Source organism: Streptomyces bathyalis (genome assembly GCF_015910445.1).
Lineage (GTDB): Bacteria > Actinomycetota > Actinomycetes > Streptomycetales > Streptomycetaceae > Streptomyces > Streptomyces bathyalis.
The window spans coordinates 1,718,619-2,179,991 of sequence record NZ_CP048882.1 but is presented as its reverse complement, the minus strand read 5'-3'; the positions used below and the strand labels follow the sequence as shown (position 1 = coordinate 2,179,991).

At 70.2% G+C, this 461,373-nt stretch carries 382 protein-coding genes, 4 tRNA genes, 7 pseudogenes and 2 riboswitches (1 of these 395 cut by a window edge); of the genes and pseudogenes, 251 read left to right on the top strand and 142 right to left on the bottom strand.

The features are described from left to right. Window positions 1-930: 930 nt before the first annotated feature. Entirely contained in the window at window positions 931-1,554 is a 624-nt protein-coding gene (locus G4Z16_RS09310) for a hypothetical protein (protein ID WP_197350389.1), read from the top strand. A gap of 335 nt (window positions 1,555-1,889) precedes the next feature. On the opposite strand, the gene G4Z16_RS09305 is transcribed toward G4Z16_RS09310, so the two are convergent. Continuing rightward, window positions 1,890-2,735: a pentapeptide repeat-containing protein gene (locus tag G4Z16_RS09305; protein WP_197350388.1), complete on the bottom strand. Its 846-nt coding sequence runs from the start codon at window positions 2,733-2,735 to the stop codon at window positions 1,890-1,892. A gap of 118 nt (window positions 2,736-2,853) precedes the next feature. Between G4Z16_RS09305 and G4Z16_RS09300 the strand changes: the two genes are divergently transcribed. Continuing rightward, a complete protein-coding gene (locus G4Z16_RS09300) occupies window positions 2,854-3,237 on the top strand; it encodes a hypothetical protein (protein WP_197350387.1) in 384 nt (127 codons plus the stop codon). Here G4Z16_RS09300 and G4Z16_RS33240 read toward each other — a convergent pair. After that, window positions 3,156-3,518, bottom strand: coding sequence for a DUF6313 family protein (locus tag G4Z16_RS33240; protein WP_425508064.1), 363 nt, complete (start codon window positions 3,516-3,518; stop codon window positions 3,156-3,158). The genes G4Z16_RS09300 and G4Z16_RS33240 overlap by 82 nt on opposite strands. A gap of 956 nt (window positions 3,519-4,474) precedes the next feature. Between G4Z16_RS33240 and G4Z16_RS09295 the strand changes: the two genes are divergently transcribed. Further along, window positions 4,475-5,407 (top strand): 5'-nucleotidase, encoded by a 933-nt coding sequence (locus G4Z16_RS09295; protein ID WP_197350386.1) that lies wholly within the window; start codon window positions 4,475-4,477, stop codon window positions 5,405-5,407. Between the two features lie 44 nt (window positions 5,408-5,451). Here the strand turns inward: G4Z16_RS09295 and G4Z16_RS09290 are convergent, their stop codons facing one another. Further along, window positions 5,452-7,200 carry an AIPR family protein gene (locus G4Z16_RS09290; RefSeq protein WP_197350385.1) on the bottom strand — a complete coding sequence of 583 codons (1,749 nt, stop codon included), beginning with the start codon at window positions 7,198-7,200 and terminating at the stop codon, window positions 5,452-5,454. A gap of 717 nt (window positions 7,201-7,917) precedes the next feature. Next, on the bottom strand, window positions 7,918-8,679 hold the full coding sequence (locus G4Z16_RS09285) for a GntR family transcriptional regulator (protein WP_197350384.1): 762 nt from the start codon (window positions 8,677-8,679) through the stop codon (window positions 7,918-7,920). 170 nt (window positions 8,680-8,849) lie between these two features. Here G4Z16_RS09285 and G4Z16_RS09280 point away from each other — a divergent pair, with 170 nt between their 5' ends. The 7 genes and pseudogenes from G4Z16_RS09280 (at window position 8,850) to G4Z16_RS09250 (ending at window position 14,071) form a co-directional block, all read left to right on the top strand. Beyond that, window positions 8,850-9,194, top strand: coding sequence for an SCO3933 family regulatory protein (locus G4Z16_RS09280; RefSeq protein ID WP_197350383.1), 345 nt, complete (start codon window positions 8,850-8,852; stop codon window positions 9,192-9,194). A gap of 194 nt (window positions 9,195-9,388) precedes the next feature. Beyond that, window positions 9,389-10,570 (top strand): FtsK/SpoIIIE domain-containing protein, encoded by a 1,182-nt coding sequence (locus tag G4Z16_RS09275; RefSeq protein WP_343070937.1) that lies wholly within the window; start codon window positions 9,389-9,391, stop codon window positions 10,568-10,570. Between the two features lie 12 nt (window positions 10,571-10,582). Next, window positions 10,583-10,777 (top strand): hypothetical protein, encoded by a 195-nt coding sequence (locus G4Z16_RS09270; RefSeq protein ID WP_070015472.1) that lies wholly within the window; start codon window positions 10,583-10,585, stop codon window positions 10,775-10,777. A 137-nt stretch (window positions 10,778-10,914) separates the two neighbouring features. After that, the gene (locus tag G4Z16_RS09265) at window positions 10,915-11,160 is read left to right on the top strand and encodes a hypothetical protein (RefSeq protein WP_197350382.1); all 246 of its coding nucleotides are present in this window, start codon (window positions 10,915-10,917) and stop codon (window positions 11,158-11,160) included. Next, window positions 11,157-12,505, top strand: a pseudogene (locus G4Z16_RS09260) (replication initiator). Before G4Z16_RS09265 ends, G4Z16_RS09260 begins: the two are co-directional and overlap by 4 nt. After that, the gene (locus tag G4Z16_RS09255; protein WP_197350381.1) at window positions 12,495-12,692 is read left to right on the top strand and encodes a helix-turn-helix transcriptional regulator; all 198 of its coding nucleotides are present in this window, start codon (window positions 12,495-12,497) and stop codon (window positions 12,690-12,692) included. The pseudogene G4Z16_RS09260 and the gene G4Z16_RS09255 overlap by 11 nt, the downstream one beginning before the upstream one ends. Beyond that, window positions 12,689-14,071, top strand: coding sequence for a tyrosine-type recombinase/integrase (locus tag G4Z16_RS09250; RefSeq protein WP_197350380.1), 1,383 nt, complete (start codon window positions 12,689-12,691; stop codon window positions 14,069-14,071). The genes G4Z16_RS09255 and G4Z16_RS09250 overlap by 4 nt, the downstream gene beginning before the upstream one ends. A 255-nt stretch (window positions 14,072-14,326) precedes the next feature. Here the strand turns inward: G4Z16_RS09250 and G4Z16_RS09245 are convergent. Beyond that, a tRNA-Arg gene (locus tag G4Z16_RS09245) sits at window positions 14,327-14,398 on the bottom strand. Between the two features lie 193 nt (window positions 14,399-14,591). Here G4Z16_RS09245 and G4Z16_RS09240 point away from each other — a divergent pair. The 24 genes from G4Z16_RS09240 (at window position 14,592) to G4Z16_RS09125 (ending at window position 39,888) form a co-directional block, all read left to right on the top strand. Then, window positions 14,592-15,026 carry a response regulator gene (locus G4Z16_RS09240; RefSeq protein WP_246531254.1) on the top strand — a complete coding sequence of 145 codons (435 nt, stop codon included), beginning with the start codon at window positions 14,592-14,594 and terminating at the stop codon, window positions 15,024-15,026. Between the two features lie 298 nt (window positions 15,027-15,324). After that, window positions 15,325-16,245: a DALR anticodon-binding domain-containing protein gene (locus G4Z16_RS09235; RefSeq protein WP_197350379.1), complete on the top strand. Its 921-nt coding sequence runs from the start codon at window positions 15,325-15,327 to the stop codon at window positions 16,243-16,245. 193 nt (window positions 16,246-16,438) lie between these two features. Continuing rightward, window positions 16,439-17,887, top strand: coding sequence for a diaminopimelate decarboxylase (gene lysA / locus G4Z16_RS09230; protein ID WP_197350378.1), 1,449 nt, complete (start codon window positions 16,439-16,441; stop codon window positions 17,885-17,887). A gap of 96 nt (window positions 17,888-17,983) precedes the next feature. Continuing rightward, window positions 17,984-19,273 carry a homoserine dehydrogenase gene (locus G4Z16_RS09225; protein WP_197354271.1) on the top strand — a complete coding sequence of 430 codons (1,290 nt, stop codon included), beginning with the start codon at window positions 17,984-17,986 and terminating at the stop codon, window positions 19,271-19,273. 40 nt (window positions 19,274-19,313) lie between these two features. After that, a complete protein-coding gene (gene thrC, locus G4Z16_RS09220; RefSeq protein WP_197350377.1) occupies window positions 19,314-20,393 on the top strand; it encodes a threonine synthase in 1,080 nt (359 codons plus the stop codon). A 391-nt stretch (window positions 20,394-20,784) separates the two neighbouring features. Further along, window positions 20,785-21,732, top strand: a complete 948-nt coding sequence (thrB, locus tag G4Z16_RS09215; RefSeq protein WP_197350376.1) for a homoserine kinase — start codon at window positions 20,785-20,787, stop codon at window positions 21,730-21,732. Between the two features lie 430 nt (window positions 21,733-22,162). Next, window positions 22,163-24,181 (top strand): transcription termination factor Rho, encoded by a 2,019-nt coding sequence (gene rho / locus G4Z16_RS09210; RefSeq protein ID WP_246530753.1) that lies wholly within the window; start codon window positions 22,163-22,165, stop codon window positions 24,179-24,181. Between the two features lie 339 nt (window positions 24,182-24,520). Next, the gene (locus G4Z16_RS09205) at window positions 24,521-25,648 is read left to right on the top strand and encodes an LCP family protein (RefSeq protein ID WP_197350375.1); all 1,128 of its coding nucleotides are present in this window, start codon (window positions 24,521-24,523) and stop codon (window positions 25,646-25,648) included. A gap of 150 nt (window positions 25,649-25,798) precedes the next feature. Then, window positions 25,799-26,023 (top strand): 50S ribosomal protein L31, encoded by a 225-nt coding sequence (gene rpmE / locus G4Z16_RS09200; RefSeq protein ID WP_070010905.1) that lies wholly within the window; start codon window positions 25,799-25,801, stop codon window positions 26,021-26,023. A gap of 101 nt (window positions 26,024-26,124) precedes the next feature. Continuing rightward, the gene (gene prfA / locus G4Z16_RS09195) at window positions 26,125-27,204 is read left to right on the top strand and encodes a peptide chain release factor 1 (RefSeq protein ID WP_197350374.1); all 1,080 of its coding nucleotides are present in this window, start codon (window positions 26,125-26,127) and stop codon (window positions 27,202-27,204) included. Between the two features lie 33 nt (window positions 27,205-27,237). Beyond that, the gene (prmC, locus tag G4Z16_RS09190) at window positions 27,238-28,119 is read left to right on the top strand and encodes a peptide chain release factor N(5)-glutamine methyltransferase (RefSeq protein WP_197350373.1); all 882 of its coding nucleotides are present in this window, start codon (window positions 27,238-27,240) and stop codon (window positions 28,117-28,119) included. Continuing rightward, entirely contained in the window at window positions 28,119-28,766 is a 648-nt protein-coding gene (locus G4Z16_RS09185; RefSeq protein WP_197350372.1) for an L-threonylcarbamoyladenylate synthase, read from the top strand. Before prmC ends, G4Z16_RS09185 begins: the two co-directional genes overlap by 1 nt. 160 nt (window positions 28,767-28,926) lie before the next feature. Then, entirely contained in the window at window positions 28,927-29,628 is a 702-nt protein-coding gene (locus G4Z16_RS09180) for an arsenate reductase/protein-tyrosine-phosphatase family protein (protein WP_197350371.1), read from the top strand. 91 nt (window positions 29,629-29,719) lie between these two features. Continuing rightward, window positions 29,720-31,156 (top strand): MraY family glycosyltransferase, encoded by a 1,437-nt coding sequence (locus tag G4Z16_RS09175; protein WP_246530752.1) that lies wholly within the window; start codon window positions 29,720-29,722, stop codon window positions 31,154-31,156. Window positions 31,157-31,384: 228 nt separating this feature from the next. Next, window positions 31,385-31,840: a Cg1360 family ATP-synthase-associated protein gene (locus G4Z16_RS09170; RefSeq protein ID WP_197350370.1), complete on the top strand. Its 456-nt coding sequence runs from the start codon at window positions 31,385-31,387 to the stop codon at window positions 31,838-31,840. A 285-nt stretch (window positions 31,841-32,125) separates the two neighbouring features. Next, the gene (gene atpB, locus G4Z16_RS09165) at window positions 32,126-32,932 is read left to right on the top strand and encodes a F0F1 ATP synthase subunit A (protein ID WP_197350369.1); all 807 of its coding nucleotides are present in this window, start codon (window positions 32,126-32,128) and stop codon (window positions 32,930-32,932) included. A gap of 78 nt (window positions 32,933-33,010) precedes the next feature. Next, the gene (gene atpE / locus G4Z16_RS09160) at window positions 33,011-33,253 is read left to right on the top strand and encodes an ATP synthase F0 subunit C (protein ID WP_028435191.1); all 243 of its coding nucleotides are present in this window, start codon (window positions 33,011-33,013) and stop codon (window positions 33,251-33,253) included. A 39-nt stretch (window positions 33,254-33,292) separates the two neighbouring features. Beyond that, window positions 33,293-33,835, top strand: coding sequence for a F0F1 ATP synthase subunit B (locus G4Z16_RS09155; RefSeq protein ID WP_197350368.1), 543 nt, complete (start codon window positions 33,293-33,295; stop codon window positions 33,833-33,835). Then, window positions 33,832-34,647, top strand: a complete 816-nt coding sequence (locus G4Z16_RS09150; RefSeq protein WP_197350367.1) for a F0F1 ATP synthase subunit delta — start codon at window positions 33,832-33,834, stop codon at window positions 34,645-34,647. The genes G4Z16_RS09155 and G4Z16_RS09150 overlap by 4 nt, the downstream gene beginning before the upstream one ends. A 117-nt stretch (window positions 34,648-34,764) precedes the next feature. Next, entirely contained in the window at window positions 34,765-36,336 is a 1,572-nt protein-coding gene (gene atpA / locus G4Z16_RS09145; protein ID WP_197350366.1) for a F0F1 ATP synthase subunit alpha, read from the top strand. A 3-nt stretch (window positions 36,337-36,339) separates the two neighbouring features. Beyond that, the gene (locus G4Z16_RS09140) at window positions 36,340-37,284 is read left to right on the top strand and encodes a F0F1 ATP synthase subunit gamma (protein WP_197350365.1); all 945 of its coding nucleotides are present in this window, start codon (window positions 36,340-36,342) and stop codon (window positions 37,282-37,284) included. Window positions 37,285-37,286: 2 nt separating this feature from the next. After that, the gene (atpD, locus tag G4Z16_RS09135; RefSeq protein ID WP_197350364.1) at window positions 37,287-38,729 is read left to right on the top strand and encodes a F0F1 ATP synthase subunit beta; all 1,443 of its coding nucleotides are present in this window, start codon (window positions 37,287-37,289) and stop codon (window positions 38,727-38,729) included. A 105-nt stretch (window positions 38,730-38,834) separates the two neighbouring features. Next, window positions 38,835-39,215: a F0F1 ATP synthase subunit epsilon gene (locus G4Z16_RS09130; RefSeq protein ID WP_197350363.1), complete on the top strand. Its 381-nt coding sequence runs from the start codon at window positions 38,835-38,837 to the stop codon at window positions 39,213-39,215. Between the two features lie 190 nt (window positions 39,216-39,405). Continuing rightward, window positions 39,406-39,888: a DUF2550 domain-containing protein gene (locus G4Z16_RS09125; protein ID WP_197354269.1), complete on the top strand. Its 483-nt coding sequence runs from the start codon at window positions 39,406-39,408 to the stop codon at window positions 39,886-39,888. A 122-nt stretch (window positions 39,889-40,010) separates the two neighbouring features. On the opposite strand, the pseudogene G4Z16_RS32400 reads toward G4Z16_RS09125, so the two are convergent. From G4Z16_RS32400 to G4Z16_RS09105, 4 genes and pseudogenes are all read right to left on the bottom strand, one after another. Beyond that, window positions 40,011-40,307: pseudogene (locus tag G4Z16_RS32400) on the bottom strand (EamA family transporter); the annotation flags it as partial. 276 nt (window positions 40,308-40,583) lie between these two features. Continuing rightward, window positions 40,584-41,507 (bottom strand): AEC family transporter, encoded by a 924-nt coding sequence (locus tag G4Z16_RS09115; RefSeq protein ID WP_197350362.1) that lies wholly within the window; start codon window positions 41,505-41,507, stop codon window positions 40,584-40,586. A gap of 163 nt (window positions 41,508-41,670) precedes the next feature. After that, a complete protein-coding gene (locus tag G4Z16_RS09110) occupies window positions 41,671-42,366 on the bottom strand; it encodes a response regulator (protein ID WP_197350361.1) in 696 nt (231 codons plus the stop codon). Beyond that, on the bottom strand, window positions 42,363-43,637 hold the full coding sequence (locus G4Z16_RS09105; protein ID WP_197350360.1) for a sensor histidine kinase: 1,275 nt from the start codon (window positions 43,635-43,637) through the stop codon (window positions 42,363-42,365). The genes G4Z16_RS09110 and G4Z16_RS09105 overlap by 4 nt, the downstream gene beginning before the upstream one ends. A gap of 175 nt (window positions 43,638-43,812) precedes the next feature. Between G4Z16_RS09105 and G4Z16_RS09100 the strand changes: the two genes are divergently transcribed. Continuing rightward, window positions 43,813-44,409, top strand: coding sequence for a hypothetical protein (locus tag G4Z16_RS09100; RefSeq protein ID WP_197350359.1), 597 nt, complete (start codon window positions 43,813-43,815; stop codon window positions 44,407-44,409). A 441-nt stretch (window positions 44,410-44,850) separates the two neighbouring features. On the opposite strand, the gene G4Z16_RS32395 is transcribed toward G4Z16_RS09100, so the two are convergent. The 4 genes from G4Z16_RS32395 to G4Z16_RS09080 form a co-directional block, all read right to left on the bottom strand. Continuing rightward, a complete protein-coding gene (locus tag G4Z16_RS32395) occupies window positions 44,851-45,885 on the bottom strand; it encodes a hypothetical protein (protein ID WP_246530751.1) in 1,035 nt (344 codons plus the stop codon). 170 nt (window positions 45,886-46,055) lie between these two features. Then, a complete protein-coding gene (locus G4Z16_RS09090; RefSeq protein WP_197350358.1) occupies window positions 46,056-46,676 on the bottom strand; it encodes a hypothetical protein in 621 nt (206 codons plus the stop codon). A 197-nt stretch (window positions 46,677-46,873) separates the two neighbouring features. Beyond that, window positions 46,874-47,491 carry a hypothetical protein gene (locus G4Z16_RS09085; RefSeq protein ID WP_197350357.1) on the bottom strand — a complete coding sequence of 206 codons (618 nt, stop codon included), beginning with the start codon at window positions 47,489-47,491 and terminating at the stop codon, window positions 46,874-46,876. A 66-nt stretch (window positions 47,492-47,557) separates the two neighbouring features. Then, on the bottom strand, window positions 47,558-48,169 hold the full coding sequence (locus G4Z16_RS09080) for a hypothetical protein (protein WP_197350356.1): 612 nt from the start codon (window positions 48,167-48,169) through the stop codon (window positions 47,558-47,560). Between the two features lie 769 nt (window positions 48,170-48,938). On the opposite strand from G4Z16_RS09080, the gene G4Z16_RS09075 reads away from it, so the two are divergent. Next, a complete protein-coding gene (locus G4Z16_RS09075; RefSeq protein ID WP_246530750.1) occupies window positions 48,939-50,129 on the top strand; it encodes a glycoside hydrolase family 3 N-terminal domain-containing protein in 1,191 nt (396 codons plus the stop codon). A gap of 21 nt (window positions 50,130-50,150) precedes the next feature. On the opposite strand, the gene G4Z16_RS09070 is transcribed toward G4Z16_RS09075, so the two are convergent. Beyond that, window positions 50,151-50,723 carry a cob(I)yrinic acid a,c-diamide adenosyltransferase gene (locus tag G4Z16_RS09070; protein WP_197350355.1) on the bottom strand — a complete coding sequence of 191 codons (573 nt, stop codon included), beginning with the start codon at window positions 50,721-50,723 and terminating at the stop codon, window positions 50,151-50,153. A gap of 163 nt (window positions 50,724-50,886) precedes the next feature. Then, window positions 50,887-52,587 carry an APC family permease gene (locus tag G4Z16_RS09065; protein WP_197350354.1) on the bottom strand — a complete coding sequence of 567 codons (1,701 nt, stop codon included), beginning with the start codon at window positions 52,585-52,587 and terminating at the stop codon, window positions 50,887-50,889. A gap of 759 nt (window positions 52,588-53,346) precedes the next feature. Here G4Z16_RS09065 and G4Z16_RS09060 point away from each other — a divergent pair. From G4Z16_RS09060 to G4Z16_RS09050, 3 genes are all read left to right on the top strand, one after another. Continuing rightward, window positions 53,347-54,195 (top strand): 3-hydroxyacyl-CoA dehydrogenase family protein, encoded by an 849-nt coding sequence (locus G4Z16_RS09060; RefSeq protein WP_197354267.1) that lies wholly within the window; start codon window positions 53,347-53,349, stop codon window positions 54,193-54,195. Between the two features lie 190 nt (window positions 54,196-54,385). Continuing rightward, a complete protein-coding gene (locus G4Z16_RS09055; RefSeq protein ID WP_028435210.1) occupies window positions 54,386-54,718 on the top strand; it encodes an STAS domain-containing protein in 333 nt (110 codons plus the stop codon). Between the two features lie 143 nt (window positions 54,719-54,861). After that, window positions 54,862-57,546 (top strand): ATP-binding protein, encoded by a 2,685-nt coding sequence (locus tag G4Z16_RS09050; protein ID WP_197350353.1) that lies wholly within the window; start codon window positions 54,862-54,864, stop codon window positions 57,544-57,546. A 112-nt stretch (window positions 57,547-57,658) separates the two neighbouring features. On the opposite strand, the gene G4Z16_RS09045 is transcribed toward G4Z16_RS09050, so the two are convergent. Together G4Z16_RS09045 and nucS are read right to left on the bottom strand one after the other, a co-directional pair. Next, window positions 57,659-59,362, bottom strand: a complete 1,704-nt coding sequence (locus G4Z16_RS09045) for a hydrogenase maturation protein (protein ID WP_197350352.1) — start codon at window positions 59,360-59,362, stop codon at window positions 57,659-57,661. A 176-nt stretch (window positions 59,363-59,538) separates the two neighbouring features. Then, complete coding sequence (gene nucS / locus G4Z16_RS09040) at window positions 59,539-60,210, bottom strand: endonuclease NucS (RefSeq protein WP_197350351.1); 672 nt, start codon at window positions 60,208-60,210, stop codon at window positions 59,539-59,541. A 232-nt stretch (window positions 60,211-60,442) separates the two neighbouring features. Between nucS and G4Z16_RS09035 the strand changes: the two genes are divergently transcribed. Continuing rightward, complete coding sequence (locus G4Z16_RS09035) at window positions 60,443-60,835, top strand: SCO5389 family protein (protein ID WP_197350350.1); 393 nt, start codon at window positions 60,443-60,445, stop codon at window positions 60,833-60,835. Window positions 60,836-60,942: 107 nt separating this feature from the next. On the opposite strand, the gene G4Z16_RS09030 is transcribed toward G4Z16_RS09035, so the two are convergent. Then, complete coding sequence (locus G4Z16_RS09030) at window positions 60,943-62,031, bottom strand: LLM class flavin-dependent oxidoreductase (protein ID WP_197350349.1); 1,089 nt, start codon at window positions 62,029-62,031, stop codon at window positions 60,943-60,945. Window positions 62,032-62,242: 211 nt separating this feature from the next. Between G4Z16_RS09030 and G4Z16_RS09025 the strand changes: the two genes are divergently transcribed. Beyond that, on the top strand, window positions 62,243-62,572 hold the full coding sequence (locus tag G4Z16_RS09025; RefSeq protein WP_197350348.1) for an ATP/GTP-binding protein: 330 nt from the start codon (window positions 62,243-62,245) through the stop codon (window positions 62,570-62,572). Window positions 62,573-62,971: 399 nt separating this feature from the next. Further along, window positions 62,972-64,660 (top strand): ABC-F family ATP-binding cassette domain-containing protein, encoded by a 1,689-nt coding sequence (locus G4Z16_RS09020; protein ID WP_197350347.1) that lies wholly within the window; start codon window positions 62,972-62,974, stop codon window positions 64,658-64,660. A gap of 55 nt (window positions 64,661-64,715) precedes the next feature. Here the strand turns inward: G4Z16_RS09020 and nrfD are convergent, their stop codons facing one another. The 11 genes from nrfD to mce form a co-directional block, all read right to left on the bottom strand. Beyond that, window positions 64,716-65,678 (bottom strand): NrfD/PsrC family molybdoenzyme membrane anchor subunit, encoded by a 963-nt coding sequence (gene nrfD, locus G4Z16_RS09015; RefSeq protein WP_246531252.1) that lies wholly within the window; start codon window positions 65,676-65,678, stop codon window positions 64,716-64,718. 338 nt (window positions 65,679-66,016) lie between these two features. After that, a complete protein-coding gene (locus G4Z16_RS09010; RefSeq protein WP_197350345.1) occupies window positions 66,017-67,078 on the bottom strand; it encodes a 4Fe-4S dicluster domain-containing protein in 1,062 nt (353 codons plus the stop codon). Continuing rightward, window positions 67,075-70,344: a formate dehydrogenase gene (gene fdh / locus G4Z16_RS09005; RefSeq protein WP_197350344.1), complete on the bottom strand. Its 3,270-nt coding sequence runs from the start codon at window positions 70,342-70,344 to the stop codon at window positions 67,075-67,077. Before fdh ends, G4Z16_RS09010 begins: the two co-directional genes overlap by 4 nt. A 151-nt stretch (window positions 70,345-70,495) precedes the next feature. Beyond that, window positions 70,496-71,569 (bottom strand): ABC transporter permease, encoded by a 1,074-nt coding sequence (locus tag G4Z16_RS09000; protein ID WP_197350343.1) that lies wholly within the window; start codon window positions 71,567-71,569, stop codon window positions 70,496-70,498. Beyond that, on the bottom strand, window positions 71,566-72,888 hold the full coding sequence (locus tag G4Z16_RS08995) for an ATP-binding cassette domain-containing protein (protein ID WP_197350342.1): 1,323 nt from the start codon (window positions 72,886-72,888) through the stop codon (window positions 71,566-71,568). The genes G4Z16_RS09000 and G4Z16_RS08995 overlap by 4 nt, the downstream gene beginning before the upstream one ends. 255 nt (window positions 72,889-73,143) lie before the next feature. Beyond that, on the bottom strand, window positions 73,144-73,533 hold the full coding sequence (locus G4Z16_RS08990; RefSeq protein ID WP_197350341.1) for a nuclear transport factor 2 family protein: 390 nt from the start codon (window positions 73,531-73,533) through the stop codon (window positions 73,144-73,146). A gap of 194 nt (window positions 73,534-73,727) precedes the next feature. Then, window positions 73,728-74,498, bottom strand: coding sequence for an ABC transporter permease (locus G4Z16_RS08985; RefSeq protein WP_197350340.1), 771 nt, complete (start codon window positions 74,496-74,498; stop codon window positions 73,728-73,730). Continuing rightward, window positions 74,498-75,463, bottom strand: a complete 966-nt coding sequence (locus G4Z16_RS08980; RefSeq protein ID WP_197350339.1) for an ABC transporter ATP-binding protein — start codon at window positions 75,461-75,463, stop codon at window positions 74,498-74,500. The genes G4Z16_RS08985 and G4Z16_RS08980 overlap by 1 nt, the downstream gene beginning before the upstream one ends. Window positions 75,464-75,750: 287 nt before the next feature. Further along, entirely contained in the window at window positions 75,751-76,710 is a 960-nt protein-coding gene (locus G4Z16_RS08975; protein ID WP_197350338.1) for a coiled-coil domain-containing protein, read from the bottom strand. Between the two features lie 123 nt (window positions 76,711-76,833). Next, on the bottom strand, window positions 76,834-80,187 hold the full coding sequence (gene scy, locus G4Z16_RS08970; RefSeq protein WP_197350337.1) for a polarized growth protein Scy: 3,354 nt from the start codon (window positions 80,185-80,187) through the stop codon (window positions 76,834-76,836). A gap of 170 nt (window positions 80,188-80,357) precedes the next feature. After that, window positions 80,358-80,819 carry a methylmalonyl-CoA epimerase gene (mce, locus tag G4Z16_RS08965; RefSeq protein ID WP_197350336.1) on the bottom strand — a complete coding sequence of 154 codons (462 nt, stop codon included), beginning with the start codon at window positions 80,817-80,819 and terminating at the stop codon, window positions 80,358-80,360. A 243-nt stretch (window positions 80,820-81,062) separates the two neighbouring features. Here mce and G4Z16_RS08960 point away from each other — a divergent pair, with 243 nt between their 5' ends. Continuing rightward, window positions 81,063-82,253, top strand: a complete 1,191-nt coding sequence (locus tag G4Z16_RS08960; RefSeq protein WP_197354266.1) for an acetyl-CoA C-acetyltransferase — start codon at window positions 81,063-81,065, stop codon at window positions 82,251-82,253. A gap of 178 nt (window positions 82,254-82,431) precedes the next feature. Continuing rightward, on the top strand, window positions 82,432-83,391 hold the full coding sequence (gene meaB, locus G4Z16_RS08955; protein ID WP_197350335.1) for a methylmalonyl Co-A mutase-associated GTPase MeaB: 960 nt from the start codon (window positions 82,432-82,434) through the stop codon (window positions 83,389-83,391). A 103-nt stretch (window positions 83,392-83,494) separates the two neighbouring features. Here the strand turns inward: meaB and G4Z16_RS08950 are convergent, their stop codons facing one another. Next, complete coding sequence (locus G4Z16_RS08950) at window positions 83,495-84,214, bottom strand: PepSY domain-containing protein (protein WP_197350334.1); 720 nt, start codon at window positions 84,212-84,214, stop codon at window positions 83,495-83,497. 110 nt (window positions 84,215-84,324) lie between these two features. Here G4Z16_RS08950 and G4Z16_RS08945 point away from each other — a divergent pair, with 110 nt between their 5' ends. From G4Z16_RS08945 to G4Z16_RS08935, 3 genes are all read left to right on the top strand, one after another. Continuing rightward, window positions 84,325-84,990: a response regulator transcription factor gene (locus G4Z16_RS08945; protein ID WP_197350333.1), complete on the top strand. Its 666-nt coding sequence runs from the start codon at window positions 84,325-84,327 to the stop codon at window positions 84,988-84,990. Next, window positions 84,983-86,389, top strand: coding sequence for a sensor histidine kinase (locus G4Z16_RS08940; RefSeq protein WP_197350332.1), 1,407 nt, complete (start codon window positions 84,983-84,985; stop codon window positions 86,387-86,389). Before G4Z16_RS08945 ends, G4Z16_RS08940 begins: the two co-directional genes overlap by 8 nt. A 127-nt stretch (window positions 86,390-86,516) precedes the next feature. After that, entirely contained in the window at window positions 86,517-89,195 is a 2,679-nt protein-coding gene (locus tag G4Z16_RS08935) for an NACHT domain-containing protein (RefSeq protein WP_197350331.1), read from the top strand. A gap of 92 nt (window positions 89,196-89,287) precedes the next feature. On the opposite strand, the gene G4Z16_RS08930 is transcribed toward G4Z16_RS08935, so the two are convergent. From G4Z16_RS08930 to G4Z16_RS08910, 5 genes are all read right to left on the bottom strand, one after another. Beyond that, window positions 89,288-89,728 carry a hypothetical protein gene (locus G4Z16_RS08930; RefSeq protein WP_197350330.1) on the bottom strand — a complete coding sequence of 147 codons (441 nt, stop codon included), beginning with the start codon at window positions 89,726-89,728 and terminating at the stop codon, window positions 89,288-89,290. Between the two features lie 84 nt (window positions 89,729-89,812). Continuing rightward, on the bottom strand, window positions 89,813-90,298 hold the full coding sequence (locus G4Z16_RS08925) for a MarR family winged helix-turn-helix transcriptional regulator (RefSeq protein WP_197350329.1): 486 nt from the start codon (window positions 90,296-90,298) through the stop codon (window positions 89,813-89,815). Window positions 90,299-90,346: 48 nt separating this feature from the next. Beyond that, window positions 90,347-91,123: an AIM24 family protein gene (locus G4Z16_RS08920; protein ID WP_197350328.1), complete on the bottom strand. Its 777-nt coding sequence runs from the start codon at window positions 91,121-91,123 to the stop codon at window positions 90,347-90,349. Continuing rightward, on the bottom strand, window positions 91,120-91,770 hold the full coding sequence (locus tag G4Z16_RS08915; protein WP_197350327.1) for an AIM24 family protein: 651 nt from the start codon (window positions 91,768-91,770) through the stop codon (window positions 91,120-91,122). The genes G4Z16_RS08920 and G4Z16_RS08915 overlap by 4 nt, the downstream gene beginning before the upstream one ends. Further along, on the bottom strand, window positions 91,770-92,408 hold the full coding sequence (locus G4Z16_RS08910; RefSeq protein ID WP_037975610.1) for an AIM24 family protein: 639 nt from the start codon (window positions 92,406-92,408) through the stop codon (window positions 91,770-91,772). Before G4Z16_RS08910 ends, G4Z16_RS08915 begins: the two co-directional genes overlap by 1 nt. 94 nt (window positions 92,409-92,502) lie before the next feature. Here G4Z16_RS08910 and G4Z16_RS08905 point away from each other — a divergent pair, with 94 nt between their 5' ends. Continuing rightward, window positions 92,503-92,892, top strand: coding sequence for a DUF3817 domain-containing protein (locus G4Z16_RS08905; protein ID WP_425508063.1), 390 nt, complete (start codon window positions 92,503-92,505; stop codon window positions 92,890-92,892). Continuing rightward, the gene (locus G4Z16_RS08900) at window positions 92,889-93,206 is read left to right on the top strand and encodes an MTH1187 family thiamine-binding protein (RefSeq protein WP_197350326.1); all 318 of its coding nucleotides are present in this window, start codon (window positions 92,889-92,891) and stop codon (window positions 93,204-93,206) included. The genes G4Z16_RS08905 and G4Z16_RS08900 overlap by 4 nt, the downstream gene beginning before the upstream one ends. On the opposite strand, the gene G4Z16_RS08895 is transcribed toward G4Z16_RS08900, so the two are convergent. After that, the gene (locus G4Z16_RS08895) at window positions 93,197-94,210 is read right to left on the bottom strand and encodes an ArsR/SmtB family transcription factor (RefSeq protein ID WP_197350325.1); all 1,014 of its coding nucleotides are present in this window, start codon (window positions 94,208-94,210) and stop codon (window positions 93,197-93,199) included. The genes G4Z16_RS08900 and G4Z16_RS08895 overlap by 10 nt on opposite strands. 216 nt (window positions 94,211-94,426) lie before the next feature. Here G4Z16_RS08895 and G4Z16_RS08890 point away from each other — a divergent pair, with 216 nt between their 5' ends. The 5 genes from G4Z16_RS08890 (at window position 94,427) to G4Z16_RS08870 (ending at window position 99,823) form a co-directional block, all read left to right on the top strand. After that, window positions 94,427-95,695, top strand: a complete 1,269-nt coding sequence (locus G4Z16_RS08890; protein ID WP_197350324.1) for an MFS transporter — start codon at window positions 94,427-94,429, stop codon at window positions 95,693-95,695. Window positions 95,696-95,716: 21 nt separating this feature from the next. After that, window positions 95,717-96,226, top strand: coding sequence for a MarR family winged helix-turn-helix transcriptional regulator (locus tag G4Z16_RS08885; RefSeq protein WP_197350323.1), 510 nt, complete (start codon window positions 95,717-95,719; stop codon window positions 96,224-96,226). Window positions 96,227-96,323: 97 nt separating this feature from the next. After that, a complete protein-coding gene (locus G4Z16_RS08880; RefSeq protein WP_197350322.1) occupies window positions 96,324-96,656 on the top strand; it encodes a DUF3817 domain-containing protein in 333 nt (110 codons plus the stop codon). 95 nt (window positions 96,657-96,751) lie between these two features. Continuing rightward, a complete protein-coding gene (gene icmA, locus G4Z16_RS08875) occupies window positions 96,752-98,452 on the top strand; it encodes a coenzyme B12-dependent isobutyryl-CoA mutase large subunit (RefSeq protein WP_197350321.1) in 1,701 nt (566 codons plus the stop codon). Window positions 98,453-98,554: 102 nt separating this feature from the next. Further along, a complete protein-coding gene (locus G4Z16_RS08870; RefSeq protein ID WP_197350320.1) occupies window positions 98,555-99,823 on the top strand; it encodes an APC family permease in 1,269 nt (422 codons plus the stop codon). 30 nt (window positions 99,824-99,853) lie between these two features. Here the strand turns inward: G4Z16_RS08870 and G4Z16_RS08865 are convergent, their stop codons facing one another. Beyond that, entirely contained in the window at window positions 99,854-100,483 is a 630-nt protein-coding gene (locus G4Z16_RS08865) for a TetR/AcrR family transcriptional regulator (RefSeq protein WP_197350319.1), read from the bottom strand. A gap of 340 nt (window positions 100,484-100,823) precedes the next feature. On the opposite strand from G4Z16_RS08865, the gene G4Z16_RS08860 reads away from it, so the two are divergent. The 4 genes from G4Z16_RS08860 to G4Z16_RS08845 all read left to right on the top strand — a co-directional run bounded on the left by G4Z16_RS08860 (window position 100,824) and on the right by G4Z16_RS08845 (window position 105,038). Next, window positions 100,824-101,786 (top strand): tetratricopeptide repeat protein, encoded by a 963-nt coding sequence (locus G4Z16_RS08860; protein WP_197350318.1) that lies wholly within the window; start codon window positions 100,824-100,826, stop codon window positions 101,784-101,786. Window positions 101,787-102,430: 644 nt separating this feature from the next. Then, on the top strand, window positions 102,431-103,048 hold the full coding sequence (locus tag G4Z16_RS08855) for a DUF6230 family protein (protein WP_197350317.1): 618 nt from the start codon (window positions 102,431-102,433) through the stop codon (window positions 103,046-103,048). A gap of 111 nt (window positions 103,049-103,159) precedes the next feature. Then, window positions 103,160-103,783 (top strand): DUF6114 domain-containing protein, encoded by a 624-nt coding sequence (locus G4Z16_RS08850; RefSeq protein WP_197350316.1) that lies wholly within the window; start codon window positions 103,160-103,162, stop codon window positions 103,781-103,783. Window positions 103,784-103,928: 145 nt separating this feature from the next. Then, window positions 103,929-105,038 carry a hypothetical protein gene (locus tag G4Z16_RS08845; RefSeq protein ID WP_246530749.1) on the top strand — a complete coding sequence of 370 codons (1,110 nt, stop codon included), beginning with the start codon at window positions 103,929-103,931 and terminating at the stop codon, window positions 105,036-105,038. 137 nt (window positions 105,039-105,175) lie between these two features. Here G4Z16_RS08845 and pyk read toward each other — a convergent pair whose 3' ends face one another. From pyk to pta, 3 genes are all read right to left on the bottom strand, one after another. Beyond that, window positions 105,176-106,603, bottom strand: coding sequence for a pyruvate kinase (gene pyk / locus G4Z16_RS08840; RefSeq protein WP_197350312.1), 1,428 nt, complete (start codon window positions 106,601-106,603; stop codon window positions 105,176-105,178). A 62-nt stretch (window positions 106,604-106,665) separates the two neighbouring features. Beyond that, a complete protein-coding gene (locus G4Z16_RS08835; protein WP_197350310.1) occupies window positions 106,666-107,907 on the bottom strand; it encodes an acetate kinase in 1,242 nt (413 codons plus the stop codon). 128 nt (window positions 107,908-108,035) lie between these two features. After that, a complete protein-coding gene (gene pta / locus G4Z16_RS08830; protein WP_197350308.1) occupies window positions 108,036-110,159 on the bottom strand; it encodes a phosphate acetyltransferase in 2,124 nt (707 codons plus the stop codon). 312 nt (window positions 110,160-110,471) lie between these two features. On the opposite strand from pta, the gene G4Z16_RS08825 reads away from it, so the two are divergent. Continuing rightward, window positions 110,472-111,497: a 6-phosphofructokinase gene (locus G4Z16_RS08825; RefSeq protein ID WP_197350306.1), complete on the top strand. Its 1,026-nt coding sequence runs from the start codon at window positions 110,472-110,474 to the stop codon at window positions 111,495-111,497. A gap of 70 nt (window positions 111,498-111,567) precedes the next feature. On the opposite strand, the gene G4Z16_RS08820 is transcribed toward G4Z16_RS08825, so the two are convergent. Beyond that, window positions 111,568-111,891, bottom strand: a complete 324-nt coding sequence (locus G4Z16_RS08820; RefSeq protein WP_197350304.1) for a DUF6191 domain-containing protein — start codon at window positions 111,889-111,891, stop codon at window positions 111,568-111,570. A gap of 116 nt (window positions 111,892-112,007) precedes the next feature. On the opposite strand from G4Z16_RS08820, the gene G4Z16_RS08815 reads away from it, so the two are divergent. Next, entirely contained in the window at window positions 112,008-113,036 is a 1,029-nt protein-coding gene (locus G4Z16_RS08815; RefSeq protein WP_197350302.1) for a phosphotransferase family protein, read from the top strand. Between the two features lie 81 nt (window positions 113,037-113,117). On the opposite strand, the gene G4Z16_RS08810 is transcribed toward G4Z16_RS08815, so the two are convergent. From G4Z16_RS08810 to G4Z16_RS08785, 6 genes are all read right to left on the bottom strand, one after another. After that, the gene (locus G4Z16_RS08810) at window positions 113,118-114,029 is read right to left on the bottom strand and encodes a carbohydrate ABC transporter permease (protein ID WP_197350300.1); all 912 of its coding nucleotides are present in this window, start codon (window positions 114,027-114,029) and stop codon (window positions 113,118-113,120) included. Window positions 114,030-114,035: 6 nt separating this feature from the next. Beyond that, the gene (locus G4Z16_RS08805) at window positions 114,036-114,971 is read right to left on the bottom strand and encodes a carbohydrate ABC transporter permease (protein ID WP_197350299.1); all 936 of its coding nucleotides are present in this window, start codon (window positions 114,969-114,971) and stop codon (window positions 114,036-114,038) included. Further along, window positions 114,968-116,332 (bottom strand): extracellular solute-binding protein, encoded by a 1,365-nt coding sequence (locus G4Z16_RS08800; protein WP_425508153.1) that lies wholly within the window; start codon window positions 116,330-116,332, stop codon window positions 114,968-114,970. Before G4Z16_RS08800 ends, G4Z16_RS08805 begins: the two co-directional genes overlap by 4 nt. 206 nt (window positions 116,333-116,538) lie before the next feature. Next, window positions 116,539-117,561 carry a chitinase gene (locus tag G4Z16_RS08795; protein WP_197350297.1) on the bottom strand — a complete coding sequence of 341 codons (1,023 nt, stop codon included), beginning with the start codon at window positions 117,559-117,561 and terminating at the stop codon, window positions 116,539-116,541. Window positions 117,562-117,755: 194 nt separating this feature from the next. Then, window positions 117,756-118,466 (bottom strand): response regulator, encoded by a 711-nt coding sequence (locus tag G4Z16_RS08790; protein ID WP_197350295.1) that lies wholly within the window; start codon window positions 118,464-118,466, stop codon window positions 117,756-117,758. Continuing rightward, window positions 118,463-120,229 (bottom strand): ATP-binding protein, encoded by a 1,767-nt coding sequence (locus G4Z16_RS08785; RefSeq protein WP_197350293.1) that lies wholly within the window; start codon window positions 120,227-120,229, stop codon window positions 118,463-118,465. Before G4Z16_RS08785 ends, G4Z16_RS08790 begins: the two co-directional genes overlap by 4 nt. Window positions 120,230-120,386: 157 nt before the next feature. Here G4Z16_RS08785 and G4Z16_RS08780 point away from each other — a divergent pair, with 157 nt between their 5' ends. Continuing rightward, entirely contained in the window at window positions 120,387-121,817 is a 1,431-nt protein-coding gene (locus G4Z16_RS08780; protein WP_197350291.1) for a cation:dicarboxylate symporter family transporter, read from the top strand. A 95-nt stretch (window positions 121,818-121,912) separates the two neighbouring features. Here G4Z16_RS08780 and glgB read toward each other — a convergent pair whose 3' ends face one another. From glgB to G4Z16_RS08750, 6 genes are all read right to left on the bottom strand, one after another. Then, entirely contained in the window at window positions 121,913-124,258 is a 2,346-nt protein-coding gene (glgB, locus tag G4Z16_RS08775) for a 1,4-alpha-glucan branching protein GlgB (protein WP_197354263.1), read from the bottom strand. Between the two features lie 359 nt (window positions 124,259-124,617). After that, window positions 124,618-126,156 (bottom strand): maltokinase N-terminal cap-like domain-containing protein, encoded by a 1,539-nt coding sequence (locus G4Z16_RS08770; protein ID WP_197350289.1) that lies wholly within the window; start codon window positions 126,154-126,156, stop codon window positions 124,618-124,620. Between the two features lie 197 nt (window positions 126,157-126,353). Beyond that, window positions 126,354-128,069, bottom strand: coding sequence for a maltose alpha-D-glucosyltransferase (gene treS, locus G4Z16_RS08765; RefSeq protein ID WP_197350287.1), 1,716 nt, complete (start codon window positions 128,067-128,069; stop codon window positions 126,354-126,356). Window positions 128,070-128,194: 125 nt separating this feature from the next. Continuing rightward, window positions 128,195-130,252 carry an alpha-1,4-glucan--maltose-1-phosphate maltosyltransferase gene (locus G4Z16_RS08760; RefSeq protein ID WP_197350286.1) on the bottom strand — a complete coding sequence of 686 codons (2,058 nt, stop codon included), beginning with the start codon at window positions 130,250-130,252 and terminating at the stop codon, window positions 128,195-128,197. A 340-nt stretch (window positions 130,253-130,592) separates the two neighbouring features. Then, window positions 130,593-131,849 (bottom strand): cytochrome P450 family protein, encoded by a 1,257-nt coding sequence (locus tag G4Z16_RS08755; protein ID WP_197350285.1) that lies wholly within the window; start codon window positions 131,847-131,849, stop codon window positions 130,593-130,595. Beyond that, window positions 131,846-133,111, bottom strand: coding sequence for a cytochrome P450 (locus G4Z16_RS08750; RefSeq protein WP_197354262.1), 1,266 nt, complete (start codon window positions 133,109-133,111; stop codon window positions 131,846-131,848). The genes G4Z16_RS08755 and G4Z16_RS08750 overlap by 4 nt, the downstream gene beginning before the upstream one ends. A gap of 622 nt (window positions 133,112-133,733) precedes the next feature. Between G4Z16_RS08750 and glgP the strand changes: the two genes are divergently transcribed. Then, window positions 133,734-136,379 (top strand): alpha-glucan family phosphorylase, encoded by a 2,646-nt coding sequence (gene glgP / locus G4Z16_RS08745; RefSeq protein ID WP_197350284.1) that lies wholly within the window; start codon window positions 133,734-133,736, stop codon window positions 136,377-136,379. A 117-nt stretch (window positions 136,380-136,496) separates the two neighbouring features. On the opposite strand, the gene G4Z16_RS08740 is transcribed toward glgP, so the two are convergent. The 3 genes from G4Z16_RS08740 to G4Z16_RS08730 all read right to left on the bottom strand — a co-directional run bounded on the left by G4Z16_RS08740 (window position 136,497) and on the right by G4Z16_RS08730 (window position 142,153). Further along, window positions 136,497-138,113 carry a M4 family metallopeptidase gene (locus G4Z16_RS08740; RefSeq protein ID WP_197350283.1) on the bottom strand — a complete coding sequence of 539 codons (1,617 nt, stop codon included), beginning with the start codon at window positions 138,111-138,113 and terminating at the stop codon, window positions 136,497-136,499. A 243-nt stretch (window positions 138,114-138,356) separates the two neighbouring features. Next, window positions 138,357-140,267 carry an ABC transporter ATP-binding protein gene (locus tag G4Z16_RS08735; protein WP_197350282.1) on the bottom strand — a complete coding sequence of 637 codons (1,911 nt, stop codon included), beginning with the start codon at window positions 140,265-140,267 and terminating at the stop codon, window positions 138,357-138,359. Then, window positions 140,264-142,153, bottom strand: coding sequence for an ABC transporter ATP-binding protein (locus G4Z16_RS08730; RefSeq protein WP_246531249.1), 1,890 nt, complete (start codon window positions 142,151-142,153; stop codon window positions 140,264-140,266). The genes G4Z16_RS08735 and G4Z16_RS08730 overlap by 4 nt, the downstream gene beginning before the upstream one ends. A gap of 362 nt (window positions 142,154-142,515) precedes the next feature. On the opposite strand from G4Z16_RS08730, the gene G4Z16_RS08725 reads away from it, so the two are divergent. The 5 genes from G4Z16_RS08725 to G4Z16_RS08705 all read left to right on the top strand — a co-directional run bounded on the left by G4Z16_RS08725 (window position 142,516) and on the right by G4Z16_RS08705 (window position 147,588). Next, window positions 142,516-143,748, top strand: coding sequence for a L,D-transpeptidase (locus G4Z16_RS08725; RefSeq protein ID WP_425508062.1), 1,233 nt, complete (start codon window positions 142,516-142,518; stop codon window positions 143,746-143,748). A gap of 244 nt (window positions 143,749-143,992) precedes the next feature. Then, window positions 143,993-145,228, top strand: coding sequence for a L,D-transpeptidase (locus G4Z16_RS08720; RefSeq protein WP_246531247.1), 1,236 nt, complete (start codon window positions 143,993-143,995; stop codon window positions 145,226-145,228). 97 nt (window positions 145,229-145,325) lie between these two features. After that, window positions 145,326-146,093, top strand: a complete 768-nt coding sequence (locus tag G4Z16_RS08715) for an enoyl-CoA hydratase/isomerase family protein (RefSeq protein WP_197350280.1) — start codon at window positions 145,326-145,328, stop codon at window positions 146,091-146,093. A 369-nt stretch (window positions 146,094-146,462) separates the two neighbouring features. Then, window positions 146,463-146,918: an ATP-binding protein gene (locus G4Z16_RS08710; RefSeq protein WP_246531246.1), complete on the top strand. Its 456-nt coding sequence runs from the start codon at window positions 146,463-146,465 to the stop codon at window positions 146,916-146,918. A gap of 103 nt (window positions 146,919-147,021) precedes the next feature. Further along, window positions 147,022-147,588 (top strand): hypothetical protein, encoded by a 567-nt coding sequence (locus G4Z16_RS08705; RefSeq protein ID WP_197350276.1) that lies wholly within the window; start codon window positions 147,022-147,024, stop codon window positions 147,586-147,588. Between the two features lie 57 nt (window positions 147,589-147,645). Here the strand turns inward: G4Z16_RS08705 and G4Z16_RS08700 are convergent, their stop codons facing one another. The 4 genes from G4Z16_RS08700 to G4Z16_RS08685 form a co-directional block, all read right to left on the bottom strand. Further along, complete coding sequence (locus tag G4Z16_RS08700) at window positions 147,646-148,707, bottom strand: LacI family DNA-binding transcriptional regulator (protein ID WP_197350274.1); 1,062 nt, start codon at window positions 148,705-148,707, stop codon at window positions 147,646-147,648. Window positions 148,708-148,737: 30 nt separating this feature from the next. Further along, complete coding sequence (locus tag G4Z16_RS08695) at window positions 148,738-149,508, bottom strand: carbohydrate ABC transporter permease (protein ID WP_246531245.1); 771 nt, start codon at window positions 149,506-149,508, stop codon at window positions 148,738-148,740. 163 nt (window positions 149,509-149,671) lie between these two features. Then, the gene (locus tag G4Z16_RS08690) at window positions 149,672-150,610 is read right to left on the bottom strand and encodes a carbohydrate ABC transporter permease (RefSeq protein WP_197350270.1); all 939 of its coding nucleotides are present in this window, start codon (window positions 150,608-150,610) and stop codon (window positions 149,672-149,674) included. Between the two features lie 16 nt (window positions 150,611-150,626). Further along, the gene (locus G4Z16_RS08685) at window positions 150,627-151,910 is read right to left on the bottom strand and encodes an ABC transporter substrate-binding protein (protein ID WP_197350268.1); all 1,284 of its coding nucleotides are present in this window, start codon (window positions 151,908-151,910) and stop codon (window positions 150,627-150,629) included. Window positions 151,911-152,101: 191 nt separating this feature from the next. On the opposite strand from G4Z16_RS08685, the gene G4Z16_RS08680 reads away from it, so the two are divergent. Together G4Z16_RS08680 and manD are read left to right on the top strand one after the other, a co-directional pair. Beyond that, window positions 152,102-154,051, top strand: coding sequence for a cellulase family glycosylhydrolase (locus tag G4Z16_RS08680; RefSeq protein ID WP_197350266.1), 1,950 nt, complete (start codon window positions 152,102-152,104; stop codon window positions 154,049-154,051). A gap of 38 nt (window positions 154,052-154,089) precedes the next feature. After that, window positions 154,090-155,331, top strand: a complete 1,242-nt coding sequence (gene manD, locus G4Z16_RS08675) for a D-mannonate dehydratase ManD (RefSeq protein WP_197350264.1) — start codon at window positions 154,090-154,092, stop codon at window positions 155,329-155,331. Window positions 155,332-155,380: 49 nt separating this feature from the next. On the opposite strand, the gene G4Z16_RS08670 is transcribed toward manD, so the two are convergent. The 6 genes from G4Z16_RS08670 to gcvT form a co-directional block, all read right to left on the bottom strand. Continuing rightward, window positions 155,381-156,754 carry an ABC transporter substrate-binding protein gene (locus G4Z16_RS08670; protein ID WP_425508061.1) on the bottom strand — a complete coding sequence of 458 codons (1,374 nt, stop codon included), beginning with the start codon at window positions 156,752-156,754 and terminating at the stop codon, window positions 155,381-155,383. A 426-nt stretch (window positions 156,755-157,180) separates the two neighbouring features. Further along, window positions 157,181-157,846: a class I SAM-dependent methyltransferase gene (locus G4Z16_RS08665; RefSeq protein ID WP_246530747.1), complete on the bottom strand. Its 666-nt coding sequence runs from the start codon at window positions 157,844-157,846 to the stop codon at window positions 157,181-157,183. 379 nt (window positions 157,847-158,225) lie between these two features. Then, entirely contained in the window at window positions 158,226-159,608 is a 1,383-nt protein-coding gene (locus G4Z16_RS08660; protein ID WP_197350262.1) for an L-serine ammonia-lyase, read from the bottom strand. Window positions 159,609-159,694: 86 nt separating this feature from the next. After that, window positions 159,695-160,969: a serine hydroxymethyltransferase gene (gene glyA, locus G4Z16_RS08655; RefSeq protein WP_197350260.1), complete on the bottom strand. Its 1,275-nt coding sequence runs from the start codon at window positions 160,967-160,969 to the stop codon at window positions 159,695-159,697. Between the two features lie 129 nt (window positions 160,970-161,098). Further along, entirely contained in the window at window positions 161,099-161,479 is a 381-nt protein-coding gene (gene gcvH, locus G4Z16_RS08650; protein ID WP_197350258.1) for a glycine cleavage system protein GcvH, read from the bottom strand. A 138-nt stretch (window positions 161,480-161,617) separates the two neighbouring features. Beyond that, on the bottom strand, window positions 161,618-162,772 hold the full coding sequence (gene gcvT, locus G4Z16_RS08645; protein ID WP_197350256.1) for a glycine cleavage system aminomethyltransferase GcvT: 1,155 nt from the start codon (window positions 162,770-162,772) through the stop codon (window positions 161,618-161,620). Window positions 162,773-162,916: 144 nt separating this feature from the next. Further along, window positions 162,917-163,026, bottom strand: a riboswitch (glycine riboswitch). 171 nt (window positions 163,027-163,197) lie between these two features. On the opposite strand from gcvT, the gene G4Z16_RS08640 reads away from it, so the two are divergent. The 8 genes from G4Z16_RS08640 to G4Z16_RS08605 all read left to right on the top strand — a co-directional run bounded on the left by G4Z16_RS08640 (window position 163,198) and on the right by G4Z16_RS08605 (window position 172,308). After that, the gene (locus G4Z16_RS08640; RefSeq protein WP_246530746.1) at window positions 163,198-163,968 is read left to right on the top strand and encodes an AAA family ATPase; all 771 of its coding nucleotides are present in this window, start codon (window positions 163,198-163,200) and stop codon (window positions 163,966-163,968) included. Between the two features lie 81 nt (window positions 163,969-164,049). Continuing rightward, a complete protein-coding gene (locus G4Z16_RS08635; RefSeq protein ID WP_197350254.1) occupies window positions 164,050-164,820 on the top strand; it encodes an enhanced serine sensitivity protein SseB in 771 nt (256 codons plus the stop codon). Window positions 164,821-165,069: 249 nt separating this feature from the next. Further along, the gene (locus G4Z16_RS08630) at window positions 165,070-165,828 is read left to right on the top strand and encodes an enhanced serine sensitivity protein SseB C-terminal domain-containing protein (protein ID WP_197350253.1); all 759 of its coding nucleotides are present in this window, start codon (window positions 165,070-165,072) and stop codon (window positions 165,826-165,828) included. A 310-nt stretch (window positions 165,829-166,138) separates the two neighbouring features. Beyond that, window positions 166,139-167,137, top strand: a complete 999-nt coding sequence (locus tag G4Z16_RS08625) for an ABC transporter permease (RefSeq protein WP_197350251.1) — start codon at window positions 166,139-166,141, stop codon at window positions 167,135-167,137. Between the two features lie 85 nt (window positions 167,138-167,222). Further along, the gene (locus tag G4Z16_RS08620) at window positions 167,223-168,992 is read left to right on the top strand and encodes an ABC transporter substrate-binding protein (protein ID WP_197350249.1); all 1,770 of its coding nucleotides are present in this window, start codon (window positions 167,223-167,225) and stop codon (window positions 168,990-168,992) included. Window positions 168,993-169,115: 123 nt separating this feature from the next. Beyond that, window positions 169,116-170,114 carry an ABC transporter permease gene (locus G4Z16_RS08615; protein WP_028435284.1) on the top strand — a complete coding sequence of 333 codons (999 nt, stop codon included), beginning with the start codon at window positions 169,116-169,118 and terminating at the stop codon, window positions 170,112-170,114. Continuing rightward, window positions 170,111-171,211, top strand: a complete 1,101-nt coding sequence (locus G4Z16_RS08610) for an ABC transporter ATP-binding protein (protein ID WP_197350247.1) — start codon at window positions 170,111-170,113, stop codon at window positions 171,209-171,211. The genes G4Z16_RS08615 and G4Z16_RS08610 overlap by 4 nt, the downstream gene beginning before the upstream one ends. Window positions 171,212-171,225: 14 nt before the next feature. Further along, window positions 171,226-172,308: an ABC transporter ATP-binding protein gene (locus G4Z16_RS08605; RefSeq protein ID WP_197350245.1), complete on the top strand. Its 1,083-nt coding sequence runs from the start codon at window positions 171,226-171,228 to the stop codon at window positions 172,306-172,308. Between the two features lie 97 nt (window positions 172,309-172,405). On the opposite strand, the gene G4Z16_RS08600 is transcribed toward G4Z16_RS08605, so the two are convergent. After that, window positions 172,406-173,137 carry a transglycosylase SLT domain-containing protein gene (locus G4Z16_RS08600; RefSeq protein WP_197350244.1) on the bottom strand — a complete coding sequence of 244 codons (732 nt, stop codon included), beginning with the start codon at window positions 173,135-173,137 and terminating at the stop codon, window positions 172,406-172,408. Between the two features lie 492 nt (window positions 173,138-173,629). Between G4Z16_RS08600 and G4Z16_RS08595 the strand changes: the two genes are divergently transcribed. The 5 genes from G4Z16_RS08595 (at window position 173,630) to G4Z16_RS08575 (ending at window position 179,390) form a co-directional block, all read left to right on the top strand. Next, complete coding sequence (locus G4Z16_RS08595; protein WP_246530745.1) at window positions 173,630-174,298, top strand: trimeric intracellular cation channel family protein; 669 nt, start codon at window positions 173,630-173,632, stop codon at window positions 174,296-174,298. 79 nt (window positions 174,299-174,377) lie between these two features. Continuing rightward, a complete protein-coding gene (locus G4Z16_RS08590) occupies window positions 174,378-175,220 on the top strand; it encodes a thioesterase family protein (protein WP_246530744.1) in 843 nt (280 codons plus the stop codon). Between the two features lie 284 nt (window positions 175,221-175,504). Beyond that, entirely contained in the window at window positions 175,505-177,001 is a 1,497-nt protein-coding gene (dctA, locus tag G4Z16_RS08585; protein ID WP_197350240.1) for a C4-dicarboxylate transporter DctA, read from the top strand. A 217-nt stretch (window positions 177,002-177,218) separates the two neighbouring features. After that, window positions 177,219-178,130 (top strand): LysR family transcriptional regulator, encoded by a 912-nt coding sequence (locus G4Z16_RS08580; RefSeq protein ID WP_197350238.1) that lies wholly within the window; start codon window positions 177,219-177,221, stop codon window positions 178,128-178,130. A 168-nt stretch (window positions 178,131-178,298) separates the two neighbouring features. Continuing rightward, a complete protein-coding gene (locus G4Z16_RS08575) occupies window positions 178,299-179,390 on the top strand; it encodes a tartrate dehydrogenase (protein ID WP_197350237.1) in 1,092 nt (363 codons plus the stop codon). Window positions 179,391-179,550: 160 nt separating this feature from the next. On the opposite strand, the gene G4Z16_RS08570 is transcribed toward G4Z16_RS08575, so the two are convergent. Next, window positions 179,551-179,943, bottom strand: coding sequence for a hypothetical protein (locus G4Z16_RS08570; RefSeq protein WP_197350235.1), 393 nt, complete (start codon window positions 179,941-179,943; stop codon window positions 179,551-179,553). A 25-nt stretch (window positions 179,944-179,968) separates the two neighbouring features. On the opposite strand from G4Z16_RS08570, the gene G4Z16_RS08565 reads away from it, so the two are divergent. From G4Z16_RS08565 to G4Z16_RS08555, 3 genes are all read left to right on the top strand, one after another. Beyond that, window positions 179,969-180,148, top strand: a complete 180-nt coding sequence (locus tag G4Z16_RS08565; RefSeq protein ID WP_197350233.1) for a hypothetical protein — start codon at window positions 179,969-179,971, stop codon at window positions 180,146-180,148. Between the two features lie 100 nt (window positions 180,149-180,248). Then, window positions 180,249-181,238 carry an ArsR/SmtB family transcription factor gene (locus G4Z16_RS08560; protein ID WP_197350231.1) on the top strand — a complete coding sequence of 330 codons (990 nt, stop codon included), beginning with the start codon at window positions 180,249-180,251 and terminating at the stop codon, window positions 181,236-181,238. Between the two features lie 134 nt (window positions 181,239-181,372). Next, complete coding sequence (locus G4Z16_RS08555; RefSeq protein ID WP_197350230.1) at window positions 181,373-181,909, top strand: hypothetical protein; 537 nt, start codon at window positions 181,373-181,375, stop codon at window positions 181,907-181,909. Window positions 181,910-182,085: 176 nt separating this feature from the next. On the opposite strand, the gene G4Z16_RS08550 is transcribed toward G4Z16_RS08555, so the two are convergent. Then, complete coding sequence (locus G4Z16_RS08550) at window positions 182,086-182,808, bottom strand: dienelactone hydrolase family protein (RefSeq protein WP_197350228.1); 723 nt, start codon at window positions 182,806-182,808, stop codon at window positions 182,086-182,088. A gap of 348 nt (window positions 182,809-183,156) precedes the next feature. Here G4Z16_RS08550 and G4Z16_RS08545 point away from each other — a divergent pair, with 348 nt between their 5' ends. Continuing rightward, the gene (locus tag G4Z16_RS08545; RefSeq protein WP_197350226.1) at window positions 183,157-183,936 is read left to right on the top strand and encodes an SDR family NAD(P)-dependent oxidoreductase; all 780 of its coding nucleotides are present in this window, start codon (window positions 183,157-183,159) and stop codon (window positions 183,934-183,936) included. Between the two features lie 9 nt (window positions 183,937-183,945). Here the strand turns inward: G4Z16_RS08545 and G4Z16_RS33235 are convergent. The 3 genes and pseudogenes from G4Z16_RS33235 to G4Z16_RS08530 form a co-directional block, all read right to left on the bottom strand. Beyond that, window positions 183,946-184,072 (bottom strand): annotated as a pseudogene (locus G4Z16_RS33235) (IS5/IS1182 family transposase); the annotation flags it as partial. A gap of 151 nt (window positions 184,073-184,223) precedes the next feature. Next, entirely contained in the window at window positions 184,224-185,588 is a 1,365-nt protein-coding gene (locus tag G4Z16_RS08535; protein ID WP_197350224.1) for an acyltransferase family protein, read from the bottom strand. Window positions 185,589-185,743: 155 nt separating this feature from the next. Then, window positions 185,744-186,626 (bottom strand): annotated as a pseudogene (locus tag G4Z16_RS08530) (alpha/beta fold hydrolase). A gap of 192 nt (window positions 186,627-186,818) precedes the next feature. Here G4Z16_RS08530 and G4Z16_RS08525 point away from each other — a divergent pair. Beyond that, window positions 186,819-187,295 (top strand): Dps family protein, encoded by a 477-nt coding sequence (locus tag G4Z16_RS08525; RefSeq protein WP_197350222.1) that lies wholly within the window; start codon window positions 186,819-186,821, stop codon window positions 187,293-187,295. A 158-nt stretch (window positions 187,296-187,453) separates the two neighbouring features. On the opposite strand, the gene G4Z16_RS08520 is transcribed toward G4Z16_RS08525, so the two are convergent. Further along, complete coding sequence (locus G4Z16_RS08520) at window positions 187,454-188,266, bottom strand: prepilin peptidase (RefSeq protein ID WP_197350220.1); 813 nt, start codon at window positions 188,264-188,266, stop codon at window positions 187,454-187,456. Window positions 188,267-188,365: 99 nt separating this feature from the next. Here G4Z16_RS08520 and G4Z16_RS08515 point away from each other — a divergent pair, with 99 nt between their 5' ends. Continuing rightward, window positions 188,366-189,100: a Clp protease N-terminal domain-containing protein gene (locus G4Z16_RS08515; protein WP_197350218.1), complete on the top strand. Its 735-nt coding sequence runs from the start codon at window positions 188,366-188,368 to the stop codon at window positions 189,098-189,100. 21 nt (window positions 189,101-189,121) lie between these two features. Here G4Z16_RS08515 and G4Z16_RS08510 read toward each other — a convergent pair whose 3' ends face one another. Next, the gene (locus tag G4Z16_RS08510) at window positions 189,122-190,543 is read right to left on the bottom strand and encodes a hypothetical protein (RefSeq protein WP_197350216.1); all 1,422 of its coding nucleotides are present in this window, start codon (window positions 190,541-190,543) and stop codon (window positions 189,122-189,124) included. A 219-nt stretch (window positions 190,544-190,762) separates the two neighbouring features. Here G4Z16_RS08510 and G4Z16_RS08505 point away from each other — a divergent pair, with 219 nt between their 5' ends. The 5 genes from G4Z16_RS08505 (at window position 190,763) to G4Z16_RS08485 (ending at window position 199,552) form a co-directional block, all read left to right on the top strand. Next, window positions 190,763-191,941, top strand: coding sequence for a cysteine desulfurase family protein (locus tag G4Z16_RS08505; RefSeq protein ID WP_197350214.1), 1,179 nt, complete (start codon window positions 190,763-190,765; stop codon window positions 191,939-191,941). Window positions 191,942-192,104: 163 nt separating this feature from the next. Continuing rightward, on the top strand, window positions 192,105-193,526 hold the full coding sequence (locus G4Z16_RS08500) for an MFS transporter (protein ID WP_197350212.1): 1,422 nt from the start codon (window positions 192,105-192,107) through the stop codon (window positions 193,524-193,526). Further along, window positions 193,516-195,114, top strand: coding sequence for a pyridoxal phosphate-dependent decarboxylase family protein (locus tag G4Z16_RS08495; RefSeq protein ID WP_197350211.1), 1,599 nt, complete (start codon window positions 193,516-193,518; stop codon window positions 195,112-195,114). Before G4Z16_RS08500 ends, G4Z16_RS08495 begins: the two co-directional genes overlap by 11 nt. A gap of 171 nt (window positions 195,115-195,285) precedes the next feature. Further along, a complete protein-coding gene (locus G4Z16_RS08490) occupies window positions 195,286-196,488 on the top strand; it encodes a beta propeller repeat protein (protein WP_197350209.1) in 1,203 nt (400 codons plus the stop codon). Between the two features lie 325 nt (window positions 196,489-196,813). Then, window positions 196,814-199,552: a penicillin acylase family protein gene (locus G4Z16_RS08485; protein ID WP_197354256.1), complete on the top strand. Its 2,739-nt coding sequence runs from the start codon at window positions 196,814-196,816 to the stop codon at window positions 199,550-199,552. Window positions 199,553-199,570: 18 nt separating this feature from the next. On the opposite strand, the gene G4Z16_RS08480 is transcribed toward G4Z16_RS08485, so the two are convergent. Beyond that, window positions 199,571-200,251: an N-acetylmuramoyl-L-alanine amidase gene (locus G4Z16_RS08480; RefSeq protein ID WP_197350207.1), complete on the bottom strand. Its 681-nt coding sequence runs from the start codon at window positions 200,249-200,251 to the stop codon at window positions 199,571-199,573. A 131-nt stretch (window positions 200,252-200,382) separates the two neighbouring features. Between G4Z16_RS08480 and mnmA the strand changes: the two genes are divergently transcribed. Next, the gene (gene mnmA, locus G4Z16_RS08475) at window positions 200,383-201,609 is read left to right on the top strand and encodes a tRNA 2-thiouridine(34) synthase MnmA (RefSeq protein ID WP_197350205.1); all 1,227 of its coding nucleotides are present in this window, start codon (window positions 200,383-200,385) and stop codon (window positions 201,607-201,609) included. A gap of 138 nt (window positions 201,610-201,747) precedes the next feature. On the opposite strand, the gene G4Z16_RS08470 is transcribed toward mnmA, so the two are convergent. After that, complete coding sequence (locus tag G4Z16_RS08470; RefSeq protein ID WP_028435305.1) at window positions 201,748-202,761, bottom strand: rod shape-determining protein; 1,014 nt, start codon at window positions 202,759-202,761, stop codon at window positions 201,748-201,750. Between the two features lie 221 nt (window positions 202,762-202,982). On the opposite strand from G4Z16_RS08470, the gene G4Z16_RS08465 reads away from it, so the two are divergent. Next, on the top strand, window positions 202,983-204,719 hold the full coding sequence (locus G4Z16_RS08465) for a glycine/sarcosine N-methyltransferase (RefSeq protein WP_484600477.1): 1,737 nt from the start codon (window positions 202,983-202,985) through the stop codon (window positions 204,717-204,719). A 93-nt stretch (window positions 204,720-204,812) separates the two neighbouring features. On the opposite strand, the gene G4Z16_RS08460 is transcribed toward G4Z16_RS08465, so the two are convergent. Continuing rightward, window positions 204,813-206,834, bottom strand: a complete 2,022-nt coding sequence (locus tag G4Z16_RS08460) for an NAD-binding protein (RefSeq protein ID WP_246530741.1) — start codon at window positions 206,832-206,834, stop codon at window positions 204,813-204,815. A 22-nt stretch (window positions 206,835-206,856) separates the two neighbouring features. Here G4Z16_RS08460 and G4Z16_RS08455 point away from each other — a divergent pair, with 22 nt between their 5' ends. Continuing rightward, a complete protein-coding gene (locus G4Z16_RS08455) occupies window positions 206,857-207,381 on the top strand; it encodes an LOG family protein (RefSeq protein WP_197354253.1) in 525 nt (174 codons plus the stop codon). 88 nt (window positions 207,382-207,469) lie between these two features. Here G4Z16_RS08455 and G4Z16_RS08450 read toward each other — a convergent pair whose 3' ends face one another. Together G4Z16_RS08450 and G4Z16_RS08445 are read right to left on the bottom strand one after the other, a co-directional pair. Then, entirely contained in the window at window positions 207,470-208,327 is an 858-nt protein-coding gene (locus G4Z16_RS08450) for an ABC transporter permease (RefSeq protein ID WP_197350203.1), read from the bottom strand. Further along, window positions 208,324-209,352, bottom strand: a complete 1,029-nt coding sequence (locus tag G4Z16_RS08445; protein WP_197350201.1) for an ATP-binding cassette domain-containing protein — start codon at window positions 209,350-209,352, stop codon at window positions 208,324-208,326. Before G4Z16_RS08445 ends, G4Z16_RS08450 begins: the two co-directional genes overlap by 4 nt. Before the next feature lie 144 nt (window positions 209,353-209,496). On the opposite strand from G4Z16_RS08445, the gene G4Z16_RS08440 reads away from it, so the two are divergent. The 12 genes from G4Z16_RS08440 to G4Z16_RS08385 all read left to right on the top strand — a co-directional run bounded on the left by G4Z16_RS08440 (window position 209,497) and on the right by G4Z16_RS08385 (window position 227,250). After that, the gene (locus G4Z16_RS08440; protein WP_197350200.1) at window positions 209,497-210,186 is read left to right on the top strand and encodes an SDR family oxidoreductase; all 690 of its coding nucleotides are present in this window, start codon (window positions 209,497-209,499) and stop codon (window positions 210,184-210,186) included. After that, window positions 210,183-211,217 (top strand): methionine synthase, encoded by a 1,035-nt coding sequence (locus tag G4Z16_RS08435; RefSeq protein ID WP_197350199.1) that lies wholly within the window; start codon window positions 210,183-210,185, stop codon window positions 211,215-211,217. Before G4Z16_RS08440 ends, G4Z16_RS08435 begins: the two co-directional genes overlap by 4 nt. A 15-nt stretch (window positions 211,218-211,232) precedes the next feature. After that, window positions 211,233-213,413, top strand: coding sequence for an NAD-dependent DNA ligase LigA (gene ligA / locus G4Z16_RS08430; protein WP_197350198.1), 2,181 nt, complete (start codon window positions 211,233-211,235; stop codon window positions 213,411-213,413). A 257-nt stretch (window positions 213,414-213,670) separates the two neighbouring features. After that, window positions 213,671-215,956: a putative bifunctional diguanylate cyclase/phosphodiesterase gene (locus tag G4Z16_RS08425; RefSeq protein WP_197350197.1), complete on the top strand. Its 2,286-nt coding sequence runs from the start codon at window positions 213,671-213,673 to the stop codon at window positions 215,954-215,956. 665 nt (window positions 215,957-216,621) lie between these two features. Beyond that, the gene (gene gatC / locus G4Z16_RS08420) at window positions 216,622-216,918 is read left to right on the top strand and encodes an Asp-tRNA(Asn)/Glu-tRNA(Gln) amidotransferase subunit GatC (RefSeq protein WP_028435315.1); all 297 of its coding nucleotides are present in this window, start codon (window positions 216,622-216,624) and stop codon (window positions 216,916-216,918) included. Between the two features lie 3 nt (window positions 216,919-216,921). After that, the gene (gene gatA, locus G4Z16_RS08415) at window positions 216,922-218,415 is read left to right on the top strand and encodes an Asp-tRNA(Asn)/Glu-tRNA(Gln) amidotransferase subunit GatA (protein ID WP_197350196.1); all 1,494 of its coding nucleotides are present in this window, start codon (window positions 216,922-216,924) and stop codon (window positions 218,413-218,415) included. Beyond that, on the top strand, window positions 218,412-218,657 hold the full coding sequence (locus G4Z16_RS08410; RefSeq protein WP_197350195.1) for a hypothetical protein: 246 nt from the start codon (window positions 218,412-218,414) through the stop codon (window positions 218,655-218,657). The genes gatA and G4Z16_RS08410 overlap by 4 nt, the downstream gene beginning before the upstream one ends. A gap of 13 nt (window positions 218,658-218,670) precedes the next feature. Further along, a complete protein-coding gene (gene gatB, locus G4Z16_RS08405; protein ID WP_197350194.1) occupies window positions 218,671-220,179 on the top strand; it encodes an Asp-tRNA(Asn)/Glu-tRNA(Gln) amidotransferase subunit GatB in 1,509 nt (502 codons plus the stop codon). A 409-nt stretch (window positions 220,180-220,588) separates the two neighbouring features. Then, window positions 220,589-222,940: an MMPL family transporter gene (locus G4Z16_RS08400; RefSeq protein WP_197350193.1), complete on the top strand. Its 2,352-nt coding sequence runs from the start codon at window positions 220,589-220,591 to the stop codon at window positions 222,938-222,940. A 6-nt stretch (window positions 222,941-222,946) separates the two neighbouring features. Next, on the top strand, window positions 222,947-223,558 hold the full coding sequence (locus G4Z16_RS08395; RefSeq protein WP_197350192.1) for a GHMP family kinase ATP-binding protein: 612 nt from the start codon (window positions 222,947-222,949) through the stop codon (window positions 223,556-223,558). 342 nt (window positions 223,559-223,900) lie between these two features. Beyond that, a complete protein-coding gene (locus G4Z16_RS08390; RefSeq protein ID WP_197350191.1) occupies window positions 223,901-224,068 on the top strand; it encodes a hypothetical protein in 168 nt (55 codons plus the stop codon). A gap of 86 nt (window positions 224,069-224,154) precedes the next feature. Further along, window positions 224,155-227,250: a helix-turn-helix transcriptional regulator gene (locus G4Z16_RS08385; RefSeq protein ID WP_197354252.1), complete on the top strand. Its 3,096-nt coding sequence runs from the start codon at window positions 224,155-224,157 to the stop codon at window positions 227,248-227,250. Window positions 227,251-227,300: 50 nt separating this feature from the next. Here G4Z16_RS08385 and G4Z16_RS08380 read toward each other — a convergent pair whose 3' ends face one another. The 4 genes from G4Z16_RS08380 to G4Z16_RS08365 form a co-directional block, all read right to left on the bottom strand. After that, window positions 227,301-227,546, bottom strand: a complete 246-nt coding sequence (locus G4Z16_RS08380; RefSeq protein ID WP_197350189.1) for a DUF6191 domain-containing protein — start codon at window positions 227,544-227,546, stop codon at window positions 227,301-227,303. Continuing rightward, window positions 227,546-227,773, bottom strand: a complete 228-nt coding sequence (locus G4Z16_RS08375; RefSeq protein ID WP_197350188.1) for a DUF6191 domain-containing protein — start codon at window positions 227,771-227,773, stop codon at window positions 227,546-227,548. The genes G4Z16_RS08380 and G4Z16_RS08375 overlap by 1 nt, the downstream gene beginning before the upstream one ends. 92 nt (window positions 227,774-227,865) lie before the next feature. Next, window positions 227,866-229,029: a PQQ-dependent sugar dehydrogenase gene (locus G4Z16_RS08370; protein ID WP_425508152.1), complete on the bottom strand. Its 1,164-nt coding sequence runs from the start codon at window positions 229,027-229,029 to the stop codon at window positions 227,866-227,868. A gap of 135 nt (window positions 229,030-229,164) precedes the next feature. Then, window positions 229,165-230,175 (bottom strand): aldo/keto reductase, encoded by a 1,011-nt coding sequence (locus G4Z16_RS08365; RefSeq protein WP_197350184.1) that lies wholly within the window; start codon window positions 230,173-230,175, stop codon window positions 229,165-229,167. A 129-nt stretch (window positions 230,176-230,304) separates the two neighbouring features. On the opposite strand from G4Z16_RS08365, the gene G4Z16_RS08360 reads away from it, so the two are divergent. From G4Z16_RS08360 to G4Z16_RS08335, 6 genes are all read left to right on the top strand, one after another. Next, window positions 230,305-231,294, top strand: a complete 990-nt coding sequence (locus tag G4Z16_RS08360; RefSeq protein WP_197350182.1) for a 2-hydroxyacid dehydrogenase — start codon at window positions 230,305-230,307, stop codon at window positions 231,292-231,294. A gap of 362 nt (window positions 231,295-231,656) precedes the next feature. Then, a complete protein-coding gene (locus G4Z16_RS08355; protein ID WP_197350180.1) occupies window positions 231,657-235,025 on the top strand; it encodes a putative bifunctional diguanylate cyclase/phosphodiesterase in 3,369 nt (1,122 codons plus the stop codon). A gap of 237 nt (window positions 235,026-235,262) precedes the next feature. Continuing rightward, window positions 235,263-237,131, top strand: coding sequence for an acetolactate synthase large subunit (locus tag G4Z16_RS08350; protein ID WP_197350172.1), 1,869 nt, complete (start codon window positions 235,263-235,265; stop codon window positions 237,129-237,131). 48 nt (window positions 237,132-237,179) lie between these two features. Beyond that, window positions 237,180-237,704, top strand: coding sequence for an acetolactate synthase small subunit (gene ilvN / locus G4Z16_RS08345; protein WP_028435325.1), 525 nt, complete (start codon window positions 237,180-237,182; stop codon window positions 237,702-237,704). Window positions 237,705-237,865: 161 nt separating this feature from the next. Further along, on the top strand, window positions 237,866-238,864 hold the full coding sequence (ilvC, locus tag G4Z16_RS08340) for a ketol-acid reductoisomerase (protein WP_197350170.1): 999 nt from the start codon (window positions 237,866-237,868) through the stop codon (window positions 238,862-238,864). 122 nt (window positions 238,865-238,986) lie between these two features. Beyond that, window positions 238,987-239,610: a histidine phosphatase family protein gene (locus tag G4Z16_RS08335; RefSeq protein ID WP_197350168.1), complete on the top strand. Its 624-nt coding sequence runs from the start codon at window positions 238,987-238,989 to the stop codon at window positions 239,608-239,610. Between the two features lie 26 nt (window positions 239,611-239,636). On the opposite strand, the gene G4Z16_RS08330 is transcribed toward G4Z16_RS08335, so the two are convergent. Continuing rightward, window positions 239,637-240,263 carry a DJ-1/PfpI family protein gene (locus G4Z16_RS08330; protein ID WP_197350166.1) on the bottom strand — a complete coding sequence of 209 codons (627 nt, stop codon included), beginning with the start codon at window positions 240,261-240,263 and terminating at the stop codon, window positions 239,637-239,639. A gap of 122 nt (window positions 240,264-240,385) precedes the next feature. Further along, window positions 240,386-241,402 carry a GlxA family transcriptional regulator gene (locus G4Z16_RS08325; protein ID WP_197350164.1) on the bottom strand — a complete coding sequence of 339 codons (1,017 nt, stop codon included), beginning with the start codon at window positions 241,400-241,402 and terminating at the stop codon, window positions 240,386-240,388. Between the two features lie 61 nt (window positions 241,403-241,463). Between G4Z16_RS08325 and G4Z16_RS08320 the strand changes: the two genes are divergently transcribed. From G4Z16_RS08320 to G4Z16_RS08310, 3 genes are all read left to right on the top strand, one after another. Continuing rightward, a complete protein-coding gene (locus G4Z16_RS08320; RefSeq protein ID WP_197350163.1) occupies window positions 241,464-244,175 on the top strand; it encodes a beta-glucosidase family protein in 2,712 nt (903 codons plus the stop codon). Between the two features lie 274 nt (window positions 244,176-244,449). Then, a complete protein-coding gene (gene serA / locus G4Z16_RS08315) occupies window positions 244,450-246,039 on the top strand; it encodes a phosphoglycerate dehydrogenase (protein WP_246530739.1) in 1,590 nt (529 codons plus the stop codon). Window positions 246,040-246,283: 244 nt separating this feature from the next. Then, window positions 246,284-246,763 (top strand): DinB family protein, encoded by a 480-nt coding sequence (locus tag G4Z16_RS08310; RefSeq protein ID WP_197354251.1) that lies wholly within the window; start codon window positions 246,284-246,286, stop codon window positions 246,761-246,763. A gap of 7 nt (window positions 246,764-246,770) precedes the next feature. Here the strand turns inward: G4Z16_RS08310 and G4Z16_RS08305 are convergent, their stop codons facing one another. Together G4Z16_RS08305 and G4Z16_RS08300 are read right to left on the bottom strand one after the other, a co-directional pair. Further along, window positions 246,771-247,529: a GNAT family N-acetyltransferase gene (locus tag G4Z16_RS08305; protein WP_197354250.1), complete on the bottom strand. Its 759-nt coding sequence runs from the start codon at window positions 247,527-247,529 to the stop codon at window positions 246,771-246,773. Window positions 247,530-247,729: 200 nt separating this feature from the next. Continuing rightward, the gene (locus tag G4Z16_RS08300) at window positions 247,730-248,407 is read right to left on the bottom strand and encodes a class I SAM-dependent methyltransferase (RefSeq protein WP_197350159.1); all 678 of its coding nucleotides are present in this window, start codon (window positions 248,405-248,407) and stop codon (window positions 247,730-247,732) included. A 268-nt stretch (window positions 248,408-248,675) separates the two neighbouring features. On the opposite strand from G4Z16_RS08300, the gene G4Z16_RS08295 reads away from it, so the two are divergent. Together G4Z16_RS08295 and G4Z16_RS08290 are read left to right on the top strand one after the other, a co-directional pair. Continuing rightward, entirely contained in the window at window positions 248,676-249,626 is a 951-nt protein-coding gene (locus tag G4Z16_RS08295; RefSeq protein WP_197350158.1) for an aminoglycoside phosphotransferase family protein, read from the top strand. Between the two features lie 189 nt (window positions 249,627-249,815). After that, window positions 249,816-249,939: riboswitch (cobalamin riboswitch) on the top strand. A gap of 104 nt (window positions 249,940-250,043) precedes the next feature. Then, window positions 250,044-250,442 carry a (2Fe-2S) ferredoxin domain-containing protein gene (locus G4Z16_RS08290; protein ID WP_197354249.1) on the top strand — a complete coding sequence of 133 codons (399 nt, stop codon included), beginning with the start codon at window positions 250,044-250,046 and terminating at the stop codon, window positions 250,440-250,442. A 250-nt stretch (window positions 250,443-250,692) separates the two neighbouring features. Here G4Z16_RS08290 and G4Z16_RS08285 read toward each other — a convergent pair whose 3' ends face one another. Then, window positions 250,693-251,922, bottom strand: coding sequence for a PucR family transcriptional regulator (locus tag G4Z16_RS08285; protein ID WP_197354248.1), 1,230 nt, complete (start codon window positions 251,920-251,922; stop codon window positions 250,693-250,695). 263 nt (window positions 251,923-252,185) lie between these two features. Here G4Z16_RS08285 and G4Z16_RS08280 point away from each other — a divergent pair, with 263 nt between their 5' ends. Next, window positions 252,186-253,115, top strand: a complete 930-nt coding sequence (locus G4Z16_RS08280) for a proline dehydrogenase family protein (protein WP_197350156.1) — start codon at window positions 252,186-252,188, stop codon at window positions 253,113-253,115. Window positions 253,116-253,156: 41 nt separating this feature from the next. Further along, the gene (gene pruA / locus G4Z16_RS08275; protein WP_197350155.1) at window positions 253,157-254,788 is read left to right on the top strand and encodes an L-glutamate gamma-semialdehyde dehydrogenase; all 1,632 of its coding nucleotides are present in this window, start codon (window positions 253,157-253,159) and stop codon (window positions 254,786-254,788) included. Window positions 254,789-254,876: 88 nt separating this feature from the next. Here the strand turns inward: pruA and G4Z16_RS08270 are convergent, their stop codons facing one another. Beyond that, a complete protein-coding gene (locus tag G4Z16_RS08270; RefSeq protein WP_246530738.1) occupies window positions 254,877-255,584 on the bottom strand; it encodes a nitroreductase family protein in 708 nt (235 codons plus the stop codon). Between the two features lie 88 nt (window positions 255,585-255,672). Between G4Z16_RS08270 and G4Z16_RS08265 the strand changes: the two genes are divergently transcribed. From G4Z16_RS08265 to cimA, 5 genes are all read left to right on the top strand, one after another. After that, on the top strand, window positions 255,673-256,410 hold the full coding sequence (locus G4Z16_RS08265) for an HAD family hydrolase (RefSeq protein WP_197350154.1): 738 nt from the start codon (window positions 255,673-255,675) through the stop codon (window positions 256,408-256,410). A 293-nt stretch (window positions 256,411-256,703) separates the two neighbouring features. Next, window positions 256,704-256,835 carry a hypothetical protein gene (locus G4Z16_RS32915; protein ID WP_281393672.1) on the top strand — a complete coding sequence of 44 codons (132 nt, stop codon included), beginning with the start codon at window positions 256,704-256,706 and terminating at the stop codon, window positions 256,833-256,835. A gap of 95 nt (window positions 256,836-256,930) precedes the next feature. Next, window positions 256,931-257,968, top strand: a complete 1,038-nt coding sequence (locus G4Z16_RS08260) for a 3-isopropylmalate dehydrogenase (RefSeq protein WP_197350153.1) — start codon at window positions 256,931-256,933, stop codon at window positions 257,966-257,968. A 229-nt stretch (window positions 257,969-258,197) separates the two neighbouring features. After that, window positions 258,198-259,301: a branched-chain amino acid aminotransferase gene (locus G4Z16_RS08255; RefSeq protein WP_197350152.1), complete on the top strand. Its 1,104-nt coding sequence runs from the start codon at window positions 258,198-258,200 to the stop codon at window positions 259,299-259,301. A 1,523-nt stretch (window positions 259,302-260,824) separates the two neighbouring features. Next, window positions 260,825-262,426 (top strand): citramalate synthase, encoded by a 1,602-nt coding sequence (cimA, locus tag G4Z16_RS08250; RefSeq protein ID WP_197350151.1) that lies wholly within the window; start codon window positions 260,825-260,827, stop codon window positions 262,424-262,426. A 47-nt stretch (window positions 262,427-262,473) separates the two neighbouring features. Here cimA and G4Z16_RS08245 read toward each other — a convergent pair whose 3' ends face one another. Beyond that, window positions 262,474-263,703 carry a cytochrome P450 family protein gene (locus G4Z16_RS08245; RefSeq protein WP_246530737.1) on the bottom strand — a complete coding sequence of 410 codons (1,230 nt, stop codon included), beginning with the start codon at window positions 263,701-263,703 and terminating at the stop codon, window positions 262,474-262,476. Window positions 263,704-264,116: 413 nt separating this feature from the next. Here G4Z16_RS08245 and G4Z16_RS08240 point away from each other — a divergent pair, with 413 nt between their 5' ends. Next, window positions 264,117-265,751 (top strand): acyl-CoA carboxylase subunit beta, encoded by a 1,635-nt coding sequence (locus G4Z16_RS08240; protein WP_197350150.1) that lies wholly within the window; start codon window positions 264,117-264,119, stop codon window positions 265,749-265,751. Window positions 265,752-265,766: 15 nt separating this feature from the next. Further along, on the top strand, window positions 265,767-265,994 hold the full coding sequence (locus G4Z16_RS08235; protein ID WP_246530736.1) for an acyl-CoA carboxylase epsilon subunit: 228 nt from the start codon (window positions 265,767-265,769) through the stop codon (window positions 265,992-265,994). 302 nt (window positions 265,995-266,296) lie between these two features. On the opposite strand, the gene G4Z16_RS08230 is transcribed toward G4Z16_RS08235, so the two are convergent. Next, on the bottom strand, window positions 266,297-266,479 hold the full coding sequence (locus G4Z16_RS08230; RefSeq protein ID WP_197350148.1) for a hypothetical protein: 183 nt from the start codon (window positions 266,477-266,479) through the stop codon (window positions 266,297-266,299). A 549-nt stretch (window positions 266,480-267,028) separates the two neighbouring features. On the opposite strand from G4Z16_RS08230, the gene G4Z16_RS08225 reads away from it, so the two are divergent. The 14 genes from G4Z16_RS08225 (at window position 267,029) to G4Z16_RS08160 (ending at window position 281,985) form a co-directional block, all read left to right on the top strand. Further along, window positions 267,029-270,691 carry a nitrate- and nitrite sensing domain-containing protein gene (locus G4Z16_RS08225; RefSeq protein WP_197350146.1) on the top strand — a complete coding sequence of 1,221 codons (3,663 nt, stop codon included), beginning with the start codon at window positions 267,029-267,031 and terminating at the stop codon, window positions 270,689-270,691. A gap of 9 nt (window positions 270,692-270,700) precedes the next feature. Next, on the top strand, window positions 270,701-271,114 hold the full coding sequence (locus tag G4Z16_RS08220) for a roadblock/LC7 domain-containing protein (protein ID WP_028435354.1): 414 nt from the start codon (window positions 270,701-270,703) through the stop codon (window positions 271,112-271,114). A gap of 73 nt (window positions 271,115-271,187) precedes the next feature. Continuing rightward, the gene (locus G4Z16_RS08215; RefSeq protein ID WP_028435355.1) at window positions 271,188-271,598 is read left to right on the top strand and encodes a DUF742 domain-containing protein; all 411 of its coding nucleotides are present in this window, start codon (window positions 271,188-271,190) and stop codon (window positions 271,596-271,598) included. Then, on the top strand, window positions 271,579-272,199 hold the full coding sequence (locus G4Z16_RS08210; protein ID WP_425508060.1) for a GTP-binding protein: 621 nt from the start codon (window positions 271,579-271,581) through the stop codon (window positions 272,197-272,199). The genes G4Z16_RS08215 and G4Z16_RS08210 overlap by 20 nt, the downstream gene beginning before the upstream one ends. Before the next feature lie 371 nt (window positions 272,200-272,570). Beyond that, on the top strand, window positions 272,571-275,756 hold the full coding sequence (locus tag G4Z16_RS08205; RefSeq protein WP_197350144.1) for a sensor histidine kinase: 3,186 nt from the start codon (window positions 272,571-272,573) through the stop codon (window positions 275,754-275,756). Between the two features lie 10 nt (window positions 275,757-275,766). Continuing rightward, the gene (locus G4Z16_RS08200; RefSeq protein ID WP_037975732.1) at window positions 275,767-276,180 is read left to right on the top strand and encodes a roadblock/LC7 domain-containing protein; all 414 of its coding nucleotides are present in this window, start codon (window positions 275,767-275,769) and stop codon (window positions 276,178-276,180) included. Window positions 276,181-276,316: 136 nt separating this feature from the next. After that, window positions 276,317-276,982: a DUF742 domain-containing protein gene (locus G4Z16_RS08195; RefSeq protein ID WP_197350142.1), complete on the top strand. Its 666-nt coding sequence runs from the start codon at window positions 276,317-276,319 to the stop codon at window positions 276,980-276,982. Then, window positions 276,963-277,547 carry a GTP-binding protein gene (locus G4Z16_RS08190; RefSeq protein WP_028435360.1) on the top strand — a complete coding sequence of 195 codons (585 nt, stop codon included), beginning with the start codon at window positions 276,963-276,965 and terminating at the stop codon, window positions 277,545-277,547. The genes G4Z16_RS08195 and G4Z16_RS08190 overlap by 20 nt, the downstream gene beginning before the upstream one ends. Window positions 277,548-277,811: 264 nt before the next feature. Beyond that, entirely contained in the window at window positions 277,812-278,594 is a 783-nt protein-coding gene (locus tag G4Z16_RS08185) for a fumarylacetoacetate hydrolase family protein (protein WP_197350141.1), read from the top strand. Continuing rightward, window positions 278,587-280,134 carry a glutamate--tRNA ligase gene (gene gltX, locus G4Z16_RS08180; RefSeq protein ID WP_197350140.1) on the top strand — a complete coding sequence of 516 codons (1,548 nt, stop codon included), beginning with the start codon at window positions 278,587-278,589 and terminating at the stop codon, window positions 280,132-280,134. The genes G4Z16_RS08185 and gltX overlap by 8 nt, the downstream gene beginning before the upstream one ends. Before the next feature lie 74 nt (window positions 280,135-280,208). Next, window positions 280,209-281,129 (top strand): bifunctional helix-turn-helix transcriptional regulator/GNAT family N-acetyltransferase, encoded by a 921-nt coding sequence (locus tag G4Z16_RS08175; protein ID WP_197350139.1) that lies wholly within the window; start codon window positions 280,209-280,211, stop codon window positions 281,127-281,129. Between the two features lie 560 nt (window positions 281,130-281,689). Next, window positions 281,690-281,761, top strand: a tRNA-Gln gene (locus G4Z16_RS08170). A gap of 48 nt (window positions 281,762-281,809) precedes the next feature. Further along, window positions 281,810-281,882: transfer RNA gene (locus tag G4Z16_RS08165), tRNA-Glu, on the top strand. A 30-nt stretch (window positions 281,883-281,912) separates the two neighbouring features. Beyond that, window positions 281,913-281,985: transfer RNA gene (locus G4Z16_RS08160), tRNA-Glu, on the top strand. A gap of 55 nt (window positions 281,986-282,040) precedes the next feature. Here the strand turns inward: G4Z16_RS08160 and G4Z16_RS08155 are convergent. Further along, entirely contained in the window at window positions 282,041-282,688 is a 648-nt protein-coding gene (locus tag G4Z16_RS08155; RefSeq protein ID WP_197350138.1) for a MerR family transcriptional regulator, read from the bottom strand. Window positions 282,689-282,803: 115 nt separating this feature from the next. On the opposite strand from G4Z16_RS08155, the gene G4Z16_RS08150 reads away from it, so the two are divergent. Beyond that, on the top strand, window positions 282,804-283,301 hold the full coding sequence (locus G4Z16_RS08150) for a DUF4188 domain-containing protein (protein ID WP_197350137.1): 498 nt from the start codon (window positions 282,804-282,806) through the stop codon (window positions 283,299-283,301). Between the two features lie 77 nt (window positions 283,302-283,378). Here G4Z16_RS08150 and ndgR read toward each other — a convergent pair whose 3' ends face one another. Continuing rightward, a complete protein-coding gene (gene ndgR / locus G4Z16_RS08145) occupies window positions 283,379-284,098 on the bottom strand; it encodes an IclR family transcriptional regulator NdgR (protein WP_028435366.1) in 720 nt (239 codons plus the stop codon). 173 nt (window positions 284,099-284,271) lie between these two features. On the opposite strand from ndgR, the gene leuC reads away from it, so the two are divergent. From leuC to G4Z16_RS08125, 4 genes are all read left to right on the top strand, one after another. Next, entirely contained in the window at window positions 284,272-285,696 is a 1,425-nt protein-coding gene (gene leuC, locus G4Z16_RS08140; protein WP_197350136.1) for a 3-isopropylmalate dehydratase large subunit, read from the top strand. Window positions 285,697-285,710: 14 nt separating this feature from the next. Further along, window positions 285,711-286,304, top strand: a complete 594-nt coding sequence (leuD, locus tag G4Z16_RS08135) for a 3-isopropylmalate dehydratase small subunit (protein WP_197350135.1) — start codon at window positions 285,711-285,713, stop codon at window positions 286,302-286,304. A gap of 137 nt (window positions 286,305-286,441) precedes the next feature. Continuing rightward, a complete protein-coding gene (locus G4Z16_RS08130; RefSeq protein ID WP_028435369.1) occupies window positions 286,442-286,696 on the top strand; it encodes an SCO5555 family protein in 255 nt (84 codons plus the stop codon). Window positions 286,697-286,821: 125 nt separating this feature from the next. Next, window positions 286,822-287,478, top strand: coding sequence for an HU family DNA-binding protein (locus G4Z16_RS08125; protein ID WP_197350133.1), 657 nt, complete (start codon window positions 286,822-286,824; stop codon window positions 287,476-287,478). Between the two features lie 217 nt (window positions 287,479-287,695). Here the strand turns inward: G4Z16_RS08125 and G4Z16_RS08120 are convergent, their stop codons facing one another. Continuing rightward, entirely contained in the window at window positions 287,696-287,899 is a 204-nt protein-coding gene (locus G4Z16_RS08120; protein WP_028435371.1) for a hypothetical protein, read from the bottom strand. Between the two features lie 18 nt (window positions 287,900-287,917). Beyond that, a complete protein-coding gene (cofC, locus tag G4Z16_RS08115; protein ID WP_246530734.1) occupies window positions 287,918-288,607 on the bottom strand; it encodes a 2-phospho-L-lactate guanylyltransferase in 690 nt (229 codons plus the stop codon). A 269-nt stretch (window positions 288,608-288,876) separates the two neighbouring features. Here cofC and G4Z16_RS08110 point away from each other — a divergent pair, with 269 nt between their 5' ends. From G4Z16_RS08110 to G4Z16_RS08100, 3 genes are all read left to right on the top strand, one after another. Continuing rightward, window positions 288,877-289,701 (top strand): lysophospholipid acyltransferase family protein, encoded by an 825-nt coding sequence (locus G4Z16_RS08110; protein ID WP_197350131.1) that lies wholly within the window; start codon window positions 288,877-288,879, stop codon window positions 289,699-289,701. Continuing rightward, on the top strand, window positions 289,698-290,699 hold the full coding sequence (locus G4Z16_RS08105) for an NAD(P)H-dependent glycerol-3-phosphate dehydrogenase (RefSeq protein ID WP_197350129.1): 1,002 nt from the start codon (window positions 289,698-289,700) through the stop codon (window positions 290,697-290,699). The genes G4Z16_RS08110 and G4Z16_RS08105 overlap by 4 nt, the downstream gene beginning before the upstream one ends. Before the next feature lie 201 nt (window positions 290,700-290,900). Continuing rightward, window positions 290,901-292,037, top strand: a complete 1,137-nt coding sequence (locus G4Z16_RS08100) for a D-alanine--D-alanine ligase family protein (RefSeq protein ID WP_197350128.1) — start codon at window positions 290,901-290,903, stop codon at window positions 292,035-292,037. A gap of 43 nt (window positions 292,038-292,080) precedes the next feature. Here the strand turns inward: G4Z16_RS08100 and G4Z16_RS08095 are convergent, their stop codons facing one another. Together G4Z16_RS08095 and G4Z16_RS08090 are read right to left on the bottom strand one after the other, a co-directional pair. Further along, a complete protein-coding gene (locus G4Z16_RS08095; RefSeq protein ID WP_197350126.1) occupies window positions 292,081-292,569 on the bottom strand; it encodes a DUF3515 domain-containing protein in 489 nt (162 codons plus the stop codon). A 20-nt stretch (window positions 292,570-292,589) separates the two neighbouring features. Next, window positions 292,590-292,823, bottom strand: a complete 234-nt coding sequence (locus G4Z16_RS08090) for an Lrp/AsnC family transcriptional regulator (protein ID WP_197350124.1) — start codon at window positions 292,821-292,823, stop codon at window positions 292,590-292,592. A 230-nt stretch (window positions 292,824-293,053) separates the two neighbouring features. On the opposite strand from G4Z16_RS08090, the gene G4Z16_RS08085 reads away from it, so the two are divergent. Both G4Z16_RS08085 and thiD read left to right on the top strand, forming a co-directional pair. Next, window positions 293,054-294,070: a thiamine-phosphate kinase gene (locus tag G4Z16_RS08085; protein WP_197350122.1), complete on the top strand. Its 1,017-nt coding sequence runs from the start codon at window positions 293,054-293,056 to the stop codon at window positions 294,068-294,070. Between the two features lie 111 nt (window positions 294,071-294,181). After that, a complete protein-coding gene (gene thiD / locus G4Z16_RS08080; protein WP_197350120.1) occupies window positions 294,182-295,021 on the top strand; it encodes a bifunctional hydroxymethylpyrimidine kinase/phosphomethylpyrimidine kinase in 840 nt (279 codons plus the stop codon). 176 nt (window positions 295,022-295,197) lie between these two features. Here thiD and rpmB read toward each other — a convergent pair whose 3' ends face one another. Next, complete coding sequence (rpmB, locus tag G4Z16_RS08075) at window positions 295,198-295,383, bottom strand: 50S ribosomal protein L28 (protein WP_028435377.1); 186 nt, start codon at window positions 295,381-295,383, stop codon at window positions 295,198-295,200. Window positions 295,384-295,789: 406 nt separating this feature from the next. Here rpmB and G4Z16_RS08070 point away from each other — a divergent pair, with 406 nt between their 5' ends. The 10 genes from G4Z16_RS08070 to G4Z16_RS08025 all read left to right on the top strand — a co-directional run bounded on the left by G4Z16_RS08070 (window position 295,790) and on the right by G4Z16_RS08025 (window position 306,459). Further along, the gene (locus G4Z16_RS08070; RefSeq protein ID WP_197350118.1) at window positions 295,790-297,496 is read left to right on the top strand and encodes a DAK2 domain-containing protein; all 1,707 of its coding nucleotides are present in this window, start codon (window positions 295,790-295,792) and stop codon (window positions 297,494-297,496) included. Window positions 297,497-297,630: 134 nt separating this feature from the next. Continuing rightward, entirely contained in the window at window positions 297,631-300,777 is a 3,147-nt protein-coding gene (locus G4Z16_RS08065) for a helicase-related protein (protein ID WP_246530733.1), read from the top strand. A gap of 110 nt (window positions 300,778-300,887) precedes the next feature. Next, complete coding sequence (gene rsmD / locus G4Z16_RS08060; RefSeq protein WP_197350114.1) at window positions 300,888-301,490, top strand: 16S rRNA (guanine(966)-N(2))-methyltransferase RsmD; 603 nt, start codon at window positions 300,888-300,890, stop codon at window positions 301,488-301,490. A gap of 53 nt (window positions 301,491-301,543) precedes the next feature. Next, window positions 301,544-302,023, top strand: coding sequence for a pantetheine-phosphate adenylyltransferase (gene coaD, locus G4Z16_RS08055; protein ID WP_197350112.1), 480 nt, complete (start codon window positions 301,544-301,546; stop codon window positions 302,021-302,023). 70 nt (window positions 302,024-302,093) lie between these two features. After that, the gene (locus G4Z16_RS08050) at window positions 302,094-303,209 is read left to right on the top strand and encodes a cell division initiation protein (RefSeq protein ID WP_197350110.1); all 1,116 of its coding nucleotides are present in this window, start codon (window positions 302,094-302,096) and stop codon (window positions 303,207-303,209) included. 203 nt (window positions 303,210-303,412) lie between these two features. Next, window positions 303,413-303,967 carry a YceD family protein gene (locus G4Z16_RS08045; RefSeq protein ID WP_246530732.1) on the top strand — a complete coding sequence of 185 codons (555 nt, stop codon included), beginning with the start codon at window positions 303,413-303,415 and terminating at the stop codon, window positions 303,965-303,967. A gap of 2 nt (window positions 303,968-303,969) precedes the next feature. Beyond that, on the top strand, window positions 303,970-304,143 hold the full coding sequence (rpmF, locus tag G4Z16_RS08040) for a 50S ribosomal protein L32 (RefSeq protein ID WP_028433405.1): 174 nt from the start codon (window positions 303,970-303,972) through the stop codon (window positions 304,141-304,143). 19 nt (window positions 304,144-304,162) lie between these two features. Further along, window positions 304,163-304,978, top strand: coding sequence for a ribonuclease III (gene rnc, locus G4Z16_RS08035; protein ID WP_246530731.1), 816 nt, complete (start codon window positions 304,163-304,165; stop codon window positions 304,976-304,978). A gap of 85 nt (window positions 304,979-305,063) precedes the next feature. Then, a complete protein-coding gene (mutM, locus tag G4Z16_RS08030) occupies window positions 305,064-305,972 on the top strand; it encodes a bifunctional DNA-formamidopyrimidine glycosylase/DNA-(apurinic or apyrimidinic site) lyase (protein ID WP_197350108.1) in 909 nt (302 codons plus the stop codon). A 61-nt stretch (window positions 305,973-306,033) separates the two neighbouring features. Further along, window positions 306,034-306,459, top strand: coding sequence for a VOC family protein (locus tag G4Z16_RS08025; protein WP_197350106.1), 426 nt, complete (start codon window positions 306,034-306,036; stop codon window positions 306,457-306,459). A gap of 105 nt (window positions 306,460-306,564) precedes the next feature. On the opposite strand, the gene G4Z16_RS08020 is transcribed toward G4Z16_RS08025, so the two are convergent. Further along, window positions 306,565-307,371: a CAP domain-containing protein gene (locus tag G4Z16_RS08020; protein ID WP_246530730.1), complete on the bottom strand. Its 807-nt coding sequence runs from the start codon at window positions 307,369-307,371 to the stop codon at window positions 306,565-306,567. Window positions 307,372-307,657: 286 nt separating this feature from the next. Between G4Z16_RS08020 and G4Z16_RS08015 the strand changes: the two genes are divergently transcribed. The 5 genes from G4Z16_RS08015 (at window position 307,658) to ftsY (ending at window position 315,322) form a co-directional block, all read left to right on the top strand. Beyond that, complete coding sequence (locus tag G4Z16_RS08015) at window positions 307,658-307,981, top strand: acylphosphatase (protein ID WP_051344899.1); 324 nt, start codon at window positions 307,658-307,660, stop codon at window positions 307,979-307,981. A gap of 303 nt (window positions 307,982-308,284) precedes the next feature. Further along, window positions 308,285-308,497, top strand: coding sequence for a hypothetical protein (locus G4Z16_RS08010; RefSeq protein WP_028435389.1), 213 nt, complete (start codon window positions 308,285-308,287; stop codon window positions 308,495-308,497). A 256-nt stretch (window positions 308,498-308,753) separates the two neighbouring features. Then, complete coding sequence (gene smc, locus G4Z16_RS08005) at window positions 308,754-312,332, top strand: chromosome segregation protein SMC (RefSeq protein WP_197350104.1); 3,579 nt, start codon at window positions 308,754-308,756, stop codon at window positions 312,330-312,332. A 244-nt stretch (window positions 312,333-312,576) separates the two neighbouring features. Then, the gene (locus G4Z16_RS08000; RefSeq protein WP_197350102.1) at window positions 312,577-314,001 is read left to right on the top strand and encodes a sugar porter family MFS transporter; all 1,425 of its coding nucleotides are present in this window, start codon (window positions 312,577-312,579) and stop codon (window positions 313,999-314,001) included. Between the two features lie 115 nt (window positions 314,002-314,116). Continuing rightward, complete coding sequence (ftsY, locus tag G4Z16_RS07995; protein WP_197350100.1) at window positions 314,117-315,322, top strand: signal recognition particle-docking protein FtsY; 1,206 nt, start codon at window positions 314,117-314,119, stop codon at window positions 315,320-315,322. Between the two features lie 103 nt (window positions 315,323-315,425). On the opposite strand, the gene G4Z16_RS07990 is transcribed toward ftsY, so the two are convergent. Next, complete coding sequence (locus G4Z16_RS07990) at window positions 315,426-316,121, bottom strand: bifunctional DNA primase/polymerase (RefSeq protein WP_197350098.1); 696 nt, start codon at window positions 316,119-316,121, stop codon at window positions 315,426-315,428. A 281-nt stretch (window positions 316,122-316,402) separates the two neighbouring features. On the opposite strand from G4Z16_RS07990, the gene G4Z16_RS07985 reads away from it, so the two are divergent. The 7 genes and pseudogenes from G4Z16_RS07985 (at window position 316,403) to G4Z16_RS07955 (ending at window position 326,663) form a co-directional block, all read left to right on the top strand. Next, complete coding sequence (locus tag G4Z16_RS07985) at window positions 316,403-317,992, top strand: NsdA family TPR-like regulatory protein (RefSeq protein ID WP_197350097.1); 1,590 nt, start codon at window positions 316,403-316,405, stop codon at window positions 317,990-317,992. A 444-nt stretch (window positions 317,993-318,436) separates the two neighbouring features. Further along, entirely contained in the window at window positions 318,437-319,756 is a 1,320-nt protein-coding gene (locus G4Z16_RS07980) for an ammonium transporter (protein ID WP_197350095.1), read from the top strand. Next, entirely contained in the window at window positions 319,753-320,091 is a 339-nt protein-coding gene (locus tag G4Z16_RS07975) for a P-II family nitrogen regulator (RefSeq protein ID WP_028435395.1), read from the top strand. The genes G4Z16_RS07980 and G4Z16_RS07975 overlap by 4 nt, the downstream gene beginning before the upstream one ends. Before the next feature lie 11 nt (window positions 320,092-320,102). Beyond that, a complete protein-coding gene (locus G4Z16_RS07970; protein ID WP_197350093.1) occupies window positions 320,103-322,781 on the top strand; it encodes a [protein-PII] uridylyltransferase in 2,679 nt (892 codons plus the stop codon). 134 nt (window positions 322,782-322,915) lie between these two features. Beyond that, window positions 322,916-324,469, top strand: a complete 1,554-nt coding sequence (gene ffh, locus G4Z16_RS07965) for a signal recognition particle protein (RefSeq protein WP_197350091.1) — start codon at window positions 322,916-322,918, stop codon at window positions 324,467-324,469. 20 nt (window positions 324,470-324,489) lie between these two features. Continuing rightward, window positions 324,490-325,008 (top strand): annotated as a pseudogene (locus G4Z16_RS07960) (GNAT family N-acetyltransferase); the annotation flags it as partial. Window positions 325,009-325,343: 335 nt separating this feature from the next. Continuing rightward, a complete protein-coding gene (locus G4Z16_RS07955) occupies window positions 325,344-326,663 on the top strand; it encodes an HAD family hydrolase (RefSeq protein WP_197350089.1) in 1,320 nt (439 codons plus the stop codon). Between the two features lie 98 nt (window positions 326,664-326,761). Here G4Z16_RS07955 and G4Z16_RS07950 read toward each other — a convergent pair whose 3' ends face one another. From G4Z16_RS07950 to yhfZ, 8 genes are all read right to left on the bottom strand, one after another. Beyond that, complete coding sequence (locus G4Z16_RS07950) at window positions 326,762-328,039, bottom strand: phosphopentomutase (RefSeq protein WP_425508059.1); 1,278 nt, start codon at window positions 328,037-328,039, stop codon at window positions 326,762-326,764. Further along, window positions 328,036-329,202, bottom strand: a complete 1,167-nt coding sequence (locus tag G4Z16_RS07945; protein WP_197350087.1) for an alanine racemase — start codon at window positions 329,200-329,202, stop codon at window positions 328,036-328,038. Before G4Z16_RS07945 ends, G4Z16_RS07950 begins: the two co-directional genes overlap by 4 nt. 143 nt (window positions 329,203-329,345) lie before the next feature. Further along, window positions 329,346-330,473 carry an aminotransferase class V-fold PLP-dependent enzyme gene (locus G4Z16_RS07940; protein ID WP_197350085.1) on the bottom strand — a complete coding sequence of 376 codons (1,128 nt, stop codon included), beginning with the start codon at window positions 330,471-330,473 and terminating at the stop codon, window positions 329,346-329,348. 1 nt (window position 330,474) lies between these two features. Next, the gene (locus G4Z16_RS07935; protein WP_197350084.1) at window positions 330,475-331,437 is read right to left on the bottom strand and encodes a phosphotriesterase family protein; all 963 of its coding nucleotides are present in this window, start codon (window positions 331,435-331,437) and stop codon (window positions 330,475-330,477) included. Between the two features lie 44 nt (window positions 331,438-331,481). Beyond that, on the bottom strand, window positions 331,482-332,882 hold the full coding sequence (locus tag G4Z16_RS07930) for a YhfT family protein (RefSeq protein ID WP_425508058.1): 1,401 nt from the start codon (window positions 332,880-332,882) through the stop codon (window positions 331,482-331,484). A gap of 25 nt (window positions 332,883-332,907) precedes the next feature. Next, window positions 332,908-333,267, bottom strand: a complete 360-nt coding sequence (locus G4Z16_RS07925) for a DUF2620 domain-containing protein (RefSeq protein WP_197350082.1) — start codon at window positions 333,265-333,267, stop codon at window positions 332,908-332,910. Beyond that, complete coding sequence (locus tag G4Z16_RS07920) at window positions 333,264-333,701, bottom strand: PRD domain-containing protein (protein WP_197354239.1); 438 nt, start codon at window positions 333,699-333,701, stop codon at window positions 333,264-333,266. The genes G4Z16_RS07925 and G4Z16_RS07920 overlap by 4 nt, the downstream gene beginning before the upstream one ends. Before the next feature lie 182 nt (window positions 333,702-333,883). Beyond that, window positions 333,884-334,825, bottom strand: coding sequence for a GntR family transcriptional regulator YhfZ (yhfZ, locus tag G4Z16_RS07915; RefSeq protein ID WP_425508057.1), 942 nt, complete (start codon window positions 334,823-334,825; stop codon window positions 333,884-333,886). A gap of 247 nt (window positions 334,826-335,072) precedes the next feature. Between yhfZ and G4Z16_RS07910 the strand changes: the two genes are divergently transcribed. The 16 genes from G4Z16_RS07910 (at window position 335,073) to G4Z16_RS07835 (ending at window position 348,244) form a co-directional block, all read left to right on the top strand. Then, window positions 335,073-335,765: a hypothetical protein gene (locus G4Z16_RS07910; RefSeq protein ID WP_246530729.1), complete on the top strand. Its 693-nt coding sequence runs from the start codon at window positions 335,073-335,075 to the stop codon at window positions 335,763-335,765. A gap of 247 nt (window positions 335,766-336,012) precedes the next feature. Further along, window positions 336,013-336,456 carry a 30S ribosomal protein S16 gene (rpsP, locus tag G4Z16_RS07905; protein ID WP_070010717.1) on the top strand — a complete coding sequence of 148 codons (444 nt, stop codon included), beginning with the start codon at window positions 336,013-336,015 and terminating at the stop codon, window positions 336,454-336,456. 2 nt (window positions 336,457-336,458) lie between these two features. Further along, window positions 336,459-336,698, top strand: a complete 240-nt coding sequence (locus tag G4Z16_RS07900; RefSeq protein WP_197350080.1) for an RNA-binding protein — start codon at window positions 336,459-336,461, stop codon at window positions 336,696-336,698. A gap of 142 nt (window positions 336,699-336,840) precedes the next feature. Next, window positions 336,841-337,398, top strand: a complete 558-nt coding sequence (gene rimM / locus G4Z16_RS07895; protein WP_197350078.1) for a ribosome maturation factor RimM — start codon at window positions 336,841-336,843, stop codon at window positions 337,396-337,398. Continuing rightward, window positions 337,395-338,204 carry a tRNA (guanosine(37)-N1)-methyltransferase TrmD gene (gene trmD, locus G4Z16_RS07890; protein ID WP_197350077.1) on the top strand — a complete coding sequence of 270 codons (810 nt, stop codon included), beginning with the start codon at window positions 337,395-337,397 and terminating at the stop codon, window positions 338,202-338,204. Before rimM ends, trmD begins: the two co-directional genes overlap by 4 nt. Window positions 338,205-338,335: 131 nt before the next feature. Then, window positions 338,336-338,686: a 50S ribosomal protein L19 gene (rplS, locus tag G4Z16_RS07885; protein ID WP_055486343.1), complete on the top strand. Its 351-nt coding sequence runs from the start codon at window positions 338,336-338,338 to the stop codon at window positions 338,684-338,686. 43 nt (window positions 338,687-338,729) lie between these two features. Next, window positions 338,730-339,449 (top strand): signal peptidase I, encoded by a 720-nt coding sequence (gene lepB / locus G4Z16_RS07880; RefSeq protein ID WP_197350075.1) that lies wholly within the window; start codon window positions 338,730-338,732, stop codon window positions 339,447-339,449. Window positions 339,450-339,984: 535 nt separating this feature from the next. Continuing rightward, complete coding sequence (gene lepB, locus G4Z16_RS32390; RefSeq protein WP_246531240.1) at window positions 339,985-340,992, top strand: signal peptidase I; 1,008 nt, start codon at window positions 339,985-339,987, stop codon at window positions 340,990-340,992. Continuing rightward, on the top strand, window positions 340,916-341,926 hold the full coding sequence (gene lepB, locus G4Z16_RS07870; protein WP_425508151.1) for a signal peptidase I: 1,011 nt from the start codon (window positions 340,916-340,918) through the stop codon (window positions 341,924-341,926). The genes lepB (G4Z16_RS32390) and lepB (G4Z16_RS07870) overlap by 77 nt, the downstream gene beginning before the upstream one ends. Before the next feature lie 78 nt (window positions 341,927-342,004). Next, window positions 342,005-342,733, top strand: coding sequence for a signal peptidase I (gene lepB, locus G4Z16_RS07865; RefSeq protein WP_197350069.1), 729 nt, complete (start codon window positions 342,005-342,007; stop codon window positions 342,731-342,733). Window positions 342,734-342,772: 39 nt separating this feature from the next. Then, the gene (locus G4Z16_RS07860; protein ID WP_028435414.1) at window positions 342,773-343,096 is read left to right on the top strand and encodes a DUF2469 domain-containing protein; all 324 of its coding nucleotides are present in this window, start codon (window positions 342,773-342,775) and stop codon (window positions 343,094-343,096) included. A gap of 172 nt (window positions 343,097-343,268) precedes the next feature. Next, window positions 343,269-343,652 (top strand): YraN family protein, encoded by a 384-nt coding sequence (locus tag G4Z16_RS07855; RefSeq protein ID WP_197350067.1) that lies wholly within the window; start codon window positions 343,269-343,271, stop codon window positions 343,650-343,652. Then, window positions 343,652-345,301, top strand: a complete 1,650-nt coding sequence (locus G4Z16_RS07850) for a YifB family Mg chelatase-like AAA ATPase (protein ID WP_197350065.1) — start codon at window positions 343,652-343,654, stop codon at window positions 345,299-345,301. The genes G4Z16_RS07855 and G4Z16_RS07850 overlap by 1 nt, the downstream gene beginning before the upstream one ends. Window positions 345,302-345,336: 35 nt before the next feature. Further along, the gene (gene dprA / locus G4Z16_RS07845) at window positions 345,337-346,509 is read left to right on the top strand and encodes a DNA-processing protein DprA (RefSeq protein ID WP_246531239.1); all 1,173 of its coding nucleotides are present in this window, start codon (window positions 345,337-345,339) and stop codon (window positions 346,507-346,509) included. Window positions 346,510-346,785: 276 nt separating this feature from the next. Continuing rightward, window positions 346,786-347,634 (top strand): RNA polymerase sigma factor WhiG, encoded by an 849-nt coding sequence (gene whiG, locus G4Z16_RS07840; RefSeq protein WP_197350060.1) that lies wholly within the window; start codon window positions 346,786-346,788, stop codon window positions 347,632-347,634. Between the two features lie 52 nt (window positions 347,635-347,686). Then, on the top strand, window positions 347,687-348,244 hold the full coding sequence (locus G4Z16_RS07835; protein WP_197354237.1) for a TetR/AcrR family transcriptional regulator: 558 nt from the start codon (window positions 347,687-347,689) through the stop codon (window positions 348,242-348,244). Here G4Z16_RS07835 and G4Z16_RS33065 read toward each other — a convergent pair. Continuing rightward, on the bottom strand, window positions 348,225-349,286 hold the full coding sequence (locus G4Z16_RS33065) for a murein hydrolase activator EnvC family protein (RefSeq protein ID WP_197350058.1): 1,062 nt from the start codon (window positions 349,284-349,286) through the stop codon (window positions 348,225-348,227). The genes G4Z16_RS07835 and G4Z16_RS33065 overlap by 20 nt on opposite strands. A gap of 473 nt (window positions 349,287-349,759) precedes the next feature. Here G4Z16_RS33065 and rpsB point away from each other — a divergent pair, with 473 nt between their 5' ends. The 5 genes from rpsB (at window position 349,760) to G4Z16_RS07805 (ending at window position 354,573) form a co-directional block, all read left to right on the top strand. Further along, window positions 349,760-350,671 carry a 30S ribosomal protein S2 gene (gene rpsB, locus G4Z16_RS07825; protein ID WP_197350057.1) on the top strand — a complete coding sequence of 304 codons (912 nt, stop codon included), beginning with the start codon at window positions 349,760-349,762 and terminating at the stop codon, window positions 350,669-350,671. Window positions 350,672-350,895: 224 nt separating this feature from the next. Further along, complete coding sequence (gene tsf / locus G4Z16_RS07820; protein WP_197350055.1) at window positions 350,896-351,732, top strand: translation elongation factor Ts; 837 nt, start codon at window positions 350,896-350,898, stop codon at window positions 351,730-351,732. Window positions 351,733-351,893: 161 nt separating this feature from the next. After that, window positions 351,894-352,664, top strand: a complete 771-nt coding sequence (pyrH, locus tag G4Z16_RS07815) for a UMP kinase (RefSeq protein WP_028435422.1) — start codon at window positions 351,894-351,896, stop codon at window positions 352,662-352,664. Window positions 352,665-352,825: 161 nt separating this feature from the next. Then, complete coding sequence (gene frr / locus G4Z16_RS07810; RefSeq protein WP_028435423.1) at window positions 352,826-353,383, top strand: ribosome recycling factor; 558 nt, start codon at window positions 352,826-352,828, stop codon at window positions 353,381-353,383. Between the two features lie 62 nt (window positions 353,384-353,445). After that, on the top strand, window positions 353,446-354,573 hold the full coding sequence (locus G4Z16_RS07805) for a phosphatidate cytidylyltransferase (protein ID WP_197350053.1): 1,128 nt from the start codon (window positions 353,446-353,448) through the stop codon (window positions 354,571-354,573). 185 nt (window positions 354,574-354,758) lie between these two features. On the opposite strand, the gene G4Z16_RS07800 is transcribed toward G4Z16_RS07805, so the two are convergent. The 5 genes from G4Z16_RS07800 to G4Z16_RS07780 all read right to left on the bottom strand — a co-directional run bounded on the left by G4Z16_RS07800 (window position 354,759) and on the right by G4Z16_RS07780 (window position 359,183). Further along, window positions 354,759-356,105: a serine/threonine-protein kinase gene (locus G4Z16_RS07800; protein WP_197350051.1), complete on the bottom strand. Its 1,347-nt coding sequence runs from the start codon at window positions 356,103-356,105 to the stop codon at window positions 354,759-354,761. Beyond that, window positions 356,106-356,246 carry a hypothetical protein gene (locus G4Z16_RS07795; RefSeq protein ID WP_197350049.1) on the bottom strand — a complete coding sequence of 47 codons (141 nt, stop codon included), beginning with the start codon at window positions 356,244-356,246 and terminating at the stop codon, window positions 356,106-356,108. A gap of 545 nt (window positions 356,247-356,791) precedes the next feature. Further along, window positions 356,792-357,010, bottom strand: coding sequence for a hypothetical protein (locus G4Z16_RS07790; RefSeq protein WP_197350048.1), 219 nt, complete (start codon window positions 357,008-357,010; stop codon window positions 356,792-356,794). Between the two features lie 233 nt (window positions 357,011-357,243). After that, window positions 357,244-357,594, bottom strand: coding sequence for a VOC family protein (locus tag G4Z16_RS07785; protein ID WP_197350046.1), 351 nt, complete (start codon window positions 357,592-357,594; stop codon window positions 357,244-357,246). A 779-nt stretch (window positions 357,595-358,373) separates the two neighbouring features. Further along, window positions 358,374-359,183: a hypothetical protein gene (locus G4Z16_RS07780; protein WP_197350044.1), complete on the bottom strand. Its 810-nt coding sequence runs from the start codon at window positions 359,181-359,183 to the stop codon at window positions 358,374-358,376. A 110-nt stretch (window positions 359,184-359,293) separates the two neighbouring features. On the opposite strand from G4Z16_RS07780, the pseudogene G4Z16_RS07775 reads away from it, so the two are divergent. The 5 genes and pseudogenes from G4Z16_RS07775 to G4Z16_RS07755 all read left to right on the top strand — a co-directional run. After that, window positions 359,294-359,413: pseudogene (locus tag G4Z16_RS07775) on the top strand (IS5/IS1182 family transposase); the annotation flags it as partial. Window positions 359,414-359,904: 491 nt separating this feature from the next. Next, window positions 359,905-361,041: a dual-specificity RNA methyltransferase RlmN gene (gene rlmN / locus G4Z16_RS07770; RefSeq protein ID WP_197350042.1), complete on the top strand. Its 1,137-nt coding sequence runs from the start codon at window positions 359,905-359,907 to the stop codon at window positions 361,039-361,041. 315 nt (window positions 361,042-361,356) lie between these two features. Continuing rightward, window positions 361,357-362,433 (top strand): thiamine ABC transporter substrate-binding protein, encoded by a 1,077-nt coding sequence (locus tag G4Z16_RS07765; protein ID WP_197350040.1) that lies wholly within the window; start codon window positions 361,357-361,359, stop codon window positions 362,431-362,433. A gap of 125 nt (window positions 362,434-362,558) precedes the next feature. Next, window positions 362,559-364,202, top strand: coding sequence for an ABC transporter permease (locus G4Z16_RS07760; RefSeq protein ID WP_197354236.1), 1,644 nt, complete (start codon window positions 362,559-362,561; stop codon window positions 364,200-364,202). After that, complete coding sequence (locus tag G4Z16_RS07755) at window positions 364,203-365,237, top strand: ABC transporter ATP-binding protein (RefSeq protein ID WP_197350038.1); 1,035 nt, start codon at window positions 364,203-364,205, stop codon at window positions 365,235-365,237. Window positions 365,238-365,297: 60 nt separating this feature from the next. On the opposite strand, the gene G4Z16_RS07750 is transcribed toward G4Z16_RS07755, so the two are convergent. The 5 genes from G4Z16_RS07750 to G4Z16_RS07730 form a co-directional block, all read right to left on the bottom strand. Beyond that, complete coding sequence (locus G4Z16_RS07750) at window positions 365,298-366,389, bottom strand: LOG family protein (protein WP_197350036.1); 1,092 nt, start codon at window positions 366,387-366,389, stop codon at window positions 365,298-365,300. An 89-nt stretch (window positions 366,390-366,478) separates the two neighbouring features. Continuing rightward, window positions 366,479-367,756: a hypothetical protein gene (locus G4Z16_RS07745; protein ID WP_197350034.1), complete on the bottom strand. Its 1,278-nt coding sequence runs from the start codon at window positions 367,754-367,756 to the stop codon at window positions 366,479-366,481. Then, window positions 367,738-368,607, bottom strand: a complete 870-nt coding sequence (locus tag G4Z16_RS07740) for an ABC transporter ATP-binding protein (RefSeq protein ID WP_197350032.1) — start codon at window positions 368,605-368,607, stop codon at window positions 367,738-367,740. Before G4Z16_RS07740 ends, G4Z16_RS07745 begins: the two co-directional genes overlap by 19 nt. A gap of 215 nt (window positions 368,608-368,822) precedes the next feature. Next, window positions 368,823-370,481, bottom strand: a complete 1,659-nt coding sequence (locus G4Z16_RS07735) for a thiamine pyrophosphate-binding protein (protein ID WP_197350024.1) — start codon at window positions 370,479-370,481, stop codon at window positions 368,823-368,825. Window positions 370,482-370,636: 155 nt separating this feature from the next. Then, on the bottom strand, window positions 370,637-372,178 hold the full coding sequence (locus G4Z16_RS07730) for a sodium:solute symporter family protein (protein ID WP_197350023.1): 1,542 nt from the start codon (window positions 372,176-372,178) through the stop codon (window positions 370,637-370,639). 243 nt (window positions 372,179-372,421) lie between these two features. Here G4Z16_RS07730 and G4Z16_RS07725 point away from each other — a divergent pair, with 243 nt between their 5' ends. Next, complete coding sequence (locus G4Z16_RS07725; RefSeq protein WP_197350022.1) at window positions 372,422-373,972, top strand: PucR family transcriptional regulator; 1,551 nt, start codon at window positions 372,422-372,424, stop codon at window positions 373,970-373,972. A gap of 43 nt (window positions 373,973-374,015) precedes the next feature. On the opposite strand, the gene G4Z16_RS07720 is transcribed toward G4Z16_RS07725, so the two are convergent. Next, window positions 374,016-375,395: an aspartate aminotransferase family protein gene (locus G4Z16_RS07720; RefSeq protein ID WP_197350021.1), complete on the bottom strand. Its 1,380-nt coding sequence runs from the start codon at window positions 375,393-375,395 to the stop codon at window positions 374,016-374,018. Next, window positions 375,380-375,868, bottom strand: coding sequence for an Lrp/AsnC family transcriptional regulator (locus tag G4Z16_RS07715; RefSeq protein WP_028435438.1), 489 nt, complete (start codon window positions 375,866-375,868; stop codon window positions 375,380-375,382). Before G4Z16_RS07715 ends, G4Z16_RS07720 begins: the two co-directional genes overlap by 16 nt. 171 nt (window positions 375,869-376,039) lie before the next feature. On the opposite strand from G4Z16_RS07715, the gene G4Z16_RS07710 reads away from it, so the two are divergent. Further along, complete coding sequence (locus G4Z16_RS07710) at window positions 376,040-377,473, top strand: gamma-aminobutyraldehyde dehydrogenase (protein ID WP_197350020.1); 1,434 nt, start codon at window positions 376,040-376,042, stop codon at window positions 377,471-377,473. Between the two features lie 42 nt (window positions 377,474-377,515). On the opposite strand, the gene G4Z16_RS07705 is transcribed toward G4Z16_RS07710, so the two are convergent. Beyond that, window positions 377,516-377,776, bottom strand: a complete 261-nt coding sequence (locus tag G4Z16_RS07705) for a hypothetical protein (RefSeq protein ID WP_197350019.1) — start codon at window positions 377,774-377,776, stop codon at window positions 377,516-377,518. Window positions 377,777-378,140: 364 nt separating this feature from the next. Between G4Z16_RS07705 and G4Z16_RS07700 the strand changes: the two genes are divergently transcribed. After that, window positions 378,141-378,512, top strand: a complete 372-nt coding sequence (locus G4Z16_RS07700) for a zinc-ribbon domain-containing protein (RefSeq protein WP_197350018.1) — start codon at window positions 378,141-378,143, stop codon at window positions 378,510-378,512. Between the two features lie 100 nt (window positions 378,513-378,612). Here the strand turns inward: G4Z16_RS07700 and G4Z16_RS07695 are convergent, their stop codons facing one another. After that, window positions 378,613-379,641: an adenosine deaminase gene (locus tag G4Z16_RS07695; RefSeq protein ID WP_246530728.1), complete on the bottom strand. Its 1,029-nt coding sequence runs from the start codon at window positions 379,639-379,641 to the stop codon at window positions 378,613-378,615. Between the two features lie 196 nt (window positions 379,642-379,837). Between G4Z16_RS07695 and G4Z16_RS07690 the strand changes: the two genes are divergently transcribed. The 8 genes from G4Z16_RS07690 to G4Z16_RS07655 all read left to right on the top strand — a co-directional run bounded on the left by G4Z16_RS07690 (window position 379,838) and on the right by G4Z16_RS07655 (window position 388,890). Then, window positions 379,838-380,542 carry a DUF4190 domain-containing protein gene (locus G4Z16_RS07690; protein ID WP_197350014.1) on the top strand — a complete coding sequence of 235 codons (705 nt, stop codon included), beginning with the start codon at window positions 379,838-379,840 and terminating at the stop codon, window positions 380,540-380,542. Window positions 380,543-380,644: 102 nt separating this feature from the next. Then, complete coding sequence (locus G4Z16_RS07685; protein ID WP_197350012.1) at window positions 380,645-382,159, top strand: gamma-aminobutyraldehyde dehydrogenase; 1,515 nt, start codon at window positions 380,645-380,647, stop codon at window positions 382,157-382,159. 71 nt (window positions 382,160-382,230) lie between these two features. Continuing rightward, window positions 382,231-383,484, top strand: coding sequence for an ABC transporter substrate-binding protein (locus G4Z16_RS07680; protein WP_197350010.1), 1,254 nt, complete (start codon window positions 382,231-382,233; stop codon window positions 383,482-383,484). Between the two features lie 12 nt (window positions 383,485-383,496). After that, window positions 383,497-384,633: an ABC transporter ATP-binding protein gene (locus G4Z16_RS07675; RefSeq protein ID WP_197350008.1), complete on the top strand. Its 1,137-nt coding sequence runs from the start codon at window positions 383,497-383,499 to the stop codon at window positions 384,631-384,633. After that, window positions 384,630-385,598: an ABC transporter permease gene (locus G4Z16_RS07670; protein WP_197350007.1), complete on the top strand. Its 969-nt coding sequence runs from the start codon at window positions 384,630-384,632 to the stop codon at window positions 385,596-385,598. The genes G4Z16_RS07675 and G4Z16_RS07670 overlap by 4 nt, the downstream gene beginning before the upstream one ends. Beyond that, entirely contained in the window at window positions 385,598-386,488 is an 891-nt protein-coding gene (locus tag G4Z16_RS07665) for an ABC transporter permease (protein ID WP_197350005.1), read from the top strand. Before G4Z16_RS07670 ends, G4Z16_RS07665 begins: the two co-directional genes overlap by 1 nt. A gap of 86 nt (window positions 386,489-386,574) precedes the next feature. Continuing rightward, window positions 386,575-387,942 (top strand): NAD(P)/FAD-dependent oxidoreductase, encoded by a 1,368-nt coding sequence (locus G4Z16_RS07660; protein ID WP_246531237.1) that lies wholly within the window; start codon window positions 386,575-386,577, stop codon window positions 387,940-387,942. A gap of 240 nt (window positions 387,943-388,182) precedes the next feature. Then, on the top strand, window positions 388,183-388,890 hold the full coding sequence (locus G4Z16_RS07655) for a C39 family peptidase (RefSeq protein ID WP_197350001.1): 708 nt from the start codon (window positions 388,183-388,185) through the stop codon (window positions 388,888-388,890). A 154-nt stretch (window positions 388,891-389,044) separates the two neighbouring features. On the opposite strand, the gene G4Z16_RS07650 is transcribed toward G4Z16_RS07655, so the two are convergent. Together G4Z16_RS07650 and gabT are read right to left on the bottom strand one after the other, a co-directional pair. Then, on the bottom strand, window positions 389,045-389,641 hold the full coding sequence (locus tag G4Z16_RS07650) for a phosphatase PAP2 family protein (protein ID WP_246530727.1): 597 nt from the start codon (window positions 389,639-389,641) through the stop codon (window positions 389,045-389,047). A 323-nt stretch (window positions 389,642-389,964) separates the two neighbouring features. Further along, window positions 389,965-391,314, bottom strand: coding sequence for a 4-aminobutyrate--2-oxoglutarate transaminase (gabT, locus tag G4Z16_RS07645; RefSeq protein WP_197354234.1), 1,350 nt, complete (start codon window positions 391,312-391,314; stop codon window positions 389,965-389,967). Between the two features lie 294 nt (window positions 391,315-391,608). Here gabT and G4Z16_RS07640 point away from each other — a divergent pair, with 294 nt between their 5' ends. The 3 genes from G4Z16_RS07640 (at window position 391,609) to G4Z16_RS07630 (ending at window position 397,576) form a co-directional block, all read left to right on the top strand. Then, entirely contained in the window at window positions 391,609-393,924 is a 2,316-nt protein-coding gene (locus G4Z16_RS07640) for a type IV secretory system conjugative DNA transfer family protein (protein ID WP_197349999.1), read from the top strand. Between the two features lie 49 nt (window positions 393,925-393,973). Next, the gene (locus G4Z16_RS07635) at window positions 393,974-395,758 is read left to right on the top strand and encodes a PucR family transcriptional regulator (RefSeq protein ID WP_197349998.1); all 1,785 of its coding nucleotides are present in this window, start codon (window positions 393,974-393,976) and stop codon (window positions 395,756-395,758) included. 363 nt (window positions 395,759-396,121) lie between these two features. Further along, complete coding sequence (locus tag G4Z16_RS07630) at window positions 396,122-397,576, top strand: aldehyde dehydrogenase family protein (protein ID WP_197349997.1); 1,455 nt, start codon at window positions 396,122-396,124, stop codon at window positions 397,574-397,576. A gap of 216 nt (window positions 397,577-397,792) precedes the next feature. Here the strand turns inward: G4Z16_RS07630 and G4Z16_RS07625 are convergent, their stop codons facing one another. After that, window positions 397,793-398,164 (bottom strand): nuclear transport factor 2 family protein, encoded by a 372-nt coding sequence (locus G4Z16_RS07625; protein ID WP_197349996.1) that lies wholly within the window; start codon window positions 398,162-398,164, stop codon window positions 397,793-397,795. Between the two features lie 76 nt (window positions 398,165-398,240). Here G4Z16_RS07625 and G4Z16_RS07620 point away from each other — a divergent pair, with 76 nt between their 5' ends. From G4Z16_RS07620 to G4Z16_RS07580, 9 genes are all read left to right on the top strand, one after another. Then, the gene (locus tag G4Z16_RS07620; RefSeq protein WP_197349995.1) at window positions 398,241-399,215 is read left to right on the top strand and encodes a phosphotriesterase family protein; all 975 of its coding nucleotides are present in this window, start codon (window positions 398,241-398,243) and stop codon (window positions 399,213-399,215) included. Window positions 399,216-399,219: 4 nt separating this feature from the next. Beyond that, on the top strand, window positions 399,220-399,987 hold the full coding sequence (locus tag G4Z16_RS07615; protein ID WP_197349994.1) for a phosphodiesterase: 768 nt from the start codon (window positions 399,220-399,222) through the stop codon (window positions 399,985-399,987). A 271-nt stretch (window positions 399,988-400,258) separates the two neighbouring features. Then, window positions 400,259-402,172, top strand: a complete 1,914-nt coding sequence (locus tag G4Z16_RS07610; RefSeq protein WP_197354233.1) for an acyl-CoA dehydrogenase family protein — start codon at window positions 400,259-400,261, stop codon at window positions 402,170-402,172. 177 nt (window positions 402,173-402,349) lie between these two features. Next, the gene (gene dxr, locus G4Z16_RS07605) at window positions 402,350-403,600 is read left to right on the top strand and encodes a 1-deoxy-D-xylulose-5-phosphate reductoisomerase (protein WP_197349993.1); all 1,251 of its coding nucleotides are present in this window, start codon (window positions 402,350-402,352) and stop codon (window positions 403,598-403,600) included. Then, the gene (locus G4Z16_RS07600) at window positions 403,597-404,901 is read left to right on the top strand and encodes a M50 family metallopeptidase (RefSeq protein ID WP_197349992.1); all 1,305 of its coding nucleotides are present in this window, start codon (window positions 403,597-403,599) and stop codon (window positions 404,899-404,901) included. Before dxr ends, G4Z16_RS07600 begins: the two co-directional genes overlap by 4 nt. A 205-nt stretch (window positions 404,902-405,106) precedes the next feature. Then, on the top strand, window positions 405,107-406,270 hold the full coding sequence (gene ispG / locus G4Z16_RS07595; RefSeq protein WP_246530726.1) for a flavodoxin-dependent (E)-4-hydroxy-3-methylbut-2-enyl-diphosphate synthase: 1,164 nt from the start codon (window positions 405,107-405,109) through the stop codon (window positions 406,268-406,270). A gap of 165 nt (window positions 406,271-406,435) precedes the next feature. Next, window positions 406,436-407,281: a GNAT family N-acetyltransferase gene (locus G4Z16_RS07590; RefSeq protein ID WP_197349991.1), complete on the top strand. Its 846-nt coding sequence runs from the start codon at window positions 406,436-406,438 to the stop codon at window positions 407,279-407,281. A 54-nt stretch (window positions 407,282-407,335) separates the two neighbouring features. Further along, window positions 407,336-407,908 carry a GNAT family N-acetyltransferase gene (locus G4Z16_RS07585; RefSeq protein WP_197349989.1) on the top strand — a complete coding sequence of 191 codons (573 nt, stop codon included), beginning with the start codon at window positions 407,336-407,338 and terminating at the stop codon, window positions 407,906-407,908. A 97-nt stretch (window positions 407,909-408,005) separates the two neighbouring features. Continuing rightward, the gene (locus G4Z16_RS07580) at window positions 408,006-409,718 is read left to right on the top strand and encodes a proline--tRNA ligase (RefSeq protein WP_197349987.1); all 1,713 of its coding nucleotides are present in this window, start codon (window positions 408,006-408,008) and stop codon (window positions 409,716-409,718) included. A 106-nt stretch (window positions 409,719-409,824) separates the two neighbouring features. Here the strand turns inward: G4Z16_RS07580 and G4Z16_RS07575 are convergent, their stop codons facing one another. From G4Z16_RS07575 to G4Z16_RS07565, 3 genes are all read right to left on the bottom strand, one after another. After that, window positions 409,825-410,820, bottom strand: coding sequence for an HpcH/HpaI aldolase/citrate lyase family protein (locus G4Z16_RS07575; RefSeq protein ID WP_197349986.1), 996 nt, complete (start codon window positions 410,818-410,820; stop codon window positions 409,825-409,827). Then, window positions 410,810-412,027 (bottom strand): CaiB/BaiF CoA transferase family protein, encoded by a 1,218-nt coding sequence (locus tag G4Z16_RS07570; RefSeq protein WP_197349984.1) that lies wholly within the window; start codon window positions 412,025-412,027, stop codon window positions 410,810-410,812. The genes G4Z16_RS07575 and G4Z16_RS07570 overlap by 11 nt, the downstream gene beginning before the upstream one ends. Before the next feature lie 149 nt (window positions 412,028-412,176). Continuing rightward, window positions 412,177-413,100, bottom strand: coding sequence for a LysR family transcriptional regulator (locus tag G4Z16_RS07565; protein ID WP_197349982.1), 924 nt, complete (start codon window positions 413,098-413,100; stop codon window positions 412,177-412,179). A gap of 174 nt (window positions 413,101-413,274) precedes the next feature. On the opposite strand from G4Z16_RS07565, the gene G4Z16_RS07560 reads away from it, so the two are divergent. Beyond that, window positions 413,275-414,657, top strand: a complete 1,383-nt coding sequence (locus G4Z16_RS07560; protein ID WP_197349980.1) for a CitMHS family transporter — start codon at window positions 413,275-413,277, stop codon at window positions 414,655-414,657. A 155-nt stretch (window positions 414,658-414,812) separates the two neighbouring features. Here G4Z16_RS07560 and G4Z16_RS07555 read toward each other — a convergent pair whose 3' ends face one another. Both G4Z16_RS07555 and G4Z16_RS07550 read right to left on the bottom strand, forming a co-directional pair. Continuing rightward, the gene (locus G4Z16_RS07555; RefSeq protein ID WP_197349979.1) at window positions 414,813-415,223 is read right to left on the bottom strand and encodes an SRPBCC family protein; all 411 of its coding nucleotides are present in this window, start codon (window positions 415,221-415,223) and stop codon (window positions 414,813-414,815) included. Then, window positions 415,220-415,534 carry an ArsR/SmtB family transcription factor gene (locus G4Z16_RS07550; protein ID WP_197349977.1) on the bottom strand — a complete coding sequence of 105 codons (315 nt, stop codon included), beginning with the start codon at window positions 415,532-415,534 and terminating at the stop codon, window positions 415,220-415,222. The genes G4Z16_RS07555 and G4Z16_RS07550 overlap by 4 nt, the downstream gene beginning before the upstream one ends. A gap of 236 nt (window positions 415,535-415,770) precedes the next feature. Between G4Z16_RS07550 and G4Z16_RS07545 the strand changes: the two genes are divergently transcribed. After that, a complete protein-coding gene (locus G4Z16_RS07545; RefSeq protein WP_197349975.1) occupies window positions 415,771-416,601 on the top strand; it encodes an enoyl-CoA hydratase/isomerase family protein in 831 nt (276 codons plus the stop codon). A 217-nt stretch (window positions 416,602-416,818) separates the two neighbouring features. On the opposite strand, the pseudogene G4Z16_RS32380 reads toward G4Z16_RS07545, so the two are convergent. The 5 genes and pseudogenes from G4Z16_RS32380 to G4Z16_RS07525 form a co-directional block, all read right to left on the bottom strand. Next, window positions 416,819-416,944 (bottom strand): annotated as a pseudogene (locus G4Z16_RS32380) (IS630 family transposase); the annotation flags it as partial. Window positions 416,945-416,958: 14 nt separating this feature from the next. Further along, window positions 416,959-417,891, bottom strand: coding sequence for an HpcH/HpaI aldolase/citrate lyase family protein (locus tag G4Z16_RS07540; RefSeq protein WP_246530725.1), 933 nt, complete (start codon window positions 417,889-417,891; stop codon window positions 416,959-416,961). A gap of 118 nt (window positions 417,892-418,009) precedes the next feature. Next, complete coding sequence (locus tag G4Z16_RS07535; protein WP_197349971.1) at window positions 418,010-418,984, bottom strand: aminoglycoside phosphotransferase family protein; 975 nt, start codon at window positions 418,982-418,984, stop codon at window positions 418,010-418,012. A gap of 149 nt (window positions 418,985-419,133) precedes the next feature. Continuing rightward, on the bottom strand, window positions 419,134-419,613 hold the full coding sequence (locus G4Z16_RS07530) for a ferritin-like domain-containing protein (RefSeq protein WP_028435469.1): 480 nt from the start codon (window positions 419,611-419,613) through the stop codon (window positions 419,134-419,136). Next, window positions 419,610-420,158 carry a hypothetical protein gene (locus tag G4Z16_RS07525; protein ID WP_197349969.1) on the bottom strand — a complete coding sequence of 183 codons (549 nt, stop codon included), beginning with the start codon at window positions 420,156-420,158 and terminating at the stop codon, window positions 419,610-419,612. Before G4Z16_RS07525 ends, G4Z16_RS07530 begins: the two co-directional genes overlap by 4 nt. Window positions 420,159-420,515: 357 nt before the next feature. Between G4Z16_RS07525 and rimP the strand changes: the two genes are divergently transcribed. The 13 genes from rimP to G4Z16_RS07460 all read left to right on the top strand — a co-directional run bounded on the left by rimP (window position 420,516) and on the right by G4Z16_RS07460 (window position 437,143). Next, window positions 420,516-421,064, top strand: a complete 549-nt coding sequence (gene rimP, locus G4Z16_RS07520) for a ribosome maturation factor RimP (RefSeq protein WP_197349967.1) — start codon at window positions 420,516-420,518, stop codon at window positions 421,062-421,064. A gap of 2 nt (window positions 421,065-421,066) precedes the next feature. Further along, window positions 421,067-422,104, top strand: coding sequence for a transcription termination factor NusA (gene nusA / locus G4Z16_RS07515; protein WP_197349965.1), 1,038 nt, complete (start codon window positions 421,067-421,069; stop codon window positions 422,102-422,104). A gap of 61 nt (window positions 422,105-422,165) precedes the next feature. Then, window positions 422,166-422,453 carry a YlxR family protein gene (locus tag G4Z16_RS07510; protein ID WP_197349963.1) on the top strand — a complete coding sequence of 96 codons (288 nt, stop codon included), beginning with the start codon at window positions 422,166-422,168 and terminating at the stop codon, window positions 422,451-422,453. A 157-nt stretch (window positions 422,454-422,610) separates the two neighbouring features. After that, window positions 422,611-425,703, top strand: a complete 3,093-nt coding sequence (gene infB / locus G4Z16_RS07505; RefSeq protein ID WP_197349961.1) for a translation initiation factor IF-2 — start codon at window positions 422,611-422,613, stop codon at window positions 425,701-425,703. A gap of 101 nt (window positions 425,704-425,804) precedes the next feature. Beyond that, entirely contained in the window at window positions 425,805-426,101 is a 297-nt protein-coding gene (locus tag G4Z16_RS07500) for a DUF503 domain-containing protein (RefSeq protein ID WP_197349960.1), read from the top strand. Window positions 426,102-426,116: 15 nt separating this feature from the next. Then, entirely contained in the window at window positions 426,117-426,563 is a 447-nt protein-coding gene (gene rbfA / locus G4Z16_RS07495; protein ID WP_197349958.1) for a 30S ribosome-binding factor RbfA, read from the top strand. Between the two features lie 3 nt (window positions 426,564-426,566). After that, a complete protein-coding gene (gene truB, locus G4Z16_RS07490; RefSeq protein WP_197349956.1) occupies window positions 426,567-427,520 on the top strand; it encodes a tRNA pseudouridine(55) synthase TruB in 954 nt (317 codons plus the stop codon). Window positions 427,521-427,664: 144 nt separating this feature from the next. After that, window positions 427,665-429,086 carry a four-carbon acid sugar kinase family protein gene (locus tag G4Z16_RS07485; RefSeq protein WP_246530724.1) on the top strand — a complete coding sequence of 474 codons (1,422 nt, stop codon included), beginning with the start codon at window positions 427,665-427,667 and terminating at the stop codon, window positions 429,084-429,086. Next, complete coding sequence (gene pdxA / locus G4Z16_RS07480) at window positions 429,083-430,114, top strand: 4-hydroxythreonine-4-phosphate dehydrogenase PdxA (RefSeq protein ID WP_197349954.1); 1,032 nt, start codon at window positions 429,083-429,085, stop codon at window positions 430,112-430,114. Before G4Z16_RS07485 ends, pdxA begins: the two co-directional genes overlap by 4 nt. A gap of 46 nt (window positions 430,115-430,160) precedes the next feature. Then, complete coding sequence (locus G4Z16_RS07475; RefSeq protein ID WP_197349952.1) at window positions 430,161-431,540, top strand: MFS transporter; 1,380 nt, start codon at window positions 430,161-430,163, stop codon at window positions 431,538-431,540. A 4-nt stretch (window positions 431,541-431,544) separates the two neighbouring features. Next, window positions 431,545-432,333 (top strand): DeoR/GlpR family DNA-binding transcription regulator, encoded by a 789-nt coding sequence (locus G4Z16_RS07470; RefSeq protein WP_197349950.1) that lies wholly within the window; start codon window positions 431,545-431,547, stop codon window positions 432,331-432,333. A gap of 177 nt (window positions 432,334-432,510) precedes the next feature. Then, window positions 432,511-436,092 carry a trypsin-like peptidase domain-containing protein gene (locus tag G4Z16_RS07465; RefSeq protein WP_343070936.1) on the top strand — a complete coding sequence of 1,194 codons (3,582 nt, stop codon included), beginning with the start codon at window positions 432,511-432,513 and terminating at the stop codon, window positions 436,090-436,092. A gap of 55 nt (window positions 436,093-436,147) precedes the next feature. After that, entirely contained in the window at window positions 436,148-437,143 is a 996-nt protein-coding gene (locus G4Z16_RS07460) for a bifunctional riboflavin kinase/FAD synthetase (protein ID WP_197349946.1), read from the top strand. Between the two features lie 98 nt (window positions 437,144-437,241). On the opposite strand, the gene G4Z16_RS07455 is transcribed toward G4Z16_RS07460, so the two are convergent. From G4Z16_RS07455 to eccE, 3 genes are all read right to left on the bottom strand, one after another. Then, window positions 437,242-440,361, bottom strand: coding sequence for an SCO5717 family growth-regulating ATPase (locus tag G4Z16_RS07455; protein ID WP_197349945.1), 3,120 nt, complete (start codon window positions 440,359-440,361; stop codon window positions 437,242-437,244). Window positions 440,362-440,746: 385 nt separating this feature from the next. After that, a complete protein-coding gene (locus G4Z16_RS07450) occupies window positions 440,747-441,601 on the bottom strand; it encodes a hypothetical protein (RefSeq protein ID WP_246531236.1) in 855 nt (284 codons plus the stop codon). Window positions 441,602-441,633: 32 nt separating this feature from the next. Next, on the bottom strand, window positions 441,634-442,821 hold the full coding sequence (gene eccE / locus G4Z16_RS07445) for a type VII secretion protein EccE (protein WP_246530723.1): 1,188 nt from the start codon (window positions 442,819-442,821) through the stop codon (window positions 441,634-441,636). A 677-nt stretch (window positions 442,822-443,498) separates the two neighbouring features. Between eccE and eccB the strand changes: the two genes are divergently transcribed. From eccB to G4Z16_RS07410, 7 genes are all read left to right on the top strand, one after another. After that, entirely contained in the window at window positions 443,499-445,052 is a 1,554-nt protein-coding gene (gene eccB / locus G4Z16_RS07440) for a type VII secretion protein EccB (RefSeq protein ID WP_197349942.1), read from the top strand. Window positions 445,053-445,391: 339 nt separating this feature from the next. Further along, a complete protein-coding gene (locus G4Z16_RS07435; protein WP_070018068.1) occupies window positions 445,392-445,703 on the top strand; it encodes a WXG100 family type VII secretion target in 312 nt (103 codons plus the stop codon). Between the two features lie 92 nt (window positions 445,704-445,795). Further along, window positions 445,796-446,086: a WXG100 family type VII secretion target gene (locus G4Z16_RS07430; protein ID WP_197349941.1), complete on the top strand. Its 291-nt coding sequence runs from the start codon at window positions 445,796-445,798 to the stop codon at window positions 446,084-446,086. A gap of 134 nt (window positions 446,087-446,220) precedes the next feature. Further along, entirely contained in the window at window positions 446,221-447,594 is a 1,374-nt protein-coding gene (gene mycP / locus G4Z16_RS07425) for a type VII secretion-associated serine protease mycosin (protein WP_197349940.1), read from the top strand. 25 nt (window positions 447,595-447,619) lie between these two features. Continuing rightward, window positions 447,620-447,949, top strand: coding sequence for a hypothetical protein (locus tag G4Z16_RS07420; RefSeq protein ID WP_197349939.1), 330 nt, complete (start codon window positions 447,620-447,622; stop codon window positions 447,947-447,949). Between the two features lie 40 nt (window positions 447,950-447,989). Further along, window positions 447,990-449,519, top strand: a complete 1,530-nt coding sequence (locus G4Z16_RS07415) for a WXG100 family type VII secretion target (RefSeq protein WP_197349938.1) — start codon at window positions 447,990-447,992, stop codon at window positions 449,517-449,519. Window positions 449,520-449,627: 108 nt separating this feature from the next. After that, complete coding sequence (locus G4Z16_RS07410) at window positions 449,628-450,914, top strand: S8 family serine peptidase (RefSeq protein ID WP_197349937.1); 1,287 nt, start codon at window positions 449,628-449,630, stop codon at window positions 450,912-450,914. A 172-nt stretch (window positions 450,915-451,086) separates the two neighbouring features. On the opposite strand, the gene G4Z16_RS07405 is transcribed toward G4Z16_RS07410, so the two are convergent. Continuing rightward, a complete protein-coding gene (locus tag G4Z16_RS07405; protein WP_197349936.1) occupies window positions 451,087-451,470 on the bottom strand; it encodes a hypothetical protein in 384 nt (127 codons plus the stop codon). Between the two features lie 358 nt (window positions 451,471-451,828). Between G4Z16_RS07405 and G4Z16_RS07400 the strand changes: the two genes are divergently transcribed. From G4Z16_RS07400 to G4Z16_RS07380, 5 genes are read left to right on the top strand one after another with little or no spacing between them, the layout of a single operon-like run. Further along, the gene (locus tag G4Z16_RS07400; RefSeq protein ID WP_197349934.1) at window positions 451,829-452,149 is read left to right on the top strand and encodes a WXG100 family type VII secretion target; all 321 of its coding nucleotides are present in this window, start codon (window positions 451,829-451,831) and stop codon (window positions 452,147-452,149) included. After that, complete coding sequence (locus G4Z16_RS07395) at window positions 452,149-453,435, top strand: hypothetical protein (protein ID WP_197349932.1); 1,287 nt, start codon at window positions 452,149-452,151, stop codon at window positions 453,433-453,435. The genes G4Z16_RS07400 and G4Z16_RS07395 overlap by 1 nt, the downstream gene beginning before the upstream one ends. Then, window positions 453,432-454,139 (top strand): hypothetical protein, encoded by a 708-nt coding sequence (locus G4Z16_RS07390; RefSeq protein WP_197349930.1) that lies wholly within the window; start codon window positions 453,432-453,434, stop codon window positions 454,137-454,139. The genes G4Z16_RS07395 and G4Z16_RS07390 overlap by 4 nt, the downstream gene beginning before the upstream one ends. Beyond that, complete coding sequence (locus tag G4Z16_RS07385; RefSeq protein WP_197349929.1) at window positions 454,136-454,924, top strand: hypothetical protein; 789 nt, start codon at window positions 454,136-454,138, stop codon at window positions 454,922-454,924. Before G4Z16_RS07390 ends, G4Z16_RS07385 begins: the two co-directional genes overlap by 4 nt. A gap of 36 nt (window positions 454,925-454,960) precedes the next feature. Further along, complete coding sequence (locus tag G4Z16_RS07380; RefSeq protein WP_197349927.1) at window positions 454,961-455,638, top strand: hypothetical protein; 678 nt, start codon at window positions 454,961-454,963, stop codon at window positions 455,636-455,638. An 85-nt stretch (window positions 455,639-455,723) separates the two neighbouring features. On the opposite strand, the gene G4Z16_RS07375 is transcribed toward G4Z16_RS07380, so the two are convergent. Next, entirely contained in the window at window positions 455,724-455,978 is a 255-nt protein-coding gene (locus tag G4Z16_RS07375; protein WP_197349925.1) for a DUF397 domain-containing protein, read from the bottom strand. A gap of 322 nt (window positions 455,979-456,300) precedes the next feature. Further along, the gene (gene eccCa / locus G4Z16_RS07370) at window positions 456,301-460,242 is read right to left on the bottom strand and encodes a type VII secretion protein EccCa (protein ID WP_197349923.1); all 3,942 of its coding nucleotides are present in this window, start codon (window positions 460,240-460,242) and stop codon (window positions 456,301-456,303) included. A gap of 225 nt (window positions 460,243-460,467) precedes the next feature. Here eccCa and eccD point away from each other — a divergent pair, with 225 nt between their 5' ends. Beyond that, window positions 460,468-461,373 carry the 5' portion of a type VII secretion integral membrane protein EccD gene (gene eccD, locus G4Z16_RS07365; RefSeq protein WP_425508150.1) on the top strand. It continues 612 nt past the right edge of the window, so 906 of the gene's 1,518 nt are visible here — the first part of the coding sequence; its start codon is at window positions 460,468-460,470; its stop codon lies beyond the right edge, outside the window.

Sequence of the window (461,373 nt, the reverse complement as noted above, 5' to 3'; positions counted from 1 at the left end):
ATCGCAGGATGGCATTCGCCCACCTCGGCACGGAGCAGGGCAGGTTGAACTGTCTGAAGGTTCCAAGGGGACAGAAAGGTCACCTGATTGTGTGTTAGATTCAGTGCAATCTCAGAGCAGGTTTGCCTGGACTGTCCGCTCCCTGGGCGGCCCGACATGCGGTCGGGGTGCCAGGAAGGAATCCGAGAGCTCGTTCATCGCCGACACAGGTGGCGGGGGATCGGCTTCAGCCGCCCGGGCTGGCCTATGCCCGTTTTGTGCATCCCTTAGAAGAGACCCGCTGAGGGTCATCTCCTCAGCTTCTGTTTTTTGGTGTCGGCAGGAACTCAGTTCTGTCCACGAACATGGTGGTCGAACTGAACCTGCTGCCCGGGTTCGGCCACCCGTCAGGGAAGGATCCAACCGGTGGGCGACACCCTTACTCTCACTATTCTCGCCGGAGCCGGTGTGCTCTCGATATCGCTGTACGCGGCGAAGGGACTCCTAGATCAGTTACAGGCGCTCTTTCACGCCTGGCACACGGCACGAAAGGCGTGGCGCGATGGAGAGCGGGATCAAGACCCCGACATGCACTGAGTTGCACGACGGGGAGACGAGTGGCAAGCAGAACGCTCACTGATCGGAGGACAATCGTCCGGCCAGCCAGGCGACTGCGCTGGCCAGCCAAACGCCCGGCGCCCTTCGTCGTGGAGCTACCTTGCACGGCCCCGTCGACGCTCCCAACTTTCGTGCGGAACTGCAGCTTTACTGATATGCGTATCACCCCCGCTATCGGTGGTGGGAGCCAGGGTCTTGATTCACTATCGAGACGGCTGAAATCCATCGCATCGAATCACTCTTGGCGAGGGGTGCCATTGTCTTGTCTACCTCATGTGGAGTAACCCAGCCATCGTCGTCTCGAACAAGTCAGGTCGTGTAAGGTAAGGCTCCATGGACGCAATAGTTGCTGCGCTAGCCGGGGCATTCGTGGGTTTTGCTGGTACGCATTCTGTCGAATACCTAAAAAATCATCTTGCCGAGATAAATAAGGCGCGGGACGCAGTGAAATGTAACGAAGTGCAAGCCAAGGAAAGGCTAGTTTATAAACTTCGAGTTGTAAATGAGTGGTCGCGTTTAGTCAAGATGAGTGTTGATGCCACAGTGCGTGATCTTCTTGAGAAAGAGAGCCGTTTAAGAGTCAGCGATCTGTACCTACTGTTGAGGCAGTCGGACGCGTATGATGTAGTTCGCGCACTTGGAGTCGGTAATCGAGATCTTGAACAGCACTTTGACGAGTTTAAGACGCTGGCATCTCAGTATTTTGACTTGGCCTTTCAAGTTAACAAGATGTGTGAATTAACCAGGACTCCTCCGCTGAATCACAACGTGGAGGTGCGGCAGCTGCAAAATCTGTTTGGAGACGTGTGCGCCAAGAGGTCGGAATTGAAAGAATGCCTAATGAGAACAGCTGCTGAGTTCGATGGAGATCTCTTGATAGGTCAGTCTGGCCATTGGGGAGACTTCGTACGAAACAATGGCATCCTATCGCATCACGAGATGGAGAACCCACATTAGGTTGGTACCCCGAAGAGACGGCGCCGGGCTGCTCATGCCCGGCGTCCCGCGCGACGAAGGAGAGGTCGCAGCTAGCCCGAAGAGAGGGCAGGTGGTGCTGTGGTGGTGCGCGGTACCAGAATCGGTTTAGACAACACGAAGCCCTGGGCCTTTCCTGTTGGAGCGGGTGACGGGAATCGAACCCGTGCTCTGAGCTTGGGAATCACCGTGCGTTGCCGCTGAGTTGAGTTATTGACCTGCGTGAACCGGCCTCTGGGCGATAATCCGCGCCACTGCCATGTGACCGCTGTTGACCGGGATGTGCCGCCCGTTCTGGTGCGCATCTGGTGCGCCCCTTACGTACGGAGACTACTGTCAGCACGGTCTGAAGCGCTGCCATCCTGGACGTGAAAGACTCCTGGACTGACTTCATAAGACCGAGAGGCGACTTCCCCGGCAAGGGCTTTCGTAGGCCACTTTGTTTCTTTGTTCCACACCAGGCCAATCCACGGCGTCATGCTTCGGACATTGGACACCTTCGCGCCTGCTAGGTCCGTGCCCCTGAGGTCCGCGCCGCTGAGGTCCGTGCCCCTGAGGTCCGCGCCTGCGAGGATCGCGCTCCTGAGGTCCGTGCCTATGAGGTGCGCGCCCCTGAGGTCCGCATCTTTGAGGTCCGCGTCCGTGAAGACCTCGCCCCTGAGGTCCGTGTCTCTGAGGATCGCCTCTCTGAGGATCGTGCCCGTGAGGTGTGCACCTGTGAGGTCCGTGCTCCTGAGGTCGGCGCCCACGAGTCGTGTGCCCGTGAGGACCGCGCCAATGAGGTGCGAGCCCCTGAGGTCCGCGCTGGTGAGGTCTGCCTCCGTGAGGACTGTGTGCACGAGAACTGCGCCCCTGAGGTCCGCGCCCACAAGTCGTGTGCCCGTGAGGTCCGCGCCGACCAGGCCCGCGTCTTTGATGCGCGCCTCTGTGAGGTCCGCGCCCGTGAGGTCCGCGCCCGTGAGGTCCGTGCCCGTGAGGTCCGTGCCCCTGAGGTCCGCGCCCCTGAGGTCCGCGTTCACGAGGTCCGCGTCGACGAGTTCCGCATCCGAGAGGTCTCGAGGCGAGTCGTGTAGCGACCGCTGAAGAGCGAGTCCTACGGCTTCGGGAACAGCCTGCGTCGGGGAGACTCTGCCTGCAGCGTCGCGCGCAATGGCATCGGCCACTGAGGTAAGGGTTCGTGAAGGCGCTTCACCGCATGCGAGGTAGAGCAGTCCGCGCAGAACAGCGGCCTGCTCTTGAGTCGACTCAGAGTCAGACACCACGACCTCCAGAGTACGGCTCTTGCCCGTCGGCATGGAGTCGGCAGATAGGACAGCGGTGGTCGGCCCTGGGATCGATGACGAGAAGAAGGCCCAGCGCGGCGTTTTCGGCACGCCGCTCCTGGTCTCGGGCTCGATGGCCGGCGGCTTCTGGGTCCTTCATCAGGCGCACCTGAAGATGCCGGAAATGCTCTTCGGCATTCTTCCAATCTGGTTCAGGATTGGTTGTCTGACCTGGGAGTCCCTTTGGACTATGGAGCTCACCGAACCTGGTGACAGCCTTCGCTACATCACCACCGCGCTGATGAAGCTCGTGGAGAGTGATCACGGCTCGTCTCCGGCGTCCCCATCTGTATGGATGAGCGCTCGAAGCTCGCCGATCACGGCCTCAAAATCGCGAGATTGATGGCGTTCGATCTGAACCGTGATGACGTAGCCGGCGGTCCCACCGACTACCGCGGGGATCGCCCCCCATCCCAAGAGGGACAACGCCCAAGCGAGCCAGGAAGGCTGCACCTCGGCCGGAGAAGTGATGCCGGTCATCAGCTCGTATGCGGTGCCCCAGCCGACCAGCGCACCGTTCGCGACGAAGACGCCCGCGCATATCGCCAATACAACAGCAGCGCGTGTCAACAACCAGTGAGGCAGACGCCCCAGAGCATGTCGCCGCGACGCCCATGTGACCACCCGTTGCCACACACCCGGCTGAGGAGGAGCAGACCCTGGGGACCGAGGCGAGGGGAGCGACACAGAGACAAGAGTAGAGATACCGACCACCAGCGTGCACACCTAAAGGACCGAACTCGTAGCACCGCAGGGGCAGTTGACGGAAGCCCACAGGGAAGACAGCCGCCTTCAGCCGCTCCTGGAGGCGGGGGACGCGAAGATCCCCAGACCGCTCCAGGTCAGGACTGCTCCCCGGCGAGAGCGAAATGAAGACGTGCAGGTCGATCGGGTGTCCACACCACGTCCAGCACTTCGACGTGCCGGACGTGGTGTGGGTCCGAACCCCGACCGTCTGTTTACAAGGTGTGGACAGCTCGGACATCTACGGTCGGACGGTCTCACGAGTGACATCCACGGGGGCCTGCGGCCTCCAACGGTCAGCGGGGTTGCTGTACTTCGCTGCTGTACCGCGCTTGTCCCCCCCAGACGGCGCCAGGCCTCAGGGTTATGTCTCGCTAAGCGTCGACCTGCTGTTGATGGCTGCTCAGGCGTATCACCATCCGGGGCCGTTGGCGTCAGAATGGGCGTCAGGAGCTCACAGAGAGCACCGCCGCCGGCCCCCTTGACCCCCAGAACATCGGGGTAGCCGTATCCGCAGCTCAGGGCTGACGTGGTGCACGCGTAGCTGTTCCCATGAACTGCTCATGTTCGGGTGCGTGTATGCCGTTTGGCCCCAGAGTGGTCCCAACGAGCGGGATGACCCTCAAGGCGTCCGCACATCCGAAGGGACAGGTTCCACTACGCACGACACGCTGTTCGACGGAGTTTCGCTCGTACCGGGCGGGCTCTGGATCATCCTGACCTCACCGGGGAACGATCCTACCCAAAGCGTCTGATACGCAATATCCTATAGCCGATTAGGCGATAGTGAAGAGGAAACGTTCAAGGACGCATCTGATCGATAGGAGTAGAAGGCCGTGAGCTATGAGCTCCAACACCGACTCGTCATTGGAATTGCCTCAAGCGCACTATTCGACTTGGCGGAGTCGGACACCGTTTTCAGAGAGGAAGGCGAGGAAAGCTACCGAAAATATCAGCAGGAGCACTTGGACACCGAACTTCGACCAGGTGTAGCTTTCCCTTTTACTCGGCGGTTATTGTCCCTGAATGACCTAAGCGAACCTACAGACCCGCTGGTTGAAGTCATAATTCTTTCCCGCAATGACCCGGATACGGGGCTGCGAGTGATGCGGTCCATTCGGTCGCACGACCTCCCTATTAGTCGTGCCATCTTCATGCAGGGGAGATCTCCCTATAAATTCATGCCAGCATTGAATATGTCGCTTTTCCTTTCGGCGAATGATGCCGACGTGCGGGAGGCAGTCGCTGCTGGATTGCCAGCGGGTCGCGTTCTCGACTCCTCCTACGTCGACGATCCAACTGACCGAGACTTGCGTATTGCCTTCGACTTCGATGGCGTATTGGCTGGGGACTCTTCTGAGCAGATCTACCAGGATTCCGGCATTGAAGAGTTTCGGCGTCATGAGTTGGTAAATGCCGCAACCCCACATGACCCTGGACCTCTCCGTGAGTTCCTCGCGAAGATCAACAAGATTCAGCGCCGCGAAGAGGAGCAGCGTCAAACCGACCCCGGATATAAGATCCGGGTCCACGTCTCCATCATTACGGCGCGCAACTCGCCGGCACATGAACGGGCTGTGGCGAGTCTGAAGGCGTGGGGAGTAACCGTTAATGATGCCTTTTTCTTGGGCGGAATCAATAAGGGAACAATTACAAACGTTTTGAAACCTCACGTATTCTTTGATGATCAAGAGTCTCATCTGGAGAATACATCTGAAGTGCCGAGTGTGCATGTTCCATTTGGCAGAGTCAACGAGGCGGCCCCCTAAGGGCTCCGAGACCCTGTCTCCGCGTCGCACGGGATCCGTTCCCATTAGCGTTTCCGCACGCGCCGTGCTTTTTCCCGACGAATCCGCATCTTGAGAGTCTCGAAATAGGTCTCATACGGCGTATTCACAATTTTCTTGTGCAGGTCTTGGGAGACAAGGGCGTCACCTGATTGTTGAGAAATTGAGGAGAGTCCTGTCTCCGACAAAATCTCGTAAGCATAGACGTATGCCTCGGAGAATTCCCCACTATTGCTCTCCGCAGCTTCTGCGGCCTTGTCCAGGAACGAGATAAGCCTAGTTGCCTCATCTGTTGGCTCCTGCGCACGATCCGCCAAGTTGATGTCTGTAACTACGCCAGCAGCGAGCAGAGCGATATATGCACTGTATTCAGGCTTCCTGAAGCGCTGGAAATAGCGCGTCTCGGTCTCTGCGTGGATTTCGCTGACATCGGCTCTGCCGATGCGTGCGGCGTTGCTAATGGAGAATAGTGAAGCAAACACCCTCTCCGAGGTTCCCTGATCTTCGTAGATATCCTCCAGTACCGGAGCCAATAGCTTGCTGTAGTTATTGTCAAATATATTCGTTGGCCGCTCACTGAATACGCCCTTGTAAAGCGCCTTTGTCTCCTCGTAGGTTACCTGGACATCACTGATTGCAGCGACCATATCCGTGACGCCGTGTGCGGCATCGGGTGCTACTGAAAGGCCTGAGCGGGCGGCTTCACGTTGGACAAGTTGTGGACGGAGATACTTGGCCAAGTCGAGGTCAATCTGGCGAACCCGATTCTGATAATTTGCCGAGTGTGCAACTTCCCAAAGATCGTTCGATTCAACGATTTTTACCGGAATTAGGAGACTGTCGTTGACGAAGTCCCGCCGCGCCACGATGCACATCGTAGTTTGACAACCGTTCACGATCGATGCATTCTCTAGCAGCAACCCTTGGCCGATGCGTTGAACACTATTTGCCCGAATCGTGATGCCGTTATTTCGCTCAAGCATCTTCTCAGGTGTTTCTTCTACTGTCTTGGCGATCTTTCGGTTTACTGATTCGCGGTCATGATTCTTTTCCAAACCCAAGAAAGCGCGGATATTTTCAAAGAATAGACCGTCCCCGTGCTCGTCGTACAGCTCAAGGAGTTCCATGCCAGATAGAATTCCGACATGCACGGATTCGGCTTTTAGCCAGTCCGTGGCGCCCTGTATTTCGAGCAATGACGGAACTTCGAAGGTTTTTCTGTACACCGATTGCAGTGCCAGGAGGATCGCGGGACCGTCAAGGATGAGTAGCCGGTCGTCCTCTACGAGGGTGTCGAAAAAGGCACGGGAGCTACGTCTTGATGTCTTGTAACGCTGAAGAATTCCATCCAGCTTCGACGACGTAATGATGGCGTATACAGGGCGTGGTGCGTCGGTGTATTCTAAGGAACTGAACAAAGTTCCCTGGGCTGAATCTTGGCCGCCTGCTTCCAATTCATAGGCTTCGAATTGGCTCAGAATCTCATCTATCTCACTTACTCGTCGCACTCTAAACTTTGACTGCACGTAGAGGCGCTGGGCAGCTTCATTCGATGCCGTGAAAATGTCGATTCCCTTATCGTGACTGAGCTTGTCATTGAGTTGGAAATCTGAGAACTCGTCGCAGCGCGGGATTCGGGGAAGCAGGGCGAGTGCAAAATTTACGAAACGAAGCCCACGGGCATGGGGGTTTTCGTCGGCGAGTTGTTCATCCAGGTGTCCCGAGAAGCTCTCATAGTCGGTGAGCCAAGCTGGTAACGCGGTTGCCAATCCCACGAGCGTTCCCCCCTCATGTCAGTTGCTGCCCACGCCGGTTAGCGTCGGACAGACACGCTCACGCCATGGTTGCTCAGTTTAGCTGAGTTGACGGTCATGAGAGCACTCAGAACTGTGACGCTGGTGATCACGTCTTGGACCTGTTGGATCACACTCCCGGTAATGATCACAATGATCACTGTGATTGCCCATGGACGTGGCCGAGCAATTGACACGCCAGCATGCGCGTGAGTGAGACTCACGGTTGGACCTCCTTGTAGGTTCAGCCCGCCTTGGTCAAGTGCCTTCCACGCAGTAGTGATCAAGGCGGGCGCTATCGGCTGATTGCCATCGTGCGGCATGGGTTCGTGCCTGTGGGCGAAGTTGCAGCGCAACTGCAGCGCCACTGCACTCCGAAACTGAGGTCGGCGTAGCGGCTTCGGGGTGGAGCTGGTTTGGGGCGAGAGATCATGGCCCTTACGATTCCGCGAATCGGGCTGGCTCCTCGCCTGCCCGCAATAGCCCGATCTGGGCCATGATCGTAGAGGCTCGCTCCAAACTGGCTCCGTAAAGCCGCGGAGCCGGCCGTCCCAGCCGCGATGGCGACCTCTTCTTGTGGCTCGCGTCCGCGCGCGGTACGGCGGCCGGGGCGGAGACATGAGCGTCGGCCCGGCGGCAAGCCGGGCCGCGCGGCGAGCGGAGCGAGCCCTTGAAGACGTGGAGAAGGTTTGAGCCAGGTCAGGGCCGCAAGTCGTAGACCAGGTCCAAGTCGCTGCCTGGCAAGTGGAGTTCTTCAAGGGCGAGAGGTCGGCTGTTGTTGCCGGTCGCGACGCGGAGGAGCTGGAAGACCGGCATTCCTTCGCCAAGGTGGAGCGCCTTCGCCTGATCCGGTAGGGGCATCCGCGTTCGTACGTGCTCAGCGAAGGTGAGTTCGTGCCCCAGCCCGGCCAAGGCGGCGTAGAGCGCAGGGGCTGGGGGCGGTGCCGTCTCCTCGTACTTGGTTCCTGCCAGTACCGAGAACGGCACGTAGGTGCGGTGGAGTTGGCGCAGGCGGCCGGCGTCGGCGGTCTGCAACACGTCATACGTGAACATCGGCTCGCCCGGCGGGATGCGCAGCAGTTCGGCGAGTGCGAGTGGGGCGTCTGTGCGGGTCGCGGTCGGCGGCTCGGCGTCCGTCCAGCTGATGCCGTCGGCGTCGACGTACTGTCCCTCGGCGGTGCGGCGCACTCCGCGTGGACGCGTGAGGCTCGGCCGGCTGTGCAGCGACCTGACGAATGCGCCTCGTCCCGCCATGACTTCGACTAGGCCTGATGCTCGGAGCTCCGCGATGCCTTGCCGCACGGTCGGCCGCGTGACCTTGAACAGCTCCGCGAGCTTGTCCTCCGAGGGGACAGGGCGGCCCTCCGGGAACGTGCCGTTGAGGATGCCCTCGCGCAAGTAGTCCGCAATCGCGCGGTACTTGGGCTGTTGCTCCTGCTCGCTGCGCTTCTTGGTCGGCATCCCGGCTCCGTGAGGTGGCTGGTTCGTCAGCGGGTACAGCGTCTCTCACTTCATGTCGGTTGGCAACCCGTACTACGGGTGGGCACTCTGGTCGCGCTGCACCCGTACTACGGGTTGTAAAGCACTTCGAGGGAACGGCCTTCGGAGGCAACTGACATGGAGGTCAAGTAGTGGCAGTCCTGCCGATCGATACGGCGAAGTACACAGGGATCATCTGCGCCGTCCCGCCCGCTCCGCGCATCGCAGACCGGGAGACGGGGCGCGTGCGGGTGGACCGCGACACAGGTAAGACCGTCTACCAGGTCGGTCTGTGTCTGATGTCGGCCACGTCCGCCGACGTGGTCAACGTGAGCGTCCCCGGTGAGCCCGCCGGGGTGCAGAACGGCGTCCCGGTTCAGGTCCGGGATCTGGTCGCGGTGCCGTGGGAGAACGAGGGGCGGCACGGCATCGCCTATCGCGCCGCCGAGATCAAGGCCCTCGCGGCTACCCCCAGCGGTAAGGGGGCGAGCCAGTGATCCATTCGGCAACCGCTTCGACTCACTCGGCCGGTACCGGTTGGCCGAGTGGGGTGCTGGTGGTCGCCGCCGCGCTTGCGTCGGGCCTGCTCATCGCAGGCCCGGCCCTGCGCCGGCACTACCCCGTGGTTTGGTGGGTGTGCGTCGGCTTCCCTGCCGCATGCATACGCGTCGTACGGACCTGGCGCCCTCTGATGGCCGGATGCGGCCTGGCAGTCAGCCGTAGGGCCGCGCTGACGGTGGTCTCCGGCCTCGTCGGCAATGGTGCTCCGCCGCCTCAACCGCGCGTACCGCGACGGGGGTTGGTGCTTCCCACGCGCGACGGCTTCCGTCTCCTCATACGAATGCTGCCCGGTCAGGTGCCGGAGGACTTCGTCAAGGCGGCTCCGGCGATGGCACATGACTGGGAGGTTCATGCGGTCCGGGTGAGCACTTGGAGGCCTGGCGTTGTGCGGGTCCTCGCCTCGGCCACGGACCCATTGAAGGAGCCGCGCGCACCGCGATACCGGACGCCTGGTCGTCTGCTCCGCGTCACCGTGGGCGTGCTGGAGACCGGTGCTCAGTGGGTCATGGATCTCCGGCAGGTCCCGCACTGGCTGATCGTGGGTGCGACCCGTTCTGGCAAGTCGACGCTTATCAATGCCCTGGTTGCGGGTCTTTCACGACAACGCGTGGCGCTGGTCGGGATCGACTGCAAGGGCGGGATGGAGCTTTCGCTCTACGGCCCGCGGCTGTCGGCACTGGCGACCAACCGCGGGCAGGCAGTGAAGCTGCTGCGTGCACTGGTGGACCTGACCTTGGACCGGATGACGGTCTGCCGCGAAGCACGCGTACGGAACGTGTGGGGGCTGTCGGAGAAGGAGCGTCCGGTCCCGGTCGTCGTCATCGTCGACGAGCTGGCGGAGCTGTTCCTCGTCGCCAGTCGGGGCGAGAAGGACGAAGCGCAGGCAGCGGCAACAGCGCTCATCCGGCTCGCTCAACTTGGCGCCGCACTGGGGGTGTTCCTCGTCGTGGCGGGGCAACGGGTCGGCTCCGATCTCGGACCCGGCGTGACAGCGCTCAGGGCCCAACTCGGCGGCCGGATATGTCACCGCGTGGCCGACCCGGGCACGGCGGAGATGGCCCTCGGCGACCTCAACCCGGACGCCTTGCATGCGGCTCAGTCCATAACGCCGGAGCAGGCCGGAACGGCAGTCCTCGCCTCGGCGGACGGATGGGACCGCGCTCGATCCCACCTGGTGTCGGAGACGGAGGCAGAAGCCATCGCGGCCGAGTGCGCTCACCTGACGCCGTACGTACCCGAGTTGGCGGAAGCCATCGGCGCTGCCCCGGTTGGTCCGTCCCTGCACATCGAACGACTCGACAGCGACGAATGAGAGGGGAAGAGCGTGCTCGTAACGATGTCAGGTGCGCTGCTGCTCGGCCTGCTGATCGCACTTCTGATCCGCATCCGCTACCTGCGGTGGCTCGAAGTCCTGCTCTGCTCTGTCTTCGGCTTCCTGCTCGCGAAGACCGCCGCGGCGCCGGTCGTACAGACCGTGATCGAAGGCGTCGGCGGATTCCTCGGCCAACTCCAGTTCTGACCGGACCTTCGGAGGCGGTCATGACCTACCCGCTCACTTGCAAAACGGGCTCCCGACGGGGCGCGAAGTCGCCAAACCCGACCCCGTCAGGGCCCTACTCCATCCACCTCATGAACAGCGAAAGGAGCAGCCTCACCTTGTCCACTGCGCCTCGATCGCGCAAATCCTCGCGCCCCTGGTGCGAGCTGAGGGACGACGACTGGCCCACCTGCGCCGGACGGGAACAGGTCGTACTCGTCAGCACCGACGACGAAGAGCGCTGGACGTGCCCCGAGCACGCCGCCGCTCTGTGGCTGACCGAGCCGACTCTGCGGTTCTCCGCCAAGTCCCGACAGCAGGCCATCGCGGAAGCGATGCGGCACGCCTTCGGGGGCGGCCGATGACCGCTCACCAGGTCGCCAGTCTCCTCGACCGTGCCACCCGACCCGACTTCGACGCATGGCGCCGACACATCGTCCGGCTCGGCGGGTGCACGAACCCTGTGCACCTCGTCGGCCGGTCGGTACTCGTCGACACGGCAACCGGGGAAGCGCTGCACGAAGTCGGTCTGGACGGCGCCGATGGCCGGTTGATTACGGCTTGCGGCAACCGTCGAGCCACCGTGTGCCCCACCTGCTCACGCGTCTACCGCGCGGACACGTATCAACTGATCCGTGCTGGGCTGACGGGTGGGAAGGACGTGCCGACGGAAGTAGACGCGCACCCCCGGGTGTTCGCCACCCTGACGGCTCCGGGCTTCGGCCCCGTCCACACTCATCGTGAGCGGGACGGGCGGCGTCTTGCCTGCCGTCCTCGCCGTGCGGGGGAGAGGTGCCGACACGGGGCCCTCGTCGGCTGTCACCTCCGGCATGCGGAGCATGATCCGCAGCTCGGCGAACCGCTCTGCGCTCGTTGCTACGACTACGCGGGCGCAGTGCTCTGGCAGGCGCAGGCGGGGGAATTGTGGCACCGCTTCACGCTGGAGCTACGTCGGGAACTCGCCCGCATGGTCGGGCTCTCCCGTACGGACTCGTGAACGCGGCTCGACTCTCGTACGCCAAAGTTGCGGAGTACCAACGGCGCGGGCTTGTCCACTTCCATGCCGTGATCCGGCTCGACGATCCGGAGGGGCCGGAGGTGAGTCCGCCCGCGTGGGCGACAACGGACTTGCTGTCGGCGGCAGTTCATCAAGCTGTCGATCGCGTCAGAGTTCTGGCGGTCGGGCCGGACGTCGTAGGCCCGCGACTACTGCGCTTCGGACCGCAGGTCGACGTACGGCCCGTGACGTCGGCTGACATCGGTGGCCTGTCGTCGGCTGCGGTCGCTGCCTACATCGCCAAGTACGCGACGAAGGGGGCCGAGAGCGCCGGCGCCGTAGACCGACGTATCTACCGGGCTGCCGACCTAGCCGAGCTGCCCGTGCGGGACCACACGCTGCGCATGATCGGTACGTGTTGGTGGCTCGGTGGCCTGGAGCCCTTCGAGCCGCTGCGACTGCGCCGCTGGGCGCACATGCTCGGCTACCGGGGTCACTTCTCGACCAAGTCCCGGCGCTACTCGACGACGTTGACTGCGCTTCGCGATGCCCGCACCGAGCATCGCGCGGAGGAACAACGGCAGAGGCTTGGCCTGACCGATCGCTCGACCGCTCTCGTTGGCGACTGGCGCTACGCAGGGCGCGGCTACAGCGCGGAGGCTGCCCTCATCGCCGCTTCGCTACGTGAGGGGAGTGACGGGCATGGCACATAGCCGAAGCCAACTTCTCACGGTCCGAGAGGTCTTGGACGAGCTGGGCGGAGTATCACGGCGCACCTTCTACCGCTGGCGTGAACTGCGTATCGCTCCCCGATGCATACGGCTGCCCAACGGCGAACTTCGTGTCCGGCGCGATGCGCTGGAGGACTGGCTCCAGGACAGGGCGGAGGGGGCCGTATGAAGTCGTACAAGGTCTCCGTCTGGAAGCTCAGCACGAACCGTTCCGCGAAGAAGCCCACGTACTTGGCCCGTTGGTCCGTGGACGGCCAGCCATTTCACGAGACGTACAAGACGAAGGCGCTCGCGGACCGCTTCCGCGCCAAGCTCCTTCGGGCCGTCGACAAGGGCGAACCCTTCGACACGGTGACGGGCCTGCCCGATTCGCTGCGCAGCGGCAAGGCGGCGCTGAGTCTGCTGGAGCTTGCGGTGAAGTATGTGGATCACCGGTGGCCCACCTCGTCGGCGAAGCAGCGCGACAGCATGACCGATGCCCTGGCGGTTGCCGTTCCGGCCTTGACCAAAGCAGTTCGGGGTCGACCTGAGCCAGCGGTGCTTCGCCGGGCGCTTCGCTCCTACCTCCTGCCCACCCCGTGGCGTACACGGGAGAGGCCGGAGGAGATCGAGGCGGCTGTTCGCTGGCTGGAGCGGGCGTCCTTGCCTGTTGCTGAGCTGACGGACATAGCTCGTGTTCATGCGCTCGTGGATGTCCTGGGTCGGAAGCTCGACGGGAAGCCGGCGGCCAACCAGACGTACCGGCGTCGTCGTGCGGCTACATACAACGCGCTCGAATACGCGGTAGAGCTGGAGCTGTTGGCGGCCAACCCGCTCGACAAGGTTCGGCGGAAGCGTGGTCAGCAACCCGTGCAGGAGGTCGACAACCGCGTTGTGGTCAATCCCCGACAGGCTCGGGAATTGCTCACCGCGGCGACGTACGTCGGTGGCTGGGAGCGCGCTTCCGGTCGTCGGCTGCGGGCGTTCTTCGGGTGCCTGTACTACGCGGCCACGCGTCCCGGTGAAGCCCTTGGTCTCCGACGTAGTGACTGTGACCTGCCGGAAACGGGGTGGGGGCGCATCACAGTGGAGGAGACCCGGCCTTCTGCCGGGAAGTCCTGGACTGATTCAGGTGAGGCGCACGATCGGCGCGGACTCAAGCAGCGCAGCCCGGGTGAGGTCCGTATCGTGCCGATCCCGCCGCCCCTGGTGCGCATGTTGCGTGAGCACGTGGAGGAGTTCGGTACGGCTAAGGACGGCCGGATTTTCGCGAGCGAGCGAGGCAACGTCGTCGCGTCCTCGTCGTACTACCGCGTCTGGCGACAGACCCGAGAACTGGGGCTCCAGCCGGACCAGGTCGGCACGGTGCTCGCGGCGAAGCCCTACGACCTGCGGCACGCTTGCGTGTCCCAGTGGCTCAACTCAGGTGTGCCAGCGCCGGAGGTCGCCCGGCGAGCAGGTCACTCGGTGGAGGTCTTGCTCAAGATCTACGCCAAGTGCATCGACGGCCAGGAAGCGGAAATGAACGAGCGAATCATGCAGGGCCTCGGAGAAGACGAGAACGAGTAGGACTGAGGCGCTGAAAGAGCAACGGTCGTCGGCGTGATTGACGAAAGCCCCGGAGCTGTCCGGGGCTTCGTCGTGCCTGGCGAGACTGGCCGCGTGCACGCGCTGACCAGCAAAGAAGACCGTCAAGATCATTACGTCGTCATTACGTGATCACTGTCATGAGGCTGCTCCGAGCCGCATTCACCTGCACACGCAACAACGCCCCGCAACCAGCATTCAGCCTGGTCACAGGGCGTTTCGGCACTTGATGAGAAGTACCCCCGGCAGGATTCGAACCTGCGCACACGGCTCCGGAGGCCGTTGCTCTATCCCCTGAGCTACGGGGGCTCGTCGCGCTGTCAGCGGCGACAGGAAGAACAGTACCAGCTTGGTGATGGTGCACCGGAACCGGATTGAGGAGCCCGGAGCCCGGTGGAAGCCGCGTGCAAGGGGAGCCGCGGGTCCCGTCCCGCAGGGGTGGAAATGGGCAAAAGCCGGACGCCGGAGCAGCGGTGTGCCTAGGCTTTGTCGTGTGCCAGGTATGTCCGGCCGGGTCCTTGTCGTGGACGATGACAGGGTCATCCGGCAGCTGATCAGGGTCAATCTCGAGCTGGAAGGCTTCGAGGTGGTGACCGCTGCCGACGGCCTCGAGTGCCTGGACGTCGTGCACGGTGTGAGGCCGGATCTCGTCACGCTCGACGTCGCGATGCCCCGCCTCGACGGCCTGCGTACCGCCGAGCGTCTGCGTTCCGATCCCCGTACGCGCCACATCCCGGTCGCGATCGTCAGCGGTCGCACGCCCATCGATGCCGAGGACGGTCACGAGCCTCCCGTCGACGCCTTGCTGGCGAAGCCCTTCGAGCCGTCCGAACTCGTGCGGATGGTGCGGCAGTTGACTCAGCGCCCTGACAGCGACGAAGGGCGGCCCGGCGACCCGGACGAACAGGAGCCGGCCGGATGGCCGGCTCGCCGCTGAACGTCCCCGCAACAACAGCCCGCCGGCAGCAAGTGACACGGCCCAAGCACGTGACACCGCGCAAGCACGCGACACCGCGCAAGCACGCGACACCGCCCACGAACGTGATGCCGCGCACCGTAGCCACCCGCCTCGTCCACCGCGGCCACCCGCCCCGTCCACCCGCGAACATCCGCTCCGCCCGCCGCGACTAGGCGGTGACGGCCCCGACCGCACGCGCCCCCGGATGCCGCACCGCGCCCGCCGCCAGGGGAAACCCGTTCGCGCCGGCCCGCCCCCTCTCCCATACGCTTGCCCTGTGACACCCGCCCAGCTCTCCCGCACCGTGCTGCGAGCAGTGCATCGTGCCGTGGCCGACGGCGAGCTGGGTGCGGCACGAGGAGGCACCGAGCTGCCGCAGCGGGTGACGGTGGAGTCGCCGCCGCGGCGGGGAGTCGGGGACTACGCGGTCAGCGTGGCCTTCGGGCTCGCCGGCCCGGCGGCCATGACGCCTTACGACGTGGCACGGGTGCTACGCGCCGGGCTGCTTCGTGAGGACGGGATCCACGCGGTGGAGATCGCCGGAGGCGGGTTCCTCAACGTCACGCTCGACGCGCGGGCACGGGCACGGCTGGTGGCGGAGCTGTCGCGTCCGTCCCGTCGGTCCACTGCCGCAGGCGACGCGGAGCCCCGCACCGAGCCCCAGCCCAAGACCGGGCTCGGGGCCCGCACCCCCACCCCGGTCGATGGCCACCCCGTGACCGACACCCCCGCCGCCGACATCGCGCGCTGGAGCGCCGCGACCGGCGACGCCCCGGCCGCACTCGCCGTACGCACGGCACAGGCCAGTCCCCTCTTCCGCGTGCAGTACGCACACGCGAGGGCCCGGGCCTTCTCGCGCAACGCGTGCGAGCTGGGCTTCCGAGGCGACCCGGAAGCCGCTGTGGATGCCGCCACGGGGGCCGGCTCCGCCTACGGGCCCAGTGGCGACGCGCTGCTGGCGCTGCTCGCGGACCACCGCCGCGTCAGCGAGCAGCTGGACCCCGCGCGGCACGCCCGTCATCTCGTCGCCGTGGGCGAGGCCTTCTTCGACTTCCACGACCAGAACCCGCCCCTGCCCCGTGGCGACGAGAAACCCGGGGCCGCCCACCGCGCCCGGCTGGCTCTCGTCGAAGCCACCGGGACGGTGCTGGCAGGCGGCCTGACCCAGCTCGGCGTCAGCGCACCCGCGCATCTGTGAGCCCGGAGCGAGCCTTGAGCACCACGCACCATGCACCACGCCCTCCGGCCGGCCCAGACTTCGAACACCGCAAAGGACCCACGATCAGCGTGAACACGAACACCAGCGTGAACACGGCCGTGCGCGCGAGCGCCGAGGCGGCCGTACGCCCGAGCATGGACACAGACCGCCCCGGTGAGAGCGAGGCACCCGAATGAGCCGCTCCGCGCACCCCGCAGGGCCCCGGCACGCCGATGTGCTCCCGGAGGGCGGGCACTACGTCGCGCCCCCGACGGACCTCAACGTGCTCGACGCCCGTGTCTGGCCGAAGACCGCCACCCGCACGCCGACCGGTTCGGTCGCGGTCGGCGGCCTCGATGTGAAGGATCTGGCGGAGGAGTTCGGCACTCCGCTCTACGTGCTCGATGAGGCCGACTTCCGGTCCCGCTGCCGTGCATGGCGGGACGCCTTCGGCGAGGACGCCGACGTCTTCTACGCCGGCAAGGCCTTCCTCTCCCGCGCCGTCGTGCGCTGGCTGACGGAGGAGGGGCTCAACCTCGACGTGTGCTCAGGCGGCGAACTCTCCGTCGCCCTCGCTGCGGGGATGCCGCCCGAGCGGATCGCGCTGCACGGCAACAACAAGTCGTCGGCGGAGATCGAGCAGGCAGTCCAGGCGGGCGTCGGGCGGATCGTGCTGGACTCCTTCCAGGAGATCGCCCGCGTCGCGCACATCGCCGACAGGCTGGGGCGGCGCCAGCCCGTCCAGATCCGGGTCACGGTCGGCGTCGAGGCGCACACGCACGAGTTCATCGCGACGGCCCACGAGGACCAGAAGTTCGGGCTCGCCCTCGCCGGGGACACCTATCCGCGCTCGGCCGGCGGGAATCCCACCCAGCCCGGGGCCCCGGGAGGGCAGGCCGCGGAGGCCGTGCGGCGCGTGCTGAAGCTGGACAGCCTGGAACTCGTCGGCATCCACTCCCACATCGGTTCGCAGATCTTCGACACCTCGGGATTCGAGGTGGCCGCACACCGCGTCGTCGGTCTGCTCGCCGACATCCGCGACGAGCACGGCGTGGAGCTTCCCGAGATCGATCTCGGGGGCGGCCTCGGCATCGCGTACACGCCCGAGGACGACCCCAGCGAGCCGCACGAGATCGCCGTCTCGCTCCGTAAGATCGTCGAGCGCGAGTGCCGCGGCGCGGGGCTCTCGGTGCCGCGCCTGTCGGTCGAGCCGGGCCGGGCGGTCGTCGGACCCTCGGCCTGCACCGTGTACGAGACGGGCACCGTCAAGGAGCTGCCGGGCCTGCGTACGTACGTGAGCGTGGACGGCGGCATGTCCGACAACGTCCGCACGGCGCTGTACGACGCCGAGTACAGCATCTCGCTCGTCTCGCGGTCCTCGGACGCCGAACCGATGCTCTCCAGGGTCGTCGGCAAGCACTGCGAGAGCGGCGACATCGTCGTGCGCGACGCGTTCCTGCCGGCCGACCTCTCCCCGGGCGATCTGCTGGCCGTCCCGGCGACGGGCGCGTACTGCAGGTCCATGGCGAGCAACTACAACCACGCGCTGCGGCCCCCGGTGGTCGCGGTACGGGACGGGGAGGCGCGTGTGATCGTCCGGCGGGAGACGGAGGAGGATCTCCTGCGACTGGATGTCGGTTAGCGAGACATTCGTCCCACATATTGGAACGAGCGTGGAATCTCCGTACCTGTACGTGAGACTGAAAGCACCGGAAATGACGAGAGGCGAGGTCGGATGATGCGTACGCGTCCGCTGAAAGTGGCGCTGCTGGGCTGTGGAGTGGTCGGCTCAGAGGTGGCACGCATCATGACGACGCACGCGGACGACCTCGCCGCCCGTATCGGCGCCCCCGTGGAGCTCGCCGGCGTCGCCGTCCGCCGCCCCGACCGCGTACGGGAGGGCGTCGATCCGGCGCTGGTGACCACCGACGCCGCGGCTCTGGCCCGCCGCGAGGACATCGACGTCGTCATCGAGGTCATCGGCGGCATCGAGCCGGCGCGCAAGCTCATCACCTCCGCGTTCGAGCACGGCGCGAGCGTCGTGACAGCCAACAAGGCGCTGCTCGCGGAGGACGGCCCCACGCTCCACGAGGCCGCGGAGAAACACGGCAACGACCTCTACTACGAGGCGGCCGTGGCGGCCGCGATCCCGCTGGTCAGGCCGCTGCGGGAATCACTCGCCGGCGACAAGGTCAACCGCATCCTCGGCATCGTCAACGGCACCACGAACTTCATCCTCGACCGGATGGACTCCACCGGCGCCGGATACGGGGAGGCCCTCGACGAGGCCACCGCGCTCGGCTACGCCGAGGCCGACCCGACCGCCGACGTCGAGGGCTTCGACGCCGCTGCCAAGGCCGCCATCCTCGCCGGCATCGCCTTCCACACCCGGGTCCGCCTGGACGACGTCCACCGCGAGGGCCTGACCGAGATCACCGCCGCGGACATCGCCTCCGCGAAGCGCATGGGCTGCACGGTCAAGCTGCTGGCCATCTGCGAACGGGCCGCCGACGGCCGGTCCGTCACGGCACGCGTGCACCCGGCGATGATCCCGCTCAGCCATCCGCTGGCCAACGTGCGCGAGGCGTACAACGCCGTCTTCGTCGAGTCGGACGCGGCCGGCCAGCTGATGTTCTACGGGCCCGGCGCGGGCGGCGCCCCCACGGCCTCCGCGGTGCTGGGCGACCTGGTGGCCGCCTGCCGCAACAAGCTCAACGGATCGAGGGGGCCCGGCGAATCGGCTTACGCGCAGCTGCCGGTCTCGCCGATGGGCGAGGTCGTCACGCGGTACCACATCAGCCTCGACGTGGCCGACAAACCCGGCGTCCTCGCGCAGGTCGCCACCACTTTCGCGGAGCACGGCGTCTCCATCGACACCGTCCGCCAGCAGGGCAAGGACGGCGACGCATGGCTCGTCGTCGTCACCCACAGCGCGCCCGACGCGGCGCTGAGCTCGACCGTCGAGGCGCTGCGCGGCCTCGACACCGTGCGCGGCGTCGCCAGCATCATGCGGGTCGAGGGCGAATGAACGGGACCCGTGCACAGGGGAATCGAGGACAGTGACCACCATGGAAACCGCAGCACCTGCCACCTCCCGTCAGTGGCGCGGCATCATCGAGGAGTACCGCGACCGGTTGCCTGTGGGCCCGGAGACCACTCCCGTCAGCCTCCGCGAGGGCGGCACGCCGCTCGTACCGGCACAGCTGCTCTCCGAACTCACGGGCTGCGACGTCCACTTGAAGGTCGAGGGGGCCAACCCGACCGGTTCCTTCAAGGATCGCGGCATGACGATGGCGATCACGCGGGCCAAGGAGGAAGGGGCGCAGGCCGTCATCTGCGCGTCAACGGGGAACACTTCGGCATCTGCGGCCGCCTACGCCGTGCGTGCGGGGATGGTCTGCGCCGTCCTCGTGCCGCAGGGGAAGATCGCGCTGGGCAAGATGGGCCAGGCGCTGGTGCACGGCGCCAAGATCCTCCAGGTGGACGGCAATTTCGACGACTGCCTCACTCTCGCGCGCGGCCTGTCGGAGAAGTACCCGGTGGCTCTCGTCAATTCGGTCAATCCCGATCGCATCGAGGGGCAGAAGACCGCCGCCTTCGAGATCGTCGACATGCTCGGGGACGCCCCCGACATCCACGTCCTCCCCGTCGGCAACGCGGGCAACATCACGGCCTACTGGCGGGGTTACGACGAGTACCGCACGGACGGTCCCGCGACGCGTGCGCCGCGCATGTGGGGCTTCCAGGCGTCCGGTGCCGCGCCCATCGTGCGCGGTGAGCCCGTGAAGGACCCGAGCACCATCGCCACCGCGATCCGGATCGGAAACCCGGCGTCCTGGGAGCTCGCGGAGCGCGCGCGGGACGAGTCGGGCGGCTTCATCGACTCCGTGACGGACCGTCAGATCCTGCGCGCCTACAAGCTGTTGTCCTCCCGCGAGGGTGTCTTCGTCGAGCCGGCGTCCTCCGCGTCGGTCGCCGGACTGCTGCAGGCCGCCGAGCAGGGCAAGCTGGAACCGGGGCAGCGCGTGGTGTGCACGGTCACGGGCAACGGCCTCAAGGACCCCGACTGGGCGGTCGCGGGCGCGCCCCCGCCCGTGACGGTGCCGATCGACGCGGACGCTGCGGCGGAACGCCTGGGCCTTGCTTGACGGTTCGTCCGCGCCGGCGACGGGAAGTGTTCCGGTGACGCCGGAGCCGCCGCCGGCGCAGAGAGCTGCGAAAGAGCACGGCGGAAGCAGGTAGGGACGAAGCGGGAGCGGGGGAAGTTTCCGGTACGAAGACCGGTGGCCAGGGAGCGCGCAGCAGCTTGCGACACGCATCGTGCGCCTCCCGTGCGCCCTGTGTCGCCACTGAACCTTCCTTCGATAAGCTTGCGTTCATCCCACCCCCCGTACGTACTCCGGGGGTCTTCCCTCGTCCTGCCAGGGAGGCCCCACCCGGTCCGCCGGGCCCTGGAGTCCCAGGGTCCGTGACCCCTCCGGCGTCGCCGCCGCGGTCCATGGGAAATCGCGTCAACAATCCAAGGAGAGTCATCGGGAGATGGCCGGCCCCGCGTTCCGCGCCGCAGCTGTCCGCGTGCGCGTTCCCGCCACCAGCGCCAACCTCGGCCCCGGTTACGACGCCCTGGGCCTCGCGCTGGGCCTCTACGACGACGTCGTCGTCCGCGTCGCCGACTCCGGCCTGCACGTCGACATCGCGGGGGAGGGCGCCGAGACGCTGCCGCGCGACGAGGACCACCTGCTCGTGCGGTCCCTGCGCACCGCGTTCGACCTGCTCGGCGGGCAGCCGCGCGGCCTGGAGGTCGTCTGCGCCAACCGCATCCCGCACGGACGGGGTCTCGGCTCGTCCTCCGCGGCCATCTGCGCCGGCATCGTCGCCGCACGCGCGGTCACCACGGGCGGCGAGGCCAGGCTCCACGACGCCGCGATGCTGGAGCTGGCAACCGAGATCGAGGGTCATCCGGACAACGTCGCGGCCTGTCTGCTGGGCGGTTTCACGCTCGCCTGGATGGACGCCGGCGCCGCGCGGGCGATCCGGATGGAGCCCGCGGAGTCCGTCGTGCCGGTGGTCTTCGTACCCGCGAATCCGGTGCTGACGGAGACGGCGCGCGGGCTGTTGCCCCGTCATGTCCCGCATGTGGACGCGGCGTTCAACACGGGGCGCGCCGCACTGCTCGTGGAGGCGCTGACCAGGCGTCCCGATCTGCTGCTGCCGGCCACCGAGGACCGGCTGCATCAGGAGTACCGCGCACCGGCGATGAGGGAGAGCGTGGAATTGGTGAACCGGCTGCGGTCGGACGGCGTCCCAGCTGTTGTCTCGGGTGCGGGCCCCACGGTGCTCGCACTGCCCGAGGGCCACGGTGCCGCCGACAAGGTGGCGCAGCTCGCTGGAGAGCAGTGGACGGCGAACAGGCTGAGCCTTGATTCCGCGGGAGCCAGCGTCCTGCCGCTGAAGGCGGACGGTGCCGACCGCGGCGCAGCTCAGTGACGGTGTACGCCCTGCGGAGCAGGAGGAAGGCCTTGGAGCGGCCGATGATCCGGGAGAGGGGGAATGTTTGTTGGGTCCGGTAGTGTTAACCTCAAGTCAGTGCTCGCAATCTCGTGATCCACACGTGAAACTCTGTGGTGGTCCGTAGAGTGCAGTGCTTGAGTGATCTCCCAGGGCAAAGGCCCAGGATCACCTCTTCCTCCAGGAGCCTCCCACGCTGCTTCGCTCTGCGTCGCAGTCCCGAGCACGCTCCGGAGCAGACGTGCAGGACGCACATTCACCTTGTACGTCGAACCTGAATTGATCTCCCCGCCACACATCCAGGCGGGAACCACCGTTTCGGCCAGGTCCGCGCGCAGGACCATCGCCGGACAGCACGACCGGTCGCCGAGCCAGACAGGCCGACGTCCGCTCCAGGGAAGGACCCTTTGTGAGCGACACCACCGATCTGATGGGCGTGAACGCCGCTCCTCCTGAGTCCGAAGGCTCGGGTGGCAGCTCCTCCGGGAGTGCCCCCGCGGAGAAAGCCGACGTGCCTGCCAAGGACGCTTCTGCCGCTGCCTCCGGTGCCGCGCCCAAGCGTCGGCGCTCAGGCACCGGACTCGAGGGCATGGTGCTCGCGGAGCTTCAGCAAGTTGCCTCCGGCCTCGGCATCAAGGGCACCGCGCGGATGCGGAAGAGCCAGCTGATCGAAACCATCAAGGAGCGGCAGACAGGCGGAGGTTCAGCCACCGACGCGCCCGCCGCCCACGGCAGGGACGGGGACGCCGGGGAAGGCGAGGACCAGTCCGCCGCCAGGCCCAAGCGCCGTGCCACGTCCCGGGCGCGTACGGGAGAGACCGGCGCGGAGGGCCAGCAGGACTCCGGCCAGATCGACATTCCCGGACAGCCCGCGAACGAGGAGAAGCCCGCCGGCGACCGCCGGGGCCGCCGTGAGGGCGGCAAGGCGGAAGCCGCCGTGGACACCGCCGAGGGGAAGGCGGACGGCCGCGGCGACGGCGGCCAGCAGAACAAGGGCGACGGCAGCGGCCGCGGCGACCGTGATGGTCGCGGCGACGGCGGTGGCCGTCAGCAGCAGGGGGACCGCCCCTCCAAGCGCGACCGTCAGCGCGGCCGCGGCAAGGGCGACGGCGGTGGCGGCCAGAACCAGGGCGGCGGCCAGAACCAGAGCCAGAACCAGGGCGGCGGCAACCGCCGGGACGACGACGACTTCGACGGCGGCCGGCGTGGCCGCCGGGGCCGGTACAGGGACCGCCGCGGACGTCGTGGTGGGCGTGAGGATGCTGAGCCGCAGATCGCCGAGGATGATGTGCTGATCCCGGTCGCCGGGATCCTGGACATTCTTGACAACTATGCGTTCGTGCGGACGTCGGGGTATCTGCCGGGTCCGAATGATGTGTATGTGTCGCTGGCGCAGGTGCGTAAGAACGGTCTGCGTAAGGGTGATCACGTCACCGGTGCGGTGCGGCAGCCGCGTGAGGGTGAGCGGCGGGAGAAGTTCAACGCTCTGGTGCGTTTGGACTCGGTCAATGGTGCCTCGCCGGAGGGCGGCAGGTCGCGGGCGGAGTTCAACAAGCTCACGCCGCTGTATCCGCAGGAGCGGCTGCGGCTGGAGACCGAGCCGAACCAGCTGACCTCGCGGATCATCGATCTGGTCTCGCCGATCGGTAAGGGGCAGCGTGGGTTGATCGTGGCGCCGCCGAAGGCGGGCAAGACGATGGTGCTGCAGTCGATCGCGAACTCGATCACGGTGAACAATCCGGAGTGCCATTTGATGGTGGTGCTGGTCGATGAGCGGCCGGAAGAGGTCACCGACATGCAGCGGTCGGTGAAGGGTGAGGTGATCTCCTCGACCTTCGACCGTCCCGCGGAGGATCACACCACGATCGCGGAGCTGGCGATCGAGCGTGCGAAGCGGCTGGTGGAGCTGGGTCACGATGTGGTGGTGCTGCTGGACAACATCACGCGTCTGGGCCGTGCCTACAACCTCTCGGCCCCGGCTTCGGGGCGGATCCTGTCCGGTGGTGTGGATTCCACGGCGCTGTATCCGCCGAAGAAGTTCTTCGGTGCGGCGCGGAACATCGAGGACGGCGGGTCGCTGACGATTCTGGCCGCGGCGCTGGTGGAGACCGGATCGCGGATGGATGAGGTGATCTTCGAGGAGTTCAAGGGCACCGGCAACATGGAGCTGAAGCTGGACCGGAAACTCTCGGAGAAGCGGATCTTCCCCGCGGTGGACGTGGACGCCTCCGGCACCCGCAAGGAGGAGATCCTCATGGCGGGCGACGAGCTGCAGATCATCTGGAAGCTCCGCCGGGTCCTGCACGCCCTGGACCAGCAGCAGGCCATCGAGCTGCTCCTGGACAAGATGAAGCAGACCAAGTCCAACACCGAGTTCCTGCTCCAGATCCAGAAGACCACCCCCACCCCCGGCAACGGCGGCGACTGACCGGGGAGTTCGTACCGGGCCCCAGCGGGCTCGGGAGCGAGGACCGCTCCGCCACTTGTGGTGGGGCGGTCCTCGCTCTGTGTGACCGGACCTGAGAGCTTGGCCACAGCCGCAGTCCGGTCCGTGGGCCCTGCGGCACACGTCGCAAAAGGGCATCCGTCCAGGTCGTACGGGTGAAGTTCCCTCTCGGGGCCCACGTTTGCGAAGCACGTCGGCCCTCACTGGCGGAGCATCACCGTCACACCGTGTGCAACCCTGCCCGAAGGCGTGAACCACGGGTGATGTCAGGCGTACCGAGACAGACGGCAAGGCCACACGGCAGGACTGAGGTAAGTGACGATGGCTGAGGAGAGCACCGGCGGGCCGGACGCGGCCACGGGCCGCTCCCGGAGCGGGCTGCGCGCCAGCGGCCGCCGTCGCAGGCCGCACACCCGCCGCCGGAAAGCCCTCAAGGCGGCGGCCTGGACCGCCGCGGCAGCCGTGGTCCTCGGCGGCACCGGTCTCGGCTTCGCCTACTTCAAGCTCAACGGCAACATCTCCGGCGTGGACATCGACGCCAAGCTCGGCAAGCACAGACCTGGTGACACCCCGAACGGCTCGATGGACATCCTCGTCCTCGGCTCCGACAGCCGGTCCGGTGCGAACGCCAAGTACGGCAAGGGCCAGGCCGGCGCCCGCTCCGACACCGCGATGGTCGTCCACATCAACAAGAAGCACGACAAGGCGAGCATCGTCTCGATACCGCGCGACACCATCGTCGAGCGCCCCGGCTGCGTGAAGGACGACGGCCGCGGGACGGTGCCGCCGCAGCGGGCGATGTTCAACTCCGCCTACGAGGTCGGCGGCCCCGCGTGCGCCGTCAAGACCGTGGAGTCGATGTCCGGCGTGCGCATGGACCACTACGCGGAGGTCGACTTCGCCGGCTTCAAGAAGCTGATCGACAACCTCGGCGGCGTCGAGGTCACCACCAAGAAGCCGATCAACGACCCCGACAGCCACCTCGACCTGGAGCCCGGGCCGCACAAGCTCGGCGGGGAGGAGTCCCTGGGTCTGGTCCGCACGCGTCACGGGGTCGGCGACGGCAGCGATCTCGGGCGCATCCAGCTGCAGCAGGCGTTCCTGAAGGCGCTCATGGACCAGGTCGACAGCGTCGGTGTCTTCAGCAGCCCGAAGAAGCTGTACGACCTCGCCGACAGCGCGACCTCGGCCGTCACCACCGACTCCGACCTGGACTCGGTCAGCGACCTGGCCGGGCTGGCGGGCATGCTCAAGGGGATCAAGTCCGACGACATCCAGATGTCGACGCTGCCGGTGACCTACGACCCGCAGGACCCCAACCGCGTCGTGCCGATGGAGTCCAAGGCCGCCAGGATGTGGGCCGCGATCAAGCGGGACGCCGCCATACCGAAGTCCGCGGAGAAGGGCTCGGCGAGCGAGGCCGGCGACGCCGGCAGCGTGGTCGGCTGAGGCCCTCCCGGGGGCGCGTACGGGAATATCGGGCGCCCGCCCCCGGTTTTGGGAGGTACGGCCAGTGATGGCAGACTGGACCGTCGGCCCCGGTTCACGGCGGACAAGCCCGTCCTCCGACCCGGTGCCCTCCAGGAAATAGGAGACACCTTGAAGCGCGACATCCACCCCGAGTACGTAGAGACCCAGGTGAGCTGCACCTGCGGCAACTCCTTCACGACTCGCAGCACCGTGAGCGGCGGCCAGATCCGCGCCGACATCTGCTCCGCGTGCCACCCGTTCTACACCGGCAAGCAGAAGATCCTCGACACCGGTGGCCGCGTGGCTCGGTTCGAGGCCCGCTTCGGCAAGGGCGCCGGTTCCGCCAAGAAGTAGCACCACCCGAGCGCCGGTCTCCTCGGCACGCCCCCGGGCGTGAGGGGCCGGCGCTCTTTCGCGCTGCCTGGCTCTTCCTTCTTCACGTAAAGGGACAAACGATGTTCGAGGCGGTCGAGGAACTGATCGGTGAGCACGCCGAGCTGGAGAACCAGCTCGCCGATCCCGCGATCCACGCCGACCAGGCGCGCGCCCGCAAGCTCAACAAGCGGTACGCGGAACTCTCGCCGGTGATCGCTGCGTACCGTTCCTGGAAGCAGACCGGGGACGACATCACCACCGCTCGCGAACTCGCCGCGGACGACCCGGACTTCGCCGCCGAGGTGAAGGAACTCGAGGCCCAGCGCGAGGAGTTGACGGAGAAGCTGCGGCTGCTGCTCGTGCCGCGCGACCCCAGCGACGACAAGGACGTCATCCTCGAGATCAAGGCGGGGGAGGGCGGCGACGAGTCGGCGCTCTTCGCCGGCGACCTGCTGCGCATGTATCTGCGCTACGCGGAACGCGTCGGCTGGAAGACCGAGTTGATCCAGTCCACCGAGTCCGACCTCGGCGGCTACAAGGACGTTCAGGTCGCTGTGAAGACCAAGGGTGGCGGCGGCGCGACGGAGCCCGGCCAGGGCGTGTGGGCCCGTCTGAAGTACGAGGGAGGGGTGCACCGCGTGCAGCGCGTGCCCGCGACCGAGTCCCAGGGCCGCATCCACACCTCGGCCGCCGGTGTCCTCGTGCTGCCCGAGGCCGAGGACGTCGATGTCGAGATCAACGCGAACGATCTGCGGATCGACGTCTACCGTTCCTCGGGCCCCGGCGGCCAGTCCGTCAACACCACCGACTCCGCGGTGCGCATCACCCACGAGCCGACCGGCATCGTCGTCTCCTGCCAGAACGAGAAGAGCCAGCTGCAGAACAAGGAGCAGGCGCTGCGCATCCTGCGCGCCCGGCTGCTGGCCGCCGCGCAGGAGGAGGCCGACCAGGAGGCTTCTGACGCCCGCCGCAGCCAGGTGCGTACGGTGGACCGGTCGGAGCGGGTACGGACGTACAACTTCCCCGAGAACCGGATCTCCGACCACCGCGTCGGATTCAAGGCCTACAACCTCGACCAGGTTCTCGACGGCGACCTGGACGCGGTGATCCAGGCGTGCGTCGACGCCGACTCCGCGGCCAAGCTGGCCGCGGCCCAGTAAGCGCGCGTACGGACGGTTGGTACGGAAGAGAAGATGCTGCATTCGTCCGGGGGGCGGCCCCCGAACCCACGCGGTCTGCTGATCGCCGAGGTGGCACAGGCGACCCAGCGGCTCGCCGACGCCGGGGTGCCCTCGCCGCGGTTCGACGCCGAGGAGCTGGCCGCGTATGTGCACGACGTCAAGCGCGGCGAGCTCCACCTGGTCCCGGACTCCGACTTCGACGCGCGCTACTGGGAGGCCGTCTCACGCCGCGAGGCCCGCGAGCCCCTGCAGCACATCACCGGCCGTGCCTTCTTCCGCTACCTCGAACTTCAGGTCGGGCCAGGGGTGTTCGTGCCCCGTCCCGAGACCGAGTCCGTCGCCGGCTGGGCGATAGAGGCCGTACGTGCCATGGACGTCGCCGAACCGCTCATCGTCGACCTGTGCACCGGCTCCGGAGCCATCGCGCTCGCCCTCGCGCAGGAGGTGCCGCGCTCGCGGGTGCACGCCGTCGAGCTGGACGAGGGCGCCTACGGCTGGGCGGTGAAGAACGTCGAGGGCAGCCGCGTCACGCTGCACCACGGCGACGCGCTCACCGCGCTCCCCGAACTCGACGGCCAGGTCGACCTGGTGGTCTCCAACCCGCCCTACATCCCGCTCACCGAATGGGAGTATGTGGCACCCGAAGCCCGCGACCACGACCCGCAACTGGCGTTGTTCTCCGGGGAGGACGGGCTGAGCACCATCCGCGGTCTGGAGCGCACGGCACACCGGCTGCTGCGCCCAGGCGGTCTCGTCGTCATCGAGCATGCCGACACCCAGGGCGGCCAAGTCCCCTGGATCTTCACCGAGGACCGCGGCTGGGCCGACGCGGCGGACCACCCCGACCTCAACAACAGGCCCCGATTCGCCACAGCCCGCAGGGAGGTGCCGTAATGGCACGGCGTTATGACTGCACCGACGTGACCGACCGCAAGACCGGCCTTCGTGAGGCCGCCTCGGCGGTGCGCCGCGGTGAACTCGTCGTGCTCCCCACGGACACGGTGTACGGGATCGGCGCCGACGCATTCAGTCCGGACGCCGTCGGCGATCTGCTGGAGGCCAAGGGGCGTGGCAGGAACATGCCTTCACCGGTGCTGGTCGGCTCTCCGAACACGCTGCACGGTCTCGTCACCGACTTCTCCGAGGCGGCCTGGGAGCTGGTCGACGCCTTCTGGCCGGGCGCGCTCACGCTCGTCGCCAAGCACCAGCCGTCGCTGACGTGGGACCTGGGCGATGCCCGCGGCACCGTGGCCGTGAGGATGCCCCTGCACCCCGTCGCCATCGAGCTGCTCAAGGAGTTCGGGCCGATGGCCGTCTCCTCGGCGAACCTCACGGGTCACCCCGCGCCGCAGGACTGCGACGCGGCGCAGGAGATGCTCGGCGACTCCGTGGCCGTCTACCTCGACGGCGGCCCGACGCCCGACTCCGTGCCGTCCTCGATCGTCGACGTCACCGGCGCGACGCCGGTGCTGCTGCGCACGGGTGCGCTGAGCGCCGAGGAGCTGCGCAAGGTCGTTCCCGACCTGGAGGTGGCACCGTGACCGGGAGGAGGGCCGCGGCGGTCCTCATCCGGACCGGTGCGTCCTTGCCGCCGGGGCACGGGTTCGGCCCCCGGCCCACCCCGGTTTCCGATCCCGGCCGGGCCGGGCGCAGGAGCCGGAGGAAGCGGCCCGCGGACGGGCAGGCCGGGAGATATCTGCAGTGAACACCCCGCACGGGCGTGGCACCGCGGAACCCGGCGGCATAAGCGGCACAGGCTCGGCATGGGGCGCAGTACAGGCCTCCGGCACGGGCACCGCCGGTGCCTTCCGCATCCTCCACGTCTCCACCGGCAACGTCTGCCGCTCGCCCCTGACCGAGCGGCTGACCCGGCATGCCCTGGAGGAGCGGCTCGGAGACGGCCGCAGCGGGGGCATCCTCGTGGAGAGCGCCGGCACCTGGGGGCACGAGGGCGCACCGATGGAGGACCACGCGGCCGAGGTGCTGCTGGAGCACGGGGCGGACCCCGAGGGCTTCCGCGGCCGCGAGCTGCTGGACGAGCACGTGATCCGGGCGGACCTCGTGCTCACCGCCACCCGTGACCACCGGGCGCAGGTCGTTTCGATGGGGCATTCGGCCGGGCTGCGTACATTCACGCTCAAGGAGTTCACACGTCTCGTACGGGCGATAGACGCGGCGACCCTGCCCGATCCCCGCTCCGCCGAGGGCGTCGTCGAGCGTGCGTATGCCCTGGTGCAGGCCGCTGCGGCCCTGCGGGGCTGGCTGCTGGCGCCCAGCCCCGAGGCCGACGAGATCCATGATCCGTACGGTGCTCCCATCCCGTACTTCCGCTCGGTGGGCGACGAGATCAGCAAGGCCCTGGACCCGGTCGTCACGGCTCTGACGGGCGTTCCCGCCCGTTAGGGGATCTGTTGTCCGCATACGTGAAACCGCCGGCCCCGCGCAGGTGTCCTATGGTGTGGGGCCAAGGAACAGCGAAACCCCTGGGGAACCCGTGCGTGAATATCTGCTGACGCTCTGTGTCACGGCAGCGGTCACCTATCTCCTGACCGGGCCGGTGCGGAAGTTCGCCATCGCGGCGAAGGCCATGCCTCAGATCAGGGCGCGCGATGTGCACCGCGAACCGACTCCGCGCCTCGGCGGCATCGCGATGTTCGGCGGTCTGTGCGCGGGGCTCCTGGTCGCTTCCCAACTCACGAACATCGGCGAGCTGTTCATCCTTTCCGACGAGCCGCGCGCACTGCTCTCCGGTGCCGGGCTGATCTGGCTGCTGGGTGTCCTGGACGACAAGTGGGGCGTCGACGCGCTGGTCAAGCTGGGCGGCCAGATGATCGCCGCGGGCGTCATGGTGCTTCAGGGGCTCACGATCCTTTGGCTGCCGGTCCCGGGTGTGGGAAATGTCGCGCTGACCCAGCTGCAGGGCACGCTGCTGACGGTCGCGCTCGTCGTGATCACCATCAACGCCGTGAACTTCGTCGACGGCCTGGACGGCCTGGCCTCCGGCATGGTCACCATCGCCGCCGCAGCGTTCTTCATGTACGCCTACCGGATCTGGTACGGCTACGGCGTCGAGGCGGCCGCGCCGGCAACGCTGTTCGCCGTGCTCCTGATGGGCATGTGCCTGGGTTTCCTGCCGCACAACATGCATCCGGCGCGGATCTTCATGGGCGACTCGGGGTCGATGCTGATCGGTCTTGTACTGGCCGCGGGCGCGGTCTCGATCACCGGTCAGGTCGACCCGGACCTCATGGTGCAGCACACCGGCTCCGTGCGCTCCGCGGTCCACACGATGGTGCCGCTGTACATGCCCCTGCTGCTGCCGTTGACGATCATCGCGATCCCCGTCGCCGACCTGGTGCTGGCGATCGTCCGCAGGACCTGGCGCGGTGAGTCGCCGTTCGCGGCGGACAAGGGGCACCTGCACCACCGGCTGCTGGAGATCGGGCACTCGCACAGCCGCGCGGTCCTGATCATGTACTTCTGGTCGGCACTGATCGCCTTCGGAGCGGTCGCGTTCTCGGTGCAGTCCTCCAGCCTCGGCATCGTGCTTGCGATCGTCCTGCTGAGCGCCGTGGGGCTCGTGGTTCTGCTGATGCCGCGCTTCACGCCGCAAGTGCCGCGCTGGGCCTACGCTTTCGTGCCGCCGCGCTACAGGCGTGAGGCCGCCGATGCGGACAATGCGAATGAAGACGATCCGGTTTCCGATGCTTCGCCCGATTCACCGTCTTTGGTGGATATCGAGAAGAATGCGCAATTCGCCGTGGGCAACGGGAATTCGGCCGAGGTGGCCGAGAAGGAGAAAACCGAAAAGGCGGAAACCGCACCTCAGCCCGCATTCGCGGGGCTCAACGGCGCCACGGCGATGGGCCGCAACGGTCAACGGGGCGCTCGGAGTTCGGGCCCTGCGTGTGACAGCGAGCACACCAAGTAGGTAAAGACCTCATCAAATAGTTTGTGATAGCGTTCACGAAAGCCGGATGAACCGAGGACCGGGGCGGAGGACGCCGCGCCGGATCTGCGGTTTTCGAGTCCTCGTATCCAGACCGGAGAAGGGGACGTCGTCACCGGCGAACTGCCTTCGGCTGGCGCACAACTCCTCGGGGAGTGTGGTCCGTCGAGGCAGGCATCGCCCGCCCCCGACCTCGCCGGAGCTGCCCTCATGCAGTCCAACGATGCCCGGATTCTCCGCGGCTCGGCGGTCTTCGCCGCCCCAGTGGGAGTCGTCGCCACCGTCGTCAGTGCGCTGACGGCAGGCGGAAAGGGTCTCATCGGCGCGCTCGTGGCGGTCGCCGTCGTCGCCGTCTTCTTCGGCCTCGGGTTCGCAGCGCTCATGCGCATCACCCAGGACAAGCCGCAAGTGACGATGATGGCCGGGATGTTGGTCTACACGGTGCAGATGCTCCTCATCGGCGTCTTCATCATCGTCTTCAGCGGGACCACGCTCTTCAACAGCCGGGCCTTCGCCCTCACGTTGCTCGTCACCGCCCTGGCGTGGGTCGGCGGCCAGGTCCGCCACAGCCTCACGAGCAAGATGCTCTACGTCGATCCCGTACCGTCCGCGCCCGCCAAGGGGGCAGCGCACACGGGGAAGTCGGAGCCTCGGGATGAGACGTGAGGGGGAGCGCCAGGGGCTTGATCCCGATCTGCTATCGTCCGGAAACGCATCCGGCCGTGTGGGGCCCGCTCGCCAGAGGAGCGCAGCGCCCCGGCGGCCTGCGGTGTACTCGGATCCGGAGCTGTGGCCGCAGCGTGGATCCCGGGTGCCCGGTCCTCGGTGCACACTCCGGGTCGACCGCCGTGGCATCGCCACACTCTGTCCCCCGTGCCGACAAGCGGTCTCACCAGCCGCGCTGACACACAAGGTTGCCGTCACTTATGCGTCACGACGAAGGAGTCACGGGTGAGCGCCCTAACGCTGCTGGCTAACACCGATTGCCACATCAACGCAGGCTGCGCTTTTCCCGCGCCGGGCCTTCACTCGTTCCAGTTCAAGCCGATCTTCACCGTCGGCGGCCTCGAGTTCACCAAGCCGATGCTGATCGCGATCATCTGCATGGTGATCGTCGTCGGCTTCTTCTGGTCCGCGTTCAGCAAGCCGAAGCTGGTCCCGGGGAAGCTGCAGTTGGTCGGAGAGATCGGCTACAACTTCATCGCGAAGAGCATCGCCGGCGATGTGATCGGCAAGAAGGGGAAGAAGTACGTCCCCTTCCTGATGTCGATCTTCTTCTTCGTGTGGATCATGAACATCATGGCCATCATCCCGCTGGCGCAGTTCCCGTCGACGTCACGGTTCGCGTTCCCGGTGGCACTCGCGCTGCTGGTGTTCGTGACGTACATGTTCCTGACGTTCAAGACCCACGGACTCAAGGGCGGCGTCAAGAACCTGGTGTGGATCGACGGTCTTCCCAAGCCCCTCGTACCGCTGATCGTGCTCCTGGAGTTCATCCAGAACGTGATCACCCGTCCGTTCACCCTCGCGGTGCGGCTGTGGGCCAACATGTTCGCCGGCCACATGCTGATCGTGATGTTCAGCGCCGCCGCCTGGTATCTGGTGACCCCCTCGTTCCTTGCCGCCGTCGCGGGTGGATCCTTCCTCCTGGCGGTCGGCATGACGGCCTTCGAGGTCCTGATCCAGTTCCTGCAGGCGTACATCTTCACGCTGCTCGCCGCGATCTACATCAGCGGAGCGCTCGAAGAGGCCCACTGATCCGACCGAACTCCCCTCGTACCAACGGAACTTCGCTGGGAAGGCCCCCAGCGGACCGCATCACATAGGAAGAAGAAGATGACTGCTGAGCTTGTCAACCTCGCTGCCGTCGACATCAAGGGCAACCTCGGAGCCGTCGCGTACGGTCTCGCCGCAATCGGCCCCGGTGTCGGTATCGGCGTGGTCTTCGGCCACTCCATCGAGGCCATGGCCCGTCAGCCCGAGGCCATGGGCATCATCCGTACCAACATGTTCCTCGGCTTCGCGCTCTGTGAGGTCCTCGCGCTCCTCGGCCTCGTCGTCCCCTTCATCTTCTCGTAAGCGGGACGCCGGTAGCCATTCCCGACGAAAGGTTCGGACATGTTGACTTTCTTGGCTCAGGAGGGGCACGCGCAGAACCCTCTGCTGCCCGAGCCCGTGGAGCTGGTCGTCGGCCTGATCGCCTTCTTCATCGTCTTCGGCGTCCTCGGTAAGAAGCTGCTGCCCACCATCCAGAAGACCCTGGACGAGCGGCAGGACGCGATCGAGGGTGGCCTGGAGCGAGCGCAGGAGGCGCAGACCGAGGCCAACCAGACTCTCGAGGAGTACAAGGCCCAGCTCGCCGAGGCCCGCCACGAGGCGGCCCGGATCACCGAGCAGGCACGTGAGCAGGGTGCTGCGATCATCGCGGAGATGCGCGAGGAGGGGCAGCGCCAGCGCGACACGATCATCGCCGCAGGCCACGCGCAGACCGAGGCGGACCGCCGTCAGGTGACCGTCGCACTGCGTCAGGAAGTCGGCCGCATGGCCACGGACCTGGCCGGCCGCGTCGTCGGTGAGTCCCTCGAGGACGTCGCACGCCAGAGCCGCGTCATCGACCGCTTCCTCGAGGACCTCGAGGAGAAGGCCGAGGCCACCCGATGATCGGCGCGAGCCGTGACGCACTCGCCGCAGCCCGCGAGAGCCTGACGGCGCTGACCGACAGCACGTCGGTCGACCCGAAGCAGCTCGCCGACGAGCTGGCCGAAGTCACGGCGCTGCTGGACCGCGAGGTCTCGCTGCGCCGTGTGCTGGCCGACCCGTCGCACAGCGGTGAGCGCAGGGCCGAGCTGGTCGCGAGCGTGCTCGGCGACCAGGTGGGCGGGTCGACCGTCGACCTGGTCTCCGGAATGGTGCGGTCCCGCTGGTCCGCCCCGCGCGACCTGGTGGACGCGACCGAGGAGCTGGCGGACACCGCCGACCTCATCGCCGCGGAGCGTGACGGTGCGCTGGACGAGACCGAGGACGAGCTGTTCCGGTTCGCCCGTACCGTCGCCTCGTCCCCCGACCTGCGTGCGGCGCTGACAGGGGAGAAAGCCCCGGCGTCATCGAAGGTGCAGCTGCTGCACACGCTGCTCGACGGCAGGTCGAGGCCGACGACGGAGCGTCTCGTCACGCGTCTCGTGGTACGTCCGCGGGGACGTAGCCTGGAGGGCGGGCTGGAGTCCCTCTCCCGGCTGGCGGCGGAGCGGCGCGGCCGCTCGGTGGCTGTCGTCACCTCGGCGGTGCCGCTGAGTGACCAGCAGCGGCAGCGTCTCGGTTCGGCGCTGGCGAGGCTCTACGGACGCGAGATGCATCTGAATCTCGACGTGGACCCGGAGATCCTCGGCGGGATCAGGGTGCGGGTCGGCGACGAGGTCATCAACGGCTCCATCGCAGACCGTCTCAGCGAGGCGGAGCGGCGCCTGGCCGGCTGACGCCGGACACAAGGTGCGAAGGCGTTCGCGCCACACCAACTCAACAGCATCACTTAGCGGCCCGAGTTGGGCCGTAGAAGATCGATACGGTCCCAACAAGGAGAGCAGGGAACCCAGATGGCGGAGCTCACGATCCGGCCGGATGAGATCCGGGAGGCGCTGGAGAATTTCGTCCAGTCGTACGAACCGGACGCGGCCTCGCGCGAAGAGGTCGGGACGGTCAGCGTTGCCGGTGACGGCATCGCGAAGGTCGAGGGTCTTCCCTCGGCCATGGCGAACGAGCTGCTGAAGTTCGAGGACGGAACCCTCGGCCTCGCCCTCAACCTCGAGGAGCGAGAGGTCGGTGCGGTCGTCCTCGGTGAGTTCAGCGGCATCGAGGAGGGCCAGCAGGTGCGCCGCACCGGCGAGGTCCTGTCGGTTCCGGTCGGCGACAGCTACCTCGGCCGCGTCGTGGACCCGCTGGGCGCCCCGATCGACGGCCTCGGTGACATCGAGTCCGAGGGCCGCCGCGCGCTCGAGCTGCAGGCCCCCTCGGTCATGGACCGCAAGTCGGTCCACGAGGCGATGGAGACGGGCTACAAGGCCGTCGACACCATGACCCCGATCGGCCGCGGCCAGCGTCAGCTGATCATCGGCGACCGCCAGACCGGCAAGACCGCGCTCTGCGTCGACACGATCATCAACCAGCGCGACAACTGGCGCTCCGGCGACCCGGACAAGCAGGTCCGCTGCATCTACGTCGCCGTCGGCCAGAAGGGCTCCACCATCGCGTCCGTACGCGGCGCCCTGGAGGAGGCCGGTGCGCTGGAGTACACGACGATCGTCGCCGCCCCGGCGTCCGACCCGGCCGGCTTCAAGTACATCGCCCCGTACACCGGCAGCGCCATCGGCCAGCACTGGATGTACCAGGGCAAGCACGTCCTCGTCGTCTTCGACGACCTGACCAAGCAGGCCGACGCCTACCGCGCCGTTTCCCTGCTGCTGCGCCGCCCGCCGGGCCGTGAGGCCTACCCGGGCGACGTCTTCTACCTGCACTCCCGTCTGCTGGAGCGCTGCGCCAAGCTTTCCGACGACATGGGCAAGGGCTCGATGACGGGCCTGCCGATCGTCGAGACGAAGGCGAACGACGTGTCGGCGTTCATTCCGACCAACGTCATCTCCATCACCGACGGCCAGTGCTTCCTGGAGTCCGACCTCTTCAACGCCGGCCAGCGTCCCGCGCTGAACGTCGGTATCTCGGTCTCCCGTGTCGGTGGTTCCGCGCAGCACAAGGCGATCCGCCAGATCACCGGTTCGCTCCGTGTGGACCTCGCCCAGTACCGCGAGCTCGAGGCGTTCGCCGCCTTCGGTTCCGACCTGGACGACGCCTCCAAGGGCGCGCTGGAGCGCGGCAAGCGGATGACCGAGCTGCTCAAGCAGTCGCAGTACAACCCGTTCTCGACCGAGGACCAGGTCGTCTCCGTCTGGTCCGGCACCAACGGCAAGATGGACGACGTCCCCGTCGAGGACATCCGCCGCTTCGAGCGCGAGCTGCTGGAGTACATGCACCGCGAGAACAAGGGTCTCCTGACCAGCATCGTCGAGGGCGGCAAGATGACCGACGACACGATCCAGGAGCTCGGCGAAGCGGTGGACAAGTTCAAGAAGCAGTTCCAGACCGCGGACGGCAAGCTGCTGGGCGAGGACTGAGCGATGGGCGCTCAGACCAGGGTCTACAAGCGGCGGATCAAGTCCGTCACGGCGACCAAGAAGATCACCAGGGCGATGGAGATGATCGCCGCGTCGCGCATCATCAAGGCGCAGCGCCGGGTGGCGGCTTCCGAGCCGTACGCCGAGGAGCTGACCAACGCCGTGCGTGCGGTCGCCACCGGCTCGAACGTGAAGCACGCCCTCACCACGGAGGCCGAGCACCCGACTCGGGCCGCGGTCCTGCTCATCGTGAGCGACCGCGGTCTGGCGGGCGGCTACAACTCCAACGCCATCAAGGCGGCCGACCGGCTGACCAACCGGCTGATCGGCGAGGGCAAGGAAGTCGTCAACTTCATCGTGGGCACCCGCGGTGTGACGTACTACCGCTTCCGTGAGCGTGCGATCAGGGAGTCCTGGAGCGGCTTCACCGACAACCCGACGTACGCGGACGCCAAGGCCGTGGCCGCGCCGCTCATCGAGGCGATCCAGAGCGACACGGGCGCCGAGAACGGCGTGGACGAACTCCACATCGTGTACACGGAGTTCATCTCCATGATGACGCAGACGCCGGTCGACGACCGGATGCTGCCGCTCAGCCTGAAGGAGACCGCGGAGGAGTCGGCCGGGGTCATCCAGGAGAACATCAAGCGAGGCCCGGAGGTCCGTCCGCTCTTCGACTTCGAGCCGTCGGCCGAGCAGGTCCTCGACGCACTGCTGCCGCGGTACGTCGAGAGCCGCGTCTACAACGCGCTGCTGCAGGCCGCCGCCTCCAAGCACGCCGCCACCCGGCGTGCGATGAAGTCGGCGACGGACAACGCCGAAGACCTCATCAAGTCGCTCACGCGGCTTGCCAACGCGGCCCGCCAGGCCGACATCACCCAGGAAATCAGCGAGATCGTCGGTGGCGCGAGCGCGCTGGCTGACGCTTCTGCGGGGAGTGACCGCTAACCATGACCGAAACTCTTGAGAAGGCCACGGCGGCGGGCCGCGTCGCACGCGTCATCGGCCCGGTGGTCGACGTGGAGTTCCCCGTCGACCAGATGCCCGACATCTACAACGCGCTGACGGTCGAGGTCGCAGACCCGGCCCAGGCGGGCAAGAAGAAGACCCTCACCCTCGAGGTCGCACAGCACCTCGGCGAGGGTCTCGTGAAGGCCATTTCCATGGAGCCCACCGACGGTCTGGTCCGCCAGGCCGAGGTGACCGACACCGGCGCGGGCATCACCGTTCCCGTCGGCGACGTCACCAAGGGCCGGGTGTTCAACACCCTGGGCAAGATCCTCAACGACCCCGAGGCCGAGTCCGAGGTAACGGAGCGGTGGTCCATCCACCGCAAGGCCCCCGCCTTCGACCAGCTCGAGTCCAAGACCGAGATGTTCGAGACGGGCCTGAAGGTCGTCGACCTGCTGACCCCGTACGTCAAGGGCGGCAAGATCGGCCTGTTCGGCGGCGCCGGCGTCGGCAAGACCGTTCTCATCCAGGAAATGATCATGCGTGTGGCGAAGCTGCACGAGGGCGTTTCCGTGTTCGCCGGTGTCGGCGAGCGCACGCGTGAGGGTAACGACCTCATCGACGAGATGGCCGAGTCCGGCGTTCTCCCGCAGACCGCGCTGGTCTTCGGTCAGATGGACGAGCCGCCGGGCACCCGCCTCCGGGTCGCCCTCGCGGGTCTGACCATGGCGGAGTACTTCCGCGATGTGCAGAAGCAGGACGTGCTGTTCTTCATCGACAACATCTTCCGCTTCACGCAGGCCGGTTCCGAGGTCTCCACGCTGCTCGGCCGCATGCCCTCCGCGGTGGGCTACCAGCCGAACCTGGCGGACGAGATGGGTGTGCTCCAGGAGCGCATCACCTCGACGCGTGGTCACTCCATCACCTCCATGCAGGCGATCTACGTGCCCGCGGACGACCTCACCGACCCGGCTCCGGCCACCACGTTCGCGCACCTCGACGCGACGACGGTGCTCTCGCGGCCGATCTCGGAGAAGGGCATCTACCCGGCGGTGGACCCGCTGGACTCGACGTCCCGGATCCTGGACCCGCGCTACATCTCGCAGGAGCACTACGACTGCGCGAACCGCGTGATCGGGATCCTGCAGAAGTACAAGGACCTCCAGGACATCATCTCGATTCTCGGCATCGACGAGCTGTCCGAGGAGGACAAGCTCACCGTCAGCCGGGCCCGCCGTATCGAGCGCTTCCTGTCGCAGAACACCCACGCGGCGAAGCAGTTCACGGGCATGGACGGATCGGACGTTCCGCTGGACGAGTCGATCACGGCGTTCAACGCGATCGCCGATGGTGACTTCGACCACTACCCGGAGCAGGCGTTCTTCATGTGCGGTGGCCTCGACGACCTGAAGGCCAAGGCCAAGGACCTCGGCGTCTCCTGACGCCCGGGTCCGGCGCGAGACGGGGCCGGACCGCGGGGCACAGCCCTTCGGCCCGTCCCCGTCCCCGCACCCCTTATCCTTTTCCTAACCTACGAAGGAGCCACAGTGGCTGAGCTGCACGTCGAGTTGGTCGCCGCGGACCGCAAGGTCTGGTCCGGCGAGGCCAGCCTGGTCGTCGCGCGCACCACGTCCGGCGACATCGGCGTCATGGCGGGCCACCAGCCGCTGCTCGGCGTGCTGGAGCCGGGCGCGGTCATCATCCGCACGGCCGGCGAGACCGGCGAAGGCACCGTGGTGGCCGCGGTGCACGGCGGCTTCATCTCCTTCGCGGACGACAAGATGTCGCTGCTGGCGGAGGTCGTCGAGCTGTCCGACGAGATCGACGTCGAACGTGCCGAGCGGGCGCTGGAGCGTGCGAAGTCGGAGGACGACGCCGCCGCCGAACGGCGTGCCGAGGTCCGCAAGCGAGCGGTGGCGGTCCGCTGAGGAGGCGGCCGACGCCCTGCACGGAGCCGGGCACGACAGGTACGAAGTTCAGCCGCGGGCTGTTCCGGGTCACCCCGGAGCTACCCGCGGCTGAGCCAATACAGAGGGGGACGCGGGATCCACAAGATCTCACGGCTCCGGGAGCACCGCGCCACGCGTGGTACGAGAGAGTGCGAGGAGGTCGGTGATGATGGTCCTCGTTCTGTCACTGGTCGGCGTGGCCCTGCTGCTGGCACTGGGTCTTTTCGCCTTCGGGCTGCGGCGCCGCCTGCTTCAGCGCTCGGGGGGCACGTTCGACTGCAACCTGCGCTGGAACGCACCACAGCCCGCCGCGTACACCGATGAGGCACCGGCGGAAGCCGTTCCCCCGCTCGTGGACGGCAAGGGCTGGGCGTACGGCGTCGCGCGCTACAACGGTGACCAGATCGAGTGGTTCCGGGTCTTCTCCTACGCGCCGCGCCCCCGCCGCTTTCTGGAGCGCAACCTCATCGAGGTGCTGCAGCGGCGGAACCCCGAGGGCGAGGAGGAGCTGGCCCTGCTCTCCGATTCCGTGATCCTCGCGTGTTCCCTGCACGGCACCCGCGTCGAGCTGGCCATGAGCGAGGACGCGCTCACCGGGTTCCTCGCCTGGCTGGAGGCGGCACCGCCCGGCCAGCGCGTCAACGTCGCCTGAGCAGGAGAACGCGGCCTGAGAAGCCCGGCCTTCCGGCCGGGCCCGCGGGAGAGCACGGCGCCTGCGCTCGCCGCTCCCACACAGCCCAGAGCCAGCCACTGCACGAGCCCCAGACCCTCACCGAGGACGACCACCCCTGCCGCTCCGGCCGCCGCCGGTTCGAGACTCTGCAGCACCCCGACCGTACGGGGATGAAGGCGTCGCAGCGCGGCCAGTTCGAGGGAGTACGGCAGCACCGCCGACACGACCGCCACGGCCAGACCGCTCACCAGCACCTTTGGTTCGAGCAGCGTCGCCGGGCGCTCCGCCGTCCCGAACGGGAGGGTCACGAGCGTCGCCCATACGAGAGCGGACGCGAGCGGCGCACCACCCGCCGTCTTCTCGCCCACGCGCCTGCTGAGCAGCAGATACGCGGCCATCGCCACGCCCGCTGCGAGAGCCCACAGCACGCCCTGCGCGGGGTGGTGAGCTCCGTCGCGGACATGGAAGAGCCACACACCCGCTCCAGCCGCTCCCGCCGTCAGCAGGTCCCGCCCGCTTCGTGAGGTGATCGCGGCCAGGCACACGGGGCCGAGCAGCTGCAGCGAGATCGCGAGCCCCATCGGCAGGTGGTCGCCTGTGTGCGGCGGGGGAGCGCGGAGCATCCCGCCGTCGCCGCCGGGCTCTCGGCGCTCCGCGAATCCGCCGCGGGCTGATCAGCCCAGCAGCGCTGCCACGAGGACGAGCACCGGCGCCGCCGCCAGGGTCGAGATGAGGATCGATTCGCGGGCGATGCGCGTGCCCGTCCCGTACCGCGAGGCGTACGTGAAGAGGTTCTGCGCCGAGGGCAGGGCGGAGGTCACCACGACCGCGAAGAGGGCAGGACGCGGCAGATCGAAGACGGCCGTTCCGAGAGCCCACGCCACGAGCGGCTGACCGGCCGCCTTGCAGCCGACCGCCAGCAGGACCGGGGAGCGGTCGTGTTCACGTGAGAGGACGGCGCTGCCCCGCAGGGACATCCCGAAAGCGAGCAGCACCGCGGGCACGGACATGGCCCCCACCAGGTGGAACGGTTCGAGCACCGGGCCCGGAAGGGGCAGGCCGGTGGCCGCCACCGCGACGCCGCTGAGCGAGCCGATGACCACCGGGTTGCGGAACGGGGTCGTCAGCAGCCGCAGGGGTCCGCTGCGCTCGTCCGGTGCGGAGAAGACATCGAGGGCGGTCAACGCCACAGGGGAGACCACCAGTTGCTGGAAGAGAATCACGGGCGCGACGAGCGAGGCGTCGCCGAGGACGTACGCGGAGATGGGGATGCCCAGGTTGCCGGCGTTGACGTAGCTCGCGCACATGGCGCCGACGGTGCTCTCACCCGCAGGCCAGCGCCGCAGCGCCGCCACCGCGCAGTAGACCGCGGCGACGGCGAAGGTGCTGAGCGCCGTTATCAGGACCTGGCCCGAGACCAGCACGCGGAGATCCGCCCTGGCCATGGTCTCGAACAGCAGCGCGGGCGTGGCCACATGGAAGGCGAGCCTGGTGAGGATCTCCGGCCCGTTGGTGCCGAGCAGCCCCCGTCGGCCGAGGAGATAGCCGGTCGCGATGACGCAGGTGATGACCGCGAATCCTGCTATCACTCCACCCACGGTGGGCCGTTCCGCGGCACGCGCGCCGGTGTCGTCACATCGTTCACGGACCGATTGTCCGCCCGCGCCCGCAACCGCTTGCGGGCGGGTACGGACACTCGTGCGGAGCACGGTCGTTCAGCCTCCGGGCGACCTCGGCGCCGCGCCCCCCGTCGGCCCGGCCTCAGCCCCTCGTGAGGCCCGATTCCTGCGCCAGCACCGCCGCCTGCGTGCGGCTGCGCAGCCCGAGCTTGCCCAGCAGCCGGCTGACATGGGTCTTCACCGTCGCCTCTGCCATGCCCAGGCGCTGCGCCACCTCCGCGTTGGACAGCCCCTCCCCGAGGCAGAGCAGCACGTCGTGCTCGCGTCGGGTCAGCTCGTCCAGGCCCGGTGCGGCGCTTCCCGTCCTCGGGACGGGAGGCCGTCCCGCCCCTCCGGGACGGGCGAACTCCGCGATCAGCCGCCTGGTCACCGCGGGAGCGATCAGGCCCTCGCCGCGCGCCACCGTGCGTACGGCGTCGACGACCTGCGAGGCCTCGCTGTCCTTCAGCAGGAAGCCCGACGCCCCGGCGCGCAGTGCCCCGAAGACGTACTCGTCGAGGTCGAAGGTGGTCAGCACCAGAACGTCCGCGAGCTGTTCGCCCGTGATGCGCGCGGTGGCCGAGACACCGTCCAGACGCGGCATCTGGACGTCCATCAGCACGATGTCAGGGCGCAGTTCACGGGCGAGGCGGACCGCTTCCTCGCCGTCCCCTGCCTCGCCCGTCACCTCGATGCCGGTGGCGCCGCGCAGGATGAGGACGAGACCTGCCCGTACCGACAGCTGGTCCTCGGCGACGAGGACGCGGACCGTGGGCCGTGTGCCGTCGTCCGCCGTCACGGCAAACTCCCTTCCTCGACGGGCAGTTCGGCCCGTACCTCCCAGACCTTCGTGCGTCCGTGGGAGGCGTTCGAAGGCCCGGCGCTCAGCGCCCCGCCCAGCAGTTCCACGCGCTCGCGCATGCCGATCAGGCCCGAGCCGGAGCCGGGGGCGCGCGGGACCGGCGTCCCGTCCGGGCCTTCACGCCCGGCACCGAGCAGGTCGCGGAGGGGGCTCGTGACGCGGACCGTGAGCGGGCCGTGCGTACGGGCGTCGCGCGTCAGCTCCACGGTGACGGTGCCCGGAGCCGAGTGCTTCAGCGCGTTCGTCACCGACTCCTGCACGACCCGGTACGCGGCAAGCTCGACGGGGGCGGGCAGAGCCGAGCCCGTCGCTCCGCGCTCGTCGCGCAGCGCGAAGCTGAGCCCTGGGTTGCCCGCGCCGGCGCGCGCCCGCTCGATGAGTGAGTCCAGCCCGGCGAGCGTCGGGGAGGCCGCGGGCTCCGCCCCGTCGCCGGACGCGTCACGCAGCAGCCCGATGAGGCCCCGCATCTCTGCGAGGCCCTGCACGCTGTTCTCGCGGATGATGCGGAGCGAGTCGCGGGTCGCCGCTTCGTCGGGAGGATCCAGGGAGAGGGCGGCCGTGGAGTGGATCGCGATGGCGGACAGGTGGTTGGCGACGAGGTCGTGCAACTCCCGTGCCATGCGGCCACGTTCGGCGGTCACGGCCTGGACGCGGTCCATCTCGGCGAGCAGCGCGGTCTGTTCGGCACGCAGCCGCTCGGCCGCGGCGGCGTTCCGGTGGTCGCGGATGACGACGCCCGTCCAGGCGGGCGCGATCGTGATGCCCGCGCAGAACGCGCCGAGCAGCAGCGTCGAGGGGGTACGGATGACGGCCACCAGCCCTAGGGTCACCGCGACCGTCAGCGCGACGCTCGCGGGCAGCAGCGTGCGGGACAGACGTGGCGGCCCGTACAGCACCGCGGCGTAGACGACGTCGGTGAAGACGATCACGGTGGCCAGCAGCGACCCCATCGCGAAATCCGACGCGAGCGCGGCGACGGCCACCACCAGCGCCCAGGGCTGAGCCGATCTGCGCCACAGGGCGGCGAGGCACATGACGGTGAGGGGCAGCAGCAGCCAGGCGCCGTAACTCGCGCCCACCCGCGGATTGTTGTAGAGGCCGAACCGCCAAAGGACCAACCCGCCGACAAGACCGGCGAGTGCGATGAGCACGCCGTCGCGGTGCGGACGCACCCACGGCGGCGGCAGCAGGGACGGGCGGCGTGGCATGGGTCCATCTCAGCACGACGGCCGGACGCGGTCGTCGGCCTCGGGGACCAGCCTGCGGCGACTCGCGGTACATCGAAGGATGCAGGGCGGTCGCGGCGAATCATCGCTGGTGAGGATGCGTACGAGCCTGCCCGGCCGGGATCGTGGAGGTGATGTCGAGGCAAGGGGGACAGGCGTGATCGTCACGCTGATCATCATCTGCGAGGTCGCGTTCTGGGTGCTGCTCGCGGGCGGGCTCGCGCTGCGCTATCTGGCACGCATGCCGCGCACGGGGGCTGCGGTGCTGCTGTGCGAACCGCTGCTGGAGCTGGTCCTGCTGGTCGTCACGGCCATCGACCTGCGAGGGGGAGCGCAGCCCGACTGGAAGCACGGCCTGGCCGCCGTCTACATCGGCTTCACCGCGACCCACGGTCACTACATGATCAAGTGGGCCGACGGCCACTTCCTGCACCGCTTCGGCGGCGGCCCGGCGCCCGTGAGGCCGCCCCGGTACGGGATGGCGCGGGCCGTCCACGAGTGGAAGATGAGCGCGCGTGCCATCGGGGCGGCGGCGATCGCCGCGGCGCTGCTGCAACTGGCCGCCTGGTACGTGGGCGACGCGGGGCAGAGCGAGTCGCTGCGGATGTGGCAGGGACGGATGGGCGTGGTCGCGGGCATCAGCCTGGTCATCGCGCTGAGCTACACGATCTGGCCGAAGCGGGAGCCGGGGACGGGCCGCGCACACCCCGAACGCGATCGCGACGCGTCCGGCGCGGTCGGCGGAGGTCGCTGACCGGTCAGGCAGGACGGTCCGATCGGCCCGGGGCCGTCAGGGGCCGGCAGGGTCCGTCTTCGCCTTGCCGTCTCCGGGCGGGCGCTTCCACCTCCACGCCCCGGTCGGTGACCCGCCCGCCAGGAGCACCTACTGCTGGTAGCCGCCGGCCTCCCGCGACCGGTGGTGCCGTACGCGGCTCAGCGCGGCGGCAAGACGGTGGTGCACCCGTACGTCGTGGTAGTCGGTGCCGGCCTCGACATGCTCGGGCAGGTTCGTACGGTCGCTGCCCGAGAAGGACTCGTGGCCGGGCGAGCCGTGAAAGCGGATCTCGGTCTCGGGTTCCCGGCCGAAGCGAAGCCGGTCGGCGGCGGTAGACGTCGTCAGTTCGATGTCAGGGCGCGCAGGTGGACTGTCCCTGTTCGCGCTCCCGTCCCGGCCGTCCGTGTGCTCCTTGCCGTTTCATGGCGGCTCGTCGCGATCGCGCCTGCTCGCGGGGCGGCGCTTGGGGCGCTCCTCGGACCGGGCCGAGCGGCGGCCGGCTCCCTCACCTGCTCTCTTCGCGGTGCGTGTGGCCGTACTACCCGCCTCGCGTACCGTCCGTCCGGCCTCGTCGACCGTCCGGCCGGCGCTGCGGCCCGCCTCCTTGGTGGTCTCCGCGGCGCCTTCGCCGACGTCCTGGACCGTCTCGGAGGCGCCTTCACCGACGTCCTCCACGGTCTCCGCCGCTCCCTCGCCGACGTCCTCCACGGCTTTGCCCGCGCCCTTGCCGATCTGCTTCGTGGTCTCTCCGGCTCCCTCGCCGACGTCCTCGACGGCCTTTCCCGCGCCCTTGCCGATCTGCTTCGTGGTCTCTCCGGCGCCCTCGCCGACGTCCTCGACGGCCTTACCGGCACCCTCGCCGACGTCCTCGACGGCCTTTCCGGCGCCCTTGCCGACTTCCTTGACCGTGTCTCCGGCGCCTTCACCGATGTCCTCGACCGCCGAACTCGCTCCCCGTCCGAGCTCGCCGACGGCTTCGCCCGCCCCGCTGCCCAGCTCTCGGGTCGCGGAGCCGAGGCCCGCGGTGATCTGCTCCAGGATCTGGGGGTTGCGGTCGATCGTCGACAGCACCCGGCCGATGACCTGGGCGACGTTGTCGAGGCGGACCTTCAGCAGGGCCTGTGCGTCCACACCCTTGATGTCCAGCTGGACCCTGCCCAGGGCGACGTCCGCGCCCACGTTGAGCTTGAGCATGTCCAGCACCTCGGCCTGAAGGGACACCCGGGCACGCAGGTCGTCGACCTCCAGACCGATCTCGTCGACGTGGAGCTGCGGCACGTCGAGCAGTACGTCCGGCTCCTCGCTACGTGTCACCGGGGACAGTTCGCTCCGGCCGTTCCCCTCGGGGTGCCCATCGGGATATTCGTCGCCGCTCTCGGCGTCGTACGGCTCGAAGTACTCCTCGTCGTACTCTTCCAGTTCCCCCTGCTCAGGGCTGTTGTCCTTGGTGCTCATGCCGCCCCCAGACGGGTGCGAATAGGTACAGAACTCCTCTTTTCACCATAGAACGGGTGCCCGCACGGTCGCACACGGGGAACGGCCCGGCCTCGCGTGCAGGGGAGCGCGGGGCCGGGCCGATTGTGTGGGGGGTGGCGATCCGGGGAGCCGGAAGGCCGCGGGAGGGGTCAGCCGCAGTGCTGCTTCTTCTCCTTCTTGGTCATCTTCCGGGTGTGCTGGGTCTTGGTGCTGGGCGCGTCGGCCTTGGGGCCCTTGGCGGTGAAGGGGACGTACCAGATGTGGTGGCCGTAGAAGCGGTCCTCGAAGTGCATCTCGTACGTGCCCTGGATCTCCTCCATGGCGGCCTCGCGGGTGATCCAGCCGACCTCGCCGGGCTTGACCTCGACGTTGGTCTGCTGCTGCTCGGTGTGCGAGCTCTCCCACGAATGGTTGTAGCTGGCCTCGATGGTCACGCTGAAAAGCTTGGTGAAGCCGTACTGGGCCTTCATGGAGACGCCGACGGTGTTGGTCTCTCCGGTGGTGTCGGACCAGGAGACGGCCGAACGCTGAAGGTCCTTGGTGCAGTTGAAGGCGCTGTCACCGACCTGGTGCGCCTCGCCCATGGAGTCGACGGGCGCACCGGAGGGGTGGAAGACGCACTTGTCGGTTCCGTTGTCGCACTGCTCGAGCAACTCCCTTGTGGTGGGCTGCTCTTCGTCTTCGGCTTGCGCGGCTGCGGGGAAGAGGGCTGTGGCGCCTGCGGTCGTGATGGCGACCACCAGCATCGACAGCTTCTTGCGGCGGGTCATGGTGTCTCCGGCGAGGTGGGGGTGGCGGCCCAGTGGCTGCTGGGAGCGTCTCTGCGTGCGCTGTCCATCGGCCGAAGCCGATGGGCCGGCGCCCGGTTGTTCATCACATTGCCGATGTCCGGGCCGAGCTCATCGAAGGACCTCGCGGGCGAGGTGACCCGCCCGGGTGCGCGGCTTCGAGGAACGTGGACCGTGCGTCAGCCGCAGTGCTGCTTCTTCTCCTTCTTGGTCATCTTCCGGGTGTGCTGAGTCTTCGTGCTGGGCGCGTCGGACTTCGGGCCCTTGGCGGTGAAGGGGACGTACCAGATGTGGTGGCCGTAGAAGCGGTCCTCGAAGTGCATCTCGTACGTGCCCCGGACCTCCTCCATGGCGGCCTCGCGGGTGATCCAGCCGACCTCGCCGGGCTTGACCTCGACGTTGGTCTGCTGCTCCTCGGTGTGCGAGCTCTGCCAGGAGTGCTCGTAGCTCGCCTGGATGGTGACCTTGAACAGGTCGGTGAAGCCGTACTCGGCGCTCATGGAGACACCGACGGTGTTGGTCTCACCGGTGGTGTCGGACCAGGAGACGGCCGAACGCTGAAGGTCCTTGGTGCAGTTGAAGGCGCTGTCACCGACCTGGTGCGCCTCGCCCATGGAGTCGACCGGTGCTCCGGACGGGTGGAAGATGCACTTGTCGGTGCCGTTGTTGCACTGCTCGAGCAGCTCTCTGGTCGTTGGCTGCTCTTCGTCTGCCTGCGCTGACGACGGTGCGATCGCTGTGGCGCCCAGGGTGGCGACTGCGACCACCAGCAGGGACAGTTTGTTGCGGCGGTTCATGGTGCCTCCGACGAGGGTGGGGGTAAGGCTGACGTCTCTTGGACGGATCTCTCCGCGCACCGCGTCTCAGCTGAAGCTGATGGACTGTGTGCGGTTGTCCATCACCTCGCCGAGGTTCGGCGTCAGTTCGTCGAAGGGACCGTCACGCTCACCGCTGAGTCCGGGCTCCGAGAACAGGTTGAGCGTGCAGTTGCCCCACGGCTGGATGGACGAGACCTTGTTCTTCCACTCGTCGTCGAGGTCGATCTGGAAGTCCACGTCGTCGGCGTCCCCGTCGCAGAGTTCGGCGTTGGTGATGGTCAGTGACCCGCCGCCGTACTTGGTGTCCTTGAAGATGGTCGCGCCGATGATCGCGCCGCCCTCGTCCTTCGTCGAGACGCCGGAGGACGCCACCGGCTCATCGCCCGCACGGGTCTCGCCGTCCGCCTTCGCCTTGCCGGCGGATGCGTCGAGGAGACGCTTGCTGCCCGGTATGCCGGTCGCGGCGTCGATGCTCTCGAAGCACTCGGTCTTGCCGGACTTGGCGTTCAGCGTGCAGTGCTTCCCCTGAGCCTTCGCCTCGCTGACGCCCTCGTCCCCCGAGACGGCGCCGTTCGCCACCGGCACGGCGATCACGCCTGCCAGCAGTGCCACGGCGGCGATGGTGATGCGAGTACGCCTCTTGGTATCGGTGGCCATGTGTGACTCCAACCCCTCGTTTTCCGACCAGCTTCTTGGTCCAGGCCTTGTCCGAGTGATGGTACTCACAGAAACCGGAATGGAAAGGGAATCCAAAAAATGCCCACCGGCCCACAGAATCTACGCGCGAAAACCACGAGGTCGCTCGTCCCCAATGTGGCACAGCTCTCATCAGGCGGCCCGGCAGTGCGGTGGAACGGAAATGCCTGTGCGTCCGGATTAGGGGCATTCCATCCTGGCTCCCGCTGTTTTGCAGAAAGTGTCGCCGCAATGCGGGTTGTTGAAGCCGCATGTGCCCTGACCTGCGGCTTCACATTTCTTTGAGCGAACTGACGGCAGTATTCGCGGAGAAAGCTCAGGGGAGCCTCAAATCAACCTTAAGAGTTCCTTAAGAGATTGAGTGAGCCCGGGCGGAGTGAAAAGAAAGGCTCGGTGAGACGGATCGGAAAGGGTCCTTCCCATTCGTCTTCACATTCATGCGCGTGGTTGCCCGCGAAACATGGGAACGGATCGGAAACGGGCATACGCATACCGTGATCGGGCGTTCGGGAGGCTCATTGGGCGCACCGCTGATCCGGGCGGGCACGGTTCGGTCAACCGGCGGGGGAGTCGCCCCGGCATCCTGCGCGTACGAGCGCCGGGCCCTACGGTGCTGTGTGTGCCGGACCCGTCACACCTGCCGGCCCGGGCCCGGCCCGCTCGGCGTCCGGCCCGCACACGACCGCCGAGCCGCCCGACCTGCTCCGCCCGACCTGGAGGCACCCGGAAGATGCCGAGGAAACCGACCGTCCGCGCAATCGCCCTCGCCGCCTGTGCCGCCGCCCTTGCGGCCGTCGTTCCGGCGGCGCTCACCGCGGACGCGTTGCCCGCGGACGACGCGTCACCAGCGGAGACGGCCGGACGTGCCCCCGCGCCGTCGTGCGCCGAACGCGAGGCGGCCGGCATGAGCCTGGAGCAGCAGGTGGGTCAGCTGTTCATCAGCGGGGTCGACGCCGACTCACCTCAGAACTCCGAGATCGCCGCCGTACGGGACCTGCACATCGGCGGAGTCATCCTCACCGGCGGCACCGGCGACGGGGTCCGCGCGACGCGTCAGGTGAGCGAGCGCGTTCAGGCCGCGGCGACCACCGGCGGCGTGCCGCTCTGGGTGTCGGCGGATCAGGAGGGCGGCAAGGTCCAGCACTTGAAGGGCGAGGGCTTCGACGCGATGCCGACCGCCGTCGAGCAGGGCAAGCTCGGCCCCGACGAGCTGCGCTCCCGCGCGAAGGGCTGGGGAGGGGAGTTGAGCGCCGCGGGCGTCAACGTCAATCTCGCGCCCGTGCTCGACACCGTCCCGGCGGAGCTCGGCAGCGACAACAAGCCCATCGGGTTCCTGAAGCGCAACTACGGCACGACGCCCGCCGCCGTCACGTCCCACGGCACCGCCTACCAGGCGGGGATGACGGACGCCGGGGTGACACCGGCCGTGAAGCACTTCCCGGGCCTGGGCCGGGTGCTGGGGAACACCGACGACACCAAGGATGTGAAGGACGAGGTGACCACGCGGGACGACGCCTACCTCGAACCCTTCCGGGCGGCCCTCTCCGCACAGCGGCAGCCGCTGGTGATGATCTCCAGCGCCCGCTACACGAAGATCGACGCCGGCAGCATGGCCGCGTTCTCCTCGACGATCCTCACCGGCATGCTCCGCGGGGACCTCGGTTTCGACGGCGTCATCGTCTCCGACGACCTCGGCGCGGCCAAGGCCGTCGAGGACGTCCCCGCGGGCGAGCGTGCGCTGCGGTTCCTCTCCGCGGGCGGGACGGTCGCCCTCAGCGTCGACGCGGGCAAGCTGCCCGCCATGGTCGACGCCGTGCTCCAACGCGCCCGGTCCGACGAGCAGTTCCGCGACCGGGTCGGGACCGACGCGGAGCGCGTGGTGAAGGCGAAGGCCGCCGCCGGCCTGCTGCGGTGCGGGTAGCCGCGGGGCGGCGGATCCGGCTCAGCGGTTCTCGCCCGGCACCCACATGACGTCGCCCAGCTCCTTGTTGGCGGAGCGTGCCAGGATGAAGAGCAGGTCGGAGAGGCGGTTGAGGTAGGTCGCCGTCAGCGGATTCATGACGTCGCCGTGCTCGTCCAGCGCGGCCCACGTGGAGCGCTCCGCCCGGCGCACGACGGTGCACGCCTGGTGCAGCAGCGCGGCTCCCGCGGTGCCTCCCGGCAGGATGAAGCTGCGCAGCTTCTCCAGGTCCTGTAGGAACGCGTCGCAGTCCGCCTCGAGTTTGTCGATGTAGCTCTGCTCGACGCGCAGGGGTGGGAACTCCGGCTCCTCGACGACGGGTGTGGCCAGGTCGGCGCCGACGTCGAAGAGGTCGTTCTGTACCCGTACGAGGACCGTCGTGATCTCGTTCGGCAGCTCGCCGACGGCGAGGGCCACTCCGATGGCAGCGTTGGCCTCATTGGCGTCGGCGTACGCCGCGATGCGTGTGTCCGTCTTCGCGGTGCGGCTCATGTCGCCGAGGGCGGTGGTGCCGGAGTCGCCGGTACGGGTGTAGATGCGCGTCAGATTGACCATGCATCGAGACTACGTGTCCGCGGCGGGCGGTGGACGGGCCGCTTCCGCTCACCGCGTGGTGCGTACGGCACCGCACGGCCGCCAGGCAGCGCACGGCCGCGGGCCCACGGCACCGTACGCCGTGGGCCCGCGGGTGGTGCGATCCGGTTCCCGATCGCTCAGGTCAGTGCGCCTTCGGCGCCTCCTCGGTCTCGTCCAGCTTGTTGAGGATCTCCTCCACGCGCTCCGTGGGGAGTGCGCAGCGAAGAGCCAGCCAGAGCACGACGGCGGTGAGGACCAGACAGGCGACGGCGCCGAGGTTGAAGTCGAGCAAGCCGAGGTTTCCGGCCTTCTCCGCCTGCACTGGGTAGTCACCGAGGTAGCTGATGACGGCGAGCCCGCCGTACCACACCAGGAGCCACCATCCGTGCTTGAAGTCGAGCGGGGGCGTCTCCTGCTTGGCGACGGCGTAGTACACCGCCATCAGGACGTAGCCCAGGATGATCGCGACGAAGAGCTTCCAGTTGGTGTCCCAGCCCGTCCAGTAGATGATCAGGTTCGTCGACCACAGGGCGAGGAATCCGATGATCCAGCCGAACTTGCCGCCCAGGTGGAAGGGGCGCGGGTGGTCCGGCATCTGCTTGCGCATGGCCAGAAGGACCAGCGGTCCGCAACCGAACGACAGGACGGTGGAGTTGGTGACGAACTCGACGAGCTTGCTCCAGCCGGGGAACGGCAGGAAGAAGAAGCAGCCGACGATGAACGCGAGGATGAGGCTGACCCACGGGACGCCGGTCTTGTTCACCTTCGAGAGGCCGGCCGGCGCGTTGCCGTTGCGGCCCATCGCGTAGGAGATGCGGGCGGTGACGCCGGCGTAGATCAGGCCGGTGTCTCCCGGCGAGATGATGGCGTCGGCGTAGAGGATGCCGGCGAGCCACACCGCACCGAGGATCCCCGCGATGGCCGCGAGCGGGCCGAACGTCGCCAGCACGTCGCCGTGGGAGCTGAAGTGAGCCCCGACGGCCTGCCAGCCCTCTGCCTTGATCGCGCTGCTCGGCACGGCGCCGAGGAAGGCGATCTGCAGCAGGATGTAGATGATCCCGCAGATGACGACGGAACCGATGAGGGTCAGCGGCACGTTCCGCTTGGGGTTGTCCGTCTCGCCCGCGAGTTCGACGCCTTGGCGGAACCCGAAGAATGAGAACGCGATGCCCGCCGTCGCGACCGCCGAGAAGACACCTTGTGAGCCGTATGGGGCGAAGCCGCCGTATTCGGGGGCGGTGATGTGGTCCGGGTTGAAGCTCAGCACGAAGAACATCGCGATGACCACCACGATGACGGCCAGCTTCCACCACACCAGGATGTTGTTGATGCGGGCGAACCACCGCACGCCGAAGAAGTTGACGATGACGAAGACAGCCATCAATACGACGGAAACGGCGGTACCGGCGGGAGTGAGGACCGCTTCCTTGTCCTTGATCTCCTGCAGCCACGGAATGTAGTTGGTGGAATACTGGACGACTGCCAGGACTTCCACGGGAGCCACCGCAGCGGCGGCGATCCATGTGACCCATCCGATGGAGAAGCTTGTGAAGGAACCGAACGAATAGTGCGGATACCTGGCGACGCCGCCGGAGTGCGGGAACATCGTGCCGAGTTCCGAATAGGTCATCCCGATGATGACGAACATGACGCAGCCTATGGCCCAGGAGATGATGGCCGCAGGTCCGGCGAGTTGGGCGGCGTCGAGCGCTCCGAAGAGCCACCCCGAACCGATGATCGAGCCGACCGCTGTGAACAGCAGGCCGATCGTGCCGAATTCGCGTTTGAGTTTCTTGTCGTCCCCGCCCTCGTGGAGTGGAACTTCAGGGCTTTCCACGGCCATGTAACGGCCTCCTCCGTAATACTGTGTCGTGCTTGCCTGCGAAGCCGTGATCGGGTGCACGGCTCGGCGGAACCACAGAAGCCTGCGCGCGATACCCCATATCTGTCCAGTACGAGCCGGGTTTCGCAAAAAATTCCAGGAACCGAGGCCAGGATTTTCGGTCGAATTCCGTCGATGGCATGACGAACGGCACACCTGCATTTGTGCGGGGAATGCGCCGTCGGGGCGACGGAAGTGTGAATCCGATGGCATGGGTTCGCTACGGAGTGGCGTCACGAATGCACAAGGCGCCGATCCCGGCGGCGTCCAGGAATGGCGAATCGGGAACCTCCGCGGTGCCACCCGGGCCACCCGGGCCGTCCGCGCCGTCGCGCGCGTCGGTGCCGGACCGTTTCCCGTGCGCCCGGCGCGGCGCGCGCACGCTTCCGGTGTCCTCCGTAAGTGGGGCGCCAGGGCCAGGTGCCCCTGTCCTGTCCGGCGCCGTGGGCCCATTCGTTCTGCGAGAGATCCCAACTACGCCCAGTGGCCCGGGGGATGAGACCCGTGACCGCTCCGGCCCCGGCGCGCGACCGCCGGACGAAGGACCCCGCGGGCGCCGGATCCGCGCAAGGCGGCGCGCATCGGACAACCCCTGTGTGATGTCCGCCATGTGAGACGTGACGCGTGTCTCTTCAGCGCCACAAGGTCTACGCGAAGCGCTAATGTCCGCCCAACAGACGTTCACGCAAAGGCAAGGGCAGGTAGGGCCAGGTGGCAGTCGTGGGGAAGAAGCTCGCCGTCATCGGTGCCGGTCTCATGGGATCCGGCATCGCTCAGGTGTCGGCTCAGGCCGGCTGGGACGTGACTCTCCGCGATGTGACCGGTGAGGCTCTCACCCGGGGGACGGACGGCATCAAGGCGTCCTACGAGAAGTTCGTGAAGAAGGGCAAGCTCGAGGAGTCCGCCGCGGAGGCGGCTCTCGCGCGCATCACGACCACCACCGATCTGGACGCGGTCGCCGAGGCGGATGTCGTCGTCGAAGCCGTATTCGAGAAGATCGAGGTGAAGCAGGAGATCTTCGGCAGGCTCGACACTCTGGTGAAGGACGAGGCGATCCTCGCCTCCAACACCTCCGCCATCCCGATCACCAAGATCGCGGCGGCCACGGCCCGCCCCGAACGGGTCGTCGGCACACACTTCTTCTCACCCGTTCCGATGATGGCGCTGTGCGAGCTCGTACGCGGTCACCGCACCAGCGACGAAACCCTCGCCGGGGCCCGCGAGTTCGCGGAGTCCGTCGGCAAGACCTGCGTCGTCGTCAACCGCGACGTCGCCGGTTTCGTCACCACGCGGCTCATCTCGGCGCTCGTCGTCGAGGCGGCGAAGCTCCACGAGTCCGGCGTGGCCACTGCCGAAGACATCGACACTGCCTGCAAGCTGGGGTTCGGCCACGCCATGGGTCCGTTGGCCACGGCGGACCTCACCGGCGTCGACATCCTGCTGCACGCCAGCGAGAACATCTACACCGAGTCCCAGGACCCGAAGTTCGCGCCGCCCGAGTCGATGCGCAGGATGGTCGACGCGGGTGACATCGGCCGCAAGAGCGGCCGGGGTTACTACGACCACTGAGACACACACGTACATACGGCGGACCGACTGCCGCTCCACGTGGGCGCGTTCGAGAGAACATCGCCCGCGAGGGTGATTTCCGTGTCGGTTCGAGCACGGACGGCAACCAGGTTGCTGCAAACGCAGTCAGTTGTGATGAGACATTCAGACGTGAAGGTACGCGCAGCAGAAACACATCCGGGGAGCGGTTATGCAGATCAGGGGCGACCATGCCGAGCTGGCCGTCGGGGGTCGCCTCGACGTCCGGAGCGCGGCGGACGCCCGTACGGTCCTTCACTCCGCCGTCGACTCCGGCGACGGCGATCTGGTGCTGGATCTGGCCGGACTCGATTCCTGGGACGCGACCGGGCTCGGCGTGATCATGGGCGCCCACAGAAGGGCGGGCCGCTGCGGCCGAAGGCTCGTGCTGCGCGACGTGCCGCCGCAGATGCAGCGGCTGTTGGTGGCCACTCGGCTGCACCGCATTCTTGCGATCGAGGGCGGTTTGACAGTTTCTGAGGCCCAGATTCTCACCAAGCCTTGACGTGCACAGCGGTTCAGCCTGAGCGCTCGCGGTAATACTGTGCCGGAAGCAGCGCCCGGTGCTGCCGTTCGCGTCGACCTGCGACGGGAGAAGCCGAAACTGGCGGGGCGTGCTCGTACCGGAGTATCTGGGGGCATTCCACCATGGTTCAGCACGGCAATACACAGCACGGCGGTGAAGGCAACGGCGGCACCGAACAGGGGCAGCCGTACAGCAGACGCCCCGTGAAGCTCGTCGTCGGAAGACAGCTGCTCACCTTGAACCCGGTCGACGGCAGCGAGGTCGAACCTTGCCCGCCCACGGAGATTCCCGGTGAACCGCGAAGACTCACCCAGCGCGAACGCTCGCTGTACGCGCGTAAATCGGAGGCGGAAGCGGCCAGATCCGCGGACCCGGGCGGCACGCACTCCGGGTCGCCGGCCGCTCCGGGCGCTCGCGCCATACCGATGCTCGAGCGCGACGAGGAGCGCGAGCGGCTGGCGGGGCAGCTCGCCTGCGGGCGCTCCATACGTCTGACGGGCCTCCCGGGTTCCGGGCGCACCACCCTCCTGGAGGCCGTCGCCGCGGACGTCGCGGACCTCGCGCCCGACGGGGTGGTGTGGCTGAGCGGATACCGCCGCACGGCCACCGACCTTCTGCAGGAACTTTTCGCCGCAGTCCACGACGCGCCTCTCAACCGTCCCAGTGACGAGGAGATGCGCGAGGCACTGCAGGGCATCGGCGCGGTCGTCATCGTCGACGACCTCGCGTTCGGCGGTGAGGCCCTCGACCAACTCCTCGACGCCACCCCCGAATGCGCCTTCCTCTTCTCATCCACTCCCGACATCCCGCCTGCCTCCGGCGACGTCCACGTGGAGGAGTTCCGGCTCACCGGACTCAGCCGAACCGCATGCCTCGAACTGCTCGAACACGCCGTACGAAGGCCGCTCACGGACGAGGAGGCCGACGCGGCGCAGGACATGTGGCTCGCCTCGGAGGAGTCCTCCGGAGGTCTGCCGCTCCGCTTCGTACAGGCCGGCGCGCTGCTGCGCTACGGCGGCCGGGCCGGCGAGCTGAGCGGCAGCCGCACCAGCGCCATGAGCGCCCGTGTCGCCGAGCGGCTCTCCTCGTCCGCACGTGACGCGCTGCGCTTCGCGCTCGCCCTCGGCGGCGAACTGCCGCACCACACACAGCTGCCCGCGCTCGTGGGCGACCGCCAGGCCGACGAGGCGGAGGGCGAGCTGGCACGCGCCGGACTCGTCACCATCGTGGGCGGGCACTACCGGCTGGCGGACGCTGTCGCCGACGCCCTGACCACCGCCGGATTCGCCGACGGCACCGACGGACGCGCCCTGATGGCGGCCCATCACTACGGCTGGTGGGTCGACCATCCCTCCGTCACGCCCGCACGGGTCGCCACGGAGGCGGACGCGGTGCTCGCCGCCGTCCAGGGCGCCCATCGCGGCGGTCACGCGAGCGCGGCGGTCCTGCTGGCCCGCTCGGCCGCTCCGGTGCTGGCCGCCTCGCTGCGCTGGAGCGCCTGGGAGAAGGTGCTGCGCGGCGGGCTGGAGGCGGCGCGCACATCGGGCGAAGTCGCCCAAGAGGCCTATTTCCACCATGAGTTGGGAGTGCTCGCACTCTGCTCCGGTCAGCTCCAGCGCGCCGCTGCCGAGTTGGAGGCCTCGATCGCGATGCGCGGTGCGCTCGCGGACCAGCAGGGCACGTTCACCGGACGCCGGGTGCTCGCCCTGACAACGGATCTTCTCGTCGCACAGCATCCGGGAGGCCCCGTCGCGCCCGGCGGCGCGGACCGGCGGGCCGTGCCCGACCCGGCAGAGCCCGTTCCGGCAGCTCCCGTTCCGGCTGCTCCCGTCCCGGCCGCAGCCGCGGCGGCGGGCCACGAGGAGCAGGCGGAACCCGTCGCGTACGAGATCGGCGACAGACCCACGCACTCGCTCGCCGCCACCCTCAGGGGCCACAGACGCGGCGACATCCGGGAAGGGGAGCCAGAGACGGCGCGAACGGTCGCCGCGTCGATCGCCAACCCGAACGCAGGCGCCGTCGGCGCCTTCCGTGACGCGACGCCGACGCTCGTCCACCCCGTACGGGGTTCGGTCGCCTACGGCGCCCGCAGGAACCTGGCCGCGGCGGGTGCGGGTGCGGTGCTGATCGCCGTGCTCGCCACGATCGTGGGACTCGGCCGGATGCCGGACGACGGCAGCGGCCCGCTGGACCGCGGCAAGCCCGGATCGACCTCGCAGCGGGACGACCACAACGAACTGAACGCGGAGGATCCCGGAAGCCGCAGCCCCGGCGCCAGTCAGAGCAGCAAGTCGGAGAGCCCGAGCGAGTCCAGCAAGTCCCCGGACGCCTCCGACAGCGCGAGCAAGGAGTCGCCCAGCGAGAGCAGTTCCGCGCCGGACGAGGACCCCTCCAGCAGTGAGCCGGGCGACCCGGGAGGCGGCGACGGCTCGCCGACCGGCAGCCCGGGTGACAGCGGCAGCACCGACAGCGGTGGCACCGACGACGGTGGCACCGACACCGGCGGTACGGACGACGGTGGCACCGACACCGGTGGCACGGACGACGGTGGCACCGACACCGGCGGTACGGACGACGGTGGCACCGACACCGGTGGTACGGACGACGGCGGCACCGACACCGGGGGGACCGACACCGGTGGGACCGATACCGGTGGCACCGACACGGGCGGGACCGACGCAGGCGGCGGCGACACCGGCGGGACCGACGGGGGCGGTACGGACGACGGTGGCACCGACACCGGCGGCACCATCCTCGGCGTCCTCGGCTTCGCACCCTCGACGGGCCCTTCGTACCTGGTCGTCTGACCCACGGCCGGACGGACCCGAGAGCAGGCACGCCGACCCAGGACAGGCAGAGCCAGGACAGGCAGAGCAATAGCAAGGAGGGAGCGCGGACGCAGGGGCACGTGCCGGCTGCTCAGCCGCCGGCGGCGCCCGCCACCTCCGCGCCGCGCAAGGCCTCCTTGCGTACGAAGGCTCTGCGCAGCGCGTGATAGGGCTCGTGCGCGCCGAAGAACTGGCCGCGCATCACGGCCAGTTCCTCCTCGCGGTACTGCGCCAGCGGCTTCTCCGCCTCGTCCCGTGCCCGCGCGGCGGCCTTCCCGGCGACGCGTTCCGCCCAGGCCCGGGAGCGGGCCAGTTCCGCCGCCATCCGCGATGTCTCGCCGGCGAAGTCCGCGGGCGAGGTGGCCACCAGACGGTCCACCAGCCCGGCGTCGGCTGCTGACGCGGCGCTCACCGGGAGCGCCTCACGCGTCATCCGCTCCGCCGCGACGGCTCCCACGCGGCGCGGGAGCGTGTACGTCCAGTACTCCGACCCGTACAGACCCATGAGCCGGTAGTGCGGGTTGAGCACCGCCCCCTCCCGGCACCACACCTCGTCCGCCGCGAGTGCCAGCATCACGCCGCCGGCCGCGGCGTTGCCCCCGAGAGCGGCGACCACCAGCCGGTCAGTCGTGAGCAGTACGGCCTCCACCAGGTCGTCCATCGCGTTGATGTTGGCCCACGATTCCCCGCCCGGGTCCGCTGCCGCCTCGATGACTCCGAGGTGGATGCCGTTGGAGAAGAAGTCGCGGCGGCTGCCGAGGACGAGCACGGACGTCGGACGGGAGAGCGCGTGCCGGTAGGCCGCCAGCAGCCGGCGGCACTGGTCCGTGCTCATCGCGCCGCCGGGGAAGGAGAACCAGATGAAGCCGACCGGGCCCCGCTGCTCGTAGCGGATGTCCGTCCAGCCGCGGCTTCCCCATCTGCCCTGCTCAAGCCGCGCCGGCACCTCCGGCACCGACTCCGGCAGCCGCGGACCCAGCGCGTCGACCGCCGGCATCCGGAACGTCGCGGGTCCGCCCGGGGTGCGCCTCGGTCTCAACTGGGGGATCCACACGGCACCGTCGCGTGTGGCGCGGCACACCGCGGCCGCGCGGGTCGCCACGATCTCGCCGGGCGCGCCGCGCAGGGGCAGCGCGGACTCGGGATGCCCGCCGTGCAGAAACCATTCTGCGCCGAGCAGTTCGTCGAGTACCCCCGGCTGGGAGTCGGCCGCTCGCAGCTTGCGCAGCACCGTTCCGGTGGAGTCCGCGGCCCAGTCGATCCGCCGCCGCTCCTGACGGAAGTACGGGCGCCACACCACCTCGGCTCCGAGTTCCTCCTGGCGCCGCGGCTTGTAGGCGCCCGAGGCGAAGCGGGCGACCGCGAGCTTCACCGCGGTCGCCGCGGCGTCCGACATCTCGTTGCGGTACAGATCGCTCTTGCCGGCTTCCGGCAGCGCGAACGGGACCGTTGCCCAGATGTCCCCGGCGTCCATCTCGGCGTCCGCCTGCAGCACCGTCACCGCCCAGTGGCGGGCGCCGGTCGCGATCGCCCAGTCCAGGGCGGAGGGACCGCGGTCACCGGGCGGACCGGGGTGGACGACGAGGCAGACGTGACGCGAGAAGACGTCTTCGGGGAGGGCGGTCTTGAGCATCGGCGCGACGATCAGTGCCGGGTCGTGCCGGCTCACCGCCTCCCGTACCGCGTCGTCGTCCCCACCGCACACCGTGTCCAACCGATGGCCGAGGTCGCTCAGTTCGGCGTACACGCGTTGGGTGAGGCTGTTGAAGGCGCTGGCCACGAGCAGGATGCGCACCGAAAAACTCCCAGGTCCTAGGGGCCGGGAGGTTCCCCGGCGCCGGCAGCCCCCGACGCTAACCGGGCATACCGAGCGGTTTCGTGCACCCTAGGGCGTGTGACAGGGACACGACCCGGACGGCTGTGTGTTTTTCAGAAGAACGGATCAATTTTCGGTGGCCGCTACACGCGTGCTCAGAAGAGCCGCAGCTTGTCGTCCTCGATGCCGCGCAGCGAGTCGTAGTCGAGGGTGACGCAGCCGATGCCGCGGTCGGAGGCGAGCACCCGGGCCTGCGGTTTGATCTCCTGTGCGGCGAAGATGCCCTTGACGGGGGCGAGATGGGGATCGCGGTTGAGGAGATCGAGGTAGCGAGTCAGCTGCTCGACGCCGTCGATCTCGCCGCGTCGCTTGATCTCGACCGCCACCGTGGCGCCCGTCTCGTCACGGCCGAGGATGTCGACGGGGCCGATGGCCGTCGGGTACTCGCGGCGGATCAGCGTCCAGCCCTCGCCCAGAGTCTCCATGCGGTCCGCGAGCAGCTCCTGAAGGTGCGCCTCGACCCCGTCCTTGATCAGTCCGGGATCGGCGCCCAGCTCGTGTGAGGAGTCGTGGAGGATCTCTTCCATGGTGATGATCAATTTCTCGCCCGACTTGTTCTGCACGGTCCAGACCGGGCAGGCGTCCCCCTCGGACTCCTTCACCGTGCAGGGCGGGGACATCCAGTTGAGGGGCTTGTAGGCGCGGTCGTCCGCGTGGACGGAGACCGAACCGTCGGCCTTGACCAGGATCAGCCGTGGAGCGGAGGGGAGATGAGCGGTGAGCCTGCCGGCGTAGTCGACGGAGCACCGGGCGATGACGAGACGCATGAGCGGTCACGCTACTGGACGTACTCCGGCGATGCGATTCGCCCCCTGATGGGCCTCTTCGGCTGTGGCCGGATGTATGCCCATTCGCATGGTGCGGTCACTCTCCGCCCCTTACGGTTAACGATGGGGGGTGTCGCCGTACGGAGTCGTATGAACACCCGGCGCCGAGCGGGTCCCTTCCAATCCATCATGAAGACCCCATATATCCCCTGGGGTCGCGAGAGGAGAACCCATGTCGCTCGACGTCTCACCGGCTCTGCTGGAACAGGCAGAACGGGGCGAAGTCGACGAGCGTGACTTCGTCGACTGCGTCCGTACCTCGCTCCCGTACGCATGGGAGATGATCAGCACGCTGGTGGCCCGGCTCAAGGTGGACGGCGGCGAGTTCGCCGACAACCAGACGCCGCCACCGGACGAGCAGGCCCGCGGCCAGCTGCTGCGAGCTCTCGCCAGCGACGCGATACGCGGCGCGCTGGAACGTCACTTCGGAGTACGGCTCGCTTTCCAGAACTGTCACCGCGTCGCTGTCTTCCCCCTGGACGACGCGGTCGACGAGAGGCTGGCGCGCTTCACCTCCGTCCGCGGTCAGCTGCTCAACCAGTCGCCGACACTTCGCGACTGCTGACGCGCGTAGCGGCTTCCTGTGCCACGCTGCCGCTGCTCCCGTGGGCAGCGGCAGCGTGTTGTGGGTGAGCCGCCTGGTGTCTCAACGGTTGGTGGTCGCGGGGGAGTTCACCGCCCCGGGGGGAGCAGGGACAGGACCTCTTCGCCCAGCCGCTGGACATTGCGTTCGGTCGAGGCGAGGTCGCCGGAGCCCTCGACGAGAAGCGCGAAACGGCCGATGCCGGTGCGCTCGCTCGTCGCGGAGAGGCGGTCGGCGCACAGCTGCGGGGTGCCGACCGGGTGCAGCCGGGTGAGCAGTTCGGTGTAGCCGAGCGGATCCCGCATCCTGCGCTCACGCCCGTCCACGGTGCGGTGGGCGCCGAGCCCTGCGCTGAACCAGCCGGGCATCGCCTTCGTCAGCGCCTCCACCGCTTCGGCGGTGTTGTCGCCGACCTGGGCCACTCCGGCGGACACGTGCAGCGAGGCCGCCTGCTCGATCTCGTCGGGGCCGTGGCCCGCGTCGCGCGCCTCACGTCGCCACATCGTGACGACCTCCGCCTTCTCCTCGTCGCCGCAGTGCATGCCGAGAAGCATCGGCAGACAGCGTCGTGCCGCGATGCGTACCGACCCGGGTGAGGTGCAGGCGACGAGGACCGTGGGACGGCTCAACTGCCGTCCGTCCGCGGTGTCCTGTCCGGCGGCCGGGGCGCCCGTGGCCGCGAAGGGCTCCTCGCAGCGGGGCACGACGTCGACCTCACGGAACCGGTAGCGCTCGCCGTCGGCGCCGACCCGCGACTCACGCAGCCAGCGCAGCAGCAGATCCAGCGACTCCGGGAAGCCGTTCTCGAAGGCGTCGAGACCGCCGCCCAGTACCTCCAGATCCACCCAGGGCCCGCCACGTCCCACACCGAGCGTGAAGCGGCCCCCGGACGTGAGGTGCAGCAGCGCGGACTGCTCGCCGAGGGCGACCGGATGTGCGTTGGGGAGTACGGAGACGGCCGTGCCGACCCCGATGCGCCGCGTGCGTCCCAGCAGCATCGCGGCGAGCGTCACCGCGGACGGGCAGACGCCGTAGGGAACGAAGTGGTGCTCAGCGAGCCAGACGGAATCGAGTCCGTGCTCCTCCGCGGTCTCCGCCGTGCGCACCGCTCTGTGCAGAGGCTCCCTCTGGTCCTGCCCGGGGAACTGTGCGGCCAGCACGAATGCTCCAACTCGCATGCTGCTCCGTCCTCTTGAGCGTACGGGCCCCTCCTGGCATTAACGGCTGACACGTGCCATGGGCACGGCCTCGATACCGATTGTTCCGATGAACGGCAGGCGGCAACAGGCTGTTCGCTCTATCGGTCCGTTCCTGCACGGGGGCTGCGGCTATGCGGGGGATCTGTGGCTACTGTGGGGAGCACCCGCCCTCCGAGCCTCCGAGGTGTCCGTGTCTCCGCGTCGCAACCGTCCCCGCGGCGGTTCAGCCAAGTCCCCCGCCGACGGCCGCGAGGAAGGTGCGGGCACGCGGTACGGGCTCGAGCGCACCGAGGAGTGGCGTGGCGAGGAGTGGGCCGTACGGCAGGTGGGGGGCTCGGCGGGCAAGCGGTACCGCTGCCCCGGCTGCGACCAGGAGATCCCGCCCGGGGTGCCCCACGTGGTGGCCTGGCCCCGCATGGGCGACGTGGACGACCGTCGCCACTGGCACAAGGCCTGCTGGGGCGCCCGCGACCGGCGCGGTACGCGCGTTCAGCGCTCGCGCAACGCGCCCCGGTACTGAACGCCGCCACCGGATCCCTCGCTGTCGCGGCCACCGGATCCCGGTACCGAACCGTCCGTCGGCCGCCCCGGCACTGAACTTCCCCCTGCCGGTCCGCCGGCCTTCCGGACCGGCGCCGGCACGGGCAGCCGCGGTACAGTTCCTGGGTCCTGTCGTCTCCGATAGAGGTGGACGTTGCGCATCTGAGGTCCGCGATCACCACGCGCCACGGCTCTGCCGTGCGACCGTCACTCCGGGCAGGCTTCCCAGCCGCCCGTGACGACGCGTGGATGCGACCTCGGCATCGGCCGTCCCCACCCCTCCGCAGGGCCAGGGCCACACCCCTCTCACGGTTCCGCCGCCGCGTGGTGCTCGCACACGACGCCCTTATCCGCCGCGCACGCGACTGCGAGAATCACCATGCCCAACGCCGACAACGGCTTCAACGCCCCTGGTTCCTCCGTGACTTGCTCCGGCCTGTCCTTCCGGTGGCCCGACGGCACCGCCGTCTTCGACCAGCTCTCGCTCACCATCGGACGGGGCCGCACCGGCCTCGTCGGCGCCAACGGCTCCGGCAAGTCGACACTGCTCGGGCTGCTGGCCGGGCGCCTGCGCCCCTCACAGGGGTCCGTCACCGTGGGCGGCAGACTCGCCCACCTCCCGCAGGACATCACTCTCGACACGGCGCTCCGCGTTGAGGAGGCCCTCGGCATCGCCGAACGGCGCCGGGCGCTGCGGGCCATCGAGGCGGGGGAGGTGAGCGACGAGCACTTCGAGACCGTCGGGGACGACTGGGACGTCGAGGAGCGGGCCCTGGCGACGCTGGGCTCGCTCGGCCTCGCCGAGGCCGGCCTGGACCGCACGGTCGGCGAGCTGTCCGGCGGCGAGACCGTACTGCTGCGCCTGGCCGCGCTGCTTCTGGAGCGTCCCGATGTGCTGCTGCTGGACGAACCGACCAACAACCTCGACCTGTTCGCCCGCCGGCGACTCCACGAGGCCGTCGACTCCTGGCGTTCCGGAGTCCTGGTCGTCGTCAGCCACGACCGTGAACTGCTGGAGCGGGTGGACCGCATCGCGGAGCTGCGCTCCGGTTCGGTGACCTCGTACGGAGGCGGCTGGTCCGCGTACCAGGAGGCGCTGGCCGCACAGCAGGAGGCGGCCGGCCGGACGCTGCGCGCCGCCGAGTCGGACGTACGCCGGCAGAAGCGCGAACTGGAGGAGACACAGATCAAGGTGGCACGCCGACGGCGCAACAGCCGGAAGATGGACGCCCAGCGGCGGGCCCCGAGAATCGTCGCCGGTGAACGCAAGCGGTCGGCGCAGGAGTCGGCGGGCAGGCTGCGCGGCGTGCAGGAGGACCGTCTCCACCAGGCGCGCGAGCGGCGGGAGGAGGCCGCCGAAGCGGTACGGAACGACGAGGAGATCCGCGTCGACCTTCCCCGCACCGCGGTCCCGGCCGGCCGCACGGTGCTGACGCTGCGCGAGCTGCGCCCCCGGTACGGGAGGCTGCGGGAGGCGGAGCTCCAGGTCCGCGGACCCGAACGCGTCGCGCTCGTCGGGCGCAACGGCGCGGGCAAGACCACACTGCTGCGCACCCTCGCCGGTCAGCTCGAACCGCTGTCGGGCCACGCCGAGGTGTCCGTACCGCTGCGGTTCCTGCCGCAGCGCCTGGACGTGCTGGACGAGGAGCTGAGCATCGCGGCGAACGTGGCCCGTGTGGCTCCGGGCGTGACGGACAACCAGATCCGTTCGCAGCTCGCGCGCTTCCTGTTCAAGGGCGCGCGGGCCGAACAGCTCGCCGGCACGCTCTCGGGTGGGGAGCGCCTTCGCGCCGCCCTCGCGGCGATGCTGCTCGCCTCTCCACCGCCTCAGCTGCTGATGCTGGACGAGCCGACCAACAACCTCGACATGGCGGGCGTGCGGCAGTTGACGAGCGCGCTCGCCTCGTACGAGGGTGCGCTGCTCGTCGCCGCGCACGACCTGGGGTTCCTGGAATCGGTGGGCATCACCCGCTGGCTGTTCGTCGGGGAGGAACTCCAGGAGACGGGCATCGACGAGGTCCGCGACCTGCTCGCGGATGCGGGGGCGACTGACACCGGGAGCGACTGACACGGGGCGCGCCGGCTGACACCGGGGAGGGCTCACGCCGGACACCGGGGAGGGCTCACGCCGGGGGCGACCGATCGCCGGGGATCCGGCGCCCGCCGCTTCGCCCGGCGAGCCCGCCCTCCTGCTCGCGGCGGCGCAGCCGCTCCCGCTGGGGCACGACGGTGTACTTCGGGTCCTTGGAGGACTCGATTCCCGCGTGAAAGACGCCCAGCCGCGTGCACGCGGAGGCCGCGAGGAGAGCCAGCCCGCTGGCGCCCGCGGCCACGCGACTGCGCCCGGCGAGCAGCGCGGCACCGGCCGCACCGGCCGCCGACAGTGTCTCGGCGGCACGCATCCAGCGTCCGCCCGTACCCGTGCGGTAGACCTCGGCGACGAGGCCGAGCCGGCGCTCCATCGCCTTGACCGCCGCGTTCTCCAGGGCGGTTCCGGCGAGCGCGGCGGTGCGCGCCGGACCGTTCTCCGCCGTCGGGGACATCGCAAGTGCCATGCCGGAGGCGGCTGTTGCCGCCGAACCGACGAACACGAAGGGCAGCTCGCGGTAGCCCTCGTGCCAGCCGGGCACGGCCGTGTCCGCCGCGAGGACCGCCGTGTACGCGGCGACCGCCGGCCCGAGCAGTGCCGCACCCGCACCAGCCGCCCGGCCCAGGCGCGGAAGCCGCCCCGAGAGGTCGCACAGGGCCGCCGCGCCGCACGCCGGTCCGTACACCGAGAGGAGCCACGAGCCGACGCTCATGGGGGAGGTCGGCTTGAACACCCGGAGCATGTTGGCGAAACGGCCGGGACGGCCCAGGTCGTGGATGAGGGCGGCGGCCGAACCGGCGACCGCGACCGCGGAGCTGGTCTTCAGAGCACGAGCCATGACGGGGCGTCCGGTCAGCTCGGCTCCGGTCGCCAGCACCGATCCGGCACCCGCCAGACCACCGAGGAAGAAGTAGCCGGCGATGTTCAGCGGCTGCCAAGCAGGCTGGTTGAGCACCGGCCTGCCGTAGTACGAGGTGAACTCGGCTTCCGGCACCATCGTCCGCTCGCCCTTGCGGCCCCGCCTGCGGCCGCCGCGGTGCCGGCCCTTGCCCCTGTGCCCGCTCCCGGCCCGGTCCGCGTTCCGGTCCTGGTCCGTCACCGAGCTGCGGGTGGCGGGCGTGCCGTCTCCGTCTCCGCCGGTGAGGTCCTGGCCGCCCACGAGTGCGGCACGTCCGGGACGTACGCCTCGCAGCCCCTCCTTCGTCACATCGGCGACGCTGCCCGACGCCCGCTCCTCGGCGGGATTGCCGTAGATCTGTCCGGGCTTGTAGCCGTTGCCGCGGCCGTCTCCGTGGCCGTTCTCGCCCGGGCCGCCCCCGCCGTGAGTCCCGCCGCTCATCGCCACGTCCTCCTCATCCGTCCACGGTTGCTCCCGTGCGCCGCGAACACGGCCGCCAGCCCGCCGATCAGGGTGAGCGCCGCCGCTCCCGCGTGCCGCCACATGGCGGGCAGATCGCGGGTGGTGACGACGGGGTCCGGCGGCAGCCCGTACACCTCCGGCTCGTCCAGCAGGAGGAAGAACGCGCCGTCGCCGCCCACACCGTCCTCGGGATCGTGTCCGTAGAGGCGCGCGTCGGGCACACCGGCCTCGTGCAGCTGGTCGACACGCTCCTGCGCACGCACCCGCAACTCGTCGAGCGGCCCGAACTGGATGGACTCCGTGGGGCACGCCTTCGCGCAGGCCGGTTCCTGCCCGGCGCCGAGCCGGTCGTAGCACATCGTGCATTTGAACGCCCTGCCGTCGTGCGGGCGTTGCTCGATGACGCCGTACGGGCAGGCCGGTACGCAGTAGCCGCAGCCGTTGCAGATGTCCTCCTGCACGACGACCGTGCCGAACTCGGTGCGGAAGAGCGACCCCGTGGGACACACGTCGAGGCATGCGGCGTGCGTGCAGTGCTTGCAGACGTCGGACGACATCAGCCAGCGCAGCTCGCCACGGCCGCCGCCGTCCGGCTCGGCGGCCGGGTCCGCGGCCGGAGTCGTCGGTGTGATCGCCGCGTCCACGGGGTCCGTGCCCGAGCCCTGCGACGCGAGCGCCAGGACGTCGACGTCGCTGTGGTCGACGTCCGCGTGTGCGTGTCCGACGGGCTTGCTCTGCTCGATGAACGCGACGTGCCGCCACGTCGAGGCGCCGAGGCCCTGGGAGTTGTCGTAGCTCATCCCGGTGAGGTCGAGGCCGTCCTCCGGGATGGCGTTCCACTCCTTGCAGGCCACCTCGCACGCCTTGCAGCCGATGCAGACGGAGGTGTCCGTGAAGAAGCCCATGCGGGGCGGGTGTTCGCCGGGTGCGCCGTGTCCCGCGTCCCCGGCCGGGTCCCTCTCGGGGCCGGCGAGCAGGTTGCGTCCGGCGAGGGAGCTCTCACCGCTGCGGGCCTGCCGCGTGCCGGAGCCGGTCATCCCCGTACCTCCATTCCCGTCTGTTCGCCGACGCCGCCGCGTTCCCGGTACTCCTCCAGCAGACGCAGCAGATCCGGGCCGCGGGGCCTGCGCCCGGGACGGATGTCGGCGGTGAGGGCCTTGGTCTCCTGGATGTGCACGTTCGGGTCGAGGGCGATGGCCGTCAGTTCGTTCGCCGAGTCGCCCGTCGAAGCGCCGTTGTGTCCCCAGTGGTAGGGCAGCCCGATCTGATGGATGGTGCGCCCGCCGGCCCGTACCGGGGACATCCGCTCCGTGACCAGCACCCGCGCCTCGACGGCGGAGCGCGCCGTGACGATCGTGGCCCACCCCGCGTGCTTCAGGCCGCGCTCGGCGGCCAGCTGCGGGGAGACCTCGCAGAAGAACTCCGGCTGCAGCTCCGCCAGATACGGCGACCAGCGGGTCATGCCGCCGCTCGTGAAGTGCTCGGTGAGTCGGTACGTCGTGACCACGTACGGGTACACATCGCCGCCGGGCTCGGTGGGGGATGGGTGGTAGTCGTTGTGCTCACCCGCGAAGATCTGCCGCACGGGGCTGCGCTGCTGCTCGTAGAACGGATTGGTGACAGGGGAGTCCTGCGGCTCGTAGTGCGTCGGCATCGGCCCGTCGAGGAGCCCGGCCGGTGCGTAGAGCCAGCCCTTGCCGTCTGCCTGCATGATGAACGGATCGACGCCGCTGATGGCGTCGGGACCCTTCGCGTCCGGTTCCGGGCGGAAGGACGGCGGCCGGTCGGCGGGGAAGTCGGGGATGTCGTGCCCGGTCCAGCGGCCCTGAGCCTCGTCCCACCACACCAGTGACTTCCGGCTGCTCCACGGATTGCCCTCCGGGTCGGCGGAGGCGCGGTTGTAGAGGACGCGGCGGTTGAGCGGCCACGACCAGGCCCACTCGGCGGCGATCCAGTCCTGTTCCGTGTGTGGCTTCTTGCGGGCGGCCTGGTTGACGCCGTCGGCGCGGACGCCGCAGTAGATCCAGCAGCCGCACGAGGTGGAGCCGTCGTCCTTGAGCTGCTGATAGCGGGTGAGGGGCCGGCCCTCGGCGTCGTACCCGTTGATCTCGGCGAGCACCGCCTCCGCACTCGGCTCCTCCAGCGGGCCCTCGGTCGGGTAGTCCCAGGTGAGATCGAGCAGCGGCCGGTCCACCGGGTCCTGGGAGCCCTTCAGCCGCTCCCGGATCCGCCTGCCGAGGTGGTACGTGAACCACAGGTCGCTGCGCGCCTCGCCGTCGGGCTCCCTGGCCGCGTGGTGCCACTGCACGTACCGGTTGGTGTTGGTGAAGGACCCCGCCTTCTCGGTGTGCGCGGCGGCGGGGAAGAAGAAGACCTCCGTGCCGATGTCCTCGGTGCGCAGTTCCCCGGTCTCGATCTCGGGTCCGTCCTTCCACCACGTCGCCGATTCGACGAGTGAGAAGTCCCGGACGACCTGCCACTCCAGGTTGGCCATGCCGAGGCGCTGCATACGGGAGTTGGCGGAGCCCACGGCAGGGTTCTCCCCCATCAGGAAGTAGCCCTTGCACTCGCCGTCGAGCTGGTTGAGGACGGTGTCGTACGTGCTGTGCGAGCCCGTGAGGCGTGGCAGGTAGCCGAAGCAGTACTCGTTCTCGGCGGTGGCCGCGTCTCCCCAGTACGCCTTCATCAGGCTGACGAAGTAGGAGCGCATGTTGCCCCAGTAGCCCTTGTCGGCCCGTACCGCCTCGATGAACTTGTCGAGGTCCTCGTTCTCGTGGGCGTGCGGCATGGGGATGTAGCCGGGCAGCAGGTTGAAGAGCGTGGGGATGTCGCTGGAGCCCTGGATGCTGGCGTGGCCGCGCAATGCCTGGATCCCGCCGCCGGGCCGGCCGATGTTGCCCAGCAGCAGCTGGAGGATGCAGGCCGTGCGGATGTACTGGGCGCCCACGGTGTGCTGCGTCCAGCCGACGGCGTAGCAGAACTCGCTCGTGCGGTCCGGCCCGGAGTTCTCGACGAGCGCGCGGCACACCTCGAGGAACGTCTTCTGCGGAATGCCGCAGGTCTCCTCGACCATCGCCGGGGTGTAGCGGGAGAAGTGCCGCTTGAGGATCTGGTAGACGCAGCGCGGGTCCTGAAGCGTGCGGTCCTGCCGCGACTCGGACTCGTCCGGGAGAGGCGGCCCGCCCGAGCCGTGCGACTCGGCCTTTCCCGACCCGGCCGCAGCCCGGGGGCCCTGGAGGCGCTCGTCGTACAGCGCGTCACGCTCCCCGGAGGCCGCCTGTACTGTGCCGCCGCCCTCGTACTGCCAGGAGTGCATCGCATAGCGGCGGCTGTCCGGATCGAAGCCGGAGAAGACGCCGTCGAGATCCTCGGTGTCCTGGAATTCGTCGCTGACGATGGTGGCGGCGTTGGTGTATTCGAGGACGTACTCGCGGAAGTCGGAGCCGGTGCTGAGGACGTGGTTGACGATGCCGCCGAGGAACGCGATGTCGGTGCCGGCCCGGATCGGCACGTGCAGATCGGCCAGCGCGCTCGTACGTGTGAACCGCGGATCGACGTGGATGACCTTGGCGCCGCGCGCCTTGGCCTCCATCACCCACTGGAAGCCCACGGGGTGCGCCTCGGCGAAGTTCGACCCCTCGATGACGATGCAGTCCGAATTCTGCAGGTCCTGAAGGAAGGTTGTGGCGCCCCCGCGTCCGAAGGACGTGCCGAGTCCTGCGACGGTCGAGCTGTGGCACACCCGTGCCTGGTTCTCGATCTGGACGACGCCCAGAGCCGTGAAGAGCTTCTTGATCAGGTAGTTCTCTTCGTTGTCGAGGGCGGCGCCGCCGAGCGTCGCGATCCCGAGGGTGCGGTTGACGCGCATCCCCTCGTGCGTGCTCTCCCAGGTCTCCCGTCGCGTGCGGATCACCCGTTCCGCCACCATGTCCATGGCGGTCTCCAGATCGAGCCTCTCCCAGTCCTTCCCGTAAGGACGCCGGTAGAGGACCTCGTGGCGGCGTGCGTCGCCGGTGGTGAGCTGGAGCGTCGCCGAACCCTTGGGGCAGAGCCGGCCACGGCTGACCGGGGAGTCCGGGTCGCCCTCGATCTGGACGACATCGCCGTCCTTGACGTACACGTTCTGCCCGCAGCCCACGGCGCAGTACGGGCAGACCGACTTCACGACCTCGTCGGCGTCCTCGGTGCGGGACCGCAGGCCGCGGGTGTACGCAGATGAGGCGGCGGCGCCGCGCCCCAACGGGTCGTCACCGGTGAGCTGCCGGTACACGGGCCAGCTCTCGAGCCACGTGCGCACACCCATCGCCGTCCTCCGTCCGCGCGCGTCCACGAATCGCGCGGGACCAGTGCCCCCCTCGTCCGTCTTTACGCGCGAGGGACCGGCAGAAGATGGCGGAAGCGCCGAAGGGTTGCGCGAGCGCGCGTACGCGACCGGCGCGAACGCGCGCTCCGCGTCACACGTCCCGGCGGTTCAGCAGCACGAAGGCAAGTGTCAGTGTGACCGCCGTCGCGATGGCGAGGATGCCCAGCAGCGGCCAGCCCGTCGCGGTCTGATCCTCCGACATGGGGATGCGGTAGAGGGACGCCAGACCGTTGAGCGGCGAGTACTCCATGAGCACCTCGCGGACATCCTTCAGCTTCTCGGCGAACATGAACAGCGAGAGCACCAGCGGCAGCAGCACGAGCCCGAGCATCGTCGTGATCGCTCCGGCCGAGTGCCGCAGCAGAGCACCGACCGCCAGGGCCAGCAGGCCCAGCAGTGCCACGTACAGGGCGGCGCCGACCGTGGCGCCGAGCCAGTGGCTGCTGGTCGCGACCAACTCGCCGTTCTCGACGGAGTCCTTGAGCGGTCCGGCCTTCGCCGCGTACGGGGGGACCTTCTGGCCGCTGAGCATCGTGGAGTTGATGAGAGCGGTGATCGAGCAGGCCGCCGTCGTCATGACGAACGCGAGCACGAAGAAGATCAGCGACTTGGCGATCAGCACACGGCCGCGCCTGGGGCACGCGGTCATGGTGGTGCGGATCATGCCGGTGCCGTACTCGGAGGTGACCACGAGCACGCCCAGGGTGATGACGCAGATCTGACCGAGCATCAGCCCGAAGAGGCCCGGAGCGAGCAGCGGCAACCCCACGAACTCGTTGCCGCTGAGCAGGGACGCGGTCAGCAGGCCGATGCCGACGACGAGGGCGAACATGACGCCGAGCGTCCACACCGTCGAGCGGACCGAGCGGATCTTCGTCCACTCCGAGACGATCGCGTGGCCCAGGTGGGTGCGCGTGACAGGAATGGGGGAGACGTAGCCGCCGCCGGGCGGAGGCCCGCTCTGAGGGCCGCCCTGGGGCTGTCCGTACGGCGCTCCCTGGACGCCCTGCGGAGGAGGTGCGGTCGCTGTGCCCGCGACCGCCGCGCCTCCGGGCGAAGGCTGTGCCGCGCCGGGCTGCGGCTGGAACTCCCGGCCTTGGTAGGGCTGTTGAGGCGGCTGCTGCGCGGGGTGCGGCTGCTGGTGCGGGTGGTTCGGCGTGGTCATCGGGCGTTGTCCTCGCTGTCGGGCCTGGAAGCGTCGGTGGGGGCGGCGGGCGCGGCCGGCGCCGCGGGAGCGCCTGGCACCGGCGGCACCGGCGGAGGCCCGCCCTGAGGCTGCTGGGCGGCCACGTGCGCGTACGGGTCCGGGGGACCGCCCGGCACCGGCGGCGGCCCGTACCCGGGTCCCGCTCCGTACGGGCCCCCCGGCTGCGCGGGCGCCCCTCCGGGCGGAGGTCCCCAGCCGCCCGGGGCCCCGGGCGCACCCGCACCCATGGGCGGACCCTGCGGCGGCATCGCTCCCGGCATGCCAGGCGCACCGGGGCCTCCCGGGCCCATGGGCACGCCGAGCTGTGCCGCTGCCAACTGCGCCTGCTGCGGCGGCTGCTGGAAGCCGGCGCGCTGGTCGGCGGTGGAGCGGTAGTCCACCGCGCCCTGCGTCAGCCGCATGTACGCCTCTTCCAGGGACGCCTGGTGCGGCGAGAGTTCCCACAGCCGTACGTCTGCGTTGTGCGCCAGCTCGGAGATCTGCGGAAGCGGAAGGCCGTTGACGCGCAGAGCTCCGTCGTCCTCCGGCTGCACGTGGCCGCCGGCCTCCTGCACCGCGGACATCAGCTTCTCCTGCTGCCCCGGGTCGCCCTCCGGCGTACGGACTCGGGCGAAGCCCACGGAGTTCTGAGCGATGAACTCCTTCACCGAGGTGTCAGCCATCAACTGCCCGCGACCGATGACGATCAGATGCTCGGCGGTCAGCGCCATCTCGCTCATGAGATGCGAGGAGACGAAGACGGTGCGGCCCTCGCCGGCCAGCTGCTTCATCAGATTGCGGACCCAGAGGATGCCTTCGGGGTCCAGGCCGTTGACCGGCTCGTCGAAGAGCAGCACCTGCGGATCGCCGAGCAGCGCGGCCGCGATGCCGAGCCGCTGGCCCATGCCGAGGGAGAACCCCTGCGAGCGCTTCTTGGCCACCTGCTGAAGCCCGACGACGCCGAGGACCTCGTCCACGCGGCGGGCCGGGATGCCCGACAACTGGGCCAGCGACAGCAGATGGCTGCGGGCGGAGCGTCCTCCGTGCACGGCCTTGGCATCGAGCAGGGCACCGACGTGGCGCGGAGCGTTCGGCACATTGCGGAACGGGTGGCCGCCGACTGTGACCCGGCCCGCGGTCGGGGTGTCCAGGCCCAGGATCATCCGCATCGTCGTCGACTTGCCGGAGCCGTTGGGCCCCAGAAAGCCGGTGACGGCTCCCGGCCGTACCTGGAAGGAAAGGTTGTAGACGGCCGTCTTGGCGCCGTAGCGCTTTGTCAGGCCGTACGCCTCGATCATCCGTTTGTCCCTGGACGAAGTTCGGGGCTGACTCGCCCCCGGACATGGCCTAGGAGGCTACAAGGGACCGGATCGGTTCCATCCGGTGGCCGTTGCAACCGCCTGTTCCGCCACGTCCGGGCGGCGCTTCTTCCGTACGGTCCGGCGAGCGTCAGGCGTCGCGGCGCTTCCGGTCCCCGCTCCGGTCTCCGCTCCCGGTCCCGCGCGGCCGGGCGCTGTGCCGGCGGCCGGGGCCCGACCTGAGGCAGCGCCCTCTCAACGGGAGGCGCTTTCGACCGTTCCGTCGGTCGGAGTGCCCTGGTGGAAGTAGAGTCGCCAACCGGCTTCTGTCAGGCGCCACAGGGAGCTCCGCCACGACCGGCGCCCCTGGTTGTCGGCGAAGTACGTCAGGTGAACGATGCCGGGAGCGAGCGCCATCCCGGCCATTTCACTGACCTCGACCGGCGAATCCGGCGATACGGTGCCGCCACTCGTCACCGTGAGGACGGACTCCACGTCCCACCGGCGTCCGGAGGCCCCGATCTCGGCGAACTCCGGATCCAGAAGTTCCAGGACAAGCGCCGGAGAAGCCCGCACCTCAGGATCGAGAAGCCGCAGTTCCCCGTCGATGGCCGATCTCACGGCTCGCTCGCTCTCGTCCACCATGCGGAGACCCTACGGCCAACCCTCGCCCGTAGACGGCGAGTTCTTCGCCGACGCCCGCGCCGCACGGCGGTGCGGTCAAGCCCGCCCCGGTCCCGGGACGGACCTCGGGCCGGGCGCGGGCTCGGTGCGGTCCAGGGGCGCGCAACTGCTCTGCGGACGCGGGTGTTTGCCGGCGCGTGCCCGCCCGGCGAGGGTCACGCGTCGCGGCGCTTGAGGACGATCCAGCCGGCGATCAGGGCCGCCACCGCCCAGCCCGCCATGATCGCCAGCCCCTCGTAGGGCCCGTACGGACGGTTGAGCGACTCCGGCACGACTGCTGTGATCGTCTTGCCCGCCTGGTCCGGGAGATAGTGGGCGTACTTCTTCGTCGCGCTGACCGCCTCGAGGATGTTGGAGATCAGGAAGAAGAACGGCATCAAGATCGCGAAGGCCAGCATGGGACTGCGCAACACGAAACTCAGTCCCATGGAGAAAAGAGCGATCAGCGTCATGTAGACCCCGCCGCCCAGCACGGCGCGCAGCACGCCCTCGTCCTCGATCGAGACGCTGTTCTCGCCCAGCAGGGCCTGCCCGACGAAGAAGGCCAGGAAGCTCGTGGCCATGCCGACCACCAGCACCAGCATCGTGGCGACGAAGATCTTGGATGCGAGGAAGACGGTGCGCTGCGGCACGGCGGCGAGCGAGGTGCGGATCATGCCGGTGCTGTACTCGCTGGAGACGACCAGCACGCCGAACGCGATCATCGCCAGCTGCCCGAGGCCGGAGCCCGAGAAGCTCGTCTGCGTGGCGTCGAAGGTGGCCTGCTGCTGCTTGCCCAGCTTGTCGAACTGCGAGGCGGTGACGGCGCAGATGGCGGCGGAGACCCCGACCGTCACGATGAGCGCCGTCGCCAGCGTCCACAGGGTGGACCGCACGGAGCGGATCTTGGTCCACTCGGAGCGGAGAACGCGCGTGGTGTGTGGCATTACCGCTTCCTCCTGACGGGCTTGGCGCCCCGGTCCGGCTGACGTCCCGGCTGTGAGGCCTGATCACGTGCCACGTATTCGACGGACTCCGCCGTCAGCTGCATGAAGGCCTCCTCCAGCGAGGCCTTCTGGGGACTCAGCTCGTGCAGCACGACCTGGTACCAGGCGGCGAGTTCACCGATCCGGGCGGGCTCGATGCCCTCGACCTGCATGCCGCCGTCCTGCTCGAAGACCGGCATGACGCCGACGCTTCCCAGCACGTCCCGCATCCGCTCGGGCTGCGGCGTGCGCACGCGTACGAAAGAGCGTGAGTTCTTGGCGATGAAGTCCGCCATCGAGGTGTCCGCCAGCAGCTTGCCGCGCCCGATGACCACCAAGTGCTCGGCGGTCAGCGCCATTTCGCTCATCAGATGGGACGAGACGAAGACCGTGCGGCCCTCCGAGGCCAGATGCTTCATGAGGTTGCGGATCCACTGGATGCCCTCGGGGTCCAGACCGTTGACCGGCTCGTCGAACATCAGGATCTTCGGGTCGCCGAGCAGCGCCGCGGCGATGCCGAGTCGCTGCCCCATGCCCAGCGAGAAGCCCTTCGGGCGCTTCTTCGACACATCGCTGAGCCCGACCAGGTCCAGCACGGTGCCGATCCGCTTCTTCGGGATGTTGTTGGCCTGCGCCATGCACAGCAGGTGGTTGTAGGCGCTGCGCCCGCCGTGCACGGCCTTGGCCTCCAGCAGGGCACCGATGTGGTTGAGCGGGTCGCGGAGCTGGTCGTAGCGCTTGCCGTCGATGTGAACGTCACCGCTGGTGGGGCTGTCCAGGCCGAGCATCATTCGCATCGTCGTGGATTTGCCCGCACCGTTGGGGCCGAGGAAGCCGGTGACCACTCCGGGACGCACGCTGAACGTCAGATGGTCGACGGCTGTCTTGTCCCCGTACCTTTTGGTCAGGCCGCGCAGCTCAATCATGCGCCGACGCTATGCGCGTAAAGCCTCCGATGCCAGGGGCTGCGCGGCCTCACTCACATGCGTGCGCAAAGGCTGCGCCCCAGGTTCCCGGTGCTTTCGCACATTGCGGACGACCTGGGCCTCTGCGCGGCACCGGAACGGGGAGAAGGGATCGCCGGCAGTACCGCCCCGCGGCACGTCGGCGAACCGCCCCTGGGCCGCCGTCCCGGGCCCGCCGGACACACGACGGGCCCGGCACGAGATGTGCCGGGCCCGTGCGTACTGGGCTCGTCAGTGCGTCAGCACCGTCAACGGGACTGCTGCGCGGGGACGCTGCGGGCCGCCGACTCCTCGTCGGCCACGGCCTCGCCCTCTTCGCCGCCCTGGCCGGCGGCGGCGACCGCCGCACCGGTGAGGGTGGCCAGCATCTCGCGCACGTTGGTGAGCTGCGCGTTGATGCTGTCCCGGCGGTTGGTCAGGGCCGCCAGCTCGCGCTCGGACTCGCTGCGGACGCGGTCGGCCTTGGCGTTGGCGTCGGCCACGATGTCCTCGGCCTGGCGCTGAGCGGTCTCCACCGTCTGGCGGGCGCGGCGCTCGGCGTCCGTGCGCAGCTTCTCGGCCTCCAGACGCAGCTGCTCGGCGCGGTGCTCGATCTCGGCGAGACGCTTCTCCGCCTTCGCCTGGCGGGAGGCGAGGTCACGCTCGGACTGCTCGCGGCGCTTGGCGAGGTTCGTCTCGAAGTCCGCGGCGGCCTGGGCGGCCTTCGCGCGGGTGTCCTCGAAGAGGGAGTCCGCCTCCTCGCGCTTGGACTGGGCGTCCTTCTCCGCCTCCGTGCGCAGCGCGGTGGCCTCGCCCTTGGCCTTCTCGACGATGCTGGCGCCCTCGTCCTCGGCCTTGGCCTTGCGCTCGGCGGCGAACGCCTCCGCGTCGTTGCGAACCTGCTGAGCGGCGCCCTCGGCGAGCTCGCGGTGCTGCTCGGCGGCGCGACGGGCTTCGTCGCGCAGGTCCTTGGCCTCCTCCTCGGCGAGGCGGAGGATCTTCTCGACCCGCGCGCCGAGCCCCGCGTAGGACGGCTCGGCGTCGTTTACCTGGGCCTGGGCGTTCTGCGTCTCGAGGTGAAGCTCCTCGATGCGCTTTTCCAGCGAGGTGATACGGGACAGTGCACTGTCACGGTCGGCGACGAGCTTCGTGATGCGGTCGTCCACCTGCCCGCGGTCATAGCCACGTCGCACGAGCTCGAAGCCGAAGGGGGAGGAAGTGTCGCTCATGGGTTTCCTGTCGAGTCAGACGGGTTATCAGACGGGGAGTTGTAGGGGAATCCTAGGGGCCAAGACGGCGTGTCATCGAGCCATTGCGGGTTTGATCTGGAGAATGTGCGCTCGTTCGAGTGGCTAACTTCCGGACTCCTTGCCAGCGGACCGAGTTGTACCTGCGCCAACTCCCGCCTTCACACCGTTTGTTGATCCCGTGTCGGCACCGCCCTTCTTTCCGCCCCCGCCTTCCGGGCCACCGCCGGATCCGGGAGTTTCGAAGGACTCCAGTGCTTCCAGTACGTCCTGCACGCGGGAGATCTCAGCGTTGATGTCCTCCTGGCGGCGCTCCAGCACCTCCAGCTCACGCTGCCCGGCCTCGACGGTCCTCTCCGCCTCGGTCCTGGCCTCGTCGCGCATCTGCTCGGCCTCCCGGACGAGTTCGGTCTTGCGCTGCTCGGCGTCCTTGAGCAGGCCCTCGGCCTTCTTGACCGCCGAGACGCGCACATTGCTCGCCTCGTTGTCGGCCTCGCGCACGAGACGTGCGGCCTTCTCCTCGGCCTCGCGCAGCTGTTCCTGCGCGGCCTTCACGAGCTTGTCGCAGCGTTCGCCCGCGGCCTGCATCGCCTCCGAGGACTCCCTGCGCGCCCGCTCGTGCAGCTTCTCGATCTCGCGCTCGACCCGGGCCCGCTGCTCCTGCGTGCGTTCCCTGATCGCGACGGCGTCGCTCCTGGCCTCCTCCAGCATGGTGTTGGAGTCGTTGCGGGCCTTCTCCACGACCTGACGGCTGTCCTCGCGGGCCTCGCTGACCAGACGGTCCGACTCCCGCCGGGCCGCGCCCACCATGGTGTCGGCCTGCTCCTCCGCGGAGGTCTGGGTGCGGCGGGCCTCCTCGCGCGCCTCGGCGAGCAGCCTGTCGGCCTGCTCCGCGGCGTCGTTGCGCCGGCGGGCGGCCTCCTCGCGCGCCTCGTCGAGCACCCGCTCGGACTCGGTCCGCGTACGCTCCGCCTCGTCCAGGGCCTCGGCAACCGTCGTCTCCGCCATCGACTTGGCGGCCTCGGACTCCTCCTTCGCCTCCCGGCGCAGCTCCGCCGCGGCCTTCTCCGCCGCCGCCCGCCGCCGGGCGATCTCTTCCTCGGCCTGCTCGTGCAGTCCCGTGACCGAGTCGCGCACCTGCTGGGCGGTCTCCTCGGCGGTCCCGACCATGTCCGCCGCGCGGCGCTCGGCCTCCTCCACGAGCCGGGCCGCTTCGGTCTGCGCGTCCTCGACCCGCTGACGGGCGGTGGCCAGGAGCTCGTCGCTCTGCCGGCGCGCGTCCGTGCGCTCCCTGTGTGCTTCCTCGCGGGCGCCGGAGAGCAGCTCCTCGGCCTCGCGCCGCCGCCGGTCGGCCTCCTCGCGGGCCGCCTCCAGGGCCTCGGCCGCCTCGGTGTTCGTCCGCTCCGCGGCGGCGGCGGCCTCCGACCTGATGCGGTCTGCCGTGTCCTGGGCCTCGTTGCGCAGGCGCTCGGCCTCCGACACGGCGTCGCTGCGCAGCTGAACCGCCAGCGCCTCGCCCTCGGCCCGGGCCTGGGAGGCGTCCGAGTGCGCCTCGTTGCGCAGCCGCTCGGCCTCCTCCTCCGCCTGCTGCTGGAGGGTGCGCAGCCGCTCCGCCGTCTCGGCGCGCAGCCGCTCGGTCTCGGAGCGGGCCTCGTCCCTCAGCCGCTCCGACTCGGTGTGCGCCTCGCGGAGTTCGCGCTCGGCCTCCGAGAGCTTCTTCTCCGCCTCGGTGTGCAGCCGTTCCAGCTCCGCGGCCGCTTCCGCCTTGCGGTCCTTGGCGGCCTGCTCGGCCTCCTCGCGGATGCGCCTGCCGGCCTCGTCGGCGTCGGTGCGCGTCTGCCCCGCCTGCTGCTCGGCGGTCGAACGCAGCTCCTCCGCCTCGGCGTTGGCGCGCTCCAGGGTCTCCTCTGCCTGGCGGCGCAGCGACGTGGCCCGCTCGATGGCCTCCGTGCGCACGCGCTCGCTCTCGGCGGCGGCCTCGCTGCGGGTGTCCTCCGCGTCCGCCTTCGCCTTGATCAGGAGTTCCTCGGCGTGGTTCGCCGCCTCCTCGATCTGCTGGACGGCCTCGCGACGCGCCTCCGCGCGCAGCCGCTCGCCCTCCTCGACCGCCTCCGCGCGCAGCTGCTCGGCCTCACCGCGCAGCCGCCGGGCCTCCTCCTGGAACTCGACGGTCCGCTCGCGGTACTCCTTGGTGTCGTCCTTGGCGGCGCCCTCGAGCTCCTCGACCAGCCGCTCGGCCTCGGCGCGGAGCCGGTCCGCCTCCTCCTGCGCCTCGTGGCGGATGCGTTCGGCTTCCTCGGAAGCCTTGCGCGTGGTGGCCTTGGCCTCCTCGGACGCCTTGTCGAGCGCGTCCTCGGCGGTGCGGGCGGCCTCGGCGAGCTGGTTCGCGGACTCCTCGGCGGACCGGGAGCGGGCCTCGGCCTTGGCCTCCTCGATCATCTGCTCGGCGTGGGCCTTCGCCTCATCGCGCAGCTGCTGGGCCTCGGCCTTGATGGCCTCGGACTCCTTGGTGGCCTCGCCGACCATGCGGGCCACTTCGTTCTTGGCGGTGCGCAGGCGCTGCTCGTTGTCCGACTCGGCGTCGGCGAGCAGCTTCTCCGCGGCCTCGGACGCCTTGGTCAGCTTCTGCTCGGCCTCGGCGCGGGCCTCGCGCAGCGCCGCCTCGGCCTCCTGCATCCGCTCGCCGGCCCGGCGCACCAGGTCGGCGGCCTCGCGGCGGGAGGACTCGGACTCGGACGTGGAGGAGGTGCGCAGCCGCTCCGCGTGCTCGCTGGCCTCCTGGGCCTGGGTCGAGGCGGAATTGAGCATCCGCTCGGCCTCGGCGCGCGCCCGGCGCAGGATCGCGTCGGCCTCCTCGCGGGCCTTCTCGGCCTCCGAGGTCATCCTGCTGCGGGTGTCGTCCGCGTGCCGCTCGGCCTCTTCACGTGCCTGCTGCAGCGACCGCTCGGACTCGGCGCGCGTCTCCTCCATGAGCCGCTGCGCCTGCTGTTCCGTACGGGCACGAAGCTGCTCGGCCCAGGCGACGTTCTCGTTGACGTGGGACTCGACGGTGGAGCGGCGCTCGGCCAGCTCCTGGTCGAGCTGCTGGCGGCGGCGTACCGCCTCGGCGTGCAGCTCCGACTCCAGGCGGGACTGCTGCTCGGCCCGCTCCTGGAGCAGCCGCTGCGTCTCCATGCGGGCGTCGCGCAGCTCGCGCTCGGCGTCGGCCCGCATCTGGTCGGCCTGGAGCTGGGCGTTGCGCAGCAGCGATTCGGCCTGCTGGGACAGGTTGTCGTAGCTGGCCGGGCGCGTAGCAAGAGCGCGGCGCGCCTCGTGGAGCTTGGCGCGCAGCACTTCGACCTGATAGCCGAGGTCGTCGGCATGGTCGACGGCCTTCTCCCGCTCTTTCTTCAGCCGCTCCATCTCGGCCTCGAATTGCGAGAGGTGGTCGTCAGCCTCGTAGCGGTCGTAGCCCCGCACTGCGCGGTCCCATCCGTCCCCTGGTCGTGGTGGTGAACTGCCCCCTCGTGCGAGGGTGACAGATCATCGGCAGATCTCCGGGGTCGGAACCCCCAGCCCGGACCCTCCTCGGGATGGTGCAGAGGCCCGCCCCGGCCGAGTGGCCACTCTACCGGGCCGAGAAGCAGCCGTCAGTGGCTCGTTGTTGCCGATGAGTTCCCAGAGGTGTGCGGGGTGGCGGCGGTGACCAACTCGGTGAGGACTCCGTGGCAGTCCTTGGGGTGCAGGAACGTGATTCGTGAGTCCATCGAACCCCTGCGCGGTTCGTCGTAGAGAACACGGACGCCGCGGCCGCGGATCTCCTCCGAGTCGGCGTCCACGTCGGCGGTGCCGAAGGCGATGTGGTGTACACCCTCGCCGTTCTTGTCCAGCCACTTCGCGACGGTGGAGTCCTCGCGCACCGGCTCCAGGAGCTGGATGTACGAGGCGCCGCCGTCGTCCGTGCCGTTGATGCGGAGCATGGCCTCGCGGACCCCCTGCTCCTCGTTGACCTCGGTATGGAAGACCTCGAAGCCGTACGTGGCACGGTAGAACTCGGTGGTCTTGTCCAGGTCGAAACAGGCGATCCCGATGTGGTCGATACGCGTCAGCATTGCCCCAGTGCAGCGTCTGCGTGCCCGGTTACGCAACGTGCGCACGGTCACACCCTTCGACCGGTGACCCGGGACCGTACCGCTCAGTACATTGGCGGAAGTCCCCTTAACCCTCGTTAACTTCCTCCCGCGCCTCGCGGCCGGGTGGACCGCACCCCGTGAGCCCGCGGCCCGGGGGGACCCTCAGGAAGGGATCTGAACCTCATGACTGGTACGTCAGCTCGTACGGACGGCAGCACCTCGGTGATCGTCTCCGGTGCCCGTACGCCCATGGGACGGCTGCTCGGCTCGCTGAAGTCCTTCTCGGGCGCCGACCTCGGCGGCTTCGCGATCAAGGCGGCGCTGGAGCGGGCCGGTATCGGCGGCGACCAGGTCGAGTACGTGATCATGGGGCAGGTGCTCCAGGCCGGTGCGGGCCAGATCCCGGCACGGCAGGCGGCCGTCAAGGCGGGCATCCCGATGAACGTGCCGGCCCTGACCGTCAACAAGGTCTGCCTCTCCGGGCTCGACGCGATCGCCCTGGCCGACCAGCTCGTGCGGGCCGGCGAGTTCGACATCGTCGTCGCGGGCGGGCAGGAGTCGATGACCAACGCGCCGCACCTGCTGCCCAAGTCCCGTGAGGGCTACAAGTACGGCGCCGTCGAGATGCTCGACGCGATGGCCCATGACGGGCTGACCGACTCCTTCGAGAACATCGCGATGGGCGCGTCGACGGAGAAGCACAACACCAGGCTCGGCATCGCGCGTCCCGAACAGGACGAGGTCGCGGCGCGGTCCCACCAGAGGGCCGCCACGGCCCAGAAGAACGGCCTGTTCGAGGCCGAGATCACGCCGGTGGAGATCCCGCAGCGCAAGGGCGACCCCGTCGTCTTCAGCCAGGACGAGGGCATCCGCGGCGAGACCACCGCCGAGTCGCTGGGCAAGCTGAAGCCCGCCTTCGCCAAGGACGGGACGATCACGGCCGGTTCGGCCTCCCAGATCTCCGACGGCGCCGCGGCGGTCGTCGTGATGAGCCGCGCCAAGGCCGAGGAGCTCGGCGTCGAGTGGCTCGCGGAGATCGGTGCGCACGGCAACGTCGCCGGTCCGGACAACTCCCTGCAGTCGCAGCCGTCCCGGGCGATCGAGCACGCGCTGGCGAAGGACGGGACCGGTATCAAGGCCGCCGACCTCGATCTCATCGAGATCAACGAGGCGTTCGCCGCCGTCGCCGTGCAGTCAACGAAGGATCTCGGCGTCAGCCCCGAAAAGGTGAACGTCAACGGCGGTGCCATCGCCCTCGGGCACCCGATCGGCATGTCCGGTGCGCGTATCGTCCTGCACCTCGCCCTGGAGCTGCGGCGCAGGGGCGGCGGCACCGGCGCGGCCGCCCTCTGCGGCGGCGGCGGGCAGGGAGACGCGCTGCTGCTGCGGGTTCCGGGGAACGCGGGCCGGTAGGTCCCTCCGGTACGAGCCGGATGAGCCGGCCCCGGCGGTGGTCCGGGGCCGGCGGGCAGGACCTGGCCGACCGGATGCCGGCAGGAAGAGGGGCCGGCCCTGGGAGGCCGGCGGACAGAGGGGCCGGCCGTGGGGGCCGGCGGTCTGAGAGCACAGAGGACAGGGGAGAGCGGCAAGCATGGCGGTGGACGTCTCCGAGCTGGTCGAGCAGGCGAGAGAGGGCCGGCCGAGGGCCGTCGCCCGTCTCATCTCCCTGGTGGAGGGGGCCTCCCCGCAGCTGCGCGAGGTCATGGCGGCTCTCGCGCCGCGCTGCGGCAACGCCTACGTGGTGGGCCTGACGGGTTCGCCCGGCGTCGGCAAGTCCACGTCGACATCGGCGCTGGTCACGGCGTTCCGGCGCGCGGGCAAGCGTGTCGGCATCCTCGCCGTCGACCCGTCCTCCCCCTTCTCCGGCGGTGCGCTGCTGGGCGACCGCGTGCGGATGGGCGAGCACGCCTCCGACCCCGGTGTCTACATCCGTTCCATGGCGACCCGCGGCCACCTCGGCGGACTGGCGTGGGCCGCGCCTCAGGCGATCCGGGTGCTGGACGCGGCCGGGTGCGACGTGGTGCTCGTCGAGACGGTCGGCGTGGGCCAGAGCGAGGTCGAGATCGCGGCACAGGCCGACACGAGCGTCGTGCTGCTCGCACCGGGGATGGGGGACGGGATCCAGGCCGCGAAGGCCGGAATCCTGGAGATCGGCGACGTGTACGTCGTCAACAAGGCCGACCGCGACGGGGCCGACGCGACCGTCCGCGAGCTCAATCACATGCTGGGGCTCGGCGAGGCACGCTCGCCGGGCGACTGGCGTCCGCCGATCGTCAAGACCGTCGCGGCGCGGAGCGAGGGCATCGGCGAGCTCATGGAGGCGCTGGAGAAGCACCACGCGTGGATGGAGGAGCACGGGGTTCTCACGGAGCGCCGCACGAAGCGGGCGGCCCGCGAGATCGAGACGATCGCGGTGACGGCGCTGAGGGAACGGATGGGTGAACTCCGTGGCAGGAAGCGGCTGGGCTCGCTGGCGGAGAAGGTCGTCGGCGGATCGCTCGATCCGTACGCGGCGGCGGACGAACTGGTCGCGGGCGTGACCGAGGCCTGACGTCGCGCCCGGTCCCGGCCGCCGTGCTGTCACACACGTACGAGGTGCCGGGACCCGCGGCCCCGGCACCTCGTACGTGTTGTCGTCGTCCTGGCGGACCTCGTCAGTCGTCGTCGCCCTGATCGGCGTCGTCGGCGTCGTCGTCCCGGTCCTCACCCTGGTCCAGGTCGTCCTCGTGGTCCGCGGCGGACTGGGTGACCTTGCCCGACCGGCCGTCGACGGTCAGTTCCGTCTCCTTGCCCTTGTCGGTCGTCTCCACCTCCCAGGTGGGGGACTTCGCGTCGTCGTCGAACTCGACAGCCGTCACGGTGCCGCGCTCGGCCGCCTTGCGGGCCACGTCCTCGGCCGTGAGCTTCGAGCCGGGGACCGCGTCCTCTTCCTGCTCCGTCCGCTCGCTCAGGACCTTCTTCGTGTTCCCGTCGAGCCGGACCTCGTGCGACGTACCGCCCTTGGTGACGTCGACCTCCCAGACCGGGCCCTGCTTGCCTGCCTCCAGGTCGATGCTCGTGACGGTGCCGGGGGCGGTCTTCAGGGCTGCTGCCGCCGCGTCGGCAGCCGTGGTTCCGGCGTCCGCGGCCGCACGGCCTTCGTTCCTGCCGTCGTCCTTGTCGTCCTTGCCGTCGTCCTTGCCGTCGTCCTTGTCGTCAACCCGGTCGTCGTCCCGGTCGTCGGCACCGGCCGAGGACGCGGCGGAGGCGGAGGACGCGGACGAAGCCGAGGACGCAGCGGGCTGGTTGGCGTCGTCGCTGGCGGACGCCGCGACCGAGCCCCCGCCGATCAGCGCCAGGGCGGTGACGGTGGCGATGGCGAGCTTGCGCTTCATGGGTTCCTCCCGAGTCGTTGCTGTGTGGGATTCACCGTGGCGGAAGGATGCTGAAGGGAGCCTGAAGCCACCTGAAGATCACTTCAGGTGCGATGGGGGAGAGTGGAGCCATGCGCCTGCTGATCGTGGAGGACGAACGCCGGCTCGCCCTCTCCCTCGCCCGGGGGCTGAGCGCCGAGGGCTTCGCCGTCGATGTCGTGCACGACGGCAAGGAAGGCCTGCACCGGGCCGGCGAGGGCACCTACGACCTGATCGTCCTGGACATCATGCTGCCGGGCATGAACGGCTACCGGGTCTGCGCCGCCCTGCGCGCGGCCGGTGACGAGACGCCCGTGCTCATGCTGACGGCGAAGGACGGCGAGTACGACGAGGCCGAGGGCCTGGACACCGGGGCCGACGACTATCTGACCAAGCCCTTCTCGTACGTCGTGCTGCTCGCCAGGGTCAGGGCGCTGCTGCGGCGCCGCACGCGCGGAGCCCGCACCGTGCTCCAGCTGGGCGCCCTCTGCGTCGACCCCGGGACGCGCCGGGTGTGCGTGGGGGAGCGGGACGTGGAGGTGACGGCGAAGGAGTTCGCGGTGCTGGAGCATCTGGCGGTCAGGGCAGGGGACGTCGTCTCCAAGTCGGACATCCTCGAACACGTCTGGGACTTCGCGTACGAGGGCGACGTCAACATCGTCGAGGTGTACGTCAGCGCGCTGCGCCGCAAGCTCGGGGCGGGCTGGATCGCCACCGTGCGCGGTGCCGGATACCGGCTGGTGGACGCCGGTGCGTAGCTGGCCCGTCCGTACGCGCGCCGCGCTCGGCGCGACCCTCGTGGTGGCGATCGCGCTGGTGGCCGCCGGGATCGCCGTGGTGGGAGTGCTGCGGGACGGGCTGGCCGGCAACGCGCGGCTCCAGGCGGAGGCGACCGCCCGGCAGGTGGCTGCACAGGTCTCCGATGTGGACGCGTCGAGCGTCGGCGAGGACGTCGACGGACTCGACGGCGACTCGGACGAGCCGGTCCAGGTCATCGGCCCCGGCGGAAGGGTGCTCGGGGCTGGGGAGACGCTGCGCGGGAGGGGCCCCGTCGCGGACTTCAACCGGCCCGAGAGCGACGAGGACCCGGAGGAGCGGGACGAGGACGGCGAGGTCGACAGCGACAGCGAGGAACGGACGCTCTCCCTCCCCACGGACGAGGACGGTTCGGCCAAGGCGGACTTCACCGTGGTCGGAGTGCAGGGGAAGACCCGCGACGGAACCCCCGTCACCGTCTACGCGGGCGCCTCGCTCAAGGACCAGCAGGAAGCGGTCTCCTCCGTCACGCAGGCGATGCTCATGGGACTGCCACTGCTGCTGGTGGTCGTCGGCGGTGTCACCTGGCTCGTGACGCGGCGTGCGCTGCGGCCCGTGGAGGGAATCCGCAGCGAGATGGCCGGGATCATGGCCAGCACCGACCTGTCGCGCCGCGTGCCCGAACCGGACGCACGGGACGAGGTGGCGCGCCTTGCCCGCACGACGAACGACACCCTCGCCGCCCTGGAGGCGTCCGTGGAGCGGCAGCGAAGGTTCGTGGCCGACGTCTCGCACGAGCTGCGCAGTCCCATCGCGTCCCTGCGCACACAGCTCGAGGTGGGCGCCGCGCACCCCGATCTGCTGGATGTGGACGGTGCCGTCCAGGACACCGTGCGACTCCAGCAGCTGGCAACGGACCTCCTGCTCCTCGCCCGCCTGGACGCCGGTGAGCGGCCCGGGAACGCCCCGGTCGCGCTGGGCGCGCTCGTACGGGAGGAGCTGGCGCAGCAGGAGTGGGGACCGCACCCCGTGGAGCTGGGGGAGATGGCGGACGGTCAGGTGACGGGCTCGCGGGCGCAGCTGGCGCGAGTGGTGATCAACCTGCTCCAGAACGCGCAGCGGCACGCGGCCTCGCGGGTCTCGGTGTCCGTACGGGAGGCCCGGGACGGGGCCGGCCGGTGGGTGGAGCTGGAGGTCGGCGACGACGGCCCCGGCGTGCCGGAGGCCGAGAGGGAGCGCATCTTCGAGCGCTTCGTGCGGCTCGACGACGCCCGCAGCCGCGACGAGGGCGGTGCGGGGCTCGGCCTCGCCATCGCCCGCGACGTGGCATCGCGGCACGGCGGGACCCTGACCGTCACGGAAGGCTCACGCTTCGTCCTGCGGCTGCCGGCGGCGGCCTGACCCCGGTGCGCGTCCAGCGTCAACTCTCCGGTGTGCTCCGCCTGTTGGCGCCCGCACGCTGTGCCCGGGGAAGCGTAGGGTGCCCCTCGCGCAGCGCGTGCGCACACACATCGTCCGGGGGGAGCCGATGGGAGTACGTGACGTACACAACACGGTCGTCAACAGCACCGTGGGGACGCTGATCCAGGCGGGCGTACTCGACCTGCACGTCCATGTCGATCTACCGGCCGGGCCCTCACAGGATCCCGTCGAGCTGGCTGCCGACAGCCTCAGGGGCGCGCTCTTCCGGCAGTGGCGTGCGGAGGCGAGCGCATGGGACATGGCCGCTCCCGAGCGCATCTCCGTCCGGTGGACGCTGAAGTGGGACTGCGCCGACCACGCTAGGAACGTGGGACTCCCGCGCAGCTCGTACGAGGTCCTGCCGAGCAGCATGGCCGACGCGCTGGCCGGTCTGCCGCACCGCCGGATGGTCCTGCTCGGCGGCCCGGGTGCCGGGAAGACGACGGAGGCGGTGCTGCTCGCTCTCGAACTGCTGAGGCGTCCTCGCTCCTCCGGGCCTGGTACCACCGAGCACCGCAGCCTGGTGCCGGTCGTGCTGTCCCTCGAGACCTGGGACACCGAGCGCGAGCACTTCGACGCCTGGCTGATGCGGCGCATCACCGAGGACCACCGAGGCCTGCCCGGCGTCGACGGCCGCCATCCGGCCGCCCGGCTGGTCTCCGAGCGCAGGGTGCTGCCGGTCCTGGACGGCCTGGATGAGCTGCCCGGACACCGCAGGCGCGGGGTTCTCGACCGCCTGCGCTCGGAACTCACGGACGACATGCCGCTCGTCCTCACATCCCGCAGCGACGCCTATCGCGAGCTGTTCGGGCAGGGACGGGTGGTCCCTCGCGCCGCGGTCTTCGAGGCCGAGCCGATTGCGGCGGCCGACGCCGTCGACCATCTGTCGCTGGCCGCTCCGCCTGAGCTCGCGCCGCGCTGGGAACCGGTGTTCGAGGAGATGCTGGAAGTACCGCGCGAACCGGTTGCGGAGGCGCTTTCCAGTCCGCTGATGCTGTGGCTGGCACGCAAGGTCTACGACGATCCGCAATCCGATCCCGCCGAACTGGTCGACGTCGGGCGCTTTCCCACGGCGGCCGCGATCGAGAGTCATCTGCTGGACCGCATCGTGGATGTGACGTTCACACGGCCGCCGGCCTCCCCGGACCGGCTGCACGCCCCGGGGCAGTGGAATCCGTTACGGGCCCGGCGCTGGCTCGGTCATCTCGCCCGGCACCTGGAGGCGTGGCGGATCACGGAGATCGCCTGGTGGCAACTGCACCGTGCCTGGCTTCCACGGCTGCTGGCGCTGCCCGCGCTGTTCGCCGTGAGCGTCTCGCTCTCCTTCCTGGCCGATGCCGTCGTAGGCCTGGTCACCGACGACAGGCCGTACGACTCCCGTGCCGTCTGGGGCTATTCACTTCCGCTCCTGGGCGGGATGCTCCTGGCCAACGGCGTGCGGCTCACGGCAGTCGTGTGGTTCGGTGACCGCCTCGGGGAGCCGCGCCGACGCTGCAACCCCCTCAAGCTCGGCGCCGCACTGCGCTCCGCAGGCAGGGCCACTTCGTTCCGGCGCGCGCTCATGGCCTCGGCCGTCATCGCGACGCTGGGTCTCCCCATGGCGCTGTTCGCCCTCGGTTCGAGCAACCCACCGGCCTATCTGGCACTGACGGGGCTGGGGTTCGTGCTGCCCGCGATCCTCATGGTCACCTTCGCCGCTCCGTCCGACACGGTCGACGCCGTGACCCCTCACGCCCTCCTGCGCAGTGAACGCGTGGCGGTGCTGCTGACCCTGTGCGTCGTGGCGCCCCTGATCGGAGCCGGGAACGGCATGCCGTTGTGGCTGGACGACGCCACCCCACGCAGCGGCTGGGAGTGGACGGTCCCCGCCTGGTTCGGCGCGGCGGCGATGCTCGTGGTGCTCTCACCCTGGGGGCGCTGGCTTCTGGCAAAGGTCTCGCTCGCCGCATTCGGGCGGGTGCCCTGGTCGCTGATGGAGTTCCTGCGGGATGCGCACCGCGGAGGCCTGTTGCAGAGCACCGGCGGGACGTACCGCTTCCGGAACCTGCGTCTGCAGCAGCACCTGGCCGGTGCGCCGACTGCCCCGACTGCCGCAACGGCCGCGACTGCCGCGTCAGGCGCGACGGCAGAGACGGCTGCCGCAGCGGCCGCGCAGGTGCCACGACCGCGCCCCGAGCCGTCGCTGTCCGACGTATGGCGGGAACTGCCTCCGGTGTCCCGGTGGCCGGGCTGGTCGGTGAAGGACACCCCCGAGGCCTTTGTCATGGAGGGCCGCAGCCGCCGCATACCGCTGGCACACTGGCCCCTGCTCGCGGCCTTCACCGCCATGAGGATCGTGCAGATGATGGTCATCGGGCAGTGGGACGAGCCCGGGGCGTGGCTGGTGATCGCGTTCTTCCCCGCCTTCGGCCTGCTCATCAATCTCCTGGCGTTCATGCTGCCCCGCACCAGACTCGAACTCCGGCTGAACCAGGGCGGTATCGGCTCGGCCATCGGACGGCACCGGTGCAGCTACGCCTGGTCCGACGTGCATGAGGTCAGGGCCCGCAAGATCTATCGCCGGGGACGGGACACCCGGCACTACGGACTTCACGTGCGACTGCGGCCCGGCGCCCGGGGCCCGCAGTCACGTGTGTTCCCGGAGCACGACGGCTGGCATCTGATTCTTCCCACGCACATCAACGACGCCCTGCCCCCCGACCTCAAGGAGGCGCTCGCCCGGTTCGGGCCCTCTGCGCCTCAGTGACCGGGGGCGCTCAGGGAGGCCCCTGCGGCGCGTGACCTGAGCCGGTGCACGGCACGGCGAGGGACGGCCACCGGGCGCGGCCACAGGGCGCCCTAGTTGTCGTCCTCCGCCGGCACCGTCCCGTGCACGTCCCGTGCCTGGATCACCGAGCCCCCCACGCTTCCGCCGGTGATCCTGTTCTCGGTGTCCCCGCCGTGGTCGTGCGAGTCCGTCTCCGTGCGGCCGTGCGTGGGCCCGAACCGCTGCGCCTGGGTCAGGTCCCCGTGCACACGCGTGTCGACGACGGTGTTGCTGACCTTGCCGGCTCGCGCAGACGGCATGGGCGGGGTGGATGACTGCCGGTCGCGGCGCGCCGAGACCGTCCCGTACACCGACAGTGCCAGGCCTGTCACGCCGACGAAGGTGCCGAGGACGCTCGACAACTGATCTGCCGCTTCCAGACCACGATGTGCGAAGAGCAGGCCCAGCCCTGTCAGGGCACCGAGGAAGAGCAGGGCGCCGGCCCAGGCGAATAAGCGTGCACGTCTCGTCATGAGCTCAAGTGTGCGGGATCTCCAGGTGCGCGCCCGCGCCGGATGTCTCCGCGGCAGCGCCCGGAGGTGAAGGCGTTCGCGGGCCTAGAAGCGGCCGCGCTCGGCGCGGAGTTTTTCGGCCACCGGCAGGAGCGTCTCGTGCAGGTGCTCGAGGTCCTCCGGCGACATGCGGTCGATGAGGTGGCGCCGCACGGAATCGACGTGATGGGGCGCGACGCTGCGCATCGTCTCCCAGCCGTCCTCGGTCAGTACGGCGAAGAGGCCGCGCTTGTCGGACTCGCAGTTCTCACGGCGGACCAGACCCGCCTTCTCCATGCGCGTGATCTGGTGCGACAGCCGGCTCTTGGACTGGAGAGTGGAGGCCGCCAGGTCGCTCATCCGCATCCGGTGTTCCGCGGACTCGGAGAGGTTCACAAGGATTTCGTAGTCGTTCATGGTCAGGCCGAACGGCTGGAGGTCGCGCTCCAGCTGGTACATGAGCAACCGGTTCACGTCCAGATGGATGCGCCAAGCTCTCTGCTCGTCAGCGGTGAGCCAACGGGTGCCGTCGGGGCCGTTGTCGGTGTCCATGTCCGAGACTTTACATAGCGGCCGTACAGATGTGCTCCTGTCCTGCACTCACATCCCGAACCTGCGCTGCAGGCTTCCGAGCTGGCCGGGGAGCTGCGGAGTCTGCTGGCCGCCCTGCCGGCCCCCGTGCTGGCCGCCGCCCGGGACGCCCGCCTCGTTCGGCACCGCGCCCGTCGCCTGTTCCGCCATGAGCGTCTCGCTCGACTGGATCAGGACGGTGCCCGCGCCCACGAACTCGAACTGGTGCTCCTCGCCGGAGGCACCGCCCATGCCTGTCATGGCCCTGATGCCGCCCAGCAGGCCCTTGAGGTAGCCGTGGTCGTAGTGGTGGCAGGGCGAGGGGCAGTCCGCCCAGCCGACCAGGGCCTGCGGGTCGACGCGCACCGGCGGCTCGACGAAGTGCACCGCGCCGTTGGACGCGGCGACGAACTTGCCCGTCCCGATCAGGGTGAGGAAGCCCGGGACGATCGACTGCTTCAGCGACAGCGTCGGCTCGAAGGCCAGGAGATTCCCGGAGCGCACCGTGAGGTTGCCGTCCTCCAGGTCGTAGGAGTTGACGTCGAAGGCCCGGTCGGCGAGCAGCATCTTGCCGCGGCCCTCGGCGACGACCCAGTCGGCCGCGTGCAGCGGCGAGTGGAAGCTGCTCGCGACGAGGCCGTCGAGATGCCCGTGGCCCACGCCGCTGAAGTCGATCTGCCCGTAGTAGGCGATCATCTTGCCCTTCTGCAGGAACCACTGGCCGTTGAGCTCCACGCAGAAGGTGAAGGCGTTCACGTTGTCGTCGGACGGCAGGGTCGTGACGTCCAGGATCTGCGGGGCGGTCACAGCTTCTCCTCACTTGCCTGAACGAACACGGCGCCGTTTCCTGACAGTTCGAGCTGGAAGCCCTCGCCCGAGCCGCGGCCCACCATGTCGCGCCAGCCGAGAGCCGTGGACAGCTTGTTGCGCACGTCGCCGTGGTGCGCGACGTAGGCCTGCGGGTCGACGTGCACGGGGCGGTCAGGGGTGACCGGCAGCTGGATGATGCCGCCGTGCGCCATCACCGCGACCGAGCCCTTGCCCCTGAGGGTCGTGGTGAACAGGCCCTGGCCGGTGACCTGGCCGCGCACCATGCCCATCACGCCGCCGTCGGAGCCGAGGAAGAGCGTGCCCTGCTCAAGCGTCCCGTCGAAGGCGAGCAGCCGGTCGGCCTCGACGCAGAGGGTGTCGCCGTCCAGTTCGATCACCTCGACGTGGTGACCACCGTGGCCGAACATCACGGTGCCCTGCCCCTCGACGGTCATCAGCGGCGTCGCCTCGTTCGCCACACGGCGCCCGATCATGGACATCACGCCGCCCTGGCCGCCCTGCATGTTGGGCGTGAAGCGGACGTCGCCCTTGTAGGCGATCATGGCGCCGCGCTGGCTGAACAGCCGCTGCCCGGGCTGCACAAGGGCCTCGACCATCTTGGAGTTGATCTCGCGGAACGGCATCACACCTCGCCCCCGACCGTGTTGCGCTCGCTGGGCTGCACGTAGACGAGCCCGTCCCCCTCGAACCTGATCTGGAACGACTCGCCCGATCCTTCGCCCATGAACGTGCGGAAGTTGACCCCGGACTGGAAATGCTGCTGGAGGTTGCCCTGGTGCGCGATGTAGGCGCCCGGGTCGACCTGGAGCGGCATGCCCTGCGCGACCCTCAGGACGACGGCCGGCCCGTCGGACATGAGCGCGGCCTGACCGCTGCCCTCGACGGTGGTCGTGAACAGCCCGTTGCCCTGCGAGGCGCCGCGCAGCCCCGTGAAGCTGGTTCCCGTGCGCAGACCCGCGTCGGTGCAGAGCAGGTTGCTCGCTTCGACGTGCAGGGTCTCGCCGTTGAGCTGGACAAGGTTGATGTCGCTGGCGCGGTCCGCGAAGTAGCACGTGCCGTGCCCCTTCACCTCCATGACCGTCATCTGCTCGCCGGTGAGCCGCCGGGTCACCATTCCGCGCAGGCCCTCGCCGCCGCCTGACATCTTCTTGAACGCCATCTCGCCGTCGTAGGCGACCATGGAACCGTTCTTCGCTTTCACGGCGTCGCCGGTCATCGAGACGGCGAGCACCTTCGGACTGTGAAGTCGGAACTGAGGCACAACTGAAAACCTACCCTGGGCTGGGTGGCACAGGGCAGGGCTGCCACAATGGGCAGCGCTTGTGCATCACTTCACAAACGAGCGAGGTTCTCCCGTGTCGATCCTGGAAACCCCGACCGGCCTGGCGCCGAAGTCGGTCTCCGCTCTGCGCCGCCTGCGTCTGGTCTCGACGCCGGAGGCGATCTCCTTCCTGCTGCTGCTGGGCTGCTCCGTGCTCAAGCGCACCACCGACTTCGATGCCGTGCCCGTGATGGGCATGGTGCACGGAGTGCTCTTCATCATGTACGTGCTGTTCTGGGCCGACGCCTGGAACCGCGTGCGCTGGCCGTTCGGCCGTGCCGCTCTGATCTTCGTCCTGGCCGTGCTGCCCACCGGCGGTTTCTTCGCCGACAAGGTGCTGCGGCGCGAGGAGGAGGCCGGCGTGATCGCCGCCCGCGCCCGCAAGGAGCAGGACTCGCGTCGCGTGGATGCGGAGAAGCCGTGATCGTCGCGTTCTCCGTGACGCCGATCGGCGTGGGCGAGGACGTCGGGGAGTATGTCGCCGACGCGGTGCGCGTCGTCCGTGAATCGGGACTGCCGAACCGCACCGACGCCATGTTCACGTCGCTGGAAGGCGATTGGGACGAGTGCATGGACGTCGTGCGCAGGGCGGTCGCGGCCGTCGAGGCGCGGGCCGGCCGGGTCTCGCTCGTGCTCAAGGCCGACATCCGGCAGGGCGTGACGGACGGTCTCAACGCCAAGGTCGCGTCCGTGGAGCAGCAGTTGAGCGGCGGGGAGCGGGAGCCCGGTCAGGGCTGAGAGCCGTTGCCGCCGAGCAGTGCGATGCCCAACGGCGTGCGTTCGTAGAGCACTTGGTGATGCACCCGGCGCGAGGTGAGCAGCCCCGCGTCGCGCAGTGCCGTGAGGTGTGCGGAGACCGATGAGGGCGCGAGCCCGAGGCGGGAGGCGAGCGCCGTCGTCGATGCCGGCTCCTGCAACTCGCCCAGTACGGCGGCCCTGTTGGCGCCCATCAGACGGGCGAGCGCCTTGACCGCATCGGGTGTGGGCCGCTGCCACAGCCCGCCGACGCCGCGTGCGGGATAGATCACGGTGGGCTGCCAGGGCGGGGCGAAGCCGCTGACGACGTCCGGCCAGATGAAGGCGCTCGGCATCAGCATCACGCCCCGGCCCCTCAGCTCCTGCACCATCAGCTCGCGGGACTTGGTGCGCACCGACAGCGTCCCGTCGCGCCACGTCAGACCGGGACGCAGATCCGCGAAGAGCCCTTCCAGCCCTTCCTCGGCCAACTGCCGTGCGCGGTAGGCGATGTCGGCCTCGAGCAGGTCCCGCAGTCGCGGCCAGTCCGGGGCGAGCAGAGCCTCCCAGGCCCGCTCGGTGAGATCGGCCAGTTCCCGCACGGCCCGCGCCGGGTCGGCGAGCATCGCCCGTCCGCGCGGTGATTCGGCGGCGCCCGGTGTGCACTCCAGTGAGCGGGCGATCTCCTCACGTGCCAGGCCGGGGTCGACGGCACGTACGCGCGCCAGCTCGTCGGCGAAGGAGACGGCCGAGGCGCCGGCTGCCGCGGTCGGCGGCGGCCCGAGAAAGTCCGGTGTGTAGCCCGCCTGCCGTGGCATCAGCAGCCACAGCGGGGTCAGGTCGAGCTCCGCGACGGCGTCGTGGATCCTGCGCAGCCATGGCAGGTGATAACTGTGCCGGTCGGTGCGGCGCAACGTGCGTACGGCCTCGTGGGTCTCGCAGAGCGGCGACAGGGCGAAGCGGCAGCGCAGCAGATCGTCGGTGCCGAACTGCAGATGCAGTGGCATGGAGGCCCCGCTTCCGGTCCCGTCTCCGGTCCTTGTGCTCGTACTTGTCGCTGGCGCTTGCCGCAGGTCCTGGTCCCGTCCTGGTCCGGCACTGGTCCCGCGTCCGCCGGCCCGGGCCCGCCCCGTCGTCCCCCGGCCCATGGTGCTCGGGCCGCCGGTGATTCGCCCCGTGCCGAAAGACTAGAGAGCCCGGCCCGGTGGCGACAGGCTTCCGGCATGACCTCTCAGCAGGGCTACCGCGCCGTCTTCCGGGTGCGGGAATTCCGGTTCGTGTTCGCCGCCCACGTGCTCTCGTTGCTGGGCGGCGTCGTCTCGCACGTCGCGCTGCCGGTGCTGGTGTACGAGCAGACCGCCTCGCCCCTGATGTCCGCCCTCACCTTCGGCCTGGGGTTCATGCCGCAGGCTCTGGGCGGCGCCCTGCTGGCTCCGGTCGCCGAGAGGTACCCGGGGCGCCCGGTACTGGTCGGCTGCGATCTGGTCTGCGCGCTGAGCGTCGCGGCCATGACGGTGCCGGGGACGCCGTCGGCGCTGCTGCTCGCGCTCCGGGCGGTGACCGCGTTCGTGCAGCCGCTCTTCGGCGGCGTACGCGCGGCCGGGCTGGCCGAGATCCTCGTGGGCGACACCTTCGTGCTGGGACGCTCGCTCATCAGGATCTCCGCGCAGGCCGCGCAGATCGCCGGTTTCGCGGCCACTGGTCTGCTTCTCCTCGTGCTGCCGCCCCGGGGGGCGCTGGTGCTCACGGTCGCCGGGTTCCTCGCGTCCGCGGCGCTGCTGCGCTTCGGCAGCGCCCGGCGTCCTCCGGCGGCGGTGGAGCGCACTCGCGGCGGCACCCGCGCCCTCTTCGCCGAAAGACGCATACGGGCGCTGCTCGCCCTGTGCTGGCTGCCGCCCGCCTTCATCGTCGTACCGGAGGGGCTCGCCGCCCCCTACTCCACCGAGATCGGCGCGGGGTCCCTGGGCGTCGGCCTGCTGCTGGCGGCGATGCCGGTTGGAGGTGTCGCCGCCGAGCTGGCCGTGGGAGCGCTGCTGAAGCCCGCCGTACGGGAGCGGCTCGTGCTGCCGCTCGCCGGCACCACGCTGCTGCCCTTCCTGATCTTCGCGTGGCAGCCGGGGCTGCCGCTCGCACTGGCCGTGCTCCTCGTCGCCGGTACGGGCATGGCGTACTCGCTGGGCCTCGACCGCTGGTTCTTCGACGCCGTCCCCGAGGAGCTGCGAGCGCGTGCCATGACGGTGATGACGGCGGGCCTGATGACGGTGCAGGGCATGGGCATGGCCGCCGGCGGGGTCGCCGCGGAGTTCATGCCGCCGCACCTGGTGATCGTGGCGGCGGGTGCCGTCGGCACCGTGTGCGTGCTGCTCGCCGTGGTCGCGGTGCGCGCGGTACGAAAGACAGCGGACGCGGGGGAGGCGCCGGGCCCGCGCGCGAAGGCCGGCGGGGACGGCGCCGCAGGACCGGTCCCTGAGACACCTATGGCCGACATGTGAGCGCCCACTAGGGTTTACGGCGTGCCGAAGCCGCTCAGTCTGACGTTCGACCCGATCGCCCGCGCCGACGAGCTCTGGAAGGAGCGCTGGGGGTCGGTGCCGTCCATGGCCGCGATCACCTCGATCATGAGAGCGCACCAGATCCTGCTCGCCCAGGTCGACGCGGTGGTCAAGCCTTACGGCCTCACCTTCGCGCGGTACGAGGCGCTCGTGCTGCTCACCTTCTCGCGGGCCGGCGAACTGCCGATGTCGAAGATCGGCGAACGTCTGATGGTGCACCCGACATCGGTCACCAACACCGTCGACCGGCTCCAGAAGGCCGGCCTCGTCGCCAAGCGCCCCAACCCGGACGACGGACGCGGCACCCTCGCCTCCATCACCGACAAGGGCCGCGAGGTCTGCGACGCCGCCACCCGGGAGCTGATGGCGGCGGAGTTCGGGATGGGCGCCTACGACGCGGACGAGTGCGGCGAGATCTTCGCGATGCTCCGTCCGCTGCGGGTGGCGGCCCAGGACTTCTCGGAGGAGTAGACGCCTCCGCAGGCGCGAGGCACGGCGGACGGGTGCGCGCGGGCAGGTGCCGGGGGCGCCGGAAGAGCGTGCGGAACGGCCCGTTACGCTCGTGGCCATGAAGAAGTCCGTACTGACCCGGTACCGGGTGATGGCCTACGTCACCGCCGTGATGCTGCTGGTGCTGTGCACCTGCATGACGTTCAAGTACGGCTTCGGCATGGGCGAGGATCTGACCTTCGTGGTCTCCCAGGCTCACGGTCTCCTCTACATGATCTACCTGGTCGTCGCCTTCGACCTGGGTCAGAAGGCCCGCTGGCCGTTCGGCAAGCTGCTGTGGATCCTGGTCTCCGGGACGATTCCCACCGCGGCCTTCTTCGTCGAGCGCAAGGTCGTGCGCGAGGTCGCGCCGCTGGTCGAGGACGGTCGCACCGCTGCCGCCGAGGCGTAACAGCCGCCCCTCGCACGCCCGTAAGCCTCTTCTCCCGCATGCTTCACCGAACGATCGGTCGACAATTACTTGGACGTCCAAGTAAATTCGATGGTATGGACGCACACGCGATTGAAGAGGGCCGTCGCCGTTGGCAGGCCCGGTACGACGCCGCGAACAAGAGGGACGCCGACTTCACCACTCTGAGCGGTGACCGGGTGGCGCCCGTCTACGGGCCGCGCTCCGGCGACACGGTGGAGGGCTTCGAGCGGATCGGCTGGCCCGGCGAGTATCCGTTCACGCGTGGCCTGTACCCGACCGGGTACCGGGGCCGGACCTGGACGATCCGCCAGTTCGCCGGCTTCGGCAACGCACAGCAGACCAACGAGCGCTACAAGATGATCCTGGACTCGGGCGGCGGCGGGCTGTCCGTGGCGTTCGACATGCCGACCCTGATGGGCCGGGACTCCGACGACCCCCGCTCGCTCGGCGAGGTCGGGCACTGCGGCGTGGCCATCGACTCGGCCGCCGACATGGAGGTGCTCTTCTCCGGGATCCCCCTCGGCGACGTCACCACCTCGATGACGATCTCCGGCCCCGCGGTGCCCGTCTTCTGCATGTACCTGGTCGCGGCCGAGCGTCAGGGCGTGGACCCTGGAGTCCTCAACGGCACCCTGCAGACGGACATCTTCAAGGAGTACATCGCCCAGAAGGAGTGGCTCTTCCAGCCGGAGCCCCATCTGCGGCTCATCGGCGACCTGATGGAGCACTGCAGCCGCGGCATCCCCGCGTACAAGCCGCTGTCGGTCTCCGGCTACCACATCAGGGAGGCCGGCTCCACGGCCGCGCAGGAGCTGGCGTACACGCTCGCCGACGGCTTCGGATACGTCGAACTCGGCCTGAGCCGGGGCCTGGACGTCGACACCTTCGCGCCGGGCCTGTCCTTCTTCTTCGACGCGCACGTCGACTTCTTCGAGGAGATCGCCAAGTTCCGCGCCGCGCGCAGGATCTGGGCCCGCTGGATGCGCGACGAGTACGGGGCGACGAGTGAGAAGGCGCAGTGGCTGCGCTTCCACACGCAGACGGCGGGCGTCTCGCTCACCGCCCAGCAGCCGTACAACAACGTCGTACGCACCGCGGTCGAGGCTCTCGCGGCGGTGCTCGGCGGCACCAACTCCCTCCACACCAACGCCCTCGACGAGACGCTCGCCCTGCCCAGCGAGCAGGCCGCGGAGATCGCGCTGCGCACCCAGCAGGTGCTGATGGAGGAGACCGGCGTGACCAACGTCGCGGATCCGCTGGGCGGTTCGTGGTACGTCGAGGCGCTCACCGACCGCATCGAGGCCGACGCGGAGAAGATCTTCGAGCAGATCAAGGAACGCGGCCGCCGGACCGTCCCCGAGGGCAACCACCCCATCGGGCCGATCACTTCGGGCATCCTGCGGGGGATCGAGGACGGCTGGTTCACCAGTGAGATCGCCGAGGCCGCCTTCACCTACCAGCGGGCGCTGGAGAAGGACGAGAAGAAGGTCGTCGGCGTCAACTGCCACACCTCCTCCGTCACCGGCGACCTGGAGATCCTGAGGGTCAGTCACGAGGTCGAGCACGAGCAGGTGCGGGAGCTGGGCCGCCGCCGCAAGGAGCGGGACGAGGCCGCCGTCTCCGCCGCACTGGCCACGATGATGGAGGCCGCACGCGGCGACGCGAACATGATCGAGCCCATGCTGGACGCGGTACGGGCGGAGGCCACGCTCGGCGAGATCTGCGACGCGCTGCGCGAGGAGTGGGGCGTCTACACCGAGCCTCCTGTCTTCTGACGGGCGCGGCGGCTGTCCGCCGCCGCTCCGTCCGCCCCGGCGTGCGGCCGGGGCGGGGGAGTCTCCGTACGATGTACGGCCGACCCGCAAAGGGAGCCGTACGTGAACACACCTCCGGACGCGGCAGGGCCACGGCCGCCGGAACTGCGACGCCAACTCGGGCTCTTCGACGCGGTCATGGTCGGCCTCGGCTCGATGCTCGGCGCCGGTGTCTTCGCCGCGCTCGCACCGGCGGCGCGGGCTGCCGGTTCCGGTCTGCTGCCCGGCCTCGCCCTGGCCGCGGCCGTCGCGTACTTCAACGCCACGTCCTCGGCCCGGCTGGCCGCCCGCTACCCCGAGTCCGGGGGTACGTACGTCTACGGCCGGGAGCGGCTGGGCGAGTTCTGGGGACACCTCGCCGGCTGGGCGTTCGTGGCCGGCAAGACCGCCTCGTGCGCGGCGATGGCGCTGACCGTCGGCTCCTACGCGTGGCCGCAGCAGACGCACGCGGTAGCCGTCGCCGCGGTGGTGGCCATGACGGCGGTCGACCACGCCGGGGTACGCAAGTCCGCCTGGGTCACCCGTGCCGTGGTGGCCCTCGTACTGGCGGTGCTGGCCGCCCTGGTGGCCGCGCTCCTCACCTCCGGCGAGGCGGAGGCCGCACGTCTCGGACCGGGCCAGGACGTCACGTTCCTCGGGGTGCTGCAAGCCGCCGGCCTGCTCTTCTTCGCCTTCGCCGGATACGCGCGCATCGCCACCCTCGGCGAGGAGGTCCGCGATCCCGCCAGGGTCATTCCGCGGGCGGTACCGCTCGCCCTGGGCGTCACGCTGTGCGTCTACGCCGCGGTCGCCCTCGCCTCGCTGTCCGTGCTGGGCGGCGCCGGACTGGCAGACGCGGGCGCCCCGTTGACCGAGGCGGCCCGTGAGGCGGGGACTCCTGGGCTGGAGCAGGCCGTACGGGCCGGAGCGGTGGTCGCCGCACTGGGGGCGCTCCTGACGCTGATCCTCGGGGTCTCCAGGACCGTCCTGGCGATGGCACGGGACCGTCGCCTTCCGCACGCCCTGGCAGCGGTGCACCCCCGCTTCCGGGTGCCGCACCGGGCCGGGCTCGCGGTGGGCGCCGTCGTGGCCGTGCTCGCGGCCACGGCCGACGTGCGCGGCGCGATCGGCTTCTCGTCCTTCGGGGTGCTCGTCTACTACGCGATCGCCAACGCGGCTGCCTGGACGCTCACTTGGGACGGGGGACGCCGTCGCCGGCTGATCCCCGCGGCGGGCCTGGCCGGCTGCCTGGCCATGGCGTTCGCCCTTCCCGGTCCCTCGGTTCTCGCCGGGGCGCTGGTCCTGGCGGCGGGCGGGGCCGCGTTCATGCTGCCCCGCCGGGGCGCGCGGTAGCGGGTGAGGTGAAGGCTGAGGGCGCGGGGGTCAGGGAGCGGACGCCGCCACCAGGCCGTGGAGGATCAGCGTGGTGAACCGGCTTGCCCACTCGGCGTCCACGGGTTCGGCGCTGACCAGAGTGCGGTGCACCACCGCTCCCGCGATGACGTCGAAGATCATGTCGACCAGCCGGGCGTCCTCGGCGGGATCCGAGGAGTCCGCGGGCAACTCCCCCCGTGCCTGGGCCCGTTCGCGGCCCTGGAGGACGAGCCGCTTCTGCCGTTCCACGATCGCCTCGCGGATGTGCTCCCGCAGGACGGTGTCATGCGTGGATTCCGCGACGACGGCCATCAGGGAGGCGTTGGTGCCGGGCCGCTGCAGGAGGTCCGCGAAGGCGAGCACCACGCACTCGATGTCCCTCCGCAGGCTCCCGCAGTCGGGCAGTTCGAGCTCGTCGAAGAGGGCCGCGACCGCGTGGACGACGAGTTCGCCCTTGTTCGACCAGCGCCGGTAGAGGGTGGTCTTCGCGACACCTGCGCGTGCGGCGACGTGCCCCACGGTGAGCTTGCTCCAGCCCAGGTCGACCAGTGCTTCACGGGTCGCTTCCATGATCGCGGCGTCGGCCTCGGCGCTGCGCGGCCTGCCGGCGCGGCGGGGCGAGGGCTCGGAAGAGGGCATGGCGTCAGACCATACCGGGCGGTCTGCCGCAGGGAACGACCGGATCCGGGCGTTCGTGGCCGCAGGCAACCGGAATTGCGGGACACTCGGACGGACCGGGGGAGAGGGCGCCCCGCCCCGCAGGACGCCGCACCCCCGACGGGGTATCCCGCCCGTGACCGGCGCCGGGGCCCGGCGGGAACGGAAGCGGGTGGGGGGCTTGCGCGAGGGGGCCCCGTACCAGTTACGCTACGAGTCGTATCGGAACACGGGGGTTCTCCGGTGCGACGACCACGACCACAGCCGGACGGGGACCCGGCGGGGGAACACAGCACGGCGGGAAAGGGGGGAGACTGGACTCATGCAGCCACGCAATATGTCCATGAGCGGAGTGGTCGACCTCTCCGCGGTGAAAGCGGCCGGTGAGGCCAAGCAGAAGGCGGAGCAGGCCAGGGCACGCTCCGCCGAGCAGGGCGACGCCAACCTTCCGGCGAGCCTGGTCATCGACGTCGACGAGGCGGACTTCGAGGCGCAGGTCCTCCAGCGTTCCGCCGAGGTGCCCGTTGTCATCGACTTCTGGGCCGAGTGGTGCGAGCCGTGCAAGCAGCTGTCGCCCGTACTCGAGCGCCTGACGCGGGAGTACGCCGGGCGTGTGCTGCTCGCGAAGATCGACGCCGACAAGAACCAGATGCTGATGCAGCAGTTCGGCGTCCAGGGGATTCCCGCGGTGTTCGCCGTCGTGGCCGGTCAGGCGCTGCCTCTCTTCCAGGGCGCCGCTCCCGAGGCGCAGATCCGGCAGACGCTCGACCAGTTGATCCAGGTCTCCGAGGACCGGTTCGGCATCACGGGCCTGCAGGGCGACTTCGCGGACGAAGGCGCCCAGGAGGCCCCGGAGCAGCCCGCGGAACCGGAGGACCCGGCACTCGCGGCGGCCCAGGAGGCCCTGGACACGGGCGACTTGAACGGTGCGGTGCAGGCGTACAAGAACGTCCTGTCGGGCGACCCCGGCAACACAGAGGCCCGCGTCGGCCTCGCGATGGCCGAGCTGCTCGGCCGTGTGCAGGGTCTCGATGCCCAGCAGGTGCGCAAGGACGCCGCCGACAGCCCGTCCGACGTGGAGGCCCAACTGCGCGCGGCCGACCTGGACATGGCGGGGGGTCACGTGGAGGACGCGTTCGGCCGTCTTGTGGAGACAGTGAAAAAGTCTGAGGGAGAGGATCGGGAGACTGCGCGCCTGCGGCTACTTGAGCTCTTCGACGTGATTGGCGCGGAGGATCCACGGGTAGTCACCGCGCGTAGTGCCCTTGCACGCGTGCTGTTCTGACGGGGGTGCGCGGGGCCGCACGCTCGGTCACGACACGTGGTTTTAGCGACATCAGCGGCTGTGTTTTGCCAAAACTTGGTAATCGCAGCCGCTGTTACTCGTAGTAAATGGCCTCGCGCGCTTTCTTCTTGGATGTCCGGTTGGTTCCCGGTTCTCTCCCCCGGCGGTGGCGACCCTGTGTGTCTGCCCTATGCTGATCGGCCACCGACCGGTTATCTGGCCGTTACTCACTGGTAACGCACCCCCTTGTGCGCAGCCTTCGGATAGACCACGATCGGCCAAGCTCGGTCCATTGCCCGCAGCCCGGCAACCATTCGGCGCTTCGCAGGCATTGGATCCCCACCGAGCAGGACCGGCACGCAAGCTTGAGCCCCATCCAGAAACACCGCCGGTCCTCCGGACAGGGGGGTCTCTGCCGAACCGGCAGGGCCTGTCCGAACAAAGCAGGTTGCGCGTGAGCGTGGCCAGTGGTTGTCGCTCGGGGGTGATCGCCGACAGCTCGGACGTGACGTATCCGTACGTCTGTCGATGACGGCGCTCTCCTTCCCGAGGACGTAGCACTTCTCCCATCCCAGGTCAGGGAGCGGGCCGTTCAGGAGCGGTTCGTCCAGGCCGGAGATGTACGTCCGAGAAGGAGGAAAGTCATGGAGTCCCTGGCTCGTGGCGGGACCAGATGGAAGCGGTTCGCCGTCGTCATGGTGCCGAGCGTCGCTGCCACTGCAGCGATCGGTGTGGCACTTTCGCAGGGTGCGCTGGCGGCGTCGTTCAGCGTCTCCGGCCAGCAGTTCAAGGTCAGCGCCGACCGGCTGGACGGTAAGGGCTTCGTCCAGTACGGAGCCGTCGACTCGACCAAGGCCGGCAAGAAGCCCGTCGCGGTGGTCGGCTTCAACGAGGCGAAGATCAGGAATCTTTGCCAGTCCGTCGTCGTGCCGGTTCCGGCGTTCGGCGACGTGACGATGAAGCTCGGCGCCGGCGCGGATGCTGCGGCTCCGGTCGAGGCCAAGAAGCTCTACATCGATGCTGATGACATAGGCGCCAACGCCACGTTCAACAACATCGACATCGGCGTCGCGGCCGACAGCACCTCGAAGGGCCCCGGCCCGAACAAGGGCGACAAGTACTCGCCGGGATCGTTCGCTCAGCAGGCCGACAGTGCGACATTCACGGATGTCAAGCAGCGCGCCTGGGCGACCACCGCCGGTACTTTCAAGCTCAGCGGTCTCCACATGGCCGTGAAGAAGGGCAAGAACGAGTGCTACTGACAGGCACTCACTGACCGGATGGGTGCGGTGTGGCTGCTCCTTGCCGCCCCGCACCCGTCCGGTCTGTTCCACCAACGCAAGCTTTGTGCCAGTCCCGAGGAGCTGTACGACATGAGCGCCGAGACGCGACAAAGGCTGACGACCGGATTCGGCCAGAAGCGCAGTTCGTTCCGGGACTGGCGCGGACAGCGCCCGTTCTGGGGCGGGATGCTGACGCTGCTCGCCGGAATCCCCATCATGTACATCCCGTACCAGAACCTGACCTTGGGTTCTCTCACGATCCGGATGTCGACGACCGCGGGCGCCGGCTCGCTGATCATCGGCGTCCTGCTCGTGGTGCTCGGGTTGACGATGTGGTTCCAGCCACAGTCTCGGGTCTTCGCCGGAATCGCGGCGATTCTGCTGTCCCTTGTATCCCTGGTCGTCTCGAACGTCGGCGCCTTCATGATCGGATTCCTTCTGGGTCTGCTCGGCGGGGCGCTCGGCGTCTCCTGGGGGCCCGGAAAGCCCCTGGCGAAACGAGAGGTTGAGGGTGACGAGCCCGAGGACGTCAACTCGTCGGCCCGCAAGGCACCTTCGAGCCCCACTTACTCCTCGTCCGGCGACGACGGGGCCAGGGACTCGGACACCGGCCGCATGAGGGGTACGGCACAGGACGACCTTTCAGTCTTTGGAACGGCTTCGTCGACCGGAGCCGATGTGAACCACGGGAACGGGAGGCACCGTGCCGGGTGACGAGGTTCAGGAGGAGGCGGTGCCGTCGGCGCAAGAAGCGTCCGACGGCGGCCGCGGAAGAATCGGAGGCCGTCACGCGGCCCCGAGGAAGCCGCTGCTGAACCGCCTGCATGTCCCCGCGGGCAAAGCGATAGCCATCGCGGCCATGCCGTCCGCGGTCCTGATGGGCATGGGGCTGACGCCTCAGCTGGCCAGTGCGAAGCCGTTGCCCAAGAACCCCTTCAAGGGCGGCGCCTGCGTGTCCCAGCCCGACAAGGAGCAGGACGCGGAGGAGAAGGCCAAGGAGAAGGCCGAGAGGGAGAAGGCGGAGAAGGAGAAGGAGGAAGACGCCACGGGCGGTTCCGACTCCTCCAAGCCCGGTTCCGGCTCCTCGAAGCCTGAGCCGAGCCCGTCGGATCCGTCCGGCGACAGCGGTGGCACCGGCGGCAGCGGCGGTTCCGAGGACCCGGAGCCCAGCCCGTCACCGTCCGAGCCCGACGAGGAGGAGGACGAGGACGAGGACGACGGCGGTCTCCTCGGAGGTGTGGGCGACGCCATCGGCGACATCCTCTCCCCCAAGGAGAAGGCTGCCCAGGAGGAGGAGGAGGAAGAGGAGAAGGCATCTCCCTCTGCCGAGCCCACCAACAAGGCGGACGAGTCGGCCGGCGGCGCCCTCGGCAAGGTGGGCGACGGTCTCAAGGACACGACCGACAAGCTCGGCGAGAAGGCCGAGCGGGTCGGCAAGGGCGCCGACGAACTGGTGCCCGACGAGGAGAAGTCCACCGCCCGCAAGGACGGCAAGGACTTCCCCTGCGTCGAGGAGAAGAAGTCTGCTGGGAAGGACGAGCAGACTCCGAACACCCTGCCCAACGAGTCGTGGCAGCTGAAGGCCAGCTCGCTCGGTCTGCACGGTCTGGACTACGAGGGTGTCGTCAACATCCACACCCAGGACGGACGGACCAAGCAGGCCCTGAAGTTCACCGCCAACAGCCTCGACATCGGCGACCTGCACCAGATCGTGAAGGGCCCGGACGGCACCAACTACCACGTCCAGGCGGCCAAGGGCTCCACCTCCACGATCCGCGGCGGCAAGGTGACGATGTACACCGAGGAGCTCAAGGGCAACCTGTTCGGGCTGATCCCGATCACCTTCGACCCGGAGCACCCGCCGCCGCTGAACATCCCTGAGGCGTACTTCACCAACGTCGAGGTGAAGCAGGCCGGTCAGTTCGGAGGAAACCTGACGGTCCCCGGACTGCACCAGTTCGTCGACTGAGTCGACGCGAACCGTTCGACGGGAGCCGCCAAACAGCTTCACCGGGAGCCGCAACACAAGGGCCCGCGACCTCAAGGAGGCCGCGGGCCCTGCTCGTTGGCCGTCGCCGTGTGACCCGGCGCGGTCCTGCGTGGCGGTCAGCCGCGCGTGCCGCCGAGGTGGTGCACGCGGACCATGTTCGTGGTGCCCGGGACGCCGGGCGGAGAGCCTGCCGTGATGAGCATCGTGTCGCCCTCGTCGTAGCGCTGGAGCTTCAGCAGCTCCGCGTCGACCAGTTCGACCATCTCGTCGGTGTGCTGGACGTGCGGCACCACGTACGTCTCCACGCCCCAGCTCAGGGTGAGCTGGTTGCGGGTCTCGGGCTCGGTGGTGAAGGCGAGGATCGGCTGGCAGGCACGGTAGCGGGAGAGGCGGCGTGCCGTGTCGCCGGACTTGGTGAAGGCCACGAGCGCCTTGCCGTCCAGGAAGTCCGCCATCTCGGCTGCCGCGCGCGCCACCGAACCGCCCTGCGTGCGGGGCTTCTTGCCCGGCACCAGCGGCTGCAGGCCGCGGCTGAGCAGCTCCTCCTCGGCCGCCTCCACGATCTTCGACATCGTCTTGACGGTCTCCACCGGATACTGGCCGACGGAGGACTCCGCGGAGAGCATCACCGCGTCGGCGCCGTCGAGGATCGCGTTGGCCACGTCGGAGGCCTCGGCGCGCGTGGGACGGGAGTTGGTGATCATCGACTCCATCATCTGGGTCGCGACGATCACCGGCTTGGCGTTGCGGCGGCACATCTCGATCAGCCGCTTCTGCACCATCGGCACCCGCTCCAGCGGGTACTCGACGGCCAGGTCGCCGCGGGCCACCATCACGCCGTCGAAGGCCATGACGACGTCTTCCATGTTCGCGACGGCCTGCGGCTTCTCGACCTTGGCGATGAGCGGGACGCGCCGGCCGACCTCGTCCATGATGCGGTGCACGTCGCGCGCGTCGGCGGCGTCCCTGACGAAGGAGAGCGCGACCATGTCGCAGCCCATACGCAGGGCGAAGCGCAGGTCCTCCACGTCCTTCTCGGACAGTGCCGGGACGTTCACCGCCGCGCCCGGCAGGTTGATGCCCTTGTGATCGGAGATCACGCCGCCCTCGATCACGATGGTGCGCACCTGGGGCCCGTTGACCTCGACGACCTGAAGGGCGACGTTTCCGTCGTTGATCAGGACCGAGTCGCCCTTCGTGACGTCGCCCGGCAGGCCCTTGTAAGTGGTGCCGCAAATCGTCCTGTCGCCCTCGACGTCCTCGGTGGTGATGGTGAACTCCTCACCGCGCACCAGCTCGACGGGCCCCTCCGCGAAGGTCTCGAGGCGGATCTTGGGGCCCTGGAGGTCGGCCAGCACGCCCACTGCCCGGCCGGTCTCCTCCGCGGCCTTGCGGACGCGGTCGTACCGCTCCTGGTGCTCCGGCTGACTGCCGTGGCTCATGTTGAAACGGGCCACGTTCATGCCGGCCTCGATCAGCGTTTTCAGCTGGTCGTAGGAGTCGACGGCTGGGCCCAGGGTGCAGACGATTTTGGAACGGCGCATGAGGACGATCCTAACGGTTTGTTCAAATGCGGAACGTATCGGGGGTGAAGTGGATCACGGGGTCAGTGACGAACCGGTGAACCCGCGTCGCTGACCAGCGCATAGGTCTGCTCTGCGATCTCCAGCTCCTCATCGGTCGGTACGACGGCCACGGCGACGCGGGCGCCCTCGGGCGAGATGATCCTGGCCTCCCGGGCGGCCGGCCCCTCCCGCTCCGCGTCGTTTCTCTCCTCGTCCACGAGCAGGCCCAGCTCCTCCAGGCCGGCCAGCGCGGCACGCCGTACCGGTGCGGAATTCTCGCCCACTCCGGCGGTGAAGACCACGGCGTGGACGTGCCCCAGCACCGCGCAGTAGGCACCGATGTACTTCTTGAGGCGGTGGATGTAGATGTCGAAGGCGAGCCGGGCCGCCTCATCCCCTTCCCCGACGCGGCGGGTGATCTCACGCATGTCGTTGTCGCCGCACAGCCCGACGAGCCCGCTCCGCTTGTTCAGCAGCTCGTCGACCCCGTCGACGGACACGCCCGCGACCCGCACCAGATGGAAGACCACGGCAGGATCCACGTCGCCGGAACGGGTACCCATCACCAGGCCCTCAAGCGGGGTCATACCCATCGAGGTGTCGACGCAGCGGCCGCCCCGTACGGCGGACGCGGAGGCGCCGTTGCCCAGATGCAGCACGATGGCGTTGATCTCGGAGGGGTCTTTGCCGAGCAGCTCGGCGGCCTTGCGCGAGACGTACGCGTGTGAGGTCCCGTGGAAGCCGTAGCGGCGCACGCGGTGTTCGTCGGCCGTGGCCGTGTCGATGGCGTACCGGGCGGCGTGCTCCGGGATCGTCGTGTGGAAGCTGGTGTCGAAGACGGCGACCTGAGGCAGGTGCGGGTTGAGGGTGCGGGCGGTCGTGATGCCCGTCAGATTGGCCGGGTTGTGCAGCGGGGCCACCGGGATCAGGCGCTCGATCTCCGCGAGCACCGCGTCGTCGACGAGCGTGGGCCGTGTGAAGGTCTGCCCGCCGTGCACCACGCGGTGCCCGATCGCGGCCAGTTGGGGGGAGCCGAGACCGAACCCGTCCGCGTCCAGCTCCCCCGAGACCGCGCGCAGCGCCGCCTCGTGGTCAGCGAACTCCTCGACGCGCTCCCGGCGTTCACCTCCTGAAGCCAGCGGGGTATGGAGGAGGCGCGACTGCCTCTCGCCGATGCGTTCCACGAGTCCCGCGGCCAGCCGCGAGCCGTCCGTCATCTCCAGCAGCTGGTACTTGACCGAGGAGGAACCGGAGTTGAGTACGAGGACGCGGGTCGCGGTCACGGGAGGCTCGGCTTTCTGCGTGGTCCTGCGGCGGGTGGCGGGCGGCGGGCGGCGTGCGTGGTCCTGCGGCGGCCCGCGCACGACGATAGTGCCGCCGCACGCGCGGGGCCGGGTGGAGGCGCGTCCCGTCAGCCGGCCCTGTCGCCGCTGCGCTGGGCCTGGATGGCGGTGATCGCGACCGTGTTGATGATGTCGGAGACCATCGCCCCGCGCGAGAGGTCGTTGACCGGCTTGCGCAGCCCCTGGAGCACGGGACCGACGGCGACCGCACCGGCCGAACGCTGCACCGCCTTGTAGGTGTTGTTGCCGGTGTTGAGGTCCGGGAAGATCAGCACCGTCGCCCGGCCCGCGACCTGCGACTCGGGGAGCTTCGTCGCCGCGACCGAGGGCTCCACAGCGGCGTCGTACTGGATCGGGCCCTCGACCAGCAGGTCGGGCCTGCGCTCGCGCAGGAGTTCCGTCGCCTCGCGGACCTTGTCGACGTCCGCGCCGGAGCCCGAGGTCCCCGTCGAGTACGACAGCATCGCGATGCGCGGCTCGACCCCGAAGCGGGCGGCCGTCGTCGCCGACTGGACGGCGATGTCCGCGAGTTGCTGCGCGTCCGGATCCGGATTGACCGCGCAGTCGCCGTAGACGAGGACGCGGTCGGCCAGGCACATGAAGAAGACGGACGAGACGATCGAGGCGTCGGGGCTCGTCCTGATCACCTCGAAGGCCGGACGGACCGTCGCGGCGGTGGAGTGCGCGGCGCCCGAGACCATGCCGTCCGCGAGGCCCTCGTGCACCATGAGCGTTCCGAAGTAGGACACGTCCGCGACGATGTCGTGAGCGAGCTCGACGGTGACGCCCTTGTGGGAGCGCAGCTTCGCGTACGTCTCGGCGAAGCGATCCCGCAGCGGCGAGGTCTGCGGGTCCACGATCCGCGCGGACGCCTGCGCGTCGGAGGGCAGTTCGTCCTCGTCGAGCAGGGCGAGGTCGATGCCGAGCTCCGCCGCCCGCTTGCGTACCGCCGAGTGCTCGCCCAGCAGCGTCAGATCGCAGATGTTGCGGCGCAGCAGTACTTCCGCGGCGCGCAGCACCCGCTCCTCGGCGCCCTCGGGCAGCACGATGTGGCGGCGGTGAGCGCGGGCCCTGTCGACGAGCTGGTGCTCGAACATCATCGGCGTGACGCGCTCGCCCCTCGCGACGGCGAGCCGGTCGGTCAACTGCCCGGTGTCCACGTGGCGTTCGAACAGGCCGAGTGCCACCTCCGCCTTGCGCGGCGTGGCGGCCGTCAGCCTGCCTTCCAGCGCCAGCAGCTCCGCCGCCGTCGGGAACGAGCCGCCGGAGACGCCCAGGACGGGCGTGCCGGGCGCGAGACGTGCGGCCAGCGCCATGGTCTCCGCGCCGGGCCGCTCGCCGAGCGTGAGGACGACGCCGGCGATGGCGGGGGAGCCGGCGGCGTGCGAGGCCAGTGCGCCCACGACGAGGTCGGCGCGGTCCCCGGGCGTGATCACCATGCAGCCCTCGGTCAGGGCCGGCAGGAAGACGGGGAGGTGCGCCCCTCCGAAGACGAAGTCGCGCACGTCGCGGGCGAGCGCCGCCGGTTCGCCCAGCAGCATCTCGGCGCCGAGTTTGTCCCGTACCTGCGCGACCGTCGGGGCGGAGAGCGCGGGCTCCTCGGGCAGGACGTACACGGGCTCGGGAAGCTGGCCGGCGAGCCGGCGCGCGGTCTCCTCCCGCTCGGTGCCCCGCACCCGGTTGGCGATCATGGCGACGACGTCGCACCCGAGCGAGGTGAACGCGTGGTGGGCGTTGCTCACCTCCGACGCGACGGAGTCGGCGCTCTGGCCCTTGCCGGAGACGACGGGCAGCACCGAGGCGCCGAACTCGTTGGCCAGGCGCGCGTTGAGCGTGAGCTCGGCGGGCAGCTGGGTATCGGCGTAGTCGGTGCCGAGGACGAGCATCGCGTCGTAGCCGGCGGCCGCCTCGTGGAAGCGCTCGACGAGGTGCGAGACCAACTCGTCCTCGCCCCGCCCGGCCTGGAGCGCGGCCGCCTCCGTGTAACTCATGCCGAAGGCGCTCTCGGTGGACTGCGTGAGCCGGTAGCGGCTGCGCAGCAGCTCGTGAAGGCGGTCGGGGCCGTCGTGCACCAGCGGGCGGAACACCCCGACGCGGTCGACCCGGCGGGTCAGGAGTTCCATGACTCCCAGCTCGACGACCTGGCGGCCGTCGCCGCGGCCGATTCCGGTCACGTAGACGCTGCGGGTCACAGGTGTTCTTCCTCTCGTCGCCGATCGGGCGGACCGGGCGGCCGACCGTGGAACAGTCGGCCCGTGAGGGGATTTGCCTGAATTCCGCAAGCCCGGACGCCCCACGCCCTTGACCGTACCTGCGGAGCCAGGTGAGTGGGCCCGTCGAGCGGGCAGGAGAGCCGGAGGAGCGGTCCGGTGGGCGGACGCCGGTGCGGCGTGCGTTCAACACATGAAACACTCGGTACGGCTCAGACGGCTCACCGCAAGGACCGAGCAGCAAGAATCGCCCGCCCGGCGCGGGCCGACCGACGACCAGGAGACAGAACCCCCATGCGCATCGGAGTCCTCACGGCAGGCGGCGACTGCCCCGGTCTGAACGCCGTGATCCGTTCCGTCGTCCACAGGGCGGTCCACGACCGGCACGACGAAGTGATCGGTTTCGAGGACGGATTCACGGGGCTGCTCGACGGGCGCTACCGCTCGCTCGCCACCAACGACGTCGCCGGGATCCTCGCCCGCGGTGGAACCATCCTGGGGTCCGCGAGGCTCGAGCGTGACCGTCTGCGCGAGGCCTGCGACAACTCCGAGGAGCTGATCGACCGGCTCGGCCTCGACGCGCTGATCCCCATCGGCGGCGAGGGCACCCTGACCGCGGCCCGGATGCTCGCGGACGCGGGCCTTCCGGTCGTGGGCGTCCCCAAGACCATCGACAACGACATCTCCGCCACGGACCGCACCTTCGGCTTCGACACGGCCGTCGGTGTCGCCACGGAGGCCATGGACCGCCTCAAGACCACGGCCGAGTCGCACCAGCGGGTCATGGTCGTCGAGGTCATGGGGCGGCACGCCGGCTGGATCGCGCTGGAGGCCGGGATGGCCGCGGGCGCGCACGGGATCTGCATCCCGGAGCGGCCCTTCGAGGTCGACGACCTGGTGAAGATGGTCGAGGAGCGCTTCGCGCGCGAGAAGAAGTTCGCCCTGATCTGCGTCGCCGAGGGCGCACACCCCGCCGCGGGGTCGATGCCGTACGAGAAGGGCGTCATCGACCGGTACGGGCACGAGCGCTTCGTCGGCATCGGCAACCGGCTCGCGAGCGAGCTGGAACACCGCCTGGGCAAGGAGGCCAAGCCGGTCATCCTCGGCCATGTGCAGCGCGGTGGAACGCCCACCGCGTACGACCGGGTTCTGGCCACGCGCTTCGGCTGGCACGCGGTCGAGGCGGCACACCGCGGGGACTTCGGCCGGATGACGGCGCTGCGCGGCACCGAAATCGTCATGACGCCGCTGGCCGACGCGGTGAGCGAGCTGAAGCGCGTGTCGCAGGACCGCATGGACGAGGCCGAATCGGTCTACTGAGCGGCCCCGGCCGTGCCGGGCCCGGACCGGACGGCGCGGACGGCGCCGGGCCGGGAGAGGGCTGACGACGCTAGGGTGCCTGCTTCGGGACGCGTACCACCGCGATCCCGCCGTCGAGATCAACCGTGGTCCGGTGCGGCGGGGCACCGTCGTCCTCTTCGTCCCGGAGCATCAGCGCCGACTGCCGTTCCTTCAGCTCGTGTTGCTTTCCTCCCGCGCCCAGGCCCGCCTCCAGCTCCTCGAAGGCGATCGCCGATATCCCGGCGTGGCCTGCCGACCGCTGCCAGGGGAGCCCTCCGGCCCGGCCCAGCCGCTGGAGCAACCGATCGGCCGCGGCCAGTGCGATGAGCACGATGACCAGGCCGGGCAGGGTCATGAAGATGACGAAGTCCATGCTTCAGTGTCCACGAACTGCTGCAGAGGTGTCAGGGGTCGGTGCCCGGATGAACCGACCGGGGCCGGGCCGTAATCGAGTTGGCGGGCATCGAGGCGCTCCGCGACGATGAGCCCATGAGCATCGAACCGGACGTACTGGCGGATTCCGGGAGAACAGCGGAATCCGTGGAGGGCGAGCCGCCGCCGGCCGCAGAGGGAGTGCGGCTCCCCTGGGGTGCGATGCCCGCGTCCGTGCGGCTGGAGATCGAAGCCGTCCTCGGCGGCCCGGTCGAGCAGGCGGTGACCCAGCCAGGCGGCTTCTCCCCGGGCGTCGCCGCGAGGGTGCGGCTGGCGGACGGGCGGCGTGCGTTCGTCAAGGCGGTGGGCCACGCGCAGAACCCCGACTCCCCGGGCATGCACCGCGCCGAGGCGCGCATCGCGGCGGCACTTCCGGCGACGGTGCCGGCACCGCGCCTTCTCGGCAGCTTCGACGACGGCTCCTGGGTCGCGCTGATCTACGAGGACGTCGAGGGACGGATGCCCGCCCAGTCCTGGCGGCAGGACGAACTGACGCGTGTGCTCGGCGCGTTGGCGGAGCTCGCGGAAGCGGTGACGCCGAGCCCCGTGACGGTCCCCACCGTCGCGGAGGCGAACGCCGACGACTTCCAGGGGTGGCGCAAGCTGGTCCGTGCGCGGGACGAGGGGGAGGACGATCTGACCGGCCTCGACCCGTGGCTGATCGAGCACCTGGACGCACTGGCCGCCCGGGAGGCCGACTGGCCCCGCGCCGCGGAAGGCACAACGCTGGCGCACTCGGACCTGCGGGCGGACAACGTCCTGCTCACCGGCGGGGGGGGGGGTGCTCTTCGTCGACTGGCCGGCGGCTGTCTGGCCGTGCGCTGGTTCGACCTGCTCCTGATGTTGCCGAGCGTGGCGATGCAGTCAGGCGGCGACCCCGAGCAGATCTTCACCGCGCATCCGGTGGCGCGCGACGCGGACGCGGAGGCCGTCACCACCGTACTGGCCGCCCTCACCGGCTACTTCGTCCAGCAGTCCCGGCTGCCCGCGCCGCCCGGCCTGCCGACGCTGCGCCGGGTCCAGCGGGCCCACGGCGAGGTCGCGACGTCCTGGCTGCGGTGCCGCCTCCAGGGCACCGCCGCGTGAGCTGCCCGCCGCCGGGCCTGGCCGGCGGCGGGTGAGCGGGGCGGCCCGGGGCGGTGCCGGGCCTCGCCGGGGCGGGGTCGTTCAGCCCTTGACCGCGCCGCTCAGCGTGAAGCCCCCGCCGAGGCGCTTCGCGATGAGGATGTACAGCAGCAGTACGGGCGTGGAGTAGAGGATCGAGAACGCGGCGAGTTCGCCGAAGGCGATGGAGCCGAGGTTGCCGAAGAAGGTGAAGATGCTGACGGACGCCGGGAGTTGCTCGGGGCTGATGATCAGCATGAAGGGGACGAAGAAGTTCCCCCACATATGGATGAAGCTGTAGATCGTCACCACGGAGAAGCCGGGACCCATCAGCGGAAGGATCACCTTCGTCAGCGCCTGGAACCAGCTCGCGCCGTCAGTCCAGGCCGCCTCCTCGAGCGCGATCGGCACGCCGTCCATGAAGTTCTTCATCAGCCAGACCGCGAACGGCAGTTGCGAGGTGGCGAGGAAGAACGACGTGCCGTGCATCGTGTCGATCAGGTTGACCTGCACGAACAGGCCGTAGACCGGCACCATCACGGCCGTGATCGGCAGGCAGGTGCTGAAGAGGATGGTCAGCAGGTACGGGCGGGAGAAGCGTGCCTTGTAGCGGGAGAGCGGATAGGCGGCAAGGGCCGCCGCGGTGACCGTCATCAGCGTCGCACTGCCGCACAGCAGCAGACTGTTGAGCATCGGCGTGAAGGTGATCTCGTCGGTCAGGACGCGGGAGAAGTTCTCCGTTGTCAGGCCCGACGGGGGCGCGACCTTCATCGACGGGTCGGTGTCGACCGAGGCGAAGACCAGCCACACCAGCGGGAGCATGAACGCCCCGAGGACGACGAGGAGTCCGAGGTCCGCGGCCAGCCGCTGCCGCGAACTGCGGCTGAGGGTGGGCCCCGTGCGTGCGGGACGCTGCCGCGGCCCCGCCCCGGTGACGGCCTTCGTGGTGCCGGGGGTTCCGGAGATGGCTGCCATGCGGTCTCAGACCTCCTCGCGCATCAGGCGCAGATAGACGACCGAGAACAGCGCGCCGACCACCAGCAGGAGCAGCGCCACCGCGGTGCCGTAGCCGATGAGGGACTTGTTGAACGCCTGGTCGTACATGAAGATCGGCAGCGTCTGGCTCCGGTTGCCCGGTCCGCCTCGCGTCATGGCCCAGATCAGTCCGAAGACCGAGAGTGTCTGCAGGGTGTTGAGCATCAGGTTGGTGCCGATGGACCGGCGGATCATCGGCAGGGTGATGTGCCACAACCGCTTCCAGGGGCCGGCGCCGTCCACCTCCGCCGATTCGGTCACCTCTTTGGGGATCTCCGAGAGCGCCGCCGAGTAGACCAGCATCGAGAAGGCCGTACCGCGCCATACGTTCGCGAAGGAGACGGCCATGATGGGCAGCGTGAACAGCCAGTTCTGGGACGGCAGATGGAGCCATGCCAGGATCTCGTTGAGCGTGCCCTCCTTGCTGAAGAAGGTGTAGAGCAGGAAGCCGGCCACGATCTCCGGAAGCACCCAGGCGCAGATCACGACGGCCCCGGTGATGGACCGGATCGCCTTGGTCGAGCGAGCCATCAGGGAGGCCAGCGTCAGACCGAGGGTGTTCTGGCCGAGGATGGACGAGATGAGCGTGAAGACCAGCGTGAGGACGACGGAGTTGCGGAAGTTCTCGTCACCGAACGCCTTCGTGAAGTTGTCGAAACCGACGAAGGATGCCGAGGCCTGCCCCGTCAGCTGCATGTCGGTGAAGGCGATGTACGCGCAGTAGGCGATGGGTCCGGCGAGGAAGAGCAGCAGCAGGACGGTCGCCGGGGCGATGGGCAGCCAGCGCCACGGGTTCCGCCGCCGAACGAGCCGCTGGTCCCGAGGCGGTTCGCCCCGCCCCGGGACCTCCTTGCCGACGACGCCGAGGTCGGTGGCGCTCACTTCTTGATGACCGCTCCGTTCGTGATCGACTCGAGTTGCGCGTCATAGGACTTGGCGGCCTCGCCGACCGACGCGTCGCCGGTCGTCACGCCCTCCATGGCCTCGGTGATGGCGGTGGAGACCTGGGGGTAGACCGGCAGCGTGGGACGGTACTCGGTGTGCTCGACCCGCTTGGTGAAGAACTTGATGCCCGGCATCGAGTTGAGGTACTTCGGGTCGGCGGCGACGTCCTTGCGTACGGCGATCTGCGCACCGCGCACGCACCACTCGACCGCGTTCTTCTGGCTCTGCATGTGCTGGATCATCTTCCAGGCCAGGTCGGGGTTCTTGGACTTCTGGGGGATCGACCAGGTCCAGCCGCCGGACATGCTCACCTCGCCGGGTGCCTCCCCGTTCTGGGTCGGCATCGGGGCCATGCCCATGGTCTCGTCCCACTCGGGCCAGGGGCTGCCGCCCGTCTTGATCCACTGCTGTCCGAGCCAGGAGCCGTCGAGGGCTATGGCGAGCTTCTCCTTGGGCAGCAGATCGGTGACCACCTTGGTCTGCATGGTCGGGCTCAGCGCCTGATCGACCTCGGGGCCGAGGCCCTCGCCGTAGACGGTCTCGACGAAGTTCAGGCTGTCCTTGAATCCCTGACTGCCCTTGACCCACTTCTTCGAACCGGGGTCGTAGAGCGGGTCCTTGCCCGTGCCGTAGAGCAGCATCTCGAAGCCCTGCATGGCCGCGGCTTCGGCGACCGCCTTGCCCGTGAAGACGTTCAGCGGGATCTTGTCCGGGACCTTCTTCTTGACGGTACGGGCGGCCTTCAGCACGTCGTCCCAGGTCTTGGGCTTCCAGTCCTCGGGCAGCCCGGCCTTCTTGAAGATCTTCTTGTTGAACCACAGCGCTCGGGTGTCGGTGCCGTCGGGGACGCCGTATATCTTCCCGTCCTGCGCCTTGGCGGCCGTCTTGGCCGTGGCGTCGAACTGCTTCCAGTCGCCCCACTTGCCGATGTAGTCGTCCAGCGGGCGCAGATAGCCGCTCTTGATGTCGGAGTTGATGAGGAAGGTGTCCTCGTAGACCAGGTCGGGTGCCGTCTTCGGGGACCGCATCATCTGCTGGAGCTTGGTGACGTAGTCCTGCGCGGAGGCCTGGATCGGGATGATCTTGACCTTCTTGCCCTTGTTCTTCTTCTCGAACTCCTTGGCCATGTCTTTGACGTAGTTGTCGCGGACGGTGACCTTGTTGTCCGTGTCCTTCGGGAAGGCGATCTTGATCGTGTTCGGGTCACTGCCGGTGCCCCCGCCGCAGGCTGTGAGCGTGCCTGCGGCGAGGACTGCGGCGATACTGAGGACCAGGGGACTGGTGCGGCGCACGGGCATCACGGGCATGACCTCCTCGGGCCACGGCCGGGGCTACATCTGATGCCGCAGGCCGCGTGGGACGGCTTTGTCCGTACAATCTCCCGGTCCGCCGTGTCCAGGTCAATGGCCCTGCAGAGGCGCAGTTCATCACCGTGACAACGTTGTTATCAACGTCCGCCGGGGACGGGTCACCGCGCGCCGGTCACCGTTGCCACGGGTCGTCCTCAACCCGTATAGCCCGCAAGGATCTTGGAGAACTCCCAGGGCTGCTGGTCGACTCCGCTGCACGAATCCGCGCCTCCGCCGTCGCACGGACGGTCGCGGTTGACGGACCAGAAACTGGCCCGAGCCAGGTGGTGTTCCTTGGCGTAGTCGACCATCGCCTTGAAGTCGGCGGGGGATATGGACTCGCCCTGCACGTCGGTCTTGCCGTTCATCGAGGAGAAGCCGGCCTTGCGGTACGCGTCGTCGGCGGAGATGCCGTACGCCTCGCCGACCGTCTTCGCCAGGCCGTCCACGGCGGACTTGGTGGCCGCGGCCATGTCGGTGGTGCCGTCGCCGAAGTCGAACGGCATGACCGTCCAGCCGTCCACGTCGAGACCGGCGTCGGCGCCCTTCTGGATGAGGTCCTTGCCGTTGGCGTTGGGGCCCTGGGGCGTGGTCCCGAACGTCAGATAGACCTTGATGCCCGCGTTGCCGTCCTTGACGATCTTCAGTGCGTCGATGACGCGCTTGCGGACCTCGGCGTTCTCGAACTCGGTCGATTCGATGTCCACGTCGATCGACTTGAGCCCGTAGGCGTCGATGACCTTCTGGTACGCACCGGCCAGGTCCTGCGCGCTGGAGCACGCCTCGCCCAGCTTGTTGCCGCTCCAGCCGCCGATGGACGGGGTGATGTCGCCGCCCGCGTCCTGTACGGCCTTGATGGTCTGTGCGTCGACTCCGCCCTCGAGGGGCCTGCTTCCGTCCCAGGCGGGCGAACAGCCGCCGTCGGAGAGGACGAAGGCCATGGTGAGCTGGGTCAGCCCGGTCTCCTTGATGAGGTCGGCGGCGTTGGGCGGATTGCCCCAACCGAGGTAGAGGTACGGGCCGTTGAGGCCGCTCGGGGCCGCGGCGGAGGCTGCGGCCCTGTCGGTGGCTCCGCTCTTCTCCGAGGTGGCGTATGCGTTGACCGCGAGTGCGGCCGAGCCGGTGAGGGCCGCGGCCAGCGCGAGCGCGAGACGTCTGCGCGTGGTGTGGGGGCGCACGTCGAACTCCCGTCATGGGGTGGGGGATTGGGAAGCGTGAATCGCCCGGGACGGCAGAGGGCCGTCGCGGAGGCGTGCTGCGCCCGCACGCTAGCGCGAGGGCATTGGTCCAGACAATAGAAAAGTAAGGAAAGGTTCCAGTCGATCTCCGGGCAGTGGCCGCCCGTACGGTTCCTCGTTCGGTCCGCGATGCTTCAGCCGCGCCAGCGGTAGCACAACTCCGGGCGTCCGACGTGCCCGTACTGCGGCTTGCGGTCCGCGCGGCCGTCCTCGACCAGATGCTCCAGATAGCGCCGTGCCGTGATCCTGTTGACGCCCAGCGCTTCCGCCGCCGCGCCGGCCGAGAGCCCCGCGTCGCCCGCCTCACGCAGCGCCCGCGTCACCGCCTCCAGCGTCGCTTCGCTCAACCCCTTCGGCAGCGCGGCGGATCCGGGTGCGGCGCGCAGCCCCGACAGCGCTCTGTCCACCTCGGCCTGGCTGCCCGCCTCGCCGTCCGAGGTCGCCGTCGTGCTGCGGAACTCCGCGTAGCGGCGCAGCCGTTCGCGCAGCGTCGGAAAGGTGAAGGGCTTCAGAACGTGCTGCACGACGCCGAGGGATACGCCCTCCCTGATGACGGTCAGATCGCGTGCCGAGGTCACCGCGAAGACGTCGGTCGTGCGTCCGGCGGCGCGCAGAGACCGCAGCAGCGCCAGGCCGTGACCGTCCGGGAGGTACAGGTCGAGCAGGATCAGGTCGACGGGAGTGCGCTCCAGCACGCGCAGCGCCTCGGCCCGCGAATGCGCGACGCCGGCGACGGCGAAGCCGGGGACGCGGGAGACGTAGAGCGCGTGGGCGTCCGCGGTCACCGGATCGTCCTCGACGACCAGGACCTGGACGGGCGGTGCCGCCGCACCCGTCCCGCTCACCGCTCGTCCCGCGGTAGAGGGAGCCGCACCGCGAACTCCGCGCCGCCCTGCGCGGTCGTCCCCACATCCACGGTGCCGCCGTGACGTCGCACCGCCTGCCGCACGAGGGCCAGACCGAGGCCGCGTGGGCCCCGGCCGCTCGCGCCGTTGCCGTTCTCCCGTTCGCCGTACCCGGCGGAGGGCCCTGAACCGCCGTCCGTCCGCGGCACTTTCGTGCCCTTGGTGGACCAGCCGCGTTCGAAGACCGACTCGATGTCGTCCGGAGCGATGCCGGGTCCGCTGTCGGTGACCTTCAGCAGCAGTGCCGTGCTGCCCGTCCCGTCGCGCTCGCCGCGCACGCTGACGCCCACGCGGGACGTGCCCTGCCCCGCGGGCGAACCGGCGGCCGCGTCGACCGCGTTGTCGATCAGATTCCCCAGCACGGTGATCACGTCGCGGTGCGGGAGGCTGGCCGGCAGCAGACCGTCGTCGATGTGGCTGTCGGGGCTCAGCGACAGTTCGACGCCGCGTTCGTTCGCCTGCGCCGCCTTGCCGAGCAGCAGCGCTGCCAGCACCGGTTCCGCGACGGCCGCGACCACCTCGTCCGTGAGGGCCTGCGCCAGCTCCAGCTCCTCGGTGGCGAACTCCACGGCCTCGTCCGTACGGCCCAGCTCGATCAGGGAGATGACGGTGTGCAGCCGGTTCGCGGACTCGTGCGCCTGCGACCTCAAGGCTTCCGCGAAGCCGCGCACCGAGTCCAACTCGCCAGTCAGCGACTGCAGTTCGGTGTGATCCCGCAGGGTCACGACCGTGCCCCGCTGCTCACCGCCGTCCACCGGTGAGGTGTTGACGACGACCACGCGGTCCTCGGTGAGGTGCACTTCGTCCACGCGGGGCTCCGAGGCGAGCAGTGCGCCCGTCAGCGCTCTGGGCAGACCGAGTTCCGCCACGCTGCGGCCCAGCACCTCGGGCTCGTCGCCGCCGTCTTCGCGCTCGGCCCCGCCGTCACCCGAGCCGTTCCGCACGCCCCGCAGCCCGAGCAGCTCCCGCGCACCGTCGTTGACGAGGGCGACCCGCTTCTGTCCGTCCAGCATCAGCAGTCCCTCGCGCACCGCGTGCAGCGTCGCCTGGTGGTAGTCGTGCATGCGGCTCAGCTCCGCCGCGTTCATGCCGTGCGTGTGGCGCCTCAGCCGCGCGTTGATCACGTACGTGCCGATCCCGCCGAGTGCGAGCGCGCCCGCCGCCACTCCGAGGAGCAGTATGACCTGACGGCGCAGCTGCTCGGTGATCGTGTCCACGGCTATGCCCGCGCTGACCAGCCCGACCACACGGCCGTCGTCCCAGATCGGCGTCACCACGCGCACCGACGGGCCGAGCGTCCCGGTGTAGGTCTCGCTGAAGCTGCGCCCCTTCACCGCCTGGCCGATGTGCCCGACGAAGCGGCCCCCGATCCGCTCGGGATTCGGGTGGGTCCAGCGGATGCCCTCGGTGTTCATGATGGTCACGAAGGTGACACCGGTGTCGCGGCGGACCTTCTCCGCGTACGGTTGCAGCTCCTCGCTCGGGCGGGGGGTGCGGATCGCCTCCCGTACGGACGGGGAGCGGGCGATCGCGCCGGCCGTCGCCGACGAGCGGTGGCGTGCCGACTCCTCCGCCTGCATACGGTCCGTGACGTATCCGAAGACCGCGCACCCCGCTACGACGACCGCCACCAGCACGACCTGCATCGCGAAGAGCTGGCCGGCCAGGCTGCGGGGAGGCCGGGGTGTACGGGGAGTGCGCATGCGGCCAGTCTGCCTCGTGGGAATTCGGTGCACGTAATGCACGCAAGCGTGACGGGCGTCACGCGGCGATGCATAGTCACCGGGACCCGGACATGGCCTGCATCCCGGCCCCCGGGTCCGAGCCGCAGCAGTGACAACGCAGAACGAGGAGCCCGACGTGTCCCAGCAGACACCGCCGCCCACGCCGACGGCGCCGCCGGAGCGGACGAGGCGGGACCGAACGCACTACCTGTACCTGGCCGTGATCGGCGCCGTCGTGCTCGGCGTGACCTTCGGCCTCATCGCGCCCGACGCGGCCAAGGAGCTGAAGCCGCTCGGTGAGGGCTTCGTCGCCCTCATCACCATGATGATCTCGCCGGTCATCTTCGTGACCATCGTGCTGGGCGTCGGCTCGGTCCGTAAGGCCGCGAAGGTCGGAGCCGTGGGCGGTCTCGCGCTCGGCTACTTCCTGGCGATGTCCCTGGTCGCCCTCACCATCGGCCTGGTCGTCGGGAACCTCCTCGACCCGGGCAGCGGTCTGCATCTGACCGAGGAGGCTCGCAGCGCCGGCGCCGCCGAGGCGAAGGGCGCGAGCGAGGGGACGGCCGAATTCCTCATCGGCATCATCCCCACCACGATGGTGTCGGCCTTCACCGAGGGCGAGGTCCTGCAGACGCTTCTCATCGCCCTGTTCGTGGGCTTCGCGCTGCAGGCGATGGGCCCCTCGGGCGAGCCGATCCTCCGCGGCATCGGACACATCCAGCGACTGGTCTTCCGCGTGCTGGCGATGGTCATGTGGGCGGCCCCGGTGGGCGCCTTCGGCGCCATGGCGGCGGTGGTCGGGGAGACCGGCCTCGACGCACTGAAGTCCCTGGCGATCATCATGTTCGGCTTCTACGCCACGTGTGTCGTCTTCATCTTCGGAGTGCTGGGGCTGCTGCTGAAGGCGGTCACGGGGATCAACATCCTCGCGCTGTTCAGGTACCTGGCCCGCGAGTTCCTGCTGATCCTCTCCACCTCCTCCTCCGAGTCCGCGCTGCCGCGGCTCATCGCGAAGATGGAGCACATGGGCGTCAGCAGGCCGGTCGTCGGCATCACGGTGCCGACCGGCTACTCCTTCAACCTCGACGGCACGATGATCTACCTGACGATGGCCTCGATCTTCGTCGCCGAGGCCATGGGCGACCCGCTCACGATCGGCCAGCAGATCTCCCTGCTGATCTTCATGTTCGTCGCGTCCAAGGGCGCCGCCGGAGTCACCGGTGCCGGACTGGCCACGCTCGCGGGCGGACTCCAGTCCCACAGGCCCGAACTGCTCGACGGCGTCGGCCTGATCGTCGGCATCGACCGCTTCATGAGCGAGGCCCGCGCCCTGACGAACTTCGCGGGCAACTCGGTGGCCACGGTCCTGGTCGGCACCTGGACCAAGGAGATCGACAGGACGCGGGTGCAGAAGGTCCTCTCGGGCGAGCTGCCGTTCGACGAGTCCTCGCTCCTGGACACCGGCACCACGGACGGCCGGGGTGGCGCGGACGGGGACGCGGATGTGCCCGGGGCCCGCTCCGGCGACTCCTCGCAGTCCGTCTCCACGACGAAGAGCGACAGCTGACACCGTCCGCTCCGCCCGTCTGACACGAGCGAGGCCCGCCCGGTACCCACGTACCGGGCGGGCCTCGTCGTGACGCAGGCACCGTACGCGCCTCGTCAGGCGGGACGGAACCAGAGCGTCGAGAGCGCGGGCAGCACCGGCGTGATCGACGCGGGGTACCCGTGAGCCTGGTGCGCCTCGGACTTCAGCGTCCCGGGGTTGTCCGTGCCGCTGCCGCCGTAGCGCGCGTCGTCCGTGTTCAGGACCTCGCGCCAGCCGTCACCGTCCGTGTCCGGCACGCCGAGCCGGTACGAATCCACCGGTACGGAGGAGAAGTTGCTCACCGCCAGGAGCGGATCCCTTCCCGCGTCGAATCGCAGGAAGGCGAAGACGCTCTCACCGCCCAGGCCGGCCGCGCCGCTGGTGCCGTCCGCGACCCAGGCGAAGCCCGCCGGGTCGGTGTCGAGCTGCCACAGTGCGGGTGTGCTCGTGTAGCGGGCGTTGAGGTCGCGCACCAGGTCCCGGACGCCGCGGTGCCCTTCCTCCCCGGGTGAAGGGAAGTCGAGCAGCCGCCAGTCGGGGCCGTGTTCCTCGGACCACTCCGTGTCCTGTGCGAACTCCTGCCCCATGAAGAGCAGTTGCTTGCCCGGGTGCGCCCACATGAAGCCGAGGAACGCCCGGTGGTCCGCCCGCTGCTGCCGGGCGTCGCCGGGCATCTTCCTCACCAGCGAACCCTTGCCGTGCACGACCTCGTCGTGCGACACGGGCAGGATGAAGTTCTCGGAGTAGGCGTAACTCATGGCGCGTGCCAACTGGCCGCCCCGGTACGTGCGTTCACCGGGCTCCAGCCGCATGTACCCGAGGGAGTCGTGCATCCAGCCCATGTTCCACTTGAAGTCGAAGCCGAGGCCGCCGAAGCCGGCCTCGCCCACCTGGTCCGTGGGGCGCGTCACCCCGTCCCAGGTCGTGGACTCCTCGGCCGCCGTGATGACTCCCGGGCAGCGTCGGTGGAGCGCGGCGTTCATCTCCTGCAACAGGGCGACCGCGTCCGGATTCTCGCGCCCGCCGCGGGAGTTGGGCGTCCACTCGCCCGGCCCGCGCGAGTAGTCCAGGTAGAGCATCGAGGCGACGGCGTCCACGCGGAGACCGTCGATGTGGAACTCCTCGCACCAGTGGACCGCGCTGCCGACGAGGAAGTCGCGCACCTCGCGCCGCCCGAAGTCGAACTCCAGCGTCCCCCAGTCGGGATGCTCGGCCCGCGACGGATCCGGGTGCTCGTACAGCGAGGAGCCGTCGAAGCGTGCGAGCCCCCACTCGTCCTTGGGGAAGTGCGCGGGCACCCAGTCCATGAGCACCCCGATCCCCGCGCGGTGCAGCGAGTCGACCAGGTACTTGAAGTCGTCCGGGCTCCCGAGGCGCGAGGTCGGCGCGTAGAAGCCGGTGACCTGGTAGCCCCACGAGCCGCCGAACGGATGCTCCGCGCACGGCATCAACTCGACGTGCGTGAAGCCCAGATCCTTCACGTACGCGGGGAGCAGCACGGCGAGCTCGCGGTAGGTCAGTCCCGGGTGCCAGGAGGGCAGATGGACCTCGTAGACGGACAGGGGCGCCGCATGCGGACGGCCCGCGGCGCGGCGGTCGAGCCAGTCCCCGTCGCTCCATCTGAACGTGGAGGTGTGGACGACCGAGGCCGTGGCGGGCGGAACCTCGGTGGCACGGGCCATCGGATCGGCGTGCAGCTCGCGTGAGCCGTCGTCCCGTACGACGTCGAACTTGTACAGGGCGCCTTCACCGACGTGGGGAAGGAACAGCTCCCACACGCCTGAGGGGCCGAGCGAACGCATCGGCGACGCCGTGGGGTCCCAGCGGTTGAAGTCCCCGGCGACGCGGACGCCACGCGCGTTCGGCGCCCACACGGTGAACCGCGTCCCGGTCACGCCGCAGTGCGTCATGGTGCGGGCGCCGAGCATCCTCCACAGCGCCTCATGTCTGCCTTCGGAGAAGAGCCGGAGGTCCAACTCGCCCACGGCGGGCGGGAATCCGTACGGATCGACGACGCGGGTCTCGTCCTCGCCGGGCCGCTGCCCGTACCGCACCAGCAGCTCGTACTCGGGGATACGGCCGCCGTCCGGACCGCCGCGGCCGTCGGAGTCGCCTGGAACCGCCATCTCGCCGGCGAAGAACCCGTCGCCCTCGTCGAGCAGTTCGGCCCGGCGTTCGCCGTCGCCGTCCGGGACGACGACGGTCACGGAGCGCGCGTACGGGCGAAGCGCGCGGAAGCGGACCGCACCGCCGGGAACGGAGCGGGGGCCCAGGTGGGCGTGCGGATCGGGGTGCGCGCCGGCCAGGAGCCGGGCCCGGTCCTCGCCGGTCAGGGCCGGGGTCGCCGCGGCGCGGTGCGCTGCGGCGCCCAAGCCGGAGCCGTCCCGCCGCGGAGGGCGTGCATTCTCGGCGGGCGGCATCACCGATCTCCGCGGCACGGCGGTGGCCTGGAGTCCTGCGGCCTGCAGCCCCGCGGCCTCGAGCGCCGCCGTCCGAGGCGATGGCGCCGGCCTCCTCCGTTCCCTGCCGCGCCGGGCCCGGCCCGGTGGGGTGAGCCCGGCGGGCGGGTTGGCCAGCGGGCCCGTCAGGGCGGCCAGCGACCAGCCCGAACGTGCGTCCCCGGCAGGACCGTCGGCCCGGCCGGGCAGGAAGGTGGCAGGCACGGGCGGCCGGACCTTCCCCGTGGGGTCGGGCGGCAACTGAGGGACGGTCACGGTCGGAACCTCCTGATTGCGTGGTCGGGGCCGGCATGCCGGGCAGCGGGAGCCCGGGCTTCCGCCTACCGGTGCACGGGCGCGGCCGCGAGGCGGCGGATCGCGGACATCGGTACGTGCAGCCAAGTGGGCCGGTGCCGGGCTTCGTAAAGCACTTCGTAGACCGTCTTGTCGGTCTCGTACGCGCGCAGCAGCGTGGCCTCCTCGCGCGGGTCCGTCCCGGCGGCCTCGGCGTAACCGGCGCAGAAGGCGTCCCGGTTGGCGGCGGCCCACCGCCGGGCGAAGCCGTCGTCACCGGGCCCGGCCGGGCCCGACGCGGAGCGCGGCTCCGCGGGCTGCCGCTGGCACGCCGCGTAGTCGAAGGAACGCAGCATCCCCGCGATGTCGCGCACGACCGGCTGCGGCACGCGCCGTTCCGGAAGCGGCCGGGCCGGCTCTCCCTCGAAGTCGATGAGCGACCACCGGCCTCCGGGCCCCGAGAGCACCTGACCCAGGTGCAGATCACCGTGTACGCGCTGAGCGGGGCAGGTGTGACCCTCGCGTCCCAGTTCGGCGAGCGCGCGGAACGCGTCACGAAGCCCCGGCCGGTAGGGGCGCAGCTCGGGAACCGCGCGCCCGGCGGCCTCCAGCCGCCGCGTCATGGCCTCGGCCGTGCGCTCCAGGGCGTCACGGCCGAGCACGCAGACGGGCAGCGCCTCGGCGAGTCCGGTGTGCACTTCGGCGGTGGCGCGGCCGAGGCCGCGGGCCTCGGAGGTGAAGTCGCGCCGCTCGGCGAGGGCGTCCAGGGCCAGCTGCCATCCGTCGCGGCAACCGGTCAGGAACGGCTGCAGCACGCCGAGCGTCAGCGGGGCAGCAGTGCGGCCGGACTCCTCGCTGGAACCTCCGCCGGGGGGCTGCGCCGTCGCCGTCCCCGTGATCTCCGAAGCGGCCTCCGCCTCGAACCAGGCCGTGGGCGCGGGAACCCGCCCCGAGCCGTACCGGGCGAGCGCGAGGGGCAGTTCCAGATCGGGATTGATCCCGGGTTCGACGCGGCGGAACAGCTTGAGGATGTACCGATCGCCGTACACCACCGAGGAGTTGGACTGGTCCGCCGCCAGCGGCCGAGGCGTGAGTCCCATCGGCACGGCGGTCCCCGGCTCGCGCCGGAAGCGCAGCGGTCCGACCCGCGCGGGGGCGCCGAGCCGTTGCAGCAGATGCCCCGCGAGCAGAGGGTCGTGCAGCGCTTCGTAGACGACGCGGCCGTGCAGGGGTCCGCCGTCGGGGCGGCCGATGAGGGCTGCGGCGAGTTCCGGCGGCGGGGGAGAGGCGGCGTCCCGCACCCCGAGCAGCAGTTGGTAGCAGTCGGCGGACCGCGCGTCGCCGCCGTGGTGCCGTGCCCGCAGCAGCAGATGGAGCAGGCCGGGCGCCTCTCCCGGGCCGTCGCAGGGCAGCAGCCAGGTCGCGGTGAGAAGACCGAAACCGCCGATCGCGCGGTCCTTGCCGGCGAACCAGCGCTGCCGGGGCAGCCATTCGGCGAGCGGCCGGGCCAGGGAGCCGAGCAGTTCGCCGGCGCAGGGGACGGCGTCCGTCCGAAGGGCCGTGCGGGACAAGGAACTTTCCGACATGACGTCTGGCGTCCTTTCCCCGGGTACACGAAAAGCACGCAGATTGTGGCTTAATGTCATGTTCTGTGTCTGGTTGTGCAGGCCGTGTCGGAGATCTTCACCCGCCGGCCGAGTGCGCCACCCGCCCCCGGAACGTGCGGAAGGCCCGGGGCCGCCCCCCAGGCCTTCCGGTTCCGCTCCGGTGGATGCCTGCTCCGTCAGGTCTGCCTGCGCAGGCGGAACCAGTAGAAGCCGTGACCGCCCAGCGTCAGCAGATACGGCAGTTCGCCGATCGGCGGGAAGCGCACACCGCCGATGAGTTCCTCCGGTACGCGGCCGTTGAAGAACTGCAGGTCCAGTTCGGTCGGCTGGGGGAAGCGGGAGAAGTTGTTCACGCACATCACCAGGTCGTCGCCGCCGTCCGGCAGCCGCACCTCGCGCAGGAACGCCAGCACGGCCGGGTTGGACGAGGACAGTTCGGTGTACGTGCCCAGCCCGAAGGCCGGATTCTGCTTGCGGATCTCCACCATCCGCCGCGTCCAGTGCAGAAGGGAGCTCGGCGAAGTCATCGCCGCCTCGACATTGGTGACCTGGTAGCCGTGGACCGGGTCCATGATCGTGGGGAGGAAGAGCCGCCCCGGGTCGCAGGAGGAGAAGCCCGCGTTGCGGTCCGGCGTCCACTGCATGGGCGTACGTACGGCGTCCCTGTCACCGAGCCAGATGTTGTCGCCCATGCCGATCTCGTCGCCGTAGTAGAGGATCGGCGAACCGGGGAGCGACAGGAGCAGAGCGGTGAACAGCTCGATCTGGTCGCGGTCGTTGTCCAGCAGCGTGGCGAGGCGGCGGCGGATGCCGATGTTGGCGCGCATGCGCGGGTCCTTGGCGTACTCCGCGTACATGTAGTCGCGCTCCTCGTCGGTGACCATCTCCAGCGTCAGCTCGTCGTGGTTGCGCAGGAAGATCCCCCACTGGCAGCCGGAGGGGATCTGCGGCGTCTTGGCGAGGATCTCCGAGACGGGGTAGCGCGATTCGCGGCGCACCGCCATGAAGATGCGCGGCATGACTGGGAAGTGGAAGGCCATGTGGCACTCGTCGCCGCCCTTTTCGTAGTCGCCGAAGTAGTCGACGACGTCCTCCGGCCACTGGTTGGCCTCGGCGAGCAGCACGGTGTCGGGGTAGTGGGCGTCGATCTCGGCGCGCACCCGCTTGAGGAAGCCGTGCGAGCGGGGCAGGTTCTCGCAGTTGGTGCCCTCCTCCGCGTACAGGTAGGGCACGGCGTCCAGCCGGAAGCCGTCCACGCCCAGGTCCAGCCAGAAGCGCAGTGCGGAGATCATCTCCTCCTGAACGGCCGGGTTCTCGTAGTTCAGATCCGGCTGGTGGGAGAAGAAGCGGTGGAAGAAGTACTGCTTGCGCACCGGGTCGAACGTCCAGTTGGACGCCTCGGTGTCGACGAAGATGATCCGCGCGTCGGCGTAGCGGGTGTCCTCGTCGTCCCAGACGTAGTAGTCGCCGTAGGGCCCGTCGGGGTGGTGCCGGGACTCCTGGAACCACGGGTGCTGGTCACTGGTGTGGTTCATGACCATGTCGATGATGACGCGCATGCCGCGCTGGTGCGCCGAGTCGGTGAACTCCACGAAGTCCGCCAGGTCCCCGAACTCCGGCAGCACGGAGGTGTAGTCGGAGACGTCGTAACCCCCGTCGCGCAGCGGCGACTTGAAGAACGGGGGCAGCCACAGGCAGTCGACGCCTAGCCACTGGAGATAGTCGAGCTTCGCGGTGAGCCCCTTGAGGTCTCCGATGCCGTCGCCGTTGCTGTCGTGGAAGGAGCGGACGAGCACTTCGTAGAAGACGGCCCGCTTGAACCACTCCGGGTCGCGGTCCTGGGCGGGCGTGTCCTCGAACGTGTCGTGCACGGGTAGGTTCACGGTCGTCATGGGTGAGTGCCCTTCGGATCGGTGCGGGTGTCTGACGAAGAGCGTCGTCCGCCCGTCAGGGCGGGCTCCGCGGTGGCTGGTGCGTGCTGGGGGCACCGCCCAGCGGCAGCTGGGGGAGGGATTTGTCAGACACCCCCCGGGTCGGGCCCCAGCGTGAGAATGTGCGCCGCCGCGGGGGGACCGTCGAAGTCGACCCCCGGCGCCAGGCGCACGTAGTTGTTCGTGCTCCACTCGTACGTCCTCCCGGTGAGCTCGTCCCGCACCGGGAAGGTCTCCCTCCCGTCGGCCTGTGCCTCGGTGAGCCCGAAACGGCGCAGGTCGTCTCCCTCCAGCGTCACCGTCGCCTCCTGCGTGCGTGCCGGGTCGAGACTGACCACGACGATGACGGCGTCCGTGTCCTGCTGTCCCTGCTGCCCCTGCCCCGTCCAGTGCTTGGAGAAGGCGATGACCTGCTCGTTGTCGCAGTGGTGGAAGGTCAGCGAGCGCAGCCCGCGCAGAGCGGGATGGCTGCGCCGCAGCCGGTTGAGCTGCCCGATCAGGGGCGTGATCGTCTGCCCGGACTCCTCGGCGGCGGCCCAGTCGCGCGGACGCAGCTGGTACTTCTCCGAGTCCAGGTACTCCTCGCTGCCGGGGCGCACCGCCTTCGACTCGCACAGCTCGTAGCCCGCGTACATGCCCCATGAAGGGGAGAGCGTCGCCGCGAGCACGGCCCTCGTCTCGAAGACGGGACGGCCACCCTCCTGGAGGCTCGCGTGCAGGATGTCGGGGGTGTTCACGAAGAAGTTCGGACGCATGTACGCGGCGGCCTCGCCGGAGAGTTCCGTCAGATACTCCGTCAGCTCCTGCTTGGTGTTGCGCCAGGTGAAGTACGTGTAGGACTGCTGGAAGCCCGCCCTGGCGAGGGCGTGCATCATCGCGGGACGCGTGAACGCCTCGGCGAGGAAGACGACATCGGGATCGCAGCGGTTGATCTCCCCGATGACCTTCTCCCAGAAGCCCACGGGTTTGGTGTGCGGATTGTCGACGCGGAAGATGCGCACGCCGCGGCCCATCCACAGCCGGAGCAGGCGCACGGTCTCGCGGACGAGCGACGCGTAGGCGTCCGGGTCCGTGTCGAACGCGAGCGGAACGATGTCCTGGTACTTCTTCGGCGGGTTCTCCGCGTGCGCGATCGTGCCGTCCGGGCGGTGTCGGAACCACTCGGGATGCTCCTTGATCCAGGGATGGTCCGGCGAGCACTGCAGGGCGAAGTCCAGCGCGACCTCCAGGCCCAGGGACCGGGCACGCTCCACGAAGTACTCGAAGTCCTCCACGGTTCCAAGGTCGGGGTGCAGCGCGTCGTGGCCGCCGGCCGCCGAACCCACGGCCCAGGGCGAGCCCACGTCGTGGGGCCCGGCGGAGAGCGCGTTGTTGGGCCCCTTGCGGAAGTTGTCGCCGATGGGATGCACCGGCGGCAGGTAGATGACGTCGAACCCCATGGCCGCCACCGCGTCGAGCCGTTCCGCCGCGGTGCGGAACGTGCCGGAGACGGGCGGTTCGCCTTCCTCCTGCGGGAGCCGCGCGCCCTCGGAGCGCGGGAAGAACTCGTACCACGACCCGAACTGGGCGCGCTCGCGCTCGACTTGAAGGGGAAGCGGACGCGTCGAGGTGACGAGTTCGCGCAGCGGATACCGCTCCAGCACGCCCGTCACCTGCGGCGTCAGCGCTGCCGACAGGCGTGCGGCGACGCCGCGGCTCCGCGTGCGCAGGGCGTCCGCCACGGCCGCGACGCAGTCCCTGCCCTCACTCCTGGGGACGTCGGCGGCGGCCCGCTCGTGCAGGATCGCGCCTTCCTCCAGCACGGCTTCGGTGTCGATGCCGGCGGGGATCTTCAGCCTCGCCTGGTGTCTCCAGGTGGTGATGGGGTCGCCCCAGGCCTCGATGGCGTAGGTCCATCTCCCCTCGCTGTCGGGGGTGATGTCGGCCGCCCAGCGGTCGGTTCCGGGGGCGAGTTCGCGCATCGGGGTCCAGGGCCCGCGGCGGCCGGTGGCGTCACGGAGCACGACGTTGGCGCCGAGCGCGTCGTGCCCTTCGCGGAAGATGGTGGCCGAGACCTGGAACGTCTCGCCCGGTACGGCCTTGGCGGGGTGGCGCCCGCAGTCGACGAGGGGCCGGACGTCGAGGACGGGAATGCGACCGATCATTGGCTCACCTTGGTGCGGGATGGAACAGGCGGACGGTTTGTGATCTTCTGCCTGTTCTATCTGCTTCACCTGGTGGCCCGGTGCCCCGTGCATGGCGGCAGCGCGCGTTCACCCGCCCGGCCCTCCGCACCGATCCCGCACCGATCCCGCTCCGGGTCCCTGCCGCGTTCGGGCCCGGCTCGGGCCGCCGCCCTGGTCTCGCTCCGGGGCTCGTCCCGGGGCGCGATGGGTGAGCGGACCCGCCGACGGGCCCGCGTCCGCTCCCAAGAGATCGCGTCACGAGGGGGGTTGGCCGCGTCGGGCGGCGGACTGTCCGCCCGACGCGGCGTGGCCGCCCCCTTCAATCCCCGTGCAGATGGACGGGGAAGGACTGCAGGTCGTTCTGCGTGAGCACCGGCTGGTTGACGATCTCCTCGACCGGCACGGCGAACCGGATCCCGGGGAAGCGGTCGAAGAGCGCCGGCAGGGCGATCCCCGCCTCCAGCCGCGACAGCGCCGCACCCGGGCAGATGTGCGGACCGTGACCGAAGGTCATATGACGGTTGGGCGACGGCCTCGCGACGTCGAACCGGTCGGCGTCGGGACCGTGTTGCTCCGGGTCCCGGCCGATCGCACGGTAGGAGATGACGACGCCCTCGCCCTCGTGGATGACACCGTCGCCGACCTTGATGTCCTCCGTCGCGAAGCGCATCAGCAGGTGCGTGGTCGGAGTGTCCCAGCGCAGCGTCTCCTCGACGACGGCGTCCCAGCCGACCTCGCCGTCGAGCACCATGCGCAGCTGCTCGGGGTGGGTGAGCAGTGCCCGTACGGCGTTGAGGATGAGACCGATGGTCGTCTCGTGCCCCGCGGCGACCATCGCCTTCAGGTTGCCGACGACCTCTTCCTCGGTGAGGGGTTCTCCGCCCTCGTCCGCGAGGATCAGCGCACTGGTCAGGTCGTCCCGCGGTTCGGCGGTACGGGCCCTGACCATGTCGGTGAAGATGACGTCGAGTTCGTCGATGACCGCGAGCCGCTCGTCCTGCGGCGTCAGCATCGAGAAGAACGCCTTGTAGAGCACGTGCAGCCGGGGGTGCAGCGCCGGGTCCACACCCATGAGCTCGCTGATCACCGACATCGGCAGCGGAAGGGCGAAGACCGACTTCAGATCGACCGCGCCCTCCTTGCCCTGCACCTCCAGGTCGTCCAGCAGCCGGTGGGTGATGCGCTCGATCACCGGGCGCAGGTTCTCCAGGCGGCGCGGGGTGACGGCCTGCGCCGTCTTCGTACGCAGCCGCCGGTGCTCGGCGCCGTCCACGGTGAACATCGAGCGACCGGCGTCGATCATGCCGATCAGCGGCCACTCGTGGGTGACCACTCCCGTGCGCCACAGCGTCCACCGGTTGATGTCCTTCACCAGCCGCTGGTCCGTCAGAAGCCGCCTGGCCTCCGCGTGAGTGGTGATGGACCAGGCCGGCACCCCGAGCAGCTCGATGCGGGTGAGGGCGCCGGCGTCGCGCAGACGGCGGGTCTCCCCGTCCAGGTCGCGCACCATCGGGTCGATGACGACGGGGCACCCGTCCTGTCCGGCGGAGGAGGAGGGGGACGCGGGAGCAGTCATGGCTTGCCTTCGATGGGGGGCGTGGGGGCGAAGCGGACGGGCAGCGCCGTCATCCCGCGCAGGAACGCGGAGGGCCGCCGCGCCAGGGCGCCGGCCGGCACGGCCAGGTCGATCTCGGGCAGGCGGTCGAGAAGCACCTCGATCCCGACGCGGGCGATCGTCTCCGCGATCTCCTGCGCCTGGAAGGGGCACTGGAACTCGCCGTGGCTGAAGGCGAAATGAGCGCTGTTGCCTCCGCGCAGCGACGTGTCGGCGCCCTCCGCGTCGACGTGCACCTTCGGGTCCGCGTTGGCGCCGGCGAGCCCGAGCAGCAGCATGTCGCCGGTGCGTATTCGCTGACCGCCGAGCCAGGTGTCCCAGGCCGCCCACCGTCCGGCGAGGATCTGCGTGGGGGTGTCCTCCCACAGCACCTCGTTCATCGCCTCGGGGATGCTGCGCCGGTTCCCGGTGAGGGAGGCGGCGAAGCGGTCGTCGGTGAGCATCAGACGTATGGAGTTGCCGATCCAGTCGGCGGTGGGCAGATGGCCGGCGGCCGTGATGGCCATCAGGTCCAGCGCGTACTCCTCGTCCGTGAAGTACTCGGGGTAGGCGAGCATCCACGAGGTCAGGTCGGCGCCCGCGGCCGCCTGCTTGTCCGCCACCAGCTCGTGGATCTTGGCGCCGAAGTACTGGAATCCCTCGAGGGCGTCCTCGCCGCCGTCCGCCAGGGCACTCATCGCCTTGATGAGGCCCGGGCCGTCCGAGTCGGGGAAACCGAGCAGCCTGGCCAGTACGAGGATGGGCAGCGGCTTGGCGTACTCGGCGATGATGTCCGCCTCGCCGCGCGCAGAGAACCCGTCGAGCAGCTGATCCGCCAACTCCTCGCAGTGCTTCCGGAGTTCGAGCGCGCTGATGTTCTGCATGGCCGTCTGCACCATCTCCAGGTGGCGCTGGTGCTCCGCGCCGACCGTGTAGTAGATGGACGGCTGCCGCTGGCCGATCATGGGTCGCAGGGGCCAGTCCTCCGGCAGGTTCTCCCACTGGTTCCACAGCCCGGAGTCGCGCGGGAAGAGCTTGGCGTCAGACGTGACCTGGTACATCTCCTGGTAGCCGATCACCAGCCACGCCGGGACGTCGCCGGGCAGCAGCACCGGCACCACGGGGCCGTGCTCGGCCCGCATCTCGCGGTAGTGGCCGGACGGGTCCGTGTGGAAGCGGGGGCCGCTGAGCGGCACCGCCTTGTCCGAGGCGTGCGCCGGGCACTGGGGCGGCGGGGTCGGCATCCCGTATCCGTAGTCCCCCTGGTGGGCGTGTTGATACGCCGTCACGATGCAAAACCTTCCGTGTGATGGATCGCGACCGATTGCGTGGACGGGGCTGGAATGCGCGACCGGACAGGAACACGGATCCAGCGGCGCAGGCGGTACCGGGAGCTGGTCAGGAACCCACCGCTGTGCTGCGCCGTCACACTTCACCCCGACGGGGAGCGAGCGTGCCCTGGGCCGCTGCGCGCGGCCCGCACCGTTGCTCTCCGCTCACCTCCGTGCTCTCTGCCCGTGACGTCCGCGTCCTGTGTGGAGAGGCCCAGGTGGGACGTGCAGAAGTTGTGCCCCCTGTACTGAGGCCACGAAGCTTAGGAGGAGAGGCGGAGCTGGGTCGAGAGGGTGGAGCAGGGCATTCCGGCCCGGGCCTGTGACGAGCGGAATTGCCCGGACGATGTGACGGATGTGACGGAGGCCGAGCCGAATCGGCCTCCCCGGACGTGCGTTGACGGCACCTCACCCGGTGCGGATCCGGGCTGTGCGGCGGGCCTCCGGCGCGGTGGGCGCGCCGCGTCAGGGTGGACATCCCGCGTGAAATGGATCATTGCCGTGATGGGTGTGTATGCCCCGTTACGGTCGAGGGGTGAAGGCCATTCGTCGTTTCTCCGTTCATCCCGTACTTCCCGAACCCCTCCGCCCCCTCAGCGAACTGGCGCACAACCTGCGCTGGTCCTGGCATCCCCCGACCCGCCGCTTCTTCAGCGAACTGGACCCGGAAGCCTGGCGGCTCGCGGGCGGCGACCCGCTGCGCATGCTCTGCGCACTGACGCCCTCCAAGCTCGCGCGGCTCTCCTCCGACGGAGCCTTTCTGCGGAGGCTCGCCGTCGCCGCCGGCGATCTGCACGACGCCTTGAACGAGCCGCGCTGGTTCCAGCAGGAGGCCGCCTCCGGTGATCTTCCGCGGGCCGTCGCGTACTTCTCGCCGGAGTTCGGAATCACCGGAGGTCTGCCGCAGTACTCCGGCGGCCTCGGCATCCTCGCCGGGGACCATCTCAAGGCCGCGGGCGACCTGGGGGTGCCGCTGATCGGCGTGGGACTCCTCTACCGCCAGGGCTACTTCCGGCAGAGCCTCTCCCACGACGGCCGTCAGCAGGAGCACTATCCGGCACTCGACCCGGCGGAGCTGCCGCTGCGGCTGCTGCGCGAGGAGGACGGCCTGCCCGTACGCATCGAGCTGCGGCTGCCCGGCGGCCGGTCGCTGCGCGCACACGTGTGGCAGGCACGGGTGGGACGCGTGCCGCTGCTGCTGCTCGACTCCATGGTCGGGGCGAACGCGCCGTCCGAGCGCGAGGTCACCGACCGCCTCTACGGAGGCGGGGGCGAGCACCGGCTGCTCCAGGAGATGCTGCTCGGCATCGGCGGCGTGCGTGCCGTGCGCGCATACTGCCGGCGCACAGGCCACCCGGCACCGGAGGTCTTCCACACCAACGAGGGCCACGCCGGTTTCCTCGGCCTGGAGCGCATCCGCGAACTGGGGGAGCAGGGGCTGGAGTTCGACGCGGCGCTGGAGTCCGTGCGGGCGGGCAATCTCTTCACCACGCACACTCCTGTCCCCGCCGGTATCGACCGCTTCGAGACCGGTCTGGTCGCGGCCCACTTCGGCGAGGACGGCGAACTGGACGGCGTCGCCGCCGACGACGTGCTGCGGCTCGGCGCGGAGAGTTATCCCGGCGGTGACCCCGGTCTGTTCAACATGGCGGTGATGGGCCTGCGTCTGGCCCAGCGCGCGAACGGCGTCAGCACCCTGCACGGCGAGGTCAGCCGCGCGATGTTCGCGGGACTGTGGCCCGGGTTCGACCCGGCCGAGGTGCCCATCACCTCGGTCACCAACGGAGTGCACGCGCCCACCTGGCGTTCGCCCGAGGTGCCCGCCGACGCCGCCTCGCTGCCGGACGGCGAGCTGTGGGCGCTGCGCCGCCGGCTGCGCGAACAGCTCGTGCACGACGTACGGGCACGGTTGCGTGCGTCGTGGCGTGAGCGCGGTGCCGCCGACGCCGAACTCGGCTGGACGGACGGGGTGTTCGACCCGGACGTGCTGACGATCGGCTTCGCGCGGCGAGTGCCGTCGTACAAGCGGCTCACCCTCATGCTGCGCGACCGCGAGCGGCTCACCGGTCTGCTGCTGCACCCCGAACGGCCCGTGCAGATCGTGGTGGCGGGCAAGGCGCACCCGGCGGACGACGGGGGCAAGGAGCTGATCCAGGAGCTGGTGCGGTTCGCCGACGATCCGCGGGTGCGTCACCGCATCGTCTTCCTCCCCGACTACGGGATGGACATGGCCCAGGCGCTCTACCCCGGCTGCGACGTATGGCTGAACAACCCGCTGAAGCCCCTCGAGGCGTGCGGCACCAGCGGCATGAAGGCCGCACTCAACGGTGCTCTCAACCTCTCGGTGCGGGACGGCTGGTGGGAGGAGTGGTTCGACGCGGACTTCGGCTGGGCGGTGCCGAGCGCGGACGGCGAGGCCGCCGCCGACGAGGACCGCCGGGACGGAATCGAGGCCGCAGCGCTGTACGGACTCATCGAGGAGCACGTCGCGCCCTGCTTCTACGACAGGGGCGGCAGCGGCGGTTCCGGGGTCGCGGGCGAGGCCGTGCCGACGCGCTGGGTCGGGATGGTGCGCAGGACCCTCGCGCGGCTCGGACCGAAGGTGCAGGCGGAGCGGATGGTGCGCGAGTACGTCCAGCGGCTGTACGCACCGGCCGCACGCGCCCATCGCGAGCTGGCTCCGCAGCCCGCACGCGAACTGGCCGCCTGGAAGGCGCGGGTGCGGGAGCAGTGGCCGTCCGTCGCCGTCGGCCCCGTCGAGCACGAGCGGCACGACGGGCAGGAGGGGGCCGGCCGCAGGGAGTGGCAGGAGGGACACGAGCCCGCGGAAGGAGAGCACGGACCGGACGACGGCCTGGCCCTCGGCACCTGCCTGACGCTGCGCGCCCGGGTCGCCCTCGGCTCGCTGTCCCCCGAGGACGTCGAGGTGCAGGCGGTGGCCGGACGTCTGGACGGTGCGGACAGCATCGCGGGCGGAGACGCGGTGAACGTGCCGCTCAAGCCCGTCACTTCGGCGAGCGGCGGCCCCGATCTGGAGGGGCGGTGGACCTACGAGGGAACCGTCACGCCCGGCAGCGCGGGCCCCTTCGGATACACGGTGCGTGTGCTGCCCGCGCACCCGCTGCTGGCCTCGGGAGCCGAACTGGGCCTGGCGGCCGCACCGCAGGACGGCGGCGTCTGAACACGACGACGGGGCGGGTGCGGTGCGCCGTTCAGCGCACCGCACCCGCCCCGCGGGTGTGCCAGGGGCCCTCAGCCCCGGCTCTGCAGCCGGGCCCTGCGGGCTAGCCGTTCTTGGTCACTTGACCGCGACGGCCGTCCAGGCTGCCTCGACCGCCTTGGTCTCGGCGCTGTCGGCACCGAAGAGGTCGTTGGAGGCCTTGACCGTCGCCTCACGGGCCGCCTTGTAGTCCGTGTTGGCGGTCATGTTCTCCGTGAGGGCCTTGAACCAGATCTCCTGGGCCTTGGTGATGCCGATGCCCTCGACCTTGGAGCCGTCCGAGGTCGGGGAGTCGTACTCGACACCGTTCTTCTCGGACTTGCCGCTGCCCATGGACATCAGGAAGAACCAGTGGTTCGCGATGCCGGACGAGTAGTGCACGTCGACGTCGCCGGCCTTGTCGCTCCACTCGTCGAGGGAGTTGCCGTCCTTGCTCGGCTTGTCCATGTAACGCAGCGGAGTGCCGTCGCCGTTGATGTCGATCTCCTCGCCGACGAGGAAGTCGGCGACGTCTTCCTTGTTCTCCGGCGCGTGGAACTCGGTGGCCGCGGCGAAGATGTCCGAGGTGGCCTCGTTCAGACCGCCGGACTCACCCGCGTACTCCAGACCCGCGGTCGTGGAGGTCACGCCGTGCGACATCTCGTGGGCCGCGACGTCGAGCGAGGTGAGCGGGGCCTTGTTGCCCTCACCGTCGCCGTAGGTCATGCAGAAGCAGCTGTCGTCCCAGAAGGCGTTGACGTAGTTGTCGCCGTAGTGGACGCGGCTGGGCGCACCCTTGCCGTCACCGGCGATGCCTTCGCGCTTGAAGACGTCCTTGTAGAAGTCCCAGGTCTGCATGGCGCCGTAGTGGGCGTCGACAGCAGCGGTCTGGGCGTCCTCGGGCTTGCCGGTGCCCCACTTGTTGTCCTCGTCGGTGAAGTCCTTGCCGTCACCGCTCTCGCCGTTCTCGAGGTTCGTGGTCTTGCTGCCGCCACGGCTCTCGTCGCTCAGCGTGAACTTGCCGTCGGAGCCGCCGGTGGTGAGCTTGACCTCACCGCTGTACATGCTGGCGCCGGTGCCGTCCGCTTCCTGGATGGCCTGGTACTCGGAGAGCTTCTTGCCGCTCTTGGCGTCGGTGATGACGTGCAGCTGGCTCGGCGCGCCGGACTTCTGGGTGCCGCCCTTGACGGTCTCCCAGGCCACGACCGGCTTGCCGTGCATCGCGTAGACGACCTTGCGCGGCGCCTTGCTGCCCTCGGCCTTCGGCGTGGCGGGCTTCTCGGCGGCGCTGATCCCCTTCGTCGAGACGGCGGAGATGTCGGCCTTCGTGCCCTTGGTGACGCCGGTCTGCTTGCCCGACTTGGACTTGTGCACGACCAGGTCGCCGCCGAGGACGGGCATGCCGTCCAGCGTCCGCTCGTAGCGGACGTGGGTCGCGCCGTCACGGTTCTTGATGACGTCCTTGACCTGAAGCTTCTCGCCGGAGCCGAGGCCCAGGGCCTTGGCGTCCGCGGCCTTGGCCGCGGTGGAGTCGGCCTTCTTGATGAGCTGGGTCTTCTGGACCGCCGTCAGGCTGGCGGCCTTGGCGCCCATCTTCATGGCCGACGCGTCGTCCGCGGGGCCGGCCGTCGCCGTGCCGGCGGTGATGCCCGCCACGATGAGCGCGGCGCTGGCTGCAAGAGCGGATATCCGCTGTTTCTTGCTGAGGGTTCTCACTCGGTGGCTCCTTCTGCCGTGGGGGCCGGGCGGCTGCGATCTGCGGCTGCCCGGGCAGAACCTTGGAACTGGAATGCGAATAGTCGTGCACTGTGCGAAAACACGACTGCCGGTCACACTACTGTCGAGTACGTGCAGATGTCACCGCTTCCGGCAGACAGCGTTCACAGGTTGACCAGACTTTGTTCGTTGTTGACCATCGATTCACCGGATAACGGACGCTGATACGGGTGTGGTTGGGCTTCACCGCTGGTCACGGTGGGGTACGGGTGCCTGGACCAGACTGTCGCGCCAGGCGCTGTGAAGACCCGCGAATCTTCCCTCGCCGGCGATCAGTTGGGCCGGAGTGCCGTCCTCCACCAGCCGGCCGTCCTCCATCACGAGCACCCGGTCCGCGATCTCGACCGTCGAGAGCCGGTGGGCGATGACCACCGCCGTGCGTCCCCGAAGCACCGTCATCATCGCCTGCTGCACGGCCTGTTCGCCCGGAATGTCCAGAGATGAAGTCGCCTCGTCCAGGATCAGCACGGCCGGATCAGCGAGCAGGGCCCGGGCGAAGGCCACGAGTTGCCGCTGCCCCGCCGAGATCCGGCCACCCCGCTTGCGTACGTCCGTGTCGTAGCCCTCGGGGAGCTCGCTGATGAAGTCGTGCGCGCCCAGGGCCTTCGCGGCATTCTCGATCTCCGCATGGGTCGCGTCCGGCCGGCCGATGGCGATGTTCTCCGCGACCGTGCCGGAGAAGAGAAACGCCTCCTGCGTGACCGTGACGACGCTGCGCCGCAGTTCGGCGCCCTCCACGTCGCGCAGGTCCACGCCGTCGAGCAGCACCCGGCCGCGCGTGGGGTCGTAGAAGCGGGCCAGCAGCTTCACGAGCGTGGACTTGCCCGCCCCGGTGGCACCCACCAGCGCCACCGTGCGCCCCGAGTGGAGCGTCAGCCCGAAGGGCGGCAGCACCTCGCCGCCCGTGCGGTAGCCGAACGAGACGGAGTCGAAGACGACTTCGCGGCCGGCACGGCCGTCGGCACGCGGCGGAAGGGCCTGCGGCGAGCCCGGCTCCGGAACGGACGGGCGCTGGGCGAGGAGACCCGCGATCTTCTCCAGCGAAGCCGCCGCCGACTGGTAGGAGTTGAGGAACATCCCGAGGTGGTCGATCGGCTCGTACAGCCTGCGCAGATAGAGCGCGGCGGCGGCCAGCACGCCGAGCGCGAGATCCCCGGCCGCTACGCGGTAGGCGCCCCACAGCACGATGACCGCGACGGCGGTGTTCGCGGTGAGCCGCGAGGTGACGACGTAACGCGCCATCTCAAGCAGGGAGTCGCCGTTCATCTTCAGATGACGTCCGTTGAGCCGCGCGAACTCCTCGTCGTTCGCGCGCTCGCGGCGGAAGGTCTGCACGGCACGGATTCCGCCGACGGTCTCGGTGAACTTCACGATCACCGCCGCCATCGCCGTGGAGCGGCTGCGGTAGACGCGCGCGGAGCGCTGCCGGAAGTTCTGCACCAGCAGCGCCAGCGGGACGAAGCTGCCCAGCGCCGCGGCGCCGAGACCGGGATCCAGCCAGAGAAGCGTCAGGACGATGTAGACGACGGAGACGATGACGGCCAGCAGTTCCTGCAGCCCCTCGTCGAGCAGTTCGCGCAGCGAGCCGACGTCCGTCGTGGAGCGGGAGATCAGGCGTCCGGAGGTGTAGGGGTCGTGGAAGTCGACGTCGAGTGCCTGTGCGTGCCGGTAGATCCGCCCGCGCAGCTCCAGCAGCACACGCTGGTTGATGCGGGCGGCGGCGACGATGAAGGCGTACTGGAGCCCGCCGGAGGCGAGTGCGCAGAGCAGGTAGGCGAGCCCGACCGCGACGAGCAGCCCCTGACCGCCGCCCCCATCGCCCTCGCCCCGCAGCGCCGGGACCGCGTGGTCGATCGCGAAGGCCACGAGGAGCGGGCCCGCCTGCACCGCCGCCTGCTGGAGGAGCAGCAGCAGGGCCGCGCCGGCGACGCGCGGCTTGTGCGGGCGCAGCAGCGAGCCGAGCAGCGTGCGTGCGGCGTGAGGCGGCGCGGGCAGGACGTCCCGGTCGAACGGGTCGGGTGCGGGCGGCTGTTCGGGCCCGGGTTCCTCCGCGGTGCCGGGCGTGGCGGCTGCCGTTTCGGCGGTGCTGGTCAACTCCGCTCCTCCTCAGGCTCGTTGCTCTCGCCGGACATCAGGCGGCGGTACTCGGCGCTGCTCCTGAGCAGTTCGTGATGCGTGCCGACGGCCGCGATGCGTCCGCCCGACAGCAGCGCCACGCGGTCCGCCAGCAGCACCGTCGAGGGCCGGTGTGCGACGACGAGCGCGGTGGTCGAGGCCAGCACCTCGCGCAGGGCGGCCTCGACGGCGGCCTCCGTGTGCACATCGAGGGCGGAGAGCGGATCGTCCAGTACGAGGAAGGAAGGCCGGCCCACCACGGCGCGCGCCAGGGCGAGACGCTGCCGCTGCCCGCCGGACAGGCTCAGCCCCTGTTCGCCGACCTGGGTCCCGGAGCCGTGCGGCAGGGCGCCGACGAAGCCGTCCGCCTGCGCGACGCGCAGCGCACGGTCGAGCCCGGACCGCTCGTCCGCACGGTGCTCGGGCGCGGCGTGTTCCGGCTGCGGCGGCGGTGCGCCGTGCTTCAGGGGGCCGGACTCCGGTGCGGGAGGGCCGGGAGCGCCGTCCCTGGTGGCTTCGGCGCCGGATCGCGACCGGGGCAGGGGCATCGCGGCGTGGGCCGGGTCGTCCGCGCCCATCAGCACGTTCTCCGCGACGGTCGCGGAGAAGAGCGTCGGCTCTTCGAAGGCCACGGCGACCCGTGAGCGCAGCTCGGCGCGGCGGAGGGTGCCGATGTCCTCGCCGTCCAGGGTGATGTGACCGGCCGTCACCTCGTGCAGACGCGGCACGAGCGCCGTCAGGGTCGTCTTGCCGCTTCCCGTCGCGCCGACGAGGGCCATCGTCTCGCCGGGGCGCACGTGCAGATCGACCCCGTCCAGTACGGGCGGTGCATCTTCGGGCGCGTCGGGGTAGCGGAAGACGACGCCGCTGAAACGCAGTCCGCCGGCGGGCGTTGGCCCGCCCGCGCGTGCTGGGCTGCCCCGGGGGCCGGGCTCCGGACCGGTCCTGCTGAGCACGTCCGCGGGCTGCGGCTCGTCGAGGACCTCGAAGAACCGGTCGGTCGCCGTCGCCGACTCGTTGCTCAGCGCGAGCAGGAACCCGGTCGACTCCACGGGCCACCGCAGAGCCAGCGCCGTGGACAGGAACGCGACGAGTGTGCCGGCGGAGAGCTCGCCATGGGCCACCTGAAGGGTGCCGAGCACAAGTGCCGCCCCGATGGCGAGCTCCGGCAGCAGCATGATCACCGCCCAGATGCGGGCCAGCAGCCCCGCCTTCTCCAGCTCCGTGCCGAGCAGCCGTTCCGAGAGTGCGCGGAACGCGCGGGCCTGGCTGCGGTGCCGCCCGAACCCCTTGATGACACGGATCCCGAGGACCGCCTCCTCGACGAGCGTCGTCAGGTCACCGATCTGGTCCTGCGCCCGGCGCGCGGCGTGCGAGTAGCGGTACTCGAACACCGCGCACAGCCAGACGAGCGGCACGAAGGGGCCGAGGACCACGAGGCCCAGCGTCCACCGCTGCGAGATCAGGATGACGCAACCGACCATCACCGTCACCGCGTTGACGAGCAGGAACGTCACGCCGAAGGAGAGGAACCTGCGCAGAAGTTCGAGGTCGGTCGTCGCACGCGAGAGCAACTGGCCGCTGGGCCAGCGGTCGTGGAAGGAGACCGGCAGGCGCTGCAGATGCCTGTAGATGTCGGCGCGCATGGCCGCCTCCACCCCCGCCAGGGGGCGGGCGCTCAGCCACCGCCGCAGCGCGAACAGTCCGGCCTCGAGTACTCCGATGCCCAGCAGCAGCGCACCGCCCGTCCACACGCCGGCGGTGTCACGCTCGGCCACGGGCCCGTCGACGATCCACTTCAGCACGAGCGGGATGACCAGACCGGTGCACGAGGCGAGAACGGCAACGAAGGCGGCGCCGAACATCCGCGCCCGCACCGGCCGTACGTACGGCCACAGCCGGAGCAGCGAACGCACCGCCGAACGGCTGCGTACGGCCGCCGCCTCTCCGTCCGTCCTCCCGGCCGTCGTTCCGGCGCCGCTGCCGGTCGTGTTGCCGGCCGTCCCGCTGGTCGTCCCCGTCCCGGTCGTCACCGGCCTGAGACTACGGCGGGATGGTTGCACCCTTCATCTGCTTTTTTCCCGCCGAGTCGGTGCTCGCACGTCGGTGGTCCGCCCGCGATGCTTCCTCTACGGGACAACTCGAACACCGTGCGTGACCGACTCGTATCCCCTCCGGCAGCGGGTCGTTGGTCCCCGTACGGATGAGCTTCACGGGGAGTGCGGACATGGATCGGGCGGGGCGGACGGAACACTCGGGCTGGAAGGGTCTGCTGATGAGGAACAGCGCGCTGAAGTGCTCACTGGCGGTGCTGTGCGTGATGGGCGCGCTGCTGTCGGGCTGCGGCGCGTTGGTCGAACCGCAGACTCCCGCGCAGCTGATCGAGGTGACGCCTCGGGACGGCGCGAGGGATGTGACGGCCGGCAGCCCGCTGCGGGTGACGGCGACGGAGGGCCGGCTGGAGAAGGTGCAAGTCACCCGAAGGAGCCGGGGCGCGGGGCGGGAGGTCCCGGGCAGCATCTCGCCCGACGGGCGCACCTGGCGGCCCGCCGAGCAGGCACGTGAACTCGTGCTCGGCAGCAAGTACCGGGTCGACGTCTCCGCACTGGACGACGAGGGGCGGCGGGCAGCGCGGCACACCACCTTCACCACGAAGGCCCAGCCGCGGCGCTTCATCGGCTTCTTCACGCCCGAGCACCGGCAGACGGTGGGCACCGGGATGATCCTCTCGATCAGGTTCAACCGTCCGATCACCGACCGCGAGGCCGTCGAGCGCGGCATCCGCGTCTCCGCGAGCCCGCAGGTGAAGGTGGCGCCGCACTGGTTCGGCGCCACCCGTCTGGACTTCCGGCCCGAGGAGCGCTGGGTGCCGGGCACGCGCGTCACGCTGGATCTGCGGCTGCGCGGTGTGCGCGGCGCTCCGGACGTGTACGGGGTGCAGAGCAAGCGCGTCCACTTCACGGTCGGCCGGGACCAGCACAGCGTGGTGGACGCCCGCAGCCACACGATGACGGTCAGGCAGAACGGCGAGATCGTCAGCCAGGTGCCCGTCACGACGGGGTCGGAGAAGAACCCCACGTACACGGGGGACATGGTCGTCAGCGAGAAGTTCGAGGTGACCCGCATGAACGCGAGGACCGTCGGCTTCGGCGGCGAGTACGACATCGACGACGTGCCGCACGCGATGCGCCTGACGGAGAGCGGCACCTTCCTGCACGGCAACTACTGGGCGCCCAAGCGGACGTTCGGCAGGGAGAATGTCAGCCACGGATGCATCGGGTTGCGGGACAAGAAGGGCGGCGACCCGTTCAGCCCGGCCGGTACGTTCTTCCGCAACTCCCTGATCGGTGACGTGGTCACCGTGAGGAACTCCGGAGAGCGCGTGGTCGCGCCCGACAACGGCCTCAGTGGATGGAACATGCCCTGGTCCGCGTGGACGGCCGGATCGGCCCTGACCTGAAGTCCCTCGTAGGCCCCGCCGGACGGCCCGTCCGGTGCCCGGATCGCCCGGGGGAAATCGCGACGGAACGGTGACAGTTTCGGGGATTCCTTCTCCATCTCGGTGTGATTATCTAGCGCCTGCACTGTCGTGTTTTCCGTTCGGGACCCTCACGATGGTGTAGGCAGCCGTGCGAGGGGAGTAGCCCGCTGTGGATCTGAAGACCGTCGCCAGGGATGCGAAGGCGAAGTTCAGCCCGGAGGCGATACGGGGGGACACCAGGACGCAGGTCATAGGCGGGTCCGCCGTGGGCCTGGTCGTGCTCGCGGTGGTGCTGCTGCTGACGCTGACGACCTGCGGCGGCGCCGGCGGGGGAGTCGGCGACGAGGGAGCGGGGGGCGAGAAGTCGAAGAAGTCCCGGGCCGTCGTCGAGATATCACCCAAGAACGGCGCGGACGGCGTCGGAACGCAGGACGCCCTCAAGGTCACCGCGGCCAAGGGCCAGCTCGTCAAGGTGGACGTCAAGGACGAGGACGGCAAGGCCGTCGAGGGGAAGATCGCCAAGGGCGGCAAGAGCTGGGCCCCCGCGAAGCACCTGACGACGAAGACGAAGTACACGGTCGAGGCCCACGCCAAGGACTCCGAGGGCCGCAAGGCCACCGAGCGGGCCAAGTTCACCACGCTGACCCCCGACAGCACCTTCATAGGCCGCTTCACCCCTGAGGACGGCGACAAGGTCGGCGTCGGAATGCCGGTCTCGATCAACTTCAACCACGCGATCAAGGACCGGGAGGCCGTCGAGAAGGCGATCTCCGTCACCGCGGACCCCGAGGCCGACGTCGAAGGCCACTGGTTCGGGAACAACCGCCTGGACTTCCGCCCCGAGGAATACTGGAAGGCCGGCACGAAGGTCGAACTCGATCTGGATCTCGACGGCGTCGAGGGCTACGACGGTGTCTACGGCGAGCAGGACAAGTCCGTGAACTTCACCATCGGCCGGAGCCAGGTCAGCGTCGTCGACGCCAAGTCGAAGAAGATGAAGGTGACCCGCGACGGCGAGAAGCTCAGGACGATCGACATCAGCTCCGGCAGCCCCGAGAACCCCACGTACAACGGCCGCATGGTGATAAGCGAGCGCCACAAGGTGACGCGGATGGACGGCCGGACCGTGGGCTTCGGGCGCAAGGAGGAAGCCGGCGGGTACGACATCAAGGACGTGCCGCACGCGATGCGCCTGTCCACCTCCGGGACCTTCATCCACGGCAACTACTGGCTCAATCAGGGGCAGTTCGGCTCGGTGAACGCGAGCCACGGCTGCGTCGGGCTCTTCGACAAGAAGGGCGGCGACGACAAGTCCACGCCGGGAGCCTGGTTCTTCAAGGAGTCGATGATCGGCGACGTCGTGGAGATCAAGAACTCCAAGGACAAGACCATCCAGCCGGACAACGGCCTCAACGGCTGGAACATGGACTGGGACGAGTGGAAGGCCCCGCAGAAGTAGGTCCGCTTCCTCGCGCAAGCGGTCCGGGAATTGCGATGGTGCGGCCGGGCACGGCCGCACCATCGGCCTCGCGCGTAACGGCCGTTAACCTTCCCCCATGACTGTGAATCTCGAAGTCGCCGAAGGCGTGGGCACGCTGCGCCTCGACCGTCCCCCGATGAACGCGCTGGACGTCGCCACCCAGGACCGGCTGCGTGAACTCGCCGAGGAGGCGACCGCACGCGACGACGTGCGCGCCGTCGTGATCTACGGCGGTGAGAAGGTCTTCGCCGCGGGAGCGGACATCAAGGAGATGCAGGCCATGGACCACACGGCCATGGTGAAGCGCTGCAAGGCGCTGCAGGACTCCTTCACCGCGGTGGCCCGCATCCCCAAGCCCGTGGTCGCGGCCGTCACCGGCTACGCGCTCGGCGGCGGCTGCGAGTTGGCGCTCTGCGCGGACATCCGCATCGCGGGGGAGCGCGCCAAGCTCGGGCAGCCGGAGATCCTGCTCGGGCTGATTCCGGGAGCGGGCGGGACGCAGCGGCTGGCGCGGCTCGTCGGCCCGGCGAAGGCCAAGGACCTCATCTTCACCGGCCGGCAGGTCAAGGCGCCCGAGGCGCTGGAGATCGGGCTCGTGGACCGGGTCGTGCCGGACGAGGAGGTCTACGAGCAGGCGCGGGCGTGGGCGGCGCAGCTCGCCAAGGGCCCGGCGATCGCGCTGCGTGCCGCGAAGGAGTCCGTCGACGTCGGCCTGGAGACGGACATCGACTCGGGGCTCGCCGTCGAACGCAACTGGTTCGCGGGCCTGTTCGCGACGGAGGACCGGGCCACGGGCATGCGCAGCTTCGTCGAGGAGGGACCGGGGAAGGCCGAGTTCGGCTGAGCGGACGAGCGGCCGGGAGTGCCGCTTCCTGACCCGGCATCACGTGGAATCTCCCGTACCGGGGTGGGGTGGCTGGGGGTGGCGCGCAGCGCGGCTCCTGTGCGCCCCACCTTGTGGGGGAACGGGACCGAATCGGCCGGGCGCCTCGCAATTCCCTCCCGTTACGTGGCGATCGATGGGTTACCGCAGGTCATGCCAGGTCGGAGCCGCCCTTGTCCGACCGTCCACCGGTGTGCGCCCAACAGCCCGGCGTGCGGAGGGAGTTGTTCCGGAAACTGGGAATTGGTTGAACGGCCCCACAACTGCCCTGCTCCGGCCATCATGGTTGCCATGGCGGGACAGGGAGAAGTGGCGAACGTGAGCGAGCGGATGCCAGAAGTCCCGGGTGAACCGACGAGCGACAGCCTCTCCGGCGCTGCTCTCGATCTCGTCGGTGACCCGACGATCGATGAGGTGCGCCTGCCGAACCGTCCCGAGTCGGCCAGATGCGCCCGCGATCTCGCCCGTACCGTCCTCGAGTCGCACTGGTCGCTGCCCGGGCCCCTCACCGACGACGCCGTGCTGCTCGTCTCCGAGCTCGTCGGCAACGCCGTGCGCCACACCGGGGCTCTCGTCTTCGGGCTGCGGATGATGCGCCGCCGCGGCTGGATCCGCGTCGAGGTGCGCGACCCGTCCCGCGGTCTGCCGTGTCTGCTGCCCGTGCAGGACCTGGACACCAGCGGACGGGGTCTCTTCCTCGTGGACACCCTCTCCGGCCGCTGGGGAGTCGACCTGCTGCCCCGCGGTAAGACCACTTGGTTCGAGATGCGGATCGTCGGCGGCTGACGGCTCGTCAGCCGCTCGCCTGATCGGTGCTACCGTGCGGCGGACAAGGAAGCCGGGCGGCAGACCGCCGCCCGCCGGCGATCGCGGGGGAAACATGATCGGCGTGCTGGGTCGCGGACCCCACGGGAAGGCGGCGCTCTGTGCGCCGCTGCTGATACTCGCCCTGCTCACAGGGCTCACCGGATGCGCGGGTGCGGACGGCGGCGAGGGCGGGGCCGACGCGGCACCGAGCAGTCCGCCGGACGCCAAGGGCGGTTCATCACCCTCACCGAAGACGAAGGACAAGCCTTCCGCCGGCGCCGAGCCCTCGGCGTCCTCCACGCTGCCGAAGGCCGCCGACGGCACGGACACCAAGGCCTGCTCCGACGGTGACTGCGAGGTCGAACTGTCCAAGGGGGATGAGATCCAACCCCCGTCCTCCTACGGCGTCGACAAGTTCACCGTCCAGAAGATCGAGGATCACGTGATCACGTGGACGGCGGGCTTCAGCGGCGGACGGGTCTCCACGTCGGCCCGGGGTGCCCAGAACTCCTCCACGAGCTGCACGAACGGCTCCTGCAGCGGCAACCTGGGCAAGAGCAAGGGCAAGATCGAGATCAACCGGCTCGTCATCGAGTTCACGTCGATCGGCGACGACCGGGCTGTCGCGAGGATCTCGCCCAAGAAGTGAAGCGGACTCACGCGCTCCCGTAACCCTGCGGGCCGGTGTGCCGGTGCGGGCGGTCCGTCAGGACGCCGGCACCGGTCCCGTGGACTCCCGGACGACCAGCCGCGGCGGCCTGGGTGCGGCCACCGGGCCCGCACCGCTCTCCTCCAGCAGACCCAGCAACTCGTTCGCGGCCGCCCGTCCGAGCTGCTCGATGTCCTGGTTGACCGTGGTCAGCCGCGGATAGACCAGCTCGCCGAGCGGGAGGTCGTCGTAGCCGATCACGGACAGGTCCCGCGGCACGTCGAGACCCAGCCTGCGGGCGGCGTTGATGCCCGCGACGGCCATGGTGTCGTTGCCGAAGAGGATCGCGGTGGGCCTATCGTCGGCCGGTTCCGCCATGCGTCCCACGGCGGCGGTGGCGTCCTGCGCGGTGAACTCGCCCACGACGACGTGGCTCGGGCGCAGCCCGTGCTCCGAGAGGCAGGACTCGACGACCTTCCGGCGGAACGTCGTGTGCACCTTGTCCTCGGGGCCCGAGACGTAGGCGATGCGCCGGTGCCCCAGCTCCACCAGGTGCCCGATCGCCTCGCGCAGCCCCGCGTCCTGCCCGGCCGCCTGCACATGGGGGATCGGGTCCTCCTGCCAGGGCCGCCCCACCAGCACCGCCGGAAGCCTGAGACGGCGCACCAGATCGAAGCGCGGGTCGCCGATGCGGCTCTCGGTGAGGATCACGCCGTCCACGCGCCGCTCCTCGGCGAGCCTGCGGTACGCCCGCACCTCCGCCTCGGGCTCCTCGCCCACGATGTGCAGCAGAAGTCCGTAGTCCAGCGGGGCGAGTTCGCTCTCGACGCCGGAGATGAGCAGCGCGAAGTGCGGGTCGGCCGTCAGCAGATCGGCACCCCGGCCGACGACCATGCCCAGCGCTCGCGTGCGGGCGCCGCGCAGGGCCACGGCGGCGGCCGACGGCGACCACTGGAGCTTGTCGGCGGCGGCGAGCACGCGCTGGCGCGTGGGCTCGGAGATGCCGCCCTTGCCGTTGATCACTTTGGAGACGGCGGCTACGGAGACCCCCGCGACGGCGGCCACATCCGTGATGGTCGCCTTTCCGGAGCTCTTCCTCCCCCGGGCCGTACCGGCCATCCCGTCTCCTCGAACCCCGTGCCGCGTCATTCAGATCTTCACCGCACTGCCGATCATGGCGCCTTCCATGCGGCGCTGGAGGAACGCGTAGGCGACGTAGACGGGCAGAAGGGTCACCACCGTACCAGCGGCGAGAATGCCGAAATCCGTCTCCAGCGGGGAGCGCAGCGTGGGCACGGCGACCTGGATGGTGCGCTGCGCCTGGTCGGGACCGATGAGGACGAGCGAGTACAGGTACTCGTTCCAGTACGTCAGGAAGCTGAGGATCCCGACCGTGGCGACCCCCGGCACCACCATGGGCAGATAGACGCGGACGAGGATGGTCAGGCTGCCCGCGCCGTCCATCCGCGCCGCCTCCTCCACCTCCTGCGGCACGGTTCGCATGAACTGCGTCAGCAGGACGACCGCGAGCGGAAGGGACGTCGCCGGCAGGAAGAGGATCACGAACGTACGGGTGTGGAAGAGGTCCAGCTGCGCGGCGAGCAGGAAGGTGGGCACCAGCGCCGCGAAGGTCGGGATCAGGAAGCCGAGCGAGAAGGCGCGCTCGATGAGGGCCGCCGCCCGGCCTCCGGCGCGTGCGAGTGCGTACGAGGCCGGCAGAGCGAGCAGCAGGACGACCACGAGCGAAGAGACCGTGACGATCAGGGAGTTGAGGCTCGCCAGGTCCAGGCGCGCGTCGCTGACCGCCGAGGCGAACTTCCCGAAGGAGAGCGACGTGGGCGGGCTCAGCGGCGAGGCGAAGATCTGCGAGTTCGTCTTGAACGACGAGACCAGCAGGTAGTACAGCGGCAGCAGGAGCATCAACGCATAGAGCCAGGCGCACAGTTGGGCGGCGGTCCTACCGGCGCCGCGCGCCGGTACGGGGGCGGAGGAGCTGCGGGCGGCTGTCGAAGTCATGGCAAGTCCCGTGGGGCCGTGGGAGATCGGGGTTGTCGGACGGATGCTGAACGGAGGCAGGAGGGGCTCAGTACGACTGCCGGAAGGCCCGCCTGATGACGAGCATGCCGATCAGCCCGAAGACGAACAGCAGCACACCGGCCGCCTGGCTGTAGCCGAGGTCGGACTGGAGGAACGCCTTCTGGTAGACGAGGAAGGAGAGGTTCGTCGACGCGTTCCCCGGCCCGCCCTGCGTCAGCAGCAGCACGTTCTGGGCGGAGGTGAAGAGCGTCCACAGGAACTGGAGCATGACGGTCACGCCGACGTAGTCCTTGACCATGGGGAAGGCGATCCCCCACATGCGGCGCCAGTGGCCGGCGCCGTCCAACTCGGCGGCCTCGTACACCGATTCAGGTACGGCCGAGAGGCGGGCGGCGTACAGCGTCGCCGTGTAGCCGATGCCGGCCCATACGTCGATGGCGACGATGCAGCCGAATGCGGTCGAGGTGTCCGCGAGCCAGGTGTGGGTGAGTCCGTCGAGGCCCACGCCGGAGAGCAGATGGTTGATCATGCCGCGCGGGGCGAAGAGCCCGTAGAAGATCATGGCCTTGGCGGAGGCCGAGATGAGGGCCGGGGTGAAGACGATGACCCGCAGCACCTGGTAGCCGCGCGGCCGCGTCGAGATGTGGTAGCCGAGCATGAACGCCCCGACGATCATCACCGGTACGGCGACGGCGAGTTGGACGACGCTGTTGTGCACCGCTGACCAGAAGAGGCTGTCGGAGAGCACCGCCCTGTAGTTGTCCAGGCCGGCGAATCCGACGCGGGCGAGCATGCCGGGCCACCGCAGCAACGAGATGACGAAGATCGCCCCGATCGGGCCGATCATGAACACCGCGTACCAGAGCAGCGCGGGTACGGCCATCACGGTGGTGCGCGGCGCGCGCTGCGCACGGCTCCGGGGTCGCTTCGCGTCGCCCGACAGGTCGTGGGAGGCCGGAGTGCCGGGAATCGTGGTTGTCGCCATGGCGGTTCTCAACCCCTCAGCTTCGGTAAGCGACATCGAGGGCGCGGCAGATCTTCTGCGGGCTCGCGCCGGGAGAGAAGGCGATGGATGTCGCCCTGTTCAGCGGTGCGGACGCGGCGGCCGGGACGAAGCTGTCGGGCATGACCACACGCTCGACGTCATCACCCTCGGAGACCCGGTTCGACTTGGTCACGAGCGGGAATTTGGCCGATCCCTTCTGCTCGCGCAGGCCGAGGGCGAATCCGCTGTCGTCGATGAACCGCTGTACGGAGCTCTTGCGGTAGAGGAACTTCACGAGCTTCCCGACCTTGCCGATCTTCTTCCGCCCGTTGGGAGTGATCCAGATGCCGGTCGAGGTGGCGCCCGTATAGACGGACGGTTTGCTGTACTCGCCGTCCTCGGGCATCGGGAATCCGCCGACCTCGGTACGGCTGCCGACTCCCTTGGGCACGGCGGCGATCGTGGAGGTGAGGGCCGACATCATGGCGGCGCGCTCGCTGAAGTACTCGGCGTTCATCTCGTCGGCGGTGAAGCCCTGGGCCCCCTTGCCGAACAGGCCCGTGTCCCGCAGTTGCGCGAACAGTTTCAGGCCGCGCATTGCCTGCGGCTCGGCGCAGAATCCCGCCTTGGCGAACACCCGCTTTGCGACGGGCGGTTCCATGTAGCCCTGCATGATCTGCATCAGCAGCTTCTGCCCCGACCAGTCGTTGCCGCCGATGGCCATGGGAGTGATGTTCTTCGCCCGCAGTGCCTTCACCGTCTTGCGCAGTGCGGGCAGTGTCTGCGGTATCTCCTTGATGCCTGCCCGCGCCAGCAGCTTGGTGTTGAACAGGACCGGCCAGTTGAATCCCATCCAGGGGAAGCCGCGCACGCGGCCCTCGCTGTCGGTCCAGGCCTTGAGGGCGCCGGGGCGCACGCGGTCGGTGAGGTGCCACTCCTTCATGTACTTGTTCACGGGGAGCGTGGCGCCGAGTTCGGTCCAGGAGAAGGACTTGTCGTAGAGGTTCACGAGCATGACGTCGGCTTCCTTGTCCGCCAGCCGCGCCGTCTCGAAGACGTTGAAGATGTCGTCCGCGCTGTAGACGTTCTTGACCTCGGTCCCGGGGTTCTCGCGCTCGAACTCCCTTATGGCGGCGGCGTAGACGTCCGCGCCGGAGGTGCCGGGGGCGAATCTGCTGTGGACGACGAGGGTGTGCGGGTCGTCCGTCTTCGGGTCGAGCGGTCCTCCGCAGCCCGACAGCAGTCCTGAAAGCAGTGCCATGACGGCTGCGGTCGCGCACGCCGCCCACCGGATGTTCATCGGCTCTCCCCTTCCGGTCCGGGTGACCGTCCGTCCGTCCGTGTTAAACGTTCTACGAGGGATGGCAGCGGACCGTAGCAGCGACCGAGAAGGCATAACAATGGGTCGACAAGGAAGAAGTTAAACGATATACCGGGAGGGTCTTGGGAGGCGGCCGCGCAGGGCCGCGACAGTACGAGGAAGGGCAGGGCATGCAGCGCAACTCCGCGAAACTCGCCACCCCCGAGGGCGACCCGCTGCTGTGGGTCGGCGTCAACTACTGGTCCCGCACCGGCGGTCCGCTCATGTGGCGGAACTACGACGCCGCAGTGGTCGACGAGGAGCTGCGCACCATGCGCGACCACGGCATCACGATCACCCGCAGCTTCCTGTACTGGCCGGACTTCATGCCGGAGGAGAACACCCTCGATCCGGTGATGCTGGAGCGCTACGACGACTTCCTGGAGCGGCACGCCGCGCTGGGCATGCACACCATCCCCACCTTCCTCGTCGGGCACATGTCCGGGCAGAACTGGGACCCGGCCTGGCGCGGCGGGCGCGACGTCTTCGGCGACGCCTCCTTCGTCGCCCAGCAGGAGTGGTACGTGCGCGAGACGACCGCGCGCTGGAAGGACCACCCCGCCATCGCGGGCTGGCTGCTGACCAACGAGGTCCCCATCTACGCGGACTGGCCCTCGCGCGGCATCGGCACCCTCGACTCCGACGAGGTCACCGCCTGGGCCAAGACCCTTACCGGCGCGGTCCGTTCGGCCGGTGCCACCCAGCCCGTCTCCATCGGCGACGGAGCCTGGGGCGTGGAGACCTCCGGCGCGGACAACGGCTTCCGCATCCGCGACCTCGCGGAGCTCGTCGACTTCCACGGCCCGCACGTCTACCGCATGGAGACCGACGTCGTGCGCCAGCACCTGGGCGCCGCCTTCGTGTGCGAACTGCTCGACATCGGCGGAAAGCCCGTGATCATGGAGGAGTTCGGGCTGACGTCCGACTTCGTCTCCGAGGAGAACGCGGCCCACTACTACCGGCAGGTCCTCCACAGCACCCTGCTCGCCGGAGCCACCGGCTGGATGCCCTGGAACAACACGGACTACGACGCGCTGGAGAACCAGGAGCCCTACAGCCACCACCCGTTCGAGATGCACTTCGGTATCACCGACTGCGAGGGCCGGCCGAAGGAGCAGCTGCGCGAGGTCAAGCGCTTCACCGACGTGCTGCGGCGCACCGACGCCGCCCGGCTGAGCCGCCCCGCCACCCGGGTCGCGCTCGTCGTCTCCTCCTTCCTGGAGAAGATGTATCCCTTCACCCAGCCGGACGACCGCACCAGCATCCTCACCAACACCCGCCAGGCATACGTCGCGGCGCGCGAGGCCGACCTGGGCGTCGGCGTCGCCAGGGAGGCCGACGGCCTCCCAAGCGACTGCGCGCTGTACCTGCTGCCGTCGGCCAAGCAGCTCACGGCGCCCGGCTGGACCCGGCTGCGGGCGCTCGCGGAGGGCGGAGCAACCGTCTACGCCTCGTACTTCCTCGGCGAGCACATGAACCAGCGCGGCACGTGGTGGCCGAAGCTCGACGAGACCTTCGGAGTGCGCAAGAAGCTGCGCTACGGGCTCGCCGACCCCATCGAGGACGACGAGCTGCGCATGGTCTTCCAGAGCGACTTCGGCGGTATCGAGGCAGGCGAGGAGCTGGTCTTCCCCGTCGCGGGCACCGCGAACTCGCGCTCGTACCTGCCCGTCGAACCGGACGGCGCCGAGGTCCTCGCGACCGACTCCCACGGCCGTCCCGCACTGCTGCGCCGCCGCACCGGTACGGGCGCACTCGTCCTGTGCACGTATCCCGTCGAGCACATGGCCGCCGTCTCACCGGGCGTCAATCCGGAGCCGACCTGGCGGCTTTACGCGGCGCTCGCCGCCGAGGCCGGTGCCGTCCCGGAGGTGTCGGTGGCCGACCCGCGAGTCATGACCGGACGGATGGAACACGAGGACGGGCGGAGCTTCGTGTGGTTCATCAGCCAGCACGACGAGCCGCTCACGGCGGAGCCGGTGCTCACGGGCGGCGGGGCGCTGAAGGACCTCGACGGGGCCGGGCTCGACGCCGTCGAGCTGCCCCCGTACGGCGTGATCGTCGCCGAGATGACACCGTGAGCACCACAGGCACGTGATCAGGAGAGGAACAGAGCCAGATGAGGATCGAGTCCGCCGACACAGTCGTCACCAGCCCCGGGCGCAACTTCGTCACTCTGCGGCTGGTGACGGCCGACGGCATCACCGGCCTGGGCGATGCCACGCTCAACGGCCGTGAGCTGGCTGTCGCCTCGTACCTGAGCGACCACGTGGCGCCGCTGCTCATCGGCCGCGACGCGCGCAACATCGAGGACACGTGGCAGTACCTCTACCGCGGTGCGTACTGGCGGCGCGGCCCGGTCACGATGGCCGCGATCGCCGCCGTCGACACGGCCCTGTGGGACATCAAGGCCAAGGCGGCGGGCATGCCGCTGTACCAGCTGCTGGGCGGCGCGAGCCGACGCGGCGCCCTCGCCTACGGGCACGCCTCGGGGCGTGACATCCCCGAACTCCTCGACTCCGTACGCGCGCACCTCGATGACGGCTACCGCGCCATCCGCGTGCAGACCGGCATCCCCGGCCTCGGCTCCGTCTACGGTGTGGCCGCGTCCGGCGCGGGGTCGGGCGACCGCTACGACTACGAGCCGGCCCGCCGCACCGCCGGCGGCCCGTCCCTGCCGGTGGAGGAGACCTGGGACACCCGGGCCTATCTGCGTCATGTGCCGAGTGTCTTCGAGGCCGTACGCGAGGAGTTCGGGCCCGAGCTGCCGCTCCTGCACGACGGGCACCACAGGATGACGCCCATCCAGGCGGCGAAGCTCGGCAAGTCCCTCGAGCCCTATGACCTGTTCTGGCTCGAGGACGCCACACCCGGCGAGGACCAGGCCGCCCTGCGGCTGATCCGGCAGCACACCACCACGCCGCTCGCGATCGGCGAGGTCTTCAACTCGGTGCACGACTACACGACTCTGCTCAGCGAGCGGCTGATCGACTACGTGCGCTCCGCGATCACCCACACCGGCGGTGTCACCGCGATGAAGAAGCTGCTCGACCTCGCCGCCGTGTACGGCATCCGCTCCGGGATGCACGGGCCGACCGACATCTCACCGGTGGGCATGGCCGCGGCGCTCCATGTCGACCTGGCCGTGCACAACTTCGGCATCCAGGAGTACATGAGGCACTCGGCCGACACCCTGGAGGTCTTCCGCACCTCCTACACCTTCGAGGAGGGACTGCTGCGTCCGTCCGAGAACCCCGGGCTCGGCGTCGAGCTCGACACGGACGCGGCGGCCCGCTTCCCGTACGAGCCCGCCTATCTGCCCGTGAACCGGCTCACCGACGGGACCGTCCACGACTGGTGAGCCGCGGCGGTCCGCCGGTGAGGGTGCGTGCGTCGGGGGCGCGGGCCGGTCAGCGCCTCTCGTACCGGGCGCCGACCTTCCGGGCCTCGCGCTGCGACTTCCGCAGAGCCGCGGTCACGGACTGCTCCCCCTCGATCGCGGCGCTCAGCTCCCGGGAGACATGGTCACCGAGGCCGGTGAACTCCGGGACACCGACGAACTGGATGCCGAGGGTGGGCCGCTTCTGCACGCCGGGCCTGCGCGGATCGGCCTCTCGGATCGCCTTCTCGGTCGCGTCGCCGAAGGCGGCCGCGGCCCGCTTGTACTGCGGACGGTCGAACGTCGACTCGCGCTTCCCGGCGGGCACGTTCTCCCAGCCGATCTCGCGGCCGACGAGGCTCTCGTACTCCTTGCTCGACGCCCAGGACATGAACTCCCATGCCGAACGGGGCTGTTCGGTCGACTTCTGCATGCCCCACGCCCAGGTGTAGAGCCATCCCGAGGACCTGGTCTCCTCGATCGGCGCCGGCGCGTAGCCGATCTTGCCCTTGACGGGTGATCCGTCGGCCTCCAGGGGGCCGGCGCCGGCCGTCGCGTCGTACCACATCGCCGACTTGCCGTTCTTCATGTTGCGCAGGCAGTCGGCGTAGCCGGACTTCGTGGGGTTCTCCTGGCCGTGTTCACGTACGAGGCCGACGTAGAACCGCGCCGCTTCCGTGAAGCCGTTGTCGGTGAGCCTGGCGTTCCAGTCCCTGTCGAACCACGTGCCGCCGAAGGTGTTCACCACCGTCGTCAGGGGAGCTGCCATCTCGCCCCAGCCCGGCAGGCCGCGCAGGCAGATGCCGCTCATGCCCTTCCCGGGGCGGTCGGCACGCTCGGCCAGCGCGGCGATCTGGCTCCAGGTGGGCTTCTCGGGCATCTCCAGGCCGAGCTCGCGGAAGACGTCCTTGCGGTACATCAGGAACGAGGACTCCCCGTAGAAGGGCTCCGCGTAGACCTTGCCGTCCGCTCCGCTCAGGGAGAGCTGGATCGGCAGCATGATGTCGCTCTGGCCGAAGGAACGGTCCTTGGTGATGAAGGAGTCCAGGGGTCTGAGCCAGCCGCGGCGTGCGAAGTCCCGAGTCTCGAAATTGCTGATGGTCGCGACGTCGTAGCGGCCGGACCGGAGGGCGAAGTCGGAGTGGACCTCCTTGCGGACCTCGTTCTCCGGCAGCGTGGTGAAGTGGACGTCGATGCCCGTCCTCTTCGTGAAGTGCTGAGCGGTGAGCTTCTTCAGCTCCAGCATCTGCGGGTTGTCGACCATCAGGACTTTTAAGGACTTCTTCTCCGGCCGCTCCTCGTCCTGCGAGCTGCATGCCGTGAGCAGGCTCGCCGTGACGGCTGCCGCGGCGACGATCCTTACCGTCCTTCCTCTGCATCCGGGTGTGAACCGGGACTTGAACACAGGGCTCTCCTCGTCGTGGTCCTGGCGCGACCCTGCGAGGGGTGTCCGACGGCACCCGGGAGTTCCGAGGCACCCGGACGCAGCGAGACGCCGATCATGCGGAGAGTTCTACATGCCCGTGATGGTCGGGAAACAGTCCGAATGGCCGCCAATCCTGCCTGCATCTGCCCGAGTTGAGGACGGGTTCGAGTCGGCTGACCAGCGGAGAGAGGGCGGCGTCCCGTCGAGGGGTGCCCGTTTCCCGCTCCCGGGATGCCCGTTCCGCTTCCGCAGGTAGGACACTGGCCTAGTCCAAGTCCCGTCGCTACGCGGGTAGTTGACGAACGAGGGTGTGGCGAAGACCCTTCCCAGGTCTTCGCCACACCCTCGCGATTCCGTCACTGGGCGCGGGAGCCGGACGTTCCCCGGCCCGCGCCGTAAGCGGGTTCAGCCCACCGTCGTCGCGTCGGCGACACCCTCCGAGGCCCGGCTTGCCGGAACCACGGCCTCCCGGTGGGACGCGGTCGTCCTGGGGCGCCTCGCGTGGTAGACGAGCGCGGGCGGCAGATTGCGCCACACCGTGCGGCCCGGCACCACCTCTTCGAAGGTGGAGTGCAGCAGCTCCCTGAAGCGCAGAGCCGAGGACAGCCGCAGGGCATGGACATAGCCGAACGTGGTGAACGCTCCGTCCGGCGCGAGCACATGGCTCACGGCCGAGAGGATCTCGCGCTGCACGTCGTTGGAGAAGGACGCCCAGGGAAGGCCGCTGACGACCACGTCAGCCTTCTCCAGGCCCCGTTCGGTGAGCAGCTGCGGCAGCGCGGAGGCGTCGGCGTGGAGCACCTCCACCTTGCGGCAGCGCCATCGCAGCTGGTCGGCCAGCCGCGGATTCGCCTCGATGGCAAGCTGGCGTCCGCGACCGCTCAGCTGTTCCTCGATGATGCTGGTGACCACCCCTGTTCCTGGGCCCAGTTCGACCACGACCGGGTCGCCGAGCTCGGGTACGGGTGCGGTCACTGCCGCGGCGAGTTTCGGGGAGCTGGGGGCCACCGCGCCGATGTCGGCGGGCGATCGCAGGAACTCGCGCAGCATCGTGCCGGTCTCGCTCGTCAACGTTCTTTGCCTCTCGGGGACGTCAAGGGCTCGAGACCGGCCAGGTGGGCAGCCCTTCAGTGGCTGACATGAGGGGCTGCGGCGGGGAACGGACGACCTCGCGTGGACCACCGTACCCATGGATCCGCAGATCACGGCCATACCGGGGGAGCTAATGGTCGGTAACCCATCTGACCTGTGGATTCGTGCTCAGATCCACGGGGTGCCGTATGCGGAGCATCTCCCCGAAACGGCCGGGCGGCCGCTGATGCCGCAGTCGTGGGCGGAGTGGAGGGAAAGGGGAGGAAGCGGACGATCGGGGGTGTGATTCCAGCCACAGCCCGTGCGAGGGGCAACGGGCCCGGTCCACCCGTCCCGGCGGTGCGGGCCCGATGCGGGGTCAGCACTCGATGACGTTGACCGCGAGCCCACCCCGGGCCGTCTCCTTGTACTTGACCTTCATGTCGGCACCGGTGTCCTTCATCGTCTTGATCGCCTTGTCGAGCGAGACGTGGTGCCGGCCGTCGCCGCGCAGTGCCATGCGGGCGGCGGTGACGGCCTTCACGGCCGCCATGCCGTTGCGCTCGATGCAGGGGATCTGGACGAGCCCGCCGATCGGATCGCAGGTCAGCCCGAGGTTGTGCTCGATGCCGATCTCCGCGGCGTTCTCCACCTTCTCCGGGCCTCCGCCCAGCACCTCGGCCAGGCCGCCGGCCGCCATGGAGCAGGCCGAGCCCACCTCGCCCTGGCAGCCGACCTCGGCGCCGGAGATCGAGGCGTTCTCCTTGAAGAGCAGCCCGACGGCGCCCGCGGCAAGGAGGAAGCGGACGATGCCGTCCTCGTCGGCGCCCGGCACGAACTCGGTGTAGTAGTGCAGGACGGCCGGGATGATGCCCGCCGCGCCGTTGGTGGGAGCCGTGACGACGCGCCCGCCGGCGGCGTTCTCCTCGTTCACCGCCATCGCGTAGAGCGTCAGCCACTCGGTCGCGTGCGTCTCCCGGCTGCCCTCCGCCCGCAGCTGGCGAGCGGCGGTGGCCGCCCTGCGGCGCACCTTCAGGCCGCCCGGCAGGATGCCCTCGCGGCTCAGTCCGCGGGCGACGCAGGCCCGCATGACCTCCCAGATCTCCAGCAGTCCGGCACGGATCTCCTCCTCCGTGCGCCAGGCCTTCTCGTTCTGGAGCATCAGCTCCGAGACGGACAGGCCCGTCTCCCTTGTGAGCCGCAGCAGCTCGTCGCCGGTGCGGAAGGAGTGCTTCAGTTCGGTGTCGTCGAGCTTGATGCGGCCCGATCCGGCAGCGTCCTCATCGACGACGAAGCCGCCGCCCACCGAGTAGTACGTCTTCTCCAGAAGCGTGGCACCGGAGGCGTCGTAGGCGAAGAGCGTCATCCCGTTCGCGTGGTACGGGAGCGAGCGGCGCCGGTGCAGGATCAGCTGGGACTGCTCGTCGAAGGCGATCTCGTGGGCGTCCCCTATCTCCGTGGCCAGCAGCCGCAGCCGCTTCGAGGTCCGGATCCGCTCGACCTCGTCGTCGGCGCCCTCGACGTCGACGGTGCGCGGTGCCTCGCCCTGGAGCCCGAGCAGCACGGCCTTCGCGGTGCCGTGCCCGTGCCCGGTGGCGCCGAGCGACCCGTACAGCTCCGCCTTCACGGATGCCGTGTGGGCCAGCACGCCCTCGTTCTTCAGCCGCACGGCGAACATGCGGGCAGCGCGCATCGGACCGACCGTGTGCGAACTGGACGGGCCGATGCCGATCGAGAAGAGGTCGAAGACGGAGACCGCCATGGCAGGCGCCTCCTTTCCGTGCGGGGCCCGTGCTGTGGCCGGATGACCGGTGCCGCGGCGCGGACCGCGCCGCGGCACCGGGCCTGTTACTTGCCCAGGCCGGGGTAGAGGGGGTGCTTCTCGGTGAGCGCCGTGACGCGGGCGCTCAGGGACTTGGCCTTGTCCTCGTCGAAGCGGGGGAGCAGCGCCTCGGCGATGATGTCGGCGACCTCGCGGAAATCCTCCTCCTGGAAGCCCCGGGTCGCCAGCGCGGGCGTCCCGATGCGAAGGCCGGAGGTGACCATGGGCGGGCGGGGGTCGTTCGGCACGGCGTTGCGGTTCACGGTGATGCCGATCCCGTGCAGCCTGTCCTCGGCCTGCTGGCCGTCCAGTTCGCTGTTGCGCAGGTCGACGAGGATCAGGTGCACGTCCGTGCCGCCGGAGAGTACGGAGACGCCCGCGTCCACCGCGTCCTGCTGCAGCAGCCGCTCGGCCAGCAGCCGGGCACCGGTGAGGGTCCGCTGCTGGCGCTCCTTGAACTCGTCGGAGGCCGCGATCTTGAACGACACGGCCTTGGCCGCGATGACGTGCTCCAGCGGGCCGCCCTGCTGGCCGGGGAAGACCGCGGAGTTGATCTTCTTGGCGTACTCCTTCGTGGAGAGGATCACGCCGCCGCGCGGGCCGCCGAGCGTCTTGTGCGTGGTCGTGGTCACGACGTCCGCGTACGGCACCGGAGAGGGGTGCAGCCCGGCCGCCACCAGACCCGCGAAGTGCGCCATGTCGACCATGAGCAGGGCGCCGACCTCGTCAGCGACGCGGCGGAAGGCGGCGAAGTCCAGCTGCCGCGGGTAGGCGGACCAGCCGGCGATGATCATCTGCGGCCGGTGCTCGCGCGCCAGCCTGCCGACCTCGTCCATGTCGACCTGGCTGGTCTTCTCGTCGACGTGGTAGGCGACGACGTTGTAGAGCTTGCCGGAGAAGTTGATCTTCATGCCGTGCGTGAGGTGACCGCCGTGCGCCAGGTCCAGGCCCATGATCGTGTCACCGGGCTTGAGCAGCGCGAACATCGCGGCGGCGTTCGCGGACGCGCCGGAGTGCGGCTGTACGTTGGCTGCCTCCGCCCCGAAGAGCGCCTTGATGCGCTCGCGCGCGATGTCCTCGATGACGTCGACGTGTTCGCAGCCGCCGTAGTAGCGACGCCCCGGGTAGCCCTCCGCGTACTTGTTGGTGAGGACGGAGCCCTGGGCCTCCAGGGAGGCGACGGGCGCGAAGTTCTCCGACGCGATCATCTCGAGGGTGGACTGCTGGCGGTGGAGTTCGGCGTCGACGGCGGCGGCGACGTCCGGGTCCACCTCGTGGAGAGAGCTGTTCAGAAGCGACATGGAACCATCCCTGGTGGCAGGCCGGTCGGGCACATTGGCGGACATACGGCGTTCAGTCGTTGCTGCTCGGGCGTAGGGGGCCGCTCTCGCGGCTCCGGGCGACAGGGGCCGGTCGGTGCGGGCCCGGCGTCAGCTTCCGGCGGTGAACGAGGCGTACTCGTCGGCCGTCAGCAGACCCTCCGGCTCGTCCGTGACACGCACCTTGAACAGCCAGCCGCCCTCGAACGGGGAGGAGTTGACCAGCGCCGGGTCGTCCACGACATCCTGGTTGATCTCGGTGATCTCGCCGGAGACCGGCGCGTAGAGGTCGCTGACCGACTTGGTCGACTCCAGCTCGCCGCAGGGTTCGCCCGCGGTCACCGTGTCCCCGTTCTCGGGAAGCTGGACGAAGACGACATCGCCGAGCGCGTCGGCGGCGTGCGCCGTGATGCCGACCGTCGAGACGCCGTCATCGGCGGCCGACAGCCACTCGTGCTCCTTGCTGTAACGCAGCTGCTGCGGGTTGCTCATGGTGCGATTCTCCTGGATGAGAGGGGAACGGAGGGAATCAGTCTTGGTCAGTGGGACGCAGGACACGTCGAGCGGCGCGGGCCACGCCGCGGTCCGGCGCCGGGGAGGCGGGCACGGGTCGTCCCGCCGGCGCCCTTGTCAGCGTTGCCGCTTGTAGAAGGGGAGCGCCACGACCTCGTACGGCTCGTGGCTGCCGCGGATGTCCACCGCGACCCCCTCGGTGCCGGGCTCCGCGAACGCCGGGTCGACGTACGCGATGGCGATGGGCTTGCCGAGGGTGGGCGACGGGGCTCCCGAGGTCACCTCGCCGATCACCGAACCGTCCGCGGCGGAGACCACCTCGTACCCGGCACGCGGGACCCTCCTGCCCTCGGCGATCAGCCCGACGAGCTTGCGCGGCGGCGACGTCTCGGCCTGACCGGCGGCGGCCTCCAGCGGCTCGCGCCCGACGAAGGCACCGTCGTTGGTGGTCTTCTCGAACTTCACGATCCGGCCCATGCCCGCGTCGAACGGCGTGGTCCGCGTGGTCAGTTCGTGCCCGTACAGCGGCATCCCCGCCTCGAGGCGGAGCGTGTCACGGCAGCTCAGGCCGCACGGCACGAGGCCCGCGGGGGCACCCGCCTCGGTGAGCGCCTCCCACACGGCCACGGCGTCGGAGGGGGAGACGAACAGCTCGAAGCCGTCCTCGCCGGTGTATCCCGTACGGGCGATGAGTGCGTCCCGGCCGGCGACGGTGCCCGGCAGCCCCGCGTAGTACTTCAGCCCCTCCAGGTCGGCGTCCGTGACGCCCTTGAGGATGCCGGCGGCCTCCGGGCCCTGCACGGCGATCAGCGCGTAGGCGTCCCGGTCGTCGCGCACCTCGGCGCCGAAGCCGGCGCTGCGCTCACGCAGTGCGTCCAGCACGGTCTGCGCGTTGGAGGCGTTGGCGACGACCATGTACGTGTCCTCGCCGGTGCGGTAGACGATCAGGTCGTCGAGGATGCCGCCCGAGGCGTCGCACAGCATGGTGTAGCGGGCGCGTCCGACCGACAGCCGGGAGAGGTGGCCGACCAGCGCGTAGTCCAGCAGTTCGCCGGCCTGTTGCCCGGTGACGGTGATCTCGCCCATGTGCGAGAGGTCGAAGAGACCCGCGCGCGTGCGCACGGCGACGTGCTCGTCCCGCTCGCTGCCGTAGCGCAGGGGCATGTCCCAGCCGGCGAAGTCGGTCATCGTCGCGCCGAGCGCGCGGTGTACCGCGTCGAGGGCGGTTGTGCGCGGGCCGCCGCCGGTGGCCCCGCTGTCGGTCTCGCTCATGTCAGGCTCCCGTGACTCGGTGACGCGGATGTCCTCCCCATCTGTCATCGGAACCTGAGAGGTTCGCCACGAGCCCTCGTGCACGGGCGGTGGCTTGCACCTTGGGTGGAGCCGCCTGTGGGCGGCCCGCTTTTCAGATCTGCCTCGTCCTGCGCGGTATCGGTGCCTGAGAGATTCAAGGGAGGACTTGCTCCTTCGGCGCCCCGGCGGGACCGCGCTCCGAGCGCGGCCGGGAACTCTCCCGCGTGGATTCAAACGGCCGGTATCCAGTTGACTGGCCCGCTCATCATGGCACGGCGGCGAAGAGGCGTCGACGGTGCATGGCTTCGGCCGGCTGCGATGCCGCCTTGCTGCGCATTACCATTTCTTGACACTCTCGGAGGCGAGCCGCCGGACGGCGGCCATATCCGGGGAGGGGCGATCAGGTGGGCAGCCTGCGCAGTGCGTACGCGACCGTGACCGGCTGGGGGTACTCGCCCTCCGGCCAGGCCAAAGACGCCGCCGACTCTCCTGTACGGGCGGCGGCGCCGCCACCGGCGCCCGTCGAGACGGCTGTTGCGGGCACCCAGGCGCCCGTCGAGGCCGGTGCCACGGCCGTTCCGGCGGACTCACCCCCGCCCGCCGCCTCCGTGGACCTCCGCGGTACGGCCGCCCGGCGGACGTTGCGGTATCCGACCGGTGACCGCGTCGTCGTCTCCGGGCTTCCGGGCAGCGGCAAGTCGACGCTGATCCGACGCGTCCTCGCCCTCCAGGACACCGTCCGCCGCATCGACTCCCAGGACGTGCGCGAGCGTTGGGGGTCCGCGCTGCCGCGCTGGCTGCCGTACGCCGCGTACCGTCCCCTCGCCCGCATCGCGCACTACGCGGGGCTGCGGCGGGCGCTCTCCTCCGGCGCGAGCGTGGTCGTGCACGACTGCGGCAGCCAGGCGTGGGTGCGCAACTGGCTCGGCCGGGACGCCCTCCGGCGCGGCCGCGCCCTCCACCTCGTCCTGCTGGACGTGCCGGTGGCGACGGCGCTGCGCAGTCAGGCCGAGCGCGGACGCACCGTCTCCGGCTACGCGTTCATGCGCCACCGCAGGGCCGTGCGGCGGCTGATCGTGAACGCGGAGTCCGGGCGGCTGCCGCGCGGATGCCAGTCGGTGGTCCTTCTGGACCGGGGCGCCGCGGGAGCACTCGCCGGCATCTCCTTCGAGTAGCAACGCGCGGAAGGCGCACGCCCGGCGCGCACGGCCGGACCGCTCGCAACCCGCTGTGACCACCGCACTAGGGTGGCGGTCATGACCATTCCTCAGCAGTACGGACCGGGCCATGGCGGAGGCTGGCCCGGCAACGAGCTGGAGGAGGCACTCGCCGCCTCCCTCGAAGTGCCAGGCGCCGGTGCCCGGCTGCTTGAGGTGCTCGGACGCAGCAGCGTCTGGGTGCCGCTGCCCGAGGGCGGCGGCCCCGACAGTCCCGACCTGGATCTGCCGACCGTGGAGCTCAACGGCGGCGTCTACGTTCCCGTCTTCAGTTCCGAGCAGCAGTTCCTGCAGGTCGTCGGGAGCCATATGTCCTTCACCGTCGCGCCCGCACGCGAATTCGCCCGCGGGCTGCCCCCCCAGGTGGGCATCGCCGTGAACCCGGAGGGCACCGTCGGCATGCCGCTGCCGCCCGAGGCCGTCGCCGAGCTGTGCGCCAACACCCCGGGTGAGCAGGCCGCGTGGGGCGTGGCGCGCGGCGCGCGGGTGCGGCTCTACGAGCCGGACTGGCAGGAGGAGCCCGTGGACTTCCTCGCCGCCGCGGCCGGGGAGTTCGCCGTCCTGCCGTGGATGCGCGCGGCCCGCCGCGCACTCGCGAGCTCCGAGGGGGATCCGCCGTCGCTGTTCGTCGGCGTCGAGCTGGACCACCTGGACCCGGACATCCGGCAGGCCGCGCACGACGCGCTCGCGCGTGCGCTGGGCCGCGCGCAGGTCAGATGGCCGGTTCAGCTCGTGCTGATGGACGCCGCCCAGGACCCGGTCGTCGACTGGATGCGGCACTGCGTGCGGCCCTTCTACACCCGGGACTGAGGTCCGGGTCCCTACGGGCCCGCTCCGCCCCAGGACGTAGCGCTTCAGCACGACGCCCCGTGTCGGTCCCTGCTCGTAAGCTGGTTTGATGACGGGGACAACGGGGAGGGCCGCGTTCGCGGGCCCGGTACAGATCATTGAGAAGGACGGCTTCCTCACCGGCCGCGCCGCCCGGGAGTGCCTCCCGGGCAGGAGGCTCTGGGGGAGGCCGGCGAAGCGTCGGAGCGGTTCCGGTGGAAGGACGGCCAGGTGAGCGCGGGTGCAGGCGTCGAGCAGCTGCTGGGGCAGGTGTCGCCGGGGAGGTACGACACCTATGAGGCGCTGCTCGATGCGCTCACCGACGGCGAAGTGTGGATGCTGCTCTGGAACGGACGTCCGGGCGCGCCGGACGCCCAGTACGGAAACATGGAGGTCGGCGGGTATGGCTACGCCCCCTGCGTGAGTTCCGCCCAGGAGCTGGCCGTCTCCGGCTGGGACCGCTCGCACGAGATCGTCAGCGGCCGTGAGATCGCCGCCGCGCTCTTCCCGGAGCGCTGGGGGATCTGGCTCAACCCGCACGCCCCGGGCGGCGGGGTCGGCATCCCGTGGCTCGACCTGCGGCGCATCGCCCTGGGCTTGGACCAGTTGCCCGCGGGGCCGCTGCGCATCAGCGAACCGAGCCTGGACGTCGCGCAGTTCTACGCGCTGCTGAGCCAGAACGCACATCGCACGCCCGTCGTGCGTTCCCTGCGCCGCGCCTGGGTGCAGCCGGCACTCGGCGCCGGCTATCTCGCGATCGGCCTCGACCTGTACGACACGGGCCGGCAGGCCGTGGAGTCGGCGCAGCAGATGATGCGTCAGTCGGTGGCGGCCGTCCCTGAGGGGCTGCCGGTCTCCAGTGTCGCGATGTCGGACGACTACGACCCGGTGGCGATGTGGCTGCGGCGCAATTCGCGGCCATTCTTCGATCGTGACGTGCCGACGGCCGACGCCGCTCCTGGGCACGGCTACGGATTCCCCCGCTCCTGACGCCCGTCCGCCCGGTCGGTACGCAACCGGACTTCCTCCAGGGATGCCTGGTGGAAGGAAGCGCAGGTGGGCGGTTGTCCACGCGCATTGACGGGATTCCGATAGTCGCCAGTTGCCGTTCGTATAACGGAATCTGACGCGTCACATCACAGTTGAGCATCCTTTCCCCGGGGGGACTGGCGGGTGATCGCATGGCCGATGAGACTCCCGAGCGTTGAGGCATCGGCCTTGTGAACGTGCGAATTGCGAACTGGCCGCTACAGCGGCGGGCGTGGCTGGTCACCCCCGGCCGAGAGAGGGTTTCCCCACGATGACGGCACCACTGCACGACACGTCCGCGGAGACCGCGCCCGTCGACCCGGCACTCGGTGGCGTGGAAGGCAAGTCCATCGAAGGGCGCTCCCTCGGACGGATCGCGTGGAACCGCCTCAAGCGGGACAAGGTGGCACTCATCGGCGGCGGCGTCGTCCTGGTGCTCATCCTGGTCGCGTTCTTCGCGCCGTTCATCGTGAGCCTGCTGGGACATCCGCCGGACGAGCACCACGAAGAGCTGATCGACCCGCTCTTCCAGACTCCCAAGGGTGCGCTCGGCGGTATCAGCGGTGAGCATCTCCTGGGCGTCGAACCGGGCAACGGCCGCGACATCTTCAGCCGCATCGTCTACGGCGCGCGCGTCTCGCTGCTCGTCGGCTTCCTCTCGGCCGTGGTCGCCGTCGTCGTCGGAACCGTGCTCGGCGCTCTCGCCGGTTACTTCGGCGGCTGGCTCGACGCGGTCATCAGCCGCGTGATGGACATGCTGCTGGCCTTCCCCCAACTGCTGTTCATCATCTCGCTGATCTCCGTGGTGCCGAACGAGATGTTCGGGCTGACGGGCACGGGCGTACGGCTCACCGTCATGATCCTGGTGATCGGCTTCTTCGGGTGGCCCTACATCGGCCGCATCGTGCGCGGCCAGACGCTCTCGCTCCGCGAGCGGGAGTACGTGGAGGCGGCGCGCAGCCTCGGAGCGGGGCGGCGCTACATCCTCTTCAAGGAACTGCTGCCGAACCTGATCGCGCCGATCACCGTGTACACCACGCTCATGATTCCCACCAACATCCTCACCGAGGCCGCCCTCAGCTTCCTCGGCGTGGGCGTCAAGCCGCCGACCGCCTCCTGGGGGCAGATGCTCTCCCAGGCTGTGCGCTATTACGAGACGGATCCGATGTTCATGGTGGTGCCGGGTGTGGCCATCTTCATCACCGTTCTCTCCTTCAACCTCTTCGGCGACGGCGTGCGCGACGCGCTGGACCCCAAGGGTTCCCGATGACCCCCACACCACCAGGCGTGTCCTGGTTCTGTCCCCGGCCCGGCGCAGCCGTGCGGGCCGTGACCTACACCGGAGGATGCAGATCGTGACAACCCAACGCTCATCGAGGCGCAGGATCGCCGCGTCGGCCGTCGCGGTCGCGGCCCTCCTGACCACCGCAGCTTGCGGTGGCGGCGGCAGTGACAGCGAGGGCGACGGCAAGGCGCCCGGATTCAACGCGGCCAAGGCGAAGACGGCCAACCCGTCCAACAAGAAGGGCGGGACGCTGAAGTTCATCGGCACCCAGGACGCCGACTCCTGGGACACGACCCGTGGTTACTACGGGTTTGCCTGGGACTTCATGCGCTACTACAGCCGCACCCTGGTCAGCAGCAAGCCCGTAGCCGGCAAGGAGAGTTCGGAGCTCGTCCCGGACCTGGCGAAGTCCAAGGCGAAGATCACGGACGGCGGCAAGACCTACACGTACGAGCTGCGCGACGGCATCACCTGGGAGGATGGCAAGCCCATCACCTCCAAGGACATCAAGTACGGCATCGAGCGGCAGTGGGCGCAGGACGTCCTCTCCGGCGGTCCCATCTACCTGAAGGACACGCTCGACCCGGACGGCAAGTACAAGGGCCCCTACAAGGACAAGGCCAAGGACAAGCTCGGCCTGGACGCCATCGAGACGCCCAGCGACAACAAGATCATCTTCCATCTGCCCAAGCGCAACGGTGACTTCGAGCAGATGCTGGGCATGCCTTCGGCCTCCCCGGTTCGCCAGGACAAGGACACCAAGTCCAAGTACGGCCTGAAGCCCTTCTCCAGCGGCCCGTACAAGTTCGAGTCGTACACGCCGAACAAGAAGCTCACGCTCGTCCGCAACCCCGAGTGGAAGAAGTCCTCGGACTCCATCCGCAAGGCCCTCCCGGACAAGGTCACCGTCACCCTGTTGACCAACGCCGACGAGATGGACAAGCGCCTCATCAACGGTGACTACGACCTGGACATCAACGCCACCGGCATGGAGGCGGCAGGCCGTGAGAAGGCGCTGAAGGAGCACAAGGGCAACGTCGACAACCCGAGCACGGGTTACATCCGTTACGCGGTCTTCCCGCAGATCGTGAAGCCCTTCGACAACATCCACTGCCGCAAGGCGATGATCTACGGATCGGACCACAAGTCGATCCAGAACGCGCGCGGTGGCCCGCTCGCCGGCGGTGACATCGGCACCAACATGCTGCCGGCGCTCGTCCCGGGCTCCGACCTGAAGTTCGACCCGTACGGCATCGCCAAGAACCAGGGCGCGGCCGACGTGCAGAAGGCCAAGGCCGAGCTGAAGAAGTGCGGCAAGCCGAACGGCTTCAAGACCACCATCGCGGTCCGCAACAACAAGCAGGTCGAGGTCGCCTCCGCCGAGGCCATGCAGGCGTCGCTCAAGAAGATCGGCATCACTGCCGAGGTCGACGAGTACGACGGCGCGCAGACCACCGGCATCATCGGTAACCCCGACGTGGTCAAGAAGAAGAACTACGGGATCATCATCATGGGTTGGGGCCCGGACTTCCCGTCCGGCCAGGGGTACGGCATGCCGCTGTGGCACAGCAAGTACATCCTGGACAACGGCAACAACAACTACGCCATGATCGATGACAAGAAGATCGACGGCATGTTCGCCGACGCGATCGCCGAACTCGACAAGAACAAGGCGGCCGAGAAGTACGCGGCCATCAACGCCGAGGTCATGAAGGGCGCTTACTACCTGCCCTTCACGTTCGAGAAGAACATCATCTGGCGCTCCAGCAGGCTGACCAATGTCGGCACGACCGACGCGTACAGCGGTCGTTACGACTACGCCGTGCTCGGCGTCAAGTGATCCGTCCGACCCCGCCGGCGCACCCGCCGCCAGTCACGAAGGGCAGGTGAGGGCCGCAGTGGTGGCCCGGTGAACACTCCGATGACCTCGGGGAGTTCACCGGGCCCCACCGGGCCGGAAGCAGTGCTCACATATCTCATCAGGCGGCTCTTCGCCGTCGTAGTGATGCTGATCGTCGTCATGCTGGCGGTGTTCGGCATCTTCTTCCTGATCCCGAAGTGGACGGGGGTCGACCCCGCCACGATGTTCGTCGGCAAGCAGGCCGATGCCGCCGCGCTGGAGGGCATCAGGCAGAAGCTCGGCCTGGACGACCCGATCCTCGTCCAGCTCTTCGACTTCTTCCGCGGCATCCTCGTCGGACGGGACTACGTCAGCGCGGGCGACACCATCCACTGCTCCGCGCCGTGCTTCGGGTACTCCTTCAAGACCGAGCAGGCCGTCTGGCCGATCCTCGCCGACCGGCTGCCCGTCACCCTGGGCCTCGCCGTCGGTGCCGCGATCATCTGGCTGGTCATCGGTCTGGCCGCCGGCGTCGTCTCCGCGCTGCGCCGCGGCTCCATCTGGGACCGCATGGCCATGAGCCTCGCCCTCAGCGGCGTCTCGCTGCCCATCTACTTCACCGGCCTGCTCTCGCTGGCGATCTTCTCCTACGGGCTGGGGCTGGTCAGCAACGAGTACACGCCGATCGAGGAGAGCTTCACCGCGTGGTTCAGCGGGATGACCCTCCCCTGGCTGACCCTGGCGTTCCTCTTCGGCGCCATGTACGCCCGGCTCACGCGCGCCACCATGCTCGAGGTGATGGGCGAGGACTACATCCGCACCGCCCGCGCCAAGGGCGTTCGCGAGCCGGTCGTCATCCGCAAGCACGCCATGCGCTCCACGATGACCCCGATCATCACGCTCCTCGGCGTCGACCTCGGAGCCCTCATGGGTGGTGCGATCCTCACCGAGACGACCTTCAGCCTTCCAGGACTCGGCCAGGCCGTGCTGAAGGCGATCGGGGAGAAGGACCTGCCGCTGATCCTCGGCGTCACGCTGATCACCGCCTCGGCGGTGGTCGTGGCGAACCTCATCGTGGACCTGCTGTACGGCGTGATCGACCCCCGAGTGAGGCTCGCATGACGGAAACGCACAAGACGGGTACCTCGGCGGTCGGCGAACCCGTCGCCGACCGGGCGCCCGCCCGCTCCTTCCTCGAAGTGCGCGATCTGCACGTGCACTTCCCCACGGAGGACGGCCTGGTCAAGTCCGTCGACGGGCTCTCCTTCCAGCTGGAGAAGGGCAAGACGCTCGGCATCGTGGGCGAGTCCGGCTCGGGTAAGTCCGTCACGTCGCTCGGCGTCATGGGCTTGCACACCGTCGGGCAGTACGGGCGGCAGAAGGCGCGGCTGTCGGGCGAGATCTGGCTCGACGGACAGGAACTCCTGTCCGCGGACCCGGACTCGGTGCGCAGGCTGCGCGGCCGCGAGATGGCGATGATCTTCCAGGACCCGCTCTCCGCGCTCCACCCGTACTTCACCATCGGCAGCCAGATCATCGAGGCGTACCGCGTCCACCACGACGTGGACAAGAAGACGGCCCGCAAGCGTGCTGTCGAACTCCTCGACCGCGTCGGCATCCCTCAGCCGGACCAGCGCGTCAACAGCTATCCGCACGAGTTCTCGGGCGGCATGCGGCAGCGCGCGATGATCGCGATGTCCCTGGTGAACAACCCCGAGCTGCTGATCGCCGACGAGCCGACGACCGCCCTGGACGTCACCGTGCAGGCGCAGATCCTCGACCTGATCAGGGATCTGCAGAAGGAGTTCGGCTCCGCGGTCATCATCATCACGCACGACCTGGGCGTCGTCGCCGAGCTCGCCGACGACATCCTCGTGATGTACGGGGGCCGCTGCGTCGAGTACGGGACCGCCGAGCAGGTCTTCTACCAGCCGCAACACCCGTACACCTGGGGTCTGCTCGGCTCGATGCCGCGCATCGACCGCGCGCAGGGCGAACGGCTCATCCCCGTCAAGGGCTCACCGCCCAGCCTGATCAACATCCCGAAGGGCTGCGCGTTCAACCCGCGCTGCCCCTACGCGGATGTACCCAAGGGCAATGTCACGCGCACCGAACGGCCCGAGCTGCAGGACGTGGGCGGCGGCCACCTGTCCGCCTGCCACCTGGACCGCACGGACCGGGACCGGATCTGGAACGAAGAGATTGCCCCGAAGCTGTGAGTGAGGACGAGCAGATGACGATCCCGTCCCAGCGCGTGACGGACGCCGTGCAGACCAAGGCCGACCCGGAGCCGGGCGAGTCGCTGCTGAAGGTGAGCGGCCTGAAGAAGCACTTCCCGATCACCAAGGGGATCCTCAAGCGGCAGGTCGGTGCGGTCAAAGCTGTCGACGGCATCGACTTCGACGTGCGGGCGGGGGAGACGCTGGGCGTCGTCGGCGAGTCCGGCTGCGGCAAGTCCACGATGGGCAGGCTGATCACGCGGCTGCTGGAGCCGACCGCCGGCGCCATCGAGTTCGAGGGCAGGGACATCACGCACCTCGGCGTGAGCGGCATGCGCCCGCTGCGGCGCGACGTCCAGATGATCTTCCAGGACCCGTACTCGTCGCTGAACCCCCGGCACACCGTCGGCGCGATCGTCAGCGCCCCCTTCAAGCTCCAGGGCGTCGCCCCCGAGGGCGGTGTGAAGAAGGAGGTGCAGCGGCTGCTGGACCTGGTCGGCCTGAACCCGGAGCACTACAACCGCTACCCCCACGAGTTCTCCGGCGGGCAGCGGCAGCGCATCGGCATCGCCCGCGCCCTCGCCCTCAACCCGAAGCTCGTGGTCGCTGACGAGCCGGTCTCGGCCCTGGACGTGTCCATCCAGGCGCAGGTCATCAACCTGCTGGACGACCTGCAGGACGAGCTCGGCCTCACGTACGTGATCATCGCGCACGACCTCTCGGTGATCCGCCACGTATCGGACCGGATCGCGGTCATGTACCTCGGCAAGATCGTGGAGCTGACCGACCGGAGGTCGCTGTACGAGTCGCCCATGCACCCGTACACGCGGGCGCTGCTCTCGGCCGTCCCCGTCCCCGACCCGCGGCGCAAGGCGCAGGGCGGACGTGACCGCATCCTGCTCCAGGGCGACGTGCCCTCGCCGATCAAGCCGCCGAGCGGCTGCCGCTTCCACACCAGGTGCTGGAAGGCGACGCAGATCTGCAAGACGGCCGAGCCGCCGCTGGTCTCCCTGGCCCCCGGACACGAGGCTGCCTGCCACCACCCGGAGAACGCTCCGGACCAGCACCCCGAGGACAGCACGCCGGTCGCCGGCTAGGGGGAGATCCGAGCGACAGGCCCTGGACGCCGGCGCGCAGAGACGCGCAGAAGGGCGGCTGCGTGACCGCAGCCGCCCCTTGCCGTTCCGCGCCGGATCAGTACGCGGAGTTCACGTTGTCCATGGACCCGTACTTGTCGGCCGCGTAGTTGCAGGCGGCGACGATGTTGGCGACCGGGTCGGTCACCTCATGCTTGGTGCCCTTGACGTGGTACTGGTCGAACGTGGGCTGAATGGTCTGGAGCAGACCCTTCGAAGGCGTGCCCTTCTGGGCGTTGATGTCCCAGTCGTTCATCGCGTTCGGGTCACCACCGGATTCACGGAGGATGTTCTTCTTGATGCCCTGGTGCGAGCCCGGGATGCCCTCTTCCTTCATGACGGCACGGGCCTGCTTGATCCAGCCGTCCAGGCTTTCGCCGCGGGTCGTGCGGTCGGCCTTCGTGCTGGCACGGGCCTCCTTGGCCTTCTCGGCCTGCTTGGCCTTCTTGGCCTGCTGAGCCTTCTCGCTCTGGTCAGTCTTGTCGGCCTTCGCGGCCGGCTTGGCTGCGGAGACCTGCTTGGTCTCCTCACCCTTCACGAGGGTCTTGGCCGGAGCGTGGCTGCGCGTGTTGTCGGTGGTGTGATCGCCCGTCGCGGCCTTGGCGGCCTTCGTCGACGGGTGGTCGGCCACGTTCACCGAATGTCCGGCAACCGGCTTGGCCTGGCCCCGGTCCGTGTGGGCGTCCGAGTGACCGGGCGCCGCGCCGGCGAGGGCAGCGATTCCTGCGGCGGCCGCAAGGCCGACAGCGGCGGACTTCTGGGTCCTGGTCAGGCGGTTGGGGATGCGCATGGAAGAGCGAATACCTTTCGTTGGCTGCGTCGCGTATTTGCCGGATCGGCGGTGGCGCCGAGTTCGGTTCCCGGCGCGAAGCGACGCTGCCATTGGTAAAGGCTGGTGATGCCGGTGCCAAATATGTGACCTACTATGCGGCTACGGACCGAAATGAGGTTGCGTATTCGGACATCTTGGATGGAACCGTTGAAATGCCGCCGGAGCCGGAGGGGTGGCGGGAGGTGTCCACTAAGCCGGTTCGAATGTGACGTGGGTCTTATGCGCCGCCTCACATTCCGCGGGTTCCGGATGGACGCTGCGTGGTGAAGGAATCACATTCCGGTTTCCTGGTGTCACCCTTTGTCCCATTTCGTCGCCGAACGGCATCGCCGCAGCTCGGAGGCGTGTCCAGGGGCTGCCGCAGTCCCTCGTGAGCCGGCCCGGAGGGTCTCCGGCTCCACGCTCCCGCCGGGTGTCCCGCGCGGGCGGCGGCGTGGGAAGAATGGGCCCGTGAATCAGCACCCGCTCGACCCCGACGTGCAGCACTGGCTCGACATCGTCGGGATCTTCGTGTTCGCGATATCCGGTGCTCTCCTCGCCGTGCGCAAGAACTTCGACGTATTCGGAATGGCCGTACTGGCGGAAGTCACCGGGCTCGGCGGCGGCCTTTTCCGTGACGTCGTGATCGGGGCCGTGCCGCCCGCCGCCTTCACTGACGCCGGATACTTCCACGCCCCGCTGATCGCCACGGCCTTCGTCTTCTTCCTGCACCCGCACGTGGAGCGGATCAACAAGGCGATCAACGTCTTCGACGCGGCCGGCCTCGGGCTGTTCTGCGTCGCCGGCACCGTCAAGGCCCACGAGTACGGGCTGGGGCTCTTCGCCTCCGCCGTGCTCGGCCTGGCCACGGCCGCCGGGGGCGGGGTGCTGCGCGATGTGCTCGCGAACGAGGTGCCGTCGCTGCTTCGCTGGGACCGGGACCTCTACGCCGTGCCCGCCATCATCGGCGCCACCGTGACCGCCCTGCTGCTGGACGCCGGAGCGCTCAACGCCGCGACGATGGTCGGGGCCGCCGCCCTGGCATTCGTCGTGCGCCTGCTGGCGCTGCGCTTCGGGTGGCGGGCGCCGCGGGCCTGGCACCGCCGCTCCACGGTCGCGGACGCGGAGCCGGGAAGCTGACCGGCCACCCGGCGGCCCGGCCGGTGGGCGGCCACGAATGCGACTACCCGTGAGTAACTTCTCCGTGTACGGTGCTCATATGTCCGACACCATCTCCGAAGCCACCCTGAGCGAGTTCGACCGCGACACCTCCGTACGGCAGCGTGAGCCCGGTGTCCACGACACGGACCTCTCCCAGGGCTGGGCCATCGGCCACGCCCTCAACGGCGGCTATCTGCTGGCGACCCTCGGCCGGGCCCTCGGCGAGACGCTGCCGCACCCCGATCCGTTTACCATCACGGCGCACTACCTGTCGGCCACCACGCACGGGCCTGCCGTCATCCGCAGCGAGGTCGTCCGCACCGGGCGCACTCTCTCCACCGGCACGGCCGGACTCTTCCAGACCGGCGCCGACGGCCGTGAGGTCGAGCGCATCCGCGTCCTCGCCTCCTACGGGGACCTGGACACCGTCACCGGCGACGTCCGTACGAGCGCCGAGCCGCCCGCGATGCCGCCCCCCGGGCAGTGCTTCAGCGCCCGGGACAACCCGGCGGGCCCGGACGCCGGTCCCGAAATGGGCAAGCGCCTGGACCTGCGGCTCGATCCCGCCACATGCGGCTGGGCCGTGGGGGCGCCGAGCGGCCGCGGCGAGATGCGCGCCTGGCTCGGACTGGCCGACGCCCGTGACCCGGACCCGATGTCGCTGCTCATGGCGGTGGACGCGCTGCCGCCGACCGCGTTCGAGATGGGCCTGAGCGGCTGGGTGCCGACCGTGGAGCTCACCGTCCATGTCCGGGCCCGCCCGGCGCCCGGGCTGCTGCGCGTCTCCGTCACCACCGTCAACCTCGCGGGGGGCTTCCTGGAGGAGGACGTGGAGGTCTGGGACAGCGCGGACCGCCTCGTCGCCCAGTCCCGGCAGCTGGCACGGGCGAAGGTGGGCTGACTTCCGGACGGCTTCCGGGGACGGATGCGGGATCCGGGACGCACGGGGCCCAGCGCACCAGTTGGCCGCTGCCCGCGCCCGCGGCGCCGCCCGCGCCCGTTCCCGTCCCGTTCCTCCCCGCGTGCCTGCCTGTCCGGCTGTTGCGGCGCCGGGATCGATAGGGCCCGCCTATGCGGGGCATCGATTTTTGGTCGTGGACCCCCTGCTGTGTGCGCCGGTTCACTGTGGCGCACAGTCAGCGCGACGCCGTACGGGCCTGGTGTCGCGCGATCAGGGAGGTTGCAATGACGCAGACCCCGGACGGCGCCGCGGACGATGCACGGGGAGCACCGGGCACCCGCGCCGCGCCGGCGCCGTGGTACCGGCAGCTGTACATACAGGTGCTCGTGGCGATCGTCCTCGGCATCGTGCTGGGCTGGCGGTGGCCGGACCTCGCCGAGTCCATGGAGCCCATCGGCGCGACGTTCATCACCGCGATGAAGATGCTGATCGGTCCGATCGTCTTCCTGACGATCATCGGCGGCATCGCCGGGGTCGCGAATCTGAAGAAGGTCGGTCTCACGGGCATCAAGGCGCTGGCCTACTTCCAGGTCGGCACGATCGTCGCCATGCTGACGGGGCTCGTGGCGATCAACCTCTTCCGCCTCGGCGACGGAGTGCACGCCGACCCCTCGAAGCTGGACACCTCGGGCGAGGCGGGCCAGTACATCCGGCAGGGCGAGCACCAGCACTGGTGGGAGTTCCTCACCGGCCTGGTGCCGGAGAGCTTCTTCGGGCCCTTCGTCGAGGGCGACATCCTCCAGATCATCTTCCTGGCCGTGATCTTCGGCATCGCGCTCAAGTCGGTGGGCAAGGCGGGCGAGCAGGTCATCGCGACCGTCAACCGGCTCACCGAGATCGTGTTCAAGGTGCTGGGCTTCGTGATGATGGCCGCTCCGCTGGGCGCGTTCGGCGCGATGGCCTTCGCCATCGGGAAGTTCGGCCTGTCCACGCTGACCAGCCTCGGTTCGCTGATCGTCCTCTTCTATGTCACGTCGATCCTGTTCGTCGTGGTCGTCCTGGGCGGAGTGCTGGCCGCGTACGTGCGGCTGAACATCTTCCAGCTCTTCCGCTACTTCAAGGAGGAGCTCCTGCTCGTCCTGGGAACGTCCACGGCCGAGCCCGCGCTGCCGGGTCTGATGCGGAAACTGCAGTTCATGGGGGTCGAACGTTCCACGGTCGGCCTTGTCGTGCCGACCGGCTACAGCTTCAACCTCGACGGCGCGTCCATCTACCTGTCCCTGGGCACGCTGTACATCGCCCAGGCCACCGACACCCCCTTGTCCGTCACCCAGCAGCTCGGCCTGCTCGCCGTCATGCTGCTGACGTCCAAGGGTGCGGCCGGTGTCGCCGGGGGCGGATTCATCGCCCTCACCGCGACCTTGTCGACGGTCGGCAGCGTTCCCGCCGCGGGAATCATGCTCATCTTCGGGATCGACAAGTTCATGTCGGAGTGCCGTGCCCTGGTCAACTTCTGCGGCAACGCCGTCGCCACGCTGTTCATCGCCAAGTGGGAGCGGGGGCTGGACCTGGCCAGGGCGCGCGAGGTGCTGGCGGGCCGGGCCGGGTCCCCGCCGGTCCGGGCGGCAGGGGACCGGGAGGACCGGGAAGCAGAGACGGACGGAGACACGGTCGGAGACGGGCACGGGGACTCCTCCTCGGCGGACCGTCCCGAAGCCGGAGCGGACGCGGGCGTCAAGGCGGGCGCGAAGGCCGGCGGCTCCGCGGATGTGGCGAAGTGACGTCCTGACGGGGGAGAGCCCTGCGGTCGTTCCCGCGACGAGCGCAGGGCTTGTGCGCGCCCGGCCGGTGAGGGCCGCCCGTCGCGGCACGCGGACGGTTCGCGGTGGGCCGGCGAGGGGCCCGGGGACCGCGGAGGCCGACGAACAGCTGAACGGACCGGCTGCCGCCGGGTGACTAGGCTGCGCCTGTCGATCCAGGTCAAGACCGGGAGGCGCCGTGGACGCGCGGCAGCTCGAGTACTTCCTCGCCATCGTCGAGCACGGCGGCTTCAGCAAGGCGGCGGCCGCGCTGCACGTGGCGCAGCCGTCGCTCTCCCAGGCCATGGCCAACCTTGAAGCCGATCTCGGGGTGGCCATCTTCCACCGGGTGGGGCGAGGCGTCGTCCTCAGCGAGGCCGGTACGGAGCTGCTGGAGCCCAGCCGGCGCGTGCTGCGGGACCTGGCGGCCGTGCGTGACACCGCCGCCGCCCTCGCCGGTCTGCACGGCGGGACCGTCGAGGTGGCCACCATGCCGTCGCCGGGGATCGAGCCGTTGACCACTCTCGTCCAGCGGTTCGCCGAGCTGCACCCGTCCGTGACGGTGTCCACGCAGGCCGCCTTCACGCCCGACGAGGTGGTCTCGCTGGTCCGCAGCGGCGCCTGCGAACTGGGGCTGCTGGGCTCGGCCAGCCCCGTCAACCCGTCCGGCCTGGACGTGCTGAACGTCGAGGACCAGCCGTTCGTGGTGGTCGCCGCGCCCGGCGGTCCCGTCGAGGACGACGTCGCGCTCTCCCCTCACGATCTCGCCGGCCAGAAGCTCATCGCGTCCCGGACGGGCAGCCTCATGCGCAGCATCGTCGACGACATCACCGCGGGCGGCACGGGGACCGAGATCGTGACCGTCGTCGACCACCGGACCTCGATCCTGCCCCTCGTCCTCACCGGGGTGGGGGTCGCCGTGCTGCCTTCCGCCTGGACGCGGCTGGCGCGCCGTTGCGGTGCCGTCGTCGCACCGATCGAGCCCACCGCGCATCTCCATGTGGCGATGGTGAGCCTTCCGGCTCATCTCACTCCGGCCGCGCGTGCCTTCCTCTCCCTCACCGGATCCCTGGCCGCGCACCGGGCCCGGCCCCCGTCGCGGGAGGGCTGAGGCCGGACCCATCGGCGGTGCCTATGGCTCGCATCGAAAGCAGGTCTTGGACGTGCCGTGAACCTGGTGTGTTGACTCGGAGCCCGGAAGCGTCGAGGACGCCGGGGTCCGCCCGCCCGTTCCACTGCACCGTTGACCGCCCACATCTGCCATGCGCCGGAGGCACCGATGAGCACACCCCGCACGTTCCGCATAGCCGCCGTCCCCGCCGACGGAGTGGGCAAGGAGGTCGTCGCCGCAGGACGTGCGGTCCTGGACGCCCTGGCCGAGGGCTCCCGGGGCTCGGCGGACGCCTTCGCCTTCGACTGGGAGGAGTTCCCGTGGGGCTGCGGGTACTACGAGCGGACGGGCGAGATGATCGACGCCGGCGGTCTGGAGCGCCTCAAGGATTTCGACGCCATCTACTTCGGCGCCGTCGGCTGGCCCACCGTCCCCGATCACATCAGTCTCTGGGGACTGCGTCTGAAGATCTGCCAGACCTTCGACCAGTGGGCCAACGTGCGTCCGATGCAGTTCCTGCCCGGCGTGCAGAGTCCGCTGCGCAAGGCCGACGACACCCACCTCGACTGGGTCGTCATACGGGAGAACAGCGAGGGAGAGTACGCCGGTCTCGGCGGCCGCAACTTCTCCGGGCGCGGTCAGGGCAGTGAAGTGGCGGTCCAGTCGGCCCTGTTCACCGAGGTGGGCTGCGAACGCATCATGCGTTTCGCCTTCGACCTCGCGCGCACGCGGGACCGGCGGAAGGTCTCGTCCGTGACCAAGAGCAACGCACAGCAGTACGGCATGGTCCTGTGGGACGACGTCTTCAAGCGTGTCTCCGCCGACTACCCGGACGTGGAGACCGAGAGCGTTCTCGTCGACGCCATGTCAGCGAAGTTCGTCCTCCAGCCGGAGGACCTCTCCGTCGTCGTCGCCTCCAACCTCAACGCCGACATCCTCTCCGACCTCGGCAGCGCCCTGTCGGGCAGCCTGGGCCTGGCCGCCAGCGCGAATCTCAACCCCGAGCGCCGCTTCCCCAGCATGTTCGAGCCCGTACACGGCTCCGCCCCGGACATCGCCGGACAGGGCCTCGCCAATCCGATCGGCGCGGTCGGCAGCGGTGCGCTGATGCTGGACCACTTCGGGCTTCCGGAGCAGGCGGCCCGTCTGCGGAAGGCGATCGAGACCACCACGGCCGCGGGGATCCTCACCCGCGATGTCGGCGGCAGCGCCTCCACGGAGGAGGTCACCAAGGCACTGATCGACGCGCTGAGTTCGTGACGGTCGGAGCGTGTGGGCAGGGCCGCTCTAGGTCACATGACCCCGCCGGGGCGGTGTGACCGGGTGGCCGGGCGGCGGTCTCCGGGTGGGCATCGAGCGGGAGCCGGTCAACCGTTCAACTCCATGCCCGGTCAACCCCTCGACGTCGTCCGGCAGTTGGTCAGAGCTCGCCTCGACGCACCTTGTCCCGATGGGTCCGGCGTGTCAGCCGCCTGGTCACCCTCCGGGCCAGATGCACAAGGAGGCCGGTTCTGAGGGAGTCGAGGATCAGCAGGGCGAGAGCGGAGAGGGCGATGCGCTCCCAGAACGTGCCGACTGCGAAGGAACCCGCGGCGCAGAGCACGCCGCTGGTGCCGAGGGCGAGCCTGTCCCAGCGGTCGAGGGGGCGTCGGTCGCACAGCTTGTCGATCTCGGCCGTGCGGCGGTCCGCCCACTCCCGCAGGTGGGCGCGCCGGTCCCTCTCGGACTCCGGAGTGGCGGCCAACTGCAGCTCCAAGCGGCGCCGTTCGCCCTCCAGACGCTCCATCTCCTCGTACGGGGTCTCCCAGGGCACCCTGTCCTCCTTGCCTTGCCGGGCGGTGGCCGAAGACCTGGAGCCGGCCGCGTACTTCGTCGTCGGACCGGACCCGGCCATCGAACCGAACCGGATGGTCAGCCTTGCGGAAATGGCAGCGCACGAGCGCCGGACCGGCCGGAATGAGACCCAACTCACCGCGGACAGCAGGCCGCAGGAACCCGCGGAGCACCCGCCTGCCTGAATGCCGGGTGTCCGAATGCAGCCTTGCCTCGCCGGACGAGCTCGGACACTGTCATGGAGCACCGCGATACGCACGGTGACCGAGCCGCATCGGAGACCCCATGCTGCGGATGCACTTCACGGCCGACGACATCGCGCGTGTCCGTGTCGCCGCGATGCCCGACCACCTCTGGGAGATCGCCAACAGCTTCCAGACGCTGATCCGGGACGACGACGTGCTGGCGTTCGGCGACTGGCGGCGACTGGTCCGGCCGCGGCTGAGCCCGGCGGACAGTCTGCTCACGGCGCTCCTGCCGTCGCGCGGCTATTCGCCGGACTTCCTCACGCCCGGTTCCGGCGGTTCGGACCTGGAGAGCGCCGTCGACACCGTGCTCAGCACACCCAGGACCGCCCTGCGTGACGACCTCGCGGTGCTCGCCGCCTCCCCGGCGCGGGGCCGGCGGCCGTTACCGGCGGGCGCCCGCGCTCTGGCCGAGGGCGAACGCGAGGCCCTGCGCCGGCTCGGCTCCGCCCTGCACGCCTATCACCGGCGTGCGCTCATGCCGTTCCTCCCTCAGGTCCGGGCGCAGGTGGACGCCGACCGGGCGGTGCGTGCACGGGCGGCCCTGGAGGGAGGCACGCAGGAACTCCTGGCCAGTTTCCGCCCGTTGCTGCGCTGGAAGCCGCCCGTGCTGGAGGCCGACTATCCCGTCGAACGCGAACTGCGGCTCGGGGGACGCGGGTTGGTGCTTCAGCCGTCGTTCTTCTGCTCGCGGAGTCCCGTCATGCTCGCCAGCCCGTCCCCCGAACTGACCCCCGTCCTCGTCTATCCCATCCAGCACACCCTCGGCTGGGCCCGGGGAAGGAGCGCCACCGAACGGGACGCCGGTCTGGCCGCTCTGCTCGGCCGTACCCGGGCCGCGATCCTGGAGGACGTCGTGACGGGCCGTACGACCGGTGAACTCGCGCGGAGGTTCGGCATCTCGGACGCGGCGGTGAGTCAGCACACCGCCGTGCTGCGCGGTGCGGGCCTGCTGCTGAGCGTGCGCCGGAGCCGGCACATGCTGCACACCATCACCCCGGCGGGGCTCGCCCTGCTCGACGACCGCTGAGCGCGCAGGACGTTTAAGCCACGGCTTCAACGTCTGGCGGCACCGCGAGGTCCGACGCCAGCCTGTCAGCACGGAAACGGTCCGCATTCGTCACGCGGGGCCCGATTTCCGCCATCACAGGGGGGATTCACGGAATGCGCAAGAGACGTTCCATCCATGCCGTCATCGGGCTGGCCTGCCTGCTGTCGGCCGTGTTCGCCACGACCGCACCGGCCCAGGCAGCCTCTTCGGAGAACGCCCACAAGAAGGACGCCGGGCAGGTCCTGACGGTGCCCGCGTCGCCGCCGGCGGCAGCTTCCGTGCCGCAGGGCTCAGGGGGAGAGTCGGCGCTCCCGGCCGGATCCGTGCTCGCGGAGCCACCGACGACCTGGCCGAAAGCCAACAAGATCGTGCACGTGCCGTTGGGCGGCAGCCTCACATGCGACAGCGGGAACCTGTGCGTCGCTGCCTACGACCCCACGAGGGGGGACGTGGCGGTCTTCTTCCTCTACTACTGCGAGACCTACGCGCTGTCCAACTTCGTGGGGTCGGGTTCCTACCGCAACTCCCAGACCGGCGGCGCCGTAGCGCACTTCTACGGCAGGACCGGCAACCATCTGCTGGCCGTCGGTCCCGGTGAAGGCGACTCGGACTACGACTGGACGCCCGTGTGGAGCATCCGTAACTGCTGAGCCCGTTCCACGCGGGGGCGCCGGTCGGACCGCCGTCCGACCGGCGCCGGCCGGCTCCTGCCGGTGACGACGGTGCTGCCGCCCCACGGGGGAGGGCGGCAGCCCGGACGGCGAACGGCTGAGCGGCGTCCTGACCGGCACCACTCAGCGTCTGCTGCCTGCCCGGCGGCCCGGCCTCACTTCAGGTGCCGGGCGAAGAACCGGTTCCCGTCCTCCAATTCGAACCACGGCGTGCCGGTGTGCCCGCCCGGATTGGCGTGCAGCGTCTTCTCCTTGGCGCCGAAGGCGCCGAACAGGTCCAGTGCCCGCTGCCGGGGGTTCCCTTCGTCGTCCCATTGCAGGAGGAACAGCAGCGGAATGCTGACCTGCCGGGCCTCCTCGCGCTGGGTGCGGGGCACGTAACCCCCGGCGAAGAAGCCGGCGGCCGCGATGCGCGGCTCTACCACCGCCAGCCGAATGCCGACGGCGGTCCACCCCGAGTACCCGACCCGGCCGCTGATCCCGGGCAGCGGAAGGAGGGCGTCCAGGGTCGTCCGCCATTCCGGGACCGCCTTCTCGACCAGAGGGCCGATGAAGGACTCGAAGATCTCGTCGACGGGCTCGCCGGCCGCCATCGCTCGGCGGAGGTGGGCGCGGACCTGCTCGTCGGCGGCGGAACGGGGACGGTCGCCGCACCCGGGAGTGTCGATGGCGGCCACCGCGTAGCCGAACGCCGCGGACTGCCGGGCCCGCGCCACCAGCCGCGAAGCCCCTTTGGGCAGGCCGTTGTTGTGGGCCATCAGGATCAGCGGGGCCGGTGCGGCGGATTCAGGCGTCCACAGGGTGCCGGGGATCTCGCCGAGAACGAATTCGCGTTCGAGGACGCCGTCGTCGTGGCGCTGTTCGGAAGTGAATCGCATGGTCGTGCCTTTCGGGAGTGCTCCTGAACGGCGCTCCCGGACGACCTATCGCCCGACCGTGACCCCGGAGGGGAGCACCCATGTCGATACTGCGTTCACGGGTACCACCTCCTCGTCCTCTCGCACGGCCGCCGGAAAGCTAGCAGCGGTCGCAACGGCCCGCCAACGGGTTTTTGCGCAGGCTCCGCGGCCGGTTGCCGCCTCACGGCACAGGACCCGGTCCAAGGCGGTGTCCTGTGTGGTGAGGCGGATGTTTCGAGGGACCGACGCAAGACAGCGCAGCGCATCCACGGCGTGGGACCATCCGGGCGCAGGACACATACGGCCCGCCGGTGGAGGTGATCGCGGATGCGGATCGAGGACAAGGTCGCCATCGTGACCGGCGCTGCCGTGGGCAGCGGCCAGGCCATCGCCGAACGGCTCGCCGACGAGGGCGCGGCCGTGGCACTGGTCGACATCGCGGCGCGGGAGGGCGAGGAGACACTGCGCCGCATCCGTGACCGGGGCGGGAAAGGGGTGTTCCGCCAGGCCGATCTGACCGATGCCGCCGAGGTCGGGGCCGCGGTGGACTTCGCCGTTGAGACATTCGGCGGCGTGGACATCCTGGTCAACAATGCGGGCGGCGGCGGCCACATCCCGCCGCACTTCCCCGACGCGACCCCGGCGCAGTGGGGCGCCCTCCTCGACCTGAACCTGCGCATGCCCCTGCTCGCCACCCAGTTGGTCCTGGGCACCATGAGCAGGCGCGGCAGCGGAGCCGTCGTCAACATCGGCTCCACGGCGGGGCTGGGCACCGGCTACCACCAGTCCGTGGAGTACGCCGCAGCCAAGGCGGGCCTGATTCGGGCCAGCACCTCGCTCGTACACCTGCGGCGCACACACTCCGTACGCGTCAACTGCGTCGTGCCCGACTGGATCGAAACGGACCGTGCGCGGCGGGAGTTGGCTGCCATGAGCGAGCAAGAGCGGGCAGCGCAGCCGCCGCTCGTACCGCTGAGGGAACTGTGCGACCACGTCGTCGCGCTCATCACGGACGACGCCGCGGTCGGCAGAGCGATCGTGCTCGATCGCGGCCATCCGCCGCGCGTACTCAACGACGATCCGGACCAGGGCCGAGGCGAGGGCTGAGACGGTGTCCTATGAGGTGAGACGGATGTATCGCCTGCAGCAGCACAGGGCTGCGGGGAGACCGAGAAAGGCCAGGTGGTTGCGGGAGTTGCGCTCGTAGCGGGGGGCTGAGCCTGCGGTAACCCGACAGCCACGAGGTATGTCCTGGGTTCCGCCGCCCTGCGGTCGCACCTTGGACTGCGGGATCAGCGGCTCCGCGATCTCACACAGACCGTCCGGAACAATCCAACCCCATGTACCCCGGCCCATGTTGAGCCGAACGACCGCTTCACCACGGAGGACCCGGTCTAAGGGCCGCCACGTGCCGTGCTCTGGTTCCCGTCCTCGGCGTCCCCGGCCGGATTCGGCGGCGCCGGGGGCAGTTCCAGGGCGCGGGCGGAGGGAGCGGGCGGCAGCTGGGGCGCGCTCGCAGCCGGTGCGCCGGGAGCCGGAGTGTTCGGAGCGGGTGCGTCGGTGGCCGGTGCGTTCGCGCCGGCTGCGTTCGCCTGCGTGGTGAAGAACCACTTCATCCTCGGCTCCAGCACGAAGCGCAGCCCCTGCCGCACCGGCGCCGTGCAGAGAAGGGTCATGAGCCCGGCCGCGATCACGGTGATGGCGAAGCGGTCGAGCGGATGCTGCGCCCCCTCGTGCTTGAACCAGCCGAGTTCCTTGGCGTACTGGACCGGATAGACGTGCAGCACGTACGCGCAGAGCGTCCCGGCGCCCAAGGACGTGAACCACATGCGCCTGCGCGGGACCCAGGACAGGAAGCACGCCGTCATCACCAGGGCACAGCCGAACGCCGTCAGCGTCATCACCGCTCCCAGCCACGACGGGAGACCCAGGCTCTGTGCGTCCTTGTCGTGCAGGAACGGGGCTCCGGAGATGTACGGCACGGCCGCATACGACACCACCAGCGCACCGGCGGCGACCGGCACCGCGAGGATCCGCACGGCGCGGTGCCGCACCAACTCGAAGTGTTCGGGCCGCAGTCGGAGCCCCAGCACGAAGAACGGCAGGAACTGCGCCGTCCGCATCAGTCCCAGATCGTCGCTGATGCTGGGCGTCACACTCGCCGCGACCGCGATGGCCACGGCCACTGGCAGCGGCCACCGCAGGGCCCTCCACAGAGGCGTCGTCATCCGCCACAGGCACAGCGCCACCAGGAACCACAGGGCGAACGCCGGCTCCTGGTAACGGAATTCACGGTCCGGATCGTCCGCGGCCCACCGCATGAAGAACGTGAAGAGCGTCTGGAAGACGACGTACGGGACGACGAGGCCCGTCAGCAGCCTCCGGATCTGATGTGGCCGGCACTCGAAACGGCGGGAGAGATAGCCGGAGATGATGACGAACGCCGGCATGTGGAACGTGTAGAGCAGGTAGTACAGCGCCGTGGTCGAGCGGCTGCCGATCGTCAGCGGCGCCCACGCGTGCCCGACGGCGACGAGCACGATGGTCAGGTACTTGGCGTTGTCGAGATAGGGGTCGCGGGCCGGTCCGTCCCTCTCTCCCGCCTGCTCCTCCTCCACGTGGACGGGGCGATCCGCCCCGTGCGTACGGTCCACACCGTCCGCGTGGTCCGGCGCTCGGGCCGGTAACTCACGGGCAGCGGCGGCGGGTTCAGCACGCAGCGGGGGGAGCGGGGTGCGTTCGGTACCGGCCTGCAGCATCTGCCGCACGCTAGAAGCGGAGCTCGGCGTCCGGAGTTTTTCTGTACGATGCAGCGATTTCGCGAAGAGCGAGGAGAGTTGCGGGTACCTTTTGCCTTCAACGACCGGCGATCCCGCCCGCGCCGCGACGGGGATCCGCTACTGCCGCCGCGTCGCTACGCCTCCGTGACGTGCAGGAACTCCACCAGTGCGGCTGTCAGTTGGGCCGGAGCGTCCTCCTGCACCAGATGTCCGGCGCCCTCGACGAAACTGGAGCCGTGCCCCGGGGATCAGACCCGCCAGCCGGTGCGCGCGGTCGACGGGGATCCAGGTGTCGGCCGTGCCCCAGCAGACGAGCACGGGCGGCCGGATCTCGCCGTAGCGTCCCTCGATCTCGTCCGTGAAGCGCTGGTCGTTCTGGCGGATCTGCCGGTAGAAGGCGCTCTGGCCCGCCTCGCCCAGCCACGGAGCCACCAGCCCGTCCAGCACACGGGGGGCCAGTCCGTGCGCGCTCGCCGAGCGGATGTACTCGCGCACCAGCGCCTCGTGCAGCGCGGGCGGCAACTGGCCGAACACCTCTGCCTGTTCGCCCAGCAGCCGGTAGGCCGGGGATCCCCAGGGGGCCAGGGCGACCGGGTCGACGAGCGCGAGACGGCCGTACTCGGCGCCGTGCAGCAGATGTGCCCGCAGAGCGACACAGCCGCCGAAGTCATGGGCCAGCACCGCGGGCCGCTGTGCCCCCGCGGTCGACAGGCCCCAGTGGCCGAGCAGTTCGGCGAAGATCAGGCCCTGCGCGGCGAGCGACACGTCCTGGCCCTCGTACTTCGCGGAGGTGCCGTAGCCCGGCATGTCCCACACATGGACGCGGAACGTCTGCGCCAGCGCGCGGGCGACGGCGCGCCACGTGTACGACGACCACGGCGTTCCGTGCAGCAGCACGACAGGGGGCCCGTCCGCGGGGCCGAGCCGGCCCCACCGCACGGCGCCGGACGAGCTCTCGTATGTGCGGTCCAGGGCCGAGGCCCAGCCGCCGGCCTCACCGGCGTCGCGTTCCGTCATCCGCACAGTCTCCGCAAGGCGGGACGGACATGCACGGCATTTGCGGACTGCCGTGATGGCGGACGGTAACTGCTTGGACCCGCATGGTTATTGCCGGTCGGCGTGGATCCGCTGCGTGATGAATCGCGGCCGCTCGATCGGATACCCGGCATCCGAGAAATACAGGGCCGGCCGAGAGAAAGCGAGAAGGTTGTGACCTACGCAGTGAAGAGCACGCTCCCGGACGCCGACCTGAAGACCGTCGGCGAAGCCCTTCAGGGTGAGCTCGTGGACCTGGTCGATCTCTCCCTGGTCGCGAAGCAGATCCACTGGAATGTGATCGGCCCCCGTTTCCGGTCCATCCATCTCCAGCTCGACGACGTGGTCGCCACCGCGCGTTCGTACTCGGACACCGTTGCCGAACGGGCGTCCGCGCTCGGTCTGCCCCCGGACGGCCGTTCCTCGACCGTCGCGGCGACGAGCGCGATAGAGCGGGTGGCGGAGGGCTGGCAGAAGGACACCGACGCGGTACGGACGATGGTGAAGGCCCTGGAGGCGACCATAGGCGGCGCCCGCGAGCGGATGCGTTCGGTGGGCGAACCGGACCCCGTGACGGAGGACATCTTCATACAGCTCACTGCCGATCTCGAGAAGCACCACTGGATGTTCCAGGCCGAGAACGGCAGTTGAGGAGGACGTCCGGGGTGGCTCCGGGTCCCGTCGGCCCGGACGTGATGAGGGTTCCCCGGGCATGAGAGGCTCCGGTCGCCGCGGAACGGCGGCCGGAGCCGGTCTGCGGGACCTGCGGGAGGCGGTCTGCGGGGAGCCGGCCCGGGGAGAGCGCCGCGTCAGACCGTGGCACCCCCGAGCAGTACCCCCGCCAGCGTGCCCAGCAGCATGAACGGACCGAACGGCACAGCGGTCCTCCACCTCGCCCGCCTGCCCATTACCAGCACCAGTCCGTAGCCGGCGGCGAGCAGGAAGCCGAGGAACGTCCCCGCGAAGAGGACGTCCCAGCCGTACCAGCCCAGGGCGAGGCCGAGAGCGGCGGCGAGCTTCACGTCGCCGAAGCCCATCCCGCGGGGATTGAGCAGGAACAGCACGAAGTAGGCGGCGGCGAGGACGGCCCCGCCGAGCAGCGCGCCCGTCCACTCGCCGCCTGCGTGTGGCGCCAGTGCCGCGAGGCCGAGCAGGGCGGCGGTCGCCCCGGCCAGCGGCAACGTCAGTATGTCCGGGAGCCGTTGGGCCCGGACGTCGACGGCGGCGAGCAGCAGTCCGAAGGGAGCGGCCAGCAGCCAGACGGCCAACTCCGGCCGCGGGCCCACGAAAAGAGCGAGCGCCGCGCAGACCGACGCGCAGACGACGGTGAACGGCCGGGCGGAGACGCCGAAGGACCGCGAGACCTCGTGCGGTGCCGCGGCCACTCCTGGGCCACTGCTCTCCGCGACCGCCGCCACCGCCGCCGGCGGGCACGACCGGCAGCGCGCGCGGCCGAGCCACCCGCGTGCGGCGCCGGTGAGCTCATGCCCCGCCGGGCATGCTCCGCGCCACGGCGCCTCCGGCGGCACCGCCAACCGGTAGACGGCGCGCGGCAGAAGAGAGCCCGCGGCAGCGCCGTACGCCGCCGCGCACATCGTCAGCAGCGGGACGAGTACGGGCATCGGCGTCCACCCCCTGAATCGGACAGTGCGGTCACCCGGAGCGCAGCAGGTGTCAACTACGGGTTGACGCTCTCCAACGTGTCAACCTAAGGTTGCCACATGACGGATTCCATTCCCATGGCCGGTCGGGTACGGCTCGACGACCTGATCGAGGCCATCAAGAACGTCCACTCCGACGCACTCGACCAGCTCTCGGACGCCGTGCTCGCCGCCGATCACCTCGGTGACGTCGCGGACCACCTCATCGGCCACTTCGTGGACCAGGCCCGCCGCTCGGGTGCGTCCTGGACGGACATCGGCAAGAGCATGGGCGTCACGCGGCAGGCGGCCCAGAAGCGCTTCGTGCCCAAGGCCCCCGTGCCGGGTGAGAGCGCCGATCTCGACCCCTCGCAGGGCTTCGGCCGCTTCACCCCGCGGGCACGGAGCGTCGTGGTGTGCTCCCAGAGCGAGGCGCGGCGTGCGGGCAACACAGAGATCACACCCGGCCACCTGATTCTCGGCCTGCTGCGCGAACCGGAGGGAATCGGCGCAAAGGCCATCGTCGCGCGAGGGGTGTCCCTCGAAGCCGTCCGGGAGGCGGTGACCGGGACGCTGCCGGAGGGCGCCGAAGAGGTGCCGGAGCTCATCCCCTTCGACGCGCGGGCCAAGAAGGCGCTGGAGCTCACCTTCCGGGAGGCGCTGCGACTGGGCCACAACTTCGTCGGTACGGAACACATCCTCCTCGCGCTCCTGGAACTCGAGGACGGGGACGGGACGCTCACCGGCCTGGGTGTCGACAAGGCGGCCGCCGAGGCCGAGGTCACCGCCGCGCTGGAGGCCGCTGCCGGAGGCTGACGAGCGTGGCCCGCCCCGGACTCAGTACGCGGGCGGCGGCCCGAACGTGCCGCCGGGGGCGCCGTCGCCACCGCCCTGGGACGGCGGCGCCGAGGGCGGCGGCCCTGCCGGAGGCGGCGGCGTCCCGGGAGGTTGGCCCGGTGGCGTCGCGGCGGCGGGCCCGCTCGGCGGTGGGCCGGCGGGCTGAGCCGGGGGATAGGCATACGCGGCGCCCGCGGGGCCCGTCCCCGCAGGACCAGGGCCCGCGGGGACGGGCCCCGGCTGCTGCGGGACGTACGGCTGGGCGTGTGCCTGCATCGGGGGCTGTCCCGGAGCCTGGGCGGGGAACGCTCCGAACGGCGGCGCTCCGCCCGCGACCGGCGCGGGCCCGGGCTGTGCCGGGACGCCGGGGCGCAGCGCCAGCACGATCAGCGTCACCGCTCCGGCCAGCGTGATCAGAATCTCCAAGCGCCCGAGGAGGACCACGACCGGCGCCGCGTGGCCCAGCTCGAAGAAGCCGTTCTGGATGTATCCCCACAGGACCGTGACGGCCTGCGGCAGCAGCACGATCGCGAGGCCCAGGGAGAAGCCGCGGGCGGAGACAGCGCGGAGCATGGCCACCACGCAGGCGGCGCCGCCCACGAAGATCAGCGTGAGCCAGTCCCAGCCCGGGGACACGTCGAGCAGCGTGAAGACGGTGCCCCGGCCGGTGAAGAGGCGGAACCAGTAGTCGGCGCCCGCCGTGGCGAACGCGTGGATGCTCCAGCCGACGCTGAAGATCAGCAGCACGGCGAAGAAGACCGCCGCCACGAGCGCGTGCACTCCGGTCGGGCGCTGCGGGCACTCGCTCGGCAGCAGCGGCTCCGGAGGCTGCAGGGGTTGCGGAGGCTGCGGCGGCATCCCTTGCCCGAACGGCTGGCCGTACGGCTGCCCGTATGCCTGCGCGGGAGTTCCGTACGGCTGTGCCGTCCGAGCCGGCTGCCCCGTCCACTGCCGGATGCCTGCCATCAGCACGATCGCGAGCGGCAGGCAGAACAGCACGACCCCGATGCAGCTCGACCATGCCGCGTCCAGCGAGGGGTCGTCGTAGAAGCCCTGGAGCGCGTAGTACGCCGACGTCTCCGAGTGCAGGCCCGCATGCCAGATCACGGGCAGCCGCCAGGCGAGGGTCAGCACCGTGGTGACGGCGAGGAGACCGCCGGCCGACCAGGCTCCGGTGAGGGCGGCGAAGGACGCGGCGATCTGGAGGAGGCCGAGACCGACGTCGTCGGCGGTGGTGGCGGGGATGTCCGTCAGCCCGGCCGCAGTCGGCCCGAGCGCCCCCGTCCACACCTTCCAGGTGTCGGCGAAGTCGAGTTCGAGGAAGTCCCTCAGCACCCAGATCCATGTGTGCAGCGCGAAGAGGAGACAGAAGATCCCCCCGGTGATCCGCGCGCCCTTGCCCAGCACCCGCACCTGTGGCATCGCGCCACCCCCCTGCCCCTGTTCTCCTGTGACCCAGCGCCCACGTGGAATACCGCCGCACACAGGGGTGTTGTGACGGACTGTGTCCCGGCTCGTCGCCCCCGGTAGCGGTGCTGGAACAGTAACAGTCAGGCGGGTGCGGGCCGATGCCGCCCGCGGCGGCCACCCGCCTTCCCGCCGCACGCAGGTGCCCACCCACGTACGTAGAATCGAGGAATCATGGCTCGCTCCGCCTACCTCGATCACGCCGCCACGACGCCCATGTTCCCCGAGGCGGTCGAGGCGATGACCGCCCAACTCGCCGTCACCGGCAACGCCTCGTCACTGCACGGGTCCGGCCGCCGCGCTCGGCGCACCGTCGAGGAGGCCAGAGAGGCGCTGGCGGCGTCACTCGGCGCGCGGCCCAGCGAGGTCGTCTTCACGGCGGGCGGGACGGAGGCCGACAACCTCGCGGTCAAGGGCCTGTACTGGTCGCGCAGGGACGCCGACCCGGCCCGTACGCGCATCCTGGCCAGTCCCGTCGAGCATCACGCGGTCCTGGACACGGTCCACTGGCTCGCCGATCACGAGGGCGCTGACCTGGAGTGGCTGCCGGTCGACGAGTACGGCCGGGTGCATCCGCGGTCGCTGCGCGACGCGATCGCGCGCGACCCCGGCAGCGTCGCTCTGGCCACCGTGATGTGGGCGAACAACGAGATCGGCACGGTCATGCCGGTCGTGGAACTCGCCGGTGCCGCCGAGGAGTTCGGCGTCCCGCTGCACGCCGACGCCGTGCAGGCGGTGGGCCAGATCGAGGTGGACTTCGCCGCGTCCGGGCTCGCCGCGCTGACGCTGACCGGCCACAAGATCGGCGGCCCGTACGGTGTCGGCGCGCTGCTGCTGCGCCGCGAGCAGACGCCCGTGCCGCTGCTGCACGGCGGCGGCCAGGAGCGCGACGTGCGCTCGGGGACGCTGGACGTGCCCGCGGTCGCCGCCTTCGCCACGGCCACCGAGCTGGCCGCCGAGCGGCGCACGGACTTCGAGCGGGACATCGGTGCCCTGCGGGACAAGCTGATCGAGCGCGTACGCACGGAGGTTCCCGATGCGGTGCTCAACGGCGACCCGGAACCGGCGGGCCGCCTCCCCGGCAACGCGCACTTCTCCTTCCCCGGCTGCGAGGGCGATTCGCTGCTGCTCCTGCTGGACGCGCAGGGCATCGAGTGCTCGACGGGTTCCGCGTGCACGGCGGGGATCGCCCAGCCGAGCCATGTGCTGCTCGCCGCGGGCGCCGATCCGGATCTCGCGCGGGGCACGCTGCGCTTCTCGCTGGGGCACACCTCCACCGAGGCGGACGTGGAGGCGCTGGCCACCGCGATCGGTCCGGCCGTCGAGCGCGCCCGCGGCGCGGGCCTCAGCTGAACCACCGCCCGCCCCTCTCCGGCCCTTCCCGGGAGGTGATTTCCCGATCACCGTCTGGACGCCCGGACCGTTGTGCCGTTGACTGAGGCACCCGACCGGTGTGCCCCGCACACCGGTCGATGAGCGGCACACTCGCGTCACGGGTGCGGCGAAGGAGAGCGCAGTGGGCGGTGAACCCCGGAATCACGCGCACGCACCGGCACGCGGAGTCGGCGCGCCGCTGCCCCCCTCCGTGCGACTCGGCTACGGGCTCGGGTCGCTGTGCACCGGGACGTTCCCCACGGTGCCCGGGCTGCTGCTGCTCTACTACCTCACCAACGTCATGGCCGTCCCCGCGGCGGTGGCCGGCCTCGCGCTCTTCCTCCCCAAGGTCTGGGACGTCCTGGTCAATCCGGTCGTCGGCGTCCTGTGCGACCGCAGCCGGCTGCGCGGCGGGCCGCGCCGCCCGTTCCTGCTGGCGGGGGCGTGCACGCTGCCGCCGCTGTTCGCGCTGCTCTTCGCGGCGCCCCCGCTGCGCGGCACGGCCGCGGCCGTCTACGTGGCGTTGCTCTTCCTCCTGGCCGCGACGTCCTACGCCGTCTTCCAGGTGCCGTACGTGGCGATGCCCGCGGAGATGACGGACGAGAGCGCCGAGCGGGGCAGACTGCTCGCCTGGCGGGTGGGTTTCCTCGGTGTGGCGATCCTGCTGTCCGGTGCGGCGGCGCCGGCCATAGCTCATGCGGGCGGTGACACCCCGGCGAGCTACCGGCTGATGGGCGTGGCCGTGGCGGCCGTGCTGGCCTTCGGGATGTTCGCGGCGTGGGCCGGGACGCGGAGGGCGCCGGCGGTCACGTACACCAAGGCCGAACCTTCCCTGCGCGCACAGCTCACCGCCGCCCGCAGCAACAAGCCGTTCCTGTATCTGGCCGGGATGTGGACGGCGCAGGCCCTGGCAATCGGCGTGATGCTGGCGGGAGTTCAGTACTTCGCCACCTACGTTCTCGGTTCGGCAGGCGCCGTCACACCGCTGTTCGTCTGCATGATCGGCCCGCTGGCCCTCGTCATGCCGCTGTGGAACCGGCTCGCGCGTGCGCGGGGCGTCAAGTACGCACAGTTCTGCGCCTCTTGGGTCTTCCTCGGCGCGACGGTCGTGCTCGTCCTCACGCCGTGGGGCGGCGCGTGGCCGGCGTACGCGACCATCGCCGCGGTCGGAGTCGCCTACGGCGGGATGCAGTTGCTGCCGCTGCGCATGCTCGCCGACAACCTGGCCGCCGACGCCGTCCGCACGGGACGCCAGCGGGCCGCGACCTTCACCGGGCTGTGGACCGCGGTGGAGACGCTTGCGTTCGCTCTCGGCGCGGGTGCCTTCGCCGCCGTCCTGGCCGTCAGCGGCTTCCGGTCCTCCGACGCGGCACACGCCGTGGAGCAGCCCGGTTCGGCGCTGACCGGAATCGTCCTCGGTATGAGCCTGCTGCCGGCCGTGCTGGCGCTCGCGAGCCTGTGGCTGCTGAACAGGTACCGGGAGGATGCCGACGAGCCGCTGACGGCCGCACCGGACGTGACCACCCCCGAGACCCAGGAGGACGAGACCGACCGTGACAGCTGAATCCGCCTCCCGCCTGCCCGAGGGCCGTCCCGCCGACGACGTGCTCGCCGAACTGAGCGCGCTGCGCGAGGCCGACGCGCCGACCCGCGGCGGCCGGACCTTCGCGTACGTCTACGACGCCGGTGTGAAGGGGCTCGACGAACTGGCTGCCGCGGCGTACTCGGCGTACGCGACCGTCAACGGCCTGGACATGACGGTCTTCCCGAGCGTCGCGCGCCTGGAGAACGACATCGTGCGCAGCGCCGCCGCCCTGCTGGGAGGGCCCGGCACGCAGGGGACCTTCACCAGCGGAGGAACGGAGAGCATCCTGCTCGCGGTCAAGACGGCACGCGACCACGCACGGGCCGTGCGGGACGTGCGCGAGCCGCGCATGGTCCTGCCGTCCACCGCCCATGCCGCGTTCCACAAGGCGGCCGCGTATCTCGGGGTGGAACCCATGGTCGTGCCCGTCGACAGGGAGACGTACAGGGCAGACGCCGCGGCGACGGCCGCCGCCATCGACGAACGGACCGTGCTGGTGGTCGCCTCCGCGCCCTCCTACGCGCACGGGGTCATCGACCCGGTCGAGGAGATCGCCGCCGCCGCCGAGGAACAGGGCGTGCTGTGCCACGTCGACGCCTGCATCGGGGGCTGGCTGCTGCCGTATCTGCGCCGCGCGGGGCGTGAAGTGCCGCCGTTCGAGCTGACGTTGCCCGGTGTCACCTCGCTCTCCGTCGACCTGCACAAGTACGGATACGCGGACAAGGGCGCGTCCGTGCTGCTCCACCGGGACGCGGAGCTGCGCAGGTACCAGTACTTCGCGCACGCGGGGTGGCCGGGCTACCCCGTCGTCAATCCGACGGTGCAGGGCACGAAGTCGGCGGGGCTGCTCGCTCAGGCGTGGGCGGTGCTCAGGCATGTCGGGGAGGACGGTTACACCGAGTTGGCACGGCAGGTCGCGGGCGCCTCGGACCGGTTGTTCGACGGACTCGGCGGGATCGAGGGCGTGCGGATACTCGGGCGGCCGGCTGCGGGGCTGGTCGCGTTCACGCTGGACGCAGCCGGAGCCGGAGCCGGAGCCGGAGCCGGAGCCGGAGGCGGAGACGCCGAGGGAGCAGGTGACGCCGGCTCCGGACCTCACGCCGCCGAGGGCGACTTGAGCCTCGTGCTGCACCTCGCCGACGAGATGCGGATACGCGGCTGGTACCTCCAGCCACAGCTGGGCTTCGACGGAATGCCGCCCAATCTGCATCTCACGCTGACCCCGGCGACCGTCGGCCAAGTGGACGCGCTGCTCGCCGACTTGGGCGAGGCGCTGACGGCCGCACGCGCTCTGACCCCTGTGCGCGTCGACCCGGAGCTGGCGCGGCTCGCCGAGACCCTGGATCCCGTGGCGATCGGACCGGAGGAGGTCGCCGCCGTGCTGGCCTTCGCCGGGCTCGGCGGCGGCGACGGCGGCGCGAGCGGCACCGGCAGGACCGGCAGCGGCGGCGCCGAAGCCGGGACCGGCGCCCGGATGGCCCCCGTGCTCGTCCTGCTGGACGCGCTCCCCGTGCCGCTCAAGGAACGTCTGCTGGCGGAGTACGTCGGGTCGATCTTCCGGATCTGACCCCCGTAGCCCTGCATGGCAATCGTCATGCGGTCCGACGCCCCTGCAACCGCCACCGCCTGAGGTGTCGTCCGGTCAGTAGACCGCACGGGGGCGCGTGCGCGACGTGAAGTACGGGACCACTCGGGGAAACGGGGCCGCGCGCGAAGACCGCAATTCCAGAGGGGAAGCATGAAGCCGTTGCATCTCAAGGGTGCGGCCGCGCTCGCCGTGGCCGCCCTGGTGGGAGTCGGGTACCAGACCGCGATGGGTGGTGAAGTCGCCCCGCAGCAGCGGGCGTCGGCGTCAGCCGCGTCCATGGACGTCTCGTACTACAGCAAGTCCCTGAGCGCCGAACTGACGGACGTCGCCGCGGTGTCGGCCGACGAGGGCTGGGCCATCGGAACCTCGCAGAAGGACGACGGCGGCGGGGACCCGGAACAGGTCCTGCTGCACCGCGCGGGGGACAAGTGGAAGCAGGCCGGACTCCCCTCGGGTGCGGAAAAGGCCTCGCTCACACAGGTCGAGGGGTCCGCCCCCGGGAACGTCTGGCTGTTCGGCCAGGAGAGCGGCGGTGACGGCAAGCCGCTCGCGTTCCGCTGGGACGGCGAGCAGTGGCAGTCGGTGGACGCCCCGCCCTCCGGAAATTCGTGGGGCAAGCGGTCGGCGGCGGTCCTCGCCGCCGACGACGTGTGGGTGCTCGGCGGCGAGAGGGCCGCACACCACTGGAACGGTGAGAAGTGGACCGAGTCCCAACTCCCCGCCAACGCCGCCGCGGTGGGCGGCACCGGACCGGACGACGTGTGGGCCGTCGGATTCCGCGACACCTCCGAGGACGGCGGCGGGCCGATGAGCCAGCCCGCGGCCATGCACTGGGACGGCACGGAGTGGAAGACCACGAAGACACCCGAATACCACTTCCCCGACCCGGCGCCGCCCGAGGAGACCGCGGGTCTGGAGTCGGTCGTCGCCGTCTCCGGGGACGAGGTCTGGGCGGTGGGCAACCACACCTTCAACCACGGCGAGGGCGGCCCCGAGCCCGAGGAGGAGAACATCCTGCTGCGCTGGGACGGCGGCAAGTGGAAGGAAGCCCCGGCGAAGGCCGCGGAGAAGGCGTCCATGGAGGCGGCCTCCGACGGTGCCGGCGGGCTGGTGCTCGGCCGCTACTGGCAGATGACCGCGGACGGCGAACTCCATGAGATCGCCAAGCACAAGCCGGTGCCCGGCAGGTCGGGCAAGGTCGAAGAGGTCGACAAGAAGCAGCGCTTCTGGCCCTCGGAGACGGTCCTCGTACCCGGCACGCGGCAGGTGTGGAGCGCTGGCGTCATCGAGCTCGGCGCGTACGGCGACGCCAACTTCCGCCGTGGCGCGGTGCTGAGCTACGACGCCGGCTAGACCCGCTCCAGCCGACCGCTCCCGGCGCATCCCCGCGCGCCCGCGCGCAGGACGCCGGGAGCGGTACGGACCCTACGGGGCGGGTGGGGCCGCCGGCGGAGAGAACGAGACGATCCCCGGACCCGGCCGAAATACCGCCGACCGGCCTCTACCCAGGAGTAGTACCGAGGGTTAACGTTCGTCGCACGCTGCCGCGTCTCACCCCCCACAGGAGATCCCGGTGATCAACTCCCGTGCGTCGTCCGGAGGTTCCAGAAGAAGCCGGCTCACGAGGCTGCGCGGCGTGCTCGCCGCTGTCGCCGCTGCCGCACTCCTCGCCCCGCTCATGGGCAGCTCGCCGGCGTTCGCGGCCGGTGCCCGAGCCGGGGACGGAGCCGCGGTCAGCGCGGCGGAGGACCCGTGCGGAAGCCAGTGCCGCGACATCCTCCCCGCCGGGCAGAACGGCCACGCCAGCCTCGTGGAGATCCTCCTGCACAAGGCCGTCGGCACCCGGCCCAAGCACTCCGCGGACCAACTCGCCCCGTACGACAAGCTGTTGCACGAGTACTCGGGCCTGAGCGACGAGAAGCTCTCCGACTACTTCAACGACGCCTCCTTCGGCGTGCCCGAGGACCAGGTCGAGAGCGTGAAGAAGCCCCGTGCCGACGTCACCATCACGCGTGACAAGGCCACCGGGACGCCGCACATCAAGGGCACGACCCGTTCCGGGACGGAGTTCGGCGCCGGATACGCCGCCGGGCAGGACCGGTTGTGGCTGATCGATGTCCTGCGGCACGTCGGGCGCGGCGAGTTGTCGTCCTTCGCGGGCGGTGCGGAGGGCAACCGGCAGCTCGAGCAGAGCCTCTGGGCCACCGCCCCGTACACGGAGGACGATCTTCAGCGGCAGGTCGAGCGCATTCGCGGCTCCGGCGAGCGGGGCGCGCAGGCCTATCAGGACATCCAGGACTACGTCAGCGGGATCAACGCCTTCATCGACGACACGGTCGGTGCGCTGAACTACCCCGGCGAGTACGTCCTCACCGGCCACGGCTCGAAGATCAAGGACTTCACGGCCACGGACGTCGTCGCCATCGCATCCGTGATCGGCGCCATCTTCGGCAACGGAGGCGGCGGCGAGGTCGGCAACGCGCTGGCCAAGCTGGCCTTCGAGAAGCAGTACGGAAAGGCCGGCGGCGAGAAGGCGTACACGGCCTGGCGGGCGCAGAACGACACCGGGGCCACAACGACCGCGCACGGCAAGGAGTTTCCGTACGCGCAGTCGCCGCGGAACCCGCGAGGCGTGGCCACCCCGGAGAGCGGCTCCGTCACGGCCTTCGACCACTCGCAGAACGAGGAGGGCACCGGCTCCGCCGCGAAGAAGAAGCCGGGCAAGGGCGACGGGGTGAAGTCGAAGGGCGTGCTGCCCGGCGACCTGATCACCTCGAAGAAGGGCATGTCCAATGCCCTGCTGGTCTCGGGCAAGCACACGGCGTCCGGTAATCCCGTCGCCGTGTTCGGGCCGCAGACCGGCTACTACTCGCCGCAGATCATGATGGTGCAGGAACTCGACGGGCCGGGGCTGCGGTCACGCGGCGCCTCCTTCCCGGGGCTCAGCTTCTACGTGGAACTCGGCCGCGGTCTGGACTACTCGTGGAGCGCCACCTCCGCGAGCCAGGACATCACCGACACCTTCGCCGTCGACCTGTGCGAGGAGTCGGGAGCCGAGCCCACCACCGAGTCGCAGAGCTACATGCTGCGCGGGAAGTGCACGCCCTTCGAGAAACTCTCGAAGCACAACGAATGGAAGCCCACGCTCGCGGACGGCACGAAGGCCGGCTCGTACGACGTGGTGAGTCTGCGCTCGGCCTACGGTCTGGTCAGCCACACGGGCAAGGTGGACGGCAAGCCCGTCGCCTTCACCGCGCTGCGCTCGACCTACCACCACGACGCCGACTCCGTGATCGGCTTCCAGAAGTTCAACGACCCGTCCGCCATCACCTCGGCGCGCAGCTTCCAGCGGGCCGCGCAGGACATCGGCTACACCTTCAACTGGTTCTACGCGGACACTCACCACACCGCGTACTACAACTCCGGTGACAACCCCGTCCGTTCGAAGAACACCGACCCGGACCAGCCGATACGGGCGGACAAGTCGTACGAGTGGAAGGACTGGGACGCGGAGGCCAACACCTCCGCCGTCACGCCGCCCGCCGAGCATCCGCAGTCCGTCGACCAGGGCTACTTCGTCAACTGGAACAACAAGCAGGCCAGGGGCTACTCCGCCGGCTGGGCCAACGGCCCCGTGCACAGGGGCGATCTGCTCGACAGCCGGGTCGCGGCGCTCGTGAAGGACGGCTCCGTGACGCGTGCGAAGCTCGTCCAGGCGATGGAGGAGGCCGCGGCCGTCGACCTGCGCGCGGAGAAGGTGCTGCCCGAACTCCTCGACGTCATCGGCTCGTCCGAGGTCACCGACCCCGAACTCGCCGACACGGTGAAGCAGTTGCGCGACTGGAAGGAGTCGGGGTCGCAGCGCCGCGAGGCCGCGAAGGACGACGGCAAGTACGAACACGCCGAAGCCGCAAGGGTGCTGGACGCCTGGTGGCCGCTGCTGGTGGAGGGCCAGTTCAAGCCCGCACTCGGTGACGAGCTGTACAAGTCGCTCACGTCGCTCGCGCCGATCAACGAGTCACCCTCCGGCGGCCAGAACGGCGGCGGCGACTCCGGCGGCGGAGTGGGCGCGAGCCAGCCGCACAAGGGCTCGTCGCTCCAGACGGGCTGGTGGTCCTTCGTCCAGAAGGACCTGCGGAGCGTGCAGGGCGAGGACGTCGGCTCACCCCTCGACAGGCCGTACTGCGGGGGCGGTTCGCTGGAGAAGTGCCGGACGATGCTCCTGACGACGCTGTCCGAGGCGGCCGCGACCCCCGCCGAGAAGACGTACCCGGGGGACGACGAGTGCGAGCCCGGCGATCAGGTGTGCGCCGACTCGATCGTGCACCGGGCCATGGGCGGCATCACCGTACCGCGGATCGCCTGGCAGAACCGGCCCACCTATCAGCAGGTCGTGGAGTTCCCCGCCCGCCGCTGAGCCGCCGGCGCCCGCACCTCAGGCCTTCCCGGAGTCTCCGGAACCCCCGGAACTCCGGGAAGCCTCGTCCCGCGCCTGGCGCACGTAGCTCATGTAGCGCTTCCAGTCCCAGTGCCGGCCCGGGTCGGTGTGGTCGGCGCCGGGGACCTCGTTGTGACCGACGATGTGCTCCCGGTCGACGGGTATGCGGTACCGCTCGCAGATGCGGGCCGCGAGCCTGGCGGAGGAGCGGTACATCTCCTCGGTGAAGTTCTGCGGGCGGTCCACGAAGCCCTCGTGCTCGATGCCTATGCTCCGCTCGTTGAAGCCGCGGTTCCCCGCGTGGTACGCGACGTCCAGCTCGCGCACCATCTGCACGGTCCGCCCGTCGCTCGCGCGCACGATGTAGTGCGCGGCCGACGCGTGCAGCGGATCGCGGAAGACCTTCACGGCGGTTCGGAAGTCGCTCTCGGTCACATGGATCACGACCCGGTCGATGACGTAGTCGTCGGGCCGGTCCGCGAAGCGGAGGTTCGCCTCCGAAGCCGCGATCCAGGTCACACCCGGCTGATCCACCTCGCCCTTCTTGCGCTGCTTGTCGACACCCGGCAGCCGCCACCACAGGCGTGAGGTCTTGTCCCAGGTCAGAGCAGCCGCGGTGGCAAGCACCACACCGCTGCCGCCGCCGATGAGCGCAGCGCGCCGAGAGATCGAAGCCATACCTCTGCAAACGCATGCGGCCACGGTCCCGGTTCCGCACCCGCACAGCGCTTGCCGCACCCGCACAGCGCTTGCCGCGGTCGTAACTCGCTTACCGTCCGGGGTGCCCTTCCGTCTACGCTGGACGGGTTATGACTGACGCTTCCAGCCACCGCCGGCCTCCCGCCGGGGGCGCCCCCCACCGGGCCGGCACCTCCGGCACCACCCCCCAGCCTCCGGCCGCGGGTGGCCCCAGGCTGCGTGTGCTCGCCGCCATGTCCGGCGGCGTCGACTCGGCCGTCGCCGCGGCCCGCGCCGTCGACGCGGGCCACGACGTCACCGGGGTGCATCTGGCCCTCTCCGCCAACCCGAAGTCGTTCCGCACGGGCGCCCGGGGCTGCTGCACGATCGAGGACTCCCGCGACGCGCGCCGCGCCGCCGACGTCATCGGCATCCCGTTCTACGTCTGGGACCTGGCCGAGCGCTTCCGCGAGGACGTCGTCGAGGACTTCGTCGCCGAGTACGAGGCGGGCCGCACCCCGAATCCCTGCCTGCGCTGCAACGAGAAGATCAAGTTCGCGGCGCTGCTGGACAAGGCGCTGGCACTGGGCTTCGACGCCGTGTGCACCGGGCACTACGCCACGATCGTCACCCGCGACGACGGCACCCGCGAGCTGCACCGCGCCAGCGACGCGGCCAAGGACCAGAGCTACGTGCTGGGCGTGCTGGACGCCCGTCAGCTAGCGCACGCCATGTTCCCCCTCGGCGACACCCTCACGAGCAAGGACGAGATCAGGGAAGAGGCGGAGCGGCGCGACCTCGCCGTCGCGAAGAAGCCGGACAGCCACGACATCTGCTTCATCGCGGACGGCGACACCCAGGGCTTCCTCGCGGGCCGTCTCGGCACGTCCGAGGGCGACATCGTCGACGAGGACGGTCACAAGCTCGGCACCCACGAGGGCGCGTACGGCTTCACCATCGGCCAGCGCAAGGGCCTGCGCATCGGTCACCCCGCATCCGACGGCAAGCCTCGCTACGTGCTGGACATCTCGCCGGTCGACAACACGGTCACCGTGGGCCCGGCCGCCTCGCTCGACGTGACGGGGCTGACGGCCGTGAAGCCCCGCTGGTGCGGCACGCCTCCGGCCGGGCCCGGCACGTACACGGCCCAACTGCGCGCGCACGGCGGCGAGTGCGAGGTCAGCGCCGAACCGGCGGAGGACGGAGCGGAGTTGAAGGTCCGCTTCACCGAACCGATGCGAGGAGTGGCCCCCGGCCAGGCGATCGTGCTCTACGACGGCACGCGCGTGATCGGTTCCGCGACGATCGCCTCGACGGAGCGCGCACGCCCTGCGGGCGCGGGCGTCAGCCAGTCCTGACAGCCGTCCGCGTCCAAGGGCCCGGACCGCAGCGCCGGGTACGTCCGTGGCCGGCGCACCCGGACACAGAGACGGGGAGCTCGCCCGCGAAAGGGAGCTCCCCGCTGCCGGTCCTTGCCCGGCCCGAGTCCGGCGGGCCTACGCCCCGTGGACCGTCCCGCTGAACACCTTTTCCAGCTTGTCGAACTCCTCGAGACAGCGGCCCGTGCCCACCGCGACGCAGCTGAGCGGCTCCTCGGCGACGAACACCGGCATGCCCGTCTCCTTCGCCAGGCGTTCGTCCAGGCCGTGCAGCAGCGCTCCGCCGCCGGTGAGGACGATGCCGCGTTCCATGATGTCGCCGTAGAGCTCCGGAGGGCATGCGTCGAAGGCGGCGCGCACCGCGTCGACGATCGCCGCGACGGGCTTCTCCGTCGCGTCCCGGATCTCCTCCTCGCTCAGCTCCACCGTCTTGGGCATGCCGGTCTCCTTGTCCCGGCCGCGCACCGGCGTCGGAACGCCGCTGCCCATCGACATCTTGACGTCCTCAGCGGTGCGTTCCCCCACCCCTATGGCGAAGTTCTGCTCGATGTACGACGCGATCGCCGCGTCCAGAGCGTCCCCGGCGACCCGGGCGGAGTGCGTGACGACCGTGCCGCCCAGGGAGATGATCGCGACCTCCGTGCTGCCGCCGCCGATGTCGACGACCATCGAACCGCGCGCCTCGTGCACCGGCAGTCCGGCGCCGATCGCGGCCGCCATCGGCTCCTCGATGAGATGCACGGAACGCGCTCCGGCACGCGCGGCCGTCTGCAATACGGCGCGGCGTTCGACGCCCGTCACACCGCTCGGCACGCAAACGACGACCCTCGGCCCTCTGCCGCGCCCCACCCTCGCCGCGCGGATGAAATGCCTGAGCATTCCCTCGGTGGCTTCGAAATCGGTGATGACGCCTCCCTTGAGGGGGCGCGTCGCGGTGATGGAGCCAGGGGTACGGCCCACTGCCTCTTTCGCTTCGGTGCCCACGGCGAGCACTTTTCCCGTCCGCGACTCGACCGCCACGACGGACGGTTCGTTGAGGATGATGCCGCGTCCGCGCGCGTACACAAGCGTGTTGGCCGTGCCAAGGTCTATGCCGATGTCACGCGTGCTGAACGAGGTGCTCTTCGCCATGTGTTCTCGCCGTGTTCGGTGCAGGGTGTGCCGAATTGTCTAGCTGGGCTTGCAGCATACCCAACTGTCCTGGTTTCGGGACAACTCGGCCTCCGGAAACCTGAGATCGCAAAGGCGCTGGTGGGAGCGCGGTTCCCGGTCGAACAAGGAGCCGATCGTTCGGTTCGGTGGCATAGGCCCGGGCGTGAGTGGATAGGTATGCGCTGGAGTCCGAGCGCGCGGTGCCCGTGACTGAAGCCTTGGCGTCCCGGGTCGGCCGCGCCGTAGGCCACCCTCTCAGCAATCGGAGGTACCCCATTACCGCGCGACCGACGCAGGAATTCGGAGAGAACCCCGTCGACGTCCGGGAAACCGGTCACTACACGGAGGAATACGTCCCAAGCTTCGTCGACAAGTGGGACTCTCTCATTGACTGGGAAAAGCGCTCACAAAGTGAGGGCAATTTCTTCATCGACCTGCTGCGCAAGCGAGGCGTGAAGAGTGTGCTCGATGTCGCCACGGGGACCGGGTTCCACTCCGTGCAACTCCTGGAAGCAGGGTTCGATGCAGTGAGTGCGGACGGCAGCGCAGACATGCTGTCGAAGGCGTTCAAGAACGGAATGGAGAACGGGAGTCACATACTCCGCGTCGTCCAGGCGGACTGGCGCTGGCTCAACAGGGACGTGCACGGGGAGTACGACGCCATCGTCTGCCTCGGCAACTCCTTCACGCACCTCTTCTCGGAGCGTGACCGCCGCAAGGCGCTGGCCGAGTTCTACGCGATGCTGAAGCACGACGGAGTGCTCGTCCTGGATCAGCGCAACTACGACGCGATGCTGGACCGTGGATTCTCCAGCAAGCACACGTACTACTACTGCGGCGAGGACGTCGCGGTCGAACCGGAGTACCTGGACGAGGGATTGTGCCGCATGCGGTACAACTTCTCCGACAACTCCGTCTACCACCTCAACATGTTCCCGCTGCGGAAGGACTACACCCGCCGGCTCATGTCGGAGGTGGGATTCCAGCACATAGAAACCTACGGCGACTTCCAGCACACTTACCGTGAGGAGCAGCCGGACTTCTTTGTGCATGTTGCGGAGAAGGAGTACCGCATGGACGAGGAAGGCGAGGGTGCATACTCAGCCGCCGTCAGCACCGCTCGTACGTACTACAACTCCTCCGACGCCGACGAGTTCTACGCCTCGGTGTGGGGCGGCGAGGACATCCACATCGGCCTCTACGAGAGCGATGACGAGCCCATCGCCCAGGCGAGCCGCCGTACGGTCCAGCGCATGGCGGAGAAGCTCGACCTGGACGAGTCGTCGGTAGTGCTCGACCTCGGTGCCGGCTACGGCGGTTCGGCGCGCTACGTGGCCGAGACGTACGGCAGCAGCGTCATCGCGCTCAACCTCAGCGAGGTCGAGAACGAGCGGAACCGTGAGCTGAACGCCCAGCGCGGTCTCACCGGCAAGATCGAGGTGGTGGACGGTTCCTTCGAGAACATCCCCTACCCCGACGACAGCGTGGACGTCGTCTGGTCGCAGGACGCCTTCCTGCACAGCGGCAACCGCACGCGGGTGCTGGAGGAGATCACGCGGGTGCTGAAGCCGGGCGGTCAGCTCGTCTTCACCGACCCGATGGCCGCGGACGGCACCTCGACGGCCGTACTGAAGCCGATCCTGGAGCGCATCCATCTGGACACGATGGGCTCGCCCGGCTTCTACCGGCGTGAGCTGGCGCGGCTCGGGTTCAGCCCTGCCAGCAGCGGCGGCTTCGAGGAGCACCGCGAGCAGCTCGTCAACCACTACGGGCGCGTGCTCAAGGAGACCGAGCGGCAGGAGGCCGAGGGCATCGACGGGCTTGCCGGCAAGGTGAGTTCGGAGTACCTGACGAACATGAAGAAGGGACTGGGGCACTGGGTCAACGGCGGCAGCGAGCGTCAACTCACCTGGGGAATCTTCCACTTCAGGCTTTGAGAAACGATTTTGCTGTCTGTTCCCGCCCTCCCACCGAGGGCGGGGCACGGTCCCCCTCGCATGCGCGCAGGGGGACCCCCTCCGGGGGGCGCGTCACGGCGTGCGCGGATCCGGGAAGTGGTGCTCACCGGTCCCCGGGATGCGCGGCCTCTCGCGCGTGGGGCCGGCCGCCAGCAGCCGGCTCAGGCCACGGCGGGTCGCGCCGACCACGACGCGGTCGCCGTCCTTGAGTACGTACCCCGGGTGCAGGCGCCACTCGAGCTCGCCGGCGCCGGTCGATGAGACCGTTGACAGGTCCTGCTGCCGCTCGTCCTCCGAGGCCGTGTCCAGGGCCACCACCCGCCAGGCCCCCGGCTGGAACGCCTGCTCGACCGTGCGGCCCTGCAGGAGTGGGTTGCCGCGCGCCTCGACGGCCGCGAAGACGAGCACCCGGCGGCCCACCGAGATAGCCCCCAGAACCTGCCGTCCCATCATCGCTCCGGCGAACGCGGGAGCCGCCAGCGCCGAGACGCTTCGGCTGCGGGTCTGAGCGCCGGGATAGGTGTCGCGGAGCGTGCGGTAGACCGTGGCGGCGAAGTCGTCGTCGAACAGCCGCATCACCACACGCAGTTGGGGCTTGATCTGCCTGGCGTTGAGCGATGCCTCGAGGTTGATGCCGTCGGAGCTGGTGAGGGCGAGCAGGGCGCGGCTGCGCTTGATCTTGGCTTCCTCCAGGACGCCGTCCTCCGTGACGTCGGCGATCAGCGTGGGCACCCGGCGCCTGCGCGCGAGGGCGATGCCCCGCGCCTCGTCGTTCTGCTCGATGCACACCACGGGGATGTTCAGCTCCAGCAGCCGCTCCAGCACGTGCTTGCCGACCTTGCCCAGGCCCACCAGCACCACGTGCCCGGACATCCCACGAGGCGGTGTCGGCAGGGCCGCCGCCTTGCGGAAGGACCCGTAGCTCTCCAGGACCACCGCCAGAAGCAGCGGCAGCAGCATCATCCCGGCCAGTCCGGCCAGCAGTTGGAGGACCTGCTCGCCCGGCGGCTCGTGCAGCTTGGGCTCGTTGATGGCGAAGAGGTCGAGGAGCGTCACATAGCCGGCGTGCAAGGGGGAGTCGCGGCTGATCCCCCAGTTCACCGCGGCGAGGATGAACACGACCACGGTCATGGCCAGCAGCGAGTACCGCAGACGTCTCGAGAACAGCTCCTTGAAGGCCAGCATCCGGGGCAGCCGCGGGGCGCGGACGGCGGCGGGGCGGCTGGCCCTGCGCGTGATCGCCTCCAGCACGACGGCCTCCCGGTCCGGCGGCAGGCCCCTCAGGTCCTCCTCGCCCGGGAGCAGTACGGGGCCCCGGCGGGGGCGGTCGCCGCTCGATGAGGGCGCTCCCTCGCCGTTCGCCGCGCTCGTCTCCGCGTGGTCGGCACCCTCGCTCACGCTGTCGTCGGATGAGTCCTCGTCGGAGGAGCCTTCGTCGTTCTCGTCGTCCTCCGGGGCGGGCATCAGCGCCAGCGTGCACAGAGGATTGCGGCGGTCGACGTTGCGCAGCGTGCGTTCCTTCGCGCGCAGCAGCAGCCCGTCCGCGTACAGCACCTTGTCGCTGCCGACGACGGCCGCGGCGACGATCGAGGGCGCGGCGGTGTCGGAGTCGGAGAGGACCGTCGTCGTGGCGTCCGACGGCGCGCCCTGCGCCGCACCGCCGCCCGACCGCCGGTTGCCGCTGAGCCGTGCGGCCCGGTCCAGCAGATCGGTCAGGTACTGGCCCAGGTTGCGGTTGAACATCCGGATGACGAGGCGCACGCGCGGGTTGATCCGGCGGGCCCGCAGGGCGATGTAGATGTTCAGCTGGTCGTCGCCGGAGGTGAGCGCGAGCGCGCTGGCCCGCTCGATGCCCGCCCGTATGAGCGCGTCGTCGTCGGGGACGCGCGCCTCGACCGTCTCGACCGACAGCCCCGGCCTCTCCGTGAGCCCCGCGATCTGCGGGCCGTGGCTCCCCCCGCGCAGCGAGGGCAGGACGACCGTCACGTGCTGCCTGTAGACCGTGGCCAGCTCCTTGGTGACCCGCAGAGCGAGAGCGTTGTCACCGCAGACCACCATGTGTCCGCGCAGGCCGCGACCTAGGCTGCTGTCCATGGTCTCCAAGGACAGTTCCCCCCTGAACATCTGCGTCTTCTGCTCCGCGGCCGAACTCGCCGACGTATACACGGAGTCGGCCCGCGAGTTCGCCGAGCTTATCGGCAGCCGCGGACATTCCCTGGTGTGGGGCGGATCGGATGTCGGGCTGATGAAGGTCGTCGCCGACGGAGTCCACAGTCACGGAGGGCGCCTCGTGGGCATCTCCGTGGAATTCCTGCAGGGCGCGGCACGTGCGGAGGCGGACGAGATGATCGTCACCGCGACGCTGGCCGAACGGAAGGCCCAACTGCTGGAGCGCGCCGACGCGTTCGTCATCATGGTCGGCGGCACCGGGACCCTGGACGAGGCCACGGAGATCCTGGAGCTGAAGAAGCACGGCCTCCACGCCAAACCCGTCGTGCTGCTGAACACGGCCGGCTTCTACGACGGGTTGCGGCAGCAGCTCGAACGCATGGAGGCCGAGGGCTTCCTCCCTCTGCCGCTCTCCGAGCTGGTCGCCTTCGCCGACGACGCTGCGAGCGCGCTGCGTCTGCTGGAGGCGTGAACGAGCCGTGGCGGCCACGCGGGAGCCGGACGAGGCCGGCCGTGTCCGACTCCGGCGCTTCGGCTCCTGGCGCCGTAGTCCCTGATGCCTACTTCCGGTTGTAGAGCCGCATCGTGAGCGTCCCGAACACCGCCATCAGCACGGCCGCGGCGATGAGCGTCCAGCCGATCTCCGCGCCGATCCACCTGCCCTCCATCAACCCCCGTACGGCGGCGACGAGATGGGTGACCGGGTTGACCTCGACGAACGCCTGCAGCCACCCCGGCATCGTCCTCGGCTCGACGAGGATGTTGCTGAGGAAGGTGAGCGGGAAGAGCACCATCATGCTGACGCCCATCACGGACTTCTCCGTGCGCAGCAGCAGCCCGAACATCGTCCACAGCCACGAGAAGGCGAACGAGAAGGCCACCAGCAGCGCGATCCCCGCCACGACCCCCGGCACGCCGCCCGCGGGGCGGAAGCCCATCACCAGCCCGACGGCCAGGATCACGATCGAGGCCGCCGTGTAGCGGAAGGCGTCGCCGAGCAGATAGCCGACCATCGGCGCGGGCCGCCAGATCGGCAGCGTGCGGAAACGGTCGAACACCCCTTTCTCGATGTCGGTGTTGACCGAGACACCCGTGTACATCGTGGTCATCACGACGCTCATCACCATGATCCCCGGCAGCAGGAACTGAAGGTACTCGCCCGTCGAGCCCGCCAGCGCACCGCCGAAGAGGTAGGTGAACATCAGCGTCATCATGATCGGGAACGCCGTGACGTCGAAGAGCTGCTCCGGCACGTGCTTGATCTTCAGCATCGCCCGCCAGCCGAAGGTCACGCACACGGACAGGGCACCCGGACGGGGCGGCCGGGGCCCGGCGACCAGAGCCGCGGGCAGCGAGGCGGCAGGCGCGCCGCCTGAACGGGGAGCGGGCGTACGGGGCCGGGCGGGTGCGGTGCTCATCGTCTCGTCTCCTCGGCTGCTGCCGCCGTGGCGTGCTCGGCGTCGTGTGCGGGGTGGTCGGTCAGGGCGAGGAAGACCTCGTCCAGGCTGGGCTGGCCCAGCGAGAAGTGGTCGACGGTGATTCCGGAACGGGTGAGCTGGGCCAGCGCCTGCGCGGCCTGTTCGGCGGCACCCGCCTCGGTGCCGTCCCCGGGTACGCGTGCCGTCAGGGCCACGGGATCGCTCTCCAGCTGCACCTGTGCGACCAGGGCACGCGAGAGCAGTTCGTGCGCCTCCGCGCGCTGCCCTGCGTCGCGCAGCCGCAGATGCACGGAACCGGCGCCGACGGACGACTTCAACTGGCCAGGTGTGCCCTCGGCGATGACCCTGCCGTGGTCGATCACCGCGATACGGTCCGCGAGTTGATCTGCCTCGTCCAGGTACTGCGTGGTCAGCAGCACCGTCGTGCCCATGGCGACGACGGCCCGCACGATGTCCCACACCTGGTTGCGGCTCCTCGGATCCAGGCCGGTGGTCGGTTCGTCGAGGAAGAGCAGATCGGGCGTGATCAGGATGCTCGCCGCGATGTCGATGCGCCGCCGCATGCCGCCCGAGTACTGCTTGACCTGGCGCCGCGCCGCGTCCGCGAGGCCGAAGGCGTCCAGGAGCCGGGCGGCGCGGGTGCGGGCGGCAGGCTTGGAGTGGCCGAGGAGGCGGGCCAGCAGCACGAGGTTCTCCGTGCCCGTCAGATCCTCGTCGACGGAGGCGTACTGGCCGGTGAGGCTGACCCTCGCCCGCACCGCGGCAGGCTCGCGCACCACGTCGTGACCGAACACCCGCGCCTGCCCGCCGTCCGGGCGCAGCAGCGTGGCCAGCACCTTCACGGCGGTCGTCTTGCCCGCGCCGTTGGGGCCCAGCACCCCGTAGACCGAACCGGCGGGGACGTGCAGGTCGATGCCGTCCACGGCCCGGTTGTCACCGAAGACCTTCACCAGGCCCGACGTCTCGACCGCGGGAACGTCCGCGTCTTTCGTGTCGGTCGGCATGGCTGCCCTCCTTCGTCCGCGCCATCCGGGACGCCCGCACGCTGGTGCCGCCCGGCTCACAGCGATCAGACCCGTACCGCGGCGGAAACTCATCGGTGTGCGGCCGGTTCATGGGCCGCCACGCCACTGGGGGACGATGGGGTCATGGCAACGCATCTGATCACCGGTGCCGGTTCGGGCATCGGCGCCGCCGTCACCCGGCGGCTTCTCGAGCGTGGTGACGAACTGTGGCTGCTCGCGCGGGACGCCGGCCGCGCCAGGGAGCTGAGGGAGCGGTTCGAGGGCGCCCGTACGGTCGTCGGCGACCTCGGCGAGCCCGGCCGGCTCTCATGGGCACTCGGCCAGCAGGGCCTGCCGGGCGAGCTGGACTCGCTCCAGCACGTCGCGGGCGTCGTCGAGCTGGGCGGCGTGGGCGAGCTGAGCACCAAGGTCTGGAACCACACCCTCGCGGCGAACCTCGTCGCACCGGCCGAGCTGACGCGCCTGCTGCTCCCGCAACTGCGCCTGGCGCGCGGGCACGTCCTCTTCGTCAACTCCGGTGCCGGTCTGCACGCAGGCGCGCAGTGGTCCGCGTACGGGGCGAGCAAGCACGGCCTGAAGGCACTGGCGGACGCGCTGCGCGCCGAGGAGGGCGGCAACGGGCTGCGCGTGACGACCGTCTATCCCGGACGCACGGCCACGCCCATGCAGGAGAAGGTGCACCGGCAGGAGGGCAAGGAGTACGACCCGGACCGCTGGATCAGCCCCGACGCCATCGCGACGGCGCTGATCACCGCGCTGGACATGCCGCGGGGCTCGGAGGTCACCGATCTGACCGTGCGGCCGGGCGCATGAGCCTCGGCACGAAGGTGTGGGGGGCCGCGGCAGCCACCGGCATCGGGTCGATGCCCGGCGAGGACCCGCGGGAGGCGGCCCGCACGGTCACGGGAACGCTGGAGGCGTTCCCCTTCCTCCCGGAACTGCCCGCACGCGGGCCCGGCGCCGACATGACCGGCCGCACCGTCGGACTGCTCGCGGAGCTGTACGCGCATGTCGAGCCGAGCGGCTGGCGGATCAGCGACAGGCCGGGCCGTGACACCCGGCGTGCGCGGTCCTGGTTGAGCGAAGACCTCGACGCGCTGGAGGAGTTCACGCAGGGGGACGCCGCGGGGCGGCGCGCGCTGAAGGTCTCCGCGGTAGGTCCGTGGACGCTCGCCGCGACCCTGGAGCGGCGCAACGGCGAGGCCGTTCTCGGTGACGCGGGCGCGTGCCGCGACGTGACGGCTTCCCTCGCCGAGGGGCTGCGGGCGCATCTCGCGGACGTGCGGCGCCGCGTGCCCGGAGCGCGTCCCGTGCTGCAACTGGACGAGCCGATGCTGACGGCGGTGCTGCTGGGGCGCGTCCCGACCGCGAGCGGATACCGCAGCCACGGCGCCGTCGACCGCGCCGTGGCGGAGGGCGCGCTGCGGGAGATCGTCGGAGCGTGCGAGGCCGACGGGGTACCCGTCGTCGTGCACTCGTGCGCGCCGCGGCCCCCCTTCGCGCTGCTGCGTCGCGCCGGCGTCACCGGAGTCTCCTTCGACGCGAGCCTGATCACCGAGGGTGAGGACGAGGCGATCGGCGAGGCCGTCGAGGGCGGCACGGTGCTCTTCGCCGGCGTCGTGCCGGGAGACGGGCCGCCTGAGGGTGGACTGTCGGACCCTGCCGGTAGCGTCAGTGGTGTCAGGTCGCTGTGGCGCAGGCTCGGGCTGTCCCCGGCCCTCCTCACGGAGTCGGTCGTGGTCACCCCGGCGTGCGGTATGGCGGGTGCCTCGCACGCGTACGCGCGGGCGGCGCTCGCGCACTGCGTCCGGGCCGCGAGATCCCTCGCTGACGACCCTGAGTGACGGGAGGACGAGACGGTGGCCGGCAGAGAGCAAGCCCCAGCGCCCGCGGATGTGCGGGAGCGGCATCAGCGTCTGGCTGAGCAGATCGAGGAGCACCGCTTCCGCTACTACGTGAAGGACGCGCCCGTCGTCAGCGACGCCGAGTTCGACCGGCTGCTGCGCGAGCTGGAGGCGGTGGAGGCGGACCACCCGGAGCTGGTCACGCCCGATTCGCCGACGCAGAAGGTCGCGGGCCAGTACGAGACGGAGTTCACCGAGGTCGCACACCGCGAGCGGATGCTGTCGCTGGACAACGCCTTCGACGACGCGGAGCTCGACGAATGGGCCGTGCGCGTCGGGCGTGAACTGGAGGGCGTGGAGCACCACTTCCTCTGCGAGCTGAAGATCGACGGCCTGGCCGTCAATCTGACGTACGAGCACGGCAGGCTCACCCGCGCGGCCACCCGCGGCGACGGGCGCACGGGTGAGGACATCACGCCCAACGTCCGCACGATCGCCGACATCCCCGAGCGGCTCAGCGGCGAGCGCATCCCGGCGCTGGTGGAGGTCCGCGGGGAGGTCTTCTTCCCGATGGAGCGCTTCGAGGAGCTCAACGCCCGTCTGGTGGAGGCGGGCGACAAGCCGTTCGCCAATCCGCGCAACGCGGCGGCCGGTTCGCTCCGCCAGAAGGACCCGAAGATCACGGCGACGCGTCCGCTGCGCATGGTCGTGCACGGCATCGGTGCCCGCGAGGGTTTCGACGTGAACAAGCTCAGCGGCGCCTACGACCTGCTGCGGGAGTGGGGCCTGCCCACCTCCGACCACACGAAGGTGGTGGAAGGGCTCGAGGGAGTTCGCGAGTTCATCGCCTACTACGGGGAACACCGCCATTCGGTGGCGCACGAGATCGACGGCGTCGTGGTGAAGCTCGACGAGGTGCGGCTCCAGGGCCGCCTGGGCTCCACCTCGCGCGCGCCGCGCTGGGCGATCGCGTGGAAGTACGCCCCGGAGGAGGTGAACACGAAGCTGGTCGACATCCGCGTCGGCGTCGGCCGCACCGGCCGCGTGACGCCGTTCGCCGTGGTGGAGCCGGTGACGGTCGCCGGCTCGGAGGTCGAGTTCGCCACCCTCCACAACCAGGAGGTCGTCCGGTCCAAGGGCGTCCTCATCGGGGACACGGTGGTGCTGCGCAAGGCCGGCGATGTGATCCCGGAGATCCTGGGGCCGGTCGTCGATCTGCGGGACGGCAGCGAGCGGGAGTTCGAGATGCCCGCGCACTGCCCCGACTGCGGTACGGCGCTGCGCCCGATGAAGGAGGGCGACATCGACCTGCGGTGCCCCAACGCCCGGTCCTGTCCAGCCCAGTTGAGGGAGCGCCTGTTCTATCTGGCGGGCCGCAAGTCCCTCGACATCGAGCACTTCGGCTATGTGGTGGCCACAGCGCTCACCCAGCCGCTGGAGCCGGCCGATCCGCCGCTGAAGGACGAGGGCGGCCTGTTCGACCTGAAGGTCGAGGATCTGCTGCCCATCAAGTCCTACGTGCTGGACACGGACAGCGGTCTGCCCAAGCGCGATCCGGAGACGGGCGAGAAGAAGGTCGTCACCCTCTTCGCCAACCAGAAGGGCGAGCCCCGCAAGAACACGCTGGCGATGCTGGAGAACATCCAGGCCGCCAAGGAGCGCCCGCTGACCCGCATCATCACCGGGCTCTCGATCCGTCACGTGGGGCCGGTGGCCGCCGAGGCGCTGGCCCGCGAGTTCCGTTCGCTGGAGCGGATCGCCGAGGCCGACGAGGAGGAGCTGGCGGCGACGGAGGGCGTGGGACCCACCATCGCGGCCTCGCTCAAGGCCTGGTTCGCGGAGGACTGGCACCGCGAGATCGTCGAACGGTGGCGTGCGGCGGGGGTGCGGATGGAGGAGGAGGGCTCGGGGGAGTCGGGTCCGCGGCCACTGGAAGGGATCACCGTCGTGGTCACCGGGACGCTCGCGACCCTCACACGGGACAGCGCGAAAGAGGCCCTCCAGGAACGGGGCGCAAAAGTGACCGGATCCGTATCGAAGAAGACCGGGTTCGTGGTCGTTGGAGAAAGCCCTGGGTCCAAATACGACAAGGCCGTCCAGTTGAAGGTGCCTATTTTGGACGATGACGGTCTCGCCGTTCTTCTGGAGCAAGGCCCGGACGCTGCGCGCGAAGTGGCCGAAAAGCATCCCGAATAGGGCACTGAGGGCTCGTCAAGTCGTCCCAGTTTTCCCACTGTTGCGTGCCAGTCACAGGTGTCCCATGCGTTTGCGCCCGGGTATGCACTGAGAAGCCGCACTGTTATCGGCTGTTGTGCGCGAAAGGGGCTGGATCAGCCGGGTCGCGCACAGCCAACCCGGGCCGATCGCTGCCCTGGAAGCGGTGTGCGGCCTACTGTTGATGTGTGTGCCTGAATTTGGGGAAGCAGGCACGGACGGCCGGCGGAGGGACGGGCATGCAGGAAATTCCTGGGGGCCACGGCCCCCCGTACTCCAGCCTGCCCGACGGCACGAGTGGCAGTACGGGGTCCACGGGCGGAGCGGAGGACGTGCCGTGGGTGCAACGCATCGCAGCGCTGCGGGTGCCCGGTCTGCCCGTACTCGTCGTCGTCGGGGCGGGCGCAGTTCTCGGCACAGGCATCTTCCGGGTCGTGACGGACGGCAGAGCGCTCTTCCCGGACGCGGTCACGGGATGGTCGCTGGCGGTCCTCACGGCCCTGATCGTCGGGCATCTCGTCGCGCTCGGCCGTGACCGCTGGTGGAGCGGCACCGGATCCGGCGCCGCGCTGACGCTGGCGATCCTGCTGCTGTACGGGTGGACGCCGGCCGTGCTGGTCAGCCTTGCCGTCGTGGTGCTGGTGGGCGCGGTGCGCCGGCACTGGCGTCAGGCGGTGGTGCAGGGCGCCGTCGACATCCTCGGCATCGGAGCCGCGGCGATGTCGCTGGCCGCCGTGGGCGTGCACCCCTCGGTGGCGCATCCCTGGAGGCCCGACGACTGGGGCTACTTCGCCCTGGCCGAGGTCGTCATGGCCGCATTCGCCTACCTCGTGGTCACTCGCCTCTTGCTGTGGTTCTCCTCGGCCCCGCGCAAGACCGGGCTGCCCACCGCGCTGCGCAGGGCGCTGATGCGCCAGGGCCTCGTCGCCGTCGCCCTGCTGGGCATATCGCCGCTGATAGCGGTGGTCGCCGCCTACAGGCCCGTGCTGCTGCCGCTGTTCGCGGTGCCGCTCATCGCGCTGGACTCCACGCTGTGGATCGCCCGCGTACGCGCGGAGGAGGCGCTGCGCGATCCGCTCACCGGGCTGCCCAACCGCCAGTGGCTGCTGGAGCGCACCTGGTCGGCCCTGGACGAGGCGGACCGCACGGAGGCCCGCTCCGCGCTCGTCCTCATCGACCTCGACCGTTTCCGCTCCGTCAACGACACACTGGGGCATCTCGCGGGCGACAGGCTGCTGTTGAAGATCGCCGAGCGACTGCGCGCGGAGCTTCCGCGCGGCGCGGAGGCGGCCCGGCTCGGCGGCGACGAGTTCGCCGTCCTGCTGCCGCTGGCCGACTCCACCACCAGCGCGATGCGCGCCGCCCGCACCCTCGTCTCCGCCCTGGGCTCGCCCCTGGACCTGGACGGGCTGACGCTCGTACTCGAGGCCAGCGCGGGAGTCGCGGTCTTCCCGGAGCACGCGCGCGAGGCCGAAGGACTCCTGCGCCGTGCGGACGTGGCGATGTACGAGGCCAAGCGCGACCGTACGGGCGTCGAGGTCTACGAGGCCACGCGCGACGGCAACACCCCCGACAGGCTGGGCCTGCTGGCCGACTTGCGACGGGCTCTCGACGCGGGCGAGGTCGAGCTGCACTACCAGCCGAAGGTCGGCTTCGACGGTGTCGTCTCCGGCCTGGAGGCGCTGGTGCGGTGGGTACATCCCGAACGGGGACGCGTCCCCCCGGACGAGTTCATCGCCATCGCCGAGACGTCGGGGCTGATGCCCCGGCTGACCGAGTACGTGCTGGAGACGGCGCTCGCGCAGGTCTCCCGATGGCGCTCCGACGGGCTGACGGTGCCCGTCGCCGTCAACGTCTCACCCCGAGACGTCCACGCACCCGGCTTCGCCGGCGCCGTCGCCGGACGTCTCGCCCGGCACGGAGTCCCTGCCGGCGCACTCCAGTTGGAGATCACCGAGCACGTCCTGCTGGAGGACCCGCAGCGCGCCGCCGACACCCTGGCGGCACTGGCCGGGCACGGCGTGAAGATGTCACTCGACGACTTCGGCACCGGCTACTCCTCGCTCGTACATCTGCGCAGGCTGCCGGTGAGCGAGCTGAAGATCGACCGCTCCTTCGTCGCGCGGCTCGCGGTCGACGCGGAGGACGCCGAGATCGTGCGCTGCACCGTCGATCTGGCGCACTCGCTGGGCCTGTTGGTCGTCGCCGAGGGCGTCGAGGACGACGAGACCTGGGAGCGGCTGCGGGACCTGGGGTGCGACGCGGTGCAGGGCTGGCTGGTGGCCGCGGCGATGCCGCCGGACGAGACGACGGCGTGGCTGCGGGCGCGGGAAGGGGTCCCGCACTCCCTGGAGAGCGCCCATCCGCGGCCGCAACTGGAGTGCGGCCCCTCGGCGTCGGCATCCGGCTCCACCCGCCCGCACACCGGCTCCACGGGGGGCGGCTCACGTCCCTCGGGCCCGCCCACCAAACCGACCCAGTCCCACGACGCGAACCGCCCCACGGGGTGGCAGCCGGTCCAGTAGAGCGCCCTGCTCCGGGGCGCGGTTTCTCCAGGGGCTCGCCTCCGGTGCGTGTGTTGTGCCCGGGGGTGCGCCTCCGGTGTGGTCGTGGTGCGGGGGCGTGCCGCTCCGGCGGCGGTCCCACGTCCCGCCCCCTCCCGCTTTCCAGCGGCTCTCCCGCCGTGGCCCCACAGCACACTCGCTGTCATTCCGATGAGGGGGCGACCTGCGGCGGGTCTCACGTCAACCACCCCTGGCCGTGCCCGTGTTGAGCTGCCTCCCGCAGAGGCGGGTGGGAGGACGTAGCGGCAGCCCGTCCCGTACGGGAGGGAAGGGTGCCCTCCAGGGCCACCGGAGGAAAGCCGCGAATGGACGGAAGGGGGCGGGACGCGCAGGGGGCCATGTCCGGACACTCAAGCGCTGTTTGCGGCCCGCAGGCCACGGGGGTTCGAAACCGTTCCAGGGGCGAGGGCCGTAAATCGTGCCGTCCGGACGGGCCCCGGAGCGGCACGCCCCCCGTCACCCACGACGCACCGTAGGCGCCCGCACCCCGCACCAACCGCAGCCGTCCCCCGAAACCGCCGAGGCGCCAGCCGGAGAGGCGCAGACCCCACCGCCGGCACAAGCCCCCTCGCGGGAGCCATAGGATTGGGGGCGGAAAATCCAACACTCACCCAGAGGACCGCTGCATGCCTGGCATCTCGCGCGAGGAGGTCGCCCACCTCGCCCGGCTGGCGCGCCTGGAGCTGAAGGACGAAGAGCTGGATCACTTCGCCGGTCAGCTCGACGACATCATCGGTGCGGTCGCCACCGTCTCCGATGTCGCCGACGAGGACGTACCGCCCACCTCTCACCCGCTGCCGCTCACCAATGTGATGCGCCCGGACGACGTGCGTCCGAGCCTGACCCCCGAGCAGGCACTCTCGGGGGCGCCCGCACAGGAGCAGCAGCGATTCAAGGTGCCGCAGATCCTGGGGGAGGACTGACCGATGGCCGATCTGACGAGACTGACCGCGGCGGAGACCGCGGAACTGATCGCGAGCGGCGGGGTCACCGCCGTCGAGGTCACCGAGGCGCATCTTGCGCGCATCGACGCGGTTGACGAGAAGGTGCACGCGTTCCTGTACGTCGACCGCGAGGGGGCGCTCGCCAAGGCCCGCGAGGTCGACGAGAAGCGTGCCCGCGGTGAGCGGCTCGGCCCGCTGGCCGGTGTCCCGGTCGCCGTGAAGGACCTCTTCACCACGGAGGGAGTGACCACGACCGTCGGTTCGAAGATCCTCGAGGGCTGGGTCCCGCAGTACGACGCGACCGTGGTGCGGAAGCTGAAGGAGGCGGACCTCGTCATCCTCGGCAAGACCAACATGGACGAGTTCGCCATGGGGTCCTCGACCGAGAACAGCGCGTACGGACCGACCGGCAACCCGTGGGACCTCACGCGCGTCCCCGGCGGCTCCGGCGGCGGCTCCTCCGCCGCGATCACCGCGTACGAGGCGCCGCTGGCGATCGGCACCGACACCGGCGGTTCCATCCGCCAGCCCGCCGCCGTCACCGGCACCGTAGGCGTGAAGCCGACCTACGGCGGGGTCTCCCGCTACGGCATGGTCGCCTTCTCCTCCTCCCTGGACCAGGGCGGACCCTGCGCCCGTACCGTGCTGGACGCGGCGCTGCTGCACTCCGTGATCGCCGGCCACGACGAGATGGACTCGACCTCGATCGACCAGCCCGTCCCGGACGTCGTCGCGGCCGCCCGCAACGGCGACGTGAAGGGTCTGCGCGTCGGCGTCGTCAAGGAGTTCCGCGGCGAGGGCTACCAGGCGGGCGTGCTCCAGCGCGTCGACGAGACCGTGGAGTTGCTGCGCGAACTGGGCGCCGAGGTCGTGGAGGTCTCCTGCCCGTCGTTCACCAAGGCGCTGGCTGCGTACTACCTGATCGCGCCGTCGGAGTGCTCCTCCAACCTGGCCCGATTCGACGCGATGCGCTACGGCCTGCGCGTGGGCGACGACGGCACGCGCTCCGCGGAGGAGGTCACCGCGCTCACCCGCGAGGCGGGCTTCGGCGACGAGGTCAAGCGCCGCGTCATGCTGGGCACGTACGCGCTCAGCTCCGGCTACTACGACGCCTACTACGGCTCGGCGCAGAAGGTCCGCACGCTCATCACCCGTGACTTCGAGCGCGCCTTCGGCGAGGTGGACGTGCTGGTCTCGCCCACGACACCGACCACGGCCTTCCCGATCGGCGAGCGCGCCGACGACCCGATGGCCATGTACCTGGCCGACCTGTGCACCATCCCGTCCAACCTGGCCGGGAACGCCGCCATGTCCGTACCGTGCGGACTGGCCCCGGAGGACGGCCTGCCGGTGGGGCTGCAGATCATCGCCCCGGCCATGGCCGATGACCGTCTCTATCGTGTCGGTGCGGCTCTGGAAGCCGCTCACCAGGCACGTTGGGGTCACCCGCTGCTTGAGGAGGCACCGTCGCTGTGAGTGGAAAGCTGCAGAAGGCCAAGGGCTTCAAGAAGTCCCGCACCGGGATGTACGTGTCCATCGCGGCATCGCTCTTCGGGGTGGTCGGCACTGTCAAGCGCGGCAGGGAGGCCCGGCGCGAGGGTGACACGCTCCAGCTGATCGACGTCGCCGTCTCGGCGGCGGGCATCGTCACCGGCGTGGCGCTGCTCGTGCGGGAGCTGCGACGGCTCGACATCGACGATGTCCTCTGGGACGACTGAGAGGCGAAAATCCGTGACCGTCACTGAACTGGTGTCGTACGAGGACGCGTTGGAAACCTACGACCCCGTCATGGGGCTGGAGGTCCACGTCGAGCTCGGCACCGCGACGAAGATGTTCTGCGGCTGCTCGACGAGCCTCGGTGCCGACGCCAACAGCCAGACCTGCCCGACCTGTCTGGGGCTTCCCGGCGCGCTTCCGGTCGTCAACGCCAAGGGCGTCGAGTCCGCCGTGCGCATCGGTCTCGCGCTGAACTGCGAGATCGCGGAGTGGTGCCGCTTCGCGCGGAAGAACTACTTCTACCCGGACATGCCGAAGAACTTCCAGACCTCCCAGTACGACGAGCCGATCGCCTTCAACGGCCACCTCGACGTACAGCTGGAGGACGGCGAGGTCTTCCGGGTCGACATCGAGCGCGCACACATGGAGGAGGACACCGGCAAGTCGACGCACATCGGCGGTGCCACGGGCCGCATCCACGGCGCCTCGCACTCGCTGCTCGACTACAACCGCGCCGGCATCCCGCTCATCGAGATCGTCACCAAGCCGATCGAGGGCGCGGGGGAGCGCGCGCCCGAGGTCGCGAAGGCGTACGTCGCCGAACTGCGGGAGCTCATCAAGGCGTTGGGCGTCTCCGACGCCCGCATGGAGATGGGCCAGATGCGCTGCGACGTCAACCTGTCGCTGCGTCCCAGGGGCGAGAGCACCTTCGGCACGCGCAGCGAGACGAAGAACGTCAACTCGCTGCGCAGCGTCGAGCGTGCGGCCCGCTTCGAGATCCAGCGGCACGCGGCGGTGCTGTCCGCGGGCGAGAAGATCGTCCAGGAGACCCGGCACTTCCACGAGGACGACGGCTCCACCACGTCCGGCCGCGTCAAGGAGGAGGCGGAGGACTACCGCTACTTCCCCGAGCCGGATCTGGTCCCGGTGGCTCCGCCGCGCGAGTGGGTCGAGGAGCTGCGGGCGGGACTGCCCGAACTGCCTCGCCTGCGCCGCAACAGGCTGCGGGAGGAGTGGGGCATCTCGCAGCACGAGATGCAGTCCGTGCTCAACGCGGGTGCCGTGGGCCTGATCGTGGCCACGGTCGACGCGGGCGCGCCCGCCGACCAGGCCCGCAAGTGGTGGATGGGCGAACTCGCCCGCCGCGCCAACGAGTCGGGCACCGAACTCGCGGACATGCCCTTCGGTCCGGAGGACGTCGCCAGGGTCTGCGCGCTCGTCGAGGAGGGCTCGCTCAACGACAAGCTGGCGCGCCAGACCATCGAGGGAGTGCTGGACGGCGAGGGCACGCCGGACGAGGTCGTGGAGAAGCGCGGGCTGAAGGTCGTCTCCGACGAGGGCGCGCTCGGCGCCGCCGTGGACGAGGCGATCGCGGGCAACGCCGACATCGCGGAGAAGATCCGCGGCGGCAAGGTGCAGGCGGCCGGTGCGCTCGTCGGCGCGGTCATGAAGGCCACGCGCGGGCAGGCGGACGCGGCACGCGTGCGGGAGCTGATCCTGGAGAAGCTCGGCGTCGAGGGCTGAGGCCGGGCTCCGCGTCCAGGAGCCGATTGCACAGGGGAGGGGCGGTCCGCCGGGGCCGCCCCTCCTTCGTGCGTTCGGTGGGTGCGGCCCTCCCCGGCACCCTCGGGCCCTGCCCGCCACCGTCGCTTTGCGCCGGCACACATTCCCCCATGGAACGCCGTACGGGACGACCTGCCGAAACGCCAGGGCGGCTCGGCATTTGTGGCCATGAACACAAAGGTGGCAAAGGATCTTCATAGGGTGTCAGGCTGCCAGGACGGAACATCACGACCGCATTACGATGTTCCCCCTCGGCCTAACGGCCTGGGGGGACCCCCACACCCGCTCCCGCCGGGTGCCGTACGGAACGACGGAACGGCCGGCCCGTGGGACCCGCACACGCCCCATGTCCCCCGGAAGAGGTCGACGCATGACGGCTATCGCTCGCTGGTGCCTGCGCCGCCGTCTGGCCGTGATCCTTCTCTGGTGCGCCGTTCTGCTGGGCGTGGGCACCTCCGCCGTCCTCACCGGTTCGGCCTTCTCCAACAAGTACGACGTGCCGGGCACCGAGTCCGGGAAGGCCAACACTCTGATCAGCCAGAGCTTCCCCGGCCGGGAGGGCGACAGCGACACGATCGTCTGGCACACGGGCAAGGGCACGGACGCCTCCACCGACAGGGTCCGGGACACCCAGGTCGAGAAGACCATGGACCGGACCCTCGACGATGTCGCGGCCCTGCCGGGGGTGGGCGCGGTCCAGAGCCCCTACGGCGGCGGCTCGGGCGATCGCGGCGAGCACCAGGACCGCATCAGCCGGGACGGCCGCACCGCCTACGCCACGGTGACGTTCGACGCTCCCGTCGAGAAGCTCGACAAGAAGGACGTGCAGCGCGTCGTCGACACCGCGCAGCGGGCGGGCGAGGACGTCCCCGGCATGGACGTCGAGGCCGGCGGTCCCGGCATCGCGCTGACCGAGAAGCAGGAAGGCCACATGAGCGAGGCCGTCGGCATCGCCGTCGCGGCCGTCGTGCTGCTGGTCGCCTTCGGCTCGCTGGCGGCGATGCTGCTGCCCCTGGTGACGGCGCTCGTCAGTGTGGGCACGGCGATCCTCGGCATCGGGCTGCTGAGCCATGTGATGACGGTGGCCGATTTCGCGCCGATGCTCGGCACCCTCATCGGGCTCGGCGTGGGCATCGACTACGCCCTCTTCATCGTCACCAGGCACCGCCGCGGCCTCAAGGAGGGCATGCCCGTCGCGGAGGCGGCGGAGCGTGCCGTGGCGTCGGCGGGGCGGGCCGTTGTGTTCGCTGGTGTGACGGTGTGCATAGCCCTCCTGGGCATGCTCGTACTGCAGCTGAGCTTCCTGAACGGTGTCGCCGTCGCTGCCTCGCTGACGGTGGTACTGGCGGTGCTCTCCTCGGTGACGCTGGTGCCCGCCCTGCTGGGGGTGATCGGCAAGCGGGCACTGAGCAGGCGTGAGCGGCGCAGGCTCGCCGAACACGGACCGGACGAACCCGCCGACCTCCACACGGACGACGAGCCCGGGACCGGCAAGACCGGCGGCCGTGCCCGCGCCTGCACGGCAGCGCGCTGGTCGGCCTTCGTCGCACGCCATCCCCGGCTGCTCGGCGGGCTCGCCACGTTGCTGATGGTGGTGCTGGCGATTCCGGTGAGCGGGCTCCAGCTGGGCACGTCCGACCAGGGCAGCAACCCGCGTACGACGACGACCAGGCAGGCCTACGACCTGATGGCCGACGGATTCGGGCCGGGCACGAACGGGCCGCTCACGCTGGTCGGCGAGATCGACGACGCCGCCGCGAAGCTCGACTTCGAGGAGCTGCCCGGCAAGCTGCGCGACGTCCAAGGCGTCGCCCATGTCTCGGGCGGCGAGCTCAACGGCAGCGGAAACACAGGGGTGATCACTGTCGTTCCCGAGGGCGCCCCGCAGGACGAAAGCACCTCACAGCTCGTGGAGGACCTGCGCGAGGACGTGCTGCCGGATGCGACCCACTCCAGCTCCCTGGACGTGAAGGTCGGCGGGGTGACGGCGGCGCACGACGACTTCGCCTCCGTGATCCTCGGCAAGCTGCCGCTCTTCGTCGGCGTCGTGGTCTCGCTCGGCTGCGCGCTGCTCCTGCTCGCCTTCCGCAGCATCGGGATCCCGCTCAAGGCCGCCCTGATGAACGTGATGGCGGTGGCCGCGTCCTCCGGGGTCGTCGTCGCCGTGTTCCAGTGGGGCTGGGGCAGCGGTCTGATGGGGCTGGGCGGATCCGGTCCGATCGAACCGTTCCTGCCGGTGATCATGGTGTCGGTGCTCTTCGGGCTGTCGATGGACTACCAGGTCTTCCTCGTCAGCCGCATGTACGAGGAGTGGCGTCTGACCGGCGACAACCGCAGATCGGTACGCGTGGGGCTCGCCGAGACGGGGCGGGTGATCAACTCCGCTGCCGTCATCATGATCGCGGTCTTCGGCGCGTTCGTACTCAGCGGCGACAGGATCATCGCGATGTTCGGCATCGGTCTCGCATCCGCCGTGGCGCTGGACGCGTTCGTGCTGCGTACGTTGCTGGTCCCGGCCCTGATGCACATGCTGGGCGGCGCCAACTGGTGGCTGCCCCGCTGGATGGACCGGTTGCTCCCGCGCGTCAGCATCGAGCCGGAACCCGTGCCGGAACCCGTGCCCGAAGCGGTGCCGGAACCGGTCGCCGCGGCGGCCGGAGGGGTGGTCCCGGCGCCCCGCGACGAACTCTCATCTGACTCTCAGAAAGGGCCCCTACGGTGACGCCCCATGGCTACCGAGACCAAGACCGAGAAGACCGCCGCCAAGCAGGCGGAGACCGATAACGACAAGAAGACCGCGGGCAAGGCCGAAGAGACCGCCGTCAGCGAGGACACCCGCGCTGAGGTGCTCCAGGACGACGGCTCCGCCGACGAGGTCCACGTGGAAGAGACCGTCCTGGTGAACGAGGCCCCCCGCGGCGGCCTGGGCGCCGGAGCGGGCGCCGTCGTGAGCGCCGCGTTCGGCCTGGCGTCCATCACTGGTACCTCTCTCAGCGAAATGCTGCGCGATCGCAAACAGCTCATCGGGCAGATCGAGAGCAGTGCCCAGGGCCAGCAGGGCGGCGGCGGAGCCGACCAGATCACCGCGCTGTACGGCGCGCCCTGGCATGCCACCGCTCTCCTCAACGGGATCTTCGCGGTGATCGCCGTGCTCGTGGGCGGTGTGCTGCTCGGGCTCGTCGCCAAGCGTGCCGAGACGGCCTCCTGGGTCAAGGCGGTCGCGCTGGGCGGGGTCATCCTCGGCGTGATCGGCCTCGTCGTGGCCGGGGGCATGTACCTGGACCTGTTCGCGCCTGCTCCCGAGATGCCGGCCGCGCCGCCCACACCGCCCGCACAGTGACGGCAGTTCACAACTGAAGGAACCACCGGCCGAGCCGCCCGCGCGCGGGGTCCAAGACCCCGACGGGCGGCTCGGACGTGTCAGGAACCGGATCGTCCAGGGACGCGCGAGGCCGCCCGGTCGAAGCCGGAGAAGGGGATCGGACGCCGCCCGCCCACCCGTCTGAGGACCCGCGACGGGCGGCTCAGCCGTGCCGTGAGGTGCCTAAGACCCCTGGGCGGTGGGACTAAGGCCCCGGAGGCCGACAAGACCGGTCAGGTGCCCGATGTGGGGGCCCCACCTGGGAGACGACTGTGGAGACAGCGAAAAGCAGTCCGTCCACAGACACCAGGAGAGTCAGTGATGCACTACTACGGCCACGAGGCAGGGCTCCTGCGCATCGCCGAAATGCGTCAGAAGGCAGCGGCCGAGCGCCGCGCCCTCGAGAACGCCGGAGGCGGGCACCAGCACCGGGAGGAGGTCGCGCGCCACTCGAAGCGTGCGCGCCGCTTCTGGCTCAGGTCCGCGTGAACCAGCTACCGGCGCCCCTGCCCCTCGTCGTGAAGGAGCGGGCGCCGGGCGAGAAACCGGCTGCCGCAATGTCGGTGGCAGGTGCCATGCTGGGCGATGTGTCCAGCCAATCCACCATCAGTCCCGTATTCGTCGGCCGCAGGGACGAGCTGACGCTGCTCGAGGACGCGCTCGCCCGCGCCGACGCGGGCGAGCCGCAGGCATTGCTGCTGGGCGGCGAGGCAGGCGTCGGCAAGAGCCGCCTGCTGGAGGAATTCCTCTCGGCCGCTCGCGCCGCCGGCGCCACCACGGCGATCGGCGGCTGTCTCGAACTGGGCGCGGACGGGCTGCCGTTCGCGCCCTTCGCCACCGCCCTGCGCGGCCTGCACCGAAGCCTGGGCGAGGCCGCGCTGGCAGAGGCAGTCGCGGGCAGGGAGGCTGAGCTGGCCCGTCTGCTGCCCGACCTGGCGCCTGCCCCTGGCAGCCCCGGAGCCGCGGCCGCCGAGGCGTACGACGAGGAGGACGGCCGCGCCCGCCTCTTCGAGCTGACCGCACAGCTGCTGGAACGGCTGGCCACGCGCCGTACGGTCGTGATCGCCCTGGAGGATCTGCACTGGGCGGACCGCTCCACCCGCGAACTCCTCGGCTACCTGTTCCGCTCCGTGCACACCTCCCGGCTGATCCTGCTCGCGACCTACCGCTCGGACGACATCCACCGCCGCCACCCGCTGCGTCCCTTCCTGGCGGAGCTGGACAGGCTCCGCAGCGTCCGCCGGATCGAACTGCCCCGGCTGACCCGCGCGGAGGTGCACGCACAGATAGCGGGGATCCAGGGGGTCACCGAGCCCGAGCCCGAGCAGGCCCGCGTCATCTTCGAACGCTCCGACGGCAATCCCTTCTTCGTCGAGGAACTCACTGCCAACTGCTCCACGTGCGGCATAAGCGACTCCCTGCGAGACCTGCTGCTCGTACGTGTCGAAGCGCTTCCCGAGCACGCCCAGCAGGTGCTGAGGATCGCCGCACAGGGCGGCTCCGCCGTCGGGCACGCCCTGCTCGCCGCCGTCTGCGAGCTGCCCACCACCGAACTGCTGGACGCGCTGCGCGTGGCGGTCGGTGCCAACGTGCTGCTGCCGACCGAGGACGGTGACGGCTACCGCTTCCGCCACGCCCTGCTGCGCGAGGCCGTCAGCGAGGATCTGCTGCCGGGGGAGGCCGCCGGCCTCAACCGCCGCTATGCCAGGTCCCTGGAGGCCGACCCCTCGCTCGTACGGTCCGAGGAGTGCACGACGCGCCTGGCGCACTACTGGTACCACGGCCGTGACGCCGCCAAGGCGCTGCCCGCCGTGCTCGCGGCGGCCGTCGAGGCGCGGCGCAGACACGCCTTCGCCGAGCAGCACCAGCTGCTGGAGCGCGCCATCGAGCTGTGGCACGAGGTTCCGCAGGAGGTGCGGGAGCGGCTGCGCCCCATGGACGAGGCCGAGGTCTATCCCCGCCCGGCCGACTGCCCGGAGGAACCGGCCGCGGATTCGCTCTCGTTCATGGAGCTGCTGGCCGAGGCCGTCGTGGCCGCCCGCACGGGCGGCGAGGTCGAGCGCGCACTGGCCCTGACCAAGCGCGCCATCGACCTGCTGGACCACGACGTGGACCCGCTGCGCGCCGCGTGGTTCTGGGTCAGCCGCTCCAAGACGGTGGAGGCACTGGGCCGTGGCGACGGATGGGCCGAGATCGCCCGCGCCCAGGAGCTCGTGCGGGGCCTGCCGCCGTCCGCCGTGCACGCGGACGTACTGACCAGCGCGGCGAGCTGGGGCATGATGCACCGGCCCGGTCCTGAGGCCATGAGCACCGCCGTGCGGGCCGTCGAGCTCGCCCGCGTCGTCGGCGCCACCACGATCGAATGGCAGGCCCGGATCACCCTCGGCATCCTCATGGCCGACTCGGGAGATCTCAGCGCCGGCATCGACGAGATGAGCCTCGCGCGTGAACAGGCCCTGGCGGCGGGCGCGTTCGGCGTCGTCGGGCGCGCGGACATCAACATCGCCACCGAGCTGGAGGCCGCGGGCCGCTCCCGGGAATCGGTCGCCGCCGCCGTACGGGCCGCGGAGGGAGCCGCGACGCACGGACGCCCCGACATGTGCGGCTTCGCGCTGGGCAACCAGGCCGAGTCGCTGTACGCCATGGGGGAGTGGGCGGACGCCGCGCGGATCACGGAGGAGGCCGCGGCAGCGGCACGCTCGGCGGAGACCAGGGGCTTCGCCGCCCTGATGAAGGCCCATCTCCAGCTCGGCCGCGGCGACCTGGAGGGACTGAAGGCCGCGGTGGAGGCGGCCCGCGAGGTGATGGGCAGCCATGCGGCCGCGGCGAACGCCGCCGTCCAGCTGCGGCACTTCGAGCTGGAGGTGGCCGCGGGCCGCGGCGATTTCGCGGCCGTACGGGCCGAGTTGAGGGCCGCGCTGGAAGCGGGCTTTCCACCCGGCACGCACCGCTACGCCTGGCCCCTGCTGCACGCCGCGGCGGTCCACGAGGCCGGTCTGCGCGGCCTGCCCGCCGCCGAGGAGGGACGCGCGGCCGTGCTGGAGGAACTGCGCACCGCCGTGCGTCGTCTCCCGCGTCCGGCGCCCGTCTGGGAGGCGCACGCGGCGCTCGTCTCCGCGGAGATCGGCCGGGCCGAGGGGTGTTCGGCACCCGGGGCCTGGCAGGCGGTCACGGAGGCCTACGAGGCGATGGAGCGCCCGTACCACCTGGCCATGGCGCGTCACCGCTGGGCGGAGGCGCTGCTCGAGGACGGGGCGCAGAGCCGCGAGGCACGCGAGCGCGCCAACGAACTGCTGGCGGCGGCGTACACGGTGGCACGGCGGCTCGGCGCGGAGCCGCTCCGCACCGAGATCGAGCAGCTCTCGATACGTGCCCGGCTGCCCGCTTCCCCGGCGGCGTCAGCGGGAGTCAGGCGTTCCCCCGCGCAGGCGGAGGAGCCCGCGGACACCTTCGGACTGACACAGCGTGAGCGTGACGTGCTCCGTCTCGTGGCCGCGGGGCGCAGCAACAGGCAGATAGCCGAGCAGCTGTTCATCTCGCCCAAGACGGCGAGCGTGCACGTCTCCAACATCCTGGCGAAGCTGGGTGTGGGCGGGCGCGGTGAGGCGGCGGCCATGGCTCACCGGCTGCGGCTGTTCACCGCTCCGGACACGCGCTCCGCGGCGGGCTGAGCCCGTCCGGGCCCAGTAACCGCCCGGCCGGGCGGCGGTGCGTCGCCGGGTCAGAGAAGGTCCGGCGGACCGTCACCGCCGGGGTCGTCGCCCTCGGCTTCCTCTTCGAGCTTCGGCCGCGCCGGCAGGATCGCGTGCTGCTCCTGCAGCGCGATCACGATCTTGCCCGAGCCGAGGTCCACGGGTCCGCAGCCCGGCTCGTGGGTGCCCTCGACGACGAGGGTGTGCTCCAGCCGCTGCTGCTCGTGCCGAGCGTGCTGCTGGCTCGGAAGGAAGATGTCGCCCGCAATGTCCATCACCGGCTCCCGTCGCCGTTCGGTTCGGTGCCTGCGTCCGCCGCCGTGTCCGTCTTCGTGGCCTGCTGCTCCCTCGGACGGATCAGCACGTGCCCGGAGCTGAGGTCGATCGGGCCCTGCCCCGGATCGTTGCTGCCCTCTTCGACCCGTGTGTGCTCCAGCCGCCGGCGTTCGTCCTCCGTGTGCCTGCGGCTCGGGGAGAAGAGCTCCTCGATCAGGTTGAACATCGGCCCTCCGGCCCGGCGCCCGTCTGGTGGCGCCGCCTGGGCCCTGTCTGACAAATCCCGTCTGGGTAACGACGCTATTTGTCAGACAGGACCTAGCTCACCTTCAGCTTCAGGATACGGTCATCGCCCCTATCCGGGCTCCCGCGTCCGTCCGTCTCGCTCGTCATGAGCCACAGACCGCCGCTGCCGTCGGCGACGACGGTGCGCAGCCGTCCGTACCTGCCCTCCAGGAACGCCTGCGGATCCGCCGCCGGGGCAGTGCCCTTCAGCGGGATGCGCCACAGCCGTTCGCCGCGCAGGCCCGCCATCCACACGGAGCCCTTGACGATGGCGATGCCGCTGGGGGAGGCGTCGGCCGTGCGCCACTGCTCGACCGGATCGACGAAGCCGGACTCGCCCGCCCGTCCCTCGGCCTCGGGCCAGCCGTAGTTCTTGCCGGGACGGATGAGGTTCAACTCGTCCCACGTGTTCTGGCCGAACTCGCTCGCCCACAGCCGCTTGCCGGCGTCCCAGGCGATGCCCTGCACGTTGCGGTGGCCGTAGGTGTAGAAGAACGAGTCGCGCTCGGGGTTGCCCTGACCGGGCGGTTCGCCGTCGGGCGTCATGCGGAGGATCTTGCCGCCCAGGGACTTCTTGTTCTGCGAGAGCCCGCCCTGGCCCGACTCTCCCGTGCCGGCGTAGAGCATCTTGTCGGGGCCGAACGCGATGCGTCCGCCGTTGTGGATCTCGCCCTTGGGGATGCCCTTGAGGATCGTGTCGGGCGCTCCGAGCTGGTTGCCGCTGGGCTTCTTCGGGTCGTAGACCATGCGGACGATGCGGTTGTCGGACGCCGTCGTCAGATACGCGTAGACCAGCTTGGCGCTGTCCGGCGGCACGGCGATGCCGAGCAGGCCGCCCTCTCCGCTTGCCTGCACCCCCGGCACCGTGCCGACTTCGGTCTTCTTGCCGCTGCGCTCGTCGACTCGGATGATCTTGCCGTCGTCCCGCTGCGAGACCAGCAGTCCGCCGCCGGGCAGCGGCGCCAGGCCCCAGGGCGACTTCAGGCGCGCGGTGATGGTGCGCTCCACCTTCACCGAGCCCTTCGCCGGCGCCGCCGATGCCGTCGCGTTCGGCCCCGTCTCCGCGCTGGGCGTTGCCGACTCGGACTTCTCGGGCGACGGTCCGCCGGAATCGTCTGAGCAACCCGTGGTCACCAGCGCCAGGGCGACGAGCCCCGCCGCGGCGGCTCGTACGGACGGCAGATAGCGGCTTCGCACGGTCAGCGCCTCCCGGTGTCGGTTGTCCTCGGTCACAGTGTGAGCGGGGGACTCAGCACACCACATCCGTCACCACGACGCCGGGCACAGCGGAACTTCCCGTACGGATACGCGCACAGGAGGATCCCGGGAGGGCTACTCCCACGAGCCGCGTGCGGCGGGCAGCGCGCCCAGTTCGGCCATGTCGGCGGGCGTGAGCGCCAGTTCCGCCGCCCGGCCGTTCTCTGCCAGGAGGCGCTCCTTCTTCGTGCCCGGCAGCGGAATCACCTGGCGCCCCTGCGCCAGCAGCCACGCGAGCGCCACCTGTGCGGGCGTCGCGTCGTCGTGCCGCTCCGCGATCCGGCGCAGTCCCGCCACGACGGGCTGGTTGGCGGCCATCATCTCGGCGGTGAAGCGAGGGTGCCGGGCACGTACGTCGTCCCCCTCGAAGCCGCCGCCGGTGGTGAGGGTGCCGCTCAAGTAGCCGTTGCCGAGCGGCATCGCGGCCATGAAGCCCACCCCGTGCGAGACGCACCAGGGCAGCAGCGACTCCAGCGCCTCACGCGACCAGACGGCCAGCTCCGCCTGCACGCCGCTGACGGGGAAGACGCCCTGCACCCGTTCCAGCTGCCGGATCGTCGTGGCGTGTATCCCGGACGCACCCGGGGTCTTGCTCTTCCTGTGGTCCGCCCGTGCGCCTACGGCGCAGAAGCCGAGCGCGCGGACCTTGCCCGCGGCGACCAGCTCGGACATGGCGCCCCAGGTCTCCTCGACGGGCACCTCCGGGTCGACGCGGTGCAGTTGGTAGAGGTCGATGAAGTCCGTCTGCAGCCGCCGCAGCGACGCGTCGCAGGCTCGTTTCACGTAGGAGGGGCGGCCGTTGGCGACGATGTGCTGCTCTCCCACCAGCAGCCCGCACTTGGTGGAGACGAACGCGTCGTGGCGGCGCTCCTTGAGGACGCGGCCGATCAGCAGCTCGTTCGTGAACGGCCCGTACATGTCGGCCGTGTCCAGCAGCGTCATCCCGCGGTCGAGCGCGGCGTGGACCGTACGGACGGACTCCTCACCGTTCTGCTCGGAGGTGGAGTACGCCCAGCTCATCGGCATGCAGCCGAGGCCGATCGCACCCACTTCGAGTGCTGCCGCACCGATCGTCCTGCGCTCCACCTGGAACCGACTCCCCTCTGACCGCCCCCAAAACTAACGCCTGCTCACAACGGCGTCCGACGAGGGCGCGTGCGTCACCCGTACCGGACCTCTTCCGGCCGGGTGCCCGTCAGCAACTAGCCTCTGACCATGGCACCCTCACCGGCACCGCAGGAATCGGGGACACCGTCGGCGGCGCGAGCCGCCACAGACGTCTGGCTGCCCATTCCGCCCGCGCAGATCGAAGGACTCCCCGACGGCTTCACGTACCACTTCTGGGACGGCGACGAGGACTTCCCCGCAGACCCGGCCCTCTGCTGCTTCTATGTCGTCCCGTACATGAAGGGGCAGGCCGTTGCCGTGCGCCCGCTGCGGGAGATGCCGGGGCTGCGCGTGGTGCAGACCCTCACTGCGGGGATAGACCATGTCGCCGATGCCGTGCCGGACCTGCCCACCGGGACGCTGCTGTGCAACGCCCGTGGTGTGCACGACGCCTCGACCGCGGAGCTGGCGCTCACGCTGACGCTGGCGGCGCTGCGGCGGGTTCCCACGTTCGTACGGGCGCAGGACGCCGAGGAGTGGAGCCCGGGGGTCTACGACGCGCTCGCCGACAAGTCGGTGCTCATCGTGGGACACGGAGCGATCGGTTCGGCCGTCGAGGAGCGGCTCGTCCCGTTCGAGGTCGGAGAGGTGACACGTGTGGCGCGCACGGCGCGTGAGGCGCCGCGCGGCCCGGTGCACGCGCTCGACAGCCTTCCCGCCCTCCTGCCGCACGCCGATGTGGTGATCCTCTGCACGCCGTTGACGGAGGAGACCCGGGGCCTGGCGAGTGCCGAATTCCTCTCACGGATGAAGGACGGCGCGCTGCTGGTCAACGTCGCACGCGGGGCAGTGGTGGACACCAAGTCCCTCCTGGCGGAGGTGGAGTCGGGCCGGCTGCGCGCGGCGCTCGACGTCACCGACCCCGAGCCGCTGCCCGCCGGGCACCCGCTCTGGCACGCCCCGGGAGTGCTCATCACGCCACACGTCGGCGGTCCCACGACGGCCTTCCTGCCGCGCGCGAAGCGGCTGTTGCGCGATCAGCTGGGCCGCTGGGCCCGAGGCGAGCCGCTGGAGCACACGGTGGCCGTCGCCGAATGATCCCGGGGCGCCCGGGAGTTGCCCCGAGGACGCCCCAACTGGCCCGGAAAATACGCTCCGGAGGCGTACGAACGCTCGCAGTATCCACAACGTGCCTGGTCGTCACGTTCTGTATCGAGACTATGTCCCTCCGTGACTGTTCTGGTGTATCGTCCAAGAGGGGGCGAACCCGGACACGAGGGGGGCGACGGGCGAATGCGCGGTCAATGGACGAACTGCGGGTGGATGAAGCGTCATACACCACGGACACGCTGCCGTCGGCCGGTCCCGCAGCAGGGCCGGAGGGCGGGTGTGCCCGCGTGCCTGTGCCGCGTCCGCGCGGCCCGGAGGTACGAGAAGCCTCCGTTCCACAAGGGGACCCGATGACCGCCGGGGGCGCCGTCACGCGCCAGGGCATCGTGCGGACCCCGGCCGGTGCGCCGGCATTCGCCCCGAGCGCCGGCCCGGCCCTCGCACCGCACAGCGGTGAGCTGTCCGGTGGTGGCAGGCCAGGGGGAGCCGCAGCGCCGCGTGACGCGGCGACGCCCCGCGAGCCCGGCCCTCCGTTGCGGGCGCGAGCGGTGGGTGTGCTGCCCCAGTTCCTGCTCGTCCTCCTCTGCGGCGGCTATGCGATCGGTGCGGCCATCGGCTGGGGGACCGAGCAGGTCTCGCTGATCATGGGCGACTTCGGGCTGAGCGCCGCCGGGCTGCTCGCTGCCGCCTCGTGCGTGCGGTATGCCCGCGCCCACCGGGGCACCCAACTGGGCCCCGCGTGGCTGCTGTTCGGCCTCTCCTCGATCATGGCGGCCGCAGGGAACGCGGTGTGGGGGTGGTACGAGGTCGTGCTGCACCAGCCGGTGCCGCGCCCCTCGGCCGCCGACTTCTGCTTCCTGCTCTTCGCCCCGTTCGCCATCATCGGTCTGCTCGTGCTGGCCAAGAGGCCCGTCACGCGCGCCGGTTGGGTCTGCCTGGGCCTCGACTCGTGGCTCATCGGCGGTTCGCTGCTCACGATCTCCTGGTCGCTCGCGCTCGTCCACACGGCGTACTGGGAGGGCGACACGGTGGCGCGTGCCGCGCTCAGCCTCGCGTACCCGCTGCTCGACATCGTGCTGGTGAGCATGGTGCTGGCGCTGCACTTCAGGCGGTCCGCAGCGCACCGTTCGGCGATCAACACGGCCATCGGCGCCCTCGCGCTGACCGTGCTGTGCGATGCGCTGTTCACTTCCCCGCTGCTCCGCGAGCACTACACGTCGGGGCAGTTGCTCGACGCCGGCTGGTTCGCGGGCTCGCTTCTGCTGGCGTACGCGCCGTGGGTCAAGGGCGAGCGGGAGTCCGCCCGCCGCGGCCCCGCGCCGGAGACCACCGCCGCCGCTGCCGGGGCCGGGGCCGCTCCGGTCGCCGACCGGGAGACCGCGCCGTACGGGGAGAGCCTGAGCCGCCCGATCGCGGGCTCGCTGACGGCGCTCACTCCGTATCTGGCGGCGGCCGTCTGCACGCTGGGGATTCTCTACAACGCCGTCGCGGGGCGCGAGATCGACCGTGTGGTGCTCTTCACCGCCTGCACGGTCGTGCTCTCCCTCGTCGTGCGGCAGGGCATCATGCTGCTCGACAACATCAGCCTCACCCAGGAACTGGCCCAGAAGGAGAACCACTTCCGCTCGCTGGTCCAGGGATCCAGCGACGTCATCATGATCGCCTCGCCCACGGGGATGCTGCGCTACGTCTCACCCGCGGCGGCAGGTGTCTACGGGCGGGACGGCGACGCCCTCATCGGTTCCGAACTCGCCGCGCTGATCCACCCCGAGGACCTCGCCCGGGTACTGCACGAGCTGCGCCGCTTCCTGGCGACGCCGCCCGAGCAGGAGCCCTCGACGCGGATCGAGTGCCGCTTCCGGCACGGCCGGGGGCACTGGCTCAACGTCGAGTCGACGGTCAACCGCTACCGCAGCGGCCTCATCTTCAACAGCCGCGACGTGACCGAACGAGTGCGTCTCCAGGCGCAGTTGCAGCACAACGCGTCCCACGACCCGCTCACCGACCTGCCCAACCGGGCGCTGTTCACGGAGCGCGTGCGCAAGGCGCTGGTCGGCCGCCGCGGGGGCGACAGCGAGCACGCGGTGCTCTTCATCGACCTCGACGGCTTCAAGGCGGTCAACGACAGCATCGGCCACCAAGGCGGCGACGAACTGCTCGTGGCGGCCGCCCGCAGGCTCCAGGAGTCGGTGAGGGCCGGCGACACGGCGGCCCGTCTCGGCGGCGACGAGTTCGCGGTGCTCATCCTCGGCGACGGCAACCCCAGCACGCATGCCGATGGCGAACGGGAACTGCGCATCCACGAGATCGCCGACCGCCTGCGGATGACACTCTCCGAGCCCTACAACGTGGAGGGCCGTGAGGTCCGCGTCGCCGCGTCGATCGGCATCGCCTTCGCGCAGCCCGGGATCTCTCCCACAACGCTGATGCGCAACGCGGATCTCGCGATGTACCGGGCCAAGCAGGCGGGCAAGGCGAGGGTCGAGCTCTACACGCCGCGGACGCAGGACGAGGCGGCGGGCACGCAGAAGACCGTTGCACCCGCCGGCGCGGACCGGACGCCCGACCGCACGCCCGTGGCCGTGCGCGAGGACCAGGGAGCCGATGAGGCATCCAGGACGCCGGCCCCGGTTGCGGTATCGCGGCGCGGCAGCGAGTTCACGCTGCTGCACCAGCCCGTCGTCGAGCTGGCGGGAGGCAGGATCACGGCGGTCACGGCACATCCGCGCAGGCGTTCCGCCCAAGGCGTTCTGTTCACGCCCGCCGAGTTCCTCCGTGCGGGGGGCGGTGACGGAAGCGATGGCGTCGGCGACGCGAGCGGTGGCCATGTGCCCGGCGACCCGGTCCCGGCCTGTGCGGCGGCCGAGACGGGCCACACCCTGCTGGAAGAGGCCGTGAAGCAGACGGTGGCGAGGCACGGCGCGGGCTTCCCGGTGCCCGTATCCGTACGGCTGCCCGTGGCATGTCTCACGGAGCCGGCCCGGCGCGGCCTCACGGTCGAGGACGTGCTCGGCCGCCAGGAGCTGCCGCCGGGGTCGCTCATCCTGGAGCTGACGGGCGCCGACGCGCGCGTCCCCCTCGACGACCTGGAGTCGAGACTGAGCGCGCTGCACGGGCTCGGCGTGCTCGTCGCGCTCGACGGGTTCGGCAGCGGTCCGCTCGCGGTCTCGGCGCTGCGCCGGCTGCCCGTGGACATCGTGAGGCTCGAACGCGGCCTCGTCGAAGGCGTCGCGGACTCCACGCGGCAACGCAAGATCACCAAGGGGCTGCTGCGCATCGCCGGCGACCTCGGGCTGATGTCGGTCGCCGAGGGTGTGGACCTACCTGAACAGGCAGCCAAGTTGCGGGAGATGGGCTGCACCCACGGCCAGGGCGCGGTCTTCGCCGGGCCGCTGGACGAGCACCGGTTACGTCACGCCCTCTCACGGGGCGTACTGCCCGTGCCCGAGGACCGCACGCCCGCGCACGGGGTTCCCGGGCGCGGGCGCCCGTCGGGCGGGGCGGGTGCGCCGGCGGGCAGCAGGAGCGGGCACACCTCCTCCGGCCGCGGCGGCGGCCGCTCCGTCGTGGTCGCCGGAGCCCTGCCCGTACGGTTGCAGGAGCGGCGCGAGAACATGCCTCCGTGGCTGGTCTCGGGGGACATGCGGGAGGAAGTGGAACCGGTCACACGGCCCCCCGCACCGTGCCCGCATGCTGAGACGCGCGTCCCACCCACTTGACACGGAAAGTGAGCCGGGGGAGGGTCTGTGCCATGCGCACCCGAATTCTCGTACTTGGAAAGCGCGTCGACTGACCGGGTCCTCGTTTTCTGACCCGCGACCACAGCGGCGCGCTCCCCTCGCTTGCCTCACGGCACGAGGGGTTTTTTGTTGCATCAGACCCGGAGCGCAAGCTCCGCCTCCGAGCATCAACCGCACAAAACGAGCGTCAACCTCACTCTCGAGAAGAGATCACCGATGACCGAGCAGTCAACCGCGGCCCCGAAACCCCAGCCGCGGGCCCGCACCGTCGGACAGCAGAAGGCCGCGCCGGCCGCGATGACGGGCGCCCAGTCCCTCATTCGTGCTCTCGAGGAGGTCGGCGCCGACACCGTATTCGGCATTCCGGGCGGGGCGATCCTTCCGGCGTACGACCCGATGATGGACTCCGCCCGCGTCCGCCACGTCCTGGTGCGGCACGAGCAGGGCGCGGGGCACGCGGCCACCGGCTACGCGCAGGCCACCGGCAAGGTCGGCGTCTGCATGGCCACCTCGGGTCCCGGTGCGACCAACCTGGTCACTCCCCTCGCGGACGCGCACATGGACTCGGTGCCGCTGGTCGCCATCACCGGTCAGGTCGCTTCGGGTGCGATCGGGACGGACGCCTTCCAGGAAGCGGACATCTGCGGCATTTCGATGCCCGTCACCAAGCACAACTTCCTGGTCACCGACCCTGACGACATCCCGCGCACCATCGCCGAGGCGTTCCACATCGCCTCGACCGGCCGCCCCGGCCCGGTCGTGGTCGACATCGCCAAGGACGCCCTTCAGGGCCGCACGGTCTTCAACTGGCCGCCCACCTGCGACCTGCCCGGCTACCGCCCGGTGACCAAGCCGCACGCGAAGCAGATCCGCGAGGCCGCGAAGCTGATCGCCGAGGCCCGCCGGCCCGTGCTGTACGTGGGCGGCGGTGTCATCAAGTCCAAGGCGACCGCGGAGCTGAAGGTCCTCGCGGAACTGACCAAGGCCCCCGTGACGACGACGCTGATGGCCCTCGGCTCCTTCCCCGACAGCCACCCGCAGCACCTGGGCATGCCCGGCATGCACGGCAGCGTGGCGGCCGTCACATCGCTGCAGAAGGCGGACCTGATCGTCGCGCTCGGCGCACGCTTCGACGACCGGGTCACCGGCAAGCTCGACTCCTTCGCGCCGCTGGCGAAGATCGTGCACGCCGACATCGACCCCGCCGAGATCGGCAAGAACCGCGCTGCCGACGTGCCGATCGTGGGCGACGCCCGGGAGGTCATCGCCGACCTGGTGGTGGCGGTGCAGGCCGAGCTGGGCGAGGCGCCCGCCGGCAGCCCCGCCGCGTCCGGATACGCGGACTGGTGGAAGCAGCTGGACCGCTGGAGGGAGACGTACCCGCTGGGGTACGACCTCCCCGACGACGGCAGCCTCTCCCCGCAGCAGGTCATCGAGCGCATCGGCGAACTGGCCCCCGACAACACCGTCTACGCGGCAGGCGTCGGCCAGCACCAGATGTGGGCGGCCCACTACATCGGCTACGAGCGGCCCGCGACCTGGCTCAACTCCGGCGGTCTGGGCACGATGGGCTACGCCGTGCCGGCAGCCCTGGGGGCGAAGGTCGGCAGGCCTGAGAGCACCGTGTGGGCGATCGACGGCGACGGCTGCTTCCAGATGACGAACCAGGAGCTGGCCACGGCCGCGCTGAACGGCGTGCCGATCAAGGTCGCGATCATCAACAACGGCGCGCTGGGCATGGTGCGCCAGTGGCAGACGCTCTTCTACAACCAGCGCTACTCGAACACGAAGCTGCACACCGGCTCCGGTGATGAGGACGTGCAGCAGCCCAACAAGGGCACGCGCTGCCCCGACTTCGTGAAGCTGGCCGAGGCCATGGGCTGCGTCGGCATCCGCTGCGAGGACCCGGACGAGCTGGACTCGGTGATCGAGAAGGCCAACGCGGTCAACGACCGTCCCGTCGTCGTCGACTTCATCGTCCACGAGGACGCGATGGTCTGGCCGATGGTGGCCGCGGGCACCTCGAACGACGAGGTCATGGCGGCGCGCGGCGTCCGCCCCGACTTCGGCGACAGCGAAGAGTGAGCAGGGAAGCCCAAGGACTCAAGGAAGCTTGAGAAGAAGGAAAGACAGATGTCCAAGCACACGCTCTCCGTCCTGGTGGAGAACACCCCAGGCATCCTGGCCAGGATCGCCTCGCTGTTCTCCCGCCGCGGCTTCAACATCGACTCGCTCGCCGTCGGCGTGACCGAGCATCCGGAGATCTCCCGCATCACGATCGTCGTGAACGTGGAGGATCTTCCGCTGGAGCAGGTCACCAAGCAGCTCAACAAGCTCGTCAACGTTCTCAAGATCGTTGAGCTGGACCCGGCCTCGGCCGTCCAGCGTGAACTCGTTCTGGTGAAGGTCCGCGCAGACAACGAGGCCCGTTCCCAGATCATCGAGATCGTCTCGCTCTTCCGCGCCAAGACCGTGGATGTTTCGCCGGAGGCCGTCACCATCGAAGCCACCGGCAGCAGCGACAAGCTCGACGCCATGCTCAAGATGCTGGAGCCGTACGGCATCAAGGAGCTGGTGCAGTCAGGGACCATCGCCGTCGGGCGCGGCGCCCGCTCCATCACAGACCGGAGCCTGCGCGCGCTTGACCGGTCCGCGTAGGGTGTGCGCCCGCCCAGGGCGCTCCCCAGCCGGCACCGGTCGGCGACCCCTCACGGTGCGAGCCGCCCGGCCGTCGTAGGTTGGGCGGCGCGTCCCCTTCGAAAACCCCTTCAGAACCATCCCGGGGGAGTCCCCGGACCCCGATAGAGGAGAATTCCCAAGTGGCCGAGCTGTTCTACGACGACGACGCCGACCTGTCCATCATCCAGGGCCGCAAGGTGGCGGTTCTCGGCTTCGGCAGCCAGGGCCACGCCCACGCGCTGTCCCTGCGCGACTCCGGGGTCGACGTGCGGGTGGGCCTGCACGAGGGCTCCAAGTCCCGCGCGAAGGCGGAGGAGCAGGGCCTGAAGGTCACCACGCCCGCGGAGGCCTCCGCCGAGGCCGACGTGATCATGATCCTGGTCCCGGACCCGATCCAGGCCAAGGTCTACCAGGAGTCCGTCGCCCCGAACCTCAAGGACGGCGACGCCATCTTCTTCGGCCACGGACTCAACATCCGCTACGACTTCATCAAGCCCCCGTCCAACATCGACGTGTGCATGGTCGCGCCGAAGGGACCGGGCCACCTGGTACGCCGCCAGTTCGAGGAGGGCCGGGGCGTTCCGTGCATCGTCGCCGTCGAACAGGACGCGACGGGGCGGGCGTTCGACCTCGCGCTCTCCTACTCCAAGGGGATCGGCGGCACCCGCGCCGGCGTCATCAAGACGACCTTCACCGAGGAGACCGAGACGGACCTCTTCGGCGAGCAGGCCGTGCTGTGCGGCGGTACGTCGGCACTGGTCAAGGCGGGCTTCGAGACGCTCGTCGAGGCCGGTTACCAGCCGGAGATCGCCTACTTCGAGTGCCTCCACGAGCTGAAGCTGATCGTGGACCTCATGTACGAGGGCGGCCTGGAGAAGATGCGCTGGTCCGTCTCCGAGACCGCAGAGTGGGGCGACTACGTCAGCGGTCCGCGGATCATCAACGACCAGGTCAAGGCCGAGATGCGCAAGCTGCTCGACGACATCCAGGACGGCACCTTCGCCAACAAGTGGATGCAGGAGTACAACGCGGGCCTGCCGAAGTACAACGAGTACAAGAAGGCCGCCAACGACCACCTCCTGGAGAGCACGGGCCGCAAGCTGCGCGGCCTGATGAGCTGGGTCGACGAGGACGCGTAAGCACGCCGCGCCGGCCGGCAAGCCTGCGCGGCCGTGCGCCTGACCGGCCCGTACCCCCGCCGTCCGGTGGGGGTACGGGCCGGACGCATGTGCCTGGACGCTCACAGGAGGACTGCACACAGATGGCCCGATCCGCTGTCCGGCACCTCTACCTGGTGCGTCATGGCGAGGCTTCGCAGGATGAGCGCGCGCTGACGGAAAGGGGGCGTCGTCAGGCCGTACTGCTCGGTGAGCGGCTCCGGCGAAGTCCGCTCGCCGTGATCCGTCATGGACCGCTCGCGCGAGCCGCGCAGACGGCGGGGCTGATCCGCGACGAGCTCGACGGCGTGCCCATGCAGTTGTCGGAGGCGGCCGGGGACTACGTCCCGTACGTGCCGGAGCGCGACGAACTCCCCCCGGAATCAGCCGACTTCCTGCTCGGACGGCTGGAGCAGATCCCGGTGGAGGAGTGCGAACGCGGCCCCGAGCGGGCAGGGCAGGCGCTCGCGGAATTCGCCGGCCCGGCCGAGGGCGACGAACCCCGCCACGAGCTGGTCGTCACCCACACCTTCCTCATCGGCTGGCTCGTTCGGGACGCTCTCGACGCACCGAAGTGGCGCTGGATGGGCCTCAACCACGCCAACGCGGCCCTGACCGCCATCCGGTACGCGCCCGGACGTCCCGCCTCGCTCCTGCTCTTCAACGACATGAGCCACCTTCCGCCGGAGCTCCGCGGCACGGGCCGGCCGGGGGAGACCGACGTCTGAGGTGAGGGTGCCGGAGCGCGGGCCTCTCACTGCCCGGGGGCCGGTGCCCCGCTGATGAGCTCCACCAGCGCGGCGGGTGCCTTGTCCGGGGAGCCGGCGTCGTACGGCGGTTGCGGGTCGTACTCGATCATCAGCTGCACGGCCTGCGCGTGTTCGTCGCCGGCGATCTTCCCCGCGAGCGTGAGCCCCATGTCGATGCCGGCGGACACTCCGGCGGCTGTCACGTACTTGCCGTCGAAGACCACGCGTTGGCGCGACGGCTCGGCCCCGAATTCCCTCAGCCGCTCCAAGGTCGTCCAGTGGGACGTGGCCCGCCGGCCGTTCAGCAGTCCCGCGGCCGCGAGCAGCAGCGAGCCGGTGCATACGGAGACCGTCCACGTGGAGGTCGCGTCGACGGCGCGCAGCCAGCCGAGCACCGCCTCGTTGCCCACGTCCGGCTCGGGGCCGCCGGGGACGATCACGATGTCCGGCCGGGTGACTTCGGACAGGGACTTCGCGGCCACCAGCGAGAGGCTCCGGTTGTCGTCCAGTACGGGGCCTGCCTGCTCGGCGACGAAGACGGTGTCGGCGTCCGGCAGTGGGCCGAGCGTCTGATAGGGCCCCACGGCGTCGAGGACGGTGCAGTTGTCGTAGAGGAGAATCGCGATCTGCATGGCTTCCCTTTCGGAGACGGATTCATCGGTCGGAGTCCGGGACGGCCGGAACGTGGCGTGAGACCCGGCAGGTGGCGTGAGACCCGGAACGTGGCGTGAGGCAGGGCCCGTTCGGGCTTCGGTCAGGCTTCGTCCTGGGCGAGTTGCTCGCGGCGTGCGCCGGCGGACGGAGTCCGGAAGCGGCGCCGGTATTCGGCGGGCGCCGACCCCAGCACCCTGACGAAGGCCCGGCGCAGCGCCTCCGGGGTGCCGTATCCGCAGGCGCGCGCTATCTCCGCGACACTGTCGTTGCTCTCCTCCAGCAGCCTGCGGGCCTGCTCCAGACGTACGCGGTCGACGTAGCGGCCGGGCGTCACGCCGGTCTCGGCGAGGAAGGCCCGGGCGAAGTGCCGCGGCGAGAGCCGGGCGCGTTCGGCGAGTGATGCGACGGAGAGATCGCCGTCCGTGTGCTCACTGATCCACTGCTGGACGTCGCGCAGCGGCTCACGCTGTGCGGTCTGTGCGGAGAGCTGGGTGCTGAACTGCGCCTGGTTTCCCGGGCGGTGGAGGAAGACGACCAGATGGCGCGCGACATCGAGCGCGACGTCGCGGCCCAGGTCCTCCTCGACGAGGGAGAGCGCGAGGTCGATGCCCGCCGTCACGCCGGCGGAGGTCGAGACATTGCCGTCACGGATGTAGATGGGGCCGGGGTCGACCTCGGTGTCGGGGTGGAGGCGGGCGAGCGTGTGGCTGTACGCCCAGTGCGTCGTCGCCCGGCGACCGCGCAGCAGCCCCGCTTCGGCGAGCAGCATCGCCCCGGTGCAGACGGAGACGAGCCGCCGGGCGGACGGCCCGTGTGCGCGCAGCCAGTCGATCAGACGGGGGTCGGGGGCACGGGTGCCCTGACCGCCCGGCACCAGGAGCGTGTCCGGTGAGGGCGCGTCGGCGAGCGCGAGGTCAGGGACGAGGGTGAGGCCGCTGAAGGTGCGGACAGCTCCGCCGTCGAGGGAGGCGGTGCGCAGGCGGTACGCGCCGGGGGCGCCGGCGGACAGGCAGGCGCCGGCGAAGACCTCGAAGGGGCCCGTCACATCGAGGCTCTGCACGCCGTCGAAGACGACGATCAGGACGTCACTGCCGCCTCTTCGGGAGTGCCTGGTCATGGACTCGATTCTTCAGGGCGCCCGCGATGTCAGCAATGACGAAGGTCCCACCTTTTCTGCCATGGCATCTGACATCGAGCTGCCGTACGCGCGTACGAGCGGCACGGCGTGGATCGCGGTTCGGACGGCCGTGCCTGGGGAGCATGCCTGGGGTGAGGCGGCCTCGGCGCCTTCCCCTGGACCCTGGCGGGTCCGGGGACACCCCTACGACGTCCTCCGGGAGAAGCTCATGACCGTCGCTGGCCGGCCCGCTCCGTCCTGGCAGCCGACCGATGACCGGCTCGACGCGCTGGTTGCCGGGTTGAGCCTCGAAGAACGTGTGCGGGTGCTCACCGGCGAGACCAACTGGATGCTGTATCCGCTTCGTTCGGCCGGGCTGCGTGCCCTCACCGTCTCGGACGGGCCGATCGGCGTGCGCGGCAGAGGCCTCGCGCCCACGACGTCGGCGCAGATGCCCGCGCCCTCGGCTCTCGCCGCCACCTGGGACGAGTCGCTGGCAGGGGAGTTGGGCGCACTGATGGCTGGGGAGGCACGCGCGAAGAGCGCTGACGTGGTCCTCGCGCCGGTGGTCAACCTTCAGCGGACGCCGCTGGCGGGACGCCACTTCGAGTGCTTCTCGGAGGATCCGCTGCTCAGCGGACGCATGGCGGTGCCGTACGTCGCCGCACTCCAGCAGGAGGGCGTGGGCGCGTGCATCAAGCACTTCGTCGCCAACGACTCGGAGACCCAACGCACGCTCTACACCTCGCGGTTGAGCGCCCGCGCGCTGCGCGAGGTGTATCTCGCGCCGTTCGAGCGGGTCGTCAAGGACGCCGGGGTGTGGATGGCCATGGCCGCCTACAACGGGCTCGCATGGGGTTCCGAGGAGGCGCCGGCCACCGAGCACCGGAGGCTGCTGCGCGAACTGCTCAAGGAGGAATGGGAGTTCGACGGTGTCGTGGTCAGCGACTGGCTCGCGACGAAAAGCACCGTCGCCTCCGCCCGCAACGGGCTCGACCTCGTGATGCCCGGTCCCGGCGGCCCCTGGGCAGGCGGCCTGCTCGACGCCGTGCGCGCCGGTGAGGTGCCCGAGGAGGACATCGACGACAAGGTGCGCCGCATCCTCCGTCTCGCGGCCCGCGTGGGCGCCCTGTCGGATCCCTCGGCGGCGGACGGCCAGGACCCGGGCGGCACCGGCCCGGCCCCGCAGGAGGAGGCATCCGGGCACCAGCTCGCCACCGCCTCCTTGCTGCGGCGGACCGCGGCCCGCGCCACCGTCGTCCTGCGCAACGAGGGCGATCTGCTGCCGCTGCCGCGGGACACCTCCCGGATAGCGCTGATCGGGGCCAACGCCCTCGAACCGTTCGTCCAGGGCGGCGGCAGCGCACGCGTCACCCCGCCCTACGTGAGCGCCCCGCTGGACGCGCTGCGCGCGGCGTTCCCGTCAGCCGTCGTCACCGCACACCGCGGCGGCCGCACGATGCGCCACGCGCCGCTGGCCGGCGCGGCCGTCCTGCAGGGCGACGGCGTCGAGCTGAACGTGCACGACGCCGAGGGCCGGGAGCTGTCGGCCCTGACCCGTCCCGCGCCCTGGGACGGTGCGCTGGGCGGGCTGCCCGAGGGGGCGGTGTCCGTACGGGCCGAGGCGCGGCTGCGGCTCGACGGGCCCGGGGAGCACCTGCTGGAGATCGCCCCCGTCGGAGCGCACCGCATCGAGATCGACGGGGAGCTGCTCAGCGAGAGCAACCACAGGGTCGCCGAGGAGGTCCTGCTCGACGCCTCCGCCGGACACCCCGAGGGCCGCGTGCGCCGCGTCACCGTGGGAGACGAGGCCCTGGAGGTGACGGTCTCGGCGACCGTGCAGGTCGTCGAGGTCACCGGGTTCGGCCGCTTCGCGCGGCTGGAGCTGCGCCATCTGCCGCCGGAGCCCGGCACGGGCGAGGAGATCGCGGAGGCCGTACGGGCCGCCCGCGAGGCGGACGCGGCGGTCGTGGTCGTGGGCACCAACCCCGAGTCGGAGTCCGAGGGCTGGGACCGCGCCGATCTCGGACTCCCGGGCCGCCAGCACGAGTTGGTGCGCCGGGTCGCCGAGGCGAATCCCCGTACGGTCGTCGTCGTCAACGCGGGCGCGCCGGTGCTGCTGCCCTGGCTCGACGACGTCCCCGCGGTGCTGTGGTGGTGGCTGCCCGGACAGGAGGCGGGGGGATCCCTCGCCGACGTGCTGACCGGCGCGTGCGAACCGTCCGGGCGCCTGCCCTGGACGCTTCCCGCCGACGCGGGCGACGTGCCCGTTCCGGACGGCATCCCCATCGACGGCTTGATCGACTACACCGAGGACCTCGACGTGGGTCACCGTGGCTGGGACCGACTCGGGCGCCGGCCCGCGCGTGACTTCGGCTACGGCCTGGGCTACTCGGACTGGTCCTACGGCGAGCCGTCTGCCGGGCACTGGCGCGAGGGGCAGCCGGTGGAGGTGACGGTTCCCGTGCGCAACACCGGCCGGCGCCCCTCCCGCGAGGTCGTGCAGGTCTACGTGGAGCCCCCGGGCGGGGAGGGTCATCCGCACCGGCCGCTGCGCTGGCTCGCCGGTTTCACCGTCGTCGCGGCGGCGCCTGGTGAGACCGTACGGGCCACCGTCGCCGTCGAGCCGCGCGCCTTCCAGGTGTGGGACGAGGACACGCACTCCTGGTACACCCCGGCAGGGGAGTACCGCCTCCTCGCCGCGCACTCCAGCCGTGACGTGCGAGGCGAGGCCGCTGTGTCCGCAGGTACGGACGGCCACGCCGGGCAGTGAGGACGCGGACCGGCGGCGATGCCGGTCCGTGGCCGGCCGTTTACGGGGAGGGGCAGCCCGCACGGCATCCACGTAGCTACACTGCACGGGCAAGCCGAGCGCGCCACAGGCTCACAGCGTCGTGCGTCTGCCCTGCGCCGCCGCCCGCGGGGACGACCCCCTCCATCGACTACGGTCGCCGGGACGCGGCCGTAGTTCCCCGCCGCTGCTCGCAGCGAGGATGACCCTCCCCCTGGGCCTTCGGCCTGGGAGGTACCCCCGAACTGGAGACCACGTGAGCAAGCCCGTAGTACTGATCGCCGAAGAGCTCTCGCCCGCCACCGTCGACGCCCTGGGCCCGGACTTCGAGATCCGGCACTGCAACGGCGCCGACCGGGACGAACTCCTCACCGCCATCGCCGACGTGGACGCGATCCTCGTCCGCTCCGCGACGAAGGTCGACGCCGAGGCGGTGGCGGCCGCACGGAAACTCAAGGTCGTCGCCCGCGCGGGCGTCGGGCTGGACAACGTCGACGTCCCCGCCGCCACCAAGGCCGGCGTGATGGTGGTGAACGCACCCACCTCCAACATCGTCACCGCCGCCGAACTCGCCTGCGGTCTGCTGATCGCCAGCGCCCGCAACATCCCGCAGGCCAACACGGCGCTGAAGAACGGCGAGTGGAAGCGCAGCAAGTACACCGGCGTGGAGCTGAGCGAGAAGACCCTCGGCGTCGTCGGTCTCGGCCGCATCGGCGTGCTCGTGGCGCAGCGCATGTCGGCGTTCGGGATGAAGGTCGTCGCCTATGACCCGTTCGTGCAGCCCGCGCGGGCCGCGCAGATGGGCGTCAAGCTGCTCTCCCTGGACGAACTGCTGGAGGTCTCGGACTTCATCACCGTCCACCTGCCCAAGACGCCCGAGACGCTGGGTCTGATCGGTGACGACGCGCTGCACAAGGTCAAGCCGAGCGTCCGCGTCGTCAACGCGGCCCGCGGCGGAATCGTCGACGAGGCGGCGTTGGCCTCCGCGCTCAAGGAGGGCCGCGTCGCGGGTGCGGGTCTGGACGTCTACGCCAGCGAGCCTTGCACCGACTCGCCGCTCTTCGAGTTCGACCAGGTCGTGTGCACGCCGCACCTGGGTGCCTCCACCGGCGAGGCGCAGGAGAAGGCGGGCATCGCGGTCGCCAAGTCGGTGCGTCTGGCACTGGCGGGCGAGCTCGTCCCGGACGCCGTCAACGTCCAGGGCGGAGTCATCGCCGAGGACGTGCGGCCCGCGCTGCCGCTGGCCGAGGGCCTGGGCCGGATCTTCACCGCGCTCGCGGGAGAGGTCGCCGTGCGGCTGGACGTGGAGGTGTACGGCGAGATCACTCAGCACGACGTGAAGGTGCTCGAACTCTCCGCGCTCAAGGGCGTCTTCGAGGACGTCGTCGACGAGACCGTCAGCTACGTCAACGCGCCGCTCTTCGCGCAGGAGCGCGGTGTCGAGGTGCGCCTGACGACCTCCAGCGAGTCCGCGGACCACCGCAACATGGTGACGGTGCGGGGCACCCTCAGCAGCGGCGAGGAGGTCTCGGTCTCCGGCACGCTGACCGGGCCCAAGCACCTGCAGAAGATCGTCGCCGTCGGCGAGCACGACGTGGACCTGCCGCTGGCCGAGCACCTGGCCTTCTTCCGGTACACCGACCGCCCGGGCATGGTCGGCACCGTCGGCCGGATCCTCGGCGAGGCCGGCATCAACATCGCCGGCATGCAGGTCGGCCGCGCCACGGCGGGCGGTGAGGCGCTGGTGGCGCTGACCGTCGACGACAACATCCCGGCACCCGTACTCGCCGAGATCAAGGGCGAGATCGGGGCGACCTCCGCGCGCAGCGTCGACCTCTCCGACTGACCGGGGAGCGGGACAGCACATCGGGTGCGCCCGGGCCGTGAGGACACGGCCCGGGCGCGCGCCTGTTCAGGGGGCTGCGGTGCGGGCCCGTACACAACCGAAAGGCAGGGCACAGGACGTGACTGGGAAATCCCCCGGGTCCGCCGGGGCCGAGGGTGGGGGTCTCCCCGGGTCTGCTGGGGCCGAGGGTGGGGGTCCCCCCAGGCCCGCCAGGGCCGAGGGGGAAGAACGGACCGCTCCCCCGCTGACCGGCGGAGAGCGCGAGACCCTGCGGGCCTTCCTCGAATTCCACCGCGAGACCCTCGCCATGAAGTGCGAGGGCCTGAGCGACGACCAGCTGCGGATCGCCTCGTCACCGCCGTCGACGCTCTCGCTGCTCGGCCTGGTGCGGCACATGGCGGAGGTCGAACGCGCCTGGTTCCGGCGGACGATCAACGGTGAGGACATCCCGCTGGTGTGGTCCGACGACGGCGACTTCCAGGTCGCCTACGACGCGAGCCGGTCCACACGGGCCGAGGCGTTCGACGCCTGGCAGGCGGAGGTCGAGCACGCGCGCCGCATCGAGAAGGAGGCGGCGTCCCTGGACGTCACCGGCCACCAGGTCCGTTGGGGTAAGGACGTCTCGCTGCGGCTGGTGATGCTGCACCTCATCCACGAGTACGCGCGCCACAACGGGCACGCCGACTTCCTCCGCGAGGCCATCGACGGCACCACCGGAGCCTGACAGGTCGTCAGCCGCGGGCAGGTCTCCACACATACGGCGTCACGGTCGTCACGGTGCGGAAGCCCAGCCGGCGCAGGATCGGCAGACTGTCGTCCGAGGCGTCGACCTGCAGATACGGCAGGCGGCGCGCGGCGGCGATCCGGGCGCGTTCGGCGACCAGCGCCCGGTAGACGCCCCGTCCGCGCCACTCCGGCAGCGTCGTACCGCCGCGCAGCCCGGCGAAGCCCCGTCCCGCCTGGAAGATCATCCACCCCGCGGCGACGACCTGCCCGCCGGCCTCGCCCGCCTCGGCCACCAGAACCGCGGTGCCGTCCGGTGAGGCCGCGATCCGCTCGGCCAGGAAGCGCGCCAGCCAGCTCAGGTCCATGTCCCACACGGAGGCCTCCACCGCCGCGATGCGGCGCATGTCACCGGCGTCGGTCACGCGGCGGATGACCACGCCTTCCGGCGCCGGGGGTTCCGTGGCCAACTCCGCGCTCGCGCCGACGAGTACGGTCTTGCCGTCACCCGGGACGAAGCCCGCTGCACGCAGCCGTTCCGGCAGATCCCGCGGCTCGTCGTGCGCGTGGATGCGCCACTCGGCCGTCTCCTCCCGCGCGGCGAAGCGGTCCCGTTGCCGCGCGATCAGGCGGTCCAGGTCGGCGCCCCGCAGCCCGCTGTCACGCGGTCCGAACACGAAGGCGCGGAAGCCGCCCACGGCACGCACGAGCGGCCCGTCCTGTTCGTACGTCACGCCGATGGCCGGCTCGGCCGGTGCTCCGCGCATCAACTCGTCGTACAGGGCGAGGAGTCGGCCGTCCCCGTCGTCCTCGGTCCCGTCCCCGCCGTCGTGGCTGCTGCCGTCCCCGTTCGTCACCTCGCCGACGTTACGCACTCGGAACGGTGACGGCAGCCGGTGCGGGGAAACCGCCCGGGCGGACCGGGGCGGCCGGCCCGCGGCGGCCGGTCAGCGGGACGTGTGGGAGATCAGCCGCGCTTGCGTGCCGTCACGGCCATGACGATCGGGGTGGGGGTGCCGTGCTCGGCGAACTGTTCGAGTGCCAGTCCCGCGTCGAGGAAGGCGTGGAGCAGGCCCGGCAGCGGAAGGTGTGTGGCCCCGACCTTGTCGCGTACGCCCTGGTCGGTCCAGGAAGCCTTCGTCCAGGCGCCGTCGAGATAGCCGGGGCGGACCACGATCGCGTCGGGGTCCGTGCGGTCGGCGAACGCCCCGCAGAAGCAGGGGTGGACGCCGATGTGCACGAACACCCCACCGGGCCGGAGGACACGGGCCGCTTCCCGCAGTACCGCCGGATAGTGCGGCATGTCCGTGTGCACCATGACTGCGACAGCGGCCGTGACGGAGCCGTCGCTCACCGGAAGCCTCGCGGCATCGGCCTGCGCGACCGGTAGCCGGCTGCGGGCGTGGCCGAGCATCCCTCGCGACAGGTCCACGCCGACCGGCGTCCAGCCCAGGTCGCGGAGCGCGGCAGCGTGGACCCCCGTGCCGCAGCCGATCTCCAGGCACGTACCGCTGCCCGTTCCGAGAAGGTCCCCGAGCAGGCCGCCCAGGCTGCGGGGGTTTCCCTCCGAGGTCTCGGCGTCCTGCCCGCGCAGGAAATCCTGTTCGTACCAGTCGGCGATCTGGTCGTACGCCGCTGCTGACATGACGTTCCCCGTCCGTTCGCCCGCCGTGGGCCCGTTTTGGTGACCGGCTCCCCCGGGCGACCGGGCCGCCGTTGTCGTTGCTCCATCACCTGCCCGCGCGGTGGTTCTCCGGCCCCGATTTCCTCCCCCGGCGGAACTGCCGCTGCCCGGGTTCTCCATACGGGGAGCTCGCGTTCGTCGGCGGCCCGGATGTCCGTCGGGCGAAGTGGCCGCTACCGGCTGGAAGTTGTACGTCGAACGCCGTGCTGCGGCGTGGAACGATCGAGCCATGCCCGATTTCGTGACGCCAGAGCAGATTGCCCGACGCACCTCCGCAGCAGTCGACGCGGCCGTGGGAGCGGGGCGCGCTCTCGGGCTCACCGTGACCGATGCCGAGGTGCTCCACGACCTGTTCTCCGTGGTCGTCCACCTCGCGCCGTCACCGGTCGTGGCCCGGATTCCCACAGTCCTGCCGCACTCCGCGGATCTCGGTTCCCAGGCCGCCCGCCAGCAGGCGGAACTTGACGTGACGCGGTGGCTCGCAGACCAGGGAGCCCCCGTGATCCAGCCCAGTCCTCTCGTGCCACGGGAGCCCGTACAGCGCGACGGACTCTCGATGACGTTCTGGCAGTTCGTCGAGGAGGACCGGGACAAGGAGCCCGACTACGTGGCCAACGCCGAAATCGTTGCCGACCTGCACGCCGCCCTGCGCGGATACCCCGGCCGGCTGTCGTTCCTGTCCGCGGCCGAACCGCGGGTCATCGGGGAAAGCCTTGCCCTGCTCGAAGACCGCCCCGACCTCATCGCTCCGAGCGATCTGGACCGCGCGCGCCGCGAGTGGCAGGTCCTGGAACCTCTCGTGAGCTCACGCGCGGCGTTCGAGACGGCGTTCCCGTGGACCGATGTCCAGCCCATCCACGGCGACTGCCCACCCGCGAACATCTTCTCCGGGAAGGACGGGAAGCTCTACGCCGACTTCGAACTGGTCACGTCGGGCCCCGTCGAGTGGGACCTGGCCACCCTCGGGCCCGACCTCGAATCCGCCTACGACCGCGGCGCGCGGCGCAACGGCATGAGGCCGTTGAAGGAGGACGTCATGAGCTTCGTGAACGCCGTAGGCATGCTGCGGGTCATCGCCGCCCTGGCGCTCGCGCCTCAACTGCCCGCGTTGCCCGAGTACTTGAACCCCGCCATCATCCGGTGGCGGACGATGCCGTTCGCAGGGGGCGTCGGAGACTGACATCCACGAGCGCCGACCGGCAACGGGAGCCCGTCAAGTCACGCACGCTGCAGGGCAGTTGCAGGGACGAGCCGCGTCATCGTCCGGACCGCCGATCTGCGTCCGGCGCTTCTTCGGGGCCCGCGGAGGCCCTCGGCCCTGGACGGCGCCCGGATGGAATGATGGCCCGTGACATGGCGACGGCGGTTCGAGGAAGCCGGTGTGAATCCGGCGCGGTCCCGCCACTGTGATCGGCGAGCGGATCCCCGACAGGCCACTGCCCCGGGCGGGTGGGAAGGCGGGGACGAGCCTTGACCCGAGAGCCAGGAGACTCACGCGGTCGCCTCCTCGACGTACCGGGGCGGATCTCCCCGGAGAGAGGGAAGGTTCGGCGTGCCCGAGACATCGGTCGATGAGGCATCCGACGAAGCGGGGGCAGTGGAGACTGCCGGCCCTGCTCCGTGCCGGATCGTCGTGTGCCGGGACTGCTGCTGCGGCAGTCCCAAGGTGACCGGACTGGATCACGCGGCACAGACGGCTCGGCTGCGGGAGGAGGCACCGGTTCGCGTGTCCGACTGCCTGGACGTGTGTGACCAGGCCAACGTCATCGTCGTGCAGCCTTCCGCCGCCGGGCGCGCCGCCGGTGCGCGGCCCGTCTGGCTGGGGCTGGTCAACAGCCCGGACGCGACCGAGGACGTCACCGCCTGGGTACGCGCGGGCGGCCCCGGCGTCGCTCCGCAGCCGGAGATCCTCGACCTGCACGCCATCACTCCGCCGCGACGGGGGCTTGCAGGGAATCGGCGCGCTGCGTCGCCGATCCGTGATCGGGGGCAATGAGACAGCCCTTCACCGACTCCCGGAGCCGGACATCGCGTGGTGGAGCGAAGGCTGAAGGTCTCATCGGGGCTCATCGCGGCGAACGCCCGTCCCCAGGTGGCTGGAGCCATGCCGAGTCGAACACCGAGCCGAAGCTCGTCGAGCGCCACCGGTGGATGAACGCCGTTGCTGTCCGCGACCGTTGCTCGCGCTCGTGCTCGTGTTCATGACCCCCGACATTGCTCACGGAGTCGCGGACCCCGCACGGCAGTCACAGCCGTGCGGCCTTCAGCGCCATGTGGAGCAGCAACCGGGAGCCGCCATCGTCGAGGTCGAGGCCGGTGAGGGCTTCGATGCGGGAGAGGCGGTAGTAGAGCGTCTGACGGTGTATGCCCAACGCGGCGGCCGTTCGCCCCGCCTGGCCCGCGTGGTCGAGGAACACCTCGGCGGTGCGCGCCAGTTCGCCGTGTGCGGGACGCAGCAGCGGCGCCACGGCCGCATCGCGGGCGACGTCGTCGGGCAGGGCGGCCAGCAGCCGGTACGGACCGATCGCGTCCCAGTCGGCGACCGGGCCCAGCCGCTCCGGTTCCGCGCCCGCGGCCCGTGCGGCGGCGAGCGCCTCCCGCCAGGCCGCGACCGCGTCGGAGAGCCCGCGGCGCGGCGCGCTGACGCCCGCGGCGGCGGGGGAGCGCGGCACGCGCAGCAGTTGCCCGGCGGCCGTACGGGCCGGAGCACGGACCTCCGCCGAGCGCAGCCGCACCAGCGAGGCGAGCACCGGCTGCCGCTCCGGCGCGGGCGGCGCCGCCGACCTGCCGCCGGGGGCCGGTTGCGCGAGCCGGGCCGGAAGCACGCACCCCGCCATGACGTGCGGCAGCACGGGTGCGCCCGTACTGCCGGAGCTCTCCCCGTCGCCGTCAGCGTCGTCGGCCGGCCAGGGGCCCACAGCGAGCAGTGCCAGCGGGCCCGACGCCGCCGGCCCGAGCAGCTCGCCCAGCTCCGCCGCCAACTCCTCGCCCCTGCCCCGGTCTTCCTCGGTCAGCATCGCCCGCAGCAGTTCGCCCGAGCGCGCCTCCGCCTGCGTCTCGGCCGCCAGCAGCGCCCCGATCCGCGACGCCACCGCCATGGCCGCCGCCAGCCGCGGGTCGGAGAGGTCGAGCGCCCCGTCGTCCATCAGCCAGATGTAGCCGCGCACGACGCCCGCGTGCCGCACGGGGAGGCAGATGCGCCCGTGCTCGACGCCGGCCGCCGGTTCGGGATCGATGCGGACGGGAGACGCGGCCCTGGTGATGCCGAAGCTCTCGAACCACGCCCGCACCTCGGCGCTGGAGCGGCGTCCGAGGATGGAGCGCCTGCGCACCGGGTCGAGCGCGGGCTCGGCGCCCTCGCCGTCGCCCTCGTGGGCGCCGAAGGCGATCAGCGCGAAGTCGCGTGCCTCCAGGGTCGCGGGGGTGCCGAGCAGCGCGCAGACCTCGTCGATGAGTGCCTGGTAGTCCTCGCGCATGATCATCCCGCTGTTCCGCGTCGTGCCGACGTGCCGTCTCCGCCCCTTACGGGCGCCCCGCGTCACCATTCTCGTACAGATGTCTGAGATCTGGGACACGGATGCGTGACAGCTGTCGATGGTCACGGAATGGCGCGATCCTTAGATTCAGGGTGGCTTCCGACGCCGTGGCGCTCCGTTCCTCCGCAGACCTTCCCCTCCGGCCGAACGGGGCCCGCCACGGGACGCCAGGAGCGCGAAGAAGAACGTCAGTGGAGGTGCCCGTGTTCGGCCCAGTGCTCCTCGCCGCCGCGCGAAGTGACGGCATCCGCCGCTTCGTGTCGTCGACGCCGGTCACACGCCCCGTCGTGAACCGCTTCGTCGCGGGCGAGCGGCTGGACGCGTGCATGGAGAACGTGCGGTCGCTGACCGGCCGCGGTCTCGACGTCACACTCGATCATCTCGGCGAGGACACCACCGACCGCGCGGAGGCGCTGCGCAATCGCGACGCCTACCTCGCGCTCGCCCAGGCCCTGGCGGGGGAGGGCCTGGGCGAGCGGGCCGAGATGTCGGTGAAGCTTTCCGCCTTCGGGCAGGCGCTGCCGGACGGCGGCCACGACGTCGCGCTCGCCAACGTCCGGCCGGTCGTCGAGGCGGCCGCCGAGGCGGGCACCACCGTGACGCTGGACATGGAGGACCACACGACCGTGGACTCCACCCTCGCCGTGCTCGCCGATCTGCGCGAGAGCTTCCCGCAGACCGGGGCGGTGCTGCAGTCCTACCTCTTCCGCACCGAGGAGGACTGCCGTGCCCTGGCAGGGGAGGGCTCGCGCGTACGGTTGGTGAAGGGGGCATACAACGAACCGGCGTCGGTCGCCCACCAGCACAAGGCCGATGTGGACCGCGCGTACGTGCGGTGCCTGAAGATCCTGCTCTCGGGCAAGGGCTATCCCATGATCGGCACGCACGATCCGCGGATGGTCACCATCGCGCAGGAGCTGGCGCGGCGCCTCGGGCGTAAACACGACGAGTTCGAGTTCCAGATGCTCTACGGCATCCGCGACAGCGAGCAGTCACGGCTCGTGGCCGAGGGCCACCGGATGCGCGTATACGTCCCCTACGGGACCGACTGGTACGGATACTTCATGCGGCGCCTCGCGGAGCGTCCGGCCAACCTCGGATTCTTCCTCCGCTCGCTCGCCACCCGCGGCTGAACACCCAGACAGTGCCCTCGTAAGAAGGAGAGACGGCAGCCATGGACGCTGTGACCCAGGTCCCCGCCCCGTACAACGAGCCGGTCCACACCTACGCGCCCGGCAGCCCCGAGCGTGCCCGGCTGGAGCGCAAGCTCAAGGAGCTCGCCGAGAACCCGGTCGATCTGCCGATGACCATCAACGGCGAGAAGCGGATGGGCGGCGGCGCACGTGTCGACGTCGTGCAACCGCACAATCACAGCAAGGTGATCGGCACCTACGCGAACGCCACGAAGCGGGACGCGCAGGACGCCATCGACGCCGCCCTCGCGGCCGCGCCCGCGTGGCGTGCGCTGTCCTTCGACGACCGCGCGGCGATCATCCTCAAGGCCGCCGAGCTGCTGTCGGGGCCGTGGCGCGAGACGATCGCGGCCTCCACCATGCTGGGCCAGTCCAAGACGATCCAGCAGGCCGAGATCGACGCACCCTGCGAACTGATCGACTTCTGGCGCTTCAACGTGCACTTCGCGCGCGAACTCCTCGAGGAGCAGCCGCCCATCCAGCCCAAGGGCGTGTGGAACCGCCTCGACCACCGACCGCTGGAGGGCTTCGTCTATGCGATCACGCCCTTCAACTTCACGGCCATCGCCGGGAACCTGCCCACCGCGCCCGCGCTGATGGGCAACGTGGTGGTCTGGAAGCCCTCCCCGACGCAGACCCACTCCGCCGTGCTCCTCATGGAGATGCTGGAGGAGGCTGGCATGCCGAAGGGCGTCATCAACCTCGTCACCGGCGACGGCAAGGACGTCTCCGAGGTCGCGCTGCCCCACCCGGACCTGGCGGGCGTTCACTTCACCGGTTCGACGAAGACGTTCCAGTACCTGTGGAGGACCGTCGGCGAGAACATCGAGCGCTACAGGTCCTACCCGCGCATCGTCGGCGAGACCGGCGGCAAGGACTTCATCGTCGCGCACCCGACGGCCGACGCCGCCGTGCTGAAGACGGCCATGGTGCGCGGCGCCTTCGAGTACCAGGGCCAGAAGTGCTCGGCCGCATCCCGTGCCTACATCCCGCGCTCGCTGTGGGACGCCGGGCTCAAGGACGAACTCCTCGCGGAGACCGAGGGGTTGGCGATGGGCGACGTCAGCGACCTGTCCAACTTCATCGGCGCCGTGATCGACGACCGCGCCTTCGCGAAGAACAAGGCCGCCATCGACCGCGCGAAGCAGGACCCGACCTGCGAGATCCTCGTCGGCGGCGAATACGACGACTCCACGGGCTGGTTCGTGAAGCCCACGGTCATCGCCTGCACCGACCCGGCGAACGAGGTCTTCTCCGAGGAGTACTTCGGCCCGATCCTCGCCGTGCACGTCTACGAGGACAGCGACTGGGCGACCATGCTGGAGCAGATGGAGTCCGTCGCGGCCTACGCGCTGACGGGGGCCGTACTCGCCAAGGACCGGGCGGCGCTCGCCGAGGCGAGCGAGAAGCTCCGCTTCGCGGCGGGCAACTTCTACCTCAACGACCGGCCCACCGGCTCCATCGTCGGCCAGCAGCCCTTCGGCGGCGCCCGCGCATCCGGCACGAACGACAAGGCGGGCTCGAAGTTCAACCTGCTGCGCTGGATGTCGCCGCGTGCCATCAAGGAGACCCAGGTCGCGCCGACCGACTACCGGTACCCGCACATGGGCTGACCCGCTCCGGCCCGGCCCCGCACGGGGCCGGGCCGCCGTGCGCCGCTCCCGGCATCCGCGACGGGCCGCCCCTCCAGCCGTCCCGGTCTCACCAGCCGTCCCGGTGCATCACCTCCGGGACCGGACGCCGGCGCACCGGGCCGAAGTTGCCCACCGGCCAGCCGACCGGTATCACGGCGAACGTGTTGACCTGCTTGGGGATGCCGAGCACCTGCTTCCACTCCCGCTCCAGCATCAGGTGCCACACGGTGATCGTGGCCCCCAGCCCGAGCCCTCGCGCCGCCAGCAGCAGGTTCTGCACGCCGGGGTAGACGCTGGAGGTCTCCGCCACCGTGCTGAACACCCCGCTGCGCATCAGCCGCAGCAGCGCCCCGGTGCCCAGCGCGTCGCGCATCGCGCGCAGGCCCTCCATGTCGCCCTTGGGCTGGACGTAGCGGTAGCACGGGACGATCAGCGCCGGGGTCTCGGCGAAGTGATCACGCTGGTACTCGATGGCCGCCACCATCCGCCTGTAGGCGCCCTCGTCCATGTTCGGCGGCGTGGCCTTTCCCGCCGATCCGAGGTACGCGTCCACGCACCTGCGCCACAGCGGCTCCAGCCGGGACATCACGGCCCGGTCGGTCACGACGACGTAGTGGAACTGCTGGAGGTTCGACCCGCTCGGCGCCCACACCGCCGCCTGCACGAGCTGTTCCAGCAGCTCGTCAGGAACGGGGTCCGGCTTCAGCCGGCGCATCGCGCGCGTGGTGGACATGGTCCCGAAGAGGTCGGGCCGATTCTCTTGATCATCAGTCATGGCCGCGGAGTGTAGGGCTGCGCCACGAGCCCGGGGCACCCTCCCGGCGCGACGCACCTGCTCCCAACTCCCTGCTAGCGTCCGTCACATGCCGATCCGGGGAATCCTGTGGGACATCGACGACACGCTCTTCGATTACACCGGGTCCGACCGTGCCGGTGCCATGCGGCACATCGAGGCCGAGATGCTGCTGGACCGCCACCCCTCGCCGGAGGCCGCTCTCGGGCGCTGGCAGGAGGTCATGGAGGAGCAGTTCGCCCGCTTTCTCTCCGGTGAGCTGGGCTTTCTCGAACACCGCAGGGAGCGGGCGCGGGGCTTCCTGGGCACGCCCCTCACCGACGAGGAGGCCGACGCCTGGTTCGGCCGCTATGTCGCGCTGTACGAGCAGGCCTGGACCCTCTTCCCCGACGCCGTCCCCGCGCTGGACGCGCTCACTCCCGGCTACCGGCACGGCGCCCTCTCCAACTCCTCCACGCCCAACCAGGAGCGCAAGCTGCGTCGCCTGGGCATTCGCGACCGCTTCGAAGTCCTGTTGTGCGCGGACGAACTCGGCCATGCCAAGCCCGCGCCCGAGGCGTTCCGCGCGGGCTGTGACGCGATGGGACTGCCTCCCGCCGAGGTCGCCTACGTCGGCGACCGTCACGACATCGACGCTCGCGCGGCCGACGATGCGGGACTGCGCGGCATCTGGATCGACCGGACCTGGGGGCACCACCCGGGCTCTCGGGGCCCAGGGGGAACGTCCCACCCCGGCCCCGCAGCAGCCGGCGTACGCAGGATCACCGGGCTCGCGGAGCTGCCCGGTCTGCTCGCCGCACTCCTCTAGCTCACCGCGCTCCTTCAGCCCGGCCGACGGCCGAGGTTCGTGGGCGCCGGTGGCCTGAATCGAGTGGTGTTCGTCTCAGATAGTAGGAAGGCCAACTAATTGGCGAGACATCACGGCGTCCGGGTTCTATCTTTGTGGAAGCCGAACGTTCTCGCTCATCCAGCGAGCGGCGGTTGAGGCCCGGTGCACGGCGCAGGTGACCCCTGACGCACCGTCCAGCCCCCGCCCTTCCGGCAGCACCAGCCCCCACCTTCCCTTCTTGAAGCCCTTGTGTGCAGAAGGAGTTGCTGATCATGGATGAGACCGCACGCCGCCGCCTTCGTCACAACGCCCGCACGAACCGTGACGCCGAGCGCAGGAAGGCCGCCGCCGCCCTCCAGCGCGCCCTCGACCGCCGCGACAACGGTGGGGCCACGGGCCACTGACGGCAGCTCGCCGGCACATGCCGGACCGGCGATCCGCACGGTCCGGCATGTGGACCGGATGTGTCAGCTCCTGGGACGGCAGGTAAGGTCGCCGCATGTCTCGCACCATCAGCCTCGCAGTGATCCCCGGTGACGGAATCGGCCAGGAAGTCGTGGCCCAGGGCCTGAAGGTCCTCGCCGCCGTCCTCCCGCAGGACGTGAAGCTGGAGACGAAGCACTACGAGCTCGGTGCCAAGCGTTGGCACGCCACCGGCGAGACCCTCACGGACGCGGAGACGGAGCAGCTCCGGCAGCACGACGCGATCCTGCTCGGCGCGATCGGCGACCCGAGCGTGCCCTCCGGCGTCCTGGAGCGCGGCCTGCTGCTCAAACTGCGGTTCGCCTTCGACCACTTCGTCAATCTCCGGCCGTCGAAGCTCTTCCCCAACACGGAGACACCTCTGGCCGGCCGCCCCGCCATCGACTTCGTGGTCGTGCGCGAGGGCACCGAGGGCCCGTACGTCGGCAACGGCGGAAGCATCCGCACCGGCACGCCCGCCGAGGTGGCCAATGAGGTCAGCGTGAACACCGCGTACGGGGTCGAGCGCGTCGTCCGTGACGCGTACGAGCGCGCACAGGCGCGCCCCCGCAAGAAGCTGACCCTGGTCCACAAGAACAACGTGCTCGTGCACGCGGGCCACCTGTGGAAGAACACCTTCGACAGGATCGGCGAGGAGTACCCCGACGTCACGACCGACTATCTGCACGTCGACGCCGCCACGATCTTCCTCGTCTCGGACCCCGAGCGCTTCGACGTGATCGTCACCGACAACCTCTTCGGCGACATCATCACCGACCTCGCCGCCGCCGTGAGCGGCGGAATCGGTCTCGCCGCCTCCGGGAACATCAACCCGACCGGCGACTTCCCCTCGATGTTCGAGCCGGTCCACGGCTCCGCGCCCGACATCGCCGGCACCGGCAAGGCGGACCCGACGGCCACCGTCCTCTCCGTCGCGCTGATGCTCCGGCACCTCGGGCTCGAGGCCGAGGCCACCCGCGTCGAGGATGCGGTCACGGCCGACCTGGCCGAGCGCTCCGGCGCCCGCAGCACGGAAGAGATCGGCGACACCCTCGCGACCCGAGTATCCGGCTGACCCGGCGCAGGCTCTCGCCGGGCATCGGTGCCCGGCCGCTGTTCCAGTGGGGGGTCGGGGTGCCACCATCCATGCAGGGGCCGCCCACCCGGACTCCCTCTGCGTGCCTCCGCAGGTGATAATCGGACTCGGGGCTGACGCTTGAGAGAAAGCTCGGACGTCCCAGTACCACGACGGAGGGCGTACGGGAGCGCGGTCCGCCACGACACACAGTGAAGGACCGCACACCATGACGACGCCTCGAATCGACTTCGACCTCAAGCCCTCCTCGCAGCCGCTGCCTGCTGCGGAGCGCGAGGCGGTGCTGGCCGACCCGGGCTTCGGCCGTCATTTCACGGACCACATGATCACGATCAAGTGGACCGAGGGCCGCGGCTGGCACGACGCCCAGCTCCAGCCGTACGCGACGCTGCAGCTCGATCCCGCCAACATGACGCTGCACTACGCACAGTCGATCTTCGAAGGACTGAAGGCGTACCGGCAGCCCGACGGCTCGGTCTCCGCGTTCCGTCCCGAGGAGAACGCCCGGCGCTTCCAGCGCAGTGGCCGCCGTCTGGCCATGCCGGCTCTGCCGGAGGAAACGTTCATCGAGGCGTGTGAACTGCTGGTGCGGCAGGACAAGGAATGGGTGCCGGGGACCGGCGAGGAATCGCTGTACCTGCGGCCCTTCATGTTCGCCACCGAGGTCGGCCTCGGCGTGCGCCCGGCCAACGAATACCTGTTCATGCTGATCGCCTCGCCCGCCGGCTCCTACTTCCCCGGCGGCGTCCAGCCGGTGTCCGTCTGGCTCTCCGAGGAGTACGTGCGGGCCGCGCCCGGAGGCACGGGTGAGGCCAAGTGCGCCGGGAACTACGCCGCTTCGCTCGTCGCGCAGGCGCAGGCGGCCGAGCAGGGCTGCGACCAGGTCGTGTGGCTGGATGCGATCGAACGCCGCTTCATCGAGGAGATGGGCGGCATGAATCTCTACTTCGTCCGCGGCTCCGGCGCCGACGCGAAGATCGTCACGCCCTCGCTCACCGGGACGCTCCTGCCGGGCATCACCCGTGACTCGCTGCTCACGCTCGCCGCCGACCTCGGGTACGAGACGGAGGAGACCCGGCTGACCGTCGACGACTGGCGAGACGGCAACGAGGACGGCACGATCACCGAGGTCTTCGCATGCGGCACGGCAGCAGTGATCACCCCTGTCGGACAGGCGAAGTCCACGAGCGGCGCGTGGAAGGTCGGCGACGGGCAGCCCGGCGAGATCACCATGCAGCTCCGCGAGGCGCTCCTCGCCGTGCAGACCGGCCACGCGGAGGACCGGCACGGCTGGATGCGGACGCTGGCCTGACGTCGGTCCGCTGACGTCGGCCCGCCGGTGCGGGGTCCGCTGACGCGGGGTTCGCGGGCGCGGGGAGTGGCGCATGGGTGCGGGGAGTGCGGGCCCGCGGGCGCGTCTGCGCGCTGCCCGGCCCCGCGATGCCCCGCACCGTGCTGCCCGGCCCGGCCCTGCAATGCCCGGTCGCCGGGCTCCGGGGCCCGAACTGCCGGGCCGGGATGTCGCGTTCGGGCGCCGCCTAGCTGCGGGCCACGCGTCCACGCGCGGCCGGGTCGCCGGGCTCCGGCCCGAACTGCCGGGGCCCGGATGCCGCGTCCGGGCGCCGGGTCACTGGGCAGTCCGGCTTTGCGTTCGGGCGCGGCACGGTCGCGGGCCGTGGGCGCGTCTGCGCGCTGTTCGGGCGCCGGGCTTCCGCCCCACCCTGCCGCGCGCCGGGGCTCTGCTCATGGGCGCGGCCCGCGTGTGGGCGCCGCCCAGCTGCGGGCCACGCGTCCACGCGCGGCCGTGGCCCCGATTCGGCGACTGCCGGAGGTTCTGCCTATGGGGGGCCTTCGATGGTGCGCGTCCCTCGCCCGGGCCCGGTCCTGCGCGCCTCTCGGGCCGGCGCCGCCGGACCGCCCCTGCGCTGGCCCGCCCGACCGTCGGTTCCGCGTGGACTCGCTGTCGTGCAGGGGTCCGCGTCGTCCGCGTCGTCCGCGCGGGGCCGCGGCCGACGGACCCGTTCCCGCGATGCCCCGCCTTCCGGCCCCACGTATTCGTGGGTCCTGTCCCCGACCTGCGCGCTCCTGGCATCACACTTTGCGCTGCGGCCGTCCGCTCCGGTCCAGGGGCAGCGCGTGGCCCTGACCCGGGCTCGCATCTGGGCGCCGCCCACCCCGGGCTTACGTCTGCCGGTGGGGTCGTTCCCCGTGCTCGGCTCTGCGGGTGGCCCACTTCCTGCGCCGGGTCTGGCTGCGTGAGCCGGCCTCGCGTCTGGGCGCTGCCGCTCCGCCCCCGCCCCGCCCTCGCTCCGCGTCCGCGCGCGGCTCGCCCCGCGCACCCCCGCACCGCTCCGTCGGCCCCCGCACGGCCGCCGATTCCGCATCCACCCGCCGTCCCGGCGGGTGCCGCCCCGCGCCGGAGAGCCCGCGCCGTCCGCGCCGCCCCGCGCCGGAGAGCCCGCGCCGTCCGCGCGGCCCCCGCGGACACGCGACGCGCGCCTGCGCACGCACTTTCCGCATTGTGAGACGCCTTGCGGGCCCCTGCCCGCTCTGTGCGAGACTCCCCTTCGTGTCCTCGTTCGCCATGATTATCGGCAGCAGGCGCGCCGGTCCTCAGTGACCGACTGCCGCAGGAAGACCCGTGCGGCAGCGGCCACCGTGTCCCAGACCCGCGCGCCAGACCTCTCGCACCCGCGAGAGGTCTTTTTGGTTTCCGGCCCACCCGCAGCCGGAGGCGACGGCGCGAGGAGGAAGAAGGAAAGAAGCAGGACAATCGAGGGACAAGCGGACCCCGGCATCACGGATCCCGCTTCATCAACAGGAGCCACAGCCGTCATGAGCATGCTCGCCCCGGACGACAACTTCCACATCTTCGACACCACACTGCGCGACGGAGCCCAGCGTGAGGGCATCAACCTGACCGTCGCCGACAAGATGACCATCGCCCGTCACCTCGACGAGTTCGGCGTGGGCTTCATCGAGGGCGGCTGGCCGGGGGCCAACCCGCGCGACACCGAGTTCTTCGAGCGCGCCCGCGCGGAGATCGACTTCCGGCACGCACAGCTCGTGGCCTTCGGTGCCACCCGTAAGGCAGGAGTACGTGCCGCCGACGACGCCCAGGTCAAGGCGCTGGTGGACTCCGGGGCCCCGGTCGTCACGATCGTCGCCAAGTCGCACGACCGGCACGTCGAGCTGGCCCTGCGTACCTCGCTGGAGGAGAACCTGGAGATGGTCCGGGACACGGTGGCGTACCTGCGTGAGCAGGGCCGCCGCGTCTTCGTGGACTGCGAGCACTTCTTCGACGGCTATCTCGCCAACGCCGGCTACGCGAAGCAGGTCGTGCGCGCCGCGCACGAGGCCGGCGCCGACGTGGTCGTCCTGTGCGACACCAACGGCGGGATGCTCCCCGCGCAGATCCAGGCCGTCGTACGCACCGTCCTCGCCGACACCGGTGCCCGTCTGGGCATCCACGCGCAGGACGACACCGGATGCGCCGTCGCCAACACGCTCGCGGCGGTGGACGCGGGTGCCAGCCACGTCCAGTGCACGGCCAACGGGTACGGCGAGCGGGTCGGCAACGCCAACCTCTTCCCCGTCACGGCGGCGCTCCAGCTCAAGTACGGCAAGCAGGTGCTGCCCGAGGGCGCGCTCGAGGAGATGACCCGCATCTCGCACGCCATCGCCGAGGTCGTCAACCTCGTGCCCTCCACCCACCAGCCGTACGTCGGCACCTCGGCCTTCGCGCACAAGGCCGGGCTGCACGCGTCCGCGATCAAGGTGGATCCGGATCTGTACCAGCACATCCAGCCCGAACTCGTCGGCAACACCATGCGGATGCTCGTCTCCGACATGGCCGGACGCGCCTCGGTCGAGCTGAAGGGCAAGGAGCTCGGCTACGACCTGGAGGGCGACCGGGAGCTGGTCGGCCGGATCGTCGAGCGCGTCAAGGAGCAGGAGCTGAAGGGCTTCACCTACGAGGCGGCGGACGCCTCGTTCGAGCTTCTGCTGCGCGACGAGGTGCACGGCCGCGTCCGGCGGTTCTTCCGTCTGGAGTCCTGGCGCACGATCGTCGAGCAGCGCCCCGACGGCGACCAGGCCAACGAGGCCACGGTCAAGCTCTGGGCGAAGGGTGAGCGCATCGTCGCCACCGGCGAGGGGAACGGCCCGGTCAACGCCCTGGACCGGGCGCTGCGCAGCGGTCTTGAGCGGCTGCACCCGGAGCTGGCCAGGCTCTCCCTCGTCGACTACAAGGTGCGCATCCTCGAGGGCGGCCACGGCACCGACTCCACGACGCGCGTGCTGGTCTCCATGAGTGACGGCGGCGCGGAGTGGTCGACGGTGGGCGTTGCGGACAACATCATCTCCGCTTCGTGGCAGGCACTGGACGACGCCTACACGTACGGACTGCTGCGGGCGGGCGTCGAACCGCACGAGTGAGCAACTCCGGGCCGCCCGGCCGGAAATGCTCCGAGGCGGGCCCGGGCTCAGCCGCCCAGGCGTACCGGCAGCACCAGGGTGCTGTTGCCCACGAAGCTCGGCCTGGGCGGCAACTCCTCGTCGGGCACGGCCAGTTCGAGGCCCGGGTGGCGTCCGAACAGCGCCTCCAGCGCGATGGCCGCCTCCATGCGGGCGAGCGGCGCGCCGAGGCAGAAGTGCGGGCCGTGGCCGAAGGAGAGGTGCTGGTCCGGCGGGCGCGTGACGTCGAAGCGGTCCGCGTCGGGTCCGTGCGTGCGGGGGTCACGTCCGGCGGCGGTGTACCCGGCGAGCACCGGCGTTCCGCGCGGGATGACGGTGCCGCCGACGGAGATGTCCTCGGTGGGATAGCGGAAGGGGAAGAAGCCGACGGGGCCGTCGTAGCGCAGCGTCTCCTCGACCACCGACTCCCAGGTGACGGCGCCCGACAAGGCGAGTTCCAGCTGGGAGCGGTGGGTGCACAGAGCCCGCACGGCGTTGGTGATCAGGCTCATCGTCGTCTCGTGGCCCGCGACGGTCAGCGTCAGGAGAGTGCCGGTCAGTTCCGTCTCGGAGAGCCGGTCGCCGTCCTCCTCGCGGGCGGCGATGAGGGCGCTGGTGAGGTCGTCGCCGGGGTCGGCCCGCCGTGCGGCGACGACGCCGGCGAGCACCCCGGCGGTCTCGCGGCCTGCGGAGACGATCTCCGCCGGCTTCGAGTCCGTGCTGAGCAGGACGCGGAACAGCTCGTGCAGCCGGTCGCGCGACTGCGGCTCCACACCGAGGAGTTCGCAGATGACATTCATGGGCAGCGGGTAGGCGAAGTGCTCCCACAGGTCGACGGTCCCGTCCTTCTCCGCGAACTCCCGCAGCTCCGCGAGCAGTTCGGCGACCAGTTGCTCCACGCGCGGCCGCAGCTGCGCCACCCGGCGGTGTGTGAACGCCTTCGTGACCAGGCTCCGCAGGCGCCTGTGGTCGGCACCGTCCGCGGTCGTCATGCCCTCGACCGTGGCGTAGACGGCCAGTGGCCACCCCTCCGGCACGCGGCCTTCCTGGAGGGCGGCGAAGTGGCGGGCGTCCTTGGCGATGCGCGTGTCGGTCAGTAACTCCCGCAGCTCCTCGTGCCCGGTGACCGCGAAGGCCTCGACGTCTCCGGGAAGCAGCACCGGGGCGGCCGGGCCGCGCTCGCGAAGGCGTGCGTTCACCGCGTGATGTGCGGCTCCCGTGGGGTCCATTCGCTGCGGTGCCTCGGGTGCCTCGGTCATCGTTCGGGACTCCTGTCGTACTGCTGCTCAGGACGTGGCCGGGATGAAGCGTCCGCTCTACGGCCGTGCGGCACAAGGGAGTTCGAGGCCAAGCCCGCACGCCGAACGCGCTTGCGCCCCTCGCTGCGGTTGCGCGTGACGCCGGGACGGGACGGATGATACGGGCGTGAGCTGTGCGGTACGGCTGCCCTGAGCTGCGGTTGTGGCGTGCCGCCGGCCGGCCTTCCCCTGGTTGACAGGGCACCGTCACTGGGCTGTGGGAACCCCACAGCCCAGCGCGGGCCGCGTGTGAGAGTTCCCTGCCCTGGAGGCGCGCTCCGGTGCAGTTCTGTCCAGCGCGACCATGAATCACGCTCGGACACTGTCTGAATCTGACGACGATGAATGACCCTGCCGTTTCGTAGGGTCTATACATGACCGATCAGACCCAGCCGTCGCAGCAGGCGCCGCAGGCCGCGGAGACCGCGGTCGCGTCCGAAGCCGCAGGCACCGAGGCGCGGGACGCGCGCGGGCGTGTGGCGGAGCTGCGTGCTCTGCGGGAGCGCGCCTTGCAGGGTCCCAGTGAGCGGGCGACGCAGGCTCAGCACGCGAAGGGGAAGCTGACCGTCCGGGAGCGGATCGAACTGCTGCTGGACGAGGGGACCTTCCGTGAGGTGGAGCCGTTGAGGCGGCACCGTGCCACGGGTTTCGGGCTGGAGGAGAAGAAGCCCTACACCGACGGTGTCGTGACCGGGTGGGGGCTGGTGCACGGGCGGACGGTGTTCGTCTACGCGCACGACTTCCGCATCTTCGGCGGTGCGCTGGGTGAGGCACACGCCACGAAGATCCACAAGATCATGGATATGGCGATCGCGGCGGGTGCGCCGCTGATCTCGCTGAACGACGGTGCGGGCGCGCGTATCCAGGAGGGCGTCTCGGCGCTCGCGGGATACGGCGGGATCTTCCAGCGCAACACCCGTGCCTCGGGCGTGATCCCGCAGATCTCGGTGATGCTCGGCCCGTGCGCGGGCGGTGCGGCCTACTCGCCGGCGCTGACGGACTTCGTGTTCATGGTCCGCGACACCTCGCAGATGTTCATCACCGGCCCGGACGTGGTCGAGGCGGTGACCGGTGCGACGGTCTCGCAGAACGGGCTGGGCGGCGCGGACGTGCACGCCGCGACCTCGGGCGTGGCGCACTTCGCCTACGACGACGAGGCCTCCTGCCTGGAAGAGGTGCGGTATCTGCTGTCGATGCTGCCGAGCAACAACCGGGAGAACCCTCCGGCCGAGGAGTGCTCCGACCCGGTGGACCGGCGCGGCGAGGTGCTGCTCGACCTGGTGCCTGCGGACGGGAACCGCCCGTACGACATGCGCAAGGTCATCGAGGAACTCGTCGACGACGGGGACCTGTTGGAGATCCACGAGCGGTGGGCGACGAACCTGATCGTGTGCCTGGCCAGGATGGACGGCCAGGTCGTGGGCGTCATCGCCAACCAGCCGCAGTCCCTGGCCGGGGTGCTGGACATCGAGGCGTCGGAGAAGGGCGCCCGCTTCGTGCAGATGTGCGACGCGTTCAACATCCCCATCGTCACGCTGCTGGACGTCCCGGGCTTCCTGCCCGGCGTCGACCAGGAGCACGGCGGAATCATCCGGCACGGCGCGAAGCTGCTGTACGCGTACTGCAACGCGACGGTGCCGCGGATCTCGGTCGTGCTGCGCAAGGCCTACGGCGGCGCGTACATCGTGATGGATTCGCAGTCCATCGGTGCCGACCTGACCTTCGCCTGGCCGACGAACGAGATCGCGGTCATGGGCGCCGAGGGCGCGGCGAACGTGATCTTCCGGCGGGAGATCAACGGCGCGGACGACCCGGAGGCGATGCGGGCCCGGATGGTCAAGGAGTACAAGGCCGAGCTGATGCACCCGTACTACGCCGCCGAACGCGGCCTCGTGGACGACGTCATCGATCCGGCGGAGACCCGCGAGGTGCTCGTCCGCTCCCTGCAGATGCTGCGCAGCAAACACGCGGATCTGCCCTCACGCAAGCACGGAAACCCCCCTCAGTAAGGGATGAATACTTCGATGAACCCGACCGACACAGCCGTCAGCAGCCGTCTCGTCCGCGTGGAGAAGGGCGAGGCCAGCGAGGAGGAACTCGCCGCCGTCACGGCGCTGCTGCTCGCCCGCGCCGCGGCCTCCGCCCGGCACGCCGAGATTCCGGCCGCACGCGCCGCGGGGAGCGGCAAGGCGGGCTGGAGGCGCCTGGAGCGCGCACGCGGCTTCAGGGCGCCGCACAGCTGGCAGGGCTGAGCGGGACCGCGCGGAGGCTCGATCGGGCCTCCGCCGGGCCTCCGCCGGGCCTCAGCCGGCTTCGGCGCGGCTTCAGGCGGCCGGACCGAACTCCGGTGCCGGACGGGGCGGTTGAGCGCCTGAGCCGGGCGGCCCGCCCTTCACGGCCCCCTCGAACGGCTCGCCGCTCAGCGAATGCCCGGGGGGCCAAGGCCCGTTGACGGCACGACGTGCAGCGCGGAAGCGGAAGACGCGAACGGCAAAGGACGGCCTCCCGGCGGAACTCACGGGAGGCCGTCCTTCTGCGTCATCGGCGCCGGAGCTCAGCCGACGGGTTCGTCCTCGAGCACGGTGCGCCCGGGATTCGCGGTCCGTGCCTCCAGCGTGTCGAGGAACACGGCCTCTTCGGCGACGGCCCTCGTGGTCAACTCGTCCGCGTCCTCAAGATGGGCAAGGGTGGTGCGGCGCGGGTTGGCTGTGTTGCGCATGATAAGGGTGGTCTTCACGCTCGACCGTACCTCTCACTTTCCAATTGGCTTGTCGTTCCCCGGTGTTGTGTAAACCAGACTAGGACCCATTTTCATTTCGTTACGTGACGCGGACGACGCGGAGCGTGTGAGGTTGCTCACCGGAGCGTGAGCAAAAGGGACTTACGTGATGAGGTGCTGTGAGCGCCGAACCGGACATCGGGGCCAGATGTGAGGTTCCGTCTCCCGGCCTGATACTGCTGGGGTGCGAGGGACCGGCGGTCCGCAGCTGAAAAGTCCGGAATCACGGGAAGTGCGCCGCACAGAAGGTGATGGAATATCGGCGGAGCGTCACCGCTTCTCCCGGGTTTTCCACAGGCCTTGTTGGAGATCCGGCACTGTGCTGGAATTCCACGGACCGCTGCGGGAAACAACCGGCGCGCAGGGGCGCAGAGCAGCGCCGCGCGGCGGTCAGGGGACGCGCGCCGGTCACATCACGACCGCCAGGGGGGCCTTGGGACCCCCACGACTCGATACCGTCCCGCCGTCCCAAGCGGAGGGGCGCCTGGTCCAGAGGTTGCGACGCTAGTGCAGGGACGTTTCAAGAGGGATGGCAGCGCTGCGGGGGATCCGGAGCCGCGCGGAACAGCGGACCGCGGATCCACACCCCAGCGCGCCCAGCAGAGCGGCCCGACGGCCGCGGTGCACGAAGAGGACGGCGGGTCCAACCGCCCGGCCGTCAAAAGCGACAAGAGCGCCGAGCAGCGCCTCAGGACGCCTCCTGGGCCGGGCTCGCGAGCCGCCCTGCGTAACTGGCGGATCAGTACGCGCCTGGTGTCGCTCCTCGCCCTACCCGTGGTCGCGGCAACGACGCTGGGTGCCCTTCGGATCCAGGACTCCCTCGGGAACGTCGACCAGCTCGACAACATGAAGCTGCTCACGGAGATGACCGAGCAGGCGACGGAGCTCGCCTCGGCCCTCCAGGAGGAGCGCGACCGCTCGGCCGGCCCGCTGACCGCCACCGGGGACTCCAAGGACGACACCGTCGTCGGTCCGCGTGAGAAGACGGACCAGTCCTTCCAGGCGTTCAAGGAAGCCACGGCCGACATCGACGGCAGCGACAGGGTGATGGCGGGCGTCCAGTCCACCGTTCTGGACATCACCCGGCAGCTGACCGCGATCAAGAACATCCGCGAGCGCGCGTACGACAACCCCTCTTCGGTCTCGCAGACGGTCAACAGCTACAACCAGCTGATCGATTCGCTGCTCGCCCTGTCCCAGGACATGGCGCAGGCGACCAACAACTCCGAGATGATCCAGAGCACGCGTGCTCTCGCGTCGTTCTCCACCGCCAAGGAGTACGCCTCCATCCAGCGGGCGATCATCTCCGCCGGTCTCGCGCGCAAGGGCGGTCCCGAACTCTCCGAGAGCGACCGGCTCTACGCGAAGACGGCCGCCGAGAGCGAGAGCGCCTCGCTCGGCAGCTTCAACCAGATCTACGGCGAGGAGAAGGCCTCCGCGCTGACCAAGCCGCTGGACGGCGGCGTCGTCAACATCACGCTGGCGGACAAGTACCGCGACCGCGTGCTGAACAACCCCGACGGCATCAAGAGCGAGAACCGCTCGTACCCCGACTGGTACGACCAGGACCGCTCCAAGATCGACGAGATGGGGAAGATCGAGTCCACGCTGCTCTCGCAGATGGAGCAGCAGGCCCGTGAGCTGCGCGCCGACGCACAGCGCGAGGCGTTCCTCAACGGCGCCGTGATCCTCCTGGTCCTCGGCATATCCCTCGTCGGCGCGTTCGTCGTCGCCCGCTCCATGGTCCGCTCGCTGCGGCGCCTGCAGGACACGGCCCAGGACGTCGCCCGTAAGCGGCTGCCCGAGCTGGTCCGCCAGATGTCCGAGTCCGAGCCGCAGGACGTCGACACCTCCGTCGAGTCCGTCGGTGTCCACAGCCGGGACGAGATCGGCAAGGTGGCCTCCGCGTTCGACGACGTCCACCGCGAGGCCGTCCGGCTCGCCGGCGAGCAGGCCCTGCTGCGGGGCAACGACAACGCGATGTTCACCAACCTCTCCCGGCGCAGCCAGGGCCTCATCCAGCGTCAGCTCTCGCTCATATCCGAGCTGGAGTCCCGCGAGGCCGACCCGGACCAGCTCTCCTCGCTCTTCAAGCTGGACCACCTCGCGACCCGCATGCGGCGTAACGGTGAGAACCTGCTCGTCCTCGCGGGCGAGGAGCCGGGCCGCCGCTGGACCAGGCCCGTTCCGCTCGTCGACGTGCTGCGCGCCGCGGCCTCCGAGGTGGAGCAGTACGAGCGGATCGAGCTGAACTCCGTCCCGGCCACCGAGGTCGCGGGCCGAGTCGTCAACGACCTCGTGCACCTGCTCGCCGAGCTGCTGGAGAACGCGACGTCGTTCTCCTCGCCGCAGACGAAGGTCAAGGTCACCGGTCACGCACTGCCCGACGGCCGTGTGCTGGTCGAGATCCACGACACCGGCATCGGCCTCTCCCCGGAGGACCTCTCGGCGATCAACGAGCGGCTGGCCAGCCCGCCAACCGTCGACGTGTCGGTCTCCCGCCGCATGGGCCTCTTCGTGGTCGGCCGCCTCTCCCTGCGGCACGGCATCCGCATCCAGCTGCGCCCGTCCGACTCCGGCGGCACGACGGCCCTCGTCATGCTTCCCGTCGACGTGGCACAGGGCGGTGCTCAGAGCCCGCAGTCCAAGGGCAAGCCCGCCGGTGCGGGCGGTCCTGGCGGCAACGGCCCGAGCGTGCCCAAGGGCGCCGGCCTGGCCGCCGCGCTGCAGCGCGGGCCCGGTGCCGGTCCCGGTGGTTCCGGCCCGTCCAAGCTGGGCGGTGCCCCGTCACGTCAGGTCGGCGGCGGTGAGCCCCGTCCGGCGCTGCCCGGTTCGGACGTCCCCGTGGGCGCCGGCAGCGGCCAGGGCGAGGGCGGTCCTCCGACCACCAACCTCTTCGGCAGCGGGCCGGGCGGTCCGGGCAGGGGCCAGGAGGGCCCGCCGAACCGCCAGGTGCCCCCGCTCCCGCAGCGCAGCGGCCCGGCCGGAGCGCTGCCCGGTCCCTCCGGCAGCGACAGCGGCCAGGGCGGCCCCGAGCCCGCCGAGTTCGAAAGGCCCGGCGCCGGCTGGGGCGGCTCGTGGGAGCGTGAGAACCAGCCCAGCGGCGAGTACGCCATGCCGCCGTCGCCTTCGGACACCGGCGAGTTCCAGCGTCCGCAGGCCCCGTCGGAGCCGAACCCGTTCGCGCGTCCCCAGTCGGGGTCCGACTCGGGCGAGTTCCAGCGTCCGCAGGCGCCCTCGGAGCCGAACCCGTTCGCGCGTCCCCAGTCGGGATCCGACACGGGTGAGTTCCAGCGTCCCCAGTCCGGGTCGGACACCGGCGAGTTCGAGCGTCCGCAGCCCGGCGGTCCCAGCGACACCTCGCAGTTCATGCGCCCGGACGAGTGGAACCAGCCTCGTCCGAGCTGGGCGACGGCCTCCGGTCCCGGAGAGGACGGCCCCCGCGGTCACGACGAGTCCGAGTCCAGCGAGACCGGCGAGTTCGCCCGCCCCGGCTACACCAACGCGTCCAGCGGCGGCCAGGGCGCCGCTGCCGGACGCGAGCAGTCGCAGGGCGACCAGGAGACCTCGTACGACCCGGACTTCGGCATACCCTCGGGGCCGCCGGCCGCGGCCGACGCCCCGACGCCGATCTTCGAGTCGATCGAGTCCAACTGGTTCCGTGCCGCGTCCTCGGCGCCCCCGCCACCACGGGAGCCCGAGTCCGCGCCGCAGCCAGAGCGGTCCTCCTCCCAGCACGCGCCCGCCCCGCGGCCAGGGCAGCCGGCCTCGGCCGTGCCGCCGATGCCGCAGCGGCACGCGGCCCGTGGAACCTCCGAGGGAGTGGCGGCGAACTCGTCGCATTCCACCGGGGCTCACCACGTCGCCGACACCGGTGCCCACTGGGGCGCCTCGCCCAACGACGAGCGCTGGCGCCGTGCGGAGCAGGTGCGTCAGCCCGCCGCGGGCGGAGTGACCACCTCCGGTCTGCCGCGTCGCGTGCCCCGCGCCAACCTGGTCGCGGGCACCGCACAGCAGCAGTCCTCCGCACAAGCAGGACCGCAGGTCTCGCGTGCACCCGATGACGTCCGCGGCAGGCTGACGAACCTCCGTCGCGGCATCCAGCAGGGCCGACAAGCCGGTACAACCAACGGCCGCGGCATAGGCCCCCATTACCAGCAGGAGCGTTAGTTGAGTCCGATGAGCCAGGCGGCGCAGAATCTGAACTGGTTGATCACCAACTTCGTGGACAACACCCCAGGTGTGTCACACACGGTGGTGGTCTCCGCGGACGGCCTCCTTCTGGCCATGTCCGAGGGATTCCCGCGCGACCGCGCCGATCAGTTGGCGGCGGTCGCGTCCGGGCTGACCTCACTGACCGCGGGTGCCTCCCGCATCTTCGAGGGAGGCCCCGTCAATCAGACCGTGGTGGAGATGGAGCGAGGCTTCCTCTTCATCATGTCCATCTCGGACGGTTCGTCTCTGGCCGTCCTCGCTCATCCTGAGGCTGACATCGGTCTCATCGGATACGAGATGGCACTACTCGTAGACCGCGCAGGAACCGTTCTCACCCCTGACGTGCGCGCTGAACTTCAGGGGAGCATCCTCAACTGACCCGAAAGCTCCCCGACATGAGCCACCTCAGACCGTTATCCGACCCCGACCTCATGCCTTCCCCGGAGGAGCCATGACCCCGCCAGCCTCGCCCGGCCCGTACGGTGCCCCATACCAGCACGCACCGTACGGAGGTGAGGGCGACCAGCCGCTGGTGCGCCCTTATGCGATGACGGGCGGCCGAACCCGGCCGCGCTACCAGCTCGCCATCGAAGCACTGGTGAGCACCAGCGCTGACCCGGTTCAGCTCCAGGGGCTCCTCCCGGAACACCAGCGCATCTGCCATCTGTGCCGGGAGGTCAAGTCGGTCGCGGAGGTATCGGCCCTGCTGGCGATACCGCTGGGAGTGGCCCGGATCCTGGTCGCCGATCTCGCCGAGGCCGGAATGGTGGCCATCCACCAGCCCGGCGGTGGCTCCGAGCCCGGCGGCGCGCCAGATGTGACGTTGCTCGAAAGGGTGCTCAGTGGACTTCGCAAGCTCTAGCCCGCAGACGGGCCAGATGGTGGGTTACGGAGCCGGAGCCCCGACCCCCGGCCGTTCGACGACCTCCGCGAAGATCGTGGTGGCCGGCGGTTTCGGTGTGGGCAAGACGACCTTCGTAGGTGCGGTCTCGGAGATCAATCCTCTCCGTACCGAAGCGGTCATGACGTCCGCCTCCGCCGGGATCGACGATCTGACCCACACCGGAGGCAAGACCACCACGACGGTGGCCATGGACTTCGGCCGTATCACGCTCGACGACGACCTGATCCTGTACCTGTTCGGCACGCCCGGGCAGGATCGTTTCTGGTTCATGTGGGACGACCTGGTCCGTGGTGCGATCGGTGCGGTCGTCCTCGTCGACACGCGCCGCCTGGCGGACTGCTTCCCGGCAGTGGACTACTTCGAGAACTCGGGGCTGCCGTTCATCATCGCCCTGAACGGCTTCGACGGGCATCAGCCCTACACGCCCGAAGAGGTCCGCGAGGCCCTGCAGATCGGCCCGGACGCTCCGATCATCGTCACCGACGCCAGGCACCGTGCTGAGGCGAAGAGTGCCCTGATCACGCTGGTCGAGCACGCACTGCTCGCCCGCCTCAAGTGAGACGCGCAGTCAACTCGACCCGCAGCGCGACGAGTTGATCACACAGCCGGGCTGGAGTCTCTCCGCCCGGCTGTGTTGTTCGCTGAGCTCCTTCAGGTTCATAACGTTTCGACAGTGAATTACGTGGCCATGAACACGGCTGGCGAGCAAAAGGCTTCACTCTGCTCACAAATCCTGACCTCTTTGTTCCTCTTGTCCTCGTGTGCCCGATTTTCCGGACCGGTTGAGCCTCCGCGGGGCTCCCGAGCAGGTGTTTGGTGGGCGCAACGCTGACGTGCTGAAATGCGCTGAACTCAGCAGTAGCGAGTTGGCACGTCGCCGACCCATGGACGTCGGATACGGACACCGAGGGTCAAGAGGTGAGGAGTCGCGTGAGGCGAAGCAAGACGGGCGCTGCGGCCGGAGCCGGGGTGGAGTCGAGGGGTAACTTCACCCCGCCGCCGAGGGGTTCGGTGGCATCCGACCTTCCCGGTGGTGCGGGCCGTCCGGGCAACCGCCTGGCCGTGCGTAACTGGCGTGTGAGGACGAGGCTGTACGCGATCCTCCTCATCCCCGTACTCGTGGGTCTCGTCTTCGGCGGCTTCCGCGTGAGCGACTCGGTCGACACGTGGAGCGAGGCCGAGGACGCCCAGCGCACGGCCGAACTCGTGCGCGCCGCGGCCACTTACGGCAATGCCCTGATCGACGAGCGCGACCGCACCGCGGCGCCTCTGCTGGCAGGCAGGCGTAACGATCCGGCAGTGGAGCGCGCCCGCACCGTCACCGACCGGGCCAAGAAGGACTTCGACCGGGCCGCGTCCGCAATGCCCGACAAGCCCGGCCTGGAACGCCGTCTCGCCGTCTTCCGCAAGGTGGAGCCCAAGCTGGGCCCCCTGCGCGCGGCCGCCTACAGCAAGCGCCTCGGTGGCGTGCAGACCGAGGAGGGCTACGTCGCCGTCCAGCACCCGCTGATGGAGTTCTCCAACGAACTCGGCTTCGGCACGGGCAACATCACCTCCTACGGCCGCACCGTCTACTCCGTGTCGCTGGGCAAGGCGGCCCAGTCCCTCGAGCGCTCCATAGGCATGCACCTGCTGATGCGGCCGGGCCCGCGCAAGGAGGATGTGCAGCGGCAGCGCACGGGCCTGACTTCGTACGCCTACCTCGAGCGCATCGCCATGGAGGAGTACGTCGGCGGCGGCCGCCCCGAAGACGTGAAGCTCATGAAGCAGGAGAGCGCCAAGGCCTCCGCGAAGGGCAAGGAGCACGCCGCCAAGGCCGAGGCCAAGGCGACGGCCGCGGGCAGGGACTTCGTGCCGCCGCCGTCGACGCAGAAGGCGATCCCGATGATCGTCTCGGGCGCCGGCAAGCGGGCACTGGCCTCCAAGGGCGTCACCCCGGAGAGCTGGTTCGCGACGACCACCGGGAAGTTCGACGCCTACCGCGCCGTCGAGAAGGAGCTCACCGAGCGGGCCGTCGACGAGACCCAGCAGATCTCCGACGACGCCGCTCGCGACGCCCTGGTCAACGCCCTGATCGTGCTGGTCGCACTGCTGATCGCGTTCTTCCTCGCGGGCATGATGGCCCGCTCGATGAGCCGCAGCATGGGCAATCTGCGCAACGCCGCCTTCGACGTCGCCCAGCAGCGGCTTCCGATGCTCGTCGATCAGCTCTCGCGTACGGACCCGGGCCGCGTCGACACCCGCGTCGCGCCCATCCCGATCGACAGCACCGACGAGATCGGCGAAGTCGCCCGCGCCTTCGACCAGGTGCACCGCGAGGCCGTGCGTCTCGCCGCCGAGCAGGCGCTGCTGCGCGGCAACGTCAACGCGATCTTCACCAACCTCTCCAGCCGCAACCAGGGCCTCATCGAGCGCCAACTCGGCCTGATCTCCGACCTGGAGAACAACGAGGCCGACCCGGACCAGCTGGAGAGCCTCTTCCGCCTGGACCACCTCGCGACCCGCATGCGGCGCAACGGCGAGAACCTCCTCGTCCTCGCCGGCGAGGAGCCCGGCCGCAGCTGGAACGAACCGGTGCCGCTGGTGGACATCCTCCGTGCCGCGTCGTCCGAGGTGGAGCACTACGAGCGCATCGAGCTCTCCGGCATCCCGGAGATGGAGATCCACGGCCAGGTCGTCAACGACCTCGTGCACCTTCTCGCCGAGCTGCTGGAGAACGCCACGTCCTTCTCCTCGCCGCAGACGAAGGTCGACGTCACCGCCACGCGGCTGCCGGACGACCGCGTCGTGGTCGAGATCCACGACAAGGGAGTGGGTCTGACCGGGGAGGACTTCGCGGACATCAATCACAAACTGGCCAATCCGCCGACCGTGGACGCCAGCCTCGCCCGCCGCATGGGCCTGTTCGTGGTCGGCCGCCTCGCCGACCGGCACGGCATACGCGTTCAGCTGCGGCCCTCCGGTGAGCAGGTCGGCACGACGTGCCTGGTCATGCTGCCCGAAGCGATCACGCGCGGAGGCGGCGGCGAGGAAGAGGGCTACGAGGACTTCACGGTCTCCCGGATCATGCCGGAGCCGCCCCCGCAGCCGATTCCCGGGCAGGGCGGGCGCGGTCTGCCGCCCTCCCGTGCCGCAGGCGAGCTGGGCTTCGACACCGGTCGCTACGAAGTGCCCGACGATCTCTCCTCGCTCGGTCCCCTCGACCCGGTCGGACGTTCACAGCTGCGGGACGAACGCCGTGAAGCGCTGGAGAGCCGGCAGAGCGAGCCCGAGTGGGACAGCCCGCGCGACGGGACGCAGGAGCCGCGGGACTTCCGGGACCAGCAGGAACAGCCGTCGCAGTGGCGTGCTCAGGAGCAGTGGCAGGAGCCGCGCGAGCGCTGGCAGGAGCCGGAGGACCAGTGGCAGGAGCCGCGCGAGGGCTGGCAGGAGCCGGAGGACCAGTGGCAGGCGCCCGAGCAACCGGAGCAGCCTCGTGAGTGGGAGCAGCGCGGGCAGGAGCCGGGATTCCCGTCACAGCTGCTGTCGCCGTTCGACGAGCGCCGCCCGACGGGTGAGACCCAACTGCCCGCCCAGCCCGAGCAGTTGCCGCCCCACGGCAGTTCATACGCCTCCCAGGGACCCGAAGCGGAATCAGGTACGGGCGTTCACGAGAATGGGCGGGACCGCGTAGGCTTCGACCGTCCGGGCCCCACCCCGAGCAGTTATCGCACCACAACCGGCGCTGGCCTGCCGCGCCGGGAGGCGGGGCGGTCACGGCACGAGGCGGGACCGGAAGAGCAACACCAGCAGCACCAGCCTCAACCGGAACCTTCCGAGGATTGGCGTAACGCCAACGACGAGCGCTGGAGCCGGGCAGGCCGGCTGCGTGACCCGCAGTCCAGTGGTCTCACTCCATCCGGCCTTCCCCGGCGGGTGCCCAGGGCCAACCTGGTCGCGGGCACCGCCGATGCGAACCCGCCGGGAGGCCCCATGGTCTCCCGCGCACCCGAGGACGTCCGCGGCAGGCTCAGCAACCTCCACCGCGGCATACGCCGAGGGCGCGACGCGGGTGACGCCTCCCAGAATGACCGACAGGGCTTCGGCCCCGGCAGCACCTACGATCAGGAGCGTTAGTGTGAGCCCGATGAGCCAGGCGGCGCAGAACCTGAACTGGTTGATCACCAACTTCGTGGACAGCACCCCGGGTGTTTCCCACACAGTGGTGGTCTCCGCGGACGGGCTTCTGCTCGCGATGTCCGAGGGCTTCCCGCGTGACCGCGCCGACCAGTTGGCGGCCGTCGCGTCCGGGCTTACCTCACTCACCGCCGGAGCCTCCCGCATCTTCGAGGGCGGCAGCGTTAACCAGACGGTTGTGGAGATGGAGCGAGGATTTCTCTTCATCATGTCCATTTCCGACGGCTCAGCGCTCGCGGTTCTTGCACATCCCGAGGCCGACATCGGACTGGTCGGCTACGAAATGGCACTTCTCGTCGACCGCGCGGGCACGGTTCTCACGCCCGATCTCCGCGCTGAACTGCAAGGAAGCCTGCTGAACTAGTTCTCAACCGGCAGACAGGCAGTGCGCGTTGCGCCCAGGCGCCATAAGGTGCGTTGAGTGCGGTGCCGCTGAAGGTGGTGCTAAAGCAGGACGGAACAATGTGTGGCCCGCACGTTCTTGAGTCGGAGGAGGAGACATGACAATGCCCCCAGGCGGCCCGTCGTCGTACGGCAGTGGTCATGGTGAGAACGAGCGCCCGCGGCGCTTCAACTTCCCCTCCACGCCCAGCAGGCATGCCGCCGGCGGGCAGCCCGGTGACGAGCAGCAGGGGCCCGCCCAGCCACCGCCTTCGCCACGGCGCCGTCAGACCTCCCGGTACGAGGAAGGGCTGTACGACTCGTCGCGCTACGACCGCGAGTTCGAGCGGCGCCAGTTCGAACAGGCACCGCCGCCGCGCATCCAGCCGGTGCAGCCGCAGCCGCGCAAGGACTACGCAAACCAGGGTGGCCGCAGCGAGCAGCAGCCGCTGGTACGCCCGTACGCCATGACGGGTGGACGGACCCGTCCCCGCTACCAGCTCGCCATCGAGGCGCTGGTGCACACCTCGGCCGAACCCGCCAGGCTCCAGGGGCAGTTGCCCGAGCACCAGCGGATCTGCCGCCTGTGCTACGAGATCAAATCGGTAGCTGAGATCTCCGCACTTCTCACCATTCCGCTCGGCGTCGCCCGTATCCTCGTCGCCGACCTGGCCGAAGCGGGCCTTGTCGCCATCCACCAGCCGGGCGGCGACGACAGCAACTCCGACGGTCAGCCAGACGTGACACTGCTCGAAAGGGTGCTCAGTGGACTTCGGAAGCTCTAGCGGCGGCGCTGCTGCCCGTTCCACCACCTCCGCGAAGATCGTGGTTGCTGGCGGTTTCGGTGTGGGCAAGACGACCTTCGTCGGTGCCGTGTCGGAGATCAATCCGCTGCGCACGGAAGCCGTGATGACTTCGGCGTCGGCCGGTATCGACGACCTGTCTCACACCGCGGACAAGACCACCACGACGGTGGCCATGGACTTCGGCCGTATCACCCTGGACCAGGACCTGATCCTGTACCTCTTCGGTACGCCCGGTCAGGACCGCTTCTGGTTCATGTGGGACGACCTGGTCCGCGGTGCGATCGGCGCGGTCGTCCTCGTCGACACGCGCCGGCTCGCGGACTGCTTCCCGGCAGTGGACTACTTCGAGAACTCAGGCCTCCCCTTCGTGATCGCCCTGAACGGCTTCGACGGGCATCAGCCCTACACGCCGGAGGAGGTCCGCGAGGCCCTTCAGATCGGGCCCGACGCCCCCATCATCACGACGGACGCGCGCCACCGCGCGGACGCGAAGAGCGCGTTGATCACGCTCGTCGAGCACGCGCTGATGGCACGCCTGCGCTAGAGCGCACACCTGGCGCACGGCCCCAGGGCCGGCGCCCCCGCACGATGAAGGAGCCGGACCTCGGTCCGGCTCTTCGTCGTTGCTGAACCGTCGTCCGCGGCCCCGCGCGCAACGCTGCGCGGAAGGCTGCCCGTGCCGGGCGGACACCGCCGCACGCGGGCGCGGAAGCGGCGGGGAGGGTGGGGGAGCGGCCCACCCGGCGGTGTGGAATACGCTGGAGCGTCGTCACCCCGTCCGGCCACGTCTGAAGGGCAGCCCCAACCCGTGCGCATCGCAAGATTCTCCCTCGACGGCAACGTCGCCTTCGGTGTCGTGGAAGGGGACGCGCAGACCGAAGGCGGCCCCGTGCTCGACATCATCAAGGGCCATCCCTTTGCGGAGTTCGAGCGCTCGGGCCAGAAGCTCCCCCTGGACAAGGTCCGGCTGCTGCCGCCCGTACTGCCCAACAAGGTCGTCGCGATCGGCCGCAACTACGCCGAGCACGCCAAGGAGTTGGGCAACGAGGTCCCCGACGCTCCGGTCGTCTTCTTCAAGCCGTCCACCTCCGTGTGCGGCCCGCACGACCCGGTGACGTACCCCTCCTTCTCCTCGGAGGTGCACTACGAGGCCGAACTGGCCGTCGTCATCGGCCGGTTGTGCAAGGACGTGCCCCGCGAGCGCGTCAAGGACGTGATCCTCGGCTACACCTGCGGCAACGACATCACCGCCCGGGACATCCAGCGCAGCGAGTTGCAGTGGGCACGCGCCAAGGGCTTCGACACATCCTGCCCGCTCGGCCCCTGGGTCGAGACCGAGCTGGACGCCTCCGACCTCGGCGTGATGTGCACGGTCAACGGCGAGCAGCGACAGCTCGGGCGCACGAGCGAGATGATCCGCTCCGTCGAGGACCTGGTCGTCCACATCACGGAGGCCATGACGCTCCTTCCGGGTGACGTCATCCTCACCGGAACCCCGGCGGGCGTCGGCCCGCTCACCATCGGCGACGAGGTCGCCGTCACCATCGAAGGCATCGGCACTCTCACCAACAAGGTGGTCAAGCGTGACTGACGCGACCGCGCCCGCATCCCCGTCCACGGACGTCACGAAGGACGTACGCGTACGGTTCTGCCCCTCACCGACGGGCAACCCCCACGTCGGCCTCATCCGGACCGCCCTGTTCAACTGGGCGTTCGCCCGGCACCACGGCGGAACGCTCGTCTTCCGCATCGAGGACACCGACGCGGCCCGTGACACGGAGGAGTCGTACGAGCAGCTGCTGGACGCCATGCGCTGGCTCGGCCTCGACTGGGACGAGGGGCCCACGGCCTTCGACGCCGCCTCCGGCGGAAGCGGCGGCCCGCACGGCCCGTACCGCCAGTCGCAGCGCACCGAGATCTACGCCGACGTCGCGGCCAGGCTCCAGGAGGGCGGCTTCGCCTACCCCTGCTACTGCACCGCCGAGGAACTGGACGCGCGCCGTGAGGCGGCCCGCAAGGCCGGCAGGCCGTCCGGTTACGACGGCAAGTGCCGCGAGCTGACCGCCGAGCAGATCGCCGCGTACGAGGCCGAAGGGCGCACGCACATCGTGCGCTTCCGCATGCCGGACGAGCCGATCACCTTCACCGACCTGGTGCGCGGAGAGCTGACGTTCTCACCCGAGAACGTCACGGACTACGGCATCGTCCGCGCCAACGGAGCCCCGCTCTACACGCTGGTCAACCCGGTCGACGACGCGCTGATGGAGATCACGCACGTTCTGCGCGGCGAGGACCTGCTCTCGTCCACCCCGCGCCAGATCGCCCTCTACCGCGCACTCGCGGAGCTCGGCGTCGGCGCCGGCACGATCCCGGCCTTCGGTCATCTCCCGTACGTCATGGGCGAGGGCAACAAGAAGCTCTCCAAGCGCGACCCGCAGGCATCCCTCAACCTCTACCGCGAGCGCGGCTTCCTGCCGCAGGGCCTGCTCAACTACCTTGCGCTGCTGGGCTGGTCGATCGCCGAGGACCGCGACATCTTCTCGCTGGACGAGATGATCGCCGCCTTCGAGATCTCCGACGTCAACGCCAACCCGGCCCGCTTCGACCTGAAGAAGTGCGAGGCCATCAACGCCACACATCTGCGCGAGATGCCGCCCGGGGACTTCATCTCGGCCTGCGAGCCATGGCTGCACGCCCCCTTCGCGCCGTGGCGCGAGGAGTCCTTCGACCGCGCGGCCTTCGAGGAGCTGGCCCCCCTTGCCCAGACGCGGCTGACGGTCCTCTCCGACATCACCGCCAACGTCGACTTCCTCTTCCTCGACGAGCCCGTGGAGGACGAGGCGTCCTGGGCGAAGGCGATGAAGCCCGGCGCCGAGGACGTGCTGCGCACCGCCCGTACGAAGCTCGCCGACGCCGACTGGAAGGCTGAGGCCCTCAAGGAGGCCGTGCTGGCCGCCGGCGAGGAGCACGGCCTCAAGCTCGGCAAGGCCCAGGCCCCGGTACGCGTCGCGGTCACGGGCCGCACGGTGGGCCTCCCGCTCTTCGAGTCCCTCGAAGTCCTGGGCCGCGAGCGGACGTTGGCGCGCGTGGACGCGGCGCTGGAGAAGGTGGCGGCACAGCAGGACGGCTGAGCTCCCTGCGATGTGAGCTGCGCGGTGACCGCCGACCCTGGCCCTGAAAGCCATTCTCTGACTAGAGTCAGAGAATGGCTGATGTGCAGATCGATCAGGTGCGGCGGTTCAACCGCACCGTCACCGAACGCGTGGGCGTGCTCTACGACCACTACCTGGGCCGCGACAGGCCCATCGGCGAGGCCCGCCTGCTCTGGGAGATCGGCGACCAGGGGCAGGACGTGCGGCGGCTGCGCGAGCGCCTCGGGCTCGACTCCGGCTACATCAGCCGGCTGCTGCGCTCGCTGGAGGCCGCCGGGCTGGTGACGGTGGAGCCGCAGCCGCGGGACAGGCGGGTGCGCACAGTCCGGCTCACGGCCACCGGCCGCGCCGAACGCGCCGTGCTCGACGACCGCAGCGACGAACTGGCCGGCTCCATGCTGGAGCCGCTCAACAGCGCGCAGCGGGTACGGCTGGTGGAGGCCATGGCCGAGGTCGACCGGCTGCTGACCGCCGGGACGGTGACCCTGGACGTCGTCGACCCGGACCACCACGACGCCCGGCACTGCCTGCAGGGCTACTTCACCGAGCTCCAGGAGCGCTTCGACACGGGTTTCGACCCGGCGCGGAGCCTGCTGCCCGACGCCGGTGAACTCCGGCCTCCGAGCGGCCTGTTCCTGGTCGCCCGGCTTCAGGGCGAGCCCGTCGGCTGCGCCGGGTTGAAGCTCCCCGCAGGCACCGCGGCCGAGATCAAGCGCATGTGGGTCGCGCCCCGTGCCCGCGGCCTCGGCCTGGCCCGCCGCTTCCTGGCCGAGTTGGAGGCGCGTGCCGCACAGCACGGCTTCGACGCCCTGCGCCTGGACACCAACACGGCGCTGACCGCCGCGATCGGCCTGTACCGGTCCTTCGGCTTCGAGGAGGTCGCAGCCTTCAACGACGAGCCCTACGCGCACCACTGGTTCGAGAAGCGCATCACCGGCACCGCAGCCGCAGCCGCAGCCGACGGAGATTCCTGACCTCGGAAGGGCCCATGTGGGCGCTCGGGCAAGGGAAGTGGTCTCCTCGGGCCCTCAATCCTCCGACCGGAATGTCCAGTTCGGGACGGCGATATGTGTGACCAGCCCGTCGGCAGGCCCCTCCGGCGGGAGGGAACCCCCAAGTCCCAGGGAGGAGTTGGGGGGAGGTGCCGTGAGCGGGGTCGCTGCGTGGTTGACACCAGTCGCGGCACGACACGGCGGCCACGGCGCCGGGACCGCCTCCGCGCCCGGGGATGTCCTGGCGCCGCACGGACGGTCGGCTCCGCGGCCCGTGGTCCGGCTCTCACAAGATCGCACGGAGGCCTGCCCGGCGGTCCCCACCTGTTGCGTGGTTGACCGCCGCGACGGCCTTCGGGTGGTGCCTTCCGCCGGGCGAGGAGGGAACCCGTACTGCCTGGGAACCCGTTTTGGAGCGCCGTCGTCGATCGGGTACTGTTCTTCCTGTCGCCGAACGGGACGGAGCCGAGAGGCCCGACCGGAAGGCGGTCACTCGGACAAGATCCCCATCAGGCAGAACGCTGCTGGGGGTTGCGTTTTGGTGGGCTATGGTGTAATTGGCAGCACGACTGATTCTGGTTCAGTTAGTCTAGGTTCGAGTCCTGGTAGCCCAGCGCGATCTTGTATCGGCGCACTTCACAGGCGCAATTCACAAGATCGAGGCCCCCGTTGTGTAGCGGCCTAGCACGCCGCCCTCTCAAGGCGGTAGCGCCGGTTCGAATCCGGTCGGGGGTACGGGCCGGTGGCGATCACCGGCTTAGCAGGGCCCCCGTTGTGTAGCGGCCTAGCACGCCGCCCTCTCAAGGCGGTAGCGCCGGTTCGAATCCGGTCGGGGGTACTCGATCGAGAAGCCCTCCGCGCTCGCGGAGGGCTTCTTCCGTGTGAGCGGCCTCTCAACCCTCCGCGTTGAAGCGTCTGTTGGACTCCTCGGCCTCCGCGAGCCGCCGCAGGCTGAGCAGCACCGGTTCGTAGAGCACCGTGCAGGCCACGGCGGCCTCGATCTGCTCCTCCGCGTCGCCGTAGCCGGCCACGAGATCCAGGTCGCTCGTCGCCACCTGAGCGGCTGCCCGCGCGTACGGCAGCAGGTTCTCCGCGCCGCACGGGTAGCCGAGGTGCCGCAGGGCGGCGATCGCTCCCACCAGCATCCGGTACGCGGGGGACGCGGACGCGGCGGACTGCGAGAAGTTCCAGTCGAGGTCCTCGAGCAGGGCCTGGGCGGTGCGTTCCGCGGCCGCTGCCTCCGGGTCGCCGGGCGCGGGCCGGTCACCGTGGGGGAGCGCCCACACGGCAGCCCCGATGCGGCTGTGCTGGTCCAGCGAACTGTCGTCGACGCAGGCCAGAACCTCGCGGGCCGTCGCCACGGGGAGCCGGCCGACCTGGGTGAGGGCGCGGATGAGGCCGAGCCGCCGCAGGTGCGACTCCTCGTACTCCGCCTGCGTCGCCGAGACCCGGCGGCCCGGCGGAAGCAGCCCCTCGCGCAGGTAGTACTTGACCGTCGCGGAGCTGATCCCGCTGCGTTCACTCAGTTCCGCCAGACGCATCGTGTGCCGTCCCGTCCCGTCGAGCCGTCGATTTCCACTTGCGCTTCTTCTTGGAGAGCGGCACTATCCTATAGTGGATAGTGCCGCTATCCAACTACGGGCGGGAGTGTGCGCCATGGCAGGGAAGGTGCCGGAGGGACGGATGACGGCCGCCGCCCGGGGCGACGTCGTCGTGTTCCTGATCGGGATGCGCATCAACAAGCTTCGGGCGCTGCGCAGTTGGCTGCCCGTCTTCGCGGCGATGCCGCGCATGCTGAAGGAGCTCTCGAAGGACGCCTCAAGTGGCCTGCTGGGCTTCCGTGTTCAGCTCGGCGGGCTCCGCGACATCAGCGTGGTGCAGTACTGGGAGTCCGAGGAGAAGCTGTTCGCGTACGCCTCGGCCGCGGACAAGGAGCATCGGCCGGCGTGGGCGGCGTACAACCGCAAGGCACGCAACGGCGGTGCGCGCGTGGGGATCTGGCACGAGACCTACGTGGTGCCGGCGGGCCGCTACGAGTCGGCCTACGTGAACATTCCGCCATACGGTCTGGGAGCGGCGCACGGAACCGAACCGGTCGGCAGGCGCGGCGAGCGCGCAGCGGAGCGGATGTCGTCCGGCAGGGCCGACGTGTGATGCGGGAAGGCGGGGCGTGATCGGCGCGTAGCGCTTACGGCAGAGGGGTGTGCGGCGTCGGGGAGAAGTGCTGCCGCTCAGCCCGTCGTCCTGCGCAGCGACTCGCTCAGCCGCGCGGCGGCGTCGACGATCGCCTGAGCGTGCATGCGGCCGGGGTGCCGGGTCAGCCGCTCGATGGGCCCGGAGACGGACACTGCGGCGACGACGCGGTTCGACGGGCCGCGAACGGGCGCCGAGACGGAGGCCACACCCGGTTCGCGCTCACCCACGGACTGGGCCCAGCCCCTGCGCCGTACGCCCGAGAGGGCCGTCGCCGTGAAGCGTGCTCCCTGAAGGCCGCGGTGAAGACGCTCCGGCTCCTCCCAGGCCATGAGGATCTGTGCGGCCGAACCCGCCTTCATCGGCAGGGTCGACCCGACCGGGACCGTGTCCCGCAATCCGGACAGCCGCTCGGCGGCGGCGACGCAGATGCGCATGTCGCCCTGGCGCCGGTAGAGCTGTGCGCTCTCGCCCGTCACGTCGCGAAGGTGCGTGAGCACGGGCCCGGCGGAGGCCAGAAGGCGGTCCTCGCCCGCCGCGGCGGCGAGTTCGCCGAGGCGCGGGCCGAGAATGAAGCGCCCCTGTATGTCCCGGGCGACCAGGCGGTGGTGCTCCAGGGCCACCGCGAGTCTGTGTGCCGTCGGACGTGCCAGGCCGGTCGCCCCGACCAGCCCGGCGAGGGTGGCCGGACCGGACTCCAGGGCGCTCAGAACCAGAGCCGCCTTGTCGAGAACGCCGACGCCGCTAGAGTTGTCCATGCGTCGATACTCGCGTCTCAGAGTATGAAACGCAAGTTCCTTTTCCGGCGCCACCCGCCACCCTGGAGTGGCGGAGCACACCAAGGCCGGATCCCCGCGGGACCGTCGCGGCCGGGGTGAGCCATTGGATCTCGACATGTGGGCCGGCGACGCGGCCGGCCGGAGGGAAAGCGATGGGACGGACACTGGCGGAGAAGGTCTGGGACGACCATGTCGTGACGCGCGCCGAGGGCGAGCCGGATCTGCTCTTCATCGACCTGCACCTGCTGCACGAGGTGACCAGCCCGCAGGCCTTCGACGGCCTTCGCAAGGACGGCCGTCGTGTGCGTCGCACCGACCTCACCATCGCGACCGAGGACCACAACACCCCCACCATCGACATCGACAAGCCCGTCGCCGACCCGGTCTCCCGCACGCAGCTGGAGACACTGCGCAAGAACTGCGCGGACTTCGGCGTACGGCTGCACCCGCTGGGCGACGTCGAGCAGGGCGTCGTCCACGTCGTGGGGCCCCAGCTCGGCCTGACCCAGCCGGGAACGACGGTGGTCTGCGGCGACTCGCACACCTCCACCCACGGCGCTTTCGGCGCGCTGGCCTTCGGCATCGGCACCAGCCAGGTCGAGCACGTACTGGCAACCCAGACACTGCCGATGGCCCCGTTCCGCACGATGGCGGTCACCGTCAACGGCGAACTCCCCGAGGACGTCACGGCGAAGGACCTCATCCTCGCGATCATCGCCAGGATCGGCACGGGCGGCGGCCAGGGCTACGTGATCGAATACCGCGGCGAGGCCATCGAGAAGCTGTCGATGGAGGCGCGGATGACCATCTGCAACATGTCCATCGAGGCGGGCGCCCGCGCCGGGATGATCGCCCCCGACGAAACCACCTTCGACTACGTCCGGGGCCGCGAGCACGCCCCGCAGGGTGCCGACTGGGACGCCGCGGTCGAGTACTGGAAGACGCTGCGCACGGACGAGGACGCGGTCTTCGACCACGAGGTCGTCATCGAGGGCGGGGAGTTGGCGCCGTTCGTGACCTGGGGAACGAACCCGGGCCAGGGTGCGCCGCTGTCGGAGTCCGTGCCGGACCCGGCCTCCTTCGAGGACGAGGGCGCCAGGGTGGCGGCCGAGAAGGCTCTGGAGTACATGGGGCTGAGCGCCGGACAGCCGCTGCGCGAGGTCGACGTGGACACCGTCTTCGTCGGCTCGTGCACCAACGGCCGTATCGAAGACCTGCGTTCGGCCGCGGCCGTCCTCGAGGGGCGACAGGTCGCCGACGGGACCCGGATGCTGGTCGTGCCCGGTTCGGTGCGCGTCTCGCTCCAGGCGGTCGAAGAGGGCCTGGACAAGATCTTCACGGCGGCCGGGGCCGAATGGCGGCACGCGGGCTGCTCGATGTGCCTGGGGATGAACCCCGACCAGCTCAAGCCGGGTGAGCGCGCCGCGTCCACCTCGAACCGCAACTTCGAGGGCAGGCAGGGCAAGGGCGGCCGCACGCACCTGGTCTCGCCGCAGGTCGCCGCGGCGACGGCGGTGCTGGGGCATCTGGCCTCGCCCGCCGACCTGACCGACGTACGAGTGCCCGCCGGCGTCTGAGGAGGACGCATCACATGGAAGCCTTCACGACACACACCGGGCGGGTCGTACCGCTGCGCCGCAGCAACGTCGACACCGACCAGATCATCCCCGCGCACTGGCTGAAGAAGGTCACCCGCGACGGCTTCGAGGACGGGCTCTTCGAGGCGTGGCGCAGGCAGGACGACTTCGTGCTCAACCAGGAGGCGTACAAGGGCGGCACGGTGCTCGTCGCCGGCGAGGACTTCGGCACCGGATCCTCCCGTGAGCACGCCGTATGGGCGCTTCAGAACTACGGCTTCAAGGTCGTCGTCTCCCCGCGCTTCGCGGACATCTTCCGGGGCAACTCCCTGAAGAACGGCCTGCTCACGGTCGTGCAGCCGCAGGAGGCCGTCGAGGCGCTGTGGCGGCTGGCCGAGTCCGACCCGAGCGCGGAGGTCACCGTCGATCTTGTTGAGCGCAAGATCGTCGCACCCGGCCTCGAGTCCCCCTTCGAGCTGGACGAGAACGCCCGCTGGCGGCTGCTCGAAGGGCTGGACGACATCAGCCTCACCCTGAAGAACGAGGCCGCCATCGCCGACTTCGAATCGAAGCGTCAGGCGTTCAAACCCCTTACGCAGCAGGTGTGACGCACATCTGAGCTCGCACGCACCACACGGCCCACAACCGCATCACCGCTCGCGCCCCACGCCCCCGCGGCGTGGGGCGCGAGTGTGTGTTGAGGAGCCGGTATGCGACAACTCACCGCAGATGGCACAATCGGTGCATGGAACGCGACGGTCAACTCGATCTCTACGACCGGCTCGCCGCCCGCTTGAAGGAGGCGCACACACGAGTGCGCACACTGCAAGTCCCCGAGGGCGTACGGGTGGCGCTGCAGCGAAAGCTGCTCGTCATCACGGCGGCCTCGAAGCACGATCTCGCCGACGCGGAGCGGCGCGTGGACCGGCTCATGACCGATATCGACGAGGGACGCTTCCCCGAGGAACAGGCAGGCAAGCGCGCTGACGGAACTCGATGAAGGGCGAGTTCGTTGCGGCACAAGGGTGATTCGCCCGTTTCATGTTTGATTCGCGGTATATATCTGCCTAGCGTGCGAAAAAGCTTGAACACATTCGTTCCTGCAATAGTTCCGAAGGGGAAGACGTGAACAAGGCGCAGCTCGTCGAAGCAATCCAGGACAAGCTCGGTGGACGGCAGCAGGCCGCGGAAGCGGTCGATGTCGTACTGGACGCGATCGTCCGCTCCGTTGTGGCAGGGGAGCGGGTCTCGGTCACCGGGTTCGGCTCCTTCGAGAAGGTGGACCGGCCCGCCAGGTACGCCCGCAACCCGCAGACCGGTGAGCGTGTGCGCGTGCGGAAGACCTCGGTGCCGCGCTTCCGCGCCGGTGCCGGCTTCAAGGAACTGGTCAGCGGGGCGAAGAAGCTTCCGAAGAACGACGTCGCGGTGAAGAAGGCCCCGAAGGGCAGCCTGATGGGCGGCACTTCCGCCAAGAAGACCACCGCCAAGCGTGCAGGGGCGAAGAAGGCCGCCGCCAAGCGCGGAGCCGCCAAGAAGACCACCGCAGCCAGGACGACCGCGAAGCGGATGCCGGCGAAGAAGACGGCGGCGAAGAAGGCCACCGCGAAGAAGTCGGCGGCGAAGAAGACGACCGCCAAGAAGTCGGCGGCGAAGAAGACGACCGCCAAGAAGTCGGCGGCGAAGAAGGCCACCGCCAAGAAGGCACCTGCGAGGAAGGCACCGGGCCGTCGCACCGCCGCCCGCAAGACGACCGCGAAGAGGGCCACCGCGCGCAAGCGCTGAGGCCGCACGCACATCACGTCCCGCAGCGCCGGGCCGGACTCCCACCGGGAGTCCGGCCCGGCGGGCGTTTCAGCGGGTCTTTTCGCCATGGGGCCGAGTTCAGCGTGGCCTCCGTCCCTCCGGCCGCACCGGTGGTGCGTTCACGGCCTTGAGAAGGGCGCTCCCGGCCTCCGGGAAGCCTCCGCACCTCCGGAGGCGGGCGGAACCCCGCGGGCTCTCAAAGGGTCTGTAGCGTCACGAAGGTGACCCTTCGCTCGTCCCCGCTCCCCTCGACCTCGATGCGCAGGCGCTGCCCCGGCCGCAGCAGCCGCAGGCCCCCGGCGTCGAAGGCGGCGGCGTCGAAGGGGAGCGGCGTTCCGTCGTCGAGCAGCACGCTGCCCGTGCGCGTCTCGGGGTCGTAGGTGTACGAAGTGGCCTGCATGCAGCGAAGCCTAGAGGGTCACTGACCGCTGTTGACGGGCGCGACCCCGGCTCCTTGGCACGGGACCTGCTCGCGGCAGGCCCTGGCCGTGAAGGGGCCCAGCCCCAACGCGCGGGCGGCCACCAGATCCGCGGCCGTGTCCACGTCCCGCCGGACGCTGTCCACTCCGGCGAGCACGATCTCCCGCGCCCCCGAAGCCCGGTGCCCCGCACGGGAGCGGGGGCCGAAGACCGGGCCGAGCGCATGACCCGGCAGCGCCGAGAGCAGCGTGGTGCCCGTACCGTCCGCATCGGCGAGGAACGCGCGAGGCGAGCCCGCGGCGAAGTCCAGGACACGGGCAAGCTCTTCGGGCCGCAGCGCGGGCAGATCGGCGTTCAGGGCCGCCAGAGGGGCATCCGGGCGGCGCGCACGTACCTCTGCGGCACCGTGTGCCAGCGCGGGGTTGAGGCCGGCGGACGGAACGTCCGGCACGATGCGTGCGCCGAGCGCGCCCAGCTCCCTTGCCGCACACCGGTCGTCCGTGACGACTGCCACATCGCGCACCGCCCCGCACGTCAGTGCCGCGCTCACCGTGTCCTGCGCGAAGGCAAGGGCCAGGTGGGCACGCGCCGGGTCGCCCGCCGTCGCGGCGAGCCTGCTCTTGGCCCGTATCAGCGGCTTCAACGGCACCACGAGGGTCCACGCGACGGGCGTCACATGTGGCTGCACCCCCTCATTCTCCCCTGCCGCCCGAAGAGGCCGGGAGGCGCCCGGCTACGGTTGCAGGGCAGAGCAGGCGGGCCGTGTGCTCGACACGGTGGGGGTAACGGGGTGAGACTTGCCCCTCGCGCGCCGGGGTGAACGCACGCCGGACGTGCCGGTCAGGCCCACGCCCGCCGTGCCGAGGGTCCCGCGCCCGTTCTCTGCGGCAGGCCCGCGCCCTGCCGCCCGCCGGGACCACGTGGCTGTTCGAACAGGCAAGAGGAGATGGTGTCCGGGTGTCCCGCCGCAGAATCGGCTTCTGGTACCGCCTTGCCGCGGTTTTGCTGAAACCGCCGCTCTTGGTGTTCTTCAAGCGAGACTGGCGCGGAATGGAACACATTCCGGAAAAGGACGGTTTTATCACCGTCGTCAATCACAACTCCGCCGTGGACCCGCTTTCCTATGCCCACTTCCAGTACAACACCGGCAGGGTCCCGAGGTTTCTCGCGAAGGTCAGCCTGTTCAAGAGCGGTTTCGTGGGAACGGCGATGCGCGGCACGGGTCAGATCCCTGTCTTCCGTGAGTCCAAGGACGCCATAGGAGCCTTCCGCGCCGCCGTGGAGGCCATCAACAAGGGGGAATGCGTCGCGTTCTACCCGGAGGGCACCCTCACGCGGGAGCCGGGCATGTGGCCGATGAAGGGCAAGACCGGTGCCGCGCGAGTGGCTCTGGAAACACGGGCACCTGTCATTCCTGTTGCGCAGTGGGGGGCGAATCTCGCGGTGCCGCCCTATCCCAAGCGCGGCGAGATCAAGCTCTTTCCGCGCAAGACGCTGATCGTGAAGGCCGGACCGCCCATCGATCTCTCGGAGTTCTACGGCAAGGAACCGACCGCCGCTGTGCTGCGCGAGGTCACGGACCGCATCATGGATGAGATCACCGCACTGCTTTCGGAGATCCGCGGAGAGCCCGCGCCCACCGAGCGTTACGACCACCGCGCAACCGAACAACGGCCGCAGGACGGGGTTCCGCCGCAGCAGCAGGCGGAACCGGCACAGCAGGCAGGACGAGCACAGCACGACACGGCGCCTCCGGGTGGCGCCGGGGGAGAGAACGCGTGACGAAAGCCGCCGTATTCGGCACCGGTTCCTGGGGCACCGCCTTCGCGATGGTGCTCGCCGACGCGGGCTGCGAGGTGACCCTCTGGGGCAGGAGAGCGGAGCTGGCCGAGGCGGTCAACACCCGTCGCGTGAACCCCGACTACCTCCCCGACGTCGAACTTCCCGCATCGGTGCGGGCCACCACGGATCCGGCCGAGGCGGCGGACGGCGCCGAGTTCACGGTGCTCGCCGTGCCGTCGCAGACGCTGCGCGGCAACCTCGCCGGCTGGGCGCCGCTGCTGCACACGGACACGGTGCTCGTCTCCCTCATGAAGGGCGTCGAACTGCGCACCGCGAAACGGATGAGCGAGGTCATCGAGGAGGTCGCCGAGGTCGACCGCTCACGTGTGGCCGTACTGACCGGACCCAACCTGGCCAAGGAGATCGCCGCACGCCGTCCGGCCGCCTCCGTCGTGGCCTGCATGGACGGTTCCGTGGCGCAGCGACTGCAGGCCGCCTGTCACACTCCGTACTTCCGCCCGTACACCAACACCGACGTCGTCGGCTGTGAACTCGGCGGAGCGGTCAAGAACGTGATCGCGCTGGCGGTCGGCATCGCCGACGGCATGGAACTCGGCGACAACGCCAAGGCCTCCCTGATCACCCGTGGTCTCGCCGAAACCACGCGTCTCGGACTGGCGATGGGCGCGGACGCGCACACCTTCGCGGGCCTCGCCGGCATGGGTGACCTGGTGGCGACGTGCTCCTCGCCGCTCTCCCGCAACCACACGTTCGGCACCAACCTCGGCCGCGGCATGACGCTCGAGGAGACGATCGCGATCACACGACAGACTGCGGAAGGTGTCAAATCGTGCGAGTCCGTACGTGAACTGGCCCGTATGCACGGCGTGGAGATGCCCCTGACCGAGACCGTCGTCGGCATCGTCCACGACGGCAAGCCGCCCCTGGTGGCCCTCAAGGAACTGATGTCGCGCAGCGCGAAGGCGGAACGCGTCTGACGGGCAACGGCCGTCCGACGTGCGCCCGCACCGCCCTTCACCGGCGTCGCCGTAATCGCAGTGGGCGCCCGGCAGTTGGGCCGTCGGCGCTCCTCGTCCGCGGGTGCGCACGCAGCGTCCTCCGGGGCGGGCGGAGCCGGTGACGACGCGGGCCGCGCGGACCCTGACGCGTGTGGGCCCAGACGGTACAGTCGACGCGATATGAGCAGCCAGAGCCCCTCCCGCAAGCCCCGCGTCGCAGTCGTCTTCGGCGGCCGAAGCTCCGAGCACGCCATCTCCGTCGTCACGGCGGGTGCCGTGCTCGGTGCGATCGACCGCGACAAGTACGAGGTGCTGCCCATCGGCATCACCGCGGACGGCCACTGGGCGCTGACCGCCGACGAACCCGAGCGGATGGCGATCGAGAACCGCAAGCTGCCCAGCGTGGCGGAGCTGGCCGACGCACAGCCCGGCGGCGTCCTGCTGCCCGTCGAACCGGGCAACCGCGAGGTGACGTATCAGGAGCCCGGTTCCGTGCCGAAGGCGCTGGGCGAGGTCGACGTCGTCTTCCCGGTGCTGCACGGCCCCTACGGCGAGGACGGCACCCTGCAGGGGCTGCTGGAGCTCTCCGGGGTGCCCTATGTCGGTGCGGGCGTGCTCGCGTCGGCGGTCGGCATGGACAAGGAGTACATGAAGCGCGTCTTCGCTTCGTTCGGGCTCCCTGTCGGCCCGTACGTGACGATCCGTCCCCGCGAGTGGCGGACGGATCCGGGCGCGGCCCGCAAGCGCATCGTGGACCTGGCCGGCGAACATGGCTGGCCGCTGTTCGTGAAGCCCGCCCGAGGGGGCTCGTCGATGGGCATCACGAAGGTCGACGACCTCGGGGGCCTGGACGAGGCCGTGGCCGAGGCGCAGCGTCACGACCCGAAGGTGATCGTCGAATCGCTGCTGAACGGACGCGAGATCGAGTGCGGGGTGCTGGAGTTCGAGGACGGGCCGAGGGCCAGCGTCCCGGCCGAGATCCCGCCCGTGAGCGCGCACGACTTCTACGACTTCGAGGCCAAGTACATCGACTCCGCCTCGGGCATCGTGCCCGCGCCTCTCACGCCCGAGCAGACCGCGCGCGTTCAGGAGCTGGCGGTGCTGGCCTTCGAGGCGACCTCGTGCGAGGGACTCGTGCGAGCGGACTTCTTCCTCACGGACAGCGGCGAGTTCGTCATCAACGAGATCAACACGATGCCGGGCTTCACCCCGATCTCCATGTATCCGCGGATGTGGCAGAAGAGCGGCGTGAGCTACGCGGAGCTCGTGGACCGGCTCATCCAGGCGGCCCTGCGGCGCGAGACGGGCCTGCGGTAGCGGGCAGGAGAGCGCACTCGGCGTGCGGGGCCGGCACGGGCGGTCAGGAGCGTTTCGGCACCGATGCGCGTATCGCCTTCGCGAGATCGGGCAGTGCGTTGATCTCCGGCGCGTAGTCGTCCGGAACGCTCAACTCGACGTTCGCGGCACGGTCGGTGGTGGTGAAGCGGTAGCCGCCGTCGCGCCGTTCGAGCAGCCAGGAGACCCCGTTGACTTCCGCCGCCTCCGCAGTGGGGTTGTAATGTTCACTACCGGGCGAGAGCTTCTCGGGGCGCGGCACACCACAGCGCATCTCGATGGCCGGATCGCCCCACGCCGCGGTGTACTTCGAGGCGGGATCGAGCGTGATCCGCTGCTGCCCGTCCACACGCTTCGGCAGCCGGTCGTGCAGCGACCGGCATGTCCCGGCGGCCTTGCCGGAAGGGCTGGGCGGCGCCGGTCCACTGTCGTCCCCGCCCGTGCAGCCGGTGGCTGCCGCGAGGGCGACGGCTACGGTGACGGCGCAGAGGGCCCGGCGCAGGGAAGTGCTCACCGGGCGAGCATACGGGGGAGCTAGAGATGAACGATCGGACAGGTCAGGGTGCGGGTGATGCCGTCCACTTGCTGGATCTTGGCCACGACCATGCGTCCGAGATCGTCGACGGAATCGGACTGCGCGCGCACGATGACGTCGTACGGGCCGGTCACGTCCTCCGCCTGAAGAATCCCGGGAAGTTTGGCGATGACGTCGGCGACGGTCGATGCCTTGCCGACCTCGGTCTGGATCAGGATGTAGGCCTGTACCACGGAACCTCCAGGGCGGCTACGAGGATCATGGGGGGAGAGGGATCGCAACGGTACCGCGTAGCCGCTACCGCGCGGGAGACCCCCAGCACAGCCGGTGACGGTGGGTTGACGCGGCTGACGTCGCGATCCGGCCGAGGGCCCGCCGTTCGGATCGACGGGGGCCCGCGGAGATCCGAGCGGCAGGACCCAACGGGGGCCGGGCAGAGGGAGAAAGGCGAAAGGGCGCAGCGATGCATCTGAGCGGGGAGTACCGCGGGGGCCGGCCGCGTACGCCCGGCACTGTCGGGGAGCTCGGAGAGTTCGGCCTGATCCGGGAGTTGACGTCCCGGCTGACCACCACGCCCGCCGTGCAGATCGGTCCGGGCGACGACGCCGCCGTGGTCTCCGCGCCCGACCGCAGAGTCGTCGCGACGACCGACATCCTCTTGGAGGGGCAGCACTTCCGGCGGGACTGGTCCACGGCGTACGACGTGGGGCGCAAGGCCGCCGCGGAGAACCTCGCGGACATCGCGGCGATGGGTGCCGTGCCGACGGCGCTGCTGCTCGGCCTCGTCGTCCCCGCCGAACTCCCCGCGAACTGGCCGACGGAGCTCATGGACGGCATCCGCGACGAGGCGCAGGTCGCCTCCGCGGCCGTCGTCGGCGGGGACGTCGTGCGCGGCGGGACGATCACCGTCTCCATCACGGCTCTCGGCGACCTGCGCAACAGGGAACCGGTCACCAGGTCCGGGGCCCGTCCCGGCGACACCGTGGCCGTCACCGGCTGGCTCGGCTGGTCGGCGGCGGGCCATGCCGTGCTCTCGCGCGGGTTCCGCTCGCCGCGCGCCTTCGTCGAGGCGCACCGGCGGCCCGAACCGCCGTACCACGCGGGCCCGGCGGCGGCCGAGCTCGGGGCCACGGCGATGACGGACGTCAGCGACGGCCTGGTGGCCGACCTCGGGCACATCGCCGAGGCCAGCAAGGTCCGCATCGACCTGCGCTCCGCCGACCTCGACGTGCCCGCGCAGATGTCGGACATCGGGCAGGCGGTGGGCGTCGATCCGCTGCACTGGGTGCTCACCGGCGGCGAGGATCACGCGCTGGTGGCGACGTTCCCCTCCACCGCGAAGCTACCGGCGCGCTGGCGCAAGATCGGTCGGGTGCTCGCGCCCGGCACGCAGCCGCGGGTGACCGTGGACGGCGCACCGTGGGACCGGGCGGGCGGCTGGGACCACTTCGCCGCGGGCAGTGACGGCGACGGGAGCTGAAGCGCGCGCCCGGCGGGCCTGAAGCGCGCGCCCGGCGGGCCCGGAGGTCCGTACGTCGCCCGTGGTGACGGGACCTCGTGCACATCGGGGGGCCCGGTTACGTTTGTGCGCATGGAGACGACACCCGCGCACTCCGCGCCGCCCCGAGTGCTGACCATCGCCGGTTCCGACTCGGGAGGCGGCGCGGGCATCCAGGCCGACCTCAAGACGATGCTGGCGCTCGGCACTCACGGGATGAGCGTCGTCGCCGCCGTGACGGCGCAGAACTCCGTCGGTGTGCAGGGCTACTGGGAACTGCCGGCCGAGGCGGTACGGGCGCAGTTCCGCAGCGTCGTGGACGACATCGGCATCCAGGCGGCGAAGACCGGGATGCTCGCGTCGGCGGAACTGGTGGAGACCGTGGCCGGACTGCTGGCCGGTGTGGGGGAGCCGGTGGTCGTCGACCCCGTCGGCGTCTCCAAGCACGGCGATTCGCTGCTCGCACAGGAGGCGCTGGATTCCGTACGTACCAAGCTGCTGCCGACCGCGACCGTCGCCACCCCCAACCTCGACGAGGTCACACAGCTGACGGGCGTGCGCGTCAACGACGAAGCGGGGCTGCGGGAAGCCGCCGCGGCCGTGCTCTCGTACGGGCCGCGCTGGGCGCTGATCAAGGGCGGGCACCTGGCCCGTGACGGTGCTGACATCGGCCACGGCGACGAAGCCGTCGACCTGCTCACCGACGGCCACGAGGAGCACTGGCTGCGGGGGCCGCGTCACGACAACCGCCACACTCACGGCACCGGCTGCACCCTTGCCAGCGCCCTCGCGGCGGGCCTGGCACGCGGTCTGTCCGTGCCGGAGGCGGCGAGGGAGGCCAAGGAGTACGTCACGGGCGCGATCGCGGCAGGGTTCGCGCTCGGGGCGGGTCTGGGGCCCGTGGACCACGGCTGGCGGCTGCGCGGGAGCTGACGGGACCGGGCCCGGCGCACGGTGGAGCCCGCCGTCAAAGCGAGAAGCCGGCCCGTCATCACGACGGACCGGCTTCGGAAAGCAACCGGCTAGGTGGCCGCACTGCTGGAAGCACCACCCGGGCCCTGCCCTGCGCCGGACGGCGAGGGAGGATACCTACAGGCCCAGGGGGAGCGTCAGCGCGAGACCTTGCCGGCCTTGATGCACGAGGTGCAGGCGTTGAGGCGCTTCGGCGTCCCGTTGACCACTGCACGCACGCGCTGGATGTTCGGGTTCCAGCGGCGCGGGGTGCGGCGGTGCGAGTGGGAGATGCTGTTGCCGAAGCCCGGCCCCTTGCCGCAGACGTCGCAGTTGGCAGCCACGGGTCACTCCAAAGACTTCAGATGCATGTACGGAAAATCCCGGCGACGCAGGCACAGTGATCGACCGGCACTGCCAGGGAGGTCATGACGCCCGATACTCATCAGGCAACCGGAGCAGCATACAACGCCTGCTCATGAACGGCGAAACCAGCCCGTGAGGCCTGCCCAACGGTCCGATCGTCCCGCATGAGCGCGCTGTCCGCCGAGTATCTCCAGGCCCCTTCGCCTGCAGGCCTGTTCCGTTCCGCACACCACCGGTGCTCTCATCTAGCCTTCGGAAACCGCATGGCCCTCGTCGCGGATCGTCGCGCGCAGCAGCTCGCCGCGGACCGGGGGCATACGGGAAGCAGACGGAACACAACTGACGGAGACCGTGCCGTCTCCGGACTCCAGAGGAGGTCCTCACGTGCCGCAGCCGTTCGACTCCACGGTGGTACGGGCATGGATCGCGTTCGCGCTGGAGGCGGTCGGTGAGGCATGCGAGGAGATCGACGCGATCAACGTCTTCCCCGTGGCGGACGGCGACACCGGCACCAACCTGCGCCGGACCCTGGAAGCCGCTGCGCGGGCCCTGGAGGCCGAGTGGGATGCGAGCGATCCGGCGGCCCCCGCGCTGCGCGCCCTGTCCCGTGGCGCGCTTCTCGGTGCCTGCGGCAATTCCGGCACGATCCTGGCCCAGCTGCTGCGCGGCATGGCGGAGACATACGGGGCAACCGACGGGGCCGAAGGCTCGAAGGCCGCCGACGCGGGTGAAGTCCCGGGCGCCGGGCGGCTGTTGGCCGAGGCGCTGACGCGCGCCGCGGACTCCGCCTACGCGGCCGTCGCCCACCCCGTCGAGGGCACGATGCTCAGCGTCGCGAGGGCGGCGGCCGAGGCGGCCCGTACGGCCGGCGAACAGGACGCCGATGCCGAGGCCGTGGCCCGCGCCGCGCACGAGCGCTCGCACGAGGCGCTGTCGGAGACCACCGGGCAGCTCGACGTGCTGCGCCGCGCGGGAGTCGTCGACGCCGGCGGCAGCGGCCTGGTCGCCGTGCTCGGAGCGCTGGCCGACGCCCTCGCGGACCCGGAGCAGGGCGAGGTCTCGCGCAGGCGCCGCGCCTACACCGGGCCCAACACCACGGTGGGAAGCGGCACTTCGTCCGGCGCGCCCGTGCCGCCCGACGGAGGCGGCGGAGCGTACGAGGTGATGTACCTCCTGGACGCCGACGACGCCGCGGTGACCGGCCTGCGCGAACGTCTCGACGGTCTCGGCGACTCGCTCGTCGTCGGCGGCGGGGACGGGCTCTGGAGCGTGCACGTGCACGTCGACGACGCGGGTGCGGCGGTCGAGGCCGGTGTCGGCGCGGGACGTCCGCACCGCATCCGCATCACCCACCTCACCGCGGGGGAGGCAGGCGAGCCCTGCGCCCCGGAGCACGCCGACGCAGGCGGCACCGCCCGGCACGGGCGCGCCGTCGTCGCCGTCGTGCACGGGGACGGGCTGGCGGGGCTCTGCGAGGACGCCGGCGCGACGGTCGTACGGGCGAAGGAAGCGCTCGGAAGCCCGGACGGGGAGCCCCTGGCAGCGGCCGTGCGCGCGACCGGGGCGGCGGAGGTCGTGCTGCTGCCCAACGACATCGATCTGCACGCCGCCGCGTCGCGTGCGGCGGACGGTACGCGGGCCGAGGAGCCGGAGCTGCGCGTGTCGGTCGTGCCGACCCGGGCCGCTGTGCAGGGCATCTCCGCGCTGGCCGTGCACGATCCGGAGCGTCGCTTCGACGACGACGTCGTCGCCATGACGACCGCGGCCGGGGCGACCCGCTACGGCGAAGTGACCGTCGCCGACCGCCCGTTCTGGACGATGGCCGGCGTCTGCGAGGCCGGTGACGTGCTCGGTCTCGTGGAGGACGACGTGGTCGTGATCGGCAGCGACGTCGCCGAGGCGGCCGCGGACGTGCTGGAGCGGATGCTCGCGGCGGGCGGGGAGTTGGTCACGCTGATCGTCGGAGAGCATGCTCCGCAGGGACTGACGGACCGGCTGGAGGAGCAGGTGCGCGGCGGTCACCTCGCCGTCGACACGGTGGTCTACGAGGGGCGGCAGCACTCCTCGCTGCTGCTGATCGGCGTCGAATGAGAGCCCGTGGCGACGCCGCGGGCCACGAGCCGTGACGAGGCGGGCCCGCGGGACCCGCCGGCGCGGCACGCCGAGCGCACCCCGGCCTCGTCCATTGCCCCGGTCCTGTCAGCGACATGGTGTGCAATGGTGGCGTGTCCGCGCTCGACGAATCCCTGAAGAGGCACCTGGGCGGCAGCACCGCCAAGGTCCTGGCCGAACACCTCGGCCTGAACACGGTCGGTGACCTCCTCCACCACTATCCCCGGCGGTACGAGGAGCGCGGCCAGCTGACGCGGCTGTCGGATCTGCCTCTGGACGAGCACGTCACCGTCGTGGCGCAGGTCGCCAAGTCCAAGGTGCACTCCTTCAACCGCGGCAGGGGGCAGCGGCTCGAGATCGTTCTCACCGACGGCAGCGGCCAGTTGCAGCTGGTCTTCTTCGGCCGCGGCATCTACCAGCCGCAGAAGGACCTGCAGCCGGGCACGCGGGCGATGTTCGCCGGCAAGGTCGGGGTCTTCAACGGCCGTCTCCAGCTGGCGCATCCGCAGTACGAGAAGCTCGGGGCCGGAAGCGGCGACGAGGACGTCGACGCGTTCGCCAACAGGCTGATGCCGATCTATCCGGCCGTCGCGCAGATGGCGTCCTGGAAGATCGCCAAGTCCGTCGGCACGGTGCTCGCCTCCATGCAGGCCACGGGCTGGGACGGCCTCGTCGACCCGCTGCCGTCCGCCATCCGCGAGGACCGGCGGCTGATCCCGCTGCCCGACGCGTTCGAGAAGGTGCATCGGCCGCGCACGAAGGCGGATGTCGCGGCGGCCCGCGACAGGCTGAAGTGGGACGAGGCGTTCATCCTCCAGGTCGCCCTCGCGCGGCGCAGGGTCGCCGAGGCCCAACTGCCCGCCGTGGCGCGCGTTCCCGTCGAGGGGGGTCTGCTGGACGCCTTCGACGCCAAGCTGCCCTTCACCCTCACCGAGGGGCAGCAGCACGTCAGCCGTGAGGTCTTCGACGACCTCGCAACCGAGCACCCCATGCACCGCCTCCTCCAGGGCGAGGTCGGCTCGGGCAAGGCGCAGCCGCTGGACGCGCTCGTCCTCACGCCCGGCGGGTTCCGCGAGATGCGGGAGATCGGGGTCGGCGACGAGGTGATCACGCCCTCGGGCGAGCCGGCGCCGGTGGACGGCGTCTTTCCCCAAGGGGAGCGTGACGTATGGCGGTTGACGCTCTCCGACGGAAGCAGCGTGGAGTGCGACGACGAGCATCTGTGGCTCGTCGCCACCGCCGGGGCGTGGTCGCGGGGCGAGCGTCCTCAGGCGCTGACCACGCGTGAGATCCGGAACGACCTGACGTCGCCCGCGGGTTCGCCGAAGTGGTATCTGCCGCACGCGGTGCCGGTGGATCTGGGCGCCCCCGCCCAGGGCACGGCGGACCCGTACGCGACGGGTGCGGAGCTGGGGCGTCCCGGCGGCGCGGGCCCCGTGCCGCGCGGGTGCATGGAGGACTCGCTCAAGAACAGGCTCGCGTTGCTCCAGGGGATCCTCGACGCGGGGGCAGACGGCTGGGACAGCGGGCCCGCGCCGGACGGGGACCACGACGCCGTCGTGCTCCGCTCCCGCTCCCGGGCGCTCGTCGAGGACGTCGCGTGGCTGGTGCGGTCGCTCGGCGGACACGCACGCATCACCCCTGAGGGGCGGCCGGACGGCGCCGACGGCGATGCCGCGGAGTCGGCCGTCACACTGCTGCTGCCGCCCGAGCACAGCCCGTTCCGCTCGGAGGCCCTGGAGCCCCGCGAGGCCGACGGCAGCGCGCGGGGGAGCGCACCCGAATCGCTGCGCCGCTACGTACGCGCGGCCGAGCCCGTCGGCCGCAAGCAGGTCCAGTGCATCAGCGTGCGCCACCCCGACAGTGCCTACGTCACCGACAATTTCACGGTCACGCACAACACGATGGTGGCCACCAGGGCGATGCTGACCGTCGTCGACAGCGGCGGCCAGGCCGCGCTGCTGGCCCCCACCGAGGTCCTCGCGCAGCAGCACCACCGCTCGGTGACCGGGATGATGGGCGAACTCGCCGAGGGCGGCATGCTCGGCGGCGCGGACAGCGCCACGAAGGTCGTGCTGCTCACCGGTTCCATGGGCGCGGCCGCCCGCCGCCAGGCCCTGCTCGATCTGGCGACCGGCGAGGCCGGAATCGTCATCGGCACGCACGCGCTGATCGAGGACAAGGTCCGCTTCCACGACCTGGGCCTCGTCGTCGTCGACGAGCAGCACCGTTTCGGCGTGGAGCAGCGGGACGCCTTGCGTTCCAAGGGAGTTCATCCTCCGCACCTGCTGGTGATGACGGCGACACCCATCCCGCGCACCGTCGCCATGACCGTCTTCGGCGATCTGGAGACCTCCGTGCTGGACCAGCTCCCGGCCGGACGCTCACCCATCGCCAGCCATGTCGTGCCCGCCAGGGACAAGCCCCATTTCCTGGCCCGCACGTGGGAGCGCGTGCGGGAGGAGACGGAGGCCGGACACCAGACGTACGTGGTCTGCCCGCGCATCGGCGACGAGGAGGAGCAGGCGGAGGCCGGGAAGCCGGGCGGCAGATCCGGGAAGAAGAAGGCCGTGAGGGCCGCCGAGGAGGCGGAGGAGGTCGGACAGGCGGGCGGGACGGACGCCGACGGCGGGGAGGAGAGCAGGCGTCCGCCGCTGGCCGTGCTGGACACCGTGGCGCAGCTGCGCGAGGGGCCCCTGGCCGGGCTCCGCGTCGAGGCCCTGCACGGACGGATGCAGCCCGACGTCAAGGACGAGGTCATGCGCCGCTTCGCCCAGGGCGACATCGACGTCCTCGTTGCGACGACCGTCATCGAGGTCGGCGTGGACGTACCGAACGCGACCGTCATGGTGATCATGGACGCGGATCGCTTCGGCGTCTCCCAGCTCCACCAGCTGCGCGGACGCGTCGGCCGTGGTTCCGCAGCCGGACTGTGCCTGCTGGTCACGGAGGCGCCGGAGACGGGCCCCGCCCGCACACGTCTGGACGCCGTCGCCTCGACGCAGGACGGCTTCGAGCTCTCCCGCGTCGACCTGGAACAACGCCGCGAGGGCGATGTGCTCGGGCAGGCGCAGTCGGGCGTGCGCTCCTCGCTGCGGATGCTCGCCGTGATCGAGGACGAGGAGATCATCGAGGCGGCGCGGCAGGCCGCGACCGCCGTCGTCGCGGAGGATCCGGAGCTGGAGCGGTTGCCGGAGCTGCGTACGGCGCTGGCGGCCCTGCTGGACGAGGAGCGCGAGGACTACCTCGACAAGGGATGACCGGCCGCCGTCCGAGGCAGGCGCGTGCGCCGCCGCCGTGGGATCCTCGGTTCCGACGGCCGGGCCCGGGCCGGCTCCGGCCGCACGAGAGATCGAAGGAAACCCGCACCATGACCCGCGTGATCGCAGGAGCCGTCGGCGGCCGCCGGCTGACCGTGCCGCCGGGCCAGGGCACCCGCCCCACGTCCGACCGTGCGCGCGAGGGCATGTTCTCCAGCTGGGAGGCCCAGTTGGGCGGCTCGGGTGCCGCTGCCTGGCACGGCAGACGCATGCTCGACCTGTACGGCGGTTCCGGCGCGGTCGGCCTGGAGGCGCTCTCACGCGGCGCCGCTCACGTGCTGCTCGTCGAATCGGACGCCCGCGCGGCCCGCACCATCCGGCAGAACGTACGCGCGCTGGGTCTGCCCGGCGCCGAGGTGCGCCACGCGAAGGCCGCAGCGGCACTCGCCGGAGGGCCTCCCGACGACCCGTACGACGTGGTCTTCCTCGACCCCCCGTACGCCGTCACCGACGAGAGCGTGCGCGAGATTCTGCTCACACTCCGCGCCGGGCTCTGGCTGGCCGACGAGGCGCTCGTCACCGTGGAGCGCAGTACGCGTGGCGGCCAATTCCGCTGGCCCGAGGGCTTCGAGGGCCTCAGGTCCAGGCGTTACGGCGAAGGAACGCTCTGGTACGGTCGCGCCGCCGCAAGCGGAGACACCCCCACACCATGAACTCCGCGGACAGCCCACAGACCCCCCTTCGTCCGGAGAGCGAGGAACCACCAGTGCGTCGCGCAGTCTGTCCGGGATCCTTCGACCCCATCACCAACGGACACCTCGACATCATCGGCCGCGCCTCCAAGCTCTACGACCAGGTCTACGTGGCCGTGATGATCAACAAGTCCAAGCAGGGCCTGTTCTCCGTCGACGAGCGCATCGACCTCATCCACGAGGTGACCGCCGCCTTCGGCAATGTGCGGGTGGAGGCCTTCCACGGACTGCTCGTCGACTTCTGCAAGGACCGCGACATCCCCGCCATCGTCAAGGGGCTCCGCGCGGTTTCGGACTTCGACTACGAGCTGCAGATGGCCCAGATGAACAACGGGCTCTCCGGCGTCGAGACACTCTTCGTGCCGACCAACCCCACGTACAGCTTCCTCTCCTCCAGCCTGGTCAAGGAGGTCGCCACCTGGGGCGGCGACGTCTCCAACCTGGTGCCCGAGCCGGTCCAGCGCGCGCTGGCGGAACGTCTCGCCAAGCCCTGAGAGCGACGGAGAGGGCCGAGTAACGGCATCAGCTGTCTAGTTCAGTGCCAGTGGCCGTACAGTCGCTTCCGTGGACGTTCAGCAGAAACTCGACGAGATCGTGACGGCGGTGGACAGCGCTCGCGCGATGCCCATGTCGGCCTCCTGCGTGGTGAACCGGGCCGAACTGCTCGCCATGCTCGAAGAAGTGCGCCAGGCACTGCCCGGCTCGCTCGCGCAGGCCGAGCAACTGCTCGGCGGCCGCGAGCAGATGGTCGCCGAGGCCCAGGCCGAGGCCCAGCGGATCATCGAATCCGGGCACGCCGAGCGCGGCTCACTGGTCTCCGGCACCGAGGTGGTCCGCCAGGCCCAGGCCGAGGCGGAGCAGGTCCTCGCCCAGGCCCGGCAGGAGGCCGCGGAGATCCGTGCCGAGGCGGACGACTACGTCGACAGCAAACTCGCCAACTTCGAGGTCGTGCTGAGCAAGACCATCGGCTCCGTCGAACGCGGCCGCGAGAAGCTGCTCGGCAGCGGGCCGGGTTCCGAGGAGTGGAACGAGGAGTACGCCGAGGACGCCCCGGAACGCACCACCGACCCGCAGGAGTTGAGGGACCGGGCGGACAACTACGTGGACGCCAGGCTCGGTTCGGTCTCGGCGGTCCTTTCCAAGACGCTGGAGGCGGTCGGCAGGGGCCGCAACAAGCTGCTGGGGCACCGTCCGGCCGACGAACTCGGTGCCCACATGGCCGCGCAGGACGCCGCCGGGCAGGGCGTGCACACCAGCGACGCCGACTACATGGCCGACCTGGCCGCGCTCGGCGAGAACCAGCCCTCGGCCGCACCCACCGCCCCGCCGCAGGTCCCCACCGCCCCTCTGCCACCCGGCTACGAGCCCGTCGCCGCCGCCGATCCGTACGCGGCGCAGCAGGGGGCGTACTACGGGGGTCAGGACGCATACGGCTACCAGCAGCAGCAATACGCCTACTACGGGCAGCAGCCGGATCCGTACTACGCGCAGCAGCCTCCGCTCCAGCAGCACCAGAACCAGCCCTATCCCGGCCACCCGCAGGCCCCCCAGGACATGCACGGCGGGCAGCCCCAGCTCGACGAGACCAGCTTCTTCGACACGAGCATGATCGACCTGGACCAGGTGCGCGAGTACGAGGCCCGTCACGGCCACGGCCCGGGCTACGGGCAGGGTGGCTGATACCTGCCGGGACTCGATTGGGCCGCGGCGGGACGGTCCAGTATCCTGGCTCTTCGGTCACGCGCACATGGCGATGACTGCTGTCCGGAGTGAACGGCCGGGCGGTGCCACACCGTAGAAAGCAGGAAGCCCTGAACGCCCGCCTCGACCCCCGAGCCCCCCTCGTGTTCGACACACGGGAGCTGGGGCGTCGGCCAGGCGCGATGAAGCAGCTGTCCCGCACGGTGAAGTCTCCCGGCGGCCTCGGAGTAGAGGTCATCGGGGTGCCGGACGACGCGGCGATCGAGCTCGATCTCCGTCTGGAGTCGGTCATGGAGGGGGTGCTCGTCACGGGCACCGCCCGTGCACCGCTCAAGGGGGAGTGCGTAAGGTGTCTGGAGCCGCTTGAGCAGGAATGCGAAGCGGATTTCCAGGAGTTGTTCTCCTACCCCGACGCCGACGACCGGAGCCGCCCCAGCGCGGACGCCGGCGACGACGCCGAGGAGGAGGAGACCTTCTCCATCGAGGGCGACTATTTCGACCTCGAGCCCGTGCTGCGGGACGCGGTGGTGCTGTCACTGCCGTTGCAGCCGGTGTGCAGGGAAGACTGCCCCGGGCTGTGCGCCACGTGCGGCGCACGTCTGGCGGACGACCCGGAGCACGATCACGAAGACGCCGTCGACATCCGTTGGGCGGCATTGCAGGAACTCGCCGGAACCATGAAGGACGGCGAGAAGGACGCGCCCCGCCATGCCGGGGATGACTCACAGGAGAAGTAGCCGTGGCTGTTCCGAAGCGGAAGATGTCGCGCAGCAACACGCGCCACCGCCGGTCGCAGTGGAAGGCTGCGGTCCCCACCCTGGTGAAGTGCGAGCGCTGCCAGGAGCCCAAGCAGCAGCACATCGCGTGCCCGAACTGCGGCACCTACAACAAGCGACAGGTCCTCGAGGTCTGATCGGCTGGTGACAGGCTCCATGTCAGACGCTCCGACCCATGGAAGCGCTGACCGCCGCGGCGGAAGCCACCGGGCGGCAGCGGCGGATCTGGTGGATGAGGCCTCGTCCCACGCGATTCTGGAAGGGCGGCTCGAGTACCAGCTCGAGCCCGCCCTTCTGGTGCGTGCGCTGACCCACCGCTCGTACGCCTACGAGAACGGCGGGCTGCCGACCAACGAACGCCTCGAATTCCTCGGCGACTCCGTCCTCGGCCTGGTCGTCACCGACACTCTCTACCGGCTGCACCCCGACCTCCCGGAGGGGCAGCTCGCGAAGCTGCGCGCCGCCGTGGTCAACTCCCGCGCCCTGGCCAAGGTGGCCCGGGGGCTGGACCTGGGGGCCTTCATCCGGCTCGGCCGGGGCGAGGAGGGCACAGGCGGCCGCGACAAGGCCTCGATCCTGGCCGACACCCTGGAGGCCGTGATAGGTGCGGTCTACCTGGACAAGGGCCTGGACGCGGCGGGCGAACTGATCCACCGGCTCTTCGACCCGCTGATCGAGCAGTCCTCGAACCTCGGCGCCGGTCTGGACTGGAAGACCAGCCTCCAGGAGCTCACCGCGGCCGAGGGCCTGGGCGTCCCGGAATACCTGGTCACGGAGACCGGCCCCGACCACGAGAAGATCTTCACGGCTGCCGCCCGCGTCGGTGGTGTCGCGTACGGCACCGGCACCGGCCGCAGCAAGAAGGAAGCGGAACAGCAGGCGGCGGAGACGGCCTGGCGGGCGATCCGCGAGGCCACGGGCGGCGACGGCTCGTCGTCCTCCGGCTCCAAGGCCCCGTCTCAGGGCGTCTGAGGGAGCCGGGCGGCCCCGGCCCGGCCGTGAAGCCCACGGGCCCCGGCCCGGCCCCGCGAGGTCCCTGCTCCATGTGAGGAGAAGCGTGCCCGAGCTGCCCGAGGTCGAAGTGGTGCGCCGCGGTCTGGAGCGCTGGGCGAGCGGCCGGACGATCACGGGCGCCGAGGTGCTCCATCCCCGCGCCGTACGGCGGCACGTGGCCGGCGCCGAGGACTTCGCGGCCAGGCTGCGCGGCCACCGCTTCGGGCCCGCGCGGCGCCGCGGCAAGTATCTGTGGCTGCCTCTCGACCCGGGTGTCTGCGTGCTGGCCCACCTCGGCATGAGCGGGCAGCTCCTCATCCAGCCCGCCGACGCACCGGACGAGAAGCACCTGCGCATCCGCATCACCTTCGAGGACCCGGAGGCGGGCGAGCTGCGCTTCGTCGACCAGCGGACCTTCGGCGGCCTGTCCCTGCACCCCGAGTCCGTCGTCCCCGACTCCGGCGCGCTGCCCGACGTGATCGCGCACATCGCCCGTGACCCGCTCGACCCGCTCTTCGACGAGCAGGCCTTCCACGCGGCGCTGCGCCGCCGCCGTACGACGATCAAGCGGGCCCTTCTCGACCAGTCGCTGATCAGCGGGGTGGGCAACATCTACGCCGACGAGGCGCTGTGGCGGGCCAGGCTCCACTACGAACGGCCCACCGCGTCGCTGACACGCCCCCGCACCTCGGAGCTCCTGGGTCACGTCCGCGACGTCATGAACGCCGCGCTCGCCGCCGGCGGCACGAGCTTCGACAGCCTCTACGTCAACGTCAACGGGGAGTCCGGCTACTTCGAGCGCTCATTGGACGCCTACGGGCGCGAGGACGAGCCCTGCCGGCGCTGCGGTTCATCCATGCGCCGCCGCCCCTGGATGAACCGCTCCAGCTACTACTGCCCGAGATGCCAGCCACCGCCGCGCCCGCGACGCACGGTGTCCGTGCCGCCGCCGGGCCGGATCCTGCCCCGGTAGCCGGACACGCACTGTCACCACTTCCGGGGGCGGTACGGCTCGTCCGGGTACGGGTGGAGGCATGAACGCAGACAACAGGAACCTCCTCGCCCGGGGACGCGTGGCGACCAGGCTTCCCGCCCAGGACCTCGACCGTGCGCGGCGTTTCTACTCCGAGCAGCTCGGTCTGGAGCCCGCCGACGAACGGCCCGGCGGGCTGCTGTACCGGTGCGGAGGGGCGGAGTTCGTCCTGTTCCGCTCGACGGGAGTCTCTCCGGGCACCTTCACCCAGATGGCGCTCGAGGTCGACGACATCAAGGCGGCCGTGGCCGAACTCAAGGAGCGCGGCGTGGTGTTCGAGGAGGTCGACGCCCCTGGATTCCGGACGAGGGACGGCATCGCCGAGGTCGACGGGAACTACCCGAGCAAGGGTGCGCGCGGCGAGCGCGGCGCATGGTTCCGGGACAGCGAGGGGAACCTGCTGGGCATCGGTCAGCCGGTCTTCTGATCAGCGGCCCGGGCCGGCAGCGTCCGCCCCGGAAGGACCCAGCAGGCAACGGCAGAGCCCCGACACGACCCATGGGCCGTATCGGGGCTCTGACCTGCGTCGTTCTCAGTACCCGAAGTCCTGCGTCCACCAGGGGCCGTCTTCGTCCACGTACTCGCCGACGCCCATCGTGCGGTATTCGCAGTTGAGGATGTTCGCCCGGTGGGAGGGGCTGCGCATCCAGTCGTCCACCACGTCCTCGGCGCTCTCCTGGCCGCGGGCGATGTTCTCGCCGCCCAGGTCCAGGATGCCGAGGTCCTCGGCGCGGTCCCAGGGGCTCGAGCCGTCGGGGCCGAGGTGGCTGAAGAAGCCCTCGATCGCCATGCTCCGGCTGAAGTCCCCGGCCAGTTCCGCGAGTTGCTTGCTGGCCTTGACCGGCTTGCAGCCCGCGTCCTCGCGCTCGTCGTTCACCAGCGCGAGAACGTCGGCCTCGGCCTTCTCGGTCGGGCTCAGGGTGTCTGACGAACCGCCCGCGGAGCCGCTGGAACCCCCGCTGTTGCCGTTCCCCTTGCCCCCGCCGTTCCCGTTGGAGCCGCCGTTGCCGTTGCCCTGGCCGTTCCCGGTCGAACCGTCGCCGGTGCCGCTGCCCGTCTCGCCGCCGCCCTGACCGTTGCCGGCGCCGGGCTCCCCCGGCTGGGTCTGACCGGGGTCCTGGTTTCCGCCGCCGGGCCGGGAGGTGTCCGGAGGTACGTTGCCGCCCTCCGGGCCGCCGTTGCCGCCCGGCTCGGTCGAACCGCCTTCGGGTGCGGGCACGTTGGGCTTCGACGACTGGTCGGGGGGACCGCCGGCCTGCACATCGCTGTACTGCGTACCAGCGGCGCCTCCCGGGCTGGGAAGCACTGTGGAGGCGACGGCCACCGCACCCATTGCCATCGCCGCTGACGCTCCCAGAATCCCGGCCCGTGCCGAGAACCCGCCCCGCTGAGCAACCGGGGGGGCCGGCCTACGGTGCGCCGAGCGCTGCCGAGGTCCCATCTCGTATGCGACGAGGGGCTCGGGAGCGTGGGATACACGTCTGTGACGGCCCATCTCAGAAAGTCCTCACGTGTTCGGCTTTCGAAGCCTCATCCGACCGGGTGAAACTTGTTGGGCGGGACTTTACGGCATGACAGACGGGGCGCATGTGCCGACCGAGGAAATGTCCGGATAGCTTGCAGCCATGACTTCGGGTAATACGAAGCCGGATGACAACTATGACCCGTCAGTAGCCAAGGTCCGCATGACGGCTTGGGTGCGCGGCCGGGTCCAGGGGGTCGGCTTCCGGTGGTTCACGCGTGCGGCCGCTCTGCGCATCGGAGGGCTGGAGGGCTTCGTGGCCAACCTCGGCGACGGGCGGGTCCAGGCCGTCGCCGAAGGAGGGCGGCCCGAGTGCGAACAGCTTCTGGAGTGGCTGCGTTCCGGCGACACGCCCGGGCAGGTCGACGGCGTCACGGAGATCTGGGACCGGCCGCGCGGCGGCTACTCCGGCTTCGCCATTCGATGATCCAAAGCGGTTGCCATTCGCGCCTGACCATGCAAGGCTTCCGCAACGAGTGGTTGAGAGTGATCTTCACGCCCCCCGCGGGCCGCCGCCTCCGGCGCATGAGCGCCGTCGAGCCAGGGCCGCCCAGGGCCGCGGGGCGTGATCGTGTTGACCGTCAAACCTTTTGGTGAGAAGCTTGAAGTCCCCCGCAACCGGACTGCTTGCTCCGGAAAATAAGTTCAGAAGTGGTACAGCGGGCGCGATATTTTCCCTCACGACCAACCACCACTCGGGTTGGTCACTCAGTGTGGAGGACCATCGATCATGGCAAAGGCGCTTCTCGGTTACGTCGGCGGCTCCGACCCCCGAGTCCTCGCCGAGATGCGACGGCTGCAGCAGCGTGTCCAGGACCTGGAATCCGAACTCGTACGGATGCAGGCCGAGAACGACGCTCTGTCGGCTGCCGCACGGCATCAGGACTCGATGCTCGAAGGCATCGACATCGACGTACACCAGGCAGAGCCTGCGCTGACCTGACTCGACCGCTCGGGCCGGGCCGGCGTGCAGCCTGCCGCTCATGAAATTACGCGAGGGACGCTTCGGCGTCCCTTCGTTGTTTCCGGGTGGCTCTTCCTCCACCACATCGTGTGCCGTGGGCTGTTGGGCGCTGCGCTTACCGACTGATGTGCCCCACGCCTCACATGGTGAAACCGAAAGCAACGGCGGGAGTTCGGCCGCCCTCCGTGCCGGTCCCGGACAGGTACGGGCGCCAAGTGGACTAGAGTCCGACGGCGTGCACCTCAAGAGCCTGACACTGCGGGGATTCAAGTCCTTCGCCTCCGCCACGACGCTGCGTTTCGAGCCCGGCATCACCTGCGTCGTAGGTCCCAACGGCTCCGGCAAGTCCAATGTCGTGGACGCCCTGTCGTGGGTGATGGGGGAGCAGGGCGCCAAGTCGTTGCGCGGCGGCAAGATGGAGGACGTCATCTTCGCCGGTACGACCGGGCGGCCACCGCTCGGCCGCGCCGAGGTGTCCCTCACCATCAACAACGCCGACGGCGCGCTGCCCATCGACTACGCCGAGGTCACCATCACGCGGATCATGTTCCGCAACGGTGGCAGCGAGTACCAGATCAACGGTGACACCTGCCGGCTGCTGGACATCCAGGAGCTGCTGTCGGACTCCGGTATCGGCCGGGAGATGCACGTCATCGTGGGCCAGGGCCAGCTCGACGGCGTCCTGCACGCCGACCCCACCGGCCGGCGGGCCTTCATCGAGGAGGCCGCGGGAGTCCTCAAGCACCGCAAGCGCAAGGAGAAGGCGCTGCGGAAGCTGGACGCGATGCAGGCGAACCTCGCCCGAGTGCAGGACCTGACGGACGAGCTGCGGCGCCAGCTCAAGCCGCTCGGCCGGCAGGCCGCCGTGGCCCGCAAGGCGCAGGTCATCCAGGCCGACCTGCGCGACGCCAGGCTGCGGCTGCTCGCGGACGACCTCGTCACGCTCAAGGAAGCACTGAGATCCGAGATCGCCGACGAGGCCGCGCTCAAGGAGCGCAAGGACGCCGTCGAGGCGCGGCTGAAGGACGCACTGCGCCGAGAGGCCGAGCTGGAGCAGCAGGTACGGATGCTGACGCCGCGTCTGGAGCGTGCCCAGCAGACCTGGTACGAGCTCTCTCAGCTCGCCGAGCGGGTGCGCGGCACCATCGGCCTCGCCGACCAGCGCGTCCAGCACGCCGAGGCCGAGCCCGTCGAGGAGCGGCGTGGCCGGGACCCGGAGGACATGGAGCGGGAAGCGACCCGCATCCGTGAGCAGGAGGCGGAACTGGAGGCCGCGCTGGAGGCGGCTGAACGGGCGCTGGACGACACCGTCTCGCACCGGGCCGAGCTGGAGCGGCAGCTGCACGAGGAGGAGCGCCGCCTCAAGGACGCCGCCCGCGCCATCGCCGACCGCCGCGAGGGCCTCGCGAGGCTGCACGGTCAGGTCAACGCGGCCCGCAGCCGGGCCTCATCGGCGCAGTCCGAGATCGACCGGCTGACGACCGCGCGGGACGAGGCGCAGGAGCGCGCCGCCGCCGCGCAGGAGGAGTACGAGAGCCTCCAGGCCGAGGTCGACGGGCTCGACGCCGGAGACACCGAGCTGGCCGACCAGCACGAGGCCGCCAAGCGTGAGCTCGCGGACGCGGAGGCGGCGCTCTCCGCGGCGCGCGACGCCGTCACGACCGTCGAACGCGAACGTGCCGCCACCTCCGCCCGGCACGACGCCCTGGCGCTCGGTCTGCGCCGCAAGGACGGCACCGGCGCTCTGCTGTCCGCCACGGACGCGCTGACCGGGCTGCTGGGCCCGGCGGCCGAACTGCTCAGCGTCACACCCGGGTTCGAGGTGCCGGTCGCCGCGGCCCTGGGCGCGGCGGCGGACGCCGTCGCCGTCGCCGACACCTCCACGGCTGCGGACGCGCTGCGGCTGCTGCGCAAGCATGACGCGGGCCGGGCGGCACTGCTGCTGGGTTCCTCGTCCGCCTCCGACGCCGGGGCGGCCCCGGAGCCCGTCGTGCAGCGCGAGGGCGGACCGACGCCTGCCGCGCAGCTGGTACGGGCCCCCGCCCAGCTGATGCCGGCCGTGCACAGGCTGCTGCGGGACATGGTCGTCGTACGGACGCTGGAGGACGCCGAGCAGACGGTGGCCGAGCAGCCCGGCACGGTCGCCGTGACGGCCGAAGGCGACGTCCTCGGCGCCCACTTCGCCCACGGCGGCTCCGCCGGTGCCCCCAGCCTTCTCGAGGCCCAGGCGGCCGTCGACGAGGCCGCGGCGGCGCTGGAGGAGCTGGCGTCCCGGCACACCGAGCTGAGCGAGGAGCAGGAGCGGACCAAGGTACGGCGCCGGGAGTGCGCGGCACTCGTCGAAGAGCTGGGATCGCGGCGCAGCGCAGCAGACAGGGAGAAGTCGCAGATCGCCGGACGGCTCGGGACGCTGGGCGGTCAGGCCCGCGGCGCGGCCGGCGAGGCGGAGCGTACCGCCACGGCCGTCGCTAAGGCCGAGGCCGCGCTCGTACGGGCCAACGAGGAGGCCGAGGAGCTGGCGGAGCGGCTGGCCGTCGCCGAGGAGGCCGAGCAGGGCGAGGACGTGGAGCCCGACACCTCCCTGCGGGACCGGCTCTCCGCCGACGGCGCCAACGCCCGGCAGACCGAGATGGAGGCGCGGCTCCAGGTCCGCACGCACGAGGAGCGCGTCAAGTCCCTCGCGGGGCGGGCGGATTCACTCGACCGTGCGGCGCGCGCGGAGCGTGAAGCCCGGGTCCGCGCCGAGCAGCGCCGGGCACGGATGCGGCACGAGGCCGAGGTCGCCGGGGCCGTGGCCTCCGGAGCACGGCAGCTGCTGGCACACGTCGAGGCATCCCTGAGCCGGGCGGCGGAGGAGCGCGAGGCGGCCGGACAGGCGAAGAGTGAGCGCGAGCGCGCGCTGGCCGCGGAGCGCAACGCGGGACGTGAACTCAAGGACGAGCTGGACAAGCTGACCGACTCGATGCACCGCGGCGAGGTGCTGGGCGCCGAGAAGCGGATGCGGGTGGAGCAGCTCGAGACCAAGGCGCTGGAGGAGCTGGGCGTCGAACCCGCCGGGCTGATCAGTGACTACGGCCCGGATCAGCTCGTACCGCCGTCGCCGCCCGCGGAGGGCGAGGAGCTTCCCGAGGACCCGGAGCACCCCCGGAACAAGCCGGTGCCGTTCGTGCGGACGGAGCAGGAGAAGCGGCTGAAGGTCGCGGAACGCGCCTACCAGAAGCTGGGGAAGATCAATCCGCTGGCGCTCGAGGAGTACGCGGCGCTGGAGGAGCGGCACCAGTTCCTGAGCGAGCAGCTCGAGGACCTGAAGAAGACACGTACGGACCTGCTTCAGGTGGTGAAGGAGGTCGACGAGCGCGTCGAACAGGTCTTCACCGAGGCGTACTACGACACGGCCCGGGAGTTCGAGGGCGTCTTCTCGAGGCTCTTCCCCGGCGGCGAGGGCCGTCTGGTGCTGACCGACCCGGACAACATGCTCACCACCGGCGTCGACGTCGAGGCACGGCCGCCCGGCAAGAAGGTCAAGCGGCTCTCGCTGCTCTCGGGCGGCGAGCGGTCGCTGACGGCCGTGGCGCTGCTCGTGTCCATCTTCAAGGCGCGGCCCAGCCCCTTCTACGTCATGGACGAGGTGGAGGCGGCGCTGGACGACACCAACCTCCAGCGGCTGATCGGCCTCATCGAGGAGCTCAAGGGCAGCTCCCAGCTCATCGTCATCACGCACCAGAAGCGCACGATGGAGGTCGCGGACGCGCTCTACGGCGTTTCCATGCAGGGTGACGGCGTGACCAAGGTCATCAGCCAGCGGCTGAGTTGAGCCTCGGTCAGGCCCGTCCGGTGCCACAACGCAGCCCTGGGCACCCTCTCTTCACATCTTGAACATCGACGTGACTGGCGTAACGCCGATTCGATCAGACTGGACCTATTGACTTCGAAACTTAAAGTCATAGTCTCTGCAACGTCACTTTTACCTTCAAGCGGTGGCGCGTGCAGTCTGCGTGCCGGCCCGGAGGCGACAACGTTCCGAACCCGGCCCCCACGCCGGGCACGCAGGAGAGACCTTGACGAGCACCCCACAGTCGGCGCCACCGGCGGCAGGCGGCCAGACCGCCCCGCTCGGACGTGTCGTCTTCATCGCAGCAGCCGCCGCCATGGGCGGTTTCCTCTTCGGCTACGACAGCTCCGTGATCAACGGGGCCGTCGAGGCGGTACGCGGCAGATTCGAAGCCGGCTCCGCCATGCTTGCCCAGGTCATCGCGGCAGCGCTCATCGGCAGCGCGATAGGCGCGGCGCTCGCCGGACGCATCGCGGACCGCATAGGCCGGATCAGGGTCATGCAGATCGCCGCCGTGATCTTCACCGTCAGTGCCATCGGGTCGGCGCTGCCCTTCACGCTCTGGGACCTCGCCCTGTGGCGCGTGCTCGGCGGTGTCGCCATCGGCATGGCCTCCGTGATCGGGCCCGCCTACATCGCCGAGGTCTCCCCGCCGGAGTACCGCGGACGTCTCGCCTCCTTCCAGCAGGCCGCGATCGTCACCGGCATCGCCGTCTCCCAGCTGGTCAACTTCGCGATCCTCACGCTCGCGGACGGCGACCAGCGAGGGAAGCTGGCGGGCCTGGAGGCGTGGCAGTGGATGCTCGGCATCATGGTGATCCCGTCGGTCGCCTACTTCCTGCTCTCGTTCGTCATCCCCGAGTCGCCGCGCTACCTGATCTCCATCGGGCAGCAGACCCGGGCACGCGAGGTGCTGAGCAGCGTCGAGGGCGAGCACGACCGCATCGACGCGCGTCTCGCCGAGATCGAGCACGGCATGCGCACCGAGCACAAGTCGACGTTCAAGGACCTGCTCGGCGGCCGGTTCGGGTTCCTGCCGATCGTCTGGGTGGGCATCGGGCTGTCGGTCTTCCAGCAGCTCGTCGGCATCAACGTGGTCTTCTACTACTCGTCGACGCTGTGGCAGTCCGTCGGGATCAACCCCGAGAGCTCGTTCTTCTACTCCTTCACGACCTCGATCGTGAACATCGTCGGCACGATCATCGCGATGCTGCTGGTCGACAAGATCGGCCGGAAGCCGCTCGGCTTCATCGGGTCGGTCGGCATGACGGTTTCGCTGGCGCTCGTGGCCTGGGCCTTCTCGGCCGTGCGCGGCTCGGGTGAGAACGTCTCGCTGCCGGACACCCAGGGCACCGTCGCACTCATCGGTGCGCACACCTTCACGCTCTTCTTCGCGCTCTCCTGGGGCGTCGTCGTGTGGGTGCTGCTCGGGGAGATCTTCCCGAACAAGATCCGTGCCGCCGGTCTCGGCGTCGCCGCGGCCGCCCAGTGGATCGCCAACTGGGTCATCACCGCCAGCTTCCCGAGCCTGTCGGAGTGGAACCTGTCCGGCACGTACGTGATCTACACGGTCTTCGCCCTGCTCTCGATCCCGTTCCTGCTCAAGTGGGTGCCGGAGCCGAAGGGCAAGGCGTTGGAGGAGATGGGCTAACCGAACCCCGCCGCCCGCTCCTCTGCACGGTCGCCGCCCCGGTCCGACACCGGGGCGGCGGCGTGCGCGGTGCCGTGCGGGTGCACTGTTGACGGTGGCGGATACTGGACGGGCTATGGAAATCGTCATCCTTGTTGCAGTCATCGCCGTGGTCGTGCTGGCCGCGATCAGCGGGCTCGTCGTCAGCGGACGGAAGAAGAAGGCCGCCACCGCCGAGAAGCCCGCCGAGTCGCAGGCCACGGCCACCGCACCCGCCGAGCCGCACGTCGGCGACGAGGCCGCCGGCACCGCCGAAGCGCCGCGCAGAACGATCGAGGAGGTCGGCCTGCCGGCCGAGGCCGAGGCACCCGCCGCCCCGGCACCGGCCGAGCCCGCGATCGAGACCCCGGAGCCGACCGCCGGGCGCCTCGTGCGGCTGCGCTCCCGGCTCTCCCGTTCGCAGAACTCCATCGGCAAGGGGCTCCTCACGCTGCTCTCACGGGAGCATCTCGACGATGCGACCTGGGAGGAGATCGAGGACACGCTGCTGACGGCCGACGTCGGAGTCGCGCCCACGCAGGAGCTGGTCGAGCGTCTCCGCGAGCGGGTGCGGATCCTCGGCACCCGCACGCCCGAGGAGCTGCGCGGCCTGCTCCGCGACGAACTCCTCACGCTGGTGGGTCCGGACCTGGACCGCACCGTCCACACCGAGACGCGCGGAGCGGTCGACCGGCCGGGTGTCGTGCTGGTCGTGGGCGTGAACGGCACCGGCAAGACGACCACCACCGGGAAGCTCGCGCGTGTACTCGTGGCCGACGGCAAGTCCGTGGTGCTCGGCGCGGCCGACACCTTCCGCGCCGCCGCCGCCGACCAGCTGGAGACGTGGGGGAAGCGCGTCGGTGCCCGCACCGTGCGCGGCCCGGAGGCCGGCGACCCGGCGTCCGTCGCCTTCGACGCGGTCAAGGAGGGCACCGAGGCGGGCGCGGAGGCGGTTCTCATCGACACGGCGGGCCGCCTCCACACCAAGACCGGACTGATGGACGAGCTGGGCAAGGTCAAGCGCGTCGTGGAGAAGCAGGGCCCGGTCGACGAGGTGCTGCTCGTGCTCGACGCCACCACGGGCCAGAACGGGCTCGTGCAGGCCAGGGTGTTCGCCGAGGTCGTCGACATCACGGGCATCGTGCTCACCAAGCTGGACGGCACCGCCAAGGGCGGCATCGTCATCGCGGTCCAGCGCGAACTGGGCGTGCCCGTCAAGCTGATCGGGCTCGGCGAGGGCGCGGACGACCTGGCGCCCTTCGAACCGGAGGCCTTCGTCGACGCGTTGATCGGCGGGGAGTGAACCGGCCGCGGTAGCGCTGCCGAGGACCCGCACAGCGAAGCGCCCCGCCCCACGGTGCAGATGGGGCGGGGCGCGCTTGTGCCCGCTTGCGTGAGAACTGCCGTCAGGTCCCCGAGCGGTTGCAGACGTAGGCGAGAGTGCCCAGCAGCAGCCGGGCCTGTGGCGGTCGGCCCGCCTCCTCCAGGGCCGGCCTGCGCAGCCAGTGCACGGGGCCGAGGCCGCCGAGGTCGGAGGGCGGTGCCGTCACGTACTCGCCCTCTCCGAGACCGCGCAGGTCCAGCGGGGCGTCGTCCCACCCCATCCGGTAGAGCAGTTCGGGCAGTTCGGCGGCCGCGCCGGGAGCGACGAAGAACCACATGCGCCCGTGCGGCGCGAGCGCCACCGGGCCCAGCGGGAGGCCCATCCGCTCCAGCCGTACGAGCGCGTGGCGGCCGGCGGACTCACCGACCTCGATCACGTCGAAGTGCCGGCCCGTCGGCAGCAGCAGCGCGGCGCCCGGGCACTGCGCCCACGCCTCGCCGGCCTCGTCGAGAGTCGCCCCCGCGGGCACCTCCAGCGACGCGTCGAGCGGATGCGCCCCGGGAGCCGGGCAGACGGCGGCACCGCACGAGCACTCGGTGCGCCCCCCGGCGGCACGAGCCGCGCGGGCACCGGGGACCACGGACCATCCCAGCAGACCCGTGTACTCCGCCACGGTCGTGGCCGCGCACGCGCGGTGCCGCCGCCGTGCACCGGGGCGCAGTTGATGAAAGTCGCGGATGCCGCCCAGACCGCCGATGGCGCCGATCGTGAAGCCCATGCTCCCTCCAACGGGTCCTGCCTGCCGATGGTTACGAGCCGTCTGCGCACAGTGACGGGTCACATGCGCACGGCTCCGCCCCTTATCGGCCTGGTCATGTGTCAAGTGAATCGTGTGCGGCAGCGGAGGGGTTCATTCGAAGGGGTGGCGAATGGTGGCGATTGTGCAAACGGCCTCGCCCCGCGGGTGATCGGGAGGTTACTTTCAGTACACACGGATGGCGTAGCTTCGCCTCGTGGGTATGCCGGAGGCATGGTGTCGTGGGGGCGGTGAGGGGCCTGATGGGGGCATTACCTGTTGGTGAGGGCGACAAGCTCCCCAACAAGCAGCTGAGTTCGTGGTTCATGCGCAGCGGCTGGTCGAAGGGCGAGCTCGCGCGACAGGTCAACCGACGGGCCCGGCAGCTGGGCGCGCACCACATCAGTACCGACACCTCGCGCGTGCGCCGGTGGCTGGACGGCGAGCAGCCGCGCGAGCCGATCCCCCGCATCCTCTCCGAGCTGTTCTCCGAGCGCTTCGGCTGCGTCGTCGCGGTCGAGGACCTCGGGCTGCGCCCCACCCGTCAGTCCCCGGCGGCCTCCGGTGTGGATCTGCCGTGGGCAGGGCCGCAGACGGTCGCGATGATCAACGAGTTCACGCGCAGCGACCTGATGCTGGGCCGGCGCGGGTTCCTCGGGACGTCGCTGTCGGTCGCCGCGGGCCCCTCGCTGATCGAGCCGATGCAGCGCTGGCTGGTACCGAGCCCGGCGGTGCCGGTCGCGGGTGCCGACGGCGCCGTCCCCGCTGCCGGGGCCTCCCCGCACGGCAGCGGGGCGGCGTCGTCGGCATCCGGAAGCGGCGGCGGTCAGGTTGTGCCCCTGCCCCTGAAGGGCGGCGGGGCGCGGCGTGCCGAGAAGCTGTCGATGCCGGAGATAGAGCTTCTGGAGCACACCACCGTCATGTTCCGGCAGTGGGACGCGCAGTGCGGCGGCGGGCTGCGTCGCAAGGCCGTCGTCGGCCAGCTGCACGAGGTGACGGACCTGCTGCAGGAGAAGCACTCGGAGCCCGTCGGGCGCCGCCTCTTCCGCGTGACGGCCGAACTCGCCGCGCTGGCAGGGTGGATGAGCTACGACGTCGGCCTCCAGCCCACCGCGCAGAAGTACTTCGTCCTCGCGCTGCATGCCGCGAAGGAGGCGGGCGACCGGCCCCTGGGCTCGTACGTGCTGAGCAAGATGGGCCGCCAGATGATCCATCTCGGGCGCCCGGACGACGCGTTGGAGCTGATCCACCTCGCGCAGTACGGCAGCCGGGAGGGGGCGACGGCCCGCACGCAGGCGATGCTGCACGCGATGGAGGCCCGTGCGTACGCGAACATGGGCCAGCCCGGGAAGTGCCGTCGCGCTGTGCGCATGGCCGAGGACACCTTCGAGGACGCCGCGGCCGGCGACGGCGACCCGGACTGGATCCGCTTCTTCTCGGAGGCCGAGCTGAACGCGGAGACCGCGCACTCGTACCGCGACCTGGCCTACTCGTCGGGGCGCAGCCCGACCTACGCGTCGATGGCGCGCCCCGCGATGGAGCGGGCCGTGGAGCTGTTCAGGCGCGAGGCGGAGGAGACGGAGGGCGGCGGCCACCGCCGTTCGTACGCGCTGAACCTCCTGGGCATGGCGAGCGTGCATCTGCTGCAGAAGGAGCCGGAGCACTGCGCCTTCCGCGCCGGGGAGGCGATCGACGTGGCACGGAGGCTGCGCTCCGAGCGCGTGAACAACCGGCTGCGCCGGACCGCGGCCTGGGCCGCGCGCGACTTCGGAGGGGTGGCGGAGGTCGTGCGGCTCGGTCAGCGGCTGGCCGAGGAACTGCCCGACACCGAGGCGGGCGCAGTGGCGGGGTGACCCAGCGGGCGTCCGCTCGCTGGAGCGCCGCCCGCACGGCACCGGGCCCACACCCGGCAGCGGATCTGGAACCCGGCCCGGATCCGTGCCCGGTCCGAGGAACCGCGGATCGGCGAACCAGTGGAACCTGCGGGCGAGTTGATCCGTCCGACCCATGACAACCGGCCGCGACAGCACCCGGGCACCAGACACGGCTCCCCCCGACGCCATGTCGTACAGGGTGCGTCGCGGCCGGTTCTGCCTGTTACGAGTGCCGACCATCTCCTCGTACGGGCCGCTGCGCCAGTTCATCGGCACGTAACACCGCGGCGCGCATCGTCACCACGGCGAAACAACCGGCGGCATCAGCGGAAACGGAACGCGGCGAACGTGGCTGCAACACCCCCCGGCCTTCCCGCCCCTCCCGTCCGTTCCGCGCGGGCCGGTACTTCGAGGAGACGTCCATTGAACGGCGCCGATACCGCATTCGTAATGATCAGCGCGTTTCTCGTCATGCTGATGACGCCCGGCCTCGCCTTCTTCTACGGAGGCATGGTCCGTGTCAAGAGCGCGCTCAACATGCTGATGATGTCCTTCGTCTCGCTGGGGATCATCACCGTCCTGTGGGTGCTCTACGGCTACTCCCTGGCCTTCGGCCCCGACACCGGTGGCTTCATCGGCAACCTCGAATTCGCCGGATTCAAGGGCATCACCGACGGATCGCTGACCGAGAAGGGCGGCATCCCGGTCTTCGCCTTCGCGCTCTTCCAGATGATGTTCGCGATCCTCACGCCGGCACTGATGAGCGGGGCCCTGGCCGACCGCGTGAAGTTCGGCGCATGGGCCGCCTTCATCGCGCTGTGGGCGACTCTGATCTACTTCCCCGTCGCCCACTGGGTGTGGGCCGAGGGCGGCTGGCTCTTCGACCTCGGGGTCATCGACTTCGCGGGCGGCACGGCCGTCCACATCAACGCCGGCATCGGCGCGCTCGCGGCCGTACTGGTCGTCGGCAAGCGCAAGGGCTTCAAGAAGGACCCCATGCGTCCGCACAGCCTGCCGCTGGTGGTGCTCGGAGCGGCTCTGCTGTGGTTCGGCTGGTTCGGCTTCAACGCGGGCTCGGCCCTCGCCGCCGACGGCACGGCCGCGCTGATGGCCATGAACACGCAGCTCGCCACGGGAGCGGCCGTGCTGGGCTGGCTCGTCTACGAGCGCATCCGTCACGGCGCCTTCACCACCCTCGGTGCCGCCTCGGGTGCCATCGCGGGCCTCGTCGCGATCACACCGTCCGGTGCGAACGTCAACGCCGTCGGCGCGCTGGCCATCGGCCTGGTGGCGGGTCTCGTCTGCTCCTGGGCCGTCAGCCTCAAGTTCAAGCTGGGCTTCGACGACTCGCTGGACGTCGTGGGCGTGCACCTCGTGGGCGGTGTCATCGGCACCCTCATGGTCGGCTTCCTGGCCACCGGCGGCGACGCCGGCCTCGCCCAGTTCGGCAAGCAGGCCACCGGAGCCTTCGCGGTGATGGGCTACTCGTTCGTGGTCTCCTGGATCATCGCCAAGCTGATCCACGTCACCGTGGGCATGCGCGCGAGCGAGGAGGAGGAGACGAGCGGCCTGGACCGCGCGTACCACGCCGAGACCGCGTACGACTTCAGCGCCGTCGGCGGCTCCACCTCCGGCGCCTCCGCGTCCCCGGCCCGTCCCGCCGCTGCAGCGCCCGGATCGGGGCAGCAGCAGGACGAGGCGACGACGGCCGGCCGGATCTCCGAGAAGAAGGTTGACGCATGAAGCTCATCACCGCGGTCATCAAGCCGCACCAGCTGGAGGACGTGAAGGAGGCGCTGCGCGCCTTCGGGGTGCAGGGCCTGACGGTCACCGAGTCCAGCGGCTACGGACGCCAGCGCGGCCACACCGAGGTCTACCGGGGCGCCGAGTACACCGTCGACCTCGTGCCCAAGGTACGGATCGAGGTGCTGGCCGAGGACGGGGACGCCGAGGAGCTCCTGGAGGTCGTCGTCAAGTCCGCCCGCACCGGGAAGATCGGCGACGGCAAGGTCTGGACGGTCCCCGTCGAGACCGCCGTGCGGGTCCGCACCGGCGAACGCGGACCCGACGCCCTCTAGTGACGGTTCACATGGGCGGACACAGCGGCCTTCCCGGAACGGCGGAAGAGGCGGCCGGGGAAGCCGGGGCGGAGGCGGAGCAGGGCAGCTATGCGGCGGCCCGGCTGCGCCTTCTCCGCGGCGAGGACGGCACGGTGGCGGGGGCGCCCCGCCGTGCCGAACTGGCACGCGTGACCGACCACTGGCTGGCGGGGCTGCTGGGCGACGCCGGGCCCGGCGTCGCCCTCGTCGCCGTCGGCGGCTACGGGCGGGGCGAGCTGTCCCCGCGCAGCGACCTCGATCTGCTGCTGCTCCACGACGGCAGCGCGGGGCCCGCCGGCATCGCGCGGATCGCGGACCGCATCTGGTACCCGGTCTGGGACCTCGGCATCGCCCTGGACCACTCCGTACGAACCCCCGCGGAGGCCCGCGCCACGGCGAAGGACGACCTCAAGGTCCAGCTCGGCCTGCTGGACGCGCGGCACGTCGCGGGTGACGCGACGCTCACCGCGGACATGCGCACCGCGCTGCTTGCGCAGTGGCGGGCACAGGCGCCCGCTCGCCTCCCGGAGCTGCGGGAGCTGACCGAGGAACGGGCCCGTACACACGGTGAGTTGCGCTTCCTGCTGGAGCCGGACCTGAAGGAGGCACACGGTGGGCTCCGGGACGCCACCGCACTGCGGGCGGTGGCGGCGTCCTGGCTGGCCGACGCGCCGCGCGGCGGCCTGGGCCGTGCGCGTGAGGCGCTCCTGGACGTACGCGACGTGCTCCACCTCTCGACCGGCCGCTCCACCGACCGGCTCGCTCTGCAGGACCAGGACCAGGTCGCCTCGGCGCTCGGTCTGGCGGACGCCGACGCACTGCTCCGGCAGGTCTACGAGTCGGCCCGAACCATCGCCTACGCCGCCGACGTGACGTGGCGCGAGGTGAGCCGCGTGCTCAAGTCCCGCGGCGGGCGCGCCTCCCGGCTGCGCGGCCTGCTGGGCGGCATGTCGGGGGGCGGGCCCGGCGGTGGGCGCCGCGGCGCCGCGCAGGAACGCACGCCGCTCGCCGAAGGCGTCGTCGAGCACGAGGGGGAAGCGGCTCTCGCCCGTACCGCACGGCCGGAGCGTGACCCCGTGCTGCCGCTGCGGGCCGCAGCCGCCGCGGCACAGGCGGAGCTTCCGCTGGCGCTGCCCTCCGTGCGGAGGATGGCGGCGTCGCCGGATCTCCCGGTGCCGTGGCCCGCCGAGGCCCGCGAGGAGTTCGTCACCCTGCTCGGCGCGGGCGAGGCGACGGTGCCCGTGTGGGAGGCGCTGGACGCCGAGGGCCTCATCGGCCGTCTGCTGCCGGACTGGGAGCGGGTGCGCTGCCGTCCGCAGCGCAATCCCGTGCACCGCTTCACGGTCGACCGTCACCTGGTGGAGACCGCGGTGCGTGCCTCCGCGCTGACGCGTCGCGTGCAGCGACCGGACCTGCTGCTGGTCGCCGCGCTGCTGCACGACATCGGCAAGGGCTGGCCGGGCGACCACTCCGTCGTGGGCGAGACGATCGCCTACGACATGGCCGGCCGCATGGGCTTCGATCCACCGGACGCGGACGTGCTCGCCCGTCTCGTACGCCACCACCTGCTGCTGGTGGAGACCGCCACCCGGCGCGATCTGGACGACCCGGCGACGATCCGGTCCGTCGCGGACGTCGTGGGCGGTGCCGGGACGCTGGAGCTGCTGCACGCGCTGACGGAGGCCGACGCGCTGGCGACCGGCCCAGCGGCGTGGTCCGCGTGGCGCGGCACCCTCGTCGCGGACCTGGTCACCCGGGTCGCCGGCGTACTCGCGGGGGAGGCGGTCGAGGAGCACACGGAACCGTTCGTGCCCTCGGCGGAGGCGGAACGCCTCGCGATGGAATCGTGGCGCAGGCAGGGCCCAGCCCTCGCACTCAGCACGACGGGCAGCGGGGGAGATCCCAGGCCCGGGCACACCGACGAGGAACACAAGGCAGTCCCGGAGGACGCGGGCGACGCGGACATCTCCCGCGCACGGTCCGTCGGCGTCGAGTTGCTGGTCACCGTCCCGGCCCCGCGTCCGGCGCCTGACTACCCCGCCTCCGCCCCGGGAGCCCCGGGCGGCACCGGCGTGTACGCGATGGGCGTGCTGCCCGCCGTCGCGGGCGTCCTCGCGCTGCACCGGATGACCGTACGGGCGGCCGACCTGCGGGTGATGCGGCTTCCAGGACAGGTGACGGGGGGAGCGCAGGCCGGGCCGGACGAGGACGCGGCGGTGCTCCTGCTGTCGTGGCGTGTGGCCGCCGAGTACGGCTCGCTGCCCCCCGCGTTGCGGCTGCGCGCGGATCTGGCGCGCGCCCTCGACGGTTCCCTCGACATCCCGGCCCGCCTCGCCGAGCGCGAGGCCGCCTACCGCAGGCCCCGCAGGCGCCGCGCGGGACAGGCTCCGCCGCCGCGGGTCACGGTCGCGCCGGGCGGCTCGGAGCTCGCGACCGTCCTGGAGGTTCGGGCACAGGACGCCCCCGGCCTGCTCTACCGCATCGGGCGTGCCCTGGAGGGGGCGGGCGTCCTGGTGCGCAGCGCACACGTCAGCACGCTCGGCGCCAACGCCGTCGACGCCTTCTACCTGACGGGTGCCGACGGCGACCCTCTGGCCTCGTCCGCGGCCGCCGCGCTGGCGCGCGACCTCGAGCACGAGCTGGGGCGTGTGCCCGACGAGGCGGCGTAACTCCTCCGGCCGCGCGATGCCGGGCCCGAAGACGGTCGCCGACCGGACCTGACCGCAGTCCTCGTGGACGGATACCCTTGGAGGCCGACTGCCGACCTGACCCAGTACCCAGACGCGAAGGATCCGCGAACGCCGTGTTCGACACTCTCTCCGATCGCCTCGCAGCGACCTTCAAGAACCTCCGGGGCAAGGGCCGCTTGTCCGAGGCGGACATCGACGCCACGGCGCGTGAGATCCGTATCGCCCTGCTGGAGGCGGACGTCGCGCTCCCCGTCGTGCGCGCCTTCATCAAGCAGGTCAAGGAGCGTGCCGTAGGGAGCGAGGTCTCCCAGGCGCTGAACCCCGCCCAGCAGGTCATCAAGATCGTCAACGAGGAGCTCATCGGCATCCTCGGTGGCGAGACCCGCCGCCTGCGGTACGCGAAGAACCCGCCGACCGTGATCATGCTCGCCGGCCTGCAGGGTTCCGGTAAGACGACCCTGGCGGGAAAGCTGGGCCGCTGGCTCAAGCAGCAGGGGCACGAGCCGCTGCTCGTCGCGTGTGACCTTCAGCGTCCCAACGCCGTGAACCAGCTCTCCGTCGTGGCCGAGCGTGCCGGTGTCGCGGTCTTCGCGCCCGAGCCCGGCAACGGCGTCGGAGACCCGGTGAAGGTCGCCGAGGACTCCGTGGTCCACGCCCGGGAGAAGCACCACGACGTCATCGTCGTCGACACCGCGGGCCGCCTCGGTATCGACGAGGAGCTGATGCGGCAGGCCGCCGACATCCGGGACGCGGTCAGCCCCGACGAGATCCTCTTCGTCGTCGACGCGATGATCGGCCAGGACGCGGTCACCACCGCCGAGGCCTTCCGCGACGGCGTCGGCTTCGACGGCGTGGTGCTCTCGAAGCTCGACGGCGACGCACGAGGCGGCGCCGCCCTCTCGGTCGCCCAGGTGACCGGCAAGCAGGTCATGTTCGCCTCCAACGGCGAGAAGCTGGACGACTTCGACGCGTTCCACCCGGACCGCATGGCGTCCCGCATCCTCGGCATGGGCGACATGCTCACGCTCATCGAGAAGGCCGAGCAGACCTTCAGCCAGCAAGAGGCCGAGAAGATGGCCGCGAAGCTGCAGAAGGGGCCCAAGGAGTTCACGCTCGACGACTTCCTGGCGCAGATGGAGCAGGTCCGCAAGATGGGCTCCATCTCGAAGCTGCTCGGCATGATGCCCGGCATGGGCCAGATGAAGGAGCAGATCAACGACCTCGACGAGCGCGAGGTCGACCGCACGGCCGCCATCATCAAGTCGATGACGCCGGGCGAGCGCGCCGAGCCCACCCTCATCAACGGCTCCCGTCGGGCACGCATCGCGCGGGGCTCCGGCGTCGAGGTCAGCGCGGTGAAGAACCTCGTGGAGCGGTTCTTCGAGGCCCGCAAGATGATGTCCCGCATGGCGCAGGGCGGCGGAATGCCTGGTATGCCGGGAATGCCCGGCATGGGCGGCGCAGGGAAGAAGAAGGCGAAGCAGCAGAAGAAGGCCAAGGGCAAGCGCCAGTCGGGCAACCCGATGAAGCGCAAGCAGGAGGAGCAGGCCGCCGCCGAGCGCAAGGCGGCGGGTGCGGGCAGCGCGTTCGGCGGCGCGGGCGCGGCGCAGGGCCCGGAGGACTTCGAACTTCCGCAGGAGTTCAAGGACATGCTGCCCCCGAAGTGAACCATCGGGCGCGGGGGCGGATGATGTCGTGCATGCGCGTATACATCCGGCCCCCGCAGCCCGGCGACGAGACCGCCTACCGAGAGGCGGTACTCCGCTCGGCGGACCACCTCAGCCCCTGGAACCCCGTCGAGCCGGAAGGTCTCCCCGACCTCTTGCGGCGTCAGGGCCCCGCGCTGCGCAGCTTCATGATCTTCGACAGCGAGGACCACGGTCTGGTGGGCCGCGTCAACGTCGCGAACATCGTCCGTGCCCGCTTCTGCAACGGCTCGCTCGGCTACGACAGCTACGTGCCGTACGAGGGCACCGGCCGCATGACCGAAGGGATGCGGCTCATCGTCGACCAGTGCTTCGAGAGCGCCCCGCAGGGGCTCGGGCTGCACCGCCTGGAGATCAACGTCCAGCCGGAGAACCACCGCTCCACCGCCATGGCGCGCCGCCTCGGGTTCCGGCACGAGGGGTTCTCCCCCCGGCTGCTCTTCCTCAACGACGCCTGGCGCGACCACGAGCGCTTCGCCATCACGGCGGAGGAGTGGCCGGAGGCACGCGCCGCGGGGCTGCGCGAACAGAGACGCAGCGGGAACGGCACGCGGTCGCAGAGGGCGGGCCAGCAGCCCGAGCCGGGCGCGGGCATGAGCGTCGAGCACTGACGGAACCGCACGTTCCACCGGGTGGCGGGGCGCACTGTCAGGGCGCGCGGGCGACGGCGGCCCGCATCCGATTCCGAGGGTCCCGCTGACACGACTCCTGTCCGCGGGCGCGCATGTGACGCCGCGCCAGAAGAAAGATGTACGGTACATGCCACTGGGGCCGTGCCCTTTCCGGTGCGGCTCCGGCGGCATTTCCGCCACCCCTTCGGACACCGGAGAGCCTTATGCGCAACAGATCCGTTCTGGCCGCACTGAGCCTCGCCGCGGCCCTCGTGGCCTCGGTTCCCGCACCGGCCTCCGCTGCGACCGGTTCGCCGGCTCCCGCCGGCGGCGGCACCGCCGGGACGGCGGCCGGATCCGCCCACTGCCCTCAGCTGTCGAAGAAGCTCGAGTGGCACGGGCACAACCGCGCCGCGCTCCAGCGCGTGATCGACGAGCGTGGCCGGTGCGGTCACCACACCAAGGGCGGCCACGAGCCCCGCCCGGTCGCCGCCTTCGACTGGGACAACACGATCACCAAGAACGACACGACGGACGTTACGCTCGCCTGGGCCCTTCACCACGACAAGATCCTCCAGCCCCGCCGGTGGGGCGACACCAGCGAGTGGCTCACCCCCGCCGCCGAGGGCGCTCTGACGGAGGCGTGCGGCAAGGCCGTGCCCGCGGGCCGCCCGCTGCCCACCTCCACCGACGACGACTGCACCGACGAGATCTTCGAGATCCGCACGGAAGCGCAGACCATGGACGGCCGCCCGGCATTCGGGGGCAAGTGGAACCACCGCCGGACGGTGCCCGAATACGCCTGGGTGGCCCAGCTGTTCGCCGGACACACTCCGGCCGAGGTCAAGCAGTACGCCGAGGCTGGCCGCAAGAAGAGCCTGGCCGCGCCCATCGGCAGCGAGATGAAGGTGGGCACCCACACGATGCCCGCCTACGTGCGCTATTACGAGCAGCAGAAGGACCTCATCAGCACGCTGCAGCGGGCCGGCTTCGACGTCTACATCGTCTCGGCGGGCGTCGAGTACGCGGCCGAGGCCTGGTCGAAGGGCGTGGGCATCGACGCCGAGCACACCATCGCCATCCGCAGCATCCTCCGCGACGGCCGCATCACCACGCGCAACGAAGGGTGCGGGGGCGCCCCGGCGAGCCGGGGCGAGACCATCCCGTACATCGACGGCAAGCGCTGCTGGGTCAACCAGGACATCTACGGGGTCAAGGGCCGCGCCGCCTGGAAGCAGCAGGACCGCGAGCACCGCATCGCCGTGGGCGGCGGCGACGCGGACACCGACGTCACCTTCGTACGTGACGCGACCGGCGCGCACCTCGTCCTCAACCGGAACAAGAACGAGGTGATGTGCCGGGCGTACGACAACGAGGACGGACGCTGGCTGCCCAACCCGATGTTCATCGAGCCGCTCCCGCAGAAGCCGGAGCCGTACCCGTGCTCCACGTCGGCGTACAACAGCGAGAACGGTGACCTCACGCCGGTACACCGCTACGACGGCAGCACAGTGCCTGACCAGAAGGACCGCGTCTTCGGCTGACCGCCCGCATGGGGGCGCAGGCCCTCCGCGTACGCACCCCGGCCCGCGGGGCACCCGACCTGGTGCCTAGCGGGCCGCCGTGTGCGTGGGGGAGCCAGTCAGACCGGCAGCGGCGAGCCCCCGGCCGTCCCGTCCCCGCAGATGCCGAGGAACTGGGCCGCCGTGGCGCCGACGTCCGCCAGCGACGCCGCGTCCGGGAGCAGAACGGGACCGGCGTCGCCGGTGCCCGGCCGGTGGACGAGTACCGGGACGAACTCGCGGGTGTGGAAGGCGTGCCCGATCACCGGGTCGTTGCCGTGGTCGGCGGTGACGATCAGCCGGTCGCCCGGACGGTTCAACTCCCGCAGCAGTGCGCCCAGTCCGGCGTCCGTCTCCTCCAGTACCGCACCGAAGCGCGCGGCGTCCTGCTGGTGCCCGGCCAGGTCGGTCTCCTGCACGTTCGCCACCACGAGAGCCGGCGTACCGCCTGCCTCTCCGGCGTGGCGTGCGGCGGAGACCGTGTGTGCCAGCACCTCCTCCGTACGCACGGCGGGGCGGCGCACCGCGCTGTCGCAGGCGAGGATGTCCGCCGCCTTGCCGACGAGGGTGACGTCGGCCCCGGCACGTGCCGCCAGCTCCGGCAGCTGCCTGGCGTGATCCACCGGTGCTCCGAGGTGCTGCACCCGCAGTCCGCCGTTGCGGTAGAAGCCGCTCGCGGGCGTGTCCAGCCCGACGGTGTCCCCGTCGCCGTGCCGCACGAAGTCCGGCAGCGGGCTCCCGGAACGGCCGCCCACCGCGATGACGCGCGCGACCGGCGCGGTGGCCCGCACCGTGCGGGCGACAGCGAGGATCCGCTCGAAAGGCTGGTCCTCGAGGCGGGCGGAGACGTTCCAGTTGATGCCGGGGTCGGCCTCCAGGTTGTCGTGCACGAGCATGTTCCCGTCCACCACGAGCACGGGCTCCCCGCCCAGCGACTCGACCTTGTGTCCGGCCTGTTCGAGCGCCGCGGTCACCTCCGCGAGGTGCTGTGCGAGGCGCGCGACGGCGACCCGGCTGAAGTCGGCGCCCATCATGGTCTGGTGACCGGCGTAGGTGTCCGCGCCGTCGTAGCCGAGGCGGGCCCGTCCGGCCGCGACGGGCAGCGCCGTCCCGGACGCGAGCGCGGGGTGCGGGCGCAGCAGGCCGAGGCCGAGGTCTCCCAGTGCGGGAAGCCGCAGGTGCCGGCCGTGTGCGGCGCGGTACCGGTCGAGGAGATGCCCGAGCGTGTCGGCTTCGAGATCGCCCGGCCGCAGCGCGCCCGCGTCGGGCATGGCCCCGATGCCGAGCCCGTCCAGGACGACGATGACGGTCCGGCCCGCGCTCGCCCCGGCTCCGGAACCGGCGACCGCGGCGCTCACAGGGCCCGTCCCAGCGGGTCGTACAGGCCGGTCAGCCGCGGCCGGCCCGAGGAGAGGCCCGCGACGACGGCGATGCTGCTGCGCGTGACGAACATCTGGGTGCGGAAGGCGAGGACCGCCGTGTCGCCCGCCCGTACCGGCGCGGCGCCCGGCGGGGGAGCGTCCAGGAGCCGGTAGTAGTCGATGTTCTCTGCCGGCATCTCCTGCACGGGCAGCCGCAGACCGGCGCGCGGCAGCAGCGCGTCCCTGATCCCCGCGCGGGGGTAGAAGCCCCCTCCCAGCAGGGCGGGCCGGCCGTCGGCAAGAGTGTGGGAGACCTCGGTGACATAGACGTAGCCGGGCCGTTCCGGCTGGCCGGGGTCGAGCGCGTGCAACGGTGTCGTACCGGTCAGGGCGTGACCGGGTTCGCCGTGCGTTGCGCCGAGCCGGGCGAGCAGCGGCAGCGCGGCGGCCGAAGTGGCGCCCGGTGCACTGAGCTTGAGGCCCTGGTGGCCTCGGTTCTCCAGGCGCGCGCGGGCCTCACGCAGCAGCGTGAACGTCCCCGTGGGCAGAGGAGCGCCCGTCGACGGATCGCACAGCAGGCACGGGAAGCCGGTGACGCCCGCGATCCGGATGCCCGGCATCGCTTCGGCCTCGTCCGCGAAGGCATCGACGCCGTCGGGCGGGACACCGCCCTCCTGGCCCGGGTAGACCGAGCCGGGTGCTCCCGCCAGCCGCAGCAGGACGTCCTGCACGAATCCCTGGCGCTGTGCTTCGTCGGACACGGCGCGGGCGTTGTCGGCGTCGAAGACGGTGACGGCCTCCGGGCGCCATTCGAGCATCCCGGCCAGCGCGCGCCGCGGGATCTGCACCAGGTGCCCGATGTTGCCCGCGAGAGCTCCGGCGGAGTGGAGGGCGCGTGCCTCGGGTGCGTCGATGGCCGCGGACCTCGGAAGGTGGCGGGCCACCACGGCTATCAGCTCCGGGTTGCGTCCCAGCTGCTTCACGACGAACCACAGGGACAGGCCCAGCTCCTCGGCCCTCTCCGCGAGCAGCGCCGCGTTCCCCTCCACGGCGTCGCGGTCGACGACGTAGGTGTCCGGCGGTATCGCGCCGTCCCGGTGCAGCGAGGCAGCCGTGTCCGCGAGCTGGGGATTGCGGGCGAGGACGGTGTCGAGGAACAAGATCGGCCCTTCGGGACGGCTGGACGGTCGTGACCGTGGTCTGCGCGTGGTCGGTACGGAGACGGTCGGCGGGACGTGGGCCGGCGCATGTGCCTGAACAGGGCCCGGGCCCGCGTCGCGGACGGATCGGTGCCGGCTCGGCGTCAGCTCCCTCCCGTCCCGTGTGCGGTGTACAGGTCCTCCAGCGCGCGGCGGAGGATGTCCAGGACGAGATCGGCGCCCGCCCGCATCGGGTTGATCCGCACCGTCCAGTCGGCGAGCCGGGGTTCGTCGTCCAGGGACGAGGAGGACATGCGGTAGAACAACGGGGCCACCTCGTAGCGCGAGTTGGCGCCGACCGGGTACGGGGCCGCCCCGTACCGCGCGGCGTACGCGGGCAGTTCGCGGGCCAGCGGCCGGTCCAGGCGTACCACCAGGGCGCGGTCCTGCACGTTGGCGATGCGCACCTCCGCCACGCCGGGAACCTCGCCCGCCTCCAGCCGTTCGGCGATCTCGGTGCCCGTCCGCGACTGCAGCGCCCACATCACCGGTACGTGCGTCAGTGCCCGCAGCGCGTCCAGCGCCTGGTGACCCTGGACCTGGCCACCGCCCGAGTAGTTGTCGGCGTGCACCTGCCCGACGATCTCCCGCGAGCCGACGACGGCGCCCACACCCTCGGGGCCGTGCAGCTTGAACAGCGAGAAGCACGAGACCTCGGCGCCCATCCCGACGCCGCTCACCGGCACCCGGAAGACCGTGTAGTTGTCGTCGACGACCGTGCGGACTCCTGCCGCCCGGCACAGCTCGACCACCTCTCGCAGGTCGTAGGAGTCTCCGAGGCGTTGCCGGGAGTGCTGGACGTAGGCGTGGCGGAACTCGCCGCTCGCCAGGGCGGATTCGAGTGCCGTCCGGTCGTTGAAGTCAGCCTCGTGGGTGCGGACGCCCAGCCCGCGCAGCGTGACCGCGGTGGTGCGGTAGACGGGGGCGCGGTGGATGAGCAGGGGGTCGCCCGCGGTGAGCACCGCGCCGAGGGCGCTGCGGATCGCTCCGGTGCCCGCGCCCTGCACGAGCGCCGCCGCTCCGGCTCCGAAGAAGTCCGCCAGTACCGCCTCCACGCGGGCGGTCGTGCGCGGCCTGCCCGGTCCGGGCACCACACCGGCGTCCGCCTCGAAGAGCTGCGTGCCCTCGAAGTGCCGCGCCGTGCACTCCAGAAGCCGGGACTGCTCCTGTACGGCCTCCTCCAGCGGCACGGTGGGAAGCGGGAACGTCCGCGGAAGTCGTGGCGGCCTCATCTCACAGCTCCTCGTCGTCGCTCGTGCCGCCCGTGAGGAAGCGCAGCGGATTGCGCCGGGTCAGCAGATCGATCAGGGCGTCGTCGGCTCCCGCCGCGCGCAGGCGCGGAAGGAACGAGCGGAAGAGGTGGCCGTACCCGGTGCCGCCCTTGCTCGTGAGATAGCCGTACCGCGAGATGTCGCAGCTGAGCAGCACCCGGTCGGCGTGCCCTGCCTCCAGGAGCGCGAGCAGCAGCCGCAGCCGTGCGTCGTCGCTGACGTAGTTCTCCTTGCCGACGGTGTCGAAGGCGACGTACGCGCCTTCCGCGGCCAGCTCGCGGTGGACCCCCGCGTCGTCCAGCAGGTCCTGGTGGCCGATGCTCACGCGGTGCGGCTCCAGGCCCGCCCCGGTCAGCAGCTCCAGCTGTGCGGGGCCGCCGCGTCCGAGCTGGGCGTGCGTCGCGACCGGCAGCCCGGTCGACTTGGCGGCGCGTGCGGCAGCGGTGAGCGTCAGGACCTCCTGGCCGCTGGGCGCGTCGCCGTGGCTGCCCGCCTCGCCGATGACACCGGGGCGTACGCCCGTGCCGTCGATCCCGCCCTCGATCTCGCGGACCAGCACCTCGGTGAGCTCGTCGACTCCGGCTCCCGCGGTCCCGGCCGGGTGGAAGCGTTCGTAGTACCAGCCCGTGCCCACCACGACCGCGACGCCCGACTCCCGCGAGATCCGCACCAGTGCCGCCACGTCCCGGCCCATGCCCCGGCATGTCAGCTCCACGACGAGGCCGAGGCCGAACTCCTCGCGCAGAGCGGCCAGTTCGGCGGTGACGGCCCCGCGATGCCGGTCGTCGAGCACGGCTGTGGGGTCTCCGCCGCTCGAGAGGTCCAGCGCCAGATGCTCATGCGCCAGGACCGGCCCGCGCACCCGCGCTGCTTCAAGCGGCCCGGAGACGGTGCGGAGCGGGTGCACAGGACGCTGCTCGTACATGGTCGGTGCTGCCTTCCCGGCCGGTGCCTGGACGACCGGCCCCGTCAGCTCTTGACGGGGGTGAACAGGTCCAGCCAGTACAGAAGATTGAGCAGCACTCCGCCCACGAGGACGGCGGCCGGCGCGGCCGCCATGCGCACCACGACCCGTCCCATCGCCTCGTTGAGCAGGTAGAGGCCGCCCACGATGAGGATGCCGAGCCCGCCGCCCATGGTGTTGGCCGCCAGCAGCGAGCCGAAGAGGATCGCCAGCCAGAGGCTCTCGCTGATCGCGTTCCGCAGGTGTTCGGAGGAGTCGCGTACGGACGGCAGGCGCCCCAGCATCCTGCCGATCCATGACAGGGCCAGCACCTCGATGGCGAAGATGGCCGCACCGGCGAGCAGCGCCAGCCACGGGCTCGGCAGCAGATATCCGACGGGGTAGACGAAGGTGAAGCCCGCGATCGCGTACGCGCCGGAGGCGAGCGCGGTGGTGGCGATCAGCGGAATGAAGCCGAAGACGCGGTAGAAGTCCACCTGGGCGGCGCCCGTGTAGTCCTCCTTGGCTATGAGGAAGCTCGTGGCCTCGCCGCCGCCGAACACGTGCATCTGCGCCAGCAGACACACCCCCGCGCCCAGCACCATGAACAGCGGCAGATGCTTGCGCAGCCGGGTGGCGCTCGCGCTGAAGAGCGACAGCATCGGATCTTCCAACTCGGCCTCGGTGACGGGCCGTTCGGGCCCGGTCGAGGCGTCCTTGCCCTCGGAGACCTCGGCCTTGGCCTTCTCCTCCCGGTCCGCCCGCCGCTGCCGCATGTCCTTGGCGGTCGCGAACCCGATGAGCATGACCACGCCCACGGCCATCGCCGCCGCTCCGGGGAACACATCGGGCCACAGCTTCATCGTGAGGATCACGAGCGCGAGTTCCACGACTCCGGCGATGCCGCCGCGGAGCTTGCCGAACTGCCTGGTGATCGCGAGCACCGGGAAGAGCGTGAAGAGGAAGAGGATCGGGGTGGCCATCTGCTGCATGGCTGTCAGGAAGTCGACCGGCAGATCGTGCGCGATGTCGTTGGCCCCGTTGAGTCCGAAGACGACGAGCGCGCCCCAGGCGCCGCCCAGCAGGGGAGCGAGCCACTTCTTCGGCGCGAGGAGCCCGAGCACGTCGGTCGGGAGGAAGAGCAGCCACGGGTTGAGCACTCCGGTGGACAGCGCCATCGGCGCGCCGAGCCCGAATATGAAGCCCGCGGAGAGGCCGAAGGAGACCGCCGTGGTGGCGCTGCGGTTGCTGCGGCCCTGGATGAAGTCGAGCATGAACGGACGTACGCCGTCGTTGAAGACGGCCAGCGCCAGGTGGGATATGAGCGCGGTCAGCGCGCACAGGAGGATGACGGTCGTCTTCTGCGCGAGAGAGAAGTCGAGGCCTTGTTCGCCTGCGCTCAGCGCGCCGGCCAGAACGGTGCTCACGGGGGTGCTCCTTCGGGTCCGGCGGTCAGCGGGTGTGCGCGGCGATGGCCCGCGCGATGACGGGTGCGGTCTCGGAGATCTGGTCCATGCCGAAGCCGAAGACCTTCTTTCCGTCCTCGAGCAGCGCGGTCACCTCCGCGTCGGTGGGGATGCCGCGCCCGAAGGTGTGGCACGTGCCGCTGCCCAGCACGCCGAGCAGCACCCCGAGGGAGGCTCCCGCACCGGTGTGGCAGGTGCCGAGGTAGTAGTCGGCCTGCCCGGCGCGCAGCTTCATCGCCGCATCCATGTCGCTGGAGACGGTGACCTCCAGGTCGCCGAGGCCCAGGTCTCCCAGGGCGTCGGCGACTTGGACCTTGCCGACCCCTCCGGTGAGGATCTTCGTCATGGCCGGCCTCCGTTCTGCTCTGCGGACGCGGCGTCCCGCACGCTCTCGCGCACGGCCGCCGCCGGGTTCCGGGCCGCCAGGACGGCCAGGTGCATGGCCAGGTAGCCCGTCTCGGATTCGGGGAGCGCCGCAGTGCCGAGGTCGCGTTCGGCCCGTGCGGCGATCTGCTGTGCCAGGCCTACGGCGTCGGGCCTGTCGGCCAGTTCGGCGGCCATCTGTTCTCCGGCGGCGGGGTCGTCGAGGGACTCGCCGTTCAGCAGCCGGTTCAGGGCCATCATCAGATGGCTTGTGAGCATGCCGGCGGTCTCCTCGGAGACGGGGAGTCCCGCGCGGGCCAGGCCCTTCAGCTCGCCTTCGACGAAGTCGGCCACTTCCGCGCGTACTTGACCGGTCTCCCGGAACAACTGGATCCGGAGAGCGAGTTTCTCCTCCAGCTTCTCCTGCATGACCCATCCTTCCGCTGCACGATCAGCGGCCACGACAATAATCAGGATTCTGCTTTTTGAGGAGACCCGGCGTCGTTCTTTCTTTCGCCCGTTCGTGCCGATCAGCCGGTACGGGGGGTGAGGCGACGGGCGACGAAAGCGGCAGGAGGTGAGGAGGCAGGCGCCAACTGTCAGTACAACGGCACGCGTTCGCCCCGCAGGACCTCTCCCTGCACGTCGGTCACCATCCCGAAGTCCAGCGAGGCCCGCACGGCGTCGAGTGCGGACGATTCCCCGGTCCGCCCGATCAGCGCGGCGCTGGAGTTCCGCGACGCGAGCTCGCTGGTGATCTCCTCGTCCAGCGGCAGGACTTCGACGTCCGGGCCCAGGTGGTCGCGGACCTCGTCGAGATTCCACACGGTGGCGTCGACCCGGCCCTGCGCGAAGAGCTCCCGCAGCTGCATGTACGAGGACTCCACCCACTCGATGTCCTCACGCCGGGCGAACGCCCTTGCCGCCAGCATCCGCAGGTCCTCGGAGGAGGAGTCGACGGCGACGCGCAGCCCCTTCGTCCCCAGCGCGGTCCCGCGACGCAGCAGAAGTCCGTGGGATCCCACGTACGTGCCCGGCCCCAGGTCGGCGACCAGCTCGACCGGATGGTCCTCGGCGATCCGGTCGGCGGCGAAGCGCGAGAGCACGACGAGATCGGCCTTGCCCTCCAGAAGTGCGCCGAGCCGCGTGGAGGCGCCCCGCATGAAGGTGATGGCGAACGGGGCTCCGGCCTGCTCGAAGGCGGCCCTGAGCCCGGTGGCCAGGCCCTCGTACCGGTGGGAGTACGGCAGGGGCATCGCCGCGAGGAGTGTGCCGAGGCCTGCGAGCCGCCACAGTATGGCCCGGTCGGCGTGCACGAGGAACGTGCCGAGGTGACCGCGGGCCCTGGTCTCGACGGCCCCGGCCTCCTCCAGGAGTTGCAGCCCCGCCTGTACCGTCCCGTTCCCCACCTTCAATTCGCCGGCGAAGTCACGCAGACGTGGAAGACGTGTGTCCGCTTCGTGATTCAGCAGCAGTGCGGCCAGCTGACGTGCTGCCATGCCGTTGCGGGTGAGGAAGCGCTCGTCGGCGCCACTGATCATGCGGCGGATAATATCCAGAATCCTGGATATTGCCAACGGGTGCCGGTACGTGATCCTGCTCTCTCCCTGGTCGCAGGGGCCGCCCCGGTGCACATCGCACCGGGGAATGTCGGTATGGTCACCGAGGTGTACCGATCGCTCCCGACGGACCTCTTCGGAGGTACGTCCGGGATGGCCGGGCTGAGCGGGTTCTCGCCCGGCTGGAGCGACACCGTCGCAACTGACCGGTACGTGCAAATTACTTAGGTTGTCCCGGAATCGGAACACTGAGGCGGTCCGACTCGTTGTGTACGACGTGAGCACGACACCACCAGTTCTCGCCGCCGAGCTGGCAGCTGCCTGGGCGGATATTCAGAGGCACCACCCCGAGCTGCCGGATCTGGCCGCGCCCGAATCGCTGATCGGAGAGTCCTCGTCCGCATGCGGCGACGGGCTCTCCTTCGAGAGGCTTCTTCACGAGGCCGTCCACGGAATCGCCGCCGCGCGCGGTATCAGAGACACCTCGCGCGCGGGCCGCTACCACAACCGCAGATTCCTCGCCGTCGCCGAGGAGTTGGGCCTGTCGCATCCGGAGGAGCCCCACGCGAGCAGCGGCTTCTCGCTCGTGGTGCCCTCTCCCGACACCAGGCGGCGCTACCGGCCGACCATCGAGCGTCTCGAGCGCGCACTGAAGGCGTACAACGCCGCGACCGGGACGGACGGCGGCGGAAGCTTCCGCGGCCCCGCGGCCCGTCACGGCTCCAGTGGCGGCGGTGTGCGCGTCAAGGCCGTCTGCGACTGCGGGCGGAACGTGCGCGTGGTCCCGTCGGTGCTGGCGCAGGCGCCGATCATGTGCGGAGCGTGTGGCAAGCCGTTCAGCATCCCGGACACCCCGGTGGAGCGCAGCGCTTCCTCGGACTCCGGGGAGGACAGGGTCGAAGCCGTGGCCGCGGTCGGCTGAGGCCTGACGAGACCACTGACTGCCGGGGCGGGTTCGCCGTACCGCCCCGGCAGTTGTGCACCATGAGCGGGTCCGGATGCGGGTTCGGCCGGGCGCGTCGCGTGTGGCATCATGGTGCGCTGTACTCGACAGTCGCAAAGGACCCCTCTCTCCTACGGCTGACGCGTCCATCGGACCTCCGGGTACCGCAACCCCACGTGGTCACCCGTTGTGTCCACCCACGTCAAGACCAGGAGACACCACAGCAGTGGCAGTCAAGATCAAGCTGAAGCGACTGGGCAAGATCCGCTCGCCGCACTACCGCATCATCGTCGCCGACTCCCGCACGCGCCGTGACGGCCGCGCCATCGAGGAGATCGGCCTGTACCACCCGGTGCAGAACCCGTCGCGCATCGAGGTCGACTCGGAGCGCGTCCAGTACTGGCTGGGTGTCGGCGCACAGCCGACCGAGCCCGTCGCGGCAATCCTCAAGGTCACCGGTGACTGGCAGAAGTTCAAGGGTCTGCCCGCCCCCGAGCCGATGAAGGTCGCCGAGCCGAAGGCCGACAAGAAGGCCCTCTTCGAGGCTGCGGCCAAGGAGTCGGCGGACGAGCCCAAGGGCGAAGCGATCACCAAGAAGGCCAAGAAGGCCGACAAGAAGGCAGACGAGGCTGACAAGGCCGAGTCCTCCACTGAGTCGACCGGGGCCTGATCATGCTCGAGGAGGCCCTCGAGCACTTGGTGAAGGGCATCGTCGACAATCCGGACGAGGTGCAGGTCGAAGCCCGCACCTTGCGCCGTGGGCGCGTGCTCGAGGTCCGGGTTCACCCCGACGACCTCGGCAAGGTGATCGGCCGCAGTGGCCGCACCGCGCGTGCTCTGCGTACGGTCGTGAGCGCCCTCGGCGGCCGTGGTGTCCGCGTCGACCTCGTCGATGTGGACCAGGTGCGCTGAGCACCCGCACAAGACAGCACCGGCACGGGCCGGGGACGGCATCGGCCGGCCCCGGCCCGTGTTCGCGTCCGGGCACCGCTCCCGCGGTCCGCGGCGGACGCAGCACGAGCAGGTCGAGTCAGGTCGAGCACGGAGAGACACAGTGCAGCTAGTCGTCGCACGCATCGGCCGCGCCCACGGCATCAAGGGCGAGGTCACCGTCGAAGTGCGCACGGACGAACCGGAGTCGAGGCTCGCTCCGGGCGCCGTGCTCGCCACCGACCCGCCCCGACCGCAGCCGCTGACCATCGAGCGCGGGCGTGTGCACAGCGGCCGGCTGCTGCTGCGGTTCGAAGGGGTCCAGGACCGCAGCGCGGCGGAGGCCCTGCGCAACACGCTGCTCATCGCCGAGGTCGATCCCGACGAACAGCCTGAGGACCCGGACGAGTTCTACGACCACCAGCTCATCGACCTCGACGTGGTCACCCGCGACGGTGCCTCCGTGGGCCGGATCGAAGAGGTCGCGCACCCGCCCGGCCAGGACCTTCTCGTGGTCAAGCGGGAGGACGGCAGCGAGGCACTCATCCCGTTCGTCACCGAGATCGTCCCCGAGGTGGACCTCGAGGCGCAGCGGGTCGTCATCGAGCCGCCGCCGGGGCTGCTGGAGGAGCCTGGCCCACGCGAGAAGGAGCAGCGCGAGACGGAGGACGGCGGACGGTGAGGATCGACGTCGTCACCATCTTCCCGGAGTACCTGGAGCCGCTGAACGTCTCGCTCGTCGGCAAGGCCCGTGCCCGCGGCCTGCTCGACGTCCACGTGCACGACCTGCGCAACTGGACGCACGACAGACACCACACCGTCGACGACACCCCGTACGGCGGCGGCCCCGGCATGGTCATGAAGCCGGAGCCGTGGGGCGAGGCGCTCGACGAGATCATCGGCGCGGCCGAGCCGCCACCCGTGCTCGTCGTGCCCACGCCCAGCGGCCGCCGCTTCGACCAGAAACTCGCCGTGGAGCTGTCCGCAGCCCCGTGGCTCGTCTTCACACCCGCCCGCTACGAGGGCATCGACCGCCGTGTGATCGACGAGTACGCCTCACGGCTGGACGTGCGCGAGGTCTCGGTCGGCGACTACGTCCTGGCCGGCGGCGAGGCGCCCGTCCTGGTCATGGTGGAGGCCGTCGCCCGCCTGCTGCCGGGTGTTCTCGGCAACGCCGAGTCCCACCAGGACGATTCCTTCGCGGCAGGGCCGATGGCCCAACTGCTGGAGGGCCCCGTCTACACGAAGCCCCCGGAGTGGCGGGACCGTGGCATCCCGGACGTGCTGCTCAGCGGCCACCACGGCCGGATCGCCCGCTGGCGCAGGGACCAGGCGCTGGCCCGCACGGCCGCGAACCGGCCCGATCTCATCGCCCGCTGCGACCCGGCCTCGCTCGACAAGCACGACCGCGCGGAGCTGGAACGGCTGGGCTGGAGCGAGGGCCCGGACGGCCGATTTTGGCCGACCGGGCAGCACGTGGAAGAATAGGCGGCTGCTCCGTATCCGGCGCGCGACCCTGCCACAGGGGGACCAACGCCCGCACGGGAGCGGCGCTCTCCAGTCAGCATCACGATCATTCCGCTGATGACCTGTGGCATCAGCGAGGAAAGCAGACGGTCATGTCTCAGCTTCTCGAAAACCTCGACGCGGCTTCGCTGCGTGACAACGTGCCGGCCTTCCGCCCCGGCGACACGGTCAACGTGCACGTGCGCGTGATCGAGGGCAACCGCTCACGTGTCCAGCAGTTCAAGGGCGTCGTCATCCGCCGCCAGGGTGGCGGTGTGCGGGAGACCTTCACCGTCCGCAAGGTCAGCTTCGGCGTCGGCGTCGAGCGCACCTTCCCGGTGCACACCCCGATCGTCGAGAAGATCGAGGTCGTCACCCGCGGTGACGTGCGGCGCGCCAAGCTCTACTACCTGCGCGAGCTCCGCGGCAAGGCCGCCAAGATCAAGGAGAAGCGCGAGAACTGATCGAGCTGTCCGAGGTCCGGCGGGCGACTAGGCTTTCGCCCCGATGGACACCGAGACGCAGCAGGACGACGCGGAGCGGGACCGCTCCTCCGGCCCTGACGGGCACGAGCGGAGGGGCTGGTCACGCTCCGCTCGCTTGTGCGCAGTCGCTGCGTCCCTGCTCAGCGCGCTCTTGCTGGTCAGCGCTTTCGTGGTGCAGCCTTTTTTGATCCCTTCTGCATCAATGACCCCCACGCTGGCGGTCGGTGACCGGATACTGGTGGACAAGCTTGCCTATCGGATCGGCAACTCTCCGAGCCGCGGGGACGTTGTGGTCTTTGACGGCAGGGGTTCGTTCATGGACGAGGAGGAGACGGACGGGAATCCGGTGGCCGGTCTGTTGCGAGAGGCCGGCGCTGCGGTCGGTCTGGTGAGGCCGCCCGAGACGGACTACGTCAAGCGTGTGATCGGCGTCGGCGGGGATCGGGTCCGGTGCTGCGATGAGCGCGGAAGGATCGAGGTGAACGGTGTTCCGCTGGACGAGGGCTACCTGCATGACGGTGACGACCCGTCAGCCGTGCCGTTCGATATCGAAGTCCCGCAAGGGCGGTTGTGGGTGATGGGGGATCACCGCTCCGACTCCAGCGACTCGCGGGACCACCTCGGTGACGCGGGCGGTGGCACCGTTCCCGTGGAGCGGGTGATCGGGCGGGCCGACGGCATCGCATGGCCGATGGAACGCTGGGGAGCGGTCCACAGCAGAGGGGGAGGTGCCCATGAGTGACCGGGTGGGCCCCGCCCGCAACGGGCCCTACGACTACGGGGTACCGAGCGACTACGACGACGAACCGAACGCGGGACCGGGCCGCAACGGCGCCAACGGCCAGAACGGCTACGGCGGTTCCAACGGCTATGGCGGCGCCAACGGCTACGGCGCGCAGAACGCCGGCAACGGCTACGGCGGTGCCAACGGCTACGGCGGACAGGGCGCGGGCAACGGTTACGGCGGTTCCAACGGCAACGGCGCACAGAACGCCGCCAACGGCTACGGGGGAGCGCAGAACTCGGGCTTCAACGGCCGCAACGGCGGTGGCGACGGCTCGGATTACTACTCCGGCAACTACGACTACAGCGAGCCGTTCGAGTACTTCGGGAGCCCGCAGGCCCGTTCCAACGGCGGCGGCTACGGCGTCCCCGCCGCCACGGCCCCGGGCCCCATGCAGCCGGCCGCGAAGTTCCCGGGGCCCAACGGACCGCTCCCGCCGCCCTCGGTGAGCTCGGGCGAGACCATGCGGCTCAGCGCCTACTCGGCGCGGCTGATGGATCTGCCCGGCCACGAGACCAGGGACGAGAGACTCGGCATCCCGCCCGGCCCGAGCGGCGGAAGGGCGGAGCGCCGGCGGGCGGCGCAGCGCGTCAAGCGGCGCAGACGCCTGTCCGTCACGAAGGAGATACCGATCCTCGTCGGTGTCGCCCTGCTCATCGCCCTGGTCCTCAAGACGTTCCTGGTCCAGGCGTTCGTGATTCCCTCCGGCTCCATGGAGCAGACGATCCGCATCGGCGACCGCGTCCTGGTCGACAAGCTGACGCCGTGGTTCGGCACGAAGGCCGAGCGCGGTGACGTCGTCGTCTTCGAGGACCCGGGCGGCTGGCTCCCCGCGAGCGAGAAGAAGCGCTCGGACGACCCTGTCGGCATCAAGCAGGGCAAGGACTTCCTGACATTCATCGGCCTGCTTCCGTCCGACGACGAGCAGGACCTGATCAAACGTGTCATCGCCGTCGGCGGCGACGAGGTCAAGTGCTGCAACGCGCAAGGCAAAGTCACCGTGAACGGCAAGCCGATCGAAGAGCCGTACATCAACCCGGGCAACAAGCCCTCGGAGATCAAGTTCGACGTGAGGGTGCCGGTCGGCCGCGTGTTCGTCATGGGGGACCACCGCGCCAACTCCGCCGACTCCCGCTTCCATCTGCGTGAGCAGGGCGGCACCGTTCCCGAGGGACGGGTGCAGGGGCGGGCTGTCGTCATCGCCTGGCCGTTCGACCACTGGGGCAAGTTGGAGGCCTCGGACACGTTCAGCGCGGTTCCCGGCGCCGCGGGGGGATCAGCTGCGGCTCCGCCGATCGGGGGCGGTGACAACCGACTGACTCAATATCCGATCCCTGCGGAACTCCCGCTCGTTATGGGAGTGGTGGGCCTGTCCCGGATGTGGAACAGGCGGCAGTGGATTGTGAGGAGTGATTGTGGGGGACTTGGCGGTCGGCGCTCGTTCCGGATCCGGAGAGAACGAGGGCGAGGGCGAGAGCGGCACGGAGAACAGGAGCCCTGAGGCATCCACTACCGTGTCCGCTTCCGGACCCGAAGCACACAGCGCGGCGCGGGATGCGCCGCCGACCGCAGAGAGAGGCAGTGACATCAGCGTGAGCACGGGTGCGGAAGACGGCACCACAAGTGATCACACGTCGGGCGCGCAAGGCAGGCAACAGCGGTCATTCTTCAAGGAGTTGCCGATCCTCGTCGGCATCGCTCTGATCCTTGCCCTGCTGATCAAGACGTTCCTCGTCCAGGCGTTCTCCATCCCGTCCAACTCGATGCAGAACACGCTGCAGGTCGGGGACAGGGTGCTGGTCGACAAGCTCACACCCTGGTTCGGATCGGAACCGGAACGGGGAGAGGTCGTCGTCTTCCACGACCCGGGCGGCTGGCTGAACGAGGCACCGGTGCCGCAGCCGAGCGGTGTGGGCGGTGCCATCCAGACCGTGCTCAGCGCCATCGGCCTCATGCCGTCCGCGGACGAGCAGGACCTCATCAAGCGCGTCATCGCCGTCGGCGGCGACAGGGTCGAGTGCAAGCGCGGCGGCCCCGTCGAGATCAACGGCAAGGCGCTCGAAGAGTCGTATCTCTTCCCCGGCAACACCCCGTGCGACGACAAGCCCTTCGGCCCCGTCGAGGTGCCCGTGGGGAAGATGTGGGTGATGGGCGACCACCGTCAGGACTCCCTCGACTCGCGTTTCCACCGCTCGGTGGACAACGGCATGATCCCCACGGACCGGGTCGTCGGACGCGCCATCGTGGTGGCCTGGCCGATCACGCACTGGTCGCCGCTGCCGGTGCCCGACACCTTCGATCAGAAGGGTCTCGCGTCGAAGGTCGCGGAGGGAGTGCCCGCGGCCGCAGGCCTCGCCGGTGCGGTACCGCTCGTCCTGTGGCGGCGCAGGAGGCGTGCGGCGCGTGCGGCGGCCGAGCCTTCCGTCAACGGCTGACCTCCCCCCGTACTCAGCGCTCTCTACCCCGGGTAAGGTGCGCCCAGACCGAAGCGGCGAGCTGACCGGGAGTGCGCGATGAGCAAGGCTGAACGTACTGGAACAAGTCGCGGCCGCGCCGGACAAACGCTCTCGGGGCTCGCCGTGGCGGTCGGGTGCGTGCTCTTTCTTGGCGCCTTCGTCCTGGGCGCCCTCCTGTACCAGCCGTACACGGTGCCGACGGAGTCCATGGATCCCACGGTCAAGGCCGGCGACCGCGTGCTCGCGGAGCGGATAGACGGCGAGGAGGTCCGCCGCGGCGACGTCATCGTCTTCCAGGACTCCGTGTGGGGCTCCGTCCCGATGGTCAAGCGGGTCGTGGGCACGGGCGGTGACAAGGTCGCGTGCTGCGACAAGCAGGGTCGGCTCTCGGTCAACGGGAAGACTCTTCAGGAGCCGTATCTGAAGAGCACGGGTCCCGACTCCCAGCCCCCGTTCAAGGCGACGAAGGTGCCCGGGGGCAAGCTCTTCCTGCTCGGTGATCACCGTATGGATTCGGTCGACTCCCGGGTCCACCTCGAGGACGGCGACCACGGCGCGGTGCCGCGCTCCGCCGTGAAGGCGCGGGTGGACGCCGTCGCGTGGCCCGTGAGCGGTCTGGGGATGCTCGCGCGGCCCGGAGGCTTCTCGGCCCTGCCGGGCGGGACGTCCGACCCGGGTCCGCTGGAGCCGCTGATCATCGCCGTTGTTGCCGGTGCAGCCCTGATCCTGGGCGGCGCGGCGTACGGCCCGATCGCGCGGCGGGCCGGACGGGGCACTCGCGACTGACGCACAATGGGGGCACGCACGGCTGAAGGGGAACATGCCATGAGCGCCGAGGACCTCGAGAAGTACGAGACCGAGATGGAGCTGAAGCTCTACCGGGAGTACAGGGACGTCGTCGGTCTTTTCAAGTACGTGATCGAGACCGACCGGCGCTTCTACCTCACCAACGATTACGAGATGCAAGTGCACTCCGTGCAGGGTGAGGTCTTCTTCGAGGTCTCCATGGCCGATGCGTGGGTGTGGGACATGTACCGTCCCGCCCGGTTCGTCAAGCAGGTGCGGGTCCTGACCTTCAAGGACGTGAACATCGAGGAGCTGAACAAGAGCGAGCTCGATCTGCCCGAGAACTCCGGCTTCAAGGGCTGACCGCTCGCCGCTCGGACCGTCCTCCCGTGGGACTCTCACACCGTGAGCGCTGAGGTTTCGTCTCTCTGTGGGTGACGGCTCTGTCCACAACCGGCCCGTTGTCCCCAGATCCGCACCTTGATCAACTGCCCCGCCTGCCTTCCGTCACAGTCAGTGACCGGAGGTGGTGCGGATGAGCGCCCGAAAAGCCCTCGGTCGGTACGGGGAGGATGTCGCGGCCCGAAGGCTGCGTCAGGCGGGAATGGCGGTGCTGGAGCGCAACTGGCGCTGCGCCGAGGGAGAGCTCGACATCGTTGCTCGGGACAGGGACACGCTGGTGATCTGCGAGGTCAAGACCCGGCGTGCGGGGCGGGGCGGGACGTTCGAGCATCCGATGTCCGCGGTCACACCGGCGAAATCGGCACGGCTGCGGAGGCTGGCCTCGCGCTGGCTGACCGAATGCTGGCTGACGCGGTACGGGCAGCCGCCCCGTGGCGGCGTGCGGATCGACCTCATCGGGGTGCTGCTGCCGGACCGGGGCGGGCCCCTGGTGCAGCACGCACGGGGGGTGGCCTGATGGGGTTCGCCCGCACGTGCTCGGTGGCGCTGGTCGGGGTCGAGGGCGTCGTGGTGGAGATCCAGGCCGACCTGGAGCCGGGGGTGGCGACGTTCACCCTGGTGGGGCTGCCCGACAAGAGCCTCACCGAGAGCCGTGACCGTGTCCGGGCGGCAGTGGTGAACGCCGGCGAGGACTGGCCGCAGAAGAAGCTCACCGTCGGATTGAGCCCCGCCTCTGTGCCCAAGAGCGGCAGCGGATTCGACCTGGGTGTCGCCTGTGCGGTGCTGGGGGCCGCCGAGCGTATCGATCCGCGGAGCATCGCCGGGCTGATGATGCTCGGGGAGCTGGGCCTGGACGGGCGCGTGCGCCCCGTGCGAGGAGTCCTCCCGGCGGTGCTGGCAGCGGCCGACGCGGGACACCGGCAGGTCGTCGTCTCCGAGGAGGCGGTTCCCGAGGCGTCGCTGGTGCCGGACGTGACCGTCCTCGGCGTCCGCAGTCTCCGGCAGCTGATCGCGCTGCTCAACGACGAGCCCGTGCCCGAGGAAGAGCCGCCCGACAGCCTGTCTCCCGACGAGCCGGGCAGCGAACGGAGCCCGTCCGCCCTGTCGTTGCCCGGCCAGGGGTGGGCCGCGCCGGGTGCCACGAGGCGAGCGGAGCGGACGCTGGACATGGCCGACGTCGCCGGCCAGCACACCGCCCGCCGAGCGCTGGAGGTGGCTGCGGCCGGCCGGCATCACATTTTTTTCAAGGGTCCGCCGGGCGCGGGCAAGACGATGTTGGCCGAGCGCCTGCCGGGGCTGCTGCCGCCGCTGACTGCTCAGCAGTCGCTGGAAGTGACCGCGGTCCACTCGGTGGCCGGGGTGCTGCCCCCTGGCCAGCCGCTGGTCACGCGCCCTCCGTACTGCGCCCCTCATCACTCGGCGACGATGGCCTCGCTGGTCGGAGGCGGTTCGGGCCTGCCGAGGCCGGGAGCGGTTTCCATGGCGCACCACGGGGTGCTGTTCCTGGACGAGGCGGCGGAGTGCAGCGGCCGCGTTCTCGACGCGATGCGGCAGCCGCTGGAGTCGGGGCAGGTGGTGGTGGCACGGGCCGCGGGGATGATGCGGATGCCCGCGCGGTTCCTGCTCGCCCTCGCCGCGAACCCCTGCCCGTGCGGTCGTTACGGCATGAAGGGCGGTGGGTGCGAATGCCGTCCCGCGTCCATCAGGCGCTACCGGGCGAGGCTCTCGGGTCCGCTGATGGACCGGGTCGACCTCAGGGTTCAGGTCAAGCCGCTCTCCCGTTCCGAACTGGCGGGCCTCCACGGTAGTTCGGAGAGCACCGCGGCGGTCGCCGAGCGTGTACTGGCCGCGCGTGAGCGTGCCGCCGCGCGCTACATGGGGACACCGTGGTCGGCCAACAGCGATATCCCCGGGCATGAGCTGCGTACGCGCTGGCCGGCCGAGCCCGGAGCGCTGAGCAGGGCGGAGGAGGACATGGAGCACGGGCTGCTCACAGCCCGGGGGATGGACAGGGTGCTCCGCGTCGCCTGGACGGTCGCCGATCTCGCAGGCCATGACCGCCCGACGGCCCAGGACGTCGACTGGGCTCTCGAACTCCGTACGGGTATCAGACGAGGCATGCCGGGTTCTCCTGCGGCGGTCACCGCGTCCCGGGGGCAGCCGTGACCACCGATGCGTATGGCGGTCCCGCCACCGGCGAGATCCCTGAGGACGATGAGCCGCTTGAGCTCTGCCCCGAGGAGCGTCTCGCACGCGCCGCGCTGACCCGGATCGCGGAGCCGGGTGACGAGAGGGCCGGCCGCTGGCTGCGGACCCATGGCGCTCAGGAGGTGGTGCGGGCGCTGCGCGAGGACGCCAGCCCGTTGCCGGGGGTCGACGAGCAGCGCTGGGCCGGACTGCGTTCCCGAGCCGAACGGGCCCGTCCCGAGGCGGACTTGGCAGCCATCGAGGCCCTCGGCGGGCGATTCATCTGCCCGGGAGACCGCGAATGGCCGGGGCAGCTCGATGCCCTGGGGGTGACGAGGCCCATCGGGCTGTGGCTGCGCGGTGCCCCGAACCTGCGGCTCTGGGCGCTCCGCTCGGTGGCGATCGTCGGCGCCCGTGCCTGCACGGAGTACGGCGTCCATGTGGCGGCGGTGCTCGGGGCGGGGCTGGCCGAACGCGGCTGGACGGTGGTCTCAGGCGCGGCGTACGGCATCGACGGCGCCGCGCACAGGGGAGCCCTCGCGGCGGGCGGCGCCACTGTCGGGGTGCTGGCCTGCGGGGTGGATGTGGCCTATCCGCCTGGCCACGCCGAGTTGATCTCGCGCATCGCTGAACAGGGCCTGATGCTTGCCGAGTTGGCTCCGAAGGATCACCCGTCGCCCAGCCGCTTCGTGCTCCGGAACCGGGTGATCGCCGCGCTCACGCGGGGCACGGTCGTAGTGGAAGCGGCATTGAGAAGCGGTTCGTTGTCGACCGCGCGGCACGCGCGACGGCTGGGCCGGTTCGTGATGGGCGTACCCGGCCCGGTCACCTCGGGGCTCTCGGCGGGTGTGCACGAACTGCTCCGGGAGGAGGGGAGCCTCGTCACGGACGCGGCCGAGGTGATCGAACTGATCGGGAGCATCGGTGAGCTGGCCCCGCGCAGACAAGGCGCGTCCGTGCCCCGTGACGTGCTGCCCAGTGAGGCTGCGATGGTGCTCGACGCGTTGCCGGCGCGGGGCGCCGTACGGTCCGCGCAGCTGGCGCAGGCTGTCGGCATCACGCCGGATGTGGCCGTCGCGAGGCTGCAGGAACTGTGTGCGCTCGGATTTGTCGAACGCCTGGGCGTCGGCTGGCAGTTGAGCCGGTCCGCAGGGCCCCGGAAGGCCACCGGGCACCCCATCGAGTGAAGAGCCGGTCCTTGACCTGCGGCTATCGAATGAAAGGGTGATCCGCATGCTCTGGTTGCGTCCCGCCCACCCCCGACGGCCGGTTCCGGGCGCTATCAAGGGAGTAACTCACGGGTGCGGGCAGCGGAACGTATCTGCGCATGCCGAAGTGGCCGCTCGTCGCATATTGCGACCTTGTGGTCACGCTACGCTCACACCTCCCAGGTAGAGGCACCCGGTCACGCGCACCCCTCCGCCGCGTGACGACTACTCAGCAGAAACGGCTCAAGGCGACGCATGCCCCAGCACACCCCCGGGCCTGAACCCGCCGGCACCGCCACAGAGGCACCGGCCGGCACCGAGAATCCCGGACTCGGTGCCGGTCACAGTGCCCTCGACGAGCTGTGGCGGTCGTACAAGGCCACGGGCGACGAGCGGCTGCGGGAACAGCTGATCCTGCACTACTCGCCACTCGTCAAGTACGTCGCCGGTCGGGTCAGCGTCGGGCTGCCCTCCAACGTGGAGCAGGCCGACTTCGTCTCCTCCGGGATCTTCGGACTCATCGATGCCATCGAGAAATTCGACCCCGAGCGTTCCATCAAGTTCGAGACGTACGCGATCACACGCATCCGCGGAGCGATGATCGACGAACTGCGGGCCCTGGACTGGATCCCCCGGTCCGTGCGGCAGAAGGCACGGGCAGTCGAGCGTGCCTACGCCACGCTGGAAGCGACGCTGCGGCGCAGCCCCTCCGAATCGGAGGTCGCGGCGGAGATGGGCATCCCTCTTGAGGAACTGCACGGCGTGTTCAGCCAGTTGTCCCTCGCCAACGTCGTGGCGCTGGAGGAACTGCTGCACGTAGGGGGAGAGGGCGGTGACCGGCTCAGCCTCATGGACACCCTGGAGGACACGGCCGCCGACAACCCTGTCGAGGTGGCGGAGGACCGCGAGTTGCGGCGCCTGCTGGCCCGCGCCATCAACACCCTCCCGGACAGGGAGAAGACCGTGGTGACCCTCTACTACTACGAGGGACTGACGCTGGCGGAGATCGGCCAGGTCCTGGGCGTCACCGAGAGCCGCGTGAGCCAGATCCACACCAAGTCGGTCCTTCAGCTTCGGGCAAAGCTGGCCGACGTCGGTCGCTGATCGCTCCCTCCGTCCGTATGGTGGGGGCGTGCCAAGGATTCGAGCGGCCTCCGTGGCCGAGCACCGGACCATGCAGCGCTCCGCCCTTCTCGACGCTGCCCGTGCACTGCTGTCCGAAGGCGGCACCGACGCTTTGACCTTCCCGGCCCTCGCGCAGCGCACGGGGCTCGCGCGCTCCTCGGTCTACGAGTACTTCCGGTCCCGCGGCGCTGTCGTCGAGGAACTCTGCGCCGTGGACTTCCCTTTGTGGGCGGCCGAGGTCGAAGCGGCGATGGCCGAAGCCGAATCGCCGGAGTCGAAGATCGAAGCCTACGTACGGCAGCAGCTGGCGCTGGTCGGGGACAGGCGGCACCGGGCCGTCGTCGCGATCTCCGCCGGTGAACTGGACGCCGGAGCACGCGAGAAGATCCGCGCCGCCCACGGAGGGCTCGTAGCCATGGTCGTCGAGGCACTCGCGGAGCTGGGCCACGACCAGCCGCGCCTGGCGGCGATGCTGCTCCAAGGTGTCGTCGACGCGGCGGTACGGCGTACCGAACTCGGCGCCGCGGAGAGCCCGGAAGAGATCACGGAAGCTGCTGTCTCGATGGCCCTCAGCGGCGTCCGCCGCTGACACCCGGCGGCGGGCGCCCCCGGAACTCGTGCCTCGCACGGCCCGCCTTTCCCCGGCGCTCTGTCGAAGCAGGGCGCCCGTGCGAGCACCGTCCACTCCGGTCAGACCGGTTCCCGTGCACCAGACGCCCTCGCGCCCAGTAGGCCCCGCAACCGAGCATCGCGGCGAGTGATATCGCGCCGAGCGCCGGACCGCTCTCGGCGGTGGCGGCCGGAACCGTCGCCGCTGTGCGGCCCACCCCCTGTGTGTGCCCCCCATCCGTCGTCCTGTCCCGCCTCGCAGTGCCTGCGTCCGCTCCCGGGTTCGTATCCGCGTTCGTCCCCATCTCCGATCCCGTTTCTCCCTTCGCGCCCGTGGCGGAGTCTGTGCCTGTGGTGCCTCCGGTGACGGCGGCACGACCGGCGTGACCGGGAAGCGGCACCCCGAAGACCGGAAGCAGCCTCGACGGCCCGCCGCGCAGGAGCGACAGCGGGTCGAGGTAGCGCTCACCGCGTCGTGCGCCCCAGTGCAAACAACCCAGGTCGCAGTGGAACGGGCCGGCTGCCACCCTGCCGACGGTCTGGCCGGACCGCACGCGCTCGCCCTTGTGGACGGAAGGCCGCACAGGCTCGTACGTCATGCGCAGCGGTGGGCGCCCCGTGCCGGACAGCTCGACCGAGACCACCCCGCGCCCGGCGACCTTGCCCGCGAACGAGACCCGTCCCGCTGCGACCGCCCGCACCGGGCTGCCTCGGGGAGCCGCGAGATCGACGCCGCGATGACCGGCGGCCCAGGGCTTCGGGGGCGGCTTCCAGCGCCGGACGACCCGGGGGACCCCGGCACGTCCCTCCACGGGCCACGCCCTGCCGCCGGAACCGTCCGCACCCCGCGCGGCCGCATCCCGCATGCCTGCGGTCGTCATGGAGGGCCTCTCCCTCCCTTCCTCCGCATGCGCCCGCGCGCTCCGTACCCCGCCGACGACCAGCGCGAAGGCCGCGCAGAGCGCCGTGCAAGCCACCAGGCGCACCGTCTCGCGGAGCACACCCGCTACCCCCAGCACCATGGACAGGCCCCCTTGTCGGTCGACGTGTACGCAGAGTCCCGTACCGTGACCGAGAGCGGGGATCTTGCCGAACTTCCGTGGAAAACCAGCCCCTTGTGGACAGGGCCATCACTCGTGAGGGGCACAAGGGCCGGTGTGTGGCCCCACGCGCCCTCCGTGCACCGGCCCGCGCAGCCCCTGCAATCCCGTCGCAGCCCGCGCAACGTGCGCATACGCCCCTGCACGGCATGTCCGGCAAGCCGGACTCTCCCCGCCAGGGAGCCGTGCCCCGCTCAGGTCCCGTACACTGCTGGTGGCGGCCCGGTCCACCGGGCTGACTTCGCACGCCTCGCCACCCTCACCCGGTGGCCGCGTATCTCGGTCCCATGAGGGCCCCTCCAAAGGCCCTACGGGCAGCGCGACAGAGGCGTCAGGCAAGCGATGGCCATCCCGGCCAGCGCTGACGACAACCGAGTAACACAAGGAGAACGGCCATGGCCGTCGTCACGATGCGGGAGCTGCTGGAGAGCGGCGTCCACTTCGGGCACCAGACCCGCCGCTGGAACCCGAAGATGAAGCGCTTCATCTTCACCGAGCGCAACGGCATTTACATCATCGACCTGCTCCAGTCGCTGTCGTACATCGACCGCGCCTACGAGTTCGTCAAGGAGACCGTCGCGCACGGCGGCTCCATCATGTTCGTCGGCACCAAGAAGCAGGCCCAGGAGGCCATCGCCGAGCAGGCCACGCGCGTGGGCATGCCCTACGTCAACCAGCGCTGGCTCGGCGGCATGCTGACCAACTTCTCGACCGTCTACAAGCGCCTCCAGCGGCTGAAGGAGCTGGAGCAGATCGACTTCGAGGATGTGGCCGCCTCCGGCCTCACCAAGAAGGAGCTGCTCGTCCTCTCCCGCGAGAAGGCGAAGCTGGAGAAGACCCTCGGCGGTATCCGCGAGATGCAGAAGGTGCCCAGCGCCGTCTGGATCGTGGACACCAAGAAGGAGCACATCGCGGTAGGCGAGGCGCGGAAGCTCAACATCCCCGTCGTCGCGATCCTGGACACCAACTGCGATCCGGACGAGGTCGACTACAAGATCCCGGGCAACGACGACGCGATCCGCTCCGTCACGCTTCTCACCCGCGTGATCGCCGACGCCGCCGCCGAGGGCCTCATCGCCCGCTCCGGCGCCGCCGAGGCGGCCAAGAGCGGCGACAAGGCCGCCGAGCCGCTCGCCGAGTGGGAGCGTGAGCTCCTGGAGGGCGAGAAGAGCGAGGACGCGGGCAAGGCCGAGGCCAAGGAAGGCGAGAAGGCCGCCGAGCCCAAGGAAGACGAGAAGGCTGCCGAGGCCAAGGCCGAGGAGAAGCCGTCCGACGCCTCCGAGTCGAAGACCGCCGAGAACGCCTGACGTCACCAGGGGCGCGGCGGGTGCGGCCCGCCGCGCCCCGGTGACCATTCCGACGGCCGTTCGGAAGAGACGCAGACCCACCTCGCGACTCCGCCGCACCGCACGACGGTGAACCGGTGATGTCCCGGACCGGCCTCGAAGAGACCTCAAGAAGGACGAGTTCCGCCCCCACGCCCCGATGCGCGGAGCGCGAGGCGGAGCCTGGTCACAGAAGGAAACCAAGCATGGCGAACTACACCGCCGCCGACGTCAAGAAGCTCCGTGAGCTCACGGGCGCCGGCATGATGGACTGCAAGAAGGCCCTCGAGGAGTCCGAGGGTGACGTCGACAAGGCCGTAGAGGTCCTGCGCGTCAAGGGCCAGAAGGGCGTGGCCAAGCGCGAGAGCCGCACCGCATCGAACGGTGCGCTGGTCTCCCGCATCGCCGACGACAAGAGCTCCGGCGTGCTCGTCGAGCTCAAGTGCGAGACCGACTTCGTCGCGAAGGGCGAGAAGTTCCTCGCTGTCGCCGACGCCATCGCCGGGCACGTCGCCGCCACTTCACCCGCCGACACCCCGACGCTGCTCGCCTCGGAGATCGAGCCGGGCAAGACCGTCCAGGCGTACGTGGACGAGGCCAACGCCAACCTCGGCGAGAAGATCGTCCTGGACCGCTTCGCCTCGTACTCCGGCGCCTTCGTCGCCTCCTACCTGCACCGCACGAGCCCGGACCTGCCTCCGCAGGTCGGCGTGCTCGTCGAGCTGGACAAGGAGAACGCGGAGGTCGCCAAGGACGTCGCGCAGCACATCGCCGCCTTCGCGCCGAAGTTCCTCACCCGCGAGGAGATCCCGGCCGAGACCGTCGAGAACGAGCGCCGCATCGCCGAGGAGACCGCTCGCGAGGAGGGCAAGCCCGAGCAGGCGCTGCCCAAGATCGTCGAGGGTCGCGTCACGGGCTTCTTCAAGGAGAACACCCTGCTCGACCAGCCCTTCGCCAAGGACAACAAGAAGAGCGTCCAGAAGGTCCTGGAAGAGGCCGGCGTCACGCTGAAGCACTTCGCGCGTTTCCGCGTCGGCGCCTGAGGTACCGGCCCCGTAATGCGTGCCGACGCGTGGCGCACGCGAACGGTACGCGCCCGATAAGGTCGGGCACAGGGCAGTTGTGACGAGGAGGCCATTGCCGCATCAGGGATTTCGAAGATCCGACGGCAGTGGCCTCCTTCGTATGTGCACGAGGAGAGTTCATGAGCAAGGACAGCGATACATCCGACACAGGCAGGACCAGCCGCAGCGGCCGCAAGCGTTTCCTGCTCAAGCTCTCCGGTGAGGCGTTCGCCGGCGGCGGTGGGCTCGGTGTCGATCCCGACATCGTGCACAAGATGGCCCACGAGATCGCGTCCGTCGTACGCGACGGGGCGGAGCTCGCCGTGGTCATCGGCGGCGGCAACTTCTTCCGCGGCGCCCAGTTGCAGGTGCGCGGCATGGACCGTGCGCGCTCCGACTACATGGGGATGCTCGGCACGGTCATGAACTGCCTCGCGCTGCAGGACTTCCTGGAGAAGGAAGGCATCGACTCCCGCGTCCAGACGGCGATCACCATGGGGCAGGTCGCGGAGCCGTACATTCCGTTGCGTGCGGTGCGGCACCTGGAGAAGGGCCGGGTCGTCATCTTCGGCGCCGGTATGGGCATGCCGTACTTCTCGACCGACACCACCGCCGCCCAGCGCGCCCTCGAGATCCATGCCGAGGCCCTCCTGATGGGCAAGAACGGTGTGGACGGCGTCTACGACTCGGACCCCGCGAAGAACCCGGACGCGGTGAAGTTCGACGCCCTCGAGTACGCCGAGGTCATCACGCGCGATCTGAAGGTCGCCGACGCCACGGCCGTCACGCTCTGCCGGGACAACAAACTGCCGATCCTCGTCTTCGAGTTGCTCGCGGAGGGCAATATCGCGCGAGCGGTGAAGGGTGAGAAGATCGGCACCCTGGTGAGCAACCAGGGCACGAGAGGCTGACGTTCGGGATTCGGCGGCTGCCCGGCGCGCTCGGTGCCCGTCGGGTGACTCACCGTCGTACGAACGGCTCGACACGGGGTGGACAACCGCCTGCCGGTCGGACACCGTGCAGGAAACAGGGCTTATCCGCAGAGCTCATTCAAGGAAACCAGGAGCACGTGGTGATCGAAGAGACCCTCCTCGAAGCCGAGGAGAAGATGGAGAAGGCGGTCGTGGTCGCCAAGGAGGACTTCGCCGCGATCCGCACCGGCCGTGCGCACCCGGCGATGTTCAACAAGATCGTGGCGGAGTACTACGGCACGATGACGCCGATCAACCAGCTGGCATCGTTCTCGGTTCCGGAGCCGCGGATGGCGGTGGTGACGCCGTTCGACAAGAGCGCGCTGCGCAACATCGAGACGGCGATCCGCGACTCCGACCTCGGCGTCAACCCGTCGAACGACGGCAATATCATCCGGGTGACGTTCCCCGAGCTGACCGAGGAGCGCCGCAGGGAGTTCATCAAGGTCGCCAAGGGCAAGGCCGAGGACGCGAAGATCTCCATCCGCAGCGTCCGCCGCAAGGCCAAGGAGTCCTTCGAGGCCGCGATCAAGGACGGCGACGTGGGTGAGGACGAGGGCCGTCGGGCGGAGAAGGAGCTCGACGACACCACCTCGAAGTACCAGGGACAGATCGACGAGCTGCTCAAGCACAAGGAAGCCGAGCTGCTCGAGGTCTGAGTTCCCCGCGCGCGGGGCTGTCCGAGATCCGTCCGAGGTCCGAGGTCTGAGGCTGCAAATCTGTGAACGACTCAACGTGGGGAGCCCCGCCGCCCCGTACCGGATTCCCGGGCGCACCCGGCCAGGGACGCGCGACGTCCGGAAGCGCCTTCCAGCCCGGCACGGGTGAAGTCCCCGCGCACGGGACCGGTGCCGTGCCGCAGACTCGGCATATGCCCACCGTGTCCGACCCGGGCGGCCCTGGCGGTGGCCAGGGCGGATCCGGTCAAGGGGGTTCCCACGGCTCCGGCTCCGCCGGCAGCCGCGACGGCAACGGTGGCGGACGGCCCGGCCCCGGCGACTCCGACCCAGGCCCGGCCCCGCTGGGCGGCAAGAAGCGGGCCGGGCGGAACCTGCGCGCAGCGATAGGAGTCGGCGTCGGCCTGGGCGCCGTCATCCTCGCCTCCCTCTTCTTCTACAAGCCCGTCTTCCTCGGCGTGGTCGTCGTCGCCGTCGTCGTCGGCCTGTGGGAGCTGACGTCGCGGCTCAGCGAGCGCAAGGAGATCCAGGCACCGCTCGTGCCGCTCGGCGTGGGCGGCGCCGCCATGGTGATCGCCGGCTATCTGCGCGGTCCCGAGGGCGCGTGGGTGGTCATGGCGCTGACCACGCTCGCAGTGCTCGCCTGGCGGATGACCGAATCGCCCGAGGAATACCTGCGGGACGTCACGGCCGCCGTGTTCGCCACGTTCTACGTACCGTTCCTGGCCACGTTCGTCGCGCTCATGCTCGCCGCCGACGACGGTCCGTGGCGGGTTCTGACGTTCCTGCTGCTGACGGTCGTCAGCGACACCGGTGCGTACGCCGTGGGCTGGCGCTTCGGCACCCACAAGCTCGCCCCGAACATCAGTCCCGGCAAGACGCGCGAAGGGCTGGGCGGAGCGATCGGCTTCTGCATGGCGGCGGGGGCGCTGTGCATGCAGTTCCTGGTCGACGGGGGTAGCTGGTGGCAGGGTCTGCTGCTCGGCTGCGCGGTGGCGGTCACCGCCACCCTGGGCGACCTGGGCGAGTCCATGATGAAGCGGGACCTCGGCATCAAGGACATGGGCACGCTGCTTCCCGGGCACGGCGGCATCATGGACCGGCTGGACTCCCTCCTCCCGACGGCCCCCGTCGTCTGGCTGCTCTTCGTCGCCTTCGTCGGCGGCGGCTGACGCGGGGGAGCGCTCAGGGGGGCCGGCCGCCCGCTGCGGCAGCCGGTCACGGCCCGTGTTCAGCACCCCGCGGCTTGCCCCGGAACCGGCCCCCGTGCAGGACGGCCGCGAGGGCGGGGAAGACCGGACGAATCCGGGAGCGCGCTGCCGCAGAGCTGATCCCTTGGTCCCGAACGGGCCTCTGGTCAGCTCCGGCGCTCGTCGAGCCGGGCGTCGAGGGTGTCCGGGTGGTCCTCGCCCAGTACGCGGGCGCGATCCCGGGCGACCTTGGCGAGCAGGTGGGCCGCTTCGGCACGTTCGCCTGTGGCGGCGAGGCTGGTCGCGTGGTTGTGCCTGGCGGTCAGGGTGTCCGGATGGTCGGCGCCCAGTACGCGGGCGTAGTCCTGGGCGACCTCGGCGAACAGGGCGGCGGCTTCGGCGTGTTCGCCGGCGGAAGCGAGGATGCTCGCGTGGTTGTGCCTGGCCTTCAGGGTGCCTGGGTGGTCGGCGCCCGGAACGCGGGCGTGACTCCGGTGGGGCTGGTGGGCCACTTCGGCAGGTCGGCGGTCGGCTTCGGCACGTTCGCCTGAAGCACTGGGCGTGTCTGCTCGTCCCTCTCCGGCGGCATGTGCCTTGCGTGCGGGTGGCTGAGCACCATGTGGCCTCTGCGCGGGTGGGTCAGGGCTCGGTTGCGGTTCGGCCAGCACCGTGTGCAGGCGGTCGCGGACCTCGCGAGCGTCCCGGGGACGGCCTTCGGGATCTTTGGCGAGGAGCTCCAGGACGAGTTCGTCCAAGGCCCCGGGGACGCCGCCTCGATGGGCGCCGGGGGGTTGAGGAACGGTGCGGGCGTGGGCGGCCGGTACTGCCCCATAGCCGTCGGACGTGAAGGGCGGGCGTCCGGTGAGAAGGACGTACAACAGGCAGCCCAATGCGTACAGGTCGGTACGGCCGTCGAGGGCTGTGTCTCCCTGTGCCTGTTCGGGCGCCATATAGGCGGGGGAGCCCACCAGGCGTCCCTGGGTGGTGGTCCGATGGCGCTCACCGTCGATGTAGGCAGCGACGCCGAAGTCCACGACCTTGACGCTCCCGCTGCCCGAGCGCGTGCGAGCAAGCATGACGTTGCCGGGCTTGATGTTGCGGTGGATGATTCCCTCGTCGTGGGCCGCGGCGAGAGCGTCGCAGACCTGCGCGCTCCAATCGACCGCACGGGCCACCGTCAGGGTCGGCGGCTGGGTGACCAGATCGGTGAGGCAGGGGCCCATGACGTGCTCCATCACCACGTAGGGGATGTTGCGGCCATGGGCATCGAGACTGTGGCGGCAGTCGTAGATGGACACGATCTGCGGGTGGCCCGAGAGCCGTGCGGTGATCTTCGCCTCGCGTTGGAAACGGGCTTCTGACGCGGCGTCGTCCGTCGTCGGGGCGTGATGGAGCACCTTGACGGCCACCGGCCGGCCAAGGCGAACGTCCCGTGCGAACCAGACCGTGCCCGCGCCCCCTGATCCCAGCGGCTCGACCAGCCGGTAGCGCTCTGCCAGTAGCGTTCCGTGCATCTACTCCCCCAGTGGCCCGCGCGTCGCCTTCGTCGAGGCGAGGGCCGTCCTGGCCGCGCGGCGGCACCACAGCATGGTGACCAGCGCGGGGAGCAGCGTCTCCTCGTACGTGGCATGAGCCGTTTCCGCACGGCAACTCATTGCAAGCTGCCTGCCTTCAGGCGCGCCCCGCCACCGGAACCACGGCAAGCCCCATTGCCGTCATGAACCGTGCTGCTGCTTCCGCGTGTTGAGGGCGCCGGTGGGTAGATCCCCCTGCAACTCCCCCTCATGCGCCCTTCTCTCCTGCCGTGGGCATCCGACGCATCGGTGATGCGAATCACATCCTGAAACGCACACAGTGTTGCTGACGGGCGGTCGTGAACGCAATCGGTGAGTAGTCAGGCGTAAGTCCGGGTCAATTCTCCCCGCATTGCAGGCAGTTGGTCTGTGCGGACTTAATGCCCGTCCGTCGTTCGGAGTGAGAAGTGAGCCTTCTCTGCTGGCCCTTGAGCGGTTCACGTGGAGGGTGAGGAACGATTCGGACGAGGCCGGCCGTCTGCGAGACGAGGGCCGCCTCGGGGTGCGCAGGAGGCTCCAGGTCGTGACTCCGGCTGTCACACCGCCTGCCACTCTCCGGCCCTGCCACGCTCGTGCCAGATCGGACGGGGGCTCACGGGGGTGCTCATGAGGCCATGCGGCGCGATTCATGGCAACTGGTTGGGCTCCATGGAGAAGAAGCACACGTTCGCGACGCTCCTGATCCTGCTGGACAGCATTTGCAGGTGGTCTTCACGGATCTTGAGGAACGCCTCATGCCGGGTCATGCCGGGCAGCGGTACAAACGTGCCCGAGTACGACACGACATGTGTGTGGCCGGCGAAGCTGATGATGTAGCAGTACTCCGTGGGCGACTGGGGCTGCAACGCGCCTCTTCCTCTCGTGACCGGTCCCTCCGCACGCCGCGGGGGCGGAACGCTTCTCGTACACAGGACGGAGTCCCGAGCCCCTGCGGTTTCGTGCGGTGGAGTACCTCCGCACCGCGCGCGGTCATTTCACACGACGCAACACCACTCACGGCAGTCCGACGGCAGCCAACCAACGCCAGGCACGAGCGCCGGCCTGGACAGAGCTACGGCTCAGAAGGCCGCGGTCTCATTCAGGGCCACGTATTCGCGTACTCGTCGAAGTCAGGGCTTTGCACCGGCACCACGCAGAAGACAAGCCCCGTCGGGTCTCGTAGTTGCACGCAGCCGTCTTCTTGCTCACTCAGCTTCGTGGCACCAAGCCGCTCGACACGAGCCACCTCGGCGGCCGTGTCGTCGGTCTCCACGTCGAGGTGAATCCGCGGCGGTCCGTCCTGCAGACGCTGATGTGCCAGCACCTGTCCAGCGCCGAGCGGCGCAAGCACCGTGAACGGCGTCCCTGGCTCCGGCTGCGGCTCCCGGCCGATAACTGCCCCCCAGAAGGCGACCCCCGCGTCCGCGACATCAGGGGGTGAGTCGATCAAGACGACATGCAAGCGGCTCCGATGCATGAACCAATCATCGCGCTCGAACGCGATTCGCGCCGAGAATCAACACCCCCGTGCCGCTCCGGGCCGTGCGCGGCCGGCCATCGCTGGCAGCCGGCTATGCCGAAGCCCGGAGAAGTCAGCATTTCGGAGCGTCAGAAAGCCCCCTACGAGCGCGTTTGCTGCCAGTAGGGGGCCGTCTTGTGGCCAGTGGGCAGTCGTGGGGCCGTGACGGCTACGAGGGCCGGCCGAACACCCGCTCATAGATGACGAGGAACGGCGTCACGTATCCGACTGCTTCCATAGGGGTAGCTGCCCGGAGACCTATGAGGGCTGCACCAGCAAGCAGCGCGCTGATGTACGCGAGGCTCGTCGCCCAAGGGGGCATCTGACGGTGGCTCTGTTGCGGACGATCGTGCATTGTATTGATGGCGAGCAGAAGCCGTAGTGTCTGCGTTCATCAACCCCAAGAGCCTGATCACGTGAGCAGCTCGGGGTAGCACCACTTTCCCTACTGGATACCCCGCGATCCCACGAAAATTAGTGGCTACATCGTGCCTGGAGTCTCCTCACCAGCCCCCGAGAGACTTTACAGTGCCTGCGACTGAAGAGATGAGGGCTACGATCGCGCCGAGACTGGCAAGCGCAGTTGTGGCATTCGGAAACAACTCAGCAGTGAGTCTCCGTATCCGCCGCCGCAACAAAAGCGCCTTGAGCCTTTGCCATTGGTGCTGTTTCAGATGGCACTGAAAGTTGGTGAGATCACCTCACTTGCGTCAGCTCAGGCTTTCCGCCACCGACAGGTAATCGGTGTAGATCTGCGGTGAGCCGGAGAACGAAGCCAGCTGCTTCCATTCCTCGTACATCTTCTTCGTGTCCCGATAGGCATCGGCGAATGCGGCAGCCTCAGCAGTCGCGATGTCCGCATCAGGATAGAACGCATGGAGTGCCGCGAGGCTGGCAATCTCCATCAGTACTACATACTGATCCAGCCGGTTTCCGCGCTCACCTTTCAGCAGGCGGAATTTCCAGTCGGGATAGTCCTCAATGCGATGATGATTTTCAGCGATGAAGCGTTCGAAGGTATCTGCCCGGACGTCGGGGCGCAGCGCGAGATTGTGGATGCCGATCACCCGGGCGAGAGGTTCTTCTCCTGGTCGGCCCTCCTGATAACGCGGCCCATCGGCGACGGTGCTTTTCTTGTTTTCCGCCAGCAAGCGGTAGTCGGTATAGATCGTGGGCAATTCGCTGAATGTGCCGTATTTCCTCCATTCGCGGATGAGCTCCCGGGCCTCGCGGCGATCGCGCCAGAACTGGCGTGCCAATTCTGTTTGATTGCCGTCAGCCGCCAGGTAGCGGTCGCGCTGCCCGGCGTCATCGATTTCGTACAGCATCATGTATTGGCCGGCTCGTTCGCCACGCAGGCCGCGCAGCAGCGTCCAGCGCCATCCGGGGTAGCAGGGAATGTGCACGCCTTTATGGCGAACAAAGGCTTCGAATTGCTCCGGCGTCACGCCGGCCTCGGTATCGATAGCGATGTAGTACAGACTGAAGACCGGCGCGTTTGACGTGTCATGGCGTGGCATTCAATCCTCCATGGGTCTCGACTGCTATTGGGCGAATCTGCTGGTCCAAGTCGTATTTGGTTGTTCCGAAGTTCGACAACAAGTCAAGCGCGTCCGACATGTTTGCCCGCATGGCCTGGCTCGCCGGCTGCCGCCGCCTCCACCGCCGCTACGAACGCAAAGCTGACCACTTCCTCGCCTTCACCAGCATCGCCTGCATCCTCATCTGCCACCGCAGACTCGCCAAATGAGGAGTTCTTAGTAAAGGACCCATAGAGCTCGCGTAGGCGTGCCCGATGCTCTATGAGGCGCCCGCTGCGTTCCTGGCGATCTTCAACGCTGAGGATGGCTGGAGTACGGCGGTACTCACTGCCCATGAGGTGGGCTTGCTCAAGGAAGGCGAGGTGCGACGTCCGTCTCACTTCGTCTCGTCGCGCCTTCTCTTGAATGGCTGGTGCTGCCTCGGCTTGCAGCTGCGCGGCTCGTGTGTGCCCGCGGCTCGTCACCCAGCTCGCCAGCACGGCCGTGAAGCTTGTGAGTGTTGCGATCCACAGTCCGTTGTCCCCCATGTCATTGGAGTGTGGAGGTTCAGGGCTGACATCACCAGACCAGGAGTTCGGTCCTCGGGCCGTCTCTGGGCCGTGCGAGGTTGGCCGACGCTGACAGTCGATGCCCGATGGTGACCGTCGTCGCACCGCTCTGGCCTGGGGCGCTCTAGTTGATCTGCGACACTGGTACGGCTATGCCGAAGCCCGGAGAACTGACCTTCGTCGCGCCGCGGGGGGCCGCGAGGCCGCCGCGGCACCTTGCCGATCTCACGCCCGCCGAGCGCCGTGAGGCCGTGGCCGGGGCGGGGGAGAAGCCCTTCCGCGCCAAGCAGCTCTCGCAGCACTACTTCTCCCGGCTCGCTCACGACCCCGAGCAGTGGACGGACATCCCGGCCGCCGCGCGCGAGAAGCTCGCCGCGGAGCTGCTGCCGGACCTGATGAGCGTGGTGCGGCACATCAGCTGCGACGAGGGCATGACCCGTAAGACGCTGTGGAAGCTGCACGACGGGACGCTCGTGGAGTCCGTCCTGATGCGCTACCCGGACCGGGTCACGATGTGCATCAGCTCGCAGGCGGGCTGCGGCATGAACTGCCCGTTCTGCGCGACCGGTCAGGCCGGTCTCGACCGGAATCTGTCGACCGCGGAGATCGTCCACCAGATCGTCGACGGCGTGCGCGCGCTGCGTGACGGCGAGGTTCCGGCGGCGCAGGGCCAGGCGGAAGGCTCGGTCGGAAGTCCGGCGCGGCTGTCGAACATCGTCTTCATGGGCATGGGCGAGCCGCTCGCCAACTACAAGCGCGTCGTGGGTGCGATCCGCCGGCTGACCGACCCGGAGCCCGATGGGCTCGGGCTCTCGCAGCGTGGGATCACCGTCTCGACCGTGGGGCTGGTCCCGGCGATGCTCCGGTTCGCCGACGAGGGCTTCAAGTGCCGTCTGGCGGTCTCGCTCCACGCGCCGGACGACGAGTTGCGCGACACCCTCGTCCCCGTCAACACCCGCTGGAAGGTCCGCGAGGTACTGAACGCCGCCTGGGAGTACGCCGCGAAGTCCTCGCGCCGCGTCTCCATCGAGTACGCGCTGATCAAGGACATCAACGACCAGGCGTGGCGCGCGGATCTGCTGGGGCGGCTGCTCAAGGGCAAGCCCGTGCACGTCAATCTGATTCCGCTCAACCCGACTCCGGGTTCCAAGTGGACGGCGTCCCGTCCCGAGGACGAGGCCGCGTTCGTGCGGGCCCTGGAGGCACACGGGGTGCCGGTGACCGTCCGCGACACCCGCGGCCAGGAGATCGACGGCGCCTGCGGGCAGTTGGCGGCGACGGAACGCTGAGTCGGCCTCGCAGGTCCGGTCCGTGTCGCACCGTCGCCCTCGCTCGTTCTGGCCCCTCGTGCTGGCCCGCTCGGCCGGGAGCGCGCCGCGACCCGCGCGGGGGTGGCTGGTAATCTTCCACGCGCGCCTTGTCGCAGGCACATCAAGCGACGAGGCGCGGACAACAGACCGACAGGGGAGCGCACACAGCGCTGAGAGTGCGGTTGCACGTACACCCCGCGGGGCGCCGAGCGGCGTCCGCGGCCAGGTGCACGTACGGCCCGCAGACCCTCGAACCTCGCCCGGGTCATGCCGGGTAGGAAGTCGATGAGCCTTATGAGCAAGCATGTGCTGCGCACGGCTGCGGCCGCCGCCACCGTCCTCGTCCTCACGGGCGCACTCGCCGGATGCGGCGGTTCAGGACAGGGCGACGACGGCAAGACCGTCACCCTCGTCACCCACGACTCCTTCGCCGTATCCAAGCCGGTGATGAGGGAGTTCACGAAGCGGACCGGCTACAAGGTGAAGGTGCTGCGGGGCGGCGACGCGGGCGCGGCCGTGAACCAGGCGGTGCTCAACAAGGGCAATCCGCAGGGCGACGTCTTCTTCGGGGTCGACAACACCCTCCTCTCGCGGGCCCTCGACAAGGGCGTCTTCGCTCCGTACAAGGCCGAGGGACTCGGCCACATACCGGAGAAGCTGCAGCTCGACGGGGTGCGGAACCGCGTCACGCCCGTCGACTCCGGCGAGATATGCGTCAATTTCGACCGTGGCTGGTTCGAGAAGCGGGACCAGGCTCCGCCCGAGTCGCTGGACGACCTCGCCGACCCCGAGTACGAGAACCTCCTCGTCACCCCGAACGCCGCGACCTCCTCGCCCGGGCTGGGCTTTCTGCTCGCCACCGTGGAGAAGTACGGCGACGGCGGCTGGAAGGACTACTGGAAGAAGCTGCGGGCCAACGGGGTCGAAGTCGTCGACGGCTGGGAGCAGGCGTACAACGACCGGTTCAGCGGCTCGGCCGGCGGCAAGGGCAAGGGGGACCGGCCCCTCGTCGTCTCCTACGCCTCCAGCCCTCCGGCCGAGGTCCTGGGCAAGAAGCCGTTGCCGGAGAAGGCGCCGACGGGCATCGCCGAGCGGACGTGCTTCCAGCAGACCGAGTTCGCCGGACTGCTGGACGGCGCACGCAACACCAAGGGCGGCAAGGCCCTGTTGGACTACATGCTCAGCAGGACGTTCCAGGAGGACATGCCGCTGCAGATGTTCGTCAACCCGGCCCGTGAGGACGCCGAGTTGCCCGAGGTGTTCACGAAGTATGGCCGCAGCGCCGGGAACGCGGCCACCATGGACCCGGCGAGGATCGACGAGCACCGCGAAGGCTGGATCAAGTCGTGGACGTCGCTCGTCGTGAAGTGACGCGCGAACGGGCCCGCCCGGAGGGGGAGTTCGCCGCACCGGCAGACCGAGGGCGCACCCTTCGCGGGTACCGGCGCGGACCCGCGCAAGGGGGCCGGTGCGGCGGTGCGGCGCGCCTCGCCCTGATGGCGCTGCCCGTCGCCTTCTTCGCGTTCTTCTTCGCCTATCCGGTCGCCGCGATCGTCGGCCGCGGGCTGCGGACGGCGGCCGGAGCGTGGCAACTCGGGCGCCTCGCACAGGTCTTGAGCGACCCGGCCACGCTGCACGTGCTGTGGTTCACGGTGTGGCAGGCCGCCGCGTCGACGGCGTGCACGCTGGCGCTCGCGCTGCCGTGCGCCTATGTCTTCGCCCGTTTCGACTTCCCCGGGAAGCAGGTGCTGCGCGCCGTCGTCACCGTCCCCTTCGTGCTGCCGACGGTGGTCGTGGGCTCGGCGTTCCTGGCGCTGCTGGGCCGCGGCGGGCTCCTGGACGAATGGGTCGGGCTGCGTCTGGACACGAGCGTGTGGGCGATCCTGCTCGCGCACGTCTTCATCAACTACGCGGTCGTCGTACGGACGGTGGGCGGGCTGTGGTCCCAACTCGACCCGCGCCAGGAGGAGGCGGCACGCATGCTCGGCGCGAGCCGCTTCGCCGCGTGGCGCCGCGTGACACTGCCCGCGCTCGCACCGTCCGTCGGCGCGGCCGCGCTGATCGTCTTCCTCTTCACCTTCACCTCCTTCGGCGTGATCCAGGTGCTGGGCGGTCCGCGCTTTGCCACGCTCGAGGTCGAGATCTACCGGCAGACCGCCGCTCTGCTCGATCTGCCGACCGCCGCGGTGCTCACGCTGATCCAGTTCGCTGCCGTCACCGCTCTCCTCGCCGTGCACGCCCGCACCATGCGGAAGCGGCAGTCCGCGCTGAGCATGGTCCCGGCCGCCGAGTCCGCGCGCCCTCCCCGCGGCCGGGCCCAGTGGGCGCTGCTGGCCTCCGTCCTGGCGGTGACGGGCACGCTGATCCTCGTGCCCCTCGCCGTGCTGACGGCACGGTCCTTCGACGGACCCGGCGGCTACGGACTGGCCAACTACCGTGCGCTCGGGGCGGTTTCGGGCACCGCCACCTTCACCGTCCCGCCCGTCGACGCGATCGGCAACTCCCTCGCGTACGCGGGCGTCGCCACGCTGCTGGCACTCGCCATCGGTGTCCTGGCCGCGGCGGCACTGACGGCACGCACCGGAAACGATGGCGGGAGCAGCGGCGCGGTCGACCGGCTGGTGCGGGGCTTCGACTCGATGCTGATGCTGCCGCTGGGCACCTCCGCGGTGACCGTCGGCTTCGGCTTCCTCGTCGCGCTGGACGAACCGCCCCTGGACCTGCGTTCGTCGTGGATGATCGTGCCCATCGCGCAGGCTCTGGTCGGCGTTCCCTTCGTCATCCGGACGATGCTGCCGGTGCTGCGCGCGATCGATGCCCGGCTGCGCGAGGCAGCGGCAGTGCTCGGTGCCTCGCCGCTGCGCGCCTGGCGCGAGGTGGACCTGCCGATGGTGAGCCGCGCGCTGCTTGTCGCGGCGGGGTTCGCATTCGCCGTCTCGCTCGGCGAGTTCGGCGCGACGGTCTTCATCGCCCGGCCCGACGCCCCGACTCTCCCCGTCGCCGTCGCCCGCTTCCTGGGCCGCGCGGGCGAGGTCAACTACGGGCAGGCGATGGCCATGAGCACCGTGTTGATGTTCGTGTGCGCGGCGACGCTCCTCGCGCTGGAACGCATACGCACCCACCCCTCGGGAGAGTTCTAGATGCTGCGGCTCGGCGGAGTGACGGCCGGTTTCGGCCCCGCACAGCGCGTACTGGACGGTGTGGACCTGGAGGTCGCCGACCACGAGACGGTGTGCGTGCTGGGCCCCAGCGGCAGCGGCAAGTCGACGCTTCTGCGCGTCATAGCCGGCTTGCACACCCCCGACGCCGGCAGCGTCGAGCTCTCCGGCCGCGACCAGAGCGGTGTGCCGCCGCACCGGCGCGGCGTCGGGCTGATGTTCCAGGACCACCAGCTCTTCCCGCAGCGCGACGTCGGCGGCAACGTCGCCTTCGGCCTGCGCATGCGCGGGACCGCGCGTCGCGAAGCGGACCACCGCGTCGCCGAACTCCTCGGTCTCGTCGGTCTTCCCGGGGCGGAGCGGCGTGCGGTCACCTCCCTCTCCGGGGGTGAACAGCAGCGCGTCGCGCTCGCCCGCGCTCTCGCCCCGCAGCCGGATCTTCTGATGCTCGACGAGCCCCTGGGGCAGCTCGACCGCGGGCTGCGGGAACGCCTCGTCGTCGAACTGCGCGCGCTCTTCCGCAAGTTGCGCACCACCGTGCTCGCCGTCACCCATGACCAGGGGGAGGCTTTCGTACTGGCCGACCGCGTCGTGGTGATGAACGAGGGGCGCATCGCCCAGACCGGCACGCCACTCGAGGTGTGGCAGCGTCCCGCCTCGGAGTTCGTCGCCCGCTTCCTCGGATTCGACAACGTCGTCGACGGGACGGTTCGCGATGGGGCCGCCGACACCCCCTGGGGCGTACTCCCCGTGGAGGAAGGCACGCGCACCGGGACGTGCCAACTCCTCGTGCGCCCGGCAGGCGTCCGTCTGACGTCACCGCAGGACGGGCTGCGCTGCACCGTCGAGGCACGCACCTTCCGCGGCGGCGACGCCGCCGAAGTCACGCTCCTGCTGCGGCCGGAGACCGGCCCGCGCCTGGAGGCGTCGTGCCCGCTGCGCGAGGCACCGGAGGACGGGGCCGAGGTCGGCGTCACCTTCGACGGACGGGACGTGGTGCGGCTCGGCCAGGGCTGAGCCTCAACACCCGCCCTGCGACGGGAGGTCGGGAGCGGCCCGAGGACCCCGGGCCGCTCGTCAGTCCCGCAGCCGCGCCAGCGTCTCCGGCACCTCCTCGACGGAGGCGGCCAGCGCGATCCGCGATGCCATCGGCCGCTCACGCGCGAGCGCCTGGAGCAGCGGCCAGCACGGCAGCGTCCGCGTCCAGTGCTCCTCGTCGACGAGCACCATCGGCGTCGGAGTGCCGCGCGACTGGTAGTAGTTGGGCGTCGCGTTGTCGAAGATCTCCTGCACGGTCCCGGCTGCACCCGGAAGGAAGACCACCCCGGCGTTCGACCGTGCCAGAAGTCCGTCCTCGCGCACCGCGTTCACGAAGTACTTCGCGATGTGCTGCGCGAAGGCGTTGGGCGGCTCGTGTCCGTAGAACCAGGTCGGGATGCCCACGGAGGCGCCGCCGCCCGGCCAGCCCTCGCGGACCGCGAACGCGGCACGCGCCCATTCGCCCACGGACTTCTCGAAGGACGGCGCGGTCGAGAGCATCTCCAGCGCCTTGTCCAGCATGCCGTCCTCGAAGGGTGCCGCGTAGGCACCGAGGTTCGCGGCCTCCATGGCACCGGGGCCACCGCCCGTCGCCACGGTGTGACCCTCCCGGGCCAGCGCCCTTCCCAGGCGGGCCGCCCCGGCATACGCGGCGCTGCCACGCGCCAGCTTGTGCCCCCCCATGACCCCCACGACCCGGGCTCCGACGAGCTGTTCGTCGAGCGCGTCGGAGATCGCGTCGTCGTGCACGGCGCGGAGCATCGAGGAGAAGACGTCGCCGTCGCTCTTCGTCCGCTGGAACCAGGCGTACGAACCGGCGTCAGGTGTCCGCTCGTACCCCTCGGCCAGGTCGGAGAACAGCTCCTCCGGGGTGTAGAGACGCCCGCGGTAGGGATCGAACGGCAGGTTCGGTACCGGCGGGAAGACCAGACCGCCTCCCTCCTGCACCCGTACCACCGACTCGGCGGACATCGCACAGCCCAGGAAGACCGCCCCGTCCGTCTCCGCGGACGCCAGCTCACCGGCGCGCTCGCGCAGGTCGAGGGACTGCACCCGCCATCCGTTGAGCGACCCGGTCGCCTCGACGACGTCGTCGAACTCCTCGAGCGTCTCTATCTCGTGGTCAAGCATCCCGTCAGCGTATGCGCTCACAGCACGAGGGCGGCCCCGCTTGCCGGAAGGGGCCGCCCTTCGATGCGCCGACGGGGACGTGCCCTGCGTCAGGTCGTCAGCGGCAGCGCGGCGAGCTGGCCCACCGCCCAGGTGAGGGCGCCGAACACGACGCAGATGACGACCGCACGGAGCGCCGCCGCCCCCCGCAGCAGCCGGCGCGGAGCACCGAGCTTGGCCAGGGCCGCGTTCGCGGGTCTGCGGGCCGCGCGCGACTCGGCCGCGGCCGTCAGCGCGCTCGCCGTCACGCAGAGCACCACCAGCGCGGCGCCCACCAGGGCCAGCGGTCCGAACATGCGGGCACCGTCATGCGGTGACGCACCGTACAGCTCGCTCGCCGCCAGCCCGCCGGCCGCCACCGCACACAGCACACCGAGCGGCCGGCCGATACGTACCGCCTCCTGCTGGAGCACCCGACCCGCCAGGAGCCGCACGGCGCCGGGCCTGCCGACTGCGAGGAGCCGCCCGCACAGCTGGGTGAGTCCCGGGCCGGCCAGCACGAGACCGAGCACGGTGAGCAGCCAGCCGCCCAGCACGCCGGGCGCGCTGTTCGACAGGACCGCCGAGAGGGACAGCGGTTCCGGCGACCGGCTTGCGTACGTCTCCGTGGCGAGACCCGCCGCGATGAACGCGGCACCCCACGGCAGCGTGACGGACGCGGGAAGCGGGCCCGGCAGCACCCGGAGGGACTGCGCCTCCCTGTAGTCCGCCGCCCGCTCGTGGCGTGCTCCCGTCGCCTCGCCGTGTGCGCCGGGCTCCGCGGCAGGTGTGCCAGTGCCGCCACCGGCGGTGGCCCCGGCGCCCGCCGTGGCCGGGAGCATTCCGGGCCGTGTGGCGAGGGCGGCGGCGCCGGCGGCCACCAGAGGCGGTACGCACAGCAGCACCAGGGTCGCGGCGATGGGCAACGGGTGGTCGGCGGCGAGGAGTTTCACGGCCGCGCCGTCGAAGGGGATCGACGCCACCTGCCCGCGCAGGTGCAGATAGATCACGAGCGCGACGGCGCTGCCCAGCAGCGACGACATCGCCGTCGAGACGGCCGCGAGCAGCGGGATGCGGGCCGGACCCACCCCCGCCGCGTCCAGAGCGGAGGGCGAGCGCGAACCGGGATCCGTGCGGGCGACGGCCGCGGCGAACTGCACGGCCGCCGCGAGTGGTGCGAGGCACCACACCAGCCGGACGAGAGAGGTACCGGACTGCTGCGGGTGGGCGAGGGCATGGCTGAGAGCCGCCAGCAGCAGGAAGCCCACGACTGCCGTCGCGCATGACACCAGGAGGCGGCGCAGCAGCGTGAGGGGATGACCACCGCGGGCTAGACGGAGAGCGAGCACGCGGCACCCTTGGAGTCTTCGCCGTCCGAGTCGCCTTCGCCCGTGGCCATGCCCTTGCCACCGGCTCCGTCGTTCTCGTCGTCCCCACCACTGTTCGCGTCGCCGGGGCCCGGGGAGACCAGGCCGCCGCTCAGCCGGCCGTCGACGAGCGTGAGATTGCGGTCCGCGAGTGTCGGCCCCACCGCGTCCCCGGCCTCCGGGTCTCCCGGTGTCACCTTCGGCAGCATCACCGCCGGGTCGTGTGTCGTGAGCACCACGGTGATGTCGTGCGTGCGCGCGGCCGTGGTCAGCGTGCGCAGTACTTGTGCCCGTTCCGTCTGGTGCAGGGGAGCGGTCGGCTCGTCGGCGAAGAGGATCGCGGGCGCGGGGGCGAGAGCGCGGGCGATCGCGACGCGCTGGCGCTGCGACTGACGCAGGGCCGAGGGACGCTTGCGTGCGCACTCACCGACGTCGAGCCGCTCCAGCCATTCGACGGCTGCCTTGCGGGCGGCGCGGGAACCGGTGCCGCACAGCATCAGCGGGAGCGCGGCGTTCTCCCACGCGGTCAGTTCCGGGATGAGCTGCGGCTCGCTGCCGACCCAGCCGAAGCGGTCCCGGCGGAGCCGTTCGCGCGAGGTGCGCGAGAGGGTGTGCACCGGCACGCTGTTGAACCAGATCTCCCCGTCGTGCGGGGTGAGTTGACCGGACAGGCAGCTCAGCAGAGTGGTCTTGCCGCTGCCGCGAGGTCCGGTGACGGAGACGATCTCGCCGGCGCGGACGCCGATCGATACGCCTTGCAGGGCGGGTGAACCGCCGTACGAGTAGTGCAGTCCGCGTGCCCAGAGCACGTCGTTGTCCGGGGGTGCTGCCACTGAGGGCACCTCCACTCACCTCTGCTCTGCTGGTCCCCGCCGGGCCCCGTCCCACGAAGGGGTGAAGAGGTCCTCGGGCCATCGGTCACAGGAACCGTAAGGACAGCCAAGCGTCCATCCGGCGTCATCCGCCGGGGCGCGGCGCAGATTCCACCGAACGGGCCTCGCAGATGGCCCTTCTTCTTCCGGTGCTCCGGCAGGGTGCGCGGCAGCGGTCAGAGCTCGTCGGTGAGGTGGGTGGGGGCGAACATGCGCAGTTCGGCGGGGAGGAGGACGACCGACGGTCCGGGGGCGGCGAGCGCGGCCGACAGGTTCTCGCGCAGGGACTCGGGGGAGCTGCGCACCGCCGGTACGCCGAACGACTCCGCCAGCGCCACGAAGTCGGGCCGGGCGAGTTCGGTGCCGGTGGTCTCGCCGAAGGCCTCCGTCATGTAGCTGCGGAGGATTCCGTAGCCGCCGTCGTCGACGATGAGCCAGGTGACCGGCAGGTCGTACTGGCGCGCCGTGGCGAGTTCGGCGATGGAGTACATCGCTCCGCCGTCACCGGAGACGGCGAGGACGGGGGTGCGCCGCTCGGGGTCGGCCGCGGCGGCTCCGAGCGCTGCGGGGAAGCCGTATCCGAGGCCGCCGGCCCCCTGAGCGGAGTGCATGGCTCCTTCGCGGGGGTCGAACGCGGACCACGCCCAGTAGGCGAGGATCGTCATGTCCCAGAAGCTGGGTGAGGTGTCGGGCAGCGCTTCGCGGACCGCGCCGAGGACCTGCTGTTCGAGGTCGAGGCCCTGGGAGGCGATCCGGGCGCGCACGCGGTCCAGCAGCGCGGCCACCTCGCGTTCCGCCTGGCCCGTGGGCCGGGGGGCGACGGCCGCGGCGAGTGCGTCGAGGGCCTCCCGTGCGTCGGCGTGTATGCCGAGGGCGGGGTGATTGGCCTCCAGTTTGCCGACGTCCGCCTCGATGTGGATGACGCGGCCGCGGGGGGCGAACGTGTGGTAGTTGGACGAGAGTTCGCCGAGGCCCGACCCGATGACGAGCAGCACGTCGGAGTCGGCCAGGAACTCGGTGGTGTGCCGGTCCTCCAGCCAGGAGCCGAGAGAGAGCCGGTGCTCATAGGGGAAGGCGCCCTTTCCGCCGAAGGTCGTGGCGACCGGGGCGTCCAACTGTTCGGCGAGGCTGAGCAGTTGTGCCTGAGCTCCGGCCCGTACGACGCCGCCGCCCGCGAGCACGGCCGGCCGTTCCGCCGCGTTGAGCAACGCGGCCGCGCGGGCGGTCAGTTCGGGACGGGCGGGCAGGGGGCGGGGGCTCGCCGGTCCGTCCGGCGCGGCGAGCGACTCGGGGGGCGGCACATCCGTGGGCGCGAGGAGGACGTCCTGCGGTATCTCGACCCAGGTGGGACCGCACGGTGCCTCCGCCGCGTCGGCCCACGCCGCGGCGAGCGCTGAGGGGATCTGCGAGACCGCCCGCACGGTGTGGACGGACTTCACGACGTCGCGGAACGAGGCCTTCTGGTCGCGGAGTTCGTGCAGATATCCCTTGCGGCCGCCGCCGAGACCGGCCGTGGGCACCTGGCTGCTGATGCCGAGCACGGGCGCGGACGCCGCCGCGGACTCCTGGAGCGCGGCCAGCGACATCAGCGCACCCGGGCCGGTGGATATCAGCAGCGGGGTGACGGTGCCGGTCAGGCGTGCGTACGCGTCGGCGGCGAAACCCGCGTTGTTCTCCACCCGCAGTCCGACGTACGACAGTTGGGAGCGGCGTACGGCATCGAAGACCCCCAGCGCGTGCTGGCCGGGCAGTCCGAAGACGGTGCGGGCACCGAGCGCGGTGAGGGATTCGGTGACGAGATCGCTGCCTGTACGGGCTGCCGGTGCGGATGCCATGCGGGGGGTCGCGCCTTTCGTGGTCGGGGACATGGGATGCGGTGTTCGGGCGTGCGGTGTTCGGACGTGCGGTGTTCGGACGTGCGGGGCCGGGCGCACCTGGCCGGCACGTCCGGGTGCGCCCGCGGCGCCGGGGCGTCGCGGGCGCTGCGCGGTCAGACCCCGGCGGGGGCGTCGGCGCCGGGCTTCTCGCCCTCGTGTGGCGCCTGGCCCGCCAGCCGTGCACGCCATTCGGCCAGCACCGCGGGGTCGGTCGGCTTGCCGGCCAGGCTCACCCCGATGTGGGTGACCAGGGAGGCCAGAAGCCCGTAGTAGATGGCCTCGGGGGCAAGTACCCCCTTCCAGGCCATCATGGCGATGACGGTCGCGCCGCCCACGGCCACGGCCGCAAGGGCACCGTTCGCCGTGCCGCGCTTCCAGACCAGGCCACCCAGGATCGGCACCAGGAGCCCGCCGACCAGCAGGTTGTACGCCACGGTCAGGGCCTCGACGACGTCGTTGAGCGCGATGGATATCACCACGACGGCCAGGCCCATGATCAGGATGAACACGCGGTTGCCGCGCACCTCGTCGTGGGGCGCGCCCTCGGCCTCGTCCTCCGCCGGGCCGCCGGAGTCAGAGGCGTCGGAGGCGTCGGAGGGAGCTGCGGCGGCGCCCGGCTTGGGTGTCACGCGGCGCAGACGCTTCCAGATGTCGTTGTTGGCGACGGTCGCGCAGGCTATGAGCGCGCCCGAGGAGGTCGACATGACAGCCGAGAGCGCGGCCGCAAGCACCAGGCCCTTCACACCGATCGGAAGCGCGTCGCCGACGATGGTGGCGAAGGCCGCGTCGGGGCTGTCGAGCTTGGGGTAGAGCGCCTTGGTGGCGGTGCCGATGACGGCGCCCGCGATCGCGTAGACGAGGCAGTAGACACCGGCGACCGAACCGCCGCTGCGGGCGACGGTGTCGCTGCGCGCGGTGAAGACGCGCTGCCAGATGTCCTGCCCGATCAGCATTCCGAACGAGTAGATCAGCACGTACGTGAACACCGTCTGGACGCCGATGTTCATGGGCGAGAAGTAGTCGTCGGGCAGCTGCTCCTGCATGCCGTCGATGCCGCCCGCCTTCCAGACGGCGATGGGCAGGAGGAGCAGCAGCACACCGACCGACTTGACGACGAACTGCGCCATGTCCGTCAGGGTGATCGACCACATGCCGCCGAGCGTCGAGTACGCGATGACGATGCCGCCGCCCAGCATGATCGCCAGCGTGCGGTCGAGGCCGAAGATGACGTCGAAGATGGTCGCGTAGGCGATCGTCGAGGTGACGGCGAGCATCAGCGTGTACGCCCACATCACCGCCCCCGAGATCACCGAGGACGAGCCGCCGTAGCGCAGGTCGAGCATCTGGCTGACGGTGTAGACCTTCAGCCGGGAGATGCGGGCGGAGAAGAAGATGCTCAGGGCCAGCAGCCCGAACCCGATCGCGAACACCAGCCAGGCGCCCGAGAGTCCGTACTGGTAACCCAGGCCGACTCCGCCGATGGTCGAGGCGCCGCCGAGCACGATGGCGGCCATCGTGCCGGAGTACATGGTCGGGCCGAGCCGTCGGCCCGCGACGAGGAAGTCGCTCTTGGACTTGGCGCGGCGCATGCCCCACCAGCCGACAGCGAGCATGCCCACGAGATAGATGATGATCACTGCGTAGTCGACAGCCATGGGGCGCTCCTCGGGCCGAGCGGGGGAGGGGGAGTCGAGGGGAGAGGGGAGAGGGGAGAGGGGAGGGGAAGCGGGGTGGGGACGGGGTGTGCGAAACGTTCGACCGGGAGCCTAGGTGTCGTCAAGGGAGCCAGGAAGTGTACGTTTCCTCCATCGAGGCGGCTTCGGCTGTAGGAATCGTCCATGGCGGCCCGTGGTAGTTGACCGTCCGGGCCCCGTGACCGCGTACGAGAGGTGGTGGCCGTGCAGGAACTCGTGCCGCCCACCGTTCCCGTGCCGCTGTCCGTGCTGACGGACGACGCGGAGCTCGGCCTGCGGCAGGTCGCGGGCCCGGACGGCCGGGAGACGTCCGTGTACTCGGTGCACACCAGCGAGATGGCGGACCCGCTGCCGTATCTGCTCGGCGGGGAGCTGCTGCTGAGCGCGGGTGTGCACTGCGAGCCGGGCCCTGACCAGGGCGCGCACTGGGAGCGCTACGCGCAGCGGTCCGTCGAGGCCGGTGCGGCGGCGCTCGGATTCGGCATCGCCCCTGTGCACGACGAGGTGCCCGCGGAACTCAAGGACGCGTGCGACCGCCACGGCCTTCCGCTGGTCGAGGTGCCACGGGACACCCCCTTCACCGCGGTCGCGCGGTCGGTCTGGCAGGCGATCACGCAGCGCCGGCACCAGGCGCTGCGGAGGCTGAGCGAGTCGCAGCAGACGCTCGCCGCGGCGGCGGCCGGGCCGCATCCCGTACCGGCGGTGCTCGGGCAGCTGGCCCAGCGCCTCGACGCCTGGGCGGTGCTGCTGTCACCGGACGGAGGTGAACTCGCATCGGCGGGAACGGCGCCGCCGGACGACGCGCGTGCCGAACTCGCTTCGCTCACCGGGCTGTTGCGCCCCGGGCCCTCATCGGCGGCGGGCACGGCCGGTGAACTCCACCTGAGCGTCTACGGGCTGGGCGGCGTGGGCCGGCGCAAGCCTCTCGCCCTCGGCCTGTGCGCACCGCACAGGGACGGCATCGACGGCGCGATCGCGACGGTTGCCGTCGTCCTGCTCACGCTGCTCACGGAGCGGCGCGCCGCGGCGGCGGGCGAGCAGCGTTCCGCCGCGCTCGTACGGCTGATGCTCGGCGCTTCCGCCGAGGAGGCGGCACCGCTGCTGGGCGGCGGTGCTCAGCGCTGGGCCGTGGTGCACGGCCGTCGCCGTCGCGGACACGGTACGGGCGCGCGCGGCGACGGCCCGACGGGGACCTGGCACGAGGAGGATCCGTTCAGCACGACGGCACTCGCGGCCGGACTGGGCACCACACTCATCGACGTCGACGGAGGTGAACTGCGGGCCCTCGTGCCGGTGGGCGACGGCGGCGCGGACGGGGAGGGGTCCTTGTCCGTGGACCCCCAGCAGGGCTGGACGCTCGGCGTGAGCCGCCCCGTGCCCGCCGACGGCCTCGACCGCGGCGAGAGGGAGGCCCGGCGCGCGCTGCGGCGAGCACTGGCGGAAAGGCGCCCGCTCGTGCGCGAAGCAGCCGACGGCGAGGGGGAACTCGCGGACGTGGCATCGCTGGTGTCGCCCGACGAGGGCAGGGCGCTGGCGAAGGCGCGGCTCGCGCCGCTCGACGGGCGCCCCGATCTCGTGGAGACGCTGCGCATGTGGCTGTCGCTGAACGGCAGTTGGGACCGTACGGCGGTGGCGCTGGAGATCCACCGCAACACCGTCCGGCAGCGCATCGCCCGCGTCGGCGCACTGCTCGGCCAGGACCTGGCCGGGCCGGACGTGCGGATGGAACTGTGGTTCGCCCTCAAGTGGCGCTGACCCGCCGGGTGTTGGGGGCACCGGGCGGGTCAGCACGTCTGGTTCAGAGCTTCTTCCACGCCTCCGTCAGGACGGAGCGGAGGATCGTTTCGGCCTCGTCGAAGACGCTCTGGTCGGCGATGAGCGGCGGGGCGAGCTGGACCACCGGGTCTCCCCGGTCGTCGGCGCGGCAGTAGAGCCCGGCGTCGAAGAGGGCCTTGGAGAGGAAGCCGTAGAGGATCCGCTCCGACTCGTCCTCGGTGAACGTCTCCTTGGTGGCCTTGTCCTTGACGAGTTCGATTCCGTAGAAGTACCCGTTGCCGCGCACGTCACCGACGATCGGCAGGTCGAGCAGCTTGCGCAGCGTGCCGAGGAACGCCTCCTCGTTGTCCAGCACATGCTGGTTGAGCCCTTCGCGCTCGAAGATGTCGAGGTTGGCCAGCGCCACCGCCGCGGAGACCGGGTGGCCGCCGAAGGTGTAGCCGTGGAGGAAGGTGTTGTCGCCCTTCCAGAACGGCTCGGCCAGGCGGTCGGAGATGATCGCGGCACCGATGGGCGAGTACCCGGAGGTCATGCCCTTCGCGCAGGTGATGATGTCCGGCACGTAGCCGAACTTGTCGCAGCCGAAGAGGGTGCCAAGGCGTCCGAAGGCGCAGATCACCTCGTCGGAGACGAGCAGCACGTCGTACTCGTCGCAGATCTCGCGGACGCGCCGGAAGTAACCGGGAGGCGGCGGGAAGCAGCCGCCGGCGTTCTGGACGGGCTCGAGGAAGACGGCCGCCACGGTCTCCGGGCCCTCGAAGAGGATCTGCTGCTCGATCTGGTCGGCGGCCCAGCGGCCGAACGCCTCGGGGTCGTCGCCGTGCACGGGCGCCCGGTAGATGTTCGTGTTCGGCACCTTGTACGCGCCCGGCACGAGCGGTTCGTACGGCGCCTTGAGACCGGGGAGTCCGGTGATCGACAGGGCGCCGTGCGGCGTGCCGTGGTAGGCGACGTTGCGGGAGATGACCTTGTACTTGCCGGGGTTCCCGTTGAGCTTGTGGAACTGCTTGGCCAGCTTCCACGCGGTCTCGACGGCCTCTCCGCCCCCCGTGGTGAAGAAGACCTTGTTCAGATCGCCGGGCGCGTGGTGCGCGAGCCGCTCCGCGAGCTCGATCGCCTTGGGATGGGCGTAGGACCAGATCGGGAAGAAACCGAGGTCCTGCGCCTGCTTGTTGGCGGCTTCGGCGAGCTCGGTGCGGCCGTGTCCCGCCTGCACGACGAAGAGTCCGGCGAGGCCGTCGAGGTAGCGCTTGCCGTTGGTGTCGTAGATGTGGGTGCCCTCGCCCCGGACGATCGTCGGGACGGACGCCTTGTCGTACGACGACATGCGGGTGAAGTGCATCCACAGATGGTCGTGGGCGGTCTTGGAGAGATCCTTGCTCACGGTTATCGGGTTCCCCACGTGTAGGTCTGCTTTCGCAGCTTGAGGTAGACGAAACTCTCGGTGGAGCGCACGCCGGGAAGCGAGCGGATCCGCTTGGTGATCATTTCGAGAAGGTGTTCGTCGTCCTGGCAGACGATTTCGGCGAGCAGGTCGAACGAACCGGCCGTGATGACCACGTAGTCGACCTCGTCGATCTCCGCGAGGGCGTCCGCGACGGAATGAAGGTCGCCCTCGACGTTGATGCCCACCATCGCCTGCCGCAGGAAGCCGACGGTCAGGGGATCGGTGACGGCGACGATCTGCATGACACCCTGGTCCTGGAGCTTCTGGACCCGCTGGCGCACGGCGGCTTCAGACAGCCCGACGGCCTTGCCGATGGCGGCGTACGGGCGCCGGCCGTCCTCCTGAAGCTGTTCGATGATCGCCAGCGATACATCGTCAAGCGAACGGATGCCGTTTGTCTTCTTCGCGTCTCGGGCCACGCACGACACTGTGCATGAGACCTCCTCCGAATCGCAACCCATAAGCGATGTAATTCGAAGCAATACATGCCCGCAAGAACAGAATCCGTCGTTGCTGGTGTGGTGGTGTATCGAAAGCGTTGCGCTGCTGGTTAGGGTGGCGGTCTCACCCAATGGACAACGGAGCAGGAGGGGTGCGAAGTGACCACCGAGCTGCGTCGGCTGCGCAACTACATCGACGGGGAGTTCCGGGACGCCGCTGACGGCCGGACCACGGACGTGGTCGACCCGGCCACGGGCGAGGCATACGCCACCGCGCCGCTCTCCGCCGCCGCCGATGTCGATGCCGCGATGGCCGCAGCCGAGAAGGCCTTCCCGGCCTGGCGCGATGCCACTCCGGCCACGAGGCAGAAGGCGATCCTGAAGATCGCGGACGCCCTCGAGGCCCGGGCGGACGAGTTCCTTGCCGTCGAGTGCGAGAACTGCGGCAAGCCGCTGGAGCTGACACGGCAGGAAGAACTGCCCATGATGCTCGACCAGATCCGGTTCTTCGCGGGCGCCGCCCGGATGCTGGAGGGCAAGTCCGCGGGCGAGTACATGGAGGGGCTCACCTCGTATGTGCGGCGCGAGCCCGTCGGTGTCTGCGCGCAGGTCGCGCCCTGGAACTACCCGGCGATGATGGCCGTCTGGAAGTTCGCCCCCGCACTGGCGGCGGGCAACACGGTCGTGCTCAAGCCGTCCGACACCACGCCCGCCTCGGCGGTCTTCATGGCCGAGGTGATGGGCGAGATCCTGCCCAAGGGCGTCTTCAACGTCATCTGCGGCGACCGCGACATCGGGCGTCTCATGGTCGAGCACAAGACGCCCGCGATGGCCTCCATCACCGGGTCCGTTCGCGCGGGCATCGAGGTCGCGGGCAGCGCGGCCAAGGACGTCAAGCGCGTGCACCTGGAGCTGGGCGGCAAGGCGCCGTGTGTCGTCTTCGACGACGCCGACGTACAGGCCGCGGTCGAGGGCATCCGGGACGGCGGTTTCTTCAACGCCGGCCAGGACTGCACCGCCGCCACGCGCGTGCTCGTGCAGGAGGGCGTCTACGAGCAGTTCGTCACCGCGCTGGCCAAGGCCGCGGGCGAGGTGAAGACCGGCGACCTCAGCGACCCGGACTGCTTCTACGGCCCGCTCAACAACCCCACACACCTGGAGAAGGTGAGCGGCTTCATCGACCGGCTCCCCGCGCACGCCAAGGTCGAGTCTGGCGGTGAACGGGTCGGCGACAAGGGCTGGTTCTTCGCCCCGACGGTGGTCTCGGGACTGCGCCAGGACGACGAGATCATCCAGAACGAGGTCTTCGGCCCGGTCATCACGATCCAGAAGTTCACCGACGAGGACCAGGCCGTGGGCTGGGCCAACGACGTCGAGTACGCGCTGGCTTCGTCGGTGTGGACGAAGGACCACGGCCGTGCGATGCGCTTGTCCCGTTCGCTGGACTTCGGCTGCGTGTGGATCAACACGCACATCCCGCTCGTCGCGGAGATGCCGCACGGCGGCTTCAAGAAGTCCGGCTACGGCAAGGACCTCTCGGCCTACGGCCTGGAGGACTACACCCGCGTCAAGCACGTCATGACGGCGCTGTGATCCGCTGAGCAACGGGCCCGGGTGAGACGGGCCGCCGGCTCCTCAGGGCCCCGGGGTGGTGCGAATCCGCCCCGGGGCCCCGCCCGTTGGGGGAGGTCGGTCCTGGGCGAGCGCGTCTGCCGCGGGCCGGACGCCTTCCCTGGGCACTTCGAGGGACCCGGTCAGCTCGCGTCGCCAACCGGGTGCGTCGAACGGGGCGCCCCAGCAGTCGGTGACCACCACCGCCTCGCCGTCGGCGAGTTCGGCGACCGTCACGTTCCGGTGGATGCGGCCGTCGCCGTAGTCGGTGCTCCACTCGACCACGATTCCTCCGTCCCAGCTGTGCCGTCGGCCGGCACCGAGCCGCAGACCCACGAGGTGGGACTCGACCTCCGCGATGCGGGCCCGCCCGTGGACGCCTCACCGCTCTGCGGCCACTGGCGCACCGCGCCCTCCGCCGGCGGAACGCCGAGAATCCGCTCCAGCCGCGTCCTGTATGGCACTTCTGTCATGAATCGACGCTACGTCGTGCCGCCCGCAGGCCGGCGGAAAGCGAGCGCCGCCTGGCAGGTCGGTCCTCCACCCCGCCCGGTTGGGGCCTGCTCGTTACACGGATTGCTTGACGGCCGGTATGCGACGGATGGTTGTCTACGTCGGACACCTGACAACACTCGGAAACGGGGATCGCGTGCTCATCTTCGGTACGTCGACCAAGATGCATCAGCTGGCCATGCTGAATCTGCTGTGCGGCTACTGCGGCAATCCGTCGGCCCATTCGCTGCGCAAGCGGGTCATGAAGTTCTCGCTGTTCTTCATACCGCTGTTCCCGATCGCACCGGCCAAGCACTTTCTGCAGTGCACGTTCTGCGGTGGCGCGAGCGAGGTGACGAAGGAGAACGCGGAGCAGCTTCTGGCGCAGGGCGGTGGCGGCCCGCAGCCCGGGTACGGCGCTCCTCAGCAGGGGCAGCAGGGGCAGCCGCACATCCCGCCGCAGGGAAATCCGTTCGCCGGTCAGCAACCGCAGGGCCAGCAGCCGCCGCAGAACCCGTACCAGTCCTGACGAGGGCACATACGGAACGCATCGGCCGTGTGCCGGAGGGGCAAGGAGCCACAGGCCGCCTGCCCCTCCGGCGTCTTGCGCTCGATGCCGGGGCGCGGCGTCAGTGCCGCGGGTCCCAGTCAGTGAGATAGGCGTCGATCTCGTCGTTCAGCCGGGTCTTGCCGGGCGCGTCCATGAAGGAGGCCGTCACCGCGTTCTTCGCCAGGTCCGCGATGCCCGCCGCGTCGAGGCTCAGCAGCCGGGCCGCGATGGCGTACTCGGAGTTGAGGTCGGTGCTGAACATCGGCGGATCGTCGCTGTTGATCGTCACGAGGACGCCTGCCTCGACCATCTCCCGTACCGGGTGGTCGTCGAGGTCCTCGACCGCGCGGGTCGCGATGTTGGAGGTGGGGCAGACCTCCAGCGGAATCCGGTGTTCGGCCAGGTGCTCCAGAAGCCGCGGGTCCCGTACGGAGCTCGTGCCGTGCCCGATGCGCTCGGCCCGCAGCGAGGTGAGGGCGTCCCAGACCGTCTCCGGTCCCGTCGTCTCGCCCGCGTGCGGCACGCTGTGCAGCCCCGCGGCGATCGCCCGGTCGAAGTGCGGCTTGAACTGCGGGCGGGGAACGCCGATCTCGGGCCCGCCGAGCCCGAAGGAGATCAGGCCCTCGGGGCCCATCTCGGTGGCGATGCGCGTGGTCTCCTCGGCCGCGGGCAGTCCGGCTTCCCCGGGGATGTCGAAGGTCCAGCGCAGCACGACGCCCAGTTCCTTCTCCGCCGCGACGCGGGCGTCCTCGATGGCGTCCAGGAAGGCCTCGGCGGCTATGCCGCGGCTGGTGGAGCTGAACGGGGTGACGGTCAACTCGGCGTAGCGCACCTGCTGGCGTGCCAGGTCGCGGGCGATCTCGAAGGTGAGCAGCCGTACGTCCTCGGCGTCCCGCAGCAGGTCGACGACCGACAGGTAGACCTCGATGAAGTGGGCGAAGTCCGTGAAGGTGAAGAAGTCCCTCAACGCCTCGGGGTCGTGCGGGACGGTGGAGTCGGGGTGCCGGGCGGCCAGTTCGGCGACGATCCGTGGTGAGGCCGAACCGACGTGGTGCACATGCAGCTCGGCCTTGGGCAGCCCGGCGATGAATGCGTTGAGGTCGGACAACTGAGGCCTCCAGTGGGGAAAAGCGAACCGGATCATCGTATGCGGGGAGTTCCGGCGGACGAATAGCATGGCCGCCGGACGAGGAACCCCGGGAGGGGACATGGAAGACCGCACCGGGCAACCGGGGAGGTCCGGCGAGGAACCGCACAATCCGTGGGCGCCCCCTCAGGACGGGGTCGCACCGGGCAGGGGGAGCATGGACCAGAGCGAAGAGGACCGCAGGCGCCGTTCGGTGGCCGAGCAGCCGACGATCACGTCGGGCTCCGGTGGGGCGCCGCCCCCGGTCCCGCCGGCGCCGGGTGCGCCTGGGGGAGTGCCCGGCGGGGGTGCGGGCGCCGGTTACGGGGCTTCGCCGTACGGTTCACCGCCGCCGTACGGGCAGCAGGGTCACCAGCAGTACGGCAAGGGCGGCACCGCGTACGGCTATCCGGCTCCAGGACCGCAGCCCTACGGATACGGAGCGGGGCCCGGTCCCGCGGGCTTCGGCTGGCACGGTCCGCCGCCGTCCAACGGGAAGTCGGTCGCGGCGATGGTGGTCGGCATCATCGGCCTCGTCGCCGTCTCCACCTGCTGGGGGAGCTTCCTCGGGATCATTCTCGGCCCGGTCGCCCTCGGGCTCGGCCTCTCCGCGAAGCGGGCCGTGGACCGGGGTGAGCTGGGCGGGCGCGGCCAGGCGGTGGCGGGCTTCGTGATGGGGATCGTGGGGACGGTCCTGTCCGTGATCTGCGTGGGGTTCCTGCTCGTGGTGGTGGTGTTCTACGGCGAGGAGCTGGAGGACTCCGGCCCCGGCAGCGGCGGGAGCGGTTCCTCGCTCGACGCGAGGGGGAGCGCGGCGGTGCTGGTGCTGTCCGGGGCTGCGGATCGTGATGCCTCAGGCACGCATGGAATGCAGATTCCGTAGCGCAATCAAAAGGTAACGACGGAATCCCTTGTTGAATCGGGATCGTCCTGCCAGGATCGGCGTCCAACAGCAGCTGATGCCCCGCCATGGCAGGAGAGCTCGATGGTCCAGCGCTTCGATGTGTCCTCACGGTTCGCAGCGGGCGCGCAGTTCACCGGCGGACGGCTCGGATCCGGCACCTCGGGACGGACGCACACCGTCCTCGACCCGGCCACGGGCGAGAGCGTCCTCGGCTACGAACTGGCAGGCCCCGACGACGTCGACGCGGCCGTCGAGGCCGCGGGACGCGCGCTGCCGGAGTGGGCGGGTGCGACGCCGGGCGAGCGCTCGGACGCGATGCACCGCTGGGCCGCCGTACTGCGGGAGCACACCGAGGAGTTCGTGTACGCGGAGTCGCTCCAGTGCGGCAAGCCGCTGAAGCTCTCCGAGGAGTTCGACGTGCCGGGCTCCTTCGACAACGTGTCGTTCTTCGCGGGAGCCGCCAGGCAGCTGCCGGGCGTCGCGGCCGCCGAGTACAGCGGCGACCACACCTCGTACGTGCGCCGCGAACCGCTCGGCGTCATCGGCTCCGTCGCGCCCTGGAACTACCCGCTGCAGATGGCCGCCTGGAAGGTTCTCCCGGCGGTGGCCGCGGGCAACACGATCGTCCTCAAGCCCTCCGAGCTGACGCCGCTCACCTCGCTGATGTTCGCCGAGGCGGCCCGCGAGGCCGGCATCCCGGACGGCGTGGTCAACATCGTCTCCGGCGCCGGTCCCGACGCGGGCGAGACGCTGGTGGGACACCCTTCCGTCGCCATGACCTCCTTCACCGGGTCGACCGCCGTCGGCAAGCGCGTGGCCGAGATCGCGACCGGCAGCGTCAAGCGGCTCCACCTGGAGCTGGGCGGCAAGGCGCCGTTCGTCGTCTTCGACGACGCCGACCTGACGGCCGCCGTGCACGGCGCGGTGGCCGGTGCCCTGATCAACTCCGGTCAGGACTGCACCGCCGCGACCCGTGCCTACGTGCAGCGGCCGCTCTACGACGAGTTCGTCAGCGGCGTCGCCGACCTGATGCGGGAAGTGCGGGTGGGTGACCCCTTCGCGCCCGGCACCGATCTCGGTCCCCTCGTCTCCTTCGCACACCGCGACCGCGTGGCCGGGTTCGTGGAGCGGGCCCGCGGTTACGCGACCGTCGTCACCGGCGGCGAGGCACCGGGAGGCGAGCTGGCGAAGGGCGCCTACTATCTGCCGACCCTGATCACGGACGCTCCGCAGGACAGCGAGATCGTCCAGCAGGAGGTCTTCGGGCCGGTGCTGACCGTCCTGCCCTTCGACGCGGACGACCAGGGCATCGCCCTGGCCAACGACACCCCGTACGGGCTGGCCGCCTCCGCGTGGAGCCGCGACGTCTTCCGTACGGGCAGCGCGGCACGCCAGATCCGGGCGGGCTGCGTCTGGATCAACGACCACATCCCGATCATCAGCGAGATGCCGCACGGGGGCTACAAGGCCTCCGGTTACGGCAAGGACATGTCCGCGTACTCCTTCGAGGAGTACACACAGGTCAAGCACGTCATGCAGGACACCACCGCACAGCCCCGCAAGGACTGGCACCGCACGGTCTTCGGCGACCGCTGAACCGCCGGCCCGCCGCCTGCTCACACCCACCCGAACTCCCTTCCCCTCCATCAACCGGAAGGCAGCCACCGATGGACCTGGACCCGCAGCTGTACGAAGGCTTGCCCGACCCCGTGCGCAAGGCCTGGGAACGGAGCCTGACCAGTGGACGCGCGGCCATGAGCCGCCGCCGGCTGCTGCGCCTCGGCTCCCTGGCCATGGGCGGTGCGGCGCTCGCCGCCTGCGGCATACCGCCCGCCGAGGGCAGCCGCGGCGGCAACGACCCCGAGGACACCCCCGACCACTCCAAGAAGGAACGCGTCCTCAACTTCGCCAACTGGCCGCTGTACATAGACGTCGACGACAAGAACAAGAAGAAGCGCCCCACGCTGGACCGCTTCGAGCGGCAGCACGGCATCAAGGTCAAGTACGTCGAGGACATCAACGACAACAACGAGTTCTACGGCAAGATCAAGCCCCAGCTCGCTGCCGGCCAGGACACAGGCCGCGACCTGGTCTGCCTCACTGATTGGATGGCCGGGCGCCTGATCCGCCAGGGCTGGGCGCAGCGTCTGGACCCCGCCCGTATGCCCAACGCGGTGGCCAACGTGGAGGACCGCTTCCGTACGGCCGCGCAGGACCCGGGACGGCAGTACAGCTACCCGTGGGCGGGCATCGCCTGCGTCGTCGCGTACAACAAGAAGGCCACGGGTGGGAAGAAGGTCACCAGCGTCAGCCAGCTTCTGGAGGACGAGTCGCTCAAGGGCAAGGTGTCCATGCTCACCGAGATGACCGACACCGTCGGGATGACGATGCTGGACCTCGGCATCGATCCGGAGAAGTTCGACGGCGACGACTTCGACAGGGCCATCGCCCGGATACAGAAGGCCGTGGACCGTAAGCAGTTGCGACGCTTCAGCGGCAACGACTACATCGACGAGCTGAGTTCGGGCGACATCGCCGCATGTCTGGCCTGGGCGGGCGACGTCGTGCAGCTGAAGCTCGACAACCCGGACATCGAGTTCGCCATCCCGGAGAGCGGCTACCGCTTCGCTACGGACGACCTGCTCGTACCCGCCAAGGCACGGCACCGGGCGAACGCCGAGGAGTTGATCAACTACTACTACGACCCCAAGGTGGCCGCAGAACTGACCGCCTGGGTCAATTACATCTGCCCGGTCTCCGGAGCCAAGGCCGAGATGGAGAAGATCGACAAGGACCTCGCAGAGGACCCGCTGATCTTCCCCGATGCCAAGACCGCAGCGCGCGGCAAGGCCTTCCGGCCGATGTCCGACAAGGAACAGGCCCGCTACGAGAACAAGTTCGCCAAACTCATCGGCGCCTAGGGGGCATCGGCCATGACGATCACGCTCACCGGAATCAGCAAGGTCTTCGGCGACTTCACCGCCGTACATCCCCTGGACCTGACCATCCCTGAAGGCTCCTTCTTCGCGCTGCTCGGCGCTTCCGGCTGCGGCAAGACCACGACCCTGCGCATGATCGCCGGGCTCGAGGAGCCGACGGGCGGCAGCATCCGGCTCGGCGAGGAGGACATCACCGGGCTGCCGCCGCACAAGCGCCCCGTGAACACCGTCTTCCAGAACTACGCCCTCTTCCCGCACCTCGACGTGGCGGAGAACGTCGCGTTCGGACTGCGCCGCCGCGGCATCAAGTCCGTGCGCAAGCAGGTCGAGGAGATGCTGGAACTCGTCGAGCTGGGCCAGCTGGCCAAGCGCAAGCCGCGTCAGCTCTCCGGCGGGCAGCAGCAACGCGTCGCTCTCGCACGTGCGTTGATCAACCGGCCGCAGGTGCTGCTGCTGGACGAGCCGCTCGGCGCGCTCGACCTCAAGCTGCGCCGGCAGATGCAGCTGGAGCTCAAGCGCATCCAGACGGAGGTCGGCATCACCTTCGTCCACGTCACGCACGACCAGGAGGAGGCCATGACGATGGCCGACACCGTGGCCGTCATGAACGGGGGACGCGTCGAGCAACTCGGCCCGCCCGACGAGCTCTACGAGCGGCCCCGCTCCACGTTCGTCGCCAACTTCCTGGGCACCTCCAACCTCATCGAGGCGGAGATCACCGAGGCCAAGGGCGAGGACCTGGTGCTGAAGGCCGTCGCCTCCGACGACGTGATGCGGCTGCCCGTGGACCGGTGCGCAGTCGACGACCCGCAGGCGGGCGGCAAGGTGCTGGTGGGCGTACGTCCCGAGAAGATCTCGCTCACACACGCCGAGGACGCCGGCGCCGGGGGCAACAGCACGGACAACCGGCTCACCGGGCGCATACGCGACGCCGGCTACCTCGGCGTCTCCCTCCAGTACGTCATCGACAGCCCCGTGTGCCCCGAATTCAGCGTCTACGAGCAGAACTTGGAGAGGGACGCGCGTCTGACGCCCGGCGCCGAAGTCGTACTGAGCTGGCGTCCCGCACACACCTTCGCGCTGGACGCCGCACAGGACGCCGACGCCGGCACGGTGGAGGAGGCGCTGTGACGACGACCCTTCCGGCGTCCGCGGGCGCCTCACCGCCGCCCGGGCCCGCCGGACCGGCGGACTCCTCCGGGCCGTCCGACGGCGCGGGCACATCCGCCCGCTCCCGGCGCCGCCTCACGCCGTACTGGCTGCTGCTTCCGGCAGGGCTGTGGCTCGCCGTCTTCTTCGTCGCGCCGTTCTTCTACCAGGCGTCGACGTCCGTGCAGAGCGGCAGCCTGGAGGAAGGCTTCCGCGTCACCTGGGACTTCACCAACTACACCGACGCGCTGGCGACCTACGCGCCGCACTTCCTGCGCTCGTTCCTCTACGCCGCCACGGCGACCCTGCTGTGCCTGCTCATCGGCTATCCGCTCGCGTACATGATCGCGTTCCGTGCGGGGCGGTGGCGCGGGCTGCTGCTGGTGATGGTCATCGCGCCCTTCTTCACCAGCTTCCTCATCCGCACACTCGCCTGGAAGACGATCCTCTCGGACGCCGGGCCGGTCGTGAGCGTGCTGAAGTCGGTACACATCCTGGACGTCACCAGCCAGTTGGGCCTGACCGGGGACGACAGGCTCCTGGCGACGCCGCTCGCGGTGGTGTGCGGACTGACGTACAACTTCCTGCCGTTCATGATCCTCCCGCTCTACAGCTCCCTGGAGCGGATCGATCTCTCGCTGCACGAGGCGGCGCGGGACCTGTACGCGAAGCCGGCGACGGTCTTCCGCAAGGTGACCTTCCCGCTGTCCCTTCCCGGAGTTGTGGCGGGAACGCTGCTGACCTTCATCCCCGCCTCGGGCGACTACATCAACGCCCAGCTGCTGGGCTCGCCGAACACGCAGATGGTCGGCAACGCCATCCAGAAGCAGTTCCTCAATGTCCTCGACTACCCGGCGGCAGCCGCCATGTCGTTCATCCTCATGGCGATCATCCTGATCGTGGTGAGTGTCTATATGCGCAAGGCCGGAACGGAGGAACTGGTGTGATGGCCACCGGAACGCACATCGACAACTCCTCCCGGACCAAGGGTGGTTCAGCGGGTGGTTCACCGGCTCCCGCCGGGGGCTCCCCGGCGCTCGCGCCGCTGCGCCGGCTGCGCCGCCACGCCGTCGTCCTCGCCGGAGCGGCATCACTGCTGTATCTGCTGCTGCCGAACGTGGTGGTGATGCTCTTCTCCTTCAACAAGCCGGCGGGACGCTTCAACTACGACTGGCGCGCCTTCTCCACGGACGCCTGGACCGACCCGTGCGGCGTCGCCGACATGTGCGGATCCCTCGGGCTGAGCCTCCAGATCGCCGTGCTGTCCACGCTGGTGGCCACCGCGTTCGGCACGTTCGCCGCATTCGCCCTCGCCCGCTACCGCTTCCGCGGCAAGGGCACCGGCAATGCGCTGATCTTCCTGCCGATGGCGATGCCCGAGGTCGTCATGGGTGCCTCGCTCGGCACGCTCTTCCTCAACACCCGGGTCGCCTTCGGCTTCGTCACGATCCTCATCGCCCACATCATGTTCTGCCTGAGCTTCGTGGTCGTCGCCGTGAAGGCGCGCGTGATGAGCATGGATCCGCGCCTGGAGGAGGCGGCGCGCGACCTGTACGCGGGGCCGGTACAGACGTTCCTGCGGGTCACGCTGCCGCTGGCCGCGCCGGGCATCGCGGCGGGGGCGATGCTCAGCTTCGCGCTCTCCTTCGACGACTTCATCATCACCCAGTTCAACGCCGGTCCCTCGACCGTCACTTTCCCGATGTTCGTCTGGGGCGCGGCGCAGCGCGGCGTCCCCGTGCAGGTGAACGTCATCGGCACGGCCATGTTCCTGATCGCGGTGGCGATCGTCCTCGGCGGGCAGATCGCCGCCGGCCGGCGCAGGAGGCAGGCGTGAGCGCACCGCCCGACAGATCCCGCTCCGGGTCGGCAGACGGCGAGCGGGAGGCCGAAGCCGCCCGGGCGCTCGCGGGCGCGCGGCCCGTGCCCTTCTGGCTGGACGACCCGGAGCGCCGTCCCGCTGCGCTGCCCTCCCTGGCCGGGGAGACCCGGTGCGACCTGGCCGTCGTCGGCGGCGGATACAGCGGCCTGTGGACGGCGCTCATCGCGAAGGAGCGCGACCCGTCCCGCGACGTGGTCCTGCTGGAGGGCAAGGAGACCGGGTGGGCCGCGTCCGGACGCAACGGCGGGTTCTGCGACGCCTCCCTCACCCACGGATTCGCCAACGGTCTCGCCCGGTGGCCCGACGAGATCGAGAAGCTGGAGCGCCTCGGGCTCGCCAACCTCGACGCCATCGAGGGAGCCGTACGGCGCCACGGCATCGACTGCGACTTCGAACGCACCGGCGAGATCGAACTGGCCACCCAGCCGCACCAGGTGGCCGAGCTCCGGGAAGCCGCGGCTCAGGCGCGCCGGCACGGGTTCGCCGACCGCGTGACCTTCCTCGACGGCGCAGCGGTACGCGAGCAGGTCGACTCGCCGTCCTTCCTTGCCGGACTGTGGTTCCGCCAGAGCGTGGCTATGCTCAACCCGGCGAAGCTCGCGTGGGGACTCAAGCGGGCATGTGTGGAGGCGGGCGTACGCATCTACGAGTACACGCCGGTGCGCGGACTGAGCGCCGACGACGACGCGGTGACCATGGGCACCCCCTACGGCCGCGTCCGCACCCAGCAGGTCGCCCTCGCCACCAACGCCTTTCCCTCGCTGCTGCGGAGGCTGCGCCCCTACATCGTTCCCGTCTACGACTACGCGCTGATGACCGAGCCGCTGGACGAGCGGCAGCGGGCAGAGATCGGCTGGGAGGGCCGGCAGGGACTCGCGGACAGCGCCAACCACTTCCACTACTTCCGGCTGACCGCCGACGACCGCATCCTGTGGGGCGGTTACGACGTCCTGTACCACTACGGCAGCAGGATCGCCGCCGAGTTCGACCAGCGGCCCGAGACGTTCCGCACGCTGGCGGGCCACTTCTTCGACACCTTCCCGCAGTTGAGGGGTCTGCGCTTCACCCACGCGTGGGGCGGTGTCATCGACACCTGCTCCCGTTTCTCGCCCTTCTTCGGCACGGCGCACCGGGGGCGCGTCGCGTACGCCGCCGGCTACACGGGACTGGGCGTGGGGGCGACGCGCTTCGGGGCAGAGGTGATGCTCGATCTGCTCAGCGGTGATTCGACGGAGCGCACGGCGTTGACGCTGGTGCGCAAGAAGCCGCTGCCGTTCCCGCCGGAGCCGGTTCGCTGGGCCGGGATCGCGCTGACGCAGTGGTCGCTCTCGCGCGCGGACGCCCGGGGAGGCCGCCGCAACCTGTGGCTGAAAGCGATGGACGCGGCGGGGATGGGCTTCGACAGCTGACAGCTGACAGGCAGGTGACGGGTGACAGGTGACAGGTGCCAGATCACCTGTCACCTGGAAGCTGAGGCCTGACAGCTGACGCTGACAGTTGGCTGCCGAGAACCGACGGCAGACCCGCTCAAGCACGGGGCGGGCATGCGTCTTCACTGGTGGCGCCGGTGAAACATGTGTAGACCTCTGCCCCGTGCACCTCCGTGGTGGCATGCTCCCCTCAACCACCCCCCACGGAGGAGAAGTTGAATGCGTCTCAGATCCATGGCAGTGACCGTGGCGCTGACAGCCACGGGAGTGCTGGCGGCCCCCGGACTGGCGATCGCCGACGAGTCCCACGGGGCCGCCGTCTCACGTGTCGCTGCCGAGCCGGGAGCGTCCGCGGCACCCGTCGAGGTGCGCCGCGACGGCTCGCTGCTGCACACGAAGGCGAGCGAGACCAAGGCGTCCAAGACCCTCGAGGTCGAGTACCAGGTCCAGGAGACCGGCTACTGGTGCGGCCCCGCCGCGACCCGCATCGCGCTCTCCGCGCGCATCGCGCCGCCGAGTCAGGCTGATCTGGCGGTGCAGCTGGGGACCACCGAGAACGGCACCGACGACATCAGCCAGGTCACGGGCGTGCTCAACGCCAACCTCGGCAGCAGCGACTACGAGTCGAAGTACATGCCCGACGATCCTCCGTCACAGCAGCAGAAGGACCTGCTGTGGCAGGACATCACGGCAGGGATCGACAGCAACCTGCCGCTCGTCACCAACATCGTCGCGCCGCCCGGCAACCAGCCGCCCGGATACCCGCCGGACCAGACGATCTACCACTACTTCACGGTCATCGGCTACGACGACGCCAACAGCAGCGTGCTCATAGCCGATCCGGCCTCCTTCTCGGGCAACCAGATCTACTGGCTCTCCTTCGACCAGCTCGCGTCCCTGATCCCGCCGAAGGGCTACGCGGCCTGACGCGGAGACGCCACGAAGACCCCGTACGCCGGACCGTCCCTCCCGCGCGGCCGCTTCTCCCCCCCTGCGGCCGCGGTTCTGCGGTCCGGCGTACGGCTCCGCGCCCACCGCGGCGCCGAGGACCCGCCACCGCCCGGTGTCTCGCGACGGTCCCTCAACTCCTCTGCGGAGCACCGCCCTTGCCCGGTCGTTGCCGCCGCAGACCCCGCAGCATGAGCGCCGCCGCCGATGTGAGCACCACCCAGCTCAGGCACCAGCTGGCCACCACGTCCAGCGGCCAGTGGTAGCCACGCCACACCAGGCCCGCACTGCACGCCAGGGTGAGCAGCGCGGCCGCGGCGGGCAGCGGCCAGTACGGAGGCCGCCGGACCGTCAGCGAGAAGAGCAGAGCCGCACCGCCGAAGGCGACGGCCGCCGTGGCGGTGTGGCCCGACGGGTAGTAGTTGGTGCCGCCGGGCGGTCCCGGCCTGCCGAGCCACAACTTCACGACGGTGACGGCGAGGGCGGTGAAGGCCAGCGCCAGCGCCAGGCACAACGGCGGCAGCCAGCGGCGCGCACCTCCCGTCACCAGGGCGTACGTCATCGCCGCGACGAGCACCGGGACGGCCACCACGAGGTTGCCCAGATCCGCGCAGGCCTCGGCCACGGCGTCGGGAGGTGAGGTGCGCTGGAGCGCGTTCCCCAGCCACATGTCGGCTCCGACGAGCGGACCGCCGACGGCGACCTGCCAGGTGACCAGGGCGAAGAGCACGCAGCAGAGCGCGCAGAGGGTGAGGTGAAAGACCGACCGCCCCGGAACAGGGGGGAAAGTTCCGGAGCGGCCGTAGCGACCGGCATTCCGCAAGCCCCGGGGGGTGTGGAGCCGACGGTCCCCCGATCGGTGAGGAGCGTGCGCCAGGGCACGACCGAACCTGTCTTGGGGAGAGCCAGGCTCGGGCCGGGAGTCCGGAGTGGAGTTCCGAAGTACCCGAATACTGGAACCGTACGGCAGGTCAGCGGGGCCGGACAGCCGGATTACGGACCGGCCATCGGCCTCGCACAGATTCTTCACGCCGTACGGATTCCAGGGTCTGCTCACAGGTCGGCCAGGGCGCCTTCCAGCACGTCCAGGCCCTCGTCGAGCAGATCCTCACCGATCACCATCGGGGGCAGGAAACGCATCACGTTGCCGTACGTGCCGGTGGTCAGCACCAGCAGTCCGTTCTCGTGGCACGCCTTGGCGAGAGCCGCCGTGACCTGCGGGTCCGGCTCCTTGCCGCCGGGCTTGACCAGCTCGATGGCGAGCATGGCGCCGCGCCCGCGGACGTCGCCGATGACGTCGTACTGCTCGGCCAGCTTCCGCAGCCGCGGCTTCATGATCTCCTCGATGCGCTTGGCCCTGGCCGGCAGGTCCATCTCCCGCATCGTCTCGATGGAGCCGAGCGCCGCGGCGCAGGCCACCGGGTTCCCGCCGTAGGTGCCGCCCAGGCCGCCGACGTGAGGCGCGTCCATGATCTCGGCGCGGCCGGTGACGGCGGCCAGCGGCATGCCGCCGGCGATGCCCTTCGCGGTGGTGATCAGGTCCGGGACGATGCCCTCGTCCTCGCAGGCGAACCACTGGCCCGTGCGGCAGAAGCCGGACTGGATCTCGTCCGCGACGAAGACGATCCCGTTCTCCTTCGCGAACTGCGCGAGGCGCGGCAGGAACCCCTTCGCCGGCTCGATGAAGCCGCCCTCGCCGAGCAGCGGCTCGATCAGGATCGCGGCGACGTTCTCCGCGCCGACCTGCTTGTTGATCTGGTCGATCGCCTGGGCCGCGGCCTCCTCGGCGCAGTTGTCCGGGCCGGTCAGCCAGCGGAACGGGTAGGCGACGGGCACCCTGTACACCTCGGGCGCGAACGGGCCGAAGCTGTGCTTGTACGGCATGTTCTTCGAGGTCAGCGCCATCGTCAGGTTCGTGCGGCCGTGGTAGCCGTGGTCGAAGACGACGACGGCCTGACGCTTGGTGTAGGAGCGCGCGACCTTGACGGCGTTCTCCACGGCCTCGGCGCCCGAGTTGAACAGCGCGCTCTTCTTCGCGTGGTCGCCGGGCGTGAGGCGCGCCAGCTCCTCGCAGACCTCCACGTAGGGCTCGTACGGCGTCACCATCACGCAGGTGTGCGTGAACTGGGCGAGCTGCGCGGAGGCGCGTCGCACCACCGCTTCGGCGCTGTTGCCGACACCGGTCACGGCGATGCCGGAACCGAAGTCGATGAAGGAGTTGCCGTCGACGTCCTCGAGGACGCCGCCGCCCGCGCGCTTGGCGAAGACAGGCATCACGGTGCCGATGCCGTCAGCGACAGCGGCCTGCTTGCGAGCCATCAGCTCCTGGGACTTCGGGCCAGGGACGGACGTGACGACACGGCGCTCCTGCGGGAGGGCAGGGCCACCGGACATTTCCGTCATCGTGCTCATAGCGCTCTCTCTCAGGACGAAGGGGTCTGCACGTCCTTCGAAGGCTAGAGGCCTCGCGGAACGCGGGACATGCACCGGTGCGGAGAAGTCCCCGTGTCGTGTTGGCCGTCACGGCTATAGGCACATGAGCTGCCCTGCCGGGCCGCGTCCACCGCACCGGGACCCCGGTGGGCCGACCTGCGTGGGTCAACTCCCTCCTCCGGCGGCTAGATTGGAACCGGGAGCAGGGACGAGGGCGCCGTGACGAGGCGGGGACGACCGGCCGGGCAAGGGTAGAGGCAGTACATGGACATGGACTCTCCGCACCAGGGGCAGGGTGCGGACAGCGCACACGGTTCGCAGACCGACCCCGGCACGGGACTGCCCCGCCAGGGGAGCGGGCAGGACCGGCGGGCGGCCGGCCCACCGCCCACGGAACAGGCGCCCCCGCGGCCCAGGAGCCGCCCCCGGACGCACGGCCAGGAGCCGCGGGCCGCCGCGCCGCCGAAGCCCGCGCACGCACCCGGCCCCGGCGCCCGGCTCGCCGACTGGCTGCGGGTCCCGCGCCCCGAGGCCGAGCCCGGCATCTGGCGGTACGGCTACCGGCCTCTCCCGCCCCAGGACCGCGACCGCACTCCGACGCGGCAGCTGCTGGGCGGCGCCCTGGTCTCCTTCCTCATCGCCTGGCTCGTCTGGTCGCTGCTCTACAACGGCTACCTGGGCGACTACTGGCTCTGGCCGATGCTCGCCCTGACGCCCGAGTCCTGGCGGTCCGCCGGGGGCGAGCAGATGATCTTCGTCTGGCTGACCTACATCTACTACGGCCTCGTCATCGCCGCCCTCGCCGTCGTCTTCGGACGGCTGGGCCACTGGCCGGAGCTCGCCCGCCGGGCGTGGGCACGCCTGTCCGGCGGCAGCGCGGGGGCGGGGCCGGCGGGCAGTGAGCGCCGCGGCGCCACGGATCCCGCATCGCCCGTCCCGGCACCGCCTCCGCAGTCGGATCCCGTCGAGTGGCCGGAGCTGCGGGGCCACGGCGCGGCCCGTGCTGCCGATCTCCTCGCCGCCGAGGTGCGCGACGGCCGCATGAACGACGTCGACCACGCCCGCATCCGCCGCGCCTGGGAGTCCGTGCGGGCGCGGCCCGGACGGCTCTCCGCGTTCGTCGAGACCGTCGAGGCGAAGGGCGCGGCGGCCTGCGCGCACCCCTCGGGCCGCCGGGACCTGCCGCACGGCCGTGCGGCACGGCACGACCTGAGCGTCGGTCAGGTCCGCATCGGCACCGCCGCCGACAACGAGCGCAACCCGTTCCAGTACCGGGGCGCCGGCATGGCCCTGGAGCCCGCGCTGCTCGGCACCTCGGCGCTGGCCGTCGGGCCCCCCGGGTCCGGGAAGACGACCCGCCTCGCCCGTCCCGTCGCGGAATCGCTCTGCCTCCAGGCGCTCGCCGGTCAGGCAGCCGTCGTCGCCGTGACGGCGAACGGGGACCGGCTGGCGCCCGACGAGGCCTTCGACGTCGTCGTCCGGGTCGGCAACCCCGGCTCGTCGCACGACCTCGACCTCTACGGCGGCACGGACGACCCGGACGAGGCCGCCGGCATGCTCGCGGAAGCCCTCGTCGGGGACCTGACCGATTCCCTTCCCGGCGGTGACAGCCGCCGGGCCGCGACGGCACTGGCGCAGCTCATCGGGCCCTTCCGCGCCGCCCACGGCCGCTTCCCCGCCGTGCCGGAGCTGCGCGAACTGCTGGACGGCTCGACCTCCGCCGTCGACGCCCTGCGTACCGCTCTCGACGAGGCGGACCTGCCCTCGCAGCTGCGCGAACTCGACGCGTACGGACGGCAGTCGGGCCGCCCCGGCGACGCGCCGGCGCTGCTCGCGGAACGCATCGCGCTGCTGGACAGGCCCGCCTTCTCCGGCTTCTTCGTGCCCGAGGGCGCGGACGGACCGGCCGGCGCCGCCGGGGGCGAAGGGGCCGGAGCGTCCCCGAGGCCGTTCTCGCTGCGCGCCCTCGAGAAGCCGCTGCGTGTGCGCATCGACCTTCCCGAGCGGGGCCACGCGGAGGCGTCGCGCATCCTCGCGCGGCTCGTCCTCGCCCAGTTCACCGAGTGCGCGAGCGCACGGGAGGACCAGTCACTCTTCGCGGGTCTCGTCCTCGACGACGCGGCCCAGACCGTCACCCCGCAGTCGCTGCGCGGACTCCAGCGCGTGCGTTCCGCGCACGGCGGCGTCCTGCTGACGCTGCGCGCGCTGGACGAGGTCCCGGCGCATCTGCGCGGCCCGCTGCTGGGCGCGGTGGGCTGCCGCATGGTGTGCGCGGGCGTGACCCCCTGGGACGCCGAGCATTTCGCTGAGGTGTGGGGCACCGAGTGGGTCGAGACCCGCGACGTGACCAACCGCCAGCTCGTCTCCGACGAGCCGCTGACCAAGGTGATGCACGCGGTGCGCAGGCTCGCCACGGGCAGGCATGTCACGGCCGAGTCCGTGACCGTCCGCACGGTGCAGCGCGAACGCTGGTCCGCCTCCGACCTCGCCAACGATCTGCCGCCCGGTCACGCTGTGCTGTCGCTGACCACTGTCCGTGGGGAGCGGACGCCTCCGATCCTCGCGGAGCTGGGGGAATGAGTTCGGGAATGACCGAAATGAGCCGGGCGCCTGTACGGTGAGCCTTGTTATGCCACCGACTCTCGCCTCGCTCGTTCAGCACTCCGCGCTCCGGCTGGCCGTGCTCACAGGGCAGGACCGGCTGGACACCGATGTGCGCTGGGCGCACGCCAGCGAGCTGGCGGACCCGACTCCCTATCTCGACGGTGGTGAACTCCTCCTCGTCACGGCTCTGAAGCTGGACGCCGAGGACCCGGAGGAGATGCGCGCCTACGTACAGCGGCTCACCGAAAAGGGCGTGGTCGGGCTCGGCTTCGCCGCGGGGGTCAACTACGAGAAGGTGCCGGACGCGATCGTCGAGGCGTGCCGCGAGGCGGGCCTTCCACTGCTCGAAGTGCCCCGCCGGACGCCCTTCATCGCCATCAGCAAGGCCGTCTCGGCCGCCATAGCGGCCGAGCAGTACCGGGCGGTCACGGCGGGCTTCGAGGCGCAGCGCGAGATGACGCGGGCCGCCCTCTCGCAGGAGGGTCCCGCGGCCCTGCTCACCAAACTCGCCTCCGAGGTGGCCGGTTGGGCCGCACTCTACGACGCCTCCGGCGCCATGGTCGCCACGGCGCCGGCCTGGGCGGTGCGCCGGGCCTCCCGGTTCGTCGCGGACGCGGAACGGCTGCGGGACAGGCCGGCCCCGGCCAGCGCCGTCGTCAGCGGGTCGGATTCCGGCGACGACCGCGTGGAGCTGCAGTCGGTCGGCAGCGGCCGCCGCGCGAAGGCCGTCCTCGCGGTCGGAACGGCCGCACCGTTGGGCACCGCGGAGCGCTACGCCGTGCACTCCGCCATCGCGCTGCTCACGCTCACGATGGAGCGGTCGAGGGCACTCCAGGAGGCCGAACAGCGCCTCGGCGCCGCGGTGATGAGGATGCTGCTCTCCGGTGAGTCCGACCACGCGCGTGCCGTCGCCGGTGCGCTCTACGGCGGCCTGCTGGACGCCCCGATGCGGGTCCTGGTGGCCGAGCCGGCGGCGGGCTCAACGACCCGTGGGCGGGGAAGCGCCAACGGGCACGCCGCTGTGAACGGGGACGGCCCGGCGGGCGGCGGCACCACTGTCGCCGCGGGTGCCGGCGGCGCGCCGGGAGGCAATCTGCCCGTCGTGACCGTCACAGAGACCTCGGCCGTGCCCGTACCCGTTCCCGAGGGCATCGCGGAGGATCTGCCGGGCCCCCTCGAACAGCTCGCGGATCTCGTCGAGACGGCCGCGGCGCGCAACGGGGAGGCCGTCCTCGTCGTGCCGGACGGCAGCCGTCTCGTGGTGCTCGCCGCCGACGGGGGCGCTGCCGTCGCCGCGTGCGCCCAGTACGCGGCCGCATGCGCCGACGCCGCCGAATCATCCGGTTCCGGCGGCGCACATCAATCCGGTGGTGCGGCATCCGCATCCGACGACGCGCTCGTCATCGGGGTCTCCGCGCCGGCCGGTCTCGCCGCCGCGACCGTCGCGTTCAAGCAGGCGGACCAGGCACTGTCGGTGGCCCGGCGCCGCGGCGCCCCGCTCGTCGAGCACGAGGACGTCGCCGCCGGATCCGTGCTGCCGCTTCTGGCCGACGACGCAGTACGGGCCTTCGCCGACGGTCTGCTGCGGTCGCTGCGCGATCACGACGCGAACGGGCGGGGCGATCTCGTCGCCTCCCTGCGCGCCTGGCTCTCCCGGCACGGCCAGTGGGACGCCGCGGCCGCCGATTTGGGCGTGCACCGGCACACGCTGAGGTACCGGATGCGCCGCGTCGAGGAGATCCTCGGCCGCTCCCTCGACGATCCCGACGTACGCATGGAGCTGTGGCTCGCCCTCAAGGCCACGGGATGACCTGCGGGAACCCTCCGGAGCGCGGGCTGACGGCTGGCGCGCCGCCGGATCTGTGAGCGGGCGGCCTTCGGCCTGGTGCGCACCGGCTCACGGTCCACATCGGTCGGCATCGTTGCGACGCTGGCGACGCGGCAAGCCGGTGGAACACGCTCGGTGTCCGTGCCAAACCGGCGTGTGGCGAGTCACAAGTCTGCCGTGGCGGACAAGAAATCCTGCCCTCCGCAGGCCCTACCGTTGGCTGAAGAGACGGATGAGCGCCGCCCCGGCACTCATCACCACAGGTACAGCGCGGCACAGCTCTGCCTGCCGTCTTCTCACGCTCACATTGCTCTGACACCACCACTCCGGAAGGGCGGCCCCGCAGTGACGACAGCGACTTCCCCGCACGCGTTCTGGCTCGCAGGCCGCGAGGCCACGGGCGACGACACGCTCGATGTCACCTCGCCCTGGGACGGCAGGGTCGTGGGAAGCATCAGCCTTCCCACGGCGGACCAGGTCGAGGAGGCCGTGGCCGCGGCCGCAGCCGTCGCCGACGAGTTCTCGGCGACCCCCGCGCACGTACGCGCCGCCGCCCTGGACCACGTCACGGCCCGCGTCCGCGAGCGGTCCGAGGAGATCGCGACCCTGATCTCGTCGGAGAACGGCAAGCCCATGAAGTGGGCGCGCGGCGAGGTCGGCCGGTGCGTCTCCGTCTTCCGCTGGGCCGCCGACGAGGCGCGCCGCTTCAACAGCGGCGAGGCTCAGCGGCTCGACTCCGACGCGGGCGGCACGGGACGCCTCGCTTACACCCGGCGCTTCCCGTTCGGACCGGTGCTCGGCATCGCGCCCTTCAACTTCCCGCTCAACCTGTGCGCCCACAAGGTGGCCCCCGCGCTGGCCGTCGGGACGCCGATCATCCTCAAGCCCGCACCGGCCACGCCGCTGTCCGGGCTGCTGATCGGTGAGCTGCTGGCGGAGACGGACCTGCCCGCCGGCTCGTGGTCCGTGCTGCCCGTGCCCAACGACCGGATGCCCGAGCTGGTGCAGGACGAGCGGCTGCCCATCATCTCCTTCACCGGCTCCGCGCCCGTCGGCTGGTCCATCCTCGACTCCGCCCCGCGCAAGCGCGTCACCCTCGAACTCGGCGGCAACGGCGCGGCGATCGTGCTGGGCGACTACTCCTCCGAGGACGACCTGGACTGGGCGGCGCAGCGCATCGCGACGTTCTCCAACTACCAGGCCGGCCAGTCCTGCATCTCCGTGCAGCGCGTGATCGCCGACTCCTCGGTCTACGACCGTCTCGTGCCGAGGATCGTCACGGCGGTCGAGGCTCTGCGCACCGGCGACCCCGCCGACCCGGCCACCGACGTCGGGCCACTGGTGAGCGAGGACGCGGCCAAGCGCGTCGAGTCCTGGGTCGAGGAGGCCGTCTCGGGTGGCGCGAAGCTGCTGGCGGGCGGCAAGCGCGAGGGTGCGACGTACGCACCGACCGTGCTGGAGGACGTGGGCCCCGACACGCAGATCGGCTGCGAGGAGGTCTTCGGGCCGGTCATGTCGCTGACGAAGGTGGAGGGCGAGGACGAGGCGTTCGCCGTCGCCAACAACTCCAAGTACGGCCTCCAGGCAGGCCTGTTCACGCACGACATCCAGGCCGCCTTCCGTGCCCACCGGTCGCTGGAGATGGGCGGCGTGATCGTCGGCGACGTCCCCTCCTACCGTGCCGACCAGATGCCGTACGGCGGCGCGAAGCAGTCGGGCGTGGGCCGTGAGGGCGTCCGCTTCGCGATGGAGGACTACACCTACGAGCGCGTGATGGTGCTGACGGGCCTGGATCTGTAGCCCTCGCCGCTTCCCGGGGGGCATCCGCAACGGCGGACCCGACGGAGACGGACGGACCCGGACCGGGCGTGGTGTGCGCGCGGTCCGGGTCCGCCGCGTCGTGTGTGCCGGATCGGCTCCTGTGCGGGTTCCTTGCGATGCGGGCGGACGGCGTGGTCCTCGCACCGGTGGGCCGCCCGGCCACCCGAGGACGGACCGGTCGGCGGGGTGGGGCGCTCAGATCGCCGCGAGGTCCCCGGCGAAGACGACCATCTGGTCGATGCGTTCGTCACGCAGGTGCACCATGTCGGTTCCCGTCAGCAGCAGTTGACCTGCTCCGTTGTGGTAACTCCAGCTGTAGCGCGCCCACTCGCCGGGGGCGTCGACCACCGTGGTCCGCGACACCTTTCCCGGGCCGTCGGGATGCGCGCGGAGTTCGTTGATGAAGTTCTCCACCGCCTCCACCCCGGTGCTGCGCCCCAGCGGCCCCCAGAAGAGGACGTCCTGCGTGAGTGCGCGCGAGAGCAACTCGGTCACATAGGCCTGGTTCGGGGCATTGAAGGCGGCAAGGAAGGTGTCTACAGCGTCTTCGCCGGGTTCGACGTGCATGCCCTCTGTCCTATCAGAAGCCCGCCCGCGGTAAAGGCCCCATCTCGTCGCTCGCTGCGCGGGGTAGGTTCGCCCCATGCCCGTGACCAGTGGGATCCAAGGGGCCGGACCGCTGCCCGTGGGTGCCGTCCGCACCGTTCTCGGTGATGTCTCGGGCGACCGGCTCGGCGTGTGCGACGCGCACGCCCATCTCTTCATCCGCACCCCGGCGCTGCCCGGCCAGGAGCTGGCCGACGCGGACGCCGCCGAGGCCGAGTTGAGCGCGTTCGCGGAGGCGGGCGGGCAGTCGGCCGTGCAGTGGACCCCGTACGGGATGGGTCGTTGCACGGGCGCGCTGGCCGAGCTCGCCCGGCGCACCGGGCTGCATCTGGTCGCCGCGACGGGCCTGCACCAAGCCGTGCACTACGCGGCTGTCCGCCCGGGACAGCTCAGCCCGACGGACGCCGAGGCAGCCGACCTCGCACAGCTCTTCGTCGAGGAGCTGACCCGCGGAGTGCGCGGCAGCGTCTGCGGGGAGGGACCGCGCGCCGGACTGATCAAGGTGGCGGGCGGGTTCCGCGGCCTGGACGCGCACGCGTCCCGCACCATGCACGCCGCGGCCGAGGCACACCACGCCACCGGCGCGCCCGTCGCCGTGCACCTCGAAGGCGGCACAGCCGCGCACGACGTGCTCGACCTGCTCTGCGAACGGGGCGGCGTGCCGCCGCACCGCGTACTGCTGGGCCACCTCGGCCGCTTCCCGGACCTCTCGCTCCACCGGGACGTCGCGCGACGCGATGCCTGGCTCGTCTTCGACGGCCCGTCCCACGTGCAGCACGCGACGGACGCGCGGCTGACGGAGTGCCTCCTTTCGCTCGTCGACCACGGGTGCGGGGAACGGATCATGCTCGGGTCCGACACCACGACGGCGGAGGCCCGCCGCGCTCCGGGTATGCGCCACCTGCCGGCGGTGCTCAGGCCGCGCCTCGCCCGTGAGCTGGGCACGGAGGCCGCCGAGCGGATATTCGTAAGCAACCCTGCCCGCGCTCTCGCGGCCGAGTGGAAGGACTGATCGGTTGTTCGTCTTCGCACACATAAGTGACACACACATCGGACAGGACCGGGGCGACGGCGGCGCCCGGGCCCGGGAGCGCACCGAGCGGGTACTGCGCTGCCTGGAGGAGCTTCCCGGCGAGCTGGACGCAGTGATCCTCACCGGTGACGTCACCGATCACGGCACTCCGGAGGAGTACGCGGAGGCCGCGAAGCTGCTCGACGGCTCCAGGCACGCGCCGCTGCACTGCCCGGGCAACCACGACGCACGCGGGCCGTACCGCGCCGCCCTCCTGGACGCCGATCCGTCCGACACCTCACCCGTCAACCGCCTGGTCGTACTGCCCGGCGCCACCTTCGCCATGTGCGACTCCAGCATCCCGGGACGCGGCGACGGCTACCTCGACGACGGCACGCTGGACTGGCTCGACAACGCACTCGCCGGAGCACCGCACGACCGCCCGGCCTTCGTCTGCTTCCACCACCCTCCCGTGCCGCTGCACGGGCAATACGTCGATCCCATACGCCAGTTCGGGGAGCAGCGCCTCGCCGCCGTCGTCGAGCGGCACACACATGTGGCGGCGCTGCTGTGCGGACACAGCCACACGCCCGCCGTCACGACGTTCGCGGGCCGCCCGCTGGTCGCCGCGCCCGGCGTCGTCTCCACGCTGAAGATGCCGTGGGAGGGCGAGGCCGGAGGGCCGCTCGACTACGACCTGCCCCCGATGATCGCGTACCACGTCCACGACGACGAGGGCCGCCTGACGACCCACTTCCGGGTGGTGCCCTGACAGTTCGCCGACGCCGCGCGGGCGTGGCCGGCCTCGGGACGGGGGGGGAGGGCCGGCCACGCCCGCGCGGCATGACCGCCTGGCCACCGGGCAAGAGGGCGTGCGACCGCGCCGTTCGCGCCGCGGCGCATCCTGGACACCGCGTGCGGGAAGTCTGGTACGCACCGGATGAATCGGGTACATACGAGCGAGTAGCACCGGCCGGTAGTGCGCGGCGTCATCCGGCGCCGCACGGCGTTCACTGTCCCTACCACGCGGCGAGATGAGTGAGATGACTGTCTCCGAGCGCGAAGCCCGAGAAGTAGCCGAGGCCGCACGCGAACAGGACTGGCGCAAGCCCAGCTTCGCCAAGGAAATGTTCCTGGGCCGCTTCCGGCTGGACCTGATCCACCCCCATCCGGAGCCCCCCGCCGAGGACGTGCGCCGCGGCGAGGAATTCCTGGCGAAGCTGCGCGACTTCTGCGAGACGACGGTCGACGGCGCGCGGATCGAGCGCGACGACCGCATCCCCGACGAGGTCGTCGCCGGGCTCAAGGACCTCGGCGCGCTCGGCATGAAGGTCGGCCCCGAGTACGGGGGTCTCGGCCTCACGCAGGTCTACTACAACAAGGCGCTCGCCATGGTGAGCAGCGCCAGCCCGGCCGTCGGCGCCCTGCTCTCCGCGCACCAGTCGATCGGGGTGCCGCAGCCGCTGAAGATGTTCGGCACCCAGGAGCAGAAGGACAAGTTCCTGCCGCGCTGTGCCCGCACCGACATCTCGGCCTTCCTGCTCACCGAGCCCGACGTCGGCTCCGACCCCGCGCGGCTGGCGACGACAGCGGTGCCGGACGGCGACGACTACGTTCTCGACGGCGTGAAGCTCTGGACGACGAACGGCGTCGTCGCGGACCTCCTCGTCGTCATGGCCCGCGTGCCGAAGTCCGAGGGCCACAGGGGCGGCATCACGGCCTTCGTCGTCGAGGGCGAGTCAGAGGGCGTCACCGTCGAGAACCGCAACACCTTCATGGGCCTGCGCGGCCTCGAGAACGGCGTCACCCGCCTCCACCAGGTGCGCGTCCCGGCGGCGAACCGCATCGGCAAGGAGGGCGAAGGACTCAAGATCGCCTTGACCACCCTCAACACCGGGCGCCTCTCGCTGCCGGCCACATGCGTGGGCGCCGGCAAGTGGTGCCTGAGGGTGGCCCGCGAGTGGGGCGAGGCGCGCGTGCAGTGGGGACGGCCCGTCGCCAAGCACGAGGCCGTCGGCAGCAAGATGTCGTTCATCGCCGCGACGACGTTCGCCTTGGAGGCCGTGCTCGACCTCTCCAGCCAGATGGCCGACGAGGAACGCAACGACATCCGGATCGAGGCCGCGCTGGCCAAGCTGTTCGGCAGCGAGATGGCGTGGACCATGGCCGACGAACTCGTCCAGATCCGCGGCGGACGCGGCTTCGAGACCGCGGAGTCCCTCGCCGCGCGCGGCGAACGCGGCGTACCCGCGGAGCAGTTGCTGCGCGATCTGCGCATCAACCGCATCTTCGAGGGCTCGACGGAGATCATGCATCTCCTCATCGCGCGCGAAGCCGTCGACGCCCACCTCTCGGTGGCCGGCGACCTGATCGACCCGGACAAGACCCTCTCCGACAAGGGCCGAGCGGCCATGGCCGCCGGCGGCTTCTACGCCCGCTGGCTGCCCAAACTCGTCGCCGGACCGGGCCAGTTGCCCGGCGCCTTCTCGGACTTCGGTGAACTCGCCGGGCATCTGCGCTACGTCGAGCGCACCTCGCGCAAGCTCGCCCGCTCCACGTTCTACGCCATGTCGCGCTGGCAGGGACGCATGGAGACCAAGCAGGGCTTCCTCGGGCGGATCGTGGACATCGGCGCCGAGCTGTTCGCGATGAGCGCGGCGTGCGTACGTGCGGAGAAGCTGCGGCGCGACGCGCTGAGCAGCGGCCCCGACGGCAAGGCGCCGTACCAGCTGGCGGACGCCTTCTGCAGGCAGTCGCGGATCCGGGTGGAGGAGCTGTTCGGGAGGCTGTGGCACAACACGGACGACCTGGACCGCAAGGTCGTGACCGGCATCCTCGACGGCGCCTACACGTGGCTGGAGGAGGGCGTCATCGACCCCTCGTCGGACGGCCCGTGGATCGCCGCGGCCGTACCGGGACCGTCGAAGAAGAAGGACGTCCACAGGCGGATCGGCTGAAGCCCCGCTGATCCGGCCTGGGAGGGGGTGGGCGCCCGGCGCGGGCACGCGCGCCGGGCGCCCGCGCCGGTGCGCCGGACAAGGTCCGGGGGCGGCCTGCAGTGCACCCGCGGATCCCGGGCGGACGGGACGGCAGGCGGTGAACGCGGCACGCGGAGGAACAGTCAGAATGGGGCCATGACCCAATCCCTCGCCGACCCGCACCTGCGGCCCTCCGCGCCGTCGGCCGTGCCGGAAGGCCCGCGCGACATCGTGATCCTCGGATCGACCGGCTCCATCGGCACCCAGGCGGTCGATGTCGTCCTGAGCAATCCCGGCCGGTTCCGGGTCACCGGACTCTCTGCCGCCGGGGGCCGCCTGGAGCTGCTGGCCGGGCAGGCGCACCGGCTCCAGGTGCGGACCGTCGCCGTCGCCCGTGAGGACAAGGCCGTCCAGCTGAGGGAGGCGCTGCGCGCCGAGTACGGGCCGGGGAACGCGATTCCCGAGGTGCTCGCCGGGCCGGACGCGGCGACCGAGCTGGCGGGGAGCGAGTGCCACACGGTGCTCAACGGCATCACCGGCTCCATCGGGCTGGCGCCCACTCTCGCCGCTCTCGAGGCGGGCCGGATGCTGGCCCTGGCCAACAAGGAGTCGCTGATCGTCGGCGGCCCCCTGGTGAGGGCACTCGCGGCACCCGGCCAGATCGTGCCCGTCGACTCCGAGCACTCCGCGGTCTTCCAGGCCCTGATGAGCGGCACCCACTCGGAGGTGCGCAAGCTGCTGATCACCGCCTCCGGCGGGCCCTTCCGCGGACGTACGAAGGCCGAACTCGCGGACGTCACGCCCAAGGAGGCGCTCGCGCACCCCACCTGGGAAATGGGCCCGGTGATCACCGTCAACTCGGCGACCCTCGTCAACAAAGGGCTGGAGGTGATCGAGGCCCACCTCCTCTACGACCTCCCGTTCGACCGGATCGAGGTCGTCGTGCACCCCCAGTCCGCCGTGCACTCCATGGTCGAGTTCAACGACGGCTCGACCCTCGCCCAGTGCGGGCCGCCGGACATGCGGCTTCCCATCGCGCTCGGCATCGGATGGCCCGAGAGGGTTCCGGACGCGGGGCCCGTCTTCGACTGGTCGCGCGCGATGGCGTGGAACTTCTTCCCGCTGGACGCCGAGGCCTTCCCGGCCGTGCCGCTCGCCTTCCAGGTCGGCAGGTACGGGGGAACCGCGCCGGCCGTCTACAACGCCGCGAACGAGGAGTGCGTTGATGCGTTCTTGAGCGGAAGGCTGCCGTTCCCCGGCATCGTGGATACGGTTGCCGCTGTGGTCGAGGAGCACGGGACGCCTGCCGAGGCGGCGCTGACGCTCGACGATGTCCTCGACGCGGAGACGTGGGCGCGCGAACGCGCCCGTGAACTGGCGACGGCAGCAGCGGAGGCCCGCGCATGACGACCCTCATGACGATTCTCGGCATAGTCGTGTTCGTCCTCGGTCTGCTCTTCTCCATCGCCTGGCACGAGTTGGGGCACTTCTCGACAGCGAAGATGTTCGGCGTCCGTGTGCCGCAGTTCATGGTGGGCTTCGGCCCGACGATCTTCTCCAGGCACAAGGGCGAGACCGAGTACGGCCTGAAGGCTGTGCCCCTCGGCGGTTACATCCGCATGATCGGTATGTTCCCGCCGGGCGAGGACGGCTCGCTGCGCAAGCGGTCGACCTCTCCGTTCCGCGGGATGATCGAGGACGCACGCGCCGCCGCCTACGAGGAGTTGCAGCCGGGCGACGAGAAGCGGTTGCTCTACACCAGGGCACCCTGGAAGCGCGTCATCGTGATGTTCGCCGGGCCGTTCATGAATCTGATCCTGGCGGTCGTGATCTTCATGACGGTGCTGATGTCCTTCGGCATCACCACGCAGACCACCACCGTCTCCTCCGTGTCCAAGTGCGTCATCCCGGCGTCGTCGAAGTCCGACAAGTGCCCGGCGGGTGCGAAGGACTCGCCGGCCAAGGCGGCCGGCATGCTGCCGGGCGACAAGATCGTGGCCTTCGACGGCAAGCGCGTCACCGAGTGGGGCACCCTCCAGCAGCAGATCCGGGACACCACGGGGCCCGCCACCATCACCGTCACCCGCGACGGCGACCGCAAGACCCTCCAGGCGGATCTGATCTCGAACAAGGTCGCCAAGTCCGACGGCCGCGGCGGCTACGTCGAGGGCGAGTACGTGACGGCCGGATTCCTCGGCTTCACCCCGGCCAGCGGCGTGGTCCCGCAGACATTCCCGCAGTCCGTCGACCGGATGAGCGACATGATGGCCTCCGGTGTGCAGGCGCTGATCGCGCTCCCGTCGAAGGTCCCCGAGCTGTGGGACGCGGCGTTCGGCGGCGCCGAGCGCAAGCAGGACTCCCCGATGGGCGTCGTGGGCGCGGCCCGCGTCGGCGGCGAGGTCTTCTCGCTCGACATCCCGCCCACCCAGCGAGTGGCGACGATGCTGTTCCTGGTCGCGGGCTTCAACCTGTCCCTCTTCCTCTTCAACATGCTGCCGCTGCTGCCGCTGGACGGCGGCCACATCGCGGGAGCCGTGTGGGAGTCGGTCCGGCGGGCCTTCGCCAAGGTCTTCCGGCGACCCGACCCCGGGCCGTTCGACGTGGCGAAGCTGATGCCCGTCGCGTACGTGGTCGCGGGGATCTTCATCTGCTTCACACTGCTGGTGCTGGTGGCCGACGTGGTCAACCCGGTGAGACTCGCGGGATAGCGGACCGCGCCGGCAGGGGCACGGCCGGGGGCGCCGCCGGAAACGCGGCGCCCGTCCCGCCCGGGAGGCATTTGCTCCGTATGTACTCTTCAGCCGGTTCGCGGAGAGGGATGTGCTCCCAGGGGCGGGGGTGCCGTAATCTCGGGGTCCGGAGCCCGTCGATCTCCCGGGACTTCTCGATCCACACCTTGGGGTTGCACGCCAGATGACAGCGACAGCGATTTCGCTCGGAATGCCGGACGTACCGACCAAGCTCACCGACCGCCGCAAGAGCCGGAAGATCCATGTCGGTCCGGTGGCCGTCGGCGGTGACGCACCGGTGTCCGTGCAGTCGATGACCACGACCCGTACGTCCGACATCGGCTCGACACTTCAGCAGATCGCCGAGCTGACCGCGTCCGGCTGCCAGATCGTACGGGTGGCCTGCCCCACGCAGGACGACGCCGACGCGCTCGCCACCATCGCGAGCAAGTCGCAGATCCCCGTCATCGCCGACATCCACTTCCAGCCGAAGTACGTCTTCGCCGCGATCGACGCGGGCTGCGCCGCCGTCCGCGTGAACCCGGGCAACATCAAGCAGTTCGACGACAAGGTCAAGGAGATCGCGCGGGCGGCCTCCGCCGCGGGGACGCCCATCCGCATCGGCGTCAACGCCGGCTCCCTCGACAAGCGGCTGCTGCAGAAGTACGGGAAGGCCACCCCCGAGGCGCTCGTCGAGTCGGCGCTGTGGGAGTGCTCCCTCTTCGAGGAGCACGGCTTCCGCGACATCAAGATCTCGGTCAAGCACAACGACCCGGTCGTGATGATCAACGCCTACCGGCAGCTCGCCGCGCAGTGCGACTACCCGCTGCACCTCGGCGTCACCGAGGCCGGTCCCGCCTTCCAGGGCACCATCAAGTCCTCCGTCGCCTTCGGAGCCCTGCTGGCCGAGGGCATCGGCGACACGATCCGCGTCTCGCTGTCCGCGCCGCCCGCCGAGGAGTGCAAGGTCGGCATCTCGATCCTGGAATCGCTCGGCCTGCGCCAGCGCCGCCTCGAGATCGTCTCCTGCCCCTCCTGCGGACGTGCGCAGGTCGACGTCTACAAGCTCGCCGACGAGGTCACCGCGGGCCTGGAGGGCATGGAGGTGCCGCTGCGCGTCGCCGTCATGGGATGCGTCGTCAACGGCCCCGGCGAGGCCCGCGAGGCGGACCTCGGCGTCGCGTCGGGCAATGGCAAGGGACAGATCTTCGTCAAGGGCGAGGTCATCAAGACCGTCCCCGAATCGAAGATCGTCGAGACCCTCATCGACGAGGCGATGAAGATCGCCGAGAAGATGGAGAAGGACGGCGTCGCCTCGGGCGAGCCGCAGGTCGCCGTCAGCGGCTGAACGAACCCCAGCCGTTCGTACGCGCGCCTCATCCGGACCCCGTCGCCGATGGCTGACGGGGTCCGGTGCCGCAGCCGCCCCCTGCCGCTGCAGGTACAGTCGGAGAAGCCCCCACTTCATCTCGTCCGTCCCCAGGGGTCATGTCACGGTGAGGCTGCCGACACGTTGTTGACCACCACCTCCACAAGGGTTGTCGACCCGGCCGAACTCGACGACGCGCTCGCCGTGCTGCGCCGCGAGCCCGTCAACAACGCCTTCATCGCCTCCCGCGTGCACGCCGCCGGGCTCGACGCGCTTCGCCTCGGCGGCGAGATGTGGGGCTGGTACCAGCGGGGGAGACTCAAGTCCCTCTGCTACGCGGGAGCCAACCTCGTACCGCTGTGCGCGGGGCCGGAAGCCGTACGCGCCTTCGCCGAAAGGGCACGCCGCCAGGGGCGCCGCTGCTCCTCGATCGTCGGCCCGGCCGAGGCGACCGCCGCCCTGTGGTCCTACCTCGAACCGCACTGGGGCCCCGCCCGCGAGGTACGCCGCCGCCAGCCGCTCATGATCACCGAAGAGCTCCCACGGGACGTGCGGCCCGATCCGCTGGTCCGCCGCATCCGCAAGGACGAGATGGAGCTCGTGCTGCCCGCCTGCGTGGAGATGTTCACCGAGGAGGTCGGTGTCTCTCCGCTCGCCGGCGACGGCGGCCTGGTGTACCAGTCCAGGGTCGCCGAACTCGTCGGCTCCGGCCGCTCGTTCGCCCGCGTCGAGAACGGCCGGATCGTCTTCAAGGCCGAGATCGGGGCGGCCACGCCGCACGCCTGCCAGATCCAGGGCGTCTGGGTCACGCCCGAGCGGCGCGGCGAGGGTCTGTCCGTGCACGGCATGGCCGCGGTGCTGCGTTACGCGCTGAACGAGGTCGCGCCCCTGGCGAGCCTCTACGTCAACGACTACAATCTCGCGGCCCGTGCCGCGTACAGACGCGTGGGCTTCCGCGAGGTCGGGGCGTTCATGAGCGTGCTCTTCTGAGACGGCCCGCCCACCGCGGGCAGTCGGCCGGGTAACTCCTAGTAGCCTCCCGGCATGCAGCATTCTGCCGGGGGACCATCACCCCAGGACCCCCGCGAGCCCCTCATCGGACCGCTCGACCTGGAAGAGAACGTCGACGACGCGCTGGCCGTGCAGGCCGTCGCCTTCGGTCTGAGCGACGACGAGATCGCCGTGCGGCGCCACATCGTGCTGCGCCATCTGAAGTCCCCCGGAGCGCGGGCGCTCGGCGCGCGCACACCGGAGGGCCGGCTGATCGGCTTCGTCTACGGAATGCCCAACGACCGCACGCAGTGGTGGTCCACCGTCGTTGCTGGCTATCTGCGCGCGGCCGGCTGCGAGGACTGGCTGGACGACTCGTTCGTCATCACCGAACTCCACGTCCTGCCCCTCCACCAGCGCCGCGGCATCGGCCGGCGCCTGATCACCATGCTCACCGAGACCGCCGAGGAGCCCCGGAGCCTGCTGTCCGCGATCGACACCGACAGCCCCGCCCGGCACCTCTACCACCGGCTCGGCTACCGGGACCTCGCCCGCAACGTGCACTTTCCGAGCGCGCCCAGCCCGTACGCGGTGATGGGGGCGTGGCTGCCGCTGAGGCGTTCCTGACAGCGGCGGGGGAATCGCATTTCCGTGCCGTGCGCGGGGCCGGATACTCTCCTCCTCAGTTGTTTCGACTGCTTTCAACCACCGCACGGAGAATTCCATGGCTGCCCGAGTCCAGCGTTTGTCCCGGTCGATGCTGAAGACACTGCGCGACGACCCGGCCGATGCCGAGACCACCAGCCACAAGCTGCTGGTGCGCGCCGGATATGTGCGGCGTGCGGCCGCGGGCATCTGGACGTGGCTGCCGCTCGGGCTTTCGGTGCTGGAGAACGTCACCCGGGTCGTACGCGAGGAGATGGACGCGATCGGCGCCCAGGAGGTGCTGCTCCCCGCGCTTCTGCCCAAGGAGCCCTACGAGGTCTCCGGGCGCTACGAGGAGTACGGCGATCTGCTCTTCCGCCTGGAGGACCGCAAGGGCGCCGGCTATCTGCTCGGGCCGACGCACGAGGAGATCTTCACCCAGGTCGTCAAGGACCAGTGCACGTCGTACAAGGACCTGCCGGTGACGCTCTACCAGATCCAGACGAAGTACCGGGACGAGGCGCGTCCCCGGTCCGGCATCCTGCGCGGCCGTGAGTTCACGATGAAGGACGCCTACTCCTTCGACGTCTCCGACGAGGGGCTGGCCGAGTCGTACGCGCAGGAACGCGAGGCGTACCAGCGCATCTTCGAGCGCCTCGGCCTCGACTACCGCATCGTCTCCGCCGTCTCGGGCGCCATGGGCGGCTCCGCCTCCGAGGAGTTCCTCGCGCCGGCCGCCGCGGGCGAGGACACCTACGCCCAGTGCCCCTCGTGCGGATTCGCGGCCAACACCGAGGCGCTGTCGGTCGCCGTCGTGCCCGCAGAGCCCGCCGACCATCCCGGGATCGAGGAGCTCGACACCCCGGACACCCCGACGATCGAGACGCTGGCCGGACACCTGGGCGTCCCGTCCTCGGCCACGCTCAAGAACCTGCTGGTGAAGATCGACGGTGAGATCGCGGCGGTGGGCGTCCCCGGCGACCGCGATGTGGACCTCGGCAAGCTCGCCGAGCATCTCGCGCCCGCCGAGGTCGAGTTGGTCACCGCGGAGGACTTCGTGGACCGGCCCGACCTCGTACGCGGCTACGTCGGCCCGCAGAACGGCATGGCAGGCAAGGCCTTCCGGTACATCGCCGACCCCCGCGTCGCGCCCGGCACCGTATGGATCACCGGTGCGAACAAGCCTGACAAGCACGCGCAGTACGTGGTGTGCGGCCGCGACTTCGAGGTGGACGACTACATGGACGTGGTCGTCGTCGAGCCCGGCGACCCCTGCCCGAACTGCGGCTCCGGCATCGTGCTCGACAGGGCGATCGAAATCGGCCACATCTTCCAGCTCGGCCGCAAGTACGCCGACGCCTTCGAACTGGACGTGCTGGGACAGGACGGCAAGCCGGTCCGCGTGACGATGGGCTCGTACGGCATCGGCGTGACGCGCGCCGTGGCGGCGCTGGCCGAACAGACCGCGGACGAGCAGGGGTTGTGCTGGCCGCGGGAGATCGCACCGGCCGACGTCCACGTCGTCGCGGCGGGAAAGGCTCTGCAGACCGAGCTCGCGGTCGACGTCGCGGAGAAGCTCGGTGCGGCCGGCGTGCGCGTGATCGTGGACGACCGTGCCGGGGTCTCGCCGGGCGTGAAGTTCACCGACGCCGAGCTGATCGGCGTCCCCACGATCCTGATCGTGGGCCGTGGCGCGAAGGACGGCCTCGTCGAGCTGAAGGACCGCCGCAGCGGCGAGCGCGAGGAGCTGACGGTGGCGGACGCCGTCGCCCGTCTCTCGTCCGGGGCCTGACCGGCCTGACGGGGCCGATGAGGGCAGGCCGCCCGCCGGATGCGCCGCCTGGCGCCGCTGACCTCGTTCCGCCCCGGTGCGCTCGCGCTCGGGGCGGCCGCCGCGTTCAGCGCTGCGAGGTCGTGCCGTCCCCGTTGTTCGGACCGGGCTCACGCCTCCTGTGCCGCATGAGGATCTGCTCGGCGGTGGCCGCCATCGCTTCGTCCACCATCCGGCCCTCGAATGTCACGGCGCCCGCGCCCCGTGCCTGCCCGTCGCGTACGGCGGCGATCAGGCGCTCGGCGCGGGCGAGTTCAGCGGCGTCGGGGGAGAAGACCTCGTTGATCACGGGAACGTGCGACGGGTGGATGGCCACCATGCCGGTGTAGCCGAGTGCGCGGTTCTGCTCGGCGAAGCGCCGCAGGCCGGCGAGGTCGGCGATGTCCGTCCACAGTCCGCCGACGGGGTGCTCCGCGCCGGCGGCCCGGACGTCCAGCAGCACGCGGGAGCGCAGCGCGTGGGTCTCCGTTCCCTCGGGGCTCCAGCGGTAGCCGACGGCGCGTTCGACGTCGCCGCCGGGGGCGGTGAGCGCGCCCGCGTAGGCGACGCGCGAGGACGCGGCGGCGATGTCGTGGGCGTCGCGAAGGGCCACGGCCGTCTCCAGCAGGGGCACCAGGGTGACGGCGCCCACCCGCAGGCCGTGCTCGTGCTCGCACCAGGTCAGCAGCCGGTCGGCGATCCTCACATCCCCCTCGGAGCGCACCTTCGGCAGGACGAGTCCGGCGAGGCCCGGGCGTGCGACCGCCCGCAGCTCCTCGGCGGCGGACCAGGCGTCGAGCGGACTGATCCGCACGAAGAGCTCCATGCCGCCCGCACCCCCGCCGTTGGCATCCGGCCGGGCGCGCTGGGCGACGGCCTCGGCCACGCGCTCGCGGGCAGCCCGTTTGTCCCGGCCGGCCACGGCGTCCTCCAGGTCGAGGATCGCCGCGTCGGCTCCGGATGCCTCGGCCTTGGCCAGCCACTCCGTCCTCGTACCGGGCACGAAGAGCAGCGAGCGCAGCGGCGTCCGCACGGTTGCGCCGTGCGCGCCCGCGCCGCCGTGCCCGTCCGCCTCACACGACACCGTGCTGCTCCAGTTCCGCGAGTTCCTCGTCGCCGATGCCGAGCCAGTGGTGGTAGACGAGCCGGTTGTCCTCACCGAGCGCCGGGCCGGTCCGCCACACCTGCCCCGGGCTCTGCCGGAAGTGGGGGATGACGGCCTGCATCCGTACGGGACCGAGATCGGGGTCCTCGACGGTGACGATGTCCTCCCGCTCCGCGTAGACGGGGTCGGCCGCGATGTCCGCGGCGTCGAAGACGCGGGAGGCCACGACCTCGTTGCGCGCGAAGAGTTCCAGGCACTCGTCCACGGGCCGCTGGGCGACCCAGTCGCGCAGCGCGGTGTCGAGGCGTTCGCGCCCGGCCTGCTGTGCCTCGGTGGTCTCGAACTCCTCCTCGGGCAGACCGAGAAGGCGGGCGACGTTGCGCACCGAGCGGAGCGTCGCCGACGTGACCGTGATCCACTCGCCGTCGCGGGACCGGTAGGTGTTGATCACGGCGGCGGGCGCGACGGCGAGCTGGTTGCCGGACCGCTCCGGCACCGTGCCCAGCTGGTCGTGCACGATGACTTGCCATTCGACGAGCCGGAAGAGCGGTTCGAAGAGCGCGAGGTCGATCCACTCGCCGTCGAAGTCCGGGTCGCGTTCACGGCGGTGCAGCGCGGCGAGCACCGCGTAGGCGCCCATCAGTCCGTTGACGGCGTCGCCGTGGGAGAAGCCGGTGTGCACGGGCGGGCCGTCGGGGAAGCCCGTCAGATGGACGACGCCGCTGCGTGCCTCGCCCATCTTCCCGAAGCCGGGTGCGTCGGCCAGTGAGGATGTGGCGCCGTAGCCGGAGATCTGCAGCAGCACCGCCTTCGGGTTCAGGCGGTGCACCGATTCCCAGTCGAGGCCCCACTCGCTCAGGCGTCCCGCCCGCAGGGTGACGATCACGACGTCGGCCCAGGCGACGAGGCGATGGGCGACCCGGCGTCCCTCCTCCTGGTGCAGATCGAGGGTGACGGAGCGCTTGTTACGTGCGGCGACCTTGAACCACAGCGGTGCCCCGTCGCGCCGCGGGCCCATGGCGCGGGCAGCGTCGCCGGAGCCCGGGGGTTCGACGTGTACGACGTCCGCCCCCTGGTCCGCCAGCATCGAGCCCGCCAGCGGCCCGGCCACGACGTGGGCGAACTCGACGACCTTCAAGTCGCACAACTGCCCGCGGCGTCCGGCGTCGTGGTGGTCGTCGGTCACATGCGCTCCCTCGCTCGGCACTCGCCCGCCGGTCGCAGCGGGCCCCTTCCGGCTCAGCCTCTCCGAGCGGAGAAATGCCTGTCCAGCAAGAAAGAACCATGAATCGATGCACTTTTCGCATGGGTCACGGGGCTGTCACGGGGTCGGCATCACGCCCACGAGACGCCCTCCGGGAGGCCGCCGCCGTCCTCGCGCAGCACATCGAGCGTGTCGAGGAAGCGGTGGGCGGCGAGCGGAACGGTCCGCCGGGCCCGCATGACGACATCGAGCCGCCGGTGAACCACGGGCCGGGTGAGCGGCCTGAGGACGAAGGACGCGGTGCCCAGCAGCGGAAGCACGAGGGCCGGCATCGCCGCCACCCCGAGTCCGGCCGCCACCAGCCCGCCGACCGTCGCCACACTGATCGCCTCCGCCGCAGGAGCCACCCGGGCGTCGATCTGCGCGAAGGTGGCGTCGGCGAGCCGTCGCACGCTGGAGTCCTGCCCGATCGCGAGATACGGGTGCTGTGCCAGGTCCTCCCACGTGACCTCGTCCTGTTCGGCCAGCTCGTGCCCGGGCGGCAGCACCGCGACGAACCGGTCGCGCACCAGCGGCCGGTGCTCCAGCTGTGCCGAGGGCGCGCCCGCCGTCGTGATCGCGAAGTCCGCGTCGCCGGAGGTGACGCGGTCCAGCACGGTGCGCTCCGGTCCGTCCAGGATGCGCACCGCCGCGTGCGGGCGCTGCCTGCGGAACTCGGAGATCACCTGTGGCAGCAGTACGGCGGCGACGGACGGCAGCGTGGCCACGGCGACCGTCCCGGACTCGCCGAGCAGGAAGCGCTCCAGCTCCTTCATCCCGGCCCGGTGCGCGCCCAGGATCTGGTCCGCGATGCGCAGGGCCTCCGTACCGGCCGCGGTCAGCTGCACGTTGCGGGTGTCGCGCTCCAGCAGCTGGGCGCCGAGCACCCGTTCCAGGTCGGCGACGGCCCTGCTCAGCGACGACTGCGATACGTGCAGCTGCGATGCGGCGGCCGTGAAGCTCGCCGCACGGGCGACGGCGGCGTACGCCGAGAGCTGGCGGAGTGTGGCATCCATGAGCGGCGAGCATAGGCGCAGCGAGCGGCGAACTGATGCGCAGATCGCATGAGTGGATCCCGGTTCAATGCTGGACACCCATTCGATCCGGCTCCGAAACTCTCGGGCAATGCGACGCCCCCACGTCCATGCGTCGCCCGTCGCCGGACCGCCCGGGAAAGAGAGCGAGAGATCATGCTGGCAGCACTGGGCTTCACCACCATCGGTCTCTTCCTCCTGCTCACCATGACCGGGCGCGTCTCCGTGCTCGTCGCACTCGTGCTGCTTCCCGTGCTCGCGGGGCTGGCCGGAGGCTTCGGGGGCGAGCTCGGCGGAATGGTCCTCGACGGGATGTCGACGGTCGCGCCGACCGGCATCATGATCGCCTTCGCGGTCCTCTACTTCAGCCTCATGGTGGACGCCGGCCTCTTCGACCCGCTGATACGCGGCATCCTCCGGGTGGCCCGCGGCGACCCGCTGCGGATATGTGTCGGCACGGCGGTGCTGACGCTCTGCGTGGCCCTCGACGGCGACGGAGCCTCCACCTTCCTCATCACCGTCTCCGCGCTGCTGCCCGTCTACCGTCGGCTGGGCATGAGGCCGCTCGTGCTCAGCGGGATCATCTGCCTGGGCGCCGGGGTGATGAACATGATCCCCTGGGGCGGACCGACCGTCAGGGCCGCGTCGGCGCTCAAGGTGGACGTCTCCGAGATCTTCGTGCCCGTCCTGCCCGCGATGGGCGCCGGCATCGCATGGGTTCTGCTGGCCTCGTATCTGATCGGGCTCCGCGAGCGGAAGCGACTCGGCTCCCTGGCCGCGTCGGACGGACGGGCCGAAGGCGCCGGCGAGGACGAGAGCGACGGGACGCCTCCCGAAGACCCGGGCAGCGGACCCTCTTCCAAGGCGGGCACCGCCACGGCCACCGCTGACCCGGCCACCGCCGCACCGGCCCGTCCCCGCACATGGCTGACGGTCTTCAACCTGGTGCTCACCCTCATCCTGCTGGTCGCCCTCGTACTGCAACTCATGCCGCTGCCGGTGCTGTTCGTCATCGGCTTCGCCGTCGCACTGCTCGTCAACCACCCCCGGTGGGAGGACCAGCAGGCGCTCCTGGACAAGCACGGCAAGAACGTGATCCTCGTGACCACCATGATCTTCGCGGCCGGCGTGCTCACCGGAGTCCTCACCGGCACGAAGATGCTCGACGAGATGGCCCAGGCCCTCGTCTCCGTCATCCCCTCATCGATGGGCGGCCATCTCCCCGGGATCGTGGCCGTCACCGGCATGCCGCTGAGCCTCGCCCTGACCCCTGACGCCTACTACTTCGGCGTGCTGCCCGTGCTCTCGGAGACCGCACAGGGATTCGGCACCGACCCGGCCGAGATCGCACGTGCGGCCATCCTCGGCCAGATGACGACGGGCTTCCCCCTCAGTCCGCTGACCGCCGCGACGTTCATCCTCGTCGGCATGACGGGCGTCCAGTTCGGTGAGCACCAGCGCTTCATCTTCGGCTGGGCGTTCGCGACCACGCTCGTGATGACCGCCGCGGCGATGCTGACGGGAGTCGTGCCGCTCTGAGCCGGGGCGGAACCGCCACGTGCGCCCACCAACACGCGCCCGGAACCCGCAAGAGGGCCTCACCACCCGCTACGAGGAGACCGCCACCAATCCACCTGGCCGGACTGCACAACGCAGGCATCTTCATGTGGTCCGCCCGAGCTCCGGACGAAACCCTAGGCAGCCTCGCCCAGGACGGAGCCGAGACGGTTCAGGAGGCCGGGCCACCCCTTGCCCATGCCGTCGAACGCCTGCCGGCCCATCGGGGAGTCGAGGTCGAAGCCCGCGTGGGTGAGGACGAGACGAGTGCCTTTGCCCTCCGGGTGCAGGGTCCAGGTGATGGTCGTGTCGAGCGAGCCCTCGGCGAATCGGTAGGCCAGCAGCCGCTGGTCGTCCACCTCGGTCACCTCGCAGGCCTGGCTTCCGAAGTGGCCCATGTCGAGGGTGAAGCGGTGACCGGCGACGGGCTTGATGTCGCCGGCGGCCCACCAGCGGGCGTGGAGTTCAGGGTCGGTGAGGGCATTCCACACCGCCGCCGGCGGGTGGGGCAGGAACTTCTCGCAAGTGATCGTGTTGTTCTCGTTCATGTCTCGTTGTCCTTGTCCAGAAGATCGGACAGCGCATCCATGCGCTGCTTCCAGTAGTGCTCGAACGGATGCAGCCACTCGCTCACCTCGGCCAGGCGTGCCGGTTCGAGGTGGTAGAAGCGGTGTCGGCCTCGTGGCTCCTCCCGCACCAGGCCGGCGGTACGGAGCACCGCCAGGTGCTCGGAGACCGCGGGCCTCCCAAGCTCGAACAACCCGGCCAATTCCCCTGTGGAGCGAGGGCCTTCCCGGAGGCTTTCGAGGAGTCTGCGGCGCACTGGGTTGGCCAGCACGCCGAACACGTCGGCAGGCATGACCGCATTATGCGTCGGAGAACTCCGACGCGTCAAGAATCTCCGACGCGTCCTGGCGTCAACAGTGACCCAAGGAAGCGCCCTGGTGACCTGAGTCGGAGATTCGCGTTGGTCTGGGTGTGCCGTCAACTGACGTGCAACAGGAGTGGATTGAGCGGTTGCGTCCGCACCGGACGCTGAAGCCGCATGGCCGGCGACTGGGGCCGCGCGGCATCGGACAAGCAAGGAGACCGCCCGTGAAACCGTGGACTCACTTTTCCGTGACGGAGGAAACCAGGAGCCTGTGGCGGGTCACCTTCGACAGCCCGCCGATCAACCTGGTCTCCCCGGAGATGCTCATCGAGCTCCCGGAGCTGGTCGACAAGATGGAGGCCGCTTCGGGGCTGCGTGTGGCCGTGTTCGAGTCGGCGAACCCGGACTACTTTCTGAACCACTACGACACCTCCCGGGTCGCCGAGACCCCGAAGGGACTCGGGGCAAGCGGCCACCCATTGCTGATCGACGCCAGCACGCGCCTGTCCCGCCTGCCTGTCGTCTCGATCGCGAAGATCCGGGGGCGGGTCCGGGGCGTGGGCAGCGAGCTGACGCAGGCGATGGACATGCGCTTCGCCAGCGAGAGTGCACTGTTCGGTCAGCCCGAGGTCGCCAATGGCAACCTGCCTGGCGGCGGGGGCCTCGAACACCTGCCACTGCTGCTCGGCCGGGCACGGGCTCTGGAGGTCGTCCTCTCCAGCGACGACTACGCGGGCGAGTTGGCCGAACGGTACGGATGGGTCAACCGCACGGTCCCCGACAGCGAGCTCGACCTCCTGGTGGACAGCCTTGCCAGGCGGATCGCCTCGTTCGACAAGGACTCGATCACCGAGGCAAAAAAGCAGGTCAACAGGTACACCCTCCCGTCCGGGGACGACCTGAAGTCCTCCTATGACATCTATTTCGAATCCTTTGGCTGGCCGGGATCCAGGCGCAGGCTGCCCGCCGCGGAGAGCGCGGGACGCAACCAGCCGAGCGACTACGAAATGCGCCTGGGGTATCACCTCGGACGCCAGCCGGAAGGGGACTCATGATGAAGCTCGTCAAACCCGAGCAACACACCGCCCATTGAGATGAGCACAGAGGTGAGGCTGGGCGTCGTCCTCGCGGCATCTGACGCCGCCGCAAGCATGACCAGCTGCCCCTTCGCGGGGGAATCGGCGTTAGGCTCAGCGGCCGCGCGGCATGCGCATGCCCTTGGGCACGGGGCCCTTCGGACTCCGAGGTTGCCTACGCGTTCACTCGGCGCACCTAGTGACCTGGGCCGGAGATTCGTTGGCAGTATGCGGCGACTTTTTCGAGGATCTCGTCGGCGGTCTTTGTCCACACGCACGGTTGGGGATTGTTGTTCCAGTCGGTGAGCCGGGCTCGGATGTCGCGTTCGACTCAGGTCACTGGCTGCGCCTCCGGTGGCGCCTGATGATGCGCTGGGCGTTCGCGGCCATGGCCTCGTCGACCATCCGCCCCTCGAAGGTCACTGCGCCCGCGCCCTGCGCCTGCCCCTCCCGTACGGCGGCGATCAGGCGTTCCGCGCGGGCGAGTTCGCCCGCCTCCGGGGAGAAGACCTCATTGATCACCGGCACATGGGAGGGGTGGGCCGTGAGCATCCCGGCATAGCCGAGCGAACGATTCTGCTCGGCGAAGCGACGCAGCCCGGAGAGATCCTCGACGCCCGACCACACACCGGTCACGGGGTGTGCGGCTCCGGCGCCCCGGATCTCCCGCAGCACGCGGGCACGCAGCGCGTGAGCCTCGGCGGCCCTGGAACTCTTGCGGCGGCCGAGGGTGCGTTCGAGCTCGCTGCCCGGCGTGATGACAGGACCGGTGTACGCGATGCGCGAGGCCGCGCCGAGGATGCGGCGGACGTCGCCCAAGGACCGCGCGGTGTCCAGCAGGGGAACGAGGGCGATGCCGCCCACCGGGAGACCCTGCTCGTGTTCGCACCGGGTCAGCAGACGGTCGGCCGTCCTCATCTCCTGCTCGAACTGCACCTTCGGCAGGACGAGTCCGGCGAGGCCGGGCCGTGCGACGGCCCGCAGCTCCTCGACGGAGGACCAGGCGTCGAGCGGATTGATCCGCACGAAGAGCGCCGCCCCGCCGGAGTCGCCCGCCTCGCCCCGGCGGACCAATGCCTCGACGACGCGAGCGAGGGCGGTCGGCTTGTCCTCGCCCGGCACGGACGGGTCCGTCAGGTCGAGGATTGCCGCATCGGCACCGAACGCCCCGGTGCCGGTCAGCCACTCCGTCTCCGCGGCGGGCACGAACAGCAGCGAACGCAGCGGAGCCCGCCGGGACCCGGTCGATTCGTGCGTCTCGAACGACACCGTGCTGCTCCAGTTCCGCGAGCTACTCGTCATCGATTTCGACCGGTGATGGTAGATGACAGGTTCGTGATCACCCAGAACGGGCCGAGACCTGAGATCCGACCGCGCCGCCGCCGCGTCAGAGCCAGCCCGCGAACTCCAGCAGCAGCTCCCCGTCCTCCCGGTTTCCGCTGCTCATGTGCCGTACGCCGGACTCCACCGCACGGTAGAGCGACCAGCCGCGCAGCCGCTCGCGGTCCACGTCCAGGGAGTCGGCGAGCTTGTTGAGGCGGCGCCGGGTCGCCGAGGCGGCGCCGGGGGAGGCGACCAGATCGTGCAGCCGGTCGCGGACCAGACGCGCCAGGTCGTAGGTGCGCTCGCCCAGCAGCGGGTCCGGCCCGGTCGCGAGCCACGGCGCACGGTCGGCGTCCGCGGCCAGCACCGCGCCCTGCCTGAAGTCGCCGTGCAGCAGCACCTGTTCGGGAGGATCGCGGAGCAGCGCGTCCCGCAGCTCCAGCGCCTCGTCCCGGAGCGGCCGCACCTCCTCCGGCGTCGCCGGTGAACGCAGGAACTCGCAGCTGGCCGCGGTGTGCTCGGCGACCGTGCTCAGGTGGTCGGTGCCGCGGACCGCACCGCCGTCGCCCTCGGCCGGGATCCACAGCCGGCGCGCCGCCGAGGCGGCCTCCAGCGTCGCCTTCGCCTCCGGTAGCGACCGCAGCGACATCTCCCCGTGCAGCCGCTCCAGCAGCAGGGCACCTTCCGCGGCGTCGGAGCGCAGCAGCCGCACGGCGCCCCGCCCGTCCCAGCGCGCGAGAGCGGCGCCTTCCCGCTCGGTGCGCTCCCGCGCCCCGTAGACGTAGGGAGCGAGCAGCTTCAGTGCCGCCGGAGCCCCGTCCGCCTGGTGCACGAGCATCACCAGGCTGCTGCGGCCGCCGGGGGAGACCACGCGGTCCGGCACCAGCTCCCACTTCTCCAGCATCCGCTCCAGCGTCGACGGCAGCTCCCCGAGCCATTCCTCACCGGACCTGCCCAACTCCTCGCCCGCGTGGCCGTGCTGGGAGGCGAGGGTGCGCACGAGCCGCTGCGGAGGTTCGAGAGGCAGTGCAGAAGGCATGCGGTGACGTGGACCTTTCCGGACGGCGTGCGGTGGACGGCGGGACACGGACGTGCGGTGTTGTGCCGTGCAGGGCGGTGCGGTTCGGCGCGTGCGAACGGTTGCGCAACGCCCGGTGCCGGTTCGCCGGCTCCGCCTTCCGGGGACGGTCAGAGCGAACCGGACGTCCCACCGGGCGACGGCGACCCCGAAGACGCCGGGCCGTCGGAGCCGGAGCGCTCGGAGAGACCAGGGAAGGCTACGCTGCTGCCCCGCCACCGCACCGACCGGACCGCCGCCTCGCTCAGCAGCGCCGCCGCCTCCCGTCTGCGGGCACCCTCACTGGCCCGCACGAGGTCCGCGTACACACCGGCGAGCCGGTCCTCCAACTCGGCCGCGAGCCGTACCGCGGCGGCGCTGTCCGGCACCGCGAAGGGCAGTGCGTACGCCGCGGCCGCCGGTTCCGGCTCGCCGCCCAGGTCACGTACCTCCCGGCGGAGCACGTCGCGGCGGGCCCGGTGCGCGTCGTAGGCGCTGCGCGCCTCGCCCTGACGGGACGACTCGATGCGTCCGCCGACGACGCCGTAGCCGTAGACGGTGGCGTGCTCGGCCGCCAGGGCCGCCTGCACGGCGTCGACCAGCTTCTTCATGAGCCGCCGTCCTTCCCGTCCGCGCCGAGCAGATAAGCGTGCGCCGCGCCCGCCGCCGCGAGCGACGCCAGGAGCCGGGCGGTCTCCGGCGGCGCCTTCACCAGCGCCGCGGTGCGGGCCCGTGCGGTACGCCGCTCCGCGTCGCCCAGTTCCGTCAGCGCCGCCTTCTCGTCACCGGGCACCCGCCGCTTGCGGTGCTTGCCGTTCTTCCCGGTGCCCGGGCCGCCGTCACCGCCCTTGCCGCCGCCGTTGCCGTTCCGGCCGTGGCCGCCCTTGCCGTCGTCCTGGCCGCTGAGCATCTCCGCGTGCCGCATCGTCGCCGCGCGCAGTGGACGCAGCAGGTCCGCGAGGCCCGAGTGGGCGTCGGCGGTGGCGTCGTAGCGTGCCAGCAGATCGAGGCTCTGCTCGGTGGCCTCGTGCCGCAGCCGCTTCTCCAGCCCGGCGGTCTGCGCGGCGTCCGTACCGCTCCCGCTCCCCGAGCACCCCGAGACGAGCGCCGTCAGCGCTCCGAGAGGGGCGAGCGTGCTCAGAGTCCCGGCGACCATCGACCTTCTGCGCGGGCCCGCCGGCGGGTGGGTGCACCCCCGGGCCGGAGGACCTGGGGGAGGCGTCAGCGGCATGAGGGCTCCCTGAGCGGCGTCGGCACATCGCTGGAAATCTCTGCGGCGGGCACCACGTACGGTGATCACCGCCCCGAGAGCGTACCCGCGTCCATTCGAACGCATCGACGGGCCACCCTCGCTACCGCATGGGTACCCGCACGTCCCTGACATCCCGCCCGGATCGCCCGTCTGGTCGGCGCCGAGCGTGGCAGACGTTAGGCTTGGACCGGTACACGACCAGTTCACCTCCCCTGTTACAGGCACCCCTACAACAGCACACGCGGCCGAGGAGTCACCCGGATGAGCACCACCCAGAGCGAGAGGCTGCGCGCACTGCTCGAGCCGCTCGTGAGCAAGAAGGGGCTGGATCTCGAAGAGATCGAGGTGACCCCCGCGGGGAGACGGCGGGTGCTCCGCGTCGTGGTCGATTCCGACGACGGGGTCGAGCTGGACATGTGCGCCGAGCTGAGCCGCGCGTTCTCCGAAGTGCTGGACGAGTCGGACCCCATGGGCGGCAACCCGTATGTGCTGGAAGTGACCTCCCCCGGGGCGGACCGTCCGCTGACCGAGCAGCGCCACTACCGCCGTGCCGTCGGCCGGCTGGTCAAGGCGAATCTCACGGAGGCCGCGGGCGGCGGCGAAGTGACCGCACGTGTCACGGGCGTCGACGACGAGGGAATCGACCTGGAGGTCCCGGGCGTGAAGGGGCGCAAGCCCACCGCCCGCCGGCTCGCCTTCGACGACATCGCGAAGGCCCGCGTGGAGATCGAGTTCAACCGCAAGGCCGCCGAGAAGCGAGCGCAGCACGGGTCCGCGGCCGCTGACGACGAAGGCAAGGAGGAGGCGTAGCCGTGGACATCGACATGAGTGCCCTGCGCGGGCTGGTGAGGGAGAAGGAGATCTCCCTCGATCTGCTGGTCGAGGCGATCGAATCGGCCCTCCTCATCGCCTACCACCGCACGGAGGGCAGCCACCGCGACGCCCGCGTCGAGCTGGACCGCAAGACCGGTCATGTGACGGTCTGGGCCAAGGAGAGCCCGTCCGATCTGCCGGAGGGAGCCGAACCGCAGGAATTCGACGACACCCCGACCGGATTCGGGCGCATCGCCGCCACCACCGCCAAGCAGGTCATCCTGCAGCGGCTGCGGGACGCCGAGGAGGAGGTCACCTTCGGCGAGTACGCGGGCCGGGAGGGCGACGTCGTCGCGGGCGTGGTCCAGCAGGGCAAGGACCCGAAGAGCGTGCTGGTCGACATCGGCAAGCTGGAGGCGATCCTTCCGCCGCAGGAGCAGGTTCCGGGCGAGGACTACGCGCACGGCACCCGGCTGCGCACCTACGTCGTGCGGGTCGCCAAGGGCGTCCGCGGGCCTTCGGTGACGCTCTCGCGTACCCACCCGAACCTGGTCAGGAAGCTCTTCGAGCTGGAGGTGCCGGAGATCGCGGACGGCTCGGTCGAGATCGCCGCCATCGCACGCGAGGCGGGGCACCGTACGAAGATCGCCGTGCGTTCGACGCGCTCCGGGCTGAACGCCAAGGGCGCATGCATCGGGCCGATGGGCGGCCGTGTGCGCAACGTCATGGCGGAGCTGCACGGCGAGAAGATCGACATCGTGGACTGGTCCGACGACCCTGCCGACCTGGTCGCCCACGCGCTCTCCCCGGCACGTGTGAATCAGGTCGAGATCATCGATCTCGCGGCGCGTTCCGCCCGAGTGACGGTGCCCGACTACCAGCTGTCCCTCGCGATCGGCAAGGAAGGCCAGAACGCCCGCCTCGCCGCACGGCTGACGGGCTGGCGCATCGACATCCGTCCGGACACGGCGGACGCCGGCGAAGCCGTCTCGGCGGAGCCCGAAACGGCGCCGGGACACGCTGCCGAACAGGGCTGAAACCAACAGGGTCCCCGTTACCCCCGAAGGGGTGTGACGGTACGGGGAGGTAGACTTAACAGTGTCTGGCCGGACGCGAGTCCGAGCATGCCCACAGCGCACTTGCGTGGGCTGTCGGAAGCGCTCGGACAAACCCGATCTGCTGCGTGTGGTGCTGAGCGGGGGCCGCTGCGTCCCTGATCTTCGCGGTACGCTGCCCGGCCGGGGCGCGTATCTGCATCCCATGTCGATCTGCCTCGACCAGGCTGTCCGTCGACGGGCGTTCAACAGGGCCTTCCGCGGCCCGGGGCCGTTCGACGTGACAGCGCTGCGGCGGCAGATGGAGCAGATCGAGCAGGCAGAAACGTAAGACAGTCCGTTCGGAACCCTCCGTTCGGAGAGGTACCTCGCGAGTCGGAAGTAGGTCGAGATTGCGATGAGCACTCGATGAGTACGCGATGAGTACGCCCATGCATAAGTAGCGAAGGTCCGGCGGCGGATGAGCCCCCCGGACCGTAAGGAGCGAAGTGGCTAAGGTCCGGGTATATGAGCTCGCGAAGGAGCTCGGAGTCGAGAGCAAGGTCGTCATGGCCAAGCTCAACGAACTGGGCGAATTCGTTCGCTCGGCGTCCTCGACGATCGAGGCGCCGGTAGTACGCAAGTTGACCGACGCGTTCGACGCGGCCGGTGGTGCCGGAGCGTCCGGTGCCAAGAAGTCCGCGGCGAAGCCGGCGGCGCCGAAGAAGGCAGCCGCCAAGCCCGCCGCCCCCAAGCCCGGCGGTGCGGCCGCACCCAAGCCCGGCGCGGGAGCAGCGAAGACGAGCCAGTCCAAGACTCCCAAGCCGGGAGCACCCAAGCCGGCACCGGAAGCCCCTGTCTCGCCCGCGCCCGCGGCCGAGGGGGAGACCGGCGGCCCGGTCACTCCGGCCGCTCCCGCGTCCGGCCAGACGGAGGCCCCCAAGCCGGGCGGCCCCAAGCCCGGTCCGGCGAAGCCGGAGTTCTCGGCCCCGGCCGCCTCGGCGGACACCGCCAAGCCCGGTGCGACGGCTCCGAAGCCCGGGCAGGCACCCAAGCCCGGCCAGGGCGGCGCGCCGAAGCCCGGCCAGAGCCAGGGCGGCCGCGGTGGCCAGAGCGCACGTCCGGGTCAGGGCGCACCCAAGCCGGGTGGCCGTCCGTCCGGCCCGCGTCCGGGCAACAACCCCTTCACATCCGGCGGTTCGACCGGTATGGCGCGCCCGCAGGCGCCCCGTCCTGGTGGTGCCCCCAAGCCGGGGCAGCCGCCGAAGCCCGGTCAGGGCGCGGGCGGTCCGCGTCCGCAGGCGCCGGGCGGCCGTGGTGGTGCCACTCCGGGCAACATGCCCCGCCCGCAGGGCGGCGGCCAGGGCGGTCCGCGTCCCGGCGGCGGTGGCGGTGGTAACCGGCCCAACCCGGGCATGATGCCGCAGCGTCCCGCTGCCGCTCCGCGTCCGGGCCCCGGCCGCAGTGGTCCCGGTGGCGGCCGCGGTGGACCTGGTGGCGGTCCCGGCCGTCCCGGCGGCGGCGGTGGCGGCGGCTTCGGCGGTCGTCCCGGCGGCGGTGGCGGCGGTGGCCGTCCCGGCGGCGGTGGCGGCGGTTTCGCCGGTCGTCCCGGTGGTGGCGGCGGTGGCCGTCCCGGTTTCGCCGGACGTCCCGGCGGTCCCGGTGGCCGCGGTGGTACGCAGGGCGCGTTCGGCCGTCCCGGCGGTCCGGCCCGGCGTGGCCGCAAGTCGAAGCGGCAGCGCCGCCAGGAGTACGAGCAGATGCAGGCGCCGTCGGTCGGCGGCGTGATGCTTCCGCGCGGCAAGGGCGAGACCGTACGGCTCTCGCGCGGCGCCTCGCTCACCGACTTCGCGGAGAAGATCAACGCCAACCCGGCGTCGCTTGTCCAGGTGATGTTCAACCTGGGCGAGATGGTCACCGCGACGCAGTCCGTCTCCGACGAGACGCTGAGCCTGCTCGGCGAGGAGATGAACTACGTCGTCCAGATCGTCAGCCCGGAGGAGGAGGACCGCGAGCTTCTCGAGTCCTTCGACATCGAGTTCGGCGAGGACGAGGGCGGCGAGAAGGCCCTCATGCCGCGTCCGCCGGTCGTGACCGTCATGGGTCACGTCGACCACGGTAAGACGCGCCTTCTGGACGCGATCCGCAAGACCAACGTCATTGCGGGCGAGGCCGGCGGCATCACCCAGCACATCGGTGCCTACCAGGCCGCGACCGAGGTCAACGACGAGGAGCGCAGGCTCACCTTCATCGACACCCCCGGTCACGAGGCGTTCACCGCCATGCGTGCCCGTGGTGCCAAGTCGACGGACATCGCGATCCTGGTGGTCGCGGCGAACGACGGCGTCATGCCCCAGACGATCGAGGCGCTGAACCACGCCAAGGCGGCCGAAGTGCCGATCGTGGTCGCGGTCAACAAGATCGACGTCGAGGGCGCCGACCCGACGAAGGTGCGCGGTCAGCTGACCGAGTACGGCCTGGTGGCCGAGGAGTACGGCGGCGACACGATGTTCGTCGACATCTCCGCCAAGCAGGGCGAGAACATCGACGCGCTGCTCGAAGCGGTCGTGCTGACCGCGGACGCGGCGCTCGACCTGCGGGCCAACCCGGAGCAGGACGCACAGGGCATCGCGATCGAGGCACACCTCGACCGCGGCCGTGGCGCCGTGGCGACCGTGCTGGTCCAGCGGGGCACGCTCCGCGTCGGCGACACCATGGTCGTGGGCGACGCCTACGGCAGGGTTCGCGCGATGCTCGACGACAAGGGCGAGAACATCAAGGAAGCGGGTCCCGCGACCCCCGTCCTCGTCCTGGGTCTGACGAATGTCCCCGGTGCCGGCGACAACTTCCTGGTTGTCGAGGAGGACCGGACGGCCCGTCAGATCGCCGAGAAGCGTGCCGCCCGTGAGCGCAACGCCGCGTTCGCCAAGCGCACCCGCAGGGTCTCCCTGGAGGACCTGGACAAGGTGCTCAAGGCGGGCGAGGTGCAGCAGCTCAACCTCATCATCAAGGGCGACGCCTCCGGTTCGGTCGAGGCCCTGGAGTCCTCGCTGCTTCAGCTGGACGTCGGCGACGAGGTCGATCTGCGCATCCTGCACCGCGGTGTCGGTGCGGTCACCGAGACCGACATCGACCTGGCCACGGGTTCGGACGCCATCGTCATCGGCTTCAACGTCCGCGCCGAGGGGCGTGCGACGCAGATGGCCGAGCGCGAGGGCGTGGACGTCCGCTACTACTCGGTGATCTACCAGGTCATCGAGGAGATCGAGGCGGCCCTCAAGGGCATGCTCAAGCCGGAGTACGAAGAGGTCGAGCTCGGCACGGCGGAGATCCGCGAGGTCTTCCGCTCCTCCAAGCTCGGCAACATCGCGGGTGTCCTCATCCGCTCCGGCGAGGTCAAGCGGAACACCAAGGCCCGCCTCGTGCGCGACGGCAAGGTCGTGGCGGAGAACCTCAACATCGAGGGCCTGCGCCGCTTCAAGGACGACGTCACCGAGATCCGCGACGGCTTCGAGGGCGGTATCAACCTCGGCAGCTACAACGACATCAAGGTCGACGACGTCATCGCCACGTACGAGATGCGGGAGAAGCCCCGCGGCTGACGCTGCCGCGGCGCCGCAGCAGGCGAGTCGAGCCGGTCCGGGGCCGGTCGGCGGAGGAAACTCCGTCGATCGGCCCCGGCGGCATCTTCTACGATCTCCGGGTGTATGTCGGGACTCTTTCCATCGACCTGCTGCTGGGCGACGTCCGTTCGCTGAAGCAGAAGCGCTCCGTCGTCCGCCCGATCGTCGCCGAACTGCAGCGCAAGTACGCGGTGAGCGTGGCGGAGGTCGCGGAGCAGGATCTCTACCGCCGCACCAGGATCGGTCTGGCGACGGTCTCGGGGGACGCGGCACACGTGTCGGATGTGCTGGACCGGTGCGAGCGGCTCGTCGCCGCACGCCCGGAAGTGGAACTGCTGTCGGTGAGGCGGCGCTTCCACGGAGAAGAAGACGATTAGCGAGGAGACGGACCAGTGGCCGACAATGCACGGGCGAAGAGGCTTGCCGACCTCATCCGTGAGGTGGTCGCGGAGAAGCTGCACCGGGGGATCAAGGACCCGCGGCTCGGCACACATGTGACCGTCACGGACACCCGGGTCACCGGGGACCTGCGGGAGGCGACGGTGTTCTACACCGTCTACGGCGACGACGAGGACCGCAAGGCGGCTGCCGCCGGGCTGGAGAGCGCAAAGGGCGTGCTGCGCACGGCTGTCGGTGCGGCAGCGGGCGTGAAGCACACTCCCAGCCTGAGTTTCGTCGCGGACGCCCTCCCGGAGAACGCCCGCACGATCGACGACCTCCTCGCGCGGGCGAAGGCGTCGGACGAGGAGGTCCGCAAGGCCTCCTCCGGTGCGGACTACGCGGGTGGGGCGGACCCCTACCGCAAGCCGGGCGAGGACGAGCAGGCCGAGGACGAATGAGCTGTGGCACGTAAGAAGGACCAGGATCCCGGCGGGCTCGTCGTCGTCGACAAGCCCGCCGGATTCACGTCGCACGACGTCGTCGCGAAGCTGCGCGGCATGGCCCGCACGCGGCGCGTCGGGCATGCGGGCACGCTGGACCCGATGGCCACCGGCGTGCTCGTCATCGGCACCGGGAAGACCACACGGCTGCTCGGTCATCTCGCCCTGACGGAGAAGGAGTACGTCGCGACGGTCCGGCTCGGGCAGAGCACGGTCACCGACGACGCCGAGGGCGAGGTGACCGCCGCGCGCGGCGCCTCCGGCATCACGGGCGAGGCGCTCGAGGCGGCCGTCGGCAAGCTCACCGGGCGCATCCGCCAGGTGCCGTCGAAGGTGAGCGCGGTGAAGGTCGACGGCAAGCGCTCCTATCAGCGCGTGCGCGAGGGTGAGGAGGTGGAACTCGCCGCCCGCGACATCACCGTCTCCGCGTTCGACGTGCACGAGGTGCGCCGCGGTGAACGGGCCGAGGACGGCACCGAAGTCACCGATCTGGTGGTCTCGGTCGTGTGCTCGTCCGGCACCTATGTGCGGGCGCTGGCGCGCGATCTGGGCGAATCCCTCGGTACGGGCGGGCACTTGACGGCGCTGCGCCGCACGCGCGTGGGGCCCTACCGGCTGGAGGAGGCCCGCTCCCTGGAGGCGCTGCAGAACGAGACGGACAGCGGCGCAGGGCCGGCGTTGCTGCCCCTCGCGGACGCCGCCGCCGCGGCCTTCCCGCGCTGGGACGTCGACGCGGAACAGGCAAGGATGCTCGGCAACGGCGTGCAACTGCGCATGCCGGCACCGGAGTCGGCGCAGGGGAGGGCCGAAGGCCCTGTGCCCGTCGCGGTCTTCGGTCCCGAGGGCGAACTGGTGGCGCTCGTCGAGGACCGCCAGGGCCGCGCGAAGAGCCTCGCGGTGTTCGTCCAGCAGTAGCCACGGCGCTCCGAAAAGGCAGCCACCGCTCCCGAAGTTGCGCGGTTCGCGCGAAAACCCTTCCACCTCGTCTTCTTGCACCTCTTGACAGGCGCAATGTGCGGAGACGAAGCTTGGCTGAGCGAAACGCGCAGGAAATACTGCGTGAATCAGTCAAGTAGCGAGGCCGGGGCCGGCCTGGAGGGCATCGTGGCGCAGATACTCGTGGTCGCCGACGACCTCACCGGCAGCAACGCCACCGGCGCCCTCTTCGCGCGTCAGGGTCTGCACACGGTCACCGTCAGCGACCTCGAACAGGTGCCGCGGTACGCCGACGCCGTCGACGTCCTCGTGGTCAACACCGGGTCCCGCCGCTTCACGCAGGCGGAGAGCTACGACGCCGTGCACGCCGCGGTCACCGCGGCGGCCGGCGACGGCCTCGTCGTCAAGCGCGTCGACACCACGCTGCGCGGCAACCCCGGCCGCGAACTGGACGCCGTCGTCGACGCGGTCACCGTGGGCGACGCGTCAACGCCCGTACGCGTGCTGGCGGTTCCCGCCTTTCCCGACGCCGGGCGAACGACGGTGGGCGGCATCCACCTCGTGGACGGCGTTCCGCTGACCCGGACGCCCGTCGCCCAGGACCTGTTCAACTCGGTGCGGCACTCCCGCATCACCTCCGTCATCGGGGAGCAGAGCGCGCTGACCACCGCCGAAGTCCCGCTCGACGTCGTCGAGGACGGCCCCGACCGGGTGCTTGAGGCCTTGCGGCAGCCGGCCCGCGTGCTGGTCTGCGACGCCACCGACAACGAGCATCTGCGTACCGTCGCGGCCGCGGCCGCCCGGCTCACCGCCGAGGACGGAACGCGCTGGATCTCCCTGGACTCCGGCCCGTTCGGAGCGGCCCTCGCGGCGGAGCTGGGCATCCGCCCGGCGGGCGCCGCGCCCCGCGTCCTCGCGATCGTCGGCAGCGTCACGGAGGCCACGAACGAGCAGATCGCCAGGACCGAGAAGGCGCTCGGCGCGCACTACGTCCTGATGGACCCGGACGACCCGGCGCCCGATCCGCAGCGGATCGTGGGCGAGTTGCAGGCCGCGGCCGATTCCGGGGCGGGGGTGCTCGGTGTGCGGGTCGCGCCGACTGCCGTTCGCGATCCCGCCGCGGCGGAGCGCATCCTGCGCTGCCTCGCCGAGGTCGCCGTGCATGCCGTCGACGCTCTGAACCCGGGCGGTCTCTACACCTCCGGCGGTGACGTCGCCGCCGCCGTCACCGGCGCGCTCGGTGCCGAGGGCTTCGCCATCGAGGCGGAGGTGCTGCCGCTCGCCGTGGCGGGCCATCTGGCCGGCGGGCCGCACAGTGGTCTGCCCTTCGCCACGAAAGGCGGACTCATCGGCGGCCCCGACGCCGCCGTGGCCTGCCTGGAGCGGTTGCGTGCCATGCACACGCGCGGCGCTCCCCGGGCTCCCGGAACTCCCGGGCGACCCGGACCTTCCGGTGACCCGGACGCCGACCCGGACGGTTCCGGCACGCCCCACAACTCCACATCGGGTTCCAACCACCGCAGAGCAGAAGAGGTTTCCTCATGACCAGCCGCCGGCTTCCCGTTCTCGCCGTCACCCTCGGCGACCCCGCTGGCATCGGGCCCGAGATCACCGCCCGTACCCTCGCCGACCCGCAGACCGCGGGCCTCGCGCACGGCATCGCCGTCGGAGACGCCGCCGTGCTGCGCAGGGCCGTCAAGGTGTGCGGGCTGGACGTCCAGGTGAACGCGGTCGGTTCGGTCGCGGAGGCCCGCTTCGCGCCCGGCACCATCGACGTCCTTGACCTGGGCATCGCCGGCGACGACCTGGAGTGGGGCAAGGTCAGCGCCGTGGCGGGCCGTTCGGCCGTGGCCGCCATCGAGGCCGCCACCGCCGCCGCGATGGCGCGCGAGGTCGACGGGATCGTCACCGCACCCATCAACAAGGAGGCGGTGTGGGCCGCGGGAGCCGAACACCTCGGCCACACCGAGATGCTCGGCGAACTGACCGGCGCCGCGCACTTCGACACGATGTTCGTCGTCCGCGGGCTGAAGATCTTCTTCACGACGCGGCACGTCTCCCTGCGCAAGGCGCTCGACCAGATCGACGAGGAGCGCGTGAGCGCCAGCATCCGCCACGCCGTCACTGCCCTGCGGGTCTTCGGCCACGACGAACCGCGGCTCGGTGTCGCGGCCATCAACCCGCACGGCGGCGAGAACGGGCACTTCGGGGACGAGGAGATCGTCGCGCTGCGGCCGGCCGTCGAGAGGACCGCGGCCGAGGGACTCGACGTCGTCGGCCCGATCCCGGCCGACTCCGTCTTCCACCAGGGGCTGCAGGGCCGCTTCGACGGCGTGCTCTCGCACTTCCACGACCAGGGGCACATCCCCGCCAAGACCGTCGACTTCGACGGAACGGTCTCGGTGACCGTGGGCCTGCCGATCCTCCGCACCTCGGTGGACCACGGAACGGCCTTCGACATCGCCGGAACCGGCAAGGCCTCGCCGGGCACCATGGCCGCCGCCTTCCGCGCAGGCGTCGACTTCAGCAGCTCGGCCGAACGCATCAGGGCGACCTACGGCGGCGCAGCCTGACCGCCGGACCGGATTCCCTGATCGAGCACGTCAGTTGGAGCACCACATGACACCCGCAACACCCCCGGCCGGAGAAGGATCCGCAACGGGAACGCCGATACCGGCGAAGCGCTGGACGTACGTCATCCCCGTGGCCGTGGTGATGTACATGCTGGCGTTCCTGGACCGCAGCAACGTCTCGGTGATCCTGCCCTACATGGACGGTGACCTGAGCCTGTCGGCCGCCGACGAGGGCATGGTCACCGGAATCTTCTTCCTGGGCTACGTCTTCCTCCAGATCCCCGGCGCGATCCTGGCGCAGCGCTGGAGCGCCCGTAAGACCGTGATGATCCTGATGATCGCGTGGGGCGTCGCCGCCATGGCCTGCGGGCTCGTGCAGACCAAGGAGCAGTTCTACGTCGCCCGGTTCGTCCTCGGCCTGTTCGAGGGCGGTGTGTGGCCCGCCGTGCTCATCCTGCTGGCGTCCTGGTTCCCGCTGCGCGAGCGTGCGCGTGCCAACGCCCTGTGGATGGCCTGCCTGCCGATCTCGTCCATCATCATGGCCCCGCTCTCCGGGCTGATGCTGGACCACACCGACTGGCGCTGGGTGCTGGTGCTTCAGGGCTTCCCGCCGCTGATCTGGGCCGTGGTGTGGTGGTTCGCGGTGGCCGACCACCCGTCGCAGGCACGCTGGATCTCGCGCACCGAGTCCGAGTACGTCGAGCGGTCGCTGGCGGCGGACGAGGCGGCCAAGCCCGCCTCGGGTTCCGGCTCCTACATGGACGCCATCAAGCAGAGGTCCGTGCTCGTCCTGATCGCGATCTACTTCTTCTGGATCACCGGCTTCTACGGCTTCACGCTGTGGCTGCCGTCCGTCATCAAGACGCTCACGCACGACGGTTCGTCGACGCAGGTGGGTCTCCTCAGCGCGATCCCGTTCACGGTGGCTCTCATCGTCATGGTCGCCAACGCGGCATGGTCGGACCGCACCGGGAAGCGTCGGCAGGCCGTCGCCGTGCCGCTCGTCGTCGCGATCGCCGCGCTGCTGCTCGGGCAGATCGTGCAGGGCGGCGTCCTGGGGATGGTGCTGCTCTGCGTCACCGCGGGCGCGCTCTACGCACCGTACGGGCCTTTCTGGGCGATCCCCGGCGGGGTGCTGCGGATCGAGGTGGTGGCCGTCGCCATGGGTCTCATCAACGCCCTTGGCAACCTGGGGGGTTACGTCGGTCCCTACCTGGTGGGCTGGCTCACGGACAGCACGGGGACGAGCGTGACCGGCTTCGGCGTCCTCGCCGGGTTCCTCGCCGTGGCCGTGGTGCTGGTGCTCACCGGGTTGCGTCCGTCCGCGGAGGCGGTCACGGCGGCGCCCGCCGCCGGGCCGGATGCCGAGGATCGGGCGGCCGAGGAGTCGCGCATGGTGAAGTCCCTTGCGGAGGAAGGACGATGAGCGGATGAGCACTGCCCGTCCCCGCGCGCCCCGCCGAGGCACCGCGCGCCGCCGCGACGACATCCTGCGGGAGGTGCTCGCGGGCAACGGCGAGATAACCGAACTCGCCGCCCGCTTCGGGATCTCCGTCTCCACGGTCCGCCGTGACCTCCAGCAGCTGGCCGGGGACGGGCACATCCACCGCACCTACGGAGGCGCCGTCGCGGGCGGCCATGCCGCCGAACGCACCCTGGACGAGAAGGAGTCGGGCAACCGCGCCCAGAAGGAGGCCATCGCGCGGGCCGCCGCCGAGCACGTCCACGACGGCGACGTGATCCTCATCGACGCGGGCACGACGACGGGGAGGCTGGCCCGTCTGCTGCAGTCGCGCGGTTCGCTCACCGTCATCACCAACTCCACCATCGCGCTGCGGCATCTCGCGGAGGCACAGGGGATCGAACTGATCGTTCTCGGCGGACGGGTGCGCCGGCCGAACGGGGCGATCCTCGGCCCCGAGGGAGAGGAGACACTGCGACGGCTCACGCCCGACGTGGTCTTCCTCGGCGCGGACGGACTGCACGCGCGCGACGGTCTCTCCTGCCCCACTCTTGAACAGGCCCACTCGAAGGAGCTGATGGCCGAGCGCGGACGCGAGGTGCTCGTGCTGGCGGATTCCTCCAAGTTGGGCGACAGCCCCTTCCCGTACCACGCCCGCCACATCGGTCCGTGGACGCTCGTCACGGACGCGGCTGCTGCTCCCGATCAGGTCATGGAGTTCACGGCGGGCGGGAAATGCGAAGTGGTGACCGCGTAGCAGGCGGCGGCGCACCGGCCGTCCATTCCCGCACGCCACGGTATTCACTCCAACGGCCGGGCGCTCGGGGTGAGTCGACGGCGCGGGCGGGGGCGCTTTCCCCGCAGCCCCTGTCACCGCTGATCAACTTCCCTCTACGGTCGGTCCGTTCGGGTCGGCCGAGGTGGACGGTGCGTGATGGGAGCGGTGCTCGCGGAGCAGGCACTGGTGCGGATCTGCGATCTGGCGGGACGGGCGCGCGGGACCGGCTTCGTCGCCGACGGCAGCGGCACGGTGATCACCAGCCATGAGGCGGTGGACGGGCTCGGCCGTGTCGTCGTGCACGCGCGCGGTGAACGCAGCCATCTCGCCGAGTCCGACGCGATCACCCGGCTTCCCGAATGGGACCTCGCCCTGATCCGTACGGAGGGCCTCGGCGTCGCTCCCCTTCTCATCGGCGCGGAACGGCCGGCGGCCGGAACCACGCGCGTACGGCTGTTCACGGGGGACGCGGGGAGCGACGACGGCGGGTGCGGTGACTGCGGGGGAGCAGAGGGGGACGAGTCGGCCGGCGACCTGGAGGGCGCGGAGGCCGGCGCGCGGCAGCGGGACTCGGGCTGGACCGAGGCGGAACTGGCCGGGCGCGCCTCCACGGTCACCTACATCTCCACCGACCGCTTCCACGACCTGGAGGGGGCGCTGGAGCTGACGCTGCCCGGGTCCGCGGCGGCCCGCCTCCGCCTGAACGCTCCGGCCTCGGGTTCACCCGTACTCGACACCGCGACCGGCGCTGTGCTGGCCGTGCTGGGCACCGCCCTGCACGCCCCGGGCCGGCGCCATGCGGCGTTCGCCGTGCCGCTCCGCCCGGCCGGACTGTGGGAAGCGGAAGGGCAGTTGGGGGCGCTGCTCTCCCACAACGGTGCGACGGTTCCCGGATACGGGCCGGACCTCAATCTCGCCGGTGCGCTGCGGCTGACCGCGGCGACCGTGCCACCCGGCCTGCGGGGGAGCGCCATGGCGGGGAGTGGCACGGCCTGCGCGCCCCGGCGCATCGACCGTCCCGAAGTCGCCCGGGTCCTGCGCGAGTTCAGCGAGAGCGGCGCATCCGTGACGGCTCTGGTCGGGCGTGCCGGCTCAGGACGTACGACTGAACTCGCCGCGCTCGCAGCCGCAAGAGCCGGCGACGCGGCGCCCGCACCCACGGTCTGGCTGCGCGGCGCGCACCCGCGCGAGGGCGACGGCAGCGTGCGGGAGGCGCTGGGGCGGGTGCTGGGCCCGGCGGCGGAACGGCACGGGGCCGCCATGGGCGGCACTGCCGCCTCCGGTGCGGATGTCGTCGCACGGCTGGCGCGGGATGCGCGGCGGCCGCTGCTGGTGCTGCTGGACGGGCCGGAGGAGATGCCCGCCGGCCTCGCACGGGATCTGCGCCGCTGGGCGACGGGCACGTCGAGCTGGCTCCGTGCCGCGGGCGCGAGGATGCTGATCGCCTGCGGACCTGAACAGTGGGCGGAACTCGGGGAGTTGCTCCCCGGCGACATGCTCTTCGGAACCGGCGACCAGCCCGGCCGGGGCGATGCGCCCCCGTGCGTACGGCTCGGTGACCTGTCCGCCCCGCAAGCCGCATCGGCGCGTGAGCTGTACGGACTGGGCCCCGGAGACCTCGCCCCTGCGGACGCCGGACATCCGCTGGCCCTGCGCATGCTGGGGGAGATCCGCGCCGCTCAGGAGCCCGGGCCCGCCGATCAAGGGGGCGGGGACCTCGACGCGTGCGGGGGCTCGCGTCCCGCACCCCCGACCCGGGACGGCATCTTCTCCGCGTACCTCGCCCTCGTAGCCCTGCGGATCGCGCGCACGCTCTCCCCCGGGGGATCCGCCGGTGCGGTGCGGCGGCTGGCGGCCCGTACGGCAGGTGCGCTGCACCAGGCCGCGCGGCGCGGCCTCGGAACCGGTCAGGGCGCCCTGAGCCGGGGCGACTTCGAGGAGATCTTCCCCACCTCGGCCGGCTGGGCGGAGGCGGTGCTCAGGGACGGCGTCCTGGAAGCCGTGGGCGAGGAATTCCGCTTCGCCGACGAGGAGTTCGGCGAATGGCTGCAGGGCCGGCACCTGGACGTCGACGCCGCGCTGGAGACGCTCGTGCACAGGCGGCGGTCCGGTGACAGGCCCCACGGAGCGGCGCTCGTTCCCAGGCACAGGATCGGCCGGATCGTGCACGCGCTCGTCCTGTGCGACCGAGTCGAGGGCGCGAACGCTCTGGAGAGGCGGTTGCGGCCGCTTGCCGACGCGGTCTCCTCGGACGAGGAGGGCGAAGCCGTGTGGTGGGCGGGCCGGCTGCTGCGGGAGACGCTGCTGCGGGTGCCGGACGCCCGCCCGTACTACGGCCTCCTGCGCGGGCTCGCGGAGCACTTCGTCGCCGAAGGACGCGACGGCGCGGGCGTGTTCGGCCCGTCGTTCTGGCGGCGGCTCGCCCTGCCGACCGCTCAGCGGATCGGGTTGCTGCGCCTTCTGCTGCCCGCCGACGCTCCGCATTCGGGGACGGGGGACAAGGGGGAGGAGCGGTACCTTCATGTCGTCGGCGAGTTGCTGGCCGCGGAACCGCACGCCGTACAGCCCCTGCTGTGCGGCTGGTTCACCGACCGGCGCAGGCTCGCCGAGTCCGCGGACGCCGGCAGCCACGGCGACGGCGAGATGCCCCGGCCCACGGTCGCGTCTGCCGCGCAGGCCCTGCTGTACACACACCGCCGGCAGGCCACTGACATGACGCTCGACCTCCTGACAGATGCCTGCCATCCGCGCGCCGACGAGCTCCTCGGCGAGCTCGCCCAGGAGGAACCCTCCGCGCTGTGCCGCGCCGTCGAACGCTGGGCACACGACGACAGGACGCTGCGGCAGATCGCGGCCGCCGAGTACGGGCCGCTCATGGCGCGGCATGTGCGGTCGGGCGCCGACCGCGAGCATCTGCGGCGTGCCGCGCGCGCCCTGCTGCGCATCCCCGGCGGTTCCTCCCTGCACGGTCCGGCGGCACTGGCGATGCTGCTGCGACTGCCCCACGGCACATCCGGGGCCGCCGGCGCGGACGCCGGCGCCCCGGACGCATCCGCCGAGCGGGACCGCCACCTCGATGCAGCCGTCGGCCTCCTCGCCACGACCGGATCGGCCGAGCTGGCGGATGCGCTCGTCGCCGAGCTCTCCGACCGGCCCGCACCCGCGCTCGCCGCGTTCAAGGCCCGCCTGTGCGAACAGCCCGGCGGCGGAGCGCACCACCTCGCCGAAGTGCTGGCCGCCGTACGCGCCGCGGATCTCGCCGTACCGACCGCGGAGGTGACGCGTCACCACGCCGAGATGCGCCCGGAGACGGCCGGGGAAGCACTGGCCGCGTTCGTACGCGGCCGGCTCGCGCACCGCCCGCAGGGCTGCGAGGGAATCCAGATGCTGATCGACGCGCTGCAGCGGACACCCTGCGCGCCCCTCAGAGCCGGCCTGGCGCGGGCCCTCCGCAGCCTCGGCGGGCCGGTGACCGAGGAGCTGCTGGGTGTCCTGCTCCTCGGGGAGCGCGACCCGGCCGTCCTGGAGGCGGCACTGGAAGCCGCGCCGCGCCGGACGAGGAACGCGACGGGGGTCGAAAGCCACGTAACAGGAGAAACAGCCGAGCGCGGTCCGGAAGCACAGCCACCGGCGCAGCCGCAGACGCCGAAGACCGGGCCCGGCCCCGCAGGTGCGCCGGGCGGCGGCCGCCCCCTGGGAGGCCCTCCTCAGGCGCGGGTCCCGTGCGTGAGCCGCTGAGCACCATGGCACCCTTGGACCGGCGGAACCATCGGCATCGGCGAGGAGCAGGGACGTGCAACGCTGGCGTGGCTTGGAGGACATCCCGGAGGGCTGGGGGCGCAGCGTCGTCACCATCGGCTCGTACGACGGGGTGCACCGCGGGCACCAGCTGATCATCAACAGGACGGTGGCACGCGCCCGCGAACTGGGAGTGCCCGCCGTCGTCGTCACCTTCGACCCGCATCCGAGCGAGGTCGTGCGCCCCGGAAGCCACCCGCCGCTGCTCGCGCCGCACCCGAGGCGTGCCGAGATCATGGCGCAGCTCGGCGTGGACGCCGTACTCGTGCTGCCCTTCACCGCCGAGTTCTCGAAGCTCACGCCGGCGGACTTCGTGGCGAAGGTGCTGGTCGACAAGCTGCACGCGGTCAGCGTGGTCGAGGGCCCGAACTTCCGTTTCGGCCACAAGGCCGCGGGTGACGTCGCCTTCCTCACCGAGCTGGGCGGGACCTACGACTACGAGGTCGTCGTCGTCGATCTCTACGAACGCGGCTCGGCCGGCGGCGGAGAGCCCTTCTCCTCGACCCTGGTGCGGCGCCTGGTCGCCGAAGGGGACGTGGACGGGGCCGCCGAGGTGCTGGGCAGGCCGCACCGCGTCGAGGGCGTGGTCGTGCGCGGCGCGCAGCGCGGCCGTCAACTGGGCTATCCCACGGCCAACGTGGAGACCGTCCCGCACACGGCGGTGCCCGCCGACGGGGTCTACGCGGGGTGGCTGAACGCCGACGGTGAGCGGATGCCCGCGGCCATCTCCGTCGGCACGAACCCGCAGTTCGACGGCACGGAGCGAACCGTCGAGGCGTACGCGATCGACCGCGTCGATCTGGACCTGTACGGCAAGCATGTCTCCGTCGACCTCCTGGAGTACATCCGCGGCCAGGAGAAGTTCGACACCCTGGACGCCCTCATGGCGCGGATGGCGGAGGACGTCGAGCGGTGCCGCGTGCTGGTGGCGCGGGCCGAGGCCGACGTGGACGCGGATGTGGCAGGGGCGGGGGAGGCCGGGACGGCCTGACGCGGCCGGGCGTCCCAGGACACGTCGCAGGCACAAGAACGACGCCGGTCCAGGGGTGATCCCCCGGACCGGCCTTGTGATCGTCCTGCCGCGTTTCGCTAACGCTGAGGCGGCACCTGACCGGGAGGCTGCTGCGGCCAGCCACCGCCTTGCTGCGGATACGGCTGCTGCCCCGGCTGTTGCTGCTGCGGGAAGGGCGGCTGCTGACCGTACGCCTGCTGCGGGGGCTGACCCTGCTGGCCGGGCAGCGGCGGTGGCATCTGCGCGGGCGGGTTGCCGCCGTTGCCCGACCACAGGCCCTGTTCCTGCTGCTGGCGCGCGAAGTCCTCCGCGATGAGGGCCGAGAGGTTGAAGTACGCCTCACGGGTCTTGGGGCGCATCATGTCCAGGTCCAACTCGGCGCCCGCGGAGAGGTGTTCGTCGAAGGGAATGGTCACCACGCCGCGGCAGCGCGTCTGGAAGTGCGCCACGATGTCCTCGACCTTGATCATCTTTCCGGTCTCGCGGACACCGGAGATCACCGTGATGCCCCGCTGCACCAGGTCTCCGTAGCCGTGCGCCGAGAGCCAGTCCAGCGTGGTGCTCGCGCTGCTCGCGCCGTCCACGGACGGGGTGGAGATGATGACCAACTGGTCGGCGAGGTCGAGCACTCCGCGCATCGCCGAGTAGAGCAGACCCGTGCCCGAATCGGTGAGGATGATCGGGTACTGCCTGCCGAGGATGTCGATGACGCGCCGGTAGTCCTCGTCGTTGAACGTGGTGGACACGGCCGGGTCCACGTCGTTCGCCAGGATCTCCAGGCCCGACGCCGCCTGCGAGGTGAAGCGGCGGATGTCCATGTAGCTGTTGACGTACGGGATCGCCGTCACCAGGTCACGGATGGTCGCGCCCGTCTCACGCCGCACACGGCGGCCCAGGGTGCCCGCGTCCGGATTCGCGTCGATCGCGATGACCTTGTCCTGCCGCTCCGTCGCCAGCGTCGAGCCGAGCGCCGTCGTGGTCGTCGTCTTGCCCACGCCGCCCTTGAGGCTGATGACGGCGATGCGGTAGCAGGACAGCACCGGCGTACGGATGAGGCTCAGCTTGCGCTCCCGCTCGGCCTCCTCCTTCTTGCCGCCCAGGCGGAACTTGCTGCCGAGGGCAGGATTCTGGGAACGCGGCTTCTTCCGGTTGTTGACCAGACGGTCCGAGGAGAGCTCGACCGCGGCCGTGTAGCCGAGCGGATTGCCGCCCTGACCCTGGCGCCGCGCGTCATCGGCCGGAGACTGCCCGGGTGCCATGGCACCGGGGTCACCGGTACCGGGCTGTGGGCCCTGCGGGGCGCCCGGCCCGGCAGGACCGGGCTGCTGCGGTGGCTGGTAGGCCTGGTACGGCGGCTGGTCGTGCTGTGCCGGCTGACCGGACTGCCAGGCCGGGGGATACCCGTAGCCCTGCGGCTGCTGCTGGCCGGGCTGTTGCTGCTGTCCGGGCTGGGGGTAGCCGTAACCGGGCTGCGGTGTCTGCGGGTTGGGCGCGGGCTGCTGCTGCGGCTGCTGCTGAGGTGGCTGCGCCTGCTGCGGCTGGGGCTGCCCGGGTTGGGGATAGCCGTAGCCCTGCGGCTGCTGCTGGCCGGGCTGTTGCTGCTGTCCGGGCTGGGGGTAGCCGTAACCCGGCTGCGGCGCCTGGGGGTTGGCCGCCTGCTGCTGCGCGGGCTGCGCCTGCTGCGGTTGCGGCTGCGCCTGTTGCGGGTACCCGTACCCGGCCTGCGCTGCCTGTCCGGTGCCCGCCGCGGGCGGCATCTCGCCCGGCTGCTGCTGGCCGGGCTGGTGCTGCTGTCCGGGCTGGGGGTAGCCGTAACCGGGCTGCGGCGTCTGCGGGTTGGGCGCGGGCTGCTGCTGCGAGGGCTGAGGCTGCGCCTGTCCCTGCTGGGGGTAGCCGTAACCGGACTGCTGCTGTGCCGCCTGCTGCTGCGGGTAGCCGTAGCCCCCCTGCTGCGGGAACTGCGCGGCCGCAGGTGTACCCGGAGCAGGAGTCTCCTGCGCGGGGGCCGAGGGAACGGGTGGCGGATTTCCCGCAACCGGAGACGCGTCGGATCCCGACGCGGCCGGCTGGAAGTCCGGCGGGAGCGGCGGCAGTTCGCCGGACTGCGCCGCGTCACCGCTGCCGCTGCCCTGCGGCGTCCAAGGGGTGCTCTGCTGGGGGAGCGGCGTCGCCTCGGAGCTCGGGCTTTCCCCGACCCTGGGATCGGCGCCGGTGGCGCCCGCGGCCGTGTCGTCGGCGACGGCGGGACCTGCCGGGTCCGACGTCTTCGGCCTCCCGGGCCCGTCCCCCGCATCATCGTCCGTCCCGCGATCGTCCGACGCGGTGTCGCCGACGGGAGGAGCCCCGGCATCGCTCGCGGCACTGTCCGCACCGGAGCCGTCGGACTCCCGCTGCGCTGCGTCGTCGGCGGCGTATGCGGCGTCGACATAGGCCGCGTCGTCAGTCACCGACGGCTGCTCGTCGTCGTGTGGACCGGTCGGCGCCGAGCCTTCCGAACTCTCCGTACCGGCAGAGCTGCCGGCGGCGGGTTCCGGAACGGAGGGGAAGGACGGGAACGACGGGGGGGACACGGCAGGCGTCTCCGACGCCGTGGCACCCGCGTCATCCGCCCGCTCGGGCGTGGTGGCGGCGCCGTCGCTCCGGTCGGACCGCTGCCCCGAGTCGCCCTGCGGCTCCCCGAATTCTCCGGTGCGGGGCCCCTGTTCCTGCTGGTCCTGGCCCCCTTGCTGGTTCTGCGGCTCCCACTGCCGCAGCGACGGGAACACCTGCGTGTCGTCGGCGGGCGCGGGGGAGGGGTGGTTCCCGGTGGATGTGTTCCGCGGGTCCCCGCCGGAGGGATCGCCGGCAGGCGGCGACTGCGTGAACTGCGTGGGCTGAGGAGGCAAGTTCTGCGGCGGTTCCGGAACGAACGGGCCCGGGCCGGGAGGCTGCTCCTGCGGCGGACCCGGCAGCGGCTGCGGCGGCCCCGGCACCTGGAACGGGGGCGGCGTCGTCGGACCGCTCGGATTGTCGCCCACGCCGGGGGTGTTGGGGGCCGCGGCGCTGTCGGCGTCCTGCGTGTACCAGGCAGGAGGCGTGTAGTCGATGGTGAACTGCCCCGTCGACTCCGTGTCGTTCTCGGGCGCTGAATCCGCGTCGGCTCGATCGGTATCGGGCCCCGTCCTGCCCCAGCGGATCTCGTCCCGATCGCTGCTCACAATGCCTCCTGCTGTGTGGTCGCACACCCCGTTTGTTGCGCAGTGGCCCAGCCTAATCTCGACGGCTCAAGGCACGGCACTGTGGCCCCGTTGGCGCTCGGTGCCCGGGGCCACTTCTGTTCGACACGACCCGACTCAACCAGTCGAAGGTCTCGGTCCAGTCTCGGAGCGCACCGCCCGGCGGTCAACTTTCCGCCGATTCATGGCCGCTGTCCGTCCTGTACCCAGGTGCGTTGTCGTGAGGGGGACGGAGCGGATGACGAGTGTCAGCAGATCCGGGCCGAATGAGCAATTGCCGAACAGCTCCGTACCGGCCGGTGTCCGGCGGGATTCGGGCAGGATCCGCCTGCCTCGTCCCGCCGGACACGGTCACATCGCCGCGGCGTCAGTCGAGGCGCCGGGGGTTGCCGAGCAATCCCGTCTCGGCGTCGGTCGGCTGCGTGAGCGAGTAGTACCTGTCCTTGCGCGTGCACCACAGCGTCACGCCGTCACCCAGCGTCGAGAGCGCCTCGGTCTCCTCGCGAGGCAGCCGCATCGTCCGCGACAGGTGCGCCGCCTCGTCCGGGGAGACCCGCTGGATGCCCACCAGGGACGAGGTCTGCAGCAGCCGCGGCGCCGCCGGGCTGAGATAGGGGAGCAGCGTCACCACGGACTGCCACGGCGCCGAAGTCACCCGCCCGCGCGGCGGCTTCATGCCGCAGTCGCGGATGATGACGACGGGGCTGCTCACGGACGGACCGAGCGAGGGCACATGCCCCACGTCGTACAGCGTCATGCACTGCTGCTCGGCACCCGCCGCCCTGACGAGCGCCGTCCACACATGAGCACGGCCCGTCTCCACCGCGACGCGCGCCCCCGTGCCCGCCGCGCGCAGCGCGAGAACCTGGGCCGTCCACAGACCGCCGATCAGCAGCACGTCGTAGGCCGTGCGGCGGCTCAGCCCGAGAACGGCGGGCTGCCGGTGCGCGTCGGTGCCGATGACGACACCGTCGTCGCCCAACGGGACGCCTATCGCGGCGAGTTCTTCCACCGCGACCCTGTGACGCAGATGGCGCGGCCCGCGCAGCCCGAATCCGGGACGGCGCGGCCGTGCCGCCGCGTGCTGTGCACCCTCGTCGTGGCCGAAGACCGGGATGACCCCGGTGTCGGTCGCGGTCGCCACGTGGCGAGGCTGCGCCGGTTCGCCGTCCTGCCCCAGGCCGCCCTGCGGCTGCTGGCGGCCCAGACCCGCACCGGGCATGCCGGTCTGCCTCGGCATCATCGGAGTGGACATCAGCTGGTGCCTCCGAGGGGCAGAGTGGCGAGCACGCCGGGCACTTGCTCCCGGTCCAGCGGGACGAGCCCCGTCTTCGCCCGGCTCGCCGTGCGCTGCAGTTCGCGCCGCGCTGTGGACAGGTCGTTCTCGCTCCGGGTGACGATGCGCACGTGCCCCGCGATAGAGGCCGAACGCCCGTCGCCCGGGCCGATCGTCATGCTGAACACGGAGGTGAACACCCGCAGCGAGGTGAGGATCGACGCGAGGTGCGCCGAGCTCACGGCGTTCGGGCCGACCTGCGGCCAGCGGCTGATCCAGTACGTCGTGTGCCAGCGGTCGTCACAGCGCCAGCCGCGCACCGACTCCTCCGTGCGCCGCTGCGCCGGGCGGCCGTCCTGCGAGGTGGCGTTGCTGGCACGGGGGTTGAGGCATGTGGAGGTGGCCAGCGCCTGGATGACCTCCGTCTCGTTGAGCACCGAGGCGCTGAAGCCCGCGCCCTCGAGCCGGCTGGCGAGCTGGTCCGCGGCGCGCACCAGCGAACGCTGTGCGCCTCCGAGTCCGCCGCCGCGCGCCTCGATGGCCTCCGGCGTCAGCTCGGGCGTGAGCTTCAGCGCGACCCAGGTCATCCGGAGCGACGGGATCCCCGAAGCCTCCTGCAGCGTCCCGTACGAACGCGCAACCACCGACTGCTCCGGCAGATGCGGCGCCGGAGCCGGCTGGGTGTGCTGGACGATCTGCACGCACTCCAGCCGGATGTCGTCCGTCGTCAGCGCGTCGTGCAGAACGTCGAGGGGCACGGGGCGCTCGACGCGGCCCGTGCGACCGGGGCGCAGCGGCGCGTCCTTGCCCTCGACGGCGATCAGCGCCGTGAGGAACGTGCCGTCACCGACCATGCCGACCGCGCGGTCCTCGCGCGTGACGTACGTGGACGTCTGCACGGCCTCGTCGCACTCGACGACCGGCGTGAGACTGGGATCGGTGCCGGCCGGAACCGGGTACTTCGCCGCACGTTTGCGCCGCCGCAGCGAACGCTTCAACTCGTACCACTCGGACAGCGGGTGCTGCCGCCGGCGCACCAGCGCGAACAGCGTCAGCAGCCCGGCCAGCACGGCGGCCGGCGCCAGGAGCCACTTCTGCGACGCGAACGCGGCGACCAGCACCAGTCCGGCCGCGAGTTCGATCAGAACCAGCTGCTGCAGCCGCACCGGACCGAAACTGCCGGGCTTGCTGCTCAGCCGGAGCGTGGCTGTCGTGGGTGCCGGAGAGGCGGCCGGAGCCTGTTGCCCGTCATTCCGCTGAGACGGGACGCGCTGGCCCCGGGACCGGCTGCGGGTGGCGCTCGTCATCCCCCGTGATTCCCCTTCGAGGTGTCATCTGCACGGCTGCTGACCACAGTCGCCGCTTCCGCGTGCGGTGCGCGTCACCGGACGCGGGTGCGGGCCGGACAGGCGCTTTCTGCGTCATGCCTTCGGTGATTCTTCCGGTCCGGCGCTTCGCCGTCCCGGCGTCTGCGGTCGCCCCCTGCTGTGCCGTCGTTACGCCGGCGCCCGTGCCGTACGGGGAGCCGGACCGGCCCGCATCGCCACGGATGCCAGGCCGGACGTCAGGATACTCATCGCCGAGTGCGTCCCGCAGGCGGCCGACAGCAGCAGCGCGTGAGGGCATTGTGCGGATACCGCGACCTCTGCCCCCACCCGGGCGTTTGCGCATGCACCGTGGGGCGGCATAGTAGTGCCGCCGGGGGAGGCGGACTTGGGGGTCGGCACCGGGCCGGGGCGGCGACGCGGAGCGCGTGGACAGCCGCCTCGTGGCCACCGGGAGCACCAAGAGACCACCCTCACCGGTTACTTCATCAGCACGGGAACGGAAGAGACGGGGACCGATGTCGACGCGGCGGGACGAGCTCAGCGCCCACACCTTCGCGCGGAAGCGCACGCTTGCAGCCTTTCTGCAGCCGGATTCGAGAGTGTCCGACGAAGAGGCCCCGCGTCCCGTGCGCGCGATGATGCCCAGCATCGTCGTGGCCGTGGTGCTGGTCGCCGGAAGCATCGCCTGGGGCGCCATCGCCCCCAGCGCGCCCCCCGGTTGGGACAAGCCCGGAGAGCACATCATCGTCGACAGCGATTCCACGACGCGATATGTGGTGCTCCCGCACAAGACGAAGACAGGCAAGAAGATCAAGCAGCTCCACCCGGTGCTGAACTTCGCGTCCGCCAGGCTCGTCCTGGACAAGGGCAAGGGCGAGGTCATAGAGGTCTCCGGCAAGGACATCGACGAGAGCCCCATCCCGCGCGGCGCCACCATCGGCATCCCGTACGCGCCCGACCGGCTGCCGACCAACGCCGACGCCGAGTCGGCCAAGGAATGGGCGGTCTGCGAGAAGCCCGGCCCCAACGCTCAAAGCGAGCCCCAGCAGGGCGTGTTCGTACTCGGCGGCCGTGACAAGAACACCCTCAAGGACAAGAACCGGCTGGGCCAGGGCGAGGGCCTGTACGTCGAGGACGCCGAGACGGGCGACCGGTACGTGGTCGACGGCACGGGTACGAAGATGAAGCTCTTCGGCTCGCCGGAGGACCACGCAAAGCTCAATCCCCAGGAGTACGAGGCGAACCGCAGCGTGCTGACCAAGCAGGTGCTGCGGGACCCGGGCGAGCCTCAGAAGGTCTCCGGCCAGTGGCTCAAGACCCTGAACCCGGGTGCCGACATCGACTACCCGACCCTGGACGAGGGCAAGGGAACCCCGGCGAGCTTCCCCGGTGCCGAGGGTCTGCCTGAGGAAGCCCGTTCGGTCGGGCAGGTGCTGAAGTCCAGTTCCGGGGGCGCGCCTTACTACTACGTCGTGCTGGGCAAGGGCGTGCAGCGTGTCAGTCCTCTGCTGGCGAGGATGTTCCTCGTGCAGCAGCCCGGCAACAAGCTCATCCCGGTCAGCACCGCGCAGGTGGCGGGGGCCGAGTCCTCGGACACGATGAAGACCGGCGGACGCGGCTGGCCCAAGGACGTCCTGAACCGCGTCAACCGCCCGGCCGAAGGCCTCGGTTCGACGTCTCGCGCGGTCTCCTGCAGCGTCTACACCGGGAAGATGTCCAGCGGCGGGCCGAAGCTCGCCGCCTGGGCCGGTCCGGACTTCCCCGCGAACATCGTCGGTGGCTCCGCCAGCGCCTACGTCAGCTCCGGATCGGGCCTGCTCTACAGCGAGTTCAGCGGCAGGGGCGGCGGTGGCGCCCAGTTCCTCCTGACCGACTCGGGCCTGCGTTACGCCCTTCCCAAGGGCGGCGGGGACGAACAGCAGGGAGCGGGGGCGAGCGAGAAGAGCCCGACCGCGCGACTCGGCTACGAGAAGGCCAAGATCGCCCCGGTCCCGCAGACTTGGTCCTCGCTGCTGCCGAAGGGCCCGACCCTCGACACCGAGAGTGCCTCCCAGGAACAGGGTCTGTGACGATCCGGCCGGTCGCACGTATCGCCCGGTGGATTCCCGGGTAGAACGTAACTCCCGTCCTCTGGGCGGGAGTTACGTCTTTTCGGGGGTTTCAGGGGGTCGACCGGGGGCAGGGTGACCTCGGTGCGCAAGGCACCGGCCGCAGCGCGATCACGGATTGGTCGCGGCGGTGTGTTGACCACGTGACGGTAATGGCATGCGAACAGCTGTGTCGGTGGGGCAGGGTAGTGTTCTCCCGGTGTCAGCTGACGGCCCGTTCTGTACGTGGCATAGGGTGACCCACCAGCCCGATCCGGGCTGCTGAGACGTTCACAGGATTAGCATGGGGGAAGGTGCGCCATGGCAGGACAGTTTCGGGTAACAGAGGACGAGCTCCGCGCTCTGTCGTCGAAGATCAGCGAGGTCAACAGCTCCGTCCAGGGTGAGGTCAAGCGCCTCGACGGTGTGATCAGCCAGATCGCCGGCGGCTGGCAGGGCCAGGCGGCCAGCGCCTACCACCGGCTGCAGCAGCAGTGGAACGAGGATGCGCGCAAGATGAACAACATCCTCAACGACATCAAGGAAGCGGTCGACTCCACCCGTCAGAACTACTCGGCGACGGAAGAGCAGCAGAACTCCGAGGTCAGCAAGATCATGTCGGACTTCGGCTGATCCAGGGCCACCTGCCCGATCAGCAACGTCCGCTCGTTTCCGAAGAGTTCTCAGCTACTACTACCGAAGAATCGCTGAAGGAGGAGTCGTAAGTGTCCGGAATTCTCGTTAATTTCCAGACGGTGTCGCAGGCTTCGCAGGACGTGAGGTCCACGGCCGGCCGCATCAAGAGCCAGCTGGACGACCTTGAGGCCATGGTGAAGCGCGTGGCCAACACCTGGGAAGGTGCCGCCCAGGAGGGTTACCAGAACAAGCAGCGCCAGTGGGACCAGACGGCGGACCACCTGCACCAGGTCCTGCTCAAGATCTCGACCGCGCTGCAGAACTCGGCGGACAACTACCAGTCCACCGAGAAGAGCAACGCGAACGTCTGGGGCAACTGACCAACCGGCAGCGCCCTACAAGGAGTGGGCCCGGCCTCCAGCGGCCGGCCCGCTCCTGCCGTTGCGTCAAGGGCGTTCGACCGGGCCGGGGTAGGCACGTCGGCGCGGACCGGCGCCCCCGGGGGAGAATCACGATGTCCAAGGCTGTCACTGGATCCAATGCCGAATTCCTGACCTCAGGGGTCGACGAGCACGACGCGCATCGGCGCCTGGGTACCCGCTGCGCCCAGCGGGCTTTCGTCCTGCTCGCGGCGCTGAGCCTCAGCGCTGTCGGCTCCGCGGTGCCGGCCGCCGCTGCCCCCATGTCTCCCTCACAGGGCGGCAGTTCGTCCTCGGAGCACACGCCGGGCAGGGCGGGCCAGGACCAGGGGCTGGACAGCAGCACCGAGTGCGAGTTCGGCGGCAAGAACATCAAGAGCACGCCGTGGTCGCTCCAGCGCGTGCTCCTGGACGAGTTGTGGAGCAAGGCGACCGGCAAGGGTGTCACCGTCGCGGTGATCGACACGGGCGTCGACAAGGGCAATTCTCAGATTCGCGAGGCACTCGCGCCGGGAGGCAACGACTTCGTCGGCAAGTCCAAGGGCACGACGGACGTCAACGGGCACGGGACGCGGGTGGCAGGCATCATCGCCGCCAGGAAGGCCCCCCGCAGCGGATTCACCGGCATTGCACCCAGCGCGAAGATACTGCCGCTCCGCTACACGGGCAGCGAGGACCCGGAGAAGCAGGGCAACTCCGAGACGATGTCCAAGGCCATCCGGTACGCGGCGTCCGAGGGCGTCGACATCATCAACATCTCTTCCGACACGGTCGCGAAGAAGCCCAACGCCGGGCTCGAGGCGGCCATCAAGTCGGCCGTCGCGAAGGACATTCTGGTGGTGGCCGCCGCCGGCAATGACGGTGCGGACGGCAAGCTCGAGAACACCTACCCCGCCGCCTACGACGGCGTCCTCGCCGTCGGCGCCTCGGACCGGAACAACGAACGGGCGTTCTTCTCCCAGTCCGGAGACTTCGTCGACGTGGCGGCACCGGGCGTCGGCATGGTCTCCACCGTCCCCAAGGGCGGGCAGTGCCCCGCGGACGGAACCTCTTTCTCCGCACCGTACGTCGCCGGCGTGGCCGCGCTGATGTACGAGAAGTACCCGAACTGGAATGCCCAGCAGATCACAGCCCGTCTCCAGCAGACGGCCAACAGGCCCGGCGCCGGCCCCGACGCGCAGCTCGGCTGGGGCGTCGTCGACCCTGTCGCGGCCCTCTCGGGTGACGACCAGCCGCAGAACCGGCCCCGGCCCGACCAGGCTCAGCAGAGCGGGCACGTCACGCCGATGTCCCTCACCGTCGGCGAGAGCGACACCGAACGCACGCAGCGCATCTCGGTCTACGTCATGGCAGCAGGCACCGTACTGACAATTCTCATCGGCGGCACTGCTATCGCAGCCCGCGACCACCGCCGCAAGCGCTCGGCAGCGAACGGCGCGGCGGACACCACAACTTCAACGAGGCATTAGGCAGCAGGGGGAGAGGAGACGGGGCATGAGCAGCGGATACAAGGTTGATCTGAGCGCCCTCGACGAGGTCATCAAGAAGCTCAACCGTGTCGTTGACGACATGGGCGGCCCGCACACGTGCGCCAAGTACGAAACGCACCTCCCGCACGGTTGGCTGGGGAAGGACTTCCGGGAGGAAGAGGGCTTCCGCGGGGCTCACTCCAGCATGAAGGAAGCGATCGAGGGCTACATCAAGCAGTTGCAGGGCCTGATCACCCAGTTCAGCTCCAACGCGTCGCAGGTCCGCCGGAATTACGACGACCAGGAGCAGAAGACGAAGCACGGGGTGACCGCCGACTCCGGTGATCTCAAGTGATGCGTGCGGGCCAGATTTCAACGGTGGGGAGTGACAGCTGATGGGGTATCCGGCTTACCAGACGCCTGAGCAGATCGAGGCTCAGCGGCAAGCGATCGAGCAGGCAAAGAAGGAATCGCACGACGAGGGCCTCGAGGGTCACGAGAAGGAGATCTCGGACTACCAGAAGGCCAATGAGCAGTTCCCCCTTCAGACGAACTTCACGTCGCACGACATCGATCAGCTGAAAGGCATGATCGAGCACGCCAACCCCGATGGCGTGGACGGGATCGGCAAGAACTGGAAGCGAGTTCACGACAAGCTGGTGGGTGAGGGGGGCGGTGGATCCCCTTCTGGCGACAGTGCCTACGGACAGCTGAAGAAGGCGGTCGACGACGTCCTCGAACACTGGGAGGGCGAGAGCGCCAACCAGTTCAAGGCCAAGGCTCAGAAGATTCTGACGCAGATCGCCAACAGCGCGTCACACGCCCAGACGGTGTCTCAGGTGATGACCCAGGCGGCGGATGATCTTCGTACGCAGCGGGATGCCATCAGCAAGATCGAGAAGCCCAGCTGGTTCGGCAAGGCATGGGATGCCGTCACCGACTCCGGGCGCGATGACAAGTACACGGAAGCCGACGTAAAGAGCGGCAACATCCCTAAGGACCTGATCGCCCAGGCCAACGAGGGCTACATCGGGGCCGAGAAGGAAGAGCAGCTCAAGGCCGTCGCCATCATGGAGAACCTGGGGCGCAGCTACGTCGGGTACTCGCAGCGGATCAAGGCTCCTCACCGGGAGGGGGACGACAGCGTGCCCCCGTCCAACCCTGAGACGCCGATGCCCACCCCGATTCCGGCCCCGTCGGGATCTGCGTCCACCCCCTCTGCGGCCGGCAGGGCGAAGGCATCTACCGGTTTGGCTGGCACCTCCAAGGTGCCGGAGACAACCGGGCCCCGCGACCCGGGCATCTCCGGTGGTCAGCAAGTACCCGCCAGCCAGACGAAGGTCGACAGCGTGCCGTCCGGATTCTCTGGCGGAGGGACGAGCAGCGTCCCCGGCGGCGGTGCGGTCTCCGGGGCCGGCGGAGGTGGCGGTATCGGAGGCGGCGGCGCTGTCGCGGGTGGTGCTGGCGGCCTCGTGGCAGGCGGAGCGGGCGCCGCAGGCGCTGCCCGTGGCGCTGCCGGACGCGCAGGTGTCGGCGGTGCTGGAGGACGTGCGGGTATCGGTGGCGCAGGTGCCATGGGCGGCCGAGGTGGCGGTGCAGCCGCAGGCGGTGCTCGGGGCGCCGCTGGAGCTGCCGGCCGTGGTGCTCTCGCCAGGGCGAAGGGCGGTGTAGCCGGCGCTCCCAAGGGGATCAGTGGAGGCAGGCCGGCGACTCCCGGTGGAACTGGTCTTGGGAAGGGCCGAGGTGGCGCGGCAGGAGCCTCCGGACGTGGCGCCGGTGGAATGCTCGCCGGAGGGGCCCGAGGCTCGAACCAGCGGCCCGGTGACAAGGAAGGCGATCAGGGAAGCCGTCCCGATTATCTCGTCGAGGATGAAGAGACCTGGACGCCGGAGGATGGCCGGAGCGTCCCCAAGACGATCGAGTAGGAACGGTGGCAGGTAGCCACTGAAGATCACAGATGGCCCTCGCGGATACTTCTTCGCGAGGGCCATCGTTGAGAGTAGGAAGAGGAGCAGGAGTTGAGCCTCCGACGAGTGCTGCACCTGGTGGGCACCGGAGCGTTGACGGGAGCCCTGCTCCTCGGATCCGCTCCAGTGGCTTCCGCAGACGACATCCGCGAACGACAGTGGGCACTCAATGCCTTTGCGGCAGAGGATATTTGGGCGCACGCCACCGGAAAGGGCGTGACCGTTGCTGTCGTTGATACCGGCCTCGACTCACACCCTGACCTCAAGGGTGCGATTGTTCGCGGGAAGGACTACACCCAGGGAAAGGGAAACTCAGACAACGGAAGTCACGGCACGGCCATGTCGAGCCTGATCGCGGCACGCGGACACGGTCCCGGGAACAAGTTGGGCATGAAGGGTCTTGCACCCGGCTCAAAGATCATGCCCATTACGGTTCCGACCGCGTCCACCTATGGAAAGGGCATTCGGTACGCGGTCGATCATGGTGCCAAGGTGGTTAACCTTTCCTATGGAGGCCCCAGGGATGAAGGGGACCGAAAGGCCGTCGAATATGCCATCTCCAAGGACGTCGTCGTCGTAGCCGCCACCGGGAACACTCCCGGGAAGCACAAGGAATATCCTGCCGCCTATCCGGGCGTAGTGTCCGTGGGTGGCCTGGGGCGTGATGGCACCCTCTGGGAGGGGTCCTCGTGGGGTTCGAACACGACTCTCGTGGCTCCGGCGGAGAAGAACCTCTCTGCATCTCCAAAGTACAAGTCCGGCTATGCAATTGGTGACGGTACTTCGGACGCTGCCGCCTATGTATCTGCTGCGGCAGCTCTCGTGCGTGAGAAGCATCCCGATCTGACCGCAGGTCAGGTGATCAATCGGCTGATCAAGTCGGCCAAACCACTGACGGATGCCAAGGGGAATGCGCCGAAGTTGCCGGATGAGAAGTTCGGTTACGGCGTGGTGCGGCCGTTCCGTGCGGTGACGTCTGATTATGCGGCGGGCCCGAAGGCGGGTCCGTTGGCGCAGCCTGAGAAGTCGTCGGACTCCGCTGCAGGTAGCACCAGTTCCGATTCCGGGTCGTCCTCGTCGGATGATTCCTCGGGGTGGATGTATGTGCTGGGTCCGCCGATCGTCCTGTTCGGGCTGATCCTCGTCGTACTGATCGGTGTGGCGGTCGTCATCGTCGTCCTGGTGAAGAGGAAGGACAGCCGGGACAGGGTCAGTGACCCGTGGGGTTCGGGCAACGGCCCGACGGTGCCGGGGCAGCAGTACCCCGGTCAGCAGCCCCACGCGCCGGCCGGCCAGTTCGGAGGGCCTCCGACCGCACCGCCCCCTCCGCCGAATCAGCCGCCGTCGCGGTGAACTGAGGGCTGAGGTACCCGAGAAGCTCGAGGTCCCGTCGGAATCTCCAACGCTGAGATTCCGACGGGACCTTGCTGTGTGCTTCCGCGCCGCGTCGCACAAGGGCGCGACTACCCTCGCGGGTCTGGCACTCTCGCGGGTCTGGCAGTCGAGCCGAGCAGCGGCCCCGCGCTCAGAGTTGCCTGACCAGCTCCGTCGCGTCCTTCAGGGACAGCCGCGGCTCCTGGCGCCGCAGCTCCTTCACTGCAGGCACCTCGCCCTTGCTTGCCTTCACCGAGCGCACGGCGTCGGCGTCGATGCGGTCGCGTACGTCATCGAGAGACATCGAATTGGCGCGTTGCCGCTGCCGGCGGAGCCAGATGTTGAGCAGCAGGGCGGCGGGAACGAAGATCCACGCGATGATGGTGATCGCTGTCCCGGGGGTGGTCGTGCCCGTGAGGGAGAGCAGAAGGAATCCGACCACCGCCGCGGACAGAAGAGACACGAACCAGATCAGTTCGAGCTTCTTGAGGGAACGTGCGTCGGTGGTGCGCCCGCCCCGGGACTGGTTCTTCACGCGGGAACCCTTCTGCCTTGTTGTCGGGAGTCCGTGTGGGGCGCTTCCGCCCCTGCCATACGGTACGGCGGCTCCTGTGCCAGGTCACCGGGTGGTGTGGAGTTGTCGTGAAGTTTCCCCAACGGTTTGGGCGGCAGGCAGGGCTCGGGTTTCAACGCTGTGTGCTTCCGCCGCAGTTGACGGCCGATCGCGGTCATTGACGGCACCCGACCTGTGCTGGATGTGTCTCCACGGGCTTGATCGGGCTCGTATAATCGGCGCCGCTGTTGGAGGTGGCGTGTTCGCGCAGGGTCTCTGTCCGTTCTGCTCCTCTTGCTCAGCTCTGTTTGCTTCCTTCACCGTCAAGGAGAGGCACTTCATGGGGGATCACTTCAAGACAGATACGGACCAACTGGATCAGTTCGTCAAGACGTTGGACGGCAGCGTCAAAGAACTGGACGAGGCTCGTACTGCGCTGTCCCACGTCAGGGGCGATCAGATCGGGACCGCAAGGCTCGACGAAGCGTGCGACGGCTTCCAGGAGAAGTGGAAGTACGGCTCCGAGCAGATGCGCGAGATGATCGGCGGCATCAGCGAGGGCGTGAAGGCGAACAAGAAGAGCTACCAGGAGATGGAAACCAACCTGGAGAACGCTCTCAAGCAGATGGCGGAGCAGGGAACTTCCGGCGGGGGTAAGTGATGGCTGACAATCCGTATCTGCACCTGGGCTGGAACCCCGTACCGGGCATCCAGACTGAGGTCCACTCCCTCAAGACCAAGGTGGACAAGGCCGCGAAGGCGCTCCGCAGCTCGCACCAGCAGATCGAGCGGCTCCTGGGTGAGAGCAGCCACTGGGAGGGCGACGCCGCGAATGCCTTCCGCGACAAGCTCGACGGCGACCTGCCCGAGTACATGAAGAAGGCCGCCGAATCGCTGGAGAAGGCAGCCGCTCAGCTCACCAAGTGGGACGGCGACCTGGCGTCCAACCGTGAGCTCGCCAAGAAGTACGACGACGAGGCGAAAGAGAAGAAGGCAGCGATAGGCACTGCCAAGGAACGGCAGGACACTGCCAGCAAGGACCCCGACCTCAAGCTCGGCGGCAAGGAATTCCCGAGTCAGGCCGAAGCCGACGCGGCGACGGCGCGGCTGCGGTCGGCCGAGAGCCGCTTGAACGAGGCATCCGGCGCCCTGGAGAAGGCCAACAAGGCGTACAACGACGTCATTGCCAAGGCCAAGGAACTGGAGAAGGAACACGAGCGGGAGGCCAACAAGGTTGCCGAGAGCCTGGATCAGGCGGACGACGACCTGGCTCCCGAGGAGCCGGGCTGGCTGAGCAAGACCCTCAGCGCGATCGGCGACGGCCTGGCCGCGGCGGGCAAGTTCCTTCTGGACCATGCAGGCACCATCGGCGCCATTGCGGGTCTGCTGGCCCTCTTCCCGACTCCGCTCGCTCCGGTCTTCGCGGGCATCGCCGTCGTGGCCAGCGCCGCATCCTTGAGTAAGAACCTGGCGAGCGAGGACTTCCGGGATTCGCTGACAGGCAAGTACGGAACCATGGAGGCGATCACCGCTTGGGGCTCGGTCGCGGGCGACACCCTGGGAATGCTGCCCGGCGTGGGTGCTCTGGGTAAGGCAGGCGGCGAGGTCAGCGTGCTGTCGGGCGCGGCCAGGGAGGGCGGCGAGGCCATGTCCGCCGGTTCCAAGGTCGCCGCGTTCGGGCGGGAGACCGTGGAGGCGTTCAACTTCAAGGCGCTCGACACCGCCACGGACCCGAACACCGGAATCCTCCAGTACGGAGTCAACGGTGCAAACGTGCTGGCCAACACCGCCTCCTCCCTGGAGACGGAAGGGGTCCTGCCCGACGCGGGTGCCGGACACTACGGTGCCGAGGCGACCAAGGCCGGCGCTGCCGGCTTCGGCGCAGGGGGGAACCTCTCGGACGCGGCCCGGGGCGTCAGTGACTTGGTGACGGGGCTTCGGCTGTGACCAATACGGAGGAAGGTTCGGCTGTCAAGCCCCAGCCTGCGTTCTGGTACGACATCCCTCATGGCTACGTGCAGCTGGACGTCTATCCTTCCGCTGAGCACATGCAGGAACTGGCACGCCAGATCCTTGCCCTGCCGGACGATGTCCGGGAGCGCGCGGATCAGGTCTTCCGGCTGTACGCCGTCGTGATGTGGGAGATGCAGAAGCATCGCGTGCAGGGCTGTGCGCTGGGGTTGCACCCTGACGACGCGGGCGGTGCCGCCATGTCCGTGCTGACGGTGTCGAGCGTGGAGATGCAGGGCGTCGATCCGAAGGCCGCTCTCGTGAAGCTGATGGTCTCCGGCGCCGGGGAGACGCAGGACAGCCGCATCGTGCCCGTCGAACTGCCCAGTGGTCCCGGGTTCGTCACCGACTCGGTGCATCGGGCCACGGTGCCGGGTGCCCCACCGGATGAAGACGGACTACCCGCTAGCTCTCCTGTCTGGCGGGGCATGGTGGCCATCCCCGACACCCGCAACTCGGCCGTCATCGCCGTCCAGTTGGTCACGCCGTCGGTGGAGCTGGCCGACGACTACCGGAACGTGCTGCTCGGCGTGGCCAGGACGGTGACCTTCACCGATCCGCGCCTGGCCGACGGTGCCGCAGGCACCGCGGAGCCCGAGCCGGGTACGGCGGCGCATGCGGTGAGGAGCGACTTCGGGTGACGGACGGCGCCGTACGCCCGGCGAAGCTGCGCGGCCCTTCGCCGCTTCGCCGGGTGGCCTTCTGGACGGTGGCGTTCGCCGTCTTCTACGGGCTTGCTCTCTGCGTGCTCAGCGACTCCCTGTTCCTCCTCGCCATTCCGGGACTCATCGGCCTGGCCGCCCTGGGCGGTACGGGTGCGCTCCTGGCGCTGTATGCGTCACCGCGCGGCGACGTCCCGTACGCCACGGACGGTACGAACCCCCAGGGTGTGGTGGAGCATCACCGCTCGGTGCTGCGGAAACGCCTGGGGATGCTGGTGTTCGTGTGCGTCGCAGCGGCGGCAACCGTTCCCGTCACGAAGTCGGACTACGTCATCCCGCTTGCACCGCTCTCCATCCTGGCGCTCTTCGTGGGGACGCGATTCTGGTTCGAGCAGGTTCGGTCCGTCCGGCTGGCCGCCCGCGTACTCGACGTGTACGGCTTCGAATTCCGGGCTCCCGTGGAGAAGTTCAGTCTCAGGTCGTCCGGGAAGCGTTCGTTGCGCCTGGGCGGTGGTCCGGGCGGGGAGTCCCCGAAGATGTCCGCGCACCAGCCGCTGGGCCAGATGTGGCCAAGCGACATCGCCGACGGAGTGTGGTTCGCGGGCGATGACATCTTCGGGGGAGTTTTGCTCGTCCCGGAGTCCGGGGAGCTGATGGTCGCGCAGCCTCTCAACTGGGACGAGCTCGCCGGCGAGAGGAACCGTGCGGGCGCCGAACGCCTGGAGAGGGCGCAGCGGGCCGGGCTCGACCGGCGTCGCGTCTAGCAGCTGGTCCCGCACAGCAGGAGAGGATGTCAACGCGTGGAACCCGAGCCCCAACTGCCATTGTCGAAGGTGGCGTTCGACGACCCGGGGACACAGAGGGTGTGGATGGCGACACGTCGCCGGGTCAGGCTCAAGCTGTGGCTGTGGAGCATCCTGCTCGTCGCCGCTCTGGCGCTGAGCGGCGTGCTCGCTGAGGTGCGGTGGGGCGACGGCAACGCCCGGGGGGACAACAGCGTCGGCGGTCTCATCGGGGGTGTGGCCATCCTGGCTTACCCCTTCGTGCTCTACGCCTGCTGCGGTGCACTGTCCCGCCTGCGCAAGGCCCGCAGCGTTCTGGAGGCGTATCCCTGGCGGTCGCTCCCGGCTGTGCGGAAGCTGTCCGGCACGAAGGAAGCGACGGGCGTCCCCGTGCAGTTCCGGCTCCCCGACGGCGAGGAACCGGGCGGCCGTGAGGGCACGTATGTCGACGACGACGGTTCGGTCTGGTCGCAGAGCATGTCCGCCCGCAGTCCGCTCCGCTGGAACCGCTGGGACACGGCCATGGAGAGGGGCGCCTGGTTCGCGGGGGACGTGGAACGCGGAGGAGTGCTCGCACTTCCCGGAGGCCGCGGCTTGATGACCGTGCAGCGCCGAAGTCAGGTCCTCACCATGGAAAAGCGGACGGCCAAGGCCGAACACGAGAGCATCGTGGCGGCCGCTCCCGGGCGTGGCTGACCCCCGATGATCCCGGGGCCCGGGCGCGGCTGACCCCCGGAGGCCCGGGTGCCCACAGGCCGCGGAGCCGCCCGGGCGCACACGTCTACACCCCGCCGTTCTCCGGCGTCGGCTCCAGGTCGAACTCCCCGTCGCGCGCCCCGAGTACAAACGCACGCCACTCCGCCGCGGTGTAACGCAGCACCGTGTCGGGGTCCTTGGAGTTGCGCATCGCCACCGCGCCGCCGGGGAGGTGCGCGATCTCGACCTTCTCCTCCTCCGGGCCGCCCGGTGCGGATTCCCAGACGGCGTCGGAGATGTCCATCGCGTACAGCTCGTCCTTCTCCTGCTGCGTCCCCATAGGCGCATGCTCCCTTCTTCGCAGCGCGGCGTGAATGTACGTCGACCTCGCCGTGAGCCCCACTGGTCCGGTCCGTACGGGGGCCGCCCCGTCATCTTCCCACGTGCCCCTGACCGCGCAGGTCGGATCGAGTCAGCGGTACAGGGCGCGAGCACGAGCAGAGAGCGCTCGGGCCCCGCCGCCGCTCTCCCCGTCCGTGGCCGATGGTTCCGGAGGCGCGGCGTCAGGACGGCGACATTGTGGAGCCCGGGCCAGGAGATCCAGCTCCCTGCCCGGGCTCCACTCGTACGGAAACGCTCAGGGGACTCGGTGCGAGGCCCCGTCAGTTGTTCGCCGGCATCCACCCCGTCTGGACGAGCTGCCCGCCCCGGCGCCGCGTCTGGAAGTAGCCGCGGCCTGCGGGGAGTTGGGTCGGGGAGATGTTGCCCAGCAGTGCGCCCTCGGACTTGTCGCCCGAGAGGACGACGCCCTGCGCGCCGAGCTCCTTCATGCGCTGCATCACCGGCTCGTACAGCGCGCGGCTCGCGCCACCGGACGAACGGGCGAGGATCACGCGCAGCCCCACGTCCCGTGCGAACGGCAGGTACTCCAGCAGCGGCATCAGCGGGTTCTGCCCGGTCGCCACGAGGTCGTAGTCGTCGATGACGACGAACGCGTCCGGGCTGTCGTACCAGCTGCGGTTGCGCAGCTGCTCCGGTGTGACGTCCGGCCCCGGCATGCGCCGCGACATGGAGCCGGCCAGGCCTTCGAGGGTCTCCTGGAGCGAGGGAGCCGCGGCGCAGTACCGCGACAGGTGCGCCTCGGGTACGCCTTGAAGGTGTGCGCGCCGGTAGTCACCGACGACGATCTTGGCCTTGTCCGGCGAGTACCGCTCGGTGATCTGGTGCATGAGGAGCCGCAGCAGTGCGCTCTTGCCGGACTCGCTCTCGCCGAAGACCACGAACAGCGGATCGGTCTCGAAGTTGACGAAGACCGGCCGCAGCGAGCTCTCGTCGATGCCGAACGCCAGGCCGTGGTCCGGGTAGTCGGAGCCCTTGGGGAGCCTGGACGCCTCGAGCAAGGTCGGCAGCAGCCGGACCGCGGGTGCCGGCTCGCCCTTCCAGTGTTCGTTGATCGCGCTGATCGTCTGCCGGGTCGCCTCCGGCAGATCCTCCAGCGTGGTGGAGCCGTCTATGCGCGGCAGCGCCGTCATGAGGTGCAGCTTGTCCGGGCTGAGGCCCCGGCCCGGCATGGCCGCCGGGACGTTCGCCGCGACCTTGCGGTCGATCTCGGACTCGGACGGGTCACCCAGCCGCAGCTCCACACGGTTCTGCAGGAGGTCCTTGAGCGCGGGACGCACCTCCGTGTACCGCGAGGCGGTGAGGATGAGGTGGACGCCGAAGCCGAGCCCTCGGGTGGCGATGTCGGTGACGTCGGCCTCGAGCATCTCGTAGTCGTTCTTGAACGTCGCCCAGCCGTCGATGACGAGGAAGACGTCGCCCCACTTCTGGTCAGGCAGCTGCCCCGCCGCGCGGCGCTGCCGGAAGGTGGCGATGGAGTCGACGTTGTGCGCCCGGAAGTACTCCTCACGCTCGTTGAGGATCGACAGGACCTCGCTGACCGTCCGTCGGACCTTCTCCCCGTCGAGGCGGTTGGCGACGCCGCCGACGTGGTGCAGGCCCTCCATGGCGAGCAGCGAGCCGCCGCCGAAGTCCAGGCAGTAGAACTGCACTTCGGACGGGGTGTGAGTGAGCGCGAACGACGTCATCAGCGTGCGCAGCAGCGTCGACTTGCCGGACTGCGGCCCGCCGATGATGAAGCCGTGACCGGCGGCACCGGAGAAGTCGCGGTAGAGCACATCGCGGCGCTGCTCGAAGGGCTTGTCCAGCAGCGCGACCGGCACCGCGAGGCGGCCGAGAGCCGTGTACTCCGGTGCCGTCAGGCCGCGCTCCGGTGTGGCGGCGAGCGCGGGCAGCAACTGGTCGATGGACGGCGGTTCTTCGAGCGGCGGCAGCCACACCTGGTGTGCGGACGGGCCCTGTCCGACCATCTTCTGCACGATCACGTCGAGCACGGTGTCGGCGAGAGCGTCGTCGACCGTGTCGGTGTCCTGGACCTCCGGCTCCGGTGCGACCGGCAGCGCCACCGGCGTGGCCGTGAACATGACGGGACGCGTCTGCGTGGACTGGCTGACCCTGGTCGGACCGGCGGTGCGGTACGCACCGGAGACGTACGCGGCCTTGAACTGCACCATCGTCTCGGTGTCGTACTTGAGGAAGCCGGCACCCGGGACGTTCGGCAGGTGGTAGGCGTCCGGAACGCCGATTGCGGTGCGCGACTCGGCGGCCGAGAAGGTCCGCAGACCGATCCGGTACGACAGGAACGTGTCCAGACCGCGCAGCTTGCCCTCCTCAAGCCGCTGCGAGGCCAGCAGCATGTGCACGCCCAGTGAACGGCCGATGCGGCCGATCTGGATGAACATGTCGATGAAGTCGGGCTTGGCGGTGAGGAGTTCGCTGAACTCGTCGATGATCAGGACGAGCGACGGCAGCGGATCGAGGGCCGCACCAGCGGCACGGGCCTTCTCGTAGTCCGTGATGTTCGCGTAGTTGCCCGCCCTGCGCAGCGTCTCCTGGCGGCGGTTCAGCTCACCGGTGATCGCGTCGCGCATGCGGTCGACGAGGGTGAGTTCGTCGGCGAGGTTGGTGATGACGGCCGCGGTGTGCGGCATGTCGGCCATGCCCGTGAAGGTGGCGCCGCCCTTGAAGTCGGCGAGGATGAAGTTGAGCGTCTCGGACGAGTGCGTCACGGCCAGGCCGAGGACGAGCGTGCGCAGCAGCTCCGACTTGCCGGAACCGGTGGCGCCGACGCAGAGGCCGTGCGGACCCATGCCCTCCTGCGACGCCTCCTTGATGTCGAGCATGACCGGCTCGCCCTCGCCGCCGATCCCGATGGGCACGCGCAGCCGCTCGTGCAGCGAACGCGGCCGCCAGGTGCGCGCCATGTCGACCGAACCCGCGTCGCCGATGCCCATGAGGTCGGTGAAGTCCAGGTTGGACAGCAGGGGTTCGCCCTCTTCCCCGCTGCCCATGCGCATCGGGGAGAGCTGACGTGCCAGCGCCTCGGCCTGCTCGTAGCTCAGCAGGTCGGGCTTGCCGGAGTACGCCGACTCCCGGCCTACGTACAGGTCGAGGGAGTTCTCCTTCACGTGCACCGTGAGACCGCCGGACATCTGGTCGTCGAGCGCGCCGGGAGCCACCTCGAGGAATGTGACGCCCTGCAGGCCCTCGGCGCCCGCGAGTTGGGAGTCGGGCGGTATCGAGCCGCCGTCGAGGATGACGACGATGTGCGGCTGGTCGGCCACGGGCGTGCCGTCGCGGTTCCAGCGGGGGCGGCCGTCGAGCTGGCTGCTGAGCGACTCCTCCAGCTGCCCCAAGTCGTCGAAGAACAGCCGAGCCTGGCCGGCGCCGTCCGACTGCGAGGGGTGCTGCGCGTGCGGCAGCCACTTCGTCCAGTCCCATTCGGCCATCGAGCCCGGGTGGGCGACGACCGCGATCATCAACTCCTCGGGGGAGTGCAGCGAGGAGAGCTGGCCGATGGCCGCACGTACATTGCCGTAGACCTCCTCCGAACTTCCGGTGACGACCACGTGGTAAAAGGCCCGCAGGCTCACCGCGATCGGCAGGTCCGGAAGTGAACGGTGAATGTCCAGGAAGGACTTCATCGCTTCCGCTGTGAGCGGCTCGAGTTCGTCCTTGGGTGCCGTTTCCGGTGCGACGAGCGGAGTGCTCAACTGCTGCCAGCCCGTGCCGATTCGCACGGACGAGAAGTCGTTGTCCGACGGCCGCCGTTCCCACAGTCTTTTCGGATCACCGGCGATCGCCCACAGCTGATCCGGGCTCGGATGCTGATACAGCTGCGCGTTCCGCTGCGCCTCCGAGGTCTTGCGTACGTCCTTCCGGATCTGGTCGAGATAGCGGAAGTAGTCCCTCCGCGCCTGCCCCATCTGGGCACGTCCGCCCCGCCGGGCCTTGATGACCTGCGCGATCGCCATGGCGACCGTGGAGACGGCCATGAGGCCGCCCGCGACCCTCATGTAGGGCGGCGAGCCCGGCATGAAGAAGAATGCGACCGAACCTCCCATGCCCATGACGGGCAGGAGATTCATCCACATGTCGTTGTCGCCGTCGCGCGGCAGTTCAGGTGGGGATTCGAGCTTGACTTCCCCCTCGGACACGGTCGGCGGCATGACCCGTGGCTGCCGCTTCACGATGACCACACTCACCGTTTCATCAGTCCTTCACGATAAATTCGCAATTACGCACCGACGCCCCCGCCATCGCAACAGCTACCGGTCATGCCAGACGCTGATCCTAGTAGGTATGAGAGTCTCCGGGATCCGGAGGACCGACTGTCCGCCATGGACGGTAAGGTGACCCGCAATCTTCCCCAACTGCTTCCGCCGCGAGGAAGCTTGGGGCAATCCATGGGCCCGAGATGTCTGTAATTCATCGTGACGCCGAGTCCGAGCAGTGAGCAAGCAAGGGGGAACAACAAGGTGGCCACGACCGCAGCGACCGGCTTCTGCCGCGTCACGGTAGTTGCTCCCGGGGGGCGCATCGACGTCGCGCTTCCCGAGGACGTGCCCCTGTCCGACGTCTATCCGGAGATCGCCAGGCTCTCCGGGGGCAGCCCCGCCGAGGGCTCCCTGTCGGGCTATCACCTCGTGCGCCGGGACGGGCGAGTGCTGGAGTCGGGCCTCTCCCTGGCGGGCAACGGCATCCGGGACGGCGAGGTTCTGCTTCTGCGCCCGTTCGCCGATTCGCTGCCCTCCGCGGTCTTCGACGACGTCAGCGACGCCGTTGCCGCGTCGGTGCGGCGTGACCGCGCCCTGTGGAACGAACAGCGCATGCGGGTGGCCGGACTCATCGGCGGCGGCGTGCTGTTGGTGCTCATGGCCTTCGCGCTGTGGTTCGCGGACCCGGTCAAGCACGACATGCACGGGCTTCCCGGCATCATCGCCGCGGCGGCCGGGCTTCTGCTGGTCGCCCTCGCCTGCGTGCGCGCCCGCGTTTACGACGACAGGGCCTCGTCCATCGCCCTCGGCCTCGGGGCCATGCCGAACATCATGGTCGCCGGCTCCGGGATCCTCCCGCTCCCCGACGGCCAGGGGATCGGCCGGCTCCAGTTCCTGCTCGGCTGCGTCGCGGTTCTGCTCGCGTCCGCGGTACTGATCGCGATCACTCCGAGGGGCGACGGTCCGTTCGTCGCTTCCGCGATCGTCTCCGCCGTCGGCACGGTCTTCACCTTCATCGCCGTCGTCTCCGACATCGGCCCGGTCGACGCCGCGGCCATCGCCGCCCCCGTCTCGGTCGGCACCATCGCCTTCCTGCCCGGCTTCTCCGCGCGCTTCGCC

Excerpts from the sequence above, each read along its gene's own strand:
- G4Z16_RS09310 (WP_197350389.1), top strand. The coding sequence starts at position 931 with ATGGACGCAATAGTTGCTGCGCTAGCCGGGGCATTCGTGGGTTTTGCT.
- G4Z16_RS09285 (WP_197350384.1), bottom strand. The coding sequence starts at position 8,679 with ATGCCGACCAAGAAGCGCAGCGAGCAGGAGCAACAGCCCAAGTACCGC.
- G4Z16_RS09275 (WP_343070937.1), top strand. The coding sequence starts at position 9,389 with ATGGCCGGATGCGGCCTGGCAGTCAGCCGTAGGGCCGCGCTGACGGTG.
- G4Z16_RS09255 (WP_197350381.1), top strand. The coding sequence starts at position 12,495 with ATGGCACATAGCCGAAGCCAACTTCTCACGGTCCGAGAGGTCTTGGAC.
- G4Z16_RS09250 (WP_197350380.1), top strand. The coding sequence starts at position 12,689 with ATGAAGTCGTACAAGGTCTCCGTCTGGAAGCTCAGCACGAACCGTTCC.
- G4Z16_RS09240 (WP_246531254.1), top strand. The coding sequence starts at position 14,592 with ATGTCCGGCCGGGTCCTTGTCGTGGACGATGACAGGGTCATCCGGCAG.
- lysA (WP_197350378.1), top strand. The coding sequence starts at position 16,439 with ATGAGCCGCTCCGCGCACCCCGCAGGGCCCCGGCACGCCGATGTGCTC.
- G4Z16_RS09225 (WP_197354271.1), top strand. The coding sequence starts at position 17,984 with ATGCGTACGCGTCCGCTGAAAGTGGCGCTGCTGGGCTGTGGAGTGGTC.
- thrC (WP_197350377.1), top strand. The coding sequence starts at position 19,314 with ATGGAAACCGCAGCACCTGCCACCTCCCGTCAGTGGCGCGGCATCATC.
- thrB (WP_197350376.1), top strand. The coding sequence starts at position 20,785 with ATGGCCGGCCCCGCGTTCCGCGCCGCAGCTGTCCGCGTGCGCGTTCCC.
- G4Z16_RS09205 (WP_197350375.1), top strand. The coding sequence starts at position 24,521 with ATGGCTGAGGAGAGCACCGGCGGGCCGGACGCGGCCACGGGCCGCTCC.
- prfA (WP_197350374.1), top strand. The coding sequence starts at position 26,125 with ATGTTCGAGGCGGTCGAGGAACTGATCGGTGAGCACGCCGAGCTGGAG.
- prmC (WP_197350373.1), top strand. The coding sequence starts at position 27,238 with ATGCTGCATTCGTCCGGGGGGCGGCCCCCGAACCCACGCGGTCTGCTG.
- G4Z16_RS09185 (WP_197350372.1), top strand. The coding sequence starts at position 28,119 with ATGGCACGGCGTTATGACTGCACCGACGTGACCGACCGCAAGACCGGC.
- G4Z16_RS09170 (WP_197350370.1), top strand. The coding sequence starts at position 31,385 with ATGCAGTCCAACGATGCCCGGATTCTCCGCGGCTCGGCGGTCTTCGCC.
- atpE (WP_028435191.1), top strand. The coding sequence starts at position 33,011 with ATGACTGCTGAGCTTGTCAACCTCGCTGCCGTCGACATCAAGGGCAAC.
- G4Z16_RS09155 (WP_197350368.1), top strand. The coding sequence starts at position 33,293 with ATGTTGACTTTCTTGGCTCAGGAGGGGCACGCGCAGAACCCTCTGCTG.
- G4Z16_RS09150 (WP_197350367.1), top strand. The coding sequence starts at position 33,832 with ATGATCGGCGCGAGCCGTGACGCACTCGCCGCAGCCCGCGAGAGCCTG.
- atpA (WP_197350366.1), top strand. The coding sequence starts at position 34,765 with ATGGCGGAGCTCACGATCCGGCCGGATGAGATCCGGGAGGCGCTGGAG.
- G4Z16_RS09140 (WP_197350365.1), top strand. The coding sequence starts at position 36,340 with ATGGGCGCTCAGACCAGGGTCTACAAGCGGCGGATCAAGTCCGTCACG.
- atpD (WP_197350364.1), top strand. The coding sequence starts at position 37,287 with ATGACCGAAACTCTTGAGAAGGCCACGGCGGCGGGCCGCGTCGCACGC.
- G4Z16_RS09125 (WP_197354269.1), top strand. The coding sequence starts at position 39,406 with ATGGTCCTCGTTCTGTCACTGGTCGGCGTGGCCCTGCTGCTGGCACTG.
- G4Z16_RS09105 (WP_197350360.1), bottom strand. The coding sequence starts at position 43,637 with ATGCCACGCCGCCCGTCCCTGCTGCCGCCGCCGTGGGTGCGTCCGCAC.
- G4Z16_RS32395 (WP_246530751.1), bottom strand. The coding sequence starts at position 45,885 with ATGAGCACCAAGGACAACAGCCCTGAGCAGGGGGAACTGGAAGAGTAC.
- G4Z16_RS09090 (WP_197350358.1), bottom strand. The coding sequence starts at position 46,676 with ATGACCCGCCGCAAGAAGCTGTCGATGCTGGTGGTCGCCATCACGACC.
- G4Z16_RS09085 (WP_197350357.1), bottom strand. The coding sequence starts at position 47,491 with ATGAACCGCCGCAACAAACTGTCCCTGCTGGTGGTCGCAGTCGCCACC.
- G4Z16_RS09080 (WP_197350356.1), bottom strand. The coding sequence starts at position 48,169 with ATGGCCACCGATACCAAGAGGCGTACTCGCATCACCATCGCCGCCGTG.
- G4Z16_RS09075 (WP_246530750.1), top strand. The coding sequence starts at position 48,939 with ATGCCGAGGAAACCGACCGTCCGCGCAATCGCCCTCGCCGCCTGTGCC.
- G4Z16_RS09070 (WP_197350355.1), bottom strand. The coding sequence starts at position 50,723 with ATGGTCAATCTGACGCGCATCTACACCCGTACCGGCGACTCCGGCACC.
- G4Z16_RS09065 (WP_197350354.1), bottom strand. The coding sequence starts at position 52,587 with ATGGCCGTGGAAAGCCCTGAAGTTCCACTCCACGAGGGCGGGGACGAC.
- G4Z16_RS09055 (WP_028435210.1), top strand. The coding sequence starts at position 54,386 with ATGCAGATCAGGGGCGACCATGCCGAGCTGGCCGTCGGGGGTCGCCTC.
- G4Z16_RS09050 (WP_197350353.1), top strand. The coding sequence starts at position 54,862 with ATGGTTCAGCACGGCAATACACAGCACGGCGGTGAAGGCAACGGCGGC.
- nucS (WP_197350351.1), bottom strand. The coding sequence starts at position 60,210 with ATGCGTCTCGTCATCGCCCGGTGCTCCGTCGACTACGCCGGCAGGCTC.
- G4Z16_RS09035 (WP_197350350.1), top strand. The coding sequence starts at position 60,443 with ATGTCGCTCGACGTCTCACCGGCTCTGCTGGAACAGGCAGAACGGGGC.
- G4Z16_RS09030 (WP_197350349.1), bottom strand. The coding sequence starts at position 62,031 with ATGCGAGTTGGAGCATTCGTGCTGGCCGCACAGTTCCCCGGGCAGGAC.
- G4Z16_RS09020 (WP_197350347.1), top strand. The coding sequence starts at position 62,972 with ATGCCCAACGCCGACAACGGCTTCAACGCCCCTGGTTCCTCCGTGACT.
- nrfD (WP_246531252.1), bottom strand. The coding sequence starts at position 65,678 with ATGGTGCCGGAAGCCGAGTTCACCTCGTACTACGGCAGGCCGGTGCTC.
- G4Z16_RS09010 (WP_197350345.1), bottom strand. The coding sequence starts at position 67,078 with ATGACCGGCTCCGGCACGCGGCAGGCCCGCAGCGGTGAGAGCTCCCTC.
- fdh (WP_197350344.1), bottom strand. The coding sequence starts at position 70,344 with ATGGGTGTGCGCACGTGGCTCGAGAGCTGGCCCGTGTACCGGCAGCTC.
- G4Z16_RS09000 (WP_197350343.1), bottom strand. The coding sequence starts at position 71,569 with ATGACCACGCCGAACCACCCGCACCAGCAGCCGCACCCCGCGCAGCAG.
- G4Z16_RS08995 (WP_197350342.1), bottom strand. The coding sequence starts at position 72,888 with ATGATCGAGGCGTACGGCCTGACAAAGCGCTACGGCGCCAAGACGGCC.
- G4Z16_RS08990 (WP_197350341.1), bottom strand. The coding sequence starts at position 73,533 with ATGGTGGACGAGAGCGAGCGAGCCGTGAGATCGGCCATCGACGGGGAA.
- G4Z16_RS08985 (WP_197350340.1), bottom strand. The coding sequence starts at position 74,498 with ATGCCACACACCACGCGCGTTCTCCGCTCCGAGTGGACCAAGATCCGC.
- G4Z16_RS08980 (WP_197350339.1), bottom strand. The coding sequence starts at position 75,463 with ATGATTGAGCTGCGCGGCCTGACCAAAAGGTACGGGGACAAGACAGCC.
- G4Z16_RS08975 (WP_197350338.1), bottom strand. The coding sequence starts at position 76,710 with ATGAGCGACACTTCCTCCCCCTTCGGCTTCGAGCTCGTGCGACGTGGC.
- mce (WP_197350336.1), bottom strand. The coding sequence starts at position 80,819 with ATGCTGACGCGTATCGACCACATCGGGATCGCCTGTTTCGACCTGGAC.
- meaB (WP_197350335.1), top strand. The coding sequence starts at position 82,432 with ATGGCGGTGGACGTCTCCGAGCTGGTCGAGCAGGCGAGAGAGGGCCGG.
- G4Z16_RS08950 (WP_197350334.1), bottom strand. The coding sequence starts at position 84,214 with ATGAAGCGCAAGCTCGCCATCGCCACCGTCACCGCCCTGGCGCTGATC.
- G4Z16_RS08945 (WP_197350333.1), top strand. The coding sequence starts at position 84,325 with ATGCGCCTGCTGATCGTGGAGGACGAACGCCGGCTCGCCCTCTCCCTC.
- G4Z16_RS08935 (WP_197350331.1), top strand. The coding sequence starts at position 86,517 with ATGGGAGTACGTGACGTACACAACACGGTCGTCAACAGCACCGTGGGG.
- G4Z16_RS08930 (WP_197350330.1), bottom strand. The coding sequence starts at position 89,728 with ATGACGAGACGTGCACGCTTATTCGCCTGGGCCGGCGCCCTGCTCTTC.
- G4Z16_RS08925 (WP_197350329.1), bottom strand. The coding sequence starts at position 90,298 with ATGGACACCGACAACGGCCCCGACGGCACCCGTTGGCTCACCGCTGAC.
- G4Z16_RS08915 (WP_197350327.1), bottom strand. The coding sequence starts at position 91,770 with ATGCCGTTCCGCGAGATCAACTCCAAGATGGTCGAGGCCCTTGTGCAG.
- G4Z16_RS08895 (WP_197350325.1), bottom strand. The coding sequence starts at position 94,210 with ATGCCACTGCATCTGCAGTTCGGCACCGACGATCTGCTGCGCTGCCGC.
- G4Z16_RS08890 (WP_197350324.1), top strand. The coding sequence starts at position 94,427 with ATGACCTCTCAGCAGGGCTACCGCGCCGTCTTCCGGGTGCGGGAATTC.
- G4Z16_RS08880 (WP_197350322.1), top strand. The coding sequence starts at position 96,324 with ATGAAGAAGTCCGTACTGACCCGGTACCGGGTGATGGCCTACGTCACC.
- icmA (WP_197350321.1), top strand. The coding sequence starts at position 96,752 with ATGGACGCACACGCGATTGAAGAGGGCCGTCGCCGTTGGCAGGCCCGG.
- G4Z16_RS08865 (WP_197350319.1), bottom strand. The coding sequence starts at position 100,483 with ATGCCCTCTTCCGAGCCCTCGCCCCGCCGCGCCGGCAGGCCGCGCAGC.
- G4Z16_RS08860 (WP_197350318.1), top strand. The coding sequence starts at position 100,824 with ATGCAGCCACGCAATATGTCCATGAGCGGAGTGGTCGACCTCTCCGCG.
- G4Z16_RS08855 (WP_197350317.1), top strand. The coding sequence starts at position 102,431 with ATGGAGTCCCTGGCTCGTGGCGGGACCAGATGGAAGCGGTTCGCCGTC.
- G4Z16_RS08850 (WP_197350316.1), top strand. The coding sequence starts at position 103,160 with ATGAGCGCCGAGACGCGACAAAGGCTGACGACCGGATTCGGCCAGAAG.
- G4Z16_RS08845 (WP_246530749.1), top strand. The coding sequence starts at position 103,929 with ATGCCGTCCGCGGTCCTGATGGGCATGGGGCTGACGCCTCAGCTGGCC.
- pyk (WP_197350312.1), bottom strand. The coding sequence starts at position 106,603 with ATGCGCCGTTCCAAAATCGTCTGCACCCTGGGCCCAGCCGTCGACTCC.
- G4Z16_RS08825 (WP_197350306.1), top strand. The coding sequence starts at position 110,472 with ATGCGCATCGGAGTCCTCACGGCAGGCGGCGACTGCCCCGGTCTGAAC.
- G4Z16_RS08820 (WP_197350304.1), bottom strand. The coding sequence starts at position 111,891 with ATGGACTTCGTCATCTTCATGACCCTGCCCGGCCTGGTCATCGTGCTC.
- G4Z16_RS08815 (WP_197350302.1), top strand. The coding sequence starts at position 112,008 with ATGAGCATCGAACCGGACGTACTGGCGGATTCCGGGAGAACAGCGGAA.
- G4Z16_RS08810 (WP_197350300.1), bottom strand. The coding sequence starts at position 114,029 with ATGGCAGCCATCTCCGGAACCCCCGGCACCACGAAGGCCGTCACCGGG.
- G4Z16_RS08800 (WP_425508153.1), bottom strand. The coding sequence starts at position 116,332 with ATGCCCGTGCGCCGCACCAGTCCCCTGGTCCTCAGTATCGCCGCAGTC.
- G4Z16_RS08785 (WP_197350293.1), bottom strand. The coding sequence starts at position 120,229 with ATGCGCACTCCCCGTACACCCCGGCCTCCCCGCAGCCTGGCCGGCCAG.
- glgB (WP_197354263.1), bottom strand. The coding sequence starts at position 124,258 with ATGCCGCCCGCCGAGAATGCACGCCCTCCGCGGCGGGACGGCTCCGGC.
- G4Z16_RS08770 (WP_197350289.1), bottom strand. The coding sequence starts at position 126,156 with ATGTCGGAAAGTTCCTTGTCCCGCACGGCCCTTCGGACGGACGCCGTC.
- treS (WP_197350287.1), bottom strand. The coding sequence starts at position 128,069 with ATGACGACCGTGAACCTACCCGTGCACGACACGTTCGAGGACACGCCC.
- G4Z16_RS08760 (WP_197350286.1), bottom strand. The coding sequence starts at position 130,252 with ATGATCGGTCGCATTCCCGTCCTCGACGTCCGGCCCCTCGTCGACTGC.
- G4Z16_RS08755 (WP_197350285.1), bottom strand. The coding sequence starts at position 131,849 with ATGACTGCTCCCGCGTCCCCCTCCTCCTCCGCCGGACAGGACGGGTGC.
- G4Z16_RS08750 (WP_197354262.1), bottom strand. The coding sequence starts at position 133,111 with ATGCCGACCCCGCCGCCCCAGTGCCCGGCGCACGCCTCGGACAAGGCG.
- G4Z16_RS08730 (WP_246531249.1), bottom strand. The coding sequence starts at position 142,153 with ATGTTCGGCGCCGCCTTCGTTGCCGTTCTCGCCTCGTGCACCGGTCTG.
- G4Z16_RS08725 (WP_425508062.1), top strand. The coding sequence starts at position 142,516 with ATGGATCGGGCGGGGCGGACGGAACACTCGGGCTGGAAGGGTCTGCTG.
- G4Z16_RS08715 (WP_197350280.1), top strand. The coding sequence starts at position 145,326 with ATGACTGTGAATCTCGAAGTCGCCGAAGGCGTGGGCACGCTGCGCCTC.
- G4Z16_RS08710 (WP_246531246.1), top strand. The coding sequence starts at position 146,463 with ATGCCAGAAGTCCCGGGTGAACCGACGAGCGACAGCCTCTCCGGCGCT.
- G4Z16_RS08700 (WP_197350274.1), bottom strand. The coding sequence starts at position 148,707 with ATGGCCGGTACGGCCCGGGGGAGGAAGAGCTCCGGAAAGGCGACCATC.
- G4Z16_RS08695 (WP_246531245.1), bottom strand. The coding sequence starts at position 149,508 with ATGCTCCTGCTGCCGCTGTACTACCTGCTGGTCTCGTCGTTCAAGACG.
- G4Z16_RS08690 (WP_197350270.1), bottom strand. The coding sequence starts at position 150,610 with ATGGCGACAACCACGATTCCCGGCACTCCGGCCTCCCACGACCTGTCG.
- G4Z16_RS08685 (WP_197350268.1), bottom strand. The coding sequence starts at position 151,910 with ATGAACATCCGGTGGGCGGCGTGCGCGACCGCAGCCGTCATGGCACTG.
- G4Z16_RS08680 (WP_197350266.1), top strand. The coding sequence starts at position 152,102 with ATGCAGCGCAACTCCGCGAAACTCGCCACCCCCGAGGGCGACCCGCTG.
- manD (WP_197350264.1), top strand. The coding sequence starts at position 154,090 with ATGAGGATCGAGTCCGCCGACACAGTCGTCACCAGCCCCGGGCGCAAC.
- G4Z16_RS08660 (WP_197350262.1), bottom strand. The coding sequence starts at position 159,608 with ATGGCGGTCTCCGTCTTCGACCTCTTCTCGATCGGCATCGGCCCGTCC.
- glyA (WP_197350260.1), bottom strand. The coding sequence starts at position 160,969 with ATGTCGCTTCTGAACAGCTCTCTCCACGAGGTGGACCCGGACGTCGCC.
- gcvH (WP_197350258.1), bottom strand. The coding sequence starts at position 161,479 with ATGAGCAACCCGCAGCAGCTGCGTTACAGCAAGGAGCACGAGTGGCTG.
- gcvT (WP_197350256.1), bottom strand. The coding sequence starts at position 162,772 with ATGAGCGAGACCGACAGCGGGGCCACCGGCGGCGGCCCGCGCACAACC.
- G4Z16_RS08635 (WP_197350254.1), top strand. The coding sequence starts at position 164,050 with ATGACCATTCCTCAGCAGTACGGACCGGGCCATGGCGGAGGCTGGCCC.
- G4Z16_RS08625 (WP_197350251.1), top strand. The coding sequence starts at position 166,139 with ATGACGGCACCACTGCACGACACGTCCGCGGAGACCGCGCCCGTCGAC.
- G4Z16_RS08610 (WP_197350247.1), top strand. The coding sequence starts at position 170,111 with ATGACGGAAACGCACAAGACGGGTACCTCGGCGGTCGGCGAACCCGTC.
- G4Z16_RS08605 (WP_197350245.1), top strand. The coding sequence starts at position 171,226 with ATGACGATCCCGTCCCAGCGCGTGACGGACGCCGTGCAGACCAAGGCC.
- G4Z16_RS08600 (WP_197350244.1), bottom strand. The coding sequence starts at position 173,137 with ATGCGCATCCCCAACCGCCTGACCAGGACCCAGAAGTCCGCCGCTGTC.
- G4Z16_RS08590 (WP_246530744.1), top strand. The coding sequence starts at position 174,378 with ATGTCCGACACCATCTCCGAAGCCACCCTGAGCGAGTTCGACCGCGAC.
- dctA (WP_197350240.1), top strand. The coding sequence starts at position 175,505 with ATGACGCAGACCCCGGACGGCGCCGCGGACGATGCACGGGGAGCACCG.
- G4Z16_RS08575 (WP_197350237.1), top strand. The coding sequence starts at position 178,299 with ATGAGCACACCCCGCACGTTCCGCATAGCCGCCGTCCCCGCCGACGGA.
- G4Z16_RS08560 (WP_197350231.1), top strand. The coding sequence starts at position 180,249 with ATGCTGCGGATGCACTTCACGGCCGACGACATCGCGCGTGTCCGTGTC.
- G4Z16_RS08555 (WP_197350230.1), top strand. The coding sequence starts at position 181,373 with ATGCGCAAGAGACGTTCCATCCATGCCGTCATCGGGCTGGCCTGCCTG.
- G4Z16_RS08550 (WP_197350228.1), bottom strand. The coding sequence starts at position 182,808 with ATGCGATTCACTTCCGAACAGCGCCACGACGACGGCGTCCTCGAACGC.
- G4Z16_RS08545 (WP_197350226.1), top strand. The coding sequence starts at position 183,157 with ATGCGGATCGAGGACAAGGTCGCCATCGTGACCGGCGCTGCCGTGGGC.
- G4Z16_RS08535 (WP_197350224.1), bottom strand. The coding sequence starts at position 185,588 with ATGCTGCAGGCCGGTACCGAACGCACCCCGCTCCCCCCGCTGCGTGCT.
- G4Z16_RS08520 (WP_197350220.1), bottom strand. The coding sequence starts at position 188,266 with ATGCCCGTACTCGTCCCGCTGCTGACGATGTGCGCGGCGGCGTACGGC.
- G4Z16_RS08515 (WP_197350218.1), top strand. The coding sequence starts at position 188,366 with ATGACGGATTCCATTCCCATGGCCGGTCGGGTACGGCTCGACGACCTG.
- G4Z16_RS08510 (WP_197350216.1), bottom strand. The coding sequence starts at position 190,543 with ATGCCACAGGTGCGGGTGCTGGGCAAGGGCGCGCGGATCACCGGGGGG.
- G4Z16_RS08505 (WP_197350214.1), top strand. The coding sequence starts at position 190,763 with ATGGCTCGCTCCGCCTACCTCGATCACGCCGCCACGACGCCCATGTTC.
- G4Z16_RS08490 (WP_197350209.1), top strand. The coding sequence starts at position 195,286 with ATGAAGCCGTTGCATCTCAAGGGTGCGGCCGCGCTCGCCGTGGCCGCC.
- G4Z16_RS08485 (WP_197354256.1), top strand. The coding sequence starts at position 196,814 with ATGGGCAGCTCGCCGGCGTTCGCGGCCGGTGCCCGAGCCGGGGACGGA.
- G4Z16_RS08480 (WP_197350207.1), bottom strand. The coding sequence starts at position 200,251 with ATGGCTTCGATCTCTCGGCGCGCTGCGCTCATCGGCGGCGGCAGCGGT.
- mnmA (WP_197350205.1), top strand. The coding sequence starts at position 200,383 with ATGACTGACGCTTCCAGCCACCGCCGGCCTCCCGCCGGGGGCGCCCCC.
- G4Z16_RS08470 (WP_028435305.1), bottom strand. The coding sequence starts at position 202,761 with ATGGCGAAGAGCACCTCGTTCAGCACGCGTGACATCGGCATAGACCTT.
- G4Z16_RS08460 (WP_246530741.1), bottom strand. The coding sequence starts at position 206,834 with ATGGACAGCAGCCTAGGTCGCGGCCTGCGCGGACACATGGTGGTCTGC.
- G4Z16_RS08450 (WP_197350203.1), bottom strand. The coding sequence starts at position 208,327 with ATGAGCACCGCACCCGCCCGGCCCCGTACGCCCGCTCCCCGTTCAGGC.
- G4Z16_RS08445 (WP_197350201.1), bottom strand. The coding sequence starts at position 209,352 with ATGCCGACCGACACGAAAGACGCGGACGTTCCCGCGGTCGAGACGTCG.
- G4Z16_RS08440 (WP_197350200.1), top strand. The coding sequence starts at position 209,497 with ATGGCAACGCATCTGATCACCGGTGCCGGTTCGGGCATCGGCGCCGCC.
- G4Z16_RS08435 (WP_197350199.1), top strand. The coding sequence starts at position 210,183 with ATGAGCCTCGGCACGAAGGTGTGGGGGGCCGCGGCAGCCACCGGCATC.
- G4Z16_RS08425 (WP_197350197.1), top strand. The coding sequence starts at position 213,671 with ATGCAGGAAATTCCTGGGGGCCACGGCCCCCCGTACTCCAGCCTGCCC.
- gatC (WP_028435315.1), top strand. The coding sequence starts at position 216,622 with ATGCCTGGCATCTCGCGCGAGGAGGTCGCCCACCTCGCCCGGCTGGCG.
- gatA (WP_197350196.1), top strand. The coding sequence starts at position 216,922 with ATGGCCGATCTGACGAGACTGACCGCGGCGGAGACCGCGGAACTGATC.
- G4Z16_RS08400 (WP_197350193.1), top strand. The coding sequence starts at position 220,589 with ATGACGGCTATCGCTCGCTGGTGCCTGCGCCGCCGTCTGGCCGTGATC.
- G4Z16_RS08395 (WP_197350192.1), top strand. The coding sequence starts at position 222,947 with ATGGCTACCGAGACCAAGACCGAGAAGACCGCCGCCAAGCAGGCGGAG.
- G4Z16_RS08390 (WP_197350191.1), top strand. The coding sequence starts at position 223,901 with ATGCACTACTACGGCCACGAGGCAGGGCTCCTGCGCATCGCCGAAATG.
- G4Z16_RS08385 (WP_197354252.1), top strand. The coding sequence starts at position 224,155 with ATGCTGGGCGATGTGTCCAGCCAATCCACCATCAGTCCCGTATTCGTC.
- G4Z16_RS08380 (WP_197350189.1), bottom strand. The coding sequence starts at position 227,546 with ATGGACATTGCGGGCGACATCTTCCTTCCGAGCCAGCAGCACGCTCGG.
- G4Z16_RS08375 (WP_197350188.1), bottom strand. The coding sequence starts at position 227,773 with ATGTTCAACCTGATCGAGGAGCTCTTCTCCCCGAGCCGCAGGCACACG.
- G4Z16_RS08360 (WP_197350182.1), top strand. The coding sequence starts at position 230,305 with ATGGCACCCTCACCGGCACCGCAGGAATCGGGGACACCGTCGGCGGCG.
- G4Z16_RS08355 (WP_197350180.1), top strand. The coding sequence starts at position 231,657 with ATGACCGCCGGGGGCGCCGTCACGCGCCAGGGCATCGTGCGGACCCCG.
- G4Z16_RS08350 (WP_197350172.1), top strand. The coding sequence starts at position 235,263 with ATGACCGAGCAGTCAACCGCGGCCCCGAAACCCCAGCCGCGGGCCCGC.
- ilvN (WP_028435325.1), top strand. The coding sequence starts at position 237,180 with ATGTCCAAGCACACGCTCTCCGTCCTGGTGGAGAACACCCCAGGCATC.
- G4Z16_RS08335 (WP_197350168.1), top strand. The coding sequence starts at position 238,987 with ATGGCCCGATCCGCTGTCCGGCACCTCTACCTGGTGCGTCATGGCGAG.
- G4Z16_RS08330 (WP_197350166.1), bottom strand. The coding sequence starts at position 240,263 with ATGCAGATCGCGATTCTCCTCTACGACAACTGCACCGTCCTCGACGCC.
- G4Z16_RS08325 (WP_197350164.1), bottom strand. The coding sequence starts at position 241,402 with ATGACCAGGCACTCCCGAAGAGGCGGCAGTGACGTCCTGATCGTCGTC.
- G4Z16_RS08320 (WP_197350163.1), top strand. The coding sequence starts at position 241,464 with ATGGCATCTGACATCGAGCTGCCGTACGCGCGTACGAGCGGCACGGCG.
- G4Z16_RS08305 (WP_197354250.1), bottom strand. The coding sequence starts at position 247,529 with ATGCGCGGAGCACCGGCCGAGCCGGCCATCGGCGTGACGTACGAACAG.
- G4Z16_RS08300 (WP_197350159.1), bottom strand. The coding sequence starts at position 248,407 with ATGTCAGCAGCGGCGTACGACCAGATCGCCGACTGGTACGAACAGGAT.
- G4Z16_RS08295 (WP_197350158.1), top strand. The coding sequence starts at position 248,676 with ATGCCCGATTTCGTGACGCCAGAGCAGATTGCCCGACGCACCTCCGCA.
- G4Z16_RS08285 (WP_197354248.1), bottom strand. The coding sequence starts at position 251,922 with ATGCGCGAGGACTACCAGGCACTCATCGACGAGGTCTGCGCGCTGCTC.
- pruA (WP_197350155.1), top strand. The coding sequence starts at position 253,157 with ATGGACGCTGTGACCCAGGTCCCCGCCCCGTACAACGAGCCGGTCCAC.
- G4Z16_RS08270 (WP_246530738.1), bottom strand. The coding sequence starts at position 255,584 with ATGACTGATGATCAAGAGAATCGGCCCGACCTCTTCGGGACCATGTCC.
- G4Z16_RS08265 (WP_197350154.1), top strand. The coding sequence starts at position 255,673 with ATGCCGATCCGGGGAATCCTGTGGGACATCGACGACACGCTCTTCGAT.
- G4Z16_RS32915 (WP_281393672.1), top strand. The coding sequence starts at position 256,704 with ATGGATGAGACCGCACGCCGCCGCCTTCGTCACAACGCCCGCACGAAC.
- G4Z16_RS08260 (WP_197350153.1), top strand. The coding sequence starts at position 256,931 with ATGTCTCGCACCATCAGCCTCGCAGTGATCCCCGGTGACGGAATCGGC.
- G4Z16_RS08255 (WP_197350152.1), top strand. The coding sequence starts at position 258,198 with ATGACGACGCCTCGAATCGACTTCGACCTCAAGCCCTCCTCGCAGCCG.
- cimA (WP_197350151.1), top strand. The coding sequence starts at position 260,825 with ATGAGCATGCTCGCCCCGGACGACAACTTCCACATCTTCGACACCACA.
- G4Z16_RS08245 (WP_246530737.1), bottom strand. The coding sequence starts at position 263,703 with ATGACCGAGGCACCCGAGGCACCGCAGCGAATGGACCCCACGGGAGCC.
- G4Z16_RS08240 (WP_197350150.1), top strand. The coding sequence starts at position 264,117 with ATGACCGATCAGACCCAGCCGTCGCAGCAGGCGCCGCAGGCCGCGGAG.
- G4Z16_RS08235 (WP_246530736.1), top strand. The coding sequence starts at position 265,767 with ATGAACCCGACCGACACAGCCGTCAGCAGCCGTCTCGTCCGCGTGGAG.
- G4Z16_RS08220 (WP_028435354.1), top strand. The coding sequence starts at position 270,701 with ATGAGCCAGGCGGCGCAGAATCTGAACTGGTTGATCACCAACTTCGTG.
- G4Z16_RS08215 (WP_028435355.1), top strand. The coding sequence starts at position 271,188 with ATGACCCCGCCAGCCTCGCCCGGCCCGTACGGTGCCCCATACCAGCAC.
- G4Z16_RS08200 (WP_037975732.1), top strand. The coding sequence starts at position 275,767 with ATGAGCCAGGCGGCGCAGAACCTGAACTGGTTGATCACCAACTTCGTG.
- G4Z16_RS08195 (WP_197350142.1), top strand. The coding sequence starts at position 276,317 with ATGACAATGCCCCCAGGCGGCCCGTCGTCGTACGGCAGTGGTCATGGT.
- G4Z16_RS08175 (WP_197350139.1), top strand. The coding sequence starts at position 280,209 with ATGGCTGATGTGCAGATCGATCAGGTGCGGCGGTTCAACCGCACCGTC.
- G4Z16_RS08155 (WP_197350138.1), bottom strand. The coding sequence starts at position 282,688 with ATGCGTCTGGCGGAACTGAGTGAACGCAGCGGGATCAGCTCCGCGACG.
- G4Z16_RS08150 (WP_197350137.1), top strand. The coding sequence starts at position 282,804 with ATGGCAGGGAAGGTGCCGGAGGGACGGATGACGGCCGCCGCCCGGGGC.
- ndgR (WP_028435366.1), bottom strand. The coding sequence starts at position 284,098 with ATGGACAACTCTAGCGGCGTCGGCGTTCTCGACAAGGCGGCTCTGGTT.
- leuC (WP_197350136.1), top strand. The coding sequence starts at position 284,272 with ATGGGACGGACACTGGCGGAGAAGGTCTGGGACGACCATGTCGTGACG.
- leuD (WP_197350135.1), top strand. The coding sequence starts at position 285,711 with ATGGAAGCCTTCACGACACACACCGGGCGGGTCGTACCGCTGCGCCGC.
- G4Z16_RS08130 (WP_028435369.1), top strand. The coding sequence starts at position 286,442 with ATGGAACGCGACGGTCAACTCGATCTCTACGACCGGCTCGCCGCCCGC.
- G4Z16_RS08120 (WP_028435371.1), bottom strand. The coding sequence starts at position 287,899 with ATGCAGGCCACTTCGTACACCTACGACCCCGAGACGCGCACGGGCAGC.
- G4Z16_RS08100 (WP_197350128.1), top strand. The coding sequence starts at position 290,901 with ATGAGCAGCCAGAGCCCCTCCCGCAAGCCCCGCGTCGCAGTCGTCTTC.
- G4Z16_RS08085 (WP_197350122.1), top strand. The coding sequence starts at position 293,054 with ATGCATCTGAGCGGGGAGTACCGCGGGGGCCGGCCGCGTACGCCCGGC.
- thiD (WP_197350120.1), top strand. The coding sequence starts at position 294,182 with ATGGAGACGACACCCGCGCACTCCGCGCCGCCCCGAGTGCTGACCATC.
- rsmD (WP_197350114.1), top strand. The coding sequence starts at position 300,888 with ATGACCCGCGTGATCGCAGGAGCCGTCGGCGGCCGCCGGCTGACCGTG.
- G4Z16_RS08045 (WP_246530732.1), top strand. The coding sequence starts at position 303,413 with ATGAAGCAGCTGTCCCGCACGGTGAAGTCTCCCGGCGGCCTCGGAGTA.
- rnc (WP_246530731.1), top strand. The coding sequence starts at position 304,163 with ATGTCAGACGCTCCGACCCATGGAAGCGCTGACCGCCGCGGCGGAAGC.
- G4Z16_RS08025 (WP_197350106.1), top strand. The coding sequence starts at position 306,034 with ATGAACGCAGACAACAGGAACCTCCTCGCCCGGGGACGCGTGGCGACC.
- G4Z16_RS08020 (WP_246530730.1), bottom strand. The coding sequence starts at position 307,371 with ATGGCAATGGGTGCGGTGGCCGTCGCCTCCACAGTGCTTCCCAGCCCG.
- G4Z16_RS08015 (WP_051344899.1), top strand. The coding sequence starts at position 307,658 with ATGACTTCGGGTAATACGAAGCCGGATGACAACTATGACCCGTCAGTA.
- G4Z16_RS08010 (WP_028435389.1), top strand. The coding sequence starts at position 308,285 with ATGGCAAAGGCGCTTCTCGGTTACGTCGGCGGCTCCGACCCCCGAGTC.
- ftsY (WP_197350100.1), top strand. The coding sequence starts at position 314,117 with ATGGAAATCGTCATCCTTGTTGCAGTCATCGCCGTGGTCGTGCTGGCC.
- G4Z16_RS07990 (WP_197350098.1), bottom strand. The coding sequence starts at position 316,121 with ATGGGCTTCACGATCGGCGCCATCGGCGGTCTGGGCGGCATCCGCGAC.
- G4Z16_RS07985 (WP_197350097.1), top strand. The coding sequence starts at position 316,403 with ATGGGGGCATTACCTGTTGGTGAGGGCGACAAGCTCCCCAACAAGCAG.
- G4Z16_RS07975 (WP_028435395.1), top strand. The coding sequence starts at position 319,753 with ATGAAGCTCATCACCGCGGTCATCAAGCCGCACCAGCTGGAGGACGTG.
- G4Z16_RS07970 (WP_197350093.1), top strand. The coding sequence starts at position 320,103 with ATGGGCGGACACAGCGGCCTTCCCGGAACGGCGGAAGAGGCGGCCGGG.
- G4Z16_RS07955 (WP_197350089.1), top strand. The coding sequence starts at position 325,344 with ATGCGCAACAGATCCGTTCTGGCCGCACTGAGCCTCGCCGCGGCCCTC.
- G4Z16_RS07940 (WP_197350085.1), bottom strand. The coding sequence starts at position 330,473 with ATGAGGCCGCCACGACTTCCGCGGACGTTCCCGCTTCCCACCGTGCCG.
- G4Z16_RS07935 (WP_197350084.1), bottom strand. The coding sequence starts at position 331,437 with ATGTACGAGCAGCGTCCTGTGCACCCGCTCCGCACCGTCTCCGGGCCG.
- G4Z16_RS07925 (WP_197350082.1), bottom strand. The coding sequence starts at position 333,267 with ATGACGAAGATCCTCACCGGAGGGGTCGGCAAGGTCCAAGTCGCCGAC.
- yhfZ (WP_425508057.1), bottom strand. The coding sequence starts at position 334,825 with ATGATCAGTGGCGCCGACGAGCGCTTCCTCACCCGCAACGGCATGGCA.
- G4Z16_RS07900 (WP_197350080.1), top strand. The coding sequence starts at position 336,459 with ATGCTCGAGGAGGCCCTCGAGCACTTGGTGAAGGGCATCGTCGACAAT.
- rplS (WP_055486343.1), top strand. The coding sequence starts at position 338,336 with ATGTCTCAGCTTCTCGAAAACCTCGACGCGGCTTCGCTGCGTGACAAC.
- lepB (WP_197350075.1), top strand. The coding sequence starts at position 338,730 with ATGGACACCGAGACGCAGCAGGACGACGCGGAGCGGGACCGCTCCTCC.
- lepB (WP_246531240.1), top strand. The coding sequence starts at position 339,985 with ATGGATCTGCCCGGCCACGAGACCAGGGACGAGAGACTCGGCATCCCG.
- lepB (WP_197350069.1), top strand. The coding sequence starts at position 342,005 with ATGAGCAAGGCTGAACGTACTGGAACAAGTCGCGGCCGCGCCGGACAA.
- G4Z16_RS07860 (WP_028435414.1), top strand. The coding sequence starts at position 342,773 with ATGAGCGCCGAGGACCTCGAGAAGTACGAGACCGAGATGGAGCTGAAG.
- G4Z16_RS07855 (WP_197350067.1), top strand. The coding sequence starts at position 343,269 with ATGAGCGCCCGAAAAGCCCTCGGTCGGTACGGGGAGGATGTCGCGGCC.
- G4Z16_RS07850 (WP_197350065.1), top strand. The coding sequence starts at position 343,652 with ATGGGGTTCGCCCGCACGTGCTCGGTGGCGCTGGTCGGGGTCGAGGGC.
- whiG (WP_197350060.1), top strand. The coding sequence starts at position 346,786 with ATGCCCCAGCACACCCCCGGGCCTGAACCCGCCGGCACCGCCACAGAG.
- G4Z16_RS33065 (WP_197350058.1), bottom strand. The coding sequence starts at position 349,286 with ATGGTGCTGGGGGTAGCGGGTGTGCTCCGCGAGACGGTGCGCCTGGTG.
- rpsB (WP_197350057.1), top strand. The coding sequence starts at position 349,760 with ATGGCCGTCGTCACGATGCGGGAGCTGCTGGAGAGCGGCGTCCACTTC.
- tsf (WP_197350055.1), top strand. The coding sequence starts at position 350,896 with ATGGCGAACTACACCGCCGCCGACGTCAAGAAGCTCCGTGAGCTCACG.
- pyrH (WP_028435422.1), top strand. The coding sequence starts at position 351,894 with ATGAGCAAGGACAGCGATACATCCGACACAGGCAGGACCAGCCGCAGC.
- G4Z16_RS07800 (WP_197350051.1), bottom strand. The coding sequence starts at position 356,105 with ATGCACGGAACGCTACTGGCAGAGCGCTACCGGCTGGTCGAGCCGCTG.
- G4Z16_RS07795 (WP_197350049.1), bottom strand. The coding sequence starts at position 356,246 with ATGAGTTGCCGTGCGGAAACGGCTCATGCCACGTACGAGGAGACGCTG.
- G4Z16_RS07780 (WP_197350044.1), bottom strand. The coding sequence starts at position 359,183 with ATGCCACGCCATGACACGTCAAACGCGCCGGTCTTCAGTCTGTACTAC.
- rlmN (WP_197350042.1), top strand. The coding sequence starts at position 359,905 with ATGCCGAAGCCCGGAGAACTGACCTTCGTCGCGCCGCGGGGGGCCGCG.
- G4Z16_RS07765 (WP_197350040.1), top strand. The coding sequence starts at position 361,357 with ATGAGCAAGCATGTGCTGCGCACGGCTGCGGCCGCCGCCACCGTCCTC.
- G4Z16_RS07760 (WP_197354236.1), top strand. The coding sequence starts at position 362,559 with ATGGCGCTGCCCGTCGCCTTCTTCGCGTTCTTCTTCGCCTATCCGGTC.
- G4Z16_RS07755 (WP_197350038.1), top strand. The coding sequence starts at position 364,203 with ATGCTGCGGCTCGGCGGAGTGACGGCCGGTTTCGGCCCCGCACAGCGC.
- G4Z16_RS07750 (WP_197350036.1), bottom strand. The coding sequence starts at position 366,389 with ATGCTTGACCACGAGATAGAGACGCTCGAGGAGTTCGACGACGTCGTC.
- G4Z16_RS07735 (WP_197350024.1), bottom strand. The coding sequence starts at position 370,481 with ATGGCATCCGCACCGGCAGCCCGTACAGGCAGCGATCTCGTCACCGAA.
- G4Z16_RS07730 (WP_197350023.1), bottom strand. The coding sequence starts at position 372,178 with ATGGCTGTCGACTACGCAGTGATCATCATCTATCTCGTGGGCATGCTC.
- G4Z16_RS07690 (WP_197350014.1), top strand. The coding sequence starts at position 379,838 with ATGGACCAGAGCGAAGAGGACCGCAGGCGCCGTTCGGTGGCCGAGCAG.
- G4Z16_RS07685 (WP_197350012.1), top strand. The coding sequence starts at position 380,645 with ATGGTCCAGCGCTTCGATGTGTCCTCACGGTTCGCAGCGGGCGCGCAG.
- G4Z16_RS07680 (WP_197350010.1), top strand. The coding sequence starts at position 382,231 with ATGGACCTGGACCCGCAGCTGTACGAAGGCTTGCCCGACCCCGTGCGC.
- G4Z16_RS07675 (WP_197350008.1), top strand. The coding sequence starts at position 383,497 with ATGACGATCACGCTCACCGGAATCAGCAAGGTCTTCGGCGACTTCACC.
- G4Z16_RS07665 (WP_197350005.1), top strand. The coding sequence starts at position 385,598 with ATGGCCACCGGAACGCACATCGACAACTCCTCCCGGACCAAGGGTGGT.
- G4Z16_RS07655 (WP_197350001.1), top strand. The coding sequence starts at position 388,183 with ATGCGTCTCAGATCCATGGCAGTGACCGTGGCGCTGACAGCCACGGGA.
- gabT (WP_197354234.1), bottom strand. The coding sequence starts at position 391,314 with ATGACGGAAATGTCCGGTGGCCCTGCCCTCCCGCAGGAGCGCCGTGTC.
- G4Z16_RS07640 (WP_197349999.1), top strand. The coding sequence starts at position 391,609 with ATGGACATGGACTCTCCGCACCAGGGGCAGGGTGCGGACAGCGCACAC.
- G4Z16_RS07635 (WP_197349998.1), top strand. The coding sequence starts at position 393,974 with ATGCCACCGACTCTCGCCTCGCTCGTTCAGCACTCCGCGCTCCGGCTG.
- G4Z16_RS07625 (WP_197349996.1), bottom strand. The coding sequence starts at position 398,164 with ATGCACGTCGAACCCGGCGAAGACGCTGTAGACACCTTCCTTGCCGCC.
- G4Z16_RS07620 (WP_197349995.1), top strand. The coding sequence starts at position 398,241 with ATGCCCGTGACCAGTGGGATCCAAGGGGCCGGACCGCTGCCCGTGGGT.
- G4Z16_RS07610 (WP_197354233.1), top strand. The coding sequence starts at position 400,259 with ATGACTGTCTCCGAGCGCGAAGCCCGAGAAGTAGCCGAGGCCGCACGC.
- dxr (WP_197349993.1), top strand. The coding sequence starts at position 402,350 with ATGACCCAATCCCTCGCCGACCCGCACCTGCGGCCCTCCGCGCCGTCG.
- G4Z16_RS07600 (WP_197349992.1), top strand. The coding sequence starts at position 403,597 with ATGACGACCCTCATGACGATTCTCGGCATAGTCGTGTTCGTCCTCGGT.
- ispG (WP_246530726.1), top strand. The coding sequence starts at position 405,107 with ATGACAGCGACAGCGATTTCGCTCGGAATGCCGGACGTACCGACCAAG.
- G4Z16_RS07585 (WP_197349989.1), top strand. The coding sequence starts at position 407,336 with ATGCAGCATTCTGCCGGGGGACCATCACCCCAGGACCCCCGCGAGCCC.
- G4Z16_RS07580 (WP_197349987.1), top strand. The coding sequence starts at position 408,006 with ATGGCTGCCCGAGTCCAGCGTTTGTCCCGGTCGATGCTGAAGACACTG.
- G4Z16_RS07565 (WP_197349982.1), bottom strand. The coding sequence starts at position 413,100 with ATGGATGCCACACTCCGCCAGCTCTCGGCGTACGCCGCCGTCGCCCGT.
- G4Z16_RS07560 (WP_197349980.1), top strand. The coding sequence starts at position 413,275 with ATGCTGGCAGCACTGGGCTTCACCACCATCGGTCTCTTCCTCCTGCTC.
- G4Z16_RS07555 (WP_197349979.1), bottom strand. The coding sequence starts at position 415,223 with ATGAACGAGAACAACACGATCACTTGCGAGAAGTTCCTGCCCCACCCG.
- G4Z16_RS07550 (WP_197349977.1), bottom strand. The coding sequence starts at position 415,534 with ATGCCTGCCGACGTGTTCGGCGTGCTGGCCAACCCAGTGCGCCGCAGA.
- G4Z16_RS07535 (WP_197349971.1), bottom strand. The coding sequence starts at position 418,984 with ATGCCTTCTGCACTGCCTCTCGAACCTCCGCAGCGGCTCGTGCGCACC.
- G4Z16_RS07530 (WP_028435469.1), bottom strand. The coding sequence starts at position 419,613 with ATGAAGAAGCTGGTCGACGCCGTGCAGGCGGCCCTGGCGGCCGAGCAC.
- G4Z16_RS07525 (WP_197349969.1), bottom strand. The coding sequence starts at position 420,158 with ATGGTCGCCGGGACTCTGAGCACGCTCGCCCCTCTCGGAGCGCTGACG.
- rimP (WP_197349967.1), top strand. The coding sequence starts at position 420,516 with ATGAGCACCACCCAGAGCGAGAGGCTGCGCGCACTGCTCGAGCCGCTC.
- pdxA (WP_197349954.1), top strand. The coding sequence starts at position 429,083 with ATGACCAGCCGCCGGCTTCCCGTTCTCGCCGTCACCCTCGGCGACCCC.
- G4Z16_RS07475 (WP_197349952.1), top strand. The coding sequence starts at position 430,161 with ATGACACCCGCAACACCCCCGGCCGGAGAAGGATCCGCAACGGGAACG.
- G4Z16_RS07470 (WP_197349950.1), top strand. The coding sequence starts at position 431,545 with ATGAGCACTGCCCGTCCCCGCGCGCCCCGCCGAGGCACCGCGCGCCGC.
- G4Z16_RS07465 (WP_343070936.1), top strand. The coding sequence starts at position 432,511 with ATGGGAGCGGTGCTCGCGGAGCAGGCACTGGTGCGGATCTGCGATCTG.
- G4Z16_RS07450 (WP_246531236.1), bottom strand. The coding sequence starts at position 441,601 with ATGCCCGGTGCGGGTCTGGGCCGCCAGCAGCCGCAGGGCGGCCTGGGG.
- eccB (WP_197349942.1), top strand. The coding sequence starts at position 443,499 with ATGTCGACGCGGCGGGACGAGCTCAGCGCCCACACCTTCGCGCGGAAG.
- G4Z16_RS07435 (WP_070018068.1), top strand. The coding sequence starts at position 445,392 with ATGGCAGGACAGTTTCGGGTAACAGAGGACGAGCTCCGCGCTCTGTCG.
- mycP (WP_197349940.1), top strand. The coding sequence starts at position 446,221 with ATGTCCAAGGCTGTCACTGGATCCAATGCCGAATTCCTGACCTCAGGG.
- G4Z16_RS07420 (WP_197349939.1), top strand. The coding sequence starts at position 447,620 with ATGAGCAGCGGATACAAGGTTGATCTGAGCGCCCTCGACGAGGTCATC.
- G4Z16_RS07415 (WP_197349938.1), top strand. The coding sequence starts at position 447,990 with ATGGGGTATCCGGCTTACCAGACGCCTGAGCAGATCGAGGCTCAGCGG.
- G4Z16_RS07400 (WP_197349934.1), top strand. The coding sequence starts at position 451,829 with ATGGGGGATCACTTCAAGACAGATACGGACCAACTGGATCAGTTCGTC.
- G4Z16_RS07395 (WP_197349932.1), top strand. The coding sequence starts at position 452,149 with ATGGCTGACAATCCGTATCTGCACCTGGGCTGGAACCCCGTACCGGGC.
- G4Z16_RS07375 (WP_197349925.1), bottom strand. The coding sequence starts at position 455,978 with ATGGGGACGCAGCAGGAGAAGGACGAGCTGTACGCGATGGACATCTCC.